Annotated in this window: 334 protein-coding genes, 1 tRNA gene, 1 other RNA gene, 3 pseudogenes, 2 riboswitches and 1 other annotated feature (1 of these 342 cut by a window edge); of the genes and pseudogenes, 73 read left to right on the forward strand and 266 right to left on the reverse strand. The window is 41.6% G+C overall.

The genetic code is table 11. The annotated features are described in order from the left end of the window. The 4 genes from essC to BA79_RS04605 form a co-directional block, all read right to left on the reverse strand. A protein-coding gene (essC, locus tag BA79_RS04590; RefSeq protein WP_035701223.1) for a type VII secretion protein EssC crosses the window boundary here: on the reverse strand, positions 1 to 3638 show its 5' portion. It extends 838 nt beyond the left edge of the window; 3638 of the gene's 4476 nt are visible here — the first part of the coding sequence; the start codon lies at positions 3636 to 3638; its stop codon lies beyond the left edge, outside the window. Between the two features lie 51 nt (positions 3639 to 3689). Further along, the gene (essB, locus tag BA79_RS04595; RefSeq protein WP_007500453.1) at positions 3690 to 5003 is read right to left on the reverse strand and encodes a type VII secretion protein EssB; all 1314 of its coding nucleotides are present in this window, start codon (positions 5001 to 5003) and stop codon (positions 3690 to 3692) included. A 14-nt stretch (positions 5004 to 5017) separates the two neighbouring features. After that, entirely contained in the window at positions 5018 to 5257 is a 240-nt protein-coding gene (gene yukD / locus BA79_RS04600) for an ESX secretion system protein YukD (RefSeq protein ID WP_008345897.1), read from the reverse strand. A 95-nt stretch (positions 5258 to 5352) separates the two neighbouring features. Then, entirely contained in the window at positions 5353 to 5646 is a 294-nt protein-coding gene (locus tag BA79_RS04605; protein WP_003213769.1) for a WXG100 family type VII secretion target, read from the reverse strand. Positions 5647 to 6053: 407 nt separating this feature from the next. On the opposite strand from BA79_RS04605, the gene adeR reads away from it, so the two are divergent. The 3 genes from adeR (at position 6054) to BA79_RS04620 (ending at position 9243) form a co-directional block, all read left to right on the forward strand. Continuing rightward, positions 6054 to 7283 carry a sporulation transcriptional activator AdeR gene (gene adeR / locus BA79_RS04610; protein WP_008345900.1) on the forward strand — a complete coding sequence of 410 codons (1230 nt, stop codon included), beginning with the start codon at positions 6054 to 6056 and terminating at the stop codon, positions 7281 to 7283. Between the two features lie 110 nt (positions 7284 to 7393). Beyond that, on the forward strand, positions 7394 to 8530 hold the full coding sequence (ald, locus tag BA79_RS04615; protein WP_017358929.1) for an alanine dehydrogenase: 1137 nt from the start codon (positions 7394 to 7396) through the stop codon (positions 8528 to 8530). 116 nt (positions 8531 to 8646) lie between these two features. After that, positions 8647 to 9243, forward strand: a complete 597-nt coding sequence (locus BA79_RS04620) for a biotin transporter BioY (RefSeq protein ID WP_008345905.1) — start codon at positions 8647 to 8649, stop codon at positions 9241 to 9243. 47 nt (positions 9244 to 9290) lie between these two features. On the opposite strand, the gene BA79_RS04625 is transcribed toward BA79_RS04620, so the two are convergent. Together BA79_RS04625 and BA79_RS04630 are read right to left on the reverse strand one after the other, a co-directional pair. Continuing rightward, complete coding sequence (locus BA79_RS04625) at positions 9291 to 10619, reverse strand: Na+/H+ antiporter family protein (protein ID WP_008345907.1); 1329 nt, start codon at positions 10617 to 10619, stop codon at positions 9291 to 9293. Positions 10620 to 10957: 338 nt separating this feature from the next. After that, the gene (locus BA79_RS04630; protein ID WP_008346787.1) at positions 10958 to 12448 is read right to left on the reverse strand and encodes a leucyl aminopeptidase; all 1491 of its coding nucleotides are present in this window, start codon (positions 12446 to 12448) and stop codon (positions 10958 to 10960) included. A 326-nt stretch (positions 12449 to 12774) separates the two neighbouring features. On the opposite strand from BA79_RS04630, the gene BA79_RS04635 reads away from it, so the two are divergent. Beyond that, positions 12775 to 13251, forward strand: a complete 477-nt coding sequence (locus BA79_RS04635; RefSeq protein WP_008346791.1) for a divergent PAP2 family protein — start codon at positions 12775 to 12777, stop codon at positions 13249 to 13251. A gap of 40 nt (positions 13252 to 13291) precedes the next feature. Here the strand turns inward: BA79_RS04635 and BA79_RS04640 are convergent, their stop codons facing one another. The 4 genes from BA79_RS04640 to BA79_RS04650 form a co-directional block, all read right to left on the reverse strand. Next, positions 13292 to 13936, reverse strand: a complete 645-nt coding sequence (locus tag BA79_RS04640; RefSeq protein WP_017358926.1) for a 3D domain-containing protein — start codon at positions 13934 to 13936, stop codon at positions 13292 to 13294. 99 nt (positions 13937 to 14035) lie between these two features. Further along, a complete protein-coding gene (locus BA79_RS04645; protein ID WP_003212933.1) occupies positions 14036 to 14356 on the reverse strand; it encodes a YuiB family protein in 321 nt (106 codons plus the stop codon). Positions 14357 to 14437: 81 nt separating this feature from the next. Further along, complete coding sequence (locus tag BA79_RS19445) at positions 14438 to 14563, reverse strand: YuiA family protein (RefSeq protein WP_008346797.1); 126 nt, start codon at positions 14561 to 14563, stop codon at positions 14438 to 14440. Between the two features lie 135 nt (positions 14564 to 14698). Next, positions 14699 to 15916, reverse strand: coding sequence for an NAD(P)/FAD-dependent oxidoreductase (locus BA79_RS04650; protein ID WP_162149727.1), 1218 nt, complete (start codon positions 15914 to 15916; stop codon positions 14699 to 14701). A 389-nt stretch (positions 15917 to 16305) separates the two neighbouring features. On the opposite strand from BA79_RS04650, the gene yumC reads away from it, so the two are divergent. Continuing rightward, a complete protein-coding gene (gene yumC / locus BA79_RS04655) occupies positions 16306 to 17304 on the forward strand; it encodes a ferredoxin--NADP reductase 2 (protein ID WP_008346801.1) in 999 nt (332 codons plus the stop codon). 46 nt (positions 17305 to 17350) lie between these two features. Here the strand turns inward: yumC and BA79_RS04660 are convergent, their stop codons facing one another. Then, positions 17351 to 17557: a hypothetical protein gene (locus tag BA79_RS04660; protein ID WP_008346803.1), complete on the reverse strand. Its 207-nt coding sequence runs from the start codon at positions 17555 to 17557 to the stop codon at positions 17351 to 17353. Positions 17558 to 17759: 202 nt separating this feature from the next. Here BA79_RS04660 and BA79_RS04665 point away from each other — a divergent pair, with 202 nt between their 5' ends. Then, entirely contained in the window at positions 17760 to 18176 is a 417-nt protein-coding gene (locus BA79_RS04665) for a hypothetical protein (RefSeq protein WP_035701238.1), read from the forward strand. Positions 18177 to 18301: 125 nt separating this feature from the next. Here BA79_RS04665 and erpA read toward each other — a convergent pair whose 3' ends face one another. The 3 genes from erpA to BA79_RS04680 all read right to left on the reverse strand — a co-directional run bounded on the left by erpA (position 18302) and on the right by BA79_RS04680 (position 20099). Next, positions 18302 to 18664 carry an iron-sulfur cluster insertion protein ErpA gene (gene erpA / locus BA79_RS04670; RefSeq protein WP_008346807.1) on the reverse strand — a complete coding sequence of 121 codons (363 nt, stop codon included), beginning with the start codon at positions 18662 to 18664 and terminating at the stop codon, positions 18302 to 18304. Between the two features lie 73 nt (positions 18665 to 18737). Next, a complete protein-coding gene (gene dapF, locus BA79_RS04675) occupies positions 18738 to 19592 on the reverse strand; it encodes a diaminopimelate epimerase (RefSeq protein ID WP_008346809.1) in 855 nt (284 codons plus the stop codon). Between the two features lie 270 nt (positions 19593 to 19862). Then, on the reverse strand, positions 19863 to 20099 hold the full coding sequence (locus BA79_RS04680) for a YuzB family protein (protein WP_035701247.1): 237 nt from the start codon (positions 20097 to 20099) through the stop codon (positions 19863 to 19865). A gap of 255 nt (positions 20100 to 20354) precedes the next feature. On the opposite strand from BA79_RS04680, the gene BA79_RS04685 reads away from it, so the two are divergent. Then, complete coding sequence (locus BA79_RS04685; protein WP_017367978.1) at positions 20355 to 21422, forward strand: NAD(P)/FAD-dependent oxidoreductase; 1068 nt, start codon at positions 20355 to 20357, stop codon at positions 21420 to 21422. 48 nt (positions 21423 to 21470) lie between these two features. Here BA79_RS04685 and BA79_RS04690 read toward each other — a convergent pair whose 3' ends face one another. Then, positions 21471 to 21701 (reverse strand): WYL domain-containing protein, encoded by a 231-nt coding sequence (locus BA79_RS04690; RefSeq protein WP_017358919.1) that lies wholly within the window; start codon positions 21699 to 21701, stop codon positions 21471 to 21473. Positions 21702 to 21801: 100 nt separating this feature from the next. Then, complete coding sequence (locus tag BA79_RS04695; protein ID WP_035701249.1) at positions 21802 to 22131, reverse strand: YuzD family protein; 330 nt, start codon at positions 22129 to 22131, stop codon at positions 21802 to 21804. 121 nt (positions 22132 to 22252) lie between these two features. Between BA79_RS04695 and BA79_RS04700 the strand changes: the two are divergent. Then, a pseudogene (locus BA79_RS04700) lies at positions 22253 to 22552 on the forward strand (NifU family protein). A gap of 232 nt (positions 22553 to 22784) precedes the next feature. Here the strand turns inward: BA79_RS04700 and BA79_RS04705 are convergent. The 6 genes from BA79_RS04705 to yutH form a co-directional block, all read right to left on the reverse strand. Then, on the reverse strand, positions 22785 to 24755 hold the full coding sequence (locus BA79_RS04705; protein WP_035701257.1) for a S9 family peptidase: 1971 nt from the start codon (positions 24753 to 24755) through the stop codon (positions 22785 to 22787). A 102-nt stretch (positions 24756 to 24857) separates the two neighbouring features. Further along, positions 24858 to 25790, reverse strand: a complete 933-nt coding sequence (thrB, locus tag BA79_RS04710) for a homoserine kinase (RefSeq protein ID WP_035701261.1) — start codon at positions 25788 to 25790, stop codon at positions 24858 to 24860. Beyond that, the gene (gene thrC / locus BA79_RS04715) at positions 25787 to 26848 is read right to left on the reverse strand and encodes a threonine synthase (RefSeq protein WP_008346825.1); all 1062 of its coding nucleotides are present in this window, start codon (positions 26846 to 26848) and stop codon (positions 25787 to 25789) included. The genes thrB and thrC overlap by 4 nt, the downstream gene beginning before the upstream one ends. Beyond that, on the reverse strand, positions 26848 to 28149 hold the full coding sequence (locus tag BA79_RS04720) for a homoserine dehydrogenase (protein ID WP_017358915.1): 1302 nt from the start codon (positions 28147 to 28149) through the stop codon (positions 26848 to 26850). Before BA79_RS04720 ends, thrC begins: the two co-directional genes overlap by 1 nt. Before the next feature lie 222 nt (positions 28150 to 28371). Beyond that, positions 28372 to 29340: a 2-hydroxyacid dehydrogenase gene (locus tag BA79_RS04725; RefSeq protein WP_017367983.1), complete on the reverse strand. Its 969-nt coding sequence runs from the start codon at positions 29338 to 29340 to the stop codon at positions 28372 to 28374. Positions 29341 to 29414: 74 nt separating this feature from the next. Further along, positions 29415 to 30455: a spore coat putative kinase YutH gene (gene yutH, locus BA79_RS04730; RefSeq protein ID WP_035389301.1), complete on the reverse strand. Its 1041-nt coding sequence runs from the start codon at positions 30453 to 30455 to the stop codon at positions 29415 to 29417. A 113-nt stretch (positions 30456 to 30568) separates the two neighbouring features. Here yutH and BA79_RS04735 point away from each other — a divergent pair, with 113 nt between their 5' ends. After that, the gene (locus tag BA79_RS04735; RefSeq protein ID WP_024719755.1) at positions 30569 to 31069 is read left to right on the forward strand and encodes a phosphatidylglycerophosphatase A family protein; all 501 of its coding nucleotides are present in this window, start codon (positions 30569 to 30571) and stop codon (positions 31067 to 31069) included. A 42-nt stretch (positions 31070 to 31111) separates the two neighbouring features. Here the strand turns inward: BA79_RS04735 and BA79_RS04740 are convergent, their stop codons facing one another. The 3 genes from BA79_RS04740 to BA79_RS04750 are packed head-to-tail and all read right to left on the reverse strand — an operon-like array spanning position 31112 to position 32633. Next, complete coding sequence (locus BA79_RS04740; protein WP_007500417.1) at positions 31112 to 31882, reverse strand: TIGR01457 family HAD-type hydrolase; 771 nt, start codon at positions 31880 to 31882, stop codon at positions 31112 to 31114. A gap of 21 nt (positions 31883 to 31903) precedes the next feature. Beyond that, positions 31904 to 32338 (reverse strand): DUF86 domain-containing protein, encoded by a 435-nt coding sequence (locus tag BA79_RS04745; RefSeq protein ID WP_017367989.1) that lies wholly within the window; start codon positions 32336 to 32338, stop codon positions 31904 to 31906. Positions 32339 to 32357: 19 nt separating this feature from the next. Continuing rightward, complete coding sequence (locus tag BA79_RS04750; protein ID WP_008346837.1) at positions 32358 to 32633, reverse strand: YutD family protein; 276 nt, start codon at positions 32631 to 32633, stop codon at positions 32358 to 32360. A gap of 120 nt (positions 32634 to 32753) precedes the next feature. On the opposite strand from BA79_RS04750, the gene BA79_RS04755 reads away from it, so the two are divergent. Continuing rightward, positions 32754 to 33389 (forward strand): YhcN/YlaJ family sporulation lipoprotein, encoded by a 636-nt coding sequence (locus BA79_RS04755; RefSeq protein ID WP_007500413.1) that lies wholly within the window; start codon positions 32754 to 32756, stop codon positions 33387 to 33389. Positions 33390 to 33428: 39 nt separating this feature from the next. On the opposite strand, the gene lipA is transcribed toward BA79_RS04755, so the two are convergent. Further along, on the reverse strand, positions 33429 to 34325 hold the full coding sequence (gene lipA, locus BA79_RS04760; RefSeq protein ID WP_008360456.1) for a lipoyl synthase: 897 nt from the start codon (positions 34323 to 34325) through the stop codon (positions 33429 to 33431). 323 nt (positions 34326 to 34648) lie between these two features. On the opposite strand from lipA, the gene BA79_RS04765 reads away from it, so the two are divergent. Continuing rightward, on the forward strand, positions 34649 to 35593 hold the full coding sequence (locus BA79_RS04765; protein WP_223255603.1) for a M23 family metallopeptidase: 945 nt from the start codon (positions 34649 to 34651) through the stop codon (positions 35591 to 35593). Between the two features lie 81 nt (positions 35594 to 35674). Here the strand turns inward: BA79_RS04765 and BA79_RS04770 are convergent, their stop codons facing one another. Next, positions 35675 to 35905, reverse strand: coding sequence for a hypothetical protein (locus BA79_RS04770; RefSeq protein WP_008346846.1), 231 nt, complete (start codon positions 35903 to 35905; stop codon positions 35675 to 35677). Between the two features lie 192 nt (positions 35906 to 36097). Between BA79_RS04770 and BA79_RS04775 the strand changes: the two genes are divergently transcribed. After that, positions 36098 to 36562, forward strand: a complete 465-nt coding sequence (locus BA79_RS04775; protein WP_035701265.1) for a DUF2691 family protein — start codon at positions 36098 to 36100, stop codon at positions 36560 to 36562. Between the two features lie 78 nt (positions 36563 to 36640). Here BA79_RS04775 and yunB read toward each other — a convergent pair whose 3' ends face one another. The 4 genes from yunB to BA79_RS04795 form a co-directional block, all read right to left on the reverse strand. Then, positions 36641 to 37411, reverse strand: coding sequence for a sporulation protein YunB (yunB, locus tag BA79_RS04780; RefSeq protein WP_017367991.1), 771 nt, complete (start codon positions 37409 to 37411; stop codon positions 36641 to 36643). Positions 37412 to 37480: 69 nt separating this feature from the next. Next, a complete protein-coding gene (locus BA79_RS04785; RefSeq protein WP_007500404.1) occupies positions 37481 to 37786 on the reverse strand; it encodes a YunC family protein in 306 nt (101 codons plus the stop codon). A 67-nt stretch (positions 37787 to 37853) separates the two neighbouring features. Continuing rightward, positions 37854 to 39227: a bifunctional metallophosphatase/5'-nucleotidase gene (locus tag BA79_RS04790; RefSeq protein WP_035701270.1), complete on the reverse strand. Its 1374-nt coding sequence runs from the start codon at positions 39225 to 39227 to the stop codon at positions 37854 to 37856. Positions 39228 to 39290: 63 nt separating this feature from the next. After that, positions 39291 to 40142 (reverse strand): DUF72 domain-containing protein, encoded by an 852-nt coding sequence (locus BA79_RS04795; RefSeq protein ID WP_007500400.1) that lies wholly within the window; start codon positions 40140 to 40142, stop codon positions 39291 to 39293. Between the two features lie 311 nt (positions 40143 to 40453). On the opposite strand from BA79_RS04795, the gene BA79_RS04800 reads away from it, so the two are divergent. Together BA79_RS04800 and BA79_RS04805 are read left to right on the forward strand one after the other, a co-directional pair. Then, on the forward strand, positions 40454 to 41626 hold the full coding sequence (locus BA79_RS04800) for a PucR family transcriptional regulator (protein WP_035701272.1): 1173 nt from the start codon (positions 40454 to 40456) through the stop codon (positions 41624 to 41626). A gap of 64 nt (positions 41627 to 41690) precedes the next feature. Then, a complete protein-coding gene (locus BA79_RS04805; protein WP_035701274.1) occupies positions 41691 to 42848 on the forward strand; it encodes an oxalate decarboxylase family bicupin in 1158 nt (385 codons plus the stop codon). A gap of 48 nt (positions 42849 to 42896) precedes the next feature. Here BA79_RS04805 and BA79_RS04810 read toward each other — a convergent pair whose 3' ends face one another. Together BA79_RS04810 and BA79_RS04815 are read right to left on the reverse strand one after the other, a co-directional pair. Further along, entirely contained in the window at positions 42897 to 44090 is a 1194-nt protein-coding gene (locus BA79_RS04810; protein ID WP_035389313.1) for an MFS transporter, read from the reverse strand. A 163-nt stretch (positions 44091 to 44253) separates the two neighbouring features. After that, the gene (locus BA79_RS04815; RefSeq protein WP_026050143.1) at positions 44254 to 45489 is read right to left on the reverse strand and encodes a pyridoxal-phosphate-dependent aminotransferase family protein; all 1236 of its coding nucleotides are present in this window, start codon (positions 45487 to 45489) and stop codon (positions 44254 to 44256) included. A 173-nt stretch (positions 45490 to 45662) separates the two neighbouring features. On the opposite strand from BA79_RS04815, the gene BA79_RS04820 reads away from it, so the two are divergent. Beyond that, on the forward strand, positions 45663 to 46541 hold the full coding sequence (locus BA79_RS04820) for an endonuclease I family protein (RefSeq protein WP_035701278.1): 879 nt from the start codon (positions 45663 to 45665) through the stop codon (positions 46539 to 46541). A gap of 15 nt (positions 46542 to 46556) precedes the next feature. Here BA79_RS04820 and BA79_RS04825 read toward each other — a convergent pair whose 3' ends face one another. From BA79_RS04825 to BA79_RS04840, 4 genes are all read right to left on the reverse strand, one after another. Then, entirely contained in the window at positions 46557 to 47300 is a 744-nt protein-coding gene (locus tag BA79_RS04825) for an IucA/IucC family C-terminal-domain containing protein (protein ID WP_035701281.1), read from the reverse strand. A gap of 21 nt (positions 47301 to 47321) precedes the next feature. Beyond that, entirely contained in the window at positions 47322 to 48359 is a 1038-nt protein-coding gene (locus BA79_RS04830; RefSeq protein WP_035701284.1) for a FecCD family ABC transporter permease, read from the reverse strand. After that, complete coding sequence (locus tag BA79_RS04835) at positions 48352 to 49368, reverse strand: FecCD family ABC transporter permease (protein ID WP_007500383.1); 1017 nt, start codon at positions 49366 to 49368, stop codon at positions 48352 to 48354. Before BA79_RS04835 ends, BA79_RS04830 begins: the two co-directional genes overlap by 8 nt. A 70-nt stretch (positions 49369 to 49438) precedes the next feature. Further along, a complete protein-coding gene (locus BA79_RS04840) occupies positions 49439 to 50392 on the reverse strand; it encodes an ABC transporter substrate-binding protein (RefSeq protein ID WP_007500381.1) in 954 nt (317 codons plus the stop codon). A 244-nt stretch (positions 50393 to 50636) separates the two neighbouring features. On the opposite strand from BA79_RS04840, the gene BA79_RS04845 reads away from it, so the two are divergent. Then, positions 50637 to 50942, forward strand: coding sequence for an LCI fold-containing protein (locus tag BA79_RS04845; protein ID WP_035701287.1), 306 nt, complete (start codon positions 50637 to 50639; stop codon positions 50940 to 50942). A gap of 92 nt (positions 50943 to 51034) precedes the next feature. Here BA79_RS04845 and BA79_RS04850 read toward each other — a convergent pair whose 3' ends face one another. The 4 genes from BA79_RS04850 to BA79_RS04865 all read right to left on the reverse strand — a co-directional run bounded on the left by BA79_RS04850 (position 51035) and on the right by BA79_RS04865 (position 54880). Further along, entirely contained in the window at positions 51035 to 51934 is a 900-nt protein-coding gene (locus tag BA79_RS04850) for an alpha/beta hydrolase (protein WP_035701288.1), read from the reverse strand. Positions 51935 to 52423: 489 nt separating this feature from the next. Then, positions 52424 to 52852 carry a phosphate-starvation-inducible protein PsiE gene (psiE, locus tag BA79_RS04855; RefSeq protein ID WP_008346998.1) on the reverse strand — a complete coding sequence of 143 codons (429 nt, stop codon included), beginning with the start codon at positions 52850 to 52852 and terminating at the stop codon, positions 52424 to 52426. Positions 52853 to 52890: 38 nt separating this feature from the next. Continuing rightward, positions 52891 to 54198 carry a HAMP domain-containing sensor histidine kinase gene (locus BA79_RS04860; RefSeq protein ID WP_035701290.1) on the reverse strand — a complete coding sequence of 436 codons (1308 nt, stop codon included), beginning with the start codon at positions 54196 to 54198 and terminating at the stop codon, positions 52891 to 52893. Continuing rightward, positions 54185 to 54880, reverse strand: coding sequence for a response regulator transcription factor (locus tag BA79_RS04865; protein ID WP_035701293.1), 696 nt, complete (start codon positions 54878 to 54880; stop codon positions 54185 to 54187). The genes BA79_RS04860 and BA79_RS04865 overlap by 14 nt, the downstream gene beginning before the upstream one ends. 237 nt (positions 54881 to 55117) lie before the next feature. Between BA79_RS04865 and BA79_RS04870 the strand changes: the two genes are divergently transcribed. Then, positions 55118 to 56323, forward strand: coding sequence for a DUF418 domain-containing protein (locus BA79_RS04870; protein ID WP_035701298.1), 1206 nt, complete (start codon positions 55118 to 55120; stop codon positions 56321 to 56323). 80 nt (positions 56324 to 56403) lie between these two features. On the opposite strand, the gene BA79_RS04875 is transcribed toward BA79_RS04870, so the two are convergent. Then, positions 56404 to 57336 carry a helix-turn-helix transcriptional regulator gene (locus BA79_RS04875; protein WP_035701615.1) on the reverse strand — a complete coding sequence of 311 codons (933 nt, stop codon included), beginning with the start codon at positions 57334 to 57336 and terminating at the stop codon, positions 56404 to 56406. 83 nt (positions 57337 to 57419) lie between these two features. Here BA79_RS04875 and BA79_RS04880 point away from each other — a divergent pair, with 83 nt between their 5' ends. Further along, positions 57420 to 58064, forward strand: coding sequence for an FMN-dependent NADH-azoreductase (locus BA79_RS04880; RefSeq protein ID WP_035701303.1), 645 nt, complete (start codon positions 57420 to 57422; stop codon positions 58062 to 58064). Positions 58065 to 58142: 78 nt separating this feature from the next. Here BA79_RS04880 and BA79_RS04885 read toward each other — a convergent pair whose 3' ends face one another. The 22 genes from BA79_RS04885 to BA79_RS04985 form a co-directional block, all read right to left on the reverse strand. Continuing rightward, a complete protein-coding gene (locus tag BA79_RS04885) occupies positions 58143 to 59999 on the reverse strand; it encodes an alpha/beta fold hydrolase (protein ID WP_035701305.1) in 1857 nt (618 codons plus the stop codon). A gap of 57 nt (positions 60000 to 60056) precedes the next feature. Further along, positions 60057 to 60623: a TetR/AcrR family transcriptional regulator gene (locus BA79_RS04890; RefSeq protein ID WP_035701306.1), complete on the reverse strand. Its 567-nt coding sequence runs from the start codon at positions 60621 to 60623 to the stop codon at positions 60057 to 60059. Positions 60624 to 60769: 146 nt separating this feature from the next. Next, complete coding sequence (locus BA79_RS04895; protein WP_035701309.1) at positions 60770 to 61372, reverse strand: DUF3885 domain-containing protein; 603 nt, start codon at positions 61370 to 61372, stop codon at positions 60770 to 60772. Between the two features lie 406 nt (positions 61373 to 61778). Beyond that, a complete protein-coding gene (sufB, locus tag BA79_RS04900; RefSeq protein ID WP_007500362.1) occupies positions 61779 to 63176 on the reverse strand; it encodes a Fe-S cluster assembly protein SufB in 1398 nt (465 codons plus the stop codon). A gap of 17 nt (positions 63177 to 63193) precedes the next feature. Beyond that, positions 63194 to 63640 (reverse strand): Fe-S cluster assembly sulfur transfer protein SufU, encoded by a 447-nt coding sequence (gene sufU, locus BA79_RS04905; RefSeq protein ID WP_008347017.1) that lies wholly within the window; start codon positions 63638 to 63640, stop codon positions 63194 to 63196. Then, positions 63630 to 64850, reverse strand: a complete 1221-nt coding sequence (locus BA79_RS04910; protein WP_035389339.1) for a cysteine desulfurase — start codon at positions 64848 to 64850, stop codon at positions 63630 to 63632. Before BA79_RS04910 ends, sufU begins: the two co-directional genes overlap by 11 nt. Continuing rightward, the gene (sufD, locus tag BA79_RS04915; protein WP_035389341.1) at positions 64850 to 66163 is read right to left on the reverse strand and encodes a Fe-S cluster assembly protein SufD; all 1314 of its coding nucleotides are present in this window, start codon (positions 66161 to 66163) and stop codon (positions 64850 to 64852) included. Before sufD ends, BA79_RS04910 begins: the two co-directional genes overlap by 1 nt. Before the next feature lie 18 nt (positions 66164 to 66181). Continuing rightward, the gene (gene sufC, locus BA79_RS04920) at positions 66182 to 66967 is read right to left on the reverse strand and encodes a Fe-S cluster assembly ATPase SufC (RefSeq protein WP_007500355.1); all 786 of its coding nucleotides are present in this window, start codon (positions 66965 to 66967) and stop codon (positions 66182 to 66184) included. 210 nt (positions 66968 to 67177) lie between these two features. Then, entirely contained in the window at positions 67178 to 67315 is a 138-nt protein-coding gene (locus BA79_RS19530; protein ID WP_008356693.1) for a YuzK family famiily protein, read from the reverse strand. A gap of 215 nt (positions 67316 to 67530) precedes the next feature. Beyond that, positions 67531 to 67899 (reverse strand): carboxymuconolactone decarboxylase family protein, encoded by a 369-nt coding sequence (locus tag BA79_RS04925; protein ID WP_003212803.1) that lies wholly within the window; start codon positions 67897 to 67899, stop codon positions 67531 to 67533. Between the two features lie 420 nt (positions 67900 to 68319). Beyond that, positions 68320 to 69141: a methionine ABC transporter substrate-binding lipoprotein MetQ gene (gene metQ, locus BA79_RS04930; RefSeq protein ID WP_007500351.1), complete on the reverse strand. Its 822-nt coding sequence runs from the start codon at positions 69139 to 69141 to the stop codon at positions 68320 to 68322. 14 nt (positions 69142 to 69155) lie between these two features. Further along, complete coding sequence (locus tag BA79_RS04935; RefSeq protein ID WP_025207943.1) at positions 69156 to 69824, reverse strand: methionine ABC transporter permease; 669 nt, start codon at positions 69822 to 69824, stop codon at positions 69156 to 69158. Continuing rightward, positions 69817 to 70842, reverse strand: a complete 1026-nt coding sequence (locus BA79_RS04940; protein ID WP_017359288.1) for a methionine ABC transporter ATP-binding protein — start codon at positions 70840 to 70842, stop codon at positions 69817 to 69819. The genes BA79_RS04935 and BA79_RS04940 overlap by 8 nt, the downstream gene beginning before the upstream one ends. A 155-nt stretch (positions 70843 to 70997) precedes the next feature. After that, positions 70998 to 71106: riboswitch (SAM riboswitch) on the reverse strand. A 102-nt stretch (positions 71107 to 71208) separates the two neighbouring features. Further along, positions 71209 to 71550, reverse strand: coding sequence for an SCP2 sterol-binding domain-containing protein (locus BA79_RS04945; RefSeq protein ID WP_008347033.1), 342 nt, complete (start codon positions 71548 to 71550; stop codon positions 71209 to 71211). A gap of 120 nt (positions 71551 to 71670) precedes the next feature. Further along, positions 71671 to 71973: a thioredoxin family protein gene (locus BA79_RS04950; RefSeq protein WP_007500346.1), complete on the reverse strand. Its 303-nt coding sequence runs from the start codon at positions 71971 to 71973 to the stop codon at positions 71671 to 71673. Positions 71974 to 71984: 11 nt separating this feature from the next. Beyond that, positions 71985 to 72329 carry a toprim domain-containing protein gene (locus BA79_RS04955; RefSeq protein ID WP_008347035.1) on the reverse strand — a complete coding sequence of 115 codons (345 nt, stop codon included), beginning with the start codon at positions 72327 to 72329 and terminating at the stop codon, positions 71985 to 71987. Between the two features lie 127 nt (positions 72330 to 72456). Continuing rightward, complete coding sequence (locus BA79_RS04960; RefSeq protein WP_008347037.1) at positions 72457 to 72693, reverse strand: YusG family protein; 237 nt, start codon at positions 72691 to 72693, stop codon at positions 72457 to 72459. A 44-nt stretch (positions 72694 to 72737) separates the two neighbouring features. Next, a complete protein-coding gene (gene gcvH / locus BA79_RS04965) occupies positions 72738 to 73121 on the reverse strand; it encodes a glycine cleavage system protein GcvH (RefSeq protein ID WP_008347039.1) in 384 nt (127 codons plus the stop codon). 66 nt (positions 73122 to 73187) lie between these two features. Then, a complete protein-coding gene (locus BA79_RS04970) occupies positions 73188 to 73544 on the reverse strand; it encodes an arsenate reductase family protein (RefSeq protein ID WP_008356673.1) in 357 nt (118 codons plus the stop codon). 110 nt (positions 73545 to 73654) lie between these two features. Continuing rightward, the gene (locus BA79_RS04975; protein ID WP_035701312.1) at positions 73655 to 75436 is read right to left on the reverse strand and encodes an acyl-CoA dehydrogenase family protein; all 1782 of its coding nucleotides are present in this window, start codon (positions 75434 to 75436) and stop codon (positions 73655 to 73657) included. Positions 75437 to 75450: 14 nt separating this feature from the next. After that, the gene (locus BA79_RS04980) at positions 75451 to 76626 is read right to left on the reverse strand and encodes an acetyl-CoA C-acetyltransferase (protein ID WP_008347045.1); all 1176 of its coding nucleotides are present in this window, start codon (positions 76624 to 76626) and stop codon (positions 75451 to 75453) included. A gap of 12 nt (positions 76627 to 76638) precedes the next feature. After that, positions 76639 to 79026 (reverse strand): 3-hydroxyacyl-CoA dehydrogenase/enoyl-CoA hydratase family protein, encoded by a 2388-nt coding sequence (locus BA79_RS04985; RefSeq protein ID WP_035701318.1) that lies wholly within the window; start codon positions 79024 to 79026, stop codon positions 76639 to 76641. Positions 79027 to 79225: 199 nt separating this feature from the next. Here BA79_RS04985 and BA79_RS18905 point away from each other — a divergent pair, with 199 nt between their 5' ends. Genes BA79_RS18905 through BA79_RS04995 form a run of 3 tightly spaced genes read left to right on the forward strand, consistent with a single transcriptional unit; the run spans position 79226 to position 79985 of the window. Continuing rightward, the gene (locus BA79_RS18905) at positions 79226 to 79363 is read left to right on the forward strand and encodes a YuzL family protein (RefSeq protein ID WP_008347049.1); all 138 of its coding nucleotides are present in this window, start codon (positions 79226 to 79228) and stop codon (positions 79361 to 79363) included. Between the two features lie 10 nt (positions 79364 to 79373). Next, complete coding sequence (locus BA79_RS04990) at positions 79374 to 79625, forward strand: hypothetical protein (RefSeq protein ID WP_060698253.1); 252 nt, start codon at positions 79374 to 79376, stop codon at positions 79623 to 79625. Positions 79626 to 79637: 12 nt separating this feature from the next. Further along, positions 79638 to 79985, forward strand: a complete 348-nt coding sequence (locus BA79_RS04995) for a spore coat protein (RefSeq protein WP_017359283.1) — start codon at positions 79638 to 79640, stop codon at positions 79983 to 79985. 232 nt (positions 79986 to 80217) lie between these two features. On the opposite strand, the gene BA79_RS05000 is transcribed toward BA79_RS04995, so the two are convergent. The 3 genes from BA79_RS05000 to BA79_RS05010 all read right to left on the reverse strand — a co-directional run bounded on the left by BA79_RS05000 (position 80218) and on the right by BA79_RS05010 (position 81964). Next, entirely contained in the window at positions 80218 to 80469 is a 252-nt protein-coding gene (locus BA79_RS05000) for a YusU family protein (protein WP_017359282.1), read from the reverse strand. Positions 80470 to 80541: 72 nt separating this feature from the next. Further along, complete coding sequence (locus tag BA79_RS05005) at positions 80542 to 81372, reverse strand: ABC transporter ATP-binding protein (protein WP_008347057.1); 831 nt, start codon at positions 81370 to 81372, stop codon at positions 80542 to 80544. A 145-nt stretch (positions 81373 to 81517) separates the two neighbouring features. Then, entirely contained in the window at positions 81518 to 81964 is a 447-nt protein-coding gene (locus BA79_RS05010) for a YusW family protein (protein ID WP_171465740.1), read from the reverse strand. 113 nt (positions 81965 to 82077) lie between these two features. Between BA79_RS05010 and BA79_RS05015 the strand changes: the two genes are divergently transcribed. Further along, positions 82078 to 82920 (forward strand): oxidoreductase, encoded by an 843-nt coding sequence (locus tag BA79_RS05015; protein ID WP_035701320.1) that lies wholly within the window; start codon positions 82078 to 82080, stop codon positions 82918 to 82920. Positions 82921 to 83164: 244 nt separating this feature from the next. Here the strand turns inward: BA79_RS05015 and BA79_RS05020 are convergent, their stop codons facing one another. After that, positions 83165 to 84535 carry a S1C family serine protease gene (locus BA79_RS05020; RefSeq protein WP_035701322.1) on the reverse strand — a complete coding sequence of 457 codons (1371 nt, stop codon included), beginning with the start codon at positions 84533 to 84535 and terminating at the stop codon, positions 83165 to 83167. Positions 84536 to 84872: 337 nt separating this feature from the next. Between BA79_RS05020 and BA79_RS05025 the strand changes: the two genes are divergently transcribed. Both BA79_RS05025 and BA79_RS05030 read left to right on the forward strand, forming a co-directional pair. After that, on the forward strand, positions 84873 to 85547 hold the full coding sequence (locus BA79_RS05025) for a response regulator transcription factor (RefSeq protein ID WP_017359278.1): 675 nt from the start codon (positions 84873 to 84875) through the stop codon (positions 85545 to 85547). Next, entirely contained in the window at positions 85544 to 86875 is a 1332-nt protein-coding gene (locus BA79_RS05030; protein WP_007500323.1) for a HAMP domain-containing sensor histidine kinase, read from the forward strand. The genes BA79_RS05025 and BA79_RS05030 overlap by 4 nt, the downstream gene beginning before the upstream one ends. A gap of 21 nt (positions 86876 to 86896) precedes the next feature. Here BA79_RS05030 and spxO read toward each other — a convergent pair whose 3' ends face one another. Further along, complete coding sequence (gene spxO / locus BA79_RS19535; protein WP_008347070.1) at positions 86897 to 87061, reverse strand: anti-adapter protein SpxO; 165 nt, start codon at positions 87059 to 87061, stop codon at positions 86897 to 86899. Between the two features lie 192 nt (positions 87062 to 87253). On the opposite strand from spxO, the gene BA79_RS05035 reads away from it, so the two are divergent. Beyond that, positions 87254 to 88132 carry a TetR/AcrR family transcriptional regulator gene (locus tag BA79_RS05035; protein ID WP_017359276.1) on the forward strand — a complete coding sequence of 293 codons (879 nt, stop codon included), beginning with the start codon at positions 87254 to 87256 and terminating at the stop codon, positions 88130 to 88132. 120 nt (positions 88133 to 88252) lie between these two features. On the opposite strand, the gene fumC is transcribed toward BA79_RS05035, so the two are convergent. Both fumC and BA79_RS18920 read right to left on the reverse strand, forming a co-directional pair. Further along, on the reverse strand, positions 88253 to 89647 hold the full coding sequence (gene fumC / locus BA79_RS05040; protein ID WP_017359275.1) for a class II fumarate hydratase: 1395 nt from the start codon (positions 89645 to 89647) through the stop codon (positions 88253 to 88255). An 87-nt stretch (positions 89648 to 89734) separates the two neighbouring features. Beyond that, the gene (locus tag BA79_RS18920; protein ID WP_017359274.1) at positions 89735 to 89902 is read right to left on the reverse strand and encodes a YvzF family protein; all 168 of its coding nucleotides are present in this window, start codon (positions 89900 to 89902) and stop codon (positions 89735 to 89737) included. A 113-nt stretch (positions 89903 to 90015) separates the two neighbouring features. Here BA79_RS18920 and BA79_RS05045 point away from each other — a divergent pair, with 113 nt between their 5' ends. The 4 genes from BA79_RS05045 to BA79_RS05060 are packed head-to-tail and all read left to right on the forward strand — an operon-like array spanning position 90016 to position 94045. Then, positions 90016 to 91440, forward strand: a complete 1425-nt coding sequence (locus tag BA79_RS05045) for a spore germination protein (protein ID WP_008347079.1) — start codon at positions 90016 to 90018, stop codon at positions 91438 to 91440. After that, on the forward strand, positions 91427 to 92521 hold the full coding sequence (locus BA79_RS05050) for a GerAB/ArcD/ProY family transporter (protein WP_035701325.1): 1095 nt from the start codon (positions 91427 to 91429) through the stop codon (positions 92519 to 92521). Before BA79_RS05045 ends, BA79_RS05050 begins: the two co-directional genes overlap by 14 nt. Then, positions 92518 to 93636, forward strand: a complete 1119-nt coding sequence (locus BA79_RS05055) for a Ger(x)C family spore germination protein (protein ID WP_008347083.1) — start codon at positions 92518 to 92520, stop codon at positions 93634 to 93636. Before BA79_RS05050 ends, BA79_RS05055 begins: the two co-directional genes overlap by 4 nt. Before the next feature lie 40 nt (positions 93637 to 93676). Then, positions 93677 to 94045 (forward strand): hypothetical protein, encoded by a 369-nt coding sequence (locus tag BA79_RS05060; RefSeq protein ID WP_007500307.1) that lies wholly within the window; start codon positions 93677 to 93679, stop codon positions 94043 to 94045. A 42-nt stretch (positions 94046 to 94087) separates the two neighbouring features. Here BA79_RS05060 and liaR read toward each other — a convergent pair whose 3' ends face one another. The 7 genes from liaR to BA79_RS05095 form a co-directional block, all read right to left on the reverse strand. Beyond that, the gene (liaR, locus tag BA79_RS05065) at positions 94088 to 94723 is read right to left on the reverse strand and encodes a two-component system response regulator LiaR (RefSeq protein WP_007500305.1); all 636 of its coding nucleotides are present in this window, start codon (positions 94721 to 94723) and stop codon (positions 94088 to 94090) included. Then, a complete protein-coding gene (gene liaS, locus BA79_RS05070) occupies positions 94720 to 95784 on the reverse strand; it encodes a two-component system sensor histidine kinase LiaS (RefSeq protein ID WP_007500303.1) in 1065 nt (354 codons plus the stop codon). Before liaS ends, liaR begins: the two co-directional genes overlap by 4 nt. Further along, positions 95781 to 96545, reverse strand: a complete 765-nt coding sequence (gene liaF / locus BA79_RS05075) for a cell wall-active antibiotics response protein LiaF (RefSeq protein ID WP_007500301.1) — start codon at positions 96543 to 96545, stop codon at positions 95781 to 95783. Before liaF ends, liaS begins: the two co-directional genes overlap by 4 nt. 30 nt (positions 96546 to 96575) lie before the next feature. Further along, positions 96576 to 97445 (reverse strand): LiaG family protein, encoded by an 870-nt coding sequence (gene liaG, locus BA79_RS05080; RefSeq protein WP_035701329.1) that lies wholly within the window; start codon positions 97443 to 97445, stop codon positions 96576 to 96578. A 111-nt stretch (positions 97446 to 97556) separates the two neighbouring features. After that, complete coding sequence (gene liaH, locus BA79_RS05085; RefSeq protein ID WP_035701331.1) at positions 97557 to 98222, reverse strand: stress responsive protein LiaH; 666 nt, start codon at positions 98220 to 98222, stop codon at positions 97557 to 97559. A 15-nt stretch (positions 98223 to 98237) separates the two neighbouring features. Continuing rightward, positions 98238 to 98633 (reverse strand): hypothetical protein, encoded by a 396-nt coding sequence (locus tag BA79_RS05090; protein ID WP_035701334.1) that lies wholly within the window; start codon positions 98631 to 98633, stop codon positions 98238 to 98240. Between the two features lie 365 nt (positions 98634 to 98998). Then, positions 98999 to 99568, reverse strand: coding sequence for a cob(I)yrinic acid a,c-diamide adenosyltransferase (locus BA79_RS05095; RefSeq protein WP_035701336.1), 570 nt, complete (start codon positions 99566 to 99568; stop codon positions 98999 to 99001). A gap of 189 nt (positions 99569 to 99757) precedes the next feature. Here BA79_RS05095 and BA79_RS05100 point away from each other — a divergent pair, with 189 nt between their 5' ends. Continuing rightward, positions 99758 to 100504, forward strand: a complete 747-nt coding sequence (locus BA79_RS05100; RefSeq protein ID WP_035701338.1) for an SDR family NAD(P)-dependent oxidoreductase — start codon at positions 99758 to 99760, stop codon at positions 100502 to 100504. A 36-nt stretch (positions 100505 to 100540) separates the two neighbouring features. Here BA79_RS05100 and pdxA read toward each other — a convergent pair whose 3' ends face one another. The 20 genes from pdxA to BA79_RS05200 form a co-directional block, all read right to left on the reverse strand. Beyond that, positions 100541 to 101545, reverse strand: a complete 1005-nt coding sequence (gene pdxA / locus BA79_RS05105) for a 4-hydroxythreonine-4-phosphate dehydrogenase PdxA (RefSeq protein ID WP_019743886.1) — start codon at positions 101543 to 101545, stop codon at positions 100541 to 100543. Then, complete coding sequence (locus BA79_RS05110) at positions 101521 to 102867, reverse strand: four-carbon acid sugar kinase family protein (RefSeq protein ID WP_035701340.1); 1347 nt, start codon at positions 102865 to 102867, stop codon at positions 101521 to 101523. Before BA79_RS05110 ends, pdxA begins: the two co-directional genes overlap by 25 nt. Positions 102868 to 102892: 25 nt before the next feature. Next, the gene (locus BA79_RS05115; protein WP_211251385.1) at positions 102893 to 104677 is read right to left on the reverse strand and encodes a sigma-54-dependent Fis family transcriptional regulator; all 1785 of its coding nucleotides are present in this window, start codon (positions 104675 to 104677) and stop codon (positions 102893 to 102895) included. A gap of 146 nt (positions 104678 to 104823) precedes the next feature. Beyond that, positions 104824 to 105999, reverse strand: coding sequence for a sialidase family protein (locus BA79_RS05120; protein WP_035701348.1), 1176 nt, complete (start codon positions 105997 to 105999; stop codon positions 104824 to 104826). Beyond that, the gene (locus tag BA79_RS05125; RefSeq protein ID WP_025207958.1) at positions 105999 to 107402 is read right to left on the reverse strand and encodes a sodium:solute symporter family protein; all 1404 of its coding nucleotides are present in this window, start codon (positions 107400 to 107402) and stop codon (positions 105999 to 106001) included. Before BA79_RS05125 ends, BA79_RS05120 begins: the two co-directional genes overlap by 1 nt. Positions 107403 to 107473: 71 nt before the next feature. Further along, on the reverse strand, positions 107474 to 108646 hold the full coding sequence (locus BA79_RS05130) for an iron-containing alcohol dehydrogenase (protein WP_035701349.1): 1173 nt from the start codon (positions 108644 to 108646) through the stop codon (positions 107474 to 107476). Between the two features lie 4 nt (positions 108647 to 108650). Beyond that, complete coding sequence (gene dapA, locus BA79_RS05135) at positions 108651 to 109553, reverse strand: 4-hydroxy-tetrahydrodipicolinate synthase (protein ID WP_035701352.1); 903 nt, start codon at positions 109551 to 109553, stop codon at positions 108651 to 108653. A 179-nt stretch (positions 109554 to 109732) separates the two neighbouring features. After that, the gene (locus BA79_RS05140; RefSeq protein ID WP_035701354.1) at positions 109733 to 111019 is read right to left on the reverse strand and encodes a heme ABC transporter ATP-binding protein; all 1287 of its coding nucleotides are present in this window, start codon (positions 111017 to 111019) and stop codon (positions 109733 to 109735) included. Further along, on the reverse strand, positions 111016 to 112074 hold the full coding sequence (locus tag BA79_RS05145; RefSeq protein ID WP_046527683.1) for a FecCD family ABC transporter permease: 1059 nt from the start codon (positions 112072 to 112074) through the stop codon (positions 111016 to 111018). The genes BA79_RS05140 and BA79_RS05145 overlap by 4 nt, the downstream gene beginning before the upstream one ends. Next, positions 112040 to 112990 carry an ABC transporter substrate-binding protein gene (locus BA79_RS05150; protein ID WP_035701356.1) on the reverse strand — a complete coding sequence of 317 codons (951 nt, stop codon included), beginning with the start codon at positions 112988 to 112990 and terminating at the stop codon, positions 112040 to 112042. Before BA79_RS05150 ends, BA79_RS05145 begins: the two co-directional genes overlap by 35 nt. 171 nt (positions 112991 to 113161) lie before the next feature. Continuing rightward, positions 113162 to 114553: a glycoside hydrolase family 28 protein gene (locus BA79_RS05155; protein ID WP_017359256.1), complete on the reverse strand. Its 1392-nt coding sequence runs from the start codon at positions 114551 to 114553 to the stop codon at positions 113162 to 113164. A 20-nt stretch (positions 114554 to 114573) separates the two neighbouring features. Continuing rightward, a complete protein-coding gene (locus BA79_RS05160; RefSeq protein WP_035701358.1) occupies positions 114574 to 116067 on the reverse strand; it encodes a UxaA family hydrolase in 1494 nt (497 codons plus the stop codon). Next, positions 116064 to 117515, reverse strand: coding sequence for a tagaturonate reductase (locus BA79_RS05165; protein ID WP_035701361.1), 1452 nt, complete (start codon positions 117513 to 117515; stop codon positions 116064 to 116066). The genes BA79_RS05160 and BA79_RS05165 overlap by 4 nt, the downstream gene beginning before the upstream one ends. Before the next feature lie 58 nt (positions 117516 to 117573). Then, positions 117574 to 118584 (reverse strand): LacI family DNA-binding transcriptional regulator, encoded by a 1011-nt coding sequence (locus tag BA79_RS05170; protein WP_017359253.1) that lies wholly within the window; start codon positions 118582 to 118584, stop codon positions 117574 to 117576. 67 nt (positions 118585 to 118651) lie between these two features. Next, positions 118652 to 120088 (reverse strand): glucuronate isomerase, encoded by a 1437-nt coding sequence (uxaC, locus tag BA79_RS05175; RefSeq protein WP_035701364.1) that lies wholly within the window; start codon positions 120086 to 120088, stop codon positions 118652 to 118654. A 136-nt stretch (positions 120089 to 120224) separates the two neighbouring features. Beyond that, positions 120225 to 121979, reverse strand: coding sequence for a HAMP domain-containing sensor histidine kinase (locus BA79_RS05180; RefSeq protein ID WP_017359251.1), 1755 nt, complete (start codon positions 121977 to 121979; stop codon positions 120225 to 120227). Between the two features lie 3 nt (positions 121980 to 121982). Beyond that, positions 121983 to 122705 (reverse strand): response regulator transcription factor, encoded by a 723-nt coding sequence (locus tag BA79_RS05185; protein WP_017359250.1) that lies wholly within the window; start codon positions 122703 to 122705, stop codon positions 121983 to 121985. A gap of 179 nt (positions 122706 to 122884) precedes the next feature. After that, entirely contained in the window at positions 122885 to 123700 is an 816-nt protein-coding gene (locus tag BA79_RS05190; protein WP_007500265.1) for an ABC transporter ATP-binding protein, read from the reverse strand. Between the two features lie 21 nt (positions 123701 to 123721). Then, on the reverse strand, positions 123722 to 124744 hold the full coding sequence (locus BA79_RS05195; RefSeq protein ID WP_007500263.1) for a FecCD family ABC transporter permease: 1023 nt from the start codon (positions 124742 to 124744) through the stop codon (positions 123722 to 123724). Next, entirely contained in the window at positions 124745 to 125797 is a 1053-nt protein-coding gene (locus BA79_RS05200; RefSeq protein WP_017368049.1) for a FecCD family ABC transporter permease, read from the reverse strand. It abuts the gene before it with no gap. Positions 125798 to 126056: 259 nt separating this feature from the next. Between BA79_RS05200 and BA79_RS05205 the strand changes: the two genes are divergently transcribed. Beyond that, positions 126057 to 126995, forward strand: coding sequence for an ABC transporter substrate-binding protein (locus tag BA79_RS05205; protein ID WP_035701365.1), 939 nt, complete (start codon positions 126057 to 126059; stop codon positions 126993 to 126995). A 37-nt stretch (positions 126996 to 127032) separates the two neighbouring features. On the opposite strand, the gene BA79_RS05210 is transcribed toward BA79_RS05205, so the two are convergent. The 3 genes from BA79_RS05210 to BA79_RS05220 all read right to left on the reverse strand — a co-directional run bounded on the left by BA79_RS05210 (position 127033) and on the right by BA79_RS05220 (position 129590). Next, a complete protein-coding gene (locus tag BA79_RS05210; protein ID WP_035701368.1) occupies positions 127033 to 128442 on the reverse strand; it encodes an amino acid permease in 1410 nt (469 codons plus the stop codon). Positions 128443 to 128634: 192 nt separating this feature from the next. Next, a riboswitch (Lysine riboswitch) is annotated at positions 128635 to 128813 on the reverse strand. Between the two features lie 122 nt (positions 128814 to 128935). Continuing rightward, the gene (sspJ, locus tag BA79_RS05215) at positions 128936 to 129079 is read right to left on the reverse strand and encodes a small acid-soluble spore protein SspJ (protein ID WP_008347117.1); all 144 of its coding nucleotides are present in this window, start codon (positions 129077 to 129079) and stop codon (positions 128936 to 128938) included. A gap of 82 nt (positions 129080 to 129161) precedes the next feature. After that, positions 129162 to 129590, reverse strand: coding sequence for a MarR family winged helix-turn-helix transcriptional regulator (locus tag BA79_RS05220; RefSeq protein ID WP_007500254.1), 429 nt, complete (start codon positions 129588 to 129590; stop codon positions 129162 to 129164). 171 nt (positions 129591 to 129761) lie between these two features. Here BA79_RS05220 and BA79_RS05225 point away from each other — a divergent pair, with 171 nt between their 5' ends. From BA79_RS05225 to modB, 4 genes are all read left to right on the forward strand, one after another. Continuing rightward, a complete protein-coding gene (locus BA79_RS05225; protein WP_007500253.1) occupies positions 129762 to 130253 on the forward strand; it encodes a metal-dependent hydrolase in 492 nt (163 codons plus the stop codon). Positions 130254 to 130376: 123 nt separating this feature from the next. Then, positions 130377 to 132227: an LTA synthase family protein gene (locus BA79_RS05230; protein WP_025207970.1), complete on the forward strand. Its 1851-nt coding sequence runs from the start codon at positions 130377 to 130379 to the stop codon at positions 132225 to 132227. Positions 132228 to 132342: 115 nt separating this feature from the next. Beyond that, complete coding sequence (gene modA / locus BA79_RS05235; RefSeq protein ID WP_035701372.1) at positions 132343 to 133119, forward strand: molybdate ABC transporter substrate-binding protein; 777 nt, start codon at positions 132343 to 132345, stop codon at positions 133117 to 133119. Next, positions 133119 to 133784, forward strand: a complete 666-nt coding sequence (gene modB / locus BA79_RS05240; protein WP_008347121.1) for a molybdate ABC transporter permease subunit — start codon at positions 133119 to 133121, stop codon at positions 133782 to 133784. Before modA ends, modB begins: the two co-directional genes overlap by 1 nt. A gap of 180 nt (positions 133785 to 133964) precedes the next feature. Here the strand turns inward: modB and BA79_RS05245 are convergent, their stop codons facing one another. From BA79_RS05245 to BA79_RS05275, 7 genes are all read right to left on the reverse strand, one after another. Continuing rightward, entirely contained in the window at positions 133965 to 134810 is an 846-nt protein-coding gene (locus tag BA79_RS05245; RefSeq protein WP_017359243.1) for an aldo/keto reductase, read from the reverse strand. Positions 134811 to 134878: 68 nt separating this feature from the next. Further along, positions 134879 to 135748: an ROK family protein gene (locus BA79_RS05250; RefSeq protein ID WP_035701374.1), complete on the reverse strand. Its 870-nt coding sequence runs from the start codon at positions 135746 to 135748 to the stop codon at positions 134879 to 134881. Between the two features lie 63 nt (positions 135749 to 135811). Then, entirely contained in the window at positions 135812 to 137827 is a 2016-nt protein-coding gene (locus BA79_RS05255; RefSeq protein ID WP_017359242.1) for a Na+/H+ antiporter, read from the reverse strand. 320 nt (positions 137828 to 138147) lie between these two features. Continuing rightward, the gene (locus tag BA79_RS05260; RefSeq protein ID WP_007500242.1) at positions 138148 to 138759 is read right to left on the reverse strand and encodes a trimeric intracellular cation channel family protein; all 612 of its coding nucleotides are present in this window, start codon (positions 138757 to 138759) and stop codon (positions 138148 to 138150) included. Positions 138760 to 139104: 345 nt separating this feature from the next. Continuing rightward, on the reverse strand, positions 139105 to 139518 hold the full coding sequence (locus BA79_RS05265; RefSeq protein WP_007500241.1) for a disulfide oxidoreductase: 414 nt from the start codon (positions 139516 to 139518) through the stop codon (positions 139105 to 139107). Then, positions 139515 to 140201, reverse strand: coding sequence for a DsbA family protein (locus tag BA79_RS05270; protein WP_017359241.1), 687 nt, complete (start codon positions 140199 to 140201; stop codon positions 139515 to 139517). The genes BA79_RS05265 and BA79_RS05270 overlap by 4 nt, the downstream gene beginning before the upstream one ends. A 146-nt stretch (positions 140202 to 140347) precedes the next feature. Then, positions 140348 to 142447 (reverse strand): heavy metal translocating P-type ATPase, encoded by a 2100-nt coding sequence (locus tag BA79_RS05275; protein ID WP_035701377.1) that lies wholly within the window; start codon positions 142445 to 142447, stop codon positions 140348 to 140350. Between the two features lie 422 nt (positions 142448 to 142869). Between BA79_RS05275 and BA79_RS05280 the strand changes: the two genes are divergently transcribed. From BA79_RS05280 to BA79_RS05290, 3 genes are read left to right on the forward strand one after another with little or no spacing between them, the layout of a single operon-like run. Further along, entirely contained in the window at positions 142870 to 143613 is a 744-nt protein-coding gene (locus BA79_RS05280) for a metal ABC transporter ATP-binding protein (RefSeq protein ID WP_035701622.1), read from the forward strand. Beyond that, on the forward strand, positions 143613 to 144485 hold the full coding sequence (locus BA79_RS05285) for a metal ABC transporter permease (protein WP_007500236.1): 873 nt from the start codon (positions 143613 to 143615) through the stop codon (positions 144483 to 144485). The genes BA79_RS05280 and BA79_RS05285 overlap by 1 nt, the downstream gene beginning before the upstream one ends. Before the next feature lie 13 nt (positions 144486 to 144498). Continuing rightward, complete coding sequence (locus tag BA79_RS05290) at positions 144499 to 145437, forward strand: metal ABC transporter substrate-binding protein (protein WP_035701381.1); 939 nt, start codon at positions 144499 to 144501, stop codon at positions 145435 to 145437. Positions 145438 to 145475: 38 nt separating this feature from the next. Here the strand turns inward: BA79_RS05290 and BA79_RS05295 are convergent, their stop codons facing one another. Next, positions 145476 to 146024, reverse strand: coding sequence for a hypothetical protein (locus BA79_RS05295; protein ID WP_035701384.1), 549 nt, complete (start codon positions 146022 to 146024; stop codon positions 145476 to 145478). A gap of 88 nt (positions 146025 to 146112) precedes the next feature. Here BA79_RS05295 and BA79_RS05300 point away from each other — a divergent pair, with 88 nt between their 5' ends. Next, entirely contained in the window at positions 146113 to 146721 is a 609-nt protein-coding gene (locus BA79_RS05300) for a TetR/AcrR family transcriptional regulator (protein WP_019743630.1), read from the forward strand. A gap of 14 nt (positions 146722 to 146735) precedes the next feature. Here the strand turns inward: BA79_RS05300 and BA79_RS05305 are convergent, their stop codons facing one another. The 10 genes from BA79_RS05305 to BA79_RS05350 form a co-directional block, all read right to left on the reverse strand. Further along, entirely contained in the window at positions 146736 to 147671 is a 936-nt protein-coding gene (locus tag BA79_RS05305; RefSeq protein WP_017359238.1) for a response regulator, read from the reverse strand. Further along, entirely contained in the window at positions 147668 to 148984 is a 1317-nt protein-coding gene (locus tag BA79_RS05310) for an ATP-binding protein (RefSeq protein WP_035701388.1), read from the reverse strand. Before BA79_RS05310 ends, BA79_RS05305 begins: the two co-directional genes overlap by 4 nt. A 116-nt stretch (positions 148985 to 149100) precedes the next feature. Beyond that, on the reverse strand, positions 149101 to 150546 hold the full coding sequence (gene aspA / locus BA79_RS05315; RefSeq protein ID WP_035701391.1) for an aspartate ammonia-lyase: 1446 nt from the start codon (positions 150544 to 150546) through the stop codon (positions 149101 to 149103). A 16-nt stretch (positions 150547 to 150562) separates the two neighbouring features. Next, positions 150563 to 151840 (reverse strand): cation:dicarboxylate symporter family transporter, encoded by a 1278-nt coding sequence (locus BA79_RS05320; RefSeq protein ID WP_007500222.1) that lies wholly within the window; start codon positions 151838 to 151840, stop codon positions 150563 to 150565. A gap of 439 nt (positions 151841 to 152279) precedes the next feature. Beyond that, positions 152280 to 152477: a hypothetical protein gene (locus BA79_RS05325; protein ID WP_035701394.1), complete on the reverse strand. Its 198-nt coding sequence runs from the start codon at positions 152475 to 152477 to the stop codon at positions 152280 to 152282. Next, positions 152474 to 154909, reverse strand: coding sequence for a heavy metal translocating P-type ATPase (locus BA79_RS05330; RefSeq protein ID WP_035701397.1), 2436 nt, complete (start codon positions 154907 to 154909; stop codon positions 152474 to 152476). Before BA79_RS05330 ends, BA79_RS05325 begins: the two co-directional genes overlap by 4 nt. Positions 154910 to 154993: 84 nt before the next feature. Further along, complete coding sequence (gene copZ, locus BA79_RS05335) at positions 154994 to 155200, reverse strand: copper chaperone CopZ (protein WP_008347645.1); 207 nt, start codon at positions 155198 to 155200, stop codon at positions 154994 to 154996. A gap of 83 nt (positions 155201 to 155283) precedes the next feature. After that, positions 155284 to 155589 (reverse strand): metal-sensing transcriptional repressor, encoded by a 306-nt coding sequence (locus BA79_RS05340; RefSeq protein WP_008347647.1) that lies wholly within the window; start codon positions 155587 to 155589, stop codon positions 155284 to 155286. Positions 155590 to 155686: 97 nt separating this feature from the next. Next, complete coding sequence (locus tag BA79_RS05345; RefSeq protein WP_024719824.1) at positions 155687 to 156142, reverse strand: DUF6376 family protein; 456 nt, start codon at positions 156140 to 156142, stop codon at positions 155687 to 155689. A gap of 279 nt (positions 156143 to 156421) precedes the next feature. Continuing rightward, positions 156422 to 157996 (reverse strand): histidine kinase N-terminal 7TM domain-containing diguanylate cyclase, encoded by a 1575-nt coding sequence (locus tag BA79_RS05350; RefSeq protein WP_035701403.1) that lies wholly within the window; start codon positions 157994 to 157996, stop codon positions 156422 to 156424. 308 nt (positions 157997 to 158304) lie between these two features. Here BA79_RS05350 and BA79_RS05355 point away from each other — a divergent pair, with 308 nt between their 5' ends. Further along, a complete protein-coding gene (locus BA79_RS05355; RefSeq protein WP_248596528.1) occupies positions 158305 to 159039 on the forward strand; it encodes a hypothetical protein in 735 nt (244 codons plus the stop codon). A 330-nt stretch (positions 159040 to 159369) separates the two neighbouring features. Here the strand turns inward: BA79_RS05355 and BA79_RS05365 are convergent, their stop codons facing one another. The 10 genes from BA79_RS05365 to BA79_RS05405 form a co-directional block, all read right to left on the reverse strand. Then, complete coding sequence (locus BA79_RS05365) at positions 159370 to 162360, reverse strand: type I restriction endonuclease subunit R (protein WP_035701407.1); 2991 nt, start codon at positions 162358 to 162360, stop codon at positions 159370 to 159372. 6 nt (positions 162361 to 162366) lie between these two features. After that, positions 162367 to 163719: a restriction endonuclease subunit S gene (locus BA79_RS18935; protein WP_081826975.1), complete on the reverse strand. Its 1353-nt coding sequence runs from the start codon at positions 163717 to 163719 to the stop codon at positions 162367 to 162369. Continuing rightward, positions 163716 to 165728 (reverse strand): type I restriction-modification system subunit M, encoded by a 2013-nt coding sequence (locus BA79_RS05375; protein WP_035701409.1) that lies wholly within the window; start codon positions 165726 to 165728, stop codon positions 163716 to 163718. Before BA79_RS05375 ends, BA79_RS18935 begins: the two co-directional genes overlap by 4 nt. Before the next feature lie 259 nt (positions 165729 to 165987). Continuing rightward, positions 165988 to 166351: a transfer-messenger RNA gene (gene ssrA / locus BA79_RS18940) on the reverse strand. Positions 166352 to 166532: 181 nt separating this feature from the next. Further along, complete coding sequence (smpB, locus tag BA79_RS05380; protein ID WP_008347658.1) at positions 166533 to 167003, reverse strand: SsrA-binding protein SmpB; 471 nt, start codon at positions 167001 to 167003, stop codon at positions 166533 to 166535. 139 nt (positions 167004 to 167142) lie between these two features. Further along, positions 167143 to 169482: a ribonuclease R gene (rnr, locus tag BA79_RS05385; protein ID WP_017359227.1), complete on the reverse strand. Its 2340-nt coding sequence runs from the start codon at positions 169480 to 169482 to the stop codon at positions 167143 to 167145. Between the two features lie 19 nt (positions 169483 to 169501). Beyond that, the gene (locus BA79_RS05390) at positions 169502 to 170248 is read right to left on the reverse strand and encodes an alpha/beta hydrolase (RefSeq protein WP_008347663.1); all 747 of its coding nucleotides are present in this window, start codon (positions 170246 to 170248) and stop codon (positions 169502 to 169504) included. Positions 170249 to 170371: 123 nt separating this feature from the next. Next, entirely contained in the window at positions 170372 to 170605 is a 234-nt protein-coding gene (secG, locus tag BA79_RS05395; RefSeq protein ID WP_003212746.1) for a preprotein translocase subunit SecG, read from the reverse strand. 187 nt (positions 170606 to 170792) lie between these two features. Next, entirely contained in the window at positions 170793 to 171083 is a 291-nt protein-coding gene (locus BA79_RS05400; RefSeq protein WP_008347666.1) for an AbrB/MazE/SpoVT family DNA-binding domain-containing protein, read from the reverse strand. A gap of 37 nt (positions 171084 to 171120) precedes the next feature. Continuing rightward, the gene (locus tag BA79_RS05405; protein ID WP_008347669.1) at positions 171121 to 171354 is read right to left on the reverse strand and encodes a helix-turn-helix domain-containing protein; all 234 of its coding nucleotides are present in this window, start codon (positions 171352 to 171354) and stop codon (positions 171121 to 171123) included. Between the two features lie 154 nt (positions 171355 to 171508). Here BA79_RS05405 and BA79_RS05410 point away from each other — a divergent pair, with 154 nt between their 5' ends. From BA79_RS05410 to catR, 3 genes are all read left to right on the forward strand, one after another. Further along, positions 171509 to 171913 carry a helix-turn-helix domain-containing protein gene (locus BA79_RS05410; protein ID WP_035701414.1) on the forward strand — a complete coding sequence of 135 codons (405 nt, stop codon included), beginning with the start codon at positions 171509 to 171511 and terminating at the stop codon, positions 171911 to 171913. A 130-nt stretch (positions 171914 to 172043) separates the two neighbouring features. After that, positions 172044 to 172445, forward strand: a complete 402-nt coding sequence (locus BA79_RS05415; protein ID WP_008347673.1) for a helix-turn-helix domain-containing protein — start codon at positions 172044 to 172046, stop codon at positions 172443 to 172445. A gap of 82 nt (positions 172446 to 172527) precedes the next feature. Further along, positions 172528 to 172848 (forward strand): catDE operon transcriptional regulator CatR, encoded by a 321-nt coding sequence (gene catR, locus BA79_RS05420; RefSeq protein WP_007500199.1) that lies wholly within the window; start codon positions 172528 to 172530, stop codon positions 172846 to 172848. Positions 172849 to 172929: 81 nt separating this feature from the next. Here the strand turns inward: catR and BA79_RS05425 are convergent, their stop codons facing one another. From BA79_RS05425 to BA79_RS05440, 4 genes are read right to left on the reverse strand one after another with little or no spacing between them, the layout of a single operon-like run. Further along, a complete protein-coding gene (locus tag BA79_RS05425) occupies positions 172930 to 173619 on the reverse strand; it encodes an ABC transporter permease (protein WP_008347676.1) in 690 nt (229 codons plus the stop codon). 21 nt (positions 173620 to 173640) lie between these two features. Continuing rightward, positions 173641 to 174558 carry an osmoprotectant ABC transporter substrate-binding protein gene (locus BA79_RS05430; protein WP_017359223.1) on the reverse strand — a complete coding sequence of 306 codons (918 nt, stop codon included), beginning with the start codon at positions 174556 to 174558 and terminating at the stop codon, positions 173641 to 173643. Between the two features lie 13 nt (positions 174559 to 174571). Beyond that, complete coding sequence (locus BA79_RS05435; protein ID WP_008347681.1) at positions 174572 to 175225, reverse strand: ABC transporter permease; 654 nt, start codon at positions 175223 to 175225, stop codon at positions 174572 to 174574. 13 nt (positions 175226 to 175238) lie between these two features. Beyond that, positions 175239 to 176387: a betaine/proline/choline family ABC transporter ATP-binding protein gene (locus BA79_RS05440; RefSeq protein ID WP_017359222.1), complete on the reverse strand. Its 1149-nt coding sequence runs from the start codon at positions 176385 to 176387 to the stop codon at positions 175239 to 175241. A gap of 269 nt (positions 176388 to 176656) precedes the next feature. On the opposite strand from BA79_RS05440, the gene BA79_RS05445 reads away from it, so the two are divergent. Continuing rightward, on the forward strand, positions 176657 to 177193 hold the full coding sequence (locus tag BA79_RS05445) for a GbsR/MarR family transcriptional regulator (protein WP_017359221.1): 537 nt from the start codon (positions 176657 to 176659) through the stop codon (positions 177191 to 177193). A 54-nt stretch (positions 177194 to 177247) separates the two neighbouring features. On the opposite strand, the gene BA79_RS05450 is transcribed toward BA79_RS05445, so the two are convergent. Continuing rightward, positions 177248 to 177883: a MarC family protein gene (locus BA79_RS05450; RefSeq protein WP_024719834.1), complete on the reverse strand. Its 636-nt coding sequence runs from the start codon at positions 177881 to 177883 to the stop codon at positions 177248 to 177250. Between the two features lie 118 nt (positions 177884 to 178001). Here BA79_RS05450 and BA79_RS05455 point away from each other — a divergent pair, with 118 nt between their 5' ends. Both BA79_RS05455 and BA79_RS05460 read left to right on the forward strand, forming a co-directional pair. Further along, the gene (locus BA79_RS05455; protein WP_035701418.1) at positions 178002 to 178466 is read left to right on the forward strand and encodes a hypothetical protein; all 465 of its coding nucleotides are present in this window, start codon (positions 178002 to 178004) and stop codon (positions 178464 to 178466) included. 15 nt (positions 178467 to 178481) lie between these two features. Continuing rightward, complete coding sequence (locus BA79_RS05460; protein WP_035389418.1) at positions 178482 to 178946, forward strand: GNAT family N-acetyltransferase; 465 nt, start codon at positions 178482 to 178484, stop codon at positions 178944 to 178946. Between the two features lie 20 nt (positions 178947 to 178966). Here BA79_RS05460 and BA79_RS05465 read toward each other — a convergent pair whose 3' ends face one another. From BA79_RS05465 to BA79_RS05525, 13 genes are all read right to left on the reverse strand, one after another. Further along, positions 178967 to 179248 (reverse strand): hypothetical protein, encoded by a 282-nt coding sequence (locus BA79_RS05465; protein ID WP_008347692.1) that lies wholly within the window; start codon positions 179246 to 179248, stop codon positions 178967 to 178969. Beyond that, positions 179249 to 179614 (reverse strand): hypothetical protein, encoded by a 366-nt coding sequence (locus tag BA79_RS05470; protein WP_035701422.1) that lies wholly within the window; start codon positions 179612 to 179614, stop codon positions 179249 to 179251. Beyond that, positions 179611 to 181008: a hypothetical protein gene (locus tag BA79_RS05475; protein ID WP_035701424.1), complete on the reverse strand. Its 1398-nt coding sequence runs from the start codon at positions 181006 to 181008 to the stop codon at positions 179611 to 179613. Before BA79_RS05475 ends, BA79_RS05470 begins: the two co-directional genes overlap by 4 nt. After that, positions 180980 to 181747, reverse strand: a complete 768-nt coding sequence (locus BA79_RS05480) for an ATP-binding cassette domain-containing protein (RefSeq protein WP_035701425.1) — start codon at positions 181745 to 181747, stop codon at positions 180980 to 180982. Before BA79_RS05480 ends, BA79_RS05475 begins: the two co-directional genes overlap by 29 nt. 59 nt (positions 181748 to 181806) lie before the next feature. Continuing rightward, positions 181807 to 182076 carry a hypothetical protein gene (locus BA79_RS05485; RefSeq protein ID WP_008347702.1) on the reverse strand — a complete coding sequence of 90 codons (270 nt, stop codon included), beginning with the start codon at positions 182074 to 182076 and terminating at the stop codon, positions 181807 to 181809. 282 nt (positions 182077 to 182358) lie between these two features. Beyond that, positions 182359 to 183651, reverse strand: coding sequence for a phosphopyruvate hydratase (gene eno / locus BA79_RS05490; protein WP_003212752.1), 1293 nt, complete (start codon positions 183649 to 183651; stop codon positions 182359 to 182361). A 29-nt stretch (positions 183652 to 183680) separates the two neighbouring features. Further along, positions 183681 to 185216, reverse strand: coding sequence for a 2,3-bisphosphoglycerate-independent phosphoglycerate mutase (gene gpmI / locus BA79_RS05495; RefSeq protein ID WP_035701428.1), 1536 nt, complete (start codon positions 185214 to 185216; stop codon positions 183681 to 183683). Then, positions 185209 to 185970: a triose-phosphate isomerase gene (gene tpiA, locus BA79_RS05500; RefSeq protein ID WP_017359213.1), complete on the reverse strand. Its 762-nt coding sequence runs from the start codon at positions 185968 to 185970 to the stop codon at positions 185209 to 185211. Before tpiA ends, gpmI begins: the two co-directional genes overlap by 8 nt. Positions 185971 to 186000: 30 nt before the next feature. Further along, complete coding sequence (locus BA79_RS05505; protein WP_017359212.1) at positions 186001 to 187185, reverse strand: phosphoglycerate kinase; 1185 nt, start codon at positions 187183 to 187185, stop codon at positions 186001 to 186003. Positions 187186 to 187398: 213 nt separating this feature from the next. Continuing rightward, positions 187399 to 188406, reverse strand: coding sequence for a type I glyceraldehyde-3-phosphate dehydrogenase (gene gap / locus BA79_RS05510; protein ID WP_007500174.1), 1008 nt, complete (start codon positions 188404 to 188406; stop codon positions 187399 to 187401). A gap of 31 nt (positions 188407 to 188437) precedes the next feature. Then, a complete protein-coding gene (locus BA79_RS05515) occupies positions 188438 to 189475 on the reverse strand; it encodes a sugar-binding transcriptional regulator (RefSeq protein ID WP_008347711.1) in 1038 nt (345 codons plus the stop codon). Between the two features lie 288 nt (positions 189476 to 189763). Beyond that, positions 189764 to 191149 carry an amino acid permease gene (locus BA79_RS05520; RefSeq protein ID WP_051626179.1) on the reverse strand — a complete coding sequence of 462 codons (1386 nt, stop codon included), beginning with the start codon at positions 191147 to 191149 and terminating at the stop codon, positions 189764 to 189766. Between the two features lie 137 nt (positions 191150 to 191286). Beyond that, complete coding sequence (locus BA79_RS05525) at positions 191287 to 192480, reverse strand: ornithine--oxo-acid transaminase (protein ID WP_035701435.1); 1194 nt, start codon at positions 192478 to 192480, stop codon at positions 191287 to 191289. Between the two features lie 209 nt (positions 192481 to 192689). On the opposite strand from BA79_RS05525, the gene BA79_RS05530 reads away from it, so the two are divergent. Next, on the forward strand, positions 192690 to 194132 hold the full coding sequence (locus tag BA79_RS05530) for a sigma-54 interaction domain-containing protein (protein WP_035701437.1): 1443 nt from the start codon (positions 192690 to 192692) through the stop codon (positions 194130 to 194132). Positions 194133 to 194159: 27 nt separating this feature from the next. On the opposite strand, the gene BA79_RS05535 is transcribed toward BA79_RS05530, so the two are convergent. Then, entirely contained in the window at positions 194160 to 194897 is a 738-nt protein-coding gene (locus BA79_RS05535) for a FadR/GntR family transcriptional regulator (protein WP_035701440.1), read from the reverse strand. Between the two features lie 172 nt (positions 194898 to 195069). Then, the gene (rpoN, locus tag BA79_RS05540; RefSeq protein ID WP_017368081.1) at positions 195070 to 196368 is read right to left on the reverse strand and encodes an RNA polymerase factor sigma-54; all 1299 of its coding nucleotides are present in this window, start codon (positions 196366 to 196368) and stop codon (positions 195070 to 195072) included. A 70-nt stretch (positions 196369 to 196438) separates the two neighbouring features. On the opposite strand from rpoN, the gene yvfG reads away from it, so the two are divergent. Beyond that, positions 196439 to 196654 carry a protein YvfG gene (yvfG, locus tag BA79_RS05545; RefSeq protein WP_017359206.1) on the forward strand — a complete coding sequence of 72 codons (216 nt, stop codon included), beginning with the start codon at positions 196439 to 196441 and terminating at the stop codon, positions 196652 to 196654. A 24-nt stretch (positions 196655 to 196678) separates the two neighbouring features. Here yvfG and BA79_RS05550 read toward each other — a convergent pair whose 3' ends face one another. The 19 genes from BA79_RS05550 to BA79_RS05640 all read right to left on the reverse strand — a co-directional run bounded on the left by BA79_RS05550 (position 196679) and on the right by BA79_RS05640 (position 216994). Continuing rightward, complete coding sequence (locus tag BA79_RS05550) at positions 196679 to 198004, reverse strand: MATE family efflux transporter (protein ID WP_035701442.1); 1326 nt, start codon at positions 198002 to 198004, stop codon at positions 196679 to 196681. Positions 198005 to 198067: 63 nt separating this feature from the next. Next, positions 198068 to 198883 carry an ABC transporter ATP-binding protein gene (locus tag BA79_RS05555; protein ID WP_035701445.1) on the reverse strand — a complete coding sequence of 272 codons (816 nt, stop codon included), beginning with the start codon at positions 198881 to 198883 and terminating at the stop codon, positions 198068 to 198070. A gap of 13 nt (positions 198884 to 198896) precedes the next feature. Further along, on the reverse strand, positions 198897 to 199703 hold the full coding sequence (nikD, locus tag BA79_RS05560; protein ID WP_035701448.1) for a nickel import ATP-binding protein NikD: 807 nt from the start codon (positions 199701 to 199703) through the stop codon (positions 198897 to 198899). Positions 199704 to 199716: 13 nt separating this feature from the next. After that, positions 199717 to 200550: a nickel ABC transporter permease subunit NikC gene (gene nikC / locus BA79_RS05565; RefSeq protein ID WP_017359202.1), complete on the reverse strand. Its 834-nt coding sequence runs from the start codon at positions 200548 to 200550 to the stop codon at positions 199717 to 199719. Further along, complete coding sequence (gene nikB, locus BA79_RS05570; protein ID WP_035701451.1) at positions 200547 to 201491, reverse strand: nickel ABC transporter permease subunit NikB; 945 nt, start codon at positions 201489 to 201491, stop codon at positions 200547 to 200549. Before nikB ends, nikC begins: the two co-directional genes overlap by 4 nt. A gap of 18 nt (positions 201492 to 201509) precedes the next feature. After that, the gene (gene nikA, locus BA79_RS05575) at positions 201510 to 203129 is read right to left on the reverse strand and encodes a nickel ABC transporter substrate-binding protein (RefSeq protein ID WP_035701453.1); all 1620 of its coding nucleotides are present in this window, start codon (positions 203127 to 203129) and stop codon (positions 201510 to 201512) included. Positions 203130 to 203293: 164 nt separating this feature from the next. After that, entirely contained in the window at positions 203294 to 204457 is a 1164-nt protein-coding gene (locus tag BA79_RS05580; RefSeq protein ID WP_035701456.1) for a DegT/DnrJ/EryC1/StrS family aminotransferase, read from the reverse strand. Continuing rightward, positions 204454 to 205143, reverse strand: coding sequence for an acetyltransferase (locus BA79_RS05585; RefSeq protein ID WP_051626176.1), 690 nt, complete (start codon positions 205141 to 205143; stop codon positions 204454 to 204456). Before BA79_RS05585 ends, BA79_RS05580 begins: the two co-directional genes overlap by 4 nt. Continuing rightward, the gene (locus BA79_RS05590) at positions 205106 to 205699 is read right to left on the reverse strand and encodes a sugar transferase (protein WP_017359198.1); all 594 of its coding nucleotides are present in this window, start codon (positions 205697 to 205699) and stop codon (positions 205106 to 205108) included. The genes BA79_RS05585 and BA79_RS05590 overlap by 38 nt, the downstream gene beginning before the upstream one ends. A 20-nt stretch (positions 205700 to 205719) precedes the next feature. Next, positions 205720 to 207249 carry an MATE family efflux transporter gene (locus tag BA79_RS05595; protein WP_035701459.1) on the reverse strand — a complete coding sequence of 510 codons (1530 nt, stop codon included), beginning with the start codon at positions 207247 to 207249 and terminating at the stop codon, positions 205720 to 205722. 28 nt (positions 207250 to 207277) lie between these two features. Continuing rightward, positions 207278 to 208306: a polysaccharide pyruvyl transferase family protein gene (locus BA79_RS05600; RefSeq protein ID WP_019743113.1), complete on the reverse strand. Its 1029-nt coding sequence runs from the start codon at positions 208304 to 208306 to the stop codon at positions 207278 to 207280. Next, positions 208306 to 209334, reverse strand: coding sequence for a glycosyltransferase family 2 protein (locus BA79_RS05605; RefSeq protein WP_035701462.1), 1029 nt, complete (start codon positions 209332 to 209334; stop codon positions 208306 to 208308). Before BA79_RS05605 ends, BA79_RS05600 begins: the two co-directional genes overlap by 1 nt. 27 nt (positions 209335 to 209361) lie before the next feature. Then, on the reverse strand, positions 209362 to 210465 hold the full coding sequence (locus BA79_RS05610) for an EpsG family protein (RefSeq protein WP_035701465.1): 1104 nt from the start codon (positions 210463 to 210465) through the stop codon (positions 209362 to 209364). A gap of 14 nt (positions 210466 to 210479) precedes the next feature. Then, complete coding sequence (locus BA79_RS05615) at positions 210480 to 211610, reverse strand: glycosyltransferase family 1 protein (protein WP_035701468.1); 1131 nt, start codon at positions 211608 to 211610, stop codon at positions 210480 to 210482. After that, positions 211603 to 212442 carry a glycosyltransferase EpsE gene (gene epsE / locus BA79_RS05620; RefSeq protein WP_035701471.1) on the reverse strand — a complete coding sequence of 280 codons (840 nt, stop codon included), beginning with the start codon at positions 212440 to 212442 and terminating at the stop codon, positions 211603 to 211605. Before epsE ends, BA79_RS05615 begins: the two co-directional genes overlap by 8 nt. Positions 212443 to 212444: 2 nt before the next feature. Continuing rightward, the gene (locus tag BA79_RS05625) at positions 212445 to 213584 is read right to left on the reverse strand and encodes a glycosyltransferase family 4 protein (RefSeq protein ID WP_035701474.1); all 1140 of its coding nucleotides are present in this window, start codon (positions 213582 to 213584) and stop codon (positions 212445 to 212447) included. Next, positions 213550 to 215424, reverse strand: coding sequence for a polysaccharide biosynthesis protein (locus BA79_RS05630; RefSeq protein ID WP_035701475.1), 1875 nt, complete (start codon positions 215422 to 215424; stop codon positions 213550 to 213552). The genes BA79_RS05625 and BA79_RS05630 overlap by 35 nt, the downstream gene beginning before the upstream one ends. Positions 215425 to 215589: 165 nt before the next feature. Then, on the reverse strand, positions 215590 to 216273 hold the full coding sequence (locus tag BA79_RS05635; RefSeq protein ID WP_008347761.1) for a CpsD/CapB family tyrosine-protein kinase: 684 nt from the start codon (positions 216271 to 216273) through the stop codon (positions 215590 to 215592). Next, a complete protein-coding gene (locus BA79_RS05640; RefSeq protein ID WP_007500132.1) occupies positions 216263 to 216994 on the reverse strand; it encodes a YveK family protein in 732 nt (243 codons plus the stop codon). The genes BA79_RS05635 and BA79_RS05640 overlap by 11 nt, the downstream gene beginning before the upstream one ends. Before the next feature lie 257 nt (positions 216995 to 217251). Here BA79_RS05640 and slrR point away from each other — a divergent pair, with 257 nt between their 5' ends. Beyond that, positions 217252 to 217722 (forward strand): HTH-type transcriptional regulator SlrR, encoded by a 471-nt coding sequence (gene slrR / locus BA79_RS05645; RefSeq protein WP_007500131.1) that lies wholly within the window; start codon positions 217252 to 217254, stop codon positions 217720 to 217722. 279 nt (positions 217723 to 218001) lie between these two features. Here the strand turns inward: slrR and BA79_RS05650 are convergent, their stop codons facing one another. The 4 genes from BA79_RS05650 to BA79_RS05665 form a co-directional block, all read right to left on the reverse strand. Continuing rightward, complete coding sequence (locus BA79_RS05650) at positions 218002 to 218226, reverse strand: phage holin (protein ID WP_008347764.1); 225 nt, start codon at positions 218224 to 218226, stop codon at positions 218002 to 218004. Between the two features lie 144 nt (positions 218227 to 218370). Further along, positions 218371 to 219267 carry an iron-hydroxamate ABC transporter substrate-binding protein gene (locus tag BA79_RS05655; protein ID WP_007500130.1) on the reverse strand — a complete coding sequence of 299 codons (897 nt, stop codon included), beginning with the start codon at positions 219265 to 219267 and terminating at the stop codon, positions 218371 to 218373. Positions 219268 to 219283: 16 nt separating this feature from the next. Continuing rightward, positions 219284 to 220285, reverse strand: coding sequence for a FecCD family ABC transporter permease (locus tag BA79_RS05660; RefSeq protein ID WP_017359188.1), 1002 nt, complete (start codon positions 220283 to 220285; stop codon positions 219284 to 219286). Further along, on the reverse strand, positions 220282 to 221334 hold the full coding sequence (locus BA79_RS05665; protein ID WP_035701477.1) for a FecCD family ABC transporter permease: 1053 nt from the start codon (positions 221332 to 221334) through the stop codon (positions 220282 to 220284). The genes BA79_RS05660 and BA79_RS05665 overlap by 4 nt, the downstream gene beginning before the upstream one ends. Before the next feature lie 310 nt (positions 221335 to 221644). Between BA79_RS05665 and BA79_RS05670 the strand changes: the two genes are divergently transcribed. Then, positions 221645 to 223054, forward strand: coding sequence for a polysaccharide deacetylase family protein (locus BA79_RS05670; protein ID WP_035701478.1), 1410 nt, complete (start codon positions 221645 to 221647; stop codon positions 223052 to 223054). A 16-nt stretch (positions 223055 to 223070) separates the two neighbouring features. Here the strand turns inward: BA79_RS05670 and abc-f are convergent, their stop codons facing one another. The 10 genes from abc-f to BA79_RS05720 form a co-directional block, all read right to left on the reverse strand. Beyond that, positions 223071 to 224630, reverse strand: coding sequence for a ribosomal protection-like ABC-F family protein (gene abc-f / locus BA79_RS05675; RefSeq protein ID WP_211251388.1), 1560 nt, complete (start codon positions 224628 to 224630; stop codon positions 223071 to 223073). Between the two features lie 334 nt (positions 224631 to 224964). After that, positions 224965 to 225735: an ABC transporter ATP-binding protein gene (locus BA79_RS05680; protein ID WP_035701482.1), complete on the reverse strand. Its 771-nt coding sequence runs from the start codon at positions 225733 to 225735 to the stop codon at positions 224965 to 224967. After that, entirely contained in the window at positions 225729 to 226547 is an 819-nt protein-coding gene (locus tag BA79_RS05685) for an ABC transporter ATP-binding protein (RefSeq protein WP_017368096.1), read from the reverse strand. The genes BA79_RS05680 and BA79_RS05685 overlap by 7 nt, the downstream gene beginning before the upstream one ends. Next, positions 226510 to 227397, reverse strand: coding sequence for a nickel/cobalt ABC transporter permease (opp1C, locus tag BA79_RS05690; protein WP_017368097.1), 888 nt, complete (start codon positions 227395 to 227397; stop codon positions 226510 to 226512). The genes BA79_RS05685 and opp1C overlap by 38 nt, the downstream gene beginning before the upstream one ends. 5 nt (positions 227398 to 227402) lie before the next feature. Beyond that, positions 227403 to 228332, reverse strand: coding sequence for a nickel/cobalt ABC transporter permease (gene opp1B, locus BA79_RS05695; RefSeq protein ID WP_035701487.1), 930 nt, complete (start codon positions 228330 to 228332; stop codon positions 227403 to 227405). A gap of 15 nt (positions 228333 to 228347) precedes the next feature. Further along, on the reverse strand, positions 228348 to 229991 hold the full coding sequence (nikA, locus tag BA79_RS05700) for a nickel ABC transporter substrate-binding protein (RefSeq protein WP_035701490.1): 1644 nt from the start codon (positions 229989 to 229991) through the stop codon (positions 228348 to 228350). Positions 229992 to 230115: 124 nt separating this feature from the next. Continuing rightward, a complete protein-coding gene (locus BA79_RS05705; protein WP_035701492.1) occupies positions 230116 to 231285 on the reverse strand; it encodes a macrolide family glycosyltransferase in 1170 nt (389 codons plus the stop codon). Between the two features lie 167 nt (positions 231286 to 231452). Beyond that, positions 231453 to 232343 carry an ABC transporter substrate-binding protein gene (locus BA79_RS05710; RefSeq protein WP_035701633.1) on the reverse strand — a complete coding sequence of 297 codons (891 nt, stop codon included), beginning with the start codon at positions 232341 to 232343 and terminating at the stop codon, positions 231453 to 231455. A gap of 233 nt (positions 232344 to 232576) precedes the next feature. Further along, a complete protein-coding gene (locus tag BA79_RS05715; protein ID WP_008347791.1) occupies positions 232577 to 233041 on the reverse strand; it encodes a DinB family protein in 465 nt (154 codons plus the stop codon). 293 nt (positions 233042 to 233334) lie between these two features. Further along, positions 233335 to 233410 (reverse strand) — tRNA-Arg (locus tag BA79_RS05720). Positions 233411 to 233663: 253 nt separating this feature from the next. Between BA79_RS05720 and clpP the strand changes: the two genes are divergently transcribed. Continuing rightward, positions 233664 to 234260 (forward strand): ATP-dependent Clp endopeptidase proteolytic subunit ClpP, encoded by a 597-nt coding sequence (gene clpP / locus BA79_RS05725; protein WP_007500118.1) that lies wholly within the window; start codon positions 233664 to 233666, stop codon positions 234258 to 234260. Between the two features lie 55 nt (positions 234261 to 234315). On the opposite strand, the gene BA79_RS05730 is transcribed toward clpP, so the two are convergent. Next, a complete protein-coding gene (locus BA79_RS05730) occupies positions 234316 to 234894 on the reverse strand; it encodes an LOG family protein (RefSeq protein WP_008347796.1) in 579 nt (192 codons plus the stop codon). Between the two features lie 136 nt (positions 234895 to 235030). Here BA79_RS05730 and BA79_RS05735 point away from each other — a divergent pair, with 136 nt between their 5' ends. Beyond that, a complete protein-coding gene (locus BA79_RS05735) occupies positions 235031 to 235372 on the forward strand; it encodes a MazG nucleotide pyrophosphohydrolase domain-containing protein (protein WP_017359178.1) in 342 nt (113 codons plus the stop codon). A 224-nt stretch (positions 235373 to 235596) separates the two neighbouring features. Here the strand turns inward: BA79_RS05735 and BA79_RS05740 are convergent, their stop codons facing one another. Continuing rightward, positions 235597 to 237219, reverse strand: coding sequence for a SulP family inorganic anion transporter (locus BA79_RS05740; protein ID WP_035701494.1), 1623 nt, complete (start codon positions 237217 to 237219; stop codon positions 235597 to 235599). Positions 237220 to 237256: 37 nt separating this feature from the next. Beyond that, on the reverse strand, positions 237257 to 237838 hold the full coding sequence (locus BA79_RS05745; protein WP_017357909.1) for a beta-class carbonic anhydrase: 582 nt from the start codon (positions 237836 to 237838) through the stop codon (positions 237257 to 237259). Between the two features lie 563 nt (positions 237839 to 238401). On the opposite strand from BA79_RS05745, the gene BA79_RS05750 reads away from it, so the two are divergent. Then, entirely contained in the window at positions 238402 to 239379 is a 978-nt protein-coding gene (locus tag BA79_RS05750; protein WP_035701636.1) for a 2-hydroxyacid dehydrogenase, read from the forward strand. A gap of 342 nt (positions 239380 to 239721) precedes the next feature. Next, positions 239722 to 240048 (forward strand): annotated as a pseudogene (locus BA79_RS05755) (ribonuclease); the annotation flags it as partial. 52 nt (positions 240049 to 240100) lie between these two features. On the opposite strand, the gene BA79_RS05760 reads toward BA79_RS05755, so the two are convergent. The 17 genes from BA79_RS05760 to BA79_RS05840 all read right to left on the reverse strand — a co-directional run bounded on the left by BA79_RS05760 (position 240101) and on the right by BA79_RS05840 (position 255793). After that, a complete protein-coding gene (locus BA79_RS05760; RefSeq protein ID WP_035701499.1) occupies positions 240101 to 240844 on the reverse strand; it encodes an arylamine N-acetyltransferase family protein in 744 nt (247 codons plus the stop codon). A 38-nt stretch (positions 240845 to 240882) separates the two neighbouring features. Then, a complete protein-coding gene (locus tag BA79_RS05765; RefSeq protein ID WP_008348124.1) occupies positions 240883 to 241140 on the reverse strand; it encodes an HPr family phosphocarrier protein in 258 nt (85 codons plus the stop codon). A 26-nt stretch (positions 241141 to 241166) separates the two neighbouring features. Beyond that, the gene (gene whiA, locus BA79_RS05770) at positions 241167 to 242117 is read right to left on the reverse strand and encodes a DNA-binding protein WhiA (protein ID WP_008348125.1); all 951 of its coding nucleotides are present in this window, start codon (positions 242115 to 242117) and stop codon (positions 241167 to 241169) included. A 17-nt stretch (positions 242118 to 242134) separates the two neighbouring features. Beyond that, positions 242135 to 243094: a gluconeogenesis factor YvcK family protein gene (locus BA79_RS05775; RefSeq protein ID WP_008348128.1), complete on the reverse strand. Its 960-nt coding sequence runs from the start codon at positions 243092 to 243094 to the stop codon at positions 242135 to 242137. Continuing rightward, entirely contained in the window at positions 243095 to 243982 is an 888-nt protein-coding gene (gene rapZ, locus BA79_RS05780; protein ID WP_025208027.1) for an RNase adapter RapZ, read from the reverse strand. It abuts the gene before it with no gap. Between the two features lie 39 nt (positions 243983 to 244021). Further along, positions 244022 to 244486 carry an 8-oxo-dGTP diphosphatase gene (locus tag BA79_RS05785; RefSeq protein ID WP_008348133.1) on the reverse strand — a complete coding sequence of 155 codons (465 nt, stop codon included), beginning with the start codon at positions 244484 to 244486 and terminating at the stop codon, positions 244022 to 244024. 357 nt (positions 244487 to 244843) lie between these two features. Then, complete coding sequence (trxB, locus tag BA79_RS05790) at positions 244844 to 245794, reverse strand: thioredoxin-disulfide reductase (protein WP_029575420.1); 951 nt, start codon at positions 245792 to 245794, stop codon at positions 244844 to 244846. A gap of 234 nt (positions 245795 to 246028) precedes the next feature. Further along, positions 246029 to 247402, reverse strand: a complete 1374-nt coding sequence (locus BA79_RS05795) for a C40 family peptidase (protein ID WP_035701512.1) — start codon at positions 247400 to 247402, stop codon at positions 246029 to 246031. 364 nt (positions 247403 to 247766) lie between these two features. Further along, positions 247767 to 249227 carry a tetratricopeptide repeat protein gene (locus BA79_RS05800; RefSeq protein ID WP_035701515.1) on the reverse strand — a complete coding sequence of 487 codons (1461 nt, stop codon included), beginning with the start codon at positions 249225 to 249227 and terminating at the stop codon, positions 247767 to 247769. Between the two features lie 130 nt (positions 249228 to 249357). Continuing rightward, a complete protein-coding gene (gene hisIE / locus BA79_RS05805; RefSeq protein WP_025208029.1) occupies positions 249358 to 249987 on the reverse strand; it encodes a bifunctional phosphoribosyl-AMP cyclohydrolase/phosphoribosyl-ATP diphosphatase HisIE in 630 nt (209 codons plus the stop codon). Next, positions 249984 to 250742: an imidazole glycerol phosphate synthase subunit HisF gene (hisF, locus tag BA79_RS05810; protein ID WP_035701517.1), complete on the reverse strand. Its 759-nt coding sequence runs from the start codon at positions 250740 to 250742 to the stop codon at positions 249984 to 249986. The genes hisIE and hisF overlap by 4 nt, the downstream gene beginning before the upstream one ends. Then, positions 250739 to 251476 (reverse strand): 1-(5-phosphoribosyl)-5-[(5-phosphoribosylamino)methylideneamino]imidazole-4-carboxamide isomerase, encoded by a 738-nt coding sequence (hisA, locus tag BA79_RS05815; RefSeq protein ID WP_035701523.1) that lies wholly within the window; start codon positions 251474 to 251476, stop codon positions 250739 to 250741. The genes hisF and hisA overlap by 4 nt, the downstream gene beginning before the upstream one ends. Further along, on the reverse strand, positions 251473 to 252111 hold the full coding sequence (gene hisH, locus BA79_RS05820) for an imidazole glycerol phosphate synthase subunit HisH (protein WP_007500077.1): 639 nt from the start codon (positions 252109 to 252111) through the stop codon (positions 251473 to 251475). Before hisH ends, hisA begins: the two co-directional genes overlap by 4 nt. After that, positions 252111 to 252695, reverse strand: a complete 585-nt coding sequence (gene hisB, locus BA79_RS05825) for an imidazoleglycerol-phosphate dehydratase HisB (protein WP_017357901.1) — start codon at positions 252693 to 252695, stop codon at positions 252111 to 252113. Before hisB ends, hisH begins: the two co-directional genes overlap by 1 nt. Then, positions 252692 to 253981, reverse strand: a complete 1290-nt coding sequence (gene hisD / locus BA79_RS05830; RefSeq protein WP_035701526.1) for a histidinol dehydrogenase — start codon at positions 253979 to 253981, stop codon at positions 252692 to 252694. Before hisD ends, hisB begins: the two co-directional genes overlap by 4 nt. Continuing rightward, a complete protein-coding gene (gene hisG / locus BA79_RS05835; RefSeq protein ID WP_007500071.1) occupies positions 253978 to 254625 on the reverse strand; it encodes an ATP phosphoribosyltransferase in 648 nt (215 codons plus the stop codon). The genes hisD and hisG overlap by 4 nt, the downstream gene beginning before the upstream one ends. Next, positions 254618 to 255793 (reverse strand): ATP phosphoribosyltransferase regulatory subunit, encoded by a 1176-nt coding sequence (locus tag BA79_RS05840; RefSeq protein WP_017368113.1) that lies wholly within the window; start codon positions 255791 to 255793, stop codon positions 254618 to 254620. Before BA79_RS05840 ends, hisG begins: the two co-directional genes overlap by 8 nt. 230 nt (positions 255794 to 256023) lie before the next feature. Between BA79_RS05840 and BA79_RS05845 the strand changes: the two genes are divergently transcribed. Next, positions 256024 to 256815 carry a C39 family peptidase gene (locus BA79_RS05845; protein WP_025208035.1) on the forward strand — a complete coding sequence of 264 codons (792 nt, stop codon included), beginning with the start codon at positions 256024 to 256026 and terminating at the stop codon, positions 256813 to 256815. Between the two features lie 31 nt (positions 256816 to 256846). Here BA79_RS05845 and BA79_RS05850 read toward each other — a convergent pair whose 3' ends face one another. The 7 genes from BA79_RS05850 to hprK all read right to left on the reverse strand — a co-directional run bounded on the left by BA79_RS05850 (position 256847) and on the right by hprK (position 261970). Further along, positions 256847 to 257488, reverse strand: coding sequence for an NAD(P)-dependent oxidoreductase (locus tag BA79_RS05850; RefSeq protein WP_035701528.1), 642 nt, complete (start codon positions 257486 to 257488; stop codon positions 256847 to 256849). 87 nt (positions 257489 to 257575) lie between these two features. After that, positions 257576 to 258004, reverse strand: coding sequence for an Rrf2 family transcriptional regulator (locus BA79_RS05855; RefSeq protein ID WP_003213266.1), 429 nt, complete (start codon positions 258002 to 258004; stop codon positions 257576 to 257578). 69 nt (positions 258005 to 258073) lie between these two features. Further along, the gene (locus tag BA79_RS05860) at positions 258074 to 258592 is read right to left on the reverse strand and encodes an acyltransferase (protein WP_035701530.1); all 519 of its coding nucleotides are present in this window, start codon (positions 258590 to 258592) and stop codon (positions 258074 to 258076) included. Between the two features lies 1 nt (position 258593). Beyond that, positions 258594 to 259244, reverse strand: a complete 651-nt coding sequence (gene ppaX / locus BA79_RS05865; protein WP_035701533.1) for a pyrophosphatase PpaX — start codon at positions 259242 to 259244, stop codon at positions 258594 to 258596. Beyond that, positions 259241 to 260185 (reverse strand): nucleoside recognition domain-containing protein, encoded by a 945-nt coding sequence (locus BA79_RS05870; RefSeq protein ID WP_035701535.1) that lies wholly within the window; start codon positions 260183 to 260185, stop codon positions 259241 to 259243. The genes ppaX and BA79_RS05870 overlap by 4 nt, the downstream gene beginning before the upstream one ends. A 16-nt stretch (positions 260186 to 260201) precedes the next feature. Then, positions 260202 to 261026 carry a prolipoprotein diacylglyceryl transferase gene (gene lgt, locus BA79_RS05875; RefSeq protein ID WP_035701537.1) on the reverse strand — a complete coding sequence of 275 codons (825 nt, stop codon included), beginning with the start codon at positions 261024 to 261026 and terminating at the stop codon, positions 260202 to 260204. A gap of 11 nt (positions 261027 to 261037) precedes the next feature. Next, complete coding sequence (hprK, locus tag BA79_RS05880) at positions 261038 to 261970, reverse strand: HPr(Ser) kinase/phosphatase (protein ID WP_003212943.1); 933 nt, start codon at positions 261968 to 261970, stop codon at positions 261038 to 261040. Between the two features lie 176 nt (positions 261971 to 262146). On the opposite strand from hprK, the gene nagA reads away from it, so the two are divergent. From nagA to BA79_RS05895, 3 genes are read left to right on the forward strand one after another with little or no spacing between them, the layout of a single operon-like run. After that, the gene (nagA, locus tag BA79_RS05885; protein WP_035701539.1) at positions 262147 to 263337 is read left to right on the forward strand and encodes an N-acetylglucosamine-6-phosphate deacetylase; all 1191 of its coding nucleotides are present in this window, start codon (positions 262147 to 262149) and stop codon (positions 263335 to 263337) included. Beyond that, positions 263337 to 264062, forward strand: a complete 726-nt coding sequence (nagB, locus tag BA79_RS05890; protein WP_008348174.1) for a glucosamine-6-phosphate deaminase — start codon at positions 263337 to 263339, stop codon at positions 264060 to 264062. The genes nagA and nagB overlap by 1 nt, the downstream gene beginning before the upstream one ends. 18 nt (positions 264063 to 264080) lie before the next feature. Beyond that, positions 264081 to 264806 (forward strand): GntR family transcriptional regulator, encoded by a 726-nt coding sequence (locus BA79_RS05895; protein ID WP_008348177.1) that lies wholly within the window; start codon positions 264081 to 264083, stop codon positions 264804 to 264806. 26 nt (positions 264807 to 264832) lie between these two features. Here the strand turns inward: BA79_RS05895 and BA79_RS05900 are convergent, their stop codons facing one another. From BA79_RS05900 to BA79_RS05920, 5 genes are all read right to left on the reverse strand, one after another. After that, positions 264833 to 268687, reverse strand: a complete 3855-nt coding sequence (locus tag BA79_RS05900; RefSeq protein WP_035701543.1) for a lamin tail domain-containing metallophosphoesterase family protein — start codon at positions 268685 to 268687, stop codon at positions 264833 to 264835. Positions 268688 to 268781: 94 nt separating this feature from the next. Continuing rightward, positions 268782 to 269168: a phage holin family protein gene (locus BA79_RS05905; protein WP_007500042.1), complete on the reverse strand. Its 387-nt coding sequence runs from the start codon at positions 269166 to 269168 to the stop codon at positions 268782 to 268784. Beyond that, entirely contained in the window at positions 269169 to 269363 is a 195-nt protein-coding gene (locus BA79_RS05910) for a PspC domain-containing protein (RefSeq protein WP_008348183.1), read from the reverse strand. Positions 269364 to 269369: 6 nt separating this feature from the next. Beyond that, the gene (locus BA79_RS05915) at positions 269370 to 270461 is read right to left on the reverse strand and encodes a DUF4097 family beta strand repeat-containing protein (protein ID WP_007500040.1); all 1092 of its coding nucleotides are present in this window, start codon (positions 270459 to 270461) and stop codon (positions 269370 to 269372) included. Between the two features lie 11 nt (positions 270462 to 270472). Beyond that, on the reverse strand, positions 270473 to 270808 hold the full coding sequence (locus tag BA79_RS05920) for a hypothetical protein (protein ID WP_008348186.1): 336 nt from the start codon (positions 270806 to 270808) through the stop codon (positions 270473 to 270475). Between the two features lie 197 nt (positions 270809 to 271005). On the opposite strand from BA79_RS05920, the gene BA79_RS05925 reads away from it, so the two are divergent. Continuing rightward, on the forward strand, positions 271006 to 271236 hold the full coding sequence (locus BA79_RS05925) for a hypothetical protein (RefSeq protein WP_008348188.1): 231 nt from the start codon (positions 271006 to 271008) through the stop codon (positions 271234 to 271236). Positions 271237 to 271466: 230 nt separating this feature from the next. Here the strand turns inward: BA79_RS05925 and uvrA are convergent, their stop codons facing one another. The 3 genes from uvrA to BA79_RS05940 form a co-directional block, all read right to left on the reverse strand. Next, a complete protein-coding gene (uvrA, locus tag BA79_RS05930) occupies positions 271467 to 274343 on the reverse strand; it encodes an excinuclease ABC subunit UvrA (RefSeq protein WP_035701546.1) in 2877 nt (958 codons plus the stop codon). A gap of 7 nt (positions 274344 to 274350) precedes the next feature. Next, on the reverse strand, positions 274351 to 276336 hold the full coding sequence (gene uvrB, locus BA79_RS05935; protein ID WP_035389639.1) for an excinuclease ABC subunit UvrB: 1986 nt from the start codon (positions 276334 to 276336) through the stop codon (positions 274351 to 274353). Positions 276337 to 276626: 290 nt separating this feature from the next. Then, a complete protein-coding gene (locus BA79_RS05940) occupies positions 276627 to 276872 on the reverse strand; it encodes a CsbA family protein (protein ID WP_008348197.1) in 246 nt (81 codons plus the stop codon). Between the two features lie 284 nt (positions 276873 to 277156). Here BA79_RS05940 and BA79_RS05945 point away from each other — a divergent pair, with 284 nt between their 5' ends. The 8 genes from BA79_RS05945 to BA79_RS05980 all read left to right on the forward strand — a co-directional run bounded on the left by BA79_RS05945 (position 277157) and on the right by BA79_RS05980 (position 288357). Beyond that, positions 277157 to 279682: a PEP/pyruvate-binding domain-containing protein gene (locus tag BA79_RS05945; protein ID WP_035701549.1), complete on the forward strand. Its 2526-nt coding sequence runs from the start codon at positions 277157 to 277159 to the stop codon at positions 279680 to 279682. A 90-nt stretch (positions 279683 to 279772) separates the two neighbouring features. After that, complete coding sequence (locus tag BA79_RS05950; RefSeq protein ID WP_008348201.1) at positions 279773 to 280345, forward strand: TetR/AcrR family transcriptional regulator; 573 nt, start codon at positions 279773 to 279775, stop codon at positions 280343 to 280345. A 40-nt stretch (positions 280346 to 280385) separates the two neighbouring features. Beyond that, entirely contained in the window at positions 280386 to 281720 is a 1335-nt protein-coding gene (locus tag BA79_RS05955; RefSeq protein ID WP_008348203.1) for an MFS transporter, read from the forward strand. Positions 281721 to 281988: 268 nt separating this feature from the next. Beyond that, positions 281989 to 282972, forward strand: coding sequence for a YncE family protein (locus BA79_RS05960; protein ID WP_008348206.1), 984 nt, complete (start codon positions 281989 to 281991; stop codon positions 282970 to 282972). Continuing rightward, positions 282969 to 283655, forward strand: a complete 687-nt coding sequence (locus tag BA79_RS05965) for a response regulator transcription factor (protein ID WP_008348208.1) — start codon at positions 282969 to 282971, stop codon at positions 283653 to 283655. The genes BA79_RS05960 and BA79_RS05965 overlap by 4 nt, the downstream gene beginning before the upstream one ends. After that, positions 283652 to 285088, forward strand: a complete 1437-nt coding sequence (locus BA79_RS05970; RefSeq protein WP_035701552.1) for a HAMP domain-containing sensor histidine kinase — start codon at positions 283652 to 283654, stop codon at positions 285086 to 285088. Before BA79_RS05965 ends, BA79_RS05970 begins: the two co-directional genes overlap by 4 nt. A gap of 130 nt (positions 285089 to 285218) precedes the next feature. Next, positions 285219 to 287333 carry an ArnT family glycosyltransferase gene (locus BA79_RS05975; protein WP_035701553.1) on the forward strand — a complete coding sequence of 705 codons (2115 nt, stop codon included), beginning with the start codon at positions 285219 to 285221 and terminating at the stop codon, positions 287331 to 287333. 31 nt (positions 287334 to 287364) lie between these two features. Next, positions 287365 to 288357 carry a glycosyltransferase family 2 protein gene (locus tag BA79_RS05980; protein ID WP_035701555.1) on the forward strand — a complete coding sequence of 331 codons (993 nt, stop codon included), beginning with the start codon at positions 287365 to 287367 and terminating at the stop codon, positions 288355 to 288357. A gap of 48 nt (positions 288358 to 288405) precedes the next feature. Here the strand turns inward: BA79_RS05980 and BA79_RS05985 are convergent, their stop codons facing one another. Together BA79_RS05985 and BA79_RS05990 are read right to left on the reverse strand one after the other, a co-directional pair. Then, positions 288406 to 289755, reverse strand: coding sequence for an amino acid permease (locus BA79_RS05985; RefSeq protein ID WP_007500022.1), 1350 nt, complete (start codon positions 289753 to 289755; stop codon positions 288406 to 288408). A 75-nt stretch (positions 289756 to 289830) separates the two neighbouring features. Next, positions 289831 to 290055, reverse strand: a binding site (T-box leader). Between the two features lie 91 nt (positions 290056 to 290146). Then, a complete protein-coding gene (locus BA79_RS05990; RefSeq protein WP_035701558.1) occupies positions 290147 to 290821 on the reverse strand; it encodes an NAD(P)H-dependent oxidoreductase in 675 nt (224 codons plus the stop codon). 220 nt (positions 290822 to 291041) lie between these two features. On the opposite strand from BA79_RS05990, the gene BA79_RS05995 reads away from it, so the two are divergent. Further along, complete coding sequence (locus BA79_RS05995) at positions 291042 to 291407, forward strand: winged helix-turn-helix transcriptional regulator (protein ID WP_017357877.1); 366 nt, start codon at positions 291042 to 291044, stop codon at positions 291405 to 291407. Between the two features lie 8 nt (positions 291408 to 291415). On the opposite strand, the gene BA79_RS06000 is transcribed toward BA79_RS05995, so the two are convergent. The 3 genes from BA79_RS06000 to ctpB all read right to left on the reverse strand — a co-directional run bounded on the left by BA79_RS06000 (position 291416) and on the right by ctpB (position 294817). After that, positions 291416 to 292603, reverse strand: a complete 1188-nt coding sequence (locus BA79_RS06000; protein WP_035701561.1) for a PDZ domain-containing protein — start codon at positions 292601 to 292603, stop codon at positions 291416 to 291418. 68 nt (positions 292604 to 292671) lie between these two features. Further along, positions 292672 to 293025, reverse strand: coding sequence for a swarming motility protein SwrAA (locus BA79_RS06005; protein ID WP_007500014.1), 354 nt, complete (start codon positions 293023 to 293025; stop codon positions 292672 to 292674). Positions 293026 to 293368: 343 nt separating this feature from the next. Continuing rightward, on the reverse strand, positions 293369 to 294817 hold the full coding sequence (gene ctpB, locus BA79_RS06010; RefSeq protein WP_035701564.1) for a carboxy-terminal processing protease CtpB: 1449 nt from the start codon (positions 294815 to 294817) through the stop codon (positions 293369 to 293371). Positions 294818 to 294970: 153 nt separating this feature from the next. Between ctpB and BA79_RS06015 the strand changes: the two genes are divergently transcribed. Next, complete coding sequence (locus BA79_RS06015; protein ID WP_017368130.1) at positions 294971 to 295711, forward strand: sulfite exporter TauE/SafE family protein; 741 nt, start codon at positions 294971 to 294973, stop codon at positions 295709 to 295711. Positions 295712 to 295759: 48 nt separating this feature from the next. Here the strand turns inward: BA79_RS06015 and BA79_RS06020 are convergent, their stop codons facing one another. The 5 genes from BA79_RS06020 to BA79_RS06040 form a co-directional block, all read right to left on the reverse strand. After that, positions 295760 to 297022: a murein hydrolase activator EnvC family protein gene (locus BA79_RS06020; protein ID WP_008348225.1), complete on the reverse strand. Its 1263-nt coding sequence runs from the start codon at positions 297020 to 297022 to the stop codon at positions 295760 to 295762. 114 nt (positions 297023 to 297136) lie between these two features. Continuing rightward, positions 297137 to 298027 (reverse strand): permease-like cell division protein FtsX, encoded by an 891-nt coding sequence (ftsX, locus tag BA79_RS06025; protein ID WP_017368131.1) that lies wholly within the window; start codon positions 298025 to 298027, stop codon positions 297137 to 297139. Beyond that, positions 298020 to 298706 (reverse strand): cell division ATP-binding protein FtsE, encoded by a 687-nt coding sequence (gene ftsE / locus BA79_RS06030; RefSeq protein WP_008348229.1) that lies wholly within the window; start codon positions 298704 to 298706, stop codon positions 298020 to 298022. The genes ftsX and ftsE overlap by 8 nt, the downstream gene beginning before the upstream one ends. 383 nt (positions 298707 to 299089) lie before the next feature. Further along, positions 299090 to 299419 carry a cytochrome c551 gene (gene cccB / locus BA79_RS06035; RefSeq protein WP_008348231.1) on the reverse strand — a complete coding sequence of 110 codons (330 nt, stop codon included), beginning with the start codon at positions 299417 to 299419 and terminating at the stop codon, positions 299090 to 299092. Positions 299420 to 299467: 48 nt separating this feature from the next. Then, the gene (locus tag BA79_RS06040) at positions 299468 to 300316 is read right to left on the reverse strand and encodes a YitT family protein (RefSeq protein WP_017368132.1); all 849 of its coding nucleotides are present in this window, start codon (positions 300314 to 300316) and stop codon (positions 299468 to 299470) included. A gap of 189 nt (positions 300317 to 300505) precedes the next feature. Between BA79_RS06040 and BA79_RS06045 the strand changes: the two genes are divergently transcribed. After that, positions 300506 to 301240, forward strand: coding sequence for an alpha/beta family hydrolase (locus tag BA79_RS06045; RefSeq protein ID WP_019743415.1), 735 nt, complete (start codon positions 300506 to 300508; stop codon positions 301238 to 301240). 214 nt (positions 301241 to 301454) lie between these two features. Here the strand turns inward: BA79_RS06045 and BA79_RS06050 are convergent, their stop codons facing one another. From BA79_RS06050 to degS, 24 genes are all read right to left on the reverse strand, one after another. Next, entirely contained in the window at positions 301455 to 303248 is a 1794-nt protein-coding gene (locus BA79_RS06050) for a M3 family oligoendopeptidase (protein WP_035701566.1), read from the reverse strand. Positions 303249 to 303372: 124 nt separating this feature from the next. After that, positions 303373 to 304474, reverse strand: a protein-coding gene (gene prfB, locus BA79_RS06055; RefSeq protein WP_098680723.1) for a peptide chain release factor 2 whose coding sequence is annotated in 2 segments (ribosomal slippage) — positions 303373 to 304401 and positions 304403 to 304474 — 1101 coding nt in all. Because the reading frame shifts where the segments join, the coding sequence is not laid out codon by codon here. Between the two features lie 67 nt (positions 304475 to 304541). Further along, entirely contained in the window at positions 304542 to 307067 is a 2526-nt protein-coding gene (gene secA, locus BA79_RS06060; protein WP_035701569.1) for a preprotein translocase subunit SecA, read from the reverse strand. Between the two features lie 198 nt (positions 307068 to 307265). Beyond that, positions 307266 to 307829 (reverse strand): ribosome hibernation-promoting factor, HPF/YfiA family, encoded by a 564-nt coding sequence (hpf, locus tag BA79_RS06065; protein WP_007499992.1) that lies wholly within the window; start codon positions 307827 to 307829, stop codon positions 307266 to 307268. 189 nt (positions 307830 to 308018) lie between these two features. Then, complete coding sequence (locus BA79_RS06070) at positions 308019 to 309704, reverse strand: methyl-accepting chemotaxis protein (protein ID WP_035701573.1); 1686 nt, start codon at positions 309702 to 309704, stop codon at positions 308019 to 308021. Between the two features lie 33 nt (positions 309705 to 309737). After that, positions 309738 to 310118, reverse strand: a complete 381-nt coding sequence (locus BA79_RS06075) for a DUF8042 domain-containing protein (RefSeq protein ID WP_008348244.1) — start codon at positions 310116 to 310118, stop codon at positions 309738 to 309740. A gap of 13 nt (positions 310119 to 310131) precedes the next feature. Further along, positions 310132 to 310473, reverse strand: a complete 342-nt coding sequence (gene fliT / locus BA79_RS06080) for a flagellar protein FliT (protein WP_008348246.1) — start codon at positions 310471 to 310473, stop codon at positions 310132 to 310134. Continuing rightward, complete coding sequence (fliS, locus tag BA79_RS06085) at positions 310470 to 310874, reverse strand: flagellar export chaperone FliS (RefSeq protein WP_008348247.1); 405 nt, start codon at positions 310872 to 310874, stop codon at positions 310470 to 310472. Before fliS ends, fliT begins: the two co-directional genes overlap by 4 nt. Before the next feature lie 17 nt (positions 310875 to 310891). After that, complete coding sequence (locus BA79_RS06090; protein ID WP_024719236.1) at positions 310892 to 312406, reverse strand: flagellar hook-associated protein 2; 1515 nt, start codon at positions 312404 to 312406, stop codon at positions 310892 to 310894. Positions 312407 to 312422: 16 nt separating this feature from the next. Then, entirely contained in the window at positions 312423 to 312764 is a 342-nt protein-coding gene (flaG, locus tag BA79_RS06095) for a flagellar protein FlaG (RefSeq protein WP_007499987.1), read from the reverse strand. A 153-nt stretch (positions 312765 to 312917) separates the two neighbouring features. After that, positions 312918 to 313142 carry a carbon storage regulator CsrA gene (csrA, locus tag BA79_RS06100; protein ID WP_008348252.1) on the reverse strand — a complete coding sequence of 75 codons (225 nt, stop codon included), beginning with the start codon at positions 313140 to 313142 and terminating at the stop codon, positions 312918 to 312920. Further along, complete coding sequence (fliW, locus tag BA79_RS06105; protein WP_007499985.1) at positions 313136 to 313570, reverse strand: flagellar assembly protein FliW; 435 nt, start codon at positions 313568 to 313570, stop codon at positions 313136 to 313138. The genes csrA and fliW overlap by 7 nt, the downstream gene beginning before the upstream one ends. Before the next feature lie 28 nt (positions 313571 to 313598). Beyond that, the gene (locus tag BA79_RS06110; RefSeq protein WP_035701576.1) at positions 313599 to 314177 is read right to left on the reverse strand and encodes a DUF6470 family protein; all 579 of its coding nucleotides are present in this window, start codon (positions 314175 to 314177) and stop codon (positions 313599 to 313601) included. A 46-nt stretch (positions 314178 to 314223) separates the two neighbouring features. After that, entirely contained in the window at positions 314224 to 315135 is a 912-nt protein-coding gene (gene flgL / locus BA79_RS06115; RefSeq protein WP_017368141.1) for a flagellar hook-associated protein FlgL, read from the reverse strand. Positions 315136 to 315143: 8 nt separating this feature from the next. Next, positions 315144 to 316664 carry a flagellar hook-associated protein FlgK gene (gene flgK, locus BA79_RS06120; RefSeq protein ID WP_017368142.1) on the reverse strand — a complete coding sequence of 507 codons (1521 nt, stop codon included), beginning with the start codon at positions 316662 to 316664 and terminating at the stop codon, positions 315144 to 315146. A 15-nt stretch (positions 316665 to 316679) separates the two neighbouring features. Then, positions 316680 to 317162 (reverse strand): flagellar protein FlgN, encoded by a 483-nt coding sequence (locus BA79_RS06125; RefSeq protein WP_007499977.1) that lies wholly within the window; start codon positions 317160 to 317162, stop codon positions 316680 to 316682. Between the two features lie 18 nt (positions 317163 to 317180). Continuing rightward, on the reverse strand, positions 317181 to 317444 hold the full coding sequence (gene flgM / locus BA79_RS06130; RefSeq protein WP_003213252.1) for a flagellar biosynthesis anti-sigma factor FlgM: 264 nt from the start codon (positions 317442 to 317444) through the stop codon (positions 317181 to 317183). A gap of 79 nt (positions 317445 to 317523) precedes the next feature. Beyond that, positions 317524 to 317943, reverse strand: coding sequence for a TIGR03826 family flagellar region protein (locus tag BA79_RS06135; RefSeq protein ID WP_017357864.1), 420 nt, complete (start codon positions 317941 to 317943; stop codon positions 317524 to 317526). Positions 317944 to 317999: 56 nt separating this feature from the next. After that, a complete protein-coding gene (locus BA79_RS06140; protein ID WP_227820606.1) occupies positions 318000 to 318581 on the reverse strand; it encodes a ComF family protein in 582 nt (193 codons plus the stop codon). Between the two features lie 101 nt (positions 318582 to 318682). After that, complete coding sequence (gene comFB / locus BA79_RS06145; protein ID WP_035701582.1) at positions 318683 to 318976, reverse strand: late competence protein ComFB; 294 nt, start codon at positions 318974 to 318976, stop codon at positions 318683 to 318685. A gap of 64 nt (positions 318977 to 319040) precedes the next feature. Beyond that, the gene (locus BA79_RS06150) at positions 319041 to 320420 is read right to left on the reverse strand and encodes an ATP-dependent helicase ComFA (RefSeq protein ID WP_155923900.1); all 1380 of its coding nucleotides are present in this window, start codon (positions 320418 to 320420) and stop codon (positions 319041 to 319043) included. A gap of 119 nt (positions 320421 to 320539) precedes the next feature. Next, positions 320540 to 321382: a DegV family protein gene (locus BA79_RS06155; RefSeq protein ID WP_024719242.1), complete on the reverse strand. Its 843-nt coding sequence runs from the start codon at positions 321380 to 321382 to the stop codon at positions 320540 to 320542. A 211-nt stretch (positions 321383 to 321593) separates the two neighbouring features. After that, entirely contained in the window at positions 321594 to 322283 is a 690-nt protein-coding gene (gene degU, locus BA79_RS06160) for a two-component system response regulator DegU (protein ID WP_008348273.1), read from the reverse strand. A 64-nt stretch (positions 322284 to 322347) separates the two neighbouring features. Then, positions 322348 to 323523: a two-component sensor histidine kinase DegS gene (gene degS / locus BA79_RS06165; RefSeq protein ID WP_003213166.1), complete on the reverse strand. Its 1176-nt coding sequence runs from the start codon at positions 323521 to 323523 to the stop codon at positions 322348 to 322350. 221 nt (positions 323524 to 323744) lie between these two features. On the opposite strand from degS, the gene BA79_RS06170 reads away from it, so the two are divergent. Together BA79_RS06170 and BA79_RS06175 are read left to right on the forward strand one after the other, a co-directional pair. Next, a complete protein-coding gene (locus tag BA79_RS06170; RefSeq protein ID WP_035701587.1) occupies positions 323745 to 324413 on the forward strand; it encodes a YigZ family protein in 669 nt (222 codons plus the stop codon). After that, positions 324398 to 325495 (forward strand): annotated as a pseudogene (locus BA79_RS06175) (LCP family protein). Before BA79_RS06170 ends, BA79_RS06175 begins: the two are co-directional and overlap by 16 nt. Positions 325496 to 325532: 37 nt before the next feature. Here the strand turns inward: BA79_RS06175 and BA79_RS06180 are convergent. The 15 genes from BA79_RS06180 to BA79_RS06250 all read right to left on the reverse strand — a co-directional run bounded on the left by BA79_RS06180 (position 325533) and on the right by BA79_RS06250 (position 343159). Next, positions 325533 to 326600 (reverse strand): glycosyltransferase family 4 protein, encoded by a 1068-nt coding sequence (locus BA79_RS06180; RefSeq protein ID WP_007499956.1) that lies wholly within the window; start codon positions 326598 to 326600, stop codon positions 325533 to 325535. A gap of 134 nt (positions 326601 to 326734) precedes the next feature. Beyond that, a complete protein-coding gene (tuaH, locus tag BA79_RS06185) occupies positions 326735 to 327982 on the reverse strand; it encodes a teichuronic acid biosynthesis protein TuaH (RefSeq protein WP_051626178.1) in 1248 nt (415 codons plus the stop codon). Continuing rightward, positions 327951 to 328706 carry a teichuronic acid biosynthesis protein TuaG gene (tuaG, locus tag BA79_RS06190; protein WP_008348281.1) on the reverse strand — a complete coding sequence of 252 codons (756 nt, stop codon included), beginning with the start codon at positions 328704 to 328706 and terminating at the stop codon, positions 327951 to 327953. Before tuaG ends, tuaH begins: the two co-directional genes overlap by 32 nt. 24 nt (positions 328707 to 328730) lie before the next feature. Beyond that, positions 328731 to 329408, reverse strand: coding sequence for a teichuronic acid biosynthesis protein TuaF (tuaF, locus tag BA79_RS06195; protein ID WP_035389676.1), 678 nt, complete (start codon positions 329406 to 329408; stop codon positions 328731 to 328733). 61 nt (positions 329409 to 329469) lie between these two features. Then, positions 329470 to 330936 (reverse strand): teichuronic acid biosynthesis protein TuaE, encoded by a 1467-nt coding sequence (gene tuaE / locus BA79_RS06200; RefSeq protein ID WP_035701590.1) that lies wholly within the window; start codon positions 330934 to 330936, stop codon positions 329470 to 329472. Positions 330937 to 330975: 39 nt separating this feature from the next. Beyond that, positions 330976 to 331905 carry an NAD-dependent epimerase/dehydratase family protein gene (locus tag BA79_RS06205; RefSeq protein WP_035701592.1) on the reverse strand — a complete coding sequence of 310 codons (930 nt, stop codon included), beginning with the start codon at positions 331903 to 331905 and terminating at the stop codon, positions 330976 to 330978. Positions 331906 to 331919: 14 nt separating this feature from the next. Next, a complete protein-coding gene (gene tuaD / locus BA79_RS06210; protein ID WP_008348289.1) occupies positions 331920 to 333257 on the reverse strand; it encodes a UDP-glucose 6-dehydrogenase TuaD in 1338 nt (445 codons plus the stop codon). A gap of 75 nt (positions 333258 to 333332) precedes the next feature. Beyond that, entirely contained in the window at positions 333333 to 334517 is a 1185-nt protein-coding gene (gene tuaC, locus BA79_RS06215; RefSeq protein WP_035701595.1) for a teichuronic acid biosynthesis protein TuaC, read from the reverse strand. After that, entirely contained in the window at positions 334514 to 335965 is a 1452-nt protein-coding gene (tuaB, locus tag BA79_RS06220; protein ID WP_035701597.1) for a teichuronic acid biosynthesis protein TuaB, read from the reverse strand. The genes tuaC and tuaB overlap by 4 nt, the downstream gene beginning before the upstream one ends. 18 nt (positions 335966 to 335983) lie before the next feature. Beyond that, a complete protein-coding gene (locus BA79_RS06225) occupies positions 335984 to 336643 on the reverse strand; it encodes a sugar transferase (RefSeq protein WP_008348294.1) in 660 nt (219 codons plus the stop codon). Between the two features lie 198 nt (positions 336644 to 336841). After that, on the reverse strand, positions 336842 to 337414 hold the full coding sequence (locus tag BA79_RS06230; protein WP_017357854.1) for a hypothetical protein: 573 nt from the start codon (positions 337412 to 337414) through the stop codon (positions 336842 to 336844). A gap of 144 nt (positions 337415 to 337558) precedes the next feature. After that, entirely contained in the window at positions 337559 to 339049 is a 1491-nt protein-coding gene (locus BA79_RS06235; protein WP_035701600.1) for an N-acetylmuramoyl-L-alanine amidase, read from the reverse strand. A gap of 139 nt (positions 339050 to 339188) precedes the next feature. Continuing rightward, a complete protein-coding gene (locus tag BA79_RS06240; RefSeq protein ID WP_008348299.1) occupies positions 339189 to 340679 on the reverse strand; it encodes an N-acetylmuramoyl-L-alanine amidase in 1491 nt (496 codons plus the stop codon). A 22-nt stretch (positions 340680 to 340701) separates the two neighbouring features. Next, positions 340702 to 342810, reverse strand: a complete 2109-nt coding sequence (locus BA79_RS06245) for a SpoIID/LytB domain-containing protein (RefSeq protein WP_008348301.1) — start codon at positions 342808 to 342810, stop codon at positions 340702 to 340704. A 25-nt stretch (positions 342811 to 342835) separates the two neighbouring features. After that, positions 342836 to 343159 (reverse strand): hypothetical protein, encoded by a 324-nt coding sequence (locus BA79_RS06250; RefSeq protein WP_035701604.1) that lies wholly within the window; start codon positions 343157 to 343159, stop codon positions 342836 to 342838. A 182-nt stretch (positions 343160 to 343341) separates the two neighbouring features. On the opposite strand from BA79_RS06250, the gene tagU reads away from it, so the two are divergent. Beyond that, the gene (gene tagU / locus BA79_RS06255; RefSeq protein WP_035389693.1) at positions 343342 to 344262 is read left to right on the forward strand and encodes a polyisoprenyl-teichoic acid--peptidoglycan teichoic acid transferase TagU; all 921 of its coding nucleotides are present in this window, start codon (positions 343342 to 343344) and stop codon (positions 344260 to 344262) included. Positions 344263 to 344316 lie beyond the last annotated feature (54 nt).

Raw genomic sequence — 344316 nt, forward strand, 5'->3', positions numbered from 1 at the left:
TCGAGATCGTTCTCTCCTTCAACTGGCAGGAACATTTGGGCAAAATAAAGCTCTTCTTTGTTGATAATGACTCGTCCTGGAATTGGCTCTAAGCTGAATTTCGGTCTGCCAATAATGGAGTATGCCTCTCCTTGATCCATTAAGTAATGGACAATCTTTGTTTTCAAGTTGTTCATAAGCGATTGACGGACTGCGTTGACACGAGTCGCTGTGATTAAGAAATAAATGCCTAACGATTGTCCATCACGGCTTAACTGAATAAATTCAGATTCGAGTTCATGCATTTCGTCTTTCACAATGTCAAAGTTGTCAATCACGATAAATATGAATGGAAGCTTTTTCTCATTCAGCGCATTGTACATTTTGATATGACTCATTTCCTGCTGTCTAAATAAACGCTTGCGATATTCAACCTCTTCACGAAGACGCTTCATCGACTTTTGAATCTTTCTCATTTGATCCATTAAGAAATAATCAGCCGTATGCGGAAGTTTGGCAAGCGGTAGCAAGGTGCCGTTACCGAAGTCATAAATATATGCATGCCATTCTTCAGGTGAATATCTTTCTGCGAAGCTCATAAGCAGTGTTGTTGCAGCAAGTGATTTGCCGTAGCCGGATGAACCGAAGATGCCAATATTTCCATCCTCCATCATTTGATAAGAAAGTGGATGCTGGCTTTGCTGATCTGGCTCATCGACAAGAGCGAAATGGAAGACGTGCTCTTCACTTGATGCATAACGTGTTTTTGGAATCCGTTCTTCAAGCGGTGGAAGCCATGGACTCGGAAGCTTTTCAATTCCAAGCTCCTGCTGCATACGTTCAATTTCATCCACAACAGCGGAAATTTCCGTCACTGTCTCTTTTTTCACAGCCGGCTCTGTACTTACCCCTGATAATGGGATCAGTCCAGTGTCCGTTACAATGGCGATGTCATCTTCTGATCCGTAGCCATCTTCCATATACGGTGCACCGCTCCACGCCGATTGGAATAATTCATAGATTTCATTGTTCCCCACTTGTAAATATCCACGACCTGTCACGGTAATCGACGCTGCATCACTATTTTTCAAAATTTCCTTACTGTCTGACGCATCTTGTACCTTTAATGCGACTTTAAAGCGGGAGTTACTCCAAATTTGATCATCAATGACCCCGCCGGGCTTTTGTGTCGCCAAAATGAGATGGACACCGAGACTTCGTCCAATCCGCGCGGCACTGACAAGCTCTCTAATAAATTCTGGCTCTTCACTTTTTAATTCAGCAAACTCATCAGAGATTAAGAACAAATGAGGCATCGCCTGTTCCGCCTTTTTCTCTTTATAGAGTTTCGTATAGTCATTGATATGATTCACATGATACTGATCAAACAAGCGCTGTCTTTTCTTCAGTTCACTTTTAATAGAGGCAAGCGCTCGTTCACTAAAGTTTTTGCTGCCTTCAATGTTTGTGATCGTACCAAGTAAGTGCGGAATATTTCGGAACGGCTGCGCCATTCCCCCTCCTTTGTAATCAATGAGCAGGAACGCCACTTCATGCGGGTGAAAGTGTACAGCCAAGGATAAAATATACGTCTGTAAAAACTCACTTTTTCCTGATCCCGTTGTTCCCGCTAACAGACCATGTGGGCCATGTGCTTTTTCATGCAGATTCAGATCGACAATATCATTTTTTCCTTTATAACCGATAGGCACAGATAATGACTTGGCTGTTTCAGATGTCAGCCATTTTTCACGAATGCCAATGTCATCTACCTGTTTGGCATGAAACAGATCAAGGAAGGAGACCGTTTCTGGAATCGAGTTGGTCATCCCGACTTGATGATCTAATGTTCTTAAGGTTCTGGCAAACAGCTCATTGTCCGCTCGCTCATGTGCATCCAGCTGAAATGGAATTCGTACGGCCTTCTTATGCTGAATAAGAATATCTCCTTCTTCTTCGTTAATGTAACGAACAAGCGTTGAAATATTTTCAGCCAAGCTTTCCTTTGTTTCTGCCGCAAAGATAATAGAGATGCCTAAATCAGTCCGGCTGCCTTCTAGGTATTCTAAAATCACATGTTCCGCAATGAGTTCATGGTTTGTCACGATAAACACAAAGTGAGGCGTAAAGATTTTTTTCTCTTTTTCCTCTTCCAGATCACGCTCTCGCAAAATTTCATAAATAGAAGACAAGAGCTGATCACGTGTTTGTTCGTTGTATATAAACCCTTTCCCGTATGTATGAGGAAGTTGGAAGTGCGGCAGCCATTTCATCCATTCCCAGTTCTCATACTCCTGTTCATTAAAGATAAAAACAAATCTCAAATCATGATAGCTGTGCGAGAAAGCAAGCTGGCCGACAAGCTGGTGAAGCTCATTTTTGACAATTGCCGGTTTTCCTATTAATCCGGTTGGACCGTCCGCAAGACCGAACGTAATCGGTACATCTTTTACCTCGCGATAGACGTTTTGCATATGCTGTGTTTGTTCCATTAAGTCATCGATGTCACGATTGGCCATATCGCCGCCGCTCGTCGATAATTCATAACTTGAAGGAACTGCACCTGTCCCTAGACGCAGCTGTAAAAAATCATCACTGACAAGCGTCTTTTCCCAAATACGCCCGCTGATTTCTGACGTCAAATATTTCATTTGTTCAAAAGACGGATAATGATACGTTAAAATAAATTGTTGACGGTCATACAGCTCTTGCAGCTCTTTCCGCTTATTTTCTAAGTAAAGAGAGTAAACGCGTTGCCGCTTCTCCTCTCGTCTTTTGCGCTGTGATTTCTCTTTAAAATATTGAACGGACGAAGTAATTAACGTCATAATAAACATCGCCATCGACACGACAATAAAGATACCTCGCGGCTGTACAAGGGCCACGATCCCCATGACAATAAGCATGACAAGCGGCGGAAGAACCACGAGCCAAAGTCCTCTGCCGTTATTTTCACTCTCCTGTGAAGGAAAGCTGAAAGACACCCGGTCATCTGGCAGATCGTAAATCAAACGTGGTGTTCGTCTATATAAAGGATATTTTTGTTTCGTTTCGGTACTCGGCGGCCTTGTTTTTTCTAAACGTGTTTGAAATGGTTCAAATGCTGTTACTTGCAATAAATCATCATCTTTCAATGACAGCGTCAAAAAGTTCCAAAACAACTCATCTCCAGCAAGAAGCTGCTGTGGACCGTGCAGCTGTTTCCCGTTCACATAGATCGTTTCATCTTGGGGAATGACATACCAAGTGCCTTCTATTTTTTCCAACGTGAAGGATTTGGCATCTTGAAACATTGAATGGGCTTCTTCTTTCCACACATCCGCTTCATCTATTTCTTCACTTGAAATAGTCACTTCGACTCTATTTCCTAGGTAATAAATGGTTTGATCATGATGTGAATCCATCAACATGAGTGTGAGTGAACCAACCTGATATGGTTCATGTGGAAGTAAGTGACCTTTCTTTTTTTCGCCCTGATAAAGAGAAAAGCCGTCATTCGTTTCATCTGGAGATAAACGAATCAATCCTTCATCAAACGAAAGGGAAGGAATCGTTACTGTATGCTCTATTTCAGGTCCAATCACAGCTTCCCGGTTGAACTGCTCATCTAAACGGACGGTTTGATAATCTTCCTCATAAAAAACCCATAGAAGATTCAAACGCTCCACCTCCTCATCGGACAGCACCAACTGTCAGTTGTATCGAAAGAATTATTTTTTCTCATCTTTTTTCGTCTGAGAGGTTTTCTTTTTTGCATCAGATTCTTTCTCTTTTTTCTCCTGATCGGCTTTTGACTGCTCTTTTTGTTCAGCTGTTTCATCTGTTTGGCTTGCATCTGAGGAGTCATTGGTGCTCGTCTCCGTTGTTTCTTTTTCTTCATATTTTGCCATTTCCTTAATGATTGGATCTAGCTGTTTTTGTTTTTCTTCAGCAGATAGGCTGTCGTCATTTTGAATTTCATTGCGGTAGGCGACGAGTGCTGTGAATATGTATCGGTCGTCCCCGAGCACCCTTGCAATATCCAGAGCTTCCTTGCTATTGCCTTGTCCAATATGAATCCAGAACAGGAAGTATTGCGGGTCTGTCTGCAATGTGTACGTATCCGTGATTTCTTTTTTGTGCTGGTCAAGCAATAGATTCCCTTGATTCGTTTGCACATACGAAATGGCCAGTTCATATTGAAGAGAGACTGGCATTTGATCGGCTTTGTATTTTTCGAGCGTATCCACCACTTGGCTGTACTGTTTGTTGAGATAATACTTGTTCGCTTCCACATACGCTTCTTGTTTCGGCATGGCGAAAAAGAACGTGTAAATGGTATACACCAATGCAGGAATCAAAAGAACAAGGAGGCCAAGTCCAATGTATCGTTCAATCTTCCATTTCTTTTTTGGAATGGTTAAGAGCGTCTTTTCTTTTGCTTCGATGGCTTCTATTTTTTGTTGAATCAAAGCAGACAATTCTTCCAGCGACTGTGTATCACTTATTTCCTTTGCCTGCTCAGATAATTTCAACGTATCATGATAAGCCAAATATTCTTGAAACTGATATTCATGGTCCACCACTCGAAGAATGACGGCTTTGACCTCTTTTAACAAACGTTGTTGGTCGGTTTCATATGGCGGGATGCTTTCTTTGACCCCGTAATGCAAAAATGCAGGCGCTAAGCCTTGATGAAAAACAATGTTTTCAGGAGAAACAATAGGATGCAGCCGCTTCACATCGTGTTTGCACACTGCATCGACAAGCTGGTATGAAAAAATCCATTTGCTTTTTTCATCCTTTGCATGGATGAAACGAAATTCCTGATAGGCAGGAGGCGGTTGAATCGAAATGATGACCTCACCTTCGGTTAATTGGATCTCTTTTTTAAATGAAGGATTGATGTCTTTAATCGGTGCCGCTTCTAAACCGTCTAAGAGTTTAATTGTCTCTCTTTGAAAAATGAAGGTGTAAGTGCCTTCCTCTTTTTTCATGACTGCTTCTAATTGTTCTTCTAAATAGGAACTCTTTTTATCTGCCATTTACAAAAGTCCTTTCATAGTATTTCCAGCCTGTCTCCTGTGGTGATTCCACAGTCTGACAGCTTATATTCGCCTGAAAACACAGCTTTCTTATTGACTACACGCACCCATCCGCCATCTCGTTTAGGTAGTGAGATTTGTTTTGCCTGCCAGGCGATATGGATGACTTGTTTAATATGTAAATAATTTGATAGTCTCAAATCAAACACACTGCCATCATAGTTTTTTAAGTCGATGGTAATATCGATATACACAAATTTCCACCTCACAAAATAGAAAGAGCGCCGGCATCAACTGACAGACTCGGCGCTTTTTCTGCTTTTCACACTTAGAAAGGAAATCCCTTTGATTAGCCGCGGATTTGGCTAGCGATGTCTTGGTCAGTGCTTTCAAGTGTATTTGCAGTTTGATCAAGCTGATTGCTGACATCTGTTAATAGATCAGACATTTTGATGAATGAAGGTTTTAGCTGTTCGTATTGATCAGCGAATGCTTCACTAGAAGCACCTTCCCACATTCCTTTTAGGTCAGAGATCATTCTATTTAGACGATCAACTTGGTTTAACACTTCTTGACTTTCAACACCATATTGCTTAGCGGTCGCTCTTAGTTCTTCTGGGGTTACGCGAATAATTCCTGACATATTCCTCATTACCTCCCGTGCATAGCCGCCATATAATGGGCTAATCCACTTATTTTTTGACGTTATTATTATAAAAACAGAAATGATACACAGTCAAACAAATCTGTTTTTATTTTACAAAATGAGTCTATAGAATTACTGTTTTTTCGCTCTTTATCTAGTATTTAACAATTTTTTGGTCATATATTCTTAATAAAAGGGCGTGCACTTCGATGAATCTTTCCGCCTATTGATTTTTTACTACATTATTATTGTACTATTTCTTTTTATGATCAACGCATGACCAATGTGCTCATTTCTCAAGCTTTTTGTTTTTTTAATGATTATGGCATTTTCTTGTTGATTTACGTACCTGATTCTCTTCATAATGTAAGTACGTGAAATATTCGAAAAAGCAGGGGTTTTTTATGACAAAAAAGACAGATCCATTTAAGTATAGCCTTGATCGTTTAGAGGATGTGGCAGACCAAATTAGTGATGTGCTCAATTGCCCTATTACTATAGAAGATACTCATCATCGATTATTAGCCTATAGCACACATAATGATTTCACTGATCCCGCCAGAACTTCAACCATTATCTCCCGCCGTGTACCGGAAAAAGTCATTAATCGGCTTTGGAAAGACGGTATCATTCCTACACTCCTTAAAACAGATGAACCGCTTCGCGTACCTCAAATTGCAGAAGTCGGTCTATCCAGCAGGGTTGCCATTTCCATATGGAAAGACAAAGAGGTGCTCGGCTTTATCTGGGCAATTGAATCCACGCAGCCTTTTTCAGATGAAGAAATGGACCTTCTCAAGATGGCAGCACATGCCGTGAAAAACAAATTACTCAATTTACAAATTCGAAAAACGAAAACAGAAGAACGCAATCAGGAGCTATTTTGGAAGATGCTCACAGGACATATTCATGAAAAGGATGAGATGCTTGATCTCTTCTTGAGGCTTGGGATGAGGTGTCCAGACACGTATGCGATTATTATTTTTCGCCTTCGTGATGAACTCACAGAAGATACGGAAAAGAAGCTCTCCTATCTGCTTGAAACAACGCAGCAAGTGCAGGTGCTGTTAACGACTGTTGATTTTAACGAATTCATTATTCTTGTCTCGCCAAAAACAGAACATCCGCTTCAAGATATTAAACAATTCACAAGCGGCATGCTAAAGCAGTTGTCTGATCGGTATCAACTCCATGACGTTCAAGCAGCCATTGGTGGAATTTACGATCACATTACTCATATTCAGCCATCCTATAAAGAAGCACTGGCCGTCTTAAAAACAAAAGAACGCTTTCCTGTGGAAACAGAACAATTAAACAGCTTTTCTGAACTGGGTATTTATCAATATTTAGATGTGCTTGCTGAAAAACGAAAGGGATCGTCTTATTCCAGTTACTCTTTATCAAAGCTTGAGGATTACGATCTCAGGCATCATTCCAACCTCGTCGAGACCCTTGAACGATTTATTGATTGTGACAGCAACGCCAATATCGCCGCAAAGCAGTTAAATATTCATATCAACACATTGAATTATAGACTGAAGCGGATTACGGACATTGCAGAAATTGATTTAAAAAACATGAATGAGAAAATGACTATTTATCTTGATATGAAGCTAAAAAACGTCCCTTTGTGAAATTTCACAAAGAGGCGTTTTTTAATTTTTTCATTCAACCGAAGAATTTTCTAAACTTTCAGGATACACTAGACATACAATATCAATAGATAAGCATAGGAGGAATTGATATGATCATCGGCATTCCGAAAGAGATTAAGAACAATGAAAACCGGGTCGCATTAACACCAGGAGCAGCATCTCAATTGCTTTCAGCTGGACACCAGATTTTAATCGAAACGAACGCTGGTTTTGGAAGCGGATTCACTGATGACGATTATGTATCTGTTGGTGCAGAGATTCTTGATCAAGCGAAAGATGTGTGGGCATCTTCTGATATGATTATGAAGGTAAAAGAACCATTACCAGAAGAATATGCTTATTTCAGAGAAGGTCTGATCTTATTTACGTACTTGCACCTTGCAGCAGAGCCCTCCTTGGCTGAAGCATTAAAACAAAAAGGTGTGACAGCCATTGCTTATGAAACGGTAACGGACGGAAAATCACTCCCTCTATTAACGCCAATGTCTGAAGTAGCAGGTAGAATGGCTGCTCAAATTGGTGCTCAATTTTTAGAAAAGCCAAAAGGCGGAAAAGGCATTTTGCTCGCCGGCGTGCCAGGAGTATCGAGAGGGAAAGTCACCATTATTGGCGGCGGTGTCGTTGGAACAAATGCAGCGAAAATGGCGATCGGACTTGGCGCAGATGTCACCCTTATTGATGTAAATGCGGAACGATTACGTCAGCTGGACGATCAGTTTGGTCATCAAATGAAAACGTTAATGTCTAATCCTGTTAACATTGCAGATTCAGTGAGCGAGGCAGACCTGCTCATTTGTGCGGTTCTCATCCCAGGTGCTAAAGCACCAACCCTTGTCACAGAAGAAATGGTGAAACAAATGAAGCCTGGTTCTGTCATTGTCGATGTAGCCATTGACCAAGGCGGGATTGTGGAAACAATCGATCATATCACAACACATGATCAGCCTACTTATGAAAAGCACGGCATTTTACATTATGCTGTTGCCAATATGCCAGGAGCGGTTCCGAGAACATCGACAGTTGCTTTAACAAACGTCACGGTCCCATACGCACTGCAGATTGCAAATAAAGGCGCTGCAAAAGCGATCAAAGAAAACAAGGCGATTGCTGAAGGCGTTAATGTGATGAATGGACATATCACCTATGAAGCTGTCGCTCGTGATCTCGGCTATGATTATGTGCCTGTTAGTAAAGCCCTTGAAACGTCTTCCATGACCGAAGCTTAATATCTAGCCCGCCCTTTTCAGGGGCGGGTTTTATTGTTAACCTAAAATAAAAATGAGTTGACAAAAGAACCTCTTCCCCTTAATCTATTTGTACAGATAAGACAGGGGGAAATATCATGCAAAAGAAGACAAGAACAGCTGACTTTGTGCTCGTCGGGATGTTTGCTGCACTCATGGCTATCGGAGCCAATATCACATCCATTGTGCCATTTTTACAGGTCGGCGGAATCCCACTTACGATGCAGCCGTTTTTTTGTGTGCTTGCTGGTCTTTTGCTGGGCAGACGACTTGGCGCATTGGCCATGATTGTCTATGCTCTTGTTGGGATCGCTGGTGCACCTGTATTCGCACAGTTCTCGGCGGGTCTCGGCGTTATTTTAGGAAAAAGCGGTGGCTTTGTGTTATCATACATTCCTGCTGCTTGGCTTGCCGGATTCATTCTTGAAAAAAGACAAAACCCTGGTTTTGGCCGCTTTTTATTTGCAGCCATTGCAGGAACGACCGTGATGTATGTGATCGGGACAACTTATACGTACATCGCATTAAATGTATGGCTGAACGCACCAATCTCTTATCAAACCACATGGTTCTTCATGATATGGTTTATGGTAAAAGACTACGCGCTGACCATCCTCCTTGCGATGCTGGCACCTAAAATTTATCGATCTGTTTCAAAAGCTACATCCTTTCGAAAAGAACAAACAGCTTCCTAACATCAGAAAAGGTTCCTTTACTCTATGAGTAAGGAACCTTTTTTCATTTATAGCATAATTGCCGCAAGCCAGCCGAACAAGACGAGCGGGATATTATAAAAGGCGAATGTTGGGACACATGTACCCCAAATGTGGTGATGCTGTCCATCCATATTCAGTCCAGATGTTGGTCCGAGTGTACTGTCGCTTGCAGGTGAACCTGCATCTCCTACAGCCGCAGCTGAACCAATAATCGCAATAGTCGCCATTGGGCTGAACCCTAAGTGTAAACAAAGCGGTACAAAGATCGTCGTAATAATCGGAATCGTTGCAAATGATGAGCCAATGCCCATTGTCACTAGCAGACCCACCAGTAGCATTAAAATGGCCGCTAAGCTTTGGCTGTTTCCGATAAATTGAGAAGATGCCTTGACGAGAGATTCAATATCTCCTGTTTTCGTTAAAACATTGGCAAATCCAGCTGCAACAAGCATGACAAATCCGATAAATGCCATCATGTTCATGCCAGATGTAATCAGCGCATCTGCTTCATCGCGTTTCATCATTCCCGTTACAAACAAGACAAGCAAGCCTGCAAGCGCACCGAAGATCATCCCTTCGACTCCAAGGCTTTGAGAGAGATATAACTGAACAATAAGTGATACAAGGATCGCAAGCCCAGCAAAGAATAAGCTCTTTTTTGTATATGCTGATTTTTCTACATCCGTAATGTCACGATTTTCATATGTTTTTGGCTTACGATAGACAAAGAGTGAAACGATCAAGCCAAGAACCATGCCGCCTACAGGAATCAGCATCGCATACGGAATGTCTGCTAAATTCACTGTTAAACCTGCATCTTTCATGTTGTCACGAAGCATTCCGTGAAAAATCTGTCCAAAACCGACCGGAAGTAAAATATATGGTGCAGTAAGTCCGAAAGTCATCACACATGCTAGCAGTCTGCGGTCAATTTGAAGCTCGTTAAACACCTTTAATAATGGCGGGATTAAGACCGGAATAAAGGCAATATGAACAGGAACAACGTTTTGAGAAAAACAAGATACGATCAAAATGACCAGAATAATGAGCACTTTTGATAATGTTTTTCTTCTTGAATCGCCTTCTTTTCCAAGAAGCTTCACAGCTCCTTCGACCATGGCATCAGGAAGACCCGTTTTTGTCAATGCAGCTGCGAATGCACCTAATAGTGCGTAACTAATCGCCACTGTCGCATTTCCGCCAAGACCGTCAGTGAACGCTTGAACGGTTCCCCCTAGACCTAATCCACCTGCAAGTCCGCCCGCTAAAGCGCCAAGTGCCAGCGCAATCACGACATTGACCCGCAGCAAGCTTAATATCAACATTAAAACAACCGCTAAAACAACTGCATTCATGGTGAAACCTCCGAAATCCTTTAGTTTACTAATGTAGTAGATAATTAAAGTACCAACGTATGGTACCATAGAATATTTACTTCGTCAAATGGCGTATGTCCTACATAAAAAAGCTCTGCCAGTTGGCAGAGCTCAGATTGTTGACAAAGGGCTAAAATGAATTTTATTTTAGCCCTTTGTCTTCTTTTCAGCGTGATAGAAAACCTTTGCAGCCCTAGGAAGGACGAGCATCGGCGCGGAGCGAATTTGACATTCGTGAGCACCGAAGCGCAGGACTGACACCGAATGCGAGGGTTTGTCTACACGCTGAGCTCTGCCAGTTGGCAGAGCTTCCGTCGTTATTTCTTCGGTTCAAATCGTTCCACAAATGTTGCTAATGATCTGACCATCACACCTGTTGCTCCTGTTGGTCCAAAGCATGAAGGCTTTTCTGTCGTGGCTGTTCCTGCAATATCTAAGTGAACCCAAGGGGTGTCTTCAGCGAATTCCCCAATGAATGCACCTGCCATGATCGCATGACCATCACGACCTGGTGAGTTATTCAGATCAGCCATTTTGCTGTTTCTTACTCGTTTTTTATCTTTTTCGGTGATTGGCAGCTGCCAAATCATTTCCCCGCATTCTTCTGATGCCTCTTTAAACTGGGCATACAGTTCATCGTTATTGGTCATTACGCCTGTTGTTTCATTCCCAAGTGCCACAATGACACCGCCTGTTAATGTCGCAACATCCACAAGCACAGAGGCACCATGCTGCTTCGCATAGGTCACACCATCTGCTAAAACAAGACGACCTTCTGCATCCGTGTTAAGCACTTCGATTGTTTTGCCGCTTAGTGAGACAATGACGTCATCTGGCTTCATCGCATCTGCTGAGACCATATTATCTGTTGAGGCGATGACCGCAATGACATTCTGCTCTGGACGAAGTTCACCGATGATTTCCATTGCGCCTAAAACAGAGGCTGAACCGCCCATATCTGTTTTCATCCCCACCATACTTGCTCTTGGCTTTAAGGAATACCCGCCTGTATCATACGTAATGCCTTTACCGACAAGACCGATGACGTCTGTCCATTCTTCCTTGCCTTGATATTTCAATACAATTAGCTTCGGTGGTTCTGTTGAGCCTCTATTAACGGCTAGAATACCGCCCATTCCGAGCTCTTCCATTTGTTCTTTATCTAAAATTTCAATCTCGAATTCATATTTATAAGCAAGCTCTGCCGCATAGGATGCAAGATCAGAGGACGTGAGCATGTTCGGCGGCATATTCACAAGTGTACGAGCCGAATTGACCGATTGTCCGTAGACTTCGCCCACTTTCAGACTTGCCTGAATTTCGGCAGCATCATGATCCGTTGTTGCATAAACAAATTCGATAAAGCGATCCGGTTCATTCGTTTTATGTTTAAAATCTTGTAATTCATATGTAGCTAAAAGGCAGCTTTCAGAAAGGGCATGGGCTGCATCTTGAACAGGCAGATCCTTTCCTGTAAATGTATCAAGCAAAACCGAAACTGCTTGCTTTTTATCTTGATGAAGCTTTTTAAATAAATGCGCAAACACTTCCTTTGCCTCTTCAAACGTGTAATCTGACTCCTTCCCAAGCCCGACAAAATAAATACGTTTAATGCCGGTTTCAGGGGATGGGAAAAATTTCGAAAGCTGATTTCGCTTAGACGAAATATCGCCTTCTTTTAGTAATTCAGTGATTCTTCCTCCATGTAATTCATCCATTTCTTTTGCTTTTCCTGATAATTGGCTCTTTTGAAAAAGTCCGATGGCCAGTGTATCTTTATGTTGCAACTCATTTGTCGAGAAAAACATATTTATCACACGCTCCTTCAATGAACTCCATATTTCACATTGGAACTTCTATTATATCAAAATTTATGTGCTGATACGATCATTGCCAGCCTGTCTTCCCTTGAAGAACATTTATATTTTGGCACGCGGAAGGGCATCATGAAAAAGCGGCAGCGATCCATAGCAGCCTGTCCATGGTCTCCTCGTTCCACATCTACTTTCTTTAATGTTATAATGAACATGGACTTGGCAACAGTTCTTACTGCCATCATTTTTTTATCTTACTAGGGTAAATACTTTATCATTTCGCACGTTATTTTTTCTTAAAGAGAGGATGTTTCTTGTTCATGAGCGTACTGACGAATTTTCCGCTGCTTGCCAGCCTTGCAGCCATCTTTTTTGCACAATTTGTAAAAGTACCGATTCAATTTATCATTTCTAGACGACTAGATTGGTCGCTCATTACAAGCACAGGCGGAATGCCAAGTTCACACTCCGCAGCAGTAACAGCACTCTCAACAGCAGTTGCTTTAGAGCACGGGCTAGGAACATCTATTTTTGCCATTTCCGCCATCTTTGCCATTATTACAATGTTTGATGCGACAGGTGTTCGCAGACAGGCAGGAGAACAGGCAACTGTCCTGAACAAACTGGTCACAGATTTTAACCGGTTTGTTGCCGAGGCAAAGAACTTCCCAAATGCGGAAGAAAAAGAGAAGCAAAAGAAATTGAAAGAGCTTCTTGGGCATAAGCCGATTGAAGTCTTCTTCGGCGGCTTAACAGGAATCTTGCTCACACTCATCTTAGATTATTACTTCATGTAGAAACGAAAAAGCTTTGGACCTTTTGAGATCCAAAGCTTTTTTATTCTTTATTGGCTTGAAACTGCTGCCGGAACACTTGCATCGATTCTGCTTCATTCAACTGATTTAAGTCTTTTTCTGTCAGCGTCCCTTCACCCTTTTTAATCACATAAACGTCCAGCACTTTTTTACCCCATTCTCTATACACATCATCAACCGTTTCATAATATAAATCAAGCTTATGACCTTTAATCGCTTTCCCAGTATCTGCGACTACACCATAGCCATAATTGGGGATAAACAGGACAGTTCCTATCGGAAAGACAGATGGGTCCGCTGCCACGGTTGAATATAAATCACGTTTTACTTTGACGCCTGAATATGTAATGCCATATGCATGATGTTCTTTCGTCTTACCTGTTGATTCTACTCCTGCTGTATAACCTGTGGCGACAACCTTTTGCTTCGGATAATCGTTCCAATTAAATGCTTCTTCGAGAGAAACAGCACGCAAATCATCACTTTTCACCGCCATCGTCTGCCTTTTTGGATGCTTTAAAAAAGAAGATACGTGCTTACCGGCATCGGTCTCTTTCACCCATGCAGCGAGATCACTTGGTTCTACGCCAGATATGCCCGTAAAGCTTGTCATCAAGGCAAGCATAAACAGACCTGTCATGAACAATCGTTTCATCCATGTTTTCATTTCTATTTGTCACTCCTCTACCCATCTATTTGTTTCCAAACAAAATGGAAACTATGCAAAGGAGAAACAAAAAAACCCACTTGCGTGTAGACAAGTGAGTTAAAACATTTGATAGCCTCTTTTACGAAGGGCATTGATGACAAAACCTGAGGCAATGGCACCAATTAGACCACTTAATAAAATGATGATATCTGCCGCAGCAAGAGAAACGATGCGGTCTCCTATCCCGGAAAAAGCAATGCCTGGTTCTCTTACATAAGCGATCATCTTTTGATTATTGATAATGAAAAGGCATACAATTGGATATAAAATTGCCATAATCCATGACATTCTCAGCAGCATATTCAGCAAAAAGCCAATGCCGAAGAATAACACGAAAAATAAAATAACTGAAATGATAACGACTGGTAAACTGATCACTTCATCTCCACCCCCAAATATCCCATCATTAGTTTAACTTGGAAATAGAGATGAAGTCAATCAATGGAAAAAGCCGTAAGATTAATGCTTCTTTCCTGTCCCTTTACATTCCTCACATGTTTCTGATCCGCCGAGCAATAACTGAAAATATCCTTTTCCTGAACAATACTGACAAGTTGACTTTTTTTCTTTCGTTTGTGCATTCATATTGCTCACTCCTTAATCTAAATTTTCTGATAATTAATCATAACATATTTTTCTGTCCAGTACCAAGTGAGAAAATATTCCGTCAAACATGAAAAAACGTGTACCACAGGGATACACGTTTTTGTCTATATCGGTTTAGAAGAACTTGAATTTTCCTTTTTTCAGAACAAGTCCTGGTCCGCCAACCATGAATAATGAACGGTTGTCGATGATTTTTTTCATTGCAGAAGCTTTTGTTCCTTGAAGTTTTTTACCAAACGCAACACCTACAGCGTCGTGTTCACCAAGAGAAGCAACTGTTCCTTTGATGTCTGGCTTAAAGCTTTCAAGCGTGCCACCTTTTACTAGTGCTGCAAGGTTTTTCGCTACTGTTTCACCTTGCTGCATCGCAATTTGTGCAGTAGGTGGGTATGGACGATTAATTTCTTCATTGATGATTAATGAGCAGTCACCGATGATGAATACATCTTCATTTTCTGGTACACGAAGATCTGGAGACACTTTTACGCGGCCGCGCATGTTTTCAAATCCAGCTTCTTCAACGATTGGGTTACCACGTACACCAGCAGCCCATACAACAGTTTCAGCTTTGATTTCTTCTGTATCATCGTCTTTTCCAACAATGATGCCCTCAGGCGTACATTCTTTGATCGCTGTACCGATTTTGAACTCAACACCTTTACCTTGAAGGTAGTTCATCGCATAGTCGATCAATTCAGGATCAAATCCTGGAAGAGCTGTTGGTGCAGCTTCTACACAGATAATACGCACGTCTTTTTGATCAATATCATACTCTTTGCAAAGCTCAGGTACACGGTTTCCAAGCTCACCAAGGAACTCAATACCTGTGAAGCCTGCACCGCCGACAACGATTGTCAGACGCTCTGGACGCTTTTCAGCATCTGTATTATAAGTCGCAAATTGAAGCTCAATATGCTCACGAAGCTGACGAGCAGAGTTGATGTTAGAGATTGAGAATGCATATTCTTTCAGTCCTGCAATACCAAATGTTTCAGGAACAGCACCAAGCGCAACAACAAGGTAGTCATAAGAAAGTTCGCCATCTGATGTCACAACTTTCTTCTCTTCCTTATTAATGCTTTCAACTGTTGCTTGTACAAAGTTGACACGGGAACTGTTAATCACATCTTTGATTTGATAACGACAACGGTCATGATGAAGAGTACCTGCACTTGCTTCATGTAACCATGTTGTTTCGTAATGATAATTATGCTTGTTCACAAGAGTAATGTCCGCATCATTTGTGCCAAGCTGTTTTGTTAATCTTGTTACAGTCATTAATCCGCCATAACCTGCACCTAATACAACGATTTTCGGTTTATTCACTGGAATCACATCCACCTTTTTTAAATTTGCTGTAAAACGGATAAAGAATTACATATCGTTATTCTCAACCGCTTTGCGGCATTTTATGAAATTTAAACAAAAAATAAGTATGTGAAAATCTGAACTTTCACCTACAAAAAACGAAAGCATTTGACCGTTTCCGACAAAAATTCATAAAAAATTAATATTTAGTTCCCTTAACAATAATAGCGAGTTCTGCTCCTTTTTTCAAGGCTTTAAACTGAAAATCCTTAGGATAAACGGTCTTTCTCTCTTTTTTCCCCTTTTCACAGCATCGGCATCAAAAAACGACAAGTTTTTCAAAACAAGTCAAACGACGATATGTGGTATGATATGATATAGTGATAACAATTTTCATTTGGGAGGATTAAGGAATGCAAGAAGATTCTAAGGTATATGACATTACCGTTATCGGGGGCGGCCCAGTCGGATTGTTTACTGCGTTTTACGGAGGCATGAGACAGGCAAGTGTGAAAATCATTGAGAGCCTTCCTCAGCTCGGCGGTCAACTATCCGCTCTTTACCCTGAAAAATACATTTATGATGTGGCTGGTTTCCCAAAAATCCGCGCACAAGAATTAGTTGATAATTTAAAGGAACAAATGGATAAATTTGACCAAACCATTTGCTTAGAGCAAGCTGTGGAAACGGTTGAAAAACAAGCAGACGGTATTTTCAAACTCGTTACGAATCAAGAGGTTCATTATTCAAAAACAATCATCATTACAGCTGGTAACGGTGCATTCCAACCGAGAAAGCTTGAGCTAGATGCAGCAGAATCATTTGAAGGAAGCAACCTGCATTACTTCATCAATGACCTGAACCAATTCGCTGGTAGACGTGTTGCTGTTCTTGGCGGCGGAGACTCTGCGGTCGACTGGGCACTGATGCTTGAGCCAATCGCAAAAGAAGTATCGATTATTCACCGTCGTGATAAATTCCGTGCACATGAGCACAGTGTAGAAAACTTGCACAACTCGAAAGTCAATGTGCTGACACCATTTGTGCCAACTGAGCTCATTGGTGAAGAACGCATTGAACAAATTGTGCTTGAAGAAGTGAAAGGCGATAAAAAACAAGTACTAGATGTGGACGATGTGATCGTCAACTTCGGTTTTGTTTCCTCCCTTGGACCAATCAAACAATGGGGCCTTGAAATCGAAAAGAACTCTATCGTGGTCAAATCCACGATGGAAACAAACATCGAAGGCTTCTATGCGGCAGGAGACATCTGTACGTATGAAGGAAAAGTCAAATTAATCGCAAGCGGATTTGGTGAAGCACCAACTGCTGTGAACAACGCGAAAGCCTACATGGACCCGAAAGCCCGTGTACAGCCGCTCCATTCCACAAGCTTATTTGAAAATAAATAAGAACGGATCAAAAAAAGGAGTTCCATCTGCGGAACTCCTTTTTTGTTTATTTAAAAATCCCAATATAGGCATTCGCCATTCCAAGTACCATTGCAGCAAGTAACACCACAACAATTCCTGCCACAACCAAAATTACCCGATCCTTCACACGTTCCTTTTTCGGAAGCGGCTTGTCTATCCCGCAAGATGGACATGTTTTGGACCGATACGGAATCAGTTCATGACAGTTCCTGCAATTGATTTGTTCACTCAAACCTCAGCAACCTCTTTTCTGATGACAGTTTATGTTTGGTTCTCATGATACTCTTTTCGAGGGGAAATAGCCAGTTGTGAGGACAAGCTGTAACAAAATTGAGCGATTTACAAATTGTTTAAGAAGGAATGGAATGAATGAAGGTTTGATTGGTTCAACCGATATAAGAAGTAGAAGATTGTCATGAAGGATAGGTGGAAAGATGATAAAGCGTTTCATGATTAGTTTGAGCTTGTTACTGATGATTGGCGGCTCAGTAGAAGTGTTCGCAAAAGATTATAACAAACATTATGCTCAATTCGCTGCCGGATTGAATATGGATGTTGATCAGCTAGAACCTTTTTTAAAGCGTGTATCCACTTCGGTTTTAGATGCTGGTTTGAGTGATCAAGAAATCAAACAGATACTCACCAACGTTCAAAAAATGAATAAAAACAATGATACAAAAAGAATGGGCATCTTTGAAGTGGTATACCATGAAAAACCAGCAAAGATTAAAATTGAAATTGAAGTCCATGTGGAAGATGGCAATAAAGAAGTGGTGATCTATATGTTTAGCACCCAAGAGTTGGTGGATGTCTTGGATAAAGAACTATTGAAAATAGAAGAAGCCATTTGAGAAAGAGACGCTGAATGAGTATCTTTTTTTGGTCATCTTTTCTCTTCAAAACAAAAAGCCTCCTCGATCGTGTTGTTTACAAAAACAAACGAACAAGGAGGCTTATTATTATCCATGATCAGTTGTTAACACTCTTCCGGCGTACCGGTATTCGTGGCTGTTCTGAACGAAGAACCGCATCCGCATGACGCAATCGCGTTCGGATTGTCAATCGTGAAACCGCCGCCCATTAGTGATTGTTTGAAATCAATGATGGTTCCGGTCATGATGTCAAGGCTTTCGGAGTCGACAAGAACCTTGATGCCGTGCTGTTCGAACTGCGTGTCTTTCTCTGAGACTTCATGGTCAAAGCCCATCCCGTATGAAAGACCGCTGCAGCCGCCACCTTTTACGCCAACTCGCAGGAACGCATTTTCTTCTTCATGTTCTTTCATCATATCTTTAATCTGCAATGCAGCAGCTTCTGTAATCGTTACTGGTGTACTCACGATCATCCCTCCTTTTGACTGGATGTTTCTTTTCAATTATAAACGTGATGTTGCCTTTTCTCAAATAAATGGTTTAGAGATAGAATGTGCCGTCACAAATTGTTTCAGCAGGTCCTGTCATCAGCACATGGTCATTGTCTTTCCAGCGAATGATGAGGTCTCCGCCAGCTAGATGAACGGTCATATCCGTTTCTTTTTTCGCATGTCCATTCACAATCGTTGATACAGCCGCAGCACATGCTCCTGTTCCGCACGCTTGCGTAATCCCTGATCCTCTTTCCCACACGCGAAAATGCAGTTCCGTTTCACTGACACGTTCCACAAATTCTACATTGACGCCTTCTGGAAACATGTCATGCTTTTCAATAATTGGCCCAACTGAATCAAGCGGCGCCTGTTCAATGTCTTCTAAATAGAAAACGATATGGGGATTCCCCATTGAAACAGCTGTTCCATTTAAGGTCGTCGTGCCAAAATCAAGCGGTTCATTGATCGTTGTACTGGCCGGTTCACCAAGCATTGGCATCGCTTCTTTTTCAAAACGAGGTTTACCCATATCAACTGTCACTAACTGAACGTGACCATCCTGCACATGAACGGTCGCCTCAACGAGTCCTGACAATGTCTCAATCTGGAACGTTGTGTCTGTTACGATTTGATGCTCATACACATATTTTGCCACGCAACGCAGACCGTTACCGCAGTTTTTCCCCTCTGATCCATCATTGTTGAAAATGCGCATCTTCACAGGCGCAACATCTGATGGGCAAATGAGGATCATTCCGTCTGAACCGATACCTGTATAAACAGAAGAAACGCGGATCGCTATCTCTGACAGCTGCTCTTCTGGAAGCTGTTCCTTCATCTGATTGACGTATATATAATTGTTTCCTAGTCCGTGCATTTTCGTGAATTGAAATGATGTCATGAGCGTCCTCCAAAAATGTTGTTTCTTTATAGTATAAAAGGAGTCGATTCAGGAGACAATCTTATCATCCCCCGTTTTTCATACATAGAAGCTCTTTGCTGCCATGGCAAAGGGCTTTTATTATGCATATGCCTCTTTTTCTCTCGTGTGATGCTTCATTTTGATGATATTTTATTAGCATAACATATTGGATGCGCTTTCTACATTTTTTCCTGAAAAATGGAAACTTAATATATGAAAAAAATGCACCTCATGACCCATGTGGTGCATTTAAAACATGTCGTTTTCCTCTATAAAAGCATAAATACGCTCGACTAGCTGCTCTGCATTTTCTCCAGAAATAAATTCTCCATTCACAAGAGCAAATGGGGAGTCCATACATTTGCCGCAGTAGCTTAAACAGCCGTATTCCATTACATCTAAGTTTGGGTCTTTTTCTAGCTTCTCTTTTGCTTCTTGAGACCCTTGTGCAAGATTACTTACACAAAATTCGATCAGTGGAAACACTGTGCTTCACCTCACATTTGCCTTACTATCCTACCGAAATTCCTTCTATTAGTCAAAACATGAGCTTCAATAAATCGTTACGCCTATTCCCCGTAAAATGTTTTACTATTTAGGACTAAGTAATGAATATGTAGGTTATTTTGAAACAATTATTGTGGTTTCACAGTAAATTCGATATAATTTTATTTGGTATTTTAACTTAAAGTTTTTTAGTATAAGTGTTTTTCAATGTCTAGGGGGAAAAGGAGAATCGTCATGAAAAATTTAGTCTTGATCGGCGGAGGTTACGGGAATATGCGGGTTCTCCACCGCTTATTGCCAAATCAATTACCTGATGATGTTACTATCACATTAATTGATCGAAATCCTTACCACTGTTTAAAAACAGAATATTATGCACTTGCTGCTGGAACGATCTCTGATCATCACATTCGAGTATCTTTTCCAGAGCATCCGAAGCTGGATATTCAATACGGGGAAGTAGAAAAAATTGATATTGAAAACAAACAGATCTTATTTAGCGACCGTGAACCGATTCCATATGATGATACGGTAATCGGACTCGGCTGTGAGGACAAGTATCACAATGTCCCTGGGGCGAAAGAACATACATACAGCATTCAAACCATTGATCAGTCAAGGCTTGCGTATAACAAATTAAACAATTTGAGTGCAGGTGCAACGGTTGGTATCGTCGGTGCTGGACTTAGCGGGGTAGAGCTGGCCAGTGAACTGCGTGAAAGCCGTTCTGATTTAAACATCATTCTTTTTGACCGCGGAGAACTGATTCTTTCCAGTTTCCCAAAAAGATTAAGTTTATATGTACAAAAATGGTTTGAAGAAAACGATGTAAAGATCATTAACTGCGCCAATATTACGAAGGTTGAAGAAGGAGTTGTGTACAACCATGACGATGCCATTGAAGCAGATGTCATCGTGTGGACAGCAGGAATTCAGCCAAGTAAAGTCGTGCGAGATATGGATGTTGAAAAAGATGCACAAGGCCGTGTCGTCTTAACTCCTCATCACAATCTCCCTGGAGATGAGCATGTCTATGTCGTAGGTGACTGCGCAAGCTTGCCTCATGCACCAAGTGCACAGCTTGCCGAGGCACAGGCAGAGCAAATTGTGCAATCTCTACAGAAACGCTGGAAGAACGAACCGCTTCCTGAGGCTTACCCACAGTTTAAGTTAAAAGGCGTACTCGGCTCTTTAGGGAAAAAAGCCGGCTTTGGCTTAGTGGCGGATCGTCCACTTGTTGGTCGTGTTCCAAGACTCTTAAAATCTGGACTTCTTTGGATGTACAAGCATCACAATGGATAAAATGATGTGAATTTTTTCTCAAAGCTCCTTCTAATGAAGGAGCTTTTATTATGAAACGGCATGTACCGATGAATGGTTCACTTTGATAGGAGCAAGCGCAAGGATGCAGTCTTTACGAAACGTTCTGATCGTCTTCTTCGATAAACAATACGCTTGTATGAACTGTTCAGTTTGACGATGTACAATGATTTTTCGTTTCGAGCACTCTCCATTTTTCTTCATATAAATCATATCAATCGGTATTTGTTGATGAAGAGATTGTTTTAGTAAATAATTCATGATGCTCACGCTCCTTTCATCTCATTATAAACGAACAAACGTTCTAAATCAACCTAAAAAGGAACGTTTGTTCTGTTTATTTTCCTAAAAAAAGAACAGCTCATTCACTGCCCTCTTCGTACCCGTATTTCTCCATTTCTTGATAAATATCTTTTAATTTCGGATTGCCCTCTCCAACAATTTGATCCTCAACAAGGACAAGCGGATAAAAGAATTCATCATCAAGAATTCGTTCAGATAATTCTTTTTGGCGTTCGTTTTCAGGCGGGTGCTCAATATCGATATATGTGATGCGAAACGGCTGATTTGGATATTTTCGTTTTAATGCTGCATCTAGCCACTCAAATGTATCTTTTGAAGAAGGCAGATTCACGCAACTAGCGCACAGGACATCTCTTCCATATACATAAAGGTCAACGGTTTTGTTCATTTGACAAGCCCCCCATTCTTTCTTTATTTTAGCTGAATTTTCTGTATGAAAAAAGTCAAAATCACTTTTTGTTTCAAGATGAGATTGTGCTATAATGAGAAGGAAACTTTGAAACCAATCAATAGATTTTTATCGTCCAGATGAATATAATGGTGATATGTTGTGAAAGGAGCGATTATATCTAATGACTGAAGTCGAAATGAAAGACCAAGTACAGGAAGTACTGGACAAACTTCGTCCATTTCTATTACGTGATGGTGGAGACTGTGAGCTTGTAGACATTGAAGATGGCATTGTGAAATTACGCCTTCTTGGTGCATGCGGCAGCTGCCCAAGTTCAACCATTACATTGAAAGCCGGTATTGAGCGCGCATTATTAGAAGAAGTACCTGGCGTTGTAGAAGTTGAACAGGTTTTCTAATTCATATATGACATGAAAACGACCCTTACTGGGTCGTTTTTTAATTGTTGACAAAGGGCTAATTTTAGCCCTTTGTCTTCTTTTCAGTGTGATAGAAAACCTTTGCAGTCTAGGAAGGACGAGTACTGGCGCAGAGCGAATTTGACATTCGTGAGCACCGGAACGCAGGACTGACACCGAATGCGAGGGTTTGTCTACACGCTGAAACGACCCAATCAGGGCCGTTTTTTGATTAGGATAACTTCTCTCTAAACCATTCTTGAATAAAGGTCAGTCTTTGAATACGCTGCCCAGGGTGGCCACTTCTGGATAAATCATGAGAAGCCTTAGGAAACTTGACTAATCTCGTGTCTTTTCCAAGCTCCTTCAATGCCACAAAAAGCTGCTCTCCTTGATCGACTGGGCAGCGGTAGTCTTCATCACTGTGCAGGATGAGGAGCGGTGTGTTCACCTGTTTTACATACTTTAGCGGCGAACGATCCCATAGCTTATCAACCGAATCATAAATATCCCCATCCACCTGCCATTTTGTAAAGAAATAGCCGATATCACTGATGCCATAAAAGCTAATCCAGTTTGAAATGGAACGCTGTGTAACAGCTGCACGGAAACGGTCTGTCTGTCCGACAATCCAATTGGTCATAAAACCGCCATAGCTGCCGCCTGTTACGCCAAGCCTTGTTTCATCAAGAAAGTCATAGGCTTCGAGCACATGATCAACAGCCAGCATGACATCCTCATAATCAACGTCACCATAGCTGCCTCTTACCCGGTCTGTAAACATCTGTCCGTATCCATGACTGCCATGAGGGTTGATGTAAACAATCGCATACCCTTCAGCGGCGAGCATTTGAAATTCATGAAAATACGTATGACCGTACATCGCATGCGGCCCGCCATGAATTTCTAAGATAAGTGGATATGTCTTCCCCTCTTCCATCTGAGCAGGCTTCATAAACCAGCCATGTACAACGTCTCCTTCTTTTGACTGGAAAGAAATTGGTTCAGGTTCGGATATGACATGTTCCTTTAGAAAGTCATCATGCTCAAACGTGATTTGCTTGAGTGAGGATTCCCCTAAAGTCAGCTCATACAGCTCACTAGGCGAGACAGGTGAAAGACGGCTGATCAGCATTTTTGATTCATCTGGATGAAGACTGAAATTCGTCACATGTTCTGCCTCTAAACAAACGGGATAGGCTAAGCCTTCAATAGAGAAATAATAAATCCCGGTACTCCCTTGATCAGAAACAAGCGCATAAAACCCCTGACTATCCTTCGTCCATTGTGGAAGCTGATTGGCTTCACCTATGACACTATCCCCTGCCATACAGTTACCAACATACATATCGAGCATTTCTGACAGTTGAACGGTCTTTTTCTCCTTCAGATCATACAGCCACAATGATGGGAAGGTTGCATTCTGAAATTCACGCTCGTGTCCAATGTACAACAGGCTTTCTCCATTTGGAGAAAATGATACGGTCGAGTAAGCGCCTGTTGATTGGGTGATTTTCTTGGATGTACCGTCCTTTAATGACAGGAGACAGATATCACTTATGTAAAACGTCTGCGGGTTGGATTGAATATAGGCGAGCCACTTTCCGCAAGGAGAGACGACATGATTCACATGATGCTGCTGCTCACTCGTAACCGTCTCTACCTCCCCTGAGCAGACATCGATTTGTACAATTTGCGTCAGACGCCCGTCTAAAAAGCCTCTGCCATCTGCTTTATAAGTCAAATCATCATATACTGCCGGAGCAAAGTCATCGCACTCTTCCTTTTTTTCATCATGAACAGATTCTTCTTGTTTTAATGAGACCGATGCATAAATGAACGCTCCATCCGGTGAAAATACAGGATGAGATACGCCGTAAGGAATATTCGTTAAAGTACGAATGCCGCCGCCATCGCTCTGAATGAGTGCGAGCTGAGGGACTTCCTTTGGCTTCTGCAAAATAAACGCAAGCTGCTTCCCGTCATTTGACCACACTGGCTGATGATGCTTTCCATCATCGAATGTCCATTGTGACAGCTCCCCTGTCCCTTCATCTCGAACCCATAAATGAATATTGTAATCATCCTTTTTTTCATTCACCGATACTTTTGTAAAAACAGCCTTTTTTCCATCTGGTGAATAGACTGGATGAGAAACAGACACGATTTGTGTTAAATCCTCTGCTGTTATCAATTTCTTCATCAATAGATCTCCCCCTTTTATGTATCAAAAATAGTTCGCTTCTCTAAATAATAATCCCTGCTTTTGTTGTGAAAAACAAGGATAAAAAAAGAACGTGCTCATTTATAGCACGTTCTTCATTTGATTCACAGAATGATGCTCGACGATGACACCTTCTACCGGCACCGTCAGCACATCTACTTCACAATGAGGGAAATTTTGGGCAAGCTGTTCTTTCAACGCTTCTCCCTTCCCTTTTTCCACTAAGGTCAAAATGGTCGGCCCAGCACCGCTTAATGCTGTTCCATACGCGCCTTTTAATGAAGCAACGTGCCCCACCTTTGATAGCTCTGGGACAAGCATCGTGCGGTATGGCTGATGAAATAAATCTTTATTCATCATTTCCCCTACAAGCGGCCAGTTCTGCGTCATTAAGGCGGCGACAAGGACGTTACTCACTGCACTCGCGCTCACGGCCTGTTTATAGGAAAAATCCTCTGGCAGGACATCACGGGCATCCTTTGTGAGTACTTCATAAAAAGGAATCACGACGACGACATCTACATCCACATGCTGCACTTTAACGGCATGTGTCTTGTCTTCTTCATGAAGACCGATGAGTAAACCACCGAATAAAGAGGCACCCGCATTATCTGGATGACCTTCTACCTCACTTGCAAAAAAGAGCTTCTGATCATCGGTCATCTTTAATTCAAGCAGCTGATTGGCGAGCTCAATAGCGGCGACAATGGCAGCAGCGCTGCTGCCCAGCCCCCTTGCTAATGGAATATCACTCCACACTTTGACATGAACAGGCGGGAGTGTTTTTCCAAAGTCATCTGCGACCTTTTTAGCTGTTTGGTAGATCAGGTTATCGGTGCCTGATGGAATACCAGACACGACATCTGTTTCTGCTTCAAACAGCCAGCTATCATGGTCATAGACCGATAGCTTTAAATAGCGGCTGAGCGCCATTCCGACTGAGTCAAAGCCTGGTCCTAAGTTGGCAGTGCTTCCCGGTACTGTGATTGAAAAAAGCATGGAGGCGTTACTCATACGCGTGCGGCCTTTTCTAAATGTTCCAGAATTTGATCTTCATCTGCATCCAGTGTGACCGGTTTGATGTGCGAAATATCAATCGCCGTATTTGGATCTTTTAATCCGTTTCCTGTCAGTACAGCGACGACTTTACTGCCTGGCTTAATTTCTCCAGATTTCACTTGTTTGAGTACACCTGCAATTGATGCACAAGAGCCTGGCTCTGCAAACACACCTTCTTCACGTGCGATCAATTGATAGGCATGAAGAATTTCTTCATCTGTCACTTCATCAATTTTCCCGTTCGATTCATCTGCCGCTGCTACAGCTTGTTTCCAGCTTGCAGGGTTTCCGATGCGAATGGCTGTTGCGACTGTTTCTGGCTGCTCAATGACTTCATTTCGAACGATGGCTGCAGCTCCTTCTGCTTCAAAACCACGCATGACTGGCAGTCCAGTGCCTTTTTTCTCATGATATTCTTTGAAGCCTTTCCAGTACGCTGTAATATTCCCCGCATTTCCAACAGGAATCGCCAGTACGTCCGGTGCGGAGCCTAGCTGCTCACAGATTTCAAATGCCGCTGTTTTTTGTCCTTCAATTCGGTATGGATTGACGGAGTTAACAAGTGCGATCGGTGCTTTTTCACAGATGCTGCGGACAATTTTAAGTGCATCATCAAAGTTGCCGTCAATGGCAATGATCTCTGCTCCGTACATGACAGCCTGCGCCAGCTTACCGAAGGCAATTTTTCCATCTGGAATGATGACAATACATTTCATATCAGCGCGCGCCGCATAAGCTGCCGCTGCTGCAGACGTATTCCCTGTCGATGCACACATGATCGTATCATTGCCTTCTTCTTTTGCTTTTGCGACGGCCATGACCATCCCGCGATCCTTAAAAGAACCTGTAGGGTTGACGCCTTCTGTTTTCACGTGAAGCTCAATCCCTAGCTTTTCAGATAGCTTTGCGAGATGAATCAGCGGTGTGTTTCCTTCATTTAATGTTAGTTTAGGTGTTTGTTCGTTTACTGGTAAGAATTCTTGAAATTCTTCAATGAGTCCATTCCACTTCATCAGCTTAAACCGTTCCCTTCTACTCGATACGTGCTCTTCACTTGAACCACCACGTCGAGATCGTTTAATGTTTGCAGGATATTTGAGAAATCTTCTTCTGATGTTTGATGTGTAATAATCACAATTTCAGCCAGCTCATCATGCCCTTTGACAGGAAGCTGAAGGATCTTTTCAAAGCTGATGCCTCTTTCAGAAAAAATCGATGTAATGCGGGAGAAAGCTCCGACTTGATCTCTCACATGTATTCTTAAAAATTGCTGTGCAAATACTTCGGATGATGATTTGATTTTCTTCTCAAATTGCGGTGCAATAAATCCACTGCCATTCACACCAAGACGCATGTTTTTCATAACAGCGACTAAATCAGAGACAACAGCAGTTGCCGTTGGCAGGCTGCCTGCTCCAGGTCCGTAAAACATCGTTTCTCCGACAGCACTTCCGTAAACATAGACAGCATTAAATTCATTGTTGACGGAAGATAACGGGTGATGATCAGGAAGTAAAGTTGGCTGTACGCTGACCTCCACTTTCTCTCCGTCCCTTTGGGCAATTCCAATCAGCTTCATTGTATAGCCAAAACGTTTACTGAAATTAATGTCCTCATCCGAGATGTCCGAGATGCCTTTCACTTTCACATCCTCTAAGTCTACATTCATGGAAAAGCCGAGTCTTGCCAGGATGGCCATCTTTCTTGCCGCATCTAGTCCTTCTACATCCGCCGTCGGATCTGCTTCTGCAAAGCCAAGATCCTGCGCTTCTTTTAATACATCTTCATACGCACTTTTATCGACATTCATTTTTGTTAAAATAAAGTTCGTTGTCCCGTTCACGATTCCCATCATTTTTGTGATGCGGTCAGAGGCTAAACCTTCCTCTAGTGTACGCAAAATCGGAATCCCACCTGCGACACTCGCTTCATAGTAAAGGTCACAGCCGTTTTCTTTTGCTACATGTAAAAGCTCTGTGCCATATAGCGCCATTAAATCCTTATTAGCTGTAATGACATGCTTCTTCTCATTTAGTGCATCTATTAAATATTGTTTTGTCTCTTCAATGCCGCCCATCACTTCAATAATGACGTCGACCTCTGGATCTCGAATCACATCGTATACTTCAGTTGTGAAGACCTCTCTTGCCACATCCACATCTCTTTTTTTATCGGGATTGCTCACAAGCACTTTTTGTATTAATACCGGACAGCCGATCTGGTGCATTAATTTATCCTGATGATCTTGAATAATCTTAACGACACCGCTCCCCACTGTTCCTAATCCTAGTAGTCCAACTCGAATTGCCTTCACCTGAAATTCCACCTTTCTCCGTAAATGTCCTCTCTAAAAAGACATTTGTTAACCTAACACAGACATTCAATGTACACACATTATAAAGGGGTATCCTCATTTTGACAAGGTAATAAAATAAGAGAATATGAGAATGAAACCGCTTAACAGCTATTTATATCAAGATTCTATATTTTCAAAATATTTTTGTGAGAAAAGCTCCCGAAGCCGGGAAGCTTGAGATTACGCCTGAACTGGCGTTTTGGCTTGCTGATCTTGCAGGACAAGCGCAATATTTTCAGCACATAAATGCATCATGTTTTTTCTCGTTTCAACACTTGCACTTCCGATATGAGGAAGCACTGTTACATTTGGTAATGTCGTTAATGGGTGATCTGGGCTGACTGGTTCCTTGCTAAATACATCCAGACCTGCTCCTGCAATTTTTCCTGTCGTGACAGCATCATATAAAGCATCTTCGTCTACCGTCTGCCCTCTGGAAACGTTGATGAAGTAAGCTGTGTTCTTCATCTGCTCAAATGCTTTCTTATTAAACATTTCTTTCGTTTCAGGCGTTAAAGGCGTCAAACAAACGATGAAATCAGACTGCGTAAGCAGCTCATCAAATGCGGCATAGGTCACACCTAGCTGCGCTTCTGCTTCTGGCTTTCTTGAACGATTATGATAAAGCACATTCATATCAAAACCTTTTGCCCGCTTGGCCAGTGCAGTTCCAATACTGCCCATTCCGACAATCCCTAACGTTTTATGATGCACATCAGCACCAGCTAGAAGAAGCGGTCCCCAGCCTGTCCAGTTCCCATCCTTAATCCAATCACTCGCTTCGACAATTCGTCTTGCTGACGCCATCAAAAGCGCAAAGGCTAAATCAGCTGTCGATTCTGTTAAGACGTCCGGTGTATGACATACCGTGATCCCGTGCTTTTTAGCTGCCTTTAGATCAATATTGTCATAGCCGACCGCGAGATTCGCGACCACTTTTAGATTTGGAGCATTTGATAAAAGTGCCTCATCTACTTGATCTGACAGCATCGTGAGCAGCCCATCTGCTTGAGCCGCTTGTTTTTCTAACTCTTCTCTTGGACACGGCTCATCCTCGCTCGTCCACATGTCAATATGAGCGACTTCTTTTAATGGTGTAAGTGTTGTTTCATCAAGCTTTCTTGTGATATAGACATAAGGTTTCGTCAAGAAGAACACTCCTTTGGTTGATTTCTTTAAGCATAACGAAAAACGCCTCAAGAGAAAAGAGACGTTTCGTCTGTTCACTGAAACTTCAAATCAGCGGATTGATGAATCCATCCAACAGGAGGAATGAGATGCCCACCGCTGCGCATGGCACTCAATTCTTGAAACACCTTGAGAAAATATTCGTAGCGGTTCGCATCATTTAAAACATAATCTAATCGTTCTTCATAATAAGATTTTTCATTTTCTCCTGACATATAATAACCTTCGACAATTTCAAAATAATGAAGCGGAAACAGAAGACGGCTGTACAGCAGACGCTTTGAAAATGATGAAAGAGGCGTAACCTGCTCATATTGCTGCAAAAAGGAGAATCCCTCTTCAATTAAATCCTCCTTATGCTGGACAAAGGTTTCTCTTAAATATTCTGCGATGTCTCTTGTTGGATGGTCAAATACCCAGTCAACAGGTAAACGAAGCGGCTGCTCATGTGGCCAGGTCATACGTGAAAAGCGCTGATGACAAACAGTACCTGAATCACATTCTTTTGGTTCATCATCAAGCTCTGTATCCACTAAATATTGAATGGCATTTTCCGTTAATCCGAGATAATACGGAAAGGATTCAATAAATTTCTTTTCAAATCGTTCAAGTGGTTTTTGATGCATTTGCTGCATCCAAAAGCCTTCCAGCTGGTCTAACCGTTTTGCCCATAATTCCTTCCAAGCTCCGACACGTTTTGTTTCAGACACCTCATAAGGAAACCCTCTTCCCCTGACATGAAAGGCCGCCAGCTCTGATGCGTGCTGAAATGAGCGGCTTGTAACCCGCGGTGCTGCCTTTAATAGAGCGTACAGTTCTTTTCCATGGGTAAAAGTCGGTTTCTCTTCGTTTGTTAATTCAAACACGGCAACGTATGGGTCACCGTCATTCAGTAAATACTGACTGATATGATAAAGCTCTGTGAGTTCTTCTTCTCGCAAATGAGACACGGGAACAATGATGAAGAGAGCTTTCGCCGTTTGAAAGCTCTGATAACTGCCATATGGCATAAATTGACGCACATCAATACCAAATGTGTGATAAATGGTTTCTTTCATGATTTCACCTGCGTTCATAAAATCAGTCTCTTATCATATCGTAGTCGCAGGTTGAGGGATTTATGAATACTATTTACTATCCGAAGCTTTTTCACACGTTGTGGACAAATTACGAGGATTGGGTGAGGAACATGCCGCATCATCATGAGATGAACGAAGTAGAAAAAACAGCAAGACGCCGTTTACAGGAACGAGGCGTAACCATTCAAGATATAGCAGACCTTGTCTTCTTTTTACAGGAAAAATATCATCCTGGCTTAGACATGACAGAGTGCATCCACAATGTGGAACGTGTCATCGCAAAACGTGAAGTCCAAAATGCCATCTTAACAGGCGTTGAACTAGATGTTCTCGCTGAGCAAAAAAAGCTGACAGAACCGCTGCAATCTATTCTTGAAACAGATGAAAGTCTATATGGGGTTGATGAGATTTTATCCTTTGCCATCGTTAATATTTATGGCTCCATCGGCTTTACGAATTACGGATATATCGATAAAGAAAAACCAGGGATTCTTGGGAAACTCAACGATAAATCCTCAGGCGAATGCCACACCTTTTTAGATGACATTGTCGGTGCTATTGCTGCGGCAGCATCAAGTAGACTGGCACATAGTGCGAGAAATGCAGAATAAAACACAAAAGAGGACGTGCGTCTCACGCTTGTCCTCTTTTCATTAAGATAATCGTTCAATCCACTCAGATAATGAATCAATGACATAGGTTGGCTGTTTGTCATATTTCTGAAGCAGCTCTTTTGTCGTGACGCCTGTATGGACAAGCAGTGTATCCATCCCTGCATTCATCCCTGCCATAATATCGGTATCATAGTTATCGCCCACCATGAGCGTCTCTGACACATCTGTCCCGAGCACCCGCATGGCCTGTTCCATAATGATAGACTCTGGCTTTCCGATAAATGTTGGCTGCACTGTTGTTGTAACCGTCAGCACAGATGTTAACGATCCATTTCCAGGTAACAGCCCTCTTTCTGTCGGAATGGCAATATCTCCATTTGTTGAAACAAATTGTGCACCTTGACGGATCGCAATGGCTCCTACCGCTAGTTTTTCATATGTAATACCGCGGTCTATTCCAACGACAACGAAATCAGCGTCTTCTTGACCAAACGACAAACCTTTTTCTTTGATGGCCTGCTGAATGCCTTCTTCTCCGATCACATACACCGAGGCATCTTTCTTTTGTTCTGCGATATAGTTTGCCGTCGCCATACTTGTTGTAAAGACTTGTTCTTCCGTTGCTGGAATATCGAATGAAACCAGTTTCTCTGCTACTTGCTTCGGTGTGCGTGAAGAGTTATTCGTGACAAACAAATAAGGGATGTTCAACTCATTTAACTTGTGAACAAATTGCCCCGCCTCTTCGATCTTTTCTGTTCCTTTATACATCGTCCCGTCTAAATCAATTAAATAGCCTTTGTATTTCATGCTGCTTACAACTCCAATGGTTTATTTAAACGCTGATACTGGTCCAAGCTCCTGCTCCAAGTAAGTGCGAATTCGATTCGGGAAGACTTGCAGCGCCTGTTCTACCTCACTGATGACCTGCAACAAATCGTGATGAACCACTTCTTGGTACTGCTGAACAAGTGTTTTACGACACGAGACCAGTTTTTTCAGGTGAGTGCCTTCTTCTGTTGGTACAACCTTTTCATCCACAAGAATATCCATGATGTCGTCATAGCTTCCTGGGTCCCGCATGATAAAGCCGTCAATCATATCATTTCCTGTATCAAGAATACATTCGACGAGCAAATGAACAATTCGTTCTAGCGCTTTTTTTTCTAAAGGGCTTGACCATGTTTGATGACTGCGCATCAAATTATATTGCTCCTCAAAAAAACGTAATGTCTCTTCAATCTTCTTTCTGTCTACGAAATACATCATGACGCTCCCCTTTGCGTTATTTTCTAATCCGCTTTAAGACAAAATAGGCACAGCCAAAATTACAGTATTCATAAATGTATTCATCGAGTGTACTGATTTTTGTATCGAATGTGGCCTTTTGGTTTTGGTCATCAAAGAACCCCTTCAGCCTAAGCTGGTTGTAGCCCCAATCCCCCACAATATAATCATACTTATTTAAAATATCTGAGTACCTTGCTTTAAACGCTTCCTCATCAAAGCCGTCTTTGATTTCTCTGACAAGATCAAAGGTAGCATTCTGAATGACGATCATCTTCTCACCTCTTTTTAAACGATCCACCTTTAATGATAATTCATTGGAACAACTCCATCAATTGCTAAAGCATGTTTTTTCCGATTTAGCCGAAGCTAAAGAAAAAAGGAGGTCATATTTATGATGAAACAACTGACAGCCACTATTCTCCTATGCATGCTTTTAGGCGGGTGCGGCTTTCAATCAGGCATGAACCGGCAAGTGGATGAAGATTCTTCCAGCAAGACAATCCGCCTGTCTGATCGTCATGAAGGAAATAATTCCAACATGCCAGAAGCAGATACGAATCGAGCAGGCTATGTTCGTTATCAGCGCCAGCAAGTAACCGATCAGAAGGAAAGAACCCCTGCTTTAAATCGTGAGCATCTTGCCCACGTGATTACAAGTTTAGCCATTCAGCTGCCAAATATAAAGGATGCAGCAACACTTGTCACAGACGAGGATGCCCTCATTGTGTATCGAACAGGCAACAAAAACCGAGATGAATCAGCCGATCAAGTGAAAAAAACAGCGGTTTCTGTTCTCCCTCGTTATTATCATGTGTACGTCTCTGATAACCCAGAGCACTTTCAATCCATTGCCAATTTTTCACGTCTTCAAACCAATTCACGTGATTTTGATCAAATTTTAACGAAAACGATTCAACAAATGAAATACTCTCCTCAAGGCGGAGATATTTCAACGAAAGAAGATGCCAATGGCATGACGAATTCCGATCGGACCATGAGACGAAACGCACCTTACGGCCAAAATTAATACGAGAAAAAACGCCAGAGAGCTCTGGCGTTTTCTTTGTTATGCTTGCGCCTGACGCTTCTTAGACGCTTCGTTTACTTGTTCGTCTGCATGATAAGAAGAACGGACAAGCGGTCCAGCTTCACAGTGGCTAAAGCCTTTTGACATGGCAATTTCCTTCAGCTCTGCAAACTCATCTGGATGGTAGTATTTTTGCACTTTCAAATGCTTTTTCGACGGTTGTAAATACTGACCAATTGCCATGATGTCAACGTTATTGGCAAGAAGATCATCCATAACTTCAATGATTTCTTCCTTCGTTTCACCAAGTCCAATCATAATGCTTGATTTCGTTGGAATGTCAGGCTGCATTTCTTTTGCACGACGCAAGAATTCCAATGAACGATCGTATGTAGCCCGTGCACGAACTCTTGGTGTTAACCTGCGTACTGTTTCAATATTGTGATTTAAAATATCAGGGCGTGTATCCATTAACGTTTTCAAATTATCATAATTGCCACCCATGTCTGAAGGGAGAACTTCAATTGTTGTGAATGGACTTTTTCTTCTAATGGCACGAACAGTTTCAGCAAATACGCCTGCTCCGCCATCTTTTTGGTCATCCCTTGCAACCGCTGTTATAACAGCGTGCTTTAAATTCATTAAAGCCACTGAATCTGCCACGCGTTCTGGCTCTTGCAAGTCTAATTCAGTAGGAAGTCCGGTTTTCACCGCACAGAAACGGCATGCGCGCGTACAAACAGATCCGAGGATCATAAATGTAGCAGTTCTTCTCACTGCCCAGCATTCGTGAATATTCGGACATTTCGCTTCCTCACAAACGGTATGCAGGTTGTTTTCCCGCATCATTTTTTTCAAACCGGTATAGTTTTCATTCGTATTCAGCTTAATTTTAAGCCAGTCCGGTTTTCTTACGTGCTCTTCCTTCTTTGCCAATTCCATCATCTCCATATGAATTCGTTAAAGGTGCATATACAATCATCTTCCTGCTATATACGATGGATGCAGCTGTTGCCGCAAAAAATTGAATCTTCGGCCTAAGGCCTTTTCTTTAGACACTTTAACATAGTACAGATTGAACAACAAGGGAATGAGCTGCAAAAATACCCAAAAGACTCCTAAAATAACAGAAGAAAATTACTAACATTTTCTTCTTATGAAATAACGTGATCAAACCACACTAAACGGTAGAAGAGATGTTCGAAGAAAGGAGATGGACGTTTGTGAAAGTGGTTTTAGCGATCATCATCGCTCTTTCAATGATTCCCGCATCAGTCCATGCACAAGGGACAAACAAACAGCCCGATGAATTAAAACAGCGAATGGCACTGTATGAAAAGATCGCCATCACCACACAGGTCCCGTGGTATGTACTTGCTGCGGTTGATCAGTATGAACACAATATACGCAAAAGCAGAAGAGATTTACCCAAACAAACAGGTGTGATTGGTATCTACATTCCCCGGGAAATGTGGATAGGACCAGAAAATCCAAATAAGCAGGATACCTCTCCATTAAGCATTAAAGTTTTTGACGGTATTGGGCTTGATGGAAATGGGGATGGAAAAGCAGAAATCGATAACGATGAAGATGTCCTGTTCACGTTTGCTCAATACTTGCTCCATTACGGCAGCAGCATCGACCAATTAAAAATTGCGCTGTGGGATTATTACGGACGTGATCAAACCGTTGGAATCATTTCATCTTTTATGAAGCTCTATCAGCATTACGGCCATCTTGACCTTGGAAAGCATGCGTTTCCTCTTCCGGTTGGCGCTGACTACAGCTACAGGAGTACATGGGGTGATGCGAGAGGCTTTGGAGGCAGAAGAATTCATGAGGGCACTGATCTATTTGCTCATTACGGTCTTCCTGTTCGTGCGACATCGTACGGCGTGATTGAAATGAAAGGCTGGAACCGCTTTGGCGGCTGGCGGATCGGCATTCGAGATATTCATAATCATTATCATTATTTTGCCCACTTAAATGGCTTTGCAAAAGGACTCAAAGCTGGGCAGATTGTAGAACCTGGTCAAGTCATCGGATCAGTCGGAAGCTCCGGTTACGGTCCACCTGGCACAGCAGGAAAATTCCCGCCACACCTTCATTATGGCATGTATAAAGACAATGGACGAACTGAATGGTCGTTTGATCCTTACCCTCATTTAAGGGCATGGGAAAGAGCCGAGCGGAAACGTCGATAAATAAAAGGAGAAGTTTAGCGATACCGCTTGCTTCTCCTTTTGATATGTATCAACATTTTCCCGGTCATCACTTGTCTACTGTTACTGCTTATGCTTTTCTTTCAATCCTAAAACTAAAAAAAGAATACCCATGATGAAAAAAAGGAGATACACAACTGTTACTTCAAGTGGAATCATGTCAAACATCCCTCTAAATAAGTCGACACTCAAACTGTCACTCCCAGCTAATAATATCGATGCCGACATATATTTAGCACTAAATACAATGGCAAATACTAAAAAACAAAACCCGCTTACATGAATTTTCTTCATATCAATCAAATCCTCCTCTCACTTTCATAACAGACGATCGTGAAAAATCAGCCTTCAGGATAGCTACACTATTCAAAAAAAGAAAACAATGAACATTTATCATGGCATGTAATCCGTATGGAATCAACTGGTTAATTAGGATATGATGAGCCAATGAAAGACTACTTCACAAAGAGTTAGGGGGGGGTTTTTTTGAAAAGAGGAATGACCTTTACCATGCCAAATGAATACGGAGTCTTCCTTGGAGAAGTGCTAAAACCGATCGACATCACCAAATTCAGCTGGCGAATCGATTCCGAAGACTCGAATATACTTGTTGATGGCGAAAAAGATGAAGAACTTTTTCCTGAAGGTAAAACAGAAATGGACGGTATAGAACTCAAACACCTCATTGAAAACAAGACGTATTATATGATTTCCGCCGATTTACAAGCATATCCAAAAGGGACATTGTCTCATATTAAGACCTTTGAAGAATTTATTGAAAGCCAATGCGAGCTTGTTCTTTTGGTGGCCGATTGCTCCTATGTCACGATCTATTGCAAAAATAAGGGAACACTCGAATGCCTATACAAGAATGCAGTTGAATGTGGATTTGAAGACGTGACCTATATCACCGATGAAAATGATGCAAGGACAAGACTGTCTGTTTCGTAACAACAAAACGTTCATCACAAAAACACTATATGCAATCACAGCGTATGAAAAAAATAGCCCAATTCGTCCATTGGGCTGTTATTCTTTCTTCTCCTTTTTCTCGGGCAGAACAATCGATGGAGCGCCTGAATTTGTTCCGCTGCCATTATAATAATCTGGGACGTCTCCTTGAACGGCTTGGATGGAGACAGGCACGGAGTTTTTGACGACGATGGTTTCTGAGGCGAATGGGATGATGACTCTCACTTTCACCTCAATGAGCACACTAATATCAATCAAGGCATTGTTGATGCCATATGGCTTGATGTTTTTTTCAACGTCTGTATGCGGGTCACCAATGACACTGAATCGTACAGGCACTTTTGGTCCTAGGTTGGCGATAAGTGCATTTCCGGACGCTTGCCCAAGCGGAATGTTATATATAATGCCGTCATGTCCATCTGTTTGATCCTTTAATGCTTCTTTTGCCTCTTTTTGAAAATTCCCCTTTTCAATGTCCTCTAGATTTTTTTGAAGGTGACGTGACAGGTCAGCCATTGCTTTCGATGTTGCTTGCGCATTGAAGTCGATAGTTGTCACTTTTCCGTTCTCACTTGTATTCATCACAACCATATCTTTCATATTCTCCTGATCATCTGCAAAATCCTGAACAGAATATTGGATGAGATGATTGGCGATTCGTTCTGTTTCTAGTTCAGCAATGTGAATCAACGTTGGTTTAATGGAACGATTGATGAAGAATAGGCTAATGACAGTTGAGAGCACAAAAAATAATACGGCAAGCAGCATGACGTAACGAAATGGCAGAGGGCCCTTTTTATAGGGGCGATAACGGCGGTTCAATCTCAATAAAAAATCCCCCCTTCTCCATTACAAGTGTATGCAGACAGGCGGGGGGATAGGAATCATCTGTACATTTTATTTCACCATTTTTAATAATGCATCTCTTCCAATTGTGCCAGCATGAATGCCGAGCGACTCAGCGGCATATGTCACAGATTCTAAAGGTGCATCCAGCAATTGCTCGATGGTTCTTACACCGACTGCTCTTCCTGCGATGATTCCTCTATCTGCAAGCTTTTCATTTAGGAGCCCGACATCAAGTGCACCGCACATAATATAACCATGCTCATTTGTCACTGCCATGAAATTGGTCTTTGGCAGTTTGACGGTGACGGCTGTAAAGGAATGGCCATCAATTGTAATAGGTGTTAAATTCACCATATCCCTTCACTCCCTTCAACACAATCTATGTGAAGGGAGGGCAAGTGTTGTTAGGCTGGAGCGGATTTCACTTTGCGTCCTTCAATCGCCAGCTCAGGACATCACGTAAAAATTCCGGCATGAAATATTCGATGTGTCCATGGTCACGTATATGAGGAAAAAGAGAACCAAGTGTATACATATCCACTGTGCCAACCGTATAGGAATCATCTTCTTTGACGAGTTGATCGTTTACATAGACCTCTTTTACTCGTTTGGTTTCGCCCTCTTCTAATGAATAAGTCAAACCGCTGTATAGCATTTTCCCCATCAGTTCGCCTCTAAAGCCAAAGCCTTTGATGCGTAGCTGTTCCATTTTTTCTTCACAGCCACGAGACACTGTTTCGACCAATTGCTTCCCAGTAAGCGTCACCCGGATTGGATTAATGGGATGCGGGCATATCCGGTGAATGTCTTCTCTAGTGACGATGCCAGCCTCTAATGAATCAAGCACCATCCCTGCATTCATCATGCCGATATCTGCCTCGCACCATTCTTTAATGGCATCTGTTAAAAGTTGCGGAAGCTGGGAGTCATCAAACCACTTTGTTTCGAGCTTTGATTTAATGGATGTCACTTTTTCCTGCATGAGTGACTTCGCTCTTCTTTCAGCTTTCTGTAAAGTCATGATCGCTTCATCGGATTCGCTGATCAGCTGGTCCACTGATTGCACCGTCGCTTTTTTCTCGATGAGCTCGCTACTCGCTGTGTCAATGGTCAGCTCGACACAGCCAATATAATGCCCATACTTTTCAGCACATGCAAGAAGAACGCCATTATCCATTTCGCCCTGTTCTAAAAGATGATGCGTATGTGAGCCTAAGATGATGTCGATTTCTGGGAAGTCATGGGCTACCTCTCGATCATGGATGATGCCTAGATGGGAAAGAAGAACAATGACATCGGCTTGTCCTTTCACTTCTTGCAGCATCTCCCGTATGCTCTCAAATGGGTCTGTAATGTCCCAGCCCAGCTTTTCATAGACAGGTGTATACGCAATGGTCACCCCTAAGACGGCGATCTTCAGTCCATTGTTCAACGTGATCACTTCATAAGGCTTTGCCCACGATGGTCTTTTGCCTTTTTCAAATAAATTAGATAAAATCACCGGGAATTGCGCGTCTTTGTACAATTGGTCGAGCTGCTCATGAGGCAACGTAATGCCTTCATTATTACCAATTGTGACGCCATCATAGCCAAGCTGATTGAGAAGTTTGACATTCACTTTTCCATAATCCGCTTCTGATACAAGGTTTACTCGATCCATATGATCGCCAATATCAAATAAGAGCATCTGATCGTGAACTTGACGCTTTTCTTCAATATAAGCTGCGATTTTTGGCCAGTTTTCAAAGTGGCTGTGCAAGTCGTTTGTATGATATAACCATAGCTTCTGCAGCATGTTGATCTCTCCCTCAAGTTGTCACTGAACCGTCTCGTTCAAGTTGAAAGCCGCAGCTCTCATTTAACTAAATAAATCTAACTGCTTCGGGGATAAGCTTGAATACGTCAAATCCAGCAAATCAATCATTTGCTGGCCATTCGTCGCCGCATCTCCGCCTGAGTTATTATTAAATACGACATATACATCTTTCGACTGCTGATGCAGGATGTCGAGGTTCTTTTTCCATTCCTTTAGTTCAGCTTCATTATATAAATATAAGTAACGAACTTCACGCCAGTTCTCATGATCTGCCGGGTGAAGCCAGCCTTGTTTATTTCTTCCGTGGAAACGGACCAATGTTTTGTCACGGTGTGTGGCTTTTATGACTGGCGGTATAGACCCTTCTCCGACTTGCGGTTCATCACAGACGGAATGAATCCACCCTTCTTTCTCCATAAAGGATAAGGTTTGTTCATAAAACTCGTCTGAAAACCAAGTTCGGTTTCGGAATTCGAGTGCACAAGGAATGTCCCCCATCTTCTCCTTACACCATCTTAAATAGTGGACGTGCTCCTTTTTGCAATCAAACCATGGTGGAAATTGAAACAGAACCATCGCCAGTTTCCCTGCTCGAATGAGAGGAGTCAGTGAAAGAATAAAGGCATCAAACATTTCTTCCTTTGAAGCAAACGGGATCTCGCCTCTTTGATGCCCGGTCATTCCTTGATAAGCTTTCACAACAAATTGAAAGGCGTCTGGCGTATCTTTTATCCATTTTTCATGGTTGCGCTCAGGCTGAACAGCATAAAAGCTTGCATCCAGTTCCACAATGGGAAACGTTGATGCGTAGTGAAACAGCTTTTGAGAGCTGCCGATTCTCGGCGGGTACAGACTGTCATGATCGCCCCAACCAGTTAATCCGATATAAATCATCTATCTCACCTCTTGCCACTTGCTTGTCTAAACGGATTTTCCCATTGAAAGTCTTTGTTTCTTGGGATACCCATCTTTCTGAAAGAAATTCTTCTGTCTACAACATATCATATTTACCCATTTTTCTGAATGAAGATGACTGATGTGATGTTGCCCTGCCATCTTTTTTGTGATATTACATCACAACTTTCTATCTAAATTGAATGAAGCTGATAACATAAAATTGATATCAGAGACTTTGACAGCGATTGTCCATTTTTTTATTCATCTTCACCAAAGGCTTCAGCTCTAAAAAAGGAGAATGAGTGGATATGAACATTGTCGATCATCATGTTGAAGCATTGCAAAAAGTGGCCCAAAGAATTCATCAGCCTGTCTATTTGATCAATCAGTATGGACGTATTCTTTTCACCTCACCCCAAGGTATGACAAATCCAGATTGGATACAAATGCTCCGCTTGTTTCACAGTACGCAGCAGCATTATTTTTCTATGGTTCATTCAAAAGAAAGCGTTTCTGTTTTTCCTATCTATATAAACGAACAAGCTTATGATTATTTAGTCGTTCCCGCCTTCATTCATCCTCAAGACGACATGGAGCTACATTTGACCATTGTACAAGCTGTAAATGCCATGTCCATTTCACGCATCAAACAACATGCCATTAAGCAATCGACAGAGCGAGCCAAAAATGAATGGTTTCGCAAATGGATGGAGGGGACGATTTCCTTAGAGCAAGATGTCACCCGCCTAACACGCATGTTTGGATTAAACACAACGATTCCCTATTTATGTATCGTCTGTCAACTTGATCAGAGCAGTCATTTCTCTTGTTTCCTTAAGCAGCAAACCCTTGTAGATGATGTGTTTGCTTTACTTGAAAGCACCCTTTCTCACTGTCCATTTCCCGCCTTTCTTTTTGTCAAAGGAGATATCGGCATCTTCCTTATAGAAGAGACTGGCGGGTGGCAGGCAATGAACAAATCGATCTGCTCTTTTTTAAAACAAATGCAGATCCTTATTAAACAGCATGTGCATGCCACCATTTCCTTTGGTGTAAGCTTAAGCGGTTATATCATCACCGATCTGCCAAAAGGATTCAGTGAAGCTGCCCATGCTCTGCAATCAGGCCAGCTCTCATTACGAGCTGAATATATTCAGTTCTATCAAGCAAAAGATGTGTCAGATTTACTGAAGCTCATCCCAGCAAAAGATTTAACAACATTCTATGAGCGGTACCTCCACCCATTATATGAACAATCACAAGTCGATCCAAACCTTCTCCACACCTTATCTGTTTATGTCGAAACACATTGCCATATTTCAGAAACAGCCAAACGTTTATCTGTTCATCGCAACACCGTGATATATCGACTAGAGAAATGTGAAGAACTGCTTCAGATCAGCCTAAAAGATCCTGACGCAACATTGCGCTTGCGCTTAGCTTTGCGGATTCAAAAGCACCTTTCATCCGATTCGTATTGAATCTTTTTTTCTTACGTCTCATATATTTTGGAGGAGAAATGTGAATGACAAGGAGTGGTGTCAAATGGATGATGAGATTCGTCACATCCCGCAACCGATTCGAGACGATGGGGCCGGCGCAACCGATTTAGGCCCGCGAGACGTTCTGCGCGATATGGAGAACCCAGATATGTTCGTTCCCCCTAAAACGGATGCGGGGACGATTCCTAATTTAAAATTTTCATATTCTGATACACATATGCACTTGAATCATGGCGGCTGGTCGAGGGAAATTACTGAGCGAGAGCTGCCTGTTTCAACAACGATTGCTGGTGTGAACATGCGGCTTACGCGCGGAGGTGTTCGTGAGCTTCATTGGCATAAGCAGGCGGAATGGGCATATATGATTTTAGGCAAAGCCCGGATCACATCTGTAGATGCAGAAGGACGGAATATGATCGCTGATGTAGAAGAAGGAGACTTGTGGTATTTTCCGCCCGGTATTCCGCACTCCATTCAAGGTCTTGAGGATGGCTGTGAGTTTCTCCTTGTGTTTGATGATGGTGCTTTTTCTGAATTTGATACGTTCACCATCACAGACTGGTTTGCTCATACACCAAAAGACATTCTTTCTGCTAATTTCGGCGTGCCAATCAAGCTGTTTGATCACATTCCACATAAACAACGCTATATGTTTCAAGGCTCTTCACCGGCATCCATTGAAAGCCAAACAGTCTCTGATCCATACGGCGGCATCAAACCGCCATTTACCCACCAGCTCCTTCGTCAAAAACCAATCGTGACCTCTGGTGGAACCGTGCGAATCGTCGACTCACGCAATTTTCCAGTATCGAAAACGATTGCTGCTGCACTTGTGGAGGTAAAACCTGGAGGGATGAGAGAAATGCATTGGCACCCGAATAATGATGAGTGGCAATACTATTTAACTGGTACAGCTAAAATGACGGTTTTTGGAGCAGGCGGGACAGCTCGTACTTTTAATTACAGAGCAGGTGATGTTGGTTATGTTCCTTTCGGGATGGGGCATTACATACAAAACATCGGGCAAACAAGCCTTTGGTTTCTAGAAATGTTTAAAAGCGATCGATTTGCTGATATTTCATTGAACCAATGGATGGCCTTAACCCCTCCTCAATTAGTGAAGGAGCATTTGCATGTGGATGATGCATTGATTCATGCGTTGCATAAAGAAAAATCACCAGTTGTGAAGTATGAGCGATGACGAAAAAAACCGATCCATTTGTGCTGATCGGTTTTTTCTATGCTGTCTTTACGATACGGCATGGGAATGTTGCTGCGCTTTTTTCGCCCATAAAATAGAAGCAATGAAACTCATACAAAGTACCAGCGTTCCAAACATAAATGGCAGCTCAATATTCACATCAAATAAAATACCCGCAAGACTTGGCCCGACGATATTCGCAAGGCTCATAAAGGAGGTATTGAGGCCGCCTGCTACCCCCTGCTGATTCCCTGCCATTTTAGAAAGTAATGTATTGAGGGCTGGGCGAACAAACGAGGTGGCCGATAAAAATAAAATGGAGCCCGTAAAAATGAGCCAAAAGGAAGGGGCAAAGCGGCAGGCAATCAGCATAAACGCCGCAGCTAAAAGGGCATAACGGACGACTCGCATTTCGCCAAATCGTTTCACAAAGGTATTTACTAAAGCACCTTGAACGATGACACCCGCAAGTCCAGCTACCGTAATGACAAATGCAATATCCTTCGGTGTAAAGCCATGTTTTTGGTCCACATATAAGCCAAAAATCGATTCAAAATGAATGATTCCGAAATTCAAAACAAAGGCCAAGATAAACAAAAAACCGTATGGTGTTTTTAAAGCCTGAATCATCTGCGTAAAAGGATTGAAATGAAGCTCTTTATTCAATCGTGCTTCTTCCTGCTTTTCCTTTGTTAAGGTTTCAGGTAAGAACAAGAAAGACAACAACGTCGACAGGGCTGCAAAAGAACCAGCGATGAGGAAAGGAAAAGCAATTCCAAACTCAACCAAATAACCGCCCACACCCGGTCCAATGACAAAACCAAGTGTCATTGCAGCACTAAAAAGACCCATCCCTTTCCCTCGGTCCTTTTCACTTGTGATATCAGCAATGTAGGCAAACATGGCGGGCATCAGCAGCGCACCAGCAGCTCCGCCTAAAAATCGAGACACAAACAGCATCCAAAGCTGATCCGCAAATGCAAAAATAAACTGGGCAATCGTAAAGCCGGCAATCCCGGCAATAATCAATTTTCTGCGTCCAAATCGATCAGTCAGCGCTCCAGCGACGGGTGATAAGGCAAATTGTGTGAGGCCAGTTGCAGCAACGAGGAAACCAAGTGTTTTCCCAGTTGCACCAAAGGCTTCAATATAACTTGGCATGACAGGAACGATCAGACCAAATCCAAGCATGGCGATAAAAATATTGAGCATCAAAATGTACAATCTGCCCATTTTTTTCATATCAAAACCTCTTTCTTCAAAATAAATGAAAATGATGACAAAAATGATAAGAACTTCTTCAGTATAGCGATATCACTCTCTATAAGTCTAGTTTTTCAAAAAACAGCGTTTTTTCCCAAATAAAAAATACCCGCTGGTGGCGAGTATTTTGAGTATCCCTTTTTTATTCAGCTTGTTCATAGATGGAGAGAGCCGCCTGTAACCCGGCACCACAATTGATAGCTGCGCCGTATTTCATCAAGATGGCTTCAAGGCCTGCTAAAACAAATAGAATATTTTCCTTTCGGCAGCTATAACCCATTGAGCCAATTCTCCATATCCGTCCTGCAAGCGGCCCAAATGAACTCGCAATTTCAATTCCAAAATGATGAAGAAGATCAGCCCGGACCGCTTCTCCGTCGATATCACTTGGAATGACGATACACGTCACGACTGGCATTTTGCAGTCTGGATCACCAAATAATTCAAGCCCCATCGCTTCAAGTCCTGCCATTAAAGCCTTTTCATGAAACAAGTGGCGCTGAAAACGTTCCTCCAAGCCTTCTTCCAGCACAAGACGAACCCCTTCTCTCAGTGCATAAAGCATCGTCGTCGCTTCTGTATGATGATTTAACCGCCTCGGGCTCCAATAATCTTGCAGCTGGCTTAGATCAAAGTAATTGCTTTTGATTGGAGAAATGTCTACCTGTTTCTGCAGTTCGTCCTGTGTTGCAATCCCTTTTTCTACTTTCTTTCTCGATTGTACGACGTCTGCCACCCGGTCATTATATGTGATCGGTGACATCCCTGATGGAACAGACAAGCATTTCTGCGAGCCCCCAATTGCCGCATCAATTTTCCATTCGTCTACCTTGACCTCGACACCCCCAATTGTCGCCACAGCGTCTACAATAAAAAGCGCATCAAGCGCTCGGCATGCTTCACCAATTTTCTCAAGCGGCTGTAATCTTCCGGTAGATGTTTCACCATGAACCATCGCAACAATTTTCGGCTTGACTTGATGCATCTCTGCGATGATGTCGTCTTGCTTAAAAACCGTTCCCCATTCACATTCCATTGTATGTACCTCAGCACCATAGCGCTGTCCAATTTCAATCAGCAAATGACCGAAGCGTCCAAAGACCGGAACGAGCATCACATCTCCGGGCTCGATCACACTGGCAAGCACAGCTTCAAGTCCTGAGCGGGACGTCCCATCAATTGGATAAGCCCATTCATTTTCTGTTTGAAAAAGTGATCGTAATAAGGTCATCGTTTCATTCATGATCTCTGTAAATGCAGGATCAAATTGACCAAGAATTGGTGTACTCATCACCCGAAGGACTCTCGGATCTACTTCGACAGGTCCTGGTGTCATAATGGTTCTAGTAGGTGTGTGTAGTTCTTTCACGTTATCCATCCTCTCCCTTGCTGTGTCCATCCTTATATGCCCACTTATACAGCAATGCTGATAAAATAGCAATCTCTTTTCTTACGAATTGATTACATAAAATTTACGATAAATCCATTTATTTCTTTATGGCAATATGATAGAACTAAAGAGTATACATTCCCTATGAAGGAGGAAATAGAATGAAAAGATCTTTATTTGGAACTGTGGCCGCCGGAATCATGATTTTCGGTACATTTGCCGCTCCGCTGCCTCCCGCTGCAAATGCTCAAGGCTTTACTCTGAATGAACCGAGTCAAACCATCACCTTTTCCCCGTTACAGCTACAAACCGAAACATCTGCTCAACATGCGAAAACAACCGCTTCAAGTCAAATTGATTCCTATTACCAATCTGCTGCTGGCAAATCTGGGCCTGCTCTTAAGAAAGCATTACACGATATTATTGATGATCATACGCAGCTATCCTACAGCCAGGTTTGGGACGCATTAAAGAAAACGGATGAAGACCCAAAAAATCCAAGCAATGTGCTTTTGCTCTATAGCGGTATCTCCAGGTCAAAGCAAGCAAATGGAGGAAACGTGGGACAGTGGAACCGGGAGCATGTGTGGGCTAAATCTCACGGCAATTTTGGGACGAGCCAGGGACCTGGTACAGATCTCCACCACCTTCGGGCAACAGACGTACAAACGAATAGCACACGAGGAAATTTAGATTTTGATATAGGCGGAAATGAATACAAGGGAGCGCCGGGCAACTTCTACGACAGCGACTCATTTGAACCTCATAGCCGGGTGAAAGGAGATGTAGCAAGAATGCTCTTTTATATGGCCGTCCGATATGAAGGTGATGATCATTTCCCAGATTTAGAATTGAACAACAAAGTGAATAATGGAAGCGCCCCTCTTCACGGCAAAATGTCTGTCCTATTGAAATGGCACAAGCAAGATCCAGTCGATCAAATCGAACGGAATCGTAACGAAATCATCTATCAAACGTACCAGCACAATCGCAATCCTTTTATTGATCACCCTGAATGGGTAAGCGATATTTGGGAATAAAAAAGAGAGGCACTGCTATGAACAAGCAGTGCCTTTCTTTTTTTCAAGCGGACAGACGAGACAATAATCAAGACTTTCCGATTTCTTCTCAAGCTTATAATACATACAGCAAGTCTTTCGATTTGATGTGTCTAGCAAACTTTCATCTAAATTTAAGCTGTGCTGAAAAGGATTTTGCTTCGCTCCGAAAAGATCACCCGATGCCTTCTTCAGAAACAAATAATCCTCCCGTACGCGCTCTTTCATTTTAGGCTCTTCCGTTTCTCGCATCATGCTACGGTAAAGAGAATTGATACGTACCGCTACATTTTCCCATAAAATTGAATACGGAAGTCTTGAAGTACGTTTCAATACATCTAAAAGAGGTGTGACACACTGCGTAAATAGCATGCGGACGACCTGCTCTCTCCACTCATGACGATCTCCTTCTGACTGAACAAATGAACAGAGCGTTTCATCTAGCTCAATTTTACGATCTTCTCTAAAGACACACGCCTCTGGTGAAAACCGATAGACAGCATCATACATCGTCATCAAGTACAAAGTAGAACTAACAGCTAAATAGGCATAGCGCTTTGAAAACATGGATGCCGCCACTGCTATATTCGGGGCATGCATCGCTTCCTTTTCAGCTTCTAATAAACGTCTGATAGATGCTTCTGAAACAAGCGCAGCAAGTGTGCGATCAGATGTCATTGGTCCATTTGTGATGTGTACCCCGAAATCAAGTAATTCTCTCTCAACCCACTCTGGCCTCATATCAAAACCCCCATCTTTCGTTTAGCGATTTCGCTGTTGATATAACAAATAAATAAAGAACGGTGCACCAATTGCCGCCGTAAACACACCTGCCGGAACATCTAACGGAAGAAAAGCCGTTCTCGCAACTAAGTCTGCCAGCATCACGAGAATACTTCCAACAAGCGCAGATGCTGGAACAAGCGCAATAAAGGAACGACCGATGATCATCCTTGCCACATGCGGCGCCATCAGTCCAACAAATTCAATACCACCTGCGAATGCAACGGCAATACCGGCTAATGTCACACTCATCAGCAGAAAGAATAACCGCTTCGCCTGAACCTTGACTCCGAGACCTGTTGCAAGATCATCTCCAAGCTCCTTCACATTCATCGTTCTTGCCAGCACCATGACAATCGGTAAAATCATCAATACCCAAGGAAGCATTGCGGTGACGTCCTTCATTGTAGAACCATATAAACTACCCGTCAGCCAGATGTATGACTTGGTCGTGGTCATCGTATCGCTGAGCACAAGAGTAAACGTCACACACGCCTTCATAATGGCGGAAATCCCAATCCCCATCAAGACGAGCGTGATCGGCTTGACGCCTTTTTTCCATGAAAGCATATAAATCAGGCATGATACCGCAAAAGCGCCTGCAATGGCCCACAACGACTGATAAGCAATAGGCACAGTGCCCATCCAAAAGACGATGAACATAATGGCGCCAAACGACGCACCGCTCGTAATTCCTATGATGTCAGGCGATGCAAGCGGATTTCGAATGAGACCTTGTAAAATAAGCCCCGATACCGCAAGTGCCGCTCCCACTAAAACCGCAAGCAGGGTCCTTGGAATCCTCAACGTATTTAATACAAACGTATTTCCCTCGCCTTGTCCGAAGATATGCAGCAGCACATCCGTAGGCGGAATAAACCGGCTGCCCATACAAAGGCTCAGAATAAATAAACCAAAGGCAATACCTGTCAATAATAGTAAAATCAAAAACGTCCGCTTTGAAAATTGAAATGAAATGCGCCCGCCCTTTGAACGCACTGTATATGTTTTAGCCACCTGTCTTCAACCCCTTGCGCACGAGATAAACAAATAGAGGCGCTCCAGCTACCGCCGTCATGACACCAATCGGTACTTCCTGCGGCATGATCAGAAAACGAGCGGCAAGATCTGCGACAAGTAAAAGCGACGCCCCTACAACGGCACAATACGGCAGTACCCAGCGGTGGTCAGGTCCAACAAGCTTTTTCACAATATGCGGCACAAGAAAACCAACAAATCCAATGGATCCTGCGACAGCGACGGAACCACCTGCTAAAAAGACAACAAGTACCCCCATCGTCATCTTCAAAAGAAGCGTACGCTGGCCAAGCCCTTTCGCAATATCATCACCCGATAAAAGGACATTGATCGAGCGGCCAAGAAGCAGCGCCACCACAGTCGCCCCTAGAATATAAGGCAGCACAGGCAGCAGCATATCTATACTTCTTCCTGACACTGAACCAGCCATCCAGAACAGGATGCTTTGAATGGACTGTTCATTGACGATTAAAAGTCCTTGAGTAAAGGACGCAAACAGAGCAGATATCGCAGCACCTGCGAGTACAATTTTGACCGGTGTCAGTCCGTCTCTTCCAATGGAGCCTAGAAGAAAGACGAGCATACCTGCAATGGCAGCGCCTAAAAAGGCCGTCCACATATAACCTGTTAACGACTCGGTAGAAAAGAAAACAATCGAAATCACAATAAAAAAGAGTCCACCTGCATTAATACCTAAAAGATCTGGTGCAGCCAGCGGATTCCTCGTCAATGCCTGCATGAGTGCACCTGAAATCGCTAGACTTGATCCAACAACCGTCGCAATTAAAGCTCTTGATAATCTGGATGTCATGACAATGACACTGTTTGGATCTGACTCATCAAACTGAAGAAACGCATGGATGGTGGCTTTGAGGGAAATTGAGGTTTGCCCAAGAGAAATACTGAGCATAAAAAAGACCAACATCAATACGATGAATCCAGCAAATAGCAGTGCCTTGCTCGAATCCTTTTTTAATAAACTTCTCATCTGATTCCCGCTTTCAATCTGTTATGGAAAAAGGAGAAAATGGTTTTTCACATTTTCTCCTCTGCTACACTTATTTATCAAGCCCTAGACGATCATAAATATCATCAAGCATCATGTTTGCAGCGGTGATACCGCCAGCCATGTTCCAAGTGATTTCATCGACTTTATGCACTTGTTTCGCTTTCACTGCGTCAAGCTGCTTCCATAAAGGATGACTTGTCCACTCTTTATATGCTTTTTCAACTGCTTTATCCTGATCATCCATGAAGTAATAGATCACATCTGCATCCATTTGTGGAATGCTCTCTTTGTCTGTAAGTGTAATGATATCTTGCTTTTTATCTTTGACATTTTTAGGACCTTCAAAGCCTAGCTCTGTTAAAATTGAACCTGCAAACCCAGTTTGATAGATTCTTGCATGATCTGCACGGAAGTTCACCACAGACACACTCATTGGCCAGTTTTTAATGTCTTTCTTTGCTTTTTCTTTGAAGTCAGCGACACGGTCATCCCACTTCGTCAGCAATTCTTTTGATTTGTCTTGCTTGTTTAACGCTTCACCCATTAAATTCACTGTGTCTTTAAAAGTGAACACTGTTTCTGTTGCAACAGTTGGAGCGATTTCTTTCAGCTGATCAAAAATTTGCTCGTGACGGATTTTTGATGCAATGATCAAATCTGGCTTCAGCTTTTCAATTTCTTCTAAGTTTGGTTGTGTTTCCTGCCCAACAATTTTGACACCCTTTAAATCATCTCTTAAATATTTATATGTAGGTGCTTCAAGCCAAGATTCTACAACACCCACTGGTTTAATGCCCATAGCGACGGCTGCATCAGTTGCTCCTTGATACAACGTCACCACACGTTTAGGCGATCCTTTAATTTCAGTTGAACCGATAGCGCTTTCAACGGTTCTTGTTTTCTCATTACTATCTGACTTGCCTTCACTGCTATTACTGCCACAAGCCGCAAGTAATACGATGGAGAGCACAACTAATAGCGACCAAAAAGATTTTTTGAACATGTACCTCACCTATCCATTCTATATGTAGTCATATCGTTTGATAACGATTCTCATTATCACAATTTGATTTTATCATAGAAAAAGATGGTGTCAATGTAAAATATAAAAATAACAGATAATAATCTCCCAATCACAAAATGGAATATTACGGAAAATATAATTCTTTCGTCTCTTTTTTGATGACATCTATTTTCCTATAATGAAGTTGTAAGTAAATACAGATTTTGGAAAGGGAATGATCTTAATGAAATGGAAAAAAACTATGACTGGTGTCGCTCTTTCTTTTGGGTTACTTCTTTCTTCGTATGTTCCAGCAGCTAGCGCTACTTCATCTTCACAAGCAGACAGTACAGATCTCGTTGCTCGTACAAGTGCAACTATCACATCTTGTCCTGAAGAGATCTTAAGGAAATTCCAAAAGTCAAACAAACCTTTCTTATGTATGTACTCTGACACAGCTATTTTTGCCAACTCTTTCACAGCATACGGAATGAAATGGTATTTTAAAGGAAGCTCTGGACTCTATGCTTATTATGAGGGTGCTGTATAATCGATAAAGTAAAAAACACCGATAAGAGAATGTTGTGATCTTTAGCAACGTTTCTTTTATCGGTGTTTTGTTACATTCACAGTGAGTCGATATCACTGTAAAGGGAACGTCTTACTCTCAATAATAGCGACAATTTGTTTTAACGCTTGGTTCGCTTCGGGAATAGGAAAGACAGGAAAGACGTGATTCATTTTTGGGTATTCGAAATAGTTGATGGGAACACCCTGCTTGTCTGCCATCTCTTTGAATTTCCGGGCATCTGGGAGAAAGAATTCATGAGTGCCAATAAAAACAGAAATTCGTCCTAACGATTTGATTTCTCCATAGATCGGGCTGATCAAATGATGTGTTTCATCTGTATTACCTGCATAGGCTTTGCCCGATTCGATCAGTAAATCTAGGTTGAGCATTGGCTCTTTTGGAACCATTTTAGCGATATCAGGATGACTTAATGTCACATCAAGCCATGGTGATAATAGAATCATGTTTCCAGGCTGCGGGAGACCTTTTTTTGCTAAGTATTGAGCAAAGGCGAGCGATAAACCGCCGCCAGCAGAATCACCCATGATGACGATTTTTTCTGGTGTTCCTTTTTCTAAAAGAGCTTGGTAAACTGGGAGAACACTCTCGATTGCATCCATATACTGATGATTCGGTGCTTTTGGATAAACTGGCACATACACCGTACTATTTAATTGCTTCGTCAATCGATCCAAGAAACGCCAATGCCATACGAGCGGCTGCTCAATATAGCCTCCTCCATGTAAAAATAGCACCTGATGATCATCTGGCTGCACATCTGATTTCAACATGTACGTATCGACTGAAAACGTGCTGCTTTTGGTGATGTGATATTTCTTTTTCAACTTCTCAGGCAGCACATAAGGTAATTGATTCGCCATTCTTCGTTCTTCTAAATACCCCTCAACATTTAGTTTCTTCTTTGTAAGTACAAGTAACCATTCAACAAATAAACTTTGAATACTTCGCATACGATCGACCCCAATAGATAGAATGATGACAATCAATGTCTAGGAAAAGAATGGTTTCTCTTTTTCTAAAGCATAACATAAGAACTTGTGAATCCGTTAACTGCTTTGGACAGAATACTTTTTCTATACATCTATTCATTTATGAACACATGTCTATTTATATTATATTTTCTAGATACATCATCATCAATTGTCAATCTTTCAATCATTGTTCATTAATCAACACATATTCAAAAACTGTTCATTTAAACACAAAAAAGACGAGTGTTGACCACTCGTCCCAGATTGTTGACAAAGGGCTAAAATGAACTTGATTTTAGCCCTTTGTCTTCTTCTCAGCGTGATAGAAAACCTTTGCAGTCTAGGAAGGACGAGCACCGGAGCAGAGCGAATTTGACATTCGTGAGCACCGGAGCGCAGGACTGACACCGAATGCGAGGGTTTGTCTACATGCTGAGACGAGTGTTGACCACTCGTCCTTCTTCTTCCTCACTTCACTTCCTCATGCTCATGAGCAGTATCTCTTTTGCTCGCTATAAAGAGTGCACAGGTCATCGCAAGAATGGCCAGTGCCCACCAGAATGTCGATACGGCCTGTTCATGATCAATGATAATCAAACGGATGACCGCTGTGATCCCTATATAAATAAAATAGCGAAGCGGAAAATGAAAGTTGGATTTAAAGTATTTAATAATTAAGGCGATAAATTCAAAATACATAAAGAAGATCAGCAGCTCGCCAAGCATTCCATAATAGCTTTCTCCTTTGTTAAACAATGTTTTATAGACGAATTGCACGATGTACCATGTTTCACTAATTAAGAGTACGCTTAGCGCAATCGCTAGAAAGAACAGGCAGATATTCAGAAGGGCTTGCAGAAGATCAGGTACCTTTTGGAAATTGTTGAATCGTTTCATCAGATTGTTTCCCCATTCCATGATGTTGTTTTTGCTCTCTACATTTTGGTATTCCAAAATCGCAGCACGATGTAGTAGGTATCGTTCTTTTCTACACTTTCAAACTGTCCATGCATTCGGGACATCATCCGCTTGATGCTTCGTTCCCCGAGTCCATTGCTTTCCGGTATGATGTCTGTCTTTTTTATCGCATTGCTCACATGGATTTCAAAGACATCTTGGTCGGATAAAAAAGTGATCTGAATGTCCTTTTCAGGATCTGCGTATTTACGTAAGTTAGACATCACATTATCAAATACTCTGCCAAGCTCCTCGACATTCACATTAATATAGCTATCCGGCATTTCGCCTACAATATGGACCGTGAAATTCTCCTGATGCAGCAGGGCGACCTGATCTGATAGAAGATCATAAATCACTTCTTTCACTGCAACGGTTTCAAGCTCTGACTCGTGCTCTTTATCTAGCAGGAAATAGGCAAATAGATTGTCAGACAGATTCTTTAATTGCAGGGCTTTTCCATACGCACTCGCTATATACTTCTCCTTGCGGGTATCCGCTAGAGCCTCCTCTTTTTTCGCAAATTCCAGATTCATGATGAGTGATGTCAGCGGGGTCCTCATATCATGCGACATTTCGGTCACCAAGCTGCGGCTCTCTTCCTGCAGATCATCAATAGCCTGAAGCTTGTCCAAAAAGGCTGTTCTTAAATCCTCAATGCTCTTTGCAATCATGGCCAATTCATCATGCCCCTTCACTGTCATCTCATAATCGAGCTCACCGCCTTCAAGAATATGAATCTCTTCACGGATCGTTTGCAAGTACCGCAGACTTCGGCGAATGCCAACAAGCACAATCAGGAGAAAAATGAGTGTTGCACCAAGCAGTTCTAGTGTAAAGGCGAGATCGTGATATCGAGAGGAGTAAAATCCGTCTACCATAACCCTACCTTCTCCGTCGCTAAATTGAACCGGGTAAGAATGACGCTTTGCGTAGTCGGTCACCTTTTCTTTCCCATAGGCCAATTCGTCAGCGGCAGAGTAAATCGAGTCATATTGAAGCACTTCATCCTTGTAAACAGTGAGATTAATATAATCTTCTTTTTTCACCCACTCACCGAATGCTTTTCGATCCGTTGAAGTCAGCTCATGTTCTGAAACATAGCGGCTAAATGTTTGAATGTATCTAGCGGATTCTTCCTTATAGTACTCATCCGAACTTAAATATCCTTCAATCAGGTGATCGGTGATCTTTTGCAGTGTCAAAAAGACAACACCACTTACGATAGCAGCGACCAAAATGAGCAGTGACAGCTTTTTGGTCAGCGTATATTTACGATGTGCCAAACCGGTATCCTCTCCCCCATTCTGTTTTGATATACACGGGACGAGCCGGGTCATCTTCAATTTTCGCACGCAGCTTTCGGATATGCACCATGACCGTATTGTTTGAACAATAAAAATAAGGCTGGCCCCACACGCTTTCATAAATATTTTGAGCAGAAAATATTTTGTTTCGTTTGTTCATGAGCAGTTTTAATATCCGATATTCTAAATCAGATAACTTGATTTGCTGCCCACTTTTCCACACTTCATTAAATTCCTCACTCACCCTCAGGCTACCGCCAACTAAATAGGTTTCTTCCTGTTCCTTTTTTTCCTGATAGATGGTATATCTGCGCAATTGCGCCATGACCCTAGCGTGAAGCTCCTCTTCTGAAAAAGGTTTTGTCATATAATCATCTCCGCCAGCGAGTAATCCTTCTGTTTTATCCAATGTACTTGATCTGGCTGTCAGAAATAAAATGGGAACGTTTGAGGAGGCTCTTATTTGCTGGCACGTTTCTATACCGGAGATACCTGGCATCATAACATCCAAAATCACCAAATCAAGCGAATCATCTACAGCATACAATGCCTGCTTGCCATTCATGGCTCTCAACACCTCATACCCTGTACGTGTCAGGGATTCCTGCAAAAGATCACCGATCTCCTGATCATCCTCTACAACTAATATTCGATGGGTCATGTCTCAATCACCTCATCCTTCATGATGTTCATTCTTATATGTTATTACTATATATCATCTAGCTATGTGAAAAGATACACCATAAATCTTAAGTGTTTATGAATATGATCAATTGCCATCAAGTTGTCACATTTATTTTCAAAAAATTGGATCTTCATAAATGATTAAGAATTGGCCTGTATATTGATTCATTGAAGGATCTATCTTTAGATCCAATACACGAAAAGGAGCATTAATATGAATGTAAGCAAAGTAGAACACGGACAACCAATGAGTCTTAAAGAACGGGTGCATTTCTTGGACATCGTACGAGGATTCGCCTTAATGGGAATTATTTTGGTCAACTATTTTTTGATTGTGGATTCGGTCAAGGGATTTGAGATGGAGTCTAATGATGTATTTCACAACTTGGTGAATTGGTTTGCTTCAGGAAAGTTCATTACGTTATTTTCCTTTCTATTCGGGGTTGGGTTTATGATTTTTATGGATCGAGCTGCTCAGAAGGTGGATAGTCCGAACAAGCTGTTTGCTCGCAGATTAACGATTCTCTTAGGATTTGGTCTTCTGCATGTCACGTTTGTATGGATTGGTGATATTTTGACCTATTATGCTGTCGCGGGCTTCTTATTGCTTTTCTTTTACAAACGCACAGCCAAAACCATCCTGTACTGGCTGATCACACTCTTTGTGATTCAATTGCTCACGCCTCTTTTCTCAATGCTGCTCAACACCATCAGTACAGGATCATCAGGCAAGCCGGATTTTGCTGATTTCGAGCTGACTAGCCACAACAGTCTGACTTATTTAGCATCTATTGGTGACCGGTGGGCCGATATGGTCACGATGGCTTCCAGCTCATTTTCCACTGTCTATTCGATGTTCTTCATGTTTTTACTTGGTGTGTATTTTGTGAAAATGTCGTTTTTCAAAAACATGGAGACGAAAAAAGCGATTTGGAATCGTATTTGGATGATTTGTACAATCGCTTTTCTTATCACACAAGGCAGTACGATTATGACAGCGGTCACCCCTTTTGAACATACGCCATGGATGAACATTGTCTCTGCACTTGAGCAAAACGGAGGATTAACTGGCAGTATGTTCTATATGAGTTCACTTGCGATGCTGTTTTTGCACGTTCCTCAGCTGCGAGGTGCTTTGATGGTTTTTACCAAGGTCGGACGGATGTCCCTGACCTGCTATTTGCTTCACTCGATCATTGGAACAGTGCTGTTTCTGAAATATGGAGCCGCACTTGCAGATCATCTTCAACCCGCTGGTACGTTCTTCATTGGCATTGGCGTGTATGCCTTCCTTGTCCTTTTCAGTACGTTATGGTTAAAGCGATTTAAGTCTGGACCGATGGAATTTATCTGGCGTCAGCTGACGTATGGAAAGGTCAATGACAAATCGAAAACAAATACATTTCAGGCGGCGAAGTAATAGAAAAAAGGCGAATTACGACAGTTCGCCTTTTTTTAATGTGTTAAGTTTTTTGTGATTCAGATACAATCCGTTCATTTTTAATATTGATCCATCATTTCTTGCAATTGAGTCAAATAACTCTCTTTTAATTCATCGGGGTATTCAATTTTCACATGTTTCCCAAATGAGATCAAATAGTGAGTCATATACGATAATTCTTCTTGGTTGTATCCCCCTACAATATAAGGCGTATCATCAATGATCTCCAATCTCATATTCGGATAATGATTCTTCAAAAACTTTTCTTTTCCTTGTTCCGTTAATCGACATTTAAAAGAGATATCATGATAGGTTTTTTCGTATTCGAGCTGCAGTGCTTTTAATTCTTCCTTCGTAAAAGTGTCTTTCGTTTCTTCTTCGATCATCATGTCCGTCATACAATCACATCTGTAGATGCCCCACTTTTTATTCAGAACATCATATGCTTCGGTAAACCAAATCCCATTTCGATAAAACAACTCAAGAAATTGTAGCCTGATCCTTTTATGTTCATATTGAGTGTATGTCATCTTCACGATTTGATCTTCCATCATTGCCTGCAATATCAAATCCAAATGATGTTGTTCACTCACTGGCGCGACATGATAGTAATGAATCACATCCAAAATCTCCGTGATCCGATGTTTTCTCTCATCAGACATTGTAGCAAACAGTTTTTGGCGAATCTGTGAGTAAGACTTTTTAAACGGTGTTGCTGACAACAGATCTAAGGCTTTAAGAGCGAAAAAAATGGCTTGAACTTCATCTATTTGAAAATAGATCGGAACCAATGGAGATTGATTCATGAGCCGATATCCTCCATGTCTGCCATTTTCAACATAAAAAGCTAAGCCCATGGACTCTAGCTCTTCCATATCTCTTAAAGCCGTACGTTTAGAAATACCGAATTCCGCTTCTAAATCTTTTAATTGAAATGAATATTTATCACTTAAAAAAATAAGCTCTTGGTTTAAGCGTTCTGATTTTTTCATTTGATTTTCCTTCTGAAAAAGGTGACATGTTTTGTCACCTTTATATTTTATACTCAGTTTATCAAAAGAAAAGGAGCATGCATATGAAAACATTCATCATTAACGCGCACCCTAATTTCACTCATCGAGAAAGTTATTCAAACAAACTGCAAACACTATTTTTAGAACAGTTTAAAGAGAGATTCCCTCATGAGGAGCCTACCATTTTACATTTATATGAAACTGAAATTCCCCGTATCGAAAAAGAACAGCTGCTAGGTATTTGGGAAAAGCAAGCATCTGAACAAACATTAACAGCTGCGGAGGAAAAAATCGCCGCTTCCTCATCAGCTTTATTGGCTCAATTCAAAGCACATCATCGAATCGTGATTGTATCACCTGTTCATAATTTCAATGTGAGTTCACGAATGAAAGATTATATAGATAATATCTTTATTGCTAGAGAAACGTTTAAATATACAGAAGATGGTTCAGTTGGTCTGATGACTGACGATTATCGTGTACTTTTGCTCCAAGCAAGTGGCTCAATTTTCACAAATAACGATCGGTACACACCACTGGAATTTTCATATTATTATCTAAAGGAAATATTCCAAAACTTGATGGGTTTTCAACAATTTCATATTGTCCGGGCACAAGGAACAGCGATTTTAGATCAAAGGACTATCTTACAATCTGCATCTGATGACATGACGAAAACCTTAGATGCGTTTTATGCACCTAGTTAACCTCTATATTTTCAAGACCCAGAACGAAAAATTTTGCTCACTTGTCATCAATCTTATTTTTTCGTTTTGGGGTGACTCCTATCTGCTAGTACAAATATTATTGATGACTAATGCTGCCGTTTCACTCGGATGGCTAAGAGGGAAATGATGGCCATACGGAACAAAATCAACCTTCCCAAGATGCGATGGCGCAGAATAGCCTCTGTCATACTCCCCCCAAATCATGTGAAGATGATCCTTTGTGACTTCTTTAAAGTCACCTTGACCGGTTTTCAGTAATAAATGGCTAAGCTGAACCGTCGTATTTAAAATTCTAGGAGAAGTAAAGCTGTTTTTGATTTTTTCAATATAATGTTCAGGGATGCTCTCCGTGCTTTCAAACAAACCATTTCTTAATACATAACGCTCTATCAAATGAGTCGTTGCCAATCTTAATGTCCATTTGTTCAGAAATTGAGGAACATATAGTGATTTTGCCTTTTGTTTAGCAACAGGCGGCTGCAGTAAAGTAATTGAATACTTCTTATCGATGTATTCTTGTCCCAATGCTTCCAAAAGAATATACGCACCGAATGAATGACCGATTAGATGTGCACCATTCGTCGCTTTCTCTATTACTTTTTTCACTACATTTAAATAGATATCTAGAAGATGTTTCTCTCGTTTAAATGGAGAACGCCCCAAACCAGGAAGGTCCAAGATCCATACAGGTTGACCTGTTTTCTCATGAAGCTCCTGTGCTAAAGGAAATAAATCTTCTCCATCACTCAATAAACCATGTAATAAAATAAATGGCTTCCCTTCTCCTTGTAATTGGTAAAGGGTATTATTATCGCATAATGTTCGTTTAAATAAATGTTGGTGCTCACCATGTTGATCCATCATTCGATAATCTAGATCCGCTACTACAGCAGGGAAAAATGTCATGACACTCGTCTTCTTAAACCAATCTTCTCCCATTATTTTTTTCGCTGAAACATTTGAAAACGTTCGTTTTGTCATAAAATTCAATCCGTCAGAAGGAATGTTTGTGAGTTTACTTACACCACTATTCATGATAGCTTTCATCAGTGGCATTGGGATAGAGATGTTTGGTGCCTTCATATTCATGCTTTCTGACATAACACTCAATAGTCCAGCAACGTTCTGATCGTGCTCTTTGTCATCAACAAGTGTATATGTTTGAATAGCTGGCTGCTCCAACTTGAAAACCTGTACAATAAACTTCGCAAACTCATCGTTTGAAATAAGTGGTAACCGATAGTCCTTACCTCCAGGAATCACCGGCATGAGCCCTCTTCGCATACTCTTTACAAGCAAACCCAATCCTGCAATTTGCTCTGTACTCCCTGTTTGACTACTACCAACGACAGTTGGCGGATTAATGATAGAAAGCGGATAACCTACTGCTGATGCCTGTTGACGAATATAAAGATCTGCTAAAAACTTTGTTCTCTCATAAGGATTTTTTATTTTCAAGTAATCGTTTCCTTCTTCAAACACGTCGATGGCAATCTTGCTATTTTGATCATCAAAGGGACTCATATAACCGACAACATGGATAAATTGCTGTAAACCCTTCGATTGATGAATACTTTTAGCTAACTCATCAATATATTTGGCGCCATTTAAAAAGACGGAAGCTGCCTCTTTACTTGTCGCTTGAATATCCATAGGGCCTCCTGCGTGAATGATCACATCCGTTTTCAATACCCTCTCCTGATCTTCAGCACTTAGACCCAAATCGACTTTCGTCAAATCCCCTTCAACAAAGTGCATCACTGACTCTTTTAAAATACCTCTTTCTTGAAAAATGCGTGTTGCTTTACTTTTTGACCTCACTAAAAGAAGAATGTTCACATCCTCTTTCGCTAATTCTTCGACTAATTGCTTTCCGATAAACCCTGTTCCACCCGTTAAAAATACTGTTTTCATGTGAAATCTCCTTTTTAGTACTATTCAGTACTAATTTGATGTAAAAAAAATGCTTCTTTATCGAAGCAAGTTAAATAAATGATCTGCTGTTTTTGTGATGACAGTGGCATCTTTCAATGTTTCTGAAATAAATAACGCTCCTTCAAGATTTGTCATAAAAAGTGATGCCACCTCATCAATATGAATCGTATGTCTGAATTCCCCATTCTCTACCCCTTGTTTCAGTAATAGAGAAACTTTCTCTTGTAATCCTGTGAAAAAAAGACCTATTTTTTCTTTTATTTGTGTGGCCTTTACAGGGCTTTGAATATAAAGAGTAATAAATGGACAGCTCCCCTTATAATCTCTAGACTGAACTCCTTGTGATAATTGCTTTAAAAACAATTGAATTCGATCTTCAACTGAAAATTGGGTCTGAGACAGTACGTCATCCATTGCAGATTGATACATGTCAATCCAATAATCAACGACCCCTTCTAATAATTCTTCCTTATTAGAAAAGTGATAGTACACATTAGACTTTGACACTTTGCTTACACGAACTAATTCATCCATACTTGTATAAACAAACCCTTTTTCCAAAAATAATGTTGCAGCCACTTCAAGTACACGTTTTTGATTCATTAATTTTGTCTTTGTCATAATTAGAACTATACAGTACTAAATTATATGTTGCAAGTATTTATGATCATTTAGAAAAGAGTTTGATAAAAAAGTTTTCTCAATGCGGTCAAACGCAAATGAGGAAACTAACAATAAGAGAGTTTCTTTTAATTATAATCTTCTCCTACCATTAAAGTACTATACTTTGTTTTAAATTTTTCATACTTTCTCTCATCCTTAAATAATAAGAATGCCCCTCTGTCATCATAAATATGATAAATAAAATCTTTATTTATAAAGAATATTTCAGGATAACTACTATATTTGTCATTGAACCTCGGAGCCATACTTTTAAAATCTTGATTACATATTGCCTTGATTATTTTCTTGTACTCTATATGCTGTTTTTTTGTTTCTAAAGAATATCGAATGACTTTTCCATTCTCATCTTTATAATTTTTTACATTGAGTCTATATTTATTAATTTTTTTTGAATACTTACTATATACTCCTATCGGCCTCTGTAATGAATGCTCGCTTCGAACAATTGTGACGACGAACAATAAATCGTTCTCCCCAAAAAGTTCATCAAATATACTTATTGCAACATTATAAACCTTATTAAAATATTGAGGATTTATATTGCCTTGATCATTAAACTGATACATTTCTTTTTCGAGTTGAATATGAAGGCTTAGAGGTAACTCGTCCAAGGAATCATTAATTAAATCAATATTGAATTCACTTTGTAAATAATCTAGGTGAACCATATCTCATTCTCCTTTCATTCTTTTATGTATAATTTTTATTTTCTTAATATATGACCACTTTTATTTAGTGTAGCTATACGCTCTCCGGATTTATTCATTAATTTGTAGTAACTTCCTCCATGAGCATTCCCTTTCCCAAGATCTCTTGAAATGGATCAACCAGATGTAGGATCTTTCCACTCTTGTTTACCTTTAACCTTCTTAGTGAAAAGAGAAATCTTAACTCCAGTATCATTCAATAAAGATTTTTACATTTTTTTATTCATAGTCAACTTAGATGTAACCAGTGAAATAAGAAAAAGACGAACTTATAAAGTTCGTCTCCTACACTAAAAGGTCATCTTGATCGGCACAAATTCGGCACGCTTCATCAACCTCTTATATCAATCATTTTCAACCCTCTGTATTAACCAATAGAACCTTCCATTTCGAACTTAATCAAACGGTTCATTTCAACGGCGTATTCCATTGGTAGTTCTTTTGTGAATGGCTCGATGAAGCCCATGACGATCATTTCTGTTGCTTCTTCTTCAGAAATTCCGCGGCTCATCAAGTAGAATAGCTGCTCTTCTGATACTTTTGATACCTTCGCTTCGTGCTCTAATGAAATGTTGTCGTTTAAGATTTCATTGTAAGGAATCGTATCAGATGTTGATTTGTTATCCATGATGAGTGTGTCACACTCGATGTTTGAGCGTGCACCCTCTGCTTTGCGTCCGAAGTGTACGATTCCACGGTATGTGACTTTACCGCCTTGTTTGGAAATCGATTTCGATACGATCGTTGAAGATGTGTTTGGTGCAAGGTGAATCATTTTTGCACCTGCATCTTGGTGCTGACCTTTACCTGCTAGGGCAATACTTAATGTCATACCACGAGCGCCTTCACCTTTTAAGATGACGGCTGGGTATTTCATTGTCAGCTTAGAACCGATGTTTCCATCAATCCATTCCATTGTTGCATTTTCTTCACATACTGTACGTTTTGTCACAAGGTTGAAGACGTTGTTTGCCCAGTTTTGAATCGTTGTATAACGGCAGTAGCCGCCTTTTTTGACGATGATTTCAACAACCGCACTGTGAAGTGAGTTTGTTGTGTAAACTGGAGCTGTACAACCTTCTACGTAATGCACGTGTGCGCCTTCATCAACGATGATCAGTGTACGTTCGAACTGACCCATGTTCTCAGAGTTGATTCGGAAGTATGCTTGAAGTGGTGTATCTACTTTTACGCCTTTTGGTACGTAGATGAATGAACCACCAGACCATACAGCCGAGTTAAGCGCAGCAAATTTGTTGTCAGTCGGAGGAATGACTTTTGCCCAGTGCTCACGGAAGATGTCTTCGTTCTCTTTTAATGCACTGTCTGTATCTTTAAACACAATGCCTAAATCTTCAAGATCTTGCTTCATGTTGTGATACACAACTTCAGATTCGTACTGAGCAGATACACCTGCTAAGTACTTTTGCTCTGCTTCAGGGATTCCAAGCTTATCAAAGGTTTGTTTGATTTCTTCTGGTACTTCATCCCAAGAACGCTCAGAGCGTTCTGATGGTTTTACGTAGTACGTAATTTCATCAAAGTTTAATGCATTTAAATCTCCGCCCCATTGTGGCATCGGCATGTTGTAAAAGTGCTCAAGAGATTTCAAACGGAAGTCGAGCATCCACTGAGGCTCTTCTTTCATACGAGAAATTTCTTCAACGATCTCTTTTGTCAGTCCGCGCTCTGAACGGAAAATGGAAACGTCTTTATCAGAAAAGCCGTATTTATATTCACCAACATCTGGCATTTTTTTAGCCATCCATTTTCACTCCAATCTTATGATTTGCCGTTATCTTCGGCAGATGCGCCTTTTTCAAGCGCCTTCCAGGATAATGTTGCACATTTGATGCGCGCTGGGAATTTTGCGACTCCCTGCAGCGCCTCAATGTCACCAAGATCAATGGAATCGTCGTATTCTTTTCCTAGCATCATATCGGAGAAAATCTGAGACATTTTCAAAGCTGTTTCAATATCTTTCCCTTTAATCGCCTGCGTCATCATAGAGGCAGATGCCATCGAAATCGAGCATCCTTCTCCTTCAAATTTCGCATCGATGACTTTTTCGTCTTCGATTTTCATCGTGAGACGAATGCGGTCACCACACGTTGGGTTGTTCATATCGACGACAATGCTGTCGTTTAACACACCTTTGTTTCTCGGATTTTTATAATGATCCATAATCACTTGTCTGTACAGTGTGTCTAAGTTTACATTAAAAGACATTCGTAAAATACTCCTTTGTCTTACGGAGCGCTGCCATGAGCTCGTCAATCTCCTCTTCTGTATTGTACAGATAGAAGCTTGCTCTTGCAGTCGCTGATACACCAAGCCATTTCATGAGCGGCTGTGCACAGTGATGTCCAGCACGAATGGCGACACCTTCCGTATCTAGAACAGTTGAGGCATCATGAGGATGGACGTCGTCTAAGTTAAACGTCACAAGTCCAGCTCGGTGCTGCGGTCCGTAAACCGTGGCACCTTCAAGCTCCTTAAAGCGCTCAAGTGCATAAGTCGCAAGCTGATGCTCGTAACGGCTGACTTCTTCCATTCCGATGTCATTTAAGAAATCAATCGCTTTTCCGAGCCCAATTGCTCCTGCAATAATCGGTGTTCCCGCTTCAAATTTCCACGGCAGCTCTTTCCATGTAGAATCATATAGATCCACAAAGTCGATCATTTCACCGCCAAACTCAGCAGGCTCCATATTATTCAAAAGGTCCTTCTTCCCGTAAAGAACACCAATGCCAGTCGGTCCACACATTTTATGCCCAGAGAAAGCGAAAAAGTCACAATCTAGATCCTGAACATCAATTTGCATGTGCGGGGTGCTCTGGGCACCATCGACGACGATAATTGCACCGTGATCGTGAGCAATCTTTGCGATGTCTTTAATTGGGTTGATGGTTCCTAATACGTTTGAGACATGTGTGACAGCAACGATTTTCGTTTGATGTGTGATGGTTTGCTTCACATCTTCAAGCGACAGCGTGCCGTCTTCCTGTAACGGAATATATTTCAATGTGGCGCCAGTTGCTTTTGCTGCCTGCTGCCAAGGGATGATATTCGCATGATGTTCCATATGCGTAATGACGATCTCATCGCCTTCTTTAAGGTTTGCTCTAGCATAGCTGATTGCCACTGTGTTCAGTGCTGTTGTTGTACCTCTAGTAAAAATAATCTCCTGGACAGAAGAAGCGCCAATGAATGCTCGAACTTTTTCTCTTGCACCCTCGTATGCGTCCGTTGCTCTTGTGCCAAGGGTATGAACACCCCGGTGGACGTTCGAGTTGTAAGACCGGTAATACTCATTCATTGCATCAATGACAACTCGTGGTTTTTGAGATGTCGCTGCACTGTCCAAATACACCAAATCATGTCCGTTCACTTGCTGATGAAGGATTGGAAACTGCTCACGAACGTCTTTGATATTCATTATTTTACTTTCCTTTCAATCACAGAAACGAGCTGCTTTTTAACTCCTTCAATCGGCAGTTCTTTGACGACTGGATTTAAGAAGCCATAAATGACAAGTCTTTCTGCATCTTCTTTGGAAATCCCACGGCTCATGAGGTAATAGAGTTGAATTGGATCAACACGCCCAACAGAAGCAGCGTGCCCTGCTGTTACATCATCTTCATCGATTAAAAGAATTGGGTTAGCGTCACCGCGTGCTTTCTCACTCAGCATGAGAACACGAGATTCTTGCTCCGCATTTGACTTCGTTGCGCCATGCTCGATTTTACCAATCCCGTTAAAGATAGAAGATGCTTGATCCTTCATGACACCATGCTTCAAGATATACCCTTCAGAGTTTTTACCGAAGTGGATGATGCTTGTTGTGAAGTTTTCCGTTTGATTCCCGCGGCCAACAACAACTGATTTCGTATCACCGAATGTACCGTCGCCCATAAGCTTTGTGATGTTTTCAGACACGACGTTTCCATCATTCATCAGACCAAGCGCCCATTCGATTTTACTGTCACGACCATTTGCCATACCACGTCTATTCACATAGACTGTCACACCTTCTGCAAGGTTATCCACTGCACCGTAAGTGACGCGGGCATTTGCACCCGTGAAGACTTCAGACACGATATTGAAGATCGCTTCTTCTGGTGTTGCCGTACTGATGTAGTTTTCTACATATGTCACAGCACTATGATCGTCTGCTACAACGATGACATGGTTAAACAACGTTGTTTCGTCATTTTCATGAAGATAAACGGCTTGAATTGGTGCTTCAAGCTCTACGTTTTTCGGTACATAGAGGAAAGCTCCGCCATTCACTAAAGCAGCATGTAGAGCTGTTAGTTTGTGCTCATCCACTTTCACTGCATCAGTCATGAAATATTTCTTCACTAGCTCTCCATGTTCGCGAATCGCAGTATGGATATCAGTGAAGATCACGCCTTTGTCTTTTGCTTCAGTAGAAAGAGACAAGTATGCTGGCGTTTGATCACGCTGAATATAGACTGTCTTATCTGTGTCCTCTAAATCAATAAGAGATTTCACTTCTTCAGGAAGCTCTTCTAAAGATCCAAATGGCGCACTTTCAACTGTATGCTGTTTGAAATTTGTTAAATTCCATTTTGAAATATTCGTTTTGTCAGGCTTTGGCATTGGGAGGTCTTCTGCTTTTTCAAGAGCCTGTAAGCGAAGGGAGCTCATCCATGCCGGTTCCTGATGCTTCTCGGAGAAGCTTTTGACATAATCTTGATCTACTGATAATTTCGTTTCTAATGTCATCAATAATCCTCCTAACGCTTACGCTTCTTGACCAACAGTTTCGTCTTCAATTCCTAACTCTTTTTTAATCCAGTCATAACCTTCTGCTTCTAGACGCTGCGCGAGTTCTGGTCCGCCAGATTTCACAATACGTCCTTGCATCATGACATGAACGTGATCTGGTGTGATGTAGTTCAATAGACGCTGATAGTGAGTGATCATTAAGCAGCCGAAGCTTTCGCCGCGCATTTTATTAATCCCTTTAGAAACAACTTTCAGTGCATCGATATCAAGACCAGAGTCGATTTCGTCAAGGATGGCGATTTTTGGTTCAATCATCATTAATTGAAGAATTTCGTTACGTTTTTTCTCCCCACCTGAGAAACCTTCGTTTAGGTAGCGCTGTGCCATATCTGGGTCCATTTCAAGGAATTCCATGTTTTCGTCCATTTTGCGGATGAATTTCATGAGAGAGATTTCATCGCCTTCTTCTCTGCGTGCGTTAATAGCCGAACGAAGGAAGTCTGCATTTGTTACACCACTAATTTCAGATGGATATTGCATTGCAAGGAAAAGACCCGCTTGAGCGCGCTCATCTACTTCCATTTCAAGAACATCTTCGCCATCAAGCAAAATGCTGCCTTTTGTCACTTCATACTTAGGGTGGCCCATGATAGCAGCAGATAAAGTAGATTTACCTGTACCGTTTGGTCCCATTACTGCGTGGAATTCTCCACCTTTTATTTCTAGGTTTACACCTTTTAAGATTTCTTTCCCTTCAATCTCAACGTGCAAGTCCTTAATTGTTAATGTCGAAGCAGTCATATATCGATACCTCCAAAATAATCATTATTCTCAATTTATTCTCATTCTAATTTTATAACAAATTAAAAGTGAATACAACACATTCACGACAAGCGTGAGAGGATGCTCTCAAAATTCTAACAAAAAATACAGGTAGATAAAAGGATTTATGTCGAAAAGACTGTTTTCATAAAGAAAGGACGGGAAACTATTCTCCCCGCCCCTTAGCTATCAATAGCCTCGTATATTCATTTTTGCGAGCTGTCTTTTCTCATCTCGATAGGACTGCTCTCGTTTAAGTTCTACTTTCATTCGTAAGTCATGGTCTCTTTCGTACTCTGCATAACTCATGCCATGAGATTGATGCATGGCCTTTTCCATCTCGGCGGTATAATCCAATCCCAGTGTACTCTGGTCCGAACAAATAATAAACCATTCCCTTCTTTGAGTGTAGCTTCATTGTATCAAAGGCATGCTGCTTCACTCAAAAGGGATATAACACGCTATGCTGGCATATTTTCTCACACAACCGGCTGAGAACGACTCAACTCCCTGATTTGGAAAAATACCATCTTATCCTTCCCTTAATGCGTCTGTCCTCCAAATTCATCAATACATTGCTGAACAACTGTGATGCCTTGACTTAGCGCAGCACCGCCGCCAAACGCTGCCGCCACACTGACGACCTCCAGCAAATTCTCTTCTGTTGCGCCTTGGTCGAGCGCTCCCTTTGTATGATAGATCATGCAATATTCATCTTGTGCATGAATGCTGATGCCAAGGGCAATCATTTGTTTTTCTTTTTGTGTTAAGGAATCGCTCTGAAAGCACTGCTCCGTAAATTCATTAAATTTCTTGCCAAACACCGGCATTTTCTTCTGAAATTCACCCATTGCCGTTTTATAATCCGTCAGTGATTGTTGCATCGATCCGCTCATATGTTGTTCATTCATCTTCATTCCATCCCTTCAAGTCATTTGTTCGTTTTTATTATGAGCGAGATTTGAAAAAATACACAAAAAAACCTCGCTTTGATGAAAGCGAGGTTGCAGATGATTGACAAAGGGCTAAAATGATCTTTATTTTAGCCCTTTGTCTTCTTTTTTCAGCGTGATAGAAAACCTTTGCAGTCTAGGAAGGGCGAGTACCGGAGCAGAGCGAATTTGACATTCGTGAGCACCGGAGCGCAGACCTGACAACGAATGCGAGGGTTTGTCTACACGTTGAAACCTCGCTTTCATGAAAGCGAGGTTTACAAGTTGTTATTCAGATACAGGCAATACTGCACCATCATACTTTTTGTCGATGAATTCTTTGATTTTATCAGAGTGAAGTTGAAACCTCGCTTTCATGAAAGCGAGGTTTACAAGTTGTTATTCAGATACAGGCAATACTGCACCATCATACTTTTTGTCGATGAATTCTTTGATTTTATCAGAGTGAAGAACTTCCATTAATACCTTAATCTTCTCTGATTTTTCGTCACCTTTGCGAACAGCGACGATGTTTGCATACGGGTTGTTTTTCGTTTGCTCAAGTTCGATTGAATCTTTTTTCGGATTCAATTTATTTTGGATCGCATAGTTAACGTTGATAAATACAGCGTCGCCTTCACTGTTTTCATAAGCTTTCGCTGTTAGTTCAGGAGCGATTTTTTTGAATTTTAGGTTCTTCGGATTTTCTTTGATGTTTTTGACTGTTGCGTTGATTGTATCTACTTTTGGATCAAGCTTGATCACACCAGCATTTTGTAATAGGGCAAGCATACGTCCTTGCTCAGCTACGTTGTTTGTCATGATGATCGTGCCGCCGTTTGGAATATCTTTTACTGATTTGTATTTCTTAGAGTAGATACCGAAAGGCTCAAGGTGAACGGCACCAGCACTTACTAGGTTGTAATCTTTGTTTGATTTATTTTCTTCGTTTAAGTAAGGGATATGTTGGAAAAAGTTCGCATCCACTTCTTTTTCAGCTAATGCTTTGTTGTACATTTTATAATCGCTCAGTACTTTCACTTTTAGATCGTAGCCTTTTTCTTTTAGAAGTGGTTTTGCTTCTTCAAGAATCTCGGCATGTGGTGTTTTTGAAGCTGCAACCGTGATGGTTTTGTTATCGCTTGCGTTATTTGATGAACCGCAAGCAGCTAAAATGCCTGCAAATGCTAGAAATAGTGCACTTAAAATCAATTTCTTCATGAATAATTCCTCCCTTAACGTTTATCAATTTTATTTGTAATCAAATCACCGATTATTTGAATGATAAAGACGATGATCAGAATAAACACAGTGGCTACAAGTGTGACATCTGTATTACCAGATTGGTATCCTTCTACATAAGCAAGGTCACCCAGTCCGCCTGCTCCAATTGCTCCTGCAATCGCAGTAGAGCCAATCAGAGCAATCGCTGTTACAGTAATTCCTGAAATAAGGGCTGGCAGTGATTCTGGCAGCAATACTTTGAAAATAATGGTCGACGTTTTTGCTCCCATAGATCTTGCTGCTTCAATGACTCCTTTGTCTACTTCACGCAGTGCAATTTCGACAAGACGTGCGTAGAAAGGAGCTGAGCCAATGACAAGGGCTGGTAATGCTGCATTTGGACCTAATATCGTGCCCATAATTAGTTTAGTAAATCCTAATAATAGAATGATTAATATGATAAAGGGAATCGATCTGAAAATGTTGACGACTGCGCCGATGACAGCATTAATTGGTTTGTTTTCCCATAAACCGCCTTTACTTGTCAAAAAGAGCAACAGCCCAAGGATGATGCCGATAGCAAAAGCAAACGCTAGTGCAATGAGTGTCATATAGACCGTTTCACCTGTCGCGTTCCAAATAACCTCTAGATCAACGTTCGGAAACCATTTCTCAAACATGTGTCATCACCTCGATTTCAACCTGTTTGCTTTGGATATAGGCGATGGCTTTTTCAACTTCGTTCTCGTCTCCATTAATATGGATAAAGAGTGTTCCAAACGCGCCTTCCTGCGTTTGAGAAATCTTTCCTTGCAAGATGTTCACATCGACCTTGAAGGATCGAATGATTTCCGTGATCAGCGGCTGTTCGGCAGAATCTCCAATAAAGGACAACCTGACGACCTGACCTTCTTTTACTCTCTCTAGGACGTGCTCGATCGTTTCTTTTGCTTCTTCTGGTTCAGCAAGCTGTTTCACGAATCGTTTCGTCATTTCTTCTTTCGGCTGTCTGAAGACACGTAATACTTCGCCTTCTTCGACAATACGGCCATTCTCCATCACCGCCACACGATGACAAATTTTGCGAATGACGTGCATTTCGTGTGTGATCAATACAATGGTGAGTCCTAGTCGTTTATTAATATCGGCTAAAAGCTCAAGGATGGAATCCGTTGTTTGTGGATCAAGCGCAGAAGTGGCTTCGTCACATAGCAGAACCTTTGGATCATTCGCTAATGCTCTCGCAATCCCTACACGCTGCTTTTGTCCGCCGCTGAGCTGAGAAGGATATGCATTTTCTTTTCCTTCTAAACCGACCAATTTAATCAGTTCGTTTGCACGAGCTCTCCGCTTTGATGTTGGTACACCTGCGATCTCGAGCGGAAACATAATATTTTGTCTCACTGTTCTTGACCAGAGCAAGTTAAAGTGCTGGAAAATCATGCTGATTTCTTGTCTTGCTTTCCGAAGTTTCGCATTCGATACTTCATTGATTCGGTTGCCTGCCACTTCAACGATTCCTTCTGTTGGCAGCTCCAGACCGTTTAATAGGCGAATCAGGGAGCTTTTCCCTGCGCCGCTATACCCGATAATTCCGAATATTTCACCTTTATCGATATCCAAGTTGACGTCTTTCACGGCATCAACATTTCCGCTTTTTGAAAGATACGTTTTTGATACATTCTGTAAATGGATCACAGTCTGTTCACCTGCTTTCTTGCTGAATCTATAGGTTGCCATCACATACGTTCATTTATTCTTCCGACTGTTATGACGCTAGCCTGACGCAAGGTCAGTAAAAAAGACCTAACTGCAACGCAAGCAGAAAGGCCTTTTATATCAAATACGCCTTTCTCTCATCTTTCAAAGCGTTGCGGCTTTGAGTGAATTGGCACCAATTTCAGCTATGCTGACGGTTGCCGGGTTTCATAGGGCACGTCCCTCCACCTCTCTTAATAAGAGAAAATATGTTGTTTTATGTGATGTTCATGTTTTTACTAACGTAGAATATCATGCTATCTGAGATATGTCAACGCTGTAAATCGCTAATTTCCAAGTAAACGACTACGTTATCATTTTTCGAAAAAAACCGTTCGTCAGCCAAAGTACCGCTTCTAGTCTTAGAAGAGCTCGAAATGAGCCTTTCACTTTCACTTGTCCTCTGCTGATCAGCTGCTGTAAGGACATGTCTCCATCTAATAATTGCAAAATCTCTTTTCGCTCACCATAAAAGATGAGATCCGATAACTCAATTGCAGGTAGTTTCTTCACTTCACCACGTTCATCCACAATCAATGTACAAGAGTCCGTTTCCGCCTCAAATGTAATCTTCAAGGATGATGATGAGAGCAGCGGCTTTAACAATAATCGCTGCCCTGCACTTCCATGGGCTTTCACATTTTCCACATGTATAACCTCCCTGTCATTTGGTTATACATAACATTTCTCTACAAACATCGGCTTGTCCTTTATAAATAGCTCGACAAATTTTCAAATGAATTGCTTGAAATATGACAAAAAACCGCTTTATTTAGCGGTTTCAATCATTTCGTGAAGATATGGAACGGAGTGAAAGGCATAGCCTTTTTGCACGATTTCACCCTTTTTAAACAGGAGAAAGCAAGGGACACTTTCGATCTCAAATGCTTTCGCAAAACTTGGCGAGTAATTTAAGTTATTCTCATAAAAAGGAACTTCCGGCTGCATGGCATCAACCACTGCCAGCATCTTCTTTGCCAGCTGGCATGTTCCGCAAAATGGTGTATATAAGTACAAAAGAAATAAATCGTCCTCTATCTCCTTGAATTCATGCTCTTCAATCTCTTTCATATACGTCACCCTTATAAATATTTCGAATGAACATCAATGTTTGCAGCTAATAGAATAGATGCAATGTGGGCTGACGGTGAAGCGGCCACTTCGCGGTACGTTCTGTCGACAAAAAGATGCAGTGCTTCAGGGAATTCTTTTCGAAATTGCTTCCGCAGTTTGTCGCCAGCATCGTCACTGTCTGCTAATATGTAAACGTCTTTCCCGAATAAATCGTCCACAAGCTGATCCAACTTCGATGTACTGATCGTGCCATTGGTGCAAATGATGGTAACAGGTTCACTTATGACTTCTTTTAGCTTCTGTTTATCTGATTTACCTTCTACAATGATGACCTTTTCTATCTCGACATTCATCACGATCACCCGGCCCTTTTGACGTTGATTCACTTCTTCCTTAGATTACAATCTTTCATTCAGGTTGTAAAGATTGGGCAATTGATCAACAAAAAGACTGCAGAACTTACTGCAGCCTTATCTGTGATCAGCACCAGCCATTTTCATCGTCACAGTCTACATATTTTTCAGTCCCATGGGTCAATGTATCTGACAGACGATAAAAACGGTTTTGATCATAGGAATAACCTGATTTTAATTCATATTGATTTTCACTAATCATCGTACCAATCTCTTCGTTTTGATGGTAAAGCACCATGCCACTCTCTTTGAATCGTCCAGTGACATGCTCTGTTATATCCACCTGTTCTTTTTGAAAAGACAAATTGGACACCCCCCATAAAGGTAGAGTGTCCAATTTCACATGAATTAGTCTTCTTTTGTCATTTCTTCATATTGCTCAGCAGTCATTAAGTTCTCGATTTCAGATGCATCCGCTGGCTCTACTACGATCATCCAAGCTTTTTCGTATGGAGAGTCGTTGACGAACTCTGGGCTGTCATCAAGCTCATCGTTTACTTCAACGATTGTGCCGTTAATCGGTGCGTATAGTTCAGAAACTGTTTTGACTGATTCTACACTTCCGAAAGGCTCGTCCGCTGTAATTTTGTCTCCTACTTCAGGAAGCTCAACGAACACGATATCGCCTAGCTCAGATTGAGCAAAATGCGTAATACCGATGCGCACCTTATCTCCTTCTACTTTGACCCATTCGTGTTCTTCTGAATAACGTAAATCTTTTGGTGTGCTCATTTCATACCCCTCCAGTCTTTTCTTACAATCTATATTGAAGATACCACAATCTGAATGAAAGTTACATCATTTCCAGACGCTTTTAAATGTATCTTCATTAAATCCAACTGTCACTCGTTTGCCGTCTGTTGTAATTGGACGCTTGATCAGCATTCCGTTAGACGCTAGTAATTCAAGCTGCTCGTCCTCTGACATTGCAGGAAGTTTATCTTTCAGCTGCAGCTCTCTGTATTTCTGACCGCTCGTATTAAAGAATTTCTTCAGCTCTAAACCGCTTTTTTCGTAAAGGGCTTTTAATGTTTCTTTATCAGGCGTCTCTTCGACGATATGTATGCTGTTGATGTCTTTATTGTGTTCTTCCAGCCATTTCTTTGCTTTTCGGCATGTACCGCAAGATGGGTATTCGTAAAAATCTAAAGCCACCATTTTCACCTCCTGCAAATAGTGACAACATTTTATCACAAAACATATGAAAAACCTAAATGTATGCTTACAAAAAGGTGCGGCATGATATCCGCACCTTTTAAGCCGTCTTATACGATATATTTCTCTGCTTCAAAGATTCGTTTCGCCACCTCACGCTTTTTCGCAATGACATTCATTGGCGTGAATCTTGTCAGCTTGCGAAGGGCTGACAGACTCATACGGAGTGAATCTCCTTCTTCCATGGCAATCAATGATTCTTTCGCATGAGCTTCAATTTTTAAAAAGGCTTCCTGCGCGAAAATTTGTGTATACGCAAGCTTTTGTGCATTTTTTTCTGCGCCTGATGCAGCGATTGCTTTTTCCGTACGCAAGACCGCCGACTCAGCAGCAAAGAGTTCATTGACGATATCTGCTATATTCACAAGGATTTCTTGCTCTTTGTCTAATGCTTTCCCATATTTCATCGCTGCCATACCTGCCACCATCAAGGCGATCTTTTTCGCATGGGCAAGTAAGTATTTCTCTTGATCAAGCGGCTGATCACCCGGCTCTTCCGGCATCATCATCATTAGCTCTTCCTGTAGGGTTTGCGCTTTTTGAAGAAGCGGAAGCTCTCCTTTCATCGCTTTCTTCAAGAAGGTGCCTGGCACAAGCAATCGGTTAATTTCGTTCGTTCCTTCAAAAATACGGTTAATTCGTGAATCGCGATAGGCTCTTTCGACTTCGTATTCTTGCATGAAACCATATCCGCCGTGAATCTGCACACCTTCATCCACAATGTAATCGAGCGTTTCAGAGCCAAGCACTTTACAAAGAGAGCATTCAATCGCATATTCTGCAATGGATTGCGCAATTTGTTTCCCATCCTTTTGCTCCTCGTCACTTAACAGACCCATTCTTTGTTCAAATAACCCGACTGTGCGGTATACAGCACTTTCCATGGCATAAAGCTTTGCCGACATGTTGGCTGCTTTTTCGCCAATTAAGCTAAATTGAGAAATTGGTGTTTTAAACTGCTTACGCTGATTGGCATACTCTGCCGATAATTGAATGACTCGTTTTGATGCACCGATTGTCCCTACAGCCAGTTTATAGCGTCCAATATTCAAAATGTTAAAGGCAATGACATGACCTCTGCCTGCTTCACCAAGCAAATTCCCCTTTGGCACTTCGGCATCTTCAAGGATTAACGTTCTCGTCGAGGACCCTTTAATGCCCATCTTTTTCTCTTCAGGTCCTGTTTTGACTCCAGGAAAATCCTTTTCTACGATGAAAGCAGAGAAGTGTTCCCCATCAATCTTCGCATACACGACAAACACATCGGCAAATGCGGAGTTTGTGATCCATTGTTTTTCCCCATTGAGGACATAATGTGTTCCAGCTTCATTCAGGACTGCCGTTGTTTTCGCACCTAGCGCATCAGAACCTGACCCTGGCTCTGTTAGGGCATATGCCGCAATTGTTTCTCCTGAGGCGAGTCCTGGCAGGTACTTTTCCTTTTGCGCTTGATTGCCAAACAGCACGATCGGCAAAGAACCGATCCCGACATGGGCGCCGTAAGAAAGAGAGAAGCTGCCTGCTCTTGCAAATTTTTCAGTAATGATGGCTGAGCTGATTTTATCTAGCCCAAGCCCGCCAAATTCCTCAGGAACATCCGCACCAAGCAGGCCAAGCTCTCCAGCCTTTTTCAAGAGACGAACAGAATGCTCGAATTCATGATTTTCAATTTGATCGATGTGCGGAACGACATCTTGTAAAATGTAATCTTCTGTTGTTTTCCCGATCATTTGATGTTCATCAGAAAAATCCTCTGGTGTAAAGATATGCTCATAATTCGTCTCATCTATTAAGAAACTGCCACCCTTTTTTACATCTTCCATTGCTTTCATCCTGTTTTCCCCCTTTAGATCAATTCAAAAATGCCTGCTGCTCCCATGCCCCCGCCGATACACATCGTCACAATACCAAATTGTTCATTTCGCCGTTTCATTTCATGAATGAGGGACAGCGTGAGTTTCGTTCCTGTACAGCCTAGCGGATGTCCTAATGCAATGGCGCCGCCGTTGACATTTACCTTCTCTTCATCGATCCCTAAATGACGAATGACTTGAATCGCCTGAGAAGCAAATGCTTCATTTAATTCAAACAGCCCGATGTCCTTCAGCTCTAGACCAGCGATTTTCAGCGCACGGGGAATGGCTTCAACCGGCCCAATCCCCATGACTTCAGGTGGTACACCACCAACAGCAAACGCCCTGAACTTGGCGAGCGGCTGAAGAGAAAGAGAAGATGCTTTTTCGCGATCCATCATCATGACACATGCCGCTCCATCACTCGTCTGCGAAGAGTTTCCTGCAGTCACTGTGCCTTTTGTTGAGAAGGCAGGTCGTAACGTTGAGAGAACCTCCTCTGTTGTGCCCGCTCTGACACCTTCATCTTGTGAGAACGTAAATTGGCGTTCTTCTAGTTGATACTGCTCTCCTACCCGTCTTTCTGTCACATCAACGGGAACAATTTCATCTGAAAATTTCCCTTCTTGAAGTGCCTTTGCTGCCTTTTGATGGCTCCTCACCGCAAAAGCATCTTGATCTTGCCGTGTGACCTGATACTTTTGCGCCACTTGCTCCGCTGTGTGGCCCATGCTCATATAGTATTCAGGCGCTTGCTCTGCCAAAAGAGCGTTTGGACGAATGGAGTGACCCATCATTGGGACTTGCGACATCGATTCGACGCCTCCGGCCAAAATGGTTTCTGCCTGCCCAAGCATAATTCGTTCACCTGCATAAGCAATTGACTGCAGACCAGAAGAGCAATAGCGGTTAATGGTAATAGCAGGTACTGTATATGGCAAACCTGCTAACGCCCCAATATTCCGCGCCACATTCAGCCCTTGCTCTGCTTCTGGTGTCGCACATCCGATGATTAAATCATCGATTGTTCCATCATAATCACCCGCACGCTTTAGCGTTTCTTTTACACACAATGCGCCCATATCATCAGGTCTGACATGTTTTAATGATCCTTTTTTGGCTTTCCCTACTGGTGTTCTTGCGCCAGCTACAATCACTGCTTCTCTCATTTTGACTCCCCCCTAGTTACGTAAAGGTTTTCCTTTAACGAGCATGTGCTGCATGCGTGCCTGAGATTTGACTTCCCCTACAAGACTTAAAAAGGCTTCTCTTTCAAGCTCTAATAAGTATTGTTCATCCACCTCTGTACCAAATGGCAATTTGCCGCCAGAAATGACATGCGCTAGTTTTTTCGCAATGGTCATGTCATGGTCTGAAATGTATCCAGACAATCTCATGTTTTCAGCAGCCAGCACCATTGCTGCGTAGCCTGTTTCCCCCATCACGGGCACCTTTCGCTTCAGAGGTGCACGATAACCCGCTTCATCAAGAGAAAGAACGAGTTGTTTCGCATCATGGATTAAATGATCACCATTCATGCTAATCCGGTCATTCACTCGGAGCATCTTCATATCACGCGCTTCCTCTGCTGACGTAGATACCTTCGCCATCGCAATGGCTTCAAAGGTTTGTAGCGTAGCATCTTGGATCGCAGTTGCTGATGGCTTTTCCGCTCCTTGCAGATGGCGAAGATAGAGTTCTTTGTTTCCGCCTCCGCCCGGTATGAGTCCGACCCCCGCTTCGACAAGCCCCATATACGTTTCACTGGACGCTTGGATAGCGGCTGCTGGTAGACAAAGCTCCGCCCCTCCGCCAAGTGTCATACCAAATGGTGCAGCCACAACTGGACGGTCACTATACTTCACCTTCATCATCGCCTGCTGGAACCTGCGAATGACAAAATCAATTTCAAAGAAGTTGTCGTCCTGTGCTTCCATTAAAATTAAGGCGAGATTCGCACCAACACAGAAGTTCTTTCCTTGGTTACCGATGACCAGCCCTTTATAATTCTTTTCCGTTTCATCTACAGCACGATTGATCATATCAATGACATCAAGCCCAATGGCATTGCTTTTCGAATGAAATTCAAGCAAGGCCACATCATCCCCGATATCGATCAAGCTTGCACCTGTATTTTTAAAAATGACATCGTGTTTCTTTTTCAATCTAGCTAAAGAAATATTCTTGTCGTTGCCCTTTTCCTGTTCATAAGCACCATTCTGATAAAATGCACGGTCTCCTTCGGCATTTTCTTGATAGAACGTGTCATGTCCTTCTGAAAGCATATCTTGCACCCAGGTCGGGATGCTGTGCCCTTCCGCTTCCATTCGACTGACGGCTTTTTTCACGCCAATCGCATCCCACAGCTCGAATGGGCCATGCTGCCAGCCAAATCCCCATTTCATGGCGTTATCGATGGACTGAATATCATCCGCAATGTCGCCTTTTAGATGAGCTGAATAAAGAAGAACAGGTGCGGTCATATTCCATAGCAATTGCCCAGCACGGCCGTCTTGATAAATAAGCGCTTTCAATTTCGCTTTTGTCCCCTTTTGCTGCTTGGCAATGTCAATGCCCGGATCCTTCAGCTTTGTCCGTTCTCCGTATGTGAGTGTGACAGGATCAAGCTCTAAAATGGTCTTCCCGTTTTTTTGATAAAATCCTTGCCCTGCTTTGCTGCCGATCCACCCTTTTTCGAGCATTCTTTCCACAAACTCAGGCAGCTGAAAAATATCTTTTTCCTTTCCTTCTACCTGTTCATACACATTGCGGGCTACATGAGAAAATGTGTCGAGTCCCACCACATCAAGTGTGCGGAAGGTCGCACTTTTCGGTCTGCCAATGAGTGGACCTGTAACAGAATCGACCTCTCCGATCGTGTATTTGTTCTCAAGCATTTCACGCACTGTGACAAGAAGCCCATAAGTGCCAATGCGGTTGGCAATAAAGTTCGGTGTATCTTTTGCTTCGACCACACCTTTGCCAAGTACATCTTCACCAAATGTTTTCATATATGAGAGTACTTCTGGATCTGTTTCTTGAATAGGAATTACTTCTAGCAGCTTTAAATAACGAGCTGGGTTAAAAAAGTGAGTGCCTAAAAAGTGGCGTTTAAAATCAGCTGATCGGCCTTCTGCCATTTTTTCAACAGAAATACCGGATGTATTGCTGGATACGATGCTGCCTTCTTTGCGGTGTTCATCGATGAGAGAGAATACGTGTTGTTTAATGCTGAGCTTTTCAGTCACGACTTCAATGATCCAGTCAGCATCGTGTAATAAGGAAAGGTGATCTGTGAGATTTCCGGGTGTGATGTATGATAGGTTTTTGGCTGAAGTAAGAGGTGCTGGCTTTTGCTTTAACAATTTTTTCATTGCGTCTTGGCTTAATCTATTCCGAACACTAGGGTGATCAAGCGTTAGCTTTTTTGCCGTTTCTTCCTTTGTCAGTTCATGTGGCACAATATCTAGCAATGTTACTGGTATCCCGATATTGGCTAGATGTGCAGCAATGCCTGAGCCCATGACACCTGAACCAATGACAGCCGCCTTGCGAATATGTTTGCCCATAAATATCCCCCTAAACATTTTGAATGAACAGTCATTCATTTTTTGTCCAAAAAAAAGCAATGCCTCTTTCTTTATCTTAAAAGATTTTCCGAAACAGTTCAATAGCAGATTTCAAAAATTTACACATTCTCATGCGTCTTTCTTTACAGCGTATGAATTAAAGACGAGGGGGAATTGTAAGAATGGAGGTGATGTCCACATGTCTCGTTTGCAAAAGAACCCATCAAAAGCAGGCGTAAGTGCTGCAAGTGTGAAAGGAAACGCAGGTCCATCACAAGAAGCAGACCTAGGCGGTAAAAAGACCAGTCAAAATCAGCAATATAAAAAGAAATCGTAAGGAGGAACACATCTTGAACAACCAGCAAATGAATATGCCCCCACAGGTAATTTCAGTAAAGGATTCCTTGTACCTAGAGGATATGCTGAACTGGAATTTGATCGCGATGAAAAAGGCCCACTTTATGGCCGAGCATTGTCAGGATCAAACATTGAAACAAGAACTCAATCAAGTTGGTCAAATGCACCATCAGCATTACACACAAATACTTCAACATTTAGGCAGCTCAGGGCAAGGCCAGTCTTCTGGCTTTATGCAATAGGAGGTAACAGACATGGAACAGCAAAACCAACAAAAAATCGGGAATCCACAAACGCCGGTTCCAACAACGACAAACATGAACGATCGCGACTTTGTCACAGACCTTTTGTCGACTGAAAAATATATGACAAGCGGATATAACACAGCGCTCAATGAATTCAGCCATGAATCTCTTTACCAAGATATTCAGCGAATTGCGCTCGAAACACAAAAAGCGCAAAGACATTTATATGATGTCATGTTCAAATATGGCTGGTACTCTGTCGAAGCTGCTGACCAGCAGAAGCTTCAGCAAGCACATCAGAAGTTCCAGCAAACACTGACAGATCAATCACCGTACGGATCATCACCCATGTCATAAAGAAAAACTGCCAGCTCGTACTGGCAGTTTCAGCGTGTAGACAAACCCTCGCATTCGGTGTCAGTCCTGCGCTTCGGTGCTCACGAATGTCGAATTCGCTCCGATCCGGTGCTCGTCCTTCCTAGACTGCAAAGGTTTTCTATCACGCTGAAAAGAAGACAAAGGGCTAAAATAAAGTTCATTTTAGCCCTTTGTCAACAATCTCAAACTGCCAGCTCGTACTGGCAGTTTTTTAACGGTCTTTATTGGCACGATGAGCTTCATTTAATTGCTTGATCCGCTGAATCGTTTCTTTGATGTCTTCTTTTGCCTCTGGATACGTGTCATTAAAATGCTTGGCTAAAGGCGGCATGCTTTTGGCAATATGAGAATAGATGATCCACTGCGAGACATCTCTTTTCAGTTCCTCATTCGTTTCACCAAGCAGCAGCTCTGTATATTTATCAAGCAGGCCTTCGAGCTTTTCATCTAATTCATTTCCCATTTGTATTCCGCTCCTTTTTTCAGAAAAAAGCCTGACTCTGCGTGTAACAGATGTCAGGCTTTTCACATACGATTATCTTGCAGCAAGAAATGTCTCAGCTTGTGCCTGTTGGACAATACAGCGTCCTCTGCCGTGCGGAATACATAACGGTGTTCCGAATAAAGGATCTGTTGTGACTTGGCAGTTCATATCAAAGACATTTTTCACAAGATCACAGTTAATGACAGTTTCCGGTCTTCCTTCTGCATAAATTGACTTGTCTTTAATGGCCACAAGGTGATGCGCATATCTGCAAGCGAGATTGAGGTCATGCAGAACCATGACAATCGTGCGCTGCTCTTTTTCATTTAAATCAAAAAGAAGATCAAGGATTTCAATTTGGTGCGTCATGTCTAAATACGTTGTTGGCTCATCTAATAGAATAATATCCGTCTCCTGTGCCAATGTCATCGCAATCCATGCACGCTGCCTTTGTCCACCTGATAATGAATCAACCGTTCGATCAGCAAGGTCTTCCATCTTCGTTGATTTCAGTGCGCGATTTACCGCTTCTTCATCTTGCTTTGACCATTGCTTCAGCCAATTTTGATAAGGATATCGCCCTTGCTTGACGAGTTGATGTACCGTTAATCCTTCTGGCGCTTCCGGTCCTTGCGGAAGAATGGCGAGCTGTTTCGCCACTTCCTTTGTTGGTAATTTGGCAATGGAATGACCTTCAAGCAGGACAGAACCACCCATTGGCTTCATGAGACGGGCCAAAGAGCGAAGTAGCGTGGATTTACCGCATCCATTGCTGCCAATAAATACTGTGATTTCACCCTTAGGGATTGACACATTTAGTTCGTCTATGATCATTGTTTCTCCGTAACCTAAGCTTAAACCTTCAGTAGAAATGGCACTCATTCCGCTCAAACGCTCCTTTTCTCATCCAAATTTTTTATATTGAATATCGTCTATGTAGACGTCAAAGATCACTTATCTCAATTTAGTGTATCAGATTTAAGTGATCTTGAAAATCATTTTCAATTAAAAAATGAGAAAGTCTCGTTTACTTTTTCTTTTCGAATGCACGTTTTGTCCCATCTTCGAGCTTGATATCGACTCGTATCCGCTGATAATCATCATCTAAATTAAAAGCAGATAATAACTCATTGACATATGTTTCATTCAGCTTTGCACTAGGAATCGACATATCATTGAGCTTCATTTTCATTTCACGTAAAGCTTCTTCCCCTTCATAGCGGACACCATTCATATGATCTCGAATCAGTGCTTCTTCTCTTCCACCAGCTTGACGATAGGTAGCTTCATATAATTCGCTTTTTTGTCCATATTGTACGTGCAATTGCAAATGCTGAAATGGCAATTCCTTCATTTGAACAGCTGACAGACTTTCAGCTTCTGCTTCATGTGGATGTTGTATTGGTTCGATTGAACGACAGCCAGACAGCATAAAGAACAGCACTCCTAGCAGTCCCGCCTTCTTCCAGCACATCATGTGTTTCCTCCTATTTCATAGCATCGTTTTTTATTCTTCTCCAAGCCCCTTTTGGTTATTCAATAAAACAGCAGACTATGGTAGATTAAAACAAAAAGGAGAACCGGAAGATGAATAAAACAGCCATTGTGACTGGTGCCAACAGCGGTTTCGGAAAGCTCATCACACTGCGTCTCGCTCAGCAAGGGTACACTGTGATTGCTGGCGTAAGACAGGAAACCAATGCGAAAAAGCTTGCCGAAGAAGTAAAGAACGCCGCTTTATCCGAATCAATACATATTGAAGCATTAGATGTGACAGATACACAGTCCATTCAAGCATTTCAAAAAAGGCTTAATGCCTATGCTCCCATTCACCTGCTTGTGAACAATGCGGGAACGGCCTATGCTGGTTTTGCTGAAGAAGTGCCTGTTGACCAGTACCGTGAGCAATTTGAAGTCAATGTCTTTGGTGTGATGGAAATGACACAAGCAGTCCTTCCGTTGATGACGAGCGGTGCAAAAATATTCAATATGAGCAGTATCAGCGGACTCATGGGAATGCCCGCACTCTCTCCATATGTATCGTCAAAGTTTGCACTAGAGGGCTATACAGAGAGTTTGCGAATTGAGCTGGCTGCGTTTGGTATTCAGGCCGCTTTGATTGAGCCGGGTTCTTTCCAAACGAACATTTGGAACACCTCCATGAATGAGCAAATGACACCACCATCAGCAGGTTCTAAATACACAACTATTTATCAAAACATGATGTCCTATATAGAGACGCAAAAAAACAACTATGGAGATCCAGGCGAAGTTGCAGAGCTTGTGGTTTCGCTTGCAGAGAAGAAGCGACTAAAGAAGCTAAGGTATCTTGTGGGGAAAGGTGTTCGGCTTTCATTCATAGCAAAGCAGCTCTTGCCTTGGAATGTATGGGAAAACATTATTTTACGGACACTATCCTCAAAAAAATAGGCACAAAAAAACAGGTGGATCGCTTATCCACCTGTCAGCGTGTAGACAAACCTTCGCATTCTTTGTCAGTCCTGCGTGCTGGTGCTCACGAATGTCAAATTCGCTCCGCGCCAGTACTCGTCCTTCCTAGACTTCAAAGGTTTTCTATCACGCTGAAAAAAAGAAGACAAAGGGCTAAAATCAAGTTCATTTTAGCCCTTTGTCAACAATCTAACAGGTGGATCTTTTATCCACCTGTTTTCTTTTATTCGTTATCAGACTGCCCAAGGGTAATATCAAGATTTTTATTCTTTCCATCACGAATGACAGTCATTGTCGTTTTATCGCCAATTTTTGTTTCTTTATAAAGGATTTCTTTCAGCTGTGAGCTGTTCGCTACATCTTTTCCTTTGAACTTGATGATGACATCTCCAGACTTCAAGCCTGCTTTTTGTGCAGGAGATCCTTTTGAAACATCTTTTACATAGATGCCTTTACCGATTTGTTTATCAAATAGGCCAAGTGTATTTTCCTGATACGTTTCAGGCACTTGCTCAAGGTCAATCATTTGTACGCCAAGGTAAGGACGTTCGACTTTTCCATTTTTCAACAGCTGATCTACGATCGGTTTTACATCGTTACTTGGGATCGCAAATCCGAGTGATTCTACTCCGCTTTCGCTAATTTTCAAGCTGTTGATGCCGATGACTTGACCGTCTGTATTGATCAGCGGACCGCCACTGTTTCCAGGGTTAATGGCTGCATCTGTTTGAAGTACATTCATCTCAACAGTTCCAGATGATGTATTGGCTTCAACGGTACGATCGAGACCACTAATAATCCCTTCTGTTACTGTACCAGAGAACTGCGCACCGAGCGGGTTCCCGATTGCAATGACTTTGTCTCCAGCACGTAGCTTAGAAGAATCTCCAAAACTTGCAACTTTATCAATGCCGTCAGCATTTATTTCCACGACAGCTAAATCTGTCATTACGTCACTGCCGACAAGCTTCGCATCTTTTGTTTTCCCATCGTATAGTGTGACCTTTAATTTATTGGCACCCTCGACTACATGGTTATTGGTGATAATGTATGCTTTTTTTCCATCTTTTTTGAAGATGACACCAGAACCCGTTCCAGCTTCTGCTTCAGTTGAATCACCGCTAAGACCGAACGAGTTTTGTGTAGATTGATAGTTTGAGACCCCTACAATCGTCGGCTCTAAATCTTCTACCATATCAGCAACATTCGTCGCATTGGTGATTTGTTTTGTTGAGAAATTTTCAGATGAAGCCGGTTCGCTTGATGCTGTTTGGGTTTGAGTGTTTGCCGCTGTATCTTGTGACTGCGGTAAAAGCGGTGTAATGCCAAGCACAAGACCGCCACCAATAATCCCTCCAAGAATCGGACTCAGCCATGCAGCCTTCCGTTTTTTCTCCTTTTTAGACGAACGGTCATCAATCACTTGAGGAGACCCGTTTGGCACCCTCTCCTGAGAGGCAGATGCTTCGTTTTCATGATGGTGAAAAACGAGTTCTTTCTCTTTTTCTGGTTCTTCTATTTGTTTCTCATTCTCTTGATGTGCGTGTTCTTGATCATTCATCTTTTTCTCTTCATCTTCTCTTCGGAAATCCATCGCTTGCACTCCTTTGCATCATTTTCATGAAATGCTTCATTCATATGTCTAGACAGGACTCATGTCCTCTTAATGGCAATATCATTGAAAAATTCTTTATGACAATATGTCAAATTATATAATACTTATTCATAGAAAAAAAGCAAGGTGTGCACATTGGTGAAAAGCACCTATTCATTAGCCTTTTGTCTATGCCCTTTTTTCCCTTGAGCTTATCATAAACAAACATTATGGGATAATGATGAGAAGAATATGTGAAATTGTGAAAAAAGCGTGTGATTGTTGACATGCCGCCTTTGTATCCCGTTATAATGACGTTGAGAGGATGTGGAAGACTTTGTCGTACACCATTTATTTAGTTGAAGATGAGCAGAATTTAAATGAACTGTTAACCAAATATTTAGAGAGTGAAAATTGGAATGTGTCCTCTTTTTTAACCGGAGAAGCGGCACGCGAAGCAATGAACAAGCCCCCGCATCTATGGATTTTAGATATTATGCTGCCTGATACAGACGGCTACACACTCATTAAAGAAATCAAAGCAGCCTCGCCTGACGTACCGGTCATTTTTATTTCGGCACGTGATGCAGATATTGATCGTGTGCTTGGCTTAGAACTCGGGAGCAGTGATTATATTGCAAAACCCTTTCTTCCGCGCGAGCTGATCATCCGCGTGCAAAAGCTGCTGGAGCTTGTATATAAAAACAGTGACACACCTCAGCAAAGCGTCACACCCGTTTCTTCCTATATCATTCATGAGGACGTAAGAGAGGTGTATGAAGGAGATCAGCTGATTAATTTAACGTCTAAGGAATTTGATTTGCTGCTCTTATTTACCCATCATCAAGGACATGCCTTTTCCCGGGAAGATATCCTCGTCAAGATCTGGGGGCACGATTACTTCGGGACAGATCGTGTGGTCGATGATCTTGTCAGACGGCTGCGCAAAAAAATGCCTGACTTAAAAGTCGAGACCATTTATGGATTTGGCTATAGGATGCTAAAGGGATGAAGAACAAACCACTCGCTTTTCAAATTTGGGTTGTCATCTCTGGCATTTTACTCACCATCTCGATTGTCCTGATCATTTTATTTTCAAATACATTACGCAGCTTTTTTACGAATGAAATTTATAAAAACATCGAAAACGAGCAGCAAGTGTTAACAGAATACCCTCTGAATCGAGACGGCTCACCAAAGTCGACACCAGAAAACCGATCGGTTCAGCACATTCTGATTCCGTCAGATGAATTAAATCAAATGGCTCAGTTTTTCCCGCATGCCTTTATTGAAAAAGTGCAGTCCTTTGTTAAAAAACAAAAAAGCGCAACAAAACGCTATTCTGAAGAAGTGAATGGTCAGCATATCTTTTTTGTGATCAAAAAAGTCTCAACAGGCAATACACAATATATTCTCTTGTCATATGCACCCGATTCTTATCGAGATGACTTGTCCTTTACACTGTTTAAACAGCTGATTTTCATCTTAGGAACGGTTATTTTACTAAGCTGGATTCCATCGATTTGGCTCGCCCGCTACTTATCACGTCCAATCGTCGCGTTTGAAAAGCACGTCAAACGCATTGCACAAGAAGACTGGGACGATCCTGTGATGGTTGACCGGCAAGATGAAATTGGCAAACTGGGGCATACGATTGAAGAAATGAGACAAAAGCTCATTCAAAAGGATGAAACAGAACGAACGCTTTTGCAAAATATATCACACGACTTAAAAACACCTGTGATGGTCATCCGCGGTTATACGCAGTCTATTAAAGATGGAATTTTCCCTAAAGGAGACCTTGAACAAACGGTGGAAGTGATTGAAGGCGAAGCGGAAAAGCTTGAGAAGAAAATCAAAGATTTGCTGTATTTAACAAAGCTTGATTATTTATCAAAACAACATCCGGCGCATTCTCCCTTCCTTGTGAGTAATACAATGCTGGAAGTAGTTGACCGTTTACGCTGGTCGAAAAATGAATTGCAGTGGAACGTGGACTTAGATGATGAGGCTGCACTTGAAGGCGATCCAGAACAATGGAGCAAATTATTTGAAAATGTATTAGAAAATCAACTTCGCTACGCAAAAAATAAAATTGATATTCATATGAAGCAGGAAGAGGATCAAATTCGCATCGTCATTCGTAATGATGGCCCTCCAATTGAAGAACACATGCTATCCAGCCTATACGAACCTTTTAGTAAGGGAAAAAAGGGCGAATTCGGCATTGGATTAAGCATTGTCAAACGAATTCTTTCAATGCATCAAGCGTCCATATCAATTGAAAATGATGAACTAGGTGTACGCTATACGATCACTGTTCCAAAGAAGAGGCTGTAGGTTTTACACCGCAGTCTTTTTTTAGATGAATGAATACCCATTGAAATCACGGTATGTGGCTTTGATCTTCTTGCCAGCTTGATACATCCATTTCTTTTCAATGGTTGTCTCTTTCGGCATTTTGACTTTTTCTACTTGAATTCCTTTTGCTTTCAAGCGTCTAATCATATCATCAATTTCTCTCATGGAACATCATCCTTTCACATTTTTTGACCGGTTGGTCACCTTACTTTATAATATAAAGAATTACACTGTAAAAAACAAGTTACAATCTGATTAATTTTTGAAAAGTTTTGTCGTTTATGACCGATAAGTCACATCTCTTTGCGCACGTTTCCTAAGACATTTGTCGCTCGGTAAGAAAGGATGACATTCATATTGAAAAAGAAAGAAAAAATGATTATTGAGGCTGGTATGAAGTTATTTGCCAGCAAAGGCTATAATACAACGTCTGTTCAGGAAATTGCGGATGAATGCCACATGTCAAAGGGTGCGTTTTACCTTTATTTCAAATCGAAGGAAGCACTACTTATTTCGATCTTGCATTACTATTACGATAAGGTATTTACCCGGATTCATGAGGTTCAAACAGAGGGCGGCACACCAAAAGAGGCCTACCGGAAACAGCTCACTGTCTATTACGATAATATTTTGCAGCAAAAAGATTTTATTAAAATGCAGCTAAGCGACAGGGCGCTCCCATTGAACGAAGAAACGCAGCAGCTCGCAAAGCAAATTCGACTTGCGACGATTCAGTTGCACATTGATAACATTAAGCAAGTGTATGGAGATGCAGCCATTCCTTATATGGCTGATCTTTGTTTAACGATCGAGGGCATGAGTCACGTTTACTTTGAGCTTGCCATTTTATATGATTTTCAGCTCGAAGCAGAGGAGCTTGCCGCAACAATGATTCACCGTATTGATGATCTAATGGGCGGTATGATGAAGCGCAATGACCATCCGCTCATTTCTGTGGACCAAGCAAGCGACTGGTTCGGCCCGATTTATGAACGATCATTTGACCCGCTCACAGAATCTCTATTAAAAGAATTAAGAGAACTGGCAGAAGCACATTATGAAGTGAAAGACGAGCCAGATTTATTTGAAGCGCTTGGCATTTTAGAAAACGAGTTAAACAAACAAAAACCAAGACAAGTCATCGTCAAAGGCATGCTTTATCAATTGAAATTATACACACCGCTTCAGCCGGTCTCCGGCTCCTTATTACGCATTCTAAAAGAAGATCATTTATAAAACCCAGGGCTTGCTTGCCCTGGGTTTATGATTGTGACAAAAACAAACAATCAAACTTCTTTTCTGTGATTTCAGGGAGTTTCCATTAAAAAAACCAGAGGCACAGAGGCCTCTGGTGTCTTATTTTGCTTTCGGTGTCACCATTTCTTCTGGTTTCACAAACTCTTCAAACTGCTCTTCTGTTAATAGTTCTAATTGAAGGGCAGCTTCTTTTAGCGTTAATCCTTCTTTGTGCGCAAGCTTCGCAATTTTCGCTGCATTTTCATATCCGATGTGCGGGTTGAGTGCCGTCACAAGCATCAATGAATTGTTTAGGTTTTTCTCGATCGTTTCTAGGTTTGGTTCAATTCCAACGGCACACTTGTCATGGAATGAGTTCATACCATCAGCAAGCAATTCAACTGACTGCAAGAAGTTATAGATGATGACCGGCTTAAATACGTTCAGCTCGAAGTTTCCTTGGCTTGCGGCAAAACCGATTGTTGCATCATTCCCCATGATTTGTGCGGCAATCATTGTTAAAGCTTCACTTTGAGTTGGGTTGACTTTTCCTGGCATAATGGAGCTGCCTGGCTCGTTTTCAGGAATGATCAATTCACCAATTCCGCAACGAGGACCACTTGCAAGCCATCTCACATCATTGGCAATTTTCATTAAGTCAGCTGCAAGAGCTTTAAGCGCACCGTGTGCATATGTGATTTCATCATGACTTGTCAGCGCATGGAATTTGTTTGGTGAAGAATTGAACGTTTGACCTGTTAACTGGCTGATTTCTTCTGCCACGTATTTACCAAACTCAGGATGTGCGTTAATTCCCGTACCAACAGCTGTTCCGCCAATGGCAAGTTCTCTCATTTTTTCAGTAGATTCTAAAATCATTTCTTTTGAACGATCAAGCATGTACACCCAGCCGCTAATCTCTTGGCCCACTGTAAGAGGTGTTGCATCTTGCAAATGCGTACGGCCAATTTTCACGATCTCTTGGTATGCTTTTGCTTTCTCATCAAGCGTCGCTCTTAACTGGTCAATCGCAGGCAATAGCTTTTTGTACACAGCTAAAACAGCTGCCACGTGCATAGCCGTTGGGAATGTATCATTTGAGCTTTGGCTGCGGTTGACATCGTCATTCGGATGAATGCTGAATTCACTATTTTTATCTTTCAAGTAAGCAGTTGCTCTATTTGCAACGACTTCGTTCATGTTCATGTTACTTTGTGTTCCACTTCCTGTTTGCCATACAACAAGCGGGAAATGCTCGTCATACTTTCCACTGATGATGTCATCACATACAGCAGCAATCGCTTCTGCTTTTTCACTTTCTAAGTTGCCTAGACGTTCGTTCGCAATCGCTGTGCTACGTTTCAAAATTGCAAACGCATTCACAACTTCCTTTGGCATTTTCTCAGAACCGATTTTGAAATTTTCTTTGCTTCGTTGTGTTTGTGCACCCCAGAACTTGTCCTGTGGCACCTTGATTTCGCCCATTGTATCTTTTTCGATTCTAAATTCTGTCATTATGTATCCCTCCATAGCTTCATCACTCAACTCTATTCTATACAAAAAACGAAAATCCTTTAAGCGTTTTCAATTAAAATTTTATCTTTATTTTAATTTTAGTTCAATATAAACACGAACATCTTTGGAATATTTGTATTTTGGATTTGTTTTTCCGTAATCTTTTGACGTATAAGTCACCTCATAATGCTTGTCAAACGACTGTAGAATAAGGTCGATCTCCTCTTTTGTTCCTGCTAAACGAATTTGCGCCATCTTCTTTCCTCCAACACCGTGATTCTTTCATATACCACAAAATAATGTAACACAGAATATTGTTTTTTCAAGCAGGTAATGCTAAGAAAAAGAAATTGAGGTGGGTGATCCATTTGAATCAAACTCCATTGAAAGAGCACTTATACGATAATCTCTCTGTCATTCTCCCTCAGTTAAAGGACATGGATGATTTGATCCATGAGAAAAAAACATTGCCTCATGGACAGGTTGTCTACTATTTATACATTAAAGAAATGAACGAAGCGATGCAGATTCAAACCTTCTTAAAGCTGCTATTGCAAGATCATGCCTCTCTAACAAAAGAGAAGCTAGAATCCAATTTATCGATGATGACTACCCGTACGGTAAAAACCTCTGAAGAACTAGTAGATGCTATTTTTCAAGGACATTGTGTCGTACTGATTAATGGATTTCAGCACGCTTATATTTTAGAAACACATGGAACGAAGAAACGCAATTTAGGAGATGCTACATCTGAAACCGTCGTAAGAGGACCAAAGATTGGTTTCATTGAAGATATCAACACGAACTTAGCTCTCGTCAGACAGCGTTTGAAAAACCCTGATCTCAAAACAGTAGACATGAAAATCGGCGAAAAGAAATACACCCAAGTATCGATCATGTACATTGACGGTATCGTTGAGCCCTCTGTTTTAAAAGAGGTAAAAAAGCGTCTCAAACAAGTCACCATTGATGATATACAAGACTCTGGCGTCCTTGAAGAGCTCATTGAAGACAATGTGTATTCTCCTTTTCCGCAAATTCAAAACACAGAACGGCCTGATAAAGTCGCATCTGCTTTAAACAATGGGCGCGTCGCCATCTTTGTCGATCATTCGCCTTTTATCTTAATTGTGCCTGCTTCCCTCGCGACGATTATGCAGTCACCTGATGATTATTATGAAAGATGGATCGCCGCCTCTCTTATTCGTTTGCTACGTTTTACGTCCATCTTTCTCACATTGTTTTTATCAGCCATTTATATTGCCCTTGTGTCCTTCCATCAAGGTCTTTTGCCCACAACTTTAGCTATTTCCATCTCAAGCACACGAGAGAATGTCCCCTTTCCTCCTATTGTGGAAGCACTCATCATGGAAATGACCATTGAGCTGCTGCGAGAGGCTGGGTTAAGGCTTCCTAATCCACTTGGACAAACAATCGGACTTGTGGGCGGTGTTGTCATTGGGCAGGCAGCCGTACAAGCCCATATCGTCAGCTCCATTATGGTCATTATTGTCAGCGTCATTGCACTTGCATCCTTTACCTTTCCTCAATATGGAATGGGGATATCATTTCGTGTCCTTCGCTTTGTGTCCATGTTTACTGCAGCTGCATTCGGTTTATATGGACTTGTCCTGTTTATGCTCGTCTTACTCACTCATTTGACAAGACAAAAAAGCTTTGGCACCCCATATTTTTCACCAGATTTTGTGTTCAGTTATAAAAATGAGGACAATTCCATCATCAGATTGCCTTTGAAAAATCAAAAGAAAGGGGAACGACATGGTCAATCATAAAGAGTCGATCACAAGCTATCAGGCAAGTGCCATTATCGCCAATACCACACTAGGTGCAAGTATGATGATTCTGCCAAGATCAATGGCTCAAGCTGCGCCTACACCTGACGGCTGGATTGCACTCTTACTCATGAGTGTGATATACATTGTGTTCATTTTTGTCAATGTGCTCATGATGAAAAAGGTCTCCTTTTCTTCCTACTATGACTATACAAAAGAAGGGCTTGGGAAATGGATTGGCTCACTTGCCAACCTGTTGATTATTATTTACTTTCTCGGCGTTGCCAGCTATGAAGTACGGGCTATGTCTGAGATGGTGAAATTCTTTCTACTTCAAAACACACCTGTAGCGGTGACAATGATCAGTTTTATTTTGGTTGGTTTTTATCTCGTAGTTGGCGGAATTGGTGATTTTGCCAGACTGTGCCCATTTTTCCTCATTGTCACCTTAATTATCTTATTTATTGCATACGGACTGAGTGTGCAAGAATTTAAATTAGATAACCTAAGGCCTGTATTAGGAGAGGGATTCTCCCCTGTCTTCAAATCCTTGAACGCATCAGCCATTTCATTTGTAGGTATTGAAATGATGCTGTTTATGCCTACCTACATGAATACGCAAAAACACACTTTTGCATATGGCTCCATCGGCTTTTTGATTCCTGCGATCATCTATATTTTCACCTATATTCTTGTGGTTGGTGCGCTCACGGTGAAAGAAACGGCGACTCTGACGTGGCCGACCATTGCCTTATTTCAATCATTTGATATTCAGGGGATTTTTATTGAACGGATTGAATCCTTTTTGCTGATTGTTTGGCTTGTCCAGCTTTATACGAGCTTTGTAGGATATACGTTTTTTGCTACGATAGGAGTCATCAAATTGACTAAATTCCCTAAAAAAATCGCGCTCGCCTTGATGGGCATTGTGATCTTCTTTGCCGCTCTTTTCCCAAAAGATGTTGATACGGTCCGAGACTATTTAACCTACGTAAACAACTTGTTCTTTCTTCTATTTGGTATACTCCCGTTTCTTTTATTTATCATCGTATTTTTCAAAAGGAGGCGGAAAACAGCATGAAAAAGAAAGCGGTTCTTGCGCTCTTCTCACTGATTCTATTATGCGGGTGCTGGGATAGTACAAATATCGAGGAGCTCAACATGGCAATTGGATTTGCTGTAGATAAAGGAGATGACGGACATAAATTGAAGCTGTCTATGCAGGTGCTCGTTCCGCAAAAAATTGAGCAAGAATCAAGCGTGAAAGATCCGACGAAGATTATTGAGACAAGCGGTGATTCCATACACCAAATTTTTCGTACAACGGCCCTAAAAACACACCGCATTTTTGCTCAGCAGCTGAGGGTTTATTTGTTTTCTCAAGACCTTATCAATGAAAATAATTTCGATTTGGTCATCAATCAATTCATTCGGGACAATGAAACACGAAGAGGAAGCCTTGTCTTTATGGCCTCTGAGAAGCCTGGAGATATGCTGAAAATCAATGACGACGGCCAGCCTGCCGCTTCCACCTTATACGATATTTCTTCGAATACAAAAACGACCATTCGTATGTTCAAGCCCGTTTCCTTAGGAGATATTTCTTCTGCTATGCAAAACAACGTATCCTTTGCCATTCCGAAAGTCAGTGTCAGTCAGGGCAAATTAATGCTGGATGGTGCCTCGATTATTCAGAACAAACGATTTCTCACCAACATCTCTCCTTTAGCGGTGCAGTCCTACAACCTGCTGACTGGAGATGCAACAGGCGGAGTGATTGAATTCCAATATGAACATAGCATTTATTCTTTTGAGATCTTTAAAATCAAACACAACATTGACACCCATAAAACAGCCAGTGGCAAATATGAATTTGATGTGTCAGTGGAGCTTGATGGAAGATTGTCTGAGGATTGGAATGAACGGGAAAATTCATTTAATGAAAAATACCTCCAAGAAATTGAGAAAGTCGTGGCACATCGACTTGAGGAAAATGTAAAAGATTTTATCGGGGAATTACAGCATGAGATCAAAGCAGATATTTGTGGATTTTATCAAAAAGCGAGTATTGCCTATCCGAAGGAATTCCGAAAAGAAGCAAAACATTGGGATGACATTTTTAGTGAATCGGATATTCGTTACAAGGTAAATGTGAAAATCCGTGACTTCGGGACTAAGGGCGCAACACAATCCTAATAGAGTATGTTAAAATGGTAAGAAAAAAAGGGTGTCAATCATGAAACGAGCTTTACTTTCGGCCGGCATTCTATTTTTGATTCTAGGAATACTTCTGTTAGTCGTGGTATTCATGCAATCAAAAGAAGATTTTTTCATTGAAGCCGACAGCTTTTCAAGCACATTTTTGATCGTGATTTATTATGGACAAACCCCTGCGCTCCTTCTGATTGGAGGCGGTTTATTTGTTGGACTTTCACAGATCATTGATTTGCAAGAGAAAAAAGCTGCAGTGGCAAAGGAAAGCGTCAAGCTGCTTTCCGAGATGAAGAAAACCCTGGAAGACAAATCGGCCGAGGAGCAGGAGGCTTTTCCAGTTCCTGAGCTCCATCAACTATCCGAACGTCCAATCACAGGACAGAAGGACTAATTTTGTGCATGTTCCAGCAGCTTTCATTTGAAAGCTGTTTTTTTATTGAATCAGCTTATGGCGATGTGCATACACGGCCGCTTGTGTGCGGTCTTCTACATCAAGCTTGGAAAGAATGTTGGTAATATGCGTCTTGACTGTTTTGATGGTAATAAACAATTCCTCAGCAATGACCTTATTCGATTTCCCATCGGCAATCAGCTTTAATATTTCCATTTCTCTTGCGGTTAACGAATCGTGCAGAATGGACCCATTTGATGAATGGCGGAGTTTGTTCATGACCTTTCCAGCTACTTTTGATTCAAGCCTTGGTTCGCCGATACTTGCAGACCTGATGGCATCAGCAATTTCTCCTGCTTTCGATGTTTTTAAAAGATAGCTTAAAGCACCAGCCTCAATCACTGGATACACTTTATCATCATCAATAAAGCTCGTCAGTACAATAATCCGGGCATCCTCTATTTCCTGACAAATTCTTTTCGTTGCTTCGATGCCATCCATGCCTTCCATGACAAGGTCCATTAAAATCACGTCTGGCTTTAATTCAACCGCTAGTTCTACACCTTTTTGTCCATCTGACGCTTCACCGATGACTTCAATATCCGCCTGTGCCTCTAAAAAAGCAGCAAGACCCATTCTCACCATTTCGTGATCGTCAATTAAAAGCACTCGAATCATCGAACGTTCTCTCCTTTTCCTTCATCAAAAATGGGAACCTTCACATCAATTTGTGTGCCTTTTCCCTCAAATGACATAATCTCTGCGACACCGCCTACTTCACTTGTTCTTTCTCGTATCGATTCAAGTCCGTAGGAAGCAGTCTTCACATGATCTGTTTGAAAACCAATCCCGTTGTCGATAATTTTCAATTGAACTTGACGGTTCCGAATAAGCAGACGTACTGTCACCTTTGTCGCCTTTGCATGCCTAAACACATTGGAAAGGGCTTCTTGCACAATTCGGAACAGATGGTCCTCCACCCCTTTAGACAGCGGAGCATCATCTTCTATTTCCCAATCAATATCAATTGGCTGCTTTGCCTGAAATTCATTGAGTAGCTCAATCAAGCCTTTTTTCAAGTCTTTTCCTTCAAGGGTGATCGGTCTTAAATGCAAAAGGAGTGCACGCATCTCATTTTGTGCATCGCCAGCCATTCGTTCCACAAGACGCATTTGCTTTAAAATCTTTTCATCCTTTTCCTTCATCCCTTCAAGAATCGCAGACGTCATCATCGAAATGGCGAATAGCTGCTGGCTGACTGCATCATGCAGCTCACGCGCTAGACGCTGACGCTCTTCTGAGACAACCGATTTTTTCATTTGAACCTGCCATTCAGCTCGCTCATTTGAGAGCTTTTGTAAGGAGGCTACTTGCCCTTCCACTCGTTTCGCCATTTCATTTAATTGATCTGCCGCCAAACCAATTTCATCATCACCTAGAGAAGGCAGTCTATAGGCAAAATTCCCATTTTCAAACTTCAAAATCGACTCTACAAGCTGATCCAGCCGCTTCTTATGCTGATAGCCAAACACATGCCCCGCTGATACACCAATGGCGAGACTAATAATGAGTAAAATACAAAAAAACGGGATGCCGAACCACCGCGTAGACAGCAAAATCATAGGATCAAGCTGGTAATAAAAAAACATCGGGAGTGTCGTCATGATGACAACACCAAGCGAGATACCGACTGCCAGACGAACAGATTGCCACTGGATGCCTAAATGCAGTTTCCTCATAAGTACCTCACATCCACATCCCCAATTAGGAGAGAAATGGAGATTTTCACTTTTCGCTTGCTCTCATCATAATCATTTGTCATGACATACACTTTACTGCCGAACCCGCTTCTTTTTTCATCAATGATTTTCATATCACCGATCGCAGCCGAAGCACTCACACATACTTCAATATCCTGAGGTACATAAATATCGACATCTCCAATGAGTCCACTAATGACGATCGTGCTCTCTTCCTCAGCAATGATCGCCTTTGATAAATCGATTTTGACATCGCCAATAAAACCTGAAATGGTCAAATCGCTTAATTGAAATGGTTTTTTCATCAGCCTGACTTCACCGATAAAGAAATCATGTTCTTTGCGCGGCTTTGTCTGGCTTTTTGTTTTCTTCTGATCGCCCTCTTTTTCAAGATTGACTTTCAGTGAAGGCTTCCCATCGTCTGATGATTCCTTTTTATCGACATCAAAAACAGGTTTGTTTTTCAATAAACGATAGCCCGCATAGATCAAAAAGGCAGCAAATAAATACCCAGTCAAACTAAACGTGATATTTAGTAGAAACTTCAAGAAGAGAAAGCCTGCAAAAATATAGGAAACCGAACCGAGCCAACGTTTAGATCGAGAGTGCAGCCAATAACCAGCTAGAGCAAAAAACACTGGCCAAAATAGGTCTGCCCCAATCCCAATAATTTTGAGAAAAAGATTAATACCGAAAATCACCACAATGATGCCTAAAATTTGATTTCTAGAAAAACGCAGTTGACTCGCCTCCTTCCTTTTTACGTTTGTTTACCGCAATTTTAAGTTTCCGCTTGTCATCTCAATATCGACTAAGTGTGTCCCTTTCCCATGCGTGCCTGTAAAACCTCGGCCTTCACTATCCGCTTGGTCAAAACCATACGAATGATCAATACGTCCACTCGTTTTTTTCACTTGGACTTTGAAATCTCCCTCATCTGGCAAGTTCAATTTCGCACTGCCTGATGTCATGTGAAAGTCGACTGGTGAATCAATTGTATCAAAGCTTGCTGTCAGCCTGCCGCTTGTCATGCCTAATTGCAGCTTTCCTTTTACATCTTGAATATCAGCACGACCAGAAGTGGCACCAATATCACTTTCCTTCGCATCAATATGAGACACTGAGAGTCTGCCAGAAGTCGCCTTGATTTCCACTCGATTTGCTGAGAAGTTCTCAGCTGTGAGGTTTCCGCTCGTTGATTTGAGCGTCACATCTTGAAGAGACAGCTTTCCTTCGCCATTTACTTCGCTCACGCCGATTCCACCTGTTATTTTCACATCTTTATGATAATCTGTTGGAATTTTGACTAAGAGTTCTCCTTTTTCAAATGCAGAGAAAAACAAAAATCCTTTATTTTCAGCACGGACTTTGAATGTTCCGCCTGTTTGTTCCGCATACATTTTCCCTTTTCCATTCACAATCATCACAGAAATATCCGAACGATCTTCCGGCTCCACCTTGATGCGAAATCCAGAAAGAGAGATATCTAATTGTTCAACCTCATCCTTTTTCGCTGAAGCTGTTGTGACCGCTTTATCACGAGAAAAGCTCAAATGAAAGAGATCTCCATTTTTGAAAAGCATCCCAATCATCAAAAAAACACCAACAAGTATACAAATTAGACCAATGAACCGTTTCATTTATACCATCCCTTTATCCTTTGACCTTTTTATTATAAGGAAAAGCGAAACAGAAAGAAATCAAATAACGGAAGAAAAATCCTGTTTTTCTTCCGTTTTGACACATTTCCATTAGTTTGCCGGCTGTTTCTCAGGCTGCTTTGATCGTTGAAGCTTTTGCCATTCCTTTTCAACCTCATCAGCGTAATCAAGATGAGCATAAGCACCCTGATCGGCAAATTGTGCATAGCTGCCCGCTTTTGTCTCCATTTCCTCTATACGATTCTCCATGCGTAGAAATTCTTTATAAGCACTTTCACTATCAACCTTATTCATAGATTCATTCATATGCTGCTTTGCCTGTGCGGCATTGGCTCTTGCAATCAGCGCTTGCTTCTTGTCTTTAACATCACGCAGTTTTGTTTCTAGATGCTGCAACTGTTCTTTCAGCTCTTTCAGCTGTTTAACAGATTGCTGATAGGCTTCTTGATATTCGTTGTGCTTTTCTTCAAAATACTTCATTTCAGTCAGTGCTTTCCGTACAAGTTCTTCTTCTCCTGCCTGAAACGCCAGCTCCGCCTGTTTCTTTCGCTTATCAGCAAATGCTTCTGTTTCTTCTGCTTTTCTCAAGAAACCTTGCTGAATGGTTTGCTGTTTAATGATCGCATGTTTCGCTTTGGCAATATCGTCCTCCATATCACGAACATATTGATTCAGCATGACACGCGGATTCTCCAATTTATCTAAGCCTTCATTGACTGTTGCAACAAACATATCACGTACTCTTCTTAATACCATTTCATATTCCTCCCTTTATTTTTTCTTTAAAAAATCTTCCCATTCTTGATCAAATGACGTGTGCATAGATTCTTCCATGTTCGGTGCCGTGTTTGGCTCCATATATGTTGTTCTGCCGGATGATTCCTTTGCAGATTCACCATTGATCATCTTCCAGCCAAAGTAGAGAAGTACTCCAGCAAATGCGATTCCGAGTAAAAATGGCAGCGACTGTGCGACGAGCAATACACCGATAATAGTGAGTATGACCCCTGTTGTTTTACTGCCTTTATCATATTTTTTGACACCTACATAAATGAGCCAGGCCCCAATCAAAGTCGGGATCAGCCCGCCCAATGAACCACCAAAGAAGATGGATAAACCGATAAACATCAGGATTGAACCGATGATGGTTTTACTTGTGATTTTCATCTTCATGCCTCCTTTCTTGCTCCTTGCTTTCACTATAGTCAAAAAAGGAAGCTGGCAAAACGTGTCGTAGATTGATCTTTGGTTGCGACCAGAGTCGTAACATGGCTCAGACTGAGCGGTTGAATCTATAGAAAAAGCACTCTTCGACTAGAAGAGTGCTCAGATTATTGACAAAGGGCTAAAATGAACTTTATTTTAGCTCTTTGTCTTCTTTTCAGTGTGATAGAAAACCTTTGCAGTCTAGGAAGAACAGTTACTTTTGCGGAGCGAATTGGACATTCGTGAGCACCGGCACGCAGGACTGACAAAGAATGCGAGGGTTTGCCTACACGCTGAACACTCTTCGACTAGAAGAGTGCTTTTCCTCATTTAGAACGAAACACGTCTGCACTTCGTTCATATTCAACATCCGCTTCACCGAGCCGATGATTCACAATACGGGCGACAGCAAATAAATAGTCGGATAGACGGTTCACATATGTGAGCGTAACTGCTGGAATTTCCTCCTGCTTTGCGAGTGTCACAATATGCCGCTCGGCTCTCCTGACGACTGTTCGCGCTACATGTAAGAGGGCAGCACCTTCCTGGCCGCCAGGTAAAATAAATTTAGTCAGCGGTGCGGCTTCTTCTACATACACGTCCATTCGCTTTTCAAGGACTGTGACAGATTCTTCTTTTAACTTGCCTTCTTTCGGAGGTTTCACCGCTGCCAAATCACCGCCGCAGTCAAACAGCTCATGCTGAATGACCATCAGCTCAGATAGAATATCTTGAAACAATTCGCCATGCTGCCTTAAGTTTGCATGGGCTAGTCCAATCAAACTATTCGCCTCATCTAATGTACCGTACGCTTCTACTCTTGCGTCATCTTTATCAGCCCGCCCGCCAATCAAGCCTGTTTGACCTTCATCTCCGGTTTTTGTATAAAGTTTCATTGAGGTTCCCCCTTATCCATTGCTTGTTCCTTTTAGTATACCCTGAAGTGGAAAAGATGTATTTGTTTTATTATGAAACACTTCTATTCAAAATCTCTTCATTTCCACTTTATATGTTGAATGATGAAACATCACATTTTATAATAAATGAAAGCGCTTTTTAATCATGACAGATGGGTGGGATGATAGATGACTTTACAAAACAAAGTAGCAATCATTACAGGTGCAAGCAGAGGGATTGGCCGCGCCATTGCGGAGGCATTTGTCTCTGAAGGAGCTAAAGTGGTGCTGAACGGAACGAATGAAGTGCTATTGCAAGACGTTTGCTCCTCTCTGAATAAAGAAGAGACCCGCGCTGTTTCTGTCGCTGGTGATGCTAGTTTACCAGCGACAGCTGTCTCCCTCGTTGAGAAGGCAAAAAACCATTTCGGACAGATTGATATATTGGTCAACAATGCTGGGATCAATTTGCGGAAATCAACAGTCGATACATCTGTTGATGAATGGAAAAGACTAATTGATATTAATTTGACGGGTACGTTTCTCATGTGTCAAGCAGTCATTCCTGACATGATCAAACAGCAAGGCGGGAAGATTGTCAACATGAGTTCAACTACTGGCAAAACCCCTCATCACAATGCATCACCCGCTTACGGCGTTTCAAAGGCAGGTATCAATTACTTAACGATGCATCTTGCCAAAGAATTAGCAGCACATCACATTCATGTAAATGCTGTCTGTCCTGGGCCAATTGAGACAGACATGAGCAAACAGTGGAGTGATGAATACCGTAGATCTGTTTTAGAAAGAATTCCTCTGAAAACAATTGGAACACCGCAGCAAGTCGCAAACGCCGTTACCTTTTTAGCCTCTGATCAGTCAGATTTCATCACAGGAGAAACCATCAATATGAATGGCGGAACGTATATGAACTAAAGAAAGAGCCTCCATTGGAAGGCTCTTTCTCTTTTACTATCGGTTCTCTCTCGTACCAGAAAGCATGATTGCCTGCCGAATGGCTTCTTCCATACTCGCAGAATCAGCCTTTCCTGTTCCTGCAATATCAAATGCCGTCCCATGATCGACACTTGTACGGATTATAGGCAATCCAACTGTAATGTTCACGCCTGATTCTAAGCCAAGCACCTTGATTGGTCCATGCCCTTGATCATGATACATCGCCACAACGATATCAAAGTCGCCTCTTGTCGCCCTAAAGAACAGTGTATCAGCTGGTAGCGGGCCAAATACTTGAACCCCTTCATCCTGTGCTCGTTCTACTGCTGGAATGATCTTCTCCTCTTCTTCTCCGTTTCCAAACAGACCATTCTCCCCGGCATGCGGATTAATCCCGCACACAGCAATTCTAGGTGCAGGGATACCAGACCGAACGAGGGTATCATGAGCCAGTTTAATCGTTGTGTATACACGCTCAGGATTGATTTTTAAGATGGCATCCATTAATCCGATATGTGTCGTCACATGCACCACTTTTAAATTAGGAGCTGCCAGCATCATGGCATAATCGTCCGTACCTGTCAGGTCAGCTAAAATTTCTGTATGCCCTGGATACATATGACCAGCCTTATGAAGTGCTTCCTTGTTTAACGGTGCTGTACAAATGCCGTCAATTCTACGGTCATTCGCAAGTGTAATGGCTTTTTCAAGATATCGAAAAGCGGCATTCCCTGCTTCTTTTGAAATCTCTCCTACTGGAATATCACTTGTTAATAGATGAAGATCAAGACAAGGAACGGCACCAGCTTTTACTTGTTCCGCTTCCTCCGGTTCTTTAATACTGACAATCTCCACATCTGTATTCACAAAATCTTTCGCCCTATTTAATATATGGGTGTCTCCAATGACAAATAGTACGGCTTCTTCATGTAAACGGCTTTGCTGGAAGGCTTTTAAAATAATTTCAGGACCAACCCCAGAAGCATCTCCCATCGTTACAGCAATGATTGGTTTTGCCATTCGTCTACCCCCTCTATGTTTTTCAACACTTCAACCGCATGGAGCACAGAATCTTTTTGACCATATGCCCCTGCTTTTGTGACCGCATATACACTCGTATCAACGAGCCGCCCAAGCGGGATGCCGGGTTCAATTTCTTTCAACAGCTGAATCCCGCCTGCTCCAAGCTCATGGCATATCGCACGCGCCGTATCTCCACCAGTTAAAAAAAGGCGTTTCACCCCTGTTAATTCAACAATGTCTTTTGTGATCTTACCAAGACAGACAGATAAGGTACTTCCTACTTCTTGTCTTGTCATGCCATTCGCTTCACCGTATGCCAACATCTGTTCAACCATTTCTGGCCTTGCGTCTGTATAAAGGAGAATATCTTCATCCTGACGAATGAGCAGCTGATCCATGACTGATTTCCTTTCCCATGCTTCACGGCCGTTTAATACATTCAACGGGTTCACTTTCACCTCGAGACAATCGTGCTTTTCTCTTAAAAAAGCAAACTGCTCATTTGTTTTTTGAGAAGCACTTCCTGAAACGATGAGAACAGATTCATGCTTTTTTGCATGAGAAAGATTGCGGTGTTTCGCAACATAGGATGATAATGCGCCAGCGAGTCCAGCTGACCCAACCCAAAGCACTCTTTGATTGATCTTCATAAACAAATCAACGATCTGTGTTAAATCATTGTTCGTTTCTGCATCACACACAAACCATTGATGACCATGTTTTAATAAAGATGAAACGTCATGACTCGTTTCGTTTAGCTCTGAATAGACCGCCTGCTGCGAAAGATGTTTTGGCTTGATGTTTGTCTGCTCTTCAATTAAGTCTGAAATACTGGATGTCAGGACAGGCGTTTTTGGGTCCTTCGCTGCTTCTGATAGATGAACAGGCACACCCTCCACATAATGAATGCCATAGGCCGTAGATCTATTCGCATCGGGGTAAGCGGGGGCAATGACTGCCGCATCAAACCGGCCAAGATCCATTAGTGCCTGAAGCTCTATTCCTATATTTCCTCTTAACGTTGAATCTATTTTTTTAAAGAAAAGGTGTGAATCTCCTTGTAGAAACGGCTGAACCATTTGACTGACCTCATTATACGCTCTTTCAGAAGACATACTTCGCGAGTCTGTATCGACAATCAGTACATCTTCCTCCTTGTACCGGCTCATATCCTCAAATGACGGCTGGAACAGCACAGAGGCTTTTAAACCGGCCTTCACAAATTGAACACCTGTATCACTTGCGCCTGTTAAATCATCAGCCACAATGATCACCTTTTGCTCTAAGTTCGCTCCTTTTTTTAATAGATCGTTTGTCATTTAGACACCTCGGTCTCATTGCATATTATTCCTTTAACTTTCTCCACAGCGTCGTGCGGTTAATATTCAGCCGCTTTGCTGCTTTTGATTGATTCATATTTTCTTCTTCCAGTACCGTCCGAATGATTCGTCTTTCAATCTCGTCAAGCGTGCCATGTAAATAGCTGGACAGCTGTTTTTCTTCATTCTCAGAAGCAAGTTGCTCAATTGCCGGCTTTGCTTTACTCAACGTGATATATCCACTTTTTGTTGTCAGCACCAGTTCCTCCATAATCCGCTTGAACTGCCGGACATTTTCTCTAAATCGCTCGTTTTGAAAGGCGGCAATCACATCTGCTGACAGCCCAACAACCTGCGTCCCATAAAGAGAATTTAATTCAGCTATAAATAACCGGCTCATATCCTCAATATCTTCTGCCCGTTCAGATAACGGCGGGACATGAATGACGAGCTCCTGCAAACACGTATATAGGTCTTCATGAAACGCCCCAGATTGCATCAATTTGAACAAATCAACCGTAGATGCAGCCATCCAGCGAATGTTCTGCTGATGATGAATAAGCTGCTCGGCCATAATGGGCTGCATAGCCATTGGGACACGATCAATATCCTTCAGAAAGATCGTCCCTTTTTGATGCACCGGAATTATGTTTACATCATCTAATTCAGTCAAACGGCTGCAATGCACCGTCATAAAGCTCTCATTTTTCCTCTCGCTCATTTGGTGAATAGCAAAAGCAAGGCTTGATTTACCAGTTCCTTGTTCACCATAGAGACAAATCGATCGATCTGTTTGGCTGAACGCCTTTGCCCTTTTAATCACATCTTTCATATTTGAACTCTGCTCAGTAAAAAGAGCAAATGGATGTGCTGAATGAACAGGTGCAGCCAGCGTCCATATAGACTGCCCCTCCCTATTAATCACAGCAGAAGGCTTCTCAATCGTCAAAAGTAGCTCACCTTTAGATAATAAGCTTCCTTTGACATGCCACACTTGCTGCTGAAAGGAGATTTGAGAATATCCATTTTGTTTTCCTTCTCGAACTGCTTTTACTGCTGGTTCAAGCGCCGGGCACCAATCCATCACATCAACATGAGACGTAAACGGTGCAAATAACCCTTTTTCTGTCCATTCTTTCATTTGCTGATTGATAAAATAAAGCTGATTGTGCTGATCAATGATCAGCATCCCTTTTGACTCTTGGTCAATCATTTCACGAAAGAGGCGCTGCTCAGCTGTCGCCTCTTTATATAAACGGTACATTTGTTTTGCTTGATGAAACGCTTCTTTGACAGATTCACGTCCTGAGGTAATGAGCATGCTTTGCATCCCCAACTCCTTGGCCGCTTTATCTGTAACCACATCACCCAGTACAACCTGTGTCCCTTGCTCCTGTAACTGCTGTAAAAAATCCCACACTTCTTCCTCTTGCTGTATCGTATAAATATCAATTTTGATCCCGTATAACTCTCCGATGGTGCGTACACCTTGTGTAATATTTTCAAATCCAACTACTGCTTTTTTCCCTTGGTAATCTTTAATCAGCGTCAGGGCACGAAGCAAGTCGTAGCCTGACACAGGGATATCCACCACTGGAATGTTGACGTGTTTTTGAATAAGCGCAGCTGTCCCCCCGCGGCTCATAATAATATCCATTCCTTGAGCCTCGGCCTGTTCTGCCAGTGCAACACCAGACCTAAGATCTCCGACTTCAAGCTGGAATGTGATGCTTTTTTCGTCTTTGGCAAGGTCGATTAATACATCGCCTAATCCTTTATACGGCGCAATACCTAATACTTTTATATTCATGAAAAGGACCCCCATTTTTTATCTCTTCATCGTGAGACATACGTTGAGGGAGTCCAAATGTTAGCAAATTGAGACAACCCTCCAAACATCAATTATAAATGAAGAAAATGAGGGTTACAATTCACGGAAACACTGATCCCTTGCGGTTAAGACGTATGATGCATCCATTCTTCTTTCACACACACATACTTGATGGCTTGCCGGTAAAAAGTAAACGCAATGTGCAGGCTCCCATCTTTTCCTTCTATGATGGATGGATAGGAATATTCTCGATTCAATTTGTCCTTTGAGTTGTTTGTCATGGCATATCCATCGCCAATTTCAAGGTTACGTCTGACGGGCCATGTCGCACCATCATCCGTCGAGATGGCAAGTGTCATTGGCGCACGAGGTGTTCCCCAAAAGGCTGGACGTGCCTCTGTATCAATGGCCGTGCGTGTATCGCCTTCATCCTCAATCTCATCATATAAGGACGCCCTTCTTTCTGTTTGATCATCCGCATTGATATGGTTATACACGAGGGCAAGATGACCATTATGGAGCACCGTAAATTGAATGGATGAGTTATTGTTTGGTAGCTCTGTTGCTTTTGGCTCAGACCATGTCCGTCCATGATCCACTGAACGGCTCATATAAATCGAATCAGCAAACCGGCTTCTAAAGAGGGCAAGCAGGGAACCATCCACACATTTTCCGATATTCATATGAACACAGCCAGTACTGTTGGGCACAGTGACCTCTTCCCAGGTCTTCCCTTGATCTGAGGAAATCTTCACAGCACTGACATCACGGTTTCCTGTCCATTTTACGCCAGGAATCGTTTTACAATAGAACACCGGAAGGAGCCAATCATCATTATCCAATATAACAATAGGCTGTCGTATAAACGTCCCCGGCTGATCAAATAAAGTACCAATCTCTCCCCAAGTCTCTCCTCTATCCTCCGATAAACGATATCTCACAAGAGCTGTATCTTGATTGCCAGAAAGTTGTGCTGTATAAAGCAGCCACAGCCTGCCATCTTTCTCTTGAAAAAGAACTGGATTTTGTTCAGATCTTGTAGAATCATCAGACAGCTTCACAGCCTTCGTCCATTGATTACTTCCTTGCTTGAGCCTTGACATATAGATAGAGATATCAGGAATTCCTTCTTGCGTACCGCCAAACCATACACACAGCAAATCTCCATTATCCAGTTCGATGAGATTAGCCGCATGGTTTTGCACGCAATCTGTTGGTAAAAAGGCTTCTTTTCTAGCTGCGTCTTGTTCATTTTGTCGCAATTTTCCATCTATTTTGATCATGATGTCTTCATTTGTCATCATAATTCTCCTTTCAGTGATTGATCCTTTTTAGCTGGCGGGCTGATCCATCGATCCATCACCAGAACTAGGAAAGGAATGATAATGGCCACATACATATTATCGATTCCAAATGGATTATCGAGTAAATACCACACCGTCGTGGCGATGCCTGAAGCGGCAAGACCAATGGTTGCTCCTCTATTTGAATTAAAGTATGGCAAGTAAAAGCCCATTGCTGCTACAACTGCAATCGATGTTCGAAGTGCTCGTGTAAAAAAGGAAAGTGACAGCAACTCTGGTGCAAGCGCGACCCCCACAAGCGGCACAATCCCAACCATGACAGCTACATACCGAGTCACCTTCATACGCTGCTCTGGTGATGGTTTCTTTTTCGGTACATAAAAGTCATCAATAATCAACGTGGTTGTAGCAAGTGCAACCGTCGAGACACCAACAAAAATGGATGCGACAAGCGATGTTGCCACAATAGCGCTCAAAATCGGATTCATATGCTGTAAAAAGACAGGGAAAGCATAAATAGGATCAATGTCTGGATACAAATAACGGGCTGCGACACCGATGATCCCGATCGCAATGGCAAGCGGCAAACAAAGGAGTGCTGCATACAGGGTCGATTTTTTCGCTTCTCGTTCACTTTTCGACGAGGTGATCGCTTGAATGATAAACTGCGTCGCAAAAATGGCCCCCATGTTTCCTATAAACCAGGCTCCAATCGTTCCCCAACCGATGGTCCCATCCCATGTAAAGAAATGGTCGGGTAATGTTTGTTTCATTGGCTCAAAGCCTTTTGTTAAATAAAGGGCTACCCCTAGTGTAATTAAAATCCCCGCATACTTCACAATTGAATGAAGGATCGTGACCCATGCAACCCCCTTCATTCCTCCGAAAGTAAAATAAAATGTACTCACAACCGCCGTGATGATGGCACAGGTCATTAAAGGAAGGCCAAGAATGGATGCAATGGCAGCTGAACCACTTAAATAGTTTCCTAGATTCACTAAGAGCAGGGCTGCAATCATAATGACAGAGACAACAAGCTTTGTTGATTTCCCAAATTTTTGATCAATAATACCTGAAATCGTGTATTGTCCTGTTCGATAAAACTTTCCCACTAAGAAAAAGGAAAAAATAAAAAAGGCAATAGCAACTGTGATAACAGACCATGAAGCGGAAAGCCCGTGTGTAAAAGCAGATTCAGCTGTTCCGACAGTTGACTTCGTCCCAATGAATTCACTCATTAACAAAATACCGACCACAATAGCTGGAAGTGACTTAGCGGCATTGTTAAATTCTGAGTTAGACTTACTGCGAAAACGCATCGTCAGCCAGGTCGTAAACAGAATATAGAGAATAATGACGATTAAAATAAATGTGATGACAGAACTGCTTAAGACATTCACTTAAAATCCCCCTTTGTGTGCAAGCCGTATGAAGCAACTTCTCATGTCCCATCCCAGTGACGTATGAAGTGTTAAACGTGGAGCAGTTTCATGTAGACCTGTTCAATATCAGAGACAGACATCGGCTTCGGGTTGTTATCCATTAATCTCTTCACCTCTGAAGCAGCTTCAGCAAGTGCCGGCACATCTTCTTTTGACACGCCGAAGGCTTTGAGTTGTTGAGGAATGTGTAAATCCGCTGTCCACTCTTCAACTTGACGAATCACTTGCTCTGCAAGCGTATGCTTTGAGCCTTTCTCTTCGATCCCTATCACTCTAGCAATATCTTCAAGACGATCTTTGATATGGTCTGCATTAAACGCCGTGACATGAGGAAGCAGCATGGAATTAGCGACACCGTGTGAAATTTTGAATTTCCCCCCTAACGGATAAGCCATTGCATGAACAGCAGCGGTTCCGGCACTTGTGAGCGCCATCCCGCCATACATGGCACCAACCAGCATATCTTCCCTTGCTGTCATATTATCCCCGTGATGATAGGCCTCCTGAATACTTCCTGAAATGAGCCTCATCGATTCGAGTGCAAACATATCACTAAATGGATTGGCTTTATTTGAAATATACGATTCAAGCGCATGCGTAAACGCATCCATCCCTGTAGCTGCGGTAATGGCTTTTGGCAATTTGAGTGTCAGTGCGGGATCTAAGATCACAAGATCAGGCAAAAGGTATGGGCTGACCATGCCAATTTTTAATTCTTTTTCCGGAAAGGTAACAATCGCGTTTGGTGTCACTTCTGATCCCGTACCTGAGGTTGTTGGAATGAGAATCGTTGGAACTCCTCTTTTTTTAACAAGGTTCGTGCCAACGAGATCATAAATTGGCTGATCATTCGTCTTTAGAACAGCTAATATTTTGGCCGCATCCAGCACACTCCCGCCACCAATCCCAATAATGGCTTCATGCTCCCCTTTTAAAAATGTCTGGAATACGTCCTCGATATTTTCTTCCGTTGGTTCAGGCTTAATCTCTGTGCTGATCTCACTCGCAATCCCTTTTTTCGCAAGTTCTGTTTTGATTTGATCTGCGTAACCAAGAGATACGATGGATGGCTGCGTTAAAATAAAGATCGATCTCAACTTACTAAGTCCTAATAGCTCTAGTTTCTCCCCAAGGAGCTCTAGAGAGTGGGCGCCAGAAACAATGTGTGATGCCGTTTGAAAGTGATAATGTGATATGGTCATCTCTTCACGACTCCTTTGCTGCTTTTGCTTGTATCCGATAATTCTCCATCATGTTCATCACAGCTTCTAAAGCCTCGCCGGATAATGCTTTGACCGGGCTTTTTGGCGGACCTACAGGAATCCCTGAAAGTTCAGCTGCTTTTTTCAAAGGTGCTGGTAACGTTCCTAATGTGAATGTCGCTCTTAACGGCTGCAGCTGCTGCTGACATTGCTCACTTTGGTCAAGATTTCCTTGCTGAAACGATTCATAAATGCCAACGACGGTTTTGGGAAGCACATTTGCCGTTGCCGCCACTGCACCTGTTCCGCCTAACTTCAATGTCTCTAAAATGAGGGAATCCGTTCCTGCAAGCACCACAAACTCTTCATCCTTTGTGACATCGAGATACGCTTTGATATTGGCAATATCTCCACTACTGTCTTTAATACCTAACACATTCGGTAGGACGCTGAGCCTTGCAACCGTCTCTGGCGCAAGTGACACACCTGTTCTTGATGGAATGTTATAAAGTAAAATAGGGATGGTCACATTCTCTGAAATATGACGAAAATGCTCATACAGTTCCTCTTGTGATGGCGCAACAAAATAAGGGGTGATAACCGACAAGACATCTACGCCTAAATCTGCGAACTTGTTTGACAGCTTAATGGTTGCCTTAGTGCTATTCTCACCTGCTCCCATGTATACAGGCACCCTGCCGCCCGCAGCCTTTACAACAGTTTCAGCAATTTGAAGCTTTTCTTCCTCTGAAAACAAATGAAATTCGCCGTTTGTCCCTAAAGCAAAGATGCCGTGCACACCTGAGTCGATTAAATGATCAATAAGTTGCTTTGTCACTTCTGGATGAAAATGCTCTTCTTCTGTAAGCGGTGTCAAAATAGCTGGAATGATTCCTTGAATGTTCAAATGATCCTCCCCTTCCGGTTGTTGCATTTTTAAACAATTAATTATTAAAACGCTTTCATGATTCTTATTATAAAAGCAATATGATTTATTTAGCAACATATTTTTCGTTTTTTTCAAATATTCAGTGGATGACATAAGTAGATGTTGATGTTTTCAACAAAAAAAGTGAACCAGCCGGTTCACTTTTTCATAGCATTCAATGTATGAAGAAGATGCTTCACTTTCAGTCTGACTCTTTCATGTAAATGAGCAGTATGCTCCTTTTCTTCTGCATTGGCAGCAGCGATACAAAGATGATGTACCTGGATACTTGTCTCTTGTTTAATGAAGTGCATCAGCTCGCCCATTAGCTGGACAGACGCACCATCTGATATCGTTCCTTTCAACACAAGCCAAACGGACAGCTCTCCTTCTTGATGCATCCCATAAAGAAGGACATCTTCATCATCATCTTCAGCGGCGTATTGCTTCGGCCCATCAGATTGACCAAGAAATAAGTACCCTTCCTCATCATCCAGCATGTCTTGGAGTGCTTCAGTTCCCGTTCCAAGGGACCGTGTCCAAAAGAAACCCCCGCTTTTCTCATGTGATGAAAGGATGCGCAATGGCTGATGAGTAGAAAATGTCATTCCGTTTGCGCCATATGTTTTCCACCCATCCGCTAAGTTCAGCCTTGAATGTTCAGAGATGGACGCAGGTTCAATTACCAGCTGAGGGTTGGCCCGCAGTGGATGTTGGAGAGGTGTTACATCTGTTTCATACACCCGGTTCACCCGTTCGGTGGTCAACACATGATGCGGTTCTCCCAGCATGTCCGTCTTTCCTTCATTCAGCAAAAGCAGACGGTCACAATACAAACTGGCAATGTTCACATCATGAAACACACCGATCACCGTTAAGTTAGAGGAAACCGTCTCTTGTTTAATCAAATCGAGTAACTCTTTTTGATAAGCTAAATCAAGAAAACTCGTTGGTTCATCCAGCAATAAATAGTCAGGGCACTGAGCCAGCGCTTGAGCTAAGTAAACCCGCTGCTGTTCTCCACCGCTTAACTCATGAATGGATTGATCTTTAAATTGAGCAATATCTGTTTGGTCCATCACCTTGCTGACAATCTCGATATCTCCTTTTGTAACAGATTGTAGCCACCCTTTCTGATAGGGATAACGCCCAAACTGGACCGTTTCTTCCACTGTAAATGAAAAGGCTTGATCGGTCTTCTGGGGGAGAACCGCCAATTTTTGCGCAAGTGCCTTTGGCCGGTAGGATTGAACTGGATGACCACTTAGTGTTACTTGGCCGCTCTCAGGTGCTAAAATACCTGCGATCATTTTAAGTAGCGTCGTCTTACCGCTCCCATTCGGACCAAGGATGCCGAGGAATTCCCCTCGCTCCACTTCAAAACTCACGCCGTGAATGACCTCTTTTTCACCATATCCTCCTCTAACTTCCTTCACTTGAATCATAGATGCGTCCCTCCTCTATATCTGCGGATGAGGATGATGCCAAAAACAGGAGCACCAATTAACGCTGTAATGATGCCAATAGGCAATTCAGTCGGTTCAATGATCGTACGAGAGAGCACATCTGCTAAAACGAGAAAGGAAGCACCATTCAGCATCGACAAAGGCAGCAAATGACGATGATCCGTAATGGATAAAAGACGGATAAAATGCGGAATCACCAGTCCTACAAATCCGATCGTTCCTGACACAGCCACCGCACTTCCAGTCAGAATCGAACCAGCAAGCAACACCACATATTTGCTCCGTTTCACATGAACCCCTAACAGTTTTGCCTTTTCTTCGCCATATGTCATCACATTTAAATCTCTTCCCATCAAGATCAGTGCAAATGTACCAATGAGGAAAAAAGGAAGGAAAAGAGCAATATATCGCCAGCCTCTCATAGACACACTGCCTAGAAGCCAATGAATAATCTCTTTTAAATCATCACCTGTTAACGCAATCATTAATGAAATGAGCGCTCCCAAAAAAGAGCTGAAGATGACCCCCGTCAAAATTAAAGAAGAAATGCTCATTCCTCGGTGAACCAGACGGGCAAAAAAGAGGACGAGACATAGTGTGACAAGCGCTGTTGTCATACTCAAAAAAGGCAGTGTAAAACTGCCGAGCAAAGGAAACTGCAAACTGAAAAACAATGTGGCTACAGCCCCCACAGATGCCCCTTGAGATACCCCAAGTGTATAAGGGTCAGCGAGAGGATTTTTTAATAAACCTTGAAAGGCTGCACCAGATAACGCCAGAGCTGCTCCGACTAACGCCGCTAATATCACTCTCGGCAGCCGGATATTCATCATAATATTGCGGTCAATTGCATCAATGGTTCCGGCCTGAATTCCAAATACTTCATGAACAAAGATCCGAAGTATAGAAGGAATGGGAATCCCTAAACTGCCAAATGAGATTCCCATTCCAATGCTCACCACAAGAAGTAAAACACTTGCTGTGTATGCGATGATGATTTTATTTGAACGTGTCAGGATAGATACTTTTCGCAAGAGCCTCCACTCCTTCAACCAATCGCGGTCCCGGTCGTGATGCCAGATCCGTATTCAATTGAAAGACTTGTTTTTCTTTGACTGCTTTGATCGCCTTCCAGCCGTCTCTTTTTTTCAGATCAGCTAAGCTTGCGCCATCAATCGTAACAATAGCATCAGGATTTCGTTTAATAATTGATTCTTCCGTCATTTGCACCCAGCCTGTTTGGTCGCCAGCAGCATTTTTTGCATGAATGACAGACAACATTTCGTCCATAAACGTTTGTTTACCTGTTGTATAAATTTCAGGCGCACCTGATACTTCGACAAAAACTGTTTTTTGTTTGTCTTTGGAGATGGATTCTGCTTGTTTTTTGATGTCATTCAGTTTTGATTTCATCTCATCTACAAGCTTCGTTGATGCCTCTTTTACGCCGGTTGCTTCACCAATCATATGGATAGACTTATAAACATCTTTGAAGGAAGCCGCATCATTGACAGTCAGCACTTGAATACCTGCATCTTCAAGCTGTTTAAATCCGTCTTTTGAGCTCATTTGTGATGCATGTGCTAAGACAAGATCAGGTTTTAAGGAAATAACCTTCTCTACATTGAAATCAAGACCGCCAATCTTCTCCACCTTTTCTACTTCCTTTGGATAGTTGTCAAAGTCTGATCGACCAACGATTTTATCTCCAAGACCAAGGGCATAGGCAACCTCTGTATTACTTGGAATTAACGAAACAATTCGTTTAGGCTGTTCTTTGATTTCAACTGTTTTACCAGCTGCATCTTTGATGGATACAGGAAATGCCGCAGCCGCTGTCTCTTTAGGCTTTGAACTGTTTGTTTTTTGGTCCGTTTCCGCACCTGCACACCCTGCTAAAACACCGATCACAAGTAACAATGATAGCAAAATACCAGTTAACTTCTTCATCAATAAACCCCCTGCTTTATGTACTGCTTGACGTCATCTCTTTCGTCAATTCTTTTCTAATTTCGGGAATATTATACTACAGTGCAGATAGGTTGTATATGTGATTCCGAATACGTCTTGTCTGTCCTTATAAAAGAAAAACAGCCTTTGACGTGGCTGTTTTCACTTCCGCTATTGGTTGATATGTTCACCATTAATGACAACTTTCTGAAATGAAGGAGATACTGCATGTTCCAATGAAAGAGGGTACGTGACATCGTCAATGACACAGTCTTTCATTTTAAAGTGTGTGACCGGGGAATGTGAGTATGCGGCGATCTTCACGCCATATCGCCCTCCGCTACTTTTTAACCCTTCTACTTCAATATGACGGACTACAGGTCTATGCGGACCGGCATCCCCTTCCTCATACATCATGTCGATACAGACCACCTCATGCTTTAAGCTTTTCACTAGATTGTTTTTAAAATAGATGTGTTCAATGGTACCGCCCCTGACAGAGTTGGTCTTAATGCGCAATGCCCTGTCGAGGTTCGGACTGTCCATGACATTATCCTCTGCATATACATACTTGACGCCTCCAGAGATTTCACTCCCGATCGTTACTCCGCCATGACCATCACGCATCGTATTTCTACGAATGACGATGTTTTCAGATGGAGCACCGATTCTCCGGCCGTCCTCATTTCTGCCCGATTTAATGGCAATACAATCATCGCCATTATCAAAATAACAATCTTCAATGAGCACATGTCGGCACGACTCTGGATTCACACCATCTGTATTTGGGCCATGACCGATGATATTCACCCCACGGACGATGACGTTTTCACTTAACACCGGATGGACTTGCCACATCGGTGAATCCTTTACTGTTACTCCTTCAATGAGAATGTTTTGGCAATTGTATGGCTGGATAAAGCTTGATCTTAAATAATGTCCTTCGCCAAACACCCTTTCTTCCACTGGTATTCTTTTTTCAGCCATTTCAAAAAGAAGCTGTCGATCCCGATCTTGAGAGGGTTGACCATTTGTTCCATACTTCCAAGGCCACCAGTGGTGTTCATCCCCTCTCCCGTCCAGCGTGCCTGCTCCTGTAATCGCGATGTTTTCTGCATGATGGGCATAAATAAGTGGTGAATAATTATAAAGCTCAATTCCTTCATATCTTGTTAGAACAAGCGGAAGATAATCACGTGTATCTTGGCTGAAGGCCACATAGGCGTTTTCATGAAGATGAAGCTCTACATTGCTTTTCAATTCTAGAGCGCCTGTCAAAAATGTCCCTTCAGGAATCAGCACACGCCCTCCTTTCAAACGATGTGCATCATCGATGGCAGACTGAATAGCATTTGTCGAAAGCTCTATCCCTTTGTTATCTGCACCATAATGAATGACATTGAATTCACGATCTGGGAACTTTGGCGCTTTTATTTGCTTTAACACCTGATCTATGCCATTTGTTTCCTTGTCTTTTTTCCCTTGCTTTGCTAAACGTGCGAGTCCAATTCCTGTTAGTACTGTTCCTGCTGTCACATACATCAAATTCCGTTTTTTAGACATTTTCTCATCCCCCAGACGCCTTAAAGTGTCACACCTGTTTTAAAAATGGCCAGCTCTCTAAAATTGTTTTTTTCATGATTTAACAGCTTTCCACTCGCCACATCAATCAACGTGGCAATGAATTTCTCTAGCACCACATCTTCTGGTACATCTTCAAGCAATTCCCCCGCATTAAAGTCGATCCAATGTTTTTTTGTTTCATATAAAGCGGTATTGGTCGATACCTTCATCGTTGGAACAAATGTGCCAAACGGTGTGCCTCTGCCTGTTGTAAAGAGGACGAGCTGACAGCCAGACGCTGCGAGAGCAGATGAAGCAACCAAATCATTCCCAGGCGCACTTAATAAATTCAATCCTTTTCGTTTTAGCAGCTCCCCGTATGTTAAAACATCCTTTATAACGGAAGTACCCGCTTTTTGTGTGCAGCCGAGAGATTTATCTTCTAATGTCGAAATTCCTCCTGCTTTATTTCCCGGGGAAGGATTTTCATATACTGGCTGTCGATGATCCATAAAGTATTGTTTAAAATCATTGATCATCTGCACAATATTGTCGAATGTCGCTTTTGATTCCGCTCTCTCCATTAAGATCGTTTCAGCCCCGAACATTTCCGGTACTTCTGTTAAGACGGTGGTTCCGCCTTGAGCCACAATAAAATCGGACAGTCTACCTAAAAGTGGATTTGCGGTAATGCCTGAAAACCCATCTGATCCTCCGCATTTCAAGCCAATTTTCAGCTCAGATAACGGAATGTCTTCACGCTGATCTTCTTTCGCTGCGTCATAAATTTCCTTGAGCAAAGCGACACCTGTCTCAATCTCATCCCCTACTTCTTGGCTTCTTAAAAATTTCACCCTCGTCTGGTCATACTCCCCTAATGTAGCCTGAAAATCCTCAATGTCATTGTTTTCACAGCCAAGCCCTAGAACGAGAACCCCTCCAGCATTTGGGTGCTTTACGGCATTTTGAAGAATGGTTTTTGTGTTTTCATGATCATCCCCAAGTTGGGAGCATCCATAATTGTGCTTTAATACTAACGCCGTTTCAAAAGGATGGATGCTTCCCCCCATTTCAGCAGTAAATATTTGAATGATTTGATCGGCAATGCCATTGACACACCCAACTGTTGGGACAATCCAAAGCTCATTTCGTATACCACTTGCGCCATTTTTTCGTTTATACCCTTTGAATGTCAGATTCGTTTTTTCATAGGGGTTTTCTGTTAAAGAAGGTCGGTATTCGTAATCGAGCTTACCTGATAGATTCGTTTTGATATTGTGCGTATGCACCCATTCTCCAGCAGAAATCTTAGTGGCTGCATGACCAATGGGGTAGCCATATTTGATGATATTCTCTTTTTCTTTGATCTCAGCCAATGCAAATTTATGACCTTTAGCAACGGTTTCTTTTAAAATGATTGTATGACCTTGGTGCTGAAGCTCTTCGCCTTGCTCAAGCACTTTTAAAGCGATACCAACATTATCTGAAGGATGAATCACAACAAAGTCTCTCATGCCTTCTCCCCCTGACTTTCATATTGAAGTATTTGGTGAACAGCAGCTCTCATGCCATTTTCATGTATGCAGGTGAGCTGCTCGGCTACTGCATCCTTCAGCCCTGCGATCCTCGTCAAATCCATCCCCCATAAAACTTCGTTTGAAAGAAGTTGATCGACCATTAATTCATAGGAATGGTCCACTTCCTCCCATGCTCCCTTCATGAATGCCATCACAGACTCATCATCCTTTATTTGATCTGCATGGACTTGATAAAAATAAATCAAACTGCTCAGTGAGAACATAAGCTTCGTAGGCAACTGTTTTTTTAGCTCTATATAATCTAGAAGAGACGGGAGAATACGCGCCCGAAATTTAGATACACCATTTAAGGCAATATCGAGTAATTGATGTTTGACAAAAGGGTTGCAGAATCGATCCCAAACGGATTGTGTATAAATAAGTAGCTCTTCTTCAGGAAGTGGCAAACTTGGCAACACTTCCTTCTCAAGCATGCGGCGAATGAACACACCAACATGCTCATCATCCACCGCTTTTTTGACAGTGTCCAAGCCACATGCATATGCAATCGGCACCATCGCTGTATGTGCACCGTTTAAAATGCGAACCTTGCTCATACGATAGGGAGCGATATCTTCCACAAAAAGTACGTTTAACCCTGCTTCTTGAAAAGGAAGCTCTTTTTGAACAAACGAAGGTGCTTCAATGACAAACAGGTGATAATATTCTGCCGTGACAAGCAATTCATCGATATACCCCTCTTCTTTTTGAACAGTCTCCGCTGCTTTCCGAGAAAATCCTGGGACAATCCGATCAACTAACGTATTACAGAACGTGTTGGCTTCCTTGACCCAAGCCACAAAATCAGGCGGAAGATTCCACTCAGCTGCCATTGTGATCACATATTCTCTTAATCGATCACCGTTTTGTTCAATCAATTCACAAGGTAAAATGATCAAGCCCTTTTTCTCATCTCCAGAAAAAGCTTTGAAGCGGTGATACAAGAAGGCTGTCAGCTTTCCTGGAAAACTTGCTTGCGGCCGATCTTCTAATCGGTCCTCTTTTCTTAACACAAGTCCTGCCTCTGTTGTATTAGAAAAGACAAAGCGCACATTAGGACTTTCCGCTACATGTAAAAAGGCTTCATAATCTGTATATGTGCTGATTCCCCTGCTGATGGATTGAATGACGATCCGTTCGTTCATTTCTTTTTGGTCATGAAACCCTTGAATACATAAAGTGTATAAACCGTCTTGTTCATTTAGAGCGGTCACTGATCCTTTTCGAGGAGGAACAACCACTGCTCTTCCTTTAAAATCTGTACAGTCGTTTAGCTTCTGGATCTGCCAATTCATAAATCCTCGCATAAAGTTCCCTTCGCCAATTTGTAGAATGGTTTCAGGATATTCAGCCACTGGGTACACATCTTTGGATAATCGTCTCAAACGCTTTTCCTCCCCGCATTTTTTGCACACGTGAACATTTTCATTTAAAAGATGCTGATTACTGCACCTTTTTTACTGAATCTCTAATCATCAGCTCTGTGTGGACATACACTTTTTCCAGATGATCGTCTTCTTGCTTTTCACCGTTTATGACTGAAAGGATAGCTTCTGCTCCAAGCGCACACATTTTTTCAATTGGCTTTTTGACTGTTGTGAGGGCAGGCGTTGTATAAGATGAAAATGAAATATCATCAAAACCGATAATAGAGAGATCATCAGGACACCTTTTACCTTTTGCAAACAATGCATTCATCGCACCAATCGCCATGTCATCGTTTGAGCAAAAAAGGGCAGTTGGCGGATCATCAAGAGTGAGTAAGGCTTCCATTGATTCATAGCCGCTCTTCATATGATAGTCGCCTGTGATCATGTATTCTTTCTTCATGGGTACATGATGGTCAATGAGTGCTTGCAAAAATCCAGCTTTTCTTTCCTGTGTGGATTTAAACCCTTCTTTCCCTTCAATAATGGCAATTTGTTTATGCCCCTGCTGAATGAAATAGTGTGCAGCTTGATATGCCCCTTCACCATCATCTGCTAATATATTCATCACTTGATTACTTTCTACACGGCGATTCAGTACAATAATGGGAATGCCCTGCTTTTTCACATGATGGATAAACGCTTCATCATGCTCGCTTTGGCTCATGAGCAAAATACCATCATACCGCTGTTTATGAATGGTTGTGTAATCGTGAAAATCGTCAATTCCTCTTACAACCAAATGATAGTTTTCTGTTATCACACTGTTGACGCCTTTTAATGCATCAACAAAGAAACTTGAGGATGTGCCTTCTGTTAAACTCGTAAAAAACAGACCAATTGTAAATGATTTTTGCGAGACAAGGCCTCTGGCATGGACATTCGGTGAGTAATTCAGCTGTTTTGCAATCGACAAGATGTTTTGTTTTGTTTTCTCTTTAATAAAAGGACTGTTATTCAAAGCCCTTGATACTGTGGTATGAGAAACGTTTGCCAATTTTGCTATATCTTTGATTGTGACTGTCATGCTATTCCGCCTTTTATGATTTTTTATCATCTTATCATAAAAACGCTTTCATATTCTTGCTTTTTGTTCATATCATCTTGCTTTTATGCGAAAGCTCATTTGCCCGTTCAAATTGAAAATACTGCTTTGCATTTTCATAGCTGATTCCTTTTACCATTCCCCCTAGCAAATTGAGATCATTAGGCGCTTCACCTTTTTCCACCCAATCTCCAATGATGTCACATAACAGTCTACGGAAATATTCATGTCTTGTGTAAGACAGGAAGCTTCGTGAATCTGTCAGCATCCCAATAAATCGGCTGATCAGTCCGATACTGGAAAGTGCCATCATCTGCTCTGTCATTCCCTGCTTTGTATCATTAAACCACCAGGCTGTTCCATGCTGCATTTTCCCAGGAGTCTTTCCATCTTGAAAACTTCCAGCGATCGTTGAAATCACCACATTGTCCCTTGGATTCAAGGAATAGAGGATGGTTTTTGGCAATGCATGTGCTTGTTCTAACCGATCTAATACGCGGCAAAGAGGTTTTGCAATGTCTTCATCATTCATTGCATCATATCCGGTATCTGGTCCAAGCCGCTCAAACATTTTCGAATTGTTGTTTCTGAGCGCATTGATATGAAGCTGCATCGCCCATCCCCGCTGACCATATGCCTGACCTAGTTCAATGAATGTGTGCGTTTTAAATTGAACCTTCTCCTTTTCCGTCAATGGATGCCCTGACATCCTTTTATGAAAAATGATCGCAGCTTCTTCTTCCGTCGTGTCTTCGTACGTCATTTCATTGATGGCATGATCTGAAATCAAACAGCCCTGTTCATGAAAGTAATCGATTCGCATATGAAGTGCTTTTATGAAGTCTTGATAGGATTCGATCTGGATAGATGAAACCTCCGCCAGCTGATGAACATACTCGATAAACAAGTCATTTGTGATATCTAATGCCTTATCTGGCCGAAACCCTGGCAGTACTTGCACAGAAAAGCCTTCTTCCCGCAGTTGTTGGTGATAAATCAGCGAATCAACCGGATCGTCTGTCGTCACAACCGTTTCAACATTTGATTTCACAATGAAATCTCTCGCACCAAATCCGTCTCCTTGCAACTTTTCATTTACTTTTTTCCAGATGATGTCTGCGCTTTCTTCATTCAAAAGTTCTTCGACATCAAAATATCGTCTTAGCTCTAGATGGGTCCAGTGATAGAGAGGATTTCCAATCGTCATCGGAACAGTTTTCGCCCATGCTAAAAATTTCTCATCATCTGAGGCATCCCCTGTGATATGTGTTTCAGGTATCCCATTTGCTCTCATGGCTCGCCATTTGTAATGATCTCCGTAAAGCCATGCTTCGGTTATATTTTGGAACGTTTTATTTTCATAGATTTCTTTTGGACTTAAATGACAATGGTAATCAATAATCGGAAGGTTCTTTGCAAACTCATGGTATAGCTTTTCCGCCGTTTGACTGTTTAATAAAAACTGCTCATCTAAAAAAGCTTTCATCAAACTCCCCCATCTCTTATAATGATGAAAATCAATTTGTTCACGTTAACAATTTTATTGTAATCGTTTACAAAATCGATTTCAATCCTAAAACAAGAAAAAACGATCTCCTTTAGAAAAGAAAATCGTTTTTTGGCTATTTTACAGATGGTGTTTTCTTTAGGATAATCGCAATAGTTGTTCCTTGACCTAATTCACTTTCTACTTGAATATCGCCATCGTGCAGTAAGACAAGCTCTTTTGCAATCGCCAGTCCTAGTCCTGTTCCATTTGTTGGATCATTCGTATTTGTCCCTCTATAGTAACGATTAAATAAATGATCCACTGTTTCTTGCGCCATTCCGCGTCCGTTATCTTTCATTTCGATCCGAACTTCATCATTTGTTTCAGATAGAACAGCTTGAATAAGAGTACCTTTCTGGTTATGCTTCACTGCGTTCGCCAGCAGGTTCTCAATGACTCGTCTAAACCAGGCTTTATCGATCTCAAACATGACACCCTCTGTTTGATCTTCAAAGGATGATAAATAATCTTCTGAAAGCGTGCTTCTTGAAAACTCGTCCATAATGGAGGCTAAAAATTCACCAAGCTCAACAGGTTTTCGATTAATAGGCAATGCACCATTTTTCAATCGATACGTGAGGTTTAAATCCTCAATCAAGGTCGACATGTATTCTGATTTCTCACGAATGACTTGTCCCATTTCCATGACTTCTTCCTTGGACCATTGGTATTGATCTGATTCTAGCATTAATCCATAGCCGTAAATCGTGCTAAGAGGCGTTTTTAGATCATGAGACAGCCCTGCGATCCATTCTTCCCTTGTGGTTTGAATTTTTCTTCGGTTTGCTTCATTCTCTTTTAACGTATTGGTGAGCTGATCCATTGTTTTGAGGATATCCTCAAACAGCCGGTACTCCCGCTTAATACGGCCCTTTTTATTTTTACTTACTGGAATACCTTTTCTATTTGTTGGCTCCTGCAATTTATTTCTTGATAAGAAAATCAGCCAGCGGATAATGTGATAGATCGGTAGCCCATAGCGATACGAGTACCATAATGTCATAACGATAATAATCGTAAGCGCAAGACCTGCAATCAAAAGCGTTGTATATTGGTTTAAAGCCTCTGTCTCTTTATCATAAAGCTCGTCTGGGCTGTATACTTTGTTTGGCACCGAAACAATCATATACAAATCCTTATTCACTTTGATATACGACAGGTCACTTCTAAACTCCCAAGGCTTTGATTGATACTTGAGCAGTTCAACATCCGTTACGTTATTTTTCAAATTATTTTTGGCTCGGATACCTTTTAAGTATTTTCCTTCTTCATTAAACAGATGCACCGATCCATTCATTCTTTTCAAAAATTCTTTTGTTTCAACTGAATATTGAGACAATGCAGCCAGGTTTTTTTCATGCTGCTTGAGATAATTGGCTACCTTTGTGCTGTTCGTTTTAAATCCATATAAGACGATAAAGCTTTCTTGATCAATCTCAATTGGCCAGAAGTACATCTTGTAATCTTTAAATTGTCTTTTTTCAAAGATTTTGATCATTTCATCCTTTTGATAGGATGTTGGAATGTTTTTAGGGAGTTGATAGCTATAGACGTTGCGTTTTTTGGAATCAATCACTTGTAGCCAGCCATCACGTTTTTCCACTGCTTGTTTGAGTTGATCATCGGCTTCCATTTTTCCATCCTCGTTAAAATAAAGCCAGCTCATGAGTGTATCTCCATCTGCCTTCGTTAAACCAGTTTCAGTCATATTCTCATAGCGCTTTTGAAAATAAAGATTTTCAGAGAATGTTTGCCCGATCGTTAGAATGACGATGACAATAAACATTTGTCCGACAAAGTGAAAGAAAAGTTTTGTTCGTAAATTCATAAACTATTGAAGAACCTTCACAGGTTGGGGAATGAACTTATAGCCCATACCACGGATCGTCACAATATATTCAGGCTGACTTGGATCTAACTCTATTTTTTCTCTCAGCTTTCGGATATGAACCATGACGGTGTTGTTGTCACCATATGACGGAACACCCCATACTTTCTCATAGATTTGATCTTTTGAAAGTACTACATTCGGATGGTCACAAAAATACTTCAGCAAGGACAAAAGCTGAGCTGAGCAAGCCGTCACCTTTCCCCTTACTTTCAACTCGGCTGCATGAGGATGGTACGAGAAATGAGCATATTCATATTGACTGTGCGCTTCTTCCTGCTCCTCCTGTAAGGAGATATAAGTTCGGTTTAAGTGCGCCTTAATTCTAGCTACTAGCTCTAACGGATTAAATGGCTTTGTGATGTAATCGTCTGCACCTTGTGCAAATCCAGTCAATTTGTCTACATCAGACGTTCTTGCTGTTAAATAGAAAATCGGTGCCTTCGTCATTTTCCTGATGTCAGGCAGAACATCAAAGCCAGACTTACCGGGCATCATCACATCTAGAAGTAAGAGGTGGATGTCCTCGTTTTTGACAATATCTAATGCTTCATCTGCATGATAGGCTTTATAAATATGTTGAAACCCTTCTTTTTTTAATACGCGTTCAACCATTTTTACAATTGCTTCTTCGTCATCTGCAATCAATATTTTTGCTGTTTCCACGCATCTCTTTCCTTTCTAGCTATGATCTCTAACCGTATATTACCATTGTCCAAAGTAAAAAAGTACCTCTTTTCTGCATAAAAGCGAAAAAAGATCGACTGGAGAAAATGGCATAACAAGGTAATATCAAAAAATGCAAAAAAAAACCCGGTCATACATACCGAGTTTTTGTCCATCTATTATCCGTTCACAGCTTCAAGCTTTCTTTCATGATTCATTAAGTCATATGTTAAACAGATCGGCTTATTCGTTCTCGGATCAAGCACAATTTCTGCATCGATGTGGAACACCTGACTGAGTACCTCTTTTGTCATGACCTCATGAGGTGTACCCTCTTTAATGACTTTCCCTTGATTGAGGGCAATCATGTAATGCGAAAAGCGTGCAGCATGATTGAGGTCATGAATTACCATCAGCACCGTTCTGCCCTGTTCTCTGTTTAAGCGTTCTAATAGCTGAAGGATCTCCAGCTGATGAGCAAGATCTAAATACGTCGTTGGTTCGTCTAATAAAAGCAGCTCTGTTTCCTGAGCGAGTGCCATCGCAATCCATACCCGCTGACGCTGTCCACCGGAGAGTGCTTCAATTGGCCGGTCATGAAATGCAATCATTCCCGTCTCCTCAAGTGCCCATCTGATGATTCGTTTGTCCTCATTTGATAAACGGCCAAATCCATTTTGATGCGGGAAACGTCCATATGACACAAGCTCATAAACGGTCAGACCACTTGGTGCCTCAGGCGTCTGCGGTAAAATGGCCATTTGTTTTGAAATTTCTTTTGTTGGTGTTTGATGGATCGCCTGGCCATTTAAATAAACAGCACCTTGATGGGACTTCATAATACGAGACATTGTTTTTAAAATCGTTGACTTCCCGCACCCATTCGGTCCAATTAATGTCGTCACCTTGCCTTTTGGGATGCTGATATTTAAATCGTCTACAATCAAACGGTCATGATAGCCAATACAAAGCTTTTCTGTTTCTAGTGAATTCATCTGTTATACTCTCCTTCCTCATTAGTTCGTTTTCATCAATAAGTAAATGAAGTAAGGTGCGCCTAAAGCAGAAACGACAAGTCCAACGGGCACCTCTGATGGAGCAAGTATGACACGCCCAAGTGTATCTGCAAGTAATAACAGCAGTGCACCAATCATAGCGGACGCCGGGATCATTCCTTGATGTTTCGGACCAACTAGCTTTCTTGCGAGGTGTGGTGCCGCTAACCCTAGGAACGATATACTCCCTGCAACAGCGACACTTGCACCGGCTAATGCAACTGCAATCAGCATGAGAAAACTTCTTTCTTTATGAACTGAAATCCCTAAGCCATAAGATATCTGATCACCCAAATTCATGATATTTAAGTAGCGTGCCCTCACCATCGCTAATACAAGAAAAATCAGCATCCATGGCACGACTGATAAGACATATGTCCAGCTTGAGCCCCAAATACTTCCTGACAGCCACACAATGGCTTGGTTAAAATCATTTGGGCTCATCTTTAATTGAATGACTACAATTGCTGCCGAAAATGCAGCATTGATCCCAATACCAGTTAAAATCAATCGAACAGGCGTAATGCCCTTTTTCCACGCTAGCACATAAATGAGAAATGCAGCAAAGGCTGCACCTGCGAAAGCGAAAAGCGGCAGTACAAATATCGTAAAATCACCTAAGTTCGACATCGAGCCCTGAAAGGCAAAGATAAACAAAACAACCGCAAAACCTGCACCCGCATTTACACCTAGAATGCCGGGATCAGCTAAACCATTTTGAGAAACACCTTGCCAAATGGCACCTGATACAGCGATAGAAGCGCCAACAAGTAAAGCGATGACCATCCTTGGAAGTCTGAACTCGAATAATACAAGCTCATCCATTTCACTTCCGAGTCCAAAAAATGTTTTGAATGTATCCATCGGAGAAATCCTTATCTCTCCGGTATTTAAACTAATCAGGAACACAGCCACGATGGCTAAAAAGATCATGACCATCGTTCGTTTGTATTTCTTTTTCTTTGCCTGCTGCACCATTTCCATTTAAATTCCGCTCCTTTCACGTCTCGCTAAATATAAGAAGAAAGGAACGCCTATAATGGCTGTAATGGCACCAACTGGCGTTTCAAACGGCGCATTGACAAGCCTTGCCGCAATGTCTGCATAAATGAGCAAAATAGCCCCTAAAATAGCTGAGCAAGGTATAATCCAGCGATAGTCAACGCCGACCAAGAAACGCGTAACATGAGGAATCACAAGCCCGATAAAGCCAATAGAACCTGCAACTGACACGGCTGCACCTGTTAAAAGGATCACGACCAATATGCCAAGTACCTTGACTGTTCGTGTATATTGTCCAAGCCCTTTTGCTAATTCATCGCCCAAGCTTAAAACCGTAATGGAGCGGGCAAGAACCATAGCGATGATCAGTCCTACAACCGCAACTGGAATGATGATCTTAATATTGCTCCAATTTACCCCAGCCACACCGCCTGCGTACCAAAAACTCATATCTTGCGCGACGTCAAATCGAATGGCAATCGCTGAGGATATTGAGCTTAAAAGTGCGCCAACAGCCGTACCGGCTAATGCGAGTTTTACAGGAGTAAGCCCCCCTTTTGAAAGGGTTCCAACCCCAAATACAATAGAAGCACCGAGTGCGGCACCCAAAAATGACCAAAGAATTAATGTAAAAGAAGATTGGCCTGGGAAAAAAGCAAACGCAATGGCAATCGCAAATGCAGAGCCATTTGTCACACCCATGATTTCAGGAGACGCAAGCGCATTTCTTGTCATGCCTTGCATGATGGCACCCGATACTGCTAAAAAGGCACCGACAAGTGCGGCACCAACTGTACGCGGCAGCCTCAGTTCCCTAATGATTTGATGTGAGGTTTGTTGTGAGTCAAAATGAAAGACGGCTTCCCATACCGTGTGTAAATGAATGTTTGCCGCTCCTAGCGATACTGATAAAAAAAGACCGAATGCTAAAGCAATGATTCCTATGATGACAACAGCTGCTGTACCAAAAGGCTTTGTCACAATATCTATCGCATCATCTTTAGCTGACAGCTGTTTATTCGATTGTGAGCCCAAAACCAGTCTCTTCCTTTCCGTTCATATCTATTCGTTATTAGTGATAATGATTATCAATCTCGGAGTCTAGTATATCACTTTCTTCACGTTTTGAAATCCTTGTTCTGATAAATTTCTTTATTTTCATCAAAAAACCGGGAGAATTTCACCATTTTCATTTTGGTCATAAAATAGCCGATGCATTTTTTCTTCTATCATGTTAAGATATAATCGCGAATGAGAATCATTATCATAAACAATTGAATAGGAGCGAACTTTTGTGAAAAAACGAACTGGACTTCTTTTGATTTCCTTCATGACCCTTATGATTTTTACTGCTGCTTGCGGCAGCACTTCCAATAAAGAATCGGGAGCCAAAAAAAATGCCACGATCACCTATCAAGATGTAAAGGGTGAAGTGAAACTGCCTCAAAACCCACAACGAATTGTGCTTCTGGCGGAAAGCTATTACGGGGATCTCGTCACACTCGGCAAAACCCCAATTGCTGCCACTGCGCCCATCTTTAAAAACCCTTTCTATAAAGGGAAAACAGATGGAGTGAAAAATCTCGGAAAATCTCCCTCTGTTGAGAAAGTAGCCTCTTTGAAGCCAGATATGATCATTGCTTGGGGAGAAGATGAGAAATTTGATCAATACAAAAAAATTGCACCTACAGTTGCCATTCAATACAATCAATATTCGTTTAAAGACCAGCTAAAAGAATTCGGTAAAATGACAGGCACATCAAAAAAAGCAACGGATTGGATCACAAAATGGGATGCCAAAATTGCTGAAGTGAAACCAAAAGTAACAAAAGCTGTAGGAAACAAAACCGTTTCGATCGTATCACCATTCGATAAGGGCATTTACATTTTCGGTAACACTTTTGCACGCGGTGGTGAAATCATTTATGACGAGCTGAAATTAAAAGCTCCGAAGGCCGTCCAAAAAGAAGCCATCGACAGTGGTGTCGGTTATGCAAACATTTCTCTTGAAAAGCTTCCAGAATTTGCAGGTGATTATATTTTCACAAGCCCATGGAGTGGATCAAAAAGTAATGGCGATCAAGTGTATAAAAGCAGCATCTGGGCATCACTTCCTGCTGTCCAAAACAAACGCGTATTTGAAACAGATACAGTCGGTTACTTCTTTAATGACCCTGTGTCACTAGAAGGTCAGCTCGAATTTATTGTGGATCAATTAACATCTGCCTCATAAAAAAATACGTTTCTCCAATGCTGGAGAAACGTATTTCTTATACTGTACCTTTGGCAAATTTTTTGGACATGAATGGGTAAAGTAAAATGCCAACTAAAAACAATCCAATACCAAGACCAAATGTTTTTAAATCAGCTGTGCCTGAAATAATGACCCAAGCGGAATACCCCATGGCCACAAGCGCAATGATCCCGTCTCTTGTCCGATTTCCTTTTTGGAGCTCATATGTGTCACCTTGCATGATGACCTTAAAGCTGTAGATCGACGACACGATATACGGAATGAGATACGCAAGTGTCGCTGATGTTGTTAAGAAAGTAAAGGCTTCATTAATCGTACGTGACATGACTGAGAAAATAAACAGCTGTGACATGATATTTGTGACAGTCAAAGCAAAAACAGGACTGCCTTTTTTGTTTGTTTTTGCAAACACTGCTGGGAAATCGCCAGCCTTTGCTGCTTGATAAGGGACTTCAGAACCAAGCAAAATCCAGCCGAGCATCGAACCAAATAAACAAATGATCGCAAGAAGTGCCATGACAATGCCGCCAGCCGGTCCGATAATCAGCTGAAGCACGTCTACGAATGGTTTATCAGAACCTTGCAATTGATCATGCGGCAGAACGCCCATTGTAATCAAGGTAATAATCATATAAATAGACAGTGCAATTAAAAGTCCTGTAATCGTCGCACGTTTGACATCACGCTGCGAGGAGGCTCTTCCTGATAAAATGACAGCAGATTCAATGCCGATAAATGCCCATAGTGTGGAAATGGCCGCATGATGAATTTGGCCTCCAAGTCCGAGCACTCCTTCACCACTTGCTGCTTCAACAGGGAAGTAATAATGTTCAAATAATGCTGTTTGGAATGCAAATAAGCCTGCGACAATAAAAAGGACGAATCCAAGCACCTTTGAAAAGGTCGTAATAAAATTCAGCTTACTTGCTGCGCTTAAGCTTGTAATTAAAATCGTATGAGTCCCCCATAGAAGGATTGTACATACGATAAACGTTGTGAGCTGACCAAGTGTGATCGCTTCTTTTCCAAAAGTAAAGATCTCCGTTTTCACGGTTAAAATTGGGAAAAAGGTTGTTAAATAACCAGCTAGGCTTGTGATAATGGCGACATTACTAATCCAGCTTGCCACCCAATATCCCCAAACCATTGTAAAACCGGCTGCTTTTCCTTTTTTCGGATCTTTAAAAAGCGCTCTTGCATAGCTTTGTGGTCCAGCTGTCAGCTGCGGTTTATGAATGGACAAATGTCCAAACACAAAGGCAATCATCAGTACGCCGCCACCTGTGACAAGCCATGCCATCGTCACACCTAAAGGACTTGCATGCTGGGCAAGTGTACTAGGCAGCATAAAGATGCCTGAACCTACCATATTTCCGACGACAAAAGCCGTCAATAACCAAAAACCCCATTTTTTTGTCTGTTCCATTTTCGTACCTCCGTTATATTCACTTTGGACCAGACCCGGCAGTATCTTCATTGATATATTTGTGAAGCAATGACTTGCATTCTTTATGTTCATGTTGGGTCACTTTCTTACCAGCATACCCTTTTCTTAGGCAATCAGAACATAAAAAAAAGCCTGAACAAAAGTCCATGCTTTTCAAAACATACACCTTGATCTCCGGATAGCCCTCCACGCTTCAAAGACGTGGCAGTCCTGCATTTGTTCAATGCAGACCCAGCATAAAGAAAGTTGGAGCTCTCTCTACACTTCGGCGCTGATGCCTTTTTTCTCATGATCAACGATTCCATCTCTCCCATGAGTGACTCATCATCCGCGCAACCTCTACCTCACTGAGACATAGCGTGAGGATTTCTATTCATTTTTACTACACGAAGATTATCAAACATTCTCATATCTGTCAAAGGGAAAAACATAGAAAAAAGGCAGAGAAATGATTCTCCGCCTTTCTGCCAGCTTATTGATGGTTGTTTTTCTTCTTTTGGACAGCTTCCTGAAGCGGATCGCCTGCTAGTTCTTTACTTGCTTCTTCTAACAGCTGATCTACCTGCTGATGGTCTTTCTCGCTTTTCGCCTTTTTATCCTTTTGGAAAAATGACATCGCTATTTCCCCCCTTTTCTTAAAATGCCTTTGCCTGTTTAATTTGTGCTACAGCGCTCAGCATTATACAAAGAGGAGCGGTTCATTCATCGTGAAAGGTCTGTCTCATTTTTTGCAAATACGTTAGAAAGGTTTTTAAGTCTTCCTCTGTGAAGTCTGACATCATATGCTGAATTACCTTTCCAAAAAGACGTGTATGCTTTTCGTAAATAGCCAGCCCTTTTTCCGTGGCTTCTAGCCGGACAAGGGAATGATCGTCCTTGTCCCTTTCTCTCTGAATGTAGCCTTGCTCACATAATTTATTGAGGGCAATAGAAGCGGCACCTGGGTTGAGAGAGAGTCTTTGTTTGAGCTCTTCAGCATGTGATACTTTTCCTTGTATCAATATAGAAAGAGCATATATCTGTGGAGGCGTGATGTCTTTTTCTAACTCAAGTAACTTGCGGTTTAATTTACGGCTGACTTCATAATGTACAAGAACAATTTCTTTTAAAATGTCTGCATTACTCATCCGAATCGCATCCTTATCGTTAGTGTCAACATGACTTCCTTCTTATTATAGAATGTTTTTCCAAACAACCAACTATTTTATCCCATTTTTCTTTAGAAATAAGCCTTGCTGAATGGATTCACCCTTGATATAGTGAGTACTTGAACAAAAAACAGAACAGGAGTACGCATCATGACAGGAAAAACACATATTATGGGCGGAATTGCCGCCTCCACAGCCGTCGCCTATTATTACGGATTCGAACCAGTGACGATGGCTGCTGCAGGATCAGTAGGTGCCCTCATCCCAGATCTATGTCATACGAAAAGCAAAATCGGCAGGAAATTCCCGCTCCTTTCCACACTGATCAGTAGTGTGTTCGGGCACCGCACCTTTACACATAGTTTATTATTTCTGCTGATCATTTATTTTATTGCGACAACATACATTCCAAATGACAGCCTCAGTACCGGGTTACTAGTTGGGATGGCAAGCCACCTCATCCTTGATGCAGGCACAGTGAACGGTATTAAATTTTTGTTCCCCGCGACCATAAAAGTACGTCTCCCCTTTTATGTCAAAACAGGCAGCACAGGAGAACAAGTCGTACTAGCTGCTCTGACCATTGTCACCTGCTATTACATGGCTGTCATTTGCGGAATATCCATCCCATTGCCGTTTTAGAAAAAGAAAAAAGAGTTTTGCAAAAAAGCAGGATATGAATTGATCATTCCTCATTTTTTTAGTAGTTTTAAGATAAGTGTTTTTGCCTTGCAGCTGAATACAGAATGGTGAGGAGCTACATAAATGAAAGCGTTTTTCAAAAATCACTGGTTTTTAGTGTACTCCATCCTCTTTATGTGGATGAAAACATACATCATTTATCAATTCGGATTTCATATACGAACGGCCAATCTGTTTCACGAGTGGCTGCTTTTGATCAATCCACTTAGCTTTTTGCTCCCTTTGTTTGGGATTGCTCTTTTCTTAAATGAAACGAAACAAAAGGTCTTTTTATTGACCACAAATTTTATTTTGACAGCCATTTTGATATCGAATACGATCTTTTACGGTTTTTATATTGATTTCATTACCATTCCTGTCTTATTTCAAGCAAAGAATATGGGAGATATGGGCAGCAGTATGACTGAATTGTTTCATCCGCTATTTATACTCATGCTGATTGATTTTGTGGTGCTGGCATGGCTCTTAAAACGGAAACCGTTATCACCAAAAGCGTCTTTTAAGACGATCAAAACATACTATGTGGTTTGCTGCAGTTTTCTATTGTTCCATGTCAGCTCAGCCATGATGGATCACCCTCGATTTTTGACAAGCTCATATGATCGAGAAGTCATTGTACGCAACCTTGGGCTGTTTCAATTCCATTTGTATGACGGTGCCGCTCAAACAGCACGTATTGGACAAAAAGCCTTTGCTGACGAAGATACACTTTCAACAGTGGCAAACTACACAAAAGCTGATTACAGTGCACCGAATGAAGACTATTTTGGACTTGCTAAAGGCAAAAATGTCGTGTTCATTTCACTTGAATCAACACAGCAATTTGTCATGAATCAAAAGGTGAATGGACAATACATCACCCCATTTTTAAATCAACTTGCCAAAAAAAGCTTCTATTTCGATGAATTTTATCAGCAGACAGAGCAAGGCAAAACGTCGGACTCAGAGTTTATCGTCGCAAACTCCCTCTATCCATCTAGCAGTGGCGCTGTCTTTTTCACAGCGAGTGACAACGAATATGACACACTGTACAAGCAATTGAAAAAAGAGAATTATCAATCCGTCCAATTTCATGCGAATAATAAAACGTTCTGGAATCGTGATGTGATGTATGAATCTCTTGGGATTGACCGCTTTTATGATGTCGATTCATTTGATGTCAATGAACAGAATTCGACTGGCTGGGGCTTAAAAGATATCGACTTTTTTGACCAATCCATTGATTATTTAAAAAAGCTGAAGGCGCCTTATTACAGCACGTTTATTACCTTAACCAATCACTTCCCATTTGAAATTGATCCAAAGGATCAGTTCATTGATGAATATGATTCGACTAGCACCATTTTAAACCGCTATGTGACCACCGTCCGCTATCAAGATGAAGCCATCAAAAGGTTCTTTGAACGAATGAAAGAAGAAGGACTATATGAAAATACAATGTTTGTCCTGATGGGAGACCACTATGGCATTTCAGAAGCACATCATGAGGCAATGGCAGAGCTGCTGAAGCAGGATGAAATCACACCGTTTGATGCGGTTAAACTGCAGCGGGTCCCTTTTTTGATTTACATTCCTGGGGTGACAGACGAGGCCCCTCAAACCATTTCTGAAACAGCCGGTCAAATGGATGTCAAACCGACACTTCTTCATTTACTCGGCATTGAATCAAAAGATGCCATTCAATTTGGAAATGACCTTTTCTCCAATGAGCGTACACCGTTCGCTGTGCTGAGAAATGGAAACTTTATTACAGATGATTATCTTTATACAAAGAACACGTGCTATGATCAAAAAACAAAACAACCTGTTGAAGAAGATGAAGTATGCCAGCCTTATATAGAAAAAGCCAATAAAGAGCTGTCTCTATCAGATAAAGTGATCAACGGGAACTTACTACGTTTTTATCAGCATTAAAAGCTGCCCTCTGGCGGCTTTTTCTTTTCTCTTTTCCTGAAAACCTATGAATGGTCAAATAAGTTTGATTATAATAAAGGATACACATGATGTTGAATGATAAAGAGGTGTGATCATGAAATATTTATTCTTAACCTACGTCACCATCTGTTTGCTCCTGACTGGGTGTCAAACGGAGTCGACGTCATCAGATCAAAGCAAAAAGACAGAACTTGTGATTTCAGCGGCGGCAAGCCTGCAGGATGCTTTGAAAGAGATTGAATCTGCCTATGAAGATGATCATCCAAACGTGAAACTAACGAATAATTTCGGGTCATCAGGTGCATTGAAGCAGCAAATCGCTCAAGGAGCAAAAGCGGATCTCTTCTTCTCAGCAGCTGAAGAGCCTTTTGATGACCTTGTTCAATCTGGCGACATCGATCAGGATCATACAAAGGATGCCATACAAAATGAGCTTGTTCTCATCGTGCCAAAAGAAGGTTCCTCTTCTATCAAAACCTTCCGCGATGTTCAGCACATAAAAGGAAAGATAGCGCTTGGCACACCTGAATCTGTTCCTGCTGGTACATATGCAAAAGAGATTTTCACAAAACTGAATATATGGGTCCAAGTGAAACAGAACGCTGTCTATGGCAAGGATGTTCGTCAAGTATTAAACTATGTCGAAACAGGAAATGTGGAAGCTGGTGTCGTGTATAAGACGGACGCGCTCGTTTCTCGCAAAGTAAAGATAGTAGATGAGGCAAATCAGGACATGCATTCCCCCATCATTTATCCAGTTGGCATTGTCAAACAGACTGAACATATGAAGGAAGCGAAAGCATTTTTTCAATATCTCCAATCAGATCCAGCCGCAGCGATTTTTAAAAAGTACGGCTTTCAAGTGAAATAATGCCGATGCTGACCGAAGATTTTCTTTCACCTATCTGGCTGTCCGTACAAGTGGCTGCTTTCAGCGGGTTATTGGCTGTCGTTTTAGGAACGTCCATTGGTTTTTGGATGGCGCGTACATCTTTCAAAGGAAAAATGATCGTGGAAACGCTCCTCATGATGCCGCTTGTCCTGCCGCCAACGGTCGTAGGATTTCTGCTGCTCGTCGTGTTCGGGAAGCACAGTGTGATTGGACAAGCCATTGAATGGATCTTCCATCAGCCTGTCATCTTCACTTATTGGGCAGCGGTCATTGCATCGACGGTTGTCGCATTCCCGCTCATGTATCAATCAGCGAAAGCTGGTTTTTCTACGATTGAGTCAGACATTGAAGGTGCTGCAAAAGTTGATGGTGCGCATTCTTTCCAGGTCTTTGCCTATATTACCGTCCCACTCGCACTGCCATCTCTTCTCTCTGGTGCGGTTCTAAGTTTTGCAAGGGCCTTAGGAGAATTTGGAGCGACCTTAATGTTCGCCGGCAACATTCCTGGGAAAACACAAACCCTCCCAACAGCCATCTATGTGGCAATTGATTCTGGACGAATGGAACTTGCGTGGGCTTGGACGATTTGTATTGTGATCCTGTCTTTTCTCATGCTGTTGGCTGTGCGCCGAAGCAGGACTTAAAAAATCCCCTTCTCAAAAAGAGAAAGGGAATTCAGATTGTTGACAAAGGGCTAAAATGAACTTGATTTTAGCCCTTTGTCTTTTTTCAGCGTGATAGAAAACCTTTGCTAGTCTAGGAAGCACCAGTACTCACTGACAAAATATGCGAGGGTTTGTCTACACGCTAAGGGGATTTTTTATTTATTCAAACCCAACCGTCATCGTTTCTGGATTAGACCCGACACGTTCGTTATTATTAAGTGCATTGATTTTTTCCATGTCTTCTTGTGAAAGCTCGAAGTCAAAAATGTCGGCATTTTGTTTAATGCGTTCTTCATTGATTGATTTTGGAATAGTGACAACACCGCTTTGCAGATCCCAACGCAAGATCACTTGAGCCACAGATTTGTTGTATTGTGCTGCAATTTCCTTTAATACGTCATGATCCAAAAGCTTTCCTTGCATCAGCGGAGACCACGCTTCAATTTGAATGCCTTTTTCTTTCGCATATTGTCGTAATTCTACAAGTGTCAGTTTTGGATGAAACTCCACTTGGTTCACCGCTGGAACAACCTCCGCATCTTTTAACAGCTCTTCTAAATGCTGCACGTAGAAGTTGCTGACACCAATCGCTCTTACTTTTCCATCTTTATAAAGCTTCTCAAGCGCACGCCATGTCTCTTTAAACGTGTCTGCATTTGGTCCAGGCCAATGAATCAAATAGAGGTCTAAGTAATCAAGACCGAGCCGGTTTAAGCTTGCGTCGAATGCAGCGAGTGCTTTGTCATATCCTTGATCTGTGTTCCATACTTTTGACGTAATGAACAATTCTTCTCTTTTGACGCCAGATTCTTTAATGGCTTTCCCTACGCCTGTCTCGTTTTTATAAACGGCAGCCGTATCAATGCTGCGATAACCGTTTCGTATGGCTGCTTTTACGGCATCAACCACTTGGTTGCCGTCCTCCACTTTGAATACACCTAAACCAAACCATGGCATTTCTACTCCGTTATTTAGTGTTACGGTATCATTCAAGCTTTTGACCATGTTAACAACCACCTTTTCATAGATTCCATCTTTTTCATTATCTCATGTTGCGTTTGAAAACTCTATTATCAGGCGTTTCTCTTCGCTTCAATCGCTAACAGCAAAGCACCTGTCATACCTGCCTTGTCCTCAAGTCCAGGAGAGACAATGTATGTATCAAGCGGCGGCATGTCGACATAATCATTGACATACGCAGCCAGCTTCTCTCGAATGAGCGGAAATAGCTGTTTTTGCTTCATGACGCCTCCACCCATTATGATTCGCTCTGGGCTTAATATCAGCGTGTTTTGCATTAATGCCTGTGCTAAATAATCTGCTTCAAGAGACCAAACTTCTTCTTCTTCGGTAAGCTCTTTAGCCGGCTTCCCCCACCTTGCCTCAATAGCTGGTCCTGCCGCCAGTCCTTCTAAGCAAGTACCATGCGCCGGGCAGACACCTGCAAACTGATCTGATTCATGCTGCCTGACCAGGATGTGTCCCATCTCTGGATGTGAGTGACCGTGGAGAAGCTCATTTTTCACAACAGCCCCGGCACCAATCCCCGTACCGACCGTGATATACAGACAGCTGCTTAGCCCTTTGGCGGCCCCTTTTGTCAGTTCACCTAATGCTGCGGCATTGACATCTGTCGTAAAGGACACCGGTACGCCTAATTGTTTCTCCAGCTCAGGTATAAACGGGTAATGTTTCCATTCAACTTTCGGCGTATTCATGATGTAACCGTAAGAAGGATCGTCTTTCTGGACACAAATCGGTCCAAAGGAACCAACCCCTAATGCTGCAATTTCATGTTGCTGAAAAAATGGAATAAGTGATTGGATGGTTTTTTCCGGGTGCTCTGTTGGAATGGTCAATTCCTCTATGATATCACCATGTTCATTGCCAATGGCACAACAGAACTTTGTTCCCCCAGCTTCAATCGCTCCGTAATATGTCATCCTGCCTCTCCCCCTGCTCGTCTCTTTTTTTCATCATAAAACATAGGCGAGAAGATGACAACATCATGTATTGGTCAGTAAGACTGCTTCCATGTCGTTGATATACTCCCTTAAATGATGGGCAATATCACGATTGATTTCGCCATTTTCATATAAGGTTTGGATTTCATTACGAATCGTCTGTACGGCTTGGAAGTTAAGCTCTTTCTTCTTCCGGTCAAACGTACGATCCTTTTGCTGAAAGAAAGAAGGACCATGTTCACAGCGGAATATCACTTGATTGTAAAACCCAATGACTTGATGACACGTTTGTTGATTGTCTTCGGTCATATGGTGCTTAATAGAATCCACCGCAGCTTCAGCCGTTTTCTTACGGATTTGTTTATACGATTCCTCGTTTTCTAATATGCCGCTTGAAATACGCTGATTCGGACGCCATAGTTGAAGCCATTGTAGTAAGCGCAGAAACTTCACTTTTGAGAAACGAATTTTAAAGGAGTTGGAATAGAGCATTTCCAGCTCATGAAATCTCTCTTGCAGCTCATACGCTTCTTCTTTGTCGATTTTCTCTTCCTCAATCAACTGCTGAAGTTTCATCTGTTCTGCTTTAATGCCGTGTAGTCTGATTTTTCTCTCTTGTTTTCTCATACCAAACTGATACGGTTCCCGCTGAATATTTCTCAGCTTCATTCGGTAATCATTGATGAGTGCAAGGGAGACTTCTCGATTGTCTTCATTCATTCCTTCTTTTAGAGTTTTAATGGCACTTCTCAGCAGCTTCCGTTTCGCGTGCTGAATCTTTGTATCTAAGTCCACATCCACTTGCTTATCTTTTTTCTCCGATAAAATAGGCAGCAGCACACTCGCTAAAATGAGTGTACATAAAATGACGCCTGCTGCGAGGAAAATAATTAAATGACGCTCAGGAAATGGTGATCCGTCTGCAAGCGTAAATGGGATGGAGAAAGCACCTGCTAATGTAACAGCACCACGAACACCAGAGAATGTCATCAGCATGGAAGCACGCAGCTTCGGTTTTTTCGCGTTCTTCTTTTTCGATACACTCCAGTTTCCTGCCCAGAACAGCCATACCCATAGAAATCTGAGAATCATTAGACAGAATGTAATGATTAAAATGTAACTGATGACCTGCATATTATTAAAGGCTTCATCTTGGAAAATGACGGTCGATACATCAGGAATTTGTAACCCAAGTAAAACGAAAACAAGGCCATTTAAAATAAATAAAATAATATTCCACGTGTTTGAAGAAGCAATTTGCAGTTTTGCTAAATTCGCTTCCATTCGGTCTTGCTCGATGGCATGTGTCACACCACCGGCAACAACGGCTAAAATGCCGGATACGCCAATTTCTTCCGCTGCTAAATAAATCACAAACGGCGTGAGGATTTGCAGGATGATGTGCATTGTGACATCGTCCATGCCTAAACGGCGGAGAAAGTAGCGAAAACGAATGATAAAAAACGACAGAATAAATCCAGTCAATAATCCGCCAGCAGCAATAAGAACAAAGCTAAAGGATGCCTCTGCAATGGAAAATGCCCCTGTAACCGTTGCTGCAATAGCAAATTTAAAGGCAACAAGTCCTGACGCATCGTTCATCAGCCCTTCGCCTTCCAGCAGTCTCATGATCCCCTTTGGCATATTCACACGGCTGGAAAGTGCACTTACAGCAACCACATCTGTCGGTGATAAAATCGCTGCAAGCGCAAATGCAGCTGGAAGTGGTATGCTTGGAATCATCCAATGGATGGTATATCCTGCGACAATGACTGTCGCAAATACGAGCCCTAAAGCTAATAGAAGAATGGGCGCTCTTAATTTCCACAGCTCGTCCCTTGGGGTACGCTTCCCATCATTAAATAACAGCGGTGCAATAAATAAAACGAAGAATAGCTCAGGATTTAAAGAAATATGTAAACCTGAAGGAAAAGCTGCGACCAATATCCCTAAACCCACTTGGATTAATGGAACTGGAATAAAGGGCAGAAAACGATTGATAATATTAGATGATGCAATGAGTGCTAGTAGTACGAGCACTGCCAAAAAAATCTCCACTAGTACATGTCCCTCCCATTTCATTTTTTCCGTCATGTTTTGCTTACATGCAAAGATGTGTTCATTTCTTTCAGATCCATCCGTTCGGTCATGAGCGTTTCTTTAGTATCCCGCAAAAAGCGAAACCAACACATAACAATCCATCTAGGCAAAAAAAGACTGAATCTACATATTCAGTCAAATGACAACATTTTCATCTCGTGTATTGTTCCAATGATGAATAAAGAACCTACTTTTATTTTACACGAAAACAGCTTGACCTGCTGACATCAAGCTCGAATAACACATAAAAAAAAGAGCGACATCGCCCTTTTTTCGTTTTACCCTTTATTTAAAAAATAAGACCTTGCGGGAAGCCGCCATTTGAATAAGTAGGAACAAACCCTGCATATGACGAGGATGACAAACAGCAGATATAAAGCAAGCTCTCCTTGCGCTAAGCCGAGTCCGACGAGTAAGCCGCCTAGGGCTGCCCATACTGCGTAAATCTCTGCTTTTAGCACAAGTGGCTTTCGTCCTGCTAATAAATCACGCACAATGCCGCCGCCGCTTCCAGTCAAAATGGCTGCCACAATGACCGCACTGAGCGGGAGCTCTCTTTGTACTGCAAATAATGCACCTTGAATCGCAAAGGCTGCTAAACCGATCGCATCCGAGAAATTCCCCCACGTGCTCCAGTGCTTGAGCAAAAGCTTTGGAAATAGAAACACGATCGTAATGGATACAAGGGCAATGGTAAACATTTTGCCCTGCGACCATAAAGCAGACACCGGAAGACCAATTAATAGATTCCGAATCGCTCCACCGCCAAATGCTGTGACAATCCCTAAAATGTACACACCAAGAATATCGTACTCTTCCTCCATTGCGACAATCGCACCACTAATGGCGAATGCCACAATGCCTATAATACTTAAGACTTCCCATGCCATTTTCCGCTTATCTCCTTACCATTGTCTGATCATCTAACACTCTCCCCTTAATGTATATCTGACACAAATGAAAAGCAATACAAATTTTCTTTAAATTTTATCTTTTTGCAAAAATAAAAAATAGCCTGCTTAAAAGCAGGCTCAGATTGTTGACAAAGGGCTAAAATGAACTTGATTTTATCCCTTTGTCTTCATTTCAGCGTGATAGAAAACCTTTGCAGTCTAGGAAGGACGAGTACTGGCGCGGAGCGAATTTGACATTCGTGAGCACCAGCACGCAGGACTGACAACGAATGCGAGGGTTTGTCTACACGCTGATAGCCTGCTTAAAAGCAGGCTATCTCCTCAATCTTCTTTTGCATTTAAAAGTAGCATACTAATGATGATCAGAATAAATGCAATAAGAGCTAAGAGTGGAATGGTGATAAAACCAAACCAGTTCAGATAATCAACGGAACAAGGAATACCGCTTAGACAAGGACGAATCGATGCAAAGCCTGGAATCTTTTGTTCCATATAATGATAGATGGAAAAGCAAGCACCAATCCCGGCCAAAGGGAGAACGTAGTACTTCACTTTGACATCGCCACGGAATGTAGCAATTCCAAGTAAAAGCACAAGCGGATACATGAAAATGCGCTGAAACCAGCACATATCACATGGAATAAACTTCTTTACTTCACTTAAATACAGGCTGCTCATCGTCGCCACAATCGAGACGATCCAAGCGCTGTATAAGTAAATCAGTTTATTCTTCATGATTTTTTCCCTTTCAGCTCTTGATCAATTAATTCTTTTATTTCATCATAGTCATAAAAGTTTTGGACTTGTTTATTGTTAATGAAAATAGTTGGTGTTGCATTTACTTTGTATTGATTCACCAGCTGATCATCTGTGTTAAGCTGTGGCTGATATGTTTTCTTTGATAGGTTATCTTTCAGCTTGTCCGTATCAATTTTCGTTGTCTTCTTCGCCAATTCGGTGAGCTTTGCTGGCGTTACCCATTCTGCTTCACTATCTGGCTGTGCGTTGTAGACCGCTTCATGAAATGCCCAGAAGTTTTTTGGATCTTCTTTCCACACTTCTTCAGAAGCCAGTGCTGCTAATACCGCACCGTCCCCATGAACAGGCAGTGGTAAGTTAATAAATGAGAAGGATACATCGCCATTATCTATGTAGTCTGCTTTCAATTTTGGGAAAATGTCTGTCTCAAATGATTTACATGATGGACATTTGTAGTCCCCAAACTCGACAACTTGCACTTTTGCCTTTTGATCTCCCATGACAGGCTGTCCTTTAATAGACGGCTTACTGTCGACTGTTTGTGCTTCTTGGCTGTTGTTGTTACCGATCACAACGAAAATACCGATGAGAAGAGCTGCAATGATGGTTAATATAACTGCAAACTTGATGGATGAAGATTGATTATTCTTTTTACTCACAAAAGCACCTACCTTATCTTTTTCATTCATTCCTTCACAAAGAAAAAGGATAACAGCTCAGGAAAATGCCATTATCCAACTTCTTCTATTTTAACAAGAGGGGGTCTATTATGAAAGACGCTATTCATGAATTTTTCCTTACAATTTTATTTCATGACCCTCATCGCATTTAAAACAGCCAGTACAGTGACACCAACATCCGAGAAGACGGCTTCCCACATCGTTGCAATACCGAATGCACCAAGTATGAGGAAGACGGCCTTCACCCCAAGAGCAAACGCAATATTCTGCCATACGATGGCTCTCGTTCTTTTAGCGACAGCAATAGCTTCCGCTACCTTCGATGGCTGATCTGTCATAATCACAATATCAGCCGCTTCAACTGCTGCATCTGAACCAAGTCCACCCATGGCAATACCTATATCCGATCTTGCCAAAACCGGCGTATCGTTTATGCCGTCACCAACAAACAATAATTTGTCTTGAGATGCTTTTTTCTCATACATGTCTTCGATTTTGGCGACTTTATCCTGTGGCAATAATTCAGTGTGAACTTCGTCAATGCCGATCTGTTGTGCGACTGCATTTCCTACTTGCGCAGCATCCCCTGTAAGCATCACGGTTTGAATGCCCGCAGCTTTTAGAGAAGATATCGCTTCAACTGCATCGTCTTTTACTTCATCTGCAATCAAGATCGATCCCGCAAACTCACCGTCTATTGCTAAATACACAACCGTTCCGCTTCGTTTTTCTTTTTCAAAAGCAATGCCCTCTCGTTCCATCAGGCGATGGTTACCTGCCAATACATGAGCTCCGCGAATTGTCGCTTTGATCCCATGACCCGCAATATCCTCGTAAGATTCGATCTGGCTCTCATCAAGAGACGCCCCGTAAGCCGCCTTAATCGATTCCGCAATCGGATGCGAAGAATGCGCTTCTGCCAGTGCCGCAAAAGAAAGCAATTCCTCTTCTGACCATTTCTCATTCGCTGCTTCGATATGAGTGACTGTAAAGTTCCCTTTTGTCAAAGTACCTGTTTTATCAAACACCGCATAGCGCACAGAGTTCAAGGCTTCTAAGTAGTTACTGCCTTTCACTAAAATACCTCGTTTTGATGCGGCACCAATCCCGCCAAAGAAACCTAATGGAATGGATACAACGAGAGCACATGGACACGAAATGACAAGAAAGACAAGTGCCCGGTACACCCAATCAGACAATTGAGCTGATGGGATGAGAAGCGGTGGTACAAAGGCAAGCAATAAAGCTAGCACGACCACAGCAGGTGTATAATATTTAGCGAACTTTGTGATAAAGTTTTCTGTCTGCGCTTTACGGCTGCTTGCATTTTCGACTAAATCCAAAATCTTCGTAACCACTGACTCACTGAGCTCTTTTTGCACTTCAATTTCAAGAATGCCGTTTTGGTTCACAAATCCAGCAAGCACTTCTTTTCCTGCTTCCACATCTCTTGGAACAGACTCACCAGTTAGTGCAGAGGTATCCACAAGAGAATAACCGTCTATCACGCGTCCATCCAAAGGAATTTTTTCACCTGGTTTGACGACAATACGGTCACCCGCTTTAACTTCTTCCGGCTTTACCTTTTTTGTTTCTTGCCCCACTTTGAGGTTTGCGTATTCTGGACGGATATTCATTAATTCGCTAATTGATTTTCTAGAGCGGTTCACAGCTGCCCCTTGGAACAGTTCTCCAATTTGGTAAAACAGCATGACTGCCAGTGCCTCAGGATACTGCTGAATCACAAAAGCACCAACTGTAGCTATTGTCATTAAGAAGTTCTCATCAAATAATTGACCGCGCACAATATTTTTTAGCGCTTTCAAGACAACATCTCCACCAACTAGTAAATACGCGGCGAAAAACATGATGAACTTCAGTAAGCCATTATCAGGTATAAAATAAGCCGCCGTTCCAATGACTGCACCACCAATTAATTTCAGTACAATCGTTTTTAAATTCTTTGTTCCATGATCGTGATCGTGGTGATGTCCTTCTTCTTTTGGTGATACACTCACATGAGGTTCAATGGACTGAACGGTTTTTTCAATACGCTTTGACATCGTTTCTTGTGCATCAGCATGTGTCACAGTTAATGTACCCGTCGCAAAATTAATTGAGCAGGCTTCAACCCCTTCGAGTTTGCTGACACCTGTTTCAATTTTACGTGCACAGTTTCCACAATCGAGACCGCTTAATACGTATTCATCCTTCATCTTTTTCATGTTCTCACCTTTTTCTATATAAGTAGCCTTCCCTGATTCAATCAAACCTATCAGCTGCTGTAGATATTATATATGAGCACATATTCATATATTGAATTACCCTTATTATATGAGGAGTTCTTACAAACTGTCAATCATTTATAAGCAAATGTTTGAGATTTTTCGTATTCAAGGATGTCACGTGAATTTTCAATAATCCATGCTCATGTCCCCTCTTCGTTGCATAACATAAAAACGATCGCTTGATGGGAATATTCAGCATTTCTCTTTACAAAAGAAGGACATACGATTAGAATAAGATAAAAGTTTCCTTAAGGAAACAAATTAGCGTTGGAGAATCATTTCATCCTTTAGTCAAAATTATTAAATGTATGCATATATTTTTAGGAAACGCAATTGATGATCGAAAGGGGCCGCAAGAGATGTCAAACGCTTTAACAATCGACCGCCTGTATGTCTCATACCACGGACAGGATGCACTAGAAAACGTCTCTCTTTCCATACAGGAAGGAACGATGACTGGAATCATTGGTCCAAATGGTGCTGGTAAATCGACTTTATTGAAAGCATGTTTAGATTTAATTGAAAAGGATCAAGGGGATATTCGTTTTTTTGAACAACCCTTTAAACAAGTGAGAAAACAGATCGCCTATGTACCGCAAAGAAATGATCTAGACTGGACGTTTCCTATCCATGTGCTAGATACTGTACTGCTTGGCACATACCCAAAGCTCGGATTGATCAAACGACCGAAAAAAGAAGACCGTGCCTATGCGTACCATTGCTTAGAAAAGGTTGGGATGCAGGACTTTGCCAAAAGACAGATTGGGGAATTATCTGGCGGTCAGCAGCAGCGTGTCTTCCTTGCGCGAGCACTCGCTCAAAACGCACAGCTCTTTTGTTTAGATGAACCATTTGTCGGAATTGATATGGCAAGTGAAGAAACGATGATCCGCATTTTGAAGGAATTACGAGATGAAGGAAAAACCATTCTGGTCGTCCACCATGATTTAAGTAAGGCCGATGATTACTTCAGCCATCTCGTTCTTTTAAATAAGAAGCTGGTCAAAGCAGGGCCTGTACATGATATTCTTCGTCCTGAGGTCATGCTCCAAGCATACGAAACACAACTGCCATTTTTAAAATCAGCAGGAGGAGACGCGTAATGGAATTCTTAACCGGACTTTTTGAATATGCGTTTTTACAAAAAGCGTTATTTACATCCGTTATGGTAGGGATCATCTGCGGCGTCATTGGCTGCTTTATCATTTTACGGGGAATGGCTTTGATGGGAGATGCGATTTCACACGCTGTACTTCCAGGTGTCGCCATCTCTTATATGCTCGGCATTAACTTTTTCTTTGGTGCGGTTCTAACTGGTGTACTGACAGCCATCGGCATCGGATATGTCAGTCAAAACAGCCGTATTAAAAATGATTCTGCCATCGGGATCGTATTCACTGCTTTTTTTTCCATTGGGATCATTTTGATTACATTTTTAAAAAGTTCCAGCGATTTATATCATATCTTGTTTGGAAACGTACTAGCCGTTCGTTCATCTGATATGTGGATCACGCTTGGCATCGGCATTTTCATTTTGCTGGCTGTCATTGTTTTCTACAAAGAACTGCTCATTAGTTCATTTGATCCAGTGATTTCTTCGGTTTACGGTTTACCGAATCGCATGATCCATTATTTCCTCATGACCTTATTGACCCTAGTGACCGTGGCGTCTCTGCAAACTGTAGGTATTATTCTTGTTGTTGCAATGCTTATTACACCAGCTGCCACCGCTTATTTACTGACAGACCGGCTATGGATCATGATTTATTTATCTGCTTTTTTTGGAGCAGTTTCAGCCGTCGTAGGACTTGGGCTCAGCTTTACGTATAACTTGTCGTCTGGTGCTTCCATTGTGCTGGTCGCGACCATATTATTCGGCAGTGCCTTTATCTTTTCACCGAAACAAGGGATATTGTGGAGATCCTTAAAATCGAAGCGAAAACGAACACAGTTAAAAAAGGAAGCGTCTATGTAAAAGGAGGACATATATGAAGAAGGTATTAGCAATCCGTTTGACCGCAGTATGTATTGCCCTTTTGGTCATCGCAGGCTGTTCTACTCAGCAAAAGAGTTCCGGAAAAGATGACGGTACATTAAAAGTTGTCACGACCTACTCCATTCTTTATGACATTGTGAAGGAAGTAGGCGGACAGCATGTCTCTATTCACAGCATTGTTCCCATTGGTACAGACCCACATGAATTTGACCCACTACCAAAGGATGTTCAGTATACGACGGATGCAGACCTTGTTCTATCTAATGGCTTGAACCTTGAAACAGGGAATGGCTGGTTTCAAAAACTGCTTGAATCGAGCGGCAAGGACGGAGCTGATGCACCTGTAGCCGAGCTGAGTAAAGGCGTCAAAGTGAAGCATTTGTCTTCAAAAGGGCTTGAAAGCCAGCAGGACCCACACGCATGGCTGAATGTCGAGAATGGGATTCTTTATGCGCAAAATGCCAGAGATGCACTCATTCAAGCAGATCCTGAGCATAAAGAGGATTACGAGAAAAATGCTGAAACCTATATCAAAAAGCTTCAAACGCTTCACAATGAAGCAAAAGATAAGTTTGATCAGCTGCCAAAAGACAAAAAACTCCTTGTCACAAGCGAAGGGGCATTCAAATATTTTGCGGATGCGTATGGACTGAAAGCCGGCTACATTTGGGAGATCAACACAGAAAGTGAAGGAACACCTGGACAAATGAAGCGCATCATTCATTTTGTTAAAGACCATCAAGTTCCTGCCCTTTTTCTTGAAACAAGTGTAGATAAGCGCAGCCTTGAAAGCCTATCTGAGGAAACCGGAATTCCGATTAAGGGGAAAGTATTTACGGACTCTATTGGCAAAGAAGGTGAAGATGGGGACAGCTACTATAAGATGATGAAATGGAATATTGACACCATTTACAAAGGATTGTCCTCATAGCAAAAAGACAGGTGGAATGAGTCCGCCTGTCTTTTTTGTCAACCTGCTATATTTTCTGGGTGTTTTTTCGGCCAAATGACGTAGCTGATGCTAATGACGAAATCAATGGTTAAGACCATCCCCCACACACTGACAAGCTGCATCAGAGATTCCGTTCGTTCTGGTGCTTGGATGAGATAGGTCAATCCATATAACAGCCCCGCTCCGATGACATAAGAGATGAAATGACGCGTCCAGCCCACCATTTCATACAAAGACCGCTCCTTCCCGTACTTTGGTTTCCCCTTTGGCTTAGGGCCACCTGCAAAACGATAAGCAAACTTAGCATCCGCCCATTTCACCATTTGATGTCCAAAGGCCAGACTCACACCAATATAGACAGCCGCAAGCCCGTGAATGACGCTCGCCACAGCCCCTTGCTTTAAATCTATATAAGTAGCCGCAAGAAGGATGAGATCTAAAACCGGGGTACAGACAAGAAAGAAAGCACCCCATTTTTTCTGTTTAAACACATAACGAAGTGTTAAGCCCATAAGAATAAACAGCCAAAAACCAATTTCACATGCCACAATCAATAAACCGACCAATTTCCCCACATCCTTTTTAACACGATTGTATTAAATAAAAAATAACACAACTGTGTTAAAAAAACAATAGCTGTGCTAAAATCAAGGTATGCCAAAAATCGTCGATCACCATAAACAAAAACAAAAGGTCGCTCAAGCTGCTATGAGAGTGATTAAACAAGAGGGATTGGAAAGCGCTTCTGTACGAAAAATAGCCGTTGAAGCTGGCATTTCAGCCGGCTCTATGCGTCATTATTTTTCCACACAGCAAGAATTATTTCTATTCTCCATGAATTTAATTCAGGAAAGAGTGAAGGAGCGAATTGCTAGGCTTCCATTAAACGGTTCAACAGAGGAAAATGTATTCACTTTATTGGAGCAGGTTCTTCCACTAGACGAAGAACGAATATTTGAAATGGAGGTGTGGCAGGCTTTTACAGTCAAGGCACTGACTGAACCAGATTTACAGCCGCTCAATGCAAAGATGTATGACGAGCTTTTTCAAACCGTTCAATTTTGCTTAATGAAATTGAAAGAGGATGAGCTACTGCTAGATCATGTCGATCTTTTATTAGAAACTGAGCGGCTTTATGCGGTCATCAATGGGCTTGCATTGAATGGAATCGTACAGCCCCATCGTTTACCGCCACAGCTCATGCGCTCCGTGCTACAGATGCATCTTCAATCCATCACAAAAAAAGACATGCCCTCCTTATAGAGAGCATGTCTTTTTTAATCTTCCATGAAAATACGTTTCGCCTCGTAATAAAGCACCTGCACAAATTTCTTCACATTGATACGTGTGTGCTCTTCTCTTCCACTTGTCTCTTTTGTGAGTTCACTCATTTTCTTACGCACAATGGTAAAATCGAAAAATTTTGATGCATAGTTTTCAAAGGTTGGGTGAGAAAAATCGGTTAACCCGAGCGAGGCGATGTGTTTCAATGATTGGTTGATCGCACGTCTTACCCGCTGTTCCGCTGCTTTTGCTTCTCTTGCGATGTCTGCTGATGTAAAAGGTTCGTTTAATTTATCCTCTGTGATGCCAGTGAAAATTACTTTTAATGAAGGAAAAGAGTCGTGCTGATCGGCATGTAACGCTAAATACTGATCTGTGAAAAGAATCATATCTAGTAAATCCTTAGACCCTTTTTCGCCGACAATCCCAAGCTCCGCCAGCAAAAACTGACCTGCCTCTGCAAGACTTTTCCCACGCTGCTTCGTTTTCGTGGTCTGTCCGCGCTGCTGGAACTGCATGACCGATTTGAGCGAATGCTGAATATTTTCAATTGAGTGCTCTAAATGCAGTCGTTCAATCATGAGATGAAGCACACTTAAGACCTCTACTCGATTGATCGGCTTTGTCACATAATACTCGACACCGAGCGTATATGCCTGGCCGATGAGTTCCTTTGTTTCTACCTGTGACAGCATTAAATATTTCCCATGAAATTCATCCTTGATCGCTCGAATCGTCTCAAGACCGTCCCTTTCCGGCATCAGAAGATCAATACACAAGATATCAATATGCAAATCATTTAAGTAGCTCGCTGTTACTTCAGCACCATCCTCTGCTTCCCCTGCCACAATGCCAAGCTCTTCATCTTCAATGAGCTGTGCCAGTGAAGAACGAACGGCTTCATCATCATCAACAATAAAAAATCTCATCTCCCATTCCCCTCTTTTCTGCTGACTTGATCAATTGGTATCGTTAAAGTGAACATCGTTTGTTGATTTGGGATACTCTTCATTTCAACACTTCCGCCAAGCTTCTCGGCTGTGTCTTTCACATAGGAAAGACCGATGCCGCTTGATGGGTTCCCCGCTTGGTCGTATTTTAAAGTGAAGCCCGGTTTAAAGATCACATGATGGTTACGCTCTTTAATGCCTGGACCGTTGTCACTGATTTGAAAAATTACATCATTCTCTTTCCGCGAAATGGATAGTGATACCTCTCCATTTACTGGAATCGCTTCAACGGCATTGGATACAATGTTATTTAATAAAGATAGAATGGTATACACATGATAAGCAGGGTGTTGTCCTTCTTCATCATAATGAAAAACGATGTGTTTTTTAAGAGATTCCGTATAATTTTCATGGATACGAATCACAAGTCCTGCGATATGAGCAGGACTTGCATACTCCTGAAAGTTTTCCTCATGAATCAGTTTTGATAAGGCAGAAAAAATCCGCTGATTATCCTTTTTGATTTCATGTACCTCACCTGCAATTTGCAGGGCTGTTTTTCCGAGTTTTTTCAAATCTAATGATTCCGTATCCTTTGCATGATGCAGAGATTGATACAATTGATATGAAGTAGCTGTAATGTGCTCAGCATGTGCAAGGGTTTTATAAAAATATGTAGATTCCGTATAAAGATTCGAAAGCAGCATCAACAGGTGTTCCTTTTCCTTTTTCATTTGGCGTTCTCTCGCCTGTTCTTCGTATAATCGAATCATCGTATAACAAGCCAATACGAAAAAGCTTCTGAAAATCGCCAATACAAATAGTTGAAACAGCGTTCTCACTGTTAAAATTTCATCAATGGCTCCCCTGAGTGCAATCATTTCGACTACACTTGCACATAGTTCCATGATAATCCCTGTCGCCCCAATGAGCCAAGGCTTATCACGAAAACGTCTGACCTGTAATACATAAAAAAGCGTACCATAGACGACGTAATACAGCAGGGAAGGAAATCTTAAAGAAACGGCCTCTTCCAGCGCTAAGTGGCCTGACACAGCGGTATCAAGAAGCACCCGGAATGCAAACACTGATCCCCCCGCAATGATGCCGCTTGCCCATGCCGGGAATTTTTTCATTTGAAGCAGGATAAAGAAAAAGACAACGGTTCCAAAGCTGACCCGAAAGCTATCCTCAAATGGATAAAATTTCAGCTCTCCCCCAATCGGAGTCAGAACAATGAGCATGATAATTAAATAAGGCTCTGTATTCAACCATTTTTTCAGTAGATTCAAACGCAGTCACATCCCTAATAATGACGATAGTATACTATGTGAGCTTCAGAAAAACAAACAGTCCATGAAAAAACGCACACCGGACATTTGTCGGTGTGCGCTTCTCATGATGCCGCTTAATCTTCTAAACGATCCTTTTCTAAAAGTGATGCGCCAGCAATACCTGGTTTTGTCATTTCAAAAGGATTTAAGATCACATCAAGCTCTTCCTCTGATAACACATCATTTTGCAGACAAAGCTCACGTACAGATACGCCTGTAAGAATCGCTTCTCTCGCAATTCGTGCAGCAGCTTCATAACCAATATGCGGATTGACCGCCGTCATGACACCAGCACTCTTTTCTACATATTCTTTTAATCTAGATTCATCTGCTTTTAGGTCACGCAAGCAGTTATCGACAAAGGATTCAAATACATTTTTCATCATACTGAGAGACTGTAGTAAGTTGAATATTAAAACTGGCTCCATGACGTTCAGTTCAAGCTGACCAGCCTCTGATGCAAGGCAGATCGTGTGGTCATTTCCAATGACTTGGAATGCCACTTGGTTCATGACCTCAGGCATCACTGGGTTGACTTTCCCTGGCATGATAGATGAACCTGGCTGTCTCGGCGGCAAGTGCAGCTCACCAAAGCCTGCTCTAGGACCTGAAGCCATCAAACGAATATCGTTTGCCATTTTGGACATATTCATCATACATACTTTCAGTGCAGCTGATACTTCTGTATAAGCATCTGTATTTTGCGTAGCATCGACTAAATCTTCTGCTCCAACTAACGGCAATCCGCTAATGTCAGCTAGATAACCAACTACCTGGCGAATATATTTAGGATCAGCATTCAGTCCTGTTCCAACTGCTGTTGCGCCCATATTGACTTCATATAAATGCTGTCTAGACTGCTTGATTCGTTTAATATCACGAGCAAGAACCTTTGCATATGCACTAAACTCTTGACCAAGTCTGATTGGAACAGCGTCCTGAAGATGCGTACGTCCCATTTTGATGACATGATCGAATTCTTGCGCTTTTTCTGTCATGACTTGATGCATGTTTTCCATCGTATAAAGTAGTTTTTCAATCATATTCAATGTTGAAATATGAATCGCTGTTGGGAAAACGTCGTTTGTTGACTGCGACATGTTCACATGCGTGTTTGGACTTAGCTCAGTATATGCGCCTTTTTCCTTTCCTAGTAGTTCAAGCGCTCTGTTTGCAATGACTTCATTGGCATTCATATTCATTGAAGTGCCAGCCCCGCCTTGAATTGGATCGACAATAAATTGATTGTTCCATTTTCCTTCAATCACTTCATCTGCGGCTTGAACAATTTTTTCTCCAAGACCAGCATATAGTCGCTTTGTATCCATATTTGCAAGTGCGGCTGCCTTTTTGACAATCCCTAGTGCTTTGATGAGTTCCTCATGAACATGGTAGCCTGTAATTGGAAAGTTCTCTACTGCACGTAATGTCTGAATTCCATAATACGCTTGAGTGTCTACTTCCTTTTCACCTAGAAAGTCTCGTTCGATACGAACTTGCTTGTCCTGTAGCTTCGTCATTTGAAAAGATCTCCTTTTACGCTGCTTTTGTTTGTTGTTTTAATTCCTCAATATACTTCTTCGATTTCTCTTGATCAAACACTTTTTCCCACTTAGACATGACAATGGCTGCAAGTGAGTTACCAAATACGTTAACAGTTGTACGAACCATGTCAAGGATACGGTCGATCCCAACGATGAAGGCAAGTCCTTCAAGCGGAAGTCCCATTGCTCCAAGTGTTGTGATGACAACAACGATCGATGCACCTGGTACACCAGCCATTCCTTTTGATGTGAGCATTAAGATTAATAGTAACGTAATTTGCTCATAGATGGAAAGAGGCATGCCGTACATTTGTGCAACAAATATGGCGGCAATGGATTGATAGATGGCACTTCCATCTAAGTTAAAGGTATAGCCTGTTGGGATAACGAACGACGTGATCGCTTTCGGGCAGCCGAACTTCTCCATTTTGTCCATTAATCTAGGCAATACAGCTTCTGAACTTGCTGTTGAGAAGGCAAGAATGATTTCTTCTTTTAGCACTCTAAATAGTGTAAAGACGCTTGTTCCAGCTAATTTTGCGATAATGCCAAGTACGACAATCACGAAGAATGCCATTGTGCCGTAAACGACAAGTACCAGCTTACCTAGCGGGAGAAGCGCTCCGACCCCGAATTTGATCACCGTCACACTGATGAGCGCGAATACACCAAATGGTGCAAACTTCATCACTTTATTGGTCACCCAGAACATCGCTTCGAGGATGCCCTCAAAAAATCCTAACACTGGTTTTCCTTTGTCTCCAACTGCTGCAATTCCTAATCCGAATAACACTGTAAAGAAGATTGTTGGTAATAGATCACCTTCTGCAATGGATTGGAACACGTTTGTTGGCACAAGATGCACAATCGTTTCAGAGAAACTAGCTTTTTCGGCAGAAGACTTAGATGTCTCTTCATATTTAGAGATATCGCCTTTCTCCATGTTACTCATATCAATTCCTGTACCAGGATGGAAAACGTTTGCTGCAAGCAGTCCAACTGCTAATGCAATCGTTGTCACAATTTCGAAGTAAAGAATCGTTTTCCCACCGAGTCTTCCGATGGTTTTCATATCGCCTACACCTGCAACGGCTACAATCAATGCAGCAATAACAATTGGAAGAACGATCATTTTAATTAAGTGGATGAATATATCGCCAATTGGCGTTAACACATTAATAACGGTTTCATTTTGATAAAACAGCGCTCCTACGACAACACCCAAAACAAGTGCGATGAGTATTTGAGAAGCTAACCCTAACTTTTTCATACGTGGACCCCCTTTTTTTGATAACGCTTTCTTTGTTGCTTAATCGCATCTTAACGATGAACCTACAAAAAACGACAAAAAGGAACAAAAAGAAGTGAATTTTTTATGAAAAATCTTTTAAAAGGTGGGTTTTTCCACAAAATTGTTAAAAAAAGACTTCGCTTTTGGCGAAGTCTCAGATTATTGACAAAGGGCTAAAATGAACTTTATTTTAGCCCTTTGTCTTCTTTTCAGTGTGATAGAAAACCTTTGCAGTCTAGGAAGGACGAGCACCGGAGCAGAGCGAATTTGACATTCGTGAGCACCGGAGCGCAGGACTGACAAAGAATGCGAGGGTTTGTCTACACGCTGAGACTTCGCTTTTGGCGAAGTCTCAGGTTGTTGAGAAGAGCTAAAATGAACATTATTTTAGCTCTTTGTGATAGAAATCCATTGAAGTCTAGAAAGGACGAGCACCGAAGTGCAGGACTGACACCGAATGCGAGGACTTCGCTTCTGATGAAGTCTCATGTTGCATATGATCAGCTGGCGGCTCTTGAAGAGGGGAAAGTTCGACATAAATCGCATAACCTATCAGTACAAAGGCTACATAAATCACAGCACTCACCGTCCACACCCATTTGACATTCAGCTTCATTTTGCTACACCCTCTCTGACAGGTTTCAATCGCTGTAATCTTAGTGCGTTCAGCACAACCGATACAGAACTAAAGGCCATTGCCGCTCCTGCAAGCCATGGTGCCAGGAACCCAAATGCGGCGACTGGTATGCCAATACAATTGTAAGCAAGTGCCCAAAATAGATTCTGTTTAATGTTTCTCATCGTTTTTCTGCTAAATTCAAGTGCATCTGCAATGGCATGGAGATCTCCAGTCATGAACGTAATATCTGCCGCTTCCATGGCAACATCTGTACCTGTTCCGACAGCCATCCCGATATTTGCTGTTGCAAGGGCAGGGGCATCATTGATGCCGTCTCCAACCATCGCCACTTTTTTTCCTTGTTTCTGAAGCGTTGCAATATGAGCCGCTTTTTCCTCAGGAAGAACTTCAGCGATCACATGATCTATGCCTGCCTCACTCGCAATCGCTTCTGCTGTGCGTTTGTTATCTCCTGTCATCATCACGACGTGAATCCCTTGCTCTTTGAGACGAGCGACCGCTTGAGAAGAAGACGATTTGATCGTATCTGCAACAGCGACAATACCTGCTGGCTCGCGGTCAATGGCAATGAGCATCGCCGTTTTTCCTTGTTCTTCAAGCTCAGTAACAACTGCTTCTAGTGCTTCGCAGCTGATATGATGTTTCTTTAAGAGCTTCCGTGTGCCAATCAAAAGCTCATGTCCCGCAGCCCTTGCTTCAATTCCATGACCAGGATCTGCTTGAAAAGCTTCTACCTCGACCGCTTGGAGACCCCGGTTCTTCATGCCTTCTGTAATCGCTCTGGCAAGTGGATGCTCTGACTGCTGTTCTGCCGATCCTGCTAACTGAAGCAGCGTATCTTCTGTCCAATTGGCAGACGCAATCACATCTGTAAGACTCGGCTCCCCTTTTGTCACAGTCCCTGTTTTATCTAGCACTACTGTATCTAGTGATTGGGTTATCTCTAAATGCTCTCCGCCTTTAAACAAAATCCCTGATTCAGCTGCACGGCCGCTGCCTGCCATAATAGAGGTCGGTGTAGCAAGGCCAAGAGCACAAGGACATGCAATCACGATCACAGCAATAAACGTCTCAAGTGCCGATGTCACATTTCCTGGATCAACAAAGATATACCAAGTCAGAAAAGTGAGCACAGCCAATCCTACAACAATGGGGACAAATATCCCTGAAATTTGATCTGCCATTCTTTGAATTGGTGCTTTTGAGCCTTGCGCTTGTTCGACGACTCGAATGATTTGTGAAAGAGCCGTTTCTTTTCCTACTTTTGTTGCTTTCACTTTCACAAATCCATTTTTATTGATGGTTGCCCCGATGACTGTATCTCCTGTGGTTTTATCAACTGGCAGACTTTCTCCTGTAATCATCGATTCGTCGATCGCTGTTGTTCCTTCGATGATTTCTCCGTCTACCGGGACTTTTTCACCCGGCTTGACGAACACAAGATCATTCACTTTCACTTCAGAAATAGGAACGGTCATTTCTTTCCCATCTCGCTCTATCACAGCTTCTTTCGCTTGTAAGCCCATCAGTTTTTGAATCGCTTCTGATGATCTCCCTTTCGCTCTTGCTTCCATTAACTTTCCGAGCACAATTAGCGTAATGAGCACAGCACTCGTTTCATAATAGAGGGCCGCTTCATGTGTGCCTTGAACCGCTGATTGAATACTTTCATATAAACTATAGAAAAAAGCAGCCGATGTCCCTAGTGCCACAAGGACATCCATATTGGCACTTTTATTTTTCAACGCTTTATAAGCACCTACATAAAAAGGCCAGCCGACAATGAACTGGACGGGCGCTGCTAATGCGAGCTGAACCCATGGATTCATAAACGCTTCTGGCAACCAAATAAACGATGTGAAAGAAAAATGACTGACCATTGCCCAAAGAAGAGGCAATGACAAAATCATCGAGAACAAAAAGCGTGCCGTTTGTTTCTCAATCGCTGCTTGACGATGGTCTTTTTTCCCTTCCTCCGCATGCTCTTCGGCTGGTTCGGTTAGTGAATATCCAATGGATTTCACAGCCTCTTTTATGTCACTTGGAGATATTTTCCCTGGATGATATGTCACCTGAAGTGACTCAAGCGCAAAGTTCACTGATCCTTGATCAATACCATCCATCCGGTTGACTTTTTTCTCAATTCGGTTTGCACAAGCCGCACATGTCATTCCCTCTATATCAAATTCAGCTTGCTCCATCACCACATCATAGCCAAGAGATTGAATTTTTTGTTTTAGATCCTCTGCTGTGAGTTGTTCTGTTTCATACACAATGTGGGATGTTTCAAGCGCAAAGTTCACACTGGCGTCGTCCACACCTTCCAACCTGTTCAAGCCCTTTTCAATGCGGCCTGCACAGGCGGCGCAAGTCATTCCCGTAATTTGAAAATCAATTTCTTTTTTCATTTATCTCACCTCTCCACATACTCCATGGGGGTATTGTTATTTTTAAAAAAATACGTGCTGTCTTATGCAGCACGTATGCTCATTTTATACGACATCATATCCCTGTTCTTCAATGACATCAGAGATCTGGTGTAACGTGATTTGATCTGAGTGAAAGGAAACCTCCACCTGACCCTTATCTAAATGGACTTTCACAGATTCAACACCTGCTAATTCTCCTACATTTCCTTCGACTGCTTTCACACAATGTCCGCAAGACATGCCTTGCACTTGTAGTGTTGCTTGTTCCACTTCTCATCGCCTCCATCAATCATTTTCTATTTTTACTATACCCTAGTAGGGTATCATTGTAAACATAAATGATCCGCTGTTTGCTACGATTTTGTCAGCTTCGTGAAGACATTCATTAACTCCTCAATGGCTTCATCCCCATTACCGCTCTTAATGGCATCCGCTACGCAATGATGTGTATGCTTTTCCATTAATTGAAGACTCACTTTTTTTAAAGCTGCATTGACAGCAGAAATTTGATTCACGACATCTATACAGTAACGATCATTTTCAATCATTTGCTGAATCCCTCGCACTTGACCTTCCACTCGTTTTAAGCGGTTGATTAATTGCTCTTTTTCCTTCTCGGCTCTAGGCGAAGCGATATGTCTTTCTTCTTGTTCTGTCATCTGATCACCTTTTTTCTATCATACTTGTGTTACATTCAATTAAAGCATATCTTCACCTGAAAAGGCAAAGATATGCTGTGATCACCATTTGCTTATCCTAGTTTGTTAGTTGTTCAATATCTTGCAAAAGGCTGACCGATTGCTGAAGCTGCTTCATGAGCCCTTGTTGATCCTCTAAAATAGCTGCAGCATCGAAGTTGTCCATTTTCAATTGCTGTAAATAGGTTTGAATCTCCTCTGACAGCACTTTATTTTTCTCTATGATTTGTGCATGCAGGTCTTCTGCTATTGATGGGGCTGTGAGTTCATTAAATTCTTGAATGTCTGCTTTCAATGATTCAAGTTGCTGCGTCAAATCTGCTCTTTTGGCAGCATCTTGTACAGCTTCTTCCGCAAGCTGTGGAAAATCCTCTGTGAATTGCTGAATATCCGTCACATACTCATTCGCCTCTGTGACATATGTCGTTGTATCGTTTACTTGGTCTAACAGTCCTGAACATCCACTTAACAAAAACGTACCGGTAAATAGAAACGCCATCACATATTGTTTCAAGATCCATCACCCTTTCATCTGCTATGTTGAAACCCCTCATTTGTCCAGCTCCCAACCACACAGATGCAAAAAGATCTTAAAAAAAGCCAGACCTTTGCCTCATGTGTGATAGGCAAAGGTCTGGCTAACATGTTCATGCCGGAATGGCCGAGAAACAACGGATGTTTCTGTAATGACGACCAAACCGTAAAAGCTACTCCCCTTTAGGATACCGTTCAAATGTTATGTTTATCATATCTAAATGAAGGACAACAGTCAATGAGAAGCAGGCGGAAGATCCTACTTTTGGTATAGCATATAGTCGGAACCAGTTGATGCATAAATCCGATTACGTCCTTGGCGTTTTGACATATACAAGGCTTGATCTGCCTCAAATAGAAGCGTTTCTAATATAGAGGGATCATTCGCTGTATGGGCGACGCCAAAGCTTGCTGTCACTCTTACTTTTTTCTCATCTGTCTGAAAGAAACTCACTTCAAATGAATGTCTCATCTGTTCCGCAATATGACATGCCTCTTCAAATGAATGATGCGGGAGACAAATGGCGAACTCTTCTCCACCATATCGGCCGAATAAATCATCCATCTTCAAATGCTGCTGACAAATGGACACAACATGACGCAACGCCTCGTCTCCAATATGATGTCCGTGCGTATCATTGATTTGTTTAAAGAAATCAATATCAAATAGCAATATCGCAGTATCCTGCGCATCCTCTTCCAATAACATCTGCGTTCGTTCAATAAAGGAAGACCGATTGAAGATATTCGTCAAACCATCAATATATGCTCGGCGCTCCAGCTCTTCCTGCAATAGTCGCTGCTCCGTAACATCGCTGATCACAATTTGCCTGCCCTCGACTTCGCCTCTTCTATTAAAAAGAGAAGAAGCAGTGAGATGATAATAGAAGGGCTGCTCTTTTTCCCACATTAAATCATACTGTGAATGATCCTGCGGAGAACGCAGCCACTGGATAAACGCTGGCTCTTTGATGATCCCTGAGAATATATCATCGATTTTATAGCCGATTCCCTTTTTAGCGAGCACAGGAATGATCAATGCAGCCGCAGGGTTATAATCAATCAGTGTTCGGTATCGATCCAATAGAAGAACACCTTCTGACATATGTTCAAACACACGCTCCATCGCAATGGGAGAGAGCTTAAAGAGATGAAAAGACATAATCGCCCATAAGTAGAGTGCATTGGTTAAAAACATCACCACTGGTACTGGGTCAATGTGAAAAGGCGTGACACCTAATAAATAGATAAAAGAGGTCGTGATCGGCAATAATATTCCAACGAGCAAGATCAGAACCTGTTTCAAATATTCTCTCTTCACACGTAAAAACCAAAGCAGCATAAAAATAGCGAGCATAGAACAGCCAAATGTATAGACCCCATGAATGATATACCAATAACCAATGGTAAAATCAGCCAATAAAAAACCGTCTACTGTATTCATCGTGATGCTTCGGTAAAAGAGTGAATGAAAAGAGTTGGTGAACACCAGAATGGTGGTTAAAATTGGAATCAGCAAGAAGAGAATCACGCGGCGCTTTGTTACATATTGATGGAAACCAGTAAACTGCAGCACAATCATCAGGCTGAACGGTGCAATAAACGGAAGACCTATGTATTGAAAACTAACCCAGAATGTAATTTCTTGAGGGGTGCGCGCCAATAATTCAAATGTATGTCCAAAAATATAAATCGCAGTTGCTCCAGACATATACATAAACAATTGACAGCCAATATACCGATGGCGATTTGCATGAGCAATGATTGATAATATTACGGACAGAATGCCAGAAACACTCATGATCACAATAAAATGTAAAACAATCGAATCCATGTAAACGCCCCAATTTCAGTTATTTAGAACTAGTCTAATCTTACTATATATGAGGACGTCTCAAATGGGAAGATGTGATTTTGATTTGGTTGGCGGTTTTTAAGATCTTTATGACATTTGTTTATTCTTTTTTCACGATACACTCCACAAGAGTCATAAGACATCTTTTTGACTAATTAAAAATTCGCCGAAAATTAACTCCCAGCTCAATATAAAACCTACTTTTTTCCCCTTTTTTATAATAATTACCACATCATATTTTTTTTACAGTACAATGATGACAGCATTAAACGGGAGGGGAAAACTTAATGAAGAACAACAATAGTAGTAAAATTTCTAAATTTTTTATAGTCTTGTTAACTATTATAATATCCACAACGTTCTTTTCTAATGTAAGCTCTGCGGAAGTGAAAAAATCAGATGATAACAACTCTGAAAAAAATCAACTTATTAATTCTGAACAAAAAGACGTTAAAAAGACAAAGGTCAGTATGAAAGACATAAAAAAGATAGAATCATATCTATATTTATCTAAAAAAGGAACACTTATTTTAAAGTCAGATTATACTGATTTGAATCTAAATCATTCAATAATTAAAGAAGTAAAGGCGTGGCTTAAGTACAGTAACCAATTAGTACTTGAAAAGAAAGCTGTTATTCAACCTGATTTTAGTATTAAAATGCTAGATGAATCTAACACTAATTCACTTGATCATAAGGTATCAACATTATCTAAAGGATGTGGAAAGAACGGTCACAATGTTTATTGGTGGGGATACAACTTATACTTTGATTGCAATGAAACCAGATCTTTATATCAGTCTTTCAAAGCTGGAGGGGGCGCTACTAGTGGAATTGCAGCCATTTCTAGATTCATACCAGTCCCTCCTACTCAACTAGCTAGTGCTATTGCCGGAGTAATAGGTGGAGGGCTTGTAGGCTTTGGTCAAATGATTCAAGATGAACATGAAGGACATGGCGTAAGAATAAGATTTACTGGATTAGGTTATGCGGCAGTTCCATCTGGTGTATTCCCACAATAACTAAGGAGGTAAAATAATGACCTTCATCATTATCATGGCAGGTTTATTTATGCTCATTCTTTTAGATAAACCGTTTCAAAAAAGGAAGTCTGGTTTATTATTCTTAGTATGTTATTTATTACTCATTTCATTGTACATCATTAATACTACGTTCATGAAATTTGTATCAAATAAACTTTTACTTATTATAGCTATTTTTGTAGTTAGCCCTTTGTTTATTCGATTCTTGAAACCTTCACAAAAAACTGAACAGTAACTACTATAAAAGAAAAAGATGACGGTCCGTCATCTTTTTCTTTTAGGACTTATACTGATATTTCGATAGAATTATCATCGATTCACTTCTCCATATACCTCATTCAACATGTCTTCCATAATATAAGACTTAAATTCATCGTTTTCTAAAATTTTCATAAAGAATTCCTGATTGCTACTCATTCTGTCAATAACAAAATTCATAAATGTTTTTTCAAAAGCAAATTTGAAGTTTTCTTTTGTATTGTTTTTCGCTTTCTGACGAAGATCATCATCATTCAACATATCCTCTTTCACTTGTTCACGAGAAAGAAAATCTGTTTCTGTAAATGTTGTACCAAAGCGCTCATTTAACTTTTCTAACACGCTTGATAATCGCACCTTCTCATCTTCAGCTACACCACCAGCACCATGCTTCTGTGGATCAAGTTCAATGCCACCCGTTTTTTCCAACTCGATGCTTCCTTCGAATACCTTTTGATTTCGATAGTATTCAAGTGCGATATCATCAGCTAAATAAACGTCCTTATCACCAGTTGTACGAGGTAGTTTGCGCAACATGTATGTTAAATAAATATATTGCTTGTGTAAGCTTAGATCAATAAACGTTACAACTTGTAGCACAAAACTATAAGTACGAATAAATTTTGTTGCGGCTTGTTTAAAATCAAACTGTTCTTCTTCTGAAAGCTTTTTATATCGCTCTACACCTTTGTCAAGAATTGCATTTAACTCTGTTTGCGCCTTAGTTGACTTTTTCATTCCGTCTGTTACTTCAAGTTCATTAACCCTTTGCACCTCATCTTCTTTAAATACTTGATGAGGCTCGATGTCAGCCTGCATATCATAAAGGATATTTGGGTCCGTAATTTCAGATAGACTTGTTGATTCGTAATATGGTTGGAACGAAGCTTTCATAATCTCTGGTTCATTTACAAAATCGAGTACGAATGTGTCCTCTTTACCTGGGCAAGTACGATTTAAACGAGATAGAGTTTGCACCGCTTTAATACCACTTAATGGCTTATCTACATACATCGTATGCAACAGTGGTTCATCAAATCCCGTTTGATATTTCTCAGCTACAAGCAATACTTTGAATTCATCTGAATTGATTTTATCAGGTAGCTCTTTTTCAGAGAAACTGTTCATGTCCGGCTCCGTATAATCTATTCCACCGTCTTTTACAGTACCTGAAAATGCCACAACTGTTTTTAAATCGTGATATCCCTTTTCATGAATATACTTATCAAAAGCAATTTTATAACGTACTGCATGTAAACGGCTTGCTGTCACGACCATTGCCTTGGCACGTCCACCAATTTTCCGCTGTACAAAATTCCGGTAATGTTCAATGATAATTTCTGTTTTTTGTTCAATGCTGTGCGGATGCAATGAAACGTATTGAGCAAGTTTTTTGGTGGCTTGCTTCTTTGATACTTCAGGATCGTCATCGACTGTCTTAGCAATTTTCCAGAACGTTTTATACGTCGTGTAATTTTCAAGTACATCTAAAATAAACCCTTCTTCAATTGCTTGACGCATTGTGTATTGATGAAAGGCCTCTGGCTTACCATCAATACCAACCGTACCAAACTTTTCTAACGTCTTGGGCTTTGGAGTCGCTGTAAATGCAAAAAACGATACGTTATCCTGTTTCCCACTTTTCAAAATGGCCTCTACAATTTTCTCGTCTACATCAACTAAGTTTTCTTCGGCAATGCGGTCTTCCTCATATGCTGCTTCTAACGTCTTATCTGATAGAACATTTGTTAACGCAGTAGATGCTTTACCACCTTGAGATGAGTGCGCTTCGTCGATAATAACTGCATATTTTTTTCGTTCTAGACCCGCTACTTTTTCCAAAATAAACGGGAACTTTTGGAGCGTTGTAATAATAATACGTGTTTCACTATTTATAGCACGTGCTAATTGCTCTGAGTTTTTATCGACTGGTTCGACCATTCCTGCTTTATGTTCTAACTGATACACTGCGTCTTGCAATTGCTTATCTAACACTCGGCGATCGGTAATCACGATGACACTACTAAAGATCGATTCATTTTCCTCGTTATGTAGCTTCGCTAAACGGTGTGCAAGCCATGAGATCGAGTTAGTCTTACCAGATCCCGCAGAGTGCTGAATTAAATAATTATGACCGACAAGCTTTTGTGCAACATCTGCTTCTAACTTACGTACAACATCAAGCTGATGGAAACGAGGGAAAATGAGCATTTGACGTTCACCTATTGTTTCACCGTTTGAATCTTTAATGTCGTCTTTCTTAATAAAGATGAAACGATATATAATATCGAGTAAGCTATCAGGAACTAAAATGTCTTCCCATAAATAATGAGTTCGATAGTTGTCACCGTAAGTTAACGGATTGCCTTTCCCACCATTATTGCCTTTGTTAAATGGGAGGAAGTACGTTTTGCTATTATCAAGCTTTGTTGTCATAAACACTTCATCTGGGTCAACGGCAAAGTAAACAGCAACACGCTCATTAAATTTAAATAGCTGCTCACGTGGATCCCGATCATTCTTTAATTGTTTCATCGCATCTTCAACTGTTTGATTTGTTAATGGATTTTTCAACTCCATCACTACAAGTGGTAAACCGTTTAAAAACAGCACCATATCTAAGCTATTGTTATGTTTATCACTGTAAAACACTTGGCGAGCAACATTAAAACGGTTCTTCCTATACTGCTCATTTAATGTTTTATTCATATCGGTCGGTGGCTGTTTATACGCAAGTTGTAATGTGACACCACGGTCTTTAATCCCTTTACGTAAACATTCAATCAAACCTTGTTTATGTAGCTGACCTTTAATGCGCTTTAACACTTGTTCTTGATAAGTAGGACCATACGATTTTTCTAACGTACGCATCCGCTTTTCCTGCGTATCTTCTAAAAAAGCAAATAGCTCTTCTACGTCGATTGCATGCTGCTTGAAAGAGCTACTTGCCTCACCTTCTAACACACGCTTTCTATAGCCATTCGCGATTAACGCTAATTCGATATTCGTCTCAAAACCTGTCTCTGTCGTATCGATCGCCATTACCATTCACCTCACTTCATCAAGTTCCATATCACGTACGTCGATTTTGCCTGTTACTGCTTCGTAAATAAGAGCTTGGCGGTATTCTTTTAGTTTTTCAATTTGTTCTTTTATTTTAGACATAACATCATAGATAGTTTTCAGTTTATTAAATACCCAGTCATTTATTTCACGTTGCTCCTCTATAGTGGGAGGCATAGCAAACTTAAGTTCTTTTACTTGTACAAAATTCAGCCCTTCTCTAGAACTACCATTTTGCGCAAACCATATTTGCTGATGAATAACATCTGAAGCCATTAACATATTAAAATAATATGGATACATCTTTTTTTGGTTTAAACGGATAATACAAACGTGCTGATTAACATTTGCTCGTCCGAAATCTTTAGGGACAATCGCTGTTCGACCGATAGAAGCACCTGTAATATTTAATAAAATATCTAATGGTTGGACTTGCGAAGATTTCATTTCAGCATTTGTATCTTCTGAAATAAATGCTAAGTCTTTTAAACGTATTCCATCAAAATGAACATTTAAGCTTCGTAAAAAAGGCACGCCTTCATCTAAGTATACTTCTGATCCGCCTGAGGGAGTTTTTCCACTTCCTACATGAGTAGCAAAATGTTTAATTTTTTTAACTTTCCAATGCTCAGGAATCTCACCAATCCACTCAACACCTGAATCTTTCATTTTCACATTCGGATTTAAACCTTTTGTAACAGCTTCTGTGATGATTGATTGGCGTTGTTGTTGTAACAACATAATAAGATTTTCTTTCTTCTTAATTAGCTTATCTATTAATAGATCCTTTTCTTTTAAGTATCTCGTAATTTTATTCTGTAATTCTATTGGTGGAATTAATAATTGGATATTTTGAATATCACCTTTAGAAATACCAAACCTTGTAACTCCTTTAGCACTTATCCAAAAATGTTCTTTAAATCCATACGAATAAAGTAAATAATACAAATATAACCCTGTAACAACATTAACGTTTGGTCTGATTAAAGCTAGATGATAACCACACACAACTTCAGGCATGTCTTCTTTAACCCAAGTCGGAATTCCAATATCTGACGGAGATTCTGAATCTTTAGTGAGAATCACATCGTCTTTTTTTAATGTTAATTTTCTTATCTGTTCATCACTTGCTGTAGCAATCATAAAATCTATTTTATCTGAAATAGTATGATTATAATAAACATCTACATAGTTACAAAGTTTGACTACTTTCTCACCGTCATGACTTTTTTTATCTACATTACTTAAATTAACTTTGGAAATTTCCTTCAACCTATGGGTTTTCCAACCATCTGGTAATACTCTTAAAAAAGGAATTTTTTCATTTATTGAATTCATCCCATCACCTTCTTCAATTGTTCAGCAATTTCCGCTTCTAATGCACGAATCTCAGCCATAATTTCAGTTGAACTGCGTAATGCTGTGTATTTGTAGAATTGGCGAGTGAATGGAATTTCGTAGCCGATCTTTGTTTTTGATTCATCAATCCATGCATCTGGTACATGTGGTAATACTTCACGTGCAAAATAGTCATGAATGTTCTCTTTTAAAGGTACATTTTCAGTATCACGTAAATCTGTATCTGGTTCGATGTCTGTTTTATTTTTCATGCATACATCGGCTGTTTCATCTTTTTCAGAAAGACCCGCTAAAATTGCTTTTAATACAGGAGCGCCGATAGTTATACCCGCCTGCTTCAATGCATCTTTTAGTACTTTCGTGAACTCATCACGATTTTTATATACTGTATCGCTTTCTAACGTGCGTAACACATATAAAATTTGCGTTTGCAGCTTTTTACCTTCTTCAATTTCAAAATGACCTGCATCGCCTTTTTTCTTCGATATCGCTAAGTTCTCAAAGGCTTTTTGCTCTACAACACGTGCCAAGCGCTCTTCATTTACTTGGAAGTTTAAACGTAATGGACGTTCTACTGTAATTTTCGAATAACCAAAGTCTTCATTCTCAAAAATCTTCACGTACTCGTTTGGCTGTGCATCGCCGTATAAACGAACAATCTCATTCATTTGCTCTTCTGTAATTTCGTTACGCTTGCTCCCCATCGACTTTTTCATTTTTTTCGAGAAGTCTACGGCATTGACTAACCGTACTTTCCCTTTATAAAGAGGTGCTTTATTGTTTGTTAAAATCCAAATGTACGTTGCAATGCCTGTGTTGTAGAAAAGATCGTTCGGCAATGCGACAATACCTTCTACTAAATCGTTTTCAAGCACATACCTTCGAATTTCACTTTCACCAGAACCTGCATCACCTGTAAATAACGGCGAACCATTCATAATAATGGCTAACCGAGAGCCTTGTGGATTTTCTGCTGTGACTGGTTTCATTTTTGAGATTAAGTGCATGAGAAATAATAGCTGCCCGTCACTTGTACGCGGCGTACCAGGGCCAAAGCGACCATCAAAACCTTGTTTCTCATGTTCATTTTTAATTGCCTTTTCATACGATTTCCAGTCCACTCCGTAAGGTGGATTTGAAATTAAGTAATCGAATGTATCATTTGGGAATTGATCGTTTGATAACGTGTTTCCTAAACGAATGTTACGTGCATCTTCACCTTTAATAAGTAAGTCTGCCTTGCAAATCGCATAGGATTCTGGATTAATCTCTTGTCCGAAAAATTCTAAATGTGCTGTTGGATTTTGATTTAGTAAATACTCTTGAGCAACTGAACCCATTCCACCTGTGCCAGCTGCACAGTCATACAATGTTTGTGTTAAACCTGGCTTCGTTAAAATACTCGCATCATCATGTAAAAATAACAAATGTGTCATTAAACGAATAACTTCACGTGGCGTGTAATGATCCCCTGCTTCTGCATACTCATTGAAACGACGAATTAGTTCCTCAAATACATAACCCATCTCAATGTTTGAAACTGTTTCTGGATGTAAATCGATTTTACTAAAGCGTTTAATCGTTAAGTATAATAAGTCATTTTGATCAAGTTTATCGATTTGACGATCGAAGTCGAAGTGCTCCATGATATCACGAGCCACTTTTGAGAAACCATTTATATAGTCACGTAAGTTATCAGCGATATTATCAGCATCTGTTAATAGCTTTTTAAAATTGTATTCACTTATGTTGTGAAAGTTTTGCTTAGAAACACGATTTAAAATCTGCTCACGTGCTTCATCTGTCATATTTGGATACTGCTTTGCTTTCACTAACACTTCTTCTTTTGTGCTTTCTAATACGCAGTCAAAACGGCGTAATACAGCTAATGGCAAAATAATTTCACCGTAATCTTCTGGCTTATATGGCCCACGTAAAATCTCTGCAATTGACCAAATGAAGCTCACTTTATCTTGGAAGTTGATCATGTTATGTACCTCATTCTAAATTTATTTTCCCGACAATAACCTTGTAAATATAATGCAATATTACATTCAATTATAAATGTTCCAACAACAAAACGTAACTGCAAAAAATAGAAACTTTAACCAAAGACATTGGAATTGGTAACTCTTCAGGCCAACCTGATATAAAGTTGTAAATTTTATTAATCACCGACAATAGAAAAAAGCCAAAACCCTTGATATGAAAGGACTTTGACCTCATTGATTTCCTTCGAAATCATATGTATGGAGACGGTGGGAGTCGAACCCACGTCCAGAGACATCGATTACTTAAGCGTCTACGAGCGTAGTCAACATATTTACGTGTTCACTCATCCTCATGCCTGCTGACGGGCGCTTGGAGAGCTAGTCTGATGGATCTCTTCTTACGTCCTCAGACGAAAACGTAAGCGTAGCCTACTTCATTGGGCTCCTCACAGACACATAGGCGATGTCAGGAAGAGCTCGCTGCGCTTATTAGGCAGCTAGTGCTAAGTTTTGGTTAAAACTTTTAGTTTTGCCAGTTACATTTAGGTGCGTGTTAACGAGATCGCCTCTCGGCTCGCAGCCTAAGCTCGAACCATCCCTGTCGAATCCGTAACGTCCCCTTGTAAAAGGGATATACGGGATGGAAACGTTCTTTCGCTTAACTGCTTCCGTATATGACTATTATAACAATCTCATCGCTCGAAACAACTGGTGGTTTCTGTAAAAAAACGACGATGATTGTTTACTGCATAACATATTGTAGCATAATGCTTCCGCTCTCAGCAAGCCATCTGCATGCGTCTAGAATTGCTTTTGCCGGTCACGGAAAGCTCGCTCGATTTCACGTTTCGCATCTTTTTTCTTCAGATCTTCACGTTTATCGTATTTCTTCTTCCCTTTACCGACTCCAATTAGCACTTTGGCAAAGCCATTTTTCAAATAGAGTTTAATGGGAACAAGTGAGTAGCCCTCTTCCTTTGTCGCACCAATCAATTTACTGATTTGTTTGCGGTGGAGCAGCAGCTTTCTCGTTCTGAGCGGATCATGGTTATAACGGTTCCCCTGCTCGTATGGGCTCACGTGCATATTGTGAAGAAAAACTTCTCCTCGTTCGATTTTGGCAAAGGAATCTTTTAAATTCACTTTTCCTGCTCGAATGGATTTGATTTCAGTTCCTTGTAATACAAGGCCGGCTTCGTATGTTTCTTCTATAAAATAATCATGATTGGCTTTTTTGTTTTGGGAAACAACCTTTCCCTCTCCCTTTGGCATTGGCGTACACCCTCCTTTTGGCACAGACACGGTCAAAATCGTACGGATTATTTTATCAAACAATCCAGCTTTCGACAATGCTGCTGCCACGTGGTCAAAAAGCAAATAGAGCGTGATGCCCTATTTGCTTTTTGTCACGTTACTTTTTCTTTTTGCGCTTTTGTTTCGGTGCGTTATCAAATACGCGTTTTTTCTTTTTCTTCTTTTTACGACCTGTAAACCAGTCGCCGCCTTTATCCTCTTTGCCTTTTTCCCCAGAGGCCTTTTGACCTCCGCGTCCTTTTTTGGCTGGTGGATCTGTCCGTTTTTTGAACTTGAAGTCTTTTGGTGATTTACGGCGAGTGCCTTTCATCCCGACGATTTCAAAATCAATGGAATGCTCATCTTTATTTACACTCACCACTTTGACAGTAATTTCGTCACCGATGCGATATACATTCCCTGTCCGCTCACCGATCATGGCAAAGTGCTGTTCATCAAAACGATAGTAATCGTCTGTCATGTAGCTTACATGGACAAGACCTTCTATCGTATTCGGCAGTTCAACGAATAGTCCGAAATTCGTGACGGAACTAATCATACCATCAAACTCTTCACCGATTTTATCAAGCATAAACTCTGCCTTTTTCAGGTCATCTGTTTCGCGCTCAGCATCAACAGAGCGGCGCTCCATTGTAGATGCATGATCTGCGATTTCTGGCAGCAGTTGTCCCCATTTTTCAAGGGTCGCTTCGTCTGTCTTTTTCTCTATTAAATAGGTTCTGATCAGCCTATGCACGATTAAATCCGGGTAACGGCGGATCGGCGATGTGAAGTGTGTATAAAATTCGGTAGATAATCCAAAATGTCCAATGCTTTCTGGATCATACTTCGCCTGTTTCATTGAGCGAAGCATCACAGTTTGAATGACGACTTCTTCCGGCTGATCACGGACGGCATCAAGTACACTTTGAAGAGCACGCGGGTGAATATTCGTTGACGTCCCTTTCACAATGTAACCAAATGTCGTCACGAACTCTAAAAAGCGCTGAAGTTTCTCAGGATTTGGTTCTTCGTGAATTCGGTAAATGAACGGAACATTCATCCAGTGGAAATGCTCGGCAACTGTTTCGTTTGCCACCAGCATGAATTCTTCAATTAATTTTTCGGCAACAGAACGCTCACGAATAACTACGTCTTTCGCTGCGCCTTCATCATCTACAAGCACTTTTGCTTCCTTGAAGTCAAAGTCGACTGCTCCACGCTCCATTCGCTTGTCACGCAGAATTTCTGCAAGCTTCTCCATCTCTTGGAACATTGGTACTAACGGCTCGTATTTGTCTAAAAGCTCTTCATCTTGGTCAACTAAAATCTTATTCACATCGGAATAGGTCATTCTTTCCGTCGTTTTGATCACACTTTGGAAAATTTCGTGTTTGACGACTTTCCCACTTCGATCAATGATCATTTCACAAGAGAGTGTGAGACGATCTACCTTCGGATTCAATGAGCAAATGCCATTTGACAGGCGATGAGGAATCATTGGAATAACGCGGTCTACAAGATACACACTCGTTCCGCGCTCATAGGCTTCCTGATCAATTGGAGAGTTTTCCGTTACATAATGAGAGACATCCGCAATATGCACACCTAGTTTGTATTTACCATCATCCAGCTTTTGCACAGTAACCGCATCGTCCAAGTCCTTTGCATCTGCACCATCAATGGTCACAATCGTTTCGTTGCGCAGATCACGCCTGCCCTCTAAGTCTTTTTCATCGATCGTTTCAGGTGTGTCTACTGCCTGCTGGAGCGCTTCTTCCGGAAACTCACCTGGTAGCCCGTGTTTATGAATAATCGACAAAATATCGATGCCAGGGTCATTTTTGTGACCAAGGATTTCAGTCACTTCACCTTCTGCGCTCATTCTACCTTCTGGATAGCTTGTCAGCGTGACAACGACTTTATGACCTTCAACCGCTCCGTTTTTAGCGGATTTCGGAATGAAGATATCGTTTGTGATTTTTTTATCATCAGGAATGACAAAACCAAAGCTTTTCGTTTCTGTATAGGTACCGACAACCGTCTGAGTATTACGCTCCAGAATACGGATGACCGTTCCTTCTTTTTTGGTGCCATTTGATTTGTGGCTGACACGAACCATCACGGTGTCACCATTCATTGCTGTGCCTAGCTCATTTGGCGGAATGAAAATATCATCCTGTCCAAACTCTTCTGGTGTCACAAATGCAAATCCTTTTGCATGCGCAGACAGCTTCCCTTTGACCAAGTTCATTTTTTCCGGTACACCATAGCGGTCGCTGCGGGTACGGACGATCAGTCCCTGATCCTCTAATATCACAAGTGCTTTGACGAGCTCTTTATAATCATCTGGATTGGTAATTTCCATCATGACTTCTAATTCCTGTACCGTTAATGGTTTGTACGCCTCTTCTTGCATAAACGCAAGTAATTCATCCATAAATTCTTCTTTTTGCACACTCTAACCCCCTATATATTTAAATTGACCAATCGAGTGATTCTAAGAATGCATATACATCCTGATGAACCTTCTCTCGCTCTTTATCAAGCGTGATAACATGGCCCGATTCTTCATACCACTTTAAATGTTTTTCATCAGTCTCTACTTCGTTATAAATAATGTTTGCACTGTCTGTATTAATCATATGATCATGACGTGCCTGAACAACAAAAGTAGGTGAATAAATCATGTCAACATTGTTTCTGACATCTGCAATGAGTTCTTGAAGAGCCTTGAGTGTACCCATTGGTGTTTTCTTGAACTCTTCCATCTCTTGCTCAATTTGATCCTCTGACTTACCCTCGAATTTTTTATAGTTACGGGCATAATCTAGTACACCCTGGTACATGACTTCTTCACTTTTTATGTACATAGGTGCACACATAGGTACAATTCCCTTTACAGGTACAGTGTAACCTAATTTCAATGAAAAAACTCCTCCGAGGGATAGTCCGCAGACCGCAATTTCCTCATAACCTTCGTCTTTTAAAAATTGATAGCCTTCTTCTACATCTTTCCACCAATCTGTAGGACCTGTATGAACAAGCTCCTCTGGCGGTACACCGTGTCCTTTGTATTGAGGTGCATGGCATGTATAGCCTCTTTCATTCAAATAACGCCCAAGCATACGAACATCGGCTGTATTCCCAGTAAAACCGTGAAGAAGAAGCACCGCCTTTTCTCCACCTTTAAACGTAAATGGTTTTGGTGTAACAACTTTCATGATGTGACTTCCTTTCCTTCTGATATGGTTTATATTTTCCACTTGTATGTATGAAACAAACACAAAAGAGTGCTGATAATAAAAAAAGGTCTGAAAAAAGATCAGACCTTCTGTTACTCGCGCCTACACGCCTAAATATGCCAATGCAAGTGTTAAGATGAAGAAAAGCACTGACAAAATGACAGTTAATCGGTGAAGAATCAAGTCAAGACCTCTCGCTTTTTGCTTACCGAAAAGCTGCTCGGCTCCACCTGAAATAGCGCCTGACAGTCCTGCACTTTTACTTGATTGTAATAATACAACGATGATAAGTGCGATACTGACAATTACGAGTAATGTGATAACAAATGCGTGCATGAAAACACCTCCAGACAAACTGGTACACATAACTTTATTTTACATGAAAACAAGGTGCATGTCACGAAACATCAAAATAAAGATTTCCTATATATTGTCGACTTTATTTGTCATTTTGATTCAATTTCGCTCCAATGGATTGTATGCAGCATTTTTTATATGCAATTTTTGAGGTTAAAAAACGTTTTTAGCGAGTTGCTTCTTCTTTTAAGAGCTGTTTTAATTCTACTAACAACCGTTCAGCTCCTTCAGGACTCAGCACGACGTTACCGTTTCCATAGCTTTTGTTGTATTTCGTTATTTGGCCAGTTAATAAGCAGCTCTTATCTGCATCATATTTTTTCAGCATAATGGTTTGATCTTCGATGAAAATTTCTAACAGCTGCTCTTCTTTTATATTGAGTACCTTTCGCATTTCTGAAGGCAGAACAATTCTGCCAAGCGAATCAATGTGTCTTACCATTCCAGTTCTTTTCAATGAAGCCGCCTCCTTAATGATCATACGATGATTTCATTTATTGACTTTTGTCAACATCTTCATAGTAAAATAAATCTTCAAATTTTTTATCAAAGTAATGAATCATTTTGCCAATGACAAGCTGTCCTGGCTTCCGGTGACCATTCAATACCCTGCTGAGTGTGGCAGGAGAGATGCCAATTTCATCTGCGAGCTGATTTAAAGACATATCGTTTTCGATCATATACTGCATCACAAATGCCCGCCTGATCTGAATCTTTTCGACCATCATTACAACCTCCTATAGGATCAATATGTACAACATGTAGGACTCTCATATCTCCCGGATTCATTAACTTATGTCAACACTTTTACGCCCTTTCTATTTCCTTTGGTCAATGATCATACTAAAATAAGTCATATACTGAAATGTGAGGTTCGATGACATGAATCACTTTGGTGAACAATTACGCATTTTAAGAGAGAATAGAAAGATGTCTGTCAATCAACTCGCCATGTATTCAGGCGTAAGCGCTGCCGGTATTTCTCGGATTGAGAATGGAAAGCGTGGTGTGCCAAAGCCTTTAACCATAAAAAAATTAGCACGCGCTTTGAAGGTGCCTTATGAGGATTTAATGTTGCTTGCCGGTTATATTGAACAGGAAAAAGTGCATGAAATGAAACCGAAATATGAGTCCATATTAAAAATCTATCAAACGGCGCTTCAAAAGGATGTAGAACATCTCCCTATTTTCGATGGAGACCAATGGGAAACACTCACCGCACAAGACATCATCCAGCTGAATCAATACTTTCTCACGCTCATTAACCAAAAAAAGGCGAACAAATAGCGGGGCATAAACTTAAGATACATCCACCATTAACTAATGTCAATATTTTCATGGTGCACTTATTGCCAATAGTCAACAAATCAGGTACACTAGAGATAACTAATCTTTAACCATGTGAGGTTTTGAGTTGATGAACTTCGGTGCATATTTAAGAGCATTACGTGAGAAAAGGAAACTATCGGTGAACCAATTAGCGATGTATTCAGAGGTCAGCGCTGCTGGTATTTCTCGGATTGAAAACGGGAAACGCGGCATTCCGAAACCTCCTACAATTAAAAAACTAGCAGGTGCATTAAAAGTACCTTATGAGGACATGATGCAGGCTGCAGGGTATATTGAAGAAGCGTCTTCTGCCTATGTCATAAAGGAAGAAGAAACGGCTTTTACCCAAATAAAAGAAGCAGCAGAGCAATATGAACTTGATGATCTTGAAATATTTAATGGGGACATATGGTCCACCCTTTCTAAACATGAAATAGAGGATTTAAACCGCTATTTGTTATTTCTACTAAACAGCCGTTCGTCATCGTAAAATGTTTTGATCATTGACAAGCTTTTTGCGCCGATTTTTGACAGAATTACGGTATAATGGGTTCAGATTGGAGTGAAGAAAGATGAATCAATCTGATATGTGCCCGCGGTTTGAAAAAGCAGTTGAGTTATTAAGTAAACGCTGGGTGGCACTGATTGTTTTTCAGCTTCTCTCAGGTTCACAGCGCTTTAGTGAAATCGAAGCAGCTCTGACCAATTTAAGCGGAAGGGTTTTATCTGAGAGATTAAAAGAGCTGGAAGCAGCAGGCATTGTAAAACGGGAGGTTTTTGCTGAAACACCCGTGCGTATTGAGTATTCATTAACTGATATGGGGCGCTCACTTGCACCCGTTTTTGAGGAAATTGCGAAGTGGTCCTCTGAATGGATCACACTTGAATCATAAATGTCTCCTGATGTGAGCCGCCTAATCATGATAAAAAAACCTCCCCTACAGATGTAGAGGAGGTTTTGTCTTTTCAAGCATTTATGCGGACGTCATGTTTTTTTCAGCTAACGCCTTGCTTTCTTTTTTCTTGTTGGTTGGGCTTAAATAGCGTTCAAGCCAGCCCATGACCAGGTCGGCAATAATGGCCATGAGCGCAGTTGGAATAGCACCTGCTAAAATAATGGCTGTTCCGTTTGTCGCGTTTGATCCTCTGATGATGATATCACCAAGTCCTCCTGCACCAACAAATGTCCCAATCGCTGTAATACCGATTGCGATCACAAGTGCGGTTCTTAAACCAGCCATAATGACAGATAAAGCAAGCGGTAATTCAACCATTCTCAGCACTTGCCATTTCGTCATACCCATCGCTTTCCCCGATTCTAAATAGGCATGCTCAATGCTGACAATACCTGTGTACGTGTTACGGATAATCGGCAGAAGCGAATACAAAAAGAGTGATAAGATGACTGTATTTGCGCCAAGTCCTAATACAAGCATCAACACAGAAAGCATCGCTAACGCTGGAATGGTTTGAATGACATTGGTTATTGCGAACACCCAATTGCTCAGTTTGCGATAATGCGCCACAAAGATGCCGACTGGTATTCCGACAATTGCCGCAAACAATACCCCATACGCTGACATGAGGAAATGCCGGTAAAATTCTTCTAACACATATGAACCGTTCTGTTGATAATACGCCCATAATTGCTGCAGTGTGTCCATCAGCTCTGACACCTCCCAATCTTACTCAAAGTAATTGTGTTTCTTTAGAAAATCTCTCGCAACAGTCGCTGGTTCTTTTAGTTCTCCATCGACTTGATAATTGAGCTCTTGCATTTGTTCGGTATCGATTTTTCCAATCAACCTATTGATCACCTTGTCCAGTCCTGGATTATCTTTTAATACCTTCTCAGGGACAACTGGTGATGCATCGTATGGTGGGAAGAATCGTTTATCATCTTTTAAGATTTTGAGATTATACGCTTTGATCCGGCCATCTGTTGAATAGGCAAGCACAATATCCATTTTTTCATTTTTCAATGCGTCATAGACTAGACCGATCTGCATCGGAAAAGTGCTTCCAAATTCAATTCCGTATGTTTTCACAAACCCTTCGTAACCGTCACCTTTCTTTTTCAGCCAAATATTATCCACACCGAAGCGATAATTTTTGGCATTCTTTTTTAAATCAGAGACTGTTTCTAGGTTGTTTTCCTTCGCCATCTTCTGCGTCACAGCAAAGGCATACGTATTATCAAACCCATAGGAATCAAACCATTTGTAATCATAGCGTTTTTTGAATTCTTTCTGGACGATTTCCATTGCACGCTTTGGATCTTTTTCTGCATCCATTCCTAGCGTACTTGTTAAATCCGTGCCTGTATATCGTGTTGCCGAAATGTCGACATCACCGTTTTCCATTGCTTTCTGCTGCACCGTATTTGAGCCTAAATTCTTCACAATGGTTGTCTTTTTATCTGTGTAATGCTCAATGATGTCTCCCACCATATAGGCCATAATTTCTGATTCTGTAAAGTTTTGTGCACCGATTCGCAGCGTGCCCCCTGAAGAGCCGGCTAGTCCAGGAAGTGAACAGCCACTTATGAATAGCAAGCATCCGGCAAGCAGTGCACTGATCCATTTTGTTTTTCGATTCTTCACATGAGCCAACTCCTTATGAAACTTCCTTCAATCCTTTTAAGCCTTCTGGTGTTACTTTTTTCTCAAGCTTCATCAATGTAAGGTCAATGATGACTGCTAAAATAGTGACAGGGATCGCACCCGCAATAATGTATTCCGGCTGGTAAAGCTGAAGCCCAATTAAAATGTAGTCACCAAGACCGCCTCCACCGATAAAAGCAGCAAGTGTTGTCCACCCAATTAAATAAATCGTTGAGGTTCTGACCCCTGCCATAATGACCGGAACAGCAAGCGGCAGTTCAACAAGACGAATTTGTTCCCATGTCGTCATGCCAATCCCTTTACCAGATTCAAGCAAGTTTTTGTTCACACCTTGAACACCGGCATACGTATTTCTTAAAATAGGCAAAACGGAATAGAAAAATAGCGCAACGATCGCAGGTATTTTTCCAACTCCCAAAATAGGAATAAAAAATGCAAGAATCGCTAAACTAGGGAGTGTTTGAAAGATATTCACGACGCCGATGACAAAACCGGCGCCTCTTTTCATTCGTGTAAGAATGACGCCTAAAGGAACGGCCACGATAATGCCTAACACAACGGCAATTAAAGAAATGTATAAATGCTCCCACATTTTTGTGAGGAGTTCCCCACCATTTTTCTCAAGAAAATCGATGATTTGATCCATGTGTACACCTCCCTTAGTTCATTTCAGTGACAGCCTCCGGGGTATCTTCTCCCCAAATAGAGTCATATACGACATCTACAAGACTTGCACGTGTGACGATGCCTTTTAAGTGCCCTTTTGCATCGACAACCGGTACATATTTAATGCCGCGTATTAAGATCTTTCGGACAGTATCTCTAAGAAGCGCACCTTCTTGTACTGTATAAAATTCTGTATTTAAAATATCGCCAACGAAGGCTGCTTTTCTGCGGTTTGCATCGATGGTTTCAATGTCGATATAGCCTTTCAGCACATGATTTTCATCAACGACAAGCAGGGAATCAACCCGCTTTTCTCTCATAATAAAGATGGCATCTGTCAATGTTTTTTCGACGGTAATTGTGACTGGAGATGTGTTCATCATTTGTTCCACACGTTCCATATTCGGATTTGACTGAAGCAGACGTTCTTTCCCGATGAATTCTTCTACGAATTCGTTCACAGGGTTACGTAAAATATCATCTGGCGTGCCCACTTGGACAATCTCTCCATCTTTTAAAATGACAATGCGGTCTGCAAGTTTAATCGCTTCATCCATGTCATGTGTGACGAATACGATTGTTTTATTTAACGTTTTTTGCAGTTTCTTAAATTCTTCCTGCAATGAATCTCTTGTGATCGGGTCAAGTGCTCCAAATGGTTCATCCATCAGGATTAAAGGGGGTTCTGCTGCGAGTGCGCGAAGAACGCCGATACGCTGCTGCTGTCCTCCACTGAGTTCATGCGGGTAACGCTCTAAGTATTCCGGCCCCATGTCAACGAGTTTGAGCAATTCACGCGCTCGTTCTTTTCGTTTTTCTTCCGGCCACTTCAACAGCTTCGGCACAAGGGAAATGTTTTGTGCGATGGTCATATGAGGGAAAAGTCCAATTTGCTGAATCACATAACCAATTTCTCTTCTTAATTGGACTGGATCTTTTTTCATAATGTTTTCTCCCTCGATCAATATGTTTCCTGAGGAAGGTTCAATCAGTCGGTTAATCATCTTCATGGTTGTCGTTTTTCCACAGCCACTCGGTCCAATAAAACAAATAAATTCTCCTTTTGCTATTTCTAAATCAATATTTTTGACAGCTTTTTTTCCGCCTTTATACGTCTTAGATACATTCTCTAGTTTCAGCAAATGAGACACCTCCAATTAGTCGGATATATATTTTCAGAAAATTTACACCTTATTTATTATAGTGCAAACTTTATAAAATAAAAAGTTTACAATGTGTTTGTATTGCATAAGATTTATTTAAAATTTTCAGTTAACGGCCTGATATGTACCGATCCCTCCTTTTTCCTCCAACTTACGAGCAAATACTCAATATTTATTGTTTTCATCAACAAACAGGTATATGATATATTGTGTTACAAATTGTCAGTCGTGAAGGGATGAAGCGGGGAATGGACAAGCAAGCGTTAGGCGCCATTCAAAAAGCACAGGATCATTATATTGAAAAAGCTGCCGAGAACATGAATGCCTTTGGTCTTTCTGCCACAGTGGGTAGAGTGCTTGGTATCATTCATATGAACCGTAAACCAATGACGCTCGGTGAGCTCTCAGAGGCGACCGGCATGAGCAAAACAAGAATGAGTCAAGTCGTTCGAGAAATGCTTGATCTGAATATTGCTGAAAAGGTTTATGAAAAAGGAATACGCAAAGATTTATATGACGTTGAGCAAGATCAATATCAAACCTTTATTTCATTGTTTGCAGCCAATTGGTCACGTGTTGTCAGCAAAAATCGCAAGGCACATAAGAAGACATGCAAGGAATTGCTGGAGCTGCTTGAACAAGATGACCTGCCAGAAGAAACAGTAGATAAAATCAATCTTCTTCTTTCAGAAATCAAGGAAAGTCTCGATTATTATGACTGGATTAGCCGTTTAATTGAGTTCTTTGAAAGTGAAGAAGTATTTCAACATGTGCCAAAACCTTAAAAAAGCTGTTTTATTTTACAATTTTGTAGAAAAAAACAGCTTTTTTATATACACTTATGACATCAGCATTGGGAACATCCCTTTGATCCCTGCGCCAATCATCTCTACTGCCACAACAGCTAGAATCAATCCCATTAATCGTGTCACGACATTCATCTCTGTTTTCCCCATTTTTCGCATAATGAAACTTGAATAATGAAATGCATAATAGGTCATGGCAAGTACAACCACAATGCCAATAAGAATCGCAAGCAGATGAAGCGTTACTTGGTGGCTTCCTGGCGTTAAGCTCATGACGGTCGCAATTGTACCAGGTCCGGCAATGATCGGAATGGCGAGCGGGGTCACCGAAACATCGGCCTTCTCCTTGCTTTCTGCCTTTTCATCCGAATGAGGGTTTTGAACATGTGATTCTTTTGCATTCAGCAGATTGTAAGCGATACCAAAAATAAAAATACCTCCGGCGATACGGAGTGCATGGATATCAATGCCAAACAATTTGAAAATGAGCCTGCCTGCCAAAAGAAAGGCAATCAAAATCATAAAAGACACAACAATCGCTTTTTTGGCCGTCTGGGAACGTTCTTTCTCAGAATAGCCTTCTGTTAAAGTGATGAAAAGAGGCACGTTTCCAATGGGATTTGAGACAGCAAATAATGACACAATGACATGAATCATAAAGGAAATCAACAGACACCCTCCTTTTTTCATAGTGTCTGCTAATCTGATGCGAATATCCCCTTGTTCTGTTAAAACCTGGTTTGTTTTAACCGATGATAATAGAGGTTTAACGAAAGGGGAATAGAACATGAAAAAAAACATCACGATCATTGTCTTGTCTGTGATCATCCTAGGTGCAACTGGCTGGATTGTGTGGCAGCAGCAGTCGCTCACCGCGGCAGAGAAAAAACACCAGCAAGAAACCAGAACGAACGATAAGCAGCTGGCACAGTTAAAGTCAGAAGGCACGGATATGAAAGATGAAATCGATGGTCAAAAAAAGGAATTGTCCACCGTCACAAACAAGCTGAAGAAAGAAAAGAAGGCGCATCAAAAAGAAACCAAACAGCGTAAAGCGCTTGAGTTAAAAATAGATCAGCTTCAAAAAGAACTGGCATCAGCGAAAGCAACGGCTCAAGCGAATAAGCAGGCAGCACAAACGACTAGGAAAACAACTGTTAAGAAAGACCCAAATGTCACCCATCATCCTCCTTCTCAATGGGTGCAGGATCAATATGATTGGGGTGTTAAACAAGGGTATATCAAAGAATAGAGAGGATGAAATGATTTGATACAGATTCGGCCATTGTCTCATGATCAATCTGTTCCTATGGATCTTTTACTATTAGCTGACCCTTCAACTGAAAAAGTCATTGCCTATGTACAATCTGGTTCTTGTTATGTTGCTTTTCATAAACAGGACATGATTGGTGTGTATGTTCTGACGCCTCTGTCTCAGCAGACAGTGGAAATCATGAATGTCGCCGTGAAAGAGTCATGGCAAGGTAGAGGAATTGGGAAGCAGCTGATCCGCCATGCTATTTCAGAAGCCAAGGCAGCTGGCTTTCATACAATTGAAATTGGCACAGGCAACTCTAGTATTCAGCAGCTCGCCCTTTATCAAAAATGCGGTTTTCGCATGGCGTCTATCGATCACGATTTCTTTCTGAAGCACTATGATGAACCGATTTATGAGAACGGTATTCAGTGTATGGATATGGTGCGGTTGTCACTCGTTCTTCAAGCAGACTGACTTCATTCAGCCTGCTTTTTTTATGTTCTGCTCTTTTTCACTGCATGAATCACATATTGAATCAAGAAGTAGAGAGCGGCACCCGCTAAAAAACAGACCACGCACCCAAAGAGCGTTGCCTCTGAGCTGAATTGATACTGTTCAATTTTCATGATATAAAATGGCATACCAAATAGAGTTGGACTTGATTCAACATGATGAACCTCTAGCAGCATTAAAAATACTGGTGTCATAAACACAGCAAACACATAAAGCATCGCAAGCGTTAAGCCGCTAGAAAACGAATGAAATACTTTAACCATTTAGTTCTCTCCTTTCATCTCTTTTAAACTGGCGATGATATTTTTCCCGTCTGGGCAAGCTGGATGCAGCATCACTGTATTTAATAAAGAAAAAAACAGCAATGGATGCGTCAATGGATGCCACCACATGAAGAAAAGCACACCCGAGCAGATCACTGGAAACACAGGACCTGCAAGTGCGACCATCATATTAAAACCCGGCCGTGAAAATTTCTCATGGACAATCGACACGTGCTTCCAATCGATCATCACCACATAATCAAAGATGGGTCTTTTTTCGATTTTGTTGCACACCATCACCATCAGGATATGACCGAGTTCATGAATGAGCACAACGGCTATTAAGCAAAATAAAAGCGTCATCATCGCACAATCGGCCTCTTTAGCATGGCAGCATATATGAAGATGAAGAATGCGGCTGAACAAGCCATATAGGCAGTTGAGAGCAGCTGGATATTTGCTGAAAGCCACTGGACTAAAAGCATATCCAACATACTGAACACAGCAATCATCATCACGATCACAAACAGTTTATTAAAATCACTAATCTTCACGACAAACCCGACACATGCCGCCATGACAGTGATCAATAAAATGGACAAACTCGCCAAACCGTGCCCTTCACTTTCGACCCCTATCATGAAATAAGCAAGCCCGATATAGACAAAATAAATCAATATATTCATTGTGTAATAAAATAAAATTCTTGATAATAAATAGGCACCCTTTGATGTATTTAACATAAAAATGGCTCGCTGATGGAGATGATATTCCCTGCCAATCATCAGAGGCAGCATAATAAGGATCTCCTTTAACGCAAACTGCACAATAAAGGCATACATCCAGCCAGTCTCTGCCGGAGTAAAGATGAATGGGAGACCTATCGTGAAACAGACAAGAAACAGGAACAAAATACCTTGTTCTTTAAACACAGCTGATCGGCTAAAATAAACAAGCTCCTGCCGCAGATGTGTGAAAAATGAAGAATCCGATCTGATTTTTTGGTAAGAAAACGACTTCACCTCTATCTTTAGCTGCAAAAACATCCGATTGACATAACAAGCCGCCAAGCCTTTCAGCCAAAACCACCCTGCACATAGAAAGATCATCAGAAATACAAGATAGATAGACGGCCATACGTGAATCATCTCAACCGCTTTTTGAAAAAGGAGAAATACGAAAGCACCGAGCGTCACAAATCCAATCGTTTGCAGCAGTAAATGCTCTTTTGTTTTTGATATAAAATGGCTCACACCAATGCGTATCAGCATCCAAGAAGCAAGCGTATAGAGCGCCAATCCACAGCAAGTGATCCCCACCACAATGATCCAATACAAAGATAGTGTAACGCCGCTAATGATCAGCCCTAATAGGATGGGTAAAAAAAGCAGACCAAGCATGATGAAACAAAACAGCACCGGAAAGAAATACACACAAAGGACAAATGAGACACTTTGCATCGCACTATTCAAAAAGAAGAACTGATACTCTTGACGCTTCATTTTATGACGGGAAAAGACAATACCTGCTCCCAAAAGCAGCAGGGTCATTTTCACAAATTGAAGGTATAAAGCAACTGGTTCGCTCTCCCCTACTTGCATAAAAAAACGCAGGCTCATGACAACGTATATGGCGTAGATCAGCAACATAAAAACGGCTGCGGCGAGAAGCTGCAAAGGATATTTTTTGCCGAGTTGCTTGATTTTCGTTGTGAGCATGCCCCATTCTATTTTATGAAGAACGTGTCGTGTCCAAGTCATTGAGCAACCTCTCCACCTGCATATAGTAATCTTGATTCACTTCTTTATAAATATCCTCAAGTGCTTGATGAGGGAATGTTTTGTTTGTTTCTTGACGTGACATATCCAGCTTGATATCACCGTTTCTTAAGATCATAAGGTGATCATACAATGTCTCACCAAAGCCCAAATGATGGGTAGAAATGAGAATGCCTGCACCTTGATCTCTCAGCTTCATGAGCACCTTTTTTAAGATGATCATCATATCTGGATCAAGTCCATTTGTAGGCTCGTCGAATACATAATAATCACAAGACCTAAGGAGCTGTGAAATGATTTGGGTTTTCTTTTGATTGCCATGAGACAACTGGGCAATTGGCTGATCCATATAAGGTTTCAGCTCAAACAGATCGACGAAAGTCTCTTCTCGAGGTGCATTTCGTTTGTCTGGAAGCTGGAGTAAATGAAAATATTCTCTCGGCGTTAAATAATCAAACAAAGCATGATCATCAGGAATATAGGAAACATGTTCTTTCAAAAAGGAGATATGTGCTGAGGATTGAAAATTCAGCTGTTTACCATCTAAAGAGACAACACCCGTAAATGGTGTCAGGCCAAACATAGACTGAATCATCGTGGTTTTTCCTGCCCCATTATGCCCCAAAAGCAGAAGCATACGTCCTTTCTCCACATTTAACTGAATATCGCGGAGAGAAAAGGTGCGGCTATACGTTTTTTCTGTTAAGTGTAATGTCAGCATCATGTCCCTCCATTTATTTCAGATAGAACAGATGACCCCGCATCTGTTCTCACCATTTGTTAGAAGCCGCATTTGATTTTAATATACAGGCCTAAAAACTTGAACTCTCCTAAAAATTTCGAGCCTTTTCCAAATGTTTTGCATGCCCAAATCAAAGCGGCAGCTGTCACAATGCCTAAGATAGCGGCAAGGACATAAATCCAAAATGCATTTTTCTGTACGTTCTTAGAAGTTAGAATTCGTTGCTTCCTTTCATCATATGCCGCCAGTAGGTGAAGGACATACATGTACACGCCTACTGGAAAACGAAGGCTAAAAGGATTCAGCATCTCATCACCCCCTAATATATGTAAAATGATACCACCCCCATGCAAATAGCATAAGTTCAATTCAGATCATATTTTTAGAAGAGTTTTCATGATTTATTGCTTATAAATCATCAAGCTCATCGTTTCGCCTCTGACTGAAGGATGATTTTTTACAAAAATAGGATATTACAAAGGAAGCAGAGCCTATTCGCTTGAGCCAGCTTTGCGTCTTTATTTCAACATAAAAAAAAAGCGCTGCGATACGCTCTTTTCAAAAGAGCGCACGCAGCGCGTTGCTTTACATTACTTATTCAAGTTGTAGAATGTAGCAATGCCGTGGTATTGAGCTGTTTCAGCCAATTGATCTTCGATGCGAAGTAATTGGTTGTATTTCGCCACACGGTCCGTACGAGACGGAGCACCTGTTTTGATTTGTCCAGCGTTAGTTGCAACTGCAATGTCTGCAATTGTGCTGTCTTCTGTTTCACCAGAACGGTGAGAGATAACAGCTGTATAGCCTGCACGTTTCGCCATTTCGATTGCATCAAATGTTTCAGTTAATGTACCGATTTGGTTTACTTTGATGAGGATTGAGTTACCAACGCCGTTTTTGATTCCTTCAGAAAGCTTCTTCGTATTTGTTACGAACAAGTCGTCTCCTACTAGCTGAACCTTGCTGCCAAGACGCTCAGTTAATAGTTTGTGACCTTCCCAGTCGTTTTCATCAAGACCGTCTTCGATTGAGATGATTGGGTATTTCGATACCATATCTTCATACCAGTCAACCATTTCAGCAGATGTTTTCACAACACCTTCGCCTGATAAATGATATTTACCGTCTTCTTTGTTATAGAACTCAGAAGATGCAGCATCCATCGCAAGTTTCACTTCTTCACCTGGTTTGAAACCAGCTTTTTCAATCGCTTCTACGATTGTTTGAAGTGCTTCTTCGTTAGAACCAAGGTTTGGAGCGAATCCACCTTCGTCACCTACAGCTGTGTTTAAGCCTTTTGCGCTTAATACAGATTTCAGGCTATGGAAGATTTGTGCGCCCATGCGAAGTGCTTCACGGAAGTTCGGTGCACCTACAGGCATAATCATGAATTCTTGAATGTCTACGTTGTTATCCGCATGCTCTCCGCCGTTGACGATGTTCATCATCGGTACTGGAAGCGTTTTGGAGTTGAATCCACCAAGGTATTGGTAAAGTGGAATTTGTAAGAAATCAGCAGCCGCACGTGCTACAGCGATAGATACGCCAAGGATTGCGTTTGCGCCTAATTTCCCTTTGTTTTCAGTTCCGTCAAGCTCGATTAACATTTTGTCAATTGCTACTTGTTCAGTGACATCAAAGCCCAAAAGCTCTGGTGCAATGATTTCGTTTACGTTGTTTACAGCTGTCAGAACACCTTTTCCAAGGTAACGGTCTTTGTCTCCGTCACGTAGTTCTACTGCTTCATATTCACCAGTAGAAGCACCACTTGGTACTAGTGCACGGCCAAAGCCGCCAGATTCTGTGTAAACTTCTACTTCAACTGTTGGGTTACCGCGAGAGTCTAATACTTCGCGTGCATATACGTCAACAATGTATGGCATCGTTATTTCTCTCCTTTTGAATCAATTTGTTATTTTTGAATCAATGATGTTCCTGTCATCTCTTTTGGTTTTTCAAGACCAAGTAAGTCTAAAAGCGTTGGAGATAGATCAGCTAAAATGCCGCCTTCTCTAAGCGTCGCACCTTTTTTCGTTACGATGACTGGCACAGGATTCGTTGTATGTGCAGTATGCGGCTTTCCTTCTTCGGTAATGAGCACGTCTGCGTTACCGTGGTCTGCCGTGATGATGGCATGTCCGCCTTTTGCTAGGATTGCGTCGACTACAGCTCCTAAGCACTCATCTACTGCTTCAATGGCTTTGATTGTTGGCTCAAGCATTCCTGAATGCCCCACCATATCTGGGTTAGCAAAGTTCAGAATGATCGCATCATGCTTGTCCGCATTGATGTCTGCAACAAGCGCATCCTTTACCTCATAAGCGCTCATTTCTGGCTTGAGGTCATAGGTTGCGACATCTGGTGAATTGATTAAGATGCGGTCTTCTCCAGGAAATTCTTCTTCACGTCCACCGCTCATAAAGAACGTCACGTGAGGATATTTCTCTGTTTCAGCAATCCGCAGCTGCTTCAATCCATTTTGCGCTAGCACTTCTCCTACTGTGTTATCCAAATTCACTGGTTTGAAAGCCACATAGCCATCTACCGTTTCACTGAAGTGTGTGAAGCAGACGAAGTGTAAATCCTTCGGATGTGCTTCCCCGCGGTCAAACGAGCGGAAATCTTCATTTGTGAATGTGTTTGAAATTTGAATCGCACGGTCTGGACGGAAGTTATAGAAAATCACAGAGTCGCCGTCGTTTACTTTTGCAACCGGCTCACCATTTTCTCTCGTAATGACAGATGGAATAACGAACTCATCGTAGATTCCATTTTCATAGGAGTCATCAACGACATCATAGATGTTTTGATAACTTGGGCCTTCACCATACGCCATCGCGCGATATGCTTTCTCCACACGATCCCAGCGCTTGTCACGGTCCATTGAGTAATAGCGTCCAGAAAGTGTTGCGACTTCTCCGACACCGATTTCTTTGATTTGTTCTTCAAGCTGTTTTAAGTAAACTTTCGCTGTCTTCTGACCAACATCACGTCCGTCTAAGAAGCCGTGAATGTATACTTTTGTTAAGCCTTCTTTTTTCGCTAGTTTCAGCAAGGCAAAAAGATGCTGGATGTGGCTATGCACACCGCCGTCTGACAAGAGACCGAATAGATGAAGGGCCTTGTCATTTTCTTTTGCATAAGTCATTGCATCTAGGAACGTTTCGTTTTTCTCAAATTCCCCATCACGAATGGCCACATTCACTCTTGTTAAGCTTTGGTACACGATGCGTCCTGCACCGATGTTCAAATGCCCAACTTCAGAGTTCCCCATTTGACCTTCTGGGAGGCCCACTGCCTCACCTGAAGCCGTTAAGGTTTGATGCGGGAATTCGTTCCAGTAGCGGTCGAAGTTCGGTTTCTTTGCTTGGGCAACAGCGTTACCGACTGTTTCGCCTCTTAAACCGAATCCATCTAAGATGATTAATGCAGCTGGTTTCTTACTCATATTGACCTTCCTCCAATAATTGAACGAAAGACTGAGGTTCTAAGCTTGCGCCGCCTACCAAAGCACCGTCAATATCGGATTCTGCCATATATTCTTTAATATTCGCAGGTTTCACGCTTCCGCCATATTGAATGCGAAGGCTGTCTGCCGCTTCTTGACCAAATTCGCTTGCAACCGTTTGGCGAATGTGCGCACAAACATCGTTTGCATCTTTCGCTGTAGAAGATTTACCTGTACCGATCGCCCAGATTGGCTCATAGGCAATGACAGATTCAGCGACTTGCTGCTTCGTTAAACCAGCTAGTGCTTTCTTCACTTGATCAGCGACAAGTTCGTTTGTTTTGCCTGCTTCACGCTCTTCAAGCGTTTCACCTACACAAATGATTGGAACGATGCCATGCTTGAATGCAGCATGTGCTTTTTTGTTCACTGTTTCATCTGTTTCAGCGAAGAATTCGCGGCGCTCTGAATGACCAATCACTGAGTAGCCGATGCCAAGATCTTTAAGCGCAGCAGGGCTGATTTCACCAGTGAATGCACCGTTTTCTTCAAAGTGCATGTTTTGCGCACCAATTTTAAGGTCTGTTCCGTTAGAAAGGCTGTTGAGCTTTTCAAGGAAAAGGGCTGGTGCACAGACAATAGATTCCACTTTGTCAGGAGATGGAATAGATGATTTGACTTCTTCAACGAAACTTACAGCTTCGCCAAGTGTTTTGTTCATCTTCCAGTTCCCAGCTATAATTGGTTTTCTCATGATTGACACTTCCTTATAGCAGTTTTGGTCTTATTTATCGTTTAATGCAGTCACACCTGGAAGTTCTTTGCCTTCCATAAATTCAAGTGAAGCGCCGCCGCCTGTAGAAATATGGCTCATCTGATCGGCAAGACCAAATTTCTCAACAGCTGCTGCTGAATCTCCACCGCCAATGACAGAATATGTATCTTTTGCTTCTGCCAGTGCTTCTGCGATTGCTTTTGTTCCTTTAGCGAATGCATCGATTTCAAATACACCCATTGGTCCGTTCCAGACAACAAGTTTGCTGTTTTTGATGACATCAGCATACTTCTCTCTTGTCTCTGTTCCAATATCAAGTGCTTCTAGATCACTTGGAATTTCAGAGATTGGCACAATGCTTGTATTCGCATCATTTGAAAAGTCGTCGGCTACCAGAACATCTGTTGGAATCAGGAAGTTCACGCCTTTTTCTTTTGCACGGTCCATAAAGGATTTCGCTAAATCTACTTTGTCTTCTTCTAATAGAGATTTCCCTACTTCGTGGCCAAGTGCTTTGACAAATGTATAAGCAAGTCCGCCGCCGATGATCAGGTTGTCCACTTTATCAAGAAGACTTTCAATTACACCGATTTTATCCTTTACTTTTGCGCCACCGATAATCGCTGTAAATGGGCGATCAGGGTTTGAAATGGCTTTTCCTAGAACCTCAAGCTCTTTTTGCATGAGGAAGCCTGAAACAGCCGGAAGATACGCTGCAATACCAGCTGTGGATGCATGTGCACGGTGTGCAGCACCAAACGCATCATTGACATACACATCGGCTAAATCAGCAAACGCTTTTGATAATTCAGGATCGTTCTTTTCCTCACCAGGATAGAAACGAACGTTTTCAAGCACTAGCACATCTCCTTCTTTTAAGTCGGAGATTTGCTTTTTCACGTTGTCGCCGTAAGCTTCATCTGCTTTTTTCACTTCTTGTCCAAGAAGCTCTTGCAGACGTTTTGCTACAGGTGTCAGACGCAGTTCTTCAGTAACTTGACCTTTCGGACGACCCAAATGACTAGCTAGTAGTACCTTTGCGCCTTGTCCTGTTAAATACTCAATCGTTGGTAATGCTGCGCGAATACGAGTATCATCCGTCACTTTTCCGTCCTTCATTGGAACGTTAAAATCTACGCGGCAGAACACAACTTTACCTTTTACGTCAATGTCTTTTACTGATTTCTTATTCATGCTCGTCAGGAGATCCTCCTTTATTCTGGTTTCCTTACGCATTGGACAAGTCTCTCTTTATCCTTTTCCCATTTTGCCCTCATCAAAACGAGAAATCGTGCAGAACGGATAAATACAGAGAAAAAGGGAAAGGGATGCTTCCCCTTCCCTTGTCCGTCTTCATTATATCGTGTCTCTAGGAAAGAACCAAGTGAGTTCCTTCAGTGTGAGAAATTAAAGACCTTGTTTTGCAATGTAAGCTGCAAGGTCAACAACGCGGTGAGAATATCCACTCTCGTTATCGTACCAAGAAATGACTTTCACCATGCTGCCTTCCATTACCATTGTAGAAAGAGCATCGATTGTTGAAGAGTTTGCATTACCATTGTAGTCACCAGATACTAATGGCTCTTCGCTGTAGCCAAGGATTCCTTTAAGTTCTCCTTCAGCCGCTTCTTTAAGTGCTGCATTTACGTCTTCAGCTGTCACATCTTGATTTAATTCAGCAACAAGATCAACTAAAGAAACGTTAGGTGTTGGAACACGCATAGCGCCACCGTTTAATTTACCTTTAAGTTCAGGCAATACAAGTGAAACAGCTTTCGCAGCACCTGTAGAAGTTGGGATGATGTTTTCCGCAGCTGCACGAGCACGACGGTAGTCTTTGTGCGGAAGATCAAGAATTTGTTGGTCATTTGTGTATGAGTGAACAGTTGTCATCATACCGCGTTTGATACCAAATTTATCGTTAAGTACTTTTGCAAATGGAGCTAAGCAGTTTGTTGTACAAGATGCATTAGAGATGACATCGTGGCTAGCTGCATCGTATTTGTCTTCGTTTACACCCATAACGATTGTGATATCTTCTTCGTTAGCAGGAGCAGAGATGATGACTTTTTTAGCGCCAGCTTCTAAGTGTTTAGCAGCGTCTGCACGTTTTGTGAAGAATCCAGTAGATTCAACAACGATTTCTACGCCTTGTTTACCCCAGCTTAATTTCGCAGGGTCACGCTCAGCTGATACTTCGATTGTTTTACCGTTCACTACTAAGTTCGTACCGTCTACAGAAACCTCTGCATCTAGTTTTCCGTGAACAGAGTCATATTGTAAAAGGTGTGCAAGCATGTTAGCGTCTGTTAGATCGTTAACCGCTACTACCTCAACTTCAGGATTGTTTAATGCTGCACGAAATACGTTACGTCCAATACGTCCAAATCCGTTAATACCGACTTTTACTGCCATGATGTTTCCTCCTTTTATAGGTCACAATGTTTTATATTGAGGGATCAATTGACTCCCTTAATAACTCTTTTGCGGCTCCTTCGTCTGTGACGAGAACCGTTCGGCGGGGTTTTTTGAAATAAGCTTCAATGGCCCCTGCCTTTGATGATCCACCTGCAACAGCAATAATGTGTGGAATGCTTTCTAAATCATCTAGCTGCATGCCGACGGAGTGCACTTTGTGGACGACCTCGCCATCACGATTAAAGTAATAGCCAAAAGCCTCTGTCACTGCGTCATGCTCATCAATCTTTTTTAAATCTTCAGCGGGTGTGTTTCGTCTCATCGCCATTGTTTTTGCTTCACCGATTCCATGAATAAGCATCGTGGATGATTTAATCGTTTGAAGCACTTCTTTGACGGACGGCTCTTCAATAATGGAAGAGTAAGCACCTTCTGACAGCTGTCCTGGAACAAACAGCAGTTTGTAAGTACCGGAAGCTTTTTCAGCCATGTGGGCACAAATGGTGTTTGCCTGATTTTTTACATTCTCCCCAAGACCGCCTCTCGCAGGGACAAACATCATGTCGCGATTTTTGGCATCAGGGGTCATCATTTCGGCAACAGCTTCCATCGTCGTTCCGCCAGTAACGGCGACGATATTATTTCCAGTAAACCTTTTTTTCATACATTGGACAGCAGCTCTTCCCATTTCTTGCTTCACCCACGGGGATTCATCGCTGTCACCAGAAACAATGATGACTTCTTCCAGGCCTAATTTCCTCTTTAATGTATTTTCCAAAAAGGTTAAACCTAAAACGTCCTTCATCATTCCTTCAAGCATTTCAAGCAAAGCATGACCTTCAGTCGTCAGCATCATACCGCTCGTTTTGACATCCAGCAGATTTTGTTCCTTTAAGAACTGAACCTCAGCTCTTAAGATACGTTCACTCAGACCAAGACTTGTCGCAAGACTTCTGCGACCAATTGGTTCAGCTAATCTGATGTACTGCAAAATGTCGTAGCGTTTTTGCATAACTGTGAGAAGATCTGGTAATAATTTTTTTTGAGCTTCCAATAAACGATTCATGGCTAACGACCCTTTCTTTTCACGTTGGACTAAAAACGTCCCACTGTGACAAAAAACGTCCCGCCACAGCCAAAAAAAATCAACCCCTGCTTTCTTTAATTATTTTAACAGGATAATCTTGCATTTTCAACTCTTACAAACACATTTAGACAAAAAATAGACACATTTTGACCGATAACCTGCTTGTCATCTAGCTTTCCGCTATTTTATTTTTTTCAAACTATTTATTTTCTTCTATATTGAATGCATTTGTCTTTGAAAAGGTGCAGGCGGTCAAAAGCCGCCTGCTTATGTTTTCGGTATCGTTTCTTTCTCTTCATTAAACCGTTTCGCATCTTCCTTCGGTTTAATCTTGAGGTAGTAAATGATGTAGCAGGCGGCCATAAATGGAACTCCGCAATAAAGACCAATCCGCTGATCCTCAATAAAGAATAAACTGATAAGAACAATGCCAAATGCGATAAAGCCTGCTAATGGCACAAATGGATAAAAAGGCGTTCGGAAGACAAGATTCTTTACATCTCCGCCCTCTTTTATGAATTGCCTCCTAAAGAAGTATTGGGATAAACAAATCGACATCCAAACCACGACAAGCACCATACCCGAAATGGATATGAGCCAGACATATACCGTTTTTGGTGCTACAACACTCGTGAGCAGTGATAGAGCGGATACACCCATTGTCACCAATAAGGCATTGATCGGGATTTTACGCTTGGATAATTTTTTCGTGAAAACAGGTCCTTTCCCGTCTTTTGAAAGCGCCCAAAGCATACGTGATGATGCATATAATCCAGAGTTCGCTACAGATAAAACGGCTGTAATGATAATAAAATTCATGATATCTGCAGCGTATGGTATGCCGACCTTGTCCAACACCACAACAAACGGACTATCCACTGCGCCGGCGGTCTGCCATGGAAGAAGTGCTGCAAGAACCGCAATCGATAAAACAAAAAAGACCATCGTCCGCCAAATAATATTCCGAATAGAGCGCGGGAGTGTTTTTTCTGGACTTTCACTCTCCCCTGCTGCAATCCCTACAAGCTCTGTTCCTTGAAAGGAGAAATTGACTGTGACCATGGTTAATAAAATCGCAAAAACACCATTAGGAAAAAGTCCACCATGATCCGTCAAATGACGAAATAGAGGGGCTGGTTCCCCACCTTTCAAGTGAATCATTCCGAAAATTGCGCCAATTCCAATGATAATAAACAATAAGATCGCAGCCACCTTGATGGCTGAAAACCAAAACTCTGTTTCAGCGAAGCTACGAGCTGAGATGGCATTCACGGCAAATAAAATCACGCTAAATGCAAGACACCAAAGCCAAACAGGGATATCTGGGAACCACCTTTGGAGCAAAATGCCTGCTGACGTAAACTCCAGTCCAATTGTACATGCCCAGCTAAACCAATAAAGCCAGCCGATCATAAAGCCTGTGGACGGACCTATATATTTGGTTGCATACTCTTGAAAGGAACCGGCTGTCGGCATCGCCACTGCTAATTCACCAAGACAGAGCATGACCAAATACATGAGCAACCCGCCAATGATAAACGAAAGAATGGCTCCCCCTGGGCCTGCCTGATGAATAATGAGTCCTGATCCAAGGAAAAGGCCTGTTCCGATGACCCCACCTAAGGCAATCATAAAGAGATGTCTGCTTTTCATGGAACGCTCTAGTTCATTATGCTGTTCTGGCTTCAAATCCGCTTCCCCACTTTCACTCTTCTATTCATCAACCTTTGACAAAATTCGCCGTTCATTGAAAGAGAAAGGGAGAATTATAAGGCTTCTCCCTTGATCATTTATGCTTGAAATAACGCTTGGATATGAGCAATTGCCCAATCCAAGTCTTCTTTTGAGATGGTAAGCGGCGGTGCAAATCGAATTACTGTCTCATGGGTTTCTTTGCATAACAGCCCCGCTTGCTTGAGTTTCTCACAATAAGGTCTAGCTGCCTCAGTCAGTTCCATCCCAATAAATAGTCCACGCCCGCGTACTTCCTTAATGACAGGACTTTGAATGCGTGATAGTTTGTCTTTGAAATATTCCCCAAGCTCAAATGAGCGCTCGGCAAGCTTCTCGTCGATTAAAACATCTAATGCAGCAAGTGATACTGCGCACGCAAGAGGATTCCCGCCGAAGGTAGACCCGTGAGACCCTGGATTAAATACACCTAAAATATCACGGTTTGCGACAACACATGAGATCGGGAATACCCCACCGCCAAGTGCTTTACCAAGAATCAGCATATCCGGCTCAATATCTTCCCAGTCGCATGCAAACATCTTGCCGGTCCGCGCTAATCCCACTTGAATTTCATCTGCGATCAATAACACATTTTCCTTCTCACAGATCGCTTTTGCCTCTTTTATAAAGCCCTCAGGCGGCATGACAATGCCCGCTTCTCCTTGAATCGGTTCAAAGAGAAAAGCTGCTGTTTGCGGAGTGATTGCTTCGCGTAACGCCTCAATATCTCCATAAGGGATGAGCTTTATGCCTGGGAGCATCGGACCGAAACCTCTTTGATATTCTGCTTCCGAAGAAAGTGACACAGCCGTCATTGTACGACCATGAAAATTCCCGGTACATGCAATGATTTCTGCTCGATTCTCTTCGATTCCCTTGACATCATAGCCCCATCGTCTCGCTGCCTTTATCGCCGTTTCCACAGCCTCGGCACCCGTATTCATCGGCAATGCCATCTCTTTATTCGTTAATTTGCAGATCTTCTCATACCATGGGCCAAGCTGATCATTATGGAAGGCCCTTGATGTGAGTGTCACGCGGTCAGCTTGTGTTTTAAGCGCTTCAATAATGCGGGGATGGCGATGTCCTTGGTTCACTGCAGAATATGCACTGAGCATATCCATGTAGCGGTTGCCTTCAGGATCAGTCACCCACACTCCCTCAGCCTCTGAAATCACAATTGGCAACGGATGATAATTCGCCGCACCGTATTGTTCTGTTTGATGAATCAATGCTTTTGTCTGTGTCATCGTGTATTCCTCCTTCTATAAGCTTGCCTCTTTTGATTGGGTTCATCTTCACTCTTATGTTATGCAAGGATCATGCCAACTTAGTGATCGCTCTGTGTCTAGGATTGTGCTCATCTTTACCGCAAAAATATTTTGCATATGCAAATTTTTTTAGAGGAAACCGCAAAATTTTTCATGTAAAATAGAGGTAATGTCTGGAGGTGGCGCAAGTGAAAAAAGATCAGCATACCGCAAAGCTCGAAAATGAGATTGATCTATATAAACAAATGCTCGATTTAATTGATGTTGGGGTTCACGCCATTGACGAAAATGGCAATACCATTGTTTATAACAAAAAAATGATGGAGATCGAATCTTTAAAACGTTCTGATGTCCTTTATAAAAATGTCTTAGACCTCTTTGTGTTTCAGGATGAGATGCACAGTACACTTGTCCAAGCGCTGCGAACCGGGAAACAGACGGTTCATGCAAAGCAGACGTATCACAACTACAATGGAAAAGAAATCACAACGATTAACCATACATACCCGCTCGTTCGAGACGGTTTGATTCAAGGGGCAGTTGAAATTTCGAATGATGTCACGAAACTGGAACGGCTCATTCATCACAATATGAAGAAAAAAGGAAACACACGCTTTACATTTGATTCAATCATTGGGGAGAGTCCTGCCTTTTTAGAAGTGATTGAACATGCGAAACGAGCCACACGTACCTCTTCTTATGTGCTGATTGTTGGTGAGACAGGGACGGGGAAAGAACTATTTGCACAAAGCATTCATAATGGCAGCAGCCGTTCATCTGGACCATTTATTACGCAGAATTGTGCAGCACTGCCTGATAACCTGATTGAAAGTCTGCTTTTTGGAACACAAAAAGGGGCTTTTACAGGGGCAACAGATCAGCCGGGTCTATTCGAACAAGCACAAGGAGGTACACTGCTTTTAGATGAGATCAACTCATTACACCCAGCTCTTCAAGCAAAACTATTGCGCGTCTTGCAAGAGAAACGTGTAAGAAGGTTAGGCAGTACAAAGGAAATCGCCATTGATGTGAGAGTGATTGCTAATATGAATGAGGACCCTGTAGATGCGATCGCAGGTGGACGGATGCGAAAGGATTTATTTTACCGGCTTGGCATTGTCACCTTGTTTATCCCGCCACTCTCTGAGCGAAAAGAAGACATCCCCACATTTGTCATGCATTTTATTCAAAAATATAATGAACTGTTTCAAATGAATGTGAAGGCGGCTGATGAAGAGGTACTTGCCCTGTTCCAAACGTATCATTGGCCGGGCAATGTAAGAGAACTGGAGCATGTGATTGAAGCTGGGATGAATATGATGATGGACGAAACATACTTAAGCATGCATCACCTTCCTTACCATTTCCGTTTCAAGCAAGGAGAAGGGCGTCCTAGTGAGCACATGCAGATGAGTCCGCTTAATCTATCAGCTGCAGCTGATACGTTTGTCTACACGAGCTCAGATCATACAACTGACTTCCAAACCCAAATGGATCGATTTGAAAAACAATACATCGTCCATTACTTAAATAAAATGGACGACAATATTTCACAGACTGCAAAGATATTGGGCATGAGCAGGCAAAGTCTGCAATATCGAATGAAAAAGCTGCATATTTCTCTTCAATAATAGAGCTGTGCCCTTATGCGGCACAGCTTATTGTATATCTGGCTTTCCTTCCTGTTCTTGCAGCACATCACCAAGAAGTTGTTCTACTTTTTCCAAATGTGTGAGCATCGCCCGCTCTGCTTCTTCTGGCTGTTTGTCCATGATAGCTTGATAAATACGTTCATGGTCCTTGTAAAGCTGACGTATGGACGCTTTTCTTGAAAATAACAAGATTTTTCTCGTTTCCCGCATCGTTTCCATTAACAAGGATGAGACCTGATTCATTAACGCCGCCAGTAAATGATTCTTTGAGGCTTTGGCGATGGCAAGATGAAATGTGAGGTCTGCCTCCTCACCAATTTCTTTATGCGCTTCTGCACGCTTCATTTGTTCAAGTGCATCATGCAGTCGATGGAGGTCATCGTCTGTCCGCAGCAATGCTGCCTTTTTGACAGCACCTGATTCAATGATTGATCTCACTTCAAGAAGCTGCGCGATATCCTGCTGCTTCATCAAAAAAGCAGGAGATAAACAAAATGTGAGCTGCTCAGGATCGAACTGCTTCACATATGTGCCTTCTCCTTGCTTCATCTCTATTAATCCGATCGCTTTCAGAGCGGACAGTGCCTCTCTCACAGCGGAACGGCTGACTTGAAAGTTTTCAGAAAGTGCTTGAACCGAGTCTAGTTTTTCCCCTGGAAGTAGCTCCCCCGTTCGAATGGATTCGACTAATGCGTCCGCAATTTCTTCATATATTTTTTTCGTTTTAATTTGTTTATATTTCAATTGGTCTCACCTCATCACTGTTGTCTTCCTATCAGCTCATGCCCTATCTTATACTTTACCCCAAAACTCAGATCACACCTCTCCCCTTTTCTCAATTCTCAAGAAATCTTCGATCGCTCTTCCACTCATCAAAAAAGAAGCACGTGCCATTGTTTCTGGCATGTGCTTCTTTTTAATCATAGCGTTTCCGCAGCGTGGAAGACGGAAGGTTCATTTGCTCACGATATTTGGCAATGGTTCTGCGAGAGACACGGATACCAAAGGTTTGTTGAAGCTGCGTCATGATTTGCTGATCCGAATATGGTTTTTTCTTATTTTCTGATTGAATCAGCTCTGCAATGTGCGTCTTTACTGTGTAGCTGGATGCTTCTTCTAGCGAATGCCCTTCTAGTTTCGCTTGAAAAAACTGTTTCATTTCCATTAACCCATAAGGGGTCTGCACCATTTTTCCTTTGACTGTTCGGCTCACTGTCGACTCATGCACTTGTAATATATCTGCAATCCGCTTCATCGTAAGCGGTTTCATTTTATGCTTCCCTGTCAGGAAGAAATCAGTCTGTTGTAAGATAATCTCACGAACGACATTTGTCATCGTTTGTTTTCTCTGCTTCAGCGCTTGAACAAGCCAATTGTACTGCTGCTGCTTTTCCTTTAAATACGTGTATGCTTCATGCCGCTTTTGATCTTGAATCATAGCGAAATACCCTTCATTCATTTCAATGTCCGGAAAAGCACGCTGGTTCAGCTCGAATGTGATGTGACCTCCCGTAGCTGTAATCAACACATCTGGTTCTATATACACATCCTGGTCTTCATAACAGAAATGAAGGCCTGGTCTTGGTTCGAGAAGCGACACCTCATCTTGTATGGCCTGCAAGGTTTTCAAAGGTATACCTGTTTTTGCCGCGATTTCCTTCCAAGCCTTCCTTGCGAAAAGAAAGAAATGCCCTTCGATGATCAGCTCTGCTTCATACCAGCGATCCTTTTTTCGTCTAAGCTGGAGCAGGATACATTCTTGCAATGATCTAGCGCCAATACCGGCAGGCTCTAATGATTGAAGCTGATGAAGAACAGCTTCTACTTCTTCTGCCGAAGCCTGTAAAACAGCGGCCATTTGGTCAACCGGTTCATTTAAATAGCCATTGGAATCAATGGACTCAATCATGAAGTGAAAAATCCTTTGATTCTTTTCACTTAAATTCAAATCAATGGCCTGTCTCTTTAAATACATTTGCAGGCTTTCTTTTTGATGCGTACGATACGGCTCTGTCATTCGATCTTGCGTTCTTTTATGATAAACTGGTTGATAGCTGTCCGTGTCTTTCCGCTCAATCAGAGGGTTCTCAAGCGCTAACTGATCAAGATACTCACCCAGCTCTGCACAATTCAGTTGCAGCAGCGTAATCGCCTGCCTGAGTTCTTGTGTGAGTACCTGCTTTAATACTAGTTCTTGTTGCAGTTTAAGGCTCATTGTCTCCCCTCCCTCTCATCATTTTACATGAAGATTGACGGACCGTATATACGAAATAGGAGTGATTTCCATGTCTGAACTTTTTTCCGTTCCATACTTTATCGACAACTTAAAACAGCACATTGCTATGAATCAACATGAAGACAAGATTCATGCCATGAACGCTTATTATCGTTCAGTGGTTTCTACACTTGTGCAGGACCAATTGACGAAAAATGCTGTTGTCTTGAAGCGAATTCAGCATCTCGATGAAGCGTACCAAAAGGTGAAAAAAGAAAGCGAATAAATGGACGAAAAACGGCACCCTTTGTCACGATTGCAAAGGGTGTTTATCATGTAGGAAAAGCTTTTGATCCAGCTTCGATTTGTACATCATCAAAAAGCCGGACCGCCCTACAGTATAAATGATAAAGGCAAACCATAGTCCGTGATTGTGCCATATCGGAATGACTGCCGCTTGAACAGCCACAAACAAAATCATCGCAAACAGCATTGAATTCCTGACAGGAGCAATTTCTGTCGCACCTGTGAATACACCATAAATCACCAAGCCAAAACAAGCAGCAAACGGATAAAGAACGAGCCAATCGGCATATTGCAGTGTCACATCAAGAAGCTGAGGCAAATTTGTAAACAGGCTCAAAATCGGTACTTTAAAGAAAAAGTAAGCTGCCGCAATGACACATGCCATCACAACTGCCCACTGTCTCGAAAGGGTTAAAGTTTTATCATAAAGCGCTCGGTCGTTCGCACCTACTGATTTACCGACAAGGATGCTGGACGCATTGGCAAATCCATCGAACAAATAGGCCATGATGTAGTGAATTTGAAATAAAATGGCATTCGCTGCCAATTGCTCCGTTCCGAAAGACGCTCCCTTTGCTGTAAACATGTTGATCACGACAAGCAGACAGATCGTTCGGATAAACAAGTCTTTATTCACATGAAACATTTTCTTTACTGCACGTGTGTCCATCACCTGCTGGATAGACGGCATCCGAAAACCGTTTGACGTATGCTTCAAGATGATCCAGGCCCCTAACACAAAAGCAGTGAGTTCAGAGATCAATGTCGCCGCTGCCACACCTTTGACGGCAAAAGAAAACGCATGAACTAAGATCAATGCCAAGATCATATTCATGACATTGATCAAAATTTGTAAAGAAAGAGCTTCTTTCATTTTTGCCATCCCCATCAGCCAGCCAAGTATGACGTAATTCATCAAGGTAAATGGCGCTCCCCAGATCCGAATATGAAAATAATCCGCTGCATATTCACGCACATCAGCAGCAGGAGAGATGATCCATAATGCGGATTGAATAATGGGCCATTGAAGAGCAATAAAACAAAGCCCGACAATAATAGCCAGCAAAAAAGGCCTTAGAAAAGCAAGAACACCCTGCTCCTCGTTCTGCGCTCCGTTTGCTTGGGCAGCAAAAGCAGATGTACTTACCCGTAAAAAGCCAAACAGCCAGTACAATGTACTAAAAATAAGACTGCCGACTGCGACGCCCCCTATATAAGCGGGGTTGGCAAGCTGTCCAACAACTGCTGTATCGACAGCTCCAAGTAATGGCGTGGTCATCGTTGAAATGGTTAAAGGGATCGCCAAAGCTAAATATGCTCGATGGTTCACGATGCCACCTGCCTTTCATGAAAAATAGCCTCTCTTAAAAGAGGCATTGAGGGAATGAAAAAGTTAACGAACCGGCCTGCCAATCGTTCGAGACAAAGGGTGGCTGGCGAGCGTTGCCTCCTTCATTTTCAGCACAGCTTCGTGCTCTGATATAAAGAAATCATCCTTCGATTGAAACTGAGCCACAAGCTCACCCTGATCAAGAATCGCTAATTGATCACTTAAATGATAGGCCGCTGTCAAATCATGTGTGATAAATAAGTATGCAAGCTTCAGCTCTTTCTTTAATTCGACTAACAAATCTAAAATGACTGCCTGCGTAACCATATCTAAGCTACTGACTGATTCATCCAGCACAATGAGCTTTGGCTGAAGCACCAGTGCTCTGGCGATGTTGATCCGCTGTAGCTGGCCGCCGCTAAATTGGTATGGGTACTTGGACAAATTCTGCTCACTGAGCCCCACTCTTTCTAACCAGTGAATCAGTATATGCTGACGTTTTTTACGGTTCATTGGTTCATAGTTTTCAAGCGGCTCAGATAAGATTTGTTCCACTGTCCACCTTGGATTCACCGCTGAATATGAATCTTGAAATACCGCTTGTACATGTCGGCGGAAATGCTGATGTGTCCGCTGATCTGCACGAATGATATCCTGACCTTCAAACAGAACTTGTCCGCTACTCGGCTTCTCTAGTCCAAGGATGATGCGGCCGAGTGTACTTTTCCCTGCACCACTTTGACCTAATAATCCAAGACAAGTGCCTTCTTCAATGGTCAAATGGACGTTTTTCAAGACAGGGGTTATCCCTTTTGTCCTCATCATAAACGATCGGTTGCCATATGAATGACTCACTGCTTTCACTTCTATTAAATGCAACGGTTTTCTCACCTCAAATCGGGCAAACAGCTGGAATGGATGGACGAGCTGCTAAAAGTTTCTTTGTATAATCATGCTTCGGGTGTTCAAAAAGCTCAAGAACTTCAGCCTTTTCAACGATTTTTCCTTGTTTCATCACCACGACCTCGTCTGCCATTTCCGCAATCACACTAAGATCGTGGGTAATGAGCAAAATCGCCGTTCCGTAATCATGACGAATTTGATTCAAGTGCTCAAGCACCAGCTTCTGATTGTGTACATCTAATGCGGTTGTCGGTTCATCTGCGATGATCAGAGGCGGATGCATACAGGCAGCCATAGCAATCATGACACGCTGGAGCATCCCCCCGCTTAATTCAAAAGGGTACTTACTCAGTAATTGATCTGGATGCGGCAGGTTCATTTTCTCTAAGGCTTTAATTGCCTGGACCCGTGCCTTCCTTTTACTGACAGCTGTATGCCGGCGGATTGTTTCAATCAATTGATGTCCAATTGTCCATACAGGCGTAAAGCTATTCATCGGATTTTGCATAATATATGAGAGATCTTTGCCACGAATAGACCGCATATGCTGTTCACTCAAACCGATCAATTCTCGACCTTGTAGAGTGATACTGCCAGTCACTTCCGTTGTTTTTCGATCAAGCATGTTTAAGATCGACATACTTGTCACCGTTTTTCCGCATCCGCTCTCACCAATTAATCCAACAATTTGACCGCGCTTTACCTCAAATGCTATTTCTTGAACAAGAGAAATGGTTCCTTGCGGCGTTTTCGTATGCACATGCAGGTTCTCTATGTTTAAAATAGACTCTTCCATCTGACTCATTCCTTTACACACGACGTTTGATGCCATATTTCTCTGAAAGGGCTTCTCCCAGTAAGTTGAATAGAATGACCACAGCCATAATCACAAGACCCGGATAAAGCATCAGCTGAGGATTTGTTTGAATATAAGATTTTCCTTCATGGATCATCGCTCCCCATTCAGGCGTAGGGGGCTGAACCCCTAAGCCTAGAAAAGACATGGCTGAAATGTCCATAATCGCCCAGCCCATTTCAAGTGTGCCCACAACCGCGAGTGGCGGCAGTACATTCGGAATCATATGCTTTCTCATGATATTCCAATGGGAAGTACCACTAATCTTCGCAGCTGCAATAAAGTTTTGTTCTTTTAAACTAAGGACCATCCCTCGAAAGACGCGAGCGTAATACACCCACTGCACAAGCATCAAAGCCAGCACCACTTGAGAAAGCCCTGGTCCAAAAATACCGACTAATCCAAGGATCAGTACCAAATTCGGAAATGCCATGACCCCGTCGCACAATCTCATCAATACGTGATCGATCCAGCCGCCTTTATATCCAGAAATCAGCCCTACGATTAAACCGATAGATAGAGAGGAAACAAAGATTAACAACGCACATCCTAGTGAAATACGAGCACCATATAGAATACGAGATAAATTGCATCTTCCCAATTGATCGGTGCCTAGAGGATACTCCCATGAAGATCCCTTTAGTTTCATTGCAAGATTAACCGCCGCCGGGTCATGCGGAGCGATCCATGGTGCACATATCGTCACAATGAGCAGGAGACCGAGCAGCAGCACACAGATCGAGATCATCTTTTGATGATAGAAGAGGTGTTTTACTTTTGTCATCATGGCTGGCGGCCTTCCTTTCTAGAAATACGGGGGTCAATGAGCAGCTGAAGGAGATCAACTATCAAGCTGCTTAAGATAAAGATACACGCCGCCATCAACACATAAAATTGAATGACCGGCAGATCCCGGTTAAAGATCGCTTCAATAAAAAATCGTCCAAATCCAGGCCATGAAAAAACAGCCTCTACAATAATGGTCCCTGTGAGCAGCTTGCCAAGATTCACGCCAAGTCCTGTCAGCATCGGTGATATCGCCATTCTGAAGACATGTTTGAACATAATCGATTGTTCCTTTAACCCTCTCATTCTCGCATATTGAACAAAAGGCTCGTGAAGCGTCTCACTCACACTCGCTCGCAATAATCTCGTATACATTGCAATTAACGGCACAGCCAGTGTAATGGACGGCAGTACAAGATGTTCCCATGTACCAACACCTTCAACAGGTAAAAGATCGAGTTTCACTGAAAAAAAGAAGATGAGCAAATACCCCAAAACAAAGGTCGGGATAGATGCTCCTAGGAAAGAAATCATCCGGCTCACATGATCTACAACGCCGTTTTTTCTCAAGCCGCTGAAAAAGCCCAGTGGAATACTGACACAAATTGCGATCAGCAGACTAGTTAACGCCAATTGAATCGTCGCAGGTATTCGATAGATCACCTCATCAAGCACAGGCTGATTGGTCATATACGACCGCCCAAAATCAAGACGGACGACTTTTTCAATCGTATGAAGGTACTGCATGTAAAAAGGTTCATCTAAACCAAATTCACTTCGTTTTTGGGCTAATACCTCATCAGTAGGCTGAATATGAGCCGCTGCTAAATATGCCTCCGCTGGATCAACTGGTGACAGATGAATCATGCCAGTTGTGAACAGTGTGGCTAGTAGAAATACAGGAATGATGGATAACATTCGTTTGATGATATAGCGGCTCATTTGCTTACCTTCCTTCTGTTACTTCAGCTTGATGCCTGTGAAAGGGTGTTCATCTCGATTCGCAGGGAAATCAAAGTCCTTCACATCTTTTTGATAAACAGCTGTCTTTTTAAAATAAGAGATTGGCACAATCGCCCCTTGATCTTGCAAGGATGATAAGACGGACGAATAAAGTGCTTTGCGTTTGTTTTCATTAGTTGTCGATGGAATCTCCGTCATTTCTTTGATCAGCTTATCTTTATTCAGATACGCTGAGATCGCCTCTTTGAATCCAAAACCATCTGATGAGACAACGTTCATAAATGTATGCGGATCATACGGCGCTCCGTAATTGCTAAAGAAGTTCATATCAAATTTGTTCGCTTTAAACCGCTGAACCTGCGTCGCCAGCTCGACACCTTCAAGTTTGACACCAACGCCAATGGCTGCCCATTCTGCCTGCAGTGTTTCAGCCATTGTTTTTTGAATCGATTCTGCTGAGTCATACATCATACTAAACTCAAGCGTTTTTCCGTCTTTTTCCCGTATGGTTTTTCCTTTTGGAAGTGTCCAGCCCGCTTCATCCAGTAAAGCCTTCGCTTTGTCCACATCATATTGGAAAGATTTCACCCGGATGCCTGACGTATATGGCATGTTTGTCGGCAAGATGTGATCTGCTACATCCTCTAATCCAGAGGTCACACCTTCCACCAATGATGTTTTATTGATCGCATACTGAAGGGCGTGACGCACTTTCTCATCTGACAGCTGATCGACTTTTGTGTTCATGACAAGCTGTCTTGTGGCTACAGGCTCTGACATCTTCGTTTCATACTTGCCGCTCGCCTCTAGTTGTTTAAAAGCATCAAGGCTAATCGTTCCTTCTCCGTAAAGTAGATCTACATCGCCTTTTTCAAATGCCATCACTCTTGTTTCGGCATCTGGAATGACCTTCACTTTGATTTCTTTGACCTTTGGTTTCTCTCCCCAGTAGTGGTCATTTCGTTCAAAAATCGCGTAATCATCTTTTTTGTACGTCTTTAATACCCAAGGACCTGTTCCCACTGGTTTTTCGATTCCTTTTGATGTATCTCCGTTTTTCGGAAAACCTGCTTCGCCTAGGAAACGAACGGGGCGCACAACAGCTAACTCTTGAACAGTTGGATAATAAGGCTCAGTTAATGTGAGTTTAAACGTTTGCTTGTCCACTGCTTCTGTCTTTTTAATTTTCTTTATGACACCTAACCAGCTATGTACTTCTTTGTTTTTTAAAATCGCATCAAAATTCTTTTTCACAATGTTCGCATTAAATTTAGATCCATCTGAGAACGTGACATTGTCTCTAAGATGGAACGTATACACCTTGCCATCCTTGGAAACATCCCATGATTTTGCTAATTCAGGTTTAAGCTTTCCATTTTTCTGATAGCTCACCAATGGTTCGTAAATCATGGATTGGGCAAACAATTGTGATGGATTGTATATGTGTGGATTCATTTCGCCAATATCTCTTGGCCATGCCATGGTGATCATATCGGGATGATCCTTGTCTCCACTTGCTCCATTATTTGCTTGAGAACAGCCTACTAGTAAGAAGATCAGTAGGATAGGTAATATTGTATTTATTTTAATTTTCGGAAAATTACTCCAAATAGACATAAGTTGCTCCTCCTAATTGATGCTGATAATCATTTTCATTTTAAGGAGGAAGGACTCTGTTGTCAATATCATATTTGAAACGAAATGACAATATATATTCCTTATTATTCCACAAATTAAGGGATTTGTTAAAAAGAGAGGCAGGCTGCTGATGAACGAGCAGCCTATGAGGAGGGTAATGCTTTCTTTTGCAGGGCGTTGTACAGTGTATCAATGACAAGCTCCTGTTCCGCGTCTGTCATGCTTGTACCAGATGGCAGGCAAAGACCTGTCTCAAATAACAACTCAGATGCAGGGACTTCATCGGCTGTTGTATAAAAAGGATAACCATGAAAGAGCGGCTGCTGGTGCAGTGGCTTCCATACACGCCTTGCTTCGATCTGCTTTTGTTCTAAAGCATCTATCATCTCTACTGGAGACATCTGCACATGATGATCCATGGTGAATGTGGTCAGCCAGCGGTTTGATGTGGTTTCTTGATATTCTGGCATAAATTGAAGGCCTTCAATGTCGGCTAAAGCATCTTGATAACGCTCGAAAATGCGACGTTTTTGCTGAACACGCTCCTCTAACACTTCCATTTGTGCAATTCCTACACCTGCGAGCAGGTTGCTCATCCGATAGTTATATCCCTCCTCTTGATGCTCATAGTGTAGGGCATGTTCTCTTGCCTGTGACGCGAGAAATCGGCAGCGGTCGATGGCTGATTCATCATCACTGACAAGCATTCCGCCTCCTGATGTTGTAATGATTTTATTTCCGTTAAAAGAGTACACACCGAACCTGCCCATTGAACCGCTTTTTCTTCCTTTATATATACTGCCTAACGATTCAGCCGCATCTTCAATGATTGGCACATCATATGCCTCACACACCGCTATGATTTCATCCATTTTCGCACTTTGTCCGTATAAATGAACGACAATAACCGCACGGGGTCTTTTCCCAAGTCGTTTTGTTTCAGCAAAGGCTTTCTCTAACGCCAGCGGACACATATTCCATGTCTCTTTTTCTGAATCAATAAAAACAGGCGTCGCTTGTTCATATAAAATAGGATTTGCACTGGCAACAAATGTGAGAGTGGAACAAAAGACCATATCTCCCTTTTGAACGCCAATGAGTTTTAAGGCAAGGTGAATGGCTGCTGTTCCTGAAGATAATGCCGCTCCACTCTTCACGCCTGCATAATCCGCGACCACTTGCTCAAATTCATTTACAAGCGGTCCTAATGGTGCAATCCAATTGCTTTTAAATGCCTCCTCTATTTTCTTCTGTTCTTTTCCACTCATATGAGGAGGAGATAAGTAGATCCGTTTCCTGTCTCTCATGATTTCCCACCTTCTCTTCGATCTTTGATCTCAATTGCAGGAACGCCTACAGCGACTTTCTGATCATGTATATCTCGGGTCACTGCCGCTCCTGCGCCGATCACTGCCCAGCTTCCAATGGTTCTGCCAGGTATGACAGCAGCCCCAGCTCCAATATGAGCACCCTCTCGCACAGAGACACAGCCGGTGAGCACGGCTCCCGGAGAAAGATGCGTAAAGGATTCGAGAAAGCAGTCATGCTCCACGATAGAACCGGTGTTGATAATGGCATGCTCACCAATCACTGCATCTGCTTGCACAACAGCCCTTGCCATCACAACCGTTCCTCGGCCAACCTTCGTTGACGAGCTCACAACTGCCTCTGGATGAATCAGTGTGGCAAATGCCCTCTCTTCAAATGCGAGACGTTCTTTGATGCTCTGTCTGATTTCGTTTTGTCCAATGGCAATCAGCCATTGCATATCAGGTATTTCATCTCTTACCTTTTGACTCATAGAAATCGGACCATACAAAGTGCCGTTTTGAGGGTCAGCCTCCTCAAATCGATCGTCTAATACAGCGCACAATGAGTAATCAGGATGCAAAAAAATCAACTCCTGAATGACCTTGCTGTGTCCGCCAGCCCCTATTAAGCCAATGGGCTGCTCTTTACGTATCGGTTCCTTTGAATTTTTCAGCTGTTGCATGATTTGGCTGCTGCACCCCTTCTGTTTTGATGACTTTCAGCAAGGTCATCCATAAGATTTTCATATCGAGCCAAAACGATTGATGCTCTACATACCAGAGGTCATAGGTGAATTTCTCCTCCCAAGAGAGAGTATTCCTCCCATTCACCTGGGCCCATCCAGTGATACCAGGCTTCACAAGATGACGCTTCGCTTGCTCCTCTGTGTACATTTGTAAATACTCCATTAAAAGCGGTCTTGGTCCAACGAGACTGATTTCCCCTTTGAGTACATTGACAAGCTGCGGCAATTCATCAAGACTGAGCTTACGAATAAAGGCGCCGGTTTTTGTTAATCGAAGATGGTCTGGAAGCAGTACGCCATGTTCATCGCGTTCCTCGGTCATCGTCCGAAATTTATAAAGCATAAACGGTTGTCCGTACAGACCAGGCCGTTCTTGTCGAAACACCACAGGCGCTCCGATTTTCCACCGAATGAGTCCATAGATGAGAAGGAAAAGGGGGCTGCCTGCGATGAGCAGGGTCAAAGCCACGACCACATCTATTATTCTTTTCATCATTGCTTCTCCTTTCCACACTAGCGAGAGACAGATCGTTCAATAGCAGCTTGTTTCACCTTACGCATGAGCTGTATCCGCTCTTGTTTTGTTCCTGCAAATTGATACAAATAGCCTAAGTAGAGAACGAAACATATTCCGCCAATACAAAATAGCTCCCACCATCTCGTCACATCATACACAGCCTGAATGCCGGCACAGATCCCCCATATGAACAGAGCCCCAAACAGCGGAACGACTGTATGTTTATAAAAGATGGTACTTTTCTGTTTCGTGATCTTGGCTGTATACAATGGGAGAAAGACGATATTTTTCATCAATAAAACAACGGCTCCTGCTGATGCAATGCCATATAACCCGAGCTGAAGTAGGTGAGTCAGTCCATAGGCGAACAGGACATTGGAACCGCCTAATATGAGTGTCACAACCGCCGGCACTTTAAATCGGTTAAAGGCAGTCGGTACATAGGTCAGCGGTAAAAACATCAACGTGAAACACAAATAAGCCGCATGAATCATCAGCAGCCATTTCAGCTCCTCAAAGGCTGGTCCAAGCCATAACAGCATGAGCGGACCGGCAAGACCTCCTAACAGAGCTGCGGGGAATGCCACAAATAAACCACTCCATTTCATGGCATTGGCGGCGTATTGAATGAGCCCCTGCTCGTCTTGGTTTGAATATAATTTTGTGATCGTTGGCGCAAACACAATCGCAAGTGTCCCTGCAAGGGTGCGCAATAATAATGGAAATTGTAAAATGGCGGCATACTGTCCAGTCGCTTCTGCCCCAATCAGTAAGTTGGTCATCAATAAATCGATTTGTAAAAACAACAAAATGCCCATTTGTTCAAATGAATGCCACACCCCTGATCGAACCAGCGTGAGACTTGAAGATAAAGAAACGTACCGCCACTTAAACGAAAACCAAGGAATGAGTTTCTTAAAATAATAGAGACCCATTCCCAAAGCGGCGAAACTCCCCATAACGGCTGCAAGCGGAATATGCCAAATAGCTGGTGTCGTCACGGTAAATAGCAGCACAATCACAAGCGCCCTGCCAAACATCTGAATGGCCTGTCCAACACTCGATACATATAATTTGTTCGCATAAAATGGTGCCGCCCCAATACCAGACATGACGAAATTGAGCATAAATAAAAGACCCCCCAACACAAAGGCGATCTGTGTATCTTTTGCAAGATGAGCAGGCACATGGAGCCAATCAACCAGCTGCTGAGACATGAATAGACAAAGTAAAAAAAGACAGATGGATAAAAAAAGAGAACTGACAAAATAGGAAGCGAGATAGCGCTGCGCTTGTTCCATCTCTCCTTTATGAGCGGCAACAGAAAAAAAACGCACCACCACAGCACTTAATGAAGCCGTAATGACCGATAAATAATTGATCATATTTTGCGTCAGATGAATCAGACCAAACGCTTCCACTCCAAGTGTATGAACAATGTAAGGCGTTAAACAAACAGACATCAGCATCATCAAGATAAACGTCATCACATTTGCACTGACATTGTAAAGAAACGCACGGTTCATGGTGATTTCACGCAGTGTTTAAGGGCCTTCATCCAGCTTCCTCTCCCTTTTGTCCGCTTGTTTTCATATGCTGATGAATGGCCTTTTTCACCGCTTCCTCCGTTGGTTCCTTCAACAGGGTCATAAATGGCAAGTGCGCTACCCATTCATATCCTTCCATGACTTTATGATCAAACGACCTGATGACAACACACGGTGTATGTGTGATCGCACAAAAGATCATGCCATGCAGTCGATCTGTCACGACGACTTGTGCCTGTCTTAACTGCGTCCATAACGTAGATAATTCCTCTAAACGAGTCGTTCGATTCACTCGCTTCCCAATGGTCGTTGTGATAAAACCAACTTGATCATACGTTTCTTTGATATGCTCCTGCAGTTGTTCTCGTTTCTCTTTCGTGAGATATGCCTCCTTATCCTCACGCAGACAAAGCAGCACTCCTTTACGGGTTTGACTCTTTGATGTTTCGTCTAATGTCAAGACCATATCAGGCTGTTTCCACACCTCTTTATTAGGAAAATGCTGCTTCATCCATTGATAGGTGGTTTGATCTCTTGCCATCAAAAGAAGCCTCGGGTGTTGCTGATATGCTTGAATGGCGCGGCGTTCTTCTCTTTTCCCTCTCTTTGTTTCTGTAAAATGAGCAGTAGCGGGCAGCTGAATGACGGGATAGGACTTAAAGGCGTTCATGATAAATTGTCTTGTCCATTCTTCATATCGGTATAAATCGCCCATGTTGCCCCCGCCGATGATACAGACAATGTCCTCTGGGTGCCGCGCGTGCTTCAGCGGACGTGCTAGACGATACATCTCCTGCATGTCTACTTCTATGATTTGATAGTCTGGAAAGTGCTTTTGTAAAAAACAGCAGCTGGCATAGGCAATCGCATGATCACCTAAGTTGTCATGTGCCGGTAGCAGCGTGAGAATGATCTTCTTCTGATGACGCAGCTCTGGCAGTCTTTGGCGGCTCAACCTATATTGAAGTGGATACTTGACCTTTAAGAGCAGCCACTCTGCGGCATGTGCTTTTAATTGCTGCAATGTCACACTCATCACCCCGATTTTCTCGTTTGATATTCAATCCATTTTTGATAGCTTGAAGCTGCGGCAGAGAGCGGATACACCCACTGCAGCCTAGCAAGGAATAAGATCATTCGCTTTCGCACAGTCAGCTTCGATGGTTCCACTTGTTTCACAGCCTTCTGAAAAGCTTCATGTGTCACCATTTCACGCATATGACCAAGCTTTTTTTGAAAGGAAAGGGAATTTTGGCTCTTCCATTCATTGAGCATACAATGCAGCGTATGATTCACGATAAAAAAACAAAAAGCCTTCTCATATGGTGTCAGCTCATCATGCTCTTTTAAAAACAAACGCTGCGCGTCATAAAACGCCAGTCCATGCTGAAAATACTGCTTTTGATATCGCTGGACAATGGATGACAAATGAACCCTGTAATAATAAAGCGGCTCATGAACAAAGGCAATGACACGTGATAAAGAAAAACAGCGCAGCGTGACATATTGATCTTCAATATTCTCAAGCTCACCTCTCAACGGAAAACGGATATGATGCTTTTCGATAAATGCCCGCCGATACAGCTTATTCCATGAGAATCCCGTGATCTCACCATGTAATAACGATTCTATTAAACTTGTCTTATCGGCTTCCTGCTGAGCTAACAGCGTCGTCGGTATGATCCGTTTTGACTGTTCAAACTGAATCCAATATTCACTGATAACAAGATCGGCACCGGTATTTTCGGCTTCTTGATATAAAGCCTCACAGTATTGAGGAGCGAGAACATCGTCTGAATCAACAAAGGCAAGATACGTTCCTGTTGCTTCTTCTATGCCCCTGTTCCTCACCGCTCCCAGCCCTTGATTGGTTTGGTGAATCACCCGAAATCGCTCATCACGCGCAGCAAACGCTTCAAGGATGTCTCCACTGTAATCGGTAGATCCATCGTTAATGAGGATGACCTCTATATCTGAAAAGCTTTGGTCTGCAATCGATTGAAGACACTGCTCGACATATTGACTAGTGTTATAGACTGCGACCAATAGACTGATAGCTGGCATGACAGCAAGCCCCACCTTTCTTCAAATCTACTTTGTAAAAATCGTTCGGTACGGTAAAACAGAAGAATCAAACGGCATCAGCATGATGCTGTACAAAATATAGCAAACCGCAATTCCGATATACATAAAGAAATTGGTTCGCTGATCAAAAATCCGTGTGAAATAAGGCAGTAAAATGAGCTGATACAGACCAAAGTAAATATGAAATCTTGCATAAATGACATCCTTCGTTGCAAGGATGCCAAACAAAAATCCAAGCAAGCAAAAATTCACAATATAATCACTCTCTGGCGTCAGCTCACGAAGTCGTTTTCGACAAAAGAACGCAAGCAATAACGGCAAAATCAAGACACCAATTTTCGTCACATTCATTCCATTCGTATTCGTTGTCAGCCACTCCTCGTAATGACCATAAGAACTCCCTTGCAGCATCACCACAAACACGGAGACAAAGCGGTCATACAGAGCGGTTAAGCCTAGAAAAATCATACATAACACAAGCATCATCCAAGACCATGCCTTTGTTCTGACGATGAAATAGACTGGAATCATAATGAGTGCCGAGGAATGAAATAGCGCGCATACAAGCACGAGCGGAAAATACCATTTCCACTGACCTTTGATGACAAATCGGATGGCATAAAAAAGAATCGCTGCCACCATATACTGCCGCATGCCATTAAACGAAGCGTAATAATGAAATGTGCCGAGAAATAGTAGCATACTAAGCTCAAATGGCCGTCCATATCGCACAAGTGTTTTGATAATAAAAAAATAGGTGATGATCCCAACTGTGATATACATGATTTGCGGCTCATGTGACAGTTGATTGAGCATCCATAAGATCAATGTAAAGCCCGGATCAGTGGCGGCCTTGTCTACACCGAATCCGAAAATATGCCAAGGCTTGTCATAGTTGACGGAGAACTCATACATTTGTCCATAGGTGACGAAATCAGTTCCTACTTTGTAGCGTATGCCCGCCACAATACAAAGAAATAAAAATGGAAAAAACACCAGAAGCTTGTTCGGCCGCCAGCCGCTTTGTATGGTATCATCACGTCTGCCATAAAATGCAGCAAAGCTCGACCATAAATAGACCATGATCATGTTCACCAAATAAACCGCCATCTGCCAATCCTTCCTTATAATCCATACACATTCATCACACGGGTGATGTTCTGTTTCACATCAAATCCTCTAATGCCAAGCTGAGAAATAATCGTCTCCTGAAGAGGAGGGTCTGCATGGTAGGCTTCTAGTATGGCTTTCATCCACTCATGTGCTGAATCTTGCAAGGACTTCCGTTTCACAAGCCCACAACCTAAATCGACTTCCTTTGTGATATGATCTGAAATCACACATGGGAGTCCAGATGCCTGCGCTTCCACTAATACGAGCGGAAGACCTTCAAACAAAGACGGCATCACAAACACATCAAATGCTTTCATATACTGCGGAACCTCTGAGACAACGCCCGTAAACACAATGTCTTCCATTAATCCTGCTTTCACTGCATACGATTCAACCACTGGCCGGAGCGGCCCATCTCCTATGAGAACTAGCTGAAAGGAGACCCCTTGTTTTTTCAGTGTCTGCGCTAATTCGATGAAAAAAACATGGTTTTTCTGCTCATGAAATCGGCCAATATGTCCAATGATCAGTTTTCTCTCGTGAAGATGGAGGTCTTTTTTCATCTTCACCTTCGCTTCTGGCTCCAACTGAAAAAAAAGGTCCAAATCAATCCCATTTGGCAAAATGTCCACTCGTCCATCGTGCATTCTTTTTTGTCCAAATAAAAAGACACCGGCATCTTCACCGCATGCAACAAGCTTCGTAGAAAAGGCAAAGATCAGCTGACGAAATCCTTTGAGCATCAAATGATCCACCCGGCTAGGAGACTGTTTCCAAGCCGTATTATGTGAATGGCAAATGCGTATCTTCACACCTGCCAGTTTCGCAGCAAGGGCAGAAAAGCCCGTTTGAAAATCTGTATGTGCATGCACCGCCTGATAAGGTCCCGTTTGCTTAATCGTCTTCGTCAACGTTTTGACAAACGTCCATGGAGAGGACGCTCCAATACTTGGGACATAAAAAATCCGCCCGCCAAGCTGACGAATTTCCTCATCGTAATCACAGACATCCTCTCGGTGGGTAATGAAATCAAATTGAAGAACATTTCGGTCGATTGCACGATAGATGTTCATGATCATCGTTTCTGCTCCGCCTCTGTTCATTCCGCCCACAACATGAAGTACACGCTTTGGCTCATTCATCCCGAATCGTCCTCCTTTTCACCATAGATCCTCCGAGTTTCCGTTGATGATAAAACCTCATGATCTTTGGTGACATACAGGCACGGATGACCGGCTTAAGCGCAAAGAGATAATCAAACGGCGACAATTTTAATTGCTTGCATGCTTTTAACACAAGCCAGGCATTGTCCATTGAGTATCGGAATTTCCGGCGCTGAAAGGCCGCTTCATCCTCCCTTACAAGGTATAAGGGCTCTTGCAGATTAAAGCCTTTTCTCCCCGCAGCAAAAAAACGAATCCAAAGATCGATATCTTCCATCCGTCTGGTTGTTTTTACAGAACGATAGCCATTTAAAGCCTTGTAGGCAGACGCTCTCATCATAATCGTCCCATGACAAAAAGGCGTTCCTCTTGCTAGCACCCTTCGATCAGGCTCTGAGACAAGTGCTCGAACGCCCTTCGTCCCTGACTCATCAAACACCGTCATCGCCGTACCAACCACATCATATTCTGGATGTGCTTCGAGGAAATGAACCTGTTTTTCTAATCGTGTAGACACTGATATATCGTCGCCATCCTGTCTTGCAATCAATTCTCCATTCGCTTCAGTGAGACAACGATTTAAACTGGCGGCAAGTCTTTGATTGTGTTCGTTTCGGATGAGGCGAATTCTATCGGGATCACGCATGGTATAGTTCAGCACTTTTTCATAGGTGCCATCTGTTGATGCATCATCACATATGATGAGCTCCCAGTTTTCATAGGTTTGACGGAGAATCGATTCAATGCTTTCTTCTACTGTATCTTGGCAATTGTAAACACCCATGATAATCGATACTTTCGGCTGACGCATGCTCACATCACCTTCTCTTTTTGGTCCATATACGTTGTGTAAATTTCCTCCATTGCACTTACCGTCTGCTCCTGTGCAAATGCGTGAGCCATAGAACGTCCCGCTTTCCCCATTAGGTGAAGCTGGTCCTTTTTATGATAGAGCTGTTGTAAATAAACGGCTAAACCATTCACATCATGCGGTTTGATTAAAAAGCCGTTCACTCCATGTTTGACGAGCTCACAATGCCCTCTATTTTCTGTTGCAATCACCGGCTTTTCAGCAGACATCGCTTCAAGAAGATTCATCCCAAGTCCTTCTCTCAAGCTGGTTGATACACATACATCGCTCATATGCATCCACTCTTCGATGTGTTTGCAAAATCCCGCAAACTGTACATGTTCCTCAAGATTCAGCTGACAGACCAGCTTTTCATAGGACGACCGACTTGTCCCTTCTCCAGCAAATACAATTTTCACTTGTGGTATATTCCGATACACCTGCGCGCAAGCTTTGATAAGCATTCCTTGATTTTTATTGTCATTTAATTCACCAGCACACAGTACGATAAAATCTTGCGTGGTAAAACCATATGTTTTACGAAGGCGGTCTTTTTCTTTGCCATCAACTGGTGCAAATCGCTTCATATCGACACCCATACCGGGAACATAATGCACAGCCGCCTTCTCTTTTGACAGACGATCGGCTCTTTCATAGTCTTCTCCATTAATGGTGATGAGTGCATCTGTATATTGAACGAGCCATCTCTCAACTGGATAATAAAGCAGCCAATTTTGAAGCGGTGCCCCCTTCCAAAAGTGAAAGCCATGCGCTGTGTAAAGAACTTTCGTCCCTTTTTTGCGTGTTGTTTTGGCCGCTAGCCTGCCAATGACACTCCCCATCGGTGTGTGACAATGGATGAACTGATAATGCTCTTTTTCTAACAGCTTTTTCAGCTCCACATAAGCAAGCCGGTTGTGCAGATGAAAAGGGGAACGCTGAATCGGAATGGAATGCGCTTGATCCACATACGGCAGCTCCAGCTGGCCATTTGCCGCTGTATGCACTTCCCATCCTTGTTCCTGAAACCACCTGAAATACGGGAGATGGAACGCCTTAAAATGATAATCAACCGTTGCGCAAAACAAGACTTTTTTCTTCATTGGCAAGTGGCTCCTCCTCTCGTTGCATCGGTTCAGGCAATACATCATGCGACTCAATGGCGGCAAACAAGGCCTGTCTTAATTGATCGTCATTCATCATGTTAAATTCGTGAATAAAGCGGTTCAGCACATACGGATCTCCATCCAAGGCATGCCCGATATGGATTTTCGGAAAAATTTGCTCCTGTGCTTTTTCATGCTGGTTGAGTAGCTCCTCGTACATTTTCTCTCCGGGACGAATCCCCGTAAATGTGATGGGAATCTGGTCTGTGGTGTAGCCTGAGAGGTGAATGAGGTTTTCTGCGAGGTCGACAATTTTGACTGGCTCCCCCATATCTAAAACAAAAATCTGCCTTCCTTCTGCTAGTGCACCAGCTTGAATAACAAGCCTTGATGCTTCTGGTATCGTCATAAAATATCTTGTCATGGCTGGGTGCGTAACAGTCACTGGTCCACCTTTTTCAATTTGTTTTTTAAAGATTGGAATGACACTGCCCCGGCTTCCGAGTACATTCCCAAACCGGACGGCGACAAATTTCGTTTCACTGCTTGCCCCCATTTGCATAATCACCATTTCAGCAAACCGCTTTGTCGCTCCCATCACATTGGCAGGGTTGACCGCTTTGTCAGATGAGATGAGGACAAATGTTTCAACTCCGTGCTCATGTGCAGCTTCTGCCACATTTTTTGTCCCGATAATATTGTTTTTCACCGCTTCTTTCGGGCTAATTTCCATGAGCGGGACATGTTTATGCGCGGCGGCATGATAAATCATATCCGGCTGAAAACGACCAACGATTTCACTCATTTTTTGTTTATCTTGAATATCCGCAATTTGTGGATATAGGCTAATGCTATCTCCATACAATTCTTTCAGCTCTAGTAAAATAGAATGAATGCTAAATTCTCCATGTCCCACAAGCACAATCGCCCGAGGGGCAAATACACAAATTTGACGACAGATTTCTGATCCGATAGACCCGCCAGCTCCTGTCACCATAATCGTTTTTCCTTTTAGGTGAACGGATAGACGGCTTGTATCTAATTGAATCGGCTCTCTTCCAAGCAAATCCTCTGGCTGTACATCCCGCAATTGATTCAGCGCATGGGTTCCTTTTAAAATCTGTTCCATTTCCGGCATAATCTGTGTTTTGATTCCAGTCGCTACACATTCCTTATACAGTCCTTTTAATGTGTGACTGCTTTTGGATGGAATGGCGATAATGATTTTTTGAATATCCATCATCGCAACAGCCGTTTGAATATGTTCTTTTCCCCCAAGAACAGGCAGCCCCATAATTTCAAGCTTATGCTTTGTTTTGTCATCATCAATGAAAGCGACCGGCTCAATATGTACATCACTCGACTGCTGAAGCTGACGAACGATAATGGTTCCGGCTGATCCAGCGCCAATGATTAGTGCCCGCTCCTTTTCAACTTGAAACCGCTTCGCACCATCATGAAACAGCCTGGATGCCATACGAGATGCACCGATGAATAACACATGGAAAAGCCAGACAATAAATAAAAAGCGAAATGGCCATGTCTGCACAAAAATGTACAGCATCGTCATGGAAAATAAAAATGAACACGCAAAGGTCTTCATTAAAGAAAATAGCTCTCTAACCCCTGTATAGGCCCATACTTGCTTGTACACGTGAAAAACATACGAAAACAAATGGTGCCCGATCAGTAGACTGAGCGAAGAAATGACGAGCATTTCAAATGTATATACGGTTAACGCTGCCTCTTGAACAAATTGAAAGCCAAAAAAGACGGCAACTAAAATGAGATATGAATCTAGTGCCACGATGATTGATAATCTTTGGGCGTAAGTCAACGCTCCTCCCCCTTTTTAAAGCATCACTATTCTTACATAAAATGGGCATCAAACCCGTCCTCACATCCCACTACCGATGACGAGCATCTAAGGCATATGTCATGCCCACAGCAGGATCGAGTGCCTCCGTTGTTAAAGATTAGGAGACATCACCTATCAATCTCTTTAATACATATAGTGCCTTCCCTTTTTCACTTTCTTGCCATTTAGCATCGCCCCAAGCAGTTTCCCTGTCGTACCCTCTAATACTTCTTTTGATTTCTTCACAGCGGCAATCTTCGTTTTACCGCTTAACACCACAAGAATGCTTCCATCCGTCCGGTTTGCTAATATTTTTGCATCGGCTACAGGCAGAAGCGGTGTGGAATCCACAATCACCATGTCATACTGCTGCTCAATCTCGTAAAATAGCTGCTTCATCACAGAGGAGGAAAGCAGCTCAGCGGGATTTGGCGGAATGGTCCCACTCGGAAGCAGCTCTAAATGCTCAATCGGAGTAGGCAAAATGGCTTCCTCCAAACTGCAATTATTTAATAGCACATTGGTCAATCCGGTGTGCGGGCTTAGATCAAAATATTCATGAATGGCTGGTTTACGTAAATCAGCATCCATGAGCAAAACCCGTTTTTTCTGCTGTGCAAAAACAGCTGCCAAGTTTGCAGCCGTAAATGATTTTCCTTCCTTCGGCAAGGAGGATGTAACCAATATCGACTTCAGCCTCGTTTGAATCGACGTGAATTCGATGTTCGTTCGGATCGTTCGGAATTGTTCCGCAATGACAGAGTGAGGATTTAATACAGAAATACAGGATAAATCTCTTTTTTCTCTTTTTTTCCTCTTAAAAATCAATGTTCTGTCCTCCCGTTATGACGGACTGCTTGTCTTTTTTTGCCCTCCTGTCTGCATGCATCTGATAGACACTGCCGAGCGACGGCAATCCGATCTCTTCTCTTATTTGATGTGTTCGTTTCACCGTATCATCGAGTAAATTCATTAAGAAAATGAGTGTCATTCCCCCTAATACAGAGGCGCCTAGTGCCAGAACGATGTGAACGAATTTACGTGAGTTCATTAGTATCGTGTTGGACAGCTTGGCTTCAGACAAAACATTAATGCGATCCATATTCATGGTTTTTTTGATTTCTTCTTGCAGCACCTCTGTGGCTGTATTCGCAATGGCTACTGCCTTCGCTCGGTCCTCATCTTGTACAGAAATATTTATGACCTCTGACTCATTTTCTGTACTTGTGGCAATTTTGTGTTTTAATCCTTCAGCCGATTCTGTAAGATTGAGTGTTTCTTTTACTTTTTCAATGACGATTGGACTTTTTAATAGGACTTGAAAGGTACGTGTATATTGAAGGTTCATCTGAATATCGTTTAAATTCGCTTGTGCATCACTGCTTCGTTTATGAACAAGAATTTGAGTGGTTGCCTGATATACAGGAGTCGAGACATAGAACTGATAGTAGGCTGAAATGCCCGTTACGATCAGGACAATCAGGATCAGAAGGGCCATTTTCTCTTTTATGACAGAAAACAGCTGCTTAAAACCTATATTCTCATTCATAGATACCTCCCGATTTCATCATAAAAAGGTTATATATGGTTTCTTTTTGTTAATGATTGGATTATAAAAGATAATACCCGCAAAGAAAAATGTCATAATAGGTCTTATAGTTCTTTTTAAAGAACGAAATCGTTCGTTTTCTTTTGTTTACTTCCTGTTTCTTACGTTTTTGAATTTTATAAAGAACAATTTATTTCTTATAATGAACGAAAAGGTCGCAGAACGATTCGCCGGGGAGAAGGGAGATCATATATCGAATGATTGGAAAGGTGATACGCATTTACCGAAAGAGGAAAGGATACTCAATCCAGCAGTTGGCTGAAGATGCCCATGTCTCTAAATCATATTTGAGTAAAATTGAGCGTGGTGTCCATCGTAATCCATCTGTCCAGTTTTTAAAAAAGGTATCCTCATCACTAGACATTGATTTACAAGAGCTGTTTGATGCAGAAACGATGATGTTTCATTACGCTGAGGGCGGTGAACAGGAGTGGCGGGATCATATCGTTCATGCCGTCCAATCCGGCATGCCTAAAGAAGAACTGTATCAGCTGCTCCAAACCTACAGAAAGGAGCAGGAAGGAAAGACATTGCATGTCCATCATAGAAAGTTGACCGACTCAAATATGTCAGAATGGAAGCGTCTCATGAGTGAAGCAAAGGCCATTGGCTTAACCATCGAGGAAGTGAAAGCGTTTCTTACCAATATGGGAGAACACCGGGCGTAAGCCACTGAGATCAAACCAATTTGCGGGGAGAGGCGCTTGTCGCTTCGATGAAATAGAGCCTTTTTATATGAAAAGGCTCTGTTCAGTTTATGGACAAAGGGCTAAAATGAACTTATTTTAGCCCTTTGTCTTCTTTTCAGCGTGATAGCAGTCTAGGAAGGACAGCTACTTTTGCGGAGCGAATTTGACATTCGTGAGTACCTGCGCAGGACTGACACCGAATGCGAGGGTTTCTCTACACGCTGATAGCCTTTTTGCATGAAAAGGCTCTGTTTTCTATTATTCTTCTTTTTTTGTTCGTGCTTTTTTCGTAATATCATTGTTCTTCCAATAGGCCCATAGTGATGTGATGCCAAGAAAGGCTAACGTAATGAATTGCTGCACACCTTCTTCATCAATTGGAATTGGGCTTTTTCCTGCAGCAGTGAGAGCGCTGTTCACAAGTGCCAATAAAAGCAGCACAAGCCTCGCTATAGTGCCTGCACTAATTTTTTGAACCTTCAATGTAACCCCTCCCCTTATCCTTTCATACGGGCGATACTGCTCGTTCCCTCTCATATGTATGCAAAAAGCGAATGAATAGAAGAATGAATCAAAAAAAGAGACATCATTCCTAGATGCGGAATGATGCCTTGATTTATGTGCTGATTATTTAGAGAACATCTTTTTTGCTTCATCCATTGCCATTTTGTTGCCTAAAGCTGAATAATCTAGCCATGGCTGATCGGCAATCGGATACACTTGGTTTTTCTTCACAGCTTTTAGGCCTTTCCAAATCGGCGTCTGCTCTAACTGTTTGAATGCCTGTTGCGCCTTATCATCACGGTTCACGACGACAAAAATAGCATCTGCATCAAAGTCAGGAAGCACTTCTTGAGAAATGACTTCAAATGGACGTTTGCTGTCCAGTTTTTTCACACCATCTACAGGTGTCAGTCCTAAATCATCGTATAAAATTGGCCCCATCGGACGTTTCATACTAAATACTCGAAGCTCTTTTGCTGTTACACGAATTGCCATCACTTTTCCATTTCCAATCTTTTTCTGGATAAGTGATTTGACTTCTTTTGCTTCTTGATTGTAGTCCTTAATATATTGATCGGCTTCTTTTTCTTTATTGACGAGCTTGCCGATTTTTTTTAAATGATCACGCCATGTGCCATCATTTAAATTAAACACTTCGGTTTTGGCGATTTTCTTGTATTTTGATAAGTCTTGTCCAGCCAGTTCTTCATCGACGTAAATGACATCTGGTTTTAAAGCAAGCAATGACTCCATATCAGGATCTGCTGCGATGCCCAGCTTTTTCGTCTGGCTAAGCTGCTTCTTCGCATGTGGAAGGAAATCTTTTAAGTCTCCCCCTACAACAGAGCCAGCAGGTTTTATCCCGAGTGCTAATAAATCATTTGTTAAATGAATCGACAAGGATGCAATCTTAGGTGTTCCGTTTTCATCTTGATTTGTTGTCTTCTTTGTTTCCTGTTGACCACAAGCGGCCAGAATCAAGAAACAGAGCGTTAAACCAAACACAAGTACTTTTTTCATGATGAGTTCCTCTTTCTTATTTTGTTTTTGTTAGTAAATAGAGAAAATAAGGTGCTCCGATAAAAGCCACAACCACACCCGCTGGGATGGCATTTGGGGCAAATATGGAACGTCCGAGTGTATCAGCACTGACCAAAATCAACAATCCAAGCAAGGCGCTCACTGGTAAAAAATATTGGTGCAGTGAGCCGACAAGACGCCTCGCCAAATGAGGTGCAACAAGGCCAATAAAACCAATTCCGCCTGTCATCGATACACTTGCACTCGCTAGACCAACAGCTAAGGTGAGAAGAAAAAGTCGTTTGCGCTGTACACGTACTCCGACACTTGAGGCGACGGCATCACCTAATGTTAACGCATTGAGTGTGCTGGACTGCATGAGCGTAAGCGGGACAAGACATACGATCCAAGGCAGGAGCGCAAGTACATGAATCCAGTCTCTTCCCCATACATTTCCCACAAGCCACCTTGAAGCGAAGGTGTATGTATCTTCATCCAGTTTCAATGACAAATATAACGTCAATGCACTAAACCCCGCAGCTACGGCAATTCCAACAAGGATCAGCCGGATAGGTACAAGCCCTTCATGCCTGTCGTACGCAAGAAGAACGATGACTGCCGCCGCAAGTAGGCCACCACCAAATGTAAAGAGCGGAATGAGTAAAGATGGATTTCCTTCTAGTACGTGAAAATACGTCACAAAGATGATTAAGCCGAATGCGGCTCCTGCATTCAGACCGATAATCCCAGGATCGGCAAGTGGATTGCGGGATAAACTCTGCAAAATGCCACCTGCGATACCTAGACCTATTCCAGCTAGTATCGTCACGACGATTCGAGGCAGACGATAATCAAACAGCACCGTCTCACTTTGGAAATCTCCAAAGCCAAATAACGTTTTGACGACAACGAGAGGACTGAGTTTCAGCGTGCCGGTATTTAAACTATACAGCACAACAGCCGCACTCAGACAAAGCAAAACGGCTGTCACGACAAGAGCACGCCGTTTCTCTTTCATGACAGGTTCCTCCCTTCTTTTCTGGCAATATATAAGAAGAAAGGAACACCAACAAGTGCCACCATAACGCCAATGGCAAGCTCTCTTGGCGGATTTACTGTCCGGCTGGCAAGATCAGCGAAGACGAGAAGCATTGCGCCTAAAATCGCTGACATCGGAATGACGAAACGATAATTGACCCCAACCAACTTTCGTGCAATATGCGGAATGACAAGCCCGACAAACCCAATAGACCCAACCGCCGATACAGACACGCCTGCCAGCAGAACCGCAGCAGCCATACCTAGTATTCGCACTTGCCGGGTTTTCACCCCTAAATTCGCAGCTACATCTTCACCAAGTGATAATAACGAGAGGGATCGTCCTAATAACATCGCCCAAACGATAACAATGAGAATGACTGGAGCAAGGATCACCAGCTGCGGCCATTTGACACCTGCCACACCCCCTGCATACCAAAAAGCCAGATCCTGACTGAGATCAAAGTAAATGGCGATACCCGAGCTTAGCGCATGCAGCAATGCGGCAACAACAGCTCCAGCTACAGTGAGCCGAAGTGGGGTCAGTACGCCGCCAGCCGCCCCAATGGCAAAGATCAGCAGCGTACTGAGAACGGCCCCCAAAAAAGAAAATAACATCAATGCCGAATAAGGCATTCCTGGAAAAAAAGCAAAACAGAGAGCGACTACAAACATCGCACCGCCGTTAATGCCTAATATCCCCGCATCTGCCAGCGGATTTCTTGTAATGCCTTGCATCAGCGCACCTGCCACAGCAAACGCCGCTCCAACAAGCGCCGCTCCTAGCACACGAGGTAGCCTTAATTCATGAATGATCTGCTGCTCTGTCACATGAGGCTGATAGTCAAACACAGCTGTCCAGACCGTTTGCAAAGACAATGACTTTGCACCGTAGGAAACAGCCAAAAACATAGCCGCCAATAAACCAATGACAGCGAGAAAAAACAATAAAAAGAACAAAATAGGTGATGATCGTTTTTGTTGAGATGTTCGCTTATCCGGCAAAATCGGTGTCATCCTTTTCTTCATTAAAAGTCAGTTTGAAAATGAGAATCATAATCATCAAAATTATAGCCGTCAGCCTCTGAAAAATCAATGTACGGCTCAATTTTTTAATTATTGAAGGTATTGGTGGACGGCAAATAAGAGAATTCTTTCCTTCTGCTTTTTCTCGTTCTGAAAGACCTATCATTTTTTACAGTAGTTTAATAGGAAAATAGTTGACATTCCGCATGAAAATCCCCTAAAATTACAAAAGTAAGTCAAATGTTATAAAAATATTACAAACAGATGTCAAAGGAATAAAGAATGACCCGTCATGAGAGGAGAATTGAAAGTTGTGTCAGTAAAGGGAAAATGGAGTATCATCCTATTTGCGCTTGCCATCGTCATTGGAGCAGTTGCATTCTTTCAAAATCAGCAAGCAAGCGGTACAGAGAAGAAAAATGTGAAGCAGGATACGAATTATAAAAATGTTGAAATTGTCACTCTTGTAAATGACGGGAAGTTTATGAGATATGCGGTGAACTATCCACTTTTTCATCAAAAAAAGCTAGATGACAAGATTCAAAGCTATGCGAATTCAGCATTAGAGCATTTCAAAAAGACATTTAGTGAAGCAAAGGACATTGATGAAAACAAACGGTTTGAACTGAATATTGACTATGACATGGTGCACTATGCAAAACAATCTGCGGCCATTTATTTTACGACCTACACATATACAGGTCAGCAAAATGGAACCACTCATCACGTCACAATCAATTTCGATTTTAAGAAAAAAGACTTTCTTGACACAAAAGATTTATTTCAACCAAAAAAGGACTATTTGAAAAAATTATCCTATATTACATACACGGAGCTTAAAAAAGATAAAACCTTGTCTAAGGATCTATCACTCCTTCAAAAAGGAACAGCCCCTACTGATCAAAACTTCAGTCAATTCGCCTTAAAAGAGAAATATATAGAGTTCTATTTCCCAGCTTCTCAAGTAGCCGCGAAGGACTTAGGTCCACAAACGCTGGCGATCAAAAAGACGCTACTAAAAGATATCTTGAAGCCGGAATATATGAATAAGACCAAAAATCAGAATGAAATCAAAGAACCAAATCCAAAAAGAAAAGCCGTCAAGCTGCCGCAAAAGCCAAAGCTTGATCCGAATAAAAAAGCCATCGCACTCACATTTGATGACGGTCCAAACCCAGCCACAACTTCAACCATTTTAGCAGCGCTGAAGGAAAATAAAGGACACGCCACCTTTTTCGTATTAGGAAGCAGGGTTCAGTATTATCCTGGAATGCTTGCCGACATTTTAAAGGGCGGAAATGAGATCGGAAACCATTCATATAACCATCCTTTATTAACGAGACTCCCTCTAAAAGAAGCGGTCAAACAAGTAAAAGACACGCAGAAACTGATTGAAAAGGCCAGCGGTTATACTCCTACGCACTTTAGACCGCCATATGGAGGAACAAATCCCGACATCAATCAAGCGGTTGGCATGAACGTTTCATTGTGGGATGTCGATCCTGAAGACTGGAAAATTCGCAACAGCCAGCAGATCACAAACCATGTTCTCTCACATGCAGCAGATGGCAAAACCGTACTCATGCACGATATTTATGACAGCTCTGCTCGAGCAGCAGTGAAGATCATACATGAACTGACCAAACAAGGCTACCAGCTTGTCACAGTCAGCGAACTTGAACAATTGAAAAAAGAACGAAACGAACAGACCCCTGTGCAGTAAACACAGGGGCTTTTTTTTATGACTCTAACAACTTCTTTCTTTTCAACAATGCTTGAAACATCTCTTCAAGCTCACGAGAAGGCTCGATGCTTAAACGACTGAGCACTTCAGACAGCTGCATATCAATCAGCAGGAGCTCTTCTTCTTTCTTTGTAGCAGCTGGCTTTTCTTCCTTTTGTTTATATTCTTCATAGGTGCCATCAAAGCGTTCAATGGTCCCCTCGTGCACATGAAGAATACGAGTAGCCACCTGCTCAATGAGCCTTCTGTCGTGGGAGACAAACACAACTGTGCCCGGGTAATCTTTTAAAAGTCCTTCAAGCGCTTCTACTGCCGCAAGGTCTAAAAAGTTCGTCGGTTCATCAAGCATCAGAACATTGGCATCACTGACAAGTAACTTTGCCAGTATCGTCTTCACCCGTTCCCCGCCGCTTAATACGTTCGTCAGCTTATACACATCGTCTCCCCGAAACCCAAGTCTCGCTAAAACGGTGCGAACGACAGTCTCATCTTGAATCGCCTGTTCCAGTGCATTTTGTAAGATCGATTCATCTAGATTCAGTCCTGAAAGATCTTGGCTGAAATAACCAATCTTCACGGCTTCTGAACGAAAAATCCCGGGATGACCGTTTACAAGCATTCGGAGAAATGTCGTTTTACCGCTCCCATTCTTCCCAATGATCGCGACTTTGTCTCCACCTCTCACTTCTACATTCGCCTTTTTCCAAAGGACTTTATCTCCTGCCATGCCATCTACATGTTCGACACGAAAAATGGTGCGGCTTGCCACTTCCTTCATGGTGTGCTGCGTCATTTGAAGAGGCTGGGCTTCTTTTACCTTCTCCACCTTTTCTAATTTCTCCATTCTTGTTTCGATGGATTTGGCTGTTTTTTGAAGCTTTTTTTGCTTGTTTGCATAATAGGGCTTTGCAATTTTAGGCCCCGAGGATTTCAGCTTTGGAGATGGCTTTGTCGCTTTGTCGGCTTTTTTCATTTTCTTTTGCAGTGCATGTTCTAACTGTTTTTTCTTCTGGGTATACGCCTCGTACGCCTCCACTTGCTGACGATGTTCGAGTTCTTTTTGCCGGGCAAAATCGCTGTAGTTGCCTTTGTATGGTTTGAGTTTCCCATCCTCCAATTCCCAAATGTCTGTACATAACGCATCTAAAAAAGCACGGTCATGCGAGACGACAATCAGAGCACCTTGATGATAACGAAGCTTTTCTTCTAGCCACTCAATATGCTCCGTATCTAAGTGAGTCGTGGGTTCATCGGCTAATAAAAGGGCAGAAGGCCGGCTTAAAGCTCTTTCAATATAAGCTTGTGTCATCTCTCCGCCACTTTGTCTGCCATCTCCTGTCTTTAGTTGAGGAAGCAGGGTACAAGTTGTAGTGTGTGCAAATGTGCCGCTGTCTGGTTTTTCCCTACCCGCCAGTACATGGAGCAATGTCGTTTTCCCACTGCCATTTGTCCCTACAAGGCCGATTCGGTCCCCTTGATGAATGGCAAGCTCCTCTATATCAAATAACAAACGATCCTTTCGAAATACTTTTAATTGGTGGGCTCTCAGTAACATCCAACCCTCTCCTTTCGTATCAGGAGACATCAAAAAGCCTCCCATTCTCAGAATAGGAGGCAAAATGGTGTACAAAAATAAGCGTATCGATACAGAATGACATACGGTTCATCAAATGAGCACACATCTCCCCCGTATCCATCACTTCAATCTTTGATTCCCAAGCTGTACCATCCTATTCCGAAGCTAAAAAATGAAAACGCAGCAAACATAGCAACACATATCGTTTGCTCACTGCCTTCGTTCTTTCATTTTGCTTACAGGTCATAGGATTAGTACTTCATTGCATTGGGTCACCCTTCCGTCATTTGTTACGTATACGATAAAAGATTGGTTATTTTTTGTCAAGCTGAAAAGGCATGAGTGAGTCTATTAGCTTGAGCGTAAATGGATGAGTCGCTTCAAACAGCTGGTCACTTTTACATTCTTCCACAAGTTTTCCCTCATGTAAAAAAAGAAGTCGATCACATAAATAAACGGCTGCCTCTAGATCATGGGTAATCATGAGAATGGTCATATCTAACTCTTGCTTTAATGTCTCAAGAAGCTCCAATATTTGAACTTGGACAGAAACGTCAAGTGAGCTAAGGACTTCATCTAAGATGAGAATGGCTGGATTCGTCGATATGGCTCTTGCTATGCATACACGCTGGAGCTGACCGCCGCTTAGCTGATGAGCATATTGATTTAGCAAAGACGATGGAAGTCTTACTTGCTTGAGCAGGGACAACACTTTTTGGTTCATATTCATGTTTCGCTTTATTATTTGCATGGGTTCTGCTATGATCTCTTTCACTGTAAAGGAAGGATGGACAGAAGATAGATAATCCTGAAAAACAACACTCATTTCCCCCCGGTTCATCTTACGCCATGTATGAGCTGGCCATCCATCTATCTTTATCTCTCCGCCGTCTAATGTTTCTAAACCAAGCAGCGTACGTGCTATTGTACTTTTACCACTACCGCTCTCACCGACTAACCCGACACATTCACCCTCTCCAATCTGAAATGAAACCTGAGCTATGCGTGCTATGGATTCCTCTTTATGAAAAAAGCGTCCTTTATCTTCTCCATGTTTAAGTAGTTGATTTGCTGTGATCAGCATGGGAATGCCCTCACTCTCTTCTGCTGCCTCAGTGCTTCAAGGGGTGCCGATAAGCGAAGCCTCGTTTCTAGTAAATGCCTCGTTTGAGGATGCTCAGGTGATGTAAATATCTCTTTTGCATGACGATGCTCAAGCATCTTCCCTTGGTGCATCACCAACAATTCATCAGCGATTGCCTGAACGACGCCTAAATCATGCGAAATGATGATCAAGGCAGCTCCTGTTTCTTCTTTCAGCCTCTGTAATTGTGTGATGACTTCACGCCGGTTATATGCATCTAATGATGCTGTAGGCTCATCGGCAATGATCACGTCAGGAGAAAGCATGATCGTAATGGCAATCACGACACGTTGAAGCATTCCTCCCGACAGCTCATGAGGATATTTTTTCATTAACATATGCGGATTGTTTAAATGGACACGTTCTAGCCCAGTGATCGCATGTGCTGTCCCTTCTTTTTCACGTAAACCCAAATGCCGCTGGAACGTTTCAAGTATTTGATGACCAATTGTTTCAATTGGATTGAACGCATTCATAGCATCTTGTGGAATGTAGCCAATTCGCTTTCCTCTCCACTGCTGTGAAGTCTGACTTGTCAATTTTTCACCGTCAAACAAAATGGTCCCAATCATCTCTAGCGAAGGAGGGATAAGGCCAATTAATGCTTTTGCAACGGTTGATTTTCCGCTTCCACTTTCTCCAATAACGCCTAAACAACGTTGTCTATGTAATGTAAACGTGATATTTGCCACTAAATCCTTTTGTTGAATCGGATCATGTACGGACAGATTTTTTATCTCGATGAAAGGCAAACCGTCTCCCCCCTTTTTTGTTGGTAAGGTGCATGGCAGGGTTCATGACCTGCTGAAGACTGTCTCCTAAAAAATTCAGTGCCATGACCACAAATAAGATCGCAAGTCCAGGTGGGAGCATATGAGCCGGGTGCGTCACCATGACATTCTTCGCCTCGTTGAGCATCATGCCCCATTCCGGTGTAGGTGCACTCACACCTAATCCAAGAAAAGACAGAGCAGAAATATTTAAAATGACCCAGCCTGCGTCAAGTGTAGCAAAGACAGCAATCTCTCCTGAGATGCGAGGAAATAGATGTTTTCGAAGGATATAAAAAGGTGAACCCCCAGATACTTTCGCAAACTGAACAGATGGTTCATTCGTATATTGCAGGACTGACGAACGAATCATCCTTGTATACCAAGCCCATTTTGCAAGGACATTGGCCAAAATAATATTGAAAAGCCCAGGTCCCATAATGCCCACAACGGCCAAAATCATCACCTCTGCTGGAAATGACAGCATGACATCACATATTCTCATTAGAGCTCCATCAACTTTCCCTCTAAAAAAGCCAGCTACAAGTCCAAGTATCGTGCCAATGAACATCGTGATACACATTGTCAGCACGGCAGCAAGCATCGTTGTCCGAATACCATATAAGAGCCGGGACAATACGCATCTCCCCAGCTGATCCGTTCCGAGCGGATATGTTAGACTCACACCGGCATATTTTTGAAGAATATTCGTGTCAGTTGGATCATGTGGCGCTAGCACTGGTGCAAACAGCCCAGCTAATGTGACAAGTGCCAAAAACCAAATAGACAGAATGGCTATGCGATCTTTTCTTAATCGATTCCATCCGGGCAAAGTTCTCAGACCTCCTTTCGCAACTGCGGATTCATGATCATTTGTATGACGTCCGCGATAAGGTTGCACACAACGAATAGAATTCCCATCACAAACAAATAGGCTTGAATCATAGGAAAATCGGCGTGAAAAATAGCTGTTACACACAAACGGCCAACCCCTGGCCAAGCAAAGAGATTTTCAATAATGACGGTTCCTGCAATGAGCTTTGGTATTGACATACCGAGTGCTGTTACCGCTAGTTGAAGGGCATGTCTCATCACCTTCAATTGAATGGTTCGTTCCTTTAAACCACGAGCTCTTGCATAAAAAACAAAGGGCTCGTGCTGAAACTTTAGGATTTGATTTCGAATGAGTCTCACATAGGTCGATAAGTAGCCAAACGATAGAGTCATCGCTGGCAAAAGAAGCGATTTAAACCCTTCCATTCCACTCGTGTTGACCCAGTTAAATTTGACTGAAAAAAGCCAGATAAATAAAATGCCCAACCAAAAACTAGGCATGGAAGCTGCAATAAACACAAATGCTCTCACGATTCGATCCAACCATGTATGTGCCGCATATGCACACACCATTCCGAATAACAAACTCAGCACAATAATAAACAAAAGGGACATCCCTGCAAGCTGTAAAGTCGCAGGAAGTGCCTCCATCATCAGGTCAAGTACAGGCTCATGTGTGACATAACTACTGCCAAAATCACCTGTTAATCCGTCTTTAAGCCATGTGACATAGCGTATGAAAAACGGTTGATCTAAGCCTAGCTCTTGACGCATAGATTCAATCATCTCTTCCGTTGGGGTTACTTGGTTCACACGTAAAGCGACCTCAGCTGGATCACTCGCACGCATCGCAAGTAGCACAAACGCAAAAAACGTAATGAATACAATGAGCGGCAAAAGAAGCAATAATCGTTTTATGATATAGCGTGTCATGTCTCAGCCTCCGATTTATGACGAAAAATACATTCGATCAAAGGGAATTTCATACTGAGATACATGAAAATCTACACCTTTGAGGCGCTTATTATAAACGGCCTTTGTCACAGAATAGGAAATAGGGATATACACATTTTCATCATGAATATACGTCAAAATATCTCGGTACATTTGTGCCCTCTTTTGCTCATCCGGCTCCACCAATACTTTCGTAATGGTCTCATCCAGCCACTTTTTCTTTTTCAATCCTAACTGAGCTTGATAATCAGCATGGGATGCAACACGGAATGAAGAGACGTATGTTTGAGGGTCATAAGGAAGTCCCCAAGATAGAGAGTACATAAGATCAAACTTTCCTGTTTTTTGACGATCTAAAAATGCCTGTTTTTCTTCACCTCTAATATCCAGCTTGATTCCAACCTGCTTGAAGTCCTGCTGAATCGATTCACTAATCGTTCTTTCACCTGCATTATCCGAATTATAATAAATGGTCACGCTGAGCGGCTTGTCTTTTTGATAGCGATAGCCGTCTTCTTTTAGCTTCCAGCCTGCCTCATCTAATAATGCCTCTGCTTTCTTTTTTTGATAGGTTTTCTTTTTAAGCGGAATATCTGCGTAAGGGACTGATGGGGCGAGCAGTGTATGTGCCACCTGTTCAGTTCCATTTAAAATCCCTTCTGTAATCATCTCTTTTTGAATGGCATATTGAAATGCTTCTCTTACTTTTGGATCTTGTGTTATTGGTTGATTGGAGTTGATCACAATAGATCTTGATCCAACAGGAGGACTCACGGTTACCCCATATTGACCAGCTTCTTTTAAAGCCTGAAATGAATCTCCGTCGATCATGTCACCATCAGCTCCAAATAAGAGGTCGATCTCCCCTTTTTGCAGAGCGAGTAAAATCGTTTGGTGATCCGGCATGACCTTCCATTTCACTGTTGAAATCTTTGGCTTCTTTCCCCAATAGTGATGATTCACTTCAAAAATGGCATATTGATTTTTCTTATGTTCCTTTAACACATAAGGGCCTGTACCTGCATAACCTTTGACGCCTTTTGATGTGGTGCCATCAATAAAGCTTTTGGGAGAAATAAAACGGAATGGACGTGTTAAACCAAGTTCTTCTAATGTTGGATAATAGGGCTCCTTCAATGTGAGAACAAATGTATGTTCATCTACAGCCTTTGTGGATTTAATTTCTGACACGAGATTGAGCCAAGCATTTTTTTCGATATTTTTGACAACTGCATCAATATTCATTTTGACAGCCTTCGCATTAAATGGCTCACCATCTGAAAAAGTCACGTTTTCTCGAAGATGAAATGTGTAGGTTTTTCCATCTTTAGAAATATCCCAGCTTTGGGCCAGGGCAGGTTGAATGCCTTTTTCCGTATTCACAACAAGCGATTCAAACACCATATTTTGAGCGGCCATCTCCCCGCCATATAGATGGGGATTAATGTCTCTTATATCTTTTGTACTTGCATACACCAGTTCATCATCTTCTCTTCCACTTAAACTGGAAGAGGTCTTATTTTCAGAACAAGATGCCAATAGAAAACAAGCCATGACTGAAAACAGCATCAAGGTATATGTCACAAAGGACTGCTTTTTCTCGTCCTTTTTCTTTATGTAATCAGGTTGATGATTCATATGTACTTCCCCCAAATGTTCATTTTATCGTAATCATTACGATTATTAATCGAAATGATTACGAATTGAATATTAGCATACAGATCTGGGAAATACAATGGCTTTTTTCACCGAAAAAACAGACTCATGATTGAGTCTGTTTCGCTTGCATAAACTGATCAATGACACGTAATGCTTTTTCTGTTCCACCTGCTGTTTGGAAACTTTCTTCAATCTTTTCAATCCCAGCACGGTATGTGTCACTTCCGAGTACACTCTCTACAGTATCTCTCAACTGTTTTGCTGTCAGCTGGTCTTTATCGAGTGCACGAGCAGCAGAGAGATCCGTCAGTCTTTTTGCCACCATCGGCTGATCTTTGTCAACCGGAATGACAACCATCGGAACATGATAATGAATACCTTCATTGACACTGTTCATCCCGCCGTGAGTCACAAACACATCTGTCAGTTCAAGGACTTCAAGCTGCGGCACATAAGGCTCGATGAGAAAATGAGATGGCGCTTCTTTTAGGAGAGACATGTCGATTTTTTCACCAGTTGCGAGAATCACTTTTCCATCAAAGTCGGCAAAGGCATCAATACACATATTAAAGAATGCTTCAGTATCTCCAAGAACCGTTCCCATTGAAATAAAGACGACCTTCTCTCCCTCAAGCGTTTCTAACGGGAAATCATGCTGGTCAGCACGTTTTAGAAAGCTAGGTCCAATGAAGACAAACGAATCATCCAATGCATCAACAGACGGCTGAAAATATTCACTTGTATACACCATATTCAGTTCTCCGCGGTTTTTCATGAATTGCATCAAATGGGTTGGCTGAACGCCAAAACGTTCATGTATTTCTTCTAACAGATGAGCCGCCTTCTCATCTTTTCTGTATAAAGGTGTATCAAAATGCGCCTCCTGCAGCACAAAAGAAGGATTCGAACCGATGCCTGGAATCTGTAAGTAATCCCGCACAAGCTCACCTGCTCCAAACATATCAAAATAGACCAAATCAAACGAATGCTGTTGAGAAAGAGTTTCCACTACTTCTAAAATGTCTAATGACGTTTGTAGCATGGCATGAAAAAATGGCTGCATGGATTCCAAATTGTCTTCTTCCACACTTAATGTTCGAATATAATCTGGATGTATATGTATGTGAGCGCCTAAGCGTTTGATCCGTTTTTGATAATGTTCAGTTGTGACCACATGCACTTCATCACCTCGATCAACAAATGCTCTTATCATCCCTAACATTGGGTTCACATGTCCTTCAGCTGGGAACGTAATCATTAAAACTTTCGCCACAAGAATCCTCTCCTTATTGTCAATTCTCTTCCATGTTAATCTTATACAGTGATCGGGCTCAACAAATACGCCTGAAAAGGGCAGAAATGAGTCTTATGGCTAGTAATTTTAAGAGGTTATCAAAAAAAAGACAAAGCCTCCCGTTTAAGTACTTTGTCTTTTTTTGATTATTTTTTGAGCAGCATTTGTTTAAACGCAGCAGACTGTTTTTCAATTGAGATCGGATCAGCATAGATAAATTCATTGATTGAATAGGTTAGAACATGTCCTTGTTTCACTGCTTTATTTTTCTTCCATACACCGCTGCTTGTGATATCAAAATTCGGTGCTTTTCCATCCTTTGTTGGTACAAGTAAATAGTCGCCAGTATACTCGTTCATCTCTTCTAATGAAATGCCGAGATACCCTTCTTTTGGAAGAGCTTTTTCTGCCTTTTCAGGCAAGCTGAACCCATAGCCTTGATAGATGACTGCCCCGCCGCGGCCAAAGTCTGTACCAAATAAGTATACTTGCTTTGGTTCGACGTCCATAATAGAGAACGTCTTGTCATCACCAATTTTTGCTTTAATCTCTTTGCCATCTTTCTTCAGCTGCTCGTCCATTTGTTGTACTTGTTTTTTCGCTAACGCTTCTTTTCCAAGAATCTTTCCGATTTCAATATGCATCTCTTTGAAGCTATGTTCACTTGTTGTGAAAGTAATTGTTTTTGCGATCTTTTTATATTTTTCAACTTGATCATTTTGTGAATAAGCAATGATGAGATCAGGCTTCAGTTTGGCGATTGCCTCCACATTTTCTATCGGCACCCTCTTCACACCTGTTTCATCTAAAAAGGATGATTTAGGATAAACATCTGTCATGCCAACAGGTGTCACACCTAACTTTTTAAAATTTCCAAGCTGTGCTGTTAACACAACAATTCGTTTCGGCTTGTCAGGAATGGTGATCTTTTCACCCGTTTCAGTTGTATATGTACGAGTATTTGATTCTTGTTCTTTATTGTCTTTCTGCCCGCAAGCCACCAACAATACTGCCAGCAGACTCATAAGCCACATCATTTTTTTCACTTACGAAACCACCTTTAATTGAGAATGATTATTAATTATAGCATAAATAGTTTGGTATAGATGTAAAGTTTTAGAAGTGAACGCCACACAAAAACCCCTCTCTTAATGGAGAAGGGTTTGAGAGACCTTGTTCTATCGTGAACTAGGTCGAGCATGAACTCGAAGAACGTATAATTGACATTACTTGAACCAACACGATGGATGGTTATTTGAATTGAGGACAGTTATTCAAACATAGAAATTTTAGGGTCTTTATCGTAACAGTGAACAAGCATAGCGTGTACTTGCCCCCTATGATGATAAACATGTGCTAAAATCTCTAACAACCATTCATACCTTGTATATGTCACACCCCAATAGGAAGTGGTACGAGACAGTAGTTCTGTGTCCGATAATTTCATATAATGATTTTTTAATGAATGGAAATTAGTCATTAAGCCTTTTTCTATCGACTTTACAGTTTTATATGATACATTAGCATAAAATGTTTCCATCTCTTCTTGGGTCGCCTCATTCGCAATACGCCAGTCAGCTTCACAAATGATCGCAATGTGTTCCAGCAACTCTCCGATAGACTGCTTATGAGGTGTTGGTCTTTTTCGTAAATCAGCTTCTTCTAATTGACTCACTATTTTTATTAATGTTTTAACAGCTACTTCAATTTGATGTAAAACACTTTCACAATTCATTAGTGCCTCCTTATGAATGAATTCTGCCCTTTTCGTTGAACAAGCTTTGAGAATATTGATGAACTGACTTTATACTCCAATAATAGATTAAGTTTACTTGATTGCCTATCATCAAGAAAATTTGTCTTTTTAACAATATTAATCTGTGTTTTTCGATACAAAATGAACTCTCTAATAAATAGTGAAGTTCCTCTCAATTTACTCACACAATACCACTCATAAAAAAACAAAAAAACCCTTTATTTCAAAGGGTTTTCAAGTTCTTTCATAAATAATCCATCGGATACTCAAGACGCGCTCGGAGGGATTCGAACCCCCGGCAGACGTGGTACCGGAAACCACCGCTCTATCCAACTGAGCTACGAGCGCACGATTTGTTTTTTGAACGTCAGCATAACAAATTATAAGGGAAATGCTGCAAGAAAGCAATGATTAATCGCCAGCCCTGTCGATGTATTTTCTTCATTCCCATACATATAATCATATGATGGTTTGAAGTGAAAGGATTTTGGGGAAAATGGATAGGGGTATTTGATTTTAGGTCAGCATTTTGTTTGACCTTTATTGACCAAAAATGTATCATTGAATTACATACTTACCTAAAAGGTGAAGGAGGAACATTATGAATTTAATACCTACAGTCATTGAGCAAACAAATCGTGGGGAAAGAGCTTACGACATTTATTCTCGTCTTTTAAAAGACCGTATTATCATGCTTGGTTCTGCGATCGATGACAATGTTGCCAACTCCATCGTATCACAGCTTCTCTTCTTAGAAGCCGAGGATCCAGAAAAAGATATCTCTATCTACATTAACAGCCCTGGCGGTTCGATCACAGCTGGTATGGCCATTTATGATACGATGCAATTTATTAAACCAAAGGTATCAACTATTTGTATTGGTATGGCTGCATCTATGGGTGCGTTCCTGCTTGCTGCTGGTGAAAAAGGTAAGCGTTATGCCCTTCCAAATAGTGAAGTGATGATTCACCAACCACTAGGTGGTGCGCAAGGTCAAGCAACAGAAATTGAAATTGCGGCAAAACGAATCCTTTCTTTACGCGATAAACTGAATCAAGTACTTGCTGAACGTACTGGTCAGCCAATTGAAGTCATTGAGCGCGATACAGATCGTGACAACTTCAAAACAGCGGAAGAAGCACTTCAATACGGACTCATTGACAAAGTCTTGACCCGTAATACAGAAGAACAAAAATAATCACAAAACAAACCGTCTGCTCTTTGAACAGACGGTTTTTTGTTATGCATCTATTTTAAGACAGCTCCGTCCATTTCTGTTGAAGAGTTGGTGTTTGATAGGAAGCCATCTGTGAAATCAATTCTTTCGGTTCTCCAGAGGCATGTAGTAATTGAAGGTGTGATTCATTCGAAAAACCTTCCTGTACACTAAACTTCACCATGTCTATGAGCGGATTGAAATAGTCATTCACTTGATACAATCCGATTGGCTTTTGATGGATGCCAATTTGCGCCCAACATAGCACCTCAAATAATTCTTCATATGTACCAAAACCACCTGGCATGGCAATAAACCCATCGGCCAGCTCGCTCATTTTCGCTTTACGTTCATGCATCCCTTTAACTTCAATCAATTCGGTTAGCTCTTGATGCACAACCTCTCCTCTAAAAAGCCCTTTTGGCATGACTCCGATCACTTGCCCGCCGTTTTTCAATACCTCATCCGCTATAGCTCCCATTAAGCCAATTCGTGAGCCGCCGTATACAAGACGGATTCCTTGCTCTGCCATATAAGCCCCTAGCTCGACAGCTTTTTGTTTGTAGATGTCATTCACACCTGGATTCGAACCAGCAAACACACAAATCGTTTTCATCAAAACAGCTCCATCTCTCTCTATGATTTCTTCACCCACTCATTCTACTATAATTCATTGTAAAGAAACAGCCGCTCCATCTATATATAGTGTAAAATTAGAAGGCGAACACCATATAAGGAGCTGTATAAAGAGAATGCAAACAACTGAAATGGAAAAATGGATCAAAGATTTCTACAAAATGAGAAGTTGGACAGAATACGGGCCGTTTATCAGGTTAGGTTTCCTGATGGAAGAAACAGGTGAACTCGCTCGTGCAGTCAGGGCGGTCGAAATTGGACGCGATCGACCTGATGAGAAAACACAGGAGGACGCCGCGTTAAGAAAGGACCTTATTGAAGAAATGGGAGATGTCTTAGGAAATCTACTTGTTCTAGCTGATCTCTATGATGTAACAGTAGAAGAGGTCTTCTCTTCCCATCAACAGAAACTCACACAACGGTTTTCTAGTGAAAAAGAGCAGGTGAAAATCCCGTGACCGACATGTCACGGGATTTGACAAAGGGCTAAAATGAACTTGATTTTAGCCCTTTGTCTTCTTTTCAGCGTGATAGAAAACCTTTGCAGTCTAGGAAGGACGAGTACCGGCGCGGAGCGAATTTGACATTCGTGAGCACCGGCACGCAGAACTGACAAAGAATGCGAGGGTTTGTCTATACGCTGAAGCACGTGACCGACATGTCACGTGCTTTTTTTAGCCTTTTATAGCTGCTGTGGTGAAATATCATCCGTTCGTTCAAAGAAATGCTGTTTTCCAATGTGATGGAAAAGACCGGTACGATGCAAAAGCTCTTTTGGCTGTGATTGAAGCCCTACAATCATCAATTTTCCATTGTGATGCTTTAAACGATTAGAAATGTTCATCAGAACCGCTTCTGCTGAGGTGTCCATATAATTCACTTTGTTCATAAGCAAAATGAGTGTTTTCGGCTTTGTCTGAACATGATCCAAAATCGAATTTTCCAATGAATCGGTTGTACCGAAAAAGAGTGGCCCTTCAATCGAATACATACTAATCCCTTTCTGATCGGTCTCCCTTTCTAAGGCAGCTGCGGTTTCGATTTGAGGAACAGCAACATTTGAGGAAATATTCGTTGTCTGGCTCATTTTTTTGATAAAGGCGATAAACGCTAAAATGAGACCTGCAGTCACCCCTATAATCAAATCACCGATGACCGTTAGCAGGAAGGTCACGACAAGCACAAGGGAATCCGCATTTTTGACTTTGACAATATTGATAAACTCCTTTTTCTCACTCATATTCCACGCCACAAACATCAAAATCGGTGCCATGGCAGCAAGTGGAATCATCGATGCATATGGTGCAAATAACATTAAGATGAGCAAGACAACGACACCATGCACGACTCCTGAAATGGGGCTTGCTCCACCATTTTTAATGTTTGTTGCCGTACGAGCAATCGCTCCAGTCGCTGGGATCCCTCCAAAAAGCGGTGCCGCCATATTGGCAATTCCTTGCCCGACAAGCTCCTTGTTGCTGTCATGCTTTGAGCCTTTCATATTATCAGCAACCATAGCTGACAAGATCGACTCCACGCCGCCCAAAAGCGCAATGACAATAGCCGGCGGCAGCAAATAAATCATTTTTTCAATCGTCAATTCAGGAAAAGCGAAAGTTGGCAGCTGACGAGGGATTTCGCCATATGCAGAGCCGATGGTTTCAACTTGTCCTTGAAAAAAGAGAACAGCTATAAATGTTGAAACGAGTAGACCTAATAGAGCACCAGGTATTTTGGGAATGTATTTTTGTGCCGCCAAAATCACGATGAGCCCAACAATCGCTGTGAGAATGGCGAGACTGTTTGCGGTACCGAGATGGACCACGATTTCTCTCATATTGAGGAAAAAGCTTTCATGTTTTTCAACACCCTTTAATCCGAGGAAGTTGGCAATCTGTCCTGAAAAAATAATGACAGCAATGCCGGCAGTAAAGCCGATGATAACCGGACGAGGAATAAATTTCATGAGCTTTCCTAGTTTGAATATTCCGAATAAGACAAGCATACAGCCTGCCATAAAACCAGCAATGAGTAAGTTTTCAATACCGTACTGGCTGACGATCCCGAATAAAATTGGAACAAATGCCCCGGTCGGTCCGCCAATCTGATACTTTGAACCACCAAACAATGAAATCAAAATGCCGGCAACGATGACTGTGTATAGTCCGTATTCTGGTCCGACACCAGATGCAATGGCAAAAGCCATGCCTAAAGGAATTGCCACAACGCCCACGACAAGCCCAGCGATTAAATCGCGTCTAAACTTTGATGAATCATAACCTTCAAATCTTCCATAAAAACGCATGGTATGTGTTGGCCTCCTTCAAGTATGTGTAGATGATTTAGGTATATTGCGGGTCGATCTGTTTATCTTTTATAACGACATCCAGCTTTCCTGTTGCCGGATGAATCACTAGTCCATGAACAGCTACATCACTTGGCATGAGCGGGTGCTCTTTGACTAATTTCACACTTTGGGATACGCTCTCTTCCACTGAATCAAAGCCTGTCAGCCAGCCCTTTAAATCAACACCTGCGCTTTTCACAATGCTCAAACACTTTTCCTCAATTCCCCGTGCTTTTGCCTTTTCAAGTAAAGGGTCTGCCGCAAGGCCTGCCATTCCGCATTCATGGTGTCCGACAATGCATACTTCCTCTGCTTTCAGCTCATAAATGGCTAGTAAAATACTCCGCATGACACTGCCAAATGGATGTGTGACGATGGCTCCTGCATTTTTAATGATCTTCGCATCACCATTACGAAGCCCCATGGATTGCGGTAATAATTCCAACAGGCGTGTATCCATACAAGTTAATATAACCAATTTCTTCTCAGGAAATTTTCCCGCCTTGAAAGGCTCATACTGTCTCTCTTTCACAAAATCTGCATTGTGCTGAAGAATCTGTTCTAATGTTGATTCCATCCTGTCATCTCCTATCTTTTTCAAGTGATTGTAACGCCTTACCTGGCCTCCTTTTCCCTTGTGTGTTCTCAAGCATAGAGAAGAAAAATGATAGAAAAAAAAGAAAAAAATGAGAAAACGATGAGAGAATATGTAAGCATTTTCTCTATTTTGCTCTTTGTTCCGCTTCAGCACAGGGGATATGCGGCTTTTGCTTACAAACGATGGCTCTCATTTCACCAAAAGACGATGAAATGGTTTAGTAGAAAATGACCATCCCGTTTAATACACTGCAAATATAATAAATTTTCTACCAAAAAGTCTCGATCTATTTTCCAGTTTGTCAGATTATCTCCCGAAACATCTAGCATTTTTCTATGACTCATCTACTAATCACTCGTTTTTCTACATCATAAAAAGACATCAGATGGCCATGTCATTTACTCTTTCACTATAAAAATCTCTCCTTTTCAGTTATTTCAGTATATTAAATATTGAGCAGCTCATATTCAAACGTGTACTGCCAAAATGGTTGCTTTATAATAAAAAGAGAAAGATGACCATGTGAAAGGAGCGAGTTGATGATGAAACCACATATTTTTGTCGCCAAACCCTTACCTGCCTCTTTTGAAGACATGTTAAAAGAACATTGTACATATGAGGTATGGCAGTCAAAGGATCCGATCCCAAGAGATCTATTATTTGAGAAGCTGCAGAAGGCTGATGGCCTTTTAACATCTGGTACGAAAATTGATCAAGATTTATTAGATCATGCACCTCAACTCAAGGTGGTAAGCAATAATTCAGTCGGCTATGACAATTTTGATCTAGAAGCCATGAGACAAAGAGGCGTGATTGGTACGCACACGCCTTATACACTCGATCATACCGTTGCTGATCTTGCCTTTTCGCTCATTCTCTCTTCTGCGAGGAGAATTGCCGAGCTTGATCGTTTTATCCGCAAGGGAAAATGGACAAAATTTGTTCAAGAGGAAGATATATTCGGCATTGATGTCCATCATCAAACGCTTGGGATCATTGGGATGGGACGAATCGGTGAGCAAGTAGCCAAACGAGCCGCTCATGGTTTTGATATGAACGTCCTCTATCACAACCGGAGCCGAAACGAGAAAGCCGAATCGGCCTATGGCGCTGTATATTGTGCACTGGATGACTTGCTAAAGCAAGCTGATATCATTGTGTTAATCACACCGCTGACTGATGAGACGTACCATATGATAGGAGAGCGGGAATTGAAATTAATGAAGCCGACAGCTTTATTCGTGAACATCTCCCGAGGAAAAACCGTCGATGAGAAAAGCCTCATTCAAGCACTGCAGGAAGGGTGGATTAAAGGAGCTGGTCTGGATGTGTATGAGCAAGAACCGCTTCAGGAAGATCATCCTTTCAAAGAGATGGACAATGTCACGCTTGCCCCGCATATCGGTTCCGCTACTGAAACGACAAGAGATCTTATGCTGAAACGAGCCATTCATAATGTTCTTCATGGAATTGACGGTAAAGCCCCTGTTGATATTGTGAAGGAGCTTGCCTCATCTTAATTGAAAAAAGGCGCAGGGAACTGCGTCTTTTTGTTTACGTCATCTAGAGACAGTAGGTCAAAAAGCCTCATTTTTTCCAATCTCCTGATTCTTTACATTCTCTTCATATGCCGGTGCTATAATATGAGGTAGACAAGCATCAAGAGGACGGCATCCCATTTCCTTTTGAGGAGGATCAAGATGAAAAAAATAAGTTCGATTTTTACTCTGTTCGCTCTGATTGCTGCCATTCTGTTTTCTGGATTTATCCCGCAGCAAGTCCATGCAGAAACACCACTTACACCCACAGCCACAAATGAGACTGCTTCCGTACAGCTTGCACCAGACCTTCGTACCCTTGCCGTCATTAATACCTTTGATGGTGTAGCAGATTACTTAATCCGCTATAAACGACTACCTGATAATTACATCACCAAATCACAAGCGAGCGCCCTCGGATGGGTGGCATCAAAAGGAAATTTAGCTGAAGTCGCGCCGGGCAAAAGCATCGGTGGAGACGTATTCTCTAATCGGGAGGGACGCCTTCCATCAGCTAGCGGCCGTACATGGCGTGAAGCCGACATCAACTACGTATCCGGTTTCCGTAATGCTGACCGCCTAGTATACTCAAGTGACTGGCTCATTTATAAAACAACCGATCACTATGCGACATTTACGAGGATTCGTTAATCATTGTAAAAAGACTGCCCTAAGTCAAAAGGGCTGTCTTTTTTCATATTGTTTACGGAAGCAGTTTTTGTACGTACTCCTCAAACGGTTGTGAGAGTGGTTTCTTCGATACTTCTTCCTGTTCATGTATCGTGACATGATCTTCTGTCACGATCACACGACCTGTTGGTGTCAGTTTGGATGCAAGCGGCCTTTTGTTAAAAGGAGAGGCTTCATTTTCATAAATCTCATGCCTCAATTGCACAAGTGTATCTTCACCGACTTCTTTCAATGTAAAAGCATAACCTGTTTCAGCACCCGCTCCCCTATCCAATTGGAGTAGATGGGTTCCTTTTTCTGTTTCCTCTGCGTTCACTCGAAAACGAAGGGACGGTGCTTCCACCCATTCACCTGTAAAAGGGACGGGCTGAAGGGGTAAATTCACACCAAATCCTGCATCAATGAGGTATCGCTCATGGTGATGTTGAAGGACGATGGCTACATGCGTTCCATCCAGTGCCCACTTCTCTGCTTCTTTGTTATATACGGTCCCTTGAACGAGCTGTACAGCGAGACCTGCCTCTTTTAAGACATAATATAAGAGCGGATTGAGGTCATAGCAAAGCCCACCTCTGCTGCCTTCCAGAAGATGAAGCTTCAAACCTTCTTGATCCAAAGCATAAGCGTGTTTACCCACCACAGATCTATTTTCAAAAGGAAAGGTATAAGCCATCTTCCTTAGTAAATCAGGCAATTGTTCAAAGGTAATGGACGAAGCTTCGTATCCAATTTTCTGTAAAAAGGCTGATTGAATCACAACTTTCCCTCCTAAAAAAACTGAGCCCTTGAAGAGACTCAGTTTTCTTGATTGATAAAATCCGTTAACGCATCGATGGCTTCTTGTTCATCTGCTCCATCAGCTATTAGTTTGACGGTGACCCCAGAGCTGATCGCAAGGCTCATCAGTCCCATAATACTCTTCGCATTGACTTTTTTCCCATCTTTCTCTAGAAAAATATCAGCACCAAAACGATTGGCTTCTTGAACGAACAAAGCAGCCGGACGTGCCTGCAAACCCGTTTTCAGCTGAATTGTGACCGTTTTTTCCACCATATGATCTGCCTCCCTTTTTTATTTCCCTATTTGAGTGTAACAGCTTGTCCGTTTCTTAATTGTTCTGCAATTTGATCTAGCTTTCTTAAACGGTGATTAATGCCTGATTTGCTGATCTTGCCGCTTTCCACCATTTCGCCAAGTTCCTTTAGTGTGACTTCTTGGTAGTCAATACGCAGTTGCGCAATTTCACGCAGCTTATCTGGCAGGGCGTCTAGTCCAATCTTTTCGTCAATGAATTGAATATTTTCAACTTGGCGCAGTGAGGCACCGATCGTTTTATTCAAGTTTGCTGTTTCACAATTGACGAGCCGGTTCACAGAATTCCTCATATCTCGGACGATGCGCACGTCTTCAAAACGAAGCAATGAGTTATGAGCACCCACAACACTTAAGAATTCCGTAATTTTCTCCGCTTCCTTCATGTATGTGATAAAGCCTTTTTTTCGTTCAAGTGTTTTACTGTTAAGATGGAATTGATTCATGAGCTCACAAAGGGCATCATTATGTTCTTTGTATAGTGAAAAAATCTCAAGGTGATACGAAGAGGTTTCTGGATTATTCACAGAACCTCCTGCTAAAAAAGCACCTCTCATATAGGAACGCTTGCAGCATCTTTTCTTCACAAGTTCTTCTGAAATGTTGCGTTCAAATACAAATTGTTCACCTAATATCTTTAGGTCCTCTAAAATGGTTTTCGCTCGTTCTACCAGTCTGACAATATACACATTATTCTTTTTTAATCTCATTTTTTTACGAACGAGCAGCTCGACAGTCACATCGTATTTCTTTTTCAAAAGGGTATAAATACGTCTTGCAATGGCTGCGTTCTCTGTCTGTATATCTAAAATCAATTTTCGATTAGAAAAAGATAATGAACCGTTCATACGGATGAGGGCAGAAAGCTCTGCTTTTGTGCAGCAGTCCTTCACTTCCAGATTAGTCAGCTCTTTTTTTGTTTCGGATGCAAATGACATCCTTGCCACCCCCATTCCTATTTTTTCTGATGCAGCAAATCGACAAGCAGCGCAGCTACTTTCAGCGTGTCATGACGAATCACATGCTGGTCATATGTAATGATTTCCCCAGGGATGACTTCTAGTCCCATGGCTTTGAGTACATCTGTGTCGAATTGTACAGGCTGCGCCTGCTCTTCTGCATATTTTGCTTTGATTTCTTCTGGAATTTCTTTATTGTTCACAAATATCGTATCGATAAATGGTCGGTCCATATGATCGTTTAGTGCCTGCACATGATCAGCTGCACTGTAGGAAAGCGTTTCCCCCGGCTGTGTCATGACATTACAAATATAGACTTTTTTCGCCTTAGAACGAATCACTTCTTCGCCAATATGCGGTACAAGCAAGTTTGGCAAGATACTTGTATACAAGCTGCCAGGTCCGAGGACGATCAAGTCGGCTTCACGAATGACTTGAATCGATTCTGGGAGCGGTTCAATCGTATCGGGTGTGAGGAACACTCGTTTAATTCGCTCACCATAGGTTGGGATTTTTGATTCTCCTGTTACCACTTGCCCATTTTCTAATTCAGCATGAAGAACAACACTTGAATTCGCTGCTGGCAATACTTTTCCTCTCACATTTAAGACCTTGCTCATTTCTGTGACGGCATGAAAAAAATCACCGGTTATATTCGTCATAGCCGCAAGAATGAGATTGCCGAGAGAGTGGCCTGTTAAGTCATTCCCTTTATTAAAACGGTGCTGAAATAAATCTTCTACAAGCGGTTCGACATCAGAAAGTGCCGCAAGGACATTCCGAATATCGCCTGGAGGCGGAATATTCAAATCATGTCGCAGTCTGCCTGAGCTGCCTCCATCATCAGCAACCGTTACAATAGCGGTAATATCCACTGGCTTTGTTTTTAGCCCTCTGAGCAAAACAGATAAGCCAGTGCCTCCGCCAAGAATGACCACCTTTGGAAGTGTCGTCATCTATTTTCTGCTTCTCTTTTCAATGTCCCGGTGAGTGACATGAGTATAGTAGTCATTTTTAAAATACTCCGATAAGTAGTTCGCTAGCGTCACTGATCGGTGCTGTCCACCTGTACAGCCAATAGCGATCACCAGCTGACTTTTCCCTTCTCGTTTATAGGACGGAAGCATAAAGCTGAGAAGGTCGATTAATTTCTCTGTGAACTTTTGCGTTTCACTCCACTTCATGACATAGGAGCGTACTTCTTCATCATTTCCAGTCTGTGGACGCATGCTCTCAATATAGTAAGGATTCGGCAGAAATCTCACATCAAATACAAGATCAGCATCAATTGGCAAGCCGTACTTAAAGCCAAATGACATCACATTCACTGTAAACACTTGCCCCTGATTCGTAGCAAAGTGTGTGACAATCTTTTCTCGAAGCTGTTTCGGTTTCAAATCCGATGTATCAAAAATCATTTGAGCTCGGCCTTTTAACTCTTCTAACAGATCGCGTTCCATCGCGATTCCTTCGAGCGGCAAACCTGTTGTCGCAAGAGGATGCGAACGTCTCGTTTCTTTGTATCTTGAGACAAGTACCTTATCGTTTGCATCTAAGAATAATATTCTTGGTGTGATCCAACCAAGATCACTCATTTCATCTAAGGCTGCAATTAAGCTATCAAAGAATTCGCGTCCGCGCAAATCCATCACAAGGGCCACCTTGCTCATCTTTGAATTGGATTCCTTCATAAGCTCTAGAAACTTCGGTAAAAGTGATGGCGGTAAGTTATCCACACAAAAGTAACCTAAGTCTTCAAAGCTTTGGATGGCAACGGTTTTCCCCGCACCTGACATCCCTGTAATAATCACAAGCTGAATATCATCTTGTTTGTGCGTATTCATGCCTGCTCCCTCTCCTTCTTTATGAAAACGGTTCATTTATTAGTCTCCTTGAGGATCTAATCGATAAGCAATCAGCTCAAAGTCTGGTGTATACGTAAAAGTGCCGTGGAGAAGTCCTTTCCCTTTCAACATGAAGTCAAGAATATGGGAATCTCCTGGAGCCATCGGCAAGCTGGGTACATCTTTTACATCATGCCATTTTAAAATGCCTTCCTCCGACTCTGATACGTTTTTTCCTGTAAAGGAATCTGCCATAAAGGTGAACATCATCCACTCTTGAACGATTTGATCGCCTTCTTTTATGATAAAGGTAAACACGCCTTTTAGCTGCGGATTTAAAATATAAATGCCTGTTTCTTCTCTAAATTCTCGAACGACTGAATCCTTGACCGATTCTCCGCTCTCCATTTTGCCGCCAGGTGCTACCCACCAGCCTCGTCTTGGCTTTTGCAGCAAGAGAACTTGATCTTCGTGATGCAGCACACAATTGGTTACTCGTTGCATCAGCTGTCACCTACTCTTTTATGTCTTTTTCTTATTATACAGGTTCATCATGACTCCCACAATGAACATGCCCGTTCTTCACTGAAAACAGACAGGTTTTCGTATGAATATGGCGACGGGCACTTTCTCTATTCTTTATTTTACAACATGTAACGGTTCTCCATGCGTCATTTGTGAACATCTCGTGAATTTCTGATTTTAAGCAAAAAAAAGGACACGGATTCACATCCGTGCCAAACATGTATTCCTTATAAAAGGGGGTCAATTACTAGTTTTATCATAACGGATAATTGTTTCACCCGTGTTACATTCCAGTTAAAAGCCCGTGACGCAATATTAAGGATTTACGACAGCTGTTTATTTCATTGCTTTTAGCTTTTCAGCAAGCTCTTCTACATAATGCTGTGCACTCTGTGCTGCAATACTTCCATCACCTGTTGCTGTGACGATTTGACGAAGTGTTTTCTCACGAATGTCACCAGCTGCGAAGATTCCTTCAACTTTTGTTTCCATTCTTTCGTTCGTCTCAATGTAGCCCTCTGCATTTGTAATCCCTAGATTTTCAAATGGTTTAGACAGCGGCAACATACCGATGTAGATAAAGACGCCATCTGTTTTGAAGTCTTCTTCCTCACCTGTCACGGTATCAATTAATGTCACACTGCCGACTTTCCCATTTTCTTCATTGATTTCTTTAACGGTTTTGTTCCACATAAAGTCGATTTTTTCATTATCAAATGCACGTGCTTGTAAGATGCTTTGGGCACGAAGTTTGTCGCGTCTATGGACAATTGTGACTTTAGACGCAAAGCGAGTGAGGTAAACACCCTCTTCTACTGCTGAGTCTCCTCCGCCAATCACGACAAGCTCTTTGTTTTTAAAGAAGGCACCGTCACATACAGCGCAGTATGATACGCCGCGGCCGCCAAGTTCTTTTTCGCCTGGTGCACCGATTTTTTTGTATTCAGCACCTGCCGCAATAATGACAGAGCGTCCTTTGTATTCTTTTGAACCAGCTTTGACGGTTTTGTACTCTTCACCATCTACAATTTCTTTAATATCGCCATACGCATACTCGGCACCGAATTTCTTTGCATGCTCAAACATTTTATTTGAAAGTTCCGGCCCTAAGATGCTTTCAAAGCCCGGATAGTTCTCGACATCTTCCGTATTCGCCATTTGGCCGCCTGGAATTCCTCTTTCAATCATCAGTGTTGAAAGATTTCCCCGTGATGTATAAACAGCGGCTGTCATTCCGGCAGGACCCGCTCCAATGATGATCGTATCGTAGATTTTTTCTTCTGACACAACTGTCACTCCCTCTTCAATTGCTGCTAGCATTTCTTATTAGAATGCCCTTGGGTGATGCTTCCATTCATGACAGAGAGCATCATTTCCACTCTTAGCTTTTATTCCTTACCCATATCCTATTAAATCTGCGGATAATAAGCGAATCATTTGCTCATATCTTCAAAAAAAGAAAAAGCTTCCTTAAACTGCTGTTTAAGGAAGCCTGTTTACGGTTATATAGTAAGTAATGATTTATTCAACGACTCTTCTTACAACGCCATTGAATGCTTTTTTCCAGTAAACGTTGCTCATAGAGTCAACTGAAACACCGCGAGAGCTGTTATCGTTCAAGAATGTACCGTTTCCTAAGTAAATACCAACGTGTCCATTTACTTTATACGTATCAAAGAACACAAGGTCTCCGCGTTTCATGTCAGATGCACTTACAGCTCTTCCTTTACCTACAAGCGTATCTGTTGTTGTACCGCCAACTGGTCCAAGGTTGATGCCTGCTGATGCAAATGCCCAGCGAACGAATGAAGAACAGTCAAAACGACGTGCGTCAATATCGGCTTGTGATCTGCCGCCGCCCCATTTATATGGAGATTGTCCTACAATGGTAGAACCTGTGCTGATCGCACCTTCGATTCCGCCTACGTTATTGCTGACAGGTGATCCACCGCCAGAAGATGGCTTCTTGCTCGGTGAACTGCTGCTATTGTTATTTGAAGATCCACTGTTATTTGAAGAAGAACCGCTGTCGTTATTAGAGCTGTTGTCTCCAGCTTGAACACTAGCTTGACGTTGCTGTTGTCTTTGTGCTTTTTCTTCTTTTGCTTGTTGAGCAGCTTCTCTTGCTTCTTTTTCAGCTTGTTTTTGAGCAGCGATTGTTGCGTCTTTTTCAGATGCAATGCTGTTTGCCTCAGTGTTTAACTCGCTGATTTGAGAAGAAGCACTTCCTTTTTGCTTTTTCACTTGCTTGAATAGCTTGTCTTTCTCATCAAGCTGTTTATTTAAGTCAGTTTGAAGTGTTTCAAGCTTTGCAAGCGTCTTTTGAACATCTTCAAGCTTTGTGTTTAATTCGTTTTCAGACTTTTGTAATTCCGCTTTGTCTCTTTCTTGTTCTTTAATGATTTCGCTGTCTGCGTTGATTAATGTAGATACAGCACCTGCACGACTGATGAAATCGCTAAAGCTTTTTGCTCCTAGTAATACATCTATGTATTTCGTAGAACCACCGCTTTCTTGAAGCGCACGTACACGCTTTTTCAAGAATTCGTTTCTTTCTTCGATACGTTTTTCTGTATCAGCAATTTCTTTTTTCAGTGCCTTGATTTCTTTTTTTGTTTTTTCGTTTTCTTTTTGTTTTTCTTCGATTTGATCACTTGTTTTTAAAGCTTTTTCGTCAATTTCTTTTAGCTTTAGCGCAAGTGCCTCTTGTTTTGCCTCAAGCTTTGAAAGCTCTTCTTTTTTCTTTTGAAGATTCTTGTTTACCTCTGACTGCTTGCTGTCTAGTTCTTGTTTCTTTTGTTCAAAGTTCTGTGCATTTGCTTCATGAGTAAATGGAATAAATAAACCGCTCGCTCCAATCACCGAAGCTAAACCGAAAGTAATAAACTTTTTCACGTATAGTTCCTCCTTTGACAATTTCCCAAGCGACATGAGAAAGCAGCAAATTCTCTGCGACCAATCTGTGCTTCCTGTGTCTTTCTTCCTGATGATTCAGTCAGATGTTGACCAGATTGTTTCTATCACTAGGTGTTGCATTATGTATAGTAAAATATTTAAATATATATCTTTGTTTTAATCCACGAGTTTCATTATACATGACACATCGACAAAATGAGCTAATATTTTTATTACATTTATGTTTCAAATAGATGTCGAGATTGTCATACTTCGCCAAATCCTAGCAAATCCCACCTTTTTATCCAAGAAAAAAGCATGACCTTTTCGGCCATGCTGCTGTTATCTGAATCTATTTACCTATTCAAACCATGAACGCACAAATAATATTCTCATATTTTGACAGCGTTTGAACGCTGATCTGAAAAGAAGCTGCGATCTCTTTTTTGCTGACAGCTGATTCTTCTTGTTCATTCATCCATAGATAATAAGAAGCTGCTGCCCATGCAATGGCATTTTTCTTCTCTACGCCTGAAGCACGTGCTTGCTGAATAATATGGAATAACCAAAAATATGGCATGTGGCTATCAGGATTCACCGCTTCTTCCAAAGCAGATGCCGCCTGTTTTGCGAAGACCGCATCTTCTGAAAACGATCTTTCTTCCATTTGATCTTCATATAAAAGTAACTCAATAAACTGCTGTTCAAAGGCCGTTTTCGCAGCGCGGGAATCAAGAACAGATTGCAAGACGTCACGTTCACCTTTTTGTTTGCTGACATAGTAGGCAGTGAGTCGTTCCTCAATTGAAACCATTGGCTCAGACTCCTCTGGTTTATCTTGCCACGGCTTGATTTCATCTGCATCAATATCTTCTTCCACCATCTTATCCCAGACGGTTTGCGCCAGCGTTTTGTGGCCCGTATAATAGGCTGCACTTGCCAGCCAGTATAAAAACGTACTATCACCTTGGAAACCTGTTTTATACAAAGAATAAAGCCATTTAAATGCCCATTCAAATTCTCCAACAAGGGCAAATGTCGCACCAAGCTTATAACGCTGTTCACTTAATATTGGATACACGTGCGTTAATTGCTTCGCTAACAAATTGACCTTTTCTTCTTCTTTTTCATAATGATAGAAAACAAGCTGATTACAAAGGGCATGCAGATTACCGGGATTTTCATGAAGGACCCGGTTCAACATTTCTTTTGCCTGATCGATTTGGCCAGAATAAAAATAGGCCAAAGCGAGATTATTATACGCTGACCAAAACTCTGGATACTCAACAATCATCTGTTCCAGCATCTCGATTGCTTCATCCAGCCTGCCGCTTTCTAGCAAATGGTTGGCTTGATCCTGCTTTACAATCAGATCATCCTGATCATAAGGAAAATCTTCATCAACATCGTCACTCATATCAAGCAGATCGAGGAGATCGTCATTTTCATCTGCAAATTCCCCGTCTTCTTCCAGCGCAGCATAAGCAGTGGCGCATCTATATGCCTCTTGAAACAAACCGAGATTCGCATAATTATTGGCTTTAAAGTAGTGACACTCTGACATGTTCTCATCCAAGTGTTCAAGGATAAAATCAAGCAGTTCATTAGATTGTTGGTAATGACCCATTTCAGTATAAATAATGGCAAGCTGCGACAGCATTTCTACATTTTCAGGCTCAAGTACGATGGCCCGCTGTATCAACTTACTTGCCCTAGACAGATTTCTTTCTCTATATGCTTTTAGACCTTTATGAAAAAAGTAATGCCCATCTTGGAATAGCTGGACGACTTGTGTGTGATTATTTTGAGAAGTGTATTTACTCACCGATACCCTCCATTTCGAACAGTGTACCGTGTGTAGTATAACATACTTCATGAGTCGTCACATAGAACAAAAGGAAAGGAAGGATTTGTTTTTCATTTAAAAGCAAAAAGCTGGGGGTACCCCCAGCTTTTCATTCCCCTTGATGGCGCTTTTTCAATACCTTTAATACATCATCAAGAGGCAGCTGCTGTTCACGTAATAACACAAGAAGGTGATACAGGAGATCTGCTGTTTCCCATTTCAATTCTTCTTGATCTCGGTTCTTCGCTGCAATGATAACTTCAGAAGCTTCTTCCCCTACCTTTTTCAGGATTTTGTCGACTCCTTTTTCAAATAAATAGGTTGTATACGCTCCTTCTGGCATTTCCATCTGCCGCTTCGCAATGACCTGTTCCAGTTCATTTAAAATAGCAAAGCGGTCTTGTTCTCCCCTTTGCTGTTTCACGCCCTCTTCTGAAAAACAGCTATAGCTGCCTGTATGGCAGGCTGGGCCGCTTGGTGTCACTAGAACAAGCAGGGCATCTTGATCACAGTCATAGCGAATAGATGTAACACGCTGGGTATGTCCAGATGTGGCTCCTTTGTGCCAAAGCTCATTTCTCGACCGGCTAAAAAACCATGTTTCCCCTGTCTCTAATGTTTTTTCATAGGATTCTTGATTCATATACGCCAAAGTAAGAACTTCCTTGCTTTGAGCATCCTGTACAATGGCAGGAATGAGACCTGCATCATTAAAGGTTAATTCGTTTGCCTGTTTCATCTTACCTTCACCCCGTGTTCTCTCAAATATGTCTTCACCTCTTGAATTGAGGTTTCTTTATAATGGAAAATAGAGGCTGCGAGTGCGGCATCAGCTTCACCTTTCGTAAAAGCCTCCAGCATATGCTGCGCATTGCCAGCACCTCCTGAAGCAATAACTGGCACTGTGACTGCTTCTGATACAAGCTTCGTCAAACGATGCTCAAAGCCCGTTTTCTCACCATCGGCATCCATGCTAGTCAGCAAGATCTCGCCTGCTCCTCTTCGCACGGCTTCTTTCGCCCAGTCACTCACTTCTAAATCCGTTTGACGGCGTCCTCCGTGCGTATAGACCATGTATGCTTGTTTCTCTTCATCGTATTTCGCATCAATCGCAACAACGATGCACTGTGAACCAAAAAAGTCGGCTCCTTCTGTTATTAGCTCCGGTGTTAAAACAGCCGCTGTGTTCACAGACACCTTGTCTGCCCCCGCTCTTAATATACGCTTCATGTCATCAAGGTGGTTAATCCCGCCGCCCACCGTGAACGGGATAGCGAGAGTGGATGCCACTTGTTTGACCACATCCACCATCGTTTTTCGGCCTTCATGAGAGGCAGATATATCAAGAAAGACGAGTTCATCCGCACCTTCCTCGTCATAGATCTGCGCTAATTCGACCGGATCACCAGCATCCTTCAAGCCTAGAAATTGGATCCCTTTGACCACACGCCCTTCCTTTACATCAAGACATGGAATGATTCGTTTTGTCATCATATGCTGTCAAGCCCTTCAAACGCTTCAGCTAAAGTAAATTGCTTTGTGTACAGCGCCTTGCCAATGATTGCACCAGACACACCTGTCTGCTTTTGTGCTGACAGCTTTTGCAGATCACCTACTGCACTGACACCACCTGAGGCAATGACTTGTTTGCCAGTTGCTTCTGCTAATCGAACCGTACTTTCCACATTTGGACCAGACAGCATGCCGTCCATTTGAATATCCGTGAAAATGAAGACCTCTGCGCCTTCCTTTGCCAGTTCCTGACCAAGTTCCTCCGCCTTCACTTCCGACGTTTCAAGCCACCCTTCAGTCGATACAAAACCGTTTCGTGCATCAATGCCAATGGCGATTTTCTCCCCATATTGCGCCAGCATTTTTTTCACAAAAACCGGGTTCGACACCGCTGAACTGCCAAGAATGACTCTCGATACGCCATTGTTTAAATAAAATGCTACATCTTCTTCTGTCCGAATGCCGCCGCCAATTTGGACATTCACATCTAATGAGGAAGCAATCGCCAGCACATGTTCGTGATTCACGCGTTTTCCTGCTTTTGCGCCATCTAAATCAACGAGATGTATCCATTTCGCTCCTTCATTTGCAAACCGTCTCGCCATGTCTAACGGTGAATCTCCATAAATGGTTTCTTGGTCATAGTCTCCTTGCACAAGTCGTACACATTTGCCATTTCTCATATCAATTGCTGGATATAATGTAAAATCACTCATTTGCTCACCCTCTGTTCGTTTGCTAATTGAATAAACTGTTTCAGCAGTGCCATTCCTGTTGTACTGCTTTTTTCAGGGTGAAACTGCGTTCCAAACACATTCCCCTTTCCAACAACAGCAGGTACTTGCACGCCATAGGGCGCACTTGCCAATAGGTCTTCTGGATTCATGCCGCTCACATAATAAGAGTGAACAAAGTATGCAAATCCTTCCGGCACACCGTCAAATAATGGTGACGGCTGGTGAAATGTGAGCTCATTCCAGCCCATATGAGGCACCTTCAGCCTTTGTCCATCCTGATCACGATCCTTCAAAAGAACGACACGCCCTTTTAAAAGGCCTAACCCTTTTGTTTTTCCTGCTTCTTCACTTTCTTCAAACAACAACTGCATGCCAAGGCAAATGCCAAATAATAGCTTTCCTTCCTGCACGACTTGGTGGATAAACGCCTCAAGTCCTGTCTGTCTTAACAGCTGCATCGCATCACGAAACGAACCGACCCCTGGCAAAATGTACGCATCTGCCTTTTTCAGCTCCTCTGCTTCAGAAGACACGATATAAGACGCTCCTGCTCGTTCCAGTGCTTTTGATACGCTAAACAAATTTCCCATTCCATAGTCAATGACGCCAATCATTAGAGCATCCCCTTTGTCGACGGAATCCCTTTCACACGCGGATCAATGGTTGTTGCTTCATCTAAGGCGCGTGCCATCGCTTTAAAAATGGCTTCAATCATATGGTGGGTATTGGTTCCATAGTGAACGATCACATGCAGATTGATTCGTGCTTCAAGGGCAAATTTCCAAAGAAACTCATGAACCAGCTCCGTATCAAAGGTGCCGACCTTCTGACTCGGGAAATCCGCTCTCATTTCCAAATGAGGACGATTACTTAAATCCACGACGACTTGGGCGAGAGTTTCATCCATTGGAACAAAACTAGAGCCGTAGCGCTTAATTCCTTTCTTATCACCGAGCGCTTCTTTCAACATCTGCCCAAGCACAATGCCAATATCTTCTGTTGTGTGGTGATCATCGACATCTGTGTCTCCTTTTGCATCTACAGTTAAGTTAAAGTGTCCGTGCTTCGTGAATAAGTCGAGCATGTGCGTCATAAAAGGGACATCTGTCTGAATATCCGCTTTTCCTTCACCATCTATCTCTAGCGCTAACGAAATGTTCGTTTCATTTGTCTGTCTCGCTGTTTCCGCCTGTCTCATTTTGATTCCTCCCGCTTTCTCGCTTCAATCGATCTGGCATGTGCTTCAAGCCCTTCTAATCTTGCAAAAGCCGCAATGCTTTCCCTATGTGTTTCGAAGGCTTCTTTGCTATATGAAATGATACTCGTTTTCTTTTGGAAATCCGTGACACCAAGCGGACTGGAGAATCTTGCCGTCCCGTTTGTTGGCAACACATGGTTCGGTCCTGCGAAGTAATCCCCTACCGGCTCTGGGCTGTAACGCCCTAAGAAAATTGCTCCAGCATGCTTGATTTGACCAAGTAGTGATGCTGGATACGCCGTCAGCACTTCTAAATGCTCTGGGGCTAACTGGTTCACGATATCAACTGCACGATCCAAAGATTCTGTTACATAAATATAACCATGGTCTTGAATAGATTGTGCTGCAATTGATTTCCTTGGCAAAGTATCAAGCTGCGCTTGCACCTCCGCTTGCACTGCTTCAGCCAATCCTTTAGATGGTGTCACCAAAATACTAGATGCCAATGCATCATGCTCTGCCTGTGAAAGCAAATCAGCTGCCACCTCATGTGCAGTTGCCGTTTCATCTGCTAAAACAGCAATTTCACTTGGGCCCGCAATCATATCAATGTCTACTTGACCAAATACTTCCCGTTTGGCAAGTGCTACATAAATGTTTCCTGGACCGGTGATTTTATCAACAGGCTGGATACTGTCCGTTCCATATGCAAGAGCAGCTATCGCCTGAGCACCACCCATTTTGTACATTTCTGAAATGCCCAACTCCTTCGCAGCTACTAGTACAGCGTCAGACAGACGACCGTCTTTTCCTGGCGGTGTCACAAGGACAATTCGCTCAACGCCGGCAACAAGTGCCGGGATCACATTCATTAAAACAGATGATGGATAGGCGGCCGTTCCGCCTGGGACATATACACCCACCGCATCGAGCGGCGTTACTTTCTGACCTAGCATTGAGCCGTCCTTTTGGTGATAAAACCAAGAGGAGGTTAGCTGACGCTCGTGATATGTTCGAATATTCCGGATCGCTTTTTGGATGATTTTGATCATCTCCGGTTCCAAACGTTCGTAGGCTTTTGTCTTTTCATCCTCCGTCACAAGTGGTTGTTCAATAGAGACACCGTCAAATTGCTTCGTGAAAGACCGTACCGCTTCGTCACCATTTTTTCTCACTTCTTCGATTATTCGCTGAACAGCCAGTCGCTGCTCTTCCGTTCCTGTATCTAGAGAACGCTTGAGTGAGAGAGTGTCTGTCTCACCTTCTTGTATGTAGGTGATGTTCATGATGTTTCCTCCCCTTCTCCTTCGATGATTCTTGCCAGACGCTGCGCCATTTCATCGATTACCGCATCCTTCATTCGATAGCTCACAGGATTGACAATAAAACGTGACGTAATGTCACAAATATGTTCCGTTTCAACAAGCCCATTTTCCTTAAGTGTTTGACCGGTGGAGACAATGTCAACAATTCGATCGGCAAGTCCGATGAGCGGTGCTAATTCAATGGAACCATTTAGCTTAATGATCTCCACCTGCTCACCTTGTTCTCTAAAATAAGAAGAAGCGACATTTGGGTACTTTGTAGCCACACGCGGTGCGACACCGCCCCAGCTGGCTCCCGGCAAGCCCGCTACAGCTAAATGACATTTGCTAATGTTTAAATCGAGCACTTCGTACACATCCCGTGCTTCTTCAAGCATGACGTCTTTGCCTGCAATGCCCACATCCGCTACACCGTGCTCTACATATGTCGTCACATCCATTGGCTTCGCTAAAATAAAGCGGAGGTTTTCTTCCGGTACATCAATGATTAATTTTCTTGAATCTTCGAATTCCTCCGGCAGCTGATATCCAGCCTGTCTTAATAGCCCTGCTGCTTCTTCAAATATCCGCCCCTTTGGCATTGCCATTGTCAACACTTTACCCATTTTGCTCTTCCTTTCTAGCGCCGATAAAATAAGTCACTTGCTCAAATGCCTTGGTCATGGCATCGATATTTTCAATACCTGCTAAGTCTTGGAGAACAATCCTTTTGCCCTTTGTCCGCTCTTTTTCTGCAAAATCAAATGCTTCAAGACGTTGTTCTTTACTAAAAATCACTGCCTCCTGCGGCTCATTGATTTCTTTTGCATCAAGCGCTTCAAGCAGACGGTCTAATCGAAGTCCGAATCCTGTGGCTGGGGCAGGTGCATCAAAATGAGCAAGCAATTGGTCATATCTGCCGCCACTTCCGATGACTGACCCAACATGATCTGCAAATACTTCAAACAAAATTCCCGTATAGTAGCTCATATGACTGACCATGCTTAAATCCAAACGGATATATTCTGTACAGCCGTAATCTTCAAGTGTCTCCCACAGCGCCTTTAACTCCGCCAGCACTTCTTTGCCCTCTTGTGAGACCACAATTTCTTCAGCCTGCTGGGTCACTTCTTGACCGCCGCGCAGCTCTAAAAGCTGGAGCAGCCTTGTTTTATCGATGGATGAGAGCGGCAATTGTTTGACATGCTGCCTGTACCCCACATAATTCTTTTCATATAAAAATCGGCGCAATACGTTCGCCCGCTCCGTATTCCCTAGTACATCTAAAAACAAGGTCTCAGCTAAAGCCACATGCCCGATCGCAATTTTGAAGGATTGAAGTCCAGCATTTTTTAATGCAAACACGACAAGCGCTATGACCTCAGCATCTGCACTAATCGAACCATCACCGATCAATTCAATACCGACCTGCTCAAATTCAGAAGGTCTTCCGCCTTCTCTTTCCTGTGCCCGAAACACGTTAGCTGCATAACCGACTCTAAGCGGATATGCCTGTTCGTGAAGCTTTGAGGCCGCCACTCTCGCAATTGGTCCCGTCATATCAGGTCTAAGCACAAGGGTTTGACCATTTTGATCAAGAAGCTTAAACAGCTGCGTATCTGTAATCGCCGATTGAACACCGACTGTATCGTAAAATTCAAGCGTTGGCGTTTCCATTAAACGATAACCCCAACCATTCATGACCTCTGTTAAAGAATGCCTAACCCTTTTCTTCGTCTCATACAATCCTGGTAATGAATCTCGCATACCATATGGTTTTTCAAACATGAACATGTTCCGCACCTCCAACACATTAAAACAAAAAATTCCGAATCCTTTAGTTCGCTAATATGATAATATGCTAACAAAATAAAGTGATTAAATCAATCATTTTTATTTTCCCCTTTTTTTCCTTAATCATTTGTTCATATATTACATTAAAATGACACCTAATCCTTTTTGATCTCTTTGCTTTAGGAACATGCTATAATACTTAAAAATATTGAATAACACAGGAGATTACAGTGAAATTCATCCAGACATTAATCTTAACTTTGTTGTGCGCATGTCTTGTTTATTTCGGCTTTATTTTCATTTCACAATTCGACCAAGTCAAGAAAACAACGTCACCGCAAGAAGCCAAAGAAAAAGAAAATGATACCGCACTAGCAGCAGAAGAAACACGTTCTACGAAAAAAACAGAAACGACACATTCTAGTTTAAAAGGAAATAAAAAAGCCATGGACGTCATCCTCTTTAATCAAATGGATGCACCAAAGCTTTATAACGGATGCGAAGTCACGAGCTTAGCCATGCTTCTTCATTACAGCGGCTATGAGCATATAACGAAAAACGCATTGGCAAACGAGATGAAGCGTGTCCCGCTCAATTATGAGAATGGCTTAAAAGGAGACCCTCATGACGGGTTTGTAGGCGATATGGAGAATGGGCCAGGTCTTGGTGTGTATCATGAACCCATTTATCAGCTTGCGAAAAAATATGTAGGTAATCAAGCCGTTGACTTAACCGGCAAGCCAGTCAAAAAGGCCATCTATCAATCACTTGAAAAAGGTTATCCTGTCTGGGTCATTACCACTTCGACCTTTGCCAAAACAGATAACATTGAAACATGGAATACACCAAATGGGAAAATAGATATCAGCTTTAATATGCACAGCGTGGTCATCACAGGCTATGACAAAGATCACGTCTACTTAAATAACCCATACGGAGAGAAGAATCAAAAAGTCGATCGTGAACAGTTTGAGGATTCTTGGAAACAGATGGGCAGCCAGGCGATTATCATTAAAGCATAAAACCCCGCTAAATAGCGGGGTTTTTATATTCTTATTCTGCTTCAGAAACCACAGTAAAACGTTCTCCAACATGAGCAGCTTGTTCTATCTCATCGACAAGTGCAACGGCGTAGTCAGCATAACTCACATAGCTGTCACCCTTTGAATTGACGATAAGATGGTCTTTGCCTTTCACATAAGCACCTGTCCGTTTGCCTGCTGGATTAAAGAAGGCTGCTGGACTTAAAAATGTCCATTTTACTCCTTCGGTCTTTTGAAGATCTTTTAAGTTTTCTCCTTGCTGTGAAGCAGTAGCAAAGTATTCCTTTGGAAACTCCGGTGTGTCCATCAGTCTAGTTGTTTTGGCCTCATCTACAAATAAACTTCCAGCGCCTCCCACAACGATTAAACGCGTTTCTGGTGTCTCTTTTAAGAGATGAATGAGTTTTTTCCCTGCTTCTACATGAAGGTGCTCTTGTCCTGCTGGCGCACCAAATGCGTTTACGATCACATCAAAACCTTTGACGTCTCCTGCCTCTAAGTGAAAAACATCCTTTTCTAAAACAACTGCTGATGAATTGGTCACTTTTTGTGCATCTCGAACGATTGCCGTTACTTCGTGCCCTCTCGATTGAGCTTCTTTTAAAATGTGTTGTCCTGCTTTACCTGTTGCGCCAATGATTCCAATGTTCATGTAAATTCCTCCTACAATATAAGGTTATTTTGATCGCTAAAGATGTAACCGTAATGGTTACAACAGAGGTAAAAAAAATTGAATAGATCATCCAATTTTTTTGATTAAAACCTGCGTTAATTCACTTAATTTGATCTCAGCAAGCACTTGCTCCATCGCACTTTGAGCACGGCACAAAATTAATTCTAGTACAGCTTGAATATTTGCACCGATCGGACAGTCAGGGTTTGGGCTTTCATGAATTTGAAACAACTCTCCCTCATCCACCACTTCAACCGCTTTATACACATCGAGCAGTGTAATGTCATCCTCACTTCGGTTTAATTGAGAACCGCCTTTGCCAAGACTCGTTGAGATTAGGCCTGCTTTTTTGAGCTTACTCATGATACGGCGAATCACCACTGGATTTGTATTGACACTTCCTGCGATATCCTCCGATGTCTGTAAAGAACCTTTTTCAAGTGATAGCAAGGCCAGAATATGGACAGCGACAGTAAATCTGCTGCTGATTTTCATGTTTTCTCACCTCTGTTGTAATCATTATAGTTACACCATGTTAGAATGTCAACAAAAAAGTCTGCCGAGCTACTCAGCAGACGAAGATTGACGTGCTTCCATTTCCTCTTTCGTATAAATCATCCGCATTGGATTTCCTCCAACAAAGGAGCCTGCCGGAACATCTTTGTTCACAAGAGTTCCTGCCGATACAATCGCACCATCACCAATTGTCACTCCAGGTAGGATCGTTGAATTTGCTCCAATTAACACTTCATCACCAATATAGACTTCCCCAAGCCTATACTCTTTAATCAAATACTCATGGGACAGAATGGTTGTGTTATAGCCAATCACACTATTTCGACCGACAGTGATTTTCTCAGGAAACATGAGATCGACCATCACCATTAAAGCAAACGCCGTATCCTCCCCGACTTTCATTCGAAGGAAGGTGCGATAAATCCAATTTTTCATTCCCATAAAAGGCGTATAACGCGCCAGTTGAATAAAGATAAAATTTTTCACAACCTTGAGAAAGGGGACTGTCCGATAGACTTGTCTAAGCGAATTGACCCCTTTGACAGGATAACGATCTGTTTTTCTCAACTTAATCAGCTCCAACAATCGCCAAGAGATCACTCATTTTCTGCAGCATATAATCTGGGCGATGCTTTAACAGGGCTTCTTCTCCCTTAATAGACCAAGCAACACCTGCTGTTTTCGTCCCTGCCGCTTGACCAGATAAAATGTCGTGATAGTTATCGCCAACCATGATCGCCTCATGCGGATCACTGCCGAGCTTGGATAATGCCAGTTGAACTGGTTCTGGATGCGGCTTTTCATTTTGTACATCATCGAGTGTGACAATGACCTCAAAAAATGGCTCCAATCCAGTCAGCTTTAATCCCATTAAGACCGTATCACGGATTTTTGTTGTCACAATACCAAGCTTAAACCCTCGATCTTGGAGGATGTTCAACGTGTCTAACACCGTCTCGTACTCCGTCACAAGCAGGTCATGCTGTTCATGATTAAACGTTCGATACATCTGGATCATATCATCTGTCAGATTCGGATCCATTGCAGAGAATGTATCAAATAATGATGGACCAATGAAATGAAGGATATCCTCACGGCTGTATTGACCAGGGTAATAATGATCAAGCGTATGCTGAAATGAAGCAATAATTAATTCATTTGTATTGATTAATGTGCCATCTAAATCAAATAGCACTGTGTTAATAGTTGATTGGTTCATATAGCTTCCTTTCTAACAGCTGCATGTTCCCGCCTCCGCCAAATATAGCTGATGGCAGCTGTCAATAAAATAGCAGAAATAAGGCGAATAAGAAGAAGCGGCCAGACTGGAATACCTAATGGAATGAAAATGAGTGTATCTTCGACCACCGCATGACACGCCACAAGGAAAATGAAAGCAAGCGTTAAATCCTTTTTGCTGACACCGTCCTCTTTCACTGCCTTCATCATGACGCCTGCCCCGTAGGCAAGACCAATGGTTAAACCTGCCACCATCGTCATAGACGTATTTTCTTTCATTCCAAGCATTCTCGTAAAAGGAGACAGCCACTTAGACAGCGTATGGAGCCACCCTAAGTCTCTCATGAATTGAATGATGATCATGAGAGGAATGACAATACAAGCCAGCTGCAGCACACCAAGAACAGCTTTCTGTAAAGCAAGAAGTACGATCATAAACCAGCTAGAAGGCACATCAGCCGACTGAGCAGCTGTCAGCAAACCATATTGCGCCGGCTCCTCGCCTCCCTGCCAAACGAGGTGAATGACAATTGCTGACACGACGGCAAGACTGATTCTGACTAGCAAAATGATAGACACCCGCAGCCCAACCTTCGCCGCCACCGTTGATTCGATGATCAAGTTGTGACAAAAAGAGAGCATGACCGCTAAAATGAACACTTCCTTCACAGGCAGCTCTAATGTCAAGATGGCTGCAATACCCGCATACAAGTTCAGCATATTTCCTAAAACAAGCGGAATGGCCGCTTCCCCTGAAAGACCAAACAGACCCATAAAAGGACGGATGAATTGTATCATCCAATCCATCACAGGTGTATGCTGCAAGATACTAACGAGAATGGTAACCGGAAAAATGACTTTTCCAAGTGTCCAAGTTGTCGATAACCCTGCTTTCAAGCCGTTTTTCCATGTCTCACCCATCTCTTATCCCCCTTGCTTAATTTGATGAGTTGTTCTCTTTATACGGTATAGATGCATAGCCTTTGATTCTTCTAAACACAATCAGCAAAACAGCCACTGCAAATATGGCAATTGAAATCATCTGTGCAATTCGAAGATGCTCAGTCAGCATTAAGCTGTCTGTTCTCATTCCCTCAATGAAGAAACGGCCGATTGAATACCAGATTAAATAAGACAAGAACATTTCGCCTCGACGCAATGATGTTCTACGTAATAAGATTAATATCAAAACGCCTGCGATATTCCATAATGATTCATATAAGAACGTAGGGTGATAGTAGGTCCCGTCAATGTACATCTGATTAATAATAAACTCAGGCAGGTGCAAATTTTCTAAAAAGGCTCTTGAAACAGCCTCACCATGCGCTTCCTGATTAATAAAGTTCCCCCAGCGCCCGATGGCTTGCCCTAGTAAAATACTAGGCGCTGCGACATCGGCAATTTTCCAAAAGGACACCTTCCTCACTTTAGTAAAGACAATCGCTGTCAGCACCGCCCCTATCAGTCCGCCATGTATGGCAATTCCGCCATTCCAAATCTTGATGATTTCATTTGGGTGCTGCTGATAATAATCCCATTCAAAGGATACATAATAAATTCGTGCACAAATAATGGCGATAGGAATGGCAAATAAGATGAGATCAATAAACATATCTTTATTGATGCCTCTTTTTTCACACTCCCTTAATGCGAGCCAGAGTCCAAGCAGCGCTCCGACCCCAATAATCACACCATACCAATGAACCGAAATAGGTCCGAGCTGAAAAGCAATCGGATCAATTGGTTGAATTGCTTCATTCATATAGACAGCTCCTATTCATCCTGGCCATTGTCTTCAATGACATCGGCAAGTTTACTTGTAAATTGTTCCGCTGCATTATGTCCCATTCGTTTCAATCTGAAATTCATTGCAGCTACCTCGATGATGACCGCTAAATTTCGTCCCGGACGTACAGGGATGGTCAGCTTTGGTACATCTGTATCGATGATTCGCATTTTTTCTTCCTCAAGTCCTAAACGGTCATACTGTTTGCCTTGTTCCCAAAGCTCAAGGTTCATAACAATCGTAATTCTCTTATAGCTTCTGACAGCGCCCGCTCCAAATAAGGTCATCACATTAATAATGCCTAATCCACGGATTTCTAGAAGGTGCTCAATCAGCTCTGGTGCGCTTCCAACTAACGTATCCTGATCCTCTTGCCTGATTTCCACGCAATCGTCTGCAACCAGCCTGTGCCCTCTCTTCACCAATTCTAAAGCCGTTTCACTTTTACCTACGCCACTTTTTCCAATTAACAGCACACCTACACCATATACATCCACGAGTACGCCATGAATCGCAGTCGTTGGTGCAAGCTTGCTTTCTAAGAAGTTCGTTAATCGACTCGAAAGCCTTGTCGTTTTTAAGCTTGAGCGTAAAACCGGCACTCCATTTTCGTTTGAAGCTTCGATCAATTCCTTTGGTACTTCACGATCTCGTGACAAAATGATGGCAGGGGTAATATCTGTACAAAGAGACATCATTCTCTGCTTTCGTTCGCGTTCTGGGAGCTGTTCAAAAAAAGAAAGCTCTGTCTTCCCTAAAAGTTGAACTCTTTCTTTTGGGTAATATGTAAAATATCCAGCCATTTCAATACCTGGTCTGGAAAGGTCACTGATTGTAATGGGACGATTAATCCCTTCTTCCCCACTTACCAGTTCAAGATGAAATTGTTCCATTATGTCCTTCGTACGAACTTTCGGCACGCTTCTTCCTCCTTTTATCACAGGCGTTTCAGAAATACAGCTCTATTTTATCACTTTCAATGATGAACCCAAAACAGTATTTTATCCTGATCCTGTTTCAACACATTTACTGGTATAGACAACTATACTTAAAAAAGGTAAACTGAATCTAACGACGAGAATAAGGGGGCACAATCATGAGCAGTTCTTTATTGCTCTCCAATATTCATATTGTGACAAAGACAGAAATCATTAAAAACGGTTTTGTCGGTTTACGCGATGGCAAGATCGACTATATTTCAACATCACCGCCGACAGGAAATTATGAAAAAGTATATATTTCCCGGGAAAACTTTTATTTACTCCCCGGAATGATTGATATTCACATCCATGGGGGATATGGTGCAGATATGATGGATGCGACACCAGAAGCCATGAATACGCTTGCTGATCACTTACCCGCAGAAGGAACGACAAGCTTTTTAGCAACAACCATTACACAAAATCATCAAGAGATTGAGCAAGCACTTAAAAATGTCGCACAGTGGAGACCCTATAATGAAAAGCAAGCTGGAAGGCAGGCACAATGTTTAGGCATTCATCTAGAAGGTCCTTTTATTTCTAAAGATAAAGCTGGAGCGCAGCCTGCCCAATGGATTACACAGGCTAACCTTCCTCTTTTTGAGAAATGGCTGAGTGCATCTGATCAGCTGATTCGAATTGTCACTTTTGCACCTGAGGAAGATACTGATTTTGCATTTCTTTCCCTGCTAAAAGAAAAAAATATCATTCCTTCTATTGGACATACAAATGCTCCTCATGACATGATTGAACTAGCAGCAAAGCACGGTGCGCGTCATGTCACGCATCTTTATAATGCGATGAGTTCATTTCAGCATCGTGAGCCAAATGTTGCAGGGGCTGCGCTTACAAACGAAAAGCTTTTGACTGAGCTGATTACAGATGGCATTCATTCACATCCTCTTTCCGTAAAGCTTGCGTATTTGGCTAAGGGAAGTGAACGTTTGATCATGATTACAGACTCAATGCGTGCAAAAGGACTTGGAGAGGGAACCTACGAATTTGGCGGACAGACTGTGACAGTCAGCGGTGAAAAAGCATTGCTAGCAGATGGAACACTTGCAGGATCGATTTTACAAATGAAAGATGGGGTCAAACGTATGAGACAGATCACACAATGTGGATGGACAGAAATTGCTCAAATGACCTCAACAAATGCAGCCACTCAGCTCGGGATCGATCATCAGCTCGGTTCGATCGAAGTTGGAAAACTGGCAGACTTGGTCATTTGGGATGAATCTGGCGAACTCATGATGACGATCTGCCATGGACAAATCGTTTATGAAAAAAAGGAGGCCACACACTGATGAACATCATCGAATTTGCAGATAAAGATCAATTAGGAAAAGCAGCAGCTGCTTTCATTGCACGTACCATTGAATCAAAAACAGATGCGGTTCTCGGTCTGGCAACTGGCGGTACACCAATTGATACTTATAAAGAGTTAATTCAGTTGCATCAAACAGAACAATTGTCTTTCAAACAAGCAAGAACAGTGAATCTGGATGAGTACGTGGGAATTGATCCAAATCATGAAAATAGTTATATGACTTACATGAAGCGTCATTTATTCGACCATATTGATCTCCCATCAGATCAATATTTCCTCCCCAATGGTGCTGCTGCTCACTTGGAAGAAGAGTGCTTAAGGTATGATCAGCTCATTGAAGATTTAGGGGGCATTGATCTTCAGCTACTTGGTATCGGACAAAATGGACATATCGGGTTTAATGAACCTGGTACTCCTTTTGACTCAAAGACGCATGTCGTTCAATTAGATGAACACACTCGCCAAGCCAATGCAAGGTACTTTTCTTCTATTGATGAGGTGCCTACACATGCCATTACAATGGGAATTGCAAGCATTCTTTCAAGTAAAAAAATTCTCCTTCTCGCATCAGGAAAATCAAAAGCGGACGTGATACAATATTTAGAACGAACTGAGATTCACCCAGACTTCCCTGCATCTGCTCTGAAACTTCATGAAGATGTGACGATTTTTATTGATCGAGAAGCTGGTTCACTACGCTAAACACGAGAGGATTTTCACATGTTTATTGATAAGCAGTCACCTATCCCCATGTACCATCAGATTATGGAGAACTTGAAAAAGCAGATTGAGGATGGAACGTTAGCACCTGATACACTCATTCCTTCTGAAAGAGAATATGCCGAACGCTTTGGTATTAGCCGAATGACTGTCAGACAAGCCTTATCGAACCTTGTGAACGAAGGATATTTATACCGGCAAAAAGGAAAAGGAACATTTGTTAGCCGAAAGAAATTTGAACAACCGCTTCAGGGCTTAACAAGCTTTACAGAAGATATGCGTCAACGTGGGCTCAAACCTTCAAGTCAGTTGATTGATTTCAAAAAAGTCACATGTCCAGAGCACTTGCTGCAATCATTACAGCTGTCGAACAGTGAAGATGTCTATGAATTAAAACGAATCCGCCTTGCAAACGATGAACCAATGGCTATTGAAACGAGTTATATACCTGAAAAATTTGCTGGCGAGCTCACAAAGGAACATTTAACTGGATCTTTATATGAATATATAGAAGCGAACACAGGTCTAACCATCGCTCATGCCAAGCAGGAGCTTGAAGCCAATGTTGCTTCAAAGGAAGAGGCTAACGTGCTGTCTATTTCATTAGGGGACCCTGTTCTCTCCATTGCAAGAACAACTTATTTTCAAAATGACCTTCCATTCGAGTATGTCATGTCCGTTTATAGAGGGGATCGATACAAGCTCACTCACACAATGGAAAGATAAAACTGTGCTCCTGAAAGCACAGTTTTTTATTTCCTAAGAAATGTTGATTGATCATCATTTTTTGTATGAATTTTCCATATAGGAGAAATCGCTTTCCCTTCGAAACGGTCTTTTGCGACAGTGTACCAATAATATTCTTGATTTGGCTTTAACCCTTTCCATTCAAAGCTTGCTTTTTTACCACTTTTCACACCTTTGACCTCTCCAAGAAGAACGTTTGTGTAGACATTCAATTCAAAATAATTGGTTTTAACGGATTTCATTTTTGGTGTTAAATCGACATCAATTGAAAATTCATCTTGATCTCCATACGTTTTTGGATCATAGAAATGTTCTTGATTCAAGTAGGGTGAATATGTGGTGAAATGAAGTTTATTTTTTTCTTGATCCGCAGTGATCAGCCGCATAAAACCTTGACCGCCTTCAGGACCTGACTGGTAATCTGCAAGGATTTGATATACTTTTCTGTCCACTTTTCCATCATGATCATCGTCAATCTCATCTACTTTTCGACTGGCTCCGTGGTAGTGGCCGCTAAATACTGCGACAATATTCGGGTGACGCTTTACCACTTGATGGAAGATCAAATCTCCAATTGGGCTTCGATTGCCGCTCACTAACAAATACTCATGGAAATTTAAAATGACAATTCGATCTGGATGTTCAGAAATGACTCGATTTAACCAGTCAATCTCATTTTGCTTGATCCCCCAGCCCATATACACCATCATATAATCATTGCCACCAGCAGAGATAAGATCATAATGACCTCGATTATTTTGATAGGATTCACCGTAATATGGCTTGTCTTCAAAGCGTTTCGCTCCAAAGTATCTCCCATATTCCCTATAATGGCCGTCTTTGTGTCTGACATCATGATTACCAGCTAATACACCGTAAGGAATCTGATGCTGATCTAACACACGCATAAACGTATCGGCACGATTCCACTGCTTATCCTTTGAATCATCCACAATATCACCTGTATGGAACACATATTGAATATTTAATGGGTCCCTTTGATCTCTGATCCACTCGACCATTTTTTTGAAGATATGAGGATAACTTCTGGCATAATATTGAGTATCAGACATCCACACCATCTTATAAGGCTTTAACGTCTTACTGATCTCATCTTGTACAAGCAAATCAAACGTTTGATTTTTCATATACTGTCTGACTGACAGCAGCCCTTTCAGGTAAAATTCCTTTTCATCCTTGGCAAAGTGATGAGTGATTTTATCCCACTTTTCTTGCTGATGATTCCAAGCGTACATCGTTACCTTTCTCCCTGATAATGAGCTTCCTTTCCATACAGCCTCGACAACATCCTTTTCACGTACATCGTGATGAACCTTGATTTGAAAGCGATGATAAGGAAAATGCTGTAGATCTTTCGTTTCCACTGATTTACCATCAGCAAATGCAATGCGATTTCTTTCTCGATTAGAAAAAATCATTTCACCTGTTTCATTTAAATGTTTTGGCGGCTCTGTTTCCGCTGCATATTTGAAAATCTTCATGGACGGATGCAGCGATGTATATTGATAGGCACGGTAAAAGGAGTAATCTAACTGATCATTAGTAGGATCATTGGTTAGCACTGTTTGCTTAGATGATTCCTTTTTTGTCCTATCTGACACTCTCTCTGGCGTTTCAGGGTGTTCATGTACCGTCTTAAAAACCTTTTTCAAAGTTGATTTGTTTCCAGCGGCATCTTTTGCTTTTATCTTCAATGTGTGCTCCCCAGGTTCTAATTCGCTAGAGGACGTTTGATAAGGCAAAGAGATGGGTTTTCCATCTAAATATGCCTTCATCTCCGCTATATCACTCCAACGATCCGTCACCTTTGCCTTTAACGTAAAGACGCCTTTATATTGGTCATTTGCCTGTATATTACTCTTGATTTTCGGACCCGTGTTATCGACTTTCACACGTACAGATTGAGATTCGTCTGCAGTTTTAGCCTGAACAACATGTACTCCTTCTTTCAGCCTTCTTGTATCCCACTGAATATAGCTTGAAGCATATGCTTGCTTCGGGATTTGAAACTGAAATGCTCTTACTTTCTTAGCGCTTCCACCGTCGCCCATTTTCCATTCCTCATGCTGGCTCGCATTTAGAGGCAGAATTTGAGTGCCATTCGATAAAATCATCTGGACATTTTTCAATTCAAAATCATCGTGATTTTCTCCAGGAAATCGGTCAAACGGCGATGACTTCGTCCCAGCATGGAATGATATCGTTTGTGGACCTGCCTTTTCTAAGTGTTTTTCTGGTATTGGTATCGTATAGGTGCGATACACTTTTGTCGAATCATCAAAAATGGAAAGTAAGTGCTTACCTATAGACACACCATTCTTAAAATATAAATTTGTCCCTTTGACATCAAATGCAAGATATGGATCTGCTTCAAGTGCAGGGAATACTTGTCGAATCGGTTTTCCATCTATCATTAATTTTATACTTTTTTTCTGATCTGCTGTTGCTTTTAAGTGAAATACGCCAGAAACCGTATCTCCTTCTTCTACATTCAATCGAAGGCCGTGAGCCTTGCTTACTTGTTCCACATCAATTGTTTTTTTCATTGTCATTGCTTGATTTTCGCCGTCTGACGCTTCAATCTGATATTCCAATCGTTCTTTACCGATGAGCTCAGGTGAATAAATAATATGGTGAAACAGCCGATCATTATGATCCTTTTGAAGCAGCACCTCTTTAAAATCTTCATGACGATTGGTTCGATATCGCAATTTGACCGTTTTGACGGACTGATCATCCTGCACATCTGCTCTCATTTCAATGCCTTCAGTTGGTTTTATCGGTTGATTGTCTGTCATATCTTCGATCACAGGTTTATGAACATCTTGTGATATTTCTTTTTTTTCAGTTGGAATTTGTGCTTTTAACACTTTTCCGGGTGTCGGCTCTTCCTCCACTTTCGAGATCAGCTTCATTTGTGTCGTACCATCCATTGGATACTTGAACAGTAACGATCTGTGCTCGCTAAACAATGAAGGCTTTAAACGATAGGATGCCGACGATACCTCTTCTCCTATATTGGTTGTGATAGAAACAAGGCGTGATTTAGAATTGGACAATCCTTTACTCTCAATGACCGATAGATGCTCGCCCTCTTTTAAATGGCTTTTGTACATCGCATTAAAGTCCGCTACCGTTAAATGCTCCTGCCCTTTTTTTCTAAGCCAAAATACGTACGGTTTCCCAGGAGAAATGGTGATCGGACTTGTGTGAAATGAATATATATCATCCATCTCCACGCCTTGCGCTGGATTGCGATAGCGAAGCTGGTAATGTCGAAGTGAAATGGGTGCATGTGTTGTGTTATACACCTCGATGAATTCAAAAGCATCCTTGCCTTTGCGGTTTTTTGAATTCACGACGATTTCTGTCATCAATAGCTCAGGAATTTGTGAGAGATCCTCTTCAAATCCGTTTAAGTGAACTGCTTGTTCGGTTGTTTTGATGACAGACTTCTGCGTCAAGAATTCTGTATAGTAATGAACTGTTGGATTCCACAATTGATCTGTCGGGATTTTCGCTGTAAATTCTGGTTTCATCCCCGGCAATCGTTCCATTGGGATCAATCGATATCCTAGCTCATCACTCTGTTTATAGTACAAGTTTGCAGACAAAATTTGCTCTGACTGACTAATAGATGCCCGAAATTGAAGATCACGTTTTTTTCCTTGAACCGGACGGACATCAACTTGAAATTGATCAAAGATAAAAGGTGAAAAGGGCTTATTTCGTATGTTCACTTGTGTTTGTGTCAAAGATCCTGCTGAAGCAGGCTGACTGAAACAAAAAAGAATGCTCAAAAAAAGCAAAAGAATGATTTGTCTGCTCACATTCACCATCGTGCACCGCCTCCCTTCGAATATTGTGTCTCCTGAAGACGGTTTTTATGACAGATGGAACGGGGAAACGATATAAATTCACACAAAAAAACCGTTAGCTTTTTTTCGCTAACGGTTCCACGATTCCTTTCTGTATGAGCAGATGGAAAATGGATAAAATGACAGCCATCCAAATGGCCGTTCCAAACCCATCAATGTTAAAACTATCTCCCATAAAGCTTGAGGTCATCATCAGTGTGATGGCATTAATGACAAAGAGGAACAATCCTAGTGAAAGTACTGTCACTGGCAGCGTTAAAATGATCAAAAACGGCTTCACTAAAATATTGAGCAAGGACAAAATAATACTTGCTACAATCGCTGCGCCAAAACCTTCAATATACACACTACCAAGGCCTGGCAGAATGCCTGAATCAAAATATCCAGCAATGACGATTAAAAGTAATGCATTGACGAAAATACTTACGATCCATCTAAGCATTTAGTTAGTGCCTTCTTCCGGAACAACAAAATACCAGATGAAGTAGATCAAGAATATCGGCATAAATGCTGTCATAAATCCGATGATCACCGTTAAAATACGAAGCAGGGATGCATCGACACTTAAGTATTCAGCAAGTCCACCGACAACACCCGCTATTTTTTTATCTGTCGCTGAACGATAAAGCTTCTTCATGTAGAATCACTCCTTGTCTGATTGGTGCTTTACTTGGATTGAGCCTGTTTTTGTTTCTGCAAAAATGGATATATTGTGCTCCGCCTGTTGATTGGCTTTGATCATTTTCTCTTTTTGCAGCGTTTCATTTTTCTCTTTAATCATATTTGCATCAAGCAGCTCATGAGAGATCGATCCGAGATTGCTTTTCAGCTCCGCAGTCACTGCACAAGCACGCGGAATCTGAACGTCCACACTGCCTGTTGTCGTTTTTGCATAGATCGAACGGCATTTCTCATCTGACAGCTGAACAGCAATGTTCCCATTGAAGCTCTGTGCATCAATTGATTCACTTTTCCCGCGCAGGTCAATGAGCCCATTAATGGTTTCTACTTCAATCATACCACACTCGTGATCAGCCAGTTTGATTTGCCCATTTGCTGTTTCAATTCCGACTTTTTCTGCTTGTAAAGAGGCAAAAGAGACGACGCCATTTGTTGTTTTTGCAGCCAGTTCTTTTGTCTTTAGCTTTTCCCCGCGAATCGGTCCATTAAACAGTTTGACTTTGATCTTATCGTATTGGATACGTGGTACATACAGGGTGACATTGACCTTCATGGTCTTCTTTTCAGTTCGGATAAAAAATTTGTCCCCTTCAAGCCCGCAATCCAGATGTTGAAGAAATTGCTGTCTGGCCTGCTCTCCATCCTCTGCACGGTAAATTTTCGCATGACACTCTGCCCGAACATCCCCATCATCCCAAGGCATCAAATTGAGACTGCCGTTTGCCAATTGAATATCTAAATGAGATAGTGCCGCGTCTTTGAATTGAAAAATGTGTTCAACGTCGACGGACTGTCCAAAGTTCAAATCAAGATCGACATCTTTGACCTTTTTCACCGCCGAATCTAACCACCCAAACAGCTTTGCACCGAGGTTTTCAGTACCAGTTCCTTTATTCTCTGTGCCAGCTTTTTCTTCATGAAAGGTATGATCAGCCGTTGATTTTTCTAGTGAAATGGACTGATTTTCTTCTAATTTTTCAAGTAGCGTAATTGCTTCTTTTGCAGATAATGTCCCGTCTTCTACTAATTTTAAAATGCGTTCTTTTTCATTCATACAAAGCCCTCCTACGATTTGATGGATTGAAGCACTTTAATACCTTGAATGATATTCCAAATGACAGAGATCAAAAAGCCAATGGCGACTAAAAAGGACAAGATAAGTACGGTGAACACTGGAACGAGTGAGTCGCTTGCCTGTGTCGTCAATAAAAAGGGGATAGCTCCAAAAACCAGCAGCACACACGCTGCGACTGGCAAAACATGTGACCACAATGCACGCAGCGAATGCCGTTTCGTTTCCTTTTGATCCACTACAAAATATGCCACGATCGGCACAATAAACGGCATGAAAAATACACTAAAATAACAAATAGATGCAATGATCGACTGATCTCTGTTCATATATATTCGCTCCTTCATGATGAAAATTCCTTTCTAACTCATACGTTTATGGCGTATAAAAAGTTTCAAACTCATTCGATTTACATATGACCTTAGACACAAATTATTTCTTTTTGCACCTAAGTGTAGATTCTTCATGGATTACCCTTTAAAATATGTTGAAAAGATGGTGATTATCATTATAGGGGGTAATTATTTTGACAGATCATCATAATGCTAACCACACGGCACAAACGCTTTTAGACCTTATACAGAAACAGAAAAGCATGAACAGCGATATGATCAAGGAGCTAGAGGCCATTCATCCGTCTCATCCGAAGTATGGTGATATCCGTTATTTAAAAGTACTGCTCGATAGTAGCAGCACTCATATTTTAAAGGATTTAACGCACCTCAGTAACTTAATGCCAAAGGAAGATGTGCAATAAAAGGAAAACCCCTCTTTCGGAGGGGTTTCAGATTGAGGACAAAGGGCTTAAATGTACTTTATTTTAGCCCTTTGTCTTCTTTTCAGCGTGATAGAAAACCTTTGCAGTCTAGGAAAGTCGAGCACCGGAGCGGAGCGAATTTGACATTCGTGAGCACCGGAGCACAGATTTGACAACGAATGCGAGGGTTTGTCTACACGCTGAAACCCCTCTTTCGGAGGGGTTTTTCTTTATGAGGATGTCACACTTTCTGTTTCTTTGACTAACTGTTTCATTCGCTCACGATCACGCTCTAAAATCGGTTTTAAGTATCGACCGGTGTAAGAAGCTTCTTCTTTAGCAATGTGTTCAGGTGTTCCTGAAGCAATAATCGTTCCTCCACCAGCACCGCCTTCTGGTCCTAGATCAACAAGGTAATCGGCAGCCTTAATAATATCAAGGTTGTGCTCAATGACCAATACCGTATCCCCGTTTTCGACCAAGCGCTGGAGCACTTTTAACAACCTAGCAATATCATCCACATGAAGACCGGTTGTCGGTTCATCTAAAATATACAAGGATCTTCCGTTTGAACGGCGATGAAGCTCAGATGCCAATTTCACGCGCTGCGCCTCTCCACCAGACAATGTCGTGGCAGGTTGCCCAAGTGTAATGTATCCTAATCCAACATCAAAGATCGTTTGCAGCTTCCGCTTAATTTTCGGGATATTCTCGAAAAATTGAAGTGCGTCCTCTACCGTCATTTCAAGCACATCGGAAATATTTTTCCCTTTATACGTGACCTCTAACGTCTCACGGTTATAACGTTTCCCGTGACACACTTCACAAGGCATGTATACATCAGGTAAAAAGTGCATTTCAATTTTAATAATGCCATCTCCACGACATGCTTCGCAGCGTCCACCTTTCACGTTAAAGCTGAATCTCCCTTTTTTATAGCCTCGTACCTTCGCTTCATTGGTTTGCGCAAAGACATCCCGCACGTCATCAAATACACCTGTATACGTAGCAGGATTGGATCTTGGTGTACGGCCAATTGGAGATTGATCAATATCAATGACTTTGTCTAAGTGATCCATTCCTTTGATTTCTTTGTGCTGTCCTGGCTTCGCTTTTGCTCTGTGCAGTTTTTGGGCAAGGGATTTCAATAAAATTTCATTCACAAGTGTACTTTTCCCTGATCCTGACACACCCGTCACAGCGGTAAAGACACCTAAAGGAAATTTCGCATTCACGTTTTTAAGGTTGTTTTCTTTTGCCCCTTTAATTTCAATGAAGCGGCCGTCAGGCTTTCGTCTCTCAATCGGAAGCGGGATGAATTTCTCACCAGATAAATATTGTCCAGTCAACGATTTTGGGTCCTTCATGACTTCTTCTGGCGTTCCAGCTGAAATCACTTCTCCTCCATGAACCCCTGCACCTGGTCCAATATCAATGAGATAATCAGCGGCAAGCATCGTATCTTCATCATGTTCTACGACAATCAGTGTGTTTCCGATATCACGCATGTTTTTCAATGTCCCAATCAACCGGTCATTATCCCGTTGATGCAGACCAATCGATGGTTCATCTAAAATATAAAGAACGCCTGTCAGTCTTGATCCGATTTGTGTCGCCAAACGAATCCGCTGCGCCTCCCCGCCTGATAATGTGCCAGCAGACCGGCTTAATGTCAGATAATCTAACCCCACATTATTCAAGAAGGACAAGCGCTCTTTGATTTCACGTAAAATGAGCTGGGCAATCTGCAAATCTTTCTCAGACAACTCAATTTTCTCATAGAAATCAAGGGCATCAGATACAGACAAATCGGTCATTTCTCCGATATGTTTGCCATTGATGAGAACCGCAAGCGTTTCTTTTTTCAGGCGATACCCTTTACAGGTCGGGCATGGCTGATTGGCCATATATTTTTCCATTTGCTCCCGAATATAATCGGAGCTCGTTTCCTTGTAGCGCCGTTCAATGTTACGAAGCACACCTTCAAACTCGATTTCATTTTCACGGACCTGGCCAAAATCATTTTCATATTTAAAATAAATCAGCTCAGAGCCGCTGCCATATAAAATTTTATCAAATAAATGCGTCGGAATATCTTTTACTGGAATATCCATGTCAATTCCATAGTGTGTACATACCGCCTCAAGAAGCTGCGGGTAATATTGTGAGCTTTGAGGCTCCCATGGGGCAATGGCATGCTGACGTAAAGTCAAATCCTTATTCGGAATCACAAGCTCTGGATCTACTTCTAGTTTAGAACCAAGCCCATCACAGCTTGGGCAGGCACCGAAAGGGCTATTAAACGAGAACATTCTTGGTTCAAGTTCCCCAATAGAGAATCCGCAGTGCGGACAAGCATGATGCTCACTAAATAACAGCTCCTCTTGTCCAATCACATCAATCATCACACGACCTTCACCAAGTCGGAGTGCCGTTTCAAGAGAATCAGACAACCGTGCCGCCACGCCTTCTTTCACGACAATTCGATCAATCACCACTTCAATGGAATGCTTTTTATTCTTTTCAAGCTCAATCTCTTCTGACAGGTCCTCCATCTCGCCATCAACTCTGACTCGAACGTAGCCCTGCTTCCGAATTTGATCAAGTACTTTCACGTGTGTTCCCTTACGTCCAGATACGATCGGAGCAAGCACTTGTAGTTTCGTTCGTTCTGGATACTCTAAAATACGGTCTGTCATTTGCTCAATCGTCTGTGATGTAATTTCGATCCCATGAATAGGACAAATCGGTTTTCCGACTCGAGCATATAATAGACGCAAGTAATCATAAATTTCTGTAACTGTCCCAACGGTTGATCGAGGGTTCCTGCTTGTCGTTTTCTGGTCAATACTAATCGCTGGAGAAAGCCCTTCAATCGCATCTACATCTGGTTTGTCCATTTGACCGAGAAATTGACGTGCATAGGCCGACAGTGATTCAACATACCTACGCTGACCTTCTGCATAAATGGTATCGAAGGCAAGCGACGATTTTCCCGAACCAGATAAACCTGTAATGACCACTAGCTGATCGCGCGGGATATTGACATCAATATTTTTAAGGTTGTGGGCTCTTGCCCCTTTCACCTCTATTCGTTCCATAGCCATCTGGCATTCATCCTTCCGCTTTTAGCTCTAGCAATAGATCTCTTAATTCTGCTGCTTTTTCAAAATCAAGCGCTTTTGCTGCATCTTTCATTTCCATCTCGACGTTTTCGATCACTTTTTCTCGTTCTTTTTTGCTCATTTTTGACAACTTTGGTGCTGCTTTTGTTTCGTATTCTTCTGAATCCTCATGTACTTTTGTTGCCTTGATCACATCTCGAATCTTCTTATGGATCGTTTGCGGAGTGATACCAAATTTCTCATTATACGCTTCTTGCTGCTCACGTCTCCGCTTTGTTTCTTGTATGGCAATGTCCATTGATTTCGTCATATTGTCTGCATACATGATAACTCGGCCTTCTGCATTTCTTGCAGCACGACCAATCGTCTGGATGAGGGATCTTTCTGAACGTAAAAAGCCTTCTTTATCCGCATCTAAAATCGCCACGAGCGACACCTCTGGAATATCCAAGCCTTCTCGAAGAAGGTTGATCCCTACAAGCACATCATATTTTCCGAGACGTAAATCACGAATAATCTCAATCCGTTCTAGTGTCTTAATTTCTGAGTGCAGATAATTGACCTTGATTCCGATTTCTTTCAGATAATCTGTCAGATCCTCAGACATTTTCTTCGTTAAAGTCGTCACAAGCACACGCTCATTTTTCTCAACTCTTGCATGAATTTCCCCAATTAAGTCATCGATTTGTCCTTCAATCGGACGGACTTCAATGATTGGATCAAGCAAACCGGTTGGACGAATAATTTGTTCCACGACCTCTGGCGTTTTCTCAAGCTCGTATGGGCCAGGTGTTGCGGATACATGCACAATATGGTTAATGTGCTTTTCAAACTCATCAAATGTGAGTGGTCTATTATCAAGTGCTGACGGCAGACGGAATCCGTGATCAACAAGCACTTGTTTTCTTGCCTGGTCCCCATTGTACATGGCGCGAATTTGCGGGATGGTCACGTGTGACTCATCGACAACAATCATAAAATCATCCGGAAAATAATCAAGCAATGTATAAGGTGTTGAACCAGGCGGACGTAAGGTGAGATGTCTTGAGTAGTTCTCAATCCCTGAACAAAAGCCCATCTCTCTCATCATCTCAAGGTCATACCTTGTCCGCTGCTCAAGACGCTGTGCTTCAAGCAGTTTCCCGTTTTCACGAAGCTTTTCCAACTGTTCCTCAAGCTCTTTTTCAATATTAATAATCGCTTTTTCCATCTTTTCTTCTCTTGTGACGAAGTGAGATGCTGGGAAAATAGCAACGTGGTCACGATCACCGAGAATTTCTCCAGTGAGAGCATCTACTTCACGAATACGTTCAATTTCATCACCGAAAAACTCCACTCTGATACAATGCTCATCTCGTGAAGCAGGAAAAATTTCAACGACGTCTCCTCGAACTCTGAAGGTTCCGCGCTGAAAATCTATATCATTACGAGAATACTGAATATCCACAAGCTTACGCAGCAGCTGATTGCGTTCAATTTCCATTTCAGTTCGTAAAGACAGCACAAGCTCTCTGTATTCTTCAGGAGAACCTAAGCCATAAATACAGGACACACTGGCAATGATGATGACATCTCTCCGCTCAAATAATGAGGATGTGGCGGAGTGCCTTAGCTTATCGATCTCATCATTAATGCTGGCATCCTTTTCAATAAATGTATCAGTTTGAGGAACATACGCCTCAGGCTGGTAATAATCATAATAACTCACAAAATATTCAACAGCATTATTTGGAAAAAATTCCTTGAACTCGCTGTATAATTGTCCGGCAAGTGTCTTGTTATGCGCAATGACAAGTGTTGGTTTGTTCACTTCTTTGATCAGGTTGGATACAGTAAAGGTCTTTCCCGTACCTGTAGCACCTAACAGCGTTTGATGCTGTTTCCCCTGATGGATGCCCTCCACAAGCTTTTCAATGGCTTTTGGCTGATCTCCTTGGGGCTGATAGTTAGAAACTAATTCAAAGCGGTCACTCACATCAAAGCCTCCGTTTCGTTACGAAATCTATCTAATGAATATATTATCATAAAAGAACACAAAAATACGAACTAAAGTTCGTGTCTGACTTGATTTTTATTTCCAATACAACCATACCCTCTCTGCCGTGGCTCATAACCCTCTAAAGAAACCTTCCTTTCAGTATGGAACATTTTGGAGCGAGATATTCGATCAGCAGAAAAACCACAAAAAAGAAAGCTGCACTCACTAGAATCGTAAGCACAGCTCCTGCAATCAAAAACATTTTCTTTTCATCAAGAGGGATCACATCAATGATGTTTTTCAGCCTTCTCTCTTTTTTCGACTTCTTTCTTGGCCATAAACAATGCCCCGGCCACTAAAGAAATAATATCTAATCCTACGATAAAGTAGGTTTCTGTATAGCCTTTCATATACGAAGCAAATAAAAGCGCTGCTGTTAATGCAATGCCAACGTAATGATTATAAGTAACCTTTGAAAATAAAATAACGAGCAAGAAAGGAAAAACAAGTGCAAATATGGCTTTTGTAATCACAAAAACCCTCCCTCTTCATGGTCTACTTCCTTGATTATAGTAAAGATTGGCATATTGAACAATTCACAGTTTTCAATTTCAGCTTTTTTCTTCTCGGTTGAAGACTTTTGATATAGATGAGGAGGAAAATTAGTGAAAACGTCCCCTTTCTAAAGATAGGTCTTTACGTCTTTGACAGTTACATCCAATAAATTCTATGATGAAAATGATAGTGCGCACTATCATTTTAAAAAACAAAAAGAGACAAATGAAACCATTGGCTATTTGGATAAGGGGGCATTCCCATGTATTCAGTATTATTTCATGCGGCTGAAGAATCCGCATCACTCGCAGGGGCAAAAGGCGTGAATTTAATTAAATTAAACAATCACGGATTGCCAGTTCCAGATGGATTTATTATTAAAACGAACAGCTTTGCAAGCTTTCTTTCATATCACAATTTCCATCCAACTGATCAAAACCTTGCCCGAAAAATCACAGAAGCTTCGTTTCCTTCACAAATGGAGACAGAATTACTTTCATCCTTTCAATCATTGTTGAAAACATATCCATCCGTTGCAGTGCGATCCTCTTCTGTTGCGGAAGATCTCGAAGGCGCCTCCTTTGCAGGTCAATACGAGACCTATTTAAATATCAAAACAAATGAAGAGTTCTTGCAAGCCGTCAAAGAATGTTGGTCGTCTTACTTCGCAGCAAGAGTCGCAGAATATAAGGAAGAAATGATTGAGAACGAGGAAGAGATGCCGCTCATGGCTGTTGTTGTACAAGGATTGATCCATTCTGACATCTCTGGTGTCATCTTTAGTGAGAATCCTGTATCAGGAAAAACAAACGAAGTCATGATGACTGCAAGCTATGGACTAGGAGAAGCCATCGTCTCCGGCCTTGTGACGCCAGATACATTTATTGTAAACAAAGAAACGTACTCAATTGAAAAATCACTAGGAACAAAAGAAGTGCAAATTGTTCCCTGTCAAGAGGGCGTTATTGAACAACCCGTAGGTGAGGAGATGGCTGGCCAATTTTGTCTTCGAGATGATCAATTGATCCAAATCACGAAAATGACAAAACAAGTAGAAGAACTTTATGGACATGGAGTAGATATCGAATTCGGCATGTCAGATGGTACTTTTTATTTACTTCAAGCAAGACCGATTACTGCTTCTTTTTCCAATACAGCAAATGGCTCCTCAGGTGCAGCCTTTCAAATGAAACCTGAAGAGCTGCAAGACTTCTGGATCTCAATGGACGATCATATGCCTGGACCCACAAGTCCTCTTTTTTCAAGTTTGATCATACCTGCTTTAAAAAACGGGATGAAGAAAAACGGAGAGAAGTATCAAGTACCAGACCTTAATATTAAAGATATCAAACTTTATAGAGGACATCTGTATTCTTCACCGTCTATGCCAGAAGCGTCAGCGGAACCAGTTTTTGACGAGAGCCTATTCGAACTGTTTCCTCGTTTAAGCGAAAGAATGTATCACATTTTAAAGCAAAACTTGTTCCCATTATACGAAAAACTTGATCGGCAAATCACTCAACCGCTAACAATTGATGAAGCCATCAGCGGCTTTCAAGAATTAAAGGAAATTTATCTAAGAGCGTATGACGACCATTTTGACATTGTCATACCTCAAGTCATTCTATCAGCGATCATTGAAGACATGCTTGTCTCATATACTGGCGATCAAACACAAGTCGTCCTGCTGCATGAAATGATGATAGGTGTGATGAACAAGTCCCTTGAAACAGATCAAAAGCTATCTCACTTGGCAAAAGACGTTCTTCAAGATTCCGAGCTTCTTCAGGCATTTAAACATCATTCAACGAATGCTGAACTATTATATGCCCTCAATCACACAGAAAAAGGAAAAAACTTCATTTCCAACGTAGAAGCTTTTCTCCAAGTCTACGGTTGGCGGTCTGTTAAAAGCCATGATTTCACAGAGGAAACATGGGTGGAGAACCCTGAATTTGTCTTGGACATCATTAGAAACAACATTCGGTACCAATCTGATTTTGATGAAGAATTTGCACAAGCCGTGATCAAAAGGCAAGAAACGTATGAAGAGTTTATCAATCAAGTGACAGATGAAGCGTTTAAAACAAAATTTGAGGAACTTTATCATTTTGCACTCCATGCAGCCAATATTCGAGATGATCATCACTTTTACATTGATGCCATGTTAGATGCAAAAGCGAGACTCTATCTCTTAAAAATTGGTGAACTTCTTGTTCAAAAAGGAGCGATCCCTCATCAAGAAGACCTTTGGTATCTTTACGATGATGAAGTACTCAATGCGCTCACAACTTCGACCACATACGATTCGATCATTCAGCAAAGAAAAATTGAAATGAAGGAAAATGAATCCATCCAACCACCAGCTTATACAGGAACGCCTTCTGAAGCTGAATTACAGCAAGTAGAAAGAATGCTCGGTTCGCTAAGGGAAAATGAAAACAACACAGACGATGCAATCTATGGAATTGGTGCATCTAGCGGCATTACTTCTGGAAGAGTCAGAGTCATTACATCTGCTGATGAATTTTCACAATTTGAAAAAGATGACATTTTAGTTTGTAAAACAACGACACCTTTATGGACCAGCTTATTTAGAGACGCCAAAGCAGTCATCACCGATTCTGGCGGTATTTTGTCCCATTCCGCTATTATCGCTAGAGAATATATGATACCGGCTGTCTTAGGCACACGGATCGCAACTGAAAAACTAAAATCCGGCGACCTCGTGACAGTAGATGGAGCCAATGGGCGTATCCAGTTATTAAATCAGCATTCACGGGCATAGTCGTCACTGTTTGGATCATATTGGCGGTCACAGATTTTATCGGTATACTTACTTTGTTGCAAACACATTCATAACCTGAGGTGAGTATGCTTGTTAAAATCAACAAATCAACGGATCATTCGCGCAACAATGGAATTATTGTCTGAAAAGGGCTATCAAAAAACAACGACAAAAGAAATTGCAACAAAAGCGAATGTAAGTGAAGCGACAATTTTTCGTAACTTTAAAAACAAACGCGGCGTGATTGCTGCCATTATGAAAATGAAATCAACACCAACCAAAACCCTTGAAGCTGAATTTAAAGACGATTTATACACCGATTTAAAATTTCTCGGTAGCTATTTCCTTGAAGATTTGACTTCAAAAAAAGAATTTATCTATATCAGCATGAGAGAACCGGCTATGTTTAAAGATTTAACAGACCATGAAAAAATTTATCCTCAAGAATTGAGAGACATGCTGATTCATTATTTCAAAAAAATGAGTGCTCAGCATCGTGTATTAGAGGGAAAAGAAGACATCTATGCAGATATATTTATTAGCACGTATTTTGGCTTTTTCATTCAACAGCTAGAGCAAGACATTCAGCTTGTTTTAACACAAAAAGAAGACTTTATTGAGACATGCACACACATTTTCATGAGAGGAATTTCCCCCACTTAATTGGGTGAAATTCTTCTTTTTTACAAAGGTGGTAAACACATTGAATCTTAAAAAAGAGAACTTGATCATTTATTCTTTGCTGCTTGGAGCTATTTTAGTTCCAGTCAATTCAACCATGATCGCAGTCGCTCTATCATCCATATCAACTTATTACGATCAATCCATATCAAACATTACTTGGGTGGTCACGATTTATCTAATTGTCATGGCAGTCACTCAACCTATTGCGGGTAAGCTGGGAGATATATACGGCCACCGCAGCATGTATTTAGCTGGTGTGATACTCTTTTTGATTGGCTCCATTGGATGTGCTTTCGCACCTAATCTTGCTTTTCTTATTAGCTTCCGATCAATTCAAGCGGCAGGCGGAGCTATATTAACACCGAACAGCATTGCTTTAATTCGAGCAACAGTATCACATGAAAAGCTTTCTAAAACTATGGGTTTTTTCGGTTTTGGAGCGGGAATTGGTGCCGCACTTGGACCTTTTATCGGCTCTATTCTCATTCAGAGCTTTGACTGGCATTCCATTTTCCTAGTGAATATACCATTTTTGATTCTCACACTTGTGACAGGCGTTTTTATGATTCCGAAGATGAAACATACGCGTTTACAAGCCAATGTAGATATCATCGGTTCGTTATACTTAACAATCGGGATCGCTACACTCATTTTGTTTACTAAAAGCCAATTATTAAACGAATACATGATCTATGGCGTTCTAGCGGTCATTTCCATTCCTTTATTTTTCAAACACGTACGGAAAGTTACAAATCCCATCATTGATTTGACATTATTTAAAAACAGTACCTTTACGAACGCTAACCTTTCTATCATGCTTAGTAATTTTGTGATGTACGCGATTCTTCTCATTATGCCGCTGTTTATGGAGCAAAAACTCGCGCTTCCTCATACACAAAGCGGGATTTTCCTTTCGATCTTTTCACTCTGTATGTCTATTAGTGGATTACTCGGAGCAAAGCTCCATCCAATAAAAGGTGCCAAAAAAATGATTCGATTTTCATTTCTCTGTCTTACTTTATCCGGTGTTATGCTGATCACACTAAGCAGCTACCCAAATTTACCACTCCTTATCATCACATTAGTCGCTGGGGGGATCTCATCAGGTATTGGCATGACTAGCATGCAGATGGCTTCTTTAACATCTGTTGATCAGAGTTTATCCGGCTCTGCATCTGGGATTTTTTCTACCTTTAGATATTTCGGAAGTATCATTTCATCTACTTTAATTGGTATATTAAGTGGTTTTCAATCTTTATTTATCGTATTAATGGGCGCAGGTATTCTTGGTTTCCTCCTCTCTCATCGTCTAAAAACGAAACCCACTTCTCATTCATCTGAACACTCTGCTTAATGACTCCCTTCGCTCTATTTAGGGCGGGGGAGCTATGATTATTTGTTACTGTAACCGATTATGAATACAATGATCAAACTGTGAAAATGATCTTTTACTCATGAAAAAATGTCATATGAATAAACGAAAAAGAAATTTCAGCTTTCATTTACCTCTACTTCCCCACCTAAAAACTTCTTTTCATATCTTCCAGCATTCATAACTTCGATTTTTTTTCACAATTTTTGTGTTATGCTTTTTGAAAATAGAGCACCAAAGGAGCAGAAGGATGAAACGAGTGAAATATTTTTTAATATGCTTGTCAGCTCTACTATTTTTCCTAGCAGGCTGCGGAAAAGACCAGCAATTTACGCCCCCTGGCAGCTCTCAATCAATTGCTGTCATTTCTCAACTAAAAAAAGCCTCCTTTTCAATCGTTGATTTACAAAAAAATAAAATTGTCTCTTCCGTTGATTTAAAACATCCTCTCACTGATCTTGTTCACATCAACAAAGACGTGATCATTGCATCAAGTAAGGAAGGACAATCTCTTATAGAAATCAATTTAAAAAAAGGAACAGTAGCGGACTATATGGATGTGAATAAAGGTCTGACTTCACTTGTGTATGATGCGGATACCAACACTTTACTTGTGACCGATTCAGAGAAAAATGTCGTTTATTTTATCGATACAGTGCACAAGAAAATAAAAGCAACTGTGAAGACCGGGACATTACCCTCTTCTATGGCGTTGTCTTCTTCAGGAACGTTGTTTGTTTTAAATGCAAAAAGTCATTCTGTTTCAGTCATTGATATTGAAAAGAAAAAAAAGATACGAACGATTTCCGTCCTAGAACGGCCATCTGGTATTCATTTTGATGGGCATTCCATTTGGGTTGGAGGACACGGTAAACCGGGCACATTAAATAAGAGCATTTTTGCTTACGACCCTAAAACAGGTAAAAAGCAGCGAGAAATCAAACTAGGTGTTATGCCAGTCGCATTTTTTTCAGAAAAAAACTCTTCTACTTTATATGTATTATGTCATGGAGACCACACACTATATAAAGTAAATACCGAGAAAAACAAACTGCTTTCCTCTGTTGAGACCGGTCAAAATCCGAATTATATCACTGCTGATTCCTCATCTATATATGTCAGTAACTTAGATGACAATTCAGTATCCGTCATCGACAAACATACATTTATGTTGAAGAACCGACTGAACATCCCAGCAGGACCTTATGCTATCATGTTGGAGGAAAAGAAATGAAAGAACAGATGAATATTTTAATAGTAGATGATGAATTAGATATGCTTGAGTTAATCGGATCCTTTTTGCAGAGACAAGGCTTTCACGTGATAACTGCAAATAATGGCACGGGCGCCTTACATCAGCTTGAAAAAGAGGCCATTGACCTTGTTGTATTGGATATTATGATGCCAGATATGGATGGATTCGAAGTCTGCCAGCGCATCAGGCAAACCTCTCAAATCCCCATTTTATTTTTAACAGCTAGAAGTTATGAAGAGGATCGTATTAAGGGGCTGGAAATTGGAGCAGACGACTACATCATGAAGCCTTTTAGTCTACGTGAGCTTGCAGCTAGAATTGAAACGACATTAAGACGAATTAGAGGACTTTCTTTAAAGCGCAGTCGAATCATAATTGGTGACTTGGAGATTGATCAAGATGGCAGACAAGTCTATCTCAAGCAAGAGCCCATCAATTTAACAAGAAGAGAATTTGATTTACTTATGTTTCTTCTGCTCAATCAAGGCCAAGTCTTTTCCCGTGAACAGCTCTATCAAAAATTGTGGGAATCACACTCACCTAGTGGCTCTTTAAGAACAGTCGATACACATATTAAAACACTAAGACTGAAATTAAAGGAAGCGGAACGGTATATTAAGACCGTTTGGGGTGTCGGCTATAAGTTTGAGGAGGACAAATGAAGCCATTATCTATTAAAAGGAAAGTGCTTTTCTTAATCCTTTCCGTTATAGGAATCGTTGCTGCCTCAGCTCTTGCTCTGACTTATTACTTATACCAGCACTTATATATAGATAAACAGATTGACTCTTTAAGTTTACAAGGAAAGAAGCTGGCAGAAATCTATCACAAACACGGGAAAGACACGTATTTTACTGACAGAATGAAGTGGGCAAATGACTCAAGTCAGGCAAGTGTTATTTTTACTGATGATCCTATGGAGCTTTCAAGCGGTATTCCTTTCGATACGAATACAAACGATAACCTCATTACGTTTAAAGAACGCCAAAAGCTTCTTCAGGGGAAAACAGTTGTGTTAATTAGAGAACACCCCCAGTTTCATCAAGATATTCTCGGGATTGCCATCCCTGTGTTCTCAAACAAAAATGATTTATCAGGAACCATTTTCCTCTCTATGCCTTTATCTGATGTGTATGAACCGTTTGTTCAAATTCGATTAACGCTTGGCATCTCTATTTTAATTATCCTGCTTTTGATTTTCTTTATTGGATATAAAAGTTCTAATAAAGTCGTAAGGACGATCAATCAAATGAAAGAAATTGCAATGGAAATGGAATCTGGTGATTTTTCAAAACGCATGGCTGTGACCAAAAAAGGGGATGAGCTAAATCAGCTGAGCCGTTCCTTTAATAAACTGTCCTCTACGTTAGAAAAAGTTGAACAGCATCGCAGAGAGTTCCTTGCTAATGTCTCTCACGAACTGAGAACGCCTTTAAGTTATATGAAAGGCTATGCCGAAGGAATTGAAGAAGGCATTATTGATCAAAAGAAAGGCATGCAGATTATTCAAGACGAATCCACACGATTAAGCAGGCTCGTACATGATCTTCTTGATCTCGCGCAGTTAGAGGGGGAATCTTATCCACTAACGATGGAACCAATCGTCTTTGCGCAGCTTATTCATGATGTTCTTGATCAAATGACATTCATTACTAGTCAAAAGGGAATCTCGTTCAACCGAGAACTCGAAGAAGATTGTATTATTTATGGTGATAGCGATCGACTTGAGCAAGTCGTTCGTAATTTATTGGACAATGCCATCCATTACACGCCATCAGGAAAATCGATTTCGATTGAATTATTCGTTCACCAACAAACTGCTGAATTGAGAATTACAGATGAAGGCAGCGGAATTCCAAAAGGAGATCTCCCTCATGTCTCTGAGCGTTTTTATCGAGTGAATAAAGCCCGCACAAGAAAAGATGGCGGCTCTGGTCTTGGACTAGCCATTGTTTATCAAATTATAAAAAAACATCGTGGCACGTTCGTTCTTCAATCTGAACAAGGCCTAGGTACGACCGCTATTATACAATTACCATGTGCAGATAGCACTGAAGATTCGCCTACCTCACCAAAAAATAAGATGACACCTTAAACAAAACAGCTCTTTTCTAGAGCTGTTTTTATTCAACAGAAAAATAAAGAATTGGCCTTTTTTTATTAACAATTTATTCATATTTGCTTGTTACACTTTTTTCAAGTTAAGAAAAAGGAGTGACAAACTTTTGATTAGACGCTTTCAGAAATTTGATCTTTATTTATTTTTCATATTGATTTTATCTGCCATTTTAAACATTTATAACATTTGGAACGACGATACGGTGAACGCTTATTATACAGCGGCGGTCACAAGTATGATGCAAAGCTGGCATAATTTCTTCTTTGCTTCGTTCGATCCCTCAGGTTATGTCACGGTGGATAAACCACCGCTCGCCTTCTGGCTGCAAACGATCAGTGCCAAAATTTTTGGCCTGCATGGCTGGAGTGTGATCTTACCCCAAGCTTTAGCTGGCATTGGATCTGTTTATTTAATCTACCGCCTAGTCAAACCTACATTTGGCCTGGCTGCTGCAAGAGTGTCAGCGCTCATTATGGCGTGTACACCAATCGCAGTTGCTGTATCTCGTACAAATAACATTGACAGCTTACTCGTCTTTATTCTTTTACTCGCAACAGCCATGATGTTCAAGGCTGTGAAACAGCAGAAAGTGCTTTGGGCGATTGCTTCTTTTGCAATGATCGGTGTCGGTTTTAATACAAAAATGCTACAAGCGTATATGATTGTACCGGCTCTCGTCCTGTTTTACATCATTGCCTATCGAACGACATGGAAGAAAAAGTTGTTATCGCTGATGATTTCGATGATTGTTCTTTTAGGTGTATCTGCTTCATGGTCTATAGCGGTTGATCTCACTTCCAAAGACAACCGTCCTTATATGGGATCAAGTCAATCGAATTCAGCACTAGAATTAGCCTTTGGTTACAATGGTCTTCAGCGGTTGACTGGTCAACAGTCTGGCGGAGGAGGCGGCACAAATCAGGGTGAGGGACAGCCACCTTCACAGCAGGGTGATCAGCAAAATGACAATAATTCATCCACCATGCCTCAGCCGCCATCAAATGGAACTCAAAACAACTCAGACAATTCAAACCAATCATCCAGTCAGGAACAGCCTTCAATGCAAGGACCACCAAGCAATGCAAACGGCACAACACCACCTGATATGCCTTCAGGCGGTAATGGTGATGGACCGCCAAATGGCGGGGGCGGAAAAATGGGAAGTGGTTCTGGCATGTTTGGAACAGGAACAAAAGGGCCATTACGTCTGTTCCAATCTGAACTATCCGATCAAATCAGCTGGCTGCTTCCATTTGCGCTCTTCGGTGCGATTGGTATCTTCTTCTCGACAGCCTTTGAAAGAAGACGTCTCAATACAAAACAAAAAGAAACACTATTTTGGTTAGCTTGGCTTATACCTGTTGCTGCATTCTTCAGTGTAGCTGGATTTTTCCATCACTATTATTTAATCATGCTGGCACCGCCAATTGCTGTCTTAGCAGGAGCCGGATGGGTTTCTATGACTCAATTGTTTCAAACGGGAACTGGCTTTAAAAAATGGCTACTGCCAATTGCGATATTCGTCACAACCGCATTTGAAATCTTTATCCTATCCACTTTTACAAGCACGATCGGTCTTGGACTAAGCATTGCAGTCGGTATCATTGGTGTTGGAACCACCCTTTCTCTACTCTTGATAAAAGGGAAAGAAAAACTAAAACAATTCATGTCTCTCATTGCCATCCTTGGGATGCTGATCGCACCACTATACTGGGCAAGCACACCTCTTCTTTACGGAGGAAACAGTATGCTGCCAGAGGCTGGTCCTCAGCTTGCAACTTCAAGTGGCAGCATGAGTTCACAAGTCAATGAAAAGCTGATCAGCTATCTTGAGAAAAACAATACGGGAGAAGAATTCCTATTCGGGACAACAGATGCAACCACTGCTTCGCCTTACATTATTAAAACAGGAAAAGCTGTTATGGCATTAGGTGGATTTAGTGGATCTGATAACATTCTCACGCTTAATGAATTCAAACAGCTCGTTAAAGACGGCAAAATCAAATACTTCTATCTTTCTGGTATGAGAGGCGGCAGCTCTGACATTCTTACTTGGATTCAAAAAAATGGCAAAGAAGTAACTGCTTCTAAATGGCAGAATAGCTCTACATCCAAAACGAACCAGCAAACAGGCAGCCAACAATCCGAACAAAATGATCAGTCAAATGGACGAATGGGCGGAATGGAGAGCGGTACTCTTTATGAACTATCCGTTGATTAATTCATCTATTAAAAGGGAGGAACGATGACTGATGGAAAAGAACATACAATACTCTGTTGTAGTCCCAGTGTATAATGAAGAACTTGTGATCCATGAATCGTATCAGCGCCTCAAGACCGTCATGGATTCGACGGGAGAAGCATATGAGCTTCTCTTCGTCAATGACGGCAGTATGGATCGAACAGCTGAACTGATTAAAGGGTACTGCCAGACTGATCCGCATGTGAGACTTATTGATTTTTCTCGTAACTTTGGGCATCAAATTGCCATTACAGCGGGAATGGATTATGCAAAGGGAGAAGCTGTCGTAGTGATTGATGCGGATTTACAAGATCCACCTGAATTGATTTTAGACATGATTGAAAAATGGAAGGAAGGCTATGAGGTCGTATACGCGGTCCGCACGCAACGAAAAGGCGAAACAGCTTTCAAAAAGTACACGGCTTCCCTTTTCTACCGAGTGCTACGTCAAATCACCGAAGTAGATATTCCTATTGACACCGGCGACTTTAGATTGATGGATCGTAAAGTGTGTCATGAAATGAGAAAAATACGCGAGAAAAACCCATTTGTCCGCGGATTAGTGAGCTGGGTTGGCTTCAAACAGATTGCGGTAGAATATGTTCGGGATGAGCGGTTGGCAGGAGAAACAAAGTACCCTCTCAAAAAGATGCTCAAGCTCTCGATGGATGGGATCACATCTTTTTCTTACAAACCTTTAAAGCTGGCCAGCGTGGCAGGTATTGCCCTTTCAGCTATTGGCTTCATTTCGATGTTTCTTGTCTTATATTTAAAGCTTTTTACTAACAGCACCATCACCGGCTGGAGTTCATTAATTGTCATTCAGCTATTCTTTAGCGGGATCATCCTCTTTATGTTAGGCATGATCGGAGAGTATATCGGCCGAATCTACGATGAAGCCAAGGACCGGCCGCTTTATATCGTCAGGGAGAGCTATGGCCTTCAGGCAAAGCCACATCCCGTTCAATCCCCTGTCCATTTCAAGCAATATAAACAGCATTAAAAAAAGCGTGCGAGACCCTTCAGAAGGTCCTGCACGCTTTTTAATAAATTAGACGGCTGTTTCAAACCGTTTTCTGTTAATAAAGAAAGAAAGTGTAATGATTAAATAAATGCCCATTGTGACCAGCGTTTGAACAATTGGTGTATTGAATACAACGCCGACAAAAATGGCCATGATCGCAATAACGGAAAACCACGTTGTGAAAGGATACAGCTTCACGCGATATCCGCCTGGCTGTGCGATGCTTCGAGATTTCAAATGACCGACGGCAATGATAAACCAGATGAATAGAACTGTGTAACTTAAAGAGCCCATCAAGTAATTAAACGTTTGACTTCCTACAAAAAGAGAAATCAATACAGCTGCATACAAAGTAGATGTACATACAAGGATGGCTCGAACAGGCACCTGCTGTTTTGACAGCTTGGAGAATCCTTTCCATACACGGCCATCCATTGCCTGTGTATAAAGCACCCGTGATGAAGCATACAAGCCAGAGTTCATAGAAGACAAAATCGCTAGTAAGATAATGCCGTTCATGATGTCACTGGCATACGGTACTCCGATCGTTGCAAACACTGTCACAAATGGACTTACTTGCTCATTGTTTACTTGATTCCAAGGGATTAAGCTGACAATGATAAAGAACGGCAGTACATAAAAACCGATGATGCGTACAAACGTACTTTGAATGGCCTTTGGTATGACTTTTTCAGGGTTTTTTGTTTCTGCTAAAGTGACCCCAATCATCTCCGTCCCACCATATGAATACACGACAACCAGCATTGCTGCAATTAATCCGCCAGTACCATTTGGGAAAAATCCACCGTGATCCGTTAAGTTAGACAATCCAGGTGCTGCATGCTGTCCAAATGAGACAAATAGCATGGTAAATCCAATGATAATAAATAAGATGATGACAGCAATTTTAATAGAAGCTAACCAATACTCTGTCTCAGCAAACATTTTGACTGAGCAAACATTAATGATTGTGACTACAAGTGAAATGATTAACACAAGCATCCAGATTGGCACTTGTGGGAACCAGTACTGAATAAAGATGGCCGACACAATCGCTTCTGCTGCAATGTTCAGCACCCACATCTTCCAATAGATCCAGTCTAAGAAATAAGCCGGATACTTTCCTAACACAGGTTCAATCAAGTCACGGAATGTTCTTGCTCCAGGTCGTGCAACGGTCATTTCGGCAAGTCCTTGCATAATAAATAATAAAATAAGACCACCAATCATGTATGCCAAAATGACAGCAGGACCCGCAATATCAATGGCAGAACTGCTTCCTTTAAACAGACCAGCACCGATGGCACCGCCAAGCGCAAGCATCATAATATGCCTTGATGTCATTGTTCGTTTTAACTGCACATGTTCCTTTTCCATTTTCTATAGCTCCTTTAAATTTGAATCTTCAGACAAATATGAGATAAAAGCATATAAAAAGGCCAGCCATCTCCTGGAAGAGACGACTGACCTTGCAACCGCGTTACCACTCTTATTGATTCAGCCATGGCTGAATCCAACTTAAAACCCGATAACGGAGGTCACACGTAAAGACTTACTATTCATTCAGTCTTACCGCTCTTTGAGCGAGTTCAATGATTCGTTTTACTGCGTTGCACCGACCCGCAGCTCTCTTAAAAAACGGATGTTCATTTACTATTCTCAAGTCAAAGCGTTTATAGTCAAATTTGTATATTCGTCAAAGATTTTATTTTTTAAATATACTGACTAACCACGCAATTGTCAACAGCCTTTTTCAGACAAACAGCGATTAACGAATCCAAACAGCTACTTCATCCATCGGGCGACGTGTTTTGCCGCGTTTTGGCTCAGTGACACGATAACCAAAGGCTGCCATGACAGAGATGTCGTATTGACCATCCTCCAGTAACCCTTCTTCTTCTAAGATACGATGGATGTGATCGTAGCTAAATCCTTCAACTGGGCATGAATCAATGCCGATCTGTGCCGCAGCTGTCATCATGTTACCTAAGGCAATATACGTTTGTTTTGAAGCCCAATCAAATAATGTACGGTCATTTTCTAGTAGATGAAGATCGTTCTCTTGGAATTCTCTGTAGCGCCCCTTGACCATTTCAAACGTTTCGTCTGTCATTCCTTTGATTTGCTTGTTGATGTATTCTGCATATGCTGAATCATAGCGGGCATCTGTTCTTGCCAAGATGATCACAAAATGGCTGGCAGTTGGAAGCTGCTTTTGCGCCCCCCATGTATACTCTTTTAATTTTTCTCTGAATGCTTCATTTTGAATAACGAGGAACTTCCAAGGCTCAAACCCTACAGAGCTTGGAGAAAGTCTTCCTGTTTCTAAAATAAATGCAAAATCATCCTCTGGAATCTTTTTCGCTGGGTCAAACTCTTTTGTCGCATGACGGAATTCATACGCCTCAATGATTTCTTTTTTTAATAGCTCTTTGTCTCGCATATTATTCATCCTTTCTAATGAACAGGTGTGTTCCCACAATCCAATTTCTTTCCATTCCCTCATAGAAATTGTTATGATAGGAAAACAAACAACCCGAATGTGTGATGTCTATCTCTATGGTAAAAGAAAAGCTTCCATTGATTCAAGTACGCACATTTTTGTTCGTTAGGTACAAACATGTTCGTTTATGACCATTTTCGTTTAAGAAAGGAATGTTGAGATGAGTGCACCATCCAATCCAGTCAGTATTGTGAATCATGGCTGTCCCGTGTCTATCACTACAAATGTCATCGGAGGGAAATGGAAAGGCGTCATCCTTTATCATTTGACTTGCGGTCCAAAGCGTTACAACGAAATACGCCGGCTTCTGCCAAGAATTTCGCAGCGTGTCCTGACGTTGCAATTACGAGAACTTGAACAAGACGGGATTGTTCACCGTGAAGTCTATGAGGAAGTTCCTCCTCGTGTCGAGTATTCACTGACTTCTCTTGGAAATACGTTAAAGCCCATTATCTTTGCCATGCGTGAATGGGGCGAATCCTATGGAAGAGAAACGCGCCCAAAAGAAAAAAGCTGCCATCTCTAGCAGCTTTTTTAAGATGAAATCGCCGTTGGCTCTTGCTGAGGATCGTCCTTCACAAACAGGATACCAAGCTGGTGATGCTCCCCTTCGTAAGAGGCGCGTTTCTCAAACCTTGTCTGACCATTGAGACCAATGATCTCAAGCTTTGTCAGAGCACGATTGGTTTGTAGTGCTTCATAAAATTCTGAAACGGTTTTGATCTCGATTCCATTGACCTTTGTAATCATTTCTCCGATCTCAAGCTTTAAATCAGCCGCAGGGGTATTCGGAATGATACCAAGCACCATAAGCCCTTGATTCCGCTTAGAGAAAAAGAATGGTGCAGCGTTGTCATTCGCCCTCTGCTTCCATGATAAAAAGGCTCTTCCTGCAATCGCTAGAACAACAGCTCCCCACGCAATCGGCTCAAACCAAATACTTGCCGCACCTACTACAGCAACAACTAGACCGAGCATCATTATTCGGCGTGACGTAATTTGAATACTCACAATTGGCAGCGATCCTTGAATACGCTGGCCAAAGCCGATGATGTACGGGATCACAATAAATGAAAAGCTTTGATTGTGCACTTGAAGCACAGGCCACCATGGCAGAGAAGAAGTCCATTCACCTGCCGGCATCAGCAAAACAAGTGGTAGAAGCCACAGACGGTTTGCTCGCTGCTGGCCGATCAAAAGTCCTCTCGCACTCATCACCATTGCAGGCGATGTACGTAAATGCGCCGTTCGATAGGCTAAGATGCCTTCGGTCATTAACAGTAGCCCTAACAGGATCACAACGGCTGATGCATTCATCATTGAAAGCTGCGGCAGCCAAGAATGGCTCACTTGAACAGACATCAGTCCAAATGCCGCAATAAAACTGAAACCGAGTGTGTATGCAGACGAAAGCGCACTCGCCTTAAAGAATAAAGAGAAAACGATGGTCATCGCTGCAATCAGCACGATGAATCCAGGCGGAAGGGAAATCCCTAAACCTACAGATATGATCGATAGACAAATTCCTGGAACCCATCCTTTTGAATATGTAAATTTCAGTTCATCGTAAACATCTTCTATTCTTGTTTGAAACGCTTTTCTCTCCCGCTTTACGCGGATGTAGCCATATAATAGGCTGATTAATATCATAAAATAAAAAAGAGGATGGATTAAAAACAGACCGACCGCTTTTAATCCGGCTCCCATCCACTCCGAGCTCATTATCGTTCACCGCCCAAGTCAAGCATTTTCTCTTATTCTATCAAATAAATCGATGCTTGACATCAGGTTTATTTCTCCTGATTCATCCAAAGTGTGACATTCGACAGTGAAAAATCTTTTAAATAGTGATTTACATCTACGTCTAATATGCCGCCGAGAAGCTGCATGGACCTCTTGATGTCGGTTAAGTTTATACCAAGTCTCTTATGATTATCCATTAAATAATTGAAGTATATCTCAGCACAGTCTTCATCGATCTCGTCGACTGATTCTACCGTTGTGTAATTGACCAAGTACCTGCTTAACAGCATGAGTAGACTTAATGCCTTTGTAGCCGAAAACGTCACATCTTTCGTACGACTCTTAAGCTCCTCTACCAACTCGTAATATTTTTTCTCTCTCACAATACTTGCCCTTTTCAATTGTGTACCCCCATTTACTAGTTCTTTTAAGAAAAGCGCAAACCTCGGTACAGCTCAATGCTTAAGCTGAATATCCGCAAAAAATAAAATATTTAAAATGAGTGCTACTTTTTATTGTAAGAATTATTTATGTAACATACAACTTTCAAAAGTTTCATTTTCATGACATGTTTAAATCAACAGAAAGTCTCTTATATAAATATGTTATCGGGTAAATTCGAAGGAATGTTATGTTTTTTGTAAAATAAATGAATATATTTCTCGATATAATATATTTTTAAGAATAAATTATTACATGTTCGTAACACTTATGAACCAAAAAAAGAGGCATTTATTCGCCTCTTTATTTTTTGAGATATAGTGCTTTTAGTGCAGTTTGTAGCTGAAGATCATTCTTTTCATAAGATTTCACTTCATCTACCATCTTGTTCATCATTTTCGCTGTCTTTAAATCAATCACACCTGATTTTTCGAGATTGTATGTGCTTTGAAATGCGAGTACAGCCTTTTTCGTTTCTTCGTCAAAATATCCATCTACTCTGCCAGGGTCAAATGATAACCCTTTTAACAATGTCTGTGCTTGTCTGACTTCTTCATTGTTCATATCAAGCTGAAGCGGTTCTTTCAGCTGGAGCGGGCCAACGGTGAAGTAATCTGGTTGATGAATCGCAATGGTCGGCACAACGCCTTTTTTGTGAATCCAATTCCCTTTCGGTGTCAGCCACTTATACAGCGTTAATTTAATGTTACTTCCATCTCCCATTGGTACCGCCTGCTGCACAGTCCCTTTACCAAAGGAAACGTCACCTACCACTTCATACTTCCCTGCTTCTTTCATGGCACCAGCCAGAATTTCAGAAGCAGATGCACTTCCTTTATCAATTAAGACATTGATTGGGTATGGTTTTTGTTCTTTTCGTTTTGAAAAATATCGTTTTCGATCGCCATTCCGTTCTGCAATTTGAATATATGGCTGATCCTTTGTGATAAAATGTTTTAAAATGTCTTCCACACTTTGTAGATAGCCGCCAGGATTTCCTCTCACGTCCAGCACAAGGCCTTCCATGCCCTTTTTCTCGAGCTTATTCAAGCTTGCCGTGAAATCCTTCGCCGTATCTTCAGAGAAGCTAGAGATCGCAATATAGCCTGTTTTATGACCATTGACCTCTTTCATTGAAGCCGTTACGGTTTCAAGCGGGATTTCTTCTCGTTTGATATGGAATGTTAGCTCTTTTTCAATTCCATTTCGTCTGATTTTCAAGGCGACAGACGTTCCTTTTTTTCCTCTTATTTTCAGTACAGCATCGTTTAGGCTTTTTTCTTTCATCGACTCACCGTCAATGCTGATGATTTCATCTTTCGGTTTCAGACCCGCCTTTGCCGCAGGGGATTTTTTAAAGGCAGAGACAATGATAATCTTTCCTTCATCCATTCCAACTTCTGCCCCAATTCCTTCAAATGAGGAATCAAGTGAATCCGAAAATTGCTTTGCGGTTTGCTTGTCCATGTATACTGAATACGGATCATTTAAGGTTGAAAGCATTCCTTGAATGGCACCTTCAAGCAGCTTTTGACGATCCACTTCCTCTACATATTCATTCGAAATGAGGTCATAGGCTTTCTCAATTTTCTCCATTCCGTTTTCCTTCGCTCGATCACTTGATTGAGCTTGTCCAGCCACTGCAGCAGCCGCTTTCGGTGACTCCGCTTGAGTCGCCTCTTTATGCGTCATAACCCCTACACTGATGATGAGAATGACACTTGCCATGATGGATGCGATTTGTTTTTTCATATTTGGCCTCCTTCTTCAACTCTTCCTGATGACCTGAGTTATTATATGCCAGAAGAAGGGATTTCATGTAAAGACATTCTCCTAAGGAGGCTTGACTAATCATTTCATTAGGTGTAATTTTTATTTTGTTACGATCGAGAAGGAGTCTTCGCTATGTATATTATATTGACGATGCTTTTATTAGGAATTTTACTAGGGTTTGTAGGAGCTGGCGGGGCTGGTTTTGTCATCGCATTGCTGACGTTAATCTTTGATGTACCAATCCATACTGCACTTGGAACATCTTTAGCTGCTATGGCATTTACGACTTTATCTGGTGCATACAGCCACTACCGGGAAGGAAATATTCAGCTCAAATCAGGTTTGATTGTCGGTGCACTAGCATGTATTGCTTCATTTGCCGGAGCAAAAGTGGCTCCTTTTATTCCAGAGGATAGCCTGCACTATTTAACAGCTGGTATGCTCTTTTTATCTGCTGTTTTTATGATGATCAAATTGTTTGTCCTAAAAGAAGATGCTGAACAGCAGCCGCTTTCTTCACGCCAATTGCTGATCAGGGGCATTATATTAGGCCTTGTATCAGGGATGCTTTCAGGGATGTTCGGTATCGGATCAGCACCATTTATTCAAGTGGGGCTTTTGATTTTGCTGAAGCTGTCTATTAGACAAGCTGTTGGCACAACGATGCTAGTGATTATTCCAATCTCTATTGGCGGTGGAATTGGTTATATTTCAGAAGGCTATGTTGACTTTATCCTGCTCGTTCAGATCTTAATCGGTACCGTATTAGGAGCTTTTATTGGGGCAAAATTTACACGCCTTGCGCCGAAACCTCTCTTAAAATCCGCTGTGCTTTTAACACCTATTATTGCCGGATTACTGCTGTTATTTTAATTTCATCTACATGAAAAAAGCCGATAACATGCTGTTATCGGCTTTTTGTTAGCGGATATATTGCGCTGGATTGACTGCATTTGATTTCGCGCCATTCCATAATCCTTTATGAATTTCAAAATGAAGATGCTGGCCATAAGACTGACCTGTGTTGCCCATATATCCAAGGAATTGACCTTGCTCGACTCTTTGACCTGTTGACACACTTCTTGTTGAAAGATGAGCGTATACCGTTTGATACGTTTGGCCATTGATGTTATGTGTAATGAACACCACGTTCCCATAACTCGACGAGTAGCTTGAGTTCGTGACTGTTCCAGATGCGGCTGCAACGACAGATACAGTGCCTTTTGCAGCGATATCTAATCCGTAATGCTGTCCGCCAGAACGTCCGCCAAAGCCTGATGAGAAACGGCCTGCAGCTGGTTTAATGAAACCTGAGCTACTTGCTGGTGTATCTGACACTTGATCAGATCCTCCACTTGGTGCAGGTGCACTTTTTTCAGCAGCTGCTTGTTCTGCTTTCTTCGCTTCTTCTTTTTGACGACGTGCTTCTTCAGACTTTACCGCCGCTTTCTGATTCGCTAAAATTTCTTGTTCATTTTCAAGCTTTCCTAGTTCATCATGTGCATGTTCTTTTTCTTCCGTTACATGACCAAGGACTTTTCCTTTTTCTTTTTGCTGTTTAGATAGGTCCTTTTTCAACGTTTCAAGCTCTTTCAAAGATGTTTCAAGTCCACTTAGCTGTTTATTTAGCTCTGCTTCTTTTTGCTCTACTAGCTCCAAATCATTTTCGTGTTCTGTAATCATGTCTTTATCTGCTTCGACGATGGTTGTAACAGCTCCCACACGACTGACAAAATCACTAAAGCTACGAGCACCTAGCAGCACATCTAAATAGTTGATTGTACCGCCACTTTTTTGCATAGAACGAATTCGATCTTTGAAAATCGCTTTTCTCTTTTCAATTCGCTCGTTGATGACTTCAATCTCTTTTTTTAGTTTTTTGATCTCTTGTTTCGTCTGTTTGACCTCTTTTTCTTTTTCAGCGACTTTTTCAGTTGCGGCACTTACTTTTTGGTCAATTTTTTCAATTTCTTGCTTTAGCTTTGATTCTTTCTTTTCAAGCTTTGCCAGTTCTGATTTCTTTTTCTTCAAGGTTGATTCAGTCTTCGATGTTTTCTCTTCAATTTGTTGACGTTTTTGATCTAGGTCTTCGTATGCGAATGCACGATTTTCGTTCCCTGGAATGTATAGCCACGTTGTTCCAATAAACGCTGCCATTCCAGCCATCATCAGCTTTCTTTTCAAAACGATATTCCCCTCCCATGACAACTGCCTGCATGAAGAGTCGACCGGATGAATTGGATCAACCGGTCACATCTTCTATAGAATCTTCGAGTGCTGCCATCAATATAAATAGATTTATACTTTCAAGAATTTACGGATGGACGTTAAACTTCCCCACACACCGATAATGGCACCGATCAATAGAAGGACCAGTGATACTTGATAGACAAACGGATTGTATGGAAGCATTGAAATAAATGAACCTTGTACCCTTGGCGCCACCCAGCCGACAGCATATTGATACGTGCCAAGCAATACAGCGATTGGTATAATCGAGCCAAATACACCAAGTAGTAATCCTTCGATGAAGAACGGCCAGCGGATAAACCAGTTCGTTGCACCTACTAGTTTCATAATCTCAATTTCTTTACGTCTAGCAAAAATCGTAATTTTGATCGTATTGGAAATCAAGAACATCGCTGTAAATAAAAGCCCAATAATAAGTGCGATGCCGACATTACGCGCCACTCCGACAACATTAAAGAGTCGGCTGACCTCTTCTTTTCCATAAGTGACTTTATACGTCCCTTTTAGGTTTTCCAATTTCTTCGCTACTTTTGGTGTATCGTGGGGATCTGTTGTTTTTACAATAAACGCATCATTCAATGGATTTTCTTGATCAACCAATCCCATAGATTGTCCATTTTCACCAAAGCTTTTAATCAGTGCTTTTAGTTCATCATCCTTGGATGAGTATTTCACATCACTGATTTCAGGAATCTTCTCAATTTCTGCTTTTAATTCATCCTGCTGCTTTTGATTCGCAGTTAAATCGATGAGAACTTTTACTTCTACTTCTTTCTCAGCGTTCGATGCCATGTTATTCAAGTTGAGCATAATGACAAGAAAAACCCCAACTAAAATCAATGTGACAGTGACCGCACTAATTGATGCAAATGTCATCCACGTGTTTCTTCCAAGTGAACGGAAGCTCTCACGTAAATGCCGCGAGAGAGTTTTAATCATAAATTCCGTACTCCCCTCTTGCTTCGTCACGCACAATCATTCCATCTTCGATTGCGATGACGCGTTTCTTCATGCTGTTTACAATCTCTTTGTTGTGTGTCGCCATGACGACTGTTGTTCCGCGGTTATTAATCTCTTCGAGTGTCTTCATGATTTCCCATGAAGTATCTGGATCAAGGTTTCCTGTCGGTTCGTCTGCAATGACAACCTCAGGATGATTGACGATCGAACGAGCGATCGATACACGCTGCTGTTCACCGCCGGAAAGCTGATCTGGAAATTGACGAGCTTTGTGCTTTAATTGCACCAAATCAAGTACCTCAAGCACTTTTTTCTTAATAATACTTGGCTGTTCACCAATGACTTCAAGAGCAAATGCCACGTTCTCAAAGACCGTGAGACTTGGAAGTAGTTTGAAATCTTGGAATACTACGCCAATTTCTCTTCTCACGTAAGGAATTTCTTTTTCCTTCATCGAGCCTAAATCTTTGTTATTAATTAAGATTTTCCCTTTTGTTGGCTTCTCTTCACGATACATCATTTTAATGAACGTGGATTTACCAGCGCCACTGGGACCAACAACATACACGAACTCTCCCGGATGGATAGAGACATTGATTCCATTGATCGCCTTTACACCATTAGGATAGATCTTATAGACTTCCTTCATTTCAATCATGTAATCACCTAATCTTTTCTTATTCGCTGTCAAACAGCTTATCATGATGTTCTGACACTTCTCGTCAAAAAACGTTATGTATGGTCACGCACATACCCTTCGATACGCACAAGCAATTTATGTCCTTTTCATCCAAAAAGATGAAAAAATTGAATCGTCTAAATTTCAACAACTCCAATTATACGTCATGAATCGACGCAATGGTATTACATTTATATTTCAAAACTTATAAATAAAAGGTAAATAGAGCAACCAAAACCGAAAAACATGTCTTTTTACCCTTATTTTTTAAATAAAATTTAATATAATACGTTTTCATACTGTCCAAAAGTCTTTTTCTACAAATAGAAAATAAAAAAAACCTTGTCGATTAGACAAAGGTTTTATTTTTTCTCTGCAAGCCATTTGGCAACTTCTTTTGCTTGTTTTTCATCTACCATTCCGCTTGGCATAGATCCTTTACCGTTCTGGGCAATATCTGCAATTTGGCTTTCATTATATTTTTTCCCGACTTCTTTCAGGCTTGGGCCGCCTCCGCCAGATAAGTCTTTTCCATGACAGCCAATACAGTTTTGCTGATAAATCTCTTCACCACTGCTCACACTTGAAGCACTTTTACTGCCTTCTTTGTCACTGCTACTTGAATTTCCTCCACAGGCCGCAAGTACAAAAAGCATAGCGACAAAAAGAAGCGTTAATCCGCTCTTTTTCATGTATTTCCCTCCCCTACAATCATTTGGTCAACGTTATTATATCCTTGTTTACGCCCTTTTAAAACCCTCACCCAGCACCTCTTTTGCATCCATGACGATGACAAACGCTGATGCATCGATCGCTTTTACCACTTGTTTCAACTTTGTGAATTGTGACTGCCCTACAACACACATTAAAATAGGCCGGTCATGGTCGGTGTACCCACCTACTGCTGAAATCTTCGTTACACCACGATCAATTTGATCAAACACCGCCTGTCTGACCTCATCCTCATGGCCCGTAATAATCATAGCCATCTTCGAGTGACTAAAGCCAGCCTGTACGACATCAATCGTCTTGCTAGAAATGAACACTCCGATCACAGCGTACAGTCCTTCTTCAATCCCAAAAACAGTCATGGCCGCCAAAACAATCAAACCGTCCATCATTGCTAAACAAGTACCTAACGTCAGCCCTGTATATTTATTGATGATTTTGGCCGCAAGTGCCGTTCCTCCCGTTGAACCATTGCCGAGGAAAACGAGCCCAATCCCGATCCCAATCACTACACCGCCAAATATTGCGGCGAGCAGTGCTTCATGGGTGACAGGAGCAATGTGTCTTGTTAAGAACACCATTAAAGGTAAAAAGACAGAACCAACGAGCGTTTTTACCCCAAATGTTCCACCTAATAAATAAAAGCCTGCGATAAAGAGCGGAATATTGAGACCCCATTGTACATATGCAGCTTCAAAACCGAATGATTGCATAATGGTACTGATTCCACTCACACCGCCAGCAGCAATCTGATTTGGTAATAATAACGTATTAAAGCCAACCGCTACGATAGCTGATCCTATTAAAATGAGTAAATAATTTTTCACTTCAATCCAAAATTGAGAATGTTCCTGCTTCATTTCTTTCTTCCTCCGTTACTTCTGAATGCACACCTATTTTAAGCCCTCTCATTCGGATTGTAAATAACAGCCAAATGCAGTGCTAATGGATTAATACTTTATCACACAGCCGGATCAGCGTACTTGCCGTTTGGCAGAAGAGTAAATGATGGTATATTTAATATGTACATGAGAAAGAAGGGACATACGATGAAGAAAATACTGAAGATCACCGGTATTACATTACTTGCACTCATCATCTTAGCTTTTGGTGCTTTCTATACATGGAGCCGCTTTACATATGGACCATCGGAAGCGTTAAAAAAGCAGATGAACATTGAGCAGGTCGATCATAAAAACGGGGTATATTCATTTGAAGCATCGAAAAGCGATACTGGCATCATTCTATATCCTGGGGCAAAAGTTGAACCTCTTGCGTATGCCTATCTTGGGAATGCGCTGATGAAGAAAGGCTATTCGGTCTTTATCCCAGACATGCCATTTTCCTTCGCAATATTTAATACGAAGAAAGCAGACGATATCCTCAAAAGTCATCCGGCCATCAAGCATTGGTACATTGGCGGACATTCGCTAGGCGGAACAGCTGCCGCTATGTATGCAGAGAAAAATCAAAGCAAGCTGGACGGCCTCTTTTTCCTTGCCTCCTATCCTGCATCAGATGATTTGAAACAGGCTTCCTTGCAAGTATTATCTATTTCAGGCGAAAAAGATGGTCTCGCAACACGAGAAAAAATCAAAAAATCGAAAAAGCAGCTGCCTTCTCAAACGGTGTATCATGAGATAAAAGGTGGTAATCATGCTCAATTTGGCATGTATGGCAAACAAAAAGGGGATCAGCCTGCAGACATTCCAGTCCTCACGCAACAAAAAGACATCGTTCAGACGATGCTGGAATGGGTAAAACCAGCAAAAAAGCTCCCGTAATGGGAGCTGCCAGATTGTTGACAAAGGGCTAAAATGAACTTGATTTTAGCCCTTTGTCTTCTTTTCAGCGTGATAGAAAACCTTTGCAGTCTAGGAAGGACGAGCATCGGCGCGGAGCGAATTTGACATTCGTGAGCACCGAAGCGCAGGACTGACAACGAATGCGAGGGTTTGTCTACACGCTGAAGCTCCCATAATGGGAGCTTTTCATTTTTTATGCCTTCGTCGCTTCTAAAAACTCTTCAGCATCTGCCACAGCCAGTGAAATGGCCTCTTCCCAAAATGCTTTTTGAGTAAGGTCGACACCTAGGTGCTTATATGCCAAATCTTCTACAGTCATTGACGCTGTATCTTTTAATAGCGCAATATATTTCTCTTCAAATGATGCCCCAGCCTGCAATGCTTTCGCGTAAATACCTAGCGAGAACATGTACCCGAAGGTGTAAGGGAAGTTATAAAACGGGACACCTGTAATATGGAAATGCAGTTTAGACGCCCAGAAATGCGGATGGTATTCATCTAAAGAGTCGCCAAAGGCTTCCTTCTGTGCTTCTACCATCAACTCATTCAAGCGGTCAGCTGGCACTTCTCCTTGTTTGCGCTCTTCATAAAAACGTTGTTCAAATAAGAAGCGTGATTGAATATTCATAAAGAATGCCACACTGCGCTGCAGCTTATCCTCTAACAAACTGAGACGCTCTTGTTCATTGGCCGCCTCTTTTAATGAAGCATCTGCCACAATCATTTCAGCGAATGTCGACGCAGTTTCAGCTACATTCATCGCATATTTACGATTCAACATCCGAACATCCTGCATGACTTCCTGATGGAACGAATGACCAAGCTCATGTGCTAGTGTCGCTACATTGGATGGAGTCCCTGAGAAGGTCATAAAAATACGTGATTCTCCGCTATCAGGGAAATTCGTACAGAAACCGCCCACTCGTTTGTTTGGGCGATTCTCAGCTTCTACCCAGCGTTCATTAAAAGCTTTTTCAGTAAAAGCAGCAAGCTCTTTTCCAAACCCTGCGAAATGCTTGATAATAAAAGCGGCTGCGTCTTGATAAGAATAGGTCTTTGTCTCACTTCCAATAGGTGCTCCCACATCAAACCAGCTCAGTTTATCAACCCCAAGCATGTCAGCTTTACGTTGTAAATATTCAATGAATGGCTGTTTATGTTCATCAATGACAGACCACATTGTATCGAGCGTCTCTTGTTTCATCCGGCAAATATCAAGAGGCTCTTTTAATATATGATCCCATCCTCTGGCTTCATATACTTGTAGACGAAAACCAGCGAGATGATTGAGTGTGCTTGCAAACAAATGTTCATCCTGTGTCCATGCATGTTCTAAATTATGATAGACGGCTTTTCTCACTTCACGGTCTGAATCATCCATCGCATTTTCTGCTTGGCCTACAGAGATCATTTGTGTTTCACCATTTTGCTCAAATGGAATGGTAATTTTGTTCACCAAGCTAGAATAAAGTTCATCCCACGCATGATACCCATCTACTGCTAGTTTTTGAATGAGTGTTTCCTGTTCAACAGGCAGTTGATCTTTCACATGTTCTCTTCGTTCATTTAATATGTAACGAACATCTGAAAAAGCGGCTGAATCCATTAATTCTTCCCACTGGCTAGTAGGAATCGCAGCAAGTGATTGATCAAACCCTGCTAGAATGGTTCCTAATTCAGCTTCCAGCTTGGCAATAGACCCTCGGAGGCTGCCCGCCTTCATATCCTTTGTATTTTGAGATTGTAGACAGGATACAAATGAACCTGCTTGTGCTAATTTTTTATATGTGATTTCATACGTTTCAAGGACAGCTGTTAACTTTTTTTCAATTTGTGTATCTTCTTTTGAAAAGGCATCTACCTTTTGTCGTAACTCATCTAATAGCTGCTGTATATGCTCTAAGTATGTGATAAATTCTGATGAAGAACTGCCTCCTTTAAAAAAGGCATCTAAATCCCACGTCTCTTGTAATGGTTTTAATCCCAAATTATTTCCCCCTTTAATTGCTAATTTCATCATACAAAGGATATAGAGTCAGTATGGCATATGTATTCCTTTATATTCATTATATTTTCTCACAATTAAAAAAACCCGGCAAGAAGCCGAGTTTTTATGATAATTTTGAACGTAAATACGCATCGATAAAGGAATCTAAATCTCCATCCATCACCGCTTGAACATTTCCCATCTCCGTGTTGGTACGATGGTCTTTTACAAGGGAATATGGGTGGAAGACATAAGAGCGAATTTGGCTTCCCCAGCCAATTTCTTTCTGTTCTCCTCTGATTTCATCCAATTCCGCCTGTTGTTCTTCGATCCGTTTTTGATAAAGCTTAGATTTCAGCATTTTCATTGCACGTTCTCTGTTTTTGATTTGGGATCTTTCCGTTTGGCACGTCACGACGACATTTGTTGGGATGTGTGTGATACGAACCGCAGAGTCCGTCGTATTGACGTGCTGACCCCCTGCACCACTTGCACGATACGTATCCACCTTAATATCCTCTGTACGAATATCGATATCAATTTCTTCATTAAATTCTGGCATGACATCACAGGAAACGAAAGATGTGTGTCTACGGCCAGATGAATCAAATGGAGAAATACGGACTAAACGATGGACACCTTTTTCTGCTTTTAAGTAACCGTAAGCGTTATGTCCTTTAATCAGCAATGTCACAGACTTAATTCCCGCTTCATCCCCTGGAAGATAATCAAGGGTTTCAACCTTAAAACCTCTGCGCTCTGCCCAGCGGGTATACATTCTGAGGAGCATCGATCCCCAGTCCTGTGATTCCGTTCCACCTGCACCCGGGTGAAGCTCAAGAATGGCATTGTTTTTGTCATACGGTTCACTTAAAAGAAGCTGCAATTCAAACTCGTTAAATTGTTTTGTTAAGTTCTTCAGCTCTTTTTCAAGCTCTGCATGAAGATCCTCATCGTAGTCTTCTTTTAATAAATCATGCGTCATTTGCAGCTCATCATGAGATTCACTGAGCTCATGATATGTATTCACATAATCCTTCAGTGCATTGGCTTCATTAATGACACCTTGCGCTTTTTGCTGGTCATTCCAAAAGTCAGCCTCTGACATCGTGGCCTCAAGCTCTGCAATTTTCGCTTCTTTTGTATCGAGGTCAAAGAGACCCCCTAAAATCAGCTAGCCTGCTAGCCATATTTTCAAGCTCTTGTCTAATTTCTACTAATTCCATATCCTTCACCTCATAGATGTATGGGGGCTGACATGAATAGAAAGAGGTTTTCACCTCTTTCCATTACTTATTCTGTCTTCCCATGACAATTTTTATATTTCTTGCCGCTTCCGCAGTGACATGGTGAGTTTCTTCCGATATCCACCACTTTACGCACCGGCTTTTTTTTCACTGTTTTCTCCTCATCGCCTTCTTGAGGCTGATGAGCAGTTGTTTGTCCTTGAACGACTTCTTCACGTTCTAGGTTGTTTTGGATTTCTGATTTTAGCACATATTTAGCGACGTCATCTTCAATTGAAGCGACCATATGCTCAAACATCGCAAATCCTTCCATTTGATACTCACGAAGCGGATTGGTTTGTGCATATGCACGTAAATGGATTCCTTGACGCAGCTGATCCATTGCATCGATATGATCCATCCACTTCGAATCTACTGCACGAAGAACGATGACTTTTTCAAATTCACGCATTTGTTCATCGCCAAATGTCTCTTCTTTTGCATCATATTTCTCTTTAATCCGCTCCATGATGAATTCGGTGATCTCATCTGCTTCTTTACCGAAGATATCTTTGACCGAAATGGCACCTTCATCTAAATAGTTCGTGTTGATTAATTCAACGAGACCATCTAGTTTCCATTCTTCTGGAAGTTCTTCTTTCGGCGTGTAAGATCCAACAGCCCGCTCAATAGACGATTGAATCATATTGATCACAATCGATTTCAAGTTATCAGAATCGATGACTTCAAAACGCTGTTTGTAAATGACTTCACGCTGTTGACGAAGAACATCATCATATTGCAGAAGCTGCTTACGGGAATCAAAGTTATTCCCCTCAACACGTTTTTGAGAAGATTCAACAGCTTTTGAGACCATTTTACTTTGAATTGGAGTAGAGTCATCCATACCGAAGCGATCAAGCATCGCCATTGTCCGCTCTGCACCAAATCGGCGCATCAATTCATCTTCCATTGAGAGATAGAATTGAGTAATCCCTGGGTCTCCTTGACGACCAGAACGACCACGGAGCTGGTTATCAATACGGCGTGATTCATGACGCTCTGTCCCAATAACAGCAAGACCGCCTAGTTCTTTCACACCTTCGCCAAGCTTGATGTCTGTTCCACGTCCCGCCATGTTTGTCGCAATTGTGACGGCACCTTTTTGTCCAGCTTCCTCAATAATTTGTGCTTCACGCTCATGGTTTTTCGCGTTTAACACTTGATGAGGGATGCCTTTATTTTTAAGCAGTTTTGAAATCAATTCAGATGTCTCAACCGCAACAGTTCCGACAAGGACCGGCTGTCCTGTCATATAACGCTGTGCGACGTCTTCAGCTACTGCTTTAAATTTGCCATCCATTGTGCGGTAAATTAAATCAGGTCTGTCATCACGCACAACCGGTTTATTGGTTGGGATTGTGACAACCTGCATATTGTAAATGTTACGGAATTCCTCTTCTTCCGTTTTCGCTGTACCTGTCATACCAGATAGCTTTTCATACATACGGAAGTAGTTCTGGAACGTAATGGTTGCAAGTGTCATGCTTTCATTCTGCACTTCAAGACCTTCTTTTGCTTCAATGGCTTGGTGCAGACCTTCACTATAGCGGCGTCCTTTCATTAAACGTCCTGTGAAGGAGTCAACGATAACGACTTGTCCATCTTCCACAACATAATCAACGTCTTTTTGCATCGCAACATGTGCCTTAAGAGCCTGCGCGATATGATGGTTAAGAGCGACATGTTTGACATCAAACAAGTTCTCGATGCCGAATGCTTTTTCCGCCTTCGTCATTCCGCTTTCAGTCAGCTGTACACTTTTTGTTTTAATATCATAAGTGAAATCGTCTTCTATTTTTAACGTACGAACAAAGGCATTTGCTTGTACGTAAAGTTTCGTCGACTTTGCAGCTTGTCCAGAAATAATAAGAGGTGTTCTCGCTTCATCAATTAAGATGGAGTCAACTTCATCGATGACGGCATAATGAAGTGGTCTTTGAACCATTTGCTCTTTGTACAGCACCATGTTATCTCGTAAATAATCAAAGCCAAGCTCATTGTTTGTTGAATACGTGATATCAGCAGCGTACGCTTCTCTTTTTTCATCTTTGTCTAAACTGTTTAAGTTCAAGCCAACCGTTAATCCAAGAAATTCGAAAATCTTGCCCATTTCCTCTGCATCACGGCTTGCCAAATATTCGTTGACTGTCACAATGTGGACGCCTTTTCCAGAAAGAGCATTCAAATAAACAGGCATCGTTGATGTCAACGTTTTCCCTTCACCTGTTTTCATCTCAGAGATATTCCCTTCATGTAGGGCAATCCCCCCCATGAGCTGCACCTTAAATGGGAACATTCCTGTCACGCGGCGGGAAGCCTCACGAACCGTTGCAAATGCTTCAACCAAAAGGTCGTCTACAGATTGTCCTTTTTCAAGTTTTTCTTTAAATTCGATCGTTTTATTTCGTAAAGCCTCGTCAGATAATTTCTCAAAATCTTGAGCGAGAGCTTCGATTTCATTTGCCTTTTTTTCATATCGGCTGATCGTACGTTTCGTAGGATCAAACACTTTGTTTAAGATTCCAAGCATATAATAACGCTCCTCTATTTCATGCAATTTTTCGGCATGTCCAAAAGTTTGACAGGTCCATATTTACCTGCATTTATCATACCATACCTTCCTTGATTTCCAAAGAATTTGCAATGATTTAGCACAAAAAACCCGCCCCTTATGAAGGGAACGGGTTTACTTTTTTTAGGTCATTTTCGGATCAAAAGGAACGAATGATTAAGCGTTCGGCTCAATGAGTCCGTATTTACCGTCATTTCGGCGGTATACCACATTGGTCAAATTTGTCTCAGCATTTGTGAAGACAAAGAAACTGTGACCTAACATGTTCATTTGGAGAATGGCCTCTTCGCTATCCATTGGTTTTAGATTGAAGCGTTTTTGTCTGACGATTTCTGTTTCATCAATTTCTTCGTCATCTTGAACTGCTACTTCAGAAGCACCGTTTCCTCCAGCAAATAAATGCTTTTTCGCACCTTGCTCACGGAATTTACGGTTCACTTTCGTTTTATGTTTTCTAATTTGACGTTCTAATTTACTGGTTGCTAGGTCTACTGCATTGTACATATCCTCATTATGCACCTCTGCTCGAAGTGCTAGATCAGTCATTGGAATGGTAACCTCAACTTTAGATTCTTGATCGTTGTAAAATTTCAAGTTCACGTTGACTGAAGCATCAACATCTGACTCAAAATAACGCTCCAACTTTCCAATTTTTTTCTCGACATGATCTCTTAGTGCAGGTGTTACTTCGATGTTTTCTCCTCGGACATTGTAATTCATGTAAAGAACGCCTCCTTTAAAATTAAGGATATGTAAACTTATTTCTACTTTTCCCTCCTTTTCTCCTGCTCAAACGTAAAAAAAATGTGAATTTTTATTGAAATTTGTCGAATCCTGCGGTGCTTCAGCTTTTACTTGATAGGTGATGAATATATATTCGATTGATTCTTGAAAAAGACCATGGCGCTGTTAAATCTTGAAAGATGAAATAGATGTTTTCAGTGATTGAGACAAAGATTTTAAATCTTCCGCAGCTGCTTTCATTTCCTCATTCGCCGCTAGTGATTCTTCAACAGCCGCCGACATGTACTCTGTTTCCTCAGAATTTCGCTTGGCTCCTTCTTCTATCACACCAATTGTTTGAGAAATTTCTTCTGTACTAGCTGAGATTTGCTCCGTCGTAGCAGAAAGCTCCTCTGCTTTCATCGAGATATCACGAATGGCTGCCAGAATTTCTTGAAAGCTCTGTTCAGACAATTGCGATACTTTCACACCTTCTGCTACATCTCGTTCCACTTTCGTCATAGATTGAGACGATCTTTCAGTATCTTTGTTCACGTTGGCGAGTAACTGACTAATTTGATCAGTCAGTTGACTTGATTCTTCTGCCAGCTTTCTGACTTCATCTGCAACAACCGCAAAACCTCGTCCATGTTCCCCAGCCCTTGCTGCTTCAATGGCTGCGTTTAAAGCAAGTAAATTTGTCTGATCTGCAATGGCATGAATATTCCCCAGCAGGCCTTGAATGCCGGTAAACTGTACTTGTACATTGGCCATTGTAGAATGATGTTCATTCACAGATTCCTTAATAGAACTCATTTGTTTCACAAATTGTTGAATGAGGGATGCGCCCTCTTCAGCCTTTTCAGTCACTGAAATTGAGTGACCCGAAACATCAGACGTATGTTCAGCCGCATTATGCATACCAGTCGAAACTTCTTGAATTGAAGAAGCTACTTTTCCTACTGCATCCGATTGTTCACGTGAAGCTTCACTGACCTGTTCAATCGAGCTAGACGTCTGTTCACTAGCCGATATGGTTTGACTGATGGTTTCTTCAAATTGAGTAGCTGAATCGGCTAATTGCCTTGACCCGTTTTGCACCTGTAAGATGAGCTGACGCAAATGAGCGGTCATTTGGTTAAAAGCCGTACCGAGCTGGCCAATTTCATTTTTAGAGGTCACTTCAATCTCTTCAAGTGTGAGGTCACCATCTGCCATTCTTCTTGCTGCATGTGTGACAGAGACAATCGGTTTTGTCATACGATGAACAAACCTTGTGCCAATGACTAAAAAGCCGACTATAATCGCTGCGCTAACGAGAATGAGTGTCAGCAATAATTGGTTACTTTCTTCATTGAGCTGACTGATTTTTTGATCACGCTGTTTCAATTGTGTTTGAGCAAATTCTTTTGTAAAGGTATGTATTTCTTGTTCGATAGGTTGTAATTCTTGACTGAGGCGGGTGTTGAATTCTTTTTGATTTTGCATATTCAATGAATTAAATAATCGATTTGTTGAGGTGTAGTAAAGATAATTTTTTTCGGAAATTTGATCTAACAGATTTTTTGCATGTTTAACGGTGCTCATTTTTGATGCTTCAGTTGTTTTCTTATTGATTTCTTCATATGTTTGCTCAATCTTCTGTAAATTTTCAGCATCTTGAACAACTACATACGTTTTAATTTGTGCTTCCTGCTTTTGTAGCAGTGCCTCTAATTCCAGTGAGGTCTGGTACAGCTTTACTTCTTTGGTGAGAAGTGCTTTATACGATTGATCTGTTTTGTAATAAATAAAACTAGAAAACCCCAAAATACTGACAAACAATACACATATGACAATAAGCCCAAATAAAAATTGATTTTTTAGTCTCATAAATTCCTCCGAATGGTCTGAATTGAACAAAAATTAATGAATGACATACGGCCTCATACAGGCATGTATTTCATCCATCCACTTTCTATATTCAGGTATAAAATATGATGTAAGGAATGACTGGAAGTGATTTGAAGGGAATGTATAGAAAGCTAGTATATCGAAACTTAAAAAAATTTGGTCAAACGATCGAATCGTCTTGGCAAAATGCTCATTTTCAATAATCGAAAGCAGAAGCGGATGTGTTGTCTCTAAATGAAAGAAGGCATGGATCAGATCATTAAAGATCCGATCCCCTTCTGTTTTAGCGAAATCCTTCTCAATTTCATCTAAATATTTTAGACTCTCTTCTATCGTATATAGAAGGTCATAATATGTGGTTAATAAAATATAGTCATCTGAACGATACGCCACAGGTCTCACCTATTTATTTCCGTTTATCGTAGTATACGCCGTCACTTGTCATGGGCTGATACGGATTTTGATAATTCAGCTGTTTTGTTTTCTTACGTTGAATGGCTTGAATATCTGCCTTGATCCCATTTTGAATTTCCGTTAATTGCTTGGCCATCAGTTGATCTGTTTGAATGATTTCTTTGATTTTCTCTTTTTCTTGAACGGAAAGCTCATGTTGAATGTCTCTCATTAGTTCGTCTCTCTCAACTAAAAAAGCATCAAAGTCTTCAACGAGTGTTTCGCTTTGCGGGTTGGCCTCTATTTCCGCTGCCATTTTTAACGTTTGGTCATGCAGTTGGTCCACAATACTCATAGAGATCCCCCAATAGAGTGGTGACGCCCTTTTCGATCGGTTTGAATGACTTCCTTCCAAGCATCTCGGAAATCAGTCACATATTGCTCTACTTCATTCAGGATCTCTTCGTCATTTTGCAGATTGGCTTCAATCAGTCTTCGATAAATGTAGTCATACATACTTGCCATGCTCTTTGATACATCATACGTACGATTTAAGGTGACATTTAATTCTTGAATGATGTTTTGAGCCTTTTTCAGGTTCAAGTTTCTCATTTCAGCATCTTCTTTTTGAATGCCATGCTTTGCTAGTCTAATAAACTTTAAGCATCCTTCATAAAGCATAAGCGTTAACTCGGCCGGTGTTGCGGTCTCAATAGAATTTTTCTGATAGGCGGCATAAGGGTTCTGAATTGCCATATGTTATAAACCTCCAATTATTGTCCAAGCAGTTGAGAAAGATAGCCAGATTGGTTGTTTAGCTTTTGAATCGCACTATCCATGGCGTTAAACTTTTTGTAGTAACGAGCTTCCACCATTTTTAAACGATCTTGGAATGTGCTCATTCGTTGAGTCAAAGAATCAAGGTCCTTACCAAGTCCGTATTCCTTTGATGCCATCGTTGTGCTACCAGCCTTTGTTTGAATGCTCTTTGAGAAGGCTGATAAGGAATTTTTGATACGATGAATGATTCCTTGTTCTTTATATTGCTGCTGCGCTTTATCTTTATCTTTTGAATCTACATTTAGCGAACCTGACATAAATATTTGACTAATCTTCTGTGGGTCTTCTTGAATGGCTTTTCTTAGTTTCGGTTCATCAATGACAAGCTTTCCGCCATCTTTATATTTATCTGAAGTGGCAATTCCGATTTGTGTCATGTGAATTTTATTCCCATCACTTGTCGTAATATCAACATAAAAATCACTTCTTAATTTAGATGCACCAGATCGTAAAATTGAATCACTTCTCAGCAAGCCTGACTTCGCAGTCGTTTCCCATAGCTCGACTTCTTTGTCAGACATGGCTTTTTTCTCTTCAGCTGTTAATGGATAGTAGTCTCTATTTCTTTTTTCATTGACTTTACCATTGATCTCTTCAACAAGTTCATTGTATTTATCAACGAATTGTTTGATTTTATCAAAGATGGCATCGACATCTGTTGAAACGTTCAAACTGACAGGCTTATCTGTTGTTCCTTTCAGCTCATATGTGATACCGGCCTGCGTGAAAGTATTATTATTATTTTCCATTTTGAGACCATTAATTTCATATTGCGCTTTCTGCCCTTGAGTAGTCGCAACTAATTTATTATCTCCATCCACTTGGAATCCTAATTGCGTTAAAAATGAAGCAGAATTACCATCCGCTGCCTTAATACTGACACCTTCTCCAGTCGTACGGGAAGTCAGAGCGATTGTATCCACGTAGTTGGTCCCATCAAAGATTTGACCTTTATAAGCCGTGACACCTAGTTGAGCGTTGTTCAATTTTGACACGATTGTATCAAGGGTATCTTTATCAGTCGTATTAATGGTCACTGTTTTGGGTGTCGTAGAATCTGGTGTCGTCACCTCAAATGTGAACGTACCGTTTGCAGCAGTAAATCCAGATGTGCCAGAAGATTTGAATACGGAAGCTGTCGCTAGTTGGGTCACATTAATCGAGCCAGAGGTAGCATTTGTTGATCCAGTTGCTGTGACAGCAGATTCATTGGAGCTTGTGACCTTTTTTGCGCCATAAGTACTCGGATATGTTAAATTTAGTTTGGCAATGAGATCATCTAATTCTTTAACCTTTGAATTGACCTCGCGGTAGCTGTCTCTTTGCCATTCAAGTGTTTGTTTCTGGCGTGTCATTTTATCAAGTGGTGCTTGCTCAGTTTTCATTAGCTTTGAGACGATTTCATCAATATCAAATACATTTGAAAATCCAGTAATTCGATTAACCATGGTTTATGTTCTCCCTTCACATTCTTTTATCGACAAATAAACCGACAATCTCTGTCATTGCCGCATAGAAATCAAGCCATTCTTTGGAAGGAATCTCTCTAATGACTTCTTCGGTTTGGTTATCTACGACTTTGACATAATATTCATTGAGTTTTTCATGCAATTCAAATTGAAGATGAAATTGAGTAGGTTCAATCAGCTTATTTGCTCCTTGAAGCGTTTTCTCAATTTCTTCTTTTGAAACGACTTTTCCATTTGCTTGTAAATCAGTGTTTGCATTGTCATTTTGATGATTCGTAACACGGGTTTGAAATGCATCAATCAGTGGCTCTAGCGAAGTCAACTTACCAACAGACATAGTTATTCAGCTCCTGTGCTTTAATCTATCTTTTATATCGGCTTTGAATTATTAAATTAAATATAGATGGACCGATTTGTTAAAGTTTCATATAGATGGTGTACTTCTACGGTTTCACACGGAGAAGGATAGACAAATAGGATAAAAAAATCCTCACTTTTTTTGTGAGGATAATTGAGAAAGTAGATCGAAGGACAAGCTAGCAGCACGGCTGTTTTCTTCTTGAATAGACAGGTATACTTCCTTCCTGTGAATATCAATATGCTTAGGAGCCTCAATTCCGACTTTTACTTGATCGCCTTCAATCGCAATAATTTTGACTTCAATATCGTCGCCTATTTGAATCGATTGATTTAATTTACGAGATAGAACTAACATGAGGAAGCCACCTCTAGCAAATGTTTTGTATGATAGGCTGAATCATGCAAAATGACCTGCTTGGCTTTCATGTTTTTCCGATTCACAATAATAGGCGCTCTTAAATTGGCTGTCGTTTTTTCAATAGAAGATCCCATTGTTAAAATAACCATGACTTCCACATCATTGGCATCTTCCACCCCAAGAATGTCTACAACCGATTCTTCTAAGTCAAATTCATATTGATTGAAGAACAAAAATGGGCTGCTGACAATAAAGCCTAGTTCCGCATTTTCCAAAGATTGGAGAACTAAAAATGGAGATTCCTCTGATAAAGGTAAAATGACAAATTGTTTTTGATCCAGAAATCCTGGTATCCCATTAGAGAAGTGAATGATTTGCTCCTCTTTAATCGTCACTTCACCATGGTATTTTGTTTGAATGATCATAATTCACGACCTTTTTCATTTTTCTTAATTATACCTTATCACCATTTTGACCTGTTTCGTCAACTTCTATTTTTAATTCTGGGTATTGTAACATATCAATATGAACTTTACCTGGCTGGTAGTTAACAATTGGTTTATGAGGTGTTGCCTCTATAATAGCTTTTTGTGGCTCCACATCAATTTTAAGTTCAGATGGCTGATAGTGAATTTTCACACTAAAAAATGAAGGAATCACACCGATGTTGAATTGTTTTGCTGGAGGACTGCCATTGATTTTCGCAAACTCAGCAATCGCATTCCCACCATTCTCGATCTTGATGAGTTCACTTCCTTCTTCCGCTCTACGCCCCATTCCTTCTCCAATCGCACGTTTCCCCTCCGCAGCCCATTCCTCTGAACGTCTAAAAATCGACTTAATATCCATATCGGCAAATGCCTCGGTTTGATCTATGGTTAATTTCGACGGTGTCCTTGTGATATTCATGACAGCTCTTGGCTGCTGAATCTCAAGCTCAGCTCTTGGCTGCTCTACTTCTTGCCTGGAAGGGGTTGTCGACATTTGCAGCTTTGCATAAGTTTGCTCCATTAACAATCTAGGGATTTGCATAGGTTCACCTCCATGATGCAAAAAAGCACCCAACGGATGCTTTTTCTTATCTTAAGAAATCGACAAGGGATGGCTGAATCACTTTAGCTGTCGTCGCTAAAGCAGCTCTATTTACAGTCTCTTGTTGAAGAAGATCAAGAATGGCTTTCTCACTTTCTACATCTTCGGCATCTGATTTAGCCTTTTTCAGCACTTCAAATTGCGAAGTCAAACGGCTCCCGACTAAGTCGATACGATTGGATCTAGCCCCAAGATCTGAACGCTCAGCACTCATCACTTCTTTAAACTGATCGATATTTCCTAATGCATCATCAGAATTTGTAAACGTTCCATTTTTTAATGAGTTTTCTAAATCAGTCAGCATTTCAATGACATTTTGACCACTGGCAGATTGCCCACCAAAAGCTGAAAGAGGATTTGAATTCACATTTAATGTGATTCCATCAGAAATGTTCGATTGAACCACGTTTGCATCTGTATAGTTTTCAAAGTTAAATGTAAACGTACCATCTGCATTCTCTACAACTGGTTTAACATTTGTATTCGTCCCATTAAAAACAAACTTACCTAACATCTGCGTGTTCATTGCATCAATGATTTGATTCTTCATCTGACCAATTTCCACTCCGATAGCAGCTAAATCTTCTGGCTGTTTTGTTCCATTGGCCGCATCGAGTACTTTATCTCGTATATTTGACATGATATCAATTATTTCAGTGACACTTGTTTCAGATGTATCAATCCAGTTTCGTGCCTCATTTAAATTAGTTTGGTATTGCTCATTTCGAAACATGGCTGTACTATACTGAAGACTTTTCACTGCTGCCACAGGATCATCAGACGTTTTTGTGAAACGTTTTCCAGACTGTGCCTGCTCATTAATTTTAGAGAGTTTTTCATAACTTTTACTAATATTCCGAAGTGAATTTTGAGAAATCATACCTTGCGTGACTCGCATCAGTTACCCTACCTTCCTACGACACCCATGCCGTTTATTATTTTATCTAATACTTCGTCTTGTAACGTCATAATTCTTGCAGCTGCATTATACGCATGCTGAAATTGGATCATGTTCGTCATTTCTTCATCAATAGATACAGAACTAGTTGACATCCTGCGTTCATTGGCTGAATTCACAAGAGCTGCTGAACTGCTTTCAAGGGTCATGTTCTTTTTAGCTTGTATCCCCATTTCGGCAATGACATTCTGATAGTAATCCTGAATCGTTGTGGTAGTTCCGCCGATTGGCAGCTTTAAGTTTTGAATATTAGCTAATTTCGTAGCATTCGAACCATCACCTTGCGTTTGATTAAGAGATGCAGCAATGTTATCTGTCGATGCTAAAATCACGTCACTCACTTTGATACGTGCTGCCAAGCCTTTATTCAAATCATTGTTATTCTCAATATCGAAAAAGTCTTGTCCACTTGTGCCATTTAACGTGTACCCTTGCTTATGGACATCGTTAAAAGTATCCATAAATACTTTTGCTACTTCATCCAGCTCAGCAAGCATATCTGGGTACATGCCTTTTTCAGCTCCATTAGACATGTAGCCATACGCCTCAACAAGTGCTTTTACTTTACCATTCACTTGTAATTGATCAGCTGCGATGGTTGTCGTTCCAAATTGGAGTGAGTTAACAAGTCCTGTCGTATTATCATAGGAAAGTTGTAATTCAGATTTTTCATTGGTAATGCCATTTAAAATTGTACCAGCAGATTGTCCATTAGCACCGATAATGTCGATGTTAACGGTTCCTTCAGCAATTTCCAGAGCATTTCCTCCAGAAGGGTTGTAGCTCACTTTAATATCAACAAGTGAGGAAAGCTGATCTATAAGAGCGTCTCGCGTATCATAAAGATCATTGGGAAGATAACCATTTGGCTCAACTGTTGCAATCTGTTTATTCACTTCATCAATTTGAGTTAATAGGGTGTTCACATTTTTTGCCGTTGAATCGAGTTCAGTTTTTAAATTCTTTTGTATCGTTGTTAAAGAAGAATTTAGCAGGCGGAATTGATCTACTAAAGCCTGAGCACTTGTCTTAACAACTGTACGGGCTGAAGCAGTATCAGCATTTTTCGATTCTGATAAGACTTGTAATGATTTCCAGAGATTATCAAAGGCTCTATTCAAGCCTTCATCTGTTAAATCATTCATCACTCCTTCCATTTGTGAAAGAGCATCAGACTTCGTCGCATAATAAGACAGGTTATTGTTATGATCTCTATACTGAAGATCTAAAAAGCTGTCTCGAATTCTTTCAACAGTTCCAACTTGGACACCTGTCCCCATTTGGCCGTATGTCTTGCCATCATAAACTGAAATCACTGGGTAAGGATTCTCTGCTTTAAAGGTAACTCTCTGTCTTGAGTAGCCATCAGTATTTGCATTGGATACGTTGTTTGATGTGACATAAAGCCCTGCACGCTGGGCTGTGATTCCTCGTTTTGCCGTTTCTAGTCCCATGAATGTAGAACCCATAGATATCCTCCTTGTTTACGCCTTTGAATCAAACAAAGCCCTATGCTGTTTAGGCTTTGAACTCTCAAGACCATTTTGTCCGTAATTCATATTTTCTTTGTTAGGATTCACAAGATCGAATGTCAGTGAAATAAATTGAAGTGACTGCTGAATAAGCTGTTTGTTCAGTTCGTTTACATCTTTCAGTTCCACCATGATGTCATTCAGCTTCTCATATAACGAAATAAGCTCTTCTTGATCCGTTCCTGTAGCTTTTTCGATACATGCGGTGATTGTCGGCGATTGATCACTTTGTAAAAATTGAACTGCTGCTTCAATCCGCTTTTCTTCTAATTGTGAAATGGCCTGAATATATTTTTGCTCAAGGTTCAGAACCTCTGAAAGAGCATCGATCTCGTTATTTTTCAGCATTTCTGTTTTATTCTTAGACAGCTTTAGAAGCTGTTCATGTAATCCGTAGAGACGGTGCAGTTCTTCAATCATTATTTTTACTGACATTCACGCTACTCCCTTTTGTTATTGTTGTTTATAAAAATTCAACATTTTATCTGCAATGCCTTTTGTATCTACTTGATATGTTCCGGCTTCAATGCTTTTTTTAATTTGGTCTATTTTATCTTGACGTTCTTTCATGATATTCGGCACCTTTTGCATTTCAATTGCCTTTTTAGAAATTTCGACTTTGTCAGTTGATTTTGCTTGATTCGATTGCAACGTTTGTTTCTCATATGTTTTCTTGTAAGGATTTACTGGTTGTGTTCCATATCGATTAATTTTCACGGGATTCCTCTCGCTTTCCGTTACAGTCTGTCTTGATTCTATCCATTTTATCGACCAAACTGCAACTTAGTTTAGGGAATCAGTCGTTTTTAGGATTAATGGCATAATAGGTGTCTTTTTTCCTAGATTCAATCTCCCTTTTACGCTCTTCTTCTTGGTCCATTTGGCTGATTTGCGTCTTTATATCCTTTTCACAATGGCTACACAGCTTGTTTTTCCTGATCGGTTGGCCGCATCTTTCACAAGGATAATTGATATTCGGGAATTGACTAATTTGAAGTCTTTTCAAACGGATAAATTTCAGGATTAATTCTTCATCAACTTCTGTTGCGTCTACTATTTCAGCAATGGTTGATTGTCTATTACTTTGCTTACGCAAGAATTTATAAACGATATCAAAAGAACGTTCTTCTTCTTCAAAGCATTTGTTACAAACCGTTTGGATGGTGGTTTTTAAAAATAACTGATTACATTGTGGACAGTTTGCCAATTGATTCATAACCAAAACCCCTTACGTTATTTTCTTTTCTTAATATCGGTTGATTGTCATGATTTTTAACTACGAATCAACGTAAAAGAGGAAACACTTTTGGCGCCTGCTCCTTTTAAAATTTTTGCTGCATGATAGACTGTCGCCCCAGTTGTATAAATGTCATCGATTAATACGACATCCTTTAGAACGATCGGGTTTGACTGCCTTAATTGGAACAAATTCTGTTGATGTAAACGTTCATTTTTTCTTTTCTTAGACTGCTTACTTTGATGTACTTTTATAAGTGGCTCCAATATAGGTCCGCCAATCATGGAAGCAAGCATCATTGACTGATTGAATCCTCTTTCCTTTAATCTCTCTTTACTCAAAGGAATTGGGACAAGGACCGGTTCTTTGATTGAAAAAGAACGTTTAAACGCTGACTGTACATCTTTTTTAAATAGATCAGCTAAAGCCGTATCACCTCGAAATTTAAATCGAGCTAGAATATCTTTCATAAAGTCGTTGTAAGCATAAACAGATCGATTCATCACAAGAATCTCAGCAAAATCCCGTCGTTTATTCCACCTTGAACAATCCTGACACAATTGATCATTTAATTGCGCTCTTCCGCATTTGGGACAAGTAGGACATTGAATCTTCATCAGGTGGTCCTTACATGCTACACATAAACAATCTTCATTTAATAGTAGGAATGATTTCCATGTAAAAGCAGCCACAAAATGGCTCTCACAAATTGGACAAATCAACGATTTTCTTTGTTCAACGGCAAATGATTTTCGCACCTTGGATATGTTGTGACCGTTGAAGCAGCTTCTGTCAGAATGACGAGCATCGCCGTATTTTTCTGTTTATCCACCATCTCGGATTTACTGTAGGATATTTTATCGATATCTGTTATATATTGCGGTTTCACTTGATTTAGAGAAATGGCTAATACATCTTCTATACATTTTTCACAATGACAAATCATGTTTAATTGGTTGAGATATTGATAGAGAATTTCTTTAAGTAGTATTTCTTTTGCGTTGAGTAGCATATTTTGTCTCTCCTGCCATTTGTGTTTTGTGAATATAATGTACCATGATTTAGTTGAACCCACACTATTTTTCAGAAAACTCTTTTTCAGCTGTATTATTCATTTTTACGATATGTTTCTTTGCTTGTTTCATACTTCTCGTTAAACCAAAATGAAAAAAGTACACGTCTCCATTAAAAAAATCTGGATGTCTCCCTGCTCTACCAGAAATTTGGACAAGTGCACTTTCTGTAAAAATAGGAGATTCCGCACCTAATACGCCCACTTGAACATCTTGAATGGTAACGCCTCTTTCTAGAATAGTTGTTGTAACCAATACATCGTATCTATGATCTCTGAAATGCTGGACTTTTTGCTTCCTTTCTTGATCATCGGCAGAAACTCCCTGTACATTTACACATTGAACTTGAAGAATATGAGTTACCTTCTTCATAGTAGAAATAGAAGGAACAAAGAGTAGCACTCTTTTTTTCTTTGTGATATGTTCATGCAGCCAGTTCATTGTAGATGCTGGAAGCCGATTTCTTTTTAATTTCTTTTTCCAATCTCCAACCCATTGAAATGTTGGGACAGGCAGCGGTTTTTGGTGGAAGCGCAGAGGAATTTTGATCGCTTCTAATTGTCTACAAGCAACATCCTTTTGCATTTTTTTAGATGGTGTGGCACTTAAGTAAATTCTAACTCCTGTTTTTTTCATTGACTTTAAAACAGCAAACTGAAGCCGTTCATCCATTGAATAAGGAAAAGCATCGACTTCGTCTACAATGAGGACATCAAAAGCGTTTTTATATCTCATTAGCTGATGGGTTGTAGCGATCATAAGCGTTGCCATTTGAAATCTTTGAGAACTCCCGCCATAAAGTGCAGCTATATTCAGTCCTTGAAATGCCTTTCTCATTCGAGGTTCAAGCTCAAGTACAACATCGGTTCTAGGCGTCGCAATACAAACACTCATTCCGTTATTTAGCGCATATTTTATTCCGTGAAAAAGCACCTCCGTTTTCCCCGCACCACAAACAGCCCAAACGAGCAGATCAAATTTGTTTTGGATTGCTTCTACTAGCCTATCGGACGCTCTCTTTTGCCCTTTAGAAAGTTCTCCCTGCCATGTTAATTCAACTTGTCTTGTTTCTTTCTTTTGTGGACCCGTCCATTCATAGAGAAAGCCACATTCACTTACTTTTCCCAGCATGATGCAGGATCTACAGTATACACAGTCTTTTTTACATGTTTCACACGGAGAGAGGGCAAAGTAGCGCTTGTTTGATACACCGCACCGGCAGCAGATCAAACCACCCGCCACCCTATTGACAGCAGGTGTTCTATGGATGAATCCTTGATTCTCCAGCCACTCCAATTCGGACTGTGTACATTGACATTCAATAGGAAGAAGATGCCTTGATTGTAGCTTGTGACTGAGTTCCATTGCTTTTTCCAGATTCAATTTCACGCACTACCTTTCCATTCATGTTGACCCATTATGTACAAAGAGAAGGCCTTTCGTCTAATTGTAAAAACAGAAAAACAAATCCCCTTTTCCATGAGAAAAGGGGATTTTGATATCTATCTGATGATCCAGCCAAGTGCTAAAGAGCCTTCGCCTAGATGAGTGCCAATCACGGCACCAAAGTAGCTTTTATAAAATTCAACATGAGGATACTTTTCTAATAAGTGCGCAATTAATTCATCTGCTTCTTCTTCTCTATTACCATGTATCAGAGTTGCTCTCATTGGAACACCACGTGATGCATCTTCATCAAATAATTCAAAAATACGTGAAATGGCTTTTTTGCGTGTACGAATCTTCTCAAAAGGGACAATTAGCTTGTTGTCAAAATGCAAGATAGGCTTTACCTTTAAGAGGCTTCCAATAAAAGCCTGAGCACCATTTAATCTGCCGCCACGTTGTAAATGAGTTAAATCGTCTACCATAAAATAAGCTCTTTGATTTTCTTTCAGATAATTGAGATGGGAAATCACTTCTTCTGGAGAAGCACCACCTTGGATTTTTTCAGCAGCTTCTAACACATAAAAACCTTGCGCCATACAGCTAGTCTCTGTATCAAACGGATAAATGTCGATTCCGTCAACTAGTTCATTCGCTGAGGCCGCACTATTGTATGTTCCACTAATTCCGCTTGACAGATGTATACTAATCACAGCATCATATGTTTCACTAAGTTTTTCATATAATTCTATAAGTTCACCGAAAGCAGGCTGAGAGGTTGTTGGAAGATCTTTATGTTTCTTGACTTCTTCATAATATGTCTTCCAATCCATTTCTACTTCTTCACGGTATGATTCAGTACCAAAGATGACATTCAGAGGGATCATATGAATATGATGTTTATCACGTAGTTCTTGTGGTATATAAGCAGTACTGTCTGTTACAACGGCTATTTTCATTCTTAAATACCTTCCTTATCCGTTAAGTTGCTTTTTAAAAAAGAATGATCATTGTTTTTCACTAGATTTATAATACTAATCAAAAAAGCTTGCCTAATCAATAGGCAAGCCCGCTATATCCGAAAAAGACTCCTTACCTGCCTATCATTGCTCTCTAACTTGAATGTGAGAGAACTAAAAACAGGCGAAAAAGGAGTACTTGTCCGGAACATTATCTCATTTCTACCCAGCCGTTTTTAATTGCTACAACAACAGCTTGAGTACGGTCATTTACATTCATTTTTTGCAAAATGTTACTCACGTGGTTTTTGACTGTTTTCTCACTAATAAAGAGCGACTCACCAATACCTCTATTGCTCTTTCCGTCAGCTAACATTTGAAGAACTTCACATTCACGTCTTGTTAAGATATGAAGTGGTCTGCGAATTTCAGGATATACCTCGTGCTGTGGATGTGCTGAAACGCCGCTTGTTGCTAAGCGTCGGAATTCATTTACTAAGTTATGAGTGACTTTCGGATGTAAATAAGAGCCTCCGTCAGCTACTACTTTTACTGCTTCAATGAGGGTATCTGCATCCATTTCTTTTAACAAGTAGCCTCTTGCTCCTGTTTTTAATGCGTGTGTCACATAGTTTTCATCGTCATGAATAGATAGGATAATGACTTTTGATTCGGGATAAAGCTCTACTAGCTGTTTTGTAGCCTCCACACCATTTACATTCGGCATATTAATGTCCATAATGACAACATCCGGATGATAGTGTTCTACGATACGTGCAGCTTCGTCACCGTCGTCTCCTTCTGCAACTACTTCAAAAGTAGGTTCAAAATCTAAAATCCGTTTGACACCTTCACGGAATAATTGGTGGTCATCGATAATTACAATATTTACTTTAGTCACAAGCTACGCCTCCCCATGTTTATTGTTCTACACCTGAACTTTATGGTCAATATGTCTTTTGTCTCTATTTTACAATTTTATTTTGTAATGTTAACGGTACTCTAATCATGATGAATGTCCCTAGACCTATTTTTGAGTCTATGGTCATTTTACCTTCTAGTAAGTCTACGCGCTCTTTCATACCAAGTAACCCAAAGGATTTGTTTTTATTTGTTTTAACATCCTTCATATCAAAGCCTTTTCCATCGTCTTTGATAATTAAGGTGACAAAGTCTTTCGTCACTTCAACCTTCACAGAGATTTCTTCAGCTTCAGAATGCTTTAAAGAATTTGTGACAGCTTCTTGAGCTAGTCTAAATAGTGCCACTTCAAATTGAGAAGCAATTCTTTCGCTTTCAGTATCACCTAAGCACTGGAACGTAATTTTGGTTTTTCCATCATATTCTTCAATTGTGTTTAAGTATTTTCGCAGTGTCGGAATGAGACCCAAATCATCTAAAGCCATTGGTCTTAAATCATAAATGATTCTTCTCACTTCGTACAGTGCATTTCGCACATTCTGTCTTAGACTTCTAATTTCTTTAAAGCCTTCTTCTGTTCCACGGTCTCTAAAAATCCGTTCTATTAGTTCTGAACGCATCATCACGTTTGCCAGCATCTGAGCAGGTCCATCATGGATTTCTCGTGATACCCTTTTGCGCTCTTCTTCCTGGGCTTCAATAATTCTTAGTCCAAAATCTTGTTTTGCCTGAGCATCTTCAAGTAAAACACCGACCTGACGTAAATCTTGGTTCAAGTAGTTGAGGACGACCGTAATCTGGCTCACAAGCGTTTCTGAACGTTCAATGACGTCTTGTAAGCTTAACAATCGTCTTTCGAGATCATCTCTTCTTTCCCTCAGCTGTTTTTCGCGCTGCTGGATCATGGTCAATTCTACTTGCAGGTTATGTGCTTTTTCATAGGCTTCTCGTATTTCTTCTTCGCTGAATTTGTTGAAGTTTCTGCTGACCTCAGATAATCGATTTCTAGCATGTCTCGTATGTACTTCTAGTTTATCCCCAAAATCAATTACTTCGTTGACTTGCTGTTTAATTTGCTTAAGCTCTTCTACTAGGCTTTCATATTGTTGACGGGACTGTTCGCCGATTCTAAATACTTCGTCCTTACTGCCATCAACTGTACTTAGCATTTTCATGATGATTGAATCCAATAACTTCGGATCCATTTTAGGTGTTGTCATGGCTTTTCCCTCCCGTAACAGTGATGTCATCTTTTTTTATTATAAATGTCATTGATCTGCATTTTATGTCGAATTATAATGAAAGAATGCGTATAAATCATGAAATTTTTATGACGACCCTTTTTCCGCTCCTCTCATCATAACAAAATACGCTGTAAAATTCTAAAACCAATGCAAATTTTCTCTAGCCTTACAATTTGCTTGTCAGGAGGGTATGTCTTTTGCTGAACCGCTATCTCACAGTAAAAAGCCGTGGCGAGCATGAGATCGTCATTGAAAAATCACGTTTTATTTGTCATATACAACGTGCTGTCTCAGAAGAAGAAGCACAAGCCTTTATACAATCCATAAAAAAACAACATTGGAACGCCACTCATAATTGTTCCGCCTATTTGATCGGTGAACAGGATCTGATTCAAAAAGCAAATGATGATGGTGAACCAAGCGGTACGGCAGGGGTACCCATGCTTGAAGTGCTAAAAAAACGCAAGCTGAAAGATACAGTTGTTGTCGTCACTCGTTATTTCGGCGGTATTAAGCTAGGTGCCGGTGGATTAATTCGTGCGTACGGAAAATCTGTGTCTGAAGCAATTAATCATGTTGGTATGGTAGAACGCTGTTTAATGCGTACGATGCACACAACAATAGATTATACATGGCTTGGAAAGGTAGAGAATGAGCTTAGAGCCTCATCTTTTCAGCTAAAAGACATCCATTATGCAGAAGATGTGATTTTTGAAACGTATGTAGAAGAAACACAAACAGAGCAGTTCATTGAATGGATGACTGAGTTGACTAATGGAAAGAGTGTTACTAAAGAAGGCGAATTGATTTATTTAGAAAAGGACGTTGGTCCGATAAAGGAGACAGATGAATGGCACAACGAGTAAAAGTGCGTGTACGAAAGAAAAAGAGTAAGAAGAAAAAGATTTTCAAACGGATTCTGGTCTTATTTTTGCTTCTCTTCATCTGCATGGGCGGATTTGCAGTTTATAAGATTGTGAATACACTCCAAGCTGCTGACAAAACTTATGATGAATTAGAGCGCGGGGAGAAATCGAAACTCCGTGATGCTGTCATTGATATAAAGAAAAAACCTTTCTCTGTCCTATTTGTTGGTATAGAGGATTACGCCACAAATGGTGATCACGGCCGTTCAGATTCACTCATCGTCGCAACGATTAATCCTCAGGATAAAACGATGAAAATGGTCAGTATCCCCCGTGACACACGAGTACAGCTTGCTAGTGACACAACGGGAAATAAAGTAAAGATCAATGCGGCATTTGCTAAAGGCGGTACAGACGAAACAATTGACACTGTCGAACAATTCTTGGATATCCCAATTGACAAGTTTGCAACAGTGGACTTTGACGGTTTTAAGGATGTCATTGATGAAGTTGGGGGAATCGATATAGACGTTCCATTTGACTTCAATGAAAAAAGTGACGTCAAAAAACCGAAAAAGATTTACTTTAAAAAAGGGAATATGCATTTAAACGGGGAAGAAGCACTTGCTTACGCACGAATGAGAAAACAAGATCCACGTGGTGATTTCGGGCGTAACGATCGTCAGAAACAAATCTTACGTGCCATGATTGATCAAATGGCGAAACCTCATAACATTGCAAACGTGGATAATATCGCAAAAGAAGTAAGTGATCATATAACAACCAACTTTCACATCAAAGAAGGACTTGCTCTACAGCAAATTTACAGTGGTTTTAAAGGAGACGATACTGAAACACTATCTATTAAAGGATCAGACCTTTATTTAGGACCAAATCGAACATACTTCTTTGAGCCAGATCAAACCAACTTGGCTGAGGTGCAAAATGAGTTAAAGACACATTTAAAGCTTCCTGCTGAGTAATCGTCTTCAACTGAAACAAATACACAAACCGATTCATCTTCTGATGCAACAGGGTCAGCCGATACCCAGGCCCCTTCGACCAGCACATCAGGACAATAATAGGAAAACAGCCCGTTCCTTGGAAACGGGCTGTTTTTTATTGTCTTTTGACCATACGTTTGTAGAATTTCGTAAATGGTTTAAACTCTTCGTTCACCAAACCAGTGACTTCAGCGATAACTTGCATAAACATGACCAGTAAAAAGATAATGATCAATGACAGCCAAATGGTGGCACTTGTCAGCAAAATCGCGCTTAAGCTGAAGACTAGGCCAATCATGTAAATCACAATCACTGCCATTCGATGTGATAAGCCAAAGGCCATCAGTCGATGATGAATGTGTGATTTGTCAGGTGCTGAGATAGGCTGTTTATTCAATATTCGTCTGATGATCGCAAAGGTCGTATCAAAAATAGGCACACCTAAAATAATTACAGGGACAACAACACTAAACAAAGTAACACTTTTGTACAATCCTAAAAGTGACAGGACTGAGATCATATAGCCTAAAAATAACGAACCTGTATCACCCATAAATATTTTTGCTGGATGGAAGTTATAAAAAAGAAAACCGATGGTACTGCCAATGACGACAAGAGATAACGAAAGAATCAGGATCTTGTCCGCAGAAAATGCCATGACGGCAATCGTGGTTAAACCGATAACCGAAATTCCGGCAGCCAGTCCATCTAATCCGTCAATTAAATTGATCGCATTTGTAATCCCAACAATCCATAGTACAGTCAGGGGATACGCCATCCATCCTAACTCCAGTCGATCTGTTAAGAAAGGAACTGAGAAAAAGTCCATTTTTAAGCCTGTGCTCACGATTAAGCAAGCAACGAGAACTTGCACAAGAAATTTAAATTTTGCACTTAAATTATATTTATCATCAAATATACCTAAAATGACGATGAGTACAGCGCCAACTGATATAGCTGTAATTTTATTATGTAGAAACAGCCCGCCTGCTAGTGCTCCAGCCGCTACCCCAATAAAAATCGCCAAACCGCCCATTCGAGGCATTACTCTATCATGAACTTTTCGTTTATTCGGCTGGTCCACTGCACCAATCTTAATTGCAAACTTTTTGACGATTGGTGTCACAATTAAAACTGTAGCCAGAGAGACAAAAAACGCTAATAAGGCGCGTTCGTAATCCATAGGTCAGTCTCCTTCTAAATTGAAATCTGTATTTTGTATATTGGCCGCTCTTTCCATTATACAATTGAATATAGGATGATCACAAGCTCCCCCTAAGAAGAAGAAACAAATAAAAACGCACAATCCTGAATGAATTATGCGTTTTCTTTAATATTCGTTAATTCCACCATGTTTGTGAACAGTGCGTGCCAATCTTTTTTCATTGCCCGGCTTTGTCTTAGATGTCTGCATGTCATGTCATCTTTTTTACTGATCACTTTCTGGCAGGCTTCTACGAAGAGAGCTGGATCTTCGCCCTCTACATATTCATACACATCATTCTCTTTTAGCCTTTCCGTTGATGGAAGATTTAAACCAACAACAGGGATTCCGGCAGCTAAAAATTCATACAGCTTGAGCGGAAAAACCGCTTGATTGTAAGGAGACTGTTTGTATGGCATCATCCCTACATCAATTAATTTCATATAAGCAGGCACTTCTTCTGGTGCGACTGCTCCTGTCCATAGGACATTGGGCAGTTTGAGTGCATGCTGAAAAGATGGATCTCCATTCGTTCCATCCGGACCGACAAATAAAAATGTCCAATCTGGCTGCATGCGAGCAGCTTGAGCGATCAAGTCAAAATCGAGCTTCGGCTTGATCCCACCTATAAAGCCAAGAACCGTTCCCTCTCTTCCCTCTAGCACGTCTTCCCTGCTAGGGAGGTTGCTTTTTGCAAACACATCATACTCGACGCCATTTTCCACTGTAAAGACATCTTTCGGTTCACCCATGAGCCTTTTTTTGATTTGATCATGTAAGTATTGTGAAGAGCATGTAATGCTGTGTGCATATTTAATAATGCGGTTTTCTGCTTTTACAATGACTCGCTGTCTCATATAAGAAAGAATGTTGTTTTTTCCGCTGATGGGCTCTCCCCACAGGTCACTGCAATCATACACAATATGTTTCCATTCAAATAAAGAAGATAAGAGCGGAAATCCCGGAAACGTATACCATAAACAGACGGCTATGCCCTGCTTTTCTTCTTGACGCAAATGCTCAAGAAGAGGAGATAATTTATGAAAATAAAACATATCTTGATAACGGCCAAAGCGAAAAAACTTGCTCTTGAGCACATCAGGAATGGTCATTTGCTTCATTCGATCCGTTATAGGCTGAAAGGGAGTTGAATGACGAGTGGAAGATGGGCATACCCAGATGACCTCTTTCGTTTCTGGATCAGATGCAAGAAATTCCGCCAGTCGATGCCGTCTGTACCTTAGGCCATCGTGGCCCCATTCTCCCGTTGCGACAATCACATGTATGATCGAGTCTGCTTTCACCTTTATCACCTTTTTTCCCTTCTGTTTATAAACGCTTTTTGACAGCATTTGTGGCATAGTGCATAAAACACCAAGATGCTTTCACAAAATGAAGCTGCTCAATTTCTCTATAGACAAACCATGTTTTTTTCGCTGCTTTCCACTTGTTACTAGAAATCGAGTTTCCCACGATGCGATATTCACTGAGCGGCTCACTCATTCCATAGGCAGTAAATCCTTTTTTTAAAATAGAGAGCCATGTGGCTAAGTCCTGCCTTGTTCGAATGTTTGGCATTTCCACGTGTCCTACTTGTTGAAGATCGAGCATCACCGTCAAACAGCCGATAATCGTATTTTTTAAAGCTTCATTGTAGTTCAACTGAGCCGGCGCTGTGACGGTTTTTTGTAACGGCTCTCCATTTTCTGAAATGATGTCATATGCCGTGAAAGTAAAGGCATGATCATTTTCTAACATAAACTTGACCTGCTTTTCGAGCTTTGTCTGTTTCCACATATCATCGCTATCTAAAAAAGCGATAAAGCGGCCTTTCGCCTGTTTGATGGCTGTGTTTCTAGCAATAGCGGCTCCCCCGTTTTCCTCTAAATAAATGACGTTGATTCTGTCGTCCGTCTGACTTAATTCCCCTAACAACTTCCTTGTGCCATCTGTTGAGCAATCATCTGCAATGATCAGCTCCCAGTTGGAATAGGTTTGGGCAAGGACGGAATGAACTGTATCCGTTAAATAACGTTCCGCATTATACGCCGGTGTAATAATTGATACTAACGGTTGATTGTTCACCTAAGACTCATCTCCAGTTCATCATTAAGATTCTTTGAACACTTCAGGTAACACCACAAACATAAGCGAGATGCTAAGGCCAATGACAAGTCCAAGCAGTGCTCGTTTTTTCGCTGACATCCCTTTGTTCCCTTCATCAAGTACTTGGGCAGGATCGACAATCTTTGCCTGCTTCATCCCGAGCTTTGTCGATTCCAATTCATATAAAAATCGTTCTTTATCGACTTTAGAGTCATTGCTGACAGATTCATCTTCAAGAGCGGATAGTCTTCTTTCAATGACTTGCTGTCTTTTCGTAAATAAGGCTTTGTCCTGCTTTAAAAATGTATCTGACACTTGTTTCACTACCGCCAAAGCTCGAGCTTGATCAGCATCTGTAAACGACAACTGCAATTGTGTATCGGACTGGTTCGTGAGAATCAAACGATTTTTCACATCCTGCCTTTCTTCTTCCTTTACATCACGGAGTGCTTGATTCAGAAATGCATCACTTTTTAATAGAGATGTCACTTCTTCCATATTGTTATACACACCGTCGTCATATTTCCCAAGCGTCAAGGTCACAGCAGCTGTGTAACTAGACTGTTCTACTGTCCCCTTGGCAAAAAAGAAACCAAAAGCAGCCAATACAACGGGCAGCAGCACAAGCCATACGATATATTTTTTCATTCGCTTCCCTATTCTTAACATAAAACCAGACATGCTCATTCTCCCAACATTGACGTATTTGCTTTTTCACTAGTGTAGCCATACAAACTCAGCATCACACGTTTGCCCACGGCTTGAAGCGCTGTTTATTTTTCATGATATTGACCGCTGCGATCACTAGACCTAGAAACACCCAGTGGAAATATAAATTCGAGACCGAACTCGGACTGATACTTGAGACGAGAAAGCTCAGCATGGCAGCAAATAGACCTTCAATGATCATCTTGGCTGATCTCGTGTCAGCCAATTGGTATTGTTTGTACAGTGAGAACATGAGATAGGCATACACTGAGATATAACCTAGCATGACGGCAAACCCAAAATTCGTCATCACCTCTAGCAGCCAATTGTGAACTTCGACGACCTGATCTGTATCAAAGATAGAAAAGTGAGCTAAGTAATAAGACACATTGCCCGCTCCGACTCCGAAGCCATATGAATTCGTAAAGAAATGCCAGGCATTTTTGATTAAATTCGCCCGGGCAATGTTGGACGGAAGTGGTTCGCTAAAAGAATGAGCGACCTGAGAAGCGAGAAACAAGTCATCAAAGACAGAATAGATTTTGGCTGAAAAAATGGCGATACAGATGATACCAAGCCCGCCTGCTGCCATGATGGACCACTTTTTTAAAAAGCGAGGCATCAGTAGCCATACATAGATGACCGCTCCAGCTAATATGCCAAGCAAGCTGGCGCGCGATTCTGTTAACAAAATGAGATACAGCGCTAAGATGGCTCCTAGTAATCCGAACGCTTTGATATAACCATTTTTCATTTGGCGCATACACGCCACATATAAGAAAAAGCTAATAGATAAAAACGTCGCAAAGTCATTTTGGTTAAAGAAGACAGCCGTAGGATAGTGCTGTTTGTACGCTGGTCCAAGATACAATGAGGTATTCGGTAAATGATTCAAGGTCAAGTGATTATAGAACCCGATTCCCATCACAAATACAGTCATGACTAGCCAAATACTATAAAAAGTCACGATCTGATCCATTCGCTGAATGTACATGACCACAAGAAAGACAAAACCCATTCCCATCGCAAGAAGAGACATATATTTCAGGCCGTCTGTGACCGAATGAGCCCAAAGCAGTGAGATGAGCCCGTAAAGAAACCATGCAGCGAAAAAACCAAGAATGCCTTTAACACGAATTTGCTGCCACTGGGATATGTACGTTCCTTTGTCTCTCATCCGCCATATGAATAAAGCAAAGACAGCCAAGAGCATGATGCGGTAGAGAAAGAGACTAAAGAACCCAACACTAATAGAGAAAAAAGCATTATTGAGAAATGTTAATGCAATTAAAAGGTAAATGGCTGACATGAATATGTGTTCACCATTCATGTAGAGCTTCATACATATAGCAGCCGCCATGAGCACCACAAGTAAAACCGGAATGACCACCATCTTCTTTAACCCGATAGGATGTGCGGATGCCATTTGTACAAGCCCTATACCCGCTGCTAATAACATACATCCGATCATGATTTGCCATGCTGTTTGTTTCACACTCATACCTATTTTCCTCCTAAGCAACCCATCCGATTTGAGGGATTAAGCCTTTACTTCCTGTTCATAGTAGGAAATGGTACGAGCCAAACCTTCTTGTAAAGTCACAACAGGCTCCCATGCTAAGACTTGTTTCGTTTCCTCATTTGCCAATGTACTATGCACAATATCTCCTGCACGCTGCGGCTTATAAATCGGTTCAAGATCTGATCTCGTGACTCGCTTCATCGTTTGAAACAGCTCATTCACCGTGATGGAATGACCACATGAGATATTTAAACAAACGTTTGATTGAGCTGTTAAAGCTGCAACATTCGCTGCGGCTAGATCGCCTACATAGATAAAATCTCTTGTTTGTTCCCCGTTTCCGAAGATGAAAGGTGCCTCATGTTTTGCAAACTTATCAGAAAAAATTGAGACAACACCGCCTTCACCAAGTGCGTCTTGGCGCGGACCATATACATTGCTGTACCGCATAATACAATAGTCCACATCATAGAGTGATTTTGCCATCTCTAAGTATCGTTCAACTGTCAGTTTCGACAAGCCATAAGGTGAACCAGGCTGCAGTGGATGAGCTGTGTCGACCGGCAGATAGACTGGGTCTCCATAGACTGCTGCCGATGAGGCAAACACCACTTTCTCCACCCCGGCTTCAGCCGCTGCTTTGATCACATGCAGCGAACCTTTAATATTGACCTCTTCGTCGTAGACGAAATGTTGAACCGAAACGGCTACACTCACTTGCGCTGCAAGATGAATGATATAATCTGGTGAAATGTGTTTGATCAAATCGACCGTTTCTGATTTTGTGACATCTGCTTCAATGCATTGTACGGAAAGATGAGCGATATTTTCCTTCGATCCAGTTGAAAAGTTATCAAGAACGATGGGCTCATAACCTTTCTCTAATAAAGCCTCTACCGTATGAGATCCTATAAATCCACTTCCCCCAGTGACCAATACTTTCTTCATCCAAGTTCCCCCTATTATTGTGCCTTCGATACCAATTCTGTTTCCCATACGCCTGGGCGGCCGATGGACTGGTAAATAAATCCTCTCTCTTTCATTTCTGCTGGATCAAACAAATTCCTTCCATCAATTAAAATGGGAGAACGAAGTAGCTGCTTGATCTGATCCTTATCCATCTTCTGTACGTCATCCCATTCCGTTAAGATGAGACAAGCATCTGTATCTTTCACTGTTTCATAGAGATCATTGCTGAAGACCGCCTGCGGGCCAAGCTCTCTTTCTGCTTCTACATAAGCAATTGGATCATAGGCTTTGACAAAAGCTCCGAGCTCTCTCAGCATTGGGATAATATCTAGTGCTGGCGCTGAACGCATATCGTTTGTATTTGGTTTAAATGCGAGCCCTAAAACGGAAATCGTTTTTCCTTTAATATCACCGAAGACACTCATCAGTTTGCTGACAAGATGGGCTCTTTGGTGGTTGTTTGTTTCAATGACAGATTCGATCAGCTTGAACCGGTAGCCGGCTGTTTCGGCAATTTTGAGAAGAGCCATCGTATCTTTTGGGAAACAAGAACCGCCAAATCCAATGCCTGCTTTTAAAAATTTATGCCCGATACGGCTGTCTAACCCAACGCCTTCGCTGACTTTTTCCACATCAGCACCAACTCTCTCGCAAATGTTCGCAATGTCATTGATGAATGAGATTTTTGTGGCGAGCATGGCATTTGCCGCATACTTAATCATTTCTGCACTTTCTAGATTGGTCTCAACCACCTCTGTTTGAAACGGATCATGCAATTTTTTAATGATCGTGGATGCATGTGAGCTTGTAGAGCCAATCACCGCTCTCTCCATATTCATCGTATCTTGAATAGCTGAACCTTCCCGCAGAAACTCTGGATTGGAGACGACGTCAAATGGATATTTACTGCGTGAAGCCTTTTGAACAATGGCTTGAACAAGACGTCCTGTTCCAACTGGCACTGTGCTCTTATTCACGATGATTTTGTAGCCATTCAGGTGTTCTCCAACCGTTTGAGCCACGGCTTTCACGAAAGTTAAATCCGCTTCCCCTTGAGGTGTCATTGGTGTTCCTACCGCAATATAAATAATCTCTGATTCTCGAATTGCAGCGGGAATATTGGTTGTAAAACACAATCTTCCCTCTTCTGTATTCTTCTCAATCAATTCCTTTAAGCCCGGTTCATAAATTGGAACGAGACCGCTTTTTAAGCTGTTGATTTTTGATTCGTCGATGTCACAACAAATGACGCGATTTCCGATATCAGCAAAACAAGTACCCGATACTAATCCGACATATCCTGTTCCAATCACAGCAATTTTCTTCAACATGTTTCATCCTCTCAGTAAAAGCATATTGGTCGTTCCAAACTGTTTATCTATCAGTCTTTGCACATTTCATCCTGTTTAAACGGTGGATGTTGATTGATTCAGCACCTTTTCATATTGCTGAATTAGGAGCGTAGCATTATGTGATGATGAATAATCTGTATGGACGATGTGGTGAAGATCGTTCTTCACTTGCTCGTTCCATCTGTTTTCATAAAGATAAGCGTGAATCGCTTCTTTTAGCTGACTCGTTGAACGCGGTTCAATGAGCAGATGTTGATAGGTAGAAAATAGTGATGGGAGACCACCAACCCGTGTTGCGATGACAGGCAGTTTTAAAGCGAGCGCCTCAAGGACGACAGTCGGCATTCCTTCACTGTAGGATGGAAGGGCAAACAGGTCAGCTGCCATTAAATAGTCTTTCACTTGATCATTCGGCACCTGTCCCGGGAGCAGAATGGATTCTCCCGCCCGTTCGGCCAGCTCCTTTGCGAGGGGTCCTTTTCCGACAAAGACGGCTTTCACACCCGACATCCCGCTGACAGCTTCCGCTAATTCAAGCAAACCTTTCTCTTTGACTAAACGGCCAACAAAAACGATGAGCTTGTCGTGAAGCGGTAAACCTACCTGCTTTCTGATGGCTGTTTGATCCCCTGGTGTTCTAGAAAATGACTTGAGCGGAATTCCAAGCGGGAGACATTGTGCATCCACCTCTGTCATGTCATGTGTTTTCTTTGCCAGCTCCTCACTCACTGTGAGAACAGCAGACGCCTGTTTTACTGCTGCTTCAAAGGCTGCAAGCGCCCCTTTGCTATAGTTTGGATAGACGTTCACATCACTGCCGTGTAAGGTCAGAAGATAAGGGATGCTCGCTTCCTTTTGAATCACAGCTGCTGCGCCGCCAGACGGCATGGCAAAGTGCGCATGGATGAAATCCGGTGACAGATCATAACGCTCCATTGTGCGTAGGACAGAAGCTGCGATTCGTTTACTCGGCTGAGCCCATTTTAGCTGTCCAGGCAGTGCTGTATAAGGCGGTCTGTAAACCGGTACTCCGCACCTCACTTCCTGCTGGGGAAGATCTTTTCTCTGACGATAGGAAGCTTTAAGCATCCGTAAGATGGGCGGATTGACAGGGGTGGGACAAATCACGCTCACTTCTACGCCTTGTTTGACCAGCTCCTGCACTTGTGTTTCATGGAAGACGCCTTCACTTGGATGTTTTTCACTAGGATATACACTTGTCAGCCATAGCACCTTCATGACGAACGACCTCTTCTCCATAATTTCCCTGTCACCTGCGGATACATTTTGACAAGCAGCAAGCTATATAAAGCCGCACTTAAACAAATTGTCAGTAGTAATTGAAGCAGTATATCCGCTGATGTCAGCTTCATCCCTTGATGAACAGCTATTGCGCAGCCGGCCATTAATAGTGTCATGACAGCAGGCTTTACGAGTGATTTTACATATATCTTCATATCTAGCTGAATGACGTAAGCCATCAGCCACCTGCCGACAATGAAGTTCAGCAGGCTGACCCCTGAGTAGACCCAAGCTACAGTCAATAGACTTCCGGTATGGACTCCTGCATATAATGCGCATCCATATACGATGAGCATGCCTGTATCCCAATAAAAAGCTAAGTCCGCTCTCCCTTTTGCAAGAAGGATGGAACCATTTGGATTCATCAGCACACGGAGTAGACCGACAATGCACAAAATATTCAAAACCGGGACCGCCACTAGCCATTTCTCTCCAAACACTACTTCTATAAAGCTATCTGATACGGCAGCAAGACCGATGAGTAGTGGAAAACTAATGAGTGCGAGCATATTCGTCATACTGAGGAAGCCCTCACGCAGCCTAGAGTGATCACGCTGACTTTTTGCGAAAACTGGGAAAGCCACTCTCGTCACAATCGGGTTAATTTTCAGCACCGGGATTGTGACGATTTGATAAGCCAGGCTGTAAATCCCTAATGCCTCTGCTCCAAGAAACCGTCCAATTAAAATCATGTCGATATTTGAGCCTGCCCGATTGACGAGCCTTGACGCAAGCTGGAAAGCCCCGAAGGAGAAAAACTCTTTCACTTCCCCTAATGCGAAAACGGGTGCTGGGCGCCACTTCTTCCAATAAGCCGCTGCATACATGAGACCTTTTCCTGATTGAAGCAGCACTTGAGAGACCACATAGGCCACAATTGGATTGATAAAAAAGGCTAGGATAAGTAGAACAATCAGCGAAATGATCGTCGCTATCGTCTCAATCGTACTTAAGGTTTTAAAGGCTAAATCTTTCTGCATCATATATTGGTATTGCTGACCAATTGGTGCAATGAGAAACATGATTGATAATAACTTGAGCAAGCCTTCCAGCTCAGGTCTGGCATAAAAGGCGGCAATCAAGGGACTTGCGAGGATCAATACACAAAACAAGAGAATTCCCGTCAGCAAGTTGATCCAATATAATGTAGATAATTGACGTTCCGTCGTTTGTTCCTTTTGAATGATCGCAGCACCGATGCCTAGATCAAGTAAAATCTGTGTAAATATTGTGACAGTTGTGATCATGCCAACGAGTCCAAATTCTTTCAGTGACATTACGTTCCCTAAAAAGGCGAACTGTGTAATTTGGATGATGGTAATGATCAATGCGGACAAGCTTGTCCATTTTGCTCCGCCCAGCAGGCGATTTTTCATACTTGCCATTTCTCTTCCCTACTTTACTTATCTGGCTCCGTCACCAGTCACGATGACTTTTAACGTTTTTACCATAATCTTCGTGTCGAGAGAAAATGTCAAGTTTTGAATATACTGTAAGTCATGTGATAATTTCTCACTTGGACTCATTTCATATCCCCCATTTACTTGAGCAAGACCAGTCAGCCCCGGCTTCACTGTCAGTCTTTTTGTAAAGCCTGGAATCGTCCGATTAAATTCGGCAGTAAACATTGGTCTTTCAGGACGTGGACCTACAATACTCATTTCTCCTTTTAACACGTTGATAAATTGCGGGAGTTCATCAATTCTTGTTTTTCTGATGAATGCCCCCACTTTGGTGATACGAGGGTCATTTTTTTGCGCCCATTTCGCTCCTCCGCTTTCTGCGTTGGTTCTCATCGATCTGAGCTTCCATAATTTAAAGTAGACACCGTCTTTTCCGACCCTTTCCTGCATATAAAAGGCTGGCCCTGGTGTTTCTAGCTTAATTAAAAGGGCAAACAGTAAAATGATTGGCGTACTCAACATCAATCCGATGAACGAGAACACGACATCTATGAAACGTTTTGCAAATAAATATCGAACCATATGTTCTGTTAAAGCAAAAGAGTGGTTTCGTCTCACTTCATATTCTCTGTAAAGGTTCATCGCTTTCTCTGCGCTCACTGACCTGCACCTCACCATTCAAAGTAGTTGTTGTGTAAAGAGATGTTCTATGAAAGTCAGTTTAGCAGAGCAACATTAAGCAAATGTAAATGGGCTGTTAAGTCTTGTAAAAGTGTGTTAAGAATGTGCCCTTATATCAAGTTATGCCCTTTTAAACGTAAAAAAGACCCGCAATTCTGCGGGTCTACGTGTCTTTTTTTATTTTGCCTTTACGGATTCGATCGTCTTCAGTCTAAGCGTTCCGTTTGCATCTTTTGTATAAGTTACTTTCACTTTTGATTCTTCTTTTAGGCTGTTCACTTGTTTAGAAAATGTATTTCCGAATTGAATGGCTACTTCTTTTCCATCAATGTTGACAGCAATTGTATGTCCATCAGCCAAACCGACATATGTGCCTTCTTTGGTGACTTCATTTTTCTTCGTTGTAGATTCTTTTTTTGTTTTAGATTCAGCTTTTGACTGATCATTTGTCGTTTCTTCTTTTGTGATTTCCTTACTTGAGCTTTCTTTTGCATCTTCGTCAGATTGACCTGCTTGGTCTTCTGTTTGAGCAGCTGTTTCTTTGCTTTCATCATCTGCTTTTTCACTTGCAGACTTGTCTTCCGTCTTTTCGTCTGTTGCATTTTCTTTCTTTTGATCTGCTGCTTCAGTTGTTTCTTTTTTGCTGTTATCCGTATTGTTGTTATCGTTTGACTGATTTGATGTGCCGCATGCTGTGAGCATTACACCTAGAAGTAAGGCTAAAAACGGCATTGTGATTAATTTTTTCAAGATCGTCACCTCTTCATGATTTGTCGATTTGCTGTCATTGGAAGGCAAATACGTGAAAAATCCACCCTCTATGTTTCGATTATAACAAAAATAACCTGAAATGAAATGTATTTTTAACTTGACATATCATTCATCCGATCTATTTTATTTAAAATATTGAGATACACCTGCTGCGATTCCTGAAGCCAGCCTCTCCTTGGCAGTCGTTGATTTTAATATACTTGCATCAATCGGACTGGTTACGAACCCTGTTTCAAGCAAGATGCTGGGCATTTTTGAATACTTGATCACGTAGAACCCTGCTGTTTTCACACCACGATCCCTTGTGCCAAGGGCTTTCACCATCTGGGGCTGTACCTTTTGTGCCAGCTTTAAACTATTGGCCGAAGCATACGTCGCATCATAATACGTTTCTGTTCCATTTGCACCGCTATGATCATTTGCATTGGCATGGATGCTGATGAACACATCCGCACCAGCCTGTGATCCTTTGCTTACACGTGTTTGCAAGGAATCAAATGTATCAGATGTTCTAGACATGACCGTCAGCGCACCCGCTTGTTTGAGCCTCGCTTGTAGTTTTAACGCGACATCTAGATTTATATTTTTTTCAAGCAGTCCATTTCCTACCGCTCCAGCATCCTGCGCACCATGACCTGGATCAATAAAGATGGTTTCACCTAACACATGATTTTTCAGCTGTGTGATCACACTGGTTCGTATGGTTGATGTTCCGCCTAACACTGTAAATGTTGAAATCTTTTTAGTCCCAATGACACGACGAATCGCATCTGGCACTGATTGAGCGTCTGTAAGAAGAAGGGTTTGCCCTTGCTTGGCTGCCGTACTTGCCGCAGCTGCCGCATCGGCATATGCATAGCCGTTACTCATATACGTTTGGGTTGTCTTCATCGGGTATGTTTTCGCAATTCGGACTGCCACTTCATACCGATTGGCTCCGCTGATTCTCACGGGTGATGGTAGCTTTTGATAGGCTGCTTGATTGACACTTGTTTCCCCGCCAATCACAATCGTCCGTTTCACCGCTTTGCTTTTTAATAGATTGGCTGTTTCCTGCCGCAGCCCTTTTGCATCGGTTAATAAAATAGGAAAGCCCTGTTTTGCAGCATACGGAGCAATCGCCACAGCGTCTGCATAAGCAGAACCATTCACAATCACAGCTGTATCAGCACTCTTCATTTGCTTAGCAACATTTGCCGCCAATTCATATCGATTCTTCCCTTGTATTCGCGATACGGATAGATTCATTGCTTTTAGCTGCGCTACGACTTTTTGAGAAATGCTTGCGGTTCCGCCAAGAATGATGACACGCTTCGTTTTCAACTGCTGAAGACCTGACTTAGTTGCACCTGAAAGACTGCTAGTATTCGTTAACAGCACTGGGGCTCCTTGCTGAAAGGCATACGGCACAGCACTTAGCGCATCTGCATAAGCTTCACCGCCTACTAAAACAACTGTAGGTGCTGTCGACCAGCCTCGTTTTGCAGCGTTAACTGCCACCTCATATCGATTACTTCCCTCAATTTTCGATACATTGTGCTGCGCAAATGCTGATGGTGCATACAAACATAGTGAAACCACAATCAAAACAAAACATTTGATATAAGAACGCATGAAGTCAACCTCCTTGGTTTTGAACCCTTCATCCTGGAACCCGGAAACACTTCATGTAATTTTGAAAAAAGGCTGCCGAGAGTCGTTTCTCGAGCAGCCTAAGAGGTGTATCTTAGGCACCCCTCATCTGTATGTTTTCTTATCTAAAATAGCCTGAAACACCGCTTGAAATACCTGACGCTAATCGATCTTTATAAGTAGCAGATTTCAAAATATTTGAATCAACTGGACTGGAAACAAAACCAGTTTCTAAGAGAACACTTGGCATCTTAGAATATTTAATCACATAGAAACCAGCTGTCTTCACGCCACGGTCTCTTGTGCCTAATGCACTGACCATTTTAGGCTGAATATTTTGCGCGAGCTTCAAGCTGTTTGTTGCCGCATATGTTTTGTCATAATACGTTTCAGTTCCATTTGCACTGCTGTTATCATTTGAGTTCGCATGGACACTGATGAAGATATCTGCATTTGCTGACGCACCTTTGCTCACCCGTGTTTGAAGACTGTCGAATGTGTCTGATGTTCTTGACATCGTCACAAGTGCACCTGCGTTGTTTAACTTTGTATTTAGACGTTTGGCTACATCTAAGTTTAAGTTCTTCTCATATAATCCGTAGCCTACCGCTCCTGAATCATGAGCGCCATGACCTGGGTCAATGAATACTTTTTTGCCAACGACAGGATTTTTCAATTGATTCACGACAGTTGGTGTCACTGTATTTGTACTGCCAACGACAGTAAATTTGGTGATTTTTTTGCTGCTAATCGTCGCTCTTGTTACCTTTGGCAGCGTCTTTTCATTCGTTAGGAGCAATGCTTTGTTTTGCTTTGCTGCAATTCCTGCCGCAGAAGATGAAGTGGCATAGCCAAACCCTCTTCCTACATAGGTATTATTTGTGCTCATATTGTATTTTTTCACAATATTCGCAGCCACGTCATAACGAGTAGAGCCTTTGATTCGCGTTGGAGATTTTAATTGATTATAAGCTGCTTTTGTGACGTAATTCTCTCCGCCTACGACAATGGTTTGTTTCACATTGCTTGCTTTTGCAACAGAAGCGATTTCAGAACGAAGGCCCTTTTTATCTGTATATAGAATTGGGAACCCTTTTTGTGCCGCTACAGGTGCAATGGCAATTCCATGTGCATAGAATGACCCTTCAACCACAACGACGCCAGCTGGCGTTTTCATTTTTTTCGCGATATTTGCCGATAGCTCATATCGGTTTTTTCCTGAAATACGTTGTGTAGAGATGCCCATTTTCTTTACTTGATTGACCACGTTGTTTGACACACTTGATGTGCTGCCTAAAACAATAACTGTCTTCGTTTTTAAAGCCGTTAAGGCTTTTTTTGTATCTCCAGAAAGGCTTGTACTATTTGTGTAAAGAACTGGTCCATTTTTTTGATGTGCCAGTGGAATTCCTGCTGTTGCATCTGCATATGCAGTTTTCCCCACTAAAACAACTGTACTTGCTGTTCCCCATCCTTTTTTCGCTACGTTTGCTGCTACAGCATACCGGCTCCCACCATCAATTCGGGAGACCGAGTTATCTGCTGAAGCTGTTGGAACAATAACGAAAATGGCGATGAGGCTGAGGATGGCTGTTTTGATCATTGAGCGCATCTTCTAAGTCCTCCTTTTATTCTTAATAGTTTGTTAGTTTTGTACCTGGATAGTAGAACGAAAGTATGGAAGAATACGAGTTTCCAGATTCAGCTCTAGCTTTGGCGCCGTATTGACTCATACCAATGCCGTGACCATAGCCTTTTCCTGAAATCGTGAAATCATTTGTATTATTCTTTACTGACGCAAACGTACTTTTCACCTTTGTTGCGCCCATGACTGTTCTAAACTCTGTCATTTTCATACTTGCCGTTGTACTTTTGTTCACTGTATACGTACCTGTTTTGTTTTTCAGATGGTAATTCAGCTTGATTGAAACGGTCTTCGCACGCTGACCTTTTGTTTTTCCTGAGAATGTCAGGCTTGAAATAGATGCAATTCTCATGTCAGATGCAGCTGTTTCTTTATTTTTCAACAGCCATGATTTTAGACCAGCAAGGTCGGCAGCATTGGCTTCTTTTGCCTTAGACCACTCAGAAGCTGCTGTACTTGCAGTCAACGTAGTGCCTAATTGCTTTTTAGACAACTTCAGTGTCCACGCATTGACAGGATCTTTTGTGTCTTTTTTGGCGACTAAGTATGGCAGTGCATTCCCCCATACTTCTTCACTCGCCTCAGTGTATCCGCCATTACTAGAATAATAGGTGGCTGAAATAAGTTGATTGTTGTATTTCAGAACCTTGCCTTTTGTGGCATCCACAGCTTTTGTCGAATTTGTGTACCAGTTATATCCTCCATATACTTGGAAGGCTGTTGTATCAGGTACGACTTTTCCAATACTTTTCACTGAATACGTTCTAGCGGCAACAGCTTGTGCTTTTAATGCCTCAACATGCCAGCTCGCAGGCATTTCGTTTGGCACAACACCTTTTAGATAGTCTTCAAATGGAATATTTTCATTAGTCGGCCTGATATATCCTGATTCAATGGCAAAGTTGACGTTACCTAAGTAAGGCTTCCCTGCGATTTGAAGGACATTTTTGGTTGAATATTTCTCAGGAACAACTCTTAATGTGTTATACGTCTTAATGCCTTTTAATGAAATTTTTCCGTTAGAAATATTCAATTGGTAGTTTTGATTTTTTTTCAGATAGACTTGTTTGGCTAAAGAATTTTTTAAACTATCTGTAATCGCACTTGTGCTACCAGCAAGATGGTAAGCATATGTACCTTTTTCTTTCAGCAATGCTTTTAATGACGCTGTGACAGAATCCGGCTTCACATACACAACGGTACTGTTAGATTTTGCAGCCAATTGCGACAAAGGCATTGCATAAATATAGCTAGAGGCTTTTGCCAAGTACACTTTATCTGCATTAATGTTTAATTTTTTAATGATATTCACAGATAATTCGTAGCGATTGGCACCGCTGATTCGTGTCACCTGTGAGGTTTTCTTGATTTGATTTTCTACTTTTTGTCCCGTACTTTTTGTACTGCCGATGATAATGACTTTACTTGGCATTTTATAAGACGGAATGGAATCTTTTTTTGTTAATAGGATTGGGTATCCTTTTCTCGATGCATAGGATGCAATTGCAATCCCATTCATGAATGAGTTCCCGCCGACAACAATTGCTTGCTTATAGTTACCCATTTCTTTGGCGATTTTTTGGGAAATTTCAAATTTGTCTTTCCCACTAATGCGTCTCACTTTTCCATACTTTTTGATTGATTTCTCAGCAGCTGTTGAAATACTTTTCGTATTCCCGACAATTAAGATGTTATCAGGATTCATCTTTTTCAACTGATTTTCGGTTGTCTTCGTTAGCTTTTCAATGTTCGTGTACAAAATTGGGGCGCCTAATTTGTATGCTAACGGCGATACAGAAATGGCATGATCAAAAGCATCTCGGCTCACAATCACAACGGTTGAAGGATTTTTCCATCCTGCAGAAGCAATACTATTGGCTACTTCGTAACGATTTTTGCCGTCGTATCTTTTCGTCACAGCGACATTTGATCCTGATAGTTTGTATTCCCCCGTTGTTGAGAAATCCATGCTGTTTTTGTTTCCGATATAGTTAGACAGTTTTACTGAAATTGTCGAGCTGGCCATGGCAGACTGAAAAGGTGCAATTAGTAGTGTCAGTGTCATGAGAACGATAAGTGTAATGCCTGTTTTCTTCAATTTTGTTCATCCCGCCCATCTTTTTTTACTTCTGTTTTTCAATCTTCTGAATTTCTTTTTGACCACTGTCATTGATAAAGTAAGAGATTTCTACTTTGTCACCTGGTTTAAATTCATTTAATACATCTTTAAAATTATCCGTAAATTCATAGCTTAAAGTCGTATTCACTTTTTTCACTTCGACTGTATGTGCATCAGCCATTCCAATAAATTCAGCTTTTTCTTCCAGCACCTGAGGAGTTGAACTGCTTGTCTTGTTTTCTCCTGAGGATTGCTCAGCCGTTCCACATGCTGTGAGCACGATACCTAGTAGTAGTATTAAGAACGGTAAAACGACGATTTTCTTCATTTTTTTCACCTCATGTCTTTGTATCGTCTTATAACTTAATATTTTAAGGTAAATTTAAGGTTTTTTGAAACCTTTTTTTTGTTACAACGTCTATATCTAGGTTCAGAGTAAAAAAATAACTTGTTTATCAAGATTCGTAAACCTATAATCATGGAAGAATGATAGAAAAGGTGAGGGACATTATGAGAGCTGAGAGAAAAAGAAAGAAAAAGAAGGTTCTTTGGATTGTTTTATCGATTATTGGCTTATTCGTATTAGCCACTGGCGGATACGCGTATCATCTTTGGAATACAGCCGCATCCACTGTCGCAGGCATTCAAGAGAACTTAAAGAAGTCAGATAAGCGTGACAAAGATGTCGATTTAAGTAAAAAAGACCCGATCTCCATTTTAGTCATGGGTGTCGATGAAAGAAAGAATGACCGAGGCCGTGCAGATACATTAATATACATGACAGTGAATCCGAAAACGAAAACAACTGAAATGGTGAGTATCCCCCGTGATACGTATACAAAAATTGTCGGAAAAGGCACAATGGATAAAATCAACCACTCTTATGCTTTCGGTGGTACACAAATGGCTGCAGATACAGTAGAGGAACTGCTTGATGTACCTGTGGATTACTTTGTGAAAGTGAATATGGAAAGTTTTAAAGACATTGTCGATACACTTGGCGGCATTACGGTGAACAGCACGTTTGCTTTCAGCTATGATGGCCATTCATTTGGTACAGGAGAAATTAACCTGAACGGCGATCAAGCCCTTGCCTATACAAGAATGAGAAAGCAAGATCCTAAAGGTGATTTCGGCCGTCAGCAAAGACAGCGTCAAGTCATTGAAGGCATCATTGCAAAAGGCGCTAACATTTCATCTATTACGAAATTCGGCGATATGTTTAAAGTCGTTGAAAACAACATGAAAACGAATATGTCCTTTGACGACATGTGGACGATGATGAATGATTATCGTGATGCAAGACAAAATGTGAAACAGCACGAGCTGAAAGGTACAGGCGCACGAATCAATAATATTTATTACTATCAGCTTGATGACAACAGTTTAGCGAAAGTGAAGAAGGAATTGAAGGATAGTTTGGAGCAGTAAAAAAGAAGACTACAGGAATGTAGTCTCAGGCTGTCGAGAAAATCTCGACAGCTT

Source organism: Bacillus altitudinis 41KF2b (assembly GCF_000691145.1).
GTDB lineage: Bacteria > Bacillota > Bacilli > Bacillales > Bacillaceae > Bacillus > Bacillus altitudinis.

Coding starts and splice junctions, on each gene's coding strand:
- essB (WP_007500453.1), bottom strand. CDS start 5,003: ATGGCAGATAAAAAGAGTTCCTATTTAGAAGAACAATTAGAAGCAGTC.
- BA79_RS04605 (WP_003213769.1), bottom strand. CDS start 5,646: ATGTCAGGAATTATTCGCGTAACCCCAGAAGAACTAAGAGCGACCGCT.
- adeR (WP_008345900.1), top strand. CDS start 6,054: ATGACAAAAAAGACAGATCCATTTAAGTATAGCCTTGATCGTTTAGAG.
- ald (WP_017358929.1), top strand. CDS start 7,394: ATGATCATCGGCATTCCGAAAGAGATTAAGAACAATGAAAACCGGGTC.
- BA79_RS04620 (WP_008345905.1), top strand. CDS start 8,647: ATGCAAAAGAAGACAAGAACAGCTGACTTTGTGCTCGTCGGGATGTTT.
- BA79_RS04625 (WP_008345907.1), bottom strand. CDS start 10,619: ATGAATGCAGTTGTTTTAGCGGTTGTTTTAATGTTGATATTAAGCTTG.
- BA79_RS04630 (WP_008346787.1), bottom strand. CDS start 12,448: ATGTTTTTCTCGACAAATGAGTTGCAACATAAAGATACACTGGCCATC.
- BA79_RS04635 (WP_008346791.1), top strand. CDS start 12,775: ATGAGCGTACTGACGAATTTTCCGCTGCTTGCCAGCCTTGCAGCCATC.
- BA79_RS04640 (WP_017358926.1), bottom strand. CDS start 13,936: ATGAAAACATGGATGAAACGATTGTTCATGACAGGTCTGTTTATGCTT.
- BA79_RS19445 (WP_008346797.1), bottom strand. CDS start 14,563: ATGAATGCACAAACGAAAGAAAAAAAGTCAACTTGTCAGTATTGTTCA.
- yumC (WP_008346801.1), top strand. CDS start 16,306: ATGCAAGAAGATTCTAAGGTATATGACATTACCGTTATCGGGGGCGGC.
- BA79_RS04665 (WP_035701238.1), top strand. CDS start 17,760: ATGATAAAGCGTTTCATGATTAGTTTGAGCTTGTTACTGATGATTGGC.
- dapF (WP_008346809.1), bottom strand. CDS start 19,592: ATGACATCATTTCAATTCACGAAAATGCACGGACTAGGAAACAATTAT.
- BA79_RS04685 (WP_017367978.1), top strand. CDS start 20,355: ATGAAAAATTTAGTCTTGATCGGCGGAGGTTACGGGAATATGCGGGTT.
- BA79_RS04690 (WP_017358919.1), bottom strand. CDS start 21,701: ATGAATTATTTACTAAAACAATCTCTTCATCAACAAATACCGATTGAT.
- BA79_RS04695 (WP_035701249.1), bottom strand. CDS start 22,131: ATGAACAAAACCGTTGACCTTTATGTATATGGAAGAGATGTCCTGTGC.
- BA79_RS04705 (WP_035701257.1), bottom strand. CDS start 24,755: ATGAAGAAATTGATAACAGCAGAGGATTTAACACAAATCGTGTCTGTT.
- thrB (WP_035701261.1), bottom strand. CDS start 25,790: ATGAGTAACGCCTCCATGCTTTTTTCAATCACAGTACCGGGAAGCACT.
- thrC (WP_008346825.1), bottom strand. CDS start 26,848: ATGAAGTGGAATGGACTCATTGAAGAATTTCAAGAATTCTTACCAGTA.
- yutH (WP_035389301.1), bottom strand. CDS start 30,455: ATGAACGCAGGTGAAATCATGAAAGAAACCATTTATCACACATTTGGT.
- BA79_RS04735 (WP_024719755.1), top strand. CDS start 30,569: ATGCCGCATCATCATGAGATGAACGAAGTAGAAAAAACAGCAAGACGC.
- BA79_RS04740 (WP_007500417.1), bottom strand. CDS start 31,882: ATGAAATACAAAGGCTATTTAATTGATTTAGACGGGACGATGTATAAA.
- BA79_RS04745 (WP_017367989.1), bottom strand. CDS start 32,338: ATGTATTTCGTAGACAGAAAGAAGATTGAAGAGACATTACGTTTTTTT.
- BA79_RS04750 (WP_008346837.1), bottom strand. CDS start 32,633: ATGATCGTCATTCAGAATGCTACCTTTGATCTTGTCAGAGAAATCAAA.
- BA79_RS04755 (WP_007500413.1), top strand. CDS start 32,754: ATGATGAAACAACTGACAGCCACTATTCTCCTATGCATGCTTTTAGGC.
- BA79_RS04765 (WP_223255603.1), top strand. CDS start 34,649: ATGATTCCCGCATCAGTCCATGCACAAGGGACAAACAAACAGCCCGAT.
- BA79_RS04770 (WP_008346846.1), bottom strand. CDS start 35,905: ATGAAGAAAATTCATGTAAGCGGGTTTTGTTTTTTAGTATTTGCCATT.
- BA79_RS04785 (WP_007500404.1), bottom strand. CDS start 37,786: ATGGTGAATTTAACACCTATTACAATTGATGGCCATTCCTTTACAGCC.
- BA79_RS04790 (WP_035701270.1), bottom strand. CDS start 39,227: ATGCTGCAGAAGCTATGGTTATATCATACAAACGACTTGCACAGCCAC.
- BA79_RS04795 (WP_007500400.1), bottom strand. CDS start 40,142: ATGATTTATATCGGATTAACTGGTTGGGGCGATCATGACAGTCTGTAC.
- BA79_RS04800 (WP_035701272.1), top strand. CDS start 40,454: ATGAACATTGTCGATCATCATGTTGAAGCATTGCAAAAAGTGGCCCAA.
- BA79_RS04805 (WP_035701274.1), top strand. CDS start 41,691: ATGGATGATGAGATTCGTCACATCCCGCAACCGATTCGAGACGATGGG.
- BA79_RS04810 (WP_035389313.1), bottom strand. CDS start 44,090: ATGAAAAAAATGGGCAGATTGTACATTTTGATGCTCAATATTTTTATC.
- BA79_RS04815 (WP_026050143.1), bottom strand. CDS start 45,489: ATGGATAACGTGAAAGAACTACACACACCTACTAGAACCATTATGACA.
- BA79_RS04820 (WP_035701278.1), top strand. CDS start 45,663: ATGAAAAGATCTTTATTTGGAACTGTGGCCGCCGGAATCATGATTTTC.
- BA79_RS04825 (WP_035701281.1), bottom strand. CDS start 47,300: ATGAGGCCAGAGTGGGTTGAGAGAGAATTACTTGATTTCGGGGTACAC.
- BA79_RS04835 (WP_007500383.1), bottom strand. CDS start 49,368: ATGAGAAGTTTATTAAAAAAGGATTCGAGCAAGGCACTGCTATTTGCT.
- BA79_RS04840 (WP_007500381.1), bottom strand. CDS start 50,392: ATGTTCAAAAAATCTTTTTGGTCGCTATTAGTTGTGCTCTCCATCGTA.
- BA79_RS04845 (WP_035701287.1), top strand. CDS start 50,637: ATGAAATGGAAAAAAACTATGACTGGTGTCGCTCTTTCTTTTGGGTTA.
- BA79_RS04850 (WP_035701288.1), bottom strand. CDS start 51,934: ATGCGAAGTATTCAAAGTTTATTTGTTGAATGGTTACTTGTACTTACA.
- psiE (WP_008346998.1), bottom strand. CDS start 52,852: ATGAAACGATTCAACAATTTCCAAAAGGTACCTGATCTTCTGCAAGCC.
- BA79_RS04865 (WP_035701293.1), bottom strand. CDS start 54,880: ATGACCCATCGAATATTAGTTGTAGAGGATGATCAGGAGATCGGTGAT.
- BA79_RS04870 (WP_035701298.1), top strand. CDS start 55,118: ATGAATGTAAGCAAAGTAGAACACGGACAACCAATGAGTCTTAAAGAA.
- BA79_RS04875 (WP_035701615.1), bottom strand. CDS start 57,336: ATGAAAAAATCAGAACGCTTAAACCAAGAGCTTATTTTTTTAAGTGAT.
- BA79_RS04880 (WP_035701303.1), top strand. CDS start 57,420: ATGAAAACATTCATCATTAACGCGCACCCTAATTTCACTCATCGAGAA.
- BA79_RS04885 (WP_035701305.1), bottom strand. CDS start 59,999: ATGAAAACAGTATTTTTAACGGGTGGAACAGGGTTTATCGGAAAGCAA.
- BA79_RS04890 (WP_035701306.1), bottom strand. CDS start 60,623: ATGAATCAAAAACGTGTACTTGAAGTGGCTGCAACATTATTTTTGGAA.
- BA79_RS04895 (WP_035701309.1), bottom strand. CDS start 61,372: ATGGTTCACCTAGATTATTTACAAAGTGAATTCAATATTGATTTAATT.
- sufB (WP_007500362.1), bottom strand. CDS start 63,176: ATGGCTAAAAAAATGCCAGATGTTGGTGAATATAAATACGGCTTTTCT.
- sufU (WP_008347017.1), bottom strand. CDS start 63,640: ATGTCTTTTAATGTAAACTTAGACACACTGTACAGACAAGTGATTATG.
- BA79_RS04910 (WP_035389339.1), bottom strand. CDS start 64,850: ATGAATATCAAAGACGTTCGTGAGCAGTTTCCAATCCTTCATCAGCAA.
- sufD (WP_035389341.1), bottom strand. CDS start 66,163: ATGACATTAGAAACGAAATTATCAGTAGATCAAGATTATGTCAAAAGC.
- sufC (WP_007500355.1), bottom strand. CDS start 66,967: ATGACTGCTTCGACATTAACAATTAAGGACTTGCACGTTGAGATTGAA.
- BA79_RS19530 (WP_008356693.1), bottom strand. CDS start 67,315: ATGCATCAATCTCATGGCATGAGTTATGCAGAGTACGAAAGAGACCAT.
- BA79_RS04925 (WP_003212803.1), bottom strand. CDS start 67,899: ATGAATGAACAACATATGAGCGGATCGATGCAACAATCACTGACGGAT.
- metQ (WP_007500351.1), bottom strand. CDS start 69,141: ATGAAGAAATTGATTTTAAGTGCACTATTTCTAGCATTTGCAGGCATT.
- BA79_RS04935 (WP_025207943.1), bottom strand. CDS start 69,824: ATGTTTGAGAAATGGTTTCCGAACGTTGATCTAGAGGTTATTTGGAAC.
- BA79_RS04950 (WP_007500346.1), bottom strand. CDS start 71,973: ATGAAAGAGATTGAAGAGCATGAATTCAAGGAGATAGAGGACGATTTA.
- BA79_RS04955 (WP_008347035.1), bottom strand. CDS start 72,329: ATGAATGTCGAGATAGAAAAGGTCATCATTGTAGAAGGTAAATCAGAT.
- gcvH (WP_008347039.1), bottom strand. CDS start 73,121: ATGAGCACACCAAAAGATTTACGTTATTCAGAAGAACACGAATGGGTC.
- BA79_RS04975 (WP_035701312.1), bottom strand. CDS start 75,436: ATGAAAGCAATGGAAGATGTAAAAAAGGGTGGCAGTTTCTTAATAGAT.
- BA79_RS04980 (WP_008347045.1), bottom strand. CDS start 76,626: ATGAGAGAAGCAGTGATTGTAGCTGGCGCAAGAACACCAGTAGGGAAA.
- BA79_RS04985 (WP_035701318.1), bottom strand. CDS start 79,026: ATGGGCAAACATATTCGCAAGGCGGCTGTCATTGGTTCAGGTGTCATG.
- BA79_RS18905 (WP_008347049.1), top strand. CDS start 79,226: ATGTCTCGTTTGCAAAAGAACCCATCAAAAGCAGGCGTAAGTGCTGCA.
- BA79_RS04995 (WP_017359283.1), top strand. CDS start 79,638: ATGGAACAGCAAAACCAACAAAAAATCGGGAATCCACAAACGCCGGTT.
- BA79_RS05000 (WP_017359282.1), bottom strand. CDS start 80,469: ATGGGAAATGAATTAGATGAAAAGCTCGAAGGCCTGCTTGATAAATAT.
- BA79_RS05005 (WP_008347057.1), bottom strand. CDS start 81,372: ATGAGTGCCATTTCTACTGAAGGTTTAAGCTTAGGTTACGGAGAAACA.
- BA79_RS05010 (WP_171465740.1), bottom strand. CDS start 81,964: ATGTGCTGGAAGAAGGCGGGACTGCTAGGAGTGCTGTTCTTTATGCTG.
- BA79_RS05015 (WP_035701320.1), top strand. CDS start 82,078: ATGAATAAAACAGCCATTGTGACTGGTGCCAACAGCGGTTTCGGAAAG.
- BA79_RS05020 (WP_035701322.1), bottom strand. CDS start 84,535: ATGGATTTCCGAAGAGAAGATGAAGAGAAAAAGATGAATGATCAAGAA.
- BA79_RS05030 (WP_007500323.1), top strand. CDS start 85,544: ATGAAGAACAAACCACTCGCTTTTCAAATTTGGGTTGTCATCTCTGGC.
- spxO (WP_008347070.1), bottom strand. CDS start 87,061: ATGAGAGAAATTGATGATATGATTAGACGCTTGAAAGCAAAAGGAATT.
- fumC (WP_017359275.1), bottom strand. CDS start 89,647: ATGACAGAATTTAGAATCGAAAAAGATACAATGGGCGAAATCAAGGTG.
- BA79_RS18920 (WP_017359274.1), bottom strand. CDS start 89,902: ATGGCGCAAATTCGTTTAGCAGGAACAAAAGAGGAGATCGACCTTATT.
- BA79_RS05050 (WP_035701325.1), top strand. CDS start 91,427: ATGGTCAATCATAAAGAGTCGATCACAAGCTATCAGGCAAGTGCCATT.
- BA79_RS05055 (WP_008347083.1), top strand. CDS start 92,518: ATGAAAAAGAAAGCGGTTCTTGCGCTCTTCTCACTGATTCTATTATGC.
- BA79_RS05060 (WP_007500307.1), top strand. CDS start 93,677: ATGAAACGAGCTTTACTTTCGGCCGGCATTCTATTTTTGATTCTAGGA.
- liaR (WP_007500305.1), bottom strand. CDS start 94,723: ATGATTCGAGTGCTTTTAATTGACGATCACGAAATGGTGAGAATGGGT.
- liaS (WP_007500303.1), bottom strand. CDS start 95,784: ATGAGGAAACTGCATTTAGGCATCCAGTGGCAATCTGTTCGTCTGGCA.
- liaG (WP_035701329.1), bottom strand. CDS start 97,445: ATGAAACGGTTCATTGGTCTAATTTGTATACTTGTTGGTGTTTTTTTG.
- liaH (WP_035701331.1), bottom strand. CDS start 98,222: ATGGTATTAAGAAGAGTACGTGATATGTTTGTTGCAACAGTCAATGAA.
- BA79_RS05090 (WP_035701334.1), bottom strand. CDS start 98,633: ATGAAAATCACAAGTAAAACCATCATCGGTTCAATCCTGATGTTTATC.
- BA79_RS05095 (WP_035701336.1), bottom strand. CDS start 99,568: ATGAAACTTTATACAAAAACCGGAGATGAAGGTCAAACAGGCTTGATT.
- BA79_RS05100 (WP_035701338.1), top strand. CDS start 99,758: ATGACTTTACAAAACAAAGTAGCAATCATTACAGGTGCAAGCAGAGGG.
- pdxA (WP_019743886.1), bottom strand. CDS start 101,545: ATGGCAAAACCAATCATTGCTGTAACGATGGGAGATGCTTCTGGGGTT.
- BA79_RS05110 (WP_035701340.1), bottom strand. CDS start 102,867: ATGACAAACGATCTATTAAAAAAAGGAGCGAACTTAGAGCAAAAGGTG.
- BA79_RS05115 (WP_211251385.1), bottom strand. CDS start 104,677: ATGAATATAAAAGTATTAGGTATTGCGCCGTATAAAGGATTAGGCGAT.
- BA79_RS05120 (WP_035701348.1), bottom strand. CDS start 105,999: ATGACAAATGAAGACATCATGATCAAAATAGATGGAAAATTGCGACAA.
- BA79_RS05130 (WP_035701349.1), bottom strand. CDS start 108,646: ATGACCATATCACATTATCACTTTCAAACGGCATCACACATTGTTTCT.
- BA79_RS05140 (WP_035701354.1), bottom strand. CDS start 111,019: ATGATTCAAGTGAAGGAAGTTAGAGGAGGATATGGTGAAAAAGAGGTC.
- BA79_RS05150 (WP_035701356.1), bottom strand. CDS start 112,990: ATGAAGAAGTTAACTGGTATTTTGCTATCATTGTTACTTGTGATCGGT.
- BA79_RS05155 (WP_017359256.1), bottom strand. CDS start 114,553: ATGTCTAAAAAACGGAATTTGATGTATGTGACAGCAGGAACAGTACTA.
- BA79_RS05160 (WP_035701358.1), bottom strand. CDS start 116,067: ATGAGAGACTTTGTTGTGATTCATCCTTCAGATAATGTTGGTATCGCT.
- BA79_RS05170 (WP_017359253.1), bottom strand. CDS start 118,584: ATGACAGTCACAATCAAAGATATAGCAAAATTGGCAAACGTTTCTCAT.
- uxaC (WP_035701364.1), bottom strand. CDS start 120,088: ATGAAAGCTTTTTTAGATGAGCAGTTTTTATTAAACAGTCAAACGGCG.
- BA79_RS05180 (WP_017359251.1), bottom strand. CDS start 121,979: ATGAATTTACGAACAAAACTTTTCTTTCACTTTGTCGGACAAATGTTT.
- BA79_RS05190 (WP_007500265.1), bottom strand. CDS start 123,700: ATGAATTCACTAGAAACAGAAAAGCTTTGTATTGGCTATCATGACCGT.
- BA79_RS05195 (WP_007500263.1), bottom strand. CDS start 124,744: ATGGAAATGGTGCAGCAGGCAAAGAAAAAGAAATACAAACGAACGATG.
- BA79_RS05210 (WP_035701368.1), bottom strand. CDS start 128,442: ATGGAACAGACAAAAAAATGGGGTTTTTGGTTATTGACGGCTTTTGTC.
- sspJ (WP_008347117.1), bottom strand. CDS start 129,079: ATGTCATTTTTCCAAAAGGATAAAAAGGCGAAAAGCGAGAAAGACCAT.
- BA79_RS05220 (WP_007500254.1), bottom strand. CDS start 129,590: ATGAGTAATGCAGACATTTTAAAAGAAATTGTTCTTGTACATTATGAA.
- BA79_RS05225 (WP_007500253.1), top strand. CDS start 129,762: ATGACAGGAAAAACACATATTATGGGCGGAATTGCCGCCTCCACAGCC.
- BA79_RS05230 (WP_025207970.1), top strand. CDS start 130,377: ATGAAAGCGTTTTTCAAAAATCACTGGTTTTTAGTGTACTCCATCCTC.
- modA (WP_035701372.1), top strand. CDS start 132,343: ATGAAATATTTATTCTTAACCTACGTCACCATCTGTTTGCTCCTGACT.
- modB (WP_008347121.1), top strand. CDS start 133,119: ATGCCGATGCTGACCGAAGATTTTCTTTCACCTATCTGGCTGTCCGTA.
- BA79_RS05245 (WP_017359243.1), bottom strand. CDS start 134,810: ATGGTCAAAAGCTTGAATGATACCGTAACACTAAATAACGGAGTAGAA.
- BA79_RS05250 (WP_035701374.1), bottom strand. CDS start 135,748: ATGACATATTACGGAGCGATTGAAGCTGGGGGAACAAAGTTCTGTTGT.
- BA79_RS05260 (WP_007500242.1), bottom strand. CDS start 138,759: ATGGCATGGGAAGTCTTAAGTATTATAGGCATTGTGGCATTCGCCATT.
- BA79_RS05265 (WP_007500241.1), bottom strand. CDS start 139,518: ATGAAGAATAAACTGATTTACTTATACAGCGCTTGGATCGTCTCGATT.
- BA79_RS05275 (WP_035701377.1), bottom strand. CDS start 142,447: ATGAAAAAGATGAAGGATGAATACGTATTAAGCGGTCTCGATTGTGGA.
- BA79_RS05280 (WP_035701622.1), top strand. CDS start 142,870: ATGTCAAACGCTTTAACAATCGACCGCCTGTATGTCTCATACCACGGA.
- BA79_RS05285 (WP_007500236.1), top strand. CDS start 143,613: ATGGAATTCTTAACCGGACTTTTTGAATATGCGTTTTTACAAAAAGCG.
- BA79_RS05290 (WP_035701381.1), top strand. CDS start 144,499: ATGAAGAAGGTATTAGCAATCCGTTTGACCGCAGTATGTATTGCCCTT.
- BA79_RS05300 (WP_019743630.1), top strand. CDS start 146,113: ATGCCAAAAATCGTCGATCACCATAAACAAAAACAAAAGGTCGCTCAA.
- BA79_RS05305 (WP_017359238.1), bottom strand. CDS start 147,671: ATGAGATTTTTTATTGTTGATGATGATGAAGCCGTTCGTTCTTCACTG.
- aspA (WP_035701391.1), bottom strand. CDS start 150,546: ATGACGAAGCTACAGGACAAGCAAGTTCGTATCGAACGAGACTTTCTA.
- BA79_RS05320 (WP_007500222.1), bottom strand. CDS start 151,840: ATGAAAAAGTTAGGGTTAGCTTCTCAAATACTCATCGCACTTGTTTTG.
- BA79_RS05325 (WP_035701394.1), bottom strand. CDS start 152,477: ATGAAGCTGAATGTCAAATGGGTGTGGACGGTGAGTGCTGTGATTTAT.
- BA79_RS05330 (WP_035701397.1), bottom strand. CDS start 154,909: ATGAAAAAAGAAATTGATTTTCAAATTACGGGAATGACTTGCGCCGCC.
- BA79_RS05340 (WP_008347647.1), bottom strand. CDS start 155,589: ATGACAGAACAAGAAGAAAGACATATCGCTTCGCCTAGAGCCGAGAAG.
- BA79_RS05350 (WP_035701403.1), bottom strand. CDS start 157,996: ATGGATTCGATTGTTTTACATTTTATTGTGATCATGAGTGTTTCTGGC.
- BA79_RS05355 (WP_248596528.1), top strand. CDS start 158,305: ATGAAGAACAACAATAGTAGTAAAATTTCTAAATTTTTTATAGTCTTG.
- BA79_RS05365 (WP_035701407.1), bottom strand. CDS start 162,360: ATGGCGATCGATACGACAGAGACAGGTTTTGAGACGAATATCGAATTA.
- BA79_RS18935 (WP_081826975.1), bottom strand. CDS start 163,719: ATGAATTCAATAAATGAAAAAATTCCTTTTTTAAGAGTATTACCAGAT.
- BA79_RS05375 (WP_035701409.1), bottom strand. CDS start 165,728: ATGATCAACTTCCAAGATAAAGTGAGCTTCATTTGGTCAATTGCAGAG.
- smpB (WP_008347658.1), bottom strand. CDS start 167,003: ATGCCAAAGGGAGAGGGAAAGGTTGTTTCCCAAAACAAAAAAGCCAAT.
- BA79_RS05390 (WP_008347663.1), bottom strand. CDS start 170,248: ATGAAAGTTGTTACACCAAAACCATTTACGTTTAAAGGTGGAGAAAAG.
- secG (WP_003212746.1), bottom strand. CDS start 170,605: ATGCACGCATTTGTTATCACATTACTCGTAATTGTCAGTATCGCACTT.
- BA79_RS05405 (WP_008347669.1), bottom strand. CDS start 171,354: ATGATGGTCGAAAAGATTCAGATCAGGCGGGCATTTGTGATGCAGTAT.
- BA79_RS05410 (WP_035701414.1), top strand. CDS start 171,509: ATGAATCACTTTGGTGAACAATTACGCATTTTAAGAGAGAATAGAAAG.
- BA79_RS05415 (WP_008347673.1), top strand. CDS start 172,044: ATGAACTTCGGTGCATATTTAAGAGCATTACGTGAGAAAAGGAAACTA.
- catR (WP_007500199.1), top strand. CDS start 172,528: ATGAATCAATCTGATATGTGCCCGCGGTTTGAAAAAGCAGTTGAGTTA.
- BA79_RS05425 (WP_008347676.1), bottom strand. CDS start 173,619: ATGGACACACTGCAGCAATTATGGGCGTATTATCAACAGAACGGTTCA.
- BA79_RS05435 (WP_008347681.1), bottom strand. CDS start 175,225: ATGGATCAAATCATCGATTTTCTTGAGAAAAATGGTGGGGAACTCCTC.
- BA79_RS05445 (WP_017359221.1), top strand. CDS start 176,657: ATGGACAAGCAAGCGTTAGGCGCCATTCAAAAAGCACAGGATCATTAT.
- BA79_RS05455 (WP_035701418.1), top strand. CDS start 178,002: ATGAAAAAAAACATCACGATCATTGTCTTGTCTGTGATCATCCTAGGT.
- BA79_RS05465 (WP_008347692.1), bottom strand. CDS start 179,248: ATGGTTAAAGTATTTCATTCGTTTTCTAGCGGCTTAACGCTTGCGATG.
- BA79_RS05470 (WP_035701422.1), bottom strand. CDS start 179,614: ATGATGACGCTTTTATTTTGCTTAATAGCCGTTGTGCTCATTCATGAA.
- BA79_RS05475 (WP_035701424.1), bottom strand. CDS start 181,008: ATGACTTGGACACGACACGTTCTTCATAAAATAGAATGGGGCATGCTC.
- BA79_RS05480 (WP_035701425.1), bottom strand. CDS start 181,747: ATGCTGACATTACACTTAACAGAAAAAACGTATAGCCGCACCTTTTCT.
- BA79_RS05485 (WP_008347702.1), bottom strand. CDS start 182,076: ATGCTGAATCCTTTTAGCCTTCGTTTTCCAGTAGGCGTGTACATGTAT.
- eno (WP_003212752.1), bottom strand. CDS start 183,651: ATGCCATACATTGTTGACGTATATGCACGCGAAGTATTAGACTCTCGC.
- gpmI (WP_035701428.1), bottom strand. CDS start 185,216: ATGAGTAAGAAACCAGCTGCATTAATCATCTTAGATGGATTCGGTTTA.
- tpiA (WP_017359213.1), bottom strand. CDS start 185,970: ATGAGAAAACCAATTATAGCTGGGAACTGGAAGATGAACAAAACACTT.
- BA79_RS05505 (WP_017359212.1), bottom strand. CDS start 187,185: ATGAATAAGAAATCAGTAAAAGACATTGACGTAAAAGGTAAAGTTGTG.
- gap (WP_007500174.1), bottom strand. CDS start 188,406: ATGGCAGTAAAAGTCGGTATTAACGGATTTGGACGTATTGGACGTAAC.
- BA79_RS05515 (WP_008347711.1), bottom strand. CDS start 189,475: ATGAATCGTTTATTGGAAGCTCAAAAAAAATTATTACCAGATCTTCTC.
- BA79_RS05520 (WP_051626179.1), bottom strand. CDS start 191,149: ATGAAAAGCAGACATCTCTTTATGATTGCCTTAGGTGGGGTCATCGGA.
- BA79_RS05525 (WP_035701435.1), bottom strand. CDS start 192,480: ATGACACAGACAAAAGCATTGATTCATCAAACAGAACAATACGGTGCG.
- rpoN (WP_017368081.1), bottom strand. CDS start 196,368: ATGAGCCTTAAACTGCAACAAGAACTAGTATTAAAGCAGGTACTCACA.
- yvfG (WP_017359206.1), top strand. CDS start 196,439: ATGTCTGAACTTTTTTCCGTTCCATACTTTATCGACAACTTAAAACAG.
- nikD (WP_035701448.1), bottom strand. CDS start 199,703: ATGGAAGAGTCTATTTTAAACATAGAGAACCTGCATGTGCATACGAAA.
- nikC (WP_017359202.1), bottom strand. CDS start 200,550: ATGATGACAAAAGTAAAACACCTCTTCTATCATCAAAAGATGATCTCG.
- nikB (WP_035701451.1), bottom strand. CDS start 201,491: ATGAGCCGCTATATCATCAAACGAATGTTATCCATCATTCCTGTATTT.
- nikA (WP_035701453.1), bottom strand. CDS start 203,129: ATGTCTATTTGGAGTAATTTTCCGAAAATTAAAATAAATACAATATTA.
- BA79_RS05580 (WP_035701456.1), bottom strand. CDS start 204,457: ATGAGAGACAGGAAACGGATCTACTTATCTCCTCCTCATATGAGTGGA.
- BA79_RS05585 (WP_051626176.1), bottom strand. CDS start 205,143: ATGCAACAGCTGAAAAATTCAAAGGAACCGATACGTAAAGAGCAGCCC.
- BA79_RS05590 (WP_017359198.1), bottom strand. CDS start 205,699: ATGAAAAGAATAATAGATGTGGTCGTGGCTTTGACCCTGCTCATCGCA.
- BA79_RS05595 (WP_035701459.1), bottom strand. CDS start 207,249: ATGAACCGTGCGTTTCTTTACAATGTCAGTGCAAATGTGATGACGTTT.
- BA79_RS05600 (WP_019743113.1), bottom strand. CDS start 208,306: ATGAGTGTGACATTGCAGCAATTAAAAGCACATGCCGCAGAGTGGCTG.
- BA79_RS05605 (WP_035701462.1), bottom strand. CDS start 209,334: ATGCCAGCTATCAGTCTATTGGTCGCAGTCTATAACACTAGTCAATAT.
- BA79_RS05610 (WP_035701465.1), bottom strand. CDS start 210,465: ATGGCGGTTTATTTGGTGAACATGATCATGGTCTATTTATGGTCGAGC.
- BA79_RS05615 (WP_035701468.1), bottom strand. CDS start 211,610: ATGAATGAGCCAAAGCGTGTACTTCATGTTGTGGGCGGAATGAACAGA.
- epsE (WP_035701471.1), bottom strand. CDS start 212,442: ATGCGTCAGCCGAAAGTATCGATTATCATGGGTGTTTACAATTGCCAA.
- BA79_RS05625 (WP_035701474.1), bottom strand. CDS start 213,584: ATGAAGAAAAAAGTCTTGTTTTGCGCAACGGTTGATTATCATTTTAAG.
- BA79_RS05640 (WP_007500132.1), bottom strand. CDS start 216,994: ATGAATGAGAATATAGGTTTTAAGCAGCTGTTTTCTGTCATAAAAGAG.
- slrR (WP_007500131.1), top strand. CDS start 217,252: ATGATTGGAAAGGTGATACGCATTTACCGAAAGAGGAAAGGATACTCA.
- BA79_RS05655 (WP_007500130.1), bottom strand. CDS start 219,267: ATGAAAAAAGTACTTGTGTTTGGTTTAACGCTCTGTTTCTTGATTCTG.
- BA79_RS05660 (WP_017359188.1), bottom strand. CDS start 220,285: ATGAAAGAGAAACGGCGTGCTCTTGTCGTGACAGCCGTTTTGCTTTGT.
- BA79_RS05665 (WP_035701477.1), bottom strand. CDS start 221,334: ATGAAGAAAAGGATGACACCGATTTTGCCGGATAAGCGAACATCTCAA.
- abc-f (WP_211251388.1), bottom strand. CDS start 224,630: ATGTTACTGAGAGCCCACCAATTAAAAGTATTTCGAAAGGATCGTTTG.
- BA79_RS05680 (WP_035701482.1), bottom strand. CDS start 225,735: ATGCTGATCACAGCAAATCAACTACTTAAACATGGAGAAGATAAAGGA.
- opp1B (WP_035701487.1), bottom strand. CDS start 228,332: ATGACACGCTATATCATAAAACGATTATTGCTTCTTTTGCCGCTCATT.
- nikA (WP_035701490.1), bottom strand. CDS start 229,991: ATGAATCATCAACCTGATTACATAAAGAAAAAGGACGAGAAAAAGCAG.
- BA79_RS05710 (WP_035701633.1), bottom strand. CDS start 232,343: ATGATGTGGCTTATGAGTCTGCTGGCAGTATTGTTGGTGGCTTGCGGG.
- BA79_RS05715 (WP_008347791.1), bottom strand. CDS start 233,041: ATGAATTGTGAAAGTGTTTTACATCAAATTGAAGTAGCTGTTAAAACA.
- clpP (WP_007500118.1), top strand. CDS start 233,664: ATGAATTTAATACCTACAGTCATTGAGCAAACAAATCGTGGGGAAAGA.
- BA79_RS05730 (WP_008347796.1), bottom strand. CDS start 234,894: ATGAAAACGATTTGTGTGTTTGCTGGTTCGAATCCAGGTGTGAATGAC.
- BA79_RS05735 (WP_017359178.1), top strand. CDS start 235,031: ATGCAAACAACTGAAATGGAAAAATGGATCAAAGATTTCTACAAAATG.
- BA79_RS05740 (WP_035701494.1), bottom strand. CDS start 237,219: ATGCGTTTTTATGGAAGATTTGAAGGTTATGATTCATCAAAGTTTAGA.
- BA79_RS05745 (WP_017357909.1), bottom strand. CDS start 237,838: ATGGAATCAACATTAGAACAGATTCTTCAGCACAATGCAGATTTTGTG.
- BA79_RS05750 (WP_035701636.1), top strand. CDS start 238,402: ATGAAACCACATATTTTTGTCGCCAAACCCTTACCTGCCTCTTTTGAA.
- BA79_RS05765 (WP_008348124.1), bottom strand. CDS start 241,140: ATGGTGGAAAAAACGGTCACAATTCAGCTGAAAACGGGTTTGCAGGCA.
- whiA (WP_008348125.1), bottom strand. CDS start 242,117: ATGTCATTTGCATCCGAAACAAAAAAAGAGCTGACTAATCTGGAAGTG.
- BA79_RS05775 (WP_008348128.1), bottom strand. CDS start 243,094: ATGACGACACTTCCAAAGGTGGTCATTCTTGGCGGAGGCACTGGCTTA.
- rapZ (WP_025208027.1), bottom strand. CDS start 243,982: ATGAATACGCACAAACAAGATGATATTCAGCTTGTGATTATTACAGGG.
- BA79_RS05785 (WP_008348133.1), bottom strand. CDS start 244,486: ATGCAACGAGTAACCAATTGTGTGCTGCATCACGAAGATCAAGTTCTC.
- hisIE (WP_025208029.1), bottom strand. CDS start 249,987: ATGAAACAGGCAAACGAATTAACCTTTAATGATGCAGGTCTCATTCCT.
- hisF (WP_035701517.1), bottom strand. CDS start 250,742: ATGATGACAAAACGAATCATTCCATGTCTTGATGTAAAGGAAGGGCGT.
- hisA (WP_035701523.1), bottom strand. CDS start 251,476: ATGAGTGATTTTACATTATATCCAGCAATTGATATGAGAAATGGCAAA.
- hisH (WP_007500077.1), bottom strand. CDS start 252,111: ATGATTGGCGTCATTGACTATGGAATGGGAAATTTGTTTAGCGTATCA.
- hisB (WP_017357901.1), bottom strand. CDS start 252,695: ATGAGACAGGCGGAAACAGCGAGACAGACAAATGAAACGAACATTTCG.
- hisD (WP_035701526.1), bottom strand. CDS start 253,981: ATGAACATCACCTACATACAAGAAGGTGAGACAGACACTCTCTCACTC.
- hisG (WP_007500071.1), bottom strand. CDS start 254,625: ATGGGTAAAGTGTTGACAATGGCAATGCCAAAGGGGCGGATATTTGAA.
- BA79_RS05840 (WP_017368113.1), bottom strand. CDS start 255,793: ATGTTCATGTTTGAAAAACCATATGGTATGCGAGATTCATTACCAGGA.
- BA79_RS05850 (WP_035701528.1), bottom strand. CDS start 257,488: ATGAACATTGGAATCATTGGCGCAACAGGTAAAGCAGGACAACACATT.
- BA79_RS05855 (WP_003213266.1), bottom strand. CDS start 258,004: ATGAAAATCAGCAGCAGATTTACTGTCGCTGTCCATATTCTGGCCTTG.
- ppaX (WP_035701533.1), bottom strand. CDS start 259,244: ATGAACCAATCAACTATTAACACAGTGCTATTTGATTTAGATGGCACA.
- BA79_RS05870 (WP_035701535.1), bottom strand. CDS start 260,185: ATGGGTGAGACATGGAAAAACGGCTTGAAAGCAGGGTTATCGACAACT.
- lgt (WP_035701537.1), bottom strand. CDS start 261,026: ATGAATGAAGCAATTCAACCAATTGATCCGATTGCTTTTCAGCTCGGA.
- nagA (WP_035701539.1), top strand. CDS start 262,147: ATGAGCAGTTCTTTATTGCTCTCCAATATTCATATTGTGACAAAGACA.
- nagB (WP_008348174.1), top strand. CDS start 263,337: ATGAACATCATCGAATTTGCAGATAAAGATCAATTAGGAAAAGCAGCA.
- BA79_RS05895 (WP_008348177.1), top strand. CDS start 264,081: ATGTTTATTGATAAGCAGTCACCTATCCCCATGTACCATCAGATTATG.
- BA79_RS05900 (WP_035701543.1), bottom strand. CDS start 268,687: ATGGTGAATGTGAGCAGACAAATCATTCTTTTGCTTTTTTTGAGCATT.
- BA79_RS05905 (WP_007500042.1), bottom strand. CDS start 269,168: ATGCTTAGATGGATCGTAAGTATTTTCGTCAATGCATTACTTTTAATC.
- BA79_RS05910 (WP_008348183.1), bottom strand. CDS start 269,363: ATGAAGAAGCTTTATCGTTCAGCGACAGATAAAAAAATAGCGGGTGTT.
- BA79_RS05915 (WP_007500040.1), bottom strand. CDS start 270,461: ATGAATGAAAAAGAACGCATTTTAAAATTAGTAGAAGACGGGACATTA.
- BA79_RS05920 (WP_008348186.1), bottom strand. CDS start 270,808: ATGAACAGAGATCAGTCGATCATTGCATCTATTTGTTATTTTAGTGTA.
- uvrA (WP_035701546.1), bottom strand. CDS start 274,343: ATGGCTATGGAACGAATAGAGGTGAAAGGGGCAAGAGCCCACAACCTT.
- BA79_RS05945 (WP_035701549.1), top strand. CDS start 277,157: ATGTATTCAGTATTATTTCATGCGGCTGAAGAATCCGCATCACTCGCA.
- BA79_RS05960 (WP_008348206.1), top strand. CDS start 281,989: ATGAAACGAGTGAAATATTTTTTAATATGCTTGTCAGCTCTACTATTT.
- BA79_RS05965 (WP_008348208.1), top strand. CDS start 282,969: ATGAAAGAACAGATGAATATTTTAATAGTAGATGATGAATTAGATATG.
- BA79_RS05970 (WP_035701552.1), top strand. CDS start 283,652: ATGAAGCCATTATCTATTAAAAGGAAAGTGCTTTTCTTAATCCTTTCC.
- BA79_RS05980 (WP_035701555.1), top strand. CDS start 287,365: ATGGAAAAGAACATACAATACTCTGTTGTAGTCCCAGTGTATAATGAA.
- BA79_RS05985 (WP_007500022.1), bottom strand. CDS start 289,755: ATGGAAAAGGAACATGTGCAGTTAAAACGAACAATGACATCAAGGCAT.
- BA79_RS05990 (WP_035701558.1), bottom strand. CDS start 290,821: ATGCGAGACAAAGAGCTATTAAAAAAAGAAATCATTGAGGCGTATGAA.
- BA79_RS05995 (WP_017357877.1), top strand. CDS start 291,042: ATGAGTGCACCATCCAATCCAGTCAGTATTGTGAATCATGGCTGTCCC.
- BA79_RS06000 (WP_035701561.1), bottom strand. CDS start 292,603: ATGAGCTCGGAGTGGATGGGAGCCGGATTAAAAGCGGTCGGTCTGTTT.
- ctpB (WP_035701564.1), bottom strand. CDS start 294,817: ATGAAAAAACAAATCGCATCCATCATGGCAAGTGTCATTCTCATCATC.
- BA79_RS06015 (WP_017368130.1), top strand. CDS start 294,971: ATGTATATTATATTGACGATGCTTTTATTAGGAATTTTACTAGGGTTT.
- ftsX (WP_017368131.1), bottom strand. CDS start 298,027: ATGATTAAAACTCTCTCGCGGCATTTACGTGAGAGCTTCCGTTCACTT.
- ftsE (WP_008348229.1), bottom strand. CDS start 298,706: ATGATTGAAATGAAGGAAGTCTATAAGATCTATCCTAATGGTGTAAAG.
- cccB (WP_008348231.1), bottom strand. CDS start 299,419: ATGAAAAAGAGCGGATTAACGCTTCTTTTTGTCGCTATGCTTTTTGTA.
- BA79_RS06040 (WP_017368132.1), bottom strand. CDS start 300,316: ATGAAGCAGGAACATTCTCAATTTTGGATTGAAGTGAAAAATTATTTA.
- BA79_RS06045 (WP_019743415.1), top strand. CDS start 300,506: ATGAAGAAAATACTGAAGATCACCGGTATTACATTACTTGCACTCATC.
- secA (WP_035701569.1), bottom strand. CDS start 307,067: ATGCTTGGAATCTTAAACAAAGTGTTTGATCCTACGAAACGTACGATC.
- hpf (WP_007499992.1), bottom strand. CDS start 307,829: ATGAATTACAATGTCCGAGGAGAAAACATCGAAGTAACACCTGCACTA.
- BA79_RS06070 (WP_035701573.1), bottom strand. CDS start 309,704: ATGAGACTAAAAAATCAATTTTTATTTGGGCTTATTGTCATATGTGTA.
- fliT (WP_008348246.1), bottom strand. CDS start 310,473: ATGAGTATTGTGGACCAACTGCATGACCAAACGTTAAAAATGGCAGCG.
- fliS (WP_008348247.1), bottom strand. CDS start 310,874: ATGGCAATTCAGAACCCTTATGCCGCCTATCAGAAAAATTCTATTGAG.
- BA79_RS06090 (WP_024719236.1), bottom strand. CDS start 312,406: ATGGTTAATCGAATTACTGGATTTTCAAATGTATTTGATATTGATGAA.
- flaG (WP_007499987.1), bottom strand. CDS start 312,764: ATGTCTGTTGGTAAGTTGACTTCGCTAGAGCCACTGATTGATGCATTT.
- csrA (WP_008348252.1), bottom strand. CDS start 313,142: ATGTTAGTTCTATCTCGTAAATTAAATCAATCGATTCAAATAGGCGAC.
- fliW (WP_007499985.1), bottom strand. CDS start 313,570: ATGATCATTCAAACAAAATACCATGGTGAAGTGACGATTAAAGAGGAG.
- BA79_RS06110 (WP_035701576.1), bottom strand. CDS start 314,177: ATGCAAATCCCTAGATTGTTAATGGAGCAAACTTATGCAAAGCTGCAA.
- flgL (WP_017368141.1), bottom strand. CDS start 315,135: ATGCGAGTCACGCAAGGTATGATTTCTCAAAATTCACTTCGGAATATT.
- flgK (WP_017368142.1), bottom strand. CDS start 316,664: ATGGGTTCTACATTCATGGGACTAGAAACGGCAAAACGAGGAATCACA.
- BA79_RS06125 (WP_007499977.1), bottom strand. CDS start 317,162: ATGTCAGTAAAAATAATGATTGAAGAACTGCACCGTCTCTACGGATTA.
- BA79_RS06135 (WP_017357864.1), bottom strand. CDS start 317,943: ATGAATCAATTGGCAAACTGTCCACAATGTAATCAGTTATTTTTAAAA.
- BA79_RS06140 (WP_227820606.1), bottom strand. CDS start 318,581: ATGAAGATTCAATGTCCTACTTGTCCCAAATGCGGAAGAGCGCAATTA.
- comFB (WP_035701582.1), bottom strand. CDS start 318,976: ATGCTACTCAACGCAAAAGAAATACTACTTAAAGAAATTCTCTATCAA.
- BA79_RS06155 (WP_024719242.1), bottom strand. CDS start 321,382: ATGAAAATAGCCGTTGTAACAGACAGTACTGCTTATATACCACAAGAA.
- degS (WP_003213166.1), bottom strand. CDS start 323,523: ATGACAACACCTAAAATGGATCCGAAGTTATTGGATTCAATCATCATG.
- BA79_RS06180 (WP_007499956.1), bottom strand. CDS start 326,600: ATGGATTACGAACGCGCCTTATTAGCGTTTTTTGTCTCTCTGGCTACA.
- tuaH (WP_051626178.1), bottom strand. CDS start 327,982: ATGCCACAAATGCTGTCAAAAAGCGTTTATAAACAGAAGGGAAAAAAG.
- tuaF (WP_035389676.1), bottom strand. CDS start 329,408: ATGTCTGGTTTTATGTTAAGAATAGGGAAGCGAATGAAAAAATATATC.
- tuaE (WP_035701590.1), bottom strand. CDS start 330,936: ATGAGTGTGAAACAAACAGCATGGCAAATCATGATCGGATGTATGTTA.
- BA79_RS06205 (WP_035701592.1), bottom strand. CDS start 331,905: ATGAAGAAAGTATTGGTCACTGGGGGAAGTGGATTTATAGGATCTCAT.
- tuaD (WP_008348289.1), bottom strand. CDS start 333,257: ATGTTGAAGAAAATTGCTGTGATTGGAACAGGATATGTCGGATTAGTA.
- tuaC (WP_035701595.1), bottom strand. CDS start 334,517: ATGAAGGTGCTATGGCTGACAAGTGTATATCCTAGTGAAAAACATCCA.
- tuaB (WP_035701597.1), bottom strand. CDS start 335,965: ATGGCAAGTATGAAAAATCGCCTGCTGGGCGGAGCAAAATGGACAAGC.
- BA79_RS06235 (WP_035701600.1), bottom strand. CDS start 339,049: ATGCGTTCTTATATCAAATGTTTTGTTTTGATTGTGGTTTCACTATGT.
- BA79_RS06240 (WP_008348299.1), bottom strand. CDS start 340,679: ATGCGCTCAATGATCAAAACAGCCATCCTCAGCCTCATCGCCATTTTC.
- BA79_RS06250 (WP_035701604.1), bottom strand. CDS start 343,159: ATGAAGAAAATCGTCGTTTTACCGTTCTTAATACTACTACTAGGTATC.
- tagU (WP_035389693.1), top strand. CDS start 343,342: ATGAGAGCTGAGAGAAAAAGAAAGAAAAAGAAGGTTCTTTGGATTGTT.